The following is a 461,373-nucleotide window of genomic DNA, read 5'->3' on the forward strand; positions in this document are numbered from 1 at the left end:
ACGAGCCGCCGGCCCTCCGAATGGCCTCTTCGGCGGCGAGCTTCGATCGACCGTAGGCGTTGGTCGGTTGCGGCAGGTCGTCCTCGGTCAGTTCCTGGTCGGAGAAAGAGCCCGATTGTGCGGCGATCGAGGAGATGAAGACGAGATGCTTGCCAAGCCCCGCGGCCGTACGGGCGAGTGCCTGGGTGGCGCGGTGATTAACGAGGTCATAGAGGTCCTCGTCGGCATAGGTGTGGGCGATGCCCGCCAAATGCACGACCGCGTCGCATTGCTCCAACAGCGGTGTCCAATCGAACGGCGTGGAGAGATCCGGTAGGCCGACGGCGGTGATATTGTCGCCAGCTGCGGCCGCCGAGCGCGAGGCCGCGATCACATGAAAACCATGCGAAGCAAGATAGGGAACGAGATGGCGGCCGATAAAGCCGTCCGAGCCGGTGACGAGCACCGTGGTGTTGTCGGTCATTAGAACGCACCAAACCGCCAAACGCCGCGGCTGCGGCCTGAATGACATCGGAAGAGGCCGCAGAAGCTAGTGCATCGGGCTGCGGCTTGCAAAGGGGCATTTTGCGTTCCAGCCTCGCCGCACCGCCTGTGCGGGAAGCGTCGCCTGCGGCCGGGCCGCACAGCGGCGCCGGCCGGACAGGGCAGCCCCAATCGCCTTGATTTACCCGGTCTTTTTTGAATATACGGGGCGGGCCGACCTTGTGCCGCGCACTCCTGCCAAGTGCCATCATAAGGGTTTGCCTGCCGCTCGAGAGGCCGTCCGCAAAGGAAGTCTTGATGATCAGATTTGGCCTGCTCGGATGCGGGCGCATTGCCAAGCGCCATTCCGATCTCTTGGGTGGCAATCACATCGAGGGCGCAAAGCTCGTCGCTGTCTGCGATCCGGTGCGCGCACGGGCAGATGGCATCGCGGCCAAATTCGGCGTGCCCGCGAGTTACGACATCGAGGAATTCCTCGCGCGCAAGGACATCGACGTGGTGTCGGTGCTGACCCCGAGCGGGCTGCATCCCGTCCATGTCATCGCCTGCGCCAGGGCCGGCAAGCATGTGGTGGTCGAGAAGCCGATGGCGCTGCGGCTGCAGGATGCCGATGAGATGATCCGCGCCTGCGACGTGGCCGGGGTCAAGCTGTTTGTCGTCAAGCAGAACCGCTTCAACGTGCCGGTGGTGAAAGCGCGCGAGGCGCTCGATGCGGGCCGGTTCGGAAAGCTCGTGCTGGGCACGGTACGTGTGCGCTGGTGCCGCGACCAGGCCTATTACGATCAGGACGCCTGGCGCGGAACCTGGGCCTATGACGGCGGCGTGCTCTGCAACCAGGCCAGCCACCACATCGACATGCTGGAGTGGTTCTTCGGCGACGTCGTCAGCGTGCATGCCCGCGCCGTCTCCGCGCTGGTGAAAATCGAGACGGAGGACACCGCGGTCGCCACGCTGAAATTCCGCAACGGCGCGCTCGGGATCATCGAGGCGACCACCGCGACGCGCCCGGCCGACCTCGAGGGCTCGCTTTCCATCCTGGGCGAGAAAGGCACGGTCGAAATCGCGGGCTTTGCGGTGAACCAGATCAGGCATTGGCGTTTCGTCGGCGAACTGCCGTCGGACAAGGAGGTGATCGACAAATTCTCAGTCAATCCGCCGAATGTCTACGGTTTCGGCCATCAGGCCTATTATCAGCATGTCGTGGAGTGCCTGGTCAGCCAGCGCGCGGCGCTGGTGGATGGGCTGGAGGGGCGCAAGAGCCTCGAGCTGATCTCGGCGCTTTACGAGTCGATCGAAACCGGCCACGAGGTGGCGCTGCGCTTCGAGCCGCGCTTGAGCCGGCTGGGCATGGTGTCGTGAGAGCGCCGCAAATGCATCAGGCGGGCGTGCGCGATGTCGATTTCGGCGCGCGGGTCAGCATCGTCGAGCCCTGCAATCTCTACGGCTGCAGAATAGGCGACGACTGCTTTGTCGGGCCGTTTGTCGAGATCCAGAAGGATGTGAGCATCGGCGCGCGCACGCGCGTGCAGTCGCATGCCTTCATCTGCGAGCTGGTGACCATCGGCGAGGATTGCTTCATCGGCCACGGCGTGATGTTCATCAACGACACGTTTTCGACCGGAGCCCCCGCGCGTGGCCGCAAGGAACTGTGGCGTGAGACCGTGATCGGCAATCGCGTCTCCATCGGCTCCAACGCGACCATCCTGCCGGTGCACATCGTGGACGATGTGGTAATCGGGGCGGGGGCGGTGGTGACCAAGGACATCACCACACCCGGTACCTATGCCGGCAATCCGGCGCGCTTGTTGCGGGTGCGGAAGTGAGAATGGGATGAAGGTACCTTTCGCCGACCTGCAGTTGCAGTATCAGACGATCAAGGCCGAGATCGACGGCGCGATCGCGAGCGTCATCCGCGACAACGCCTTCATTCGCGGGCCCTATGTCGATGCGTTCGAGCGTGAGTTCGCGCGCGCTGCGGAGGCCAGGCACTGCATCTCCTGCGCCAACGGCACTGATGCGCTTTACCTGGCGATGGCTGCGCTGAAGGTTGAGCCGGGCGATGAGGTGATCACGACGGCGCATTCCTGGATCTCGACCTCGGCGATGATTACTCACGCCGGCGGAACGGTCGTGTTTTGCGACACGGACGGGGCGACGTTCACGATTGATCCGAAGGCGATCGAAGCCGCGATCACGCCGCGCACCGTCGGCATCATCCCGGTGCATCTCTATGGCCAGGCGGCGGACATGGACGCCATCATGGCGATTGCGCAGAAGCATAAGCTCTGGGTGATCGAGGATTGCGCGCAGGCGCATCTGGCGCGCTATAAGGGCAGGCCGGTCGGCAGCTTCGGTGCGGCTGCGACCTATTCGTTCTATCCCGGCAAGAATCTCGGCGCGATGGGTGATGCGGGCGCGGTGATCACCAATGACGACAAGCTCGCCGAGCGGATCGCGATGCTGGCGCGCCATGGCGGCCTGATCAAGCACAAGCACGAGATCGAGGGCATCAACAGCCGGCTGGACGGCATTCAGGCCGCAATCCTGTCGGCGAAGCTGCCGCATCTCGCCGCCTGGACAAGGGCGCGGCAGGAGGCCGCCAGGATTTACGATGCCGGGCTAAATCAAATCGAGACTGTCGAGGTGCCGCAGGTCGCGCCCGGCCGCGAGCACGTCTACCACCTCTATACCATCAAGCATCCGCGTCGCGACGCGCTGGCAGCGCATCTCAATGCGAGCGGCGTGCAGACCGCGGTGAATTATCCGACCGCATTGCCGTTTCTGCCCGCCTATGCGCGCTTCGCGCATCGGCCGGAGCAGTTTCCCAATGCCTTTGGGGATCAGGGCAAAATCCTCTCCTTGCCGATGTTCGCCGAGATCACCCCCGCCCAGCAGCAGCATGTGATCGAGCTGGTGAAGGAGTTCGGTTGATCCGCGCCGACGGACCGGTCACGAGGCGAATTTACGGACGTTCATTCCAGGATCTTGCGTTGGAGGTTTCGACCAGGGTTGGGCCGGGATCGAGCAAGAGGGCCGTTGGGGCTCCGAAGCCGCTGACGGCGGTCCTTTCGATCTGTTCGGGCAAGAGCGGCGCGGTGTTGCCGACAACGATGCTGGCGGTGCTGGAGGCCGTTGTGTCGGCGAGCGTGTAATTGCCGGCATCGGCGCCGGCGAGTGTTAAGCCCGTGATGGTGACGGGCTTGCGGTATCCCGGCGTGGCGCTGTCGAAGACGGCAGCGGCGGACCCGATGCTGAGCTCGTCGCCGGGCATCATGCCGTTGAAGCGTGCGGTCAATGTGTTCAGGGTTGCCGCCGTCGAGCCGTCAAAGATCTTGTCGTTGGCCGTGATTCCCCAAATCGCCGTGATCGTCGCCTTGGCGATATCGGCCGTGGTCGCGGCCGTTCCGGCGAATGTGTAATTGCCGGCATCGGCGCCGCCGAACGTCAGGCCCGAGATCGTCACCGTCTTGCCAACGCCAGCATTCTTATCGCTGAACGCGCCGGTAGCACCCACAAGCGTCAAGCTGTCCCCCAAGATCGTGCCGGTGAAACTCGCACCCGAGGTATCGAGCGCGACATTTGTCGTGCCGTCATAGATCTTGTTCGCGGCCGTGATTCCCGCGACCGCGGTGATCGGCGCCTTGGCGATGTCGGCCGTGGTGGTCGCGGTCGTGGCGGCGAGGGTGTAGTTGCCGGCGTCCGCGCCGCCAAGCGTCAAGCCCCAGACGTTGACGGTTTTGCCTACGCCGGCGTTCTTGTCACCGAAAGCACCAGTAGCGCTCGCCAACGTCAAGCTGTCGCCGGAGATCAGGCCGTTGAAGCCCGCACCCGAGGTGTCGAGCGTGGCGCTTGTCGTGCCGTCATAAGTCTTGTTCGCGGCCGTGATCCCCGTGACTGCGGTGATCGCGGCCTTGGCGATGTCGGCCATGGTGGTCGCGGTCGTGGCGGCGAGGGCGTAGTTGCCGGCGTCCGCGCCGCCGAGCGTCAGGCCCGAGATGGTGACGATCTTGCCGACGCCGGCATTCTTGTCGGCAAAAGCACCGGTGGCACCCGCAACGGTCAGGCTGTCGCCCGCGATCATGCCGGTGAAACCCGCACCCGAGGTATTCAGCGCGGCAAAGGTCGTGCCGTCATAGGTCTTGTTCGCGGCCGTGATCCCCGTGACTGCACTGATCGCGGCCTTGGCGATGTCGGCGGTGGTGGTCGCGCTCGTTGCGGCGAGCGTGTAGTTGCCGGCATCCATGCCGCCGAGCGTCAGGCCGGATATGGTGACGGTCTTGCCCGTCGCGGCGTTCTTGTCGGCAAAAGCGCCAGTGGCGCTCGCAACAGTCAGGCTGTCGCCGGAGATCATGCCGGTGAAGCTCGCACCGGAGGTGTTCAACGCGGCGCTGGTCGTGCCGTCATAGGTCTTGTTGGCCGCGGTGATGCCGGTGATCGAGGTGATCACGGCTTTGGCGATGTCAGCGGTGGTCGTTGCGGTTCCGCCAATCGTGTAATTGCCGGCGTCCGGGCCGCCGAACGTCAGGCCCGAGATGCTGACGGTCTTGCCCACGCCGGCATTCTTGTCAGCGAAGGTGCCGGTGGCGCCCACAATCGTCAGCCGGTCCCCGGAGATGATGCCGGTGAAAGTCGCACCCGACGTATCCAGCGTGGCGCTTGTGGTGCCGTCATAGATCTTGTTCGCGGCCGTGATGCCGGTGATGCCCGAGATCGCCGCTTTCTGGATGTCCACCGTATCCGTGCCGCCCACGAGCGTGTAGTTCGACGCAAGGCCGGTGCCGTCTCCGAGCGTAAGCGTGCCGAGCGTCAGCGATTTGCTCGTTCCGGCACTCTTGTTCGCCATCGAGCCGCTGCCGGAGAGCGTCAACGTCTCGCCATTGGCGAGATTGTTCAGGGTGAAGATCGAGGCGGCGAGATCGGTGGTGCCGTCATAGGTGCGGCTGCCGGCAAGACCCAGCACCCGCTTCTTGATGGAGAGGCTGCCCGAGCCGTAATCAACGTAATACTGGTTTGCCGAGCCCATGGAATATGACAGCGACAGGACGTTCGACCCGGACCACGCATAGGTGCCGGCATTCGTCGACGAGGTGATGGCGCTGCCCCAGTTCAGGGAGACATTGCCGGCCCCCACGCCGTCAAGCGTGATGCCTGCCAGGGAGGGATTGCTGTCGCCGTAGACCATCGAGAGGCTGCCGGAGAGGCGCACGTAATAATCATAGAGTGCGGCCGTCGTCAGCGATCGCAACAGCGGCGCGCCGCCCGCCGTCGGCGTGCCCCAGACGGAAGCGAAATCCCATCCCGCATCGATGAAGGTGAAAGGATTGTTCATCTGGGCTGTGGTCAGCCCCGTCGCCGAACATGTGCCGCTATTGCCGCCGCAGCCGACGCTCCGACCGGTTGTTTCGGCGTTATAGAAGCTGGCCGTGACCGTACCGCCATTAGACCCTACCAGTCCGCCGACACTCGTAAAACCCATGGACGAACCAGTGGCGTAAGAATTGTTGATGGTGTCAGCATTAAATCCCACCAGCCCGCCGACGTTCGTAGCGCCACCTACCGGACCAGTGGCATACGAATTACTGACGATGCCGGATGAGATAAGGCCAACGAGCCCGCCAACCTGGTCGGTCCCCGTCACTGTACCGGAGGCATAGGAATTGCTGATCGTGCCGCCGGCGGCGATCACTCCTGCCAGCCCGCCGGCGTCGTCATTGCCGACCACACGGCCGGACGCGTAGGAATTGCTGATCGCGCCCTCGTTAACCCCCACCAGCCCGCCAGTCGCCTGGTTGGTTCCTGCCGTCACGCCTGAAGCGTGGGAATTGCCGATCGTGCCCTGGAAGTTAAGCCCCACCAGCCCGCCGACATTGTCGCTGCCGTTCACCGCGGCGATTGTGTAGGACCCGGTGATCGTGCCGAGGTCGGTCGCCCCGACCAGGCCACCGACGTTGCCGTTTCCGGCTACCGAGCCGGAGACAGAGGAATTGCTGATTGTGGTGCTATTGCTGGAACCAACCAATCCGCCGACGCTATTGAGGCCGGTTATTGCCGCGCCGACAAGGCCCACATTGCGGATCGTCGCGAAGTTCGTATTGCCGAACAGGCCGACGCCTTGCTGCGTGGACCGATTGATTGTCAGGTTGGAGATCGTGTGGCCGAGGCCGTCGAGAGTGCCGGTAAAGCCGACAAGGCTCGGGCCGATGGGATTGAACCCCGCACCGGAATTCCAGCCCGATGTGGCGCTGGCATCGATGTCGGCCCCCAGCACGTAATGGCCGGACAGATTGCCCCGCATGCCTTGCAGGTCGGCGGCCGTGGCGCTGTCTTGGCTGCCCAGGCTGGTGATGATCGTATAGTCGGTGGTGGGTCCATCGGAGCCGAGCTTGGTGGTGAAGACGCTTGAGGGCGAGAGGTTGACGGGCGCGTTCACCGTGTAGGTCGCCGTATTGCCGGAGGCGACCGCGCCCTGGCCGTATTCGAGCGCGAGGCCGGCAGTGCCCGAGGCATACATCGCGCTGTTGATCACGATGTTGCGGGCGGCGCTGAGCGTCAGCGTGTTGGCCGACCAGCTCACGTTGTCGTTGACGAAGATGTCGCCGTTTCCCGGCTGCGTGCCGAAGCTGCTCTTGATCGTGATATCTGTGCTGGCGAGGTAGCTGGAGAGCACCGCGCCGCTGATGTCGCCGCCGGAGGCGGCGATGGTGTAGTCGTTGGGATCGATCAGCCAGGTCCCGGTCGCACCGCTCGCGGCCTTGGTGGTGACGGATCCATTGTCGGCGACCTTGACCTTCCTGGCGGAGGTCTCGATGAAGCCGCCGTCGCCGCCGTTCGGCGCTGAGGCGTCGAGTTTGCCCGAGACATTGACCTCCCCATGATCCATGTCGCCGAGCAGGTAGATGCGGCCCTTCTTCTTGCCGATCGTCTGCGCCTGCACCGTGCCGGAATTGTTGACGACGCCCTTCATGGCGTCGGAGGCGCCCTTGGCGGTGAGGATCGCCGAGCCGCCGTCGGCCTTGATCAGCCCCTTGTTCTGGACCAGCGTCGCCATAGTCGAGGCCTTGACCTCGACCGAGATCAGCCCGTCGCCGTTGAAATCGAGCAGCACGTCAGTGCCGGCAGCCAGCGCGGTCGAGCCCTTGATCGTTCCCTCGTTGGTCACGGAGGGAGAGATCAGCGCGACGACGTTGCCGTTGATGTTGCCCTGGTTGACGATGGACCCGCCGGTCCCCGTGAAGCGATAATTGCCGGCAAGAAAATTCTCATCGGTGATGCCGAGTGTCGAGGCTACGAAGCTGCCGGTCTGGACACTCGCGCCTTTCCCGACGGCGATGCCGTTGGGATTGACCAGGAAGACCTGTCCATTGGCGGTGAGCGAGCCGAGGATCTGCGACGGATCCTGTCCGACGACACGGTTGAGGGCGACCGAGGAGGCGCTCGGCTGATTGAAGGTGACGGAGTTGCCGGCGCCAATCGAGAAGCTCTGCCAGTTGGCGATGATCCGGTCCGTGGACTGATTGATCGTCATGGCGTTGCCGCTGGTCGCGATCGTCGCAGCGCCCGAGACCACCTGACCGCCGCTCGGCAGGGCACTTTGCGCGACGGCCGGACCCGCGAAGGAGAGGGCGGTGGTGGACGCCAGCAAAGCGCCGATCCTGCGCCGCCCGGCTTTTCGGCCTTGCCCGCCCTTCACGCATTCGGGGACCACGATCAGGCGGCCGAGGGTCTTCGACCAGATGTGCTTGTAGATCCTGTTCATCTGCGGCCCTCCGGATCAAAACCTGATCGTGCCCTGAAGCCAGACCTGCTGACTGCTGGTCTTGCCGTCGACATTCGCATCGGTGAAAACAGAGCGGCCTGGATTGTCGCCGAGCGTATGCGCCCATGTAACGGACAAGCTCACATTCTCCCGCGTCCAGCGCGCGGAGAGGCCCGTGCTCGCGAGGCCGTATGCGTTGCAGCCGCATTCATTCAGCGTCGGCACGCCGTTCTGGAAGCGGTTGATGCGAACCTGGCCGGCATCGAGGAATGTTGCGAGTTGCACCTGTCCCCATGCCGGGGGGATCGGCGCGTCGTAGCGCAGCTCGATGGTCTCCAGGAGACCCATGTCGCCGCGCCCTTCGCCTACCGGATAGCCGCGCACGCCATACGGACCGCCGAGGGCGAAATCCTCCGACGAATCGAGATTCTTGCTGGCCCACTGCCCATAGAGGCGCGCGAACAGTGAAAAATCGCCCGGCAGCTTCTGCAGCCGCGCGAAGCTCGCATTGAGACGATGGAAACCGCCTTGCGTCTGCAACCCCAGTTGATCGACGGCCAACGCGCTCTCCACGCGCGAGAGGTCGAGATTGCCGAACGTCCATCCCAGCGACCAGCTCGTGAGCCCGCCGCCGAAAAGGCCATCGCGCATGTCGCCGGAGACCGCGAATGTTTCGGAAATCGAGCGCTTGTTCTGAAGCCGACCCACTACGGAGTCGTCGACCAGCGCCTTCCAGTTCAATGTTTCGGACAGGCGGACATTGAGGTCGCGTGAGCGGATGAGGCTGTAGTCGAGCCCGAACCCTACAAAATGCGCGTGGCCTTCGAGCCCGAGGGCTTTGCCGAGATCATCCCTGTCGCGGTAGGTCAGATATTGGTAATTGGCATTGGCCGTGAAGCCGCTCGCCCACAAGGGCATGCTGACATTGGCCTGCCCGAATTGCTGGCCTTCCGAAAACGTTCCGCCGAGGCGCGTCTGGTCGCCATAGCCCGTCAGGTCGGTCAGCGTGAGCTGCGCACTGCTCTCCGCCTCGCCGGTGGACGCATTGCCGTAGTTGTCGCCCCAGGCGGCCGCGGAGACGATCGGCTGCTGCTCGACATCGATGACAAGCCTGCTGCTCTGCGGTGTCGCGCCCGGCACGAGCTTCGCCCGCGCGCTCACCCCGGGCAGGTCGTTCATGCGGAGCAGCGCGTCCTCCAGGTCCTGCTTCTCGAGGCCGTCAGGCTGTACGCGGGAGGAGGCGATCCCGCTCAGCAGCTCCTCCCGGATCCGCACGCCTGACTTCCGCTCGAACTCGATCCTCTCCAGTTTCCCCTCGAGGATATGAATGGTGACGACACCTTCCGTGATGTCCTGGGGCGGCAGCACGGCGTAGCCGAGCATCCGCCCTCGCGCCTGGATCGCGATGGTGACCTCGTCGGCAATGGCTTTGATTCCTGATATGCCGAGGCGCTTGCCCTTGTCGGCTGCGATGATGCTGGCCCGCTTCGCCGCGGGCAAGAGCTCGACCTTGCCGGTGAAGCGCAGGTCGCGGACCACAATGGTCTCGCCGTTCTCGGGGCCGACGGCAGGCACCGGTCGCGGCCGGCTTTCCTCCGGCTGCGGCAGGCGCTCCAGCCGCTGCAGGTCCTGCTGCCGCTGCTGCTCCCGCAGCAGAGATCCGGCATCCTGCGCGTAACTTGGGAGGGATGCGCTGCCAACAAGCAACCCGATAAAAAATGCCCGCCGTCTCGCCAACTCAAACCGCCCGGAAACATGCCAAAATCGGCAAGTCGCAACAACGGGTTGGCAAAATCAATGGTTGCCGATGGCCGGTGGCCGGAAGAAGCCCTATGCGCAGATACCGGTCAAAAACGTATCCTTACGCGCAAGACGAGATGCTATCGGCTGATGTCAGCGCGACGTAGCGGCTTTCCGTATCATGCTCCAGGCTCCCTGATCCACTCGTGCCAGGAGGAAGAGAGGGCATCCTGTCTCGCGGTTTTCTTGGCCAGCGCCAATGCACGGACCTGCCGGGGGCTCATGCCGTGAACCCGCTCGAAAGCACGGGTGAAACTGGGCCGGTGAGAAAAGCCGAATCTCTCGGCAAGATCGGCAATCGTCGTGTCCCGCTGCGCCGGATCGGCCAGCACCCGCCGCGCAAGATGCAGGCGCTGCGACTGGATATAGGCTGAGATCCCACCCATCTCCTCGAAGAGATAAGATAATTTGCGCGGGGATATGCCGAAATGCGCGGCGATCTTTTCCGGCGAAAGATCGCCATCCATCATGTGCAGCCGGACATGGCGGCAAATGGCGTCGACCAGGCATGTCGTCACGCCGGACGCGCGCTCCTCCGCGACTGCGCCGTTGATGGCCGCCGCCACCAGATCCAGAGTGGGGGCCGTCAGGGCGGACACGTCGTCTCCGTTCATGCGGGGCGCATGACGGAACAAGGACCAAAGATGATCTTGCAGCAATTTGATCAGAACATTCTCGCCGCGCACGACGCGCAGGTCCTGCGCATCGGGCTCTCTCAGCAAAGGGGCAAGCATGGCGCGGGGAATGATAAGGGACAGCGCCTCGAGATCCGAAATCGCCGTCCGCATCACGGCGCTCAGATCGTTGATGAAGAGGTCCTGGGGGCGCAACTTGTAGTCTGTGTCTCGCGTGCGGCAAAATGCATTGCCGCGGCTGAGAAAACGCAAGACATAGTGGTCCACCCCGTCCTGGGCGATGCGAAAACGGGAGCGATCGAAGGTCTGTGCCGCCGAGCGCGATGTGCACAGGACCATATTGCCGAGCAGGAACGCCTCGACATGGGCCTCAAACCCGTCGTCGAGAGAACGGGAGAGGCGAATGTCCCCCAGCGCGCCCATCTGTTCCTGCCATAGCGCATAAGCCCGCCGGGCCGGCATGCCCGTGGTATCCAGTACGGAGTGCGGAATGCTGTTCGCTTTGCGGGTCTGCTCGAACGCGTCCGTCATGTCTTCGCCTCCTGGACTGCTTCTTCCCCGCTGTGCTCCCAAGCGGCGACACCGGAGTGGCAATCGCACCGTCCTCGAGCACGGCAATGCCCTTGGCATCGGCGCGCCTGGTATTCGAGCGCGATGTGACTTCACCGCCTGGGACCAAGTCTCGTGAGGCTTATACCAGCGTGGGAGTCTTCCGCTAGACGGGTGGGGGCGATAGCAACAGACGGAGGCGGCAACGCGCGCGGCTGAAGCCTAGCGACAAATCACCGCAGGAGCTGTAGACGGCGGTGTATCGATAGGTGCCAACTTCTGGTTGCAGATAAAAACGCTTCGCGCAGGTTAGTTGCATGAAGCCCGGCGGTCTGCGAGCACGGTTGCGGGTCGAACCGCCGTCTCCGCTCAGCCAAGGAGCCTGCTTCCGCGGAACCAGAAACCGTTTGGAAGGAATCGTCTGGCCACCGCGAGGGCGCTGCTCTCCGAGCTTTCCAGCGCGATCTTTTGGGCAAGCATCACGTCTCCGATCGGCAGCTCGCCGAGCGTTCGGAAGCACAGGCCGAGCTTTGGGCGGCCTTTTTCGTCGATCTCGCACACGTTCGAGATGGCGCCCGGATAGATCCGGTACCGCTTGCCGGTTTCGCCGCCGATCACCTCGAAATATCCCTTTTTCCCAAACTGCGCCCGCTGGGCTGGCGACAGCCACTCCCGCAGAAGCAGCAGGGATCGGCCTTCCGGGGTCCTTTCGGCGCCGTGTTTGATGAAGAGAGCCCTTGTGGCTCTCACCCGCGAACGTTCTCCTGTGCGAGGCGGCGTGGAGCGCGGCATGGCGCAGGGCCGTTATCCGCCGACCAGCCGGGGGAGGAAGACAGTTTCTTGCGCGTGTGGATCAAAGGACCGGATCTGCGAGATCTCGCCCGCACCGGTCCGCACAGCGGCGGTGAAGCCGACCTTCGTCAGCTCGTAGAAGCGCTGCTCCGCCTTGGCCAGTTCCTGCGCGTCATTGCGGTCGAAGCGGTGGCGGGTGTCGCCCGAGCGGTCCATCACGATCTGGATTGCCATGATTGTCCTCCTGGGTTGCTGCCAAGAACAATCCCGCCGAAGTCGGGGGGTTTCAAAAAAAGACAAAACTACCGGTCTTGTGTTCGGTCCAGGGCGGCTTGGCCGCAATCACTTTTGCGAGCGCCACCTCGGCATGAGATTTCGCTCCGCGCGTGCGAAGCGTGTCTTCGTCGCTCATGGATTGGTCTATCTCTCGTCCGCGATCAGCTTGCCGTCATTGGGCAATGAGCCGACGGCGACCAGCTCCACCACACCGCCGAGCTTCGTCAGGGCGCGCAAGGTGGCCGAAAGCTCGCTCTGCAAGCTTTCGCTCGGCGACTCGCATTCCGCCCTCAAGGTCATCACGTCGGTCTCACCGGAGCGTGTGACGACCAGGCGCACGCGGCCGAGCGCCGAATGGCGTTTTGCGATCTCGGCGATCTGTTCGGGCCGCACGAACATACCCTTGACCTTCGTGGTCTGGTCGGCGCGGCCCATCCAGCCCTTGATGCGCATGTTGGTGCGGCCGCACGGGCTGATGCCGGGCAGGCTGGCGGTGAGGTCGCCGAGCGCAAGCCTGATCCAGGGATGATCCGGAGCGAGCGAGGTGACGACGATCTCGCCGACATCACCAGGCGCAACCGGCTCGCCGGTGCCGGGCTTCACGATCTCCAGGATGATATCCTCGTTGACCACCATGCCCTCTCGCGCCGGCGTCTCGAAGGCGATCATGCCGAGATCGGCGGTGCCGAAAGCCTGATAGGCGTCGATGCAGTGCGACTTGATCTCCTTCTGCAGCGAGGGCGGAAAGGCTGCGCCCGAGACCAGCGCGCGCTTGATTGAGGAGACGTCGCGGCCGGCGGCGATCGCCGCATCGATCAGGATCTTTAAGAAATCCGGCGTGCCGCTATAGCCGGTCGGGCAATAGGCCTCGATCAGCTCGAATTGCGCCTCGGTATTGCCGGGGCCGGCCGGAATGACCGCACAACCAAGCGCCCGCGCGCTGGCATCGAAGATAAAGCCGCCGGGCGTCAGATGATAGCTGAAGGTGTTGAGCACGACATCGCCCGGCCGGAAGCCGGCCGCGAACAGCGCCCGCGCGCCGCGCCAGGGGTCGGTATGCGCGGTCTCGGGTTCGAAGATTGGGCCCGGCGAGGTGAAGAGGCGCGCGAAGGAGCCAGGCGGCGTCGCAACGAAGCCGCCGAAGGGCGGGGCGGCCTTATGCAGGGCGGGCAGCTCGGATTTGCGCAGCACAGGCAGTTGCGCCAGGGCAGCGCGGCTGGTGATCGCGGCAGGATCGATGCCGCGCAGGCGCTCCGCATAGGCCGGCGCTTCCATCGCCTTGCGCAGAATGGAAGGCAGCCGCGTAAACAACTCAGCCTCGCGCTCGGCGGGATCGCGCGTTTCACGGGAGTCGTAGTAGTCGCTCATGTGCTATGCCCCACGCACGTCATTCCGGGGCGGCCTGGATGGCCGAACCCGGAATCTCGAGGTCCCCCGATGCGCATTGTGGATCAGAGGTTCGCGCTTCGCACGGGCCAGAACGACGGCCCGACTTGTACTCACAGCCACCGCTTGCGCCTTTTGAAGCTCTTCAGGTTCTTGAAACTCTTGCGCTGGTCGCCGGCGCCGCCGAGATAGAACTCCTTGACGTCTTCATTATTCCGCAGCGCGTCGGCGGTGCCATCGAGCACGACCTTGCCCTGCTCCATGATGTAACCGTGGCTTGCGACCGACAGTGCGGCGCGCGCATTCTGCTCGACGAGCAAAATAGTGACGCCAAGATCCCGGTTGATCTGCTTGATGATGGCAAACACCTCCTTCACCAGCAGCGGCGACAGGCCCATCGAGGGCTCGTCCATCAAGATCATCTTCGGCCGCGCCATCAGCGCACGGCCGATCGCGAGCATTTGCTGCTCGCCGCCGGAGAGATAGCCGGCCAGTCCCGTTCTCTCCTTCAGGCGCGGAAAATATTTGAAGACCATCTCGAGATCGGCATCGACCTCGCGGTCATTGCGTGTAAAGGCGCCGAGTTTCAGGTTTTCCAGCGACGTCATGTCGGCGACGATGCGGCGACCCTCCATCACCTGAAAGATGCCGCGGCGGACGATCTTGTCGGGATCGATGCCGTCGATGCGCTCGCCGTCGAAGACGATCTCGCCGCGCGTCACTTCGCCGTCCTCGGTCTTGAGCAGGCCAGAGATCGCTTTCAGCGTGGTCGATTTGCCGGCGCCATTCGCCCCAAGCAGCGCCACGATCGCGCCCCTCGGCACCTCGAGGCTGAGGCCGCGCAGCACCAGGATGACGTCGTCATAGACAACCTCGATGTTGCGCACGGCGAGGAGGGGGGAAAGGGTGGTGGATGTCGCGGTCGGGCGAGCGATATCGAGGGTTTCGATCATGGCGAGTGCCTCCTGCTGTGGTTGCCCGCGACTGCGGACAACCCAGTATTCCAGAGACGCCAGTGCTTCGCTGAGGAGCCGCGGCGTACTTCATCCCCCGCTTTCGCGGGGGATGACCATTGGGTGCTTGGGATTCTCGGGCGCAAACCCGAGCTCACCACCCGAACCATTCCGGCTTGCGCGGCAGCTCCACGGTTTTCACCTTCTCGAGCTTGATCGTGCCCTTGGCCATGAGGTTGTTGAGATCGCCATCGGTCGAACCCGACACTTTGGCGCGATACAGATCCACCTTCATCGTGCCGCGGTGGTCCTTCTCGGTCCAGGTCGAGGGATTGCAGACGCCTTCCATCCCGGCGGGGACCCAATCCTTCTTCTGGTAAAAACCTTTGGCGACGTTCTCGCCGGTGGGCCCGCCATTCTTGGCGGCCCAATCCAGCGCTTCCTTCATGTACATCGCCGAGCAGACGGCGGCGATGTAATGCACAGGCCGATAGACCTTGCCTGATGGATCGGACATTTTTGAAATTTCCATCACCGTCTTCATGCCGGGCGCATCGCCGCCCCAGGCCACCGCCGTGCGCAATGGAAAGACGATGCCGTCGGCGGCATCGCCCGCCGTCTTGGCGCCGTTCTCATCCATACCCCAGACATTGCCTAGGAATTGCACGTCGACGCCGGCGGCCTTGCAGGCCTTCATGACGGAGATGTTGGAGGCTGCGGTGTTGCCGAGATAGGCGTAGTTGGCGCCGGAGCTCTTCAGGCTGAGGCATTGCGCGCTGTAATCGCCGGGCGCCAGCGCGAACACCAGCGGCGGCAGCACGTCAAAGCCGAGCTCGGTTGCAAGCGCCTCGCCGGCGGCTTTCGGTGCGTTGGGATAGGGATGGTTCGCACCCATATGCACGAATTTCGGTTTGCCCGGCTTTCCCTTGGCCTTCCAATCCTCGGCCGCCCACATCAGCATCGCGCGAAGCGCGTCGGAGTAGGTCGGGCCGTAGAAGAAATTGTAAGGCGCAGGCTTGGCCTTCCCACTGCTGCCCTCGGGGTCGGTCAGCGCGGCGGCGTAGGAACCGGACATATCGGGGATCTTGTCCTGCGCGAGAAAGCCGGTCAGCGCCTCGGTATCCGCCGTACCCCAGCCCATGATCGCCGCGACCTTGTTGTCCGGTGCCGACCATTTCTTGTACAGCGCAATCGCGCGCGGCACCTGATAGCCGTAATCATTGCTGTCGACACTGACCTGCTTGCCGCCGATGCCCCCGTTCTTGTTGATCCAGGCAAACGTGTCGGCGACGGCTTGGCCGTACGGCGTGCCGACATCGGACGTGCCGCCCGACAGATCCTCCAGATGCCCGATCGAAATCTGCTGCGCGCCGGCCGAAGCCGTGCCGAGCAAAAGCGCCAGCGAAACCGTGCTCAAAAGAGATTTGATCGTCATGGGTGTTTTCCTCCTGTTTTTTGTTGAGCCTGTTGAAATATTTGGGTTCGGCCTCAGTGCGAAAACGGGTAGAGCTTCCAATATATCTTGATCTGCCGCCAGCGATGCGCGAGCCCGTCCGGCTCGAACATCAGGAAGGCGATAATGATCAGCCCGATCGCGATCTCGCGCAGGAAGGTGATGTTGTTGTTGAGCGCGAGCGCATGGTCGATCGCGCTGCCTTTCAAATGCAGGCTGAGCCATTCCATGGATTCCGGCAGCAGCACCACGAAGGCGGTGCCCATCAGCGTGCCCATGATCGAGCCGGTGCCGCCGATGATGATCATGGCGAGAAACAGGATGGAACGCTCGATGCCGAAGCCTTCCTGGGAGATGACGAGCTGGTAGTGCGCATAGAGCGCACCCGCTATGCCGGCGAAGAAGGCGGCGAGCCCGAACGAGAGCGTACGGTATTTGGTTAAGTTGATGCCCATGATCTCCGCGGAGAGATAATGGTCGCGGATCGCCACCAGCGCGCGGCCATCGCGCGTGCGCATCAAATTGGTGACGAGCACGTAGCTTAAGAGCAGATAGGCGAGCACGACATAGAAATATTGCCGGTCGCCCTGCATTGTGTAACCGAAGATCGAGAAGGGATTGGCGCTGGCCGGCACCGAGCCGCCGGAGAACCATTCCGCACGCGAGAAGAAATCGAGCAGGATGTATTGGGCGGCGAGCGTCGCGATCACGAGATAGAGACCCTTCAGCCGCGCGGCGGGAATGCCGAAGATGAGGCCGACCAGCGCGGTCACGAGACCCGCGAGCGGAATCGCGAAGAACACCGGGATCGGCGAATTGTTGGAGATGTAGGCCGAGGTGAAGGCTCCAAGGAGAAAGAACGCTGCGTGTCCGATCGAGATCTGCCCCGTGAAGCCGACCAGGATATTGAGCCCCAACGCGGCAATGCCAAAGATCCCGATCTGGATGCAGATGGAGAGCCAATAGGCGCTGAAGAGCTGCGGCCCGAAACAGAGCAGCACGACACCGGCGATCGCAAAATTGCGGCTCGCTTTGGTCGGGAAGATCGTAGTATCGGCCGCGTAGGAGGTGCGGAAATCGCCGGCAGGGATGAGGGTGGAGCTCGCCATGATCAGATGCGCTCAATGTCCTTGGTGCCAAACAGTCCGTACGGCTTGATCATGAGAATGATGATCAAGACGTAGAACGGCGCGATCTCATAGAGATTGCCCCAGTGCAGATACTGGCTATCGACATATTGGGCGATGTTTTCCAACAGGCCGATGATGATGCCGCCGAGCACGGCGCCGCCGATGGAGTCGAGGCCGCCGAGGATTGCCGCCGGAAACACTTTGATGCCGTAGGCGGACAGGCCGGACGAGACGCCGTTGACGACTGCAACCACCACGCCTGCGACCGCCGACACCGTCGCCGAGATCGCCCAGGCCATGGCAAAGACGCTTTTCACGGAAATGCCGAGCGACTGCGCCACCTGCTGATTGAACGCCGTCGCGCGCATCGCCAGCCCGTATTTCGAGGCACGGAAGAACCAGGCCATGCCGACCATCATCAGCAGCGAAACAACGAGGCTCATCAGGTAGACGGTCTGGATTTGCAAGCCCCATAAATCGATCGACTGGCTTTGGAACACACGCGGGAAGGGCTGAGGGTTGACGCCAAAGATCCATTTCAGCGCGGCCTGAAACACGGTCGAAAGACCGATCGTGACCATGATTACCGAAATGATCGGCTCGCCGATCATCGGCCGCAAGATCACGACCTGAACGGCGATGCCGAAGACGAACATGAAGACGAGCGTCAGCGGCATGCCGAACCAGAACGGCACCTGGAATCTGGTTAGCAGGGCCCAGCACACCCAGGCGCCGATCAGGAGCAGTTCGCCTTGCGCGAAGTTGACGACTTGGGTGGCCTTGTAGATCAGCACGAACGACATCGCGACCACGCCGTAGAGCGTGCCGACGACGAGGCCGTTGACGAGGAGCTGGATGAGGAAGGCGGTGTTCATGCGGGTCGTGTGATGCTAACCTCTCCCCGGATGCGGGGAGAGGTCGGATTGCGAAGCAATCCGGGTGAGGGGAGCTTCCGAGCAGCAGGAACGCGATTCTCTCTCCACCGCCATGCCGGGGCTTGCCTCGGGCATCCATGTTTCGGCACGTGAGCGGATCGAAGGCGCGGATGGCGGCGACAAGCCCAGCCATGGCGCCTTTTGCTGGAGTTGGTGCTGAAGACTCACTCCGCGGCCTCCGCGATATGCGGCTGCGCCGCCAGATCGACCACGCGAAGCGTGGTGCGGATAGGTTGAGTGGTGCCGTCCTGAAAGCGGATGATCGTGTCGACGGGGATGTGGCTATCTCCGCGGTAGATGGCGTCGATGATGTCGGCGTATTTCTCGTTGATCACGCCGCGGCGCACCTTTCGGGTGCGGGTCAGTTCGCCGTCGTCCGCGTCCAGCTCTTTATAGAGCAGCAGGAATTTTGCGATGCGTTGCGCCGGCGGCAGGGTTGCGTTGACCGCTTCCACCTCCTTCTCCAAGAGCGCATAGACCTCTGGGCGGGAGGAAAGGTCAGTGTAGGTCGTGAAGGAAATTCGGTTCTTCTCCGCCCATTTCGAGATGATGGAATAGCGGATGCAGATCATGGCCGCGAGATAGTCGCGCCCGGCGCCCAACACCACGGCTTCGGCGATGTAGGTCGAGAATTTCAACTTGTTCTCGATATATTGCGGCGAAAAGCGCTCGCCGCGCGAGGTTTCGGCGAGATCCTTGATGCGGTCGATGACGACGAGCTGCTTGTTGTCGTTGAAATAGCCGGCATCGCCGGAATGCAGCCAGCCGTCCCGCATGTCGGCAACAGAGGCTTGCGGATTCTTGTAGTAGCCTAAGAACATGTTTGGGTGTCGCACCACGATCTCGCCGACACCATGCATGTCCGGCTGCTCGATGCGGATTTCAATGTCGTCGGCCATGGCGATGCCGGTGGTATCAGGATCGACCTGGCCACTTCGGTGCAGCGTGTAGGCGCCTAGCAGCTCGGTCTGGCCGTAGAGCGTGCGCAAGGGGACGCCCATGGCCTGAAAGAACTTGAATGTGTCGGGCCCTAGCGCGGCGCCGCCGGTTGCCGCCGAGCGCAGCCGCGTGAAGCCGAGGCGGTCGCGCAGCGCACGAAACAGCAGCATGTCGGCGAAGGCGGAGCGCTTGCCTTGCTCGGTTGCCGCAAGTCCGGCTTTCATGCCGAGGTCATAGAGGCGCTGCTTGAGCGGCGAGGCGTCCATGACGCGGGCGCGTACGTCGGCGGCGATGGATTCCCAGACGCGCGGCGCGAACAGCACGAAGGTCGGCGCGATCTCGCGGAAATCGTTCATCATGGTGTCGGGCTCTTCGACGAAGTTGACCTTCATCCGGCACAACAGGCCTTTGCCGAGCACATAGACCTGCTCCATGATCCAGGGCAGCGGCAGCACCGAAACATATTCGTCCTCTGGTCCCTTGGGATCGAAGGCGAGATAAGTCGCGCAATGCCGCAGCACGCGTCCCGCCGCGAGCATGGCGAGCTTGGGATGCGAAGTGGTCCCCGACGTGGTGCAGAGGATCGCGACATCTTCGCCCTTGGTTGCGTCGACCAGGCGGTCGTAAAGGCCCGGCTCGCGCGCCGCGCGCTCGCGGCCCATGGCGGCAAGCCTGTCGGCCTGCATCAGACGCCGGTCGTCATATTTGCGCATGCCGCGCGGGTCGGAATAGACGATGTGCTTCAATTTCGGCACGCGGTCGGCGAGACCGAGCAGCTTGTCGACCTGCTCCTCATCCTCGGCGAAGACAAGCTTTGCTTCGCCATAGTTGAGGAGGTAGGCCGCCTCTTCGTCCAGCACGTCGCGATAAAGCCCAAGGCTGAAGGCGCCAAGCGCATGGGTAGCGATTTCGGCAGCAACCCAATCGGGACGGTTGTCGCCGATGATGCCGATGACATCGCCGCGCTTGATGCCGACCTCCAGCAGGCCGAGCGCAAAATCATGGACCCGCGCCTGATAGTCATTCCAGGTCAACAGGCGCCACAGGCCAAAATCTTTTTCGCGCAGCGCGATCTCGTTGCCATGCTCGCGCGCGTTGAGGCGCAACAGTTTAGGATAGGTGTCGCCCTGCGTGACGCGTCCTGCATAGTCCATCATGCCACATTCTCCGCAGGCATCGGCGCAGGTTGTTCGTCGGGATCGACCAGCACTTCGTCCTCTTCGCCGAGATAGGCGCGCTTGACGTGGGGGTCGGCGAGTACGGCCGCCGGATCGCCTTCGGCGATCTTGCGGCCGAAATCCAGCACCATGACGCGATGGGAGATGTCCATCACGACGCCCATGTCGTGCTCGATCATCACCACCGTCATGCCGAACTCCTCGTTGAGATCGACGATGTAGCGCGCCATGTCCTCCTTTTCCTCGAAGTTCATGCCGGCCATCGGCTCATCGAGCAGGATCAGCTTGGGCTCCAGGGCCATGGCGCGAGCGAGCTCGACGCGCTTGCGCAGACCGTAGGAGAGGGTGCCGGCCGTCGCCCTGCGCACCGGTTGCAGGTCGAGGAAGTCGACGATCTCCTCGACCTTGCGGCGGTGCTCCAGCTCCTCGCCCCGCGCGCCGGTGAACCAGTACAGCGAGCCCGTCAGAAAATTGTTCTTCAGCAGGTGATGGCGCCCGACCATGATGTTGTCGAGCACGCTCATGTGGTGGAACAGCGCCAGATTCTGGAAAGTGCGGCCGATGCCGAGCGAGGCACGGGCGTTGGGATTGAGCGAGGTGATCTCGCGCCCGCGATAGACGAGGCTGCCTTCGCTCGGCCGGTAGCGACCGGAGATGCAGTTGACCATCGAGGTCTTGCCGGCGCCGTTGGGGCCGATGATGGAGAACAGCTCGCCGTCCTTGACGCCGAAGTTGACGTCGGTCAACGCGCGGACGCCGCCGAATCGCAAGGATACGCCACGCGCTTGCAGAATATAGTCCACCAAAAACTCCTCCCGGACTTGGCGCCTAGGCAGCGCTCTTTATCCTTGGTTTCGATCCCTCAGGGGGTGATCCTATATCGGCCACCCAACCCAAGCCATGCGACTATTGAGGCTTTGGCGCTTTCTGCCCCAGGCAGTTTACGCGCAAATCTCGGGCGCCGCAGGGGCGCGTACCGCGATCGCTCTCAATAGGGTAAAGCGGTATTTTGAAATGTCTTATGTCCGACAATTGGCAGGCAAATTTCGCAACGACTCGGGTGGAATGCGACCAATGCCAGGGGCCAAAGCACCGGTGTTGCTGCGATGCAACATGGCCGGCGCAAGGTCGGAAATCCGGTCGAGTGAGGCATGATCGTTGAGGAACATTTGCGGCGGGTCGCGGTCTGGTCCCGCGAGCTCAACGTGCGGGAGATCGAGGTCGCCCGCACTGGCATTGTCGAGAAGTCCTATCGCGCAGGTGAATCGATCTTCGTCCGCGGCGACCAATTCGATTACTGGACCGGCGTCGTGTTTGGCCTGGTCAAGATGGGCATGGTGTCGCGCGGCGGCAAGGCGATATCGCTGGCTGGTCTGACGGCAGGAGCCTGGTTCGGCGAAGGGAGCGTGCTCAAGAAGGAGGCGCGGCGCTATGACGTCGTGGCGCTGCGCGAGACCCGCCTGGCGCTGATGGACCGCAGCACCTTTTTCTGGCTCTACGAGAACAGCGCCGCGTTCAACCGGTTTCTGGTCACCCAGCTCAACGAACGGCTTGGGCAGTTCATCGGTCTCGTGGAATACGGCCGGACACTGGACGCCACCGCACGGCTTGCCCGCGCGATCGCCTCGCTGTTCAACCCGATCCTCTACCCGGATCTGAACCGGCACCTGGAGATCACCCAGGAGGAAATCGGTGCGCTGTCAGGCATCTCCCGGCAAAACGCCAATCAGTGCTTGAAGCGGCTGGAGCGGGAAGGGCTGCTGCGGCTCGAATATGGCGGGGTCACCATTGTCGATCTGGAACGGCTGCGCAGCTATGGTGATTAGAGCGAGTTGGTCGAATCGTCATCGCGTTGCGCCATGTCATCCGAGCCTGATCCGTACGCAAATCCCTGGCGTTCGGCGCGATCGGGCTCTTGCTCGAAACTGGAGCAAATTCCACAGCTTAGCCGCAGATTTGAATCGACTTGGCGTTAGACACCGCGCCAGGCTGGTGCTAAGGGCGGCACGGCCGTGGCTCAACTGGAGAAAAGGATGCAGGCCCGCGAATTGAACACGCGCTTCGAGCTGAAAGGCAAGACGGTTTTCGTGGCGGGCCACCGCGGGATGGCCGGTTCGGCGTTGCTGCGGCGCCTTTCGGCGGAGGATGTCGAACTCCTGACCATCGATCGCGGCGAGCTTGACCTGCGCGACCAAGCCGCCGTGTTCGATTGGTTCGCGAGAAAAACGCCGCAGGTGGTGTTTCTGGCCGCTGCAAAGGTCGGCGGCATCGTCGCCAACAACACGCTGCGCGCCGAATTCCTCTATGACAATCTCGCCATCGCGGCGAATGTCATCCATGCGGCCTATGTGAACAGGGCCGAGAAGCTGATGTTTCTAGGCTCGTCCTGCATCTATCCCAAACTCGCGCCGCAGCCGCTGCGCGAGGACTACATGCTCACCGGCCCGCTCGAAGTGACCAACGAGCCCTATGCCATCGCCAAGATTGCAGGGATCAAGATGGCGGAAGCCTATCGCAGCCAGTATGGCTGCGACTTCATTAGCGTGATGCCGACCAATCTCTACGGTCCCGGCGACAATTATCACCCCGAATACAGCCACGTCGTTGCCGCGCTGATACGCCGCTTCCATGAAGCCAAGCTGTCCGGCGCCACGAATGTCGTGGTCTGGGGCACCGGCACGCCGCGGCGCGAATTCCTCTATGTCGACGACATGGCGGACGCTTGCGTGCACCTGATGAAAGTCTATTCCGAGAACGGAATGGTCAATATCGGAACCGGCGAGGACATCTCGATCGCGGAGTTCGCCCGGGTGGTTGCCGGCGTCGTCGGCTACACCGGCGCGATCAGCTATGACACCTCGCGCCCCGACGGCACGCCGCGCAAGCTGCTCGACGTCAGCCGCCTGGCCGCGCTCGGCTGGCGCGCCAGCACCCCGTTGGAACAGGGGATTGCGCTCGCCTATCGCGCGTATTTGAGCGAGAGCAAGCAGGCGGCGGGGTAGTCCATCGAGGACACGGTCGTTCCGGGGCGATGCCGCGGGGTCCGCGCGAAGCTCCGCCCCGTAACAGGCTCCGTATCGAACTATGACGCGCCACTGCGCACCTGAGAATCTCGAGAGTCCGGGTTCGGCTGTTCGAGCCGCCCCGGAATGTCATGACTTACTTGCATCTGCCCGCGGCGGCTTCTTCGCGAGTGCCGCTGCCATCGCCGAGATCAGGGGCTTCATGAAATAGGCCTCGTTGGCCGGCATGATAGCGGCCGAGAGCCCGTGGGCGCGTAATTCGTCCGATACCGCCGGTCCAACCGAGGCGATCGGCGTGCGCTTAAATCCTTCGCGCAAGCGATCCTCCCAGCCATGCGCCCGGGCAGCTTCGATGAGGCGGCGCACCTGCCCGAGATTGGTCAGCGCAATCGCATCGATCCGGCCCTCAGCCATCTCGTCGATTGCCTTGACGATGTTCGCATCCGCGGCCTTGGGGTCATAGACGTAAGGCAGCACGATATCGACCTGCGCGCCCCCCGCTTTGATCGCGTCGATAAGGGCCGCATGATCCTTGTCCGGATAAAGCTGCAGCGCCACGCGATGCCCCTTGAGGTCAACACGCGACAGCATCTCGGCGACTCCTTCGGAGGTCGGCTTTTCCGTGGTCTGTTGCGGCTCCAGCCCGATCTCGCGCAGCGCCTTACCCGGCTTGGGGCCGCGCGCGAATTTGCGTGCCTTGGCAAGCGCGGTCACAAAGTCCTGATCGATGCCGAGCCGCCGCGCCAGCTTCATCAGCCGACGCAGGCCCTCGCCGGTCAACAGCACCAGATCGTCGAAGGGGCGTTCGATGAAGCGCCGTATCCAGGCTTCGATCGGCGCCGGATCGGGTGCATCATGGATGGCGAACATCGGGCATTGCAGGACGTCGGCGCCTTGCTCGGTGAGCAGGCGGGAAAACTGCGCCTCCTCGCGCGTCTCCAGAATCAGGATCCGGTAACCATTTAGTCTGTCGGCCATCGCTGCGTCTCAATGAAAATCGGCCATCTTTTGTTCATCCTGACTCGCAAGGTGCAGTTGGCGCAAGGGCGCCGGCTCTGATACAGCAGGGCCGCCAATCTGCTCACTGCCTAAGATTCTACCATGCCTGATCACCAATATGTGCTGACGCTGTCCTGTCCGGATCGCCCCGGCATCGTTTCCGCGGTCTCGACCTTCCTTGCCAACAGCGGACAGAACATTCTGGATGCCCAGCAATTCGACGACGTCGAGACCAACAAGTTCTTCATGCGCGTGGTATTCACCGCGGCCGACCTCGCGGTGGAACTGTCCGCGCTCCAGACGGGTTTTGCCGCCATCGCCGAGCGCTTTGCCATGGATTGGCAGATGCGCGACCGCGCCGAGCGCCGCAGGGTGATGCTGCTGGTGTCGAAATCCGATCATTGCCTGGTCGATATTCTCTACCGCTGGCGGATCGGCGAGCTCGAGATGATCCCGACCGCGATCGTCTCCAATCACCCGCGCGAGACCTATGCCGGGCTCGATTTCGGCACCATTGCCTTCCACCATCTGCCGGTCACGAAGGAGACCAAGCGCGAGCAGGAAAGCGCGATCTGGGACCTCGTGATGCAGACCAAGACGGATCTCGTGGTACTGGCGCGTTACATGCAGATTCTCTCCGACGAGATGTCGGCGAAAGTTTCGGGACGCTGCATCAACATCCACCATTCCTTCCTGCCCGGATTTAAAGGCGCAAAGCCCTATCACCAGGCGCATGCGCGCGGGGTCAAGCTGATCGGCGCCACCGCGCATTACGTGACCAGCGATCTCGACGAAGGCCCCATCATCGACCAGGACGTCGAGCGCATCAGCCATCGCGACACCCCTGCGGATCTCGTCCGCAAGGGTCGCGACATCGAGCGGCGGGTATTGTCGCGCGCGATCCGCTACCACCTGGAGAACCGCGTCATCCTCAACGGCCGCAAGACCGTGGTGTTCACGGATTGAGCAGGCAGGCTTAGTGCACCGGGTCTGACGCGGTGGACGAGGTCGAACCGGTCGTGGCCGGCGCCGACTTGCCCGAGGATGGCGTTGTCGCGGCGTTGTTCTTGTCGCGCTGGTCGGCGGGCAACAGACGCTGCTGCTCCCGCTGCTTCATCCACTCATCGTATTTCGCCGTTCCGGGCCGCGGCGGGGCGTCGGCCGGCAGGCCGCCCGCCCATTGCGGGATGTAGTCGCCCATCGTGGCCGCGGCCTTTTCGTTCAGGCTGGCGCAACCGGCAAGGCCGCCCGCCAGCAGCGCTGCGGCGGCAAGAAGCACGAGCTGGCGGAAGCGAAAGATCATCTTGGCAAGTGTCGAGCCCGTGTGAACCGATTCTGCAGGCCTAAGCCAGCCGGCTCGACCCGGAGCCTAGCTGTTGACGGGTAATTTGGCTTATCCTGTTGCGCAGCCATTAAGGTATTTTGGTGTCGCCGAAAAGGCGGATGCCGAGCGAACGGCCCATCAAAATGGCAGGCCGACGTGGATGTTGGCCCAGGCGGCGGTCGCTCAACTTACAGATCCAGCCTTGCCAACTGGATCGCCATATCGCTGAGAATCCTGACTTTGCCTTCTGGTGTTACCTTTCACCCGATGCAGGGCCGTGCAATCGCCTTAGGCGGACGTTCTAGCCATCGATCAGGGCGGCATGGTCCGCCAGGACGGGTTTTGATGGCGCCTGCCGAGGGCCTATCCGCGGATTCAAGTAAAATCAGCGAGCAAGCAACTAACTCCTCGAGCCGCCGCTTACCTTGGCATCGCCATGGAGGACTTCAGTCGAAGCTCCCGAGTTGTCGCCTGAGCAGGACCGCATCAATCGAGCATCCGAAAATATCCCCGCGATGGCCGGCGAAATCAAGGAAGAGCTAAAACCAGCCACGCGAGGGCTCGAACCACAGCCTCGGCGCGCGATAAGCGACTGTAGCGGCGCTTCAATCGTCATTCGTCGCAGGTTTTCCGAAGGTCTATACGCGGCTGTCGATGAGGGCTACACCTGTTGATGGGGCGCGTCGTCCCATCTCACGCCCGTTCGTCCGATTAGCATCGGCTCAGAACGGCGTATTCGCATAGTCGGCCATTTGGATCGTTTTTCTTGATCCACGTCTCGCCGTTCTCTCTAGAGGCAAACACCTTGACGCTGTCTGGATCGGCCGCGCTGCCGCGGGCGTTCTCCGGCGCATAAATCCAAACTGATCTGTTGGTCTTCTGTGCGCCTGTGCTCGCCGCCTTGTGCTCGACTTTGTACTCCCAAGCCACCCCTTCGGGGTCGTTTTGTTCAAGCCACTTGTCCGCAAGCTTCGCCGACGCAAAGACCTTTGCCCACTCGGAGTCGCAGAGCTGCCGCTGTTTTGCTCCAGGCGAATTGAAATAGATCCACACTGTCTTTCCGGCGTTGCGTGCTTCGGCGTCCTTGCGAACGGCCTCATTGACCTTTCGCCGGTCAACTTGGTCCTTCTCGGGCAGCGACATCACCGAATGATACACGTGGGCAGGGATAGTCAGGCGGCTGCCCGGTGGCTTCTCTCGCCAGTCCCAGTACTGATCGAATGCATCCTTAGTCACGGCAAATCTCTCTCGAACTAACGCATAGCCGCATCAGCGCCCGACGCGAAAAGGGGCGGCTATCGTGAACGCATCCGGTTTGATTCCTTTTTCGATGCGTGCCCATGTCGTAGGCGCGGCGATTGGAAAGCCTGGCCGCGCTCGCGGGGAGTACGGGCCGATTGCAGTCGTGCCGCGCCCGTTTCGCAAGTAGTCGAGAAAGATGCGCCCACCCCGCTTTTCCTGTGCCGAGAGGATGTATCGGTCCGCGTTGCGAGCGGCGAACGCCGAAACGAGTTGCCGTGCTGTCCGGTGGGCCTGATCATGCACTATCGGGATGTCCAGCGGAGCCATCAGGTGAATACCCTTCCCGCCGGTCAGCTTAGGCCATGTCTCCAATCCTTGCTCGTGCATGAAGTCCCGCAGGTTCAGCGCCGTTTCAACCACCGCGTCCCACTCCACCCCTTGGCCTGGGTCGAGATCGATTACGATTCGGTCGGCATGTTCGATGTGGTCCACCGTCGCATTCCATGGATGCAGTTCGACAGCCCCAATCTCGACCAGCCCGAGAAACCCTTCGAGGCTATCCACCCACAGTCGCGTGCCTTGCCCGCCTTCGCGCTTTTCGATGTGCAGTTGATGCACGGTCTCGGGTATGTCCTTCGGCAGCTTGCCTTTGTGGTAGAACGTCGTCCCATGAACATGCCGGACCAGCTTGAGCGGGCGGCGGCCGAGATGGGGCAGCGCCTTGTTCCAAACCCGCCTCCAGTATTCGGCAAGCTGCTCCTTTGACGGCACCACCGCCTCGGGCAAGAGCTGCAGAATGTTCTCTTTCGGCACTCCAACGTGTGCGCGCCGCACGTTTAACGGTGCGATGCGGGGAGCTTTGACGGTCGCGACCTTTAGATCGTCGCGGATGCCCTTGAATACCGCCTCTCGCAACAGCCCGTCGTCCGTCAAGGCGCCATATTCGACTTCCGCATCCAGCTCCGGGCGAACCCAAGTCGCCTTGGGCTTCTTGACGTGAGCGTTCAAGGGAGATGTTCTCCTGATCAGCGGATCGAGTCGCTCGCGGAGCTCCCGTGCGCTCGCCTCAGTGTAGCCGGTGCGAACCTTGCCGGCATAAATGAGCTTGCCGCCTTCACGGCGCCCGACGTAAAGGGAAGCTACCTTGCGCGGATGCGCACCAAGCTTTTCGACGAAGGCCACGATGGGAAACGTCTCACTATTCTTGCACTTGAGCTTGATCCAGCTCTCGACACGTCCTGATCGATAGGGCGCATCGGGCTGCTTCCCGACCAGGCCCTCCAAGCCCATGGTGCAAGCGTTCGCAAATATCTCATTTCCATCAGCCCCGATATCCTCGACATAGACGAAGGTCTCCGGCGCCCCCTCCAGAAGCCGCCTCAGCAATTCCTTCCGGCTCACATAGGGCGCATCCCGCAGCTCGTAGCCGTCGAGGTAAAGCAGATCGAAAGCGAGATACCGGACTCGCTCGCTCTTGCGGGCTCCAAGCTCGCGCCGAAGCTGCTGGAAATCGGGCAGGCCGTCCTTGCCATAGACTACCGCCTCGCCGTCTATTACGGCCGTTTTGGCAGGCAGTTTGCGAGCTGCCGCCGCAATTGAGGAGAACTGTTCCGTCCAATCAAGACCGGTACGAGAAAAGACGGTTATTTTACCTTCACCTAAATGAAGCTGACCACGGTACCCGTCGGCTTTGATCTCCCAGCGCCACTTTCCGGCTGTTGGCGGTTGCTCGCGCAATGTTGGATCGCAAAACTTGATGAAGTTCGGAAAGGGTGCTTTCCGCGCACCTGGTACTCGTGAGGGCGAGAGCGCCACAGAGGAACGCAACCGAACAGCACACATAGGAAGTCAACGGGCAACGGAGAAATCGTTTCCCTGCTGGCTTGAATTTGGGTCGGCGTTCGCGCATTCCGAAAATCAGCAATGAGGCGATAGCGAAGAATGTTACGCTTGCGCAAAACGACCGAGGAACGCGCGGTCTATTGAGACACCAACGGAAGCCGGATCCCACTCGCCCCGAAGATGAAGCAGCGCAAACGGTGATCCGTGCAGATCGAGGTGCTCACGCCGGCCACGGACCAAGCGCACAAACCAGTCGCGCCGTGCACGCCCAATCGATCGACCAACGCCGGATCAAACGGAAAAGACGGTGACCGCTGCGCCTGCCGCTTCCGCCCACAGCGTGCCAATAACCGACGTGTCAATGCAAGCATCGCTCAATCGCGGCAGAGGCGTCGTGCATTGCGTCACTCCCGTAAACGAGGGCAGAAACAGAAATGATGCTCCGGTAGCGCTTTATCGTGAGAAGCCCATGTAGAGCCGGACGAGATCGGTCGAGGGTCTGAGTTGTGATGGAGCGTTTGCGCTGGGAGCAATGCCGGCGCGCCGCCCCACGGTGAGCAGCATCACATTCATCCAGATGATCGGCTTGAGATTGTCACGACTGATAAGGTGTCCAGCGATCACCAGCACTGCTGCAAAGGCTGCCGATGCTAAGCCGCGTATCCAGCCGTACTCGATAGGCTTGCCCGCGGGCTGAGGCTCGGCGCCGTTTACGAAGAGGGCATAGGCAACAAGTGCCGCTTGAACCGACGCTGTCAACAGCAGTCGCCAAAAGGGTACCTGCTTAGCGAAAGCGGCATGGCCGTCGACACGGCATCGCCGATGCGCGACTCGGCGAGAGCCCCCGTGTCAATGTGCATCGCTGCACGGCAGCTCGCAAATGCTCAACTCGGGCGGTTACCGCGTTTTTCCTGACGCTCGGAGGCGAGCATCAGAGTATTGGCGCTCGGAAGCTATGCGCCGCCGTCAGGGAGATGTTGAGGTCGGGCTCGCACGGGTTTGGCTCTCAAGGTGGAACAACGGTAGGCTATCGTTGCTCTCAGATGGGCAACGTGGTCGTGCGCGGCCCTCCTCAATGACTGGAACGTTTGCCACGCCTGCGTAGCTTCCAACCACGCTTTGCCTTGCCTGAACTTGCCATAAGCCCAAGCGAATGCCGGAATCCGCATCAGCTTGTCTCTTGTGAGACTGAACAGACGCTCCACGAGCACGAGCTTCAGAAGCTCGCATGCGATCAATGTCAGGGCGCTTCCCAGCATCTGGCCGGTTGCGGCGAGGTAGGCTGCTAGGGCCTTCGCCGGTTCCAGAATGATCACGGGCACAGAAAACAGCGCCAGCGAAGGATAGGGAGGCAAGGACCTGATCCAGGCGCGCAATCTTCTTAGGACCAGGTGGTTTGCGATCCACTCGGAGATCGGCCTGGCGAGGCTCATGAAGATCGCATCCACCACGAAGTAGGCGGCGGCCAACACGTACGTGCTGGATTTTAGGATCCGCTTCACGAACGTCCCTCCTCAGGGGCAAATCCCGAACATCCAAAATTGTTTCACGGGCCGCGGTCGTCTCGGGCGGATTTGACCGAGGCAAGACCTTACCTCGGCCTGGCGAGTGGAGGAGTTCGCCGCGGTGCTTAGTCTTCGTCCGGTTCTCGCACGACCGGCGGTTCGTCGGCGTGATCCTCCTGTTCGTCCTCCTCCTCGTCCTCTTCCTCGTCCTCTTCATCTTCATCGGGATCTCGGGGCGGCGTCGCGTCCTGCCTGATCGCGAAGAGGCTCCTATCGGTCGTGCTGGAGAGTTCCTCGGGTATGTGTGGGCTCATTTTGCTGCTCCTTCGATGTAAGCCGAGCTGGGCCATCGCCGTCGCGAGGACCTCTGCTCGAAACGTTCACGAGCCTTTGGACGATCCAGCTACCTATCTGTTCAATCGCGCGGAACGCTTGTTCCTGATCGTCCAGGACAACCCCCGTTGGCCCATCCTCAATGACTTCCGCTATCAGCGATCGTGATGCAACGACTGGCGTGTGGATTCCGTTCGATGTCCCCCCACGTTGGCGTCGTATCATCTGCGGTATTGTTTGCCGCCGTTGAAATTCCACAGCATCTCCGCGAACAAGCCGCCGAGCCGTACGTCGCGCTTCCACTAGCGGCAGGACGTGAAACGGTGCACATTAGACGGGGGCGGATCGCACTAATATGGCTCACACTTGTGGTGCGATATCCCTGTTTTTGGGGAGATGGCCATGAACAAACAGTTCCTGATCGCCGCAGTGGAAGTACCATTGGCAATCTCACTGCAACAGCTGGGGCGCGTTCCACCTGCTTTGGCCAACTGGCCCCGACCCGGATTGCCGCGCTCTGAGGGTTAGCTCTCAAAGCAAGCCGACGAAAGCTCATTTGCGTCAGCAATCAGATCGGGTGCGACATGGATTGCCCGAGCTGCGGCAGTGTCAACCCAGAGCATCAGAAAGTCTGCTGCCACTGCGGCGTGCTACTGTTCTTGCGGTGCCGATCGTGCGGAGCCGACAACCCGCCGAGCAAAAGGTTCTGCGGCGACTGCGGTGCTGCGCTGGCGCCGACGGGAGGCGCGCAAGGAGCATCAGCACCGGCTGGCGTGTCGACGCCCACCGTCGCGCGGGTCGCCGAGCCTGCGACCTTGACAGCCGTACCCAGTTCTTCCGCCGAGCGCCGTCAGCTCACCGTGATGTTCTGCGACCTCGTCGGCTCGACGGCGCTTGCAGCAAAGCTCGACCCGGAGGATCTACGGGACATTATCGCCGAGTACCGCGATGGTGTGGCGGCGATCGTCCGCAAATACGGCGGGACCATCAGCCGCTACATCGGTGATGGCATGCTGATCCTGTTCGGCCATCCCTTGGCGCACGAGGATGATGCCGAACGCGCTGTGCGCGCCGCGCTTGAGATCGTCGCCGCCGGGCATGCGCCAGGCGCCCCACCAGAGCTAAGGCTGGGGGTTCGCCTGGGGCTCGCGACTGGTCTCGTCATCGTGGGCGACCTGATCGGCAGCGAGGCGGCAGAAGCGCAGGCGGTGTTCGGGGAGACGCCGAATCTTGCCGCCCGGCTGCAAGCGCTCGCCGAGCCGGATGGAGTGGTGATCGCCGAGGACACGCGCCGGCTTATCGGCGGGCTCTTTGACTACCAGGATCTCGGCGCGGTGACGCTGAAGGGCTTTGCCGCGCCAGTGCGCGCCTGGCGGGTGCTGCGCGAGGGGACGGCGGAGAGCCGCTTCGAGGCACTGCACGCCGCGACGCTTACCCCGCTGGTCGGGCGCGAGCAGGAACTCGAGCTGCTGCGGCGGTGCTGGCGGCGGGCGCGGAACGGCACGGGTCAGGTGGTGCTGCTTGCCGGCGAGCCGGGGATCGGCAAGTCGCGCCTTGTCGCGGCTCTCCAGCAGAGTATCGAGCAGGATCCGCATACCCGCTTGCGCTATTTCTGCTCGCCACATCATCAGGACAGCGCGCTGTATCCCTTCATAGCGCAGCTCCAGCGAGCCGCTGGTTTCGGGCGCGAGGACACTTCACGGGCCAAGCTCGACAAACTACGAGCGCTGTTGTCCCCGGCATCCGCGCCCGACGAGGACCTGGCAATCATCGCCGAGCTGCTGTCGATCTCAACCGGTGATCGCTACCCACCGATTGCCCTCACGCCCCAGCAAAAGAAGGAGAAGTGTTTCGAGGCCCTGGTTCGCCAGTTTGAAGCTCTGGCGCGAAGACATCCAATCTTGGCCGTGTTCGAGGACACGCAATGGATCGATCCGAGCTCGCGCGAGTTGCTCGACCGGACCGTCGATCGCGTAACGAGCCTGCCAGTGCTGGTGCTGGTCACCTACCGACCTGAGTTTCAGACCCTATGGACCGGGAAGACGCACGTCAGACTAATCGTGCTGAACCGACTTGACCAGAGCGCTGGCGTCGAGCTGATCCGGAGCGTGGCCGGCGCCCCGATGCTGCCGAGCGAAATCGTCAACGAGATTGCTGGACGAACGGACGGCGTGCCGCTGTTCGTCGAAGAGTTGACCAAGGCCGTGCTCGAAGCGAGCCCTGACGGGCTGGCGCGAGCCGCTTCCGCTGCGCCGCTGCCGGCGCTCGCGGTGCCGCCCACCTTACACGCTTCACTTATGGCGCGGCTCGACCGGATCGGCCCGGTCGCGAAGGAGGTGGCGCAAGTCGGCGCGGCCATCGGCCGGGAATTTTCGTACGATCTGCTCACCACCGCCGCAAAGCGGAGCGAGGGTGAGCTGCGATCGGCGCTCAAGCGGCTGATCGGCGCCGGACTGGTGTTTCGGCGCGGCGAACCTCCTGATGCCAAATTCCTTTTCAAACATGCACTAGTGCAGGACGCAGCTTACGGCACACTACTGCGCGGCCAACGCCGCGAGATGCATGCCCGGATCGCTCGCGTTCTCGAGGAGCGGCTCGCCTCCGCCGAGGAGACGCAACCGGAACTCATCGCTCACCATCTTGTTCATGCGGGCCTGCCAGAGCAAGCGGTCAAGTTTTTCCGAACAGCCGGGCAGCGCGCTATTCAACATTCAGCCAATGCCGAGGCCATTGGACACTTGACGCGCGCGCTGGAATCGCTCCGATCCCTGCCCGGGAGCACAGCGCGCCAACAATCAGCGCTCGAACTGCAAGCATTGCGCGCTCAAGCGATGATCGCAATGCGTGGATACGCTGCGCCGCAGACGAAGCAGGCTCTTCTGCAGGCGAAAGCGCTCATCGAGGGACGGGCGTACAGCCCGGCAAAGTTCGCCATTCTCTACGGCATATGGGCGGCCTCTTATGTCGGCGGCGTTTCCTCGGAGCAAAGGTTAGCGGCAAACGAGTTCCGTGCGCAGGCAGAACGGGACGGCGACGCGGCGGCGCTCTGCATCGCGCATCGGGCGCTAGGGAGCACCTTTTTTACTAACGGGGATTTTAAGGCTGCTCTGGAGCATCTGGAGCGAGCGCAAGCCCTGTTTGATCCAAAGCGTCATTCCGATGCTCGACATCAATATGGTCACGATATTTGTGCGGCGGCACTTTGCTATCGATGCTGGGCTCTTTGGCATCTCGGCTATATCGATCAGGCCACGAAGATCGCGGATGCGGCGGTCTGTCGCGCCGAGGAAGTGGCTCATCCTCACACATTGGTTTACACGATCTGCCATGCTCGAGGTTTTATGGACATCTTCGGGCGCCGCTCCGACGATCTGCGATATTGGGCGGATCAGGTCGTCTCGTTGTGCGCGGAGCATGGTTTTTCTCACTGGATGAACTGTGGTCGCATCTTTCAGGGCTGGGCCGCCATCTGCCGCGGCGAGATCGATCGCGGGATTAAGGTGCTGGCGACGGGTATTGCTGACTGGCGCGGAACGGGCGCGCAGCTATGGCTCCCGACCTTCCTGGCGTTGGAAGCCGAGGCTCACGCCAAGCTCGGCCGAAACGAAGCTGCTCTGCGATGCATAGAGCGAGCGCTTGCCGTGTCACGGGAAACTGGTGAAAAATGGGGCAGGGCCGAGCTGCTTCGCATCAAGGCTCGCTTATTGTTTGAATCCGGTAAAGCTGCGGGCGATCAAATCGTGGGCTTGCTTGTCCGCAGCCTAAGCACCGCGCGACGACAACATGCACGTTGTTATGAATTGCGTGCCGCGCGCGATCTCGTCCGTATGCAACAAGGCCAAAATGGGAGCGACGAAGCCGTCTCGCGACTTCGAACCATATATAACGAATTCAGTGAGGGCCTCGACACTATGGACCTGCAGGAGGTCAAAGCGCTCATCCAGAACCAGAGTGAGCTTGGTTCTTGATCAGATTGACTGCAGGCGCTGAAAACCTTCGCCAGGCCAGGCCAGCCGCGCCTGCGGAGCGAATCGGGCGGCTGCCGTCGTGATCACCTGCGCCCCGCCGCAGCGCATCGAAGTTGATGCGAAAGAAGATCGCACCAGCCTCGAAAGGCGTACTCCTGCGCACGCTTGGCGCCGCCTCATTCACAAAAGCGGCGGGTTTGGACCGCCCAGTTTTGTACCGAACAGGCGCGCCATGCTTCGCGATGGCGCTATGACGCAGCAGCGGTTCAGACGATCCGGCCGGATAACGAGCGACGGACTACAATCTTGCGCTACCGGATAATGGGCGGCTGTCTTCCCGATTTCGCTGGTAGTCCGGTTACCCATCGATAGCGGCCCTTTCGACCAGTTGCGGGATCGACGCGATGGGCACACAAGGCGACGTTTTGGGCTTTCTTAGTCGAGGACCAAAGGCGCTCGAACTCAGCTAGCCGACCGGCGGAGGCGGAGGTGGCGCCCGGAAACCGCCACCGAGATTGCCGTCTCCGGCGACTTGATCGAGTTGCTCGGCATCGAGTTCGCGGTTGGTAAATCGCGAATGCTGTGCCAGATCAAGGACTTTGCTGTCGGGCGACGAAGAATTGACCTCTCTCGCATAACCGCGCAAGCAATGGCGGCGTGTGGATTTTCAAAATGAGACTTCGCACCGCGAGCGACAAAATGCGAGAGGGGTTGTCAGTTGCGCTAGATCGCACGCATGGCCCCAGTTGCCGCCGGGCTTCTCGTCAGCACCAGAGCCGTCGCGGCGAAACGGGAGAAGGGCTGCCTCAATCGCGATGCGACGATCTCGGCTTAGGCAGTCATCCAGTCAGGCTGGCCGCGCGCCAGGAGAAAGTCCAAAAGTGCGCGAGTTTCCTCACGCCGTGGCCGGGGACCGCGAGGTGTCAGGTAGGGAATTGACCGGTGGAGTTGCGAGGTCGGCCGCTGCGGCGTCACGCCGCGCCGATAGAGCCTGCGGCATAGCGGCTCATTGTCTCGCCGCCTCCGTTTCATATCTGGCGACCTGTCGCGGCAGCCACCAGGAAGGCTGCCGATCATTGGAAGTTGTGGAAGAGGATCGTGAGTACGTTCGACCGGCGCAAGCAAGCTTTCGAGAAGAAATTCGCTCTCGATGAAGAGCAGAGGTTTAGGGCCGAAGTCCGCCGCAACCGGCTTCTCGGGTTGTGGGTGGCCGAACGTTTGGGGCTCACCGGCGGTGGCGCCGCAGCCTATGCGAACGAACTGGTCGCGGCCGATTTCGAGGAAGCCGGCGACGCCGACGTCGTCGGCAAGATCATGGGCGACCTTGCTGTAAAGGGTGCTGCCGTCACCGAAGAGGCGATTCGCACCAAGATGAACGAGTTCACCGCCCAAGCGCTGGCGGAGGTGAAAACGGGAAAATGAGTGAATGACGAGGTGACGTACCGATGCAAGGTATCCGGAGAGCCTGAGTGACTTCGCTTTCGAACAACCGCTCGCAGGAAACTGCGACCGGCCACCCGCCTCAGAACGATTGGCGCCTGGAGCGGCTTATCGACCGCCTGCCACCTCGTGCGGGTGCGGCAGTGCGCTTCCTACGGCAGCCATCCAGCCGCTGGCTGCGCATTCCCGCAGGCTTGCTGCTGATCCTTGGAGGTGTCCTTTCTTTCCTGCCGATCCTGGGCATCTGGATGCTTGCGTTCGGCTTCGCGCTGCTCGCTGAGGATTTGCCCCTGCTAAAATCGTGGCGCTTACGAATACTGGATTGGGTCGAGTGTCGTCATCCGGGGTGGCTGAACTCCGGATCGCACCCGCATAACCGGACCTGATCTTTATGATGGGTATACGGGTGACTGCGCCTTGGGCGTTGGGCCGCCCTCCGCATGCCTTAGCGCCACCACCGCTGTACCCCAGATAACTACCGACCTGCTGGACTGCGACAGTCGGCAGCCTAGGGCGAATTGCAGACTAGAAGGCGACTAAAGTCACATAAGCAAAATACTCAACCATTAACGTGATCGAATGCTCAATTTTGAATGAAGCGGCGCAAGTCCGCTTCGGCTCAATCGCGACTGGTCCCGCGATCTCATCTGCCGCCTGATGTCCGGTTTGCCCCGAAAGCGATGGACTTGCTGCGCAGCAACGAAATGTAGCGATCGGCCAAACTGCGACCCTGGGTAGGGATCGTGATCTTCGTACTTCCGGTGGCGCCAATCATGGCGAACCTGCCGCCGACGCTCCACAGAGTTGAGGACTCAATCTCGATAGAGCCGGATACAACGATGTAAGCGCGCGCAGCACGCCGTTGGTCCAGCCGAAACCGACCTGGACTGCATATTCTCCACCGCCGCCGGCGCGCCCACTCATCAGATTGTATTTCTCTACCAAGACACGTGACCTTTGATAGACGTTTATAATTTCGCAGCTCCAGCGCTTCGCGATTGCTTCCGCCAATTGCGCTTCGTTGTAGTTTTTAAGCCCGACGACTGCGATCCACTGCAGCGGGGCCCAACCATTTGGCTGATCCCATTGTTGGCCGGTCACCACCAGTGTTGTGGCTATGCCACCAGGCATCAGCAGCTTTCGCCGCACGGTTTGAGCTTCCATCTCTGCTTGACGCTGGTTCGCAACGTGGAGGAATAGCGGGAATAGCCCCGCGGCAGTAACCGGCAAAGCTTCGTGCCTCCGCCAGGCGTAATCGGTAAATGCGTGGAACCGCTCGTTCCACATTAGCTTCCGAATGGCGGCTTCGCGACGACCCGCCAACGCGACGAAGTGAGACGACCGATCGCCATCTCCCTCGATCCGATATGCTTTGGCAAGTGTTTGCTCCAGGTGAACCATGAGACTGTTGAGATCCACCGGCAATATGGACGTGGTCCTGATCGTGCTGAGGGTATGGCCATCGGTAAGCCATCGGGAGCCGAAATCCCATCCCGATCGGCTGCCGCTCGAAGATCGCGGTAGACATCTCCCGGGTCTCGGCGACCCTCGCGGGCCGTCGCGACGTCTTCGCGATAGGATTCGTCGCGCGGCTCAGCTCGGTCGTCCCAATAACGATTGAGAATCGTCCCATCACTAAGCCGGACCACGCGGCGGTAGCTCTGACCTCTGCGCAGGATCGCGGAACCATCCATCCAATACTCATATTCCGCTTCCAGCTCTGGAAGATAAGTCACGTAGGACCCTTCACCCACTCGCTCGGCGATCACGTCCACCATTAACGAAAAAAACGGTGGCTGAGAGCGGCTCAGATAGTAGGTCCGGTTCCCGTTGGGCACGTGTCCGTAGCAGTCGATCTCGAAGGCGAAGTTCTTAAGCATGTTGAGCGCGAGGTCATGGCGGCCGTCCGCTTCGAGGCCCAACATGGTGAAATAGGAATCCCAATAGTAGAGCTCACGGAATCGGCCACCTGGCACGACATAGGGGTAGGGTAGTGGTATGAGGGACGAATGGCTCGATATCTCCTCGCTTTGGTGGCTCAGGACATCCCAGAGCCGTTCAATGTATGTGTCGATCGGCTCGCCTGGCGACGCGGGGGGAACAGTTGGGCCCTCCGGCGGCAGCGAGAAATGTTGGTGTACGAATGCAGCAAGATCAAAGCCGGCTTCGACCTTGCGAGCCTGATAATCAGAAAGAATTGCGTTGGATGATTCGTCAAAGTGCAAATCAGCAAAGGTTTTGCTATCCGGGAATATGCGCTTCAGCTGCACATTTCGGAACAGATCGCCGAATTGTTCCGACGGAGGTACCTCCGATGCACAGCTCGCGATTTGCGCGCCCGCAGAGTGGGTATGGATGGCGCAGCACAGAACAGCGATCAAAGTGATCAAGCGCGAACTCGCCCGCTTGAGCAACGGCAAAAGACCGCGAGCAATGAGGTCTGTATTTGCTGAAGACGTAACCATTGCGATCTGGAGTCCTTGAAACAGGTAAAGGTTATTGCCGTCTGGGTCGTTAAGTCCCACCATGCGGGTGCCCCAGGATATCAAGGCTTCGGGTAATGAGAGACGCTGTTACCTAGCGCTAAGGCAGTCCAGTGCAAACTGCATCACGGCCGGCGTGAGACGTTACATATTCGGCAAGCACGACACCCTATGACCGCTGTGGGGCAAAAGCCCACGTCGTTGCGGCGTCGCCAGTGCGGCGTGCAACAACTCGCCAATCGTCCAAACGCGATCCGCAACGCCAAGCGCCATTGTTGGCGTCCCAAGCCAGCTCGAACAAGCTTGAGCCGATCCGTGCAACGCGATGGCAATCCGGCAATCTTGCTTATCCGAGTTTCCGATAATGCAAACGCGCCAACTCCTGCGGCGACTTATCGGTCTTGATGGCGCCCGACTCGATCCGAGTGCGAAACGCACGCTCCAGCGCTTGAACAACATCGAGCTGAGTGTCGAAGCTCAGGCAGCATTCCACCGCTTTGACTGACCCTTCGACAGGGACCGTCGGGCCATAGTAGCCGGCAGCTTGCGCGGCGAGCACCGCCTGACGCGGATGCTGCCCGGCCCATTCCCTCGCGCTTCTAAACGCCCGGGCAATATTGGCCGCAGTCTCGGGTTCGTTCTCGACGATCGCGCGCTTGATGACAGTTAGGCAGCAATATTCCTTGTTGTGCGTGGTTTCGTCCTGAGTGACGAGCCGACGCGCGAGTTGCTTGTCCTCCATGATCAACGCCCGGGGCTCCGCGACCGCGACCGCCGCGAACTTGCCGGTCTTGAAACCCTCCGCCACATAGTCATTCAGATTGGCGAGCGCCTCCCAGGGGTAGGTCCTCAAGGTCACGTCTCTAGGGGCATCGAGCCCTGGCGCTTTCAGCCAGTGGTGGAGCCACATGTGACCGTGCAACAAGAATGGTTCCACGGCATATGCACCGATCTCAATCGTCTTCCCCTTGAGGTCAGCGACGGACTGGACCGGGCCGTCGGGTGGAACCATGACGGACCAGCAGCCGAAGTGGTTGCCATCAACGATGTAGTAGTCGACCTTTCCGGCCACCATGTTGTGCAGTTGGTCCGTGTCGAAGTAGCCCACGTCAGCCTCGGAGACCCCGGCGTCGGTCTTGATCCAGAGCCGGTGGGATCTGCCCTGGGCAACGGCCGTTCGGTTGTCTAGCGCGGCGACTCCTTGGACACGCAGACCTTGCTCCGCGAAGAAACCTTTCACGAGGGCCGCATACTGCCCGAGATGGCAGGTTGGCCCCGTTGGGTCGTAGCCCATGATAAATGTTTTTTGGTTGGCGGCGCGTCCGGTGCGGATGTTGATTAAAGGCATCGCGGCTACGCCAGCACTGAGTTTAAGCACTGCACGACGTGAAACGAGATGCGAATGTATCATTGTGCCCTCCTTCGTGGCTCGTCGCATGACGGCTCGCGCGACAGCGGAGAGGAGCGCGTGCATGCAACGGGCGATGGACGTCGGCGGTCTCTCCAAGGGACAAGTCCCAGAGCGCGATGTCCGCGGCAGGTACGACGACCGGCGGGTTACACCCGGGCACGGTTTCAGTAAAGAACGTTACTCCTCTCAGAACCGGATTGCGAGCGTCTCGCGCCGGATGCCCATGGACGAACGGAGGAGTCTGCTAGGGGGTCATCAGCGTCGGTTGCGCCGCTTTACCAGCATTTCCGTTCTACCCCCTCAAAGCCGACATTCGGATGATCGCCGGAGTTCGTCGGTGTGGCGGCAGCCGATGCTAATTAGGAGTCGATCAATTCTCTCTACTCGCCGGGGTTAGTTGCGACCTCAGAGCGGGACCATAATTTCGCAGACAAGTCCGTCTTTGCGCCAATCAAAGCGAACCTTCCCCTTTAAGTGGCTGATCATTCCTTCAATCATACCGACGCCAGCGCCGTTCTGGGTCGGTTGCTGCACGGCTGGACCATCTATCTCTGTCCAGCATAGGCATAATTTACCGTCAGCCCCTTGCGACCATTGCAGGTTTAACTGGCCCTTGGGCTGGGACAAAGCGCCGTATTTTGCGGCGTTGGTGGCGAGCTCGTGCAACGCCATGGCAATTGCCTGAGCGATGCCGGGTTCTAGTAGAATTTGCGTTCCGTCTATGAGCACTCGCTCCCCGTTTTGGGAATATGGAGCCAGTTCCTGAGTCGCGATCGCCGATAACTCGGCACCTATCCAGCGGGTCGCGACAAAAAGTGAGTAAACTTTCTCAAGCGCTTCGATGCGTCCAATAATTGTTCCTTTGAGATCTTCCGGCGAGCCTGATTGAGAACGATTAACCACCGCCCTAATGGTCGCAAGCAGGTTTTTGCTGCGGTGCTCGGCCTCCCGCGCCAATGTCGTGATCAGCTCCTGATTCCTCTTCTGCTCCGTAATATCTCTCGCGATCTTTGACGCACCGACAATTTTGCCATGGGCATCTTTAACAGGAGAAACGGTCAACGAAATTACGATCAAGCTGCCATTCTTGCGTTGCCGAACCGTCTCAAAATGGTCGATGCGCTCACCTCGTCTGATGCGCGTGAGAATTTCGCGCTCTTCGCTCTGCCGGTCCTGAGGGATTACAATTGTAATGGGTTGGCCGACCGCCTCGCCGGCCGAGAAGCCAAATATACGCTCGGCACCTTTATTCCAGCTCGTAATAATGCCATCGAGATTCTTGCTTACAATCGCGTCGTCACTGGACTCGACTATCGAGGCCAGGAAGCGCAACCGCTGCTCACTTTCGCGAAGCGCAGTTTCGACTTCTCTCGTCTCCTTGCTGGGAGACTTGCGTTCAATTTGCCCGCCCACAGGGCACCTCCAGCCAGCTACGCTATCTCTGGCGGCAAGATTATAGCACCGAAGTTCCTTCGCGGACCCCTGATGTCGCGTCCGGGTCTTGGTCGTGTAAAAACGATCTCAAGGGAGGCTGGTCCTGAGAGCTTGGAGTCGAGCCTGCATCAGGCTGCGATCGCAGCAATCAGCGGCTTGATCCCGACGATGTTCATGACCCGTGTCAGATTGTAGGCCAAGACGGAGAGTGCCATCTCGGCGGCTACTTTTGGCAGCGTTTTGGTCAGGAAGTGCGTCGCGCCCATGCGGGCCTTCATCGTACCGAAGGGATGCTCGACTGTCTCGCGACGCTGGCGCATCACTTGCGGGTTTGCGTGAAGGCGCTGCTGCACAGCTTCGAGCAGATGCTCGTGCTCCCACCGCGTAATCCGCCGCTCCGGCCCTGGCGTGCATTGGGATTTGAGCGAGCAGGTTTGACAGGCCGTGGTCCAGTAGCGCCGCAGCACCTTGCCGTCTTCCTCGTTTGTATAGCGATACGATAATCGCTCCCCAGCTGGACAGCGATAGGCGTCCTCCTCCGGCAAATAGACGAAGTCCTGTTTGCCGAAGCGTCCCTCCGACTTGGCATTCGACGTCTGCGGCTTGGGCAGCGTCACTGTGATGCCGGCCTCGTGGCACGCGAGGATCTCCGGGCTGTTGAAGTAGCCGCGATCGGCTACAGCCTCGAGCGTCTCGGTCTTGAGGACGGCCTTCGCCTGCTTGGCCATATTAGCGAGTTGTGCCCGATCCGAGCCGCTGTTCGTCACCTCATGCGTCACGATCAGACGGTGCTCGGTATCGACGGCGACCTGCACGTTGTAGCCGACGACGCCGGACCCGCGCCCGCTCGTAGCCATCGAACGGCTGTCGGGATCGGTCAAAGAGATTTGCTGATCGGGCGACGCAAGCATCTGCTTCTCGTACACGGCAAGCTTGCCCATTTCCTCCTTCAGCTTCGTCAGCTTCTCGGTGAGCCTTGTTACCTTCGAGGCCAGCGCTTCAGTCGGCTCTTGCCGGTCGGCCGTGTCCAGCCTGGCTCAGATAGCGGGCGACGCTCTCCTCCAGCTGAGCACGCCGCCGTTCCATCTTCGCGCGTGTGAAGTTCTTGTCCCGGTTGTTCACGGCCTTGAACTTGCTCCCATCGATGGCGACGCTCGCTGTCGCAAGGAGGCCCATCTCACGGCAGAGTTCGACAAAACGCGCACAGACCTTGCGAAGCGCCAGGCCGTTGTCCTTGCGGAAGTCCGCAATCGTCTTGTGATCAGGAGCGAGCCGACCCAGCAGCCACATGACCTCTACATTTACGTCCGGCTTCTCGTTCGAGCCGCCGGCTCGACTGCACCCGGTTCAGATAACCATAGATGTAAAGCTTCAGGAGCACCGAAGGGTGATACGAGGGCCGACCCGTTGCCGCCGGCTCAACCCCTTCGAAGCTCATTTCGGCCAGATCGAGCGCATCGACAAACGCGTCGATCACCCGAACAGGATTGCTCTCGTCAATGAAATCATCGAGGCATTCGGGCAATAGCGTCCATTGCCCACGATCAGCCTCCTCAACGAAGCGCCTCATCAATTCCCCCCAGAATCACGGGGAGAATCATAACAGCAGCACCGCGTTTTCACACATGGGGTAATTCCGGTCAGAGCCATACTGAGGCTCTGCGAATCAGCTCTCCAAGCCAATCGATGAGGCTCACCCCTCGGGCCTGCAATGAAGGAGAACTGCAATGGAGCATTATGTTGGACTGGACGTTTCGCTGAAGCTAACAACGATCTGCATCGTTGATCGGGCGGGGAAGATTCAACGTGAGGGAGTTGTTGATTCCGACCCGGAGGTGATCGCGGCATTCATCCAGTCAAACGCGCCGTATGTCGCGCGGATCGGGCTCGAAACAGGGGCAACGTCGACATGGCTGTGGACCGAGTTGAATAAGCTGGGGCTGCCCGTCATCTGCATCGATGCCAGGCACGCCAAGGCGGTGTTGAAAATGCAGGTCAACAAGAGCGACCGCAACGATGCCGCAGGCATCGCCCGCATCATGCAATGCGGATGGTATAAAGAGGTGCGCGTCAAAGACCTCGACAGTCATGCGGTGAAGGCTCTGTTGGTCAGCCGGGCTCTGCTCGTCAAGATCAAGCGGGATCTCGAGAACGAAATCCGCGGGCTTCTAAAGAACCTCGGGCTGGTTATTGGCCAAGCAAAGATGAACGTGTTCGCATTGCGTGCTGCGGAGCTCACCAAAGATAGGCCGGAACTCGCCGTGGCGGTAACGCCGCTACTCACCGCGCGAGTTGCCATCGAGCAGCAGATTGCGGATCTCGACCGTAAGGTTATGAAGCTCGCACGCAGCAATGCTCAAGTGCGACAGTTTATGACGGCACCTGGCATCGGACCTGTCACGGCTCTTTGCTTTCTTGCAACGATCGACGACCCTATGCGCTTCAAAAAGTCAAGAAGCGTCGGGGCCTATGTCGGACTAACGACCCGACGATACTCCTCCGGCGAGATCGACTGGACGGGTCGAATCTCGAAGTGCGGCGACAAAATGTTGCGAAGTTATCTCTTCGAGGCAGCCAATGTGCTGCTCACACGCGTGGCAAAATGGTCAGCGCTCAAAGCCTGGGGCATTCGGCTGGCAAAGCGAAGCGGGCTGCGCAAAGCCAAGGTTGCGGTCGCGCGAAAGCTCGCGGTCATTCTGCATCGGATGTGGATCGATGGTACCGAATTTAGATGGTCGTCAAAGGAGACCGCCATGCAAACAATATAGCAAACCAGCGAATTCCCGCCGACCACCGGCGGAATCCAAGGTCCCTGCCGGGACGCTGGCGTTGGTGCGATCGCCCCTGGCTTTGCGATGCTCAAAAGGCAAGCGCGCTTCACACATTGATCCGCCAGCGTCATCCTACGCCATCATGCGGAGGGCATGCCCCTACCGCGGAGAGAACCATGAACCCGGCAAGGACGTCTTTGGAGAGTCTTGACCGCAGGCCCGGAATTAGAGAACAGCCAGGGTCATCAGCGTCGGTTGCGCCGTCTTACCGGCATTTCCGTTCTGCCCCCTCAAAGCCGACATTCGGATGATCGCTGGAGTTCGTCGGTGTGGGCCAACGCACAAAGTCGCTGCGCTCCAGCCCGCTGCGCGGGGGCAAGAGCCGAGGGGGCCCGGTAGCCAGTTGAGAGGATAGTGGTAGCACTAAAGAGCCCCGTCCTGAGAATCGAGGTGTTGCAACCCTCACTCAGGAAGGAGCTCTCCATGAGCGATACCAACACAGTCAGTCCGCTGCGTCAGCGTATGATCGAAGACATGGCTGCGCGCAAGCTCAACCCGCACACGCAGCGCGGCCACATTTACAGTTGCAAGCGGTTCGCCGCCTGGCTCAAACGCTCGCCGGATACAGCGACCGCCGACGAGGTGCGGCTATTTCAGCTGCACCTGATCGAGAGCGGGATGAGCATCTGCAACCGCAATCGGATCATGACCGGGGTGCGGTTCCTGTTCCGCGTCACGCTACGTCGTCACGATCTGGCGGCCGAGGTCTGGCACATCAAGGAGCCCGAGAGGCTGCCGCCGGTGCTGAGCCCTGAGGAGGTCAAGCGTGTCCTCACCATGGCGACGAGCCTGAAGGCGCGAGCGATGCTAACGCTGGCCTATGGTTGCGGATTGCGCGCCGGGGAGGTGGTGCGGCTGCGGGCGAGCGACATCGACAGCGCGCAGAAGATCATCCGCATCGTGCAGTCGAAGGGCCGCAAGGACCGGCACGTGATGCTGCCGCCGGAGGTCCTGAGGCTGTTGCGGCAATGGTGGAAGGCGGGGCCGACCGCATCCAACAACGGCGTCGCGCCCGAACAGCGCTGGCTGTTTCCCGGTCGCAGTCAACGTCAGCCACTGACCACGCGTCAGTTCAGCCGGTTGTTCAAGGAGGCCGCCAAAGCCGCGGGGCTGCGCAAGACGGTCCCGCTGCATTCGCTTCGCCACAGCTTCGCGACCCACCTGCTCGAGCGCGGCAGGGACATTCGCGTGATCCAGGCGTTGCTCGGACATTCCAAGCTTGAGACGACAGCCCGCTACAGTCGCGTGGCGATCGGACTGATTGCCAAGATCGAGAGCCCGCTCGAGGGCCTAAGCGCGCCGCGCCGCCGCCGTGCGAAGCGAGGCAGTGAGGAGCCGCCAGCGCCGTAGCGCCGCCGGCCGTGGCTCGGCCAGTTCTGGAGGTCGCGGATATCCTCCGCGACCACGGCCCTGCTTGGCGTGACGCCAATCAGGGGCATGTGAGCCTCGGGCAACTGAAGGTGATGAGTGCGATCGAGCGCTGTCGTACGGCAGCGCTCGGCGGCCACGTCGCGCGCTGCGAGAACACAGCGTGCGGCCACACCGAGATCGCCTACAACTCCTGCCGCAACCGGCATTGCCCGAAGTGCCAGGCTGCGGCGTCACGCCAATGGCTGGCCGACCGCGAAGCGGAGCTGCTGCCGGTGCCGTATTTTCATGTCGTCTACACGCTGCCGAGCGAGCTGCGTGACATCGCCTACCAGAACAAGCGTGTGATCTACAACCTGCTGATGAAGACGGCGGCCGAGACGACGCTCGCCATCGCAAGCGATCCCAAGCGCCTCGGCGCACGGATCGGTATCACGGCCGTGCTGCACACCTGGGGCTCGGCGCTCACCCATCATCCGCACGTGCACATGATCGTGCCGGGTGGCGGGCTCTCGCTCGATAACAGGCGATGGATCGCCGCGCGCTCCGACTTCCTCGTCCATGTCAACGTGCTGGCGCGCCTGTTCCGCGGCAAGATGCTGGCGATGCTCATGCAGGCGCACGCCGCCGGCGCGCTGAAGTTCTTCAACACCCATGCCGGGCTCGCCGACAAGACAACGTTCAAGCGCTTCATCGCGCCGCTGCGGCGCATCAGATGGGTGGTCTATTGCAAGGCCCCGTTCGCGGGGCCCGCGCAGGTGCTGCGCTATCTCTCCCGTTACACCCATCGTGTCGCCATCTCCAACCGCCGCCTCGTTGCAGCCGACGACGAGGCGATTGCGTTCCGCTGGAAGGACTATCGCGTCAGCGGCCCCGACCGCTGGAAGACGATGCGGCTTCACCCGCACGAGTTCATCAGGCGCTTCCTGCTGCACGTGCTGCCCACGGGTTTCCACCGCATCCGCCACTACGGGCTCTTTGCCTCCACCAACCGCGCCGAGAGCATCGCAACCGCCCGCGCACTCCTCAATGTCGCCCCGTCTGCCGCCGATCCCCAACAAGAGCCGGATGTTGCGCCGGATACGCCGCATGTGCTGCCGTGCCCTTGTCCCCGCTGTGGCGCACGCATGATCGTCATCGAGACCTTCGCACGCGGCTGCGCGCCGAGCTGGCGACCAACACCGATCAGGATCGACACGTCATGACCAACACCGCGTGTAAGCCCTGCAGTTTTCCCGGGCCGATCCGCTGGCTCCACGCCGGCAGCGATCTCGCTCAACCCAATGGCATCTATCAGTGCGCGGATCGTGCGTCGATGCGCTCCGAACAGCCACCAAAAAGCCTATTGCGCCCTGCCGATCTCCTGTCCGTGCAGACACCCTGGTCGAATCCTGCCGGCATCACCTCGACCATCGAGATCGGCGCCAACATCAAATCCCCATAGCACTCGCTGCCCGGCCAGTGCCCAACTTCCCGCGACTTCGTGCCTTGGCGCTTTTTGGACGCCGGTCAGTTGAGCGTGCGGAGCCTCCTCGTTGCCGGCGTCCAAAAACCTGCACAGAACCGGACTCATGCGTCGTGACCAAGGGTGCGGCGGCGGACGTCCGAGGGCGTCTTCCTGAAAGTGCGAAGGTGGTTTGTGCGACGACATGTCGCCGATAAGGCCGAAGAGCCTCCACGTTCAAGTGATCTATCTCATACTTGCAGACGCGGAACGCGATCTATCGCTACACCTAGCGACCCGGTCAGCCGCAGGAACGCACCAGACCACATTCGTTTTAGGTGTTAGGAGGAGGGATTGCAATGCAGCTTCGCTCCCTGATCGTCGCCTCCGCTTTGATGATTCCGACTTTGAGCATCGCCTCCGCGGACACTTACGAGATGAACACGAACAGGCCCGGCGGCGACTACCAAAATTTCGAGATCAGAAGTCCGGGTGAATGCCAATCAAGCTGTCTCCATGACGCGCGCTGTAAGGCTTGGACGTGGGTCAAGAGAGGCATTCAGGGACCCGGCGCGCATTGCTGGCTAAAAGACAGTGTGCCGGGGCCCGTGCCCGACAAGAACTGTGTTTCTGGCAGAAAGGGAGGGGCCACGCTTTAAAGCGCGAGCTAGTCCGTTCATCGTATTCTAGAACGATATTGCTGGCCTGACGCGTGCTCACAATGTGCAGCTTAAGACGCAAGCTCACCAGTATCGCGTGCGCATTCTTCGTATTTGCTATAATCTCGCATGGTACGGTTGCCCGCGCTGCTACCTGCAACGATGAGATATGGCTCCAGACTTCGTTTTCATCGGTGAATTATCCGGATCGATTCATTCGGCATTCCCAATTTTTGGGCTTTCTTTCGGACCCAGCACGGCCCTTTCCCGATCCTAAGGTAGAACTCGCCGACGCCACATTCGATGTTTTTCCCGGAATGAGGTGTCGACAAGGAATCAAGAGTGTGTCCTTGCGATCGAGGAACTATCCTCGCCGATGGATGCGCCATCAGAATTTTAGAATAAAATTCGACGAGTACGATCAAGGAGCGCAGCCCTCTGATCTGTTCGCGAACGACGCATCGTTTGAAAGTCCCCTCCACAAAATGAGGCGACTCACCCTCGATGTTGCGACGAGGGTTGCCTGGATGGACCGGGCAGAGCCTCAAACAAGGAGGGCGAGTCGTGGGTCATCATACCGAGATCTTTGTCGGAATCGATACGTCAAAATCGCGCAATGCAATAGCCATTGCCGATGGCGGCCGTGGCGGCGAGGTCCGATATCTCGGGGAGTTTTCTGCCACGGAGGCAGCGATCCGAAAGCTGGTGGCAAAGCTTGCAGCGAAATGCTGTCATTTGACGTTTTGCTACGAAGCAGGGCCGACAGGATATGGCCTCTACAGACTGCTCAAGAGCCTCGGCCATGACTGCCTGGTGGTGGCCCCCTCGCTCGTTCCGAAGAAGGCCGGCGATCGAGTGAAGACGAACCGGCGCGATGCGGTAAGCCTCGCCAAGCTGTTGCGCGCGGGCGAGCTCACCGCGGTGTGGGTGCCGGACGAGCGCCATGAGGCTATGCGCGATCTCTCGCGCGCCCGTCAGGCAGTGAAGAAGGACCTCCAGGGCAAGCGTCAACAGATCTCGTCATTGATGCTGCGGCTGGGACGCATCTATCCGGGCAAGACAACGTGGGGACCAGCCCACATGAGATGGCTGATGTCGCAGAAGCTCGAGCATCGCGAGCAGCGCATCGCATTCGAAGAGTTACTTGAGGGGATACGCCAGGAAAGTGAGCGGATGGAGCGTTTGGAAGATGCCATCCGCGAGGTGGTACCCGAGTGGTCGCTTGCCGAGGTTGTCGCGGCCCTGCAGGCGATGCGGGGGATTGATCTCATTGCGGCTGTGGGGGTGCTGGCCGAGATCGGTGATCTCTCCCGCTTTCAAAATCCGCGCGAGCTGATGGGCTATCTGGGTCTGGTGCCCACGGAAAACTCGACTGGCGACAAGGTCAAGCGCGGCGGCATCACCAAAGCCGGTAATGGGCGGGCGCGACGTATTCTTGTGGAGGCGGCCTGGAGCTATCGATATCCGCCGCGCGTGAGCCGAGACAAGCAGCCTAAGGTGGAGGCCGCGCCGAGAGGCGCGCGAGAGATTGCATGGAAAGCGCAAACCAGATTGTGCGGACGCTTCCGCTTGCTCGAGCAGAAGGGCAAGCGGCGAACCGTAATCGCCACGGCGATTGCCCGCGAGCTATCCGCCTTCATTTGGGCAATCAATCGCGAGCTCATGCCGCCTCGACAGGCGTAACGTCGTTGGGGGCTGTGGACCGCTCGAGCCGTGAGGTGCGCTCGACCGGCCCACAGCCCCTTTGTTGCAATCAGGATCAGGGGTAGTCGCAGACATCAATCGTGCAGAGGTGAAGGTGGGACCACGGCAGGGGAAATCCTGAAACCCATTATGTGGCCGATCATCCGATCGACGCGCGACGCTAGACCAGGGACAGCCCCAGACGAAAAAACGGAAATGCGGTATCCAACCCGCGCATCAGAGCCTGTTCACCGACGTCTTTGGGTCCCGCCTTCTCCTCTGCACGATCCATCGGCGCAAGAACTTCACGATGAGTCCTCGTGGAGATAGGAAACCGTGCGCTGTGTGCTTGACTGGGGACATCAGAATGGGATGGTCCGGCCGTGCTCCGGCCCTACCAGCACGAGAAGCTGGCGAGGGGCGCTCATGACAAGGAGCACGCCATGTCTCAGAAACTCAACGCGGCGATCGCCGTGATTGGCATCGATATCGGCAAAAACTCTTGCACATCGTGGGTCATGATCACCGCGGTGCCATCGTGCTGCGGCAGAAGTGGTCACGCGGCCAGGTGGAAACGCGGCTCGCCAACCTGCGGCCGTGCTTGATCGGTATGGCGGCCTGCGTCGGCGCCCATCATCTCAGCCGCACACTCCAAAGTTTGGCCACGGCGCCCGTCTGATGCCGGCGAAATACGTGCGCCCGTATTCGAAGGGACAGAAGAATGACTTCCGAGATGCGGAAGCCATCGCCGAGGCTGTCCAGCGCCCGACCATGAAGTTCGTCGCGACCAAGACGGCCGATCAGCTCGACCTTCAGGCACTGCACCGCGTCCGCGATCGATTGGTCGGTCAGCGTACCGGCGTCATCAATCGGATCCGAGCGTTCCTGCTGGAACGGGGCATCGCCGTGCGGCAAGGCCCGCATTCCCTGCGGTCCGAGTTGCCGGGCATCCTGGCAACACGCAGCGACGTGCTCTCGCCTCGCATGTTGCGCATCATCGAGGGGCTGGCGGACGACTGGCGCCGACTAGATGCGCGGATCGAGGGGCTGTCGAGCGAGATCGAAACACTCGCCCGCCAAGATGAGGCCTGCCAGCGATTGATGACGGTGCCTGGCATTGGCCCGATCATCTCGAGCGCAATGGTGGCCGCGATCGGCACTGGAGACGTGTTCTCGAAAGGCCGCGACTTCGGCGCCTGGCTTGGACTGGTGCCGAAGCAGATATCGACCGGCGACCGCACGATCCTCGGCAGCATATCACGGCGCGGCAATCGCTACCTGCGCGCGCTGTTCGTGCAAGCCGCGTGGGTTGTGCTGGTCAAGGTCAGGTGTTGGGAGCGCTATGGCCTCAACTTGTGGATCGAAGCCGCCAAGAAACGATTGCACCACAACGTGCTGGCGATTGCGCTCGCCAACAAGCTCGCCCGGATCGCCTGGGCGGTCCTCCACAACGGACGCGCCTTCGCGTGCGTCAAGACGGAGGAAACGGTGTCCCGACCTGCTTGATCCTCGCGCCATGCGCGGCGCCGTCAAGGCGCAGCCTGGCAGCAGGAGAGCAAGACGTCAGGACAGCACGGCGGCCGGCCTTGACGGCCCCTTGCGCGCGGCGCGTCTGCGCGCGCAGGCCGGGACGAAGGAACGACCGCCAGGCACGAACAAAGGAACAGCGCGAAGTGAGGAGCTATCGATGACCTAACAACACCGCTACCCGCCGAGGTCTGCGAGAGGATGAGACGACGATGGAGGATCGGTCTTCCCGGCGCATGCGAACACTGGTGACCCAAATGGCCCGGTCGAGGCCTGTCCGCTAACCAGATCGCATGCGCGCTGATATCCATGATGGCCCGGAGCACCGCGCTCCAAGCAGAGGCCGGATACATTGATGCAAGACCGCCCACCGCTAGGTCGTCGAAATCTTCTTGCAACGCACGGCCGGACCATACAACGGGGTCAATCGTGACGGTTTTGCCCGATCCCGATTAGGTTCGGTCTACGCCCTCAGAGCCGACATGCAGGCGACAGGCGGATTTCGTTGCGAAGGGCCATTAACGGAAGTCAGGGATTTCCATGGCATCCCTTAAGAGAACCTCAACTACTGGCGCATTGAAAGAGCAGGCGCAACTTCAATGAAGCCTAGGAACGCGTTCATTGCCGGATGCTTTATCCTGGCTGGTGTGGGTATCGTTATGGCGGCGATATCCGGTTCGCTAATCATCAGCAAACTCCCATCATCTGACTTGGCCGAACCCTTCCGTCACCGAGCGACGCACTACAATCAGCAAGGCGCGAATTTCGTCGTATTTTCTTCCTTTGTCTTTTACTTGACGCTGCAAGTGGCGGGCTTTGTCGTCGGCATTTCTCTGATTGGATTTTCAGCCCTTACCGCATGGAAGCATCTGATAAGGCCACGCCCCGTCCCAAAAATTTGATCGGCAGCGATGTCGCCGATGGCTCAATGGTGACGGTTTTGCCCGATCCCGATTAGGTCTAGTCTACGCCCTCAGAGCCGACATGCAGGCGACAGGCGGATTTCGTAGCGAAGGGCCAACAGCAGACTAGATCGGGGGCCGTCAGCCTCCAGCAGATCCGCCACAACGAAGCTGTGGGAGCGGGTGGCGGCTTATGCGTTCCACCAAGGGTGGCGCTTGAGAAGCATCGCTCTTTTCACTATAGTCGTTCTCCTCGCCACTTGGAGGAGATATCGGATGTTTTTGACTTCCTGTTCTTCCCTTGGTTGCGTGGCATTGGCATCGTCGTTGATCACGTTCAGCGATCAAGTCATGCCGTCCTCGTTTCACCACTCGAAGCTCGCGTCACCGGACCTGATGCTGGTCGCCGCGGCGTGCGGCGTCCCCGAATGAGGCTGTGGACCTTGCCGTGCACCTCGGCATCCTTGGCATGGATGAAATGCATCCCGGCCCGGATCATATAGGCGCGTCGGAAAGCTGAATTTTCAGACACCCTGCGGTTGAGCGCAATATAGGTCAGCGCTACTGGCTTGTGCTTGGATGGCAACAGCGGCCGAGATAATGCGTTGCGGCCTTGGTTGCCATAGTTGTGTCGATTCGACCTAAGATTGTTGCACTCGTTACGGCCGAGTCAATGGGAGTGCGACGTGGCCCTTGAGTGTTACGTACGATGCGCGGCCCTGCCGCAACGTTGGCGCCGTCATCCGCTTGGAAGCACGCGAGCCGTTGTCCTGCTTTGCGGAGCTCTCATCTCGGCCCCGCAAGCGGCACGCGCACAAGCATGCAGCACAAACCCCGGCAATGGTGGCGTCCTTCAGAGCGGCGGCACCTGTGTCGATAATAACGCTGTATCCACCGGCTTCGGAAATGCCGTCGACGCGTCGAACAGCGCTAACGTCACCGAAAATGGGACCATCACAGCGAACGGCGGCGGAAACGGCATTGTTGCCGCTACGCGCGCCGTGGTCACCGCCAACGGTAACGTGAACGCCGCCAATGACGACCTGATTGCGACCAGCGGTGCCACCATCACTGTCAACAAGGTCGCGCTGGGGAATACCGGCGGCGGCGCGCAGGCCGCGCTCTCAAACAATGCGTCAATCTTCCTGAACAACGTCACGATGACCTGGCCCAACGGCTTTGGCCAACCGCTGCTCCAGGCGACGAACGGCGGGCTTATCCAACTCAGCAATTCGTCGATCAACATTCCAAGCGGCACTGTGCCCAGCGTGCTGAATGCCGACGGCGCCGGAAGTCGGATCATCGCCAGAGATTTTCTGACCATCCAGATCGGAGCCGCGAGTCCCATCGGGGGGGTGGGACTGGGCCTGGGTAACGGAAACAGCGCAGTCAGGGCACAGGGTGGCGGAACCATCGAGATACCCGACGGTGGCAGCATCACGATGCTTCAGGGGGGCGGGAATACGGGTTTGCTGGCGACGGGCACAGGCAGCTCAATCACAGCGAACAATTTGGTTCTGATGGACGGCACCGGCGGCGGTGACGCCGGCGCACTCGCCACCGCCGGCGGGCAGGTGACGTTGACAGGCGGCGCCATTACCATTCCGGGTGCCGGCGGCGGCGAGGCGGGACTGGCGGCGGTCGGGGCTGGCAGCTCCGCCACCGCAACCAATGTGACGATCAACGTCTCAGGAGCCGCCGGGGACGCCGGCGTGAATGCCCAGACGGGCGGCACGGTCACAACGAGCGGCGGCTCGGTCTCCGTCGTCAACGGTGCGGGCGGGCTGCTGCAGGGCGGTGGCACCGCGACAATGGCCGGCACCGATGTGACGGCTGCGGGAAGCGGCGGCATCGGCTTTCTGTTCAACGAAGGCCTCGCGTTGGGCGCCCCCGTCAACACGTTGACCTACAGCAACGGTACCATTACGGCCAGCGGCGCGTCCTTCTCGGTGCAAGGCACTACGGCAAGCATCAACCTCACCAATACGACTGCGGTTACAAACAACAATACCCTGCTTGAGACGCTTTCGTCGGGCAACACCACGTTCAACGCGGCGGCATCGACGCTGCAGGGGGTGATCACGACAGATCCCAGCATCGCTACGGTCAATCTCACGCAAGGGACCGTGTGGACAATGACCGGTAATTCGAATGCAACCAACGTCACCAACAACAACAGCCAGATCATCTACACACCGCCAACCGGCGATCCGACACAACTGTCGAACTACAAGACGCTGACCGTGACCAACTACGGCGGCACAGGCGGCACGATCACCCTCAACACCTTTCTGGGCAACGACAGCGCTCCGTCCGACAGGCTGGTCATCATTAACGGCGGAACCGCGACAGGGTCGACGTTCCTCAGAATTTTGAACACGACAGGTCCGGGCGATGAGACGACTGCCAACGGCATACTGGTGGTGCAGACCCTCAACAACTCCACCACGGTGCCTGGCGCCTTCTCGCTTCTGCCGGGCACGGAAGTGCGCGCCGGCGCTTACGATTATTTCCTGTTCCGGGGCGGCATCAATGGCAGCGCTCCGCAGGATTGGTTCCTGCGTTCGACCTTCACGGTGCCACCAGTGACGCCCGTGCCGCCGATCGGTACGGTTCCTCCATCTCCTCCACCGCCGCCGCTGGTAGTTCCACCACCAGTCCTGCCGGCCGAACCGCCCCCGTCGCTCCTGCCACCCGGCACCCTTTTTCCGATCATTGGGCCGGAGCTTGCGACCTATGGCGTGGTGCAGCCGATCGCGCGGCAGATGGGACTCACCACGCTCCTCACGTTGCATGAGCGCGTCGGCGATGCGGCGGCCGACGCCGCATGTTTGAATGTCACGCCCGAAGACGGCGCCCTCATCACCAAAGCTCCACCTGTCCCGTACGGGAACTGCCAGCAGGCGGTCTGGGGCCGGTTGTTCGGCCAGCAGATCGACAACCACTACCAGGCCTTTGCGGACCCACGTGCGACCGGCCAGGTGGCCGGCATCCAGACCGGCATCGATGTCTGGCGTGGCAGCCTGATCCCAGGCCACACCGATGCCGCCGGGCTCTACTTCGCCTACGGCAATGGCAATGTGAGCGTGGACGGCCTCGTCACCAACGCGGCCGCAACCGCCTATATCCTGGAGCACACCGGTTCTTTGAACCTCAATGCCTATTCGGTCGGCGGCTATTGGACCCATTATGGTCCTGGCGGCTGGTACGTGGACGCGGTGCTGCAGGGATCGTTCTACAACGGCAATGCGACAACGCAGTTTGCCAACCTGCCGACCAACGGCACCGGCTTCACCTCCTCGCTGGAGGCAGGCTATCCAATCCCGCTGCCATGGCTTGGGCCGCGCTTCGTGCTGGAGCCGGAGGGCCAGATCATCTGGCAGCGGGTTTCCTTCGATGACGCGAATGACGGCTTGGGGCTGGTCGGGCTCGGCACCACGTCCGGCGCCAGCGGGCGGCTCGGTCTGCGCGGCAAGTGGACCATCGACGATCCCGCCGGGCGGGTGTGGCAGCCTTACGTGCTCGCCAATGTCTGGCGCGACTGGGGCGCCAACGCGACGACGATGTTCGGCGTCGACTCGGTGCTCTTGGCCGAGCAGGCGACGCGGCTGGAGTTCGCCGGCGGCCTCAGCGCGAAGATCCTTCCCGGCCTCAGCCTCTACGCTCAGGCCGGCTACCAGTTCGCCGTGAGCAGCACCGACGGCGGCCGGCGCGATGGCGTCAAGGGCGACTTCGGCGCGCATTACACCTGGTAGGGCTGCGCTCCGAGCCTTTTCCGAGATCGATTGGAGGTCCGATGTGGGTCATCAGCGTCGGTTGCGCCGCCTTACCGGCATTTCCGTTCTACCCCCTCAAAGCCGACATTCGGATGATCGCCGGAGTTCGTCGGTGTGGGCCAACAGGAGACATTTGCAGCCTTGTTCTCCCGCCTTCGACAGCAGGTCGATACGAAGGCGCAGGCATCACTTACGGCAACTCCAGCAAAACTATGCTGCGCTAAGGCACCTGCTTGACGCGCTCGAACGTCAGAATCCCGACCCCCTCGCGCCCGTCAATCGGACTCTTATTCGGTTCGGTCTTAATCACGAGCCTGTCGCCCTCAAGTCTATAATAGCGGACCTGATCAGTTCCAAGTCGGCGTCCGTCCCATTCGATATCGACGTGATGAACAACCTTCCCGGCAGACAGTTTGTATGTGCCACCATATGCAAGCATCGACTTGTGCAGTTTAATCCGCTCCTCGTCGGTCGGCTCAGCGCGCGGATGCGGTTGATCGTCCGCGACGAAAAGGCCGAGCATTCGTCCATCGGCAGCGTAGCTGAGATATCCGTCTGGATGCTCGCCCATTTGATTGTAGCGTTCGCCGGTACCCGCGACTTCCCGGACAAACGACTTCAACTTCCAAGTTCCAATTAGGGGATTGTCCTCAGATGCCCCGGACATGGGTCCGAGCACGCCCAGCAGCAACAAAATCAATAGCGACTTGCGTATCATGTGTCCCCCTTTTTCAGAGCGCACGACCGTCTTAGAGCTACCAACGCGGAGCGAACATATCACTTCATTGGTCGATGTCTCTTGTAGGGTCATTCGCGTCGGTTGCTCCGCCTTGCCAGCATTTCCGCTCTACCCCCCCCCGAAAGCCGACATTCGGATGATCGCCGGAGTTCGTCGGTCTGGGCCATGGACGCCGTTCTACAGCATCCGTCACGCAAGGGATCTTTTCGAGCGACTCTGGAGGGGCGCTCAGCGCTGAGTGACCCGACCAAAGTCGTCGGTCGTGGTTGCACGCCAGCGTTCTCGATTTACTGCAGGACGGCTTCCCACACGGAGCGAGTCCCGTCCTTAATTTCTTGACGGCCGCCGTTCTCTCCCCTGCCTTGTACAAAGAACGTCGCGCAAATTTCGAGATTGTTGTTCGGCGGGTCAGTCGTCATGGTGTATCCGCCGTACTTGATGAGCCAATATTGCGGGTGCGCTGTCGCGTACCCTGTAGCATCGAGGATGCCTATGATGCCGAGACGAGTGCCGGTCTTCACGCTGATCGCGATGGTCGCGCTGGGCGTTCGGGCTGAAGCGCAAGCGCCATGCGAGGAATTGGTGCGACTGCACAACGCAGCCAATGCGGCCTGGAAAGAAGCGATGAGAGCACCGCAATCGGAACGCTGCGGAGCGCTTTATCGTGCCTCCTCAGCGACGGAGGCGACGCTCCACTACACAAAGAACAATCGCGAGTCATGCAACGTTTCTGTCTCACTGCTGAACCAAGTGGAAGGATACCACCGCGAGGCGGTACAGGCTCGCGACAATGTTTGTGCTCGACGCCCTCTTCGACCATATCCACCGGATATCATCCAACATTGAAATCGTTGAATGCTTGGTCGCCTGGTGTTCGCGGCCTCGTTTCCGGCAATTGACTTCCGACTTGGGTTCATTCGCGTCGGCATTGCCACGTCGGCCTTCTGGTCCGCTATCGACAACACCCGACATTGCCGGCCGGGAGTTGGGGCGTAGCGCGTGGGCAGGATTAGCGAAACCGTAATCCGCTGATCGAAAGACATGAGGCCTCGGCAAGCGCTGAAAGCGATCGCCTTAGCTGGGTCGGCAAGGCGAGCGCGGTGCCAGCATTCCGGCGGTGCGCCCCGATCGTCTCGCGTCAGCCGGTACGAAATCGTGTTCGCCGATGCCTGCAGAACGAGAAACACAGCCGAAGTGTCGCCGGCATTCGTGACGAGGTGAGGGCGCCCCGGCGGCACGGAACAAGCGTGCCCGCGCGCAATGTGAACGTCCTCCTTGGGTTCTGCAGGAAAATCTGCGGCGCTCCCTCGATCACGTAGAACGTGTCCTGGACGTTGTTGTGATAATGCCACGGCACTTTCTGCGTCGGGCTGATCTGCAATTCCGTGATCCGGAAACTGGGGACGGGCTCCATATTGCGCGCGGCGCTCGAGCTGCATCGGCCTTGGTGCTACTCCATGAACGTCAAGACGAACAGTGGCGCGCGATAATATCAATGGTTAGGTAGCCGTAAAATAAGCATGGTAGATTGTCAGCGCCAGACAAGGTGCTGGCCCGATTGAGGGCAGTAAGCAGCGGCAGCGGCCTCGCGCTGCGGTTGTAGGAATTCAACGAAGAGAAATTATGGATCTCAACCACAGAAGAGTTCGCAGTTTTGTTGTGCGGGGCGGGCCACTCAGAACAAAACTGCGAACCGGATCGAGTAAGACGAGGGAGCTGCAAGCCATCCCTTCCTATCGGATCGAGCACGTCATGGAGACGCCGGAGCTCGCGGACGAGTAGCGCGCCCGCATCCTGGGCAAGACCGCGGCCAAGCCGCTCAAGATCAGCCCCAGCTGACTGTGCGTCCGCGTGACGATGCTGGTGCCCGGTAGCTCCGGCGTCGCACCCTCCGATGACCACCGCCTTACCGTGCTGCACCCGCGAGAGTGTGGACCATGCTCTATTTCGCAGCCGCCAAGCAGCCTGCGTCCCCGTGGCCTGCGCCGAGCGGAACAAGTTCGGCATCGGGGGCGTTTTTTCGCACTGAAGAATGCCCTTGGACGAGACGCATGTGCGCATGCGCAACGACCGACCTGCGGTTACTTTGAAGTGCCCCGCGTGCAGTCAAGCGACGCCGCATCGGCTTCTCTACGTCAAGAACGGTTGCGACATCCTCCAATGTCGTGACTGCGGACTGGGGCGCACCGAGGCACCGCGCTTCGATCCCCTCGCCTATTACGACGAGGGCTACTTTTCCGGCGGTCAGAGTGACGGTTATGCCGACTATCGCGGTGCCGAAGCCGTGCTAAGGCACGAATTCGGCCGCACGGTCAAGTTCATCCAGTGCCGCAAGCCACAAGGCTGTCTGCTCGAGATCGGTTGCGCCTATGGATTCTTTCTGGATGAAGCGCGCCGCGCCGGATTTGAGGTGAGCGGCATCGAGCCGGCGGAGGCGGCTGCCGCGCATGCTGGCGATCTCGGCTTGAACGTCGTCTGCGGCCTGGTGAGCGAAGCGGCTCTCAAGTCGCTTGGCACGGCGGACGTCATCGTCCTCCTCGACGTCATCGAGCATCTGCCCGACCCGCAGGAAGCCCTTGCGCTGCTCGCGGACCATCTCCGGCCGGACGGAATCATCGTGCTGACGACCGGAGACTTCGGCTCGTTGGCGGCGCGGTCGACCGGCGCGCACTGGCGCCTGATGACGCCTCCGCAGCACCTCTGGTTCTTCAACCGCAACAGCATCGCGCTTCTCGCCCATTCGGTCGGCCTTCGCATCGACAGTTCCGATCATCCTTGGAAATTCGTGCCGTTCTCGCTCATCGCTTTCCAGGTCGGTCGCATGCTCGGCCGCAAGATCGTGGCAAGCCCGACCGGCAACCGGTTCGCCATTCCGGTGAACCTGTTCGACGCGATGCGCGTGGTCTTGAGCAAGGCGCCCCTATGATACCAGCTTCAGATGGGCCGTTTTCGTTACAGATGGATGAGACATGACCGGCCGGATTCGCAACGCCTGGGTCGTTGTCGCGGCATACAATGAAGCGCCGATGGTCGGCAGCGTCGTGTCCGGCCTTCGCCGGGCCGGATACGCGGTCGTCGTGGTCGATGACGGCTCCGGCGACCGCACCGGCGACGTCGCGTTGCTCGCAGGCGCGGTCGTCGTCCGGCACCCGATCAACCTCGGACAAGGCGCCGCGCTGCAGACCGGCATCGACTACGCCCTCGAGCAGCGTGCGGATGCGCTCGTCACGTTCGACGCAGATGGCCAGCATTCCCCCGCGGCCATCCCGGCGCTGCTCGCAGCGATCGAGCAGCCCGGCATCGATTTCGCGCTCGGCAGCCGCTTTCTCACCGGCGCGACCGCAAATCTGCCGATGTCGCGCCGCATCCTGCTCAGCGCCGCCCTCTGGTTCACGCGCGCGAGCACCGGCCTGCCGGTCACCGATACCCACAATGGCCTACGGGCGATGACCGCGCGCGGCGCCCGCGCGATCTCCTTGCGACAGAACCGAATGGCGCACGCGTCCGAGATCCTGCACCAGATCGCGCAGAGCCGCCTGCGCTTTGTCGAAGTGCCGGTGAATATCGAGTACAGCGCCTATTCGCTGGGCAAGGGTCAACGCGTCACCGATGCGCTGACCATCCTGATCGATCTGTTTGCGCGGAGGCTCTACCGATGATCGCACAGTTGTTGCTGACAGCCCTTCTGACGTTGGTTCTAGTCTACGCCTGGTCGGCGCATCGGACCGTGCCGATCATCGGCCTGCTCGCGAGCGGCGCTGCGCTCGCTGGCCTCTACTTCGTCTGGGTGCAGGAGCACGCCACAGCGCTTGCGGCCCTCGTGGGAATTGGCCGCGGCTCTGACCTCGTCGTCTATATCTGGGTCGTCATCAGCCTGCTCATCGTGCTCAACTTGCATCTCAAGCTGCGGCTCCAACTCGACATGATCACGCGGCTGGCGCGCGCCGTGGCGATCGATCGCGCAAATCAAAGCCGGCGTGAGGCGGGCGCCCCTCGAAAACGTCGCCCCGTCCCGAATCGAAAGGCCGAGGCGATCCCGACCGAATTGCAGGCGAAGAAGTAGATGCGATTGCCAAATCGGGGCGGGATATGACGTCACTTGCCGAGCCGGCGACGATTGGCATAGATCTCGGCGAACGGGCGGCCAAACCGCGTGACTTCATCAACCCGCACGGCCGTCGTGCCGACGGCACAAGGCCAGCGCTCAGTGGCGATCAGGTAATCGGCCTTCTGCAGATCGGTTTCGGCAATCCAGTTGCGACGGAACATCACGCCCGCAAATTGCTCGCGCCAGGCCAGGCACACCAGCACGCGCGGCGGATCGCCGGCGAACCGGCCTTCGGCGTCAATTCGATGTTCGAGACGGCGCAGCGCCTCGGGAGCCGCCATGCTCCAATAGTCGAGGTCGAAGCGGCCGTAGGCGCCGGCGACGCCACCTGCCAGACCGTTCATCGCGGCATATTCGAGGGGATGCAGGATGCCGAGCGTCACGACGATGGCGACGGTGTGCGCGACTCCGACGGCCACCGGCACAATCGGGATGCGTCGCAAGATGGGCAAAAGGCTCGCGAGCCCACACGCGGCCACGATCGCGAGCATTGGGATCACGAACAATACGTGGCGAACTCCGTCGTAGAGCGTCGAGCCCTGCAGGATGAGCGCTCCGATTGGCCCGAAAGCCGCCACGCTGATGACCAGAACCGCGCGCGATTTTGCGAGTTCGGCCGCAACCGGTCGCAGTCCCATAAGGCCGGACCGATGCAGGGTGCCGAGGGTGGCGCGGGTCCACGAACCTGCGGCACCGATCCAGACCGATATGCCGAGCAACAGCAACGCCAAAAAGCCTTCAGGCAAGCGCGCCAGGAGCTGGCCGGGGATATACCAGGCGGGCACGTTATCGGTGAAGGTGCGCCGGCCCCAATTCTGGAATTCGAACGATGTATCGAGCTTGGCAAAATGCCTGTAGGCTTCGAGAAATTGTGTGAATGGATTTCCTATCTGCAACCATGGCCAGAGTGCAATCGCCGTCAGCCAGGCGATGAGGATGACGAGCAGTGTATGCAAGGCGATCTGGCGCAATTGGCCATAGCCCGCGCGGCCATGGCGCAGCAGCGCCTCCAGCGCGCACAGGCTCATGCCGCCGACGAGGTAGGCGTGCGTGATCACTCCGCCGGTGCGGGTCGCGATGGCGAGGCCGGTCGCAAGGCCCGTCGCCAGGGTTACACGCCAGCTCGGCACCTCCTGCCGCACCATCAGGACGATCGCGAGCGTCGACCAGCTCATGACGAACAGGAACGGCACGTCGATCGGGGCGAAGAACAGGCTGCCGTACAGGAAACCGGTCAGCAGGCACAAGGCGAGCGCCGTCAACCCAGCCCAGTACCCGACCGTAAGTCGTGCGATCGGCACGACGGCGGCAAGCCCAGCGAGGCCCAACAGGAAGGTCACGGCATGCCGGACCGTGATCGGGTTCGCGAGCTCAAGCCGTTGCACGGCTGCGACGAGCATTTGAAACCACGGTCCATACATCCACAGATAGTCTTCGACTGTCTCGAACTGAGACCGGTCCGCAAAGCTGCTCGTGTACCAGGCAAGCGCCTTGGGGCCGTAATCGTCGGTGTTGAATTCGTCGGTCGACACACCGTAATCGGCGGCGGTCACAAGCCCGACAAGCAAGGCCAAGCCGAGCACAAGGACCACGAGAAGCGTCTCGGCATGGCGAGCAGCAAATGCGACGCCGAAGTTCGGCCTCGCAAAGCCAGAGCCGTCGTCCTCCACCCGTTCAAGCGCCATGCGCAGACGATTTTGCCATCGGCCGACACCACCGCCTGCATCACATCAGGCGAACCCCCAGCGCACCTCAGGTGTTGTCCTCGGCATGGGCTTCGATAACACGCCTGAAGGGAACTTTGTTCCGAAGTTTCAAATCGGGTCGCGGGCCATTTCCACGGTGGCAGCAGCCCGTCACTTAGCCTGGCAAAGAGAGTTCATTCTCTTAAGGCGATAACAATGGCGATCCTTATCACCGGAGGTGCCGGATACATTGGGAGCCACATGGCGTACGAACTCGCTGATCGTGGCGAACAGCCCGTCGTGATCGACGATTTTTCGTCGGGCTTCGAATGGGCCATACCATCCGGAGTTCCGGTTTTCGGCGAGGACATCGGGAATCAGCGGCGAGTTGCGCCGCTGATCGCGAAGTATGGGATTTCGGAGATCATTCATTTTGCGGCTTCAGTCGTCGTTCCGGAGTCGGTTGCTGAACCGCTTCGATATTATCGCAATAACACCGCAAATTCCCGAAACCTATTCGAGGTCGCAATCAGGAGCGGAGTGCAGCGTTTCATCTTCTCGTCGACAGCCGCGGTGTACGGGAATCCGCCGGCAAATCCTGTCACGGAAGAGACCCCCGTTGCGCCTGTGTCACCTTACGGCTCGTCCAAATTCATGGCCGAAACAATGCTGCGTGATGCTGCGCGCGCTCATGGCGTACGCTACGTCATCTTGAGGTATTTCAACGTAGCAGGCGCCGATCCTGCTCTGCGGACCGGACAGGCAACGCGAGGGGCAACGCATCTTATAAAGGTTGCAGCGGAAACTGCCGTGGGTCTGCGAGAGAAGATGCAGGTTTTCGGCACCGATTATCCCACGCCTGACGGGACCTGCATCCGCGACTATATCCACGTGAGCGACCTCGTAAACGCCCATTGGCAAGCGCTTTCATACCTGCGCGGTGGTGGAGAGTCCCTGACGCTAAATTGCGGCTATGGCCGTGGTTTTTCGGTCTTGCAGGTGATCGAGGCCATGCGGCACGAATCCGGAAACGACTTTCCCGTCGAATTTGTCGCCCGCCGGCCTGGCGATCCGGCGGAGATCGTGGCGTCGCCAGAGCGGCTGCGCAATCTGCTAGGCTGGCGGCCCCAATGGGATGATCTTTCCCTGATTGTCCGCCATGCGCTCGCTTGGGAACGCAAACTATCGGCACAAGGTAACGCAAGGCTTCCCTCCAGCGTGTCTCAGCTAAGTCCCAATCCGTCGGCAAGGCGAGACGGGACAAGGGTCTGCGGCGCAGAGTTGAACGTTCATCCCGAGAACAGGGGACGCGCCGGCGATGAGCCTGATGAGGCGGCGGCATCGTAGAACGTCGTAGAATATCGCGAAGCATCGCAGCATGGCGCTCCGTAGGGGGGAATCGAAGCCCTATTGAAGCCCTATTTCGGCGTTGATAGGGCCGCGTTCTGACGGTTAGACGAACGGAGCGAGGTCCGCGAATGCGGGCCTTTCATCTGCCCGCAGAGGTACGAAAATCGGTTCGTTTTGCTCCCGCTTGGTATGTCGCCGTGGCCAACCCCTTTGAAACGTACATGCTAGGGTCGGAAGAGGTATTTACGTCCTCAACGGCTGTTTGAACCCGGAACGAATGGTGCAGTCTGGGACTGTCCGTCCGCAGCTACCCGCCGCAAAGGACACGACCCTTACTCAGCGTCGGCGACCCGTCGCTGAGGCTTTTTCGCGTATTCAGTTTTCGCGCAACCCGGGGATTTAGGGAGACAGAATGCGGCGGCGAGTTTTATGGCCGAAGACGATCCTGACATTCAGGCTTTCCTGAAGCACGCTCGCGTCGCGTTGGCCGAAGGAGCTGCTACCCTGTTTCGCGGCGATCGGATCGAGTACCGGGCGCTGGTGATCGATATTGACCTTAAAGGGCGGATGGATGATTGGCAGTCGCGCAGAAAAGCCGGCGGACTGCTCCGAGTCTTGCCGCCGTTTACCTGAGCGCTGGGCTAGGCCGCCAACGACCTTCGCCGGGGATGGGCAATTCTGCTGCAAGCCCTTGACCTCGGCGCAGGTGGTAAGCGCGATTTCCAAGCTTCTTCGCGATCGCCTTAGCTGGGTCGGCCGTAGGAACGCAACCAAGGACCTTTGAGAATTTAGAAAATGCAATCGCAGCCAGGAAACGATCGGGTGTTCGCGCGTTACCGGACCGGAGCAGCGCATTGGAGGACAGGCATGCGAACCTCTGTTCTCGCGACGATTGTCGTTGCCGCAAGCGCGATCGCCTTCCAGGCAACGGCGCAACAGCAACAGGCCGCACCTAGTGAGCAAACCAAGGAGCAGATGCATGGTGATGTAGATAAAGGGCTCAAGACTAGCGAGCCCAATGAGCAAATGCAGCGTGATGCAGACAAAGGGGTCAAGACTCGGAACTCCGGAGAGTCCGGATACGTTGCCGACCAAGACAAGCCCGGTGCTTCTGCCCATCCTCCGGGCCGACCGGAAACTGAGCAGACTACCGGCTCGACTGGGCAAACTGGCGCTCCGAAATAGAGTCGCCGGCGACTCGCCCGCGTAGCCAACGCGTCTTTTTCCCGGAAGCGGGACTCGCGCGCAAGGGCGGCCCGCGTGTCAGTAGCGAGTGTGCCCACGACCGGGTAAGGGGCTCAAACCTCGCGATCGTTCGCGACCCAAGGCCGCTCGCTCGGTACGGCGCTATTTGGGAGCGCGCTCGCTCGCGGCTTGCTCCATTGAACCCGACCAACGACCCGTTGTGACCCGCTACCGACTGCAGGGGTGCATTGACGTGATGGCGAACCGGTTGAGCCGGGGACTAGTACCTCTGCACAGAGATTATGACTCTTTGGAAGTGTCTGGGTAGGCTCGCCCCATTTTTGCGCGGGCCTTTTCCGTCGTGAACATCCATTTGATGCGGGAGCGGGCAGCATTTCTTTGCCGTTCCCAAGCGGTGATTTCGCGACGCAGTCGCTTTGGGTCGTCGATCCTGCGAGCGAGGCACTGACCGCGCAGGACGCCGATCTCGATCTCAACCATGTTGAGCCAGCTTGCGTGCTTTGGGGTGTAGTGGAACTCGATCCGCCGCAAGATCCGTCTGGCTTCGGTGGGCGGGAACGTTTGATACAGGGCGCCGGCGGAGTGGGTCGATAAGTTATCCTGCACAACGCGGATGGTCTCGGCATCGGGATAATGGATGTCGACGAGGTCGCGGATGCATTGGGCGTAATCTTCTGCCGCTCGCCGCTCAGTGACTTTGACCTTGCGCCAGGGACGATGCACGTCGAGGAGAACGAAGAGATTGATCGTACCATTGCGACGATACTCGTAATCGTAACGTTCGAGCTGACCCGGCCTGGCCGGGATGGACTGACGGACCTCGCCGATGAGTTGCACCGGGCTTTCGTCGAAGCACACGACCGGCCGCTTGGGATCGGGCGCTTCGGCATAGAGATCAAGCACGTCCTCCATCCTGGCGACGTATTCGCCATCGACCTGCGGAATGCACCACATGTCTTTGCGCCAGGGTTTGAGGTCATTTTCGGCCAAGCGCCGCCGAACCGTCTCCTGCGACAGGCTCTTGTGTTCGGTGAGTTTGACCATCGCGCCTGCCAGCAGCTTGAGCGTCCAGCGGGCACGGCCCTTTGGGGGGCTGGCACAGGCGGTCGCCACCAGCAAGGCTTCTTCCTTGCCAGTGAGTTTGCGCTCCGCTCCGGGACGCGGCTCTTCGCTCAGCGCCCGCTCCAGATTGCCTTCCACGAAGCGTCGCTTGGTCCGATACACGGTCGAGCCGCTCACGCCAACGCTCCTGGCGATCTCTTCGTCGCCGGCCCCGGCATCTGCAGCCAGCAAAATCTGCGCTCGCTTGAGCTTGCGGGACGCATGCTTGCCGCCGCTGAGTAGCGCCCTCAGTTCGGTGCGCTCGATTTGGCTGAGTTCGACCCGATAGCGTACATTCATGGCGTGCCTCCTCGTTCGAGGCACGCACGAACAACTGAATCGGATGGCCGGCGTGAGTCCTTCGACAAAACCCTTCACGCCCACGCAGGGGCAGTATCTGGCTTTTATCCACCTCTATACCCGGCTGCATCGCAGGCCCCCGGCCGAAACCGACATGCAAGAATATTTCCGCGTCAGCCCGCCTTCGGTCCACCAGATGGTGCTGACGCTCGAACGCGCCGGCCTCATCAGACGGCAGCCAAGGACCCCTCGCAGCATCGAGGTCCTCGTTGATCCGAAAGACCTGCCGGAGCTAATTTGACCGCCGCACCCAACCCGTCAAAATCACTGTGCTGAGCCACTAGGAAACCCGAATAGTGCCCAGCACTTCGAGTGCGGGAAGATGATTGGGACCTGGTCCGTGAACTTCCATCAAGGCCAGCGGTCATGTGCACCGCGCAAACAGGCCGGACATATGAGCGCACTCGACCAGCTTGCCGAAACGTCAAAAAACCTCTTGCACCGCAGCGGCCGTCCACACCTGGGCACTTCACCATACCGGTATGGCGCCGCGCCCGACCACGCGCTCCAATTGGCAAAACTGCGATACCCTGCGCCTTTGCACTCGCCCGCGCGAGCTTCGCAGCTTCGATCGCGGTCTCGGTAACCCTCACGCTAGCGCGGCTTGCCTGGACGGGCTCCGCGGGCCGTTACCCCCATCTACAAACTACTTCTCTTGGTGGCTGATTGACATGACATAGGCGGTGGCCTTCCAGATTTCTTCATCGGTCATTACACCGCGCCACGCCGGCATGCGAAGTCCGCGTTTCTCTCGGCCATCGGCGATCGATTGGAACACTCCTTTGGGGTCAAGATCGCGATGGGCGAGATTGACGCCGCCTCTACCGTCCTCACCATGACAATGTGCACACTGCTTCTCCAAAAACAGGTCATGGCCCGCCGCAATCATTTTCGGATCTTTGAGGTTCGGGATGTCTTCTTGCGGATAGGCGGCGTCGCCAATAAAAATCCACGCAATCGCCACCAGCACCAGTCTGTACATCATGGGAACTCGTCCGACGCTGAAGCGTGATAGGGGCGGCCGCGCCCGGCCACCCCTAGGCTAGTTCGCCTATTTAGGGAGCTTAAAGGCAATGAGAGTCGAAGCCGCCGGGATCTTTTCGAGTTGGGGGAGCAAGGCCGGCATCAAGATTGCAGCGTAGGAGCCCCATCCGCTCGGCACCAAGATATATTGCTCGCCATCGACAGCGTAACTGATGATGCCGCCGCGCATTCCCGAGCCGGTATTGAAGCTCCACAGCACATTTCCCGTGTCGGCATCGAGGGCCCGCAAGATCCCCATCGGATCGCCGTTGAAGACCAGCCCGCCGCCGGTGGTCAGCACGGTAGCGAAGCCGGGGACATCCATCTCATGCGACCATTTGAGCTTGCCGGTGATTGGATCGTTTGCATTGAGCCGGCCGGGTTTGCGCCCATCGGGGGCCATCACCAGCCGCCCGAAATCATTGGCGCCGATATGACCGGTGCCATAGTCCTTGGGATCGTCCTTCTGGGCAACGGGCTTGAGGTATCCGCAGAAATCCAGCACGTTGTTGTACCAGAGTCCGGTGTTGGGATTGTAGGCGCCGGAATTCCAGCTGCGTCCACCGAAGGTGGATGGACAGATGAGCGTCTCCTGATTCATCGGCAATTCGACACGGCCGATCAACTCGCCGGTTTTCTTGTCGATGTCTTTCACAAAGTTCTTGAGGTCGCTGATCGGCCAAATATTTTCGATGCTGCCATCATTCTTGTCCAGCACGAAAGCGTAGCCGCTCTTGTTCATGTGGACGATCAGGTCCTTGCCATCCTTCTTGAACAGCAGCGTCTCATACGTCGAATCGTAATCCCATACGTCCTGCTTGATCTCCTGGCGATACCATTTCAGATGCCCGGTCTCGGGATCGAGTGCGACGATCGAATCGGTGTAGAGGTTGTCACCAGGCCGCTCCTCATTGATGAAATCCTTTCCGGGATTGCCGGTGCCGTAGAAGACGGTGTTCGTCTCAGCGTCGTAAGTGCCCGGCATCCAGGCTCCGCCACCGCCGTATTTGCCGCTCGTGCCAGGCCAACTCTTCGGGTCGTCCTTAATGGTGTTGAACTCCCACACCTTCTTGCCGCTTTTGGCTTCGACACCATAAATTTTCCCTTGCGTCGCCAATTCGCCGGCAGTCGAGCCGAAAGTCAGCATGTCGCCGGCAACGACGGGCGGCGAGGTGAAGTTGCAACCGTGGCAGTTCTGAAAATCTGTCAACTGGACCTGCCATATCTCCTTGCCGGTTTTCTGATCGAGCGCAATGCCGCGCCCATCCACCGTGCCGATGAAGACCTTTCCGTCGCCAACGGCGACGCCACGGCTATAGGGTGAGAACAACACCTTCTTGGTGAGCGGATCGAGCTTCGGCTGATAGGTCCAGAGCTCCTGTCCGGTTTTTGCATCCAGCGCTGCCACCCGATCACCAGACGTGATCGAATAGATCACGCCGTCTATTGCCAAGGGCGTCTCTTGAATCCCCATGGTGATATCGCCGCCCTGAGCGATCCATGCCACCGAAAGCTTGCTGACGTTGTCCTTGTTGATTTGATCGAGCGGGCTGTAACGCCACGCGTTGCTGGTCCGATTGTATTGTGGCCAATTATTAGGGTCTTCGGTGCCCGGGCCCGCAGCAAGCCCGAGCGTTGCAGTGCTGAGCAAGCAAGTCAGAGCCAAGCTTGTCGACAAAGTCATTTTACGCATTGTCATTCCTCCCTTTGATAGCTCTGATAGTTTCGTTGTTCTTCTCAAGCCACAGCGTCAACGCCCGCACAAAACGAAGCCGGCCCGTTTCTGATACAGCGCTTTTCTCCAACGCGGCGGACGCTACGGACTATCCAAGCGCAAGGCCAGGTCGCCATCGGCCATCTCTCGCCGATGTTGACCTCGGTGCTCGTCACACCTGGCAGCTGTGTATCAGCTACGGTAGGCGCGACCCCTGCCTTGCAGGGGGCGTTTCCTATTAGCGCTGCCTAACGCGCATTCAGCAAAGTGGGAACCGATTTGCGTCCGAACGCGCTGTGATTTTATGAGTCGGCCGTTTTCCGGGCGGCCGACCGGTGCCACTCAGCCTGAAAGCGCGCTAGCTCGGCAGTTGGCATCTGCTCTCATCCGCCATTTGCCGATCCAAAAAGATTGCGTCCGGTGGTGAGCGATGTCAACTGCCGGCACGAGTTGAGATCGATTGTGCGCGCGTGGGCTTGACGGCCAGCTCTTGGCAATGAGCCATCAACGGATGGAGCTGGGCAATCCGCAGCAGAACGGCTGCCATGAGCGCATGCATCTGACCTTGAAGCTGGAGCCCACCAAGCCGGCGCCCGCAACTTTCTGCAGCAGTAGGCGAAGGTGGATGACTTTATCGACCGCTACTGCAACGAGCCACCGCACCGAGCAAGAAGGCTACTCTGAACGAAGAGAAGCGCTGCCCAGTCGACCTGCATCAACCACTCGACAAACGCCGTAAAGTGCGATCCAATACCTTACCGGGCTGGAAATGCATCCTGCCCCCATGCTCTCAGCTTCTCCCGCAGCTATTTTGACCTGCGCCCGATGCTGCGAGTTTTCATTCAAGAGCAAGGTGGGCTGGCGCTCGTCGGTCCGGGCCGCGCGCCGGCGGCGGCCGATGAGGCCAAGGAGCCATTCTCGACGGATGGCGCACGCACACGCGCTCAGGTGCAGGTTCGGTCAGCGTGTTGTCCGTTCGAGCTGAGTGACCACAGTGGCACCGGCCGGAGGGCGCCGATGTTCGTGGAACCAACAGGGAGGATTCTCATGAGCCAGTATGCTGATCCTGAAGTGCTGGTTGACACCGGCTGGGTGGCGGCGCACCGGGAGGACCCGAAGGTGCGGCTTGCCGAGGTCGATGTCGACACGGGTGGATACGACCAGGGGCACATTCCGGGGGCGATCGCCTGGAATTGGACGACGCAACTCTGCGACACGCTGCAGCGTGATATCATCCCGCCCGACGGCTTCCGACGCCTGATGGAGGAGTCGGGGATCGCCAACGACACGACCGTGATCCTGTACGGCGACAACAACAACTGGTTCGCCGCCTGGGCGCTATGGCAGATGAAGATCTACGGGCACTCGGACGTCCGCCTGATGAACGGGGGCCGCCGCAAATGGCTCGAGGAAGGGCGCGAGCTGACGATGGATGTGCCACAGATCGCGCGCAGCAATTACAGCTTGCCCGGTGAGCCCAATTTCTCGATCCGGGCCTATCTCTCCGACGCGCGGGCGGCGACGGCGCAAAACAGCGCCGTGCTGGTGGACGTGCGTAGCCCCGACGAGTTCACAGGTCGGATCCTGGCGCCGCCTGGCCTTCCCGAAACCTGCCAACGCGGCGGGCACATCCCGGGCGCGCGGAATATCCCTTGGGCCAAGGTCTGCAACGAGGACGGCACGTTCAAGTCGGCGGATGAACTGCGTGCTATCTATGAAGGCGAGGGAGTAACCCGAGATCGTCCCACGATCGCCTATTGCCGTATCGGCGAGCGCTCAAGCCACACTTGGTTCGTGCTCAAATACCTCCTGGGCTACCCGGACGTGAGGAACTACGATGGTTCCTGGACCGAGTGGGGCAACCTCGTGCGGGCGTCGATCGAGCGCGCCGCGGCCTGACTCTCGAAAGGAGGTGAGCGCCATGCCAAGCGAAACGGTGTTACGCGCCGAAAGCTATCGGCGCAGGCGAGATCGCCTCGAAGGTTGGGAGGTCGACGTCGCCTCGTACAAGCTTGGTGGCCGGTACTGCTGCGAAGTGGACAATGTCAGCGCGGGGGTCAGATTGGCTCGAGGCGAAGGGACTACCCGCGAGGACGCAGAAGCTGCAGCGGTCAGGCGGGCAAGCGAATTGCTGGCGAGGACGCGGGTGTATCCACCGCGCTAACTCGTTCTTGCGCAAGGAAAGGCATCTGGCCGCGCCCAATTCGGGCGCGGCTTTTCCTTGGCAAAGGTCCGCACCCGGCTCACCCTCGTTCTGGGAGCCACCGACCTAATTTTACGTTCGGATTGAGCGCCAGACGCGGCCGCTGATGCAAGGCAGGGCTCCTTGTGCTAGGGTTTAAAAAGCTGACCGGGCCAGGGAGTGGCGCATGGAATGTCCGAGCTGCCGGGCCGACATTCCGGAGGAGAGCAAGTTTTGCGCGGAGTGCGGCGCGGCGCTTCCGGGCCGGTGTCCATCCTGTGGCGCAGCGATTCGGTCAGGTGCGAAGTTCTGTTCCGCGTGCGGTAAGAGGCTGACCGCCAGCAACCGTGATCCAACCGCCGCGATGCCGGCGGTTCCGGTTTCGCACATTGTGTCGGCTGGAGGATCCGCCGAGCGCCGACAGCTCGTCGTCATGTTCTGCGATCTCGTCAACTCAACGGCACTCTCGGCGAGGCTTGACCCCGAAGACGTGCGTGAGGTGATGCGTGTCTACCACGATCGCTGTGCCAGTGTTGTCAAAAGGTTCGATGGCTTCGTCGCCAAATACATGGGCGACGGCGTCCTCGTCTATTTTGGTTACCCGCACGCCCATGAGGACGATGCAGAGCGCGCGGTCCACGCTGGCCTGGCTCTGGTGGAGACCATCGGCGGAATCGAGCTTGCACTCCCCGGCGAGCCGAAGCTGGAAATCCGAGTCGGGATCGCCACCGGCCTGGTGGTGGTCGGTGATCTCATCGGAAGCGGCGCGGCTCAGGAGCAAGCGGTCGTTGGCGAAACACCAAATCTGGCTGCGCGGCTGCAGGGCTTGGCAGCCCCGAACAGCGTCGTGATCGGCGCCGACACCCGGCGCCTGACGGGCGGGCTATTCGAATATCGCGACCTCGGAGCCGCGACGCTAAAGGGCTTCGCCGACCCGGTGCATGCATGGCAGGTGGTCGGCCCGAGCGCTATCGAGAGCCGCTTCGAGGCGCTTCGCGCCACGAGCTCCGGCACCCCGCTGATCGGCCGCGACGAAGAGCTCGATCTTTTAATGCGCCGTTGGCAGCAGGCGAAGGAGGGCGATGGCCGGGTCGTGCTCCTGTGTGGTGAGCCGGGCATCGGCAAGTCGCGTCTCACCGAGGCGATCGAAGAACGGCTGAGCGGCGAGCCGCACAGCCGGCTGCGGTTTTTCTGCTCGCCTCATCATGGAGACGCCGCGCTTCACCCCATCGTCAGCCAATTGGAGCACGCTGCGGGATTTGAGCGGGACGACAATGCCGAGTGTCGACTCGGGAAGCTCGAGGCGATCCTCGCCCCGTCAACAAAGGACATGAAGCATGCTACCGCTCGGTTGGCGGAACTGCTGTCGATTGCTGGCGATCGCTCCCTAGCGCGCGAGCTTAATCCGCAGCGGCGCAAAGAGGAAACCCTCGAGGCACTACTGACCCAGCTCACTGGATTGGCCGCGCAACGGCCGGTGCTGATGGTATTCGAGGACGTGCACTGGATCGATCCGATTTCGCTCGAACTCCTTGAGCTGACGGTGGAGCGGGTCCAATGCTTGCGAGTGTTGCTGGTCATTACCAGCCGGCCGGAATTTCCGTCCCCGTGGACCGGCGACGCACACGTCACGACGTTGACACTCAGCCGTCTGGGTCGCCGACATGGTGCCGAATTGGTGAGCCGCCTTACCGGCAACAAGGAGTTGCCTTCGGCAATCCGCGATCAGATCACCGCTCATGCCGATGGCGTGCCGCTGTTTGTCGAGGAACTCACCAAGGCGGTGTTGGAAAGCGGTCTGTTGAAGGACGCGGGTGACCAATACGTCTTGACCGGCCCCGTGCCGCCGCTCGCGATTCCAACGACGCTGCATGCCTCGTTAATGGCACGGCTAGACCGGTTAGCGCCGATCCGGGAGGTCGCGCAAATCGGCGCGGCGATCGGGCGCGAATTTTCATACGAGTTGTTGGCCGCTCTGGTCCCGTTGCCGGAAGCCACGCTGCAAGAAGCGGTAGAGCGCCTCGTCCATTCCGAGTTGGTCTTCAGTCGCGGCACGCCGCCAGGCGCCACCTACACGTTCAAGCATGCCCTGATCCGGGATGCGGCGTATGCAACCTTGCTGCGGAGCCGACGTCAGGAGCTGCACGCACGGATTGCGAAAGTGCTGGAAGACCGGTTTCCGGAGACGGTGGAGATGCATCCTGAGATCCTCGCCCATCATTGGTCGGAAGCGGGCCTGGTCGAGAAAGCGGCCTTCTATGCAGGAAGAACTTGGCTGCATGCCGACGGCTATCAGCGACGGAAGCAGCGCCTCGGCGGTTGGGAGATCGGGGTGACTTCGTACAAGCTTGGCAACCGGTATCGCTGCGAGGTGGACAATGTCAGCCCCGGAACACGCCTCGCACGCGGTGAGGGTCCCACCCGCGTGGAGGCGGAAGCGCAGGCCCTGAATGAGGCGCGCAAGATGTTGGCCGGGACGCGGGTGCGCTCTTAGCCAACTGGCGGCGCTCACCGCTTTGCGTTTATCAAAGATGGGCCTCGGGTGCTTGATCCCCGGCGTCGGCACTGGCTCAACGCATAGGTGGACGCGAAAGAGCTTTGCATCATGGGATCGAAAAGTGTGCTCCTGCTAACGTTGATCTGACGTCCAGCCGAAGAACCGCAGGCTTTCAGTACACGATTCGAGCGTGTGGCCTCCTTTGGCGGCCGGGCGCATTCGTTTGGGCGAGTGTGTCGAAAGGCCCTGCAAATCAATGAATCCAACTTCCCCAAACAATTTCTTAGCGGGTTGATTTGGCTGGGTTCCCCGGCTTCCCAGAATTGTCAAAAGTGATCTCAGGGAGCGCACTGTGCGAGTGGCCCCCCGCTCGTGACCACAGCAAGGTGTCGGATGATATCGAAACTGCCGCCGTATTGCCTCGGCTGAGAACGTTGCCGAAGCGGTATCGCGGTTTCTTCCTGACCAGGCTTGCCGCGAGTCGGAGCAAACGGCTCGAACCGCGCATTTCAGCGTTCCTAGGCAGCGTGCGTGCGGCCGCCGCATTCTAGCTCATCGACAATCTCGATTCGCCTCGCGAAGTGCGTGCATCCCAATGCGACGTGGCGCTCGGCTTGGGTGAGGTATTCTCGAATGCGCAGCACGTCCATGCAGGGAACTGTACACCTAGTTGGGGCACGCTCGAAGTCGGACAGTAACGCGCATGCTTCGCGGGCCGACGGACGATCTTGAGCGCCTCTCCTGCAGGCGGCCTATGGGATGGGCCACAGTGATATCTTCCATCATTCACACGAGCCCGGGCTTGCTCTGGTTGGTCGGGCCTGAAACTGTTTGCCAGCGGAGCCAGGATTTTCGCCACGCGTCGGCTTTGCTCACAGGAGGGCAGTATTGTGCCTCGTGTTGAGCGCTTTCTCGCTGCGTTGGCGATGACCAGCTTGATTGATTGACATGGCGCCTAAATCTAGACCGCCTTTCTTCCTTATCTGCGGCGCGCGCATCACGATCTTAGGCGGATCTAACGGTCGCTGTGGCACTTCCGCCTCATCTTAAGGAGCGCGCCTCCACATGTCGCGCTCCGTCAGGATCACGATGAGTTTCGCAAATTGGAAGCATACGCTTGCTCGATCAAGTAATGTTTCGCGCAAATTCGCCCGGCGCTGCAGGGTGAGATGCTCTTGCGATCCGCTCGATGTGGCAAAGTTGCCACGGATGGGTGATTTCTGCGCGGAGCGTCTGTAACCGAACATTCCGGCGCTTGATCTGCCGCTAGCATTCGCAAACCGGGCTAGGCGGGCGCGCAGGATGAATTTTTCGAACTCGAAAGATGAAAGCTTATGGTCTCTTTGGGAAAGTGTCCGGCGGCAAGTGTTCGCAGATCGCGCGAACGGTGGACGCTCCCGCTTTGTTGGCGCCAACTTGCGCGCATATGCCGAATTGCTTCGCTCGGAAATGGACCGGCGGCAGACTGAAATACACGCCGATCAACTGGTCTATATAGGGCAGGCCGCGGCCAGCGAATAAAGATATGCGGGGGCATCTGGAAAAGTTGTTGTCGCGTCGGTGCAACGATAGGACCCTTTCTGCTCGTGAATTGCCGCAGGAGACTGGAATAGCAATGACGCGCCGCTAAGAACTGGCGCGTTCCGGGACCTGCCACTACCGCGCTGGATGTTGACGAACAATGTATGCGTGGGAAACGGGGTCTTTTATGGCGTCAGCGCATCGCGGAAATGCCAGGGCGCGATAGAGCGTTTTCACCGTAATCTTTCGCGAAGATGAATGATCCGAAGGAGATGATTGGGAAGAACTGCGAGCGCGTTCGTATCCATCGCTGCCTTCGTGGCTGAAAACCATCGACTCGTCGCGCGCCTCGGGCGATGTTGCTGCCTCGCCGCTACGACGAAGCGCGCGCACGATCACGATCCGCGCCACCATCAGCAACTGGCATTTCTCAGCACAGCCGAGCGCAAGCATCCGATCGCAAGCTGCCAGTGCGGCGCGCTGCCTGGTTGCTGGGGAGCTCCATTACGCATTTGGCCGGCGGGCAGCTCCCTGCCATCCGGCAGAATAACTGCTGTCGCAGCGATTGCATCAGTTTCAAGGTGCACCCTGTTGCCTCTCAGTGACATCCTCAATGGAGATCTCGGAGGCACCGTTATGCTCGCTTGGAGCGGCATAGTAGGTGGCATAGCTAGATCGAGTGCTTGCCGGCCTCCGCTGGGGGCTGGCGGCTGTAGATAGCGGTGGAGCGGAGCCTGGGACCAGTGCGATCACTGGCAGCTCTGAAATGCCACCGCGATTCGGGCGCATTGTCGGTTACCGAAAGACGCCGAGTGCTGCGCCGTCGTCGAACCAACGAAATAGTTCAAAACTGTTGCGGCGACGCAATTCGCAAACGGCCGCATTGTTGTCATGATTAATTCTGGCCGGTCTCGACTCGACCAGCACACCGGCTAGGCCCGGCACACCTTCGGCGGGGGCTGTGTGCCGGGCCGCCAGCGCCTAACGCGCTACGCCCAGGCTTCGTCGCTGATCTGCTGCAGTGAGGATGAGATCAAATTAGACGGCCGCAAGCTGAAGCGACCTGAATCGAGGGCATCTGGTCCATCGGGCGAGATTCGATGAGACCGCCAATCGGCTTCGGTAGGTGGTGGATAGCGACCGCGACGACGCTGCAATTTGCGAGACCAGCCTTCTCACCGATCACGACCATCAAGACGTCCGGGAGCGCGAAACTGCGGGTCAGCGCATCAGGTTAAACGCCTGTCGCCTGGGTCTGCGGTCTGGGGAGCAGTGAGCCCGGGAGCGGCCGCAGCTTTTTCAATTGCTATCCCGTTGGGTGGTGATGCAACCCTGGCCGCTTGCGAAATCCTCAACTCCCGGCAGTCGCATCGTTCATCCCAAACAGTAGAACAAGATCGACGTTACTGAGGCGCAGCGCCTCGCCACGCTTGAACCGGCTCACTCATCCTAAGGCTCGACTGGTCAATAGTTCGCGCGTATTGGAAGCTATGCTGAGGTGCCCTTAGCGCTTTGAGCAAGGTCAAACATCGCTTTCTCTGTTTTGAGAGGGACATCGGGGATCGGCGAGTTGGCCCTTGCCCACGTCCGCGAGCTTAAACGCGACGACGATGGGCACCCGCATGAGTTTTTGCAAAAGGTGCCGGAGAAAATCAGGAATACCATGCCTCTCCTCGGTTTAGCCCGCGAGAGCAGAGGATGACGGGAATGAGCGATCACGACCTGCCTGGGCAGCCGGAGCACTGGCGGCCGATAGGTCTCGCGATCGCACGCAGCATGCAGGAGCAACACGTCAGAGATCGCTCATTCTGTTGAATGTGATCACTATGCCTGATCCTTCGGATAGACATCTCGCGGCTGGAGTGCGCCTTCGGAGTTGATCGCGCCCGCCATTGATCACTGCGATCATCGGAGCCGCTGTCGGGGTCTTGACCAGCTCCCATGGTTGGCACCATCAAACGGGCGACCGTCTCTTCAGATGGAGGTAAGCCGGATCGAAGTCGCCCAGCCGCTGCAACTCTCTCCATTTCAGAACAATCAGCTCACCATCGCGCAAGTCCGCAGTGCCTGATCTCCGCAACTCCTGAAGTGTTCGATTGACGGTAGCAATCGCCATCCCCAATGCCTCACCCAGCTGAAGCAGGCTTATCGGAAACGGGTATTTGGTCCCTTCGCTAAGCCCTGCAGCGCGCGCTTTGTAAAAGAGCTCGCAAAAGAGATGCGCCATTCTCGTCCGCATCGGTCTCGCGCTGTTGTTGGTGATAGCTTCTCGAAAGATTGCGGCGTCCAGCAAGGTCTCCCGCCAGATCGCAAAGCCAACCGAGGGTCGGCGTTTGAATGCGAGGAACAACTCCTTATGCGGTAGGAACGCCACGGTCGCCGGTCCTATTGTGCACAATGCATGATCCATTTTTTCGATGAACAGACCCTGGGCGTCCGGGAGGTCGCCAGACATATGGAACGACAGATACTGCCGACGGCCGGTTTGGAGGAGGTGGTAGCGGGCGACCACCCCCGATACCACAAGCGCCGCGGCTTCTGGGTCATCCCCCTGGCGGATGAAGTCCTTGTTCGCTTCGAAATTGCGGGCCGTACATGTCAACCGGCCGATCTCGGCGATGTCGTTTTCCGTGAGGTCGGAGTGCTCTGCCAGATTTCGAACCAGAACCGCGTGCGCCTTCTCCATGGAGAGCTCCAAAAAAAAACGGGCTTGTATCAGTTGATACGTTGCGCCCCAGCCAACCGTCTACATTGGCGTCGTGCCACATGGTTTCAAAGCTCGGTGCGGCAAACGGGTCGATTAAGTCGACGGTCGCGAGCGTCGTTCCATGAGCTTCACCCGGCGAGGAAAACATGAGCGAAATTTCATCCCCGAGCGCGTTCAGCACCCTGTTTGCTTCTGAGAAGCGAAAATCGAATGCTTCGCGAGGCTTTGTCGAGGGGCAAGCCCTCCGTCCCTGGGACTGCGCCCCCACCGGGTTTGCGCCGCGATACGACAGGTCCAGTCCACACCGGGGCGACTACATCGGGCACACCCAGCCGCTGGTCTCAGCGACGGACCCGCCGCGCCGCCAACTCGGGAACAAGCGCAACCAAGAAACGTTTAGGTTCCCCGGACGAGCGGTACGAGCCCGGTCCTTCTTGCGACACTCGCAACAGAGGGGGACAGGAAACAACAGGGGACACCATGTCTACTACCGTCAGTCTTAGCGTTAACTGCTCGCCTCTCTGGGGATCTAATCCGGAGCAGAGCGCTCTGCACCCAGAGGAAAGCCGCGTGCCCGGTGGCGAGGCCTGGTGTCGGGATCTGATCGCCTCGCTGCCGGCCGCCATCTACACGACGGATGCTGCGGGACGCATCACCTACTACAACGAGGCGGCTGCCGAGCTTTGGGGGTGTCGGCCGGAACTGGGCAACTCCGAGTTCTGTGGCTCATGGAAGCTCTACCGGGCCGATGGTAGCGCCATGCGGCATGATGAGTGCCCTATGGCGGTTTGCCTTAAGCTCGGACGTCCGATCAGGGGCATAGAGGCAGTGGCAGAGCGGCCCGACGGTACGCGCATATCCTTTCTGCCATACCCAACGCCCATTTTCGATACGAGGGGTAAACTCATCGGCGCTGTCAACATGCTCATGGACATCAGTCAGCGAAAACAGGCGGAAATGGCGGCACAGCGCCTCGCAGCTATTGTCGAATCTTCCGAAGACGCCATCGTCAGCAAAGATCTGAATGGAATCATCCAAACCTGGAATCATGGTGCTGAGCGCCTCTTCGGCTACGAGGCGGCCGAAGCGATTGGCAAATCCATCTTGATCGTCATCCCGCCAGATCGCCACGACGAGGAGCACCGTATACTCGAATCCATCAGGCGTGGCGAGCGCATTGAGCATTATGAAACCGTGCGTCGGCGTAAAGACGGGTCTCTCGTCGATATTTCTCTTACGGTCTCTCCAGTCAAGGATGTCGCCGGCAGGATACTCGGCGCCTCCAAGATTGCGCGCGATATCACCGAACGCAAGCGAGCCCAGGCCCGCAACGAGCTGCTCTCCCGCGAAATTCAGCATCGCACCAAAAATCTGTTCGCAGTCGTGCAGTCGGTCGTGGCCCGGAGCTTTGTGGGCAAGCGGAGTGTGGAGGAGGCCGAAGCAGCAGTTCGGAGTCGCCTGTCATCCCTCGCTCAGACGCATGTCATGCTACTCGATAAGCCCTGGGAGGGGGCGGAATTAGCTCAGGTGATCGCCGCGGAGATGAGACCTTACGGCAGCCGAGTGAAGATCGGCGGTCCCAGGGTCATGCTCAATCCGACAGCCGCTCAGAACTTCGGGCTGGCGATCCATGAGCTAGCGACCAACGCAGCGAAGTACGGGTCGTTGTCAAACGAAGCTGGATGGGTCGACGTTAGTTGGGCCGTCACCGGTTCGAATGGCTCGAAGGCGCTCTCCTTGACATGGCAAGAGTGCGCCGGTCCACCGGTGAACATTCCGGGGGGCAGGGGGTTCGGGAGCACTGTTCTCGAGGTCGTGATGAGCGATTACGGCCAATCTCAGATCAACTACGCAAGCGAGGGTCTTGTTTACCATCTTACCGCTCCGCTCAGCGCTATCACACTGTCGCCAGCGGCTTGCAGCCCATCCCGTAAGCACGATTAGGGCTCGGTGCGTGAAGCCGATTTGGAGTCATAACGGGGGCGCGCTCGGGGCGGGCAATCCTTTGAGCCTGTGAGAGGGCCGCTCCAACAAGGGCCAGTGTTTTCACATCCGCCTTAAGCTTGGCTTTGCAAGTTCACCGGCGCTGTCAAGAGCTGCGCGATCGCTGCTCCTTCACACCACACCGCCAGTCGCGGGTAGCACGCTCGCGGCCTCGCCGGAGACGGGCCGCGAAGCGTTAGCCGGTCTCGCCAGTTCCGCAGGGGGCTCCGTCACGGCCCGTGCAGCATCCAACATGTCCTCCAAGGAGGAAGCGTAGTCGTCGGCGCCCATCTTTGATAGTTTCTCCTGGAATCCCAGGGCGGATTTCTGGACCAAGCCGAACACGATCTTGGCGTCCGGACTGCGTTGCCTCAGGCGTCGCACCAAAAAGCGCGCATTCGCGGGCACGGCCCGCGTATCCAGATAGACTACGCAGATCAGGGCAACATCCTTCATTTCCAAGGACGACAGTTTCTCCCGAGAGGAGGCGTCAACGATGCTTGTGGTCGCCCCTATACCTTCGCGCTCGATCAGCTGCGATAGTATCGTCGCCGCGAGGCCATCGAACGGACCGCGGCCGTACAGGCACAAGATGTGGGCGCCGCTCGCGAGAGCGGAGGGCGCGCTCCCCGCTCCGCGCTTGGTGTCCTCTTTCTCGCCGAGCTCCTGTGCGAACTCAATGAGCTCCTCAAAATTCAATCGAAACCGTTCAGCATCAGAATGCGACAGCTTGCCGGCGCGAAAATCTGAGGAGGCAAATTGCAGAGCCTCAACTGCCACGTTGTTGTAGTAGTTCATGAGGCTGTGCTCTCCAGCCAACTCCTCCAACTGCTCTTCCGCCTCGCCGGCATTATCGGCGAGCAGTCGCTGGTACAAACTTTCAGATGGACGCAAAGCTGGGCGGCTGCCAAGGAGAATGTCGATGAAGGAGAGCTGCTCAATGTGGCGGCCGAGGACGACTGCGCAAAGCGTGAGCGGGGTTGAAATGATCAGGCCAATCGGGCCCCAGAGCCATGTCCAGAAAATCGCGGCGATAACGACGGCAATCGGCGAAAGCCCAGTGCTATGTCCGTAGAGCAGGGGCTCGAGAACCTGGCCAGCGAAGAATTCTGTGATGGCGTAAAGCCCGATCGTCAGCAGCGCCATCGACCAGCCCGGTTCGATTGCAGCGGCAACGAGGGTCGGAAGCGCCGCCGCTAGCCACGCGCCGATATACGGGACAAACCGCAAGACACCGCCCATGACGCCCCACAGAATCGGATGCGGCAGTCCTATGAAGTACGTTCCAACGGATGCCACCACACCAAAGGCCGCGTTGATTGCTAGCTGTGCGATGAAATATCGGCTCAGCCCTTCGCCTGCATCGTCCATCGCCGACGTCGTACGGCTCAAGTCGTGCGATCCGAACACTCGAATCGCACGGTCTCGGATGTCTTCCCGATAGAGAAGGGCGAAGATGGTGACCACGATCATGATAACAACCGTGGCAACTGGGTGAAGGATTGGCCCAAGGACCTTTGCTCCGACCTGAACGGGCGATGGCGGAGGCTGTTGAACTATTACCGGCAGCGGCTTGCGGGAGTTGGAAGAAGTGGTACTGCTCTCAGGCGAACTCTGCGGCTGCTGTTCTCGGTGCGACTCAAAGCGCATGATAGCACCCGACAGAGGGGCGAGTGTAGTATCCCGCAGCTTCGTAATCTTGCTTTCCAGTGTGTTCTGGTATTGAGGAAGCTGCGCGAACAAGTCAGCCACCTGGGTGCCAATAACGGCGCCAAGCCCGACGATGATCCCGAGCGCAAGGAGCACGGTAGCTACGATCGCCGGTACTCGAGGGATTCCGACGCGGCGCAGCAGATTGACGAGGGGAGCGAGAATGAACGTGAGCAGTGCAGCAAGCGTAATCGGTATCAGCACTTCGCTGGCCACATAGAGGGCCCCGACGATGATAGCCCCGGTTATCATGCCAGCCGCTCGGGTGATCTGCTTGCGATCGCGCTGCCAATCAACCAGGTTGTCCGACGGGCCTTGAGGCTGAGCTTCTGAAGACATCTGTCCCTCACGAGCGACCGAGTCCCAGGTGACTGAGACGCATGGTGCTAAGCTCGGCGGCTACGATCTAACGGTGTTCGCGCGCGCCTGTTCCCTTCCCCTAAGATGATCAATGATGCAGCCCTCCGAGCCTTGATCGCGGCTGCGCCTGCCACAATTGCGCTAAGGCTTCCGCCATCGGCGAGCCGGACAAGGTCAGACAGGGGGACGAACGGACAAATAGTATGGTCCGGCAGCCCGGCTCCCTCGTCGGACGAGCGGCATCCTTTGGCGAACGGGAGCGCGAACCGGAAGCAAGACTCTACCCCACGGTCCATTCCAGTTCGAGACGGCGCCCTAGCATTTCTCTGCTGCGCGGGGTCCAAAAGGCGCTGTTCGCGACAGAACGAGGATCTTGCGCGCCCGGTGCGCGACCGGCATCCGCGCACACTGCACCCAGCGAGCCGAGTTGGCTTTGTAGGAACTTGACTCGTTGACTGAAGTTTATCGAGGCCGCCGTTCGTTGGCGGCCTATTCAAGATTCACAGTAATGGCCGAAGAAACAATAACGAGTACCGGCATCGCCTCCCACGGTGCCTCCCGTCTTCCCTCCGTTGAGGTCGACAGCTTCAATATCGAGCTAAAGGACGAGGATGGGTTTGTCGGAGACCGCGCCCGCAAGGCCGCCTTTAGGGACATCCTCGAGAGGTGGCGGAAGCCGCTGCGCAGGGCCGGCGAGGATCCCTTCGGAAAGGAGCGATCCGAAGACATCGGCAAGAAGGTGCTCGACTCCATCCTGGTCGGCGACGACACCGAGGCCTCGGCGGTCGTGCACAGTGCGATCGAGGAGTTCGCGCAGGAGCTCGCCTACGTCACGCGCCGCCTCCTGAAGTCCAAAGCCTGGGAGAAGACCGAACGGATCGTCGTCGGCGGCGGCTTTCGCCATAGCCGGTTGGGCGAGCTCGCCATCGCCCGGACCGGCATCATACTTAAGGCTGACGACTTCAACGTCGAGATGCTGCCGATCCGCCACCACCCGGACGACGCCGGCCTGATCGGTGCGCTTCATCTCGCTCCGTCCTGGATCTTCGAAGGTCATGATACCATCCTCGCGGTCGACATCGGCGGGACCAACGTTCGCTGTGGCGTAGTCGAGACGGGCCGCAAGAAGTCGCCCGACCTGTCCAAGGCCTGCGTCTGGAAATCCGAGCTCTGGCGCCACGCTGATGACGAGCCGAGCCGCGAGCAGACAGTGAAGCGGCTCGTCAAACTGCTGAAGGACCTGATCGCGAAAGCGGACAAGGAAGGGTTCAAGCTGGCGCCCTTCGTGGGCATCGCATGTCCCGGGGTGGTCGAGAGCGACGGCTCGATTGGGAGGGGCGCACAGAACTTGCCCGGCAACTGGGAAAGCAGCAAGTTCAACTTGCCGGCAAGCGTGGTCGAAGCGATCCCGCAGATCGGAGACCACGATACCGCGATCGTCATGCACAACGATGCCGTGGTGCAGGGACTATCAGAAGTTCCTTTCATGCAGGATGTAAAGCATTGGGGTGTACTGACCATCGGAACCGGTCTGGGCAACGCCCGATTCACAAACCGCAGCAGCAAAGGCGACCGCTAGATTAGTATCGGCTCGTTGGCGGTCAAACCATGCCAAGCGCGCTTGTGGGGCCGGGCCCTGCAGCCACTGGCTCAAGGTGAAGAAGAGAAAGCATTACGGTTGCAGCCGCGTGCAAGAGTGCGCATAGGTGATCGCACCATGATCGACCGCATCCATAACTTGCCACCTATGTGCCCCTTCCGCATCAGTTCATCGATGTATTCGCGCGAACATGGTTATTTAGGTGTCCAACAACGGGTTTGAGATCAAAGTAGTCGTTGCAACCCAGCGTCGAGACTAGATCGCGAACGGTCTTGATCCTTTGTCCGGCGATGATGCCGTCGCGCTCTATCTTCGACGAGATGCCTCCCAAGACCATTGACGTGGAGCGGCGAGGACTCTTTTGCCGCGTCTAGAGGAATGATCGTCTTCCGACCCAGCGTTCACCCAATCAGGTACCGCTGCCGGATGCCGGCGGTTCCCGTCGAAAGTGCTTCAGCCAGCGCCAAGCCCGCTTTCACTCGCGCTGAGGATAGGTCATTGCGACTGAAAGACGGCCCGATGGTCAGGTGGTCAAACAGCCGCTGCGCTGCGAGCTACAGTCCTGATGTCTAGCGCATACGATGTCGAACGAAGCGATCGCTCGCGTCCGCTGCGAGAAAGGAAGCGGCAGCGATAAGGACCAAAACCCAATAGATGAGGCCAGTATACCACAAGAATGCGTCGATCATCCGCGCCTCCCACTGACTTCTTGCGCCAAAGCTAGTGTCGATGATGGACAAAAATGGGACGGATCAGAACGGACCAGGGGGCAGCCTGTGCCGACGATCTTCCTCCTTTGCCGTGCAAAAGAAAGCGCCCCGACGGCACTCCTCCGAGTATTAAACTTCAGCTTGAAATATTGGGTAAGCGAATTTGATTTTGCGCAACCGGCGGTTCTGTCGCGGTCGTGTTAGAGTGGAGTCGGAATAGCCTCGATCACGCGCTGACCCACAGCGCGAAAGGCAAGCTGCGGCGTCCAGATACCTTCGACGGGCAGCTCGGACAGGTAAGCAAATGGAAGTCGGTTGCGGTCTTCTAAGTTGTTGTAGGTCCGGTGTTGGAGGAGTGATGGCTAATCTGGGTGGGCAAGACCAATGTCCGTTCTGTCATGGACCATTGCAGATCATCTGTCTGAAGTTTCGGCTTCGGGGCGTCGCATCAATTTCGACCTGCCCCAATTGCGCTTGCGCTGCAATCACAGAGCCGCAACGACCAAAATGGCGCGAAAGATCTGGCCGGGGTCGCCCGATGCGACTGATCCGCACGGGTCGAACAAAGGGGCTCATACCAATCTCGGCTTATGAACGCTAACCAAACGCGCTCAATACGGCACAGGTAGAATTATTCCTCATGCTCGGGTCCAGCCGATGGGCTCGCCTTTGCCTCGGATCACAGGTCCTCTTTTAGCCTCTGAACACCGGATGTCGCCGCTTGCGGTCGGCCGATTGCGCCCAGTAGCCAATCGCGCAAGCAGCCCCGGCTCAATCAAATATCCCGATGAGAGATCATATTTCCTCTAGGGCGACGTCTTGCAGATTACGACGTGAACCGCGCGCGGCGCTCTCGTCGTCAAATCGGTGGTCCACTCTTTCGGGATAGATGCGATCGTTGCCAGCTCCCGCCCCAGGCAAATACGGTCCCATTCGTTGCCGCCGAAAGCGAAGCCCGCCATCAGCAGTGTCTCGCGCTGGCCGCAAGTCACGCATCGTTCTGCAACTGCTGCGGTAGGTGCCGTCGCGGAGCTTGGAAACCACGCCCTCAAGTCCGACGTTGCAGGCGCGCTTGAACAGATCCAGCCCGTCGATGTCAAAGCTAGCGCTGAATTGGACAGCCTCTCGTCGAGAATCGGGCTCGCAGCTTTCGCAAGTCTCGAGATTTAGGTGGAGCAGATCGAAAGCGACGAGTACGATCTTCTTAGATCGACCTGACCTGCGCACATCGCACGAGGCCGTTTGGAAGCATGATCTCGCTCTCTTATGGCGGGCGCTCAATTCGCTGTCGGGTTACTGATAGAGACCCCTTCATTCGTGGGCGGGTTAATTGATCTTTCAGTGAGTGCTGCGCGCGCTCTCCGTATGATGCGGGGCGGCGTTGTTGCCGTCTCGCTTGAGTAGGACCAAGGACGGCCAGACAAATTGCGTCGCACCGCCCTTTGCCGACCAGCCTCTTGGAGCTCTCGGCGACAACGGTCTTTGCGTAATCTCAGCGACGATGGAGTGACGCTTCCTGCGGCACGCCATGGCCTTTAGGAAAGCAGGCACGTGAGGCGCAACGACAGCAGATGATCCCAACTTTGCGCTCTCCTCGTGAGCCCGCAACTGTGCAATGGATTAGACTGGAGGGTGAGGCCACTAGCTCACGATTGAACAATTTGCGCATTCTCTACCGCTTGCGCTTGGCAATTCGCTGGCCGTCGAACTCTGCGCTTTTCTTTCGCTTCGTTGCCGCCATGACCTGGTTCACCTCGCTCGCTAGCGTCCGCGATGTCCAGCACAGCCGACGCCGATGGCTGATAGGCGTCAGGATCGAGCATATTGAGTGCTGCGAGATGAGATGAACGCCTTGAGGGACTGCCGCGATTGGCAAAACGAGGCCGCAGAGTCGCGCGCTTGGGCTGAGCCGAGCTCGCAGCGGTTTGGGTGACGCACCGCATCATGGAAGTTTCCTATATCGGCATCGTTTCTTCACATTGCATATCAATACTGGTTAGCAGTAGTTTCGCAGGCGCGCTCAAAGAACGCTCCAAACACACCCATCTCGTCCGCGAGTTGCAGAGGGAGGGAGGTCTTGAATCCGTCTCGAGCCCTGTCGCTCGCGGCAGACCCGAAACGACAATCTGCCGTCCTAGATCAGATCGTGCTCGCTCGTTCCGCCAAGTAAGGTGTGAGTGACCGATTATAGCTCGGAAGAAGGCGCATCAATCAGGGAGGAAAGAAAATGCAGAGAAAATGCGTCACGCGTGCCTCGCGTCTAATGGCGGGAGCCGCAGTTGCGTTGATAACGTCACAATTGTTTATCCACTCTGCGCGCGCAGAGAGTGGGAAGGAGTGGACGACCTACGGAGGTGATCAGGCGAACACACGCTACAGTACGCTCGATCTGATTAATACGAACAACGTCAAAAACCTCAAGGTCGCATGGGCATTTCCGCTTGGCGTACTTGAGGGGCAAGAGACCACCCCGCTGGTCGTCGGAGGAACGATATACGTCACGTCTCCAAGGGGACCGAAATATGTCTTCGCGCTCGATGCGAAGACGGGTGCCGTCAAATGGCGCTATGCGCCGGAAATGCCGGCCGACATTGCGGCGGCCGTGTGCTGCGGACTGGTCAACCGAGGGGTCGCTTACGCAAGCGGAAAAGTATTTGTAGGCCGGCTCGACGGCATGCTTGTGGCGCTCGATGCCGGCAGCGGGAAGGAGCTCTGGAAGGCAAAAGTCGCAGACTATAAGGCCGGAGACGACATCACCTCGCCGCCGACGATCGTAAAGAATCTGGTGGTCATCGGCTACGCCGGTGGCGAATACGCGACGCGCGGCGCCATCACCGCTTTCGACCAGGAAAGCGGTAAGGAAGTCTGGCGCACGTATACAATTCCCGGTGCCGGCGAACCCGGCAACGACTCCTGGCCATCCTCGGACGTCGCGATGCGTGGCGGAGCCGATGCCTGGCTCGTAGGTTCTTATGACCCACAGCTGAACCTGATCTATTACGGGACCAGCAATCCGGCGCCTTGGGCCGCTCACGCACGCGGCACCGATAGCAGCGACTACGGCAAATACACCAACTTGCACTCCTCCTCCACGCTTGCGCTCGATGCCGACACAGGCAAGATCGTTTGGACCTTTCAGCAGACCCCGTACGATGCCTGGGATTATGATGGCGTCAACGAGAAGGTTTTGACGGACCTCACCATCGGCGGCAATACTGTGCCGGTGCTGATGAGCGCTGATCGGAACGGATTTTTCTACGTGCTTAACCGCAGGACTGGAAAGCTGCTCTCTGCGGCGCCGTTCGTCTACGTTAACTGGGCTAAAGGCATCGATGCCGACGGTCGACCGGTCGAGGATCCCGAAAAGCGGCCGCGAAAGGATATCTGGGCGCGGGACGTATGCCCAAGCTTTTACGGGGGCAAGAACTTTCCGCCAGTGTCGTACAGCTCGCAAACGCATCTGGTCTACATTCCCACCTTCAACATCTGCATGGATGAAGTTGGCCGCGAGACGGGCGAACCCAAGAAGGGCATCTTCTTTCTCGGAACGGAATTTGACGCCGGCAAGTATGGCCCTGGCGGAAACGGCGGGGAATTTGTGGCCTGGGATCCCCTAGAGAAAAAGAAGGTTTGGGGCGTGAAAGAGCCAAAGCCGTTCGTAGGCGGGGCGTTGTCGACGGCCGGCGGTCTTGTCTTCTACGGCAACATGGATGGCGAGGTGAAGGCACTGGATGCAAAGAATGGGGAAGTGCTGTGGCGCTTCCAGACTGGGTCGGGTGTCAATCAGGGACCTGTGACCTATGAAGTGGACGGCAAGCAATATATTGCCGTTGCCTCGGGACGCCTGGTCGGTCCTCCAGGGTTCATGGGAGAGACAGGCAAGAAGCTGCTTTCCTCCACTATGGAAGGCGCGACGCTTTTCGTCTTCGAACTGCCCAACTAGACGGATAGACCGATGAGACGGGCTTCGTCCATCGGTCTCTTCTCGCGATGGAATCAAGACAACATGCTCCTGCGCGCCTTCAAGACCCAGGTTTTGATGTTCCCTCTCGTTTTCTTGGTCGGAGCCTTCGCAGTAAATTCAGAGGAAGCTCCGACCTCAGCTAACGGAGCGTCAAGTGGAGTCGCCAAGACCGAGAACCAAGCGATGATCAAGGAGGGGCATTCGCTGTTCAATCAAACATGCGCTCATTGTCATGGCCCGGATGCCTCAACAGGTCTCCCAGAGCGCAACCTCAGGCACCTGCGTGCCCGATATGGAGACGATATGCATAGTGTATTCGAAACCACTGTCATGAACGGGCGTCCGGATAAAGGCATGCCGGTCTGGGGTGGCGTGCTCGACGCCAAGAGCATCAACAGCATCTACAGCTATCTCGAAACGGTTCAAGAGAACGGAGACTGAGCCAATCACGGTACGGACGCTCTCATTCATTAAGAGACCAGCACTGGAGTCCGAACGGTCTTTATCTTCGAACTAGCTGTCGTAATCAGTTCTGACCGGGGATCCCAAACCTTCACCCTTGAGCAGCGCATGCACAACGTGCGCGCGATTTTGGATGAAGTCGGTTTCAGAACGCGCGGCCTTGTTCGGCGTTTTCGAGGGGGGCCCGATGTCCTTGCTTTATGCCGCGACGTACCCCGAACGCACGTCGGCGCTGATCATGTACGGGTCCGATGCTAGGGCTTGTGGGGCACCCGACTATTCCCCTATTCCCTCCGTTGGGACAAGGAGCAGAGGCAGCGCTTGACGAAGAATATCTTGCGCAATCCTCACCGCAACGAACTGTATCTAAATATCGGCGCCAAGCTTGGCCAGCGATCCGAGTGCCGCCGAACGCGCCGCTTCCAGTTTCCGCACACCGGCAAGCCACGAGCGGCCGCCGTGATCATGACGATGAACAGCGAAATTGATGTGCGACACGTTGTACCCGCGATCCACGCTCCGACGTTCATTTTACATCGCACCGGAGACAGATGGCTCGAAATCGAGCACGCGCGCAGACTGGCTCAACGAATTCCGGGAGCCCAGCTGGTCGAGCCTGGGATCGATCACCTCTTTTGGGTGGGAGATGCCGGTTCGCTGCTGGACCATATCGAGCAGTTTTTGACGGGCAAGCACAACATGCAGGACCGTGACCGAGTGCTCGCCACTGTTTTCGTTGCTGACGCTTGTTCGCGCTCAATGAGGATCGGCCGCTGTTCGCGTTCGCCGGGATATGGACCACGTTCAACTGCGGTCGCGGCACCAAGTCCAAGCCGATTCCCGGCCCCCACCTCGTTTACGGCTTCCTGACGACCGAGGCGAATGCCGTGGTGAAGCCGATCCACCCGAAAGCGATGCCTGTGATCTTGCAGCGGCCTCTGCCGGATGACGCGCTCCAAGTCGTGGTGCGTGGGATAGAGAAGATAAAGCCGCAGCTTAAACGAGGCTTGCCGCTAATGGCCCTTCGCCAATCTGGGAGCCACTGCCTATGCGTCGAGATCGCGGGAGTGGCTAATTGATCCCGTGATATCGCGCCTCGTTCGGACTTGATCCACTCCTAACGCCAGAACAGCGCAAGCAGCACGATAACGGGGAGAGGGATACCTAGCAGCCATAGCAGGACGCCTCTACCAAATGTCATGGTCCGGTCCTCAATAGGTTGTCCTGAAAAATAAGCTGAGAACTCGTTAGGAGTTCCTTCGGGAGGAACGGAAGTTTGAACCGCGCGTTGCAACCAAAATGTAAGTTCCGGATGGAGTTCGCCATGGCTTCGCGCGCAATACCCACGGCCCTATTTGGCTGGACTTGGTCGGCCGTACTGGCCGGCGTGTTTACTTCGTTGGTCGTCCAAATCTTGCTGACCATGTTGGGCTGGGGCGTCGGTCTGCTGGCGATCGATATACCCACGGCGAGCTCGGCGCCGGCCGGCGCCAGCTGGGCCGCATTCGTGTGGTGGGCCGTGTCCGGGATCATCGCCGCGTTCGTTGGCGGCGCCGTCGCGGCAGCAAATTCGCCGGATCAGACCGGCCTCGGTCGGGTCGGGCATGCATTGGCCGCTTGGTCGGTCACGACCGTCGTCGTGGTGGCTGCGGCGGCGATGTTGCCAGTATCCGCCACCAGCATTGCTGGCAACTTGATTGGCCCGTCATATGCAGCGAGCGCGCGCGTTGCGTACTTCTCCAACAATGCGGGACGTGAAACCGTCGGCTCGACGGCCCGATCTGCAAGTCCAGCTCAAATCGACGAAGCTCGCAAACACTTTGCATATGTGATGTTTGCTAGCTTCTGTGCGCTTCTCCTTGGTGCAGGAGCCGCCTACGCCGCCGGAATGGCTACGACGGGCCAAGCTGTCAGGGGAGCGGCACGGCCGGTGACGTGACCGTCGGTCTGAAAAGAAAGCAATTTGCTCACGTTGGGCCCGGCTCAGCGCGGCGCTAGGTCAAACGCCTACGTTAAACAAAGGCGAGAGGCTGAAGTGGAAGGGCTGCCGACCGTTCTGGTGCTGGAAGACGACCCTGATATTCAGGGCTTGGTCGAAGACGCGCTAACGCAAGGCGGCTTTCAATGCATTGTGGTCGCGTCCGCCGAAGAGGCTCTTGCCTTGCTCCAGGGTAACCAGAAGCGTCAGGCGCTCGTGGTCGACATCAACCTTCGAGGTCGGATGACCGGCTGGACGGCGACCCGAAGGGCAAGGGAAATAGAGCCCGGTCTTCCGATCGTCTATATGACCGCTGGTGCAGGCGATCAATGGCCCTCGCAAGGCGTTCCCAAAAGCATTCTGCTGCAGAAGCCCTTCGCCCCCGCTCAACTGGTAACGGCTGTGTCCCAGCTCCTCAACACCTCTGGTTTGCCACCCGGATGACCAGATTGAATGCCTCGGAAGGCAAAACAGAAAGCTGACATAACGCCTAGCGCTCCCTTGTCTGGCCAGCCGCTGCGGCCGTGCCCATTCTGCGGTAGCTCGGACCTTTGGGTCAACAGTGACCTAGAACCGAAGTTCGTCGCATGCGAGAAATGCTGCGCGTTCGGTCCTACCGCGCCGACTGTTGCCGAGGCCACCGAGCGCTGGAATAAGCGCCTGTAAATGGAGCAAAAGCTCGTATCGGCGCGCCAGCGGGAAGCCGGCAGTTCGCGACTAATCCCGCCGTTCGAGTTTGTTCGAGCCGTCCGCTTCTCGTTTTCGGATCACATCCTCATCCCGCTCGGCCGTCTTTGGGCGTGGAGGCGATTTGGGCATGCCCGCCTGGCCACCGTGCTTGCCACCCTGATCTTGCACGCCCTCTAAGTCGTTTTCCTTTGGCAAGGTGCTTTTCCTTCCGTTCCGGCGTTGTATTCGAGGTGAGAGCCGTCGTTCCACGTTCCTTCGCCTACTGCCGACCTTCTTGACGGCCTTCCTTACCGCCCGTTTGGACGGCCGGCCTTTTTCGCCTCATAGCGCACCTCTTAGTCCTGGCCGCCGGCAACGGGGGCGCGATCCTGGTTGCGGTCGCGGGCTTGGCGGATAAGGGAGATTGCGCGTCAAAGTTCCAGAACTCGGAACGAATGACTTCGGCCAGATTTCAGCGCTTATTGTGTTGCGGAGTGGTTATGGCCTGGTGGTGACTCGCAATTTTGGGGGCGGAATGCCCATTTTGAGGCGATCCGAGAAACTCACCCATGTCCTGGTCTTTGAAACTTGAGAGCCGATTCCGCTCGCCAACTGAAAACTCCTGCGCACACTGCCCGATGCCGGCCAATACTCTGCCGACGAGGGAAGCCGCGCTCGGTCGCTGGCAGCTCGCGGGGCGATGTACAGGATCATCCGCCGAAAACGCTGTGGATCGACTGCAACGCGTAGCAGAGCGAGGAAGGCGGATGCTTCGGGTCAGCGTGTTCGCTACCCGCGACAATCCAACCGCCGGCTCGAGGCGAACGATCCGGAAGGCGTCGTTTGAGGACCCGGTCGAAGAGGTACCGGCACCGGAGCCCAGCCAGGCATCGAGCCGAGCGAAAGCCCAACTCGCCTCGGCCCCGCCGCCCCGGACCTGCGTATGCCCGTTTCGCGGCGCGGAATCACGGCATCGCCGTGGGCCCCGGCTGTCGTGTGGCAGCATCGCTCGTGCATTCGAAAGGAAAGACGAAAGCCCCCGCACAGCTATGCTGACCGATATATTCGCTGATCTTGGAGGCCAAATCGAGGCACCTTTCTGGGAACTGGTTTCGGCGCCCAAGTGGAAAAACGTCGATACCGATATGAAGGAGGCATTTGACCGCCGCGATAACGATGAACGCGATCCGGCCGTTTACGCGGCTCACGCGCTTGAAAGCGCATCAGGATTATTTCCGATCACAAGGGGTGGACCCACGGTAAGGAGAACGGGGCGCACAACCACATTGATAATTTGTCGAGCACGGATTCGTTGCCGGCTGGGAAGCGACTGCGCTCAAGCACATTTTTGACACCATTCGAAATCCGCTGAGTCATGGCCCCGGTTGAGCGGAGATGGCGTCTGTTTCGAGAGCGCAGACCGAGTGGGTGATCGACAACAGTCTGAGTTGGATAAAACGGTTGGTTCGTGCGGCTTAGACGGTGGGACCTGAACGATGTCGGACCAAAAGTGCATCGCGAAAACGGATAGCTCGTCGCCAACTTGCAACGCCGCTCTGTGGATTGGCGCCTTCCCCCGATCGACCGCAGCAATCAAAGACGCCTTAAAAAAAGAACCTCCGCGTTCGGGAGGTTCAGTACGTCGTGCAGCCGTCCACAACACGAAGAGCAGCCACAATGCCGCATAAGCAGACGGCGTTGGGGTCTGCTCCTGGTCGGCCGATACGCCGCCGACCACCACAGCTTCAAGAACGCCCCAAACGCAGCCGCGTTCCGCGGAACAGCTGGTCGAATTTCCTGGCCTTGAGCCTCACTGGTTTGCCGATCGCCGCCGCAGTCGGGCTGAAGGTGCCCATTCTGCCGCTCGGTGTTGTGCGGCGGCGTTGTTCTGAGCGTCCAGAACGAGGCCATGATCGCGGCGACTGTTGAGACCGGCCAGCGAAATATGGCCGTACTGGAGCAATCGGTGATTAAGGACAACACCTTGATGCCAGGCGAATGGTATGGCGGCCAGTTGCATCTCGCTCCCCGATTGAACACGCCGGTGGTCAAAATAGTTACACCATCGTGATCACCGTAGGGACTGACCGACACGTGATCGAAGTCAGCCAGGGGCCCGTCGGGACGTGAGCAATCGGGCGCTTGCCATTCTGATGTTTTGTGCGATCTCGGGTGCTTTGTCTTCGGAACTCGGATGAGGCTGCCGCGGAATGTGAAGAAGCTGCCTCAGAATACAATTCCGCAATATCCGACATCTTTGCGGCGCTTGCGCCGCTATCCAAGCTGTCTTTGAACAATAACGGACAAGACGATTGCTCGAGTGAATTTCGACGGTCGCGCTCGGCCCAAGGTGACTTCGAAAGTGCCGTCTCAAGGTACGGCTTGGAGTGCAACTGAAGCTGGCTCGGAGCGGCATGGAATGATTCGATCGATCGTAGTCGCCATCGCTGTTGTTCTCGCCGCGCCAGCGAGCTCGGAGACAGTTGAAGTCAAATACGTGGCGTTGTCGACCTGGCGCCATTCGCTTGCACCGACACACCACGGAGCAGCTTCATTCAGCGCGTCTGTTACGATAAAACGCAGAGCTACATGCTGATCAATTTGCGAGGCACGTACTATCATTACGGCGAACTGCCGGCGGCCGCGTTTGATGCGTTCATGGCAGCTCCGTCGATGGGCCACTTCTACAACCGGAACATCAAGGGCACTGGGGCAGATGGGCCGTTCGATTCTCGAACGCACCGGGTGCCGGAGTATTAAAGCCGCGCTCCAGTCGAATGAACACGGTGGGAGGAGATGCTTGTTTTCATTTCGTGGATTATCTTGACCGGCTGGGTAGCTGCGGCGGCCGAAGCAAGGGGCCGCAGCTCGATTGCGTGGTTTATCGTGGCGCTCTTCCTTTCGCCGGTGCTCGGGATCCTGCTGTGTTCCCGAAACTCAAGCACGAGCCCCTTCTAGCGCGATCGCGCAGCGGTAGCGTCCCCCACCGCCAAAGGCCAGCTTTCTAGGCCGATCCGATCGAGTGACCATCGACCGTACGGCGCGGCCTTTCGAGCCCGATGGTGTTTATGCGGGCGTCCCGTACAAAGTGAAGACAGATGGGTCAATCGAGGCGATCATGCGGAGAATATCTCGCAATGGGACATCAAAATCACCAGGATTCGCTGTTTCTCTCCAAGCGTGAACATTGAATCGACCGACTCAGCGTAGGCTATTGTAACTGCGGCAATCGGCGCTTCTTTTTGGGCTGTGCTGAAGCCGGATGAGGAGCGGGAGTTTCCCATCGTTTTCAGGCGCGAGAGTTGTTCACGGATGACAACAACGAGCGGGCCCCCCGCATCTTGGTGTTGTGGAGAAAAGACAGTTCGCCTTGGCTGCCACAGATCCCCGAGATGATACTGTCGTCGATACGCACATTACGCTTGCTCGGGACTGCAAATAGGCAGCATGCCGGATCGGCAAGAGTGATCCGCATTGCCGCGTCCGCTGGTCGAGTCCGGCTGGAGTGAACAAGTGAGCTGAAGCGAGCGCAGCGCGGCTCGGTGCCGAAGCCCGCCCAAGCGGCCCGGCCGCTCCAATGATCCAGTGGCGCTTCGTTAAGCCGGGGGTGTTTTAATGAGCCCGGCCGCACCGCCGCGCGGCCGGGCAGCCGGGCGCCGCGCCTGTGTCATTTTACCCCAGGGCACGAGTGCTCGGCTGCCTCCCTAAGCACCTACCGATCGGCAGCACCAGCCATTGCGTTCCGATCATCCCACGAATCTGCCTGACTGTTGCAGGCGAGCGACTGCCGCGGAGTGCCCCCGGCAACACCTCGGAATGGAGCGGCGGCGCAATCGGCTTACCGGTACACACCGATTGGGACGCGCCTCTAGGCCAGCCGGTGGGCTGATGATGTCCGGTTAGATTATCGAGCCAAGGTTCGTCAGCGCCTCCTGCGGCCGCGATGGAGCCGAACGTGAGGCCAGATTGGCGGAGGGCTCAGCCCACGCCGTTTCTGGCTGGTAACTAAAAAAAGCCCCGCCGCGGTAGTGGGGGCGCAGGCGGGGTCAAAGTTGCGTCGCTCTGGGATATCACCGGTCCCAGGGCGGCTCTTTGGTAGCAGCAGAATCGCAGACCGTTCTGTCTGAAACCCGACACAAGGCCTGGATCATCCGACTCGAAATTTTCGCGCCGAACGCCTTCCATCTTTGGTGTTCCGAATATTTGCCCCGATGTCCTCGTCGCTAACATTCGAACGAACCGATTGAGTTCGCCAAAGGTAAACTGTTGCGCCAGCTTGAGCATTGCCAGACCGCAATTGCCTGTCTCATCGCCGCGGTCGAGAAGCGGGGATTCGTGATGATGGCGCGGATGACCATGGTGCAGGCGCTGGCTGCCGGCCAGCCGGAGACCGCGCCGACGCCGCGGAACCCCGCGAAGAAATATCGCATTATAAGCTAATGGGCGACGACACTGGGATATTCAAAGAGCCGGGTTTCTGGGCTGCAGTTGCGGTCGGCTTGGCGCCTGTCCTTATCGGCGCCGCCGTGCTGATCTGGATCCAGTCATAAAACACGAAGAAAGCCCCGGCGCGCCGAAGCGCAGCCGGGCTTTTGAGTGCTGCAGAGATTTTGGATGTTCGCCTATCCGCCGAGCTTTACCTTCAAGATCGCGCCGATCAGCCAGCCCACCGCCCATTTGACGGCGGCTTCGACCGTCCAGCCCACGACCAGCATCACGGCAGTGCCGAGGATGGCCAGGCGGCAAGCGGCTTCTTACCAAAGAAGGTTCGGTCCGGGGTCGCGATGGCAAGGCGGTCGTCCAGAGTCTTCTTGAGCGCCGCGATCGCATCGTTGTTGGCGTTCAGAAGAGCGACGTTCTCTTCACGTCGGCGGTCGTCGTCCCGGCAGTGCTGCTCGAAGAGCTTGGCGAGATCTTCCAAGCCCTTCGCGTTCCGGCCGAGCTCGTAGGAGAGTCGCCGCATGTGCGTCACCGCTGAACGCGAAAAGCGATATCACGATGATCGCCAACACAATCGTCTGTTTCACGACCGGCGGCAACATCGGCACAGCGCCGGAAGGCACCCGGCCCCAAGCGCCGGCCGCGACGATGATCCCGCCAACAGTTGCAAGATTACCCATCCATTCCTGGATCACCCGGCATCCATTCGGGCGGGAACGAATGCTTGATCGACATAGTGCCATTGCCGACCTGGGTTTCGACGCGATCAGGACGCCGAGAATCGAAACCCAATCAGACCTTCGGAAGCTTAATCAGGCTGCTCACGCTACTTTCTCCTGCGATTGAATGACCCCAAGCGCGGTCTGGTAGAGCTCGATTTGATGCCAGGCGAAGATGCCGAGATCGGCGAATTCGCCGTTATCCGGCCGGCAGCACACGAGAATGACCGGTGTTGGGCGTACGTACTGGCGGCATCATTCTCCCGAACCATGCACCTTACGCCATCTCCGAGCAGTTGAGGACGTTAGCGTAATGCCGGAACGTCGCACGCAGCTATGTGCGGGATGGTACGACCACGCTATTTGCTGCACTCGATGTCGCCTCGGCATTTATCATTGGCAAATGCTACAAGCGTCACCGGCGGACGAGTTCTTGAAGTTCCTCAAAAAAGATCGCCCCTCAAATTCCCGAAGGGCTCGATCTCCATATCGTCATGGACAACTATGCACAGCCACTAGGCTAGACACCCCAGATCAAAACGTGGCTCGCCCGATGGCCGCACTACGATGTCTACTTCACGCCAACTTCCGCCTCATGGATCAATCCGGTTGAGCGCTGGTTCGCCGAACTCATCAGAAAGCAGATCCAGCGAGGTGTTCATACCTCGGTTACGCAGCTCGAGGCCGACATCCGCACTTCGTCGAACTCGGCGAACTTTAGATTCGCGTGACTAGCTCAACCGGACGTGCCGCGGCCAGAACCACTGACGGCGCGGATTTGGCGGGCGGGTGCATTAACGATTGGACTTGAAATGATCGGGCGCGGGGACTCTCTTGCTTTTTCCGCGAATGCAAAAATGATCCCAGAATACCTTGGCGACGCAGCGGGAACACTGCGGAACCATTGAGATCCCCGGAACAAACAGCCTTCTTCACCGTTTGCCGGTGACTGAGAGGAGGTTCAAGATGAAGCGATATTTTCTCGCACTTGCCGCACTGGCAACGCTAGCCACTGGAGCTGCAACCACGGCGAAGGCGGTGGAGTTCGACGTCGGCCCGGGCGGTGTTTACGTCGGTCCACACCGGCATCCCTACTACGAGGGATATAACTCATACAACGAGTACAGGGGCGGGTGCCGGGTGGTCATCACCCATCGCACCAATCGCTTTGGTGAGGACGTGACGGTCCGCAGGCGTATCTGCGACTAAGCGCTCGGAAGGTCAGACTTAAGGATTGCCGCCACGCATGTGATCACCCTTGATGCATATGCTTGCGGTCTAGATGAATCTCAGCCCGCCTGATGACGCATCAGGCGGGTGTCTTGATGCCTGGTGCCGAACCGGACTTGCTTCAGCGGCCAATTGGCCTGAGTTCACACGTCGAAGAAGACTGTCTCTTCTGGGCCCTGCAGGTTGATCGTAAAACTGTAGACCACTTTGCCGCCGCGCTCGTCGCGTTTAGCGATCAACGTCGATCGCCGCGCCGGCTGCTCGATCAGATTGAGCACGGGGTCAGCGGCGTTCGCGGCTTCTTCGTCGGAGAAATAGAGCCGGGTGTTCAAGCCGACATTGATGCCCCGTGCCACGATCCAGACACTGATATGCGGCGCGCAGCGGCGGCCCGCTTTGTCGGTGGTGGCGCCCGGCTTGATCGTCTCGAATGTAATCAGTCCGCTCTCGAAATCGGATCCCGAGCGGCCCCAGCCGCGGAAGTCTTCATCAAGCGCGCCGGCCGAGCGATCGGCCGGATGGTTGTAGCGGCCGGCCGCATTGGCCTGCCAGATCTCGAGCAGCACATCGCGCAGCGGCGTGCCGCTGCCGTCGAGCACGCGGCCTTCGAGCGCGATGCGCTCGCCCTTGGTGTTCGCGCCCAGCAGCACGTTTGTGAAGTTCTTCTCGAAAATATTAAAGCCGGCCATGGCTGGCATGAGGCCAATATGCACATACGGCCCGGCAGTCTGGGAGGCAGTTTCCTTCAAATAGGACAGCGGCTGCACCATTGCTCAGTTTCCCTCGCGCCGGTTGTCGAAATAGGTGGAGCGGGCGCCGCGCAGCACGATATCGAAGCGGTATGCAAGCGAGTCGAACGGCGTCGCCGCGTTGAGATCGAGCGGCGCGATGAGGCGGCTCAGTGCCTGCTGATCGGGCACCGTCGCCAGGATCGGACAGACCGGGATCAGCGGATCGCCTTCGAAATACATCTGCGTGATCAGCCGCTGCGCGAAGCCGGAGCCGAACACCGAGAAATGGATATGCGCCGGGCGCCAGCTGTTGACATAGTTGCGCCAGGGATAGGGGCCGGGCTTCACCGTGCGGAAATAGTAATAGCCGGTCTCGTCCGTCAGCGTGCGACCGCAGCCGCCGAAATTCGGATCAATCGGCGCGAGATAGGTATCCTTCTTGTGGCGGTAGCGGCCGCCGGCATTCGCCTGCCAGAACTCGACCAGCGTATTCGGCACGCCACGGCCGGTCTCGTCGAGCACGCGGCCGTGCACCACGATGCGCTCGCCGATGGGATCGCCGTCCTTCGCATAGTTGCGGATGAGGTCGTTATCAAGCGGGCTGATATCGTGATGGCCAAACACCGGCCCGGTGATTTCCGAGATCGAGTTCTCCAGTGACAGCAGCGCTTGACGGGGCGAGCGCAGCACCGATGACTTGTACCCCGGCGCATGGGCCGGCGGGTGGATTGAGCGGTCGCGCTGGAAAAAGCCGCCATCGCCCAAAGGCGGGGTCAGCGGGGCAGGGCGGTTGATGCCGGTGGCATGCTGCCGCGAATCGGTGCGGACGCTGTGGATGTTCAATGGACGGCTCACATGGGCGCTCATGAAGCGTTGTCTCCGCTTTCGCGCCCCGAACGGGCGCTGCTTGCCGGAAAGATGCGCTGCCCCATTCTCAAGATAAATAGATGGATTATAATCAATCGCATGAAAGAAATTAATCATTTGGCCTTGGATGGCCATGCGCTGGCGCTGTTCCTCGCCGTGCTGGAGGAGGGCTCGGTAACGGCGGCCGCGACGCGCCTGGGGCTGACCCAATCCGCCGTCAGCCACGGCCTTAAGAAGTTGCGGCGCATTGTCGGCGATCCCCTGTTTGCCAAATCCGGGCGCGGCATCATTGCCACCGCCCATGCGCAGACCTTGGCCCTCAAGGCGCGGGCGCTGATCGATGAGATGCGGGCCTTCGCGGGCGGCGCGAGCTTCGATCCCGCTCAGGCCCGCCTCTCGCTCACGGTCGCTGCGAACGATTTCCAGCGCGATCTACTGCTGCCGGATTTCTATCGGCAGGTCGCGGCCAGGGTACGAAGCTTCGATCTGCGCATCATTCCCTCGCAATCGCCGACGCCGGCGATGCTGCGCGAAGACCGCTGCGATCTTCTGATCACGCCGCGGCCGCCTTCCGGCATCGACATCGTGCAGAAGCGCCTGCTGCAGGATCACTATATTTGCTACTTCGATCCCAAGGCGCGTGCCGCGCCCACACAGGCCGATTATCTTGCGGCGCGGCACATCACGGTGGTCTATCCCGACAACGAGCGGCTGGACTTTGACCGCCGTTTGGAGGCGTCCGGAATCCGCCGCGAGATCGTCATTTCCGTGCCGAGCTTTTCCGGGGTCCCCGTTTTCCTGCGCGGCTCCGACATGCTGGCGAGTATGCCGAGCCTGTTGGCGTCAGGCCTGATGCACGATCTCGCCAGCGTGCGCATTCCGCTGCCTGCGCGTGCCGGCGCGCTGGCCAAGCTGCCGATGTTCATGGTCTGGCACCGGCGCTACCAGAAAGATCCCGCGCATCTATGGCTACGCGATGAGCTGGAGAAGGTCTGCCGCGCGGCCGAGGTCGAAAAGAAGGCTGCCCGGTGAGCGTTGGTCTATCGGCGCGCCGACGCGCTCGGCACGTCGCAGGTTGAACGCTGCAAAAGAATGGCTGGATCATCCGCTGCAGGTAACTGTTTTGCGAGATCCGGAGCTGGAGCGACGGCAGCAAGGGGACAGCGCTCTTGCTTTAATTGTACAAATGTACAAAAGACTCTTCGCTGCAGCGATGGCTCGCGGTGGATTTCGAGGATGCTTATCGATCATGTCATGAGGTATTTTTATACCACGCATTCGAAGATCGCGCTTGGTGGCGCATGGAAAATCGGGCGTGGCCGGGCCGTCTATTGTCGTGATTGACAATGCCGAGCAGACCAGACGACTTGCGCGGCCAGAACGCCTGAGACATGCAAGCTGGTAAGCGCGGACTCGGGATTTAACAGAGAGTCGGGGCCGCAAAGAAGAAAGGGAGGAGCGTCGATGTTCGTTCAGGCTAGGAAATTGTCGCGGTGGATGCTCGGCGCCGTAGCTGTCGGCACGTTGGCGCTTGCGCCGGCGCGCGCGGAGGACAGCTTCAAGATCGGCCTGATCCTGCCGATGACCGGTGGTCAGGCCTCGACCGGCAAGCAGATCGACAACGCGATCAAGCTTTACATGCAGCAGCACGGCGACACCGTCGCGGGCGAGAAGATCGAGATTATCCTCAAGGACGATGGCGCGCTGCCCGACAAGACCAAGATCGCCGCACAGGAACTGATCGTCAACGAGAAGGTCAATGCCATCGCCGGGTTCGGCGTCACGCCGGCGGCGCTGGCCGCAGCACCGCTCGCCACCCAAGGCAAGATTCCGGAAGTCGTGATGGCGGCGGGCACCTCCATTATCACGGAAAAATCCCCCTATATCGTCCGCACCTCGTTTACGCTGCCGCAATCCTCCACCATCATCGGCGATTGGGCGGTGAAGAACGGCATCAAGAAGGTCGCCACGCTCACCTCCGACTACGCGCCTGGCAACGACGCGCTGAGCTCGTTCAAAGAGCATTTCACCGCCGGTGGTGGCGAGATCGTCGAGGAGGTGAAGGTGCCGCTGGCCAATCCCGATTTCGCGCCGTTCCTGCAGCGGATGAAGGACGCGAAGCCCGATGCGATGTTCGTGTTCGTGCCGGCAGGGCAGGGCGGCAACTTCATGAAGCAATATGCCGAGCGCGGCCTCGACAAGGCCGGTATCAAGGTGATCGGGCCTGGCGACGTCATGGACGACGACCTCTTGAACGGCATGGGCGATGCGGCGCTCGGAGCCGTGACCGCGCACATCTATTCCGCCGCGCATCCCTCGCAAGCGAACAAGGATTTCGTCGCAGCCTATAAGAAGGCGTTCGGTAACCGCCCCGGCTTCATGGCGGTCGGCGGTTACGACGGCATTCACCTGATCTACCAGGCGCTGAAGAAAACTGGGGGCAAGACCGACGGTGATGCGCTGGTCGCGGCAATGAAGGGAATGAAATGGGAAAGCCCGCGCGGCCCGATTTCTATCGATCCCGACACCCGCGACATCGTGCAAAACGTCTACATCCGCAAAGTCGAGAAGGTCGATGGCGAGCTCTACAATGTCGAGTTTGAAACCTTCGAGGCCGTGAAGGATCCGGGCAAGGTCAAGAAGTGACGTCCCTTGCGACCTCATCCCGAGGCGCGAGCAAAGCTCGTGAACCCGGGATCTCGAAGCTATTGCGTGAGATTTCCGGGTTCAGCGCTCGGCGCCGCCCCAGAATGACGAACTCCAAGGCTCGCATCCCAACGAAATGACTGCCGTTCTCACCAACCTCTTCGATGGCGTCGCCTACGGCATGCTGCTGTTCGTGCTCGCCTGCGGGCTAGCGGTCACGCTCGGATTGATGAATTTCATCAATCTCGCGCACGGCGCCTTTGCCATGACCGGCGGCTATGTGTGCGCGGTGCTGGTCAATCAATTCGGTTGGCCGTTCTTTGCGGCCCTGCCGCTCGCCTTCATCTCCAGCGCCGTGGTGGGGGTCGTGCTGGAGCGCTTGCTCTACCGCCATTTATACACGCGCAGCCATCTGGACCAGGTCCTGTTCTCGATCGGCCTCGTCTTCATGTCGGTTGCTGCCGTCGACTACATCACGGGTTCGCAGCGGGTGTTCATCAAGCTGCCGTCGGTGCTCGAAGGGCAGTTCGATGTCTTCGGCGTCGGTGTCGGGCGCTACCGGCTGATGATCGTCGTGATCTGCGGTCTCCTCACGGCGGCGCTGCAGCTTGTGCTCGCGCGTACGCGCTTCGGCAGCCGCCTGCGTGCGGCGGTGGACGATCCGCGTGCGGCCAGTGGGCTCGGTATCAACGTGCCGCAGGTCTTTGCCTTCACCTTTGCCTTCGGTTGCGGGCTCGCAGGGCTCGGCGGCGCGCTCAGTGCGGAGGTCCTGGGGCTCGATCCCTACTTCCCGCTCAAATTCATGATCTACTTCCTGATCGTGGTCACGGTCGGCGGCTCTTCGTCGATTACCGGCCCGTTCCTGGCCTCGCTCCTGCTCGGCATCGGCGATGTCGCCGGCAAATATTACGTGCCGAAAATGGGTCCCTTCGTGATCTATACCCTCATGATCGTGATCCTGATCTGGCGACCGAACGGACTGTTCGGCCGCACGGCGACGCGGTGAGGACAGAATGACCGCCCAGGCCGATGTCGGATTTCACGCAAGACGACATGCGCGCTGGCACGCCGGCGAAATCGCTTTCTGGCTGCTCGCGCTTGCCTGCGCCTTTGCGTTTCCCTCGCGCTATCTGATCATGACCGACATCGTGCGGCTTGGCCTGTTCGCGCTCTCGATCGACCTGATCCTCGGCTATGCGGGTATCGTGTCGTTGGGGCACGCCGCCTTCTTTGGCGTCGGCGCCTATTCGGCCGGGCTGCTGGCGTTGCATGGCATCATCAACGAGCCGTTGCTTGCACTGATCGTGGCGGGTCTTGCGGCGACCGTACTCGGTTTTGCGACGAGCTTTCTTGTGATCCGCGGCGTCGACTTGACGCGGCTGATGGTCACACTCGGGATCGCATTGCTGCTGGAGGCGCTGGCCGAGCGCTATTCCGATATCACCGGCGGCACCGATGGCCTGCAGGGAATCGAGATGCAACCGATCCTCGGGCTCTTTGCATTCGACATTTTCGGCAGGACCGGATTCTTCTATTCGCTCGCCGTGCTGTTCCTATTGTTCCTGCTGGCGCGGCGGGTCGTGCATTCGCCGTTCGGATTGTCACTTCGCGCAATCAAGAACAACCCGCTGCGCGCGGCGGCGATCGGCATTCCCGTGCATAAGCGGCTGATAGCGATCTACACGCTGGCCGCATTCTACGCTGGCATTGCGGGGGCGCTGTTCACCCAGACCACGGCGCTGGCTTCACTCGACGTGTTTGCATTCGAGCGCTCCGCCGACCTCCTGCTCGTCTTGATCATCGGGGGCACAGGTTATCTCTATGGCGGCCTGATCGGTGCCGTGGTGTTTCGGATGCTGCAGGAATTGTTCTCGATCATCACGCCGCAATACTGGCAGTTCTGGATCGGGCTGGTGCTGGTTGTCATCGTCATGGTCGGCCGTGCGCGCCTGCATCGTTGGGTGCTATGGGCGCCGAACTGGCTGATCGCCCAGTTGGGTGGACGTAAGGCCGCTGTCGCCGTGCCCGAAACCGAGGGGCCGTAGGATCATGACGACGGCACTGGAGACCATCGGGCTGGAAAAGCATTTTGGCGGCTTGCGGGTCACCCGCGAGCTCTCGCTGAAGGTCGCGCGCGGCGCCCGCCATGCGCTGATCGGCCCCAATGGCGCCGGCAAGACCACGGTGATCAACCTGCTCACTGGCGTGCTGCGCCCCAATGCGGGGCGCATCCTGCTCGAAGGTCACGAGATCACCAATCTGCCGGTGCACAAGCGGGTGTTGCGCGGCCTGTCGCGCACCTTCCAGATTAACCAGCTCTATGCCGATCTGACGCCGCTCGAAACGATCGGGCTCGCGGTTTCGGAGCGCCTCGGCCGCGGCGGCGACTGGTGGCGGGCGATGGGGAGTCGCGACGAGGTCAATGCCGAAGTCACCGAGACGCTGTCGCGCTTTCATCTTCTCGATGTCATGAACGAGCCGACCGCGACCCTTCCTTACGGCAAGCAGCGCCTGCTCGAGATCGCGGTCGCGATCGCCGCCAAGCCGCGCGTGCTGCTGCTGGATGAGCCCGCCGCCGGCGTGCCGGAAAGCGAGCGTCATGACATTCTCGCCGTCGTCGCGGCGCTGCCGCGCGATGTCACCGTGCTCCTGATCGAGCACGATATGGATCTGGTATTCTCCTTTGCCGATCGCATTTCCGTGCTGGTCAACGGTGCGCTCTTGACCGAAGGCCCGCCCGAACAGGTGGCCAAGGATCCGCAAGTAAAAGCCGTCTATCTCGGCGAGGCCGCCAATGCCTGACCTGCTTGCGATAAAGTCCCTGCGTGCGGGTTATGGCGAAGCGATCGTCCTGCCTGACATGTCGCTGCGCCTGCCGGAGGGGCAGGTGCTGGCGGTGCTGGGCCGCAACGGCACCGGCAAGACCACGCTGATCAACTCCATCGTGGGCGTCACCCGGCGTTTGGGTGGCAGTATCGTGCTGAACGGACGCGACATCACCGCGATGCGTCCCGACGAGCGGGCGCGCGCCGGCATCGGCTGGGTGCCGCAGGAGCGCAATATTTTTCGTTCGCTGACCGTGGAAGAGAACATGACCGCGGTGGCGCAGCCCGGCCCTTGGACGGTCGAGAAAGTCTACCGGATGTTTCCGCGCCTGCAGGAGCGCCGCAGGAATTTCGGTAACCAGCTCTCCGGCGGCGAGCAGCAAATGCTGGCGATCGGGCGCGCGCTCACGCTCAATCCGAAGGTGCTGCTGTTGGACGAGCCGACCGAGGGGCTCGCCCCGATCATTGTCGAGGAACTCTTGAAGGCGATCGGCGCCATCACACGCGGCAGTGGCATCTGCTCCATCATTGTCGAGCAGAATGCGCAAAAGATTCTGGGGCTGGCGGACCGCGTTGTGATATTGGAACGCGGTAGCATCGTGCACGATGCGCCCAGCGCGGCGCTGAAGGCTGACCCCGCGGTGCTGGAACGCCATCTCGGCGTCGCCGGCGCCACGGCACATTGAATATTCGGGAGCGAGACCATGCAACGTACAAGACCCCCTTTCCGGGCCGACGAAGTCGGCAGCCTGCTGCGCCCGCAGCGCATCAAGGAAGCGCGCGCCAAGCGCGAGAAGGGCGAGATCTCGGCCGAGGAATTGCGCAAGGTCGAGGACATGGAGATCGAGAAGGTCGTGCACAAGCAGGCCTCGATCGGGCTGAAGCTCGCGACCGACGGCGAGTTCCGCCGCTCTTGGTGGCATTTCGATTTCCTGGCCAAGCTCACCGGCTGCGAGTTGTTTCACCCGCAGACCGGCATTCAGTTCGCGGGCGTCGAGACGCGGCATGACGCGGTGCGCGTGATCGGCAAGCTCGACTTCCCGGCCGATCATCCGATGCTGGAGCACTTCAAGTTTTTGAAGAAGCATGCCGACGTTGCGCATGTGGTGCCGAAGATGACGATCCCGTCGCCGGCCGTGCTGCATTTCCGTGGCGGCCGCAAGTCGATCTCCAAGGACATCTATCCCGATCTCGACGCCTTCTTCGAGGATCTCGGCAAGACCTACCGCAAGGCGGTGAAGGCGTTCTATGAGGCCGGCTGTCGCTATCTGCAGTTCGACGACACGGTCTGGGCGTATCTCTGCTCGCAGGAGGAATTGCAGAAGTCGCGCGAGCGCGGCGACAATCCGGATGGCCTGCAGAAGATCTATGCCCGCGTGATCAATTACGCGATCGCCGAGCGGCCCGCCGACATGGTGATCACCACGCATGTCTGCCGTGGCAATTTCCGTTCGACCTGGATCTCCTCCGGCGGCTATGAGCCGGTGGCCGAAACCATGCTGGCGGGCACCAATTACGACGGCTATTTCCTCGAATATGACTCCGACCGCGCCGGCGGCTTCGAGCCGCTGCGTTTCCTACCCAAGGGCAACAAGGTCGTGGTGGCCGGTCTCATCACCTCCAAGTTCGGCGAGCTGGAAAAGCGCGACGACATCAAGCGGCGCCTGGAAGAAGCTTCCAAATTCGCGCCGCTGGAGCAGCTCGCGCTGTCGCCGCAATGCGGCTTTGCCTCGACCGAAGAGGGCAACATCCTCTCGGAAGAGGAGCAGTGGGCGAAGCTCAGGCTCGCGGTCGAACTCGCTGACGAGATCTGGGGCAGGTGATCGGACGCGCTCTGCGCCGTTACGCGGCAGCGGAGCGTTCCGCCCGGTTTATACAGTTAGATCAGAGCGGGGCCGGACTTGTCCGCCCCGCTCGTTGTTTGCGCAGCAGCGCGCTGCGGATCAGCCGCTGCGCGGGCGCCTCGAAATAGCGGTAGGTCACGTGTGAGGCAAGCAGGGTCGGCAACACGAAAGCCGCCCAGAACAGGTGACTGTAGTAAGGGATCGGCTGCTGCGCGAGAGCGAAGCAAAGCGCAATCGCGAGCTGGATCGGAAAGTGCAGCAGGTAACAGGAATAGGTCATGTTGCCGGCTGTCTCAAACAGCCGCTCGAGACGAACCGGCAACGTCATCGGCGCGGAGAGCCAAAACAGCAGGACCGGCGTGTAGGCGAGCAGTAGCACCCAGTCGACGATCTCGATCGAGAGGCTGAGGATCGCCGTCGCAATCGGAACAGCGATCATGGCGACGAGCGCGGTCAACTCGATCGCCCGCTTGTAAGACGCATGTGCGACAAAACGCCGGCCGATCGCGGCGAGGCCGCCGGCATAGAAAAAGGCAAGACAGGCAGCGACCTGCGTGCCGCCGTTCAAGCAGGCGAGGACGACGACCAGGTTGAACAGCGGCGACTTGGTCACGAAGCGCAGCGTCAGGAAGAAGGCGGCATAAATCAGCACCTCGACCGATACCGACCAGATCGGCGCGTTGAAGCTGTCGCTGCGCTGCGGCGTCCAGTCGCTTGCCAAGAAAAGCTGCGCGATGAAGTGCGGCAGGTCATTGTTCTGGGCGACGAAGAAGACGCCGGTCAGGCGATGATAGAGCGGCTGCAGCAATGCGACCAGAAGCAGGGTGGCGAAATGGAGCGGGTAAAGCCGCGACACGCGAAAGACGAAGAACGCCCAGCCGCCGATGCTGCGATCGGAGATCGCCTCGCGATACTTCCAGAAGAAAATGAAGCCGCTGATGCACCAGAACATCCAGACGCCGTATCTGCCCGCCTCATAGAGCGGAAAGAACACGCCGTAGAACGGCAGCGCGCTCCTGACGAAGCCGACCGGGTTGCTGCCAACGAACGCAAAGTGCTGGTAGTGCCAGAGCAGAACCCCGAATGTGGCGAGGAAGCGCAGGCCCTCCAGCCCCAGAAGCTTGTCCGTGCCCGGCCTGTCCGTGCCCGGCAATGTCGACGTTTTGACCATTGTTTTCCAGTGCCGGTTAACCGTGTCCATGCGGCCGCGCAGCCAGCCTAATTGCCCGGGATGAACAATTCTCTTAAAGCTCCCGCTGCGGCTCCCATCATCAGCCGCAGGCGGCGGCCACGCCCTGCATCACCGCCTGCTCCCACACCCCATAGCCTTCGGCGTTGAAATGGACGCCGTCGATCGTGAATGGCGCAGACATCTCGGAGAGCGGCAGGAAGCTCGCACCGGTTCGCGTGGCTACGTCCGGCAAGGTGGAGCGAAAGCTGCGGATTGTGGCCATGATCTGCTTTTCCATCTCCGACGTCAGCCGCTGCCGGGCCTCGACCGACGGAATTTCGACGACGAAGAGGCGGCCCGTGTGCTGCGAGAGCTCGCGGAGCAGGGCTTCGTAGCGGCTCGCAAACACTTGCTTGTCCACCGGCGCCTCTGTCAGCGCGTCATTGGTGCCGAGCGACACGACGATGGCAAAGGCCCGTTTGCCGGCCAGCGCGGCGGCGAGCCAGCCGCCGAGATCGCTCGTTGTCGAGGCGCCGTTGAGGCCGGCGTTGACGATGGCATGACCGCATGCGCTTCGCGGCAGTGTCGATGCCTCCACGTTGCTGTCGCCGAGCACGATGATGGGATCGTCGAGCCGGCTCAACGCGAAATGGAGGATGAGCTGGCGCGCCGTGCGATGGTCGCTGCCCGGAACAGGCGCGTAATGGGCGCGCGCCAGCAGGAAGGCCGTGATGGCCAGCGCGGCTATTGCGAAAAGCCCCAAGCCGAGGCGCGTCTGTCTCAACATTTATCCTGATCAGTTGTGCGCCAAGCTAACGCAGGCGCGTTGTATCGAGCTGGCAGAAAATTCTTTCCAGGACGTTGCCGACGCGCTTCACCTCTGTGCTTACTACGTGACACTTTGTTTCTACTTCTGCCGATAGAAGAGCGCCCGTCCTGCAGGCAATCGAAGACAGCGACGTTGGCTGTCGGCACCATCAAACCCATCAGCAGCAGCGCGGAAAATGCCTCAATCGGAAAGGCGCTATCTGCGTAGGCGCAACACGGCCCCGCGGAGCGCGGCCTGGATGATGCATTGAATTTTTGCAACAAGCGTATCAACGCGCATTCAGTTCTCGGAACGGAGGCATAGTCTTTGTCCTGCCGGCCCCGGCGCGTGCGATCTGAATCGAGCTGGTCTTGGAGCCGGGCCAGTGTCCCGATTGGCAATGCCGTCGTGATCTAAAGTGCTGAACTTGGATCCCGCCCGTCAAAAGCTGGCGGATCTTGGCTGCGTAAGAAACGTACCCTTTAAGCGCGCTAGAGGCGCCGATCTCGATCAAGCGGATCGCCTTCGCCTACGAGAACGGCTGCGACTGCTTCTGGATGCTGCGCTCGATGCGCGCTGCTGAGATCGGCGCCGAGGCGGTACTTCCGTTGAGGGAGACGGTTCTAATTTTTGTATCCGACTTTCCAAATCGGCCAATCGGCGTCCAACCTCCGGGACTCCGATCGTGGGTGTTTCTCCGATAATGACTCTCAGCCCATTATCATCCAGTTGTTTATCCCACTCGCGCAGATAGTTTTGATATGCCTCTTTCGCTGTTCGCTCGCCGTGCTTCCAGCCCTTCCTTAGGTTCTCATGAGACCAATCGAAGTTTATCTTGCTGTCCACCCTTATCTCGACAATCGTACCATTCCACTTCTCGCGACCAGGCGTACGGTTATCCTCGGCGACGTGATATTTGAATAATCTGACATCATCTTCGCCGACTGTCGCCGCGAACAACTGGCACAGGTTCGCCAAGCTATCGTGCAAATCTTTTGGCTCGCGAATTTGTTGAGCATCCACGATCCTGCTGATCCAGATTTCGTCCAAATCTCTATGATCAGCTAACAAGTTCTCAAAATTCACCGTGTCGACCAGGGCACCTTCACAGTAGGTGTCCCCGTCGATAGCTACGGTTTGCTCGACGAAAGGCAGCGCCGAACAAGCGCACAGACTTGCGGCATCGATGTCTTTATATTGGTCCAACTTATTCGAAAATAGTTGAAGTCCCCTTTCTCCGGTGAGCCTCCAGGCGTTGTGGTAGATATATGGCTGTCGATCATCGTATAGTTTTTCAAAATTGATGGCTTTCAGGAAATTACTGTTTGGATAGTAAATTTTGGAAAGTCCGCTGACGTCCGATCGATACATGAGTGATGTCAAAAGGCGAACGAACGGATTCACAGCCAGAACGTGATTGAGGACCCACTGATTAACATCTCCCGGATCCGTCCAGTTCTTCGGGTCGCGGAAGAACGATATGGTATGCCGAACGGATTCCATGATGGCCGCCGGCAACACAAGATTCTCGTAACTCGCCCGTTCGGTCAAAAAGCTCCACATAGCTTTGCTGTTGCCGAACCAATCCGGGCCGAAAACGGTATTGATTGGGAAACGCGAATAGGATGCATCGTCACGAAATACGCTGTTGCGAAAGAATTCGTAGCTTCTGTCAGCGCGGGAGCGACCATCTTCTTTGTCGAACTGATTGTAGACAATGCCAACCCACGCTCCGATGCATGACAGTGCCCATACGTCGAACTCTATTTCGTTGCCGTTAGCGTCCTTCTTTCCTTCCAGGAATTTTAGGACACCTAGATGTAAACCTGCCGCCGGGCCGCCTCCAGCAAGCGCAATTGCTCTTTTCGGTCTACGCTGGTCTGTCTGTGCGCCCTGCGCGCTCCTTCCGTTGGTCATATGAACCTCCACGCATTAGAGGGGAGACGGACCCCTCTTTAAGGGAGCCGAGTATGCATGTGACCCAGTTGGCGGCCGTTACCGCAGCTTGTGACAAGTTACTCTTGCATGGTCCACAACTCAACCAGGTGGCGCGGTCGTTTGGTCCCTTCTCTGCTGATTTGGTATGGGCGCGTTTTTGGACTGCCGGAGGCGATGCAGTAGAAGAGGAAAATCGAGTACAGCCATCCGATCTCCAGCAAAGTCCGCATAATGATCTTCCGTCCGAAAATGCGCGGATCACCGGATGCATCAAGGGCGCGGTATCGTGCTCGCGTGCGTGTGGCGAGATGAAGCGCGATTCCCAGCGCGGCAGTTCTGGGCCGGATACGTCGTCTCGTCTTGGTCGAGACGACGGGAATACATTAGAAAGCGGCGACTTGCCCGGATCGGCCAATTGAACATGTCGCATTATGGCCGGCCTTAGGTTCGCCAGCAGAACAGGGGCGGGAGGGGTGTCGTGGCGGGAGCAATGTGAATGGCATGTCGCATTCCGCGGCCGCGGCGCTCGGCTGCTACGTGCACCACGGCTCCTCGATCGCGGCCGAGGCAGTGGGAAAGGGTGGGAGCCATGGCCGGCCACCGTTAGCCAGCTCGCTTTGCACAGTTGGGCAGAATGTGTTAGCGATTGATGAAGTCGTGCGGCTGCCCACTCTTGTGTCCCAACTCACCAATGCGAAACGACGAGATTCTGGTCCAGATTTCGGACTTCTGCCGCCAGGCCGACATGGCTGAATCGACGTTCGGGCGCCGGGCCGTCAATGACGGCAAGCTGGTGCATCGGCTGCGCGAGGGCAAACGCATCACCATCGACACGCTGGAGCGGATCCAGTCCTATATCGCGGCTTCCACCGGCGGCCCGCCGCCCCCGCGCGGACTGAAGGTCCCGCCGGAGAAGCGGGATCCACGCAGCAATTTCCGCTTTTTCGAGAACCGGCAGAAATACCTGCTGTTCGTTCACACCTGCAGCGAAAAGCGGGTGATTGCCGACCGGATCGCGCTGGAGCTTTCCGCCATCCATCCGCGCCCGCCGGCGCTGCGGGTGTTCGATGCCGGCATGGGCGACGGCACCGTTCTGGCGCGGGTGCTCCGCGCGATGCACAGCCGTTTCCCCCACATGCCTTTTTATGTGGCAGGTAAGGAACTTAGTCTTGAGGATGTCCGGCTGACCCTCGACAAAGTGCCGGACCGGCTGTTCGAGCATCCGGCGAGCATCTTCGTGTTCACCAACATGAACTACGCCGAGGCGCCTTGGCTCACTCCGGCCTCCCCGTCGCTCGCGGCCGGCATGATCTGGCACGAAGTGCCTCTGCGGGGCGCCTCTTCCGGTGAATTTGAGGCCCAGATCGCCGATTTGCGCAGCTTTCTGGACTTGAACTGGCGTGCGAGTGTCAGTCCCCGCACCGGCATGCCGGTCTATGAGCGGCCTGTCGCGCTTGCGCTCTATCGCGAGGACCACCGGTTTCTGCTCGATTCCGTCATCCCGCGGGCCGGCCGCACCGAAGCCAATTTTGACCTCGTCATCGCCTCTCAGCCCTACCGGGCCAAATCTTCTGTGAATTTCCGCGCCAAGCGGATCATCGCGCCGCTTGCGCGGGCATTGCGGCCGGGCGGCCGATTGATTGGGATCCATTCCCACGGACAGGATCCCGGCATGGAAATCATCCAGGCGGTCTGGCCGGGAGAAAATCCTTTCTCCGTGAGCCGGCATGAGCTGCTCAGGGCGGTCAAATATGAGCTGGGCTCGGTGGGACGCGACCTTAATTTTAACGCTTATGCCGACAATCGTTCGATCTTCAGATATGATATGGAGGCTCTGCCCAATGAGATCACCGGTCCGATTGGGACCTCGACGGCCTTTGCAGCCTGGAATGCCGCAGTGTATGTCGCTCAGATCGAAGAGGACCGGCTGACTGAAATGGACCAAAGCGGCCTTGCACTCGATGCCGCCAGAGAGGTTTTGCGCAAGTACAACGGGCTCTGGTTCTACGACGAATCCTACGTCATCTCGCGCCGGCGGGACTGACACTCCAACACAGTTTCGAAACCACCGCCGTGTCAGGCGGAAAAATGGGGAAGCTTGATGCGTGCGTCTTATCTGTTCACCAGCGAGTCGGTTTCCGAGGGGCATCCGGACAAGGTATGCGACCGGATTTCCGATGAAATCGTGGATCTCTTCTACCGCGAGGGCCCAAAAGCGGGCATCGACCCCTGGGCCATCCGCGCCGCCTGCGAAACGCTTGCCACCACCAACAAGGTGGTGATCGCGGGCGAGACGCGCGGTCCGAAATCCGTCACCAACGAGCAGATCGAAAGCGTGGTGCGTAGCGCGATCAAGGATATCGGTTACGAGCAGGATGGCTTTCACTGGCAGAAATGCGACGTCGAGATCCTGTTGCATCCGCAATCGGCCGACATCGCCCAAGGCGTCGATGCCAATCAGCCCGGCGCCGCCAAGGAGGAGGGGGCAGGCGATCAGGGCATCATGTTCGGTTATGCCTGCAACGAGACGCCGGATCTGATGCCAGCGCCGATTTTCTATGCCCACAAGATCCTGCGCCTCATCTCGGAGGCCCGTCACTCCGGTCGCGAGAAGGTGCTGGGACCGGACTCCAAGAGCCAGGTCACCGTGGAATATGAGAACGGCAAGCCGGTGCGGGTGCGCGAGATTGTGGTCTCTCACCAGCATCTCGATGAGGGCATGACCTCTGCTCAGGTGCGTGAGCGCGTCGAACCTTATGTGCGTGAGGCGCTGCCGAAGGAGTGGATCAACGGCAAGACCATCTGGCACATCAATCCGACCGGCAAGTTCTTTATCGGCGGTCCCGATGGCGACACCGGCCTCACCGGCCGCAAGATCATCGTCGATACCTACGGAGGCGCGGCTCCGCATGGCGGCGGCGCGTTCTCCGGCAAGGATCCGACCAAGGTGGACCGCTCCGCTGCCTATGCGGCGCGCTATCTCGCCAAGAACATCGTCGCCGCAGGCCTCGCCGATCGCTGCACGCTGCAGCTCGCCTACGCGATCGGCGTGGCGCGGCCGCTGTCGATTTATATCGACACGCATGGCACCGGAAAGGTGCCGGAGGACAAGCTCGAGAAGGCGGCGGCGCAAGTGATGGATCTGACGCCGCGGGGCATCCGCAGCCATCTCGACCTCAACCGGCCGATCTATGCGCGCACTTCCGCTTACGGCCATTTCGGCCGCACGCCGGACAACGAGGGCGGCTTCTCCTGGGAGAAGACCGATCTCGTGGAGCCGTTCAAGCGCGCGGTGTAATTCTCTCACCTCTCCCCGCTTTGCGGGGAGGGTCGCTCGCCACCGGGTCCGCGCAAAGCGCGGCCCGATGACAGGGTCGGCGAGCGCGTGAGGGGGAGCTTGCGCAATATGAATTAAGACAGCCCCTCACGCCACCCTCTTCCCGCGGTCGCGGAGGAGAGGCAGACACTGCCACGAAGGCTTCCGCTTGCTTTGCTACTAACACGCTAGATTCACCCATCAGGAACAACACATGACCGTCGCCGCCAAGAAGCCCGACTTCAACGACTACATCGTCAAGGACATTTCGCTCGCCGAATTCGGCCGCAAGGAGATCTCGCTGGCCGAGACCGAGATGCCCGGCCTGATGGCGACGCGCGAGGAGTTCGGCCCCAAGCAGCCGCTGAAAGGTGCGCGCATCGCCGGCTCGCTGCACATGACGATCCAGACCGCGGTGCTGATCGAGACGCTGGCTGCGTTAGGGGCCGATATCCGCTGGGTCTCCTGCAACATCTATTCGACCCAGGACCATGCGGCGGCTGCGATTGCCGCGCGCGGCATTCCGGTGTTCGCGGTGAAGGGCGAAACGCTCACCGAATATTGGGACTACACCGCAAAGCTGTTCGACTGGCACGGCGGCGGCACGCCGAACATGATTCTCGATGACGGCGGCGATGCCACCATGCTGGTGCATGCCGGCTATCGCGCCGAGCAGGGCGATACTGCTTTCCTCGACAAGCCCGCTTCCGAAGAGGAGGAAATCTTCTACGCGCTGATCAAGCGTCTGCTCAAAGAGAAGCCGAAGGGCTGGTTCGCCGAGATCGCCAGGAACATCAAGGGCGTGTCCGAGGAGACGACCACTGGCGTGCATCGTCTCTACGAGATGGAGAAGAAGGGCACGCTCTTGTTCCCCGCGATTAACGTCAACGATAGCGTGACCAAGTCGAAGTTCGACAATCTCTACGGCTGCCGCGAGTCGCTGGTGGACGGCATTCGCCGCGGCACTGACGTGATGATGTCGGGCAAGGTCGCGATGGTCGCAGGCTTCGGCGACGTCGGCAAGGGCTCGGCGGCCTCACTGCGCCAGGCCGGCTGCCGCGTCATGGTCTCCGAGATCGACCCGATCTGCGCGCTGCAGGCGGCGATGGAGGGTTACGAGGTCGTCACCATGGAAGATGCTGCGCCGCGCGCCGACATCTTTGTCACCGCGACCGGCAACAAGGACATCATCACCATCGAGCACATGCGCGCGATGAAGGACCGCGCCATCGTCTGCAATATTGGCCACTTCGATAACGAGATCCAGGTGGCAAGCTTGCGCAACATGAAGTGGACCAACATCAAACCGCAGGTCGACGAGATTACCTTCCCCGATGGCAAGCGCATGATCCTGTTGTCCGAGGGCCGGCTGGTCAATCTCGGCAACGCCATGGGCCATCCGTCCTTCGTGATGTCTGCTTCATTTACCAACCAGACGCTGGCGCAAATTGAACTGTTCGCGAACCAAGGCAAGTACGAGAAGAAAGTCTATGTACTGCCGAAGACGCTGGACGAAAAGGTTGCGCGCCTGCACCTTGCCAAGATCGGCGTCAAGCTGACGGAGCTGCGCAAGGACCAGGCGGACTATATCGGCGTCAAGCCGGAAGGCCCGTACAAGTCGGATCATTACCGGTACTGAGCAGCGCGCCTTGTCGTTTCCTTCATGGTGGCCGGGTTCGTCCCGGCCATCTGCGTTTGGAGGCGAGTTGAGCGGCGATCGTGGCCAGAATAGCGAAACCCGGAGCCGATAAGGACAGGCGGTCGTGCTGCAATCGCTGTTTGTTCGCGCTAACAGCTTCCTGTGGTGAGGTATCCCCGGCGCCTTCTCTTTCACGCTCGCTGTTGGAGGTTCGGCGGACAGGTCGCTGGTCGCGACCAGGCAATACCTCCCGATCCAAAGTTTCGACGCGTAGGCTGAGGTCGCGTCTTGACTAGGCGGGCAAAAAGGTCGTGGATGAGCGGCACAAGGCCGCAAAGGCCGGTGCAAGACGGGCAAGGGGACGGGCGATGGAAGCGACCGAGAGCGAGCATTTCGACGTCCTCGTCGTCGGCGCAGGCCTGTCTGGCATCGCCGCAGGCTATCACATACAACACAAATGCTCTACCAAGAGCTTTGCGATTCTCGAAGGCCGTGACAGTATCGGCGGCACCTGGGACCTGTTCCGCTATCCCGGCGTTCGCTCCGATAGTGACATGTTCACGCTCGGCTATTCGTTTAAACCATGGATCGAGCCGAAGGCGATCGCGGACGGACCGCGGATTCTCAACTACATCAGGCAGACCGCAGCCGAGAACGGCATCGACAAGAAAATCCGCTTTCGCCATCGCGTGAAGCGCGCGTCGTGGTCGAGGAGGGATGGGCGCTGGACGGTGGAAGCGGAGCGCCGGAGCAGCGAAGGCGCCCCCGATATTGTACGCTTTACCTGCAATTTCCTTTTCATGTGCTCGGGCTATTACAAATATGAGGAGGGTTACACGCCTGAGTTCGCTGGCATCAAAGATTTTTCCGGCCTCATCGTGCATCCGCAGAAATGGCCCGACAATTTCGACTATGCGGGCAAGCGGGTCGTTGTGATCGGCTCGGGAGCGACCGCGGTGACGCTGGTGCCGGAGATGGCGAAAACCGCAGGGCATGTCACTATGCTGCAGCGCTCGCCGACTTACGTGGTGTCGCGGCCGGCGCAGGATCCGCTCGCCAACAAGCTGCGCAGGAACTTGCCCGCAAGCCTCGCTTATCATCTGATCCGTTGGCGCAACGTGCTGCTCGGCATGTATTTCTTCCAGCTCAGCCGGCGCAAGCCGGAGCGGGTCAAGGCGCTGATCCTGTCAGGTGTGCGCTTGGCGCTCGGGCCAGACTACGACGTCGCGAAGCACTTTACACCGCGCTATAACCCCTGGGATCAGCGGCTGTGCCTGGTGCCCGATGGCGACCTCTTCAAGGCGATCCGCGAGAAGCGCGCCTCCGTGGTGACCAGCGAGATCGATACCTTCACTAAACACGGCATCCGGCTGAAGGACGGCAGCGAACTCGAGGCTGACATCATCGTCACCGCGACCGGTCTCGTGCTGCAGGTCGCGGGAGGCGTCGAGATGGCCGTCGATGGCCGCGCGATCGATTTCGCGACGAAGCTGAACTACAAGGGCATGATGTATTCGGACGTGCCCAACCTCGCATCCGCGCTCGGCTACACCAATGCGTCGTGGACGCTGAAATGCGACCTTACCTGTGAGTATGTCTGCCGCCTCATCAACTACATGGACCGGCACGGCTACAGGCAATGCGTGCCGCATAACGACGATCCGACCATCAAGGCGCTGCCTTCGCTCGACTTCACCTCCGGCTATGTGCAGCGCGCGATCGCCAAGCTGCCCAAGCAAGGTTCGCGGCGGCCATGGCGACTGTACCAGAACTATGCGCTCGATATCGTCTCCTTGCGGTTTGGCAGGGTGGACGATGGCGTGATGCAGTATTCGTAAAGTTTGCACGGGTGTAATCGGGCGAGCCGCGCGCGCGGTGCAGCGTTCGTCTTTGATGGCATGGCAAAGATGTGTTGCGGGTGAGGGGCTTGCCTCCGCGAGTGAACATCCGACAATTGTTCTGATGGAGAGTGCCCCTCCGGCCGGACTGACGTTCGCACGCAAAAAGGGGAAGACATTGCGCCGGGCGGTGATGCCGCCGAAATTTGGTGCGCGCATGATCGGCCGCCGGCGCATGCACGACAACACTCCTGCTAATTGAACTACCGCTTCCCGCGCGGCATGCGACACTCTGGCGCGTATGAGCCGGCAGCTGAGGCACGATGGCGTCGCGAGCTGTCGGCTGACAGCTTTCAGGCGGCTGTGGGACGATCAATGGCGCCCCACCCCGCAAATATCGGCGTAATTCCCCGCCCGGATGTTGCCCCGACGGCAAAATGTCCCCGGAGCAACGGCTCCGGGGTGCTTATCGCTAATCGAAGTCCAGATAATGCAAACCGTAGCTGTGAAGCACTAAGCTGCGCGCTGCTGTTGCCACCGATCTTCGACAGCCGAGCTAAATGTGTCTAACCCTTTTTCGTAATTCTCTGCGAGTGCCTCGATGTTATCGGCCCAGAGTCTCAGCAAAGAGACCTGGAACTGTATCATCGGCTTAACCGCATTGAGCCCAATGGCTGTTGAGGCGGCGATACGGCTTTCTTGGTTTCTGGCCATGCGGCCCACGTCGAAACTTTGGTCAGCCATGCTATCGCTTCCTTTGCTGGTAAGAGAACCCCCAGCGTCAGGCCAACGTGACCAAGAACTCGTAGTTTCCGGGAACCGCAGATTTAAATTCCCTGTCGCGAGGTTGTCCAAAGCGCGCCCCGCTGAATTGAACGGGCGGCTGGCTCGTGGCTGGTCAGATAGAGCGACAGCGCAAGAGTCCCAATTCTTGATGTTGCGCCGCTTTTCGATGACAAATCCTCCGGCAGCTCGGGCGCGGTCACTTCACCCACTCTGTCACGCGCACCGGGCAAGGACCGCCTGGCGCACGACAGCGGCGCGTATGCACATCCCAAGCCTTCTAAATATGGATCTCGCATGAATATGGATCTCGCACGCCCATCTACAATAATCGGAGCGGGCGCAAAATCTCATTAACGGCGCCCAGTGGGATTGCCGAAAATCCATTTAAGAGCCTCCGGACGGCCGAAAGAATCACGCGGCTGAACGTCTTCGCGATACAGTTCCAGAAGCTGGCCATTGTTCGTGGCATCTAGAACGATTGCTCCTTCCTTGAGGCGGATGACAATTTGCACGTCGCCGCCATCCGCCTGCAGACAGGCACGATAGGTTTCAAGGCGCTGCTGATCCATGTGCAGCCTTGCCCCGTCTAGCCATGGCCCTATCGCATCAATCAGGTTTTCGGTGGGGGTCATCTACGTTCCTCTCCCATGGGCGCGCGGCGTTCGGGGCCGCGCATGTGAACGACCAACTCAAGCCTTGGAAGCGTAGCTTCGTTCCAAGCTCCGAAGCCCCGACGTCGGGCCGAGGGACCCGCCCGTCATGCGAACAGCGCCGCGCCCGCTTCGGTGAGCCGAGACGCAAGTGCCCGACCGGTGCAGGTCGAGCCAGCGCTTGATAGAGGCGAGATCAAGCCCAAGCTAATGTTCCGCTGGCGCGCGCTTGAGCTCTTAGATGGACGGCCCGTCGATGTTCTCGATGGAATGCTGCCGTCCCTGCACCGCCTCGACGGTCTTGGCCAGCTCATCAGCTTTACGCGCGGCGGCGTCGGGATCGCCGAACAGGTAATTAGCAACGAACCTGTTCACACGGCCATCCGATCTTCCCTGCGCGCCGCCATTTCTAGGAGCGAAAGAGTCCGTAGTAGATCACATAAAGCCAACCGAAAATCCCGTGGATGATCGCCCACAGTATCGGCTGGTTGGCAGTATGGGATATGCCAATAGCAAGAGCGCTACCAAGGCTCACGCCGTATTTTGCTCTCTTGACTTGAACACCGTACTACCGATTTTCGTTCGTGCTCGCCATCTCAGTTAGGCCGGCGGGCCCCTCGTATCACGATCTTGAGCGCATCACCTGGCAACCGCAGCTGTAACGCCTTCGCCTCTTCTCAGGACGCTCGCATCCAGAGATCCGCGCTCCTCATCGCTGGTGAGGATCACCACTATTGCTTTTGAGTGGATCGGCTTCACCATCGCAGTCACCCCCTCATCAGGAAGCCGTAGACCTGATGAGGGCCGCGACCAGTTTCGATTCGGTCCGCGCTCGAGCCTTGAACCTCGTGCAGATGCCTGAGAACGCGAACGACGCCGATCCTCATTGAGGGCGAAGCACACCACGTCTTTCTTCGTCGGCGCCGGGTTCGGCTCGGGCGCTATTCGGCAAAGCACCAGACATAGGCTCTCAGTGTTGAGCCACGTGCACGAGTTGCGGAGACGAGGTCTCTCGGATGGTCGAAAGCGCTTGCATGCGACAACAGCGAGCCCGGGATGATGCCCGTTTCGGTCAGGTCCGGCGGAATCATCGAAACGAGCACATCGCGAAATCTCCGCGTCGCTGGTTGAAAGCAAAGAGGAGCAATAGACCGCGGACAGCTTGGGGTTCGCATGCACTAAAGGCTGCCGCTAACGTCCCGCCCAGCGAGTGGCCGATCAGGAAGGTCATTGTCGGTTTCGGCTCGGTTGGGATCCTCACCACACGATTAGATATGGTTCTCGCGCATTCGTCGAGCCCGACATGTCCTCCTGACGGGATCGGTGCAATCTATTCAAGGAAGTATAAGCGGACGCCACGGCTCGGACAGCAGCGGACGGCGCTGACCTTTGGCCCAAGATCCCGGATGTACGGCCGCCTGACCGGAACGGCGATGATGAGCAGCGATGGGCCGGGGCCGCCGTAATCGCCAACCCGTCAATGATCTCCACGGGCAAGTCTCCGATGCGTCAGTTCGGCGGGATCAAATCCGATAGCACCGAGTGCTTGGCCCTGTGCGCGGCGCAGGAGATCACTGGTCGCAAATTGGGCCCAGCGTGGCAGCGGAGCTGGTGGATCAGTTCTTCAAGCAGTCGGCTGGCGCTCGCGATCAGGAACTTTCAGATGCGCTGGCTTGCGTCACAGGCCGCCTCGCCCCTCCCACTCCCAGTACATAGGCGTCCCATAGTACCGGTGGGTGCGCGTTTCCCAGTCTCGATCCTGCCACGAGTCATCACTGAACTCAGGCGCGTCCCTCAGCTGTTGTTCGGTGATATTGGTTCGAAAACCACCAAGCGACGTATCATATGTCAGAGCACCCCAAGGAATGGGATAATGGCTGTGGCCCAATCCCACAAATCCCCCAAAGCTCATGACGGCATAAGCTACGCGACCTGACACCTTGTCGATAATGAGGTGATCAATCTCACCGATGTTCTTTCCGTCTGCTCCATAAACCTCGGTTCCATGAATGTCTTCGCTCGAGATGCATTGATGATCCGGATGGGCTGTCGCGCGGGCCATGGCTTCGGCTCCCTCACAAGTGGGTTTCGTCGACTAAACTCGGCCGCTGTAGGGGTCGTTCCTGGTTTCGGAGAGCATTTCAGCGCTAATCATCAATCATCGTCGCCGACATCGATTCTAGCAGCTGTGGCGAAAACCTGCGTTAAGGTCCCGGTGTCCATGACACGGCGCTGGTTTCAGACTCTGACGATCAAAGAACTGCATCCGGTCGGCCGCGGCAGCTCTCGTTCTCTTCGTGTCGCCCGTTGGTCCATCCCGGCAGTGACATTTTGTCCGATGTCGGTGTGCAGGAGACGTCGCGTGCGAAAACCAACCGAATGTGCGCCCATAGCGTGCGGCGGACCAAGCAGATAACGCCAGCATAAAGCTTGTCTTCAGGCCCGCCGCAAAGGCCCGCCATTTGCGGCGGGCGCAAGTCTGGGAGGAAAACAAGGTCGCAAGCGTCTGGCAGATTTGCCTCCGCTGCCTTTTCTGTCCGCTATTGGTCCACGTCGAGTAGACCGCGCAGGCCGCATCCGACAGGGCGGCAGCGCGAGTGCAGCAGTCACAGCGGCTCGTTATTGTTGATCGCCGAATACGTCGATAAAGAGACCGGCGATTTCATCTGGATCGATCTTGACCCACGGTCGGCCACGAACAAAGCGGTCGACGACCGGCCATTGTATTATCACCGCACACCTACAATGCCGCAGCCGGCCTCTGCGTGTCCAATCACCAGCCGCGTACGCGGATATCCTCTCGAGGCCAAACTCGGCGACGGTACCTCGATCCGCGGCGTTGTGCGGGCCGATCAGCCCCGCAGCATCTCTTGGGAGAAGCGTCCGATCCAGCATGCCGGACGAGTACCTGACATCGTACTCACCGAGGTGCGCGAACGCTTGGCTGCGTTGCTCGGAATCGACTGAACTCCTCGTTCATCCGCGACGGCATAGTAGAAGAACGGCTTTGGCGATTCAGCTTTGCCGATTTTTCGTCAGCTACGGTGCCAAAGCTTCGCAAAAAAAAACAGCCATAGAACCACACGAACCAGGGCTACCCGCCATGGCGGTTCAACACGATAATTCGGATAGCCGATAGAGACTAACCAGGAGACGTAGACGAACGCTAACAAAATCCCGAGTCGTTCGAGCGTTCGCCCGCCGTGTACACCGTCTCAACCTGTCAGCCCCATTTGCTGAGACTATGTTGCGGAACATCAATGTTGCCGAGGCTTTTAGGTCAGAGGGGCTGCGGTGTCCGCTTAAGACTCGCCTGAGGCAGGGTGCTGCGCACTCCCCAAAATCAGACATCAACGAGCGCGTAGGGGCACGCGCTTCGCGCTTCGTGGGAACGCATCCAAATCCTCCGCATTCTCTCGCGTAAGGAGTTTGGAGGAGAGCATGAGGAACTATCTTTTTGCTGCGGCCTTGATCGGCGCGATGTCCATGCCGGCATTTGCCGATGAAGTTGGGGTCCATGTTGGGCCCGCAGGAGCCGGCGTAACGACTGGCGAGTCGCATGACCAAGATCGCGATCGAACTGTGGTTAAGGAGCGGGAACCCCGCGACAGCAAGACGGTGATTAAGAAGGAAGATGAGTACGGGAACCGCGAAAAGAAGGTTATCGAACACGACAGGGATTAGCCGGAGAAAGCTCCGATCTCTCGTCGGAGCTTTTTTGCGGTAACTGGAAAGAAATGAAGGGCAAGGTCAAACAGACCTGGGGCAAACTGACGGACGATGATCTCACCGGGATCAACGGCAAACGAGATCAACTCGAAGGCGCGCTGCTGCAAAGACGATATGGCTATGCCAAGGATCAGGCGAAGTAGGACGTTGATACTTGGTGTTCGACGCTGCACCGAGCGCGGTACGGAATATGCGAGTATCAATCAGGCGCGAAGTTAAGACCGCGATCGCGTTTTCGCTGATTTTTGCGGTCGCGGCGTTCGGCGCGACGGTCGCCATCGTTAAGCTGATCGCGCACTATGCCGTGGGTTGGTTGTGACCTTCTCTGGAAGGCTGCTTGCTGTCAGCGCACAGCAACGGAGCTCGTCTTTTGCTTCGGTCATGCGACCAAAAGACCGACACCGCCAGCAACGTTGACGAACCGGAGAGCGACGTTGCCAGGATGGCCTCCAAGGCGCAGCAATGCGTCGTTGCGCGCCATTGCCGTGAACACGTCCGTGCCGATCCGGGCCTGCGCTGGACCGCGTGACGGCATGGCGGATCATGACCGGAACCTCAATGGACGCATCGAGCACCTGACCCCCCATCCGGCCACGGCTTGAGAGTGTTGCGCCGCAGGTAAAGCTTCTGCGCCGCAGGTAAAGCTTCTGCGCCGTGCGGTTGATGTGGACCAAGACCGCCTCGAGCGCGAGTTTCGCCTCGCGCCGCCTTGGCGGTATCGGCCTTCCTGGCCTGCGCCGCTTAGGTTGCGGTTAATGCAGTCTGACTTCACGCGAGGGGAGGGAATGGCCGGCGGCCCTCACGCCGCCGGCCATCGCTCGCGCTGCCCGGGGCAGGGGGGCTAGTCGGGCAGCGCTGCGTTCCACTGGCGAGAAGTCTGCCCCTCAGTTCTTAACGAGACGTCAACCAATTTGGGCGCGCTCTGGGCCTTTCTGCGGCCTTGGTTGCGGCTTGTGCACGAAATGTTGGCTCCGCTTGAGAGTGCGCAGGCGGCGCCACAGCCGGACCGCTACTGGCAACGCGAGCAAGCCTTAGTCGAGCGACGAGAGTTACCGATCGAGATTTCGATCCCGATTGGGCGATACAACGGCTGATCGAGTAATCAAGCCCCCGGGGGGCGTTCGAATGGTCTTGGATGAGCAGCTAACTATTCTCGGCTGGCGATCGACGCTCCTGAAAATCGCGGACAAGCTTTCCACAGGTGTCGCGTCCAATCTGCCGCCATTCGATGGATCACTTTCGTGCAGTGTTCGGCACTGGCCGCAGGACCGACGCGACAAATCAGAAGCTGAAGGTCGCCAATGTTTTTGAAGAATTTCTTCAGGATCGCTAGACGCCGTTCGACCACGCTACTCATCGAAACCGCAATTGATACGAGGCGGGCGAATGACTGGACCGCGGTTTACCGGCACGCGCAAATTCGTGCCGGGCGATCTTTCCATGATGGCAGCTTCCCGCTCCACCGCTGGGGCTGGGGGCCGTGAGTAGCGGTGGAGCGGTTAGCCAGAGACCAGCGCGGCATCTGACGGTCCCCAGTTGGGACTCTGATTCGGGCGCATTGCTGACGGATGCGAGGCGGCAAAGAGTCAGCGGCGGAGCCGAGGTGTTCGTGATCAGCTGACGATCCGGTATTTTTGCGCGGGCTTCTTCGGCGTGCCGGCGCTGCTTGGGGCCTCCCAGGTTGCAGCGCCTGCACCACGGCTACGGGCGCCATCATCACGATTCCGCGCTTCTCAGCCGCGGCAATAAAGCAGGCGATTGCAGTTTGCCATGCCCGAGCTTTGCAACACGCCGCCGCAGCGCGGTGATATAGCAGGCAGCATCACGAGGCCTGGGCAGCGGCTTACCGTTGCCGCCTCGATCGGCTCGTCGAAGTCGATCAACCAGGACAGGGACAGGAATGCTCATCAACTTTGGTTGAGATACAGGAGCCAGCGGCGAAAATGCTAATCCGATCAAGCGCCATATCTTTGTACCTTTGAACCAATGCGCTGTGGACCGAGTTGATGATGGACCAGTTGCCATGGATGGAATTGTGTCATGACGCGGCACCGGCTCATTCAAAAAGCTTCGCTAAAGGCTCGGCTAGACCTGAAAGCACAGCAGTTGCGCGATGAAGCCAAGTCCTTTCCACCGGGGCACAAGCGAGACAGTCTGCTGAGCAAGAGCCGGCATAACGAAATTACCAATTTAGCCGAGTGGCTGATATCACCCGGTATCCCGCACAACGAGTAAGGCCGCCTTAGTTGGCGGCCTTTTTCTTGCGGGGGTTGCGTACCTGCCAATCCGGCCTGACGCCGGCGTGGCGGCGGCCACATGGGTCGCAGACACTGCGGCTCGATATCTGATAGCCGAACATCATCGGCCACCGATTGGCGCTGCGCGTCCAATGACTGCAGCGGTTATCTGTGAGAGGCAAATCAGGGACACGCAGCCCGCCTGCCGCTACTCAGGAGCGGGCTCCTCGCGCGCAATTTCGCGCCTGATGGAGAGGAATGATGTCGAAGAACTCAGCAGAGCTATCAGATGCGAAGGGCACCTCGCATCTTGGAATGCTTCCGAACTCGGAGCACAATGAGGCCGTTCAATACGAAGCTATCAACCTTGCGACCGCGATGCCTTAATCCGCAAGCGCAACGCAGCACGCCGGCTGGCGGCGCGTCGGAAAACCACTCACGGGGCGCTTGTGGGCGGACAGCGCGAGTAGGTCCGAAAGCATCCGCCGCCGGCTGCGTTGGCCGGTATCGGAGTTGCCCGAGATCAAGCTGTCTCGCACCGAAGAGCTCGCCACCTGCGCGATAAATGCCGCGTCAACTTTGATCGGCTGATCGGTGGACCGATACGGGAAGTGCCGGCGCCGATCACATCGAAAGAGCAATTGGCAGCGGCTGGCGAGCCATCGCCGGTTAGGCCGCTGAGAATCCCAAAAAAAATACGCCGCCGGGCTCGAAATGTCCTGTCCCGGCGGCGCCTGTTTCAAACTGGGACGCTGAAATCCCCAGCAACCGAATTGGAGCAACGGCCGTGCCAATCGCTCAGGTGTCCGACGGCTGGAGTGGTGACGGAGCAGGGTGCTTCGGTCCCGTGCTCTCGTTTCTAGCCGCGGACATGAAAAATCGCTCGCAAAACGGATCAATCCGCCGGACGATCTGGTCGGGCCGTGTCCGGTGCAAGAGCAGGGGGCACGTGGGCTATGTCGCTTGCACCGGACGCGCGTTCAGCTTGGGAGCGTGTCCTTTCGGGCCCGTTTGATCCAAGCACGGCCGCAGATTGCCAGCCACACCGGCCTTGACCCTGCGCGGCGACCGCCTGGTTGAAATTGGTCGCGTCGAGATTTTCAACCGCATACCGATCGGTCAGACCTTCCACCGGCGCATCAATCCGCAGCGTGTGGTCTCGGCCGAAGCGGTGGCGGTACATGGCCTTACCCAACGAGTTCTTGGCGGACAAGCCGCTGTTTGCCGAGGTGGTGGAGGAGTTCCTGGCGTTCATCGGTGATGCGCCGCTGGTCATCCACAACGCTTCCTTCGATATCGGCTTGCGGCCTCAACACTGCACGTCATGGCGACGAGCGCGGGCCTTGGTCCCGCGCCTCCTTCATCATCGCCTCTGAGGTGCGTATCAAGCTTCCCGCCGTTGCCGAGGCGGCTCGATCCAGGCAGGGGCCAGCGCACTATCACCACGATCTCCACGTGCACGAACGGCAGCAGAATGGCTGGCCGGAGCCAGCTCAGCCAGGCCCATCGCCATCGGCTCGTCATGTGCAAGGCTTTTCTCGGCCATCACAACTCCCTTACGCGGTTGTCCGCAGCGGAATGACGTTCGAGGTGAGCAACTAATTCGCCTACTCATTCATGAGCGCGCGTGCTTGTCGAGCTTCTGGCCGCGTTGACAGGCGGCTGTCGTTTCGCTCTTGTATTTGTGAGCAAGCGCTGCTTCGCGGACGCGATCCGGATAATCAGTATAGTCCTCGGCCCACGTGGCGAAGGGTCGCGCGGAAGCCGTGCACGGCGACATGGCCATAGCCGAGGCGATCGAGAACCGCCAGCATCGCATTTTTTGAAAATGCGCCGCGTTGGGAGCTGGGGAAGATCAACTCTCTCATCGCCGTCCCGCTGTCCCGCACGCTGTTATCGGAGCTGAACCGGCGGGCGCGCGGACCGTGGCCAATCAAACGGCCCGTTCCCCGAGCGGCAGGTGGAGCCGAGTTTGGGGAGCTGTTTAACTCTGCATCAGAATTCGAGATGCGGCCGTTATGTTTCCAAGCGCGTAGGCGAGCCCAAGCCAGAGAGCCCAGCGCTGGGCTGTCTCGGGCGCCGCAAGAGGCGGGATGTATGAAGCCGACCAGCAATACTGGGCCGCGCTGCTCTCCGGAAAGTTCGCAAATGTGAACTAGCCGACAAACAACCTTAACTCGCTCCGGTAGATTAGCGTTGTTTTCGATCTCCAAGTCATATTAGCGATCGTCCGGCGGCCCTTTGGGGCGCCGGACTTTCGCGTGTCCTAATCGCCCGGGTGCGGCTGCCAATTCGGCCAGCGCCATCATCGGACTAAACTATCGCGAGCAGCACAATCCCGACTACCAGCATAACAAAACTCATCGCCGCCGCAGCGGCGAATGATCGCTCTACGTTATCCACCATGCCACCCCTTATCGGCGAGCTGAGTCCCCAATCGCTCACCGAGCGCGGACGTTGTCGCGAATCGATGTCTGCTAGATTATCCGAGCGAGTGTCCTAATTAGGACAGCACCCTCCCTTTACCTGCGAACCGGAGGATTAGTGTTGCTCCGGGTGGGCTTGTGTAAGCAGAGGTGCTCCCGCAGGTTCTAACTCCCCGCCCGGGTATGTGGCCGAGCCCCGAGTTCCTACGAGGAGCGACGATCATCGCCTTCGCGCTACCAGCACGCCCAGCAAGAACGCGAGTGCTAGCGACTGGAGCGGAGCTTCAATCGTCATTTGGCGCAAGCGGTCGGAGAAGCGCTGCGCGGCCCGCTCAGAGTGCGGCGGGAGCGAGTTGTCCTTGATTTCGTGAGTCATATCCCTGATCGCTTCCGAGGCGTGCTCGATGCGTGCCGTGTCGTTCGTGAGACCCGAGGCTTCTGTCACGTCAGCGGCATTCGTCATTGTCATCGAATCCTCCCGTTGCTGTCCCTGCACCAATCCTGCGCCTGGAATGCTAGTTCCTGTCCTGATCAGGTCGTCCGCTCTGCGCTTGATGCGCCAACTGATCCCACTCCTTGGCGAGCCTTATCCAACTCTCCCGATCAATGGGACTGGTCGCCTTCTGTGCCTGGCCGCGGCATTCCTCTGCTTCGCGACGGCACTGCGCTGCGTCAATCTTGCCCATCGCAATTGGAAACGAAGGGGCCCCGGCATCGGATGCCGGGGCCGCTGGATCTTACGCCAATGGAACTCCGTAGTAGTCATTGACGGCGCGTGCTCTTGCGGGATCTGACCAATTCCAATCATTGTCGTTGCTATACTTGGGAGCTCCCTGAAGTTGGCTCTCAGTCAGCCCGGTAATGTAGCCGCCGAGATTGGTGTCGTACTTTAGAGATTGCCAAGGCAACGGATAGTGATCTCCTCCGAGGCCAAAGAAGCCGCCGAAGTTCAATACCGCATAAGAGACCTTGCCGCTGATCTTGTCGATCATCACTCGCTCAATGGAGCCGATCTTTTGATTGTCGGCGCCGTACACGGCAGTCCCTTCGACCTTGTCGCTGCCGATTAGGTTTACTGTTTCCCGCTCTTCCATTGCCATCAGAACCTCCTCTAAATTGAACTACTCCATTCAATTCGATCTGGCCTGTCGGCGTTCCGCAGCAGCGATGGCTTTAATGTCGCGTCCCTGAGTTACAAAGTGCTCACAGCCGTTCGGTAAAAACCGACGATTAGAGGGGGCTGGTTGTTTCGGCTGCTTATCTTGGATTGGCCAGCCCCACAGCTCCGCCCCCGGCATTCTCATTCAACGCCCCTCCTTGAGAGTCATCCGAAATGACCGAGCTCGAAGGACGACGATAGCTGCCTATTTGAGGGCGGTATTGATAGCGAGCGATCGCCCGGCAGCTTCGATCGAATGACCGATCCGGAAAAATCCTGCTTCCAGCAGATCAGCCGGGAGTGGGTCCGCCACGACTTTGGAGCGGATGACTGCAATCGTGAGGACGACAACGGCCAAGAGCTGGACGACGCCGGCATTGGCGATATGGAGGGCCTGCCTGAGCAGGTCGGCAGGCTGAATCGGCAGGCCGGCGGCATGGGCGAGCGGCCAGTCATGGCATGCTTATTTGAACGCACGTTTGGCGGGAGCCAAACGTTCTTGATCATCATCTGTGGTCAGGCGAGTAAGGTTGGCAGCACCCACGAGGACGTCATGGAAGTAAAGGCGCAGGTGCAAAGACCATTGCGCGTGGGCGTCTATCTGTGCTGTTCCATTCCCCGGATGATCAGGCGGTCACTTCAGCTGAGGCCATTGCATTCATCCACTTGGATCCCGCTGCCGTCGAATTTTGGTCCGCCCACGCCTTACAGCCTCGGGTCAGCTCCGGCACTGTGGTGCGCGAGCTAGGTGAGTCTCGCTTCCAACAGCGGACATGCCGCAGAATTGCGATGCTCTGGGCGATGACCTTGCCTTCCTTTGCCGCGATCTTCGGCACCTGATAAGGGCCCTGAAGCGCCTCATCCCATGGTGCGCGCGCATCCAAACACAGCGTTCTTCATCAGTCTTACGATCACCGGGCAAGCTAGCGGCTTCATAGGTGAATTTCGCATCCGTTGGTGGGAAGCCATAGACGAGATCCGGCGCACGGCACGTCTTTGCACCGCAGCAAGATTGCTCGCCGCCTTGGCCTGACGCTGAATGGTTGAGGATCTCGCTGGACCTCCGACACTTCTTCTGTCGTTGTTGCGCCCCATGGGCGGCAGCCGGCATCAGGGCCGATGCGCATCTGGGTCCTGTTCGCCGCCGTGCGCGACCACCAACGTCAGGGGCCGGATCACCGCGCCATGCGAAGGTCGCAGTTCGGCAGCTAGGCGATCCGGTTTGGGCGTCGCGCCGGATCGCGGAGCTCGTGGCCGACAGGCGATCGGAGTCGCCAGCCGCTATGGCCTATCGAGCCGCCGAAGAGCGTTCCAGATTTAACCTTTGGCGCAGGTATCAAGCTTAACGCGCGACTTTTCTTGCGCCATTGCGGCGAGCGGATAGCTTGCTTGACATTTTAGTCAAGTTCGCAACGACAACAGCGTCGTTTAGCATTCTTTGGCCGCTGTGGTCCTTGCCTCAAAGCAGGCGTTGTTCTCATGACTGGCGACCCGGCCCCTTGTGGCACTAATCCTCGAACGCCAAGCGCGCAGACTTATCCGGACCCGCTTGAAGCAGAATATCGCGAACTATTGGTATTGCGCGAGTGCGTCAGAAAGGCTGAAGCCGCCGCGCAGCGCAAGAGGCGTAACAGAGCGAAGCTGCGACATTCTCGTCGCACTTAGAAGGGATTCCCTCCATGAAGAAGAAAAGGCGCGTTGCTCTTGAACTAAGATGTCCCGCCTGCAATGGCACTGGATTTCCACCCGTGATACAGCCGGCCCGGCCTGGTCGCAGAATCTATCCGCCCCCGTGCAAAGTCTGTGGCGGGAAGGGACGGGTCAGGAGTCCAGTAGCCAAACACAACGAGCCTCGCCGCGATTAAGCGGGCGCATTAGAAGCCGCAGCTCTTCCTTGCCGTCGGCGTTTCTGACCAGCTTTCGTTCGCAGCACGATGGTTAGCATCGATTCGCAGCCCAACAAAAAGATTATGGCATTCATTTTCTACAGAAGGCCTTCTCCTTGGAACGCTCTTTGTTGCTGCCTCTCTGACGCCTACGCTGTTGCCGCGGACGTTTTTGAGAAGGGACCACGCGGCTGAACAAACACCTCGAAGCCGCAGCCCGCGACCGCTGGTCCGACAGCCATCCACGGCTGAGACGTTTGAGTAGCAACACTATCGCACTTTGGCTTTGAGAACGATCAACCGAGGCACGTAGCGTTGGGACCGCCCGAGTGTCGGATCGCATCGCTTGCGCCCATGCAAGGTCGAGCATTGAATCGCGCAGCTCGGGAGAAGTCGCCGCGCCGAACGCATGGGGCCCCTTGCGGGCTGGGCAGCAATGCGATGGTATCGGCGCAGCGAGCACCGCAGGGATCAATTGATCCTGCATCTAGCATGTCAGGGACGCCGGAGGCACGGTACAGGACGTCGCTCGACGAGACGAAGAGAAAATCCTGCGCAACGCCCGCCGTGCGGCAGGCGCGCCGGCCGGCGCAGCGGCCGCACCGCCAGGCTGACGAGGACCGCCTCTAGCGTCATCCGCCCATCAGCCGCAGCATCATCAAGTACAGGTTTAGGAAGTTGAGATAGAGTGACAACGCCCCAATGATCGCCAAAACAGCCACCGCGCTGTGATCACTGCCAGAGTATTTATGCGTGCACTAACAATAAATACCAGGACCAGGGGTGCGAAGACAAACACCCACATCAGGGATTCTGCAACAACGCGGGATCAGTCACCTGATACGTCAGCCACGCGATAAGCGCGGTCAGACCGACGCCCGCACCTATGTAGTTGTGGATGAGGAGCATGTATTCGCGTTTATCGCGATAGCGCGGCCATCCACGACTTCAGAAGATGTTGAGTCATAGGTTGACATCATCACTCTCCTATCAGCGCGAGCTCGACACTCCGAAGATTGGAGTTGCATCTATCTTGAGCGACGTACTGACTTCCCGCCAGGCCGACGATCCCAGAGGCGTACACTTATGACTTTTATGACCCCCGCCGGATATCGGATGATCACCGGACTAACCGGGGCGGAATCACCTTATCCTTGCGCGGTCGTGCACGCGCTCTGAAGACGTCCGCTTTACGCATCCCTGCGGGGAATCCGCGGTTGTCTTCAATGAACTGCGCCGAACCTGTGGGATCGGGGCAACGTCGGATCCTCTCGCGTCAGTCTGAGGCGCGTTCGGGTCCTGTTCGCCGCCGTGTCCGACGACCAACGTCAGTGGCCGGATCAGCGTGCCATGCGAAAGCTAGGCAGTTCGGCAGCTAGATCTGGCTGGCGGCTTCGCGTCTCGGATGCGGAGCTCGTGGCCGGCAGGGCATCGGACCGGTCGGCCCTGATCGTCTTATCGAGCTGCCGAAGAGCGTCCCGAAGGTCGCGCTAAAGTGTTCGAGCAGCGGAACGGACCATCTCCGAAGCGAATTGACTTGCCGACATTCTGCTGGAGATCGGTCATGAAATGGATAATCGCGTCCGTCTGCGTTGCGACAATCGCGCTCGCCTCATGCGGCGCAGCGCAAGCCAAGGGATGCATCAAAGGCGCGGTCGTCGGCGGGGCTGCCGGGCATATGGCCGGCCACGGCAAGCTCGGTGCTGCGGCGGGCTGCGTGATCGGCCATCACGAAGCGAACAGGGCCGAAGCCAACAAGAACTCGGGGCAGCAGCCTTCTGGCGGCCAAAAATAACGCCACCCCTATACCGTCGCGAAGCGTAGCGCGAATCCGTGGAGACTGAGAGTGATCGAAACCGAGAACTTGCTCGAGAAGTGTCCCCGCTGCGGCGCCTGGCCCATGGCGGCAAAACTGCCGAAGGCGACCGCGCTGCAAGTCGAGATCCGATTGAGGTGTCCGCAGTGCGGCTATCAGGAGGGCGGCCGCTTACGGCGCGCGGAGAGCGCTCGAAATTTTGCTGAACAGCGCCGGCAGACCGGCACGTAATGTTGAAGGCGATGATGGACGAGATCGAACGGACCGTAGCCCCGTCCGCTGTTGAGCGGGCTATGGCGGTGTACGAAATCTTCAAGGAGCGCGACCACGCCCAGCTCATTCAGGCACGCAAGGCACTGACCGAGCACATCTTCGGTCAGCTCGCCGCAGGCGAGACTGACGAGCAAAGACTGGTGGTGGCGGGACTGGCTCACCTGAAATCGCGCGAGAGGATGGCCGAAAGCGCCGCAGTCCAACCAAGCGCGGCCGCGAGGGAAGCCTGATCGCCCCCTTGAAAGTCCGAGTCAAAAAATGTGCAGCATTTTCAGGCCCCGCCGACGCGGCGAGTTGAGTGAGGCGCCTGAGATACGCGACGAGAGGCCAGCCGATCTCGGTGGCAGGGAGCCCTCAAAGTCTCTCGCGAGGCGTCGGCGTCTGTCGACCCTTGCAAGGGTGGGCTGGATCAATGTCTCGGTCCCAGCGGCCGGCGCGCCGCTAGGCAATCCAGTGCCCGCTCTGCATCCGTCGGATCGCGTGCATCGCGCAGTTCGGTGCCCGCACGCATCGCCTCGAAGATCCTCGAAGCGGCAGCCAAAGACGGGATCTCGGTCGAGAACCGTCGAGCAAGTCGGTATGCCGTGCCCTGATCGGGATCCCCAGCACGTGGCCTCGACGAGCGTTCTCCGCGAGCACAAGTCCCAACCTGGGCGTCTGCGCCTTAGAGCGTTCTCATCCTGGTATCCCCGAACGGCCAAGGATGTCATGGTCAATGATGTCGCAGCGTCAGCTTTCCTGACCAATGTTCATGCGGCATCGCTCACGGCCGGCGATGTGCGGTGATGTAGTCCTTCGTGCCAGGAACCACACTCTCGCTGGCAAGTTGAACGATCGCAAGGGTCAGTTTGAGGAAATTCACTATGAAACGCTTACTCATCGCGCTGGGCTGCGTCCTTTTTGCGGCACCTGCGTTGGCGCAGTCGGTCGGCGAGAAGACGGGTGTCAATTCTACGCTCGGCATTGCCCCGAGCACGGCGGATTTCGTCAGGGAAGCGGCGATAAGTGATATGTTCGAACTGCAATCGAGCAAGCTCGCCCAAGAGAGGGGCACCGCACAGGAGAAGAGCTTCGCCGAGCAGATGATCGCGGACCACACAAAGACGACCAATGAGATCAAGCGTCTGGTCGACAGCGGGAAAGTTAATGCCGAGATTCCGGCAACGCTCGACGCCTCGCACCAGAGTAAGCTGGACAAGCTAAAGAGTGCGAACGGCAAGGACTTCAGCTCGGATTTCGACGCCGATCAGGTGAGCGCGCATAAGGATGCGGTATCGCTATTCGAACGGTATGCCAAAAGCGGGGACAATCCGGAACTTAAGGACTTTGCCGGCAAGACCTTGCCTACGCTGCGGCATCACCTCGCCATGGCGCAGGACCTAGGGAAGGCGCCGAATGTGGGCCAGTCGAGGTAGGCTTGTGCAAGCTGAAGCCGCCGTCACGCTGACAAATCTCAGTTTCTAGCGCGCTATCGGTCGAACTCGAAAGCTCTTTTTCGGGTAGGCGCACTTCGAGCTGGTTCCTGATCAACATCAGCAGGCCCGAATTGATCGACGCCGTGTCAGCGCCGATCGTGAGCATTCGATGAGGCGTTTTCGGGAGCGACCGGCAATTTATGGAGTCTTCCTGTTTGGTTCTTCCTGAACGGCTGTGGCGTGACGCAGCCTGAGTGCGACTAGGTGGATACGCGCAATTCAGTTCTTAAGATCATTTCTGACAACAGCAACAATGCGCTTCTGAATTACGCCGTCAAGAGTTCGAACTCGGTTGAGGCGAGAGTCAACAAAGCGAGCAGTGAAGCTGAAAACTCAGCAATATGGGAAACGGCGAGACAGGGAGCGTTATATAGGTTGAGTGACGAAATAAGCACAAACTCAGAAAGCAAAGACAAGCGAGTTGTCACGTGCAGTGGGGAATTGTCTACAACGCTAGAGGACGCGACAGCGCAAAAGCAAGGTGGATTTTACGGTAGAAAAACGCCGGCCGGGAGGATGTCACTTTCGGTTAGCCCTTTCGATTTTGACCCTTTGCGCGACGCAGCTTTTATAGGTTGCGATCCGAAGCGGGATCATGAGCCTGTATCGAATCACGACGAGCGACGACAACAGCCTTGTAAGCCAATGCAGCTCGAGGCTCGGCTTGACGATCCTGAAAAGCCGTTTTACCAGTAGCAGACTTGCGCCGCAGCGATGATGACGGCCTTACCAGTGGACCGATGGCCCTCCAGCAATGGTAACCGCAAGAGGTTGAAGGCGGCGTGGCGTAAGCCGCGGGGTATGAGGCTGACGCCGACCTCGCGATGGACACGAGTGCGGTTTTCGGTGCGGCGGCTACGCCGGCATTCGCCACGTTCGGGCGGCGCGTTTAAGCCAACCCGACCGACCTGCTATGTCAACGTCCGACGATGCGCGCGGAGCACTGCGACCCTGCGATCTCGCTGCCACAGTTCGATGTCCCGTTCATCCAAAAGGCTTTCGATTTGCTTCTTTGCGTCGTCATCGTCGCTGCAACATAGGTCGAAGGCCGTCCAAACGTGTCCGTTCTCAATCAGATACGCGCGATAGAGCGGCATATCTCTTGGCTCCCGGCTACCGAAAGTGACGCCCCTTCTTGACCAGAGGCACGGCCCCGCTCCCAACGCTGCCTTCCGAAAGTGGGGCCGTACCGGACCACGGTGCTGGGCAAGATGGGATGTGGCCCGCCAAAACAATCGCTAACGTATGTAGATGGTTCCACCTCCGGAACTCGTTTAAACGAGCGGCGGTAAAATGAGCTTCTAAAGTCAGCGGTGCACTACCTGCCAGCACGTCGATCGGGCTTGACCAGGCGTCGTGGCCGTCCGCGGTAGCGACGCAGGCGTGGAGCGGATTACGGGGCGATGAAGAAGTTCCTGGTCGAAGAGTTCGGCCCGGATGTCAATGTCGCCAGCCTTGCGCCCGACACCCTGATCGACTTCGAAGCGACCTGCCGCGGCCTCGGCGGGCCCGCTCAACTCCAGGGCAGGTGAGGGCGCCAAGCTCGTCGATCTATTTGAGACCGCGCAACGCGGCGACGCCTCCTTTCGCATGCTCGGATCTCAAGCTGAGTCCACCAGGCGGGCGCACGGTTAACGTAAGATTAACCGACAGGCTCTAATGCTTCGGGAGCCGGTGGCTGCTCGAGCGATGAGGAAGCCCATGGAGGCACAGAGAATTGCGGTGGACGCCGTGGTGGTGTTGACCGATTGCGACCGTGACGCCGCGATCGCCTTTATTCGCCGGCTTTACCTGTCAGGCGTGAAGGACCCCAAACGGCTGACCTTCAAAGGTCTTCAGGCGCTCGCGCGTACCTGAGGATCCGAATCAGTACGAAATCTGGCCGGATTCGGCGCAGGACAGCGCAGTTATGCGCGCCTGTCTGGTTCAAGCCATCCTGATCTCAGTCTCTGGAAATCGGTCTCCCGCCTGTGGTATTGGGGCGTTCTCGCCGGTAAGCCGCTCCGCACTGATCGGCTTTCACGCGAAGAGATGATCGGGCAATTGGGGAATTGGGGCCGATCGCAGGGACGGACCATGCTGAAACAGCTTCTCGCGCCACAGCTCATTGGCCTTTACATTCTCGCGGCCTCAACAATTTACGTGCATTTTCGGGGCAAGGAGCGGCTGCGCTTTGCCCGGCAGTTAGGCGATCACTCGACCTATCTCGCCCCCTACAATGTGCTGATGTACGCCGGCTCGGCCGTGCCGAACGAGCCGGTGATCCCGGTCGATAAGTTTCCCGAGCTCTCAAAGCTGACGGACAATTGGGAGACGATCCGCGAGGAGGCGGTGCGGCTGTTCGATGAGGGGTTCATCCGGGCCGCGGCTAAGAACAACGACTGGGGCTTCTATTCGTTCTTCAAGAGCGGCTGGAAACGCTTTTATCTCAAATGGTATGACGACTTTCTTCCCTCGGCGCGTCAGCTCTGTCCGAAGACGGTCGAGCTGCTTAATTCGATTCCGAGCGTGCACGGCGCCATGTTTGCCATGCTGCCGCCCGGCGGCAAGCTGGGTGCGCATCGCGATCCCTTCGCAGGGTCCTTGCGCTATCACCTGGGCCTGGTCACTCCGAATTCGGACAAGTGCCGGATTCTCGTCGACGGCGTACCCTGCGTTTGGCGCGACGGCGAGGCCTTCATGTTCGACGAGACCTTCATCCACCACGCCGAGAATGCGACCGACCAGAATCGCATCATTCTGTTCTGCGATGTCGAGCGTCCGATGAAGTATGGCTTCCTGACCTCGATCAATCGCTGGGTCAGCCACCACATCGTCAAGGCTTCCGCCACCCAGAACGTGGAGGGCGAGCAGGTCGGCGTGCTCAACAAGGTGTTCGGTGGGCTCTACGAGATCCATCTCTGGAGCCGCCGCATCAAACAGTGGAACCGCAAGGTTTATTACGTGGGAAAGTGGACGCTGACGGTTGCAGTGGTCGGGCTGATCGTGGTGTCGGCGTTCAGGTGAGGGGGAGGGCGGGTCTCTCCGCGGATTCCACGCCCGCGCCCTCTGCTACGTCTTTTTCGAAAAGCTCATCCGCCCTGGATCATGATCCGATTAGGCGGAATCGGACCATGATCTCATCTCTTTGTTTGAGCATCATCTTCTCGGAAAACCGGTTTCCACTTTTCCGGATCATGCTCTAAAGACTGGTTTGGCCTTCAAGCCCGATCTCCTCGCGGAGATATGGGATCGGATCGGCGAGTGTGAATTTCAGGGCTTTCCAGCTTTCCGCCTCGATTCGCCATGCAGCCCAAAGCGTACACAGGAGAGCTTTGGGGAAGCGGACCGTTCGATCGCGAAGGATGATGGCTCCGTCGGACGCGGCGCTGTCATCGAGACCGAGGGCCACGAAATTGATTCCGGCGAGCATCGACATTGCGATCTTGAAGAAGAAGCGCGGATTACACTCAAGGTAATGAACCTGTCCGTCGGCGTCGCGGCGCATATCGAAATTGAAGACACCGTCGACCTCAAGCGTCCGCAAGAGCTTCTCGATCTGGCCGCGAATGCCATCATCTGCGAACGTTCGGTAGGTGTCGCGCCGGTATTCGTGCGCAACGAATGCCTTGACGACGCCGCGCTTGCAAAAAACGCTCGCGCCTATGTCGTTGCCGTCGATGAACTGCTGGACAAGGACCGGCGCATAATCGATTTGGCCCAATTTTGCTTTCGGGTTCGCCGCTTCCAACACGACACAGCCCTCGCCGCCGCTCTGGCTGAGAGGTTTGGCGATGAGCTTCCCCTTCAGAGTACCGTCCTCAAGTGCGCTCTTGAGTTCAGTCGCGTTATGGAAAAGCCAGGTATCCGGCGCCCGAACCCCGGCGGCTCCGCAGAGATGATAAAACTGCCACTTGTCGTTGAGCAGATCGAAGCTCTGAAGGTCGGGCATGGGGAAACAGGGGACGCCGATCCGGTGGCGCAGCGCAATCAGGGTGCGGCTCGCGGGTCCATCTCCAGCCAACACAAGGTCGATGCCCCACGCCGCCACGCACTGGTTGATGCCTTGAGCCAATTGCTCGCAAGCGGTACCGTCGATCGGGACGTCGGCAGACCTAAACTGTTGACAAAAGCGGGAGTGTCTGAGGCTGCTCGATACCGAGGCGCCAAAAACATAGACTTCGGCGCCCGTTGCAGCGGCGCAGCGCATCACGCGATAGGGCAGCTTATAAAGCGTGCTGAGCATCAGGATGTGCGGGACGGCTGAAGTTGGCCGACCCGTCTCGGCAGTTACTTCATCTGGCCGAACGGACGAGGCGATGCATAGTCGCTGGCGCCGGGCATCGTCGGCATCTCTGAAGGTGATGCTCATTGAGCGATGCTCAAGCGCTGCGGGCGAACCGTTTTCCAGCGCGTGCTGTTCAGGACGCGGGACAGGGTCCGGGCCGGATGGACCGCGCCGAAAACGAAACGGCACACCGGGCCAAAGCTGAAGGCTGAGGCGGGCCCCACAATATGGAGGCCCGGCACCGAGGTCTCGTAATCCAGCGACAGCACCGGTTTGCTGTCCTCCAGTCGGATCTGCGACAACAGCCCTGGATCGATGAATGGCAAACGTGTGAGGTCAATCCGATAGCCGGTCGCCGCAATTGCATGGTCGGCGGCAATTCTCTCGCTTGAGCCATCGGACGTACGCAAGTGCAGCTCGATTCTTCCTCCCTGATCCCGCGCCGCTTCAAGGCTTCGGCCGAGACGGATCGGGAGTTTACCTTCTACCCGCTCCCTCATCTCGGTGGTGCCAAGGGGACCCAAGGTCGTTTCGACGATTGAGTGTCGGCGGCGCGCAGGCAGCGCATGGAAGAGCGTCGGTGCGTCGGCGTAAAGTCTCAGCGCCCATCCCTGGCCGATCCCTGATCCTGGACTCAGCAGGTTTCGAACCGGCCGCGCGAGCCGACGGATGAATGATTTCGGGATTCGCGCAGACCTCGCGAAGCGCAGTTCGCGGGACCGGGCGACGAGCGATACCGCGGCGCCCTTTTCAGTCAACAGCGCGGCCAGGTCCGTTGCAGAAGCGCCGGATCCCAAAACGATGACCTCTTTTCCGCCGAACGCGTCAAGTGGGCCATGGTCGCCGCTGTGCGTGAGCAGTTCAGACGGCAGACCCGCGAATTGCTCGGGCACCTGCTTGAATGGATGGACGCCAATGGCAAGCACGACACGACGCGCGAAGACCTCGCTTCCATCGTCGAACAGCGCGCGAAAGGAGGGCGAGCTATGCTCAAGCAGCAACAGCGTCTTTCGCTCCACACCGGGAGCGAGGTGCCGCTGGAAATCTTCACCATACGCGCTGAAGATTTCGACCGGCACCGGCCACAGCGAGTCATGATAGGGGGTGCCGCGCTCCTCGCAGTATCGCTTCAGAGTAAACCGCGCCTCGGGATCATACAGGTTGGACGACCAGGCGTGGGATTTCAGCAGCATTCCCGGTGGCATCTGATTTCGCCACGAACTCATCGGATGGCCGAAAATGCGGTGCTCGACCCCGACGGAGCGAAGGTATGCGGCAATCGAAAGCCCGTAGGGTCCGGCCCCGATGATGGCAACATCGATAGTGTCACTCATGCCCAATCGACCTCCCCGAGCCCAACCCCTTTAGCGCGCTTCTCGCGTGACTTTTTGGAGCGCCAGGAACAATTGAGCCTGTGTCAATCTGTCTATGACAGGCGTTACAAGGTTCAAAGATGGGCGTGAAATCGCAAGCTTGCGTTGGTCTGCCGCGGTCGCCGGTGGCCTCATCCGACCTGGCATCCGCCTGATTTCCGGCTGCGCATCGATCTTAAAAGGGCGCTGCGACCTCGTCCGATCCAGCGCCGTTGTCCCCAAATTCGATAAGCTGATTGCGCTCACCAAAGGCAAGCCGCTTACGCACCCTTGCGAGGTGCGGGCCAGTATGAAAGGGCAGGAGACTGCGCGCCGGAAATCCGCAGGAGAGGCGGTTAGTTTAGCAGCTACCGGAGCATGATCCGGAAAAAGCGGAGACCGGTATCCGGACCAATCATGCGCAATCAAAACCAAAGAAGCGCGATGGCAATTCAACCAATCCGAACGCGCTTCTCAATATCAATCAAACGGGCTCGCCGATCGACACCTTCAGCGTGCCAACGCCGTCGACGCCGCATTCGATCTTATCGCCAGGCTGAAGCGCGGCGACGCCGGCCGGAGTGCCGGTCATGATGATGTCGCCGGCCCCGATCTCCACCTGCTGTGACAGCTTCCAGATGATTTCCGGCACGCTCCAGATCAGCTCGGAGAGGTCGCCCTTCTGCCGCTCGGTGCCGTTGACCGAGAGCCAGATCTTGCCCTTGGAGGGATGACCGATCTTGGTAGCCGGCTGAAGCGCTGAGCAGGGCGCGGAGTGGTCGAAGGACTTGCCGACTTCCCAGGGCCGCTCCTTTTTGCGCGCGGCGAGCTGCAGGTCGCGGCGGGTCAGGTCGATGCCGACCGCATAGCCATAGACGTGGTCCAGCGCCTTATCGGTCGGGATGTTCAGGCCGCCGCTCTTCATGGCCACGATCAGTTCGACCTCGTGATGCAGGTCCTTGGTCAGCGGCGGATAGGGGATGGTGGCGCCATCGCCCTCCAGCATGTCGGCATGCTTGGCGAAGAAGAACGGCGGATCGCGCTCGTCATTGCCCATCTCGCGGATGTGCTCGACATAGTTGCGCCCGACGCACCAGATGCGGCGGACGGGAAAGGATTTTCCCTCGCCCAGGACGGGCAGCGAGGCTCGCGGCGGGGCCGGGATGACGAAGGCGCTCTCGTTCATGATGGGTCTCGGCGGGTTTGGGAGGAAAGCTTGTGATTTACGCGGTGCCGCTGAGCGGTGCCAGAGTGGCTGTATCACGTTGCTGCAAGCGGAAGAAGGAGGCGTAGCGGCCACCGCGACGCAACAAATCGTCATGGCGGCCGCGCTCGACGATCTCGCCGGCCTCGACCACCAGAATGGTGTCGGCGTGCATGATCGTGTGCAGGCGGTGGGCGATGACGATGGTGGTGCGGTTCCGGCAGAGATGCTCGATCGCCTCCTGCACCTGCTTTTCGGACTCGGAGTCGAGCGCCGCGGTCGCTTCGTCCAGCAGGATTATGGGTGCGTTCTTCAGTAGCGCGCGCGCCACCGCGATGCGCTGGCGCTGGCCGCCGGAGAGCTGGGTGCCGTGCTCGCCGACCGGGGTGTCGTAGCCGAGCGGGAAGCTCATGATGAAATCATGCGCGCAGGCCGCCTTCGCCGCCTCGATGATCTCGGTCTCCGTCGCGCCTTCCTTGCCGAAGGCGATATTGGCGCGAATGGTGTCGCGGAAGAGATAGACGTCCTGGCCGACATAGGCGGTCTGCTGCCGCAGCGAGCGCCGCGAGACCTTCGAGATCGACTGCCCGTCGATCAGGACGTCGCCCGTGTTCGGCTCATAGAAGCGCAACAAAAGTGCCAGCACCGTCGACTTGCCGCCGCCGGAAGGGCCGACCAGGGCGGTCATCTTGCCAGGTTCGGCGACGAAGCTCATGCGGTCGAGCACGAGTTCGCTCGCGCGATAGGCAAAGCTGACGTCGCGCAATTCGATGCGGGCGTTCGTGAGCTTGAGAGCCGGCTTGTCGTCATCGGCAAGCTCGCTCGCGGGGCTGTCAACGACTTCGAGCAGCATCCGCGCGCCGACAAGCTGACTGTTCAGATCGATGTTGAGCCGCGCCAGGCGCTTGGCGGGCTCGGTCGCCATCAGAAAGGCGGTCATGAAGGAGAAGAACTGCCCAGGGGTGGCGCCAAGCGCGACCACGCTGTAGCCGCCATAGAGCAGACAGCCGGCCACCGCGAAGCCGCCGAGCATCTCCATCAGCGGGTTGGAGCGGTTGGAAACCCGCGCCATTTTGTTGGCGTTGCGCTCGACGATCGCGATGTTCTCGTCGATGCGCCGCTGCATGGTTTCTTCCAGCGTGAACGCCTTAACTGTGCGGATGCCCTGCAGCGATTCCTGCATGGTCTCCAGAATGTCGGCGGTGCCGGTGAACTGGCTGTGGGCGAGGCCCTTGATCCGCTTCACCAGCTTGCGCAGCATCAGCATTGCCGGCGGCACCGCCACAAGGCCGATCAAGGACAGCAGCGGATCCTGCATCACCATCACGGCGACCATGGAGATCAAGAGCAGGAAATCGCGTCCGACCGAATTGATCAGCATGTTGAGGACGTCGGCGATGGATCTGGCGCCGGCGGTCAGGCGCGCCAGGAACTCCGACGAATGGCGCTCGGAGAAGAAGGCGATACTCTCGCTCATCAGCTTGGCAAACAGCCGCCGTTGGTTGTTGGCGAGGATCGCGTTTGAGATCTTGGACAGGATTACGGTGTGGCCGTAGGTCGCCACGCCCTTGACGAACAGCAACAGGACCGTCACGCCGGAGAGAATGGCAATCCCCGGCACGTTCTTGTCCACATAGGCCTTGTTGATCACCTGGCCGAGGACATAGGTCGCAGCGGCGGTGGCGCCGGCCGCGATCGCCATCAGCGTAAATGCGATCAGATAGCGCCGCCAATAGGTCAGCCCCTGTTCCATGACGAGGCGGCGAATCAGAATCGCCGCGCCATAGGGATCGTCAGTGATTTTCTTCGGAAATTCGGCCATCCACGTCCCAATCGGCCGCGCCAGGGCATGCTCTGCCCACGGGGGCTTAGCGGCAAGGCTTCCTTGCCCGCTGGACGCGCCTTTTTCAAGCCCAATTAAGGGCTTGCACAGGCCGTGATATTACGCCGAGACCGCCTCTTGGATGTTGCCGCTGCCCTCGCGCAACAGCTTTTCCTCCCAGGCGAGCGCGTGCGCCGCGATGGTTTCGATGTTGTCGTATTGCGGCGTCCAATCGAGCGTCGCGCGGATGCGGCTGGCATCGGCGACCATGGTCATGATGTCGCCCTCGCGCCGCGGCGCATAGGACACCGCAAAATTGCGTCCCGAGACGCGCCGCACCGCCTCGATGGTCTCCAGCACGGAATAGCCGCGGCCATAGCCGCAATTGAGGGTCACCGAGGCGCCGCCGGTGCGCAGATAAGAGAGTGCCGCGCGATGCGCCTGCGCGAGATCGCTGACATGGACGAAATCGCGGATGCAGCTTCCATCCTCAGTCGGATAATCGGTGCCGAACACGTCGATCTTGGCGCGCTGTCCAGTTGCCGCCTCTACCGCGATCTTGAGCAGATGCGTGGCGCCGATGGTTGCGAGCCCGATGCGGGCCAGCGGATCGGCGCCTGCGACATTGAAATAACGCAGCACGACATAGTTCATGCCGTAAGCGGAGGCGACGTCATGCAGGATGATCTCGGTCATCAGCTTCGAGGAGCCGTAAGGCGACAAGGGTCGCGTCCGCGCGTGCTCGGGCACGGGCACCTGCTCCGGATCGCCATAGACAGCTGCGGTGGATGAGAAGATGAAGCGCTCAATGCCGCGCTTGACCGCGGCATTGAGCAGGCTGCGCGTGGTCATGGTGTTGTTGCGATAATACAGCAGCGGATCGCGCATCGATTCCGGTACCACGATGGATCCCGCGAAATGCATAATGGTGTCGACGTCGTGCTGGGCGATCACGCCATCGACCAGGTTTTCGTCGCCGGCATCTCCAATGAAAAGCGGAACGCCCTCCGGCAGATGCGCGGAAAACCCGGTGGAGAGATTGTCGATCACGACCACCTTTTCGTTCGCCTCATACAGCGCGCGAACGGTGTGACTTCCGACATAGCCGGCCCCGCCGGTAACAAGCACGCTCATTAGCTCAATCCGTAAACCCATCGTCCAAAAGCGCGCGGATGCTAGCCGGATCGCGGTGAAAGCGGGGTTTCGGGGAGGGGCGAACTGGTCTCTATGCTTAATGTTGCGTATAGGAGACCGAGCCGAAAACGGAGTGTTGTGTGCCGAGTAAGAACGATCTGGCCGATCTCGAACTCATCGTGCCGAACCTGCATAGGCGCTATTCCGGCGTGACGGCCACCAACCGCATGGTGGCGCCGAAATTGGCCAAGCGCCTGCGCGCGGCATGGTTCGGTTCCAATCGTCCTGACGGCATCGCGCCGCTCGGCGGGCTTGATCTTCTCAAGCTCTGGGGCCGCGAGCGGCCGCTCATCTGGCATGCGCGGCGCAACAACGAGATGATCGCAGGCGTCTTGCTGCGCGCGCTCGGCTGGCGCGTAAAGCTCGTGTTCACCTCGGCCGCGCAGCGCCATCACACCTGGATCACGCGCTGGCTGATCTCGCGGATGGACGCGATCATTGCGACCAGCGATCTCTCGGCGTCCTACCTGAAGCGCAAGGTGACCGTCATTCCCCATGGTGTCGACACCGACGTCTATGCACCGCCGCAGGATCGCGCCGCGGCGTTTGCGGAGAGCGGACTGGCCGGACGTTATGCGATCGGCTGCTTCGGCCGGGTGCGGGCGCAGAAGGGCAGTGACGTCTTTGTCGAGGCGATGTGCCGGCTGTTGCCCCGCTATCCCGATTTCACCGCCGTGCTGGTCGGCGCGATCACGCCGGAGCAGACGGTGTTCGCCAATGACCTGAAACGGCGCATCGAGGCGGCGGGGCTGCAATCGCGCATCCTCATCTTAGGCGAATTGCCGATCGCGCAGGTGCAACGCTGGTATCAGCGCCTCACGATCTACGCCTTCACTTCGCGCAACGAAGGTTTTGGATTGACGCTGATCGAGGCGATGGCGGCGGGCGCGGCGCTGGTCGCCTCGCGCGCCGGTGCGGCGGAGCTCGTGGTCGAGGACGGGGTGACCGGCGTGCTGACGCCACCGGGTGATGTGGACGCGCTGTTGGCGGCGCTGGAGCCCTTGATGCGCGATCCTGTATCCGCGACCTCGATGGGGGTGCGCGCGCGGCAGCGCGTCTTAGAAAAATTCAGTCTCGACGTCGAGGCGGACAGTATCGCCAGCGTCTATCGGACGCTCGTTTGAGCGATGACGTCGATGACGAACGCATCGAGATCGCCGCCTGCGAACAAGAAGCCGGGCAGGCCCGCCGCCTGCGCCGCCTCGATGTCCGTCGGCCTATCGCCGATGACAAAACTGCCCTCGTGCCGCACTGGCCAGTGCTCCATCAGATCATGGATCATGCCGGGCGCGGGCTTGCGCCAGGGGTGCGCCTCGAGATAGCCGGCGACAGTTCCTTCAGGGTGATGCGGGCAATAGCGGATATCGTCGATTTGCGCGCCCTGCGCGGCCAGTTCGCTACACATCCAGGCGTGCAGGACTTTTACGTCCTCTTCGGTGAAAAAGCCGCGCGCCACGCCCGACTGGTTGGTGAAGAAGAACACGAAATAGCCGGCCTCATTGAGGCGCCGGATCGCTTTGGCCGCGTTCGGCATCCAGCGGATCCGCTCCTTCGTGCCCATATAGCCGTCGTCGTGATTGATCACGCCATCGCGGTCGAGGAAGGCTGCGGGCCTCAACCTCGCCTGGCCGATGCCGGTCAGATCTTTCGCTGGTTCGTTCAAGGCGCACCCATAACTCGCGTTACGCCTTGCTACCGGTGGCGTGGCGAGAGCGCAAGCAGGAGAGATCTCAACGCGCGTGCTTGGCCACAGCCTCGGCTAGAACCTGCTCCGCAATCGCCGCAACATCCTCGGCAGGAATATCCCGCATGCAGCGATGATGTTTCAGCCGGCAGACCGGCCGGTGACAGGGCTGGCAGGGTACGACAGTCTTGGTCTGGATGGTGGCCGCGAGCCCGTTCAGCGGCCCCCAGAGATAGGGATCGGTCGGGCCGAAAATGCCCATGGTCGGTGTACCCAAGGCCGCGGCCACATGCATCAGGCCGGAATCGTTGGAAATCGCGACGCTCGCCGCCGCCAGGGCCAAGATGCCGTTACGCAAATCTGTACCGGTCAGATCGCGAACCCTTGCTCCGCCGGCGGCCACAATCTCGGCCGCGACAGCCTTCTCGCCGGGGCCGCCGACCACCCAGACGTCGAGCCTGCGCGCGGCGAGGAGCCGCGCGGCTTCCGGGTAATAGGACCAGCGCTTTCCCGAGCCCACGGAGCCGGGGGCGAGTGCGATGGCCGGTCGGTCACTCAGAGCGTGCATCTGTCGCCACCGCACGACCTCGTCGGCCGGAACCTCAAGCTGTGGAAGCGGCCATTCCGAGGGCTGCGGCGCGCCCTCGGGCAGCGCGAGCACAGCTTGCTGGTCGATCATGCGGGGCAGGGCCCTTTCGCCCCAGCGCCAGCGGTTGAGCACGCCAAAGCGCGCCTCCCCGACAAAGCCGACCCGCTCCGGAATACCCGCCAGCGCGGGCGCCAGGGCCGATTTCCAGGTGCGGGGCATGACAAGTGCGGTCCGATAGCCCCGCGCCTTCAGAAGGCGCGCCAGGGCCCATTGCTGGGCCATTGCGAGCCGGCCGCGAGGCAGGTTCCAGATGACACCTTGCCGCACGCCGGGCATATAATCGAGCAGCGGTGCGCAAAGTGAGGTGGTCAGCATGTCCACTGGCCGATTCGGCCAGCGCTCCTTAAGCACGCGCACCACCGTGTGGCCGCGGACGAAGTCGCCGATCCACATGTAGGGGATAATCAAGATCGGGCTGGCATCCTCCCGGTCCATCCGCAATTCCGGATCTGGTGAATAAAAATTCATTGTTTAAGCGCCATGAGTTCGGCCTCCGTAGCCGCTCGGCGGCGCCAGGTAAAGCCGAAGCTCGGCAGGCCTATCGCGATCATCAGGTTCCCAAGTACGGATGCGCTTTCCACGATCGTTGCAGAACACAGTTCGTCAAGTTTTCGGTTTATGCGTTGACTGGTCAAGTTGCTTGCGGGACGAGACTGGGGCAAAGCTGGCGGCACCCAAGTCAAGGCAGGGAATGGAATGTTGCTGGTGACCGGCGGCGCCGGTTTTATCGGATCGAATGTGGTGGCGGCGCTCAACGATGCCGGCCGCACGGACATCGCCGTTTGCGACCTGCTCGGCCAGGAAGGGAAATGGCGTAACCTCGCTAAGCGTCAGCTTGCTTACTTCGTGCCGCCGTCCGAATTGGACGCGTGGCTGAAGGGCCGGCGGCTCGACGCGGTGATCCATCTCGGCGCGATTTCCGAGACCACCGCCGTCGATGGTGATGTCGTGATCCAGACCAATTTCAATCTCTCGATGCGGCTCTTGGACTGCTGCACCGCGAGCGCGACGCCGTTCATCTATGCCTCCTCCGCCGCGACCTATGGCGACGGCGCGCAAGGCTTTCGCGACGACCCCTCGCTCGCGGCGCTGAAGCGGCTGCGTCCGATGAACCTTTATGGCTGGAGCAAGCATCTGTTCGACATGGCGGTGGTGGCGCGCGCCGAAAAAGGCGAGAAGCTGCCGCCGCAATGGGTGGGCCTGAAATTCTTCAACGTCTTCGGCCCCAACGAATATCACAAAGGGGCGATGGCAAGTGTGCTGGCGCGCCGTTTTGAGGACATCAAGGCCGGGCGGCCGGTGCAGCTGTTCAAATCGCATCGCGAGGGGATCGGTGACGGCGATCAGAGGCGTGATTTCATCTATGTCGATGACGTGGTGCGGGTGGTGATATGGCTGCTCGCCACCCCTTCCGTTTCCGGCCTATTCAACGTCGGTACCGGGCGCGCGCGCAGCTTCAAGGATCTGATGCTGTCGGCCTATGCCGCGCTCGGGCTTGAGCCCAACATCCAGTATATCGACATGCCCGAGCAGATCCGCGGCAGTTACCAATACTTCACGCAGAGCGAGGTCGATCGGCTGCGTGCCACCGGCTACAACGGCGGCTTCACGGCGCTGGAGGAGGCGGTTGGACTTTACGTGAGGGGCTATCTCGATGCCACCGACCGTTTCCGCTGAAATATAAGACATGACGGAGCCCGATGTTCGACTTTGACGCCTTGTCGCACGCGATCGCGCGCCAGACGGTGCTCTGCATCGGCGACCTCATGCTCGACGAATTCGTCTATGGCGAGGTATCGCGCATCTCTCCGGAAGCGCCGGCGCCTGTGATTGCGGTCCAGCGCAGTGAGATCAATATCGGCGGCGCGGGCAATGTCGCGCGCAACATCGCAAGCCTGGGCGCGTCTTGCATCTTCGTCGGCCTGATCGGCGAGGATGAGACGGGGACGCAATTGAAGGCGGCGCTTGAGCGGGAGGAGCGCATCGAAAGCGTCTTGATCGCGGATCCGGCGCGGCCGACCACGCGGAAGGCGCGCTTCGTCTCCGAGCACTTTTCCACCCACATGCTGCGTGCCGACTGGGAACTGGCGGCACCCGCCGGCGGTGCAACCGAGCAGAAACTGATCGATGCGGTGCTGCCGCTCGTTGCGCGCGCCGATATCGTCCTGCTCTCTGACTATGCCAAGGGCGTCCTCACCGCACGGGTGATCCGCAACATCATCGATGCGGCGCGCAAGTTGAGCAAGCGCGTGATCGTCGATCCCAAGAGCGCCAATTTCGCCATCTACCGGGGCGCGACGCTGCTCACGCCCAATCGCAAGGAGTTTGCGGAAGCCACCCGCAGCCGGGCGGACAGCGCGGAAAGCATCGCGCAGGCCGCCAGGGACGCGATGCAGCTCGCCGATTGCGAAGCGATCCTGGTGACGCAGAGCGAGCACGGCATGACGCTGGTGCCGCGCAAGGGCGAGGCCATCCACGTGCCGGCGCATCCGGTCAGGGTGCGCGACGTCTCCGGCGCCGGCGATACGGTGGCCGCGGTGCTCGCGGCCGTGCTGGCGACGGGCGCGGATTGGGAGACCGCGCTGCGGATGGCCAATGCCGCCGCGGCAGTCGCGGTCAGCAAGCAGGGAACGGCGAGCGTGACCGCGACCGAGTTGCGGCGGAAGATCCTGCCGCACGCCTTTCTCGCGGCGGAGGAGAAGCTTATCGCCTCGGAGGCTGAGCTCGACGCGCAGCTCATGGAATGGCGCAAGCAGGGGTTGCGGATCGGCTTTACCAACGGCTGTTTCGATATACTGCATCCCGGCCATGTCAGGGTGCTGACGGAAGCGCGCGCCGCCTGTGACCGGCTGATTGTGGGGCTCAACAGCGACGCCTCGGTGCGCCGCCTGAAGGGGGAGGGGCGTCCGCTGCAGAATGAACAGGCGCGCGCGGAAGTGCTGGCCGCGCTCGAGGCCGTTGATCTCGTTGCCATCTTTACCGAGGATACGCCACTTCGGCTGATCAGCCAGGTCAAACCAAACGTGCTGGTGAAGGGGGGCGACTATACCCGCGAGCAGGTGGTCGGGCACGAGATCGTCGAAGCGGGCGGCGGCACGGTGATGCTGGTCGATATCGTGCCGGGTTTTTCCACGACATCGCTGGTCAATCGCGCGAAGGGAGAGCTGGCGTGACGGTGATTGCCGAGACTCCGAAATTGTCGCTGCAAGGCAAGCTGCGCGATCCGGCGGCCTGGATCAGGACCGTCGACATCCTCGTGATCCTGCTGGCGCTATCGCTGCCCTGGTCGACCTCGCTGGTCGGAATATTCGGCGCTCTGATCGTCATTGCGATGTTGCCGTTCTTCGAGGTCCGCGCGTTCGTGCGCACGGTGCAGCGGCCGATCAGCTGGGTCCCGATCACCCTGTTCCTGCTGGCGCTGGTGGGAACGTTGTGGTCGGACGCCGCTTGGGGGGCGCGGCTTTACGCCGTCGGCCCGACGGCAAAGCTCCTCGTGCTTCCCTTCCTGCTCTATCATTTCGAGCGCTCAGAGCGCGGCTTGTGGGTTTTCATCGCCTTCCTGGTGTCCTGCACCGTCATGGTGGTGGCGTCCTGGACGGTTACCTTCTTTCCCGACCTGACGCTCAAGGCCAAGGACGTCGCCTCGCGCGGAATTTTCGTTAAAAACTATATCGACCAGAGCCAGGAGTTTGCGCTTTGCGCGGTGGCCCTGGCCTATCCAGTCGTTATGTTGTTGCGCGCGAAGAAGACCGTGCCGGCGCTGCTGCTCTGCGTTCTCGCATTGAGCTTCATCGCGAATATGGCTTTCGTCATTGTCTCGCGCACGGCGCTAGTCACGATGCCGATCATGCTTGCGGTATTTGGCGTCCTGCACTTGCGCTGGCGCACCACGCTGATGATCCTGTGTGCGGCGGCCGCCGTCGGTGTGGTCGCCTGGTTTGTCTCGCCGCAACTGGAGGCGACCGTCAACAGCTTCAAACGCGACTACCAGCTCTACATGGAGCACGGCACGCCCACTTCGATGGGCGAGCGGCTTGAATACTATCGCAAGTCGCTCAAGTTCTTCGCTGAGGCGCCGATCGTCGGCCATGGCACCGGATCGACCCGCGGCCTTTTCGAGGCGGCGGCGACGGGGCCTGCGGGTCTCGCGGCCGCGCAGGTCGTCAGCAATCCACATAACCAGACCTTGAACGTTGCCGTGCAATGGGGCGTGACCGGCATCGTCGTCCTCTACGCGATGTGGCTCTTGCACCTGCTCCTGTTCCGCGGCGAGGGCGTGGCGAACTGGATCGGGCTTCTTGTCGTGGTGCAGAACATCTTCACGTCACTGTTCAACTCTCATGTATTCGATTTCCACGAAGGGTGGATGTACGTGGTGGGTGTTGGCGTCGCCGGCGGCATGGTGTTGAAGGCGCGCGCGCCTGAAAAGGCCGGTACAAGCAACGCTTGTTGAGGCCCCGCGCGGCTTTCCAGCGCGCACGGGATGGGCTATCAGCAGCACGGGAGCGCCGTCGCAGAACTCTTTCGCTTTCCCGCCAACTGGTCCTTGAATGACGCGTCTGTCGCATCTCACCTTGCGCAATCTCTGGATCGCCCTCCATGATGTGGGGGCAACGGCGCTCGCGCTCTTTGGCGCGTTCTATCTGCGCTTCGAAGGCGGCGAGCTGTTTTTCGAGCGCCTGCCGCTGCTGCTGCGCATCCTGCCGTATTTTTTGGCACTCAGCCTCGTCGTCTGTTATCTCTTCAACCTGACGACCACGAAGTGGCGCTTCATCTCGCTGCCGGATGCGCTCAACATTCTGCGCGTCGCCACGGTACTGGCCATCGCTCTCCTGGTGATGGACTACGTCCTGGTCGCGCCAAACATGCATGGCACCTTCTTCCTCGGCAAGGTGACCATCATCCTCTATTGGTTCCTCGAGGTCTCATTCCTGAGCGCGTTGCGCTTTGCCTACCGCTACTTCCGCTACACGCGGGTGCGCCATCACGCCATGACCGAGGACGCTTCGCCGACGCTGCTGGTCGGCCGCGCGGCCGATGCCGAAATCGTCCTGCGCGCCATCGAAAGCGGCGCCGTCAAACGGATCTGGCCGATCGGCATCCTCTCACCCTCGATTGCCGATCGCGGCCAGTTGATCCGCACCGTGCCGGTGCTCGGCGGCATGGACGATATCGAGGAGGTCGTGGCCGACTTCGCCCGGCGCAACAAGCCGATTGCACGCGCTGTGATGATGCCCTCGGCCCTGGAGGCTGAAGCCCGCCCCGAGACCTTCCTGATGCGCGCCAAGCGGCTGCGCCTGATCGTGAGCCGTCTGCCCTCGCTGGAGAGCGGCGACGCGCCGCGGCTCGCGCCGGTGGCGGTCGAGGACCTCTTGTTGCGGCCGAGCTCGGCCATCGACTATGCCCGGCTCGAGGCGCTGGTGAAGGGCAAGGCGGTGATCGTCACCGGTGGCGGCGGTTCGATCGGCTCGGAAATCTGTCATCGCGTGGTGACTTTCGGGGCGTCGCGTTTGCTGGTGCTGGAAAACTCGGAGCCTGCGCTTTACGGCATCACCGAGGCGCTTGCCGCGCAGCAGACCGAGGCGGTCGTGGATGGGCGGATTGCGGACATTCGCGATCGCGAGCGCGTGCGCCAGTTGATGGTCGAGTTCAAGCCGGACCTGGTGTTCCATGCGGCGGCGCTGAAACACGTGCCGATCCTGGAGCGGGACTGGAGCGAGGGCGTCAAGACCAACATTTTCGGATCGATCAACGTTGCGGATGCGGCGCTCGCCGCCGGCGCGGAAGCGATGGTGATGATCTCGACCGACAAGGCGATCGAGCCGGTCTCGATGCTGGGACTGACGAAACGCTTTGCCGAGATGTATTGCCAGGCGCTGGATCACGATCTAGCGCAGAGCGCAGGTTCGCGGCCGATGCGGCTGATCTCGGTGCGCTTCGGCAATGTGCTCGCCTCCAATGGCTCGGTGGTGCCGAAATTCAAGGCGCAGATCGAGGCGGGCGGGCCGGTGACCGTGACCCATCCCGAGATGGTCAGGTATTTCATGACCATTCGCGAGGCCTGCGATCTCGTGATCACGGCGGCCACCCACGCGCTCGCCGCGCACCGGCCGACCGTTTCAGTGTATGTGCTCAACATGGGCCAGCCGGTGAAGATCGTTGATCTCGCCGAGCGGATGATCCGCTTGTCCGGCCTGCAACCGGGCCATGACATCGAGATCGTTTTCACCGGGATGCGTCCCGGTGAGCGGCTGAACGAGATCCTGTTCGCCAGCGAAGAGCCGCCGGTCGATATCGGCGTCGCCGGCGTGATGGCGGCCAAACCGAACGAGCCGCCGATGCAGGCGCTCAAGAAATGGATCGCAGCACTCGAGCAGGCGATCGAGCGGCACGATCCTGCCACCATCCAGACCGTGCTGAAGGACGCCGTGCCGGAATTCGGCTCAAACGCCGCGTGAGCTCGGAGTAGTCGCGAGAATCTGTTGGGTTCGTAGGTTGTTCACCTGCCCAGATGCATTGGTCGTACACGCTGGCGGCCGATCGGGAAACGATTTATGTGCGCGATGTATTCAGAATAGTAGAGCTGCTGGAAAGGCTGGCGCGCGGGGCATGCGTGCACACGGGTGTCGGATGGCCATCCCTGGCCAATGTTTTTGAAACGGTCCTACAGCATTTACATCACCCACTTCTTTTACATTCTGGCGAATGTTCCTGAGATCGGGCGCTTCAGCAAAGCTGGATCCCGGGACAGATCTACGCGCATTTCCGGACGATACCCGCTACGCCTTGGCGCTGCGCGACCTTCCTTTTCTTGCCGGGAGTTGCTTGTAGAGCGGCCGGGTATTGGCTCCGGAAAATGGATCGTCGACAAGCCAAATCGGCGGTTGTTCAAACTTGCGACGACCAGTTCGCCGCAGTCTGCTGAATGATGTCAAGCAAATCAGGCCGCATGACCGTTGGCCAGCGCGGAGCCGCAGCGATCGGCACCTGTCACTGGTGCCTACGTCGGCGGATTTCTCATTGAACTCGCGTCACATTCTGAGTTGTCGCTGCGGCGCACGGTGTGCTTTTCTGGATTCTGGGCTTGCCTGCTGCGCTCCAGATTAGCCGGCCAAGCTCACGGAGGATCGGATGAGCCGCATCAATCCAGCCGCACCTGCAGCATCCGCAGTGCTTATTGCGCAGATGCTCTCTGCTTGCTCCGGTTCACCTCAGTCCGGTCCCGCACCAGCAACTCGCTCTGCTGCACCGTATGTGCAGAACCTGAATGAGCCGCCGCCAAACCGAGATTCCGCGGCTGAGCAAGCAGCGCGGACCAAGGCCGAGCTGAACGCGATTCGCGAAAGCCAGGAGCGCGCCGCCGCCCGGTAGCGGGTCCCTCACCTACTTGTTTTCGCCGGTATCGGCGCGTAGCCGGCGGAGCGAGCGTTGGTACAATACGACGCCCGTTATTGCCTTCGCATCTCTTCGCACCAGATCGGAATATTGGCGACCTGACGCGCCAATCCCAGAACGACCGCTGCGCCAGTATCTAGGCGGGCGAAGCGCCAACCAGGGCACTAGTGTTCCGTCACTGACAGACGATTCACAAATCGGCGCGAACCTGCAAGTCTGCGCCGATGAGGAAGATCGAACAGATTGCGGTCGGCGCGACCGATCGTGAGCGACTGGAGCGGCTGGTCCGGGGCCGGAACACGCCGCAGAAGGTGGTTTGGAGAGCACGGATCGTGTTGCTGGCAAGCGATGGACTGACGGCGGAGGCGATTGCGGCGGCGGTTGGCAAGAGCCTGCTGACCGTGCGCCGCTGGCGTCAGCGCTACTTGGCGAAAGGCGTGGACGGGCTGCTGAAGGACGCGACCCGGCCATCGCGCGTCAAACCGTTGTCGCCCGAAAAGATCAAGCAGGTTGTGCACATGACGCTGCACGAGAAGCCGCCAAATGCGACCCATTGGAGCGTGCGCAGCATGGCGAAGGCGGTGGGCCTCTCCTACAGCAGCGTCCAGCGTATCTGGCATGCGCACGAACTGAAACCGCATCTCGTCGACACCTTCAAAGTCTCGCGCGACAGGAACTTCGCTGCCAAGGTGGAAGACGTGGTCGGGCTCTATCTCAATCCGCCGGACAAGGCGCTGGTCCTCTGCGTCGATGAAAAGAGCCAAATCCAGGCTCTCGATCGTACCCAGCCCGGTCTGCCCATGAAGAAGGGCCGCGCCGGCACCATGACCCACGACTACAAGCGCAACGGCACTACGACCTTGTTCGCGGCACTCAGCATGCTGGACGGCAAGGTGATCGGGACGTGCATGCCACGCCATCGGCATCGTGAGTTCCTTCGCTTTCTCAGGCTGATCGACCAGCAGACCCCGCCCGGCCTCGACCTGCATCTGGTCGTTGACAACTATGCGACCCACAAAACGCCGGCCGTAAAGCGTTGGCTCAAGGCGCATCCACGCTTCCATTTGCACTTCACTCCGACCTCGGCCTCTTGGCTCAACATGGTGGAGCGCTTCTTTGCCGAGATCACTCGAAACCGCATCCGCCGCGGCACCTTCGAGAATGTCGCCGAACTGAAAAGCGCGATCATGGAATACCTGGAAAACCACAATGCCGATCCAAAGCCCTTCATCTGGACCAAGTCCGCAGGCGAAATCCTCGAAAAAGTCGCCCGTGCGAAACAAGCGTTAGAGTCACAACACTAGGAGCACTCACGCGGGCGTAATTATTGGCACTCTATCCGAAACATCCCTCACTCCGATTCCCTCGAAGCGAGCAAGGAAAGGGAGATTCTCCGTTGCGAGAACCGGTAGAGCACGAGCGCGACCGCGATCGCGCCGGCCACAAGCAGCACAATGTCGGCAAGCGCCGAATTCAGCCTGACCGAGGCCAGCGCCAGCGCCGCAAGCACGACGTTGAGCGCGAAGACCTCCGCGACCACGCGCGAGATCGTAAAACCGTTATCGGTCGCGCGCTGATAGAAATGCGTGCGATGGGCGGCCCAGAACGGCTCGCGTCGTGCGATGCGCCTCAAGAGCGTGAGTGTCGCGTCGGCAAGGTAATAGAGCGGCAGCAGGAGCGCCGCCGCGACATGCTGATGCCATGCAAGCTGCAGCAGGCACCAGCCGAGCAAAAGACCGATCGGCAGGCTGCCGACATCTCCTAAGAAAACCTTGGCCACGGGACGATTGAAGGGCGCAAAGCCGAGCATGGCGCCGCCGAGCGTCGCGGCGATGATGGTCGCAAGCAGAGGGACATCGCCAAGCCACCCGAACAGGACGATGGCGCCGGTCGTGGGGACGAGCTCGGCCACCGTCATCAAGTCCAGCCCGTCCATGAAGTTAACGAGATTGACGAACCAAAGCCCGGCCACCAGCAGCAGCGCGCGTTCGAGGCCGAAGGGGACCACCGGGACAATCCGCAGCTCCGAAGGTGCCGCGAATACGATTGCCGCGACAGCGGCCGCCTGCAGCAGAAAGCGCGGCAGTACGGGGATGGTCCTGATGTCATCGACAAAGCCCACCAGCGCGATGAACACGGTGGCGCCGAACAGCACGAAAGGGATGGCCTGGCCGATCGCGACCACATAGCCGCAAGCGACGAGAATGGTCGCGGCGATCACGGCGATGCCCCCGCCCTGCGGGGTGGGGATCACATGGGAGGAGCGCGCATTGGGGCGGGCAAGCGCGTAGCGCTGCAACAGCGGCCGCAATAGCACGATCAATGCGGCGCAGATCAGGGCCGAAGCAAGTGCGGCAAGGAGGAGCAGCGGGCGAGGATGATCGAGGCTGGTCATGACGGCGATCGCAACAACCTCTCAAGAGCCAGGCGGACGCAGCGCGATCTGTTCCAGGCCGTGCCGGTTGCGCGCGCGCTGGTGCGCCAGAAGCCTCTCCATGAGATCGCGATATGCGCCCAAACAGGTTTTCGCGGTATAGCGGCTGGCGACCTCTGCGGCGCGGCGGCCCTTCTTCGTGGTCTCGCCCGCATCCGACGCGGCCAGCAGAATCGCGTCCGCCAGCGCCCTGGGATTCTCGGGCGGGGTCACCCAGCCGATGTCTTCCTCCTCCAGCAGCAGCGCGGCCTCGGCATCTTTCTCCGAACAGACGATGGCGGGACGCCCGACCGCGAAGATGTTGTAGATGCGGCTCGGCACCGAGACGCCCGTATTGTTGCTGCGATAGGGCACGAGCCAGACGTCGCCGGCGGCGAGAAAATCCTCCAGTTCGGTCTCGGCGACCCGTTCGATCAAGGTCACGTTGGGGCTGGGCGATGCCGCCTGTATTTCCTTGATCCTGCTCCAGCCCACGCCATGCCCGGATAACAGGAAGCGAATGTCCTGACGATCCTGGAGCAGGCGTGCGGCTTCAAGCACCGAGAGCGGATCATGGGTGTACCCGGCATTGCCTGACATCGCGACGATGAATTGCCCGCCGGCGCGCCGGCGGAACGGATTGTCGTCGCTGATCTCGCGATAGCCGGCCGCCATGCTGGCCCAGTTCGGAATCAGGCTGAGTTTTGCGGCGCTCACCTTGGGATAGGCGAGCAGTTTCGGCGCCATGTCGCGGCCGATGATGATGATGCCAGCAAGGTGGGCGAACATCAGCCTGTTGAGCGCCCGTAAGCTCCGCGCGAGCAGCGAGCTTGCGCGGATGAGGCCCGCCATGATGAGCGAATCCGGATAAAGGTCATGCATGATCAGAACGGCTGCGCTCTTGCGCAGGCGCGCTGCAAGGGCGACCGCATAGGGCAGGGTGAAGGGCGCGGTGACGGTGAGCAGCACGTCCTCGCTCCGGGCATGCCTCAGCACGGCAAGCAGGGCCTGAATCGAGAACAAAATGTCGGCAAAGGAGCGCGAGACGAGCGCGCCCTTGCCGGGCCACCAGCTCTTGATCTCGATGATTTCGGGTTTGCCTGGACCAGGCGGTGATACATTGGCCGAACCGGGCGCGCCCGAGATCACCATGACCTTGCTGTTTCTCGCAAGCTCCTCGGCGATATCGGTCATGTAATGCGAAGTCGTGCTGGGGAACGGCACGTAATATTGGCTCACGATTACGATCTTGCCGCTTGATACGGGCGATCCCGCCCCGGATGATCTCGGCTTCAGCGATGCGCGCGCGAGCTTCCTGTAAAGCTGGATGATAGACTTGACGATGGGCGACGCCAAACGCGTATCCTCAAAAAAGCTCAACTTTCAGCGAAGATAGGTGACGTCTGCAACTCTTTTGGCCGTTCGAATAGAGAACGGCCGACGTGTTCCCGTGGGGAGGTCATGGGCTGCCGCCACCTTGAACGTGCAAGTGTGCAATCTCGATCGGGGCTGTGGATCTTGCCGCTTTTTCGGCACTGAAGATCCAGACCAATCCGCCCAGCGCGCCCACGATGAAAGAGATCGCTCCAAACAGGATCGAGACCACCGTGCCGTCGGTTTGCGCCAGCCCTGCATAGCCGAACGCCACCGTCATCGTCGCCTCGCGTACGCCCCAACCAGCGATCGAGATTGGCAGCATGGTGATGAGCATGATCGGCGGTATCAGCATGAAAAGCTGCTCGAAATCGGCGGGCGCTGCTATCGAACGCACGCAGCACCATGCGATCACGACCGCCAGCCCATGAATGGACAGCGAGAGCACCGCGACTTTCGGTCCGCTGCGTCGGCTGAAAATGATTTGATTAGCGATGACCGAGCAGGCGTGAATGTGCCTGGTCGGCCACCACCTCTTGAGCCAGACCCAGGGCAGACGCCCGAGCAACAAAAAGCCCAAGCCGCCGAGTAGGGCCGCAAAATCGACGAAAACGAGCGCGAGCCGACCGTTTGCGTCGCTAATCAGGCCGTAGCTCCAGGGCAGGCTCGCCACAATGATGAGCGCGAGTGCAATGAGTCCCACCGCGCGATCGGTCAATATCGAATAGGTTGCCGCGCGCCATCCGGCGCCATTGCGGCTGACCAGCCAAAGCCGCACCGCGTCGCCTCCGATCGAGGAGGGTAGCGTTTGGTTGAAGAAGGAGCCGATCATGTTGTAGCGAAACGCCTGCATGTCGGTCAGCGGCGCATGACAGAGGTCGGAGATCTCTCGCCAGCGCAGTGCACCAAGGAAGATCTGGAAGAGAGTGACCAGCACACCAAAGCCGATCCACAAAAGGTTGATCTGACTTAGGCGCGCCTGGATAGCGGCGAAATTGATGCCGCGAAGCGCAAGGTAAAGCAGCGCCAGCGACACCAGGACCCGCGTCGTCAAAATCAGAAATCCGCGCATTCAGAAAAACCGCGTTCACTCACAGTTTCGAACAACCCAAAACGAGCCCGCTTTGCGCCCATTCCGGCTTGGATCATGTCCCTGAAGACCTTGCGGAAGTAACCCTAATACGCGGCAGGCTTCCACCCCTTGCGATCTTCACGATAGGCTGGCTAAACAGTCGGCGGAGCGGCGTCAATGGCGTCTCGAAAGCCTGGAATATTATTTTATGTCACACGGCCGGAAGATCGCCGTCATCGGGCTGGGTTACGTCGGGCTGCCGGTCGCCGCGGCATTTGCGCGTGGCGGGAGCCCGGTCGTCGGTTTTGATATCGATGCCTCGCGGGTCAGGGAGCTGCAGGCGGGACAGGACCGCACGCTGGAGGTTGATCCATCGGATCTGAAGCTCGCTTGCCTCAGTTTTACCGCCGACGCCGATACGCTGCGGTCTGCCGATTTTTTCATCATCACGGTTCCAACCCCGATTGATGACGCCAACAGGCCAGATTTGACCGCCATGCTCGAGGCCTCGCGCCTGGTTGGCGCGGCGCTGAAACAAGGCGATATTGTGGTCTACGAATCGACGGTCTACCCCGGCGCGGTCGAAGAGGAATGTGTTCCAATTCTCGAGCAAGTTTCCGGGCTCAGGGTTGGTTCGGCTTTTGACGTGGGCTATTCGCCCGAACGCATCAATCCCGGCGACCGCAAGCATCGCTTTGACACCATCACCAAGGTCGTCTCGGCCCAGAACGGGAAAACGCTCGACATCGTCGCGGAGGTCTATGGATCGGTGGTTCGTGCCGGCATTCATCGGGCACCCTCGATCAAGGTCGCGGAGGCCGCCAAGGTGATCGAGAACACCCAGCGCGACCTCAACATCGCCTTCATGAACGAGCTGTCGCTGATCTTTCAGGCGCTCGATATCGACACCGGCGACGTGCTTGCGGCCGCAAGCACCAAATGGAATTTCCTGCAGTTTCAGCCCGGCCTTGTCGGCGGCCACTGCATCGGTGTCGACCCGTATTACCTGACCTATCGCGCCGAGAAGGCCGGCTACCACCCCGAAGTCATCCTTGCAGGTCGCCGCATCAATGACGAAATGGGACGGCGGATTGCGCGCGAATGCATTCGCGGGCTGTTGCGCCGGAAGTGCGGGAGCTCGGTGGTGACGGTCCTCGGCATGTCCTTCAAGGAGAACGTGCCTGATATCCGCAATTCCCGCGTGATCGACGTGGTGCGCGAATTGCAGTCGTTTGGCGTCACCGTTCAGATCGCCGATCCGCTCGCGGATCCGCGCAGCGTCGCCGAGGAATATGGGGTTGCGTTGCGCGACATCGAAGAGCTCGATCCCTGCGATGCCGTCATTCTGGCGGTCGCGCACGACGCCTATATCGAGGGCGGCTGGCGTCTGGTGCAACGATTGCTGCGCGGCGGCACGGGCCTCGTTTTCGACGTAAAGATGAAGCTCGATCGACAGCGCAAGCCATCGGGCATCGAGCTGTGGCGACTTTGAGCATCGGAGCAAACATGCCGCAGCAATCCATCCTGGTCACCGGCGCTGCCGGGTTCATCGGATTTCATGTCGCGCAACAGCTTCTGTCGCAGGGCCGCGACGTCGTCGGCGTCGACAGCGTCAACGACTATTACGATCCGACCCTGAAGGAGGCGCGGCTCGAACTACTCAAGCGCGATGCGAAATTCACTTTCGTGAAGCTCGATCTCGCTGACCGCGCGGCGACGGCAGCGCTGTTCGCGCAACACGCTTTCTCTCAAGTTGTGCATCTGGCCGCGCAAGCAGGGGTCCGCTACTCGCTACAGCACCCGCACGCCTATATCGATGCCAACATCCAGGGCTTTCTGAACGTGCTGGAAGGCTGCCGTCATAACGGCTGCAGGCACCTGTTGTTTGCCTCCTCGTCCTCCGTCTACGGCGCGAACACCAAATTGCCGTTCTCGGTGCACGACAATGTCGATCACCCGGTGAGCCTTTACGCGGCCTCGAAGAAGGCCAACGAGCTGATGGCGCATGCCTATAGTCATCTTTACGGGATCCCGACCACGGGCTTGCGCTTCTTCACCGTCTATGGGCCTTGGGGCCGGCCTGATATGGCGATGTTCATTTTCGCCAAGGCGATCCTGGCCGGAGAGCCGATCAAGCTGTTCAACCACGGCAAGATGCGCCGCGACTTCACCTATATCGACGACATCGCCGAGGCGATCGTGCGCCTGATCGGCAGGGCGCCACAGGGCGAGCCGGCTTGGGACGGCAGCCAACCCGATCCCGCGAGCAGCAAGGCGCCCTGGAAAATCTACAATATCGGCAACAGCCATCCCGAGGAGCTGACCCATGTCGTCTCGCTCCTGGAGAAGGAATTGGGTAAAACGGCGAGGAAGGAATTGCTTCCGATGCAGCCGGGCGATGTCGAGGCAACCTATGCCGATGTTGCCGCGCTCGAACGGGAGATCGGCTTTCGGCCTTCGACTCCGATCGAGGTCGGCATCGCACGTTTCGCGAAGTGGTATGGCGAGTTTCACCGGAAATAGGGGTAGGACCCGATGAGCAGACGAATCATTCCCCTGATCATGTGCGGCGGCGCGGGAACGCGGCTGTGGCCGGCCTCGCGCGAGGGGCGTCCCAAGCAATTTCTCCCTCTGTTCGGGGCCCGCTCGACCTTCCAGGACACGCTGACGCGGTTGTCGGACAGCGCGCTGTTCGAGCGCCCGATCGTCATCACCAATGCCGCCTACCGCTTCATGGTCCAGGAGCAGCTCGCCGAGATCGGCAGCGAGGCGGACGTGCTGCTGGAGCCGGCGCGGCGGGATTCGGGCCCGGCGATTGCGGCTGGCGCGACGTTCGCACAGACGCGCGACGGCGAGGCGATCGTGCTGGCGCTCGCCGCCGACCACGTCGTGCGCGACACTGCCGCCTTTCTCGCCGCGTGCCGCCAGGGCCTCGTCGCCGCCGAAAGCGGACGGATCGTGACCTTCGGCGTGGAGCCCGAGCGCGCGGCGACGGAATATGGATACATCAGTCCGGGCGAGACGGTCTCGGGCGAGGTGCGCAGCGTCGCGAAATTTGTCGAAAAGCCGGACCAGGCCACTGCTGAGCAGTACATCAAGTCAGGCTATCTCTGGAACAGCGGCAACTTCATGTTCCGCGCCGCCATGCTGCTCGACGAATATCGCAAGCTGGATGCGCAAAGCGTGGAGGCCGTCGTCGGGTCCGTGACGAAGGCAGGACGCGATCTCGGCTTTGTCACGCTGAACGCCGACGCTTTCGGCAGCGCCAAGGCGATCTCGATCGACTATGCGGTGATGGAGAAGACCGCGCGGGCCGCCGTGGTGCCGGTCTCATGCGGCTGGTCCGATGTCGGCTCCTGGCACGCGGTATGGGAGCTGTCGCAGAAGGACGCTCAAGGAAACGCCGCCCAGGGCGCCGCGGTGTTCGAGGATTCCCGCAACTGCAATGTCGCGACCGACAAGGCCTTAGTGGCCCTAGAAGGCGTTGACGACCTCGTCGTGGTGGCGACGCAGGACGCCGTGCTGGTCTCCCGTCAGAAGGACGCCAACGGGCTGAAGCGGCTGGTGGCAAAGCTGAAGACCGCGGCACCGCAGGTCACCGTGGATCACCTCAAGGTGCATCGTCCCTGGGGCAGCTACCAGTCGGTCGACAATGGCGAGCGCCACCAGGTCAAGCGCATCATCGTCAAGCCGGGCCAGCGCCTGTCATTGCAGAAGCACTATCACCGCTCCGAACATTGGATCGTGGTGCGCGGCGCGGCCCGGGTGACCGTCAACGACCTGGTCAAGACCGTGCACGAGAACGAATCGATCTACATCCCCATGGGCGCGGTGCACAGGCTGGAAAATCCCGGCAAGATCATGCTCGAGCTAATCGAGGTGCAGACCGGCAGCTATCTCGGCGAGGACGATATTATCCGCATCGAGGATGACTACCGGCGGGAATGACGGCAGCTGGGCTGTCCACAGACACCAGCTGACCTTGCCCCAAGTTTTATCGAGTCCTGAGTTCGTCCGATCGTTGGACTGCCTGCTTGGGCGATGGGGCGCGACGGCAGACTGACGCGGAGCGTTCGGCATAGCGCAGCCCCAGATCCCCTCCCGATTGGCAGGGAATGGGTCAGGGCTCTCCCCCGTCAATGTCCGGCTAGTGGCCTGCTGACCCTAGGCGAACAAGGGGCCTAGGGTTCCATCTTGCCTGAAGCGAGGCGGCTGAGCCATACGCCTTCTGATCGAGTTCGGGCTCAAGATAAAAAGGAGATGAGTCTGGGAAGACAGGAAAGCAGAGCGCGCTTCTCGCCGACCTTCTCGACTGGAGGCGTATTCTGACGAAGCAGTGACCTGAATTTGGTCAGTGCAGGATCCGCGGTTCGCGAGCGATCAGCGGATATTTTCCGTGCGGACGAAAATTGCTCGCGGTGTGAAATACCACATTAGACAAAGGAGCACAGCGCCGTGCGTCACAGTAGCCACAGTAATCGGGACGTTTAGCAAAACTTGAACTAGTACACCGGCTGAAACCAAGACGAAGCTGGGTGGCAAGCCAGCCGAAACCCGATTTCCAACAGAAACAACAATGCCACAAAGCAATGCGGACAGGGGAGCGAGCCACGCGCCGACTGATGCGATGCCTTCCGTTGCGAACAGAGACGCATTGAAATAGCCGAGGTGATATTGGTTCTGCATAATGATCGAGAGCTGATCATGATAGGGGCAAGCTAATAGCGGCTTTAGGATTGAAATCTGACAAAAAAGAGTAAGCTGATTACGCGAAAAGAAATCGTTGTAGATGTCTAAAGCGAGCGCCGGAATTGCGACCATTCTAAAATTTAGAGTTGAAAATAGCAGATCCGCGACAGGCCCAAAGGGCAGCAGAAGAAGAACGAACGACATAGGCAGGAGCAGGGATAGGATGACGGCGCTTCTTGCCGTTGTTAATCTCGACAGCAGATGCAGAAAAGCGAGCCAAAACGGAGCAAACAAAGCCGTCTTGGTAACGGTAACAGGAAAGAGCAAGAGCTGAAGCACCACCACGACGATCAAACGTCGGTACCATCGCCGGGCAAGGCAGTACGCAAAGGCAAATGGCAGAAGCGCGCTAGAGCTGGTCCAGACCAGATAGCGGATTGGGGCCGGCATCACAACTCCCTCACGCGCACTGGCGAGGTCGCCCACAGGAAAGGCGAAACTGTAATAAGTGCCCGATAGAACGACTACCGCTACCAAACAGATGATCAGAGATATGATTCGATCAAAGTTCGCGATCGAAAGCTCCGGCGAGTATTTGAGCGGCGCGCTCAGGAGCAGCGCAGGAAGTAAGAATATTATAAAAGAGATCGCCGCTGAGCACCCAGCCAACAGATGGTTGTAAGGAAGATCGCTGAAGCAGGTGAGCCAGAGGAAGCTCAAAATCATGCTGAAAAAATAGAACCCAACAAAATAGCCGAACGAGAATCTGCAAAAGACGAATAGGATGCCGCCAGTGGTAGAGAACGCAGCGACTGCCAGAAATGCAATCCATAGAGCATCAAGACGGAACTGAATGTGAAAGAGGTAATGGTCAATACTTCGCAGCACGCCCGCGGCGACTATGACGAGTGAAATGCAGCAAACCCCAATCTGAAGGCCGATCAGGATGCTGAGGCGCTTTTCAGTCTTGCTAAGCTGGGACATGTTACGGCGAAATACGAGCGGGTATCGGAGCATCAACCGGAAAGGGGCTCAGCCAGAGTGTATAATGCACCTTGCAAGCTTTTCCACCGGTATATGAGATTGCGGTTGGACATGGGAGCTCAGGGCCAGAAGATCGTCGTCTTGATGGCGACATACAACGGAGCGAAGCACATCGAGGAGCAGCTTCAGTCGTTGGCCTCACAAACGCACGCAAACTGGGAACTGATTGTTTCCGACGACGGTTCTACGGACCGAACAATCCAGATCGTCCACCAATTCTCACAAGCTATATCGCAGCGGGTCACCGTAATCAAAGGACCTCAACAGGGGTTCTGGCGAAACTTTCTGTGGCTCGCGAAACAGGTGGATCAAGCAGAAGGCGCCCTATTTGCATTCTGCGATCAGGATGACATTTGGTTACCTGACAAGTTGGAAAGAGCGGCCAAATGGCTGAGCAATGTTGGGCAACGAGAACCGGGTCTTTATTTTTCGCGAACGGAGCTTGTGGACGAAAGCGGTAAGCAAATTGGTTTATCCCCCTTGTTCCGCCGGTCGCCCACGTTTCAAAATGCTCTGGTGCAGAATATCGGGGGCGGAAACACCATGGTCGCGAATAGGCCGGCGATGGCGTTGCTTGCAGAAACACCCAAATCCATAAAGCTGATAGCGCACGATTGGTGGACGTATCAGCTCGTAACCGGGGCTGGAGGGCGTGCTTTCTACGATCCGGTGCCATCGCTGAAATACCGTCAGCACCGGCGTAATCTCATTGGCTCGAATAGAGGCGTGCGTGCCCGGGTGAAACGCACATTCGCTTTTGCAAGTGGCCGCTGGAAGCATTGGAATGACGTGAACTTTCGCGCGCTTTGCACGGTCAAGGACTTGTTGTCTCCTTCCGCCCGCTCGACGTTCGACGATTTTTCGCTGGCACGACGGAGCAGATTGATCCGACGGCTGTATCTGCTAAGCAGATCTGGAGTGTACCGTCAGAATGCTTCTGAGACGGCAGCCATGTACCTTGGGGCTATCTTTGGACGAATCTAGAGCGTTTCACGTTTTGATAGAAGCGTATCCGGCGTTTTCGAAGTAGTTGCTGCATTCGTTGGGCTGGATGGTTGTGACGAGGCTGCCGATATGGCGGCAAATCTCGTCGATGGTGCGCTTTTGGGCGGTGCGCATCCAATGCTTGATCTTGGCGAAGGTCTGTTCGATCGGATTGAGGTCCGGCGAGTATGGCGGCAGATACCAGAGCCTTGCGCCGGCGGCTTTGATCAGGCGGCGCAGGGCCGCCGACTTGTGGCTGCCGAGATTGTCCATGATGACGATGTCGCCTGGCCGGAGCTGGGGGACGAGAAGCTGCTGAACATAGGCACGGAAACATTCGCCGTTGATTGGGCCGTCGAACAAGCAAGGTGCGGTGAGGCGGTCGCAGCGCAAGGCGCCGACAAAAGTCAGGGTGCGCCAGTGGCCATGTGGCGTGAAGCTCCGCACCCGCGCGCCTTTTGGCCCCCATCCGCGCAATGGGGCCATGTTGGTCTTGATCCAGGTCTCGTCGATAAAGACCAGGCGCCGAGGGTCGAGCTTGGCCTGCCATGAGCGCCAGCGCTGGCGTCTACGTGCGACGTCGGAGCGAGCCCGCTCGAGGGCGAGCAGCGTTTTTTTTGAACCGCAGCCCTTCGCGGCGCAGAAACAGCCAAACTGCATTGTGGGAGACCTTAACCCCTCGCGCGGCGAGTTCGTCCTTCAAGGCATGCAGCGTCAAATGCGGCGTCTGGCTAATCCGTTCCCTGATGAAGGCGCGATGCGGTTCAAGCACCGGCTTACGGTGGCCGCCTATCTTGCCAGGCGCTACCGAGCCGGTCTGGCGATGACGCTGCGACCACTTCACCACGGACGACACCGCAACGCCAAACCTCGCTGCGACCGAACGACAGCTCTCACCCTTCGCAACCGCCGCAACAACACGCTTACGCAGGTCATTGGAAATTGGTCGAACCATCGGATGCTGGCCTCCAGTCCCAGCCAGCATCTTGAATCACATTCGCCCCAAAACCGGAATCCCTCCCGATTCAATTAAGCTGTGAACCGCTCTAGTGCTTACGCATACTGACAGAGATGAGCCGCAAAATGGCTTCCACAGCCTCATTGTCAAAAGCGGCGCCCTCTGCCGCGCATTTGTTGAGGCCGGTATTGCTCGGTAAAGTCGCCGCGCCTGGGTGGGCAGTTATATCGGGGCTATTTTTCGGGCGAATGTAGCCGTTACGCGGCTGCGTTGACGTTTTCGGAGTAAGCGGCCAGCACGGCTTCGATGTCGCCAACCGCTCGTATCTGGCCACGCTCCATCCATATGGCCTTGGTGCACCACTGTCGGCAAATTTCGGCGCTGTGGGAGGCGAGAACCAAAATGCTTGCGCGTTCTACGAAGCGCTCAACCCGGTGCTGTGCTTTGGCCAGGAAGCTCGCATCCCCTGCCATGATCCACTCATCCATCAGCAGGATCTCGGGCGAAAAGCACGTCGCAACGGCAAAGGTAAGCCGGGTCATCATGCCACTGGAGTAAGTGCGTACTGGAATATTGAGGTAATCACCGAGTTCGGTGAATTCGACAATATCAGGCAGATAGGTGTCGATCTCTCGGCGGCTCAGCCCAAGGAACATGCCGCGCAATCGGATATTGTCATAGCCGCTCAATTCAGCATCGATACCGAGGGAGATATCAAACAAAGGAGAGATTCGGCCGTACGTAAGGACCTCTCCCGCGGAGGGCTGGTAGACTCCGGCCATTACGCGTAGCAACGTCGTCTTACCCGCGCCATTGTTTCCAATCAATGCCACGCGATCTCCGGCCCTGATGTTCAACGAAACGCTTCTGAGCGCTTCCACCACGATGCGGTGATTGGCGTCTGTTGCTATTTGGCCACCCGTGCCGCGGAATAGGAGGTGTTTCTTTAACGAGCGGGATCCCGTTTGATAGATTGGAAACGAGACGCTCACATTTTCCAACCTGAGCAGCGGGTCTTGGATTAGCTGGATGCTCACGTTCAAATCCAATATGCGATGCGTCCACGGAAGCGGCTGAACAGATAAAGCGCTAGCGCAGCATTCAGGATTGTGATGACAACAACTGCCATGTAGTTCGCCGCCGTCGGTAGTTCTCCAAGCAGGGGCGCTCGTACGATCTGTAGCAGATGAAAGAAGGGATTATAGTTGGTGATATACGCATGCCCCCTTAACGAGGCGGGCTTCCAAAATACGGGTGTTAGAAAGAAGAGAATTTGAACAACCGAATTGATGAGTTGCGGGATATCCCGAAACCGCGCAGAAATCATTCCAATGGTCAGAGTTGCAAACGCGCCATTCAGTACAACCAAGAGCAGGCCAGGGACGGCGAGAAGCGCAACCGATCCTGGCCATATCCTGAAATAGACGAGAACACCGAAGTAAATTACAAAATTGTGGGCAAAGATGATCAACTTGGCCCATCCGGAGCGAAATACGTAGACGGAAAAGGGTAGGCTGATCTGTTTGATGTAAGATTCCGATCCGGTGAAGAGGGTTCCGCTTTCCGTCAGATAACTGGAAATCAAAGTCCAGACCAAGATTCCCACGCAAAAGAACGGAATGAAGTCGTCGATCTTCTGCTGAAACAACTCAGCATATACAACGCCCAACGCTATCACCATGATAGCCATGCTGGTCGTCAACCAGAACGGCCCAAGTATCGATCGCCGGTAACGTTGAAGAATTTCGTTCCAACCAAGAGTGCCCCAAAGCGGCCAAAGCTTCACGCCTTCGATCACATCCGCCCAAGCGCTCTTGAACCCGTAAGTAAGGCTGGTGGTGCCCCGAGTACGTCGCAAGGTGGCGGGCGGATGCAGCGAAAGCTGTGATTGCATAGAGGAACTCGACTGGTGCGAGGCACCTTTAGTCCGATCTGCCTGCAATTGCAAAGGGGTTGACAACCTCTTTCTTGGGACAAAAGCTAGGTCAAGGCTCCATTGTTCCGTCGGAAAGGAGCGATCGTATCGGTTGAACAGCCAATATTCATTCGCGAAGCGAGCTAGCTTTGTCTTACCCGTCAAGTTGCCACGTGGCCATACTTCTTGCGGTCAAGGACGGGGAACGTTTCCTTGCTGATCAACTCCGATCGTTCGCAAATCAGACTCATCAGAATTGGTCGCTAAACGTGTCCGATGACGGTTCCGCAGACGGAACGGTTGATATCGTCCGGCAATTTGCGGACCAGATTTCAAACACCGTAACATTGCGACCCGGACCGCAGCGAGGATTCTGCAAGAACTTTATGTCGTTAGTCCGAGAGGACACGATTGCCGGTGATTATTTCGCTTTTAGTGATCAAGACGATATTTGGTACGCTGACAAAATGGAGCGAGCCATAAGGCTGCTTCGAACAGTACCAGACGGTTGCGCCGGACTCTACTGTTCGCGAACTGAGCTTGTCGGGAGCGACGCGCGGCATCGGGGCTACTCTCCACGCTTCACCAAGCGTCCAAGCTTCCAAAATGCACTCGTGCAAAGTATCGCCGGCGGCAATACAATGGTTTTCAACAAGCGCGCGCGCGAGCTTCTCAAAAAAACCGGAGACACGGATGCGCTTCTTCATGACTGGCTCGCCTATCAAGTGGTCGCGGCGACCGGCGGTGTCATATTTTACGACAGCAGCCCTTCACTAAAGTACCGCCAGCACAGCGACAACTTGGTCGGATCGAATTTGGGACTTCGGGCTCGCATAAAGCGAGTAAAAATGCTCACCCAGGGACAGTGGGAGCAGTGGAACGACTTCAATTTGAGGGCGCTAGAAGCCTTGGGAGCTGAAATTACGGGTGAGAACAGGAAGATCCTAGAAAATTTCAGCAAAATGCGTCTTGCCAAATGGCTTCCTCAGCGCCTTTGGTATTTCATTCAGTCCGGAGTATATCGACAGACCCTTATGGGCAATATTAGCCTCCTGGTCGCGGTAGCCGCGGGAAAAATGTGATATCGGCAATAAGATACTTACTTCGTCGTCCGTGAAAATGAGCCGAGGCCGTTGAGCGGGAATCGGTTTTTGGCGCCGGTTGCGGTTTTGAGATTGCAAGCTTTCGAGGGTTGAGGCCTCGAAAGCTTGCAATTTCGTTTTCGAGATTCCCTCGAATCGCCGGGCATGATTCTGTGGTCGCAGCGGAGGGGACCGATGCGACCGAAAAAGTCGGAACCGACAGCGGAAGGCGATCTGTTTCGCGCCAGGCTGGATCAGATCATCAATCTGAAGCACGAGCTGGTGCAGCTCGGCGCCAAGATCGACTGGGATTGGATCGATCGCGAGATCGCACCGCTCTACAGCGACAAGGGCCGGCCGGGCGTGGCGAGCCGCTTCCTGATCGGGCTGCTGCTGCTCAAGCACATCTACGGCTTGTCCGACGAAGGCGTCTGCGAGCGCTGGGTCTACGACCCGTATTTCCAGCACTTCACCGGCTTTGGATTTTTCCAGCATGAGTTCCCGCACGAGCGTTCCGGCCTCAGCCATTGGCGCAAGCGGCTTGGTAGCAAACTGGAGCTGTTGCTGGCCGAGAGCCTGAGGGTAGCGCATGAGACTGGCGCGTTGCGGACGCGCGATCTGAAGCGGGTGACGGTGGACACCACCGTTCAGCCCAAGGCCATCACCTTCCCGACCGACGCCAAGCTCGTCCATGCGGCGATCAAGGGCCTCAATCGGCTGGCACGCGCGCACGGCGTGCGGCTGCGGCAGTCCTATCTGCGTATCGCCAAGCGGGCGGCGATGATGGCCGGGCGCTATGCCCACGCCAAGCAGTTCAAGCGCCATCGTCGGCAGTTGCGCAGCTTGCGAACCTGGCTCGGCCGGCTTATCCGCGACATCCGCCGTAAGATCGGAGGTCAGTCGGAGCTTGAGGCTGCCTTCGAGCAGGCGCTTTTGCGCGCCGCGCAAATCCGCTCCCAGGAGCAGCGCCAGCGTGGCTGGAAGCTCTATTCCTTCCACGCGCCCGAGGTCGAATGCATCGGCAAGGGCAAGGCCTCGGCGCCTTATGAGTTCGGCGTCAAAGCCTCGATCGTGACCACTAACGCCCGCGCTCCGGGCGGCCAGTTTGTGCTGCACGCCCAGGCGCTGCCGGGCAACCCATATGACGGCCACACGCTCGGTGACGTCATCGAGGCCACCGAGAAGCTCACCGGTTGCGCGATCGAGCGCGGCTATGTCGACAAGGGCTATCGCGGCCACAAAACCGAAAACCCGCGCCGCGTCTTCATCTCCGGCCAGAAGCGGGGCGTCTTCGGCGCAATCAAACGCGAGCTCAAGCGCCGCTCAGCCATCGAGCCCGTGATCGGACACATGAAGACCGACGGTCAACTCGGCCGCTGCTATCTCAAGGGCCGCGAGGGCGATGCGGCCAACGTCATCCTCTCTGCCGTCGGCCACAATCTCCGCCTCGTCCTCGCCTGGCTTAGCCTTCTGCTACGCTTGATCTTGAACGCCTTGATGCGACTGCTCGCCGCCCCAACCGCGCTCAAATGGGCTTCTTAACGGACGACTACTTCTTGGAGCGATCGCTCGTGAGCGTGAGCGCGTGAGCAGCAGCGGCCCGACGAGAAAGAGGCTGCGGCGGCAGGTCAACCTATGTCGCTATCATATCAAGCGCAACGATCTTGCGATGGAGCCAGTCTCAGTCGATCTTCTCCACAACGCAACCTACAGAACAGGCACGCGGTTAGACTGTGTGTTTGTATCGTGAATTTCCTTGCCTTCCAGCCACACAGTGGTGGTTCGATAACCGATCTTTCTTGCAATTAGACAAAAGACGCGTTCGAGCGCGTGCGCAAGGGTACCATCTTGCAACCCCTGTTCTGCCTCGAAATGAAGGTGCCCCTCTGGCATGGACCTGAGAGGTGCAAGGGCGGCCGGCTTGAACCAAAACATTGATCCAGCAAAAAAGCCGAGTTCGGATTCTCCTTGTTCCTCTAGCGCCGATTGTATCAAGTGGTTTACCTTGCTGCGGTTCGCGCCCCAGAATTGATCGTGGGTTAGGTAACTGCCGTGGGGACCGACGATGCCGACATCATCTCGATCAAGGAGCTTTAGAATTTTCTTCACAACAAAAGAATCGCCAACCAGAGATGAGAACAGCTGGTTGCGCCAGGAAGAGCCCTGCGCACTGTACTTGCTTTTCTTCGAATGGATTTTTAGCACGGCGTCATATTGATCAAACGCGCCGCTCCGGTAGAGGGAGAGGAACGGGCCAATATCCCTTCCGCGATTCTCGCACAGCGCTATCGTGACGCTCTGTGCAACTGCTCCAAAAACATCGAATATCGCCGGAATATCACCTTCGAATGGTGTCGTAACATAGATATCGAATGGGTCGAGAATATTCTGAAGATACGAGCAGATCTGACCAGCAAGGTCTGCATAATAAAGATGTACGACAACCGCTAAGCGAGCGCGAGAGGCTCCAGGATTCCACACTGCATATCTTATATGAGGCAAGGGGGTAGATGCCCAGCCCTTGTCACCGCCACTGTCGTAATGCGGCCTTGAGCGGGCCAGCATGTTTTCGATATCTTTTCTCCTCTTTCCTTCAAGCTTTGAAAGAAAGTCCAGATTTATTTGGTGGGGGTTGTGTCTTAAAACTTCCGTCTTGGCGAAACCGAACTTACAAGCAATCGGTTCTGCTGCGAAGTGCGACAAGTTTATCTGCTTCACGCAGTTGACGATTCCCGTCCTCAGAACCACACTTAACCCATCCGTTAGGACGAGCCTCTTGAGCCATGCCATTTGGGCTCGCCACAACTCCTGAGCAGAGGGTTGAAACAACAGCGTTGTCGTTGCCTTGTGCTCGGTAAATGCTTTTGACAGGCCAACTTCGTATGCAATTATTATTTCTTCCTTCCTGTTTAAGGGACGCACTTTGTCAAAGAAGTCCTTAAACCAATCTGACAAAAACACTTTGCGATCGATAAGCAAGAAATAGGATTGAATATGCCAATCCGACTGTCGCGAAGATGTTAATCCTACAACGTTGTACTTCTCGCGAAGCCGCAGAGCATCGCGCAGCGTCTGTTCAAAGCGTTCCGGGTCAAGGATGCAAAAACTCGAATTAACTAGCAATACGCAGCCAATATCAGCATGCTGTCGAGCGCAATGTAGTCCGACCTTATAACTGTAAAAATCATATCCTACATTGGGCCTTGTTATTAGCCTTAGCTTGCTAAAGCCTGAGAAATCGTCTTCTGTAAGGTTGCTTGTAGTAACCAAAATTAATTCGTCAAAAAATATTTCGAGACAGACAAGTAATTCTCGAAAATTGTCTTCGACAATATTATTCGGATCAAAGTGAGCTACAATCGCGATACGTTTCATTTGATCGCCCAGAGACGATAGGTTTTCTTGAAAATAAACTTCGCGATTCTGTGGACGGTTCGCCATCCCACCAGCACGGCCGCGACTCTCCATACGAAGGGATGAGGCGTCCGATAGTCCGACAGCTCCTTTTGAATAGCATCTGCGGCGCGATCTGAAGGGGACAAGGCGTTAGTGGCCAATATTTCTGAAATCCTTTTGACAAGCGCTCCGCGAGAGAATTCGAGTTCGTCAGTCGCGCCGCTGCTGCCTTCGTAGAATGCGGACCGATAAGTCTCCTCCAAATAGGCCAGCCCCCAGCGCAAATCGGGTTCTACATAACACCCTTCGCCCCACTCATTCCAAGCGTTGATGAAAATAAAGCGATTTTCCTGGTCAGGGTGGACTATTCGGCTATATGCCCTCAAATACGCAAGCCATGCGCCATAGAGATCCGGTCGCGAGTTAATGATAATGGTTGACGTATCTTGGCGCCGCGGGGTGTTGTCCCACGCCGGTATAATCCCTCGAAAGAGTTTGTAGTTGGGCGGCTTCCGGTTCACGCTCTGCAAGATTACCTTTATGTAGTCCAGCACTCCCCCGGAGAACTTCGGATTCGTGAAAGCGGGAATTGTGTCCGGCCTATTTTGAGGAAAATTGAACTTGTGAGGAGGAAACTCCACAAGAGAATCCGCGCCGACCTCGTCCGGCGTGGTGATATCGTAGAAATCGACGACCGCAATATGCAGCCCCGGAAATCCTTCTTTTCGAGCCCGGTCGCGCCAAATCCTGAACCAACGAGTTGGCTCAGGTATATCCTTGGCCCGGTAGACAAGCAGGAGAGGACACCCACCGATCTTGATGTAACGATCGTTGCGAAGGCTCCCTATGATCGACGATATGAAGGCTTCAGCGTCATTATCGTCGTATTTTTGCTCGAGCAGGATGCTCTTCGTGTCACCGTCCCAGGCGCGTGTCCAATTTTCATTGGCCCAACAGAAGCAGTAGTCGAGATCAAAATCTCCCTTCTCGAATATCTCAATTGGCCTCTCCAAGACTCGTCGACCGCTAAACCAATAGTAATAGAAACACAGCCCATGCAGCCCATACGCTTTAGCGAGTTCTACCTGCTTCCGCATGGTGTCTGGATGAGTAAGATCGTAGAACCCAAGCTCCCTCGGGATGTTGGGCTGATGGTGGTCGGAAAAATTTGGCTTGGCCCGAGCCACGTTAGTCCATTCCGTAAAACCGGGGCCCCACCACTCCGAGTTTTCAGGAATTTGGTGGTACTGTGGAAGATAAAAAGCGATAAGCCGAGAGTCATCCTTCAACACAATCTTCTTTTTTTGTGTTTTGGGTAGCCCGGACAAAGCAAGAAAGGTTGGATCCATTTCTGGCTCTTCGTTCCGCGCTTGTTCCTGTTCCTGCCGAAGGTAGGCTTGTTTCATTGTGACACTAGCTCCCCAACAATCATTTCGTCGTGGCACAAGTCCGGCGACGCGTTTGCAAAGTCGTTTAAAATTTCAAAAATTGTCGAAGCGTGAATTCGCTGGCTGGAAAAGGGCTCAGCGGCCCAGCGTCCATGGACCTCTGCTAGGACCAAGTCTGCAGAGGCGGGTCAAGCACATTTCTCCCAAGAGGTCAGGCTATATCTGCCTCCCCTCAGTTTTGTCCTTCGGCAATGCTACTAACATAACGCGCGTAATCGCTCTTCCCGAGGGCCCCACCTAAACGAGCAAGCTGTTCTCTGTTGATAAAGCCCTGTCCAAACGCGATCTCCTCTGGACACGCTATCTTGAGCCCTTGTCGCCTCTCCAAGGTTGCCACGAATTCCGCGGCAGTCAACAGGCTGTCTGGTGTCCCTGTGTCAAGCCACGTATAACCGCGGCCCATACGCTCCACCGCAAGTTGGCCGCGCTCAAGGTAAGCTCTATTAAGATCCGTGATCTCTAGTTCGCCTCTTGCCGAAGGCCGGATTTGGGATGCCAAATCCACAACCTGCGTATCATAGAAGTACAGCCCCGTGACGGCAAAGTTTGATTTAGGATGTCTCGGCTTCTCCTCAATGGATTCAGCTTTTCCGCTCTCATCGAACGCCACCACGCCGTACCGCTCTGGGTCGAAGACTCGATATGCGAACACAGTGGCGCCGCTGGTCCGAGCGCGCGCGCTTGCGAGAAGGGATGGAAGGCCGTGGCCAAAGAAAATATTGTCCCCCAGGATCAAGGCGGATTGGCTACCATGAACGAATTTGGCGCCGATGATGAAGGCCTGTGCCAGCCCCTCCGGTTTTGGTTGCGGAGCGTACGACAAGGATATTCCCCATTGCGCTCCGTCCCCGAGCAAGGCTTGAAATAGCGGCAGGTCGTGCGGCGTCGAGATGATCAAGATCTCGCGGATCCCCGCAAGCATGAGAGTCGTCAAGGGATAGTAGATCATCGGCTTATCATACACCGGCAAGAGCTGCTTCGACGTGACCAGGGTCATAGGATATAGCCGGGTGCCGCTCCCTCCAGCCAGAATAATGCCCTTCATCAGTTACCTCGTTCTGCAAAAAGACGGTCTAGGCAATGAGCCAATGACGTATTGGTCGGTGGCAAATCGATCCCGAACACATTTTTTAATCGGTCCGTTGACAAGCGGGAGTTTGCAGGTCGAACGGCAGCGGTTGGGTAGGCGGAGGTGAGGATCGGCTCGACGATGGGGGAGGGGCCACCACGTTGCTTGGACCACTCAAAGATATGGCAAGCAAACTCATACCACGTCATAGCTTCCGTACCGGCGATGTGGGTCACACCCACGAAATCCTGACGCCACTCCTGCATCTTTTGCGCAATCTCTAGGATCGCAGTTGCAAGGTCCAGAGCGTAGGTTGGGCAGCCCATTTGGTCATTGACGACCCGAACGTGGTCTCGCTCCGCTCCGATCCGCAGCATCGTACGCACGAAATTCTGCCCGAATGGAGCGTAGACCCAGGAGGTTCGAAGGATCACATGGCGGGGATTTGCTGTTGCCACTGCCTCTTCGCCCTCTAGCTTGGAGCGCCCGTATACACCTTGTGGATTTACGGCATCGGCTTCCGAATAGGGCGAATCCTTTTTTCCATCGAATACATAGTCGGTTGAGAGGTGGATTATGGGAACATTGAGCTCGTGTGCTGCAGCAGCAGCTGCGCGAGCTCCGTCCCGGTTGATGGCAAAAGCGACTTGAGGTTCAGCCTCCGCTTTGTCGACAGCGGTATAAGCAGCAGGGTTTATGACCACATCCGGTCTGAAGCACCTAATCGCGTTGGCTATCGATTCTGGATGCAACAGATCGACATCTGGTCGGAAGCCGAATCCAAGTGTGATCCGGCTCCGCGTACTAGCTTCGCGCAGCGATCGCGCAACCTGGCCTTCCGTACCGAGGACGAATAGCCTCATAGCGCGTCAAGCCCTCATTAGACCAAGCCGCTCGCCACCATAAACCTTTTCCCGGAGCGGTTGCCACCAATCCTTGTTCGCCAGATACCAACGAACCGTCTTCTCGATCCCGGTTTCAAACGTCTCCTTTGCTCGCCATCCGAGCTCCTGCTCGAGCTTGGAGGCGTCGATGGCGTATCGCTGATCATGACCGGGGCGGTCCGGTACAAACTGGATGAGCTCGTGATGAGAATGAGCCAGCGGCCTCAGCCTATCCATCCAACTACAAACTTGATGCACTACCTCGATGTTCTTGCGCTCGTTTCTGCCGCCGATGTTGTATGTCTCACCAGGGCGGCCTTTCGCGAGGATCAACCCGAGTGCCCGGGCGTGGTCTTCCACATAGAGCCAATCGCGAATATTCGAGCCGTTCCCATACACAGGGAGTGGCTTTTGCTCCAGCGCGTTGAGGATCATCAGCGGGATCAGCTTTTCGGGGAAATGATAGGGGCCATAATTGTTCGAGCAATTGGAAACGATAACGGGCAACCCATAGGTTCGATGCCAAGACTTTGCGAGGTGGTCGGAGGCGGCTTTGGTTGCTGAATAAGGAGAGCTCGGATCGTAAGGTGTGGTCTCCGTGAAGAGCCCGGCATCACCGAGCGACCCATAGACCTCGTCAGTCGAAACATGAATGAAGCGAAAATCTTTGACTCCGTTCGAGGCTACGTAGCGCCGCGCAGCCTCAAGGAGTGTAAAAGTACCAAACACGTTGGTTTTGACGAAGATGTCGGAGCCGGAGATCGAACGATCCACATGGCTCTCCGCCGCCAAATGAACCACTGCATCAGGCCTATATTTGGCGAAGATGCCGTTTACCGCATCCGCGTCGCAGATGTCGTGCTTCTCAAAGGTATACCGTTCATGTGAGGCCGCAGCCTTCAAAGAATCCAAGTTGCCTGCGTAGGTGAGCTTGTCGAGGATGACGACGTCGTATCCCAGCTCCAGGATGAAATGACGGCAAACCGCAGAACCGATGAAGCCGGCGCCTCCTGTAACGACTACACGCATTTACCCCCTCAACTATAATGAAACGCCGGACTGATTTCTGCCAAGCGTGGCTGCTTCCTGTCCTTCTCAGACAGGGTGATTTCGGCGAAAGGAAGCCGCCAATCGATCTTCAGCGCTGGGTCGTCCCAAGCGAGGCCGCGATCGCATTCGGGTGCGTAATAGTCGGTGACCTTGTATATAACCTCGCAGTGGTCCTCGAGCGTAATATAGCCGTGAGCAAATCCGGCCGGTATCCACAACTGCTTCCAGTTTTGTTCGGAAAGTTCCACAGCTACGTGCTGGCCGAAGCTGGGTGATCCTAAGCGGATATCGACCGCAACGTCGAGAATCCGGCCGCGTATGCATCGGACCAACTTTCCTTGCGCATGCGGCGGTAGCTGGAAATGCAACCCGCGCAGCACACCTTTTTGTGCGGAATAGACGTGATTGTCCTGAACGAAAGATGGGAGGCTTTTCACCTGGTCGGCGAACAGGTCGTTCCGAAATGTTTCCGAAAAAAAACCGCGAGGGTCGCCGTGCTTTTTCGGGGTCAATAGTAATAGCCCGGATATAGGTAGCTTTTCGGTATGCACGACCAACCGTTCGCCTCTTGATCAAGCCGAACCTTTAAGCCGCTCCCGCCCTTTCCGTCAATGCCGCGCTACGCGGGCCCTTGTTATAAGCCGCTATACCCCATTGAGTGATCGGCGGAAAAGGCCTTGACGTCGCCTCCAGCCTTCCGGTTAGGTTCCTTGGGGTGGAGCGCGGCGAGAGGCGCTCTACGGCAACTTTTCCGCCTCGTAATCGAAAATGCGCGGGTATCGTTCCCTTGCTTCATATCCGCCTGATGCCGCTGTGGCGACAACCCTCTTCCGGAGTCTTCGGGATTGTCCGCCTCGCGCTTGCTAGGCCGCATTAGACCTTTCGGACTAGGTGCGGGAATTGACGAGATCGTGGCCCGTGGCGTGGTGTAACTGACGGCGGGTCACCGCCGATACTCCGGCGGGTCGGAAGGCATCAGCCTGCCACAGCGGGCAAGCCGACGATGGGATCATCGCTCAATGGCGCGATGGTTTCCAGTGTCATGTAGCGGGCGCGCTGGACGGCCCATTCATCATTCTGTTCGAGCAGGATCGCGCCGACGAGGCGAACGATGGCGTCTTCATTGGGGAAGATGCCGACGACCTGGGTCCGCCGCTTGATCTCGCCGTTGAGGCGCTCGATCGGATTGGTCGAGCGCAGCTTGGCGCGGTGCTGAGCCGGGAAGCTCATAGGCGAGCACATCGGGTTCGGCTTCATCCATGAAGGCGGCGAGCTTGGGCAGTTTGGGACGGAGCTGGTCGGCGACCTTGCGCCACTGCGTCCTCGCCGCTTCGGCATCGTCCTGGGCGAAGGCGGTGGCGATGAAGGCGGAGACGACGCGCCGCCCGCTCTTGCCGGCATGCGCCAGGGCGTTGCGCATGAAGTGCACACGGCAGCGCTGCCAGGTGGCGTTGAGCACGTTGGCGACAGCGGCCTTGATACCTTTGTGGGCATCCGAGATTACCAGTTTCACGCCGCGCAACCCGCGGCGGGCGAGCTTGCGCAAGAACGCGGTCCAGAACGTCTCGGCCTCGGACGGGCCGATGTCCATGCCGAGAATCTCGCGCCGGCCGTCACTGTTGACGCCCACCGCGACGATCACCGCGACCGAGACAATGCGGCCATTCTGGCGCACCTTCAGGTAGGTGGCGTCGATCCACAAATAGGGCCAGTCGCCCTCGATCGGGCGGGCAAGGAAGGCCTTCACCTTGTCGTCGATCTCACCGCAGAGCCGGCTCACTCTTGGCGATGCCGCTCATGCCCATGGCCTGCACGAGGTCGTCCACCGAACGGGTCGAGACGCCCTGCACGTAGGCTTCCTGGATCACGGCGGTCAGCGCCTTCTCGGCCATGCGGCGCGGCTCCAGGAAGCCCGGGAAGTAGCTTCCCTTGCGCAGCTTGGGGATGCGCAGCTCAACCGCGCCGGCGCGCGTCTCGCAGGTCCGGTCCCGGTAGCCATTGCGCTGCGCCAGGCGCTCAGCGCTCTTCTCGCCGTAGGCCGCGCCGGTCAGTCCGGCGACCTCCAACTCCATCAACCGCTGGGCGGCAAAGCCAATCATCTCGCGCAGCAGGTCGGCATCAGGGGCCTTCTCCACGAGCGCGCGAAGGTTCATCATCTCGTCGGTCATAGGTGGTTCCTCGAATCAGGTCGGTGTCAGCAACCCGACCCTACCGGCGAATTACCGGTGACCACCGCAAAGCCGTCCGCCCGCTACGGCGCTATTTGAGGGCGCGCGTGCGGACGGCTTTGCTCTACCGAGCTACACCATCACAGGGGAGTACGTCATGCCAAGCTGATGATTGCTTGTGGGTGGAAGTCCCATCCGGCCAAAGCCGAAGCGGGCAAGCCGGGACCGAGTCTTGCGGGCGTCGCGGCAACGTGAGGTCTGAAGTGTAGACAGGAGCCATGCGGGGTGCGGGAATGAGCCTCGAAAGGTGGATGTTCGCGGAGGCCGAGCGTGTTCCCTAGTCACGAAGGCAACACGAGCATCGTCGCTATGCGAGACGATGCCGCTCCATCGGGTCGATGGCCGGATCACGCATGGAAGGTAATCATCGGAACATGAGAGGCCCGACCGGGTCCATTGGATTGGTCTCCAATGGGGGACAGCGGCAAGGCACTGCCAGAGCTGCGGTCCGAGCTGAGGTCGGGAGTCGGACTGGTCCATAGTACCTGTGAAGTCGTCGAAGGAAACGAGACGTATGGAGGGAACGGGCCGGCCCGAGAGGAGCCCGCGCGAGAAGGCCAGGGCCGGACACAGAGCCGGGTTGCCTTGCCGCCGAACCTCGAGCGGGTGAACGCGGCGGCCAAGCAGGCTGCCCAAATCCGGTTCACAGCCTTGCTGCACCACATCGACGAGGACGCTCTGCTTCGGGCGTTTCGACGACAAAAGCGGCGGCCAGCGCGGGGGTCGATGGGATAACGGTGGTGAAGTACGAAGAAGAGCTCACGGATAATATCCGCGATCTCTGCGCACGGGTCCACACTGGTCGCTACCGGCCACAGCCGGTGCGGCGGGTCTACATCCCCAAAGCCGATGGCGGTAAGCGGCCTCTCGGGGTGCCGATGTCGTGCGCATAGTGCACCTTATGCAGTTTGCGTTCGGGATGATGGAATGAGGCGGACCGAGTTGGCGACCCAGTCTCGTAGGCGTCGATCTGACTCGTCGTCGATTGTGATCGCATAGGGGGTATTCGGCCTGCGCCGCCGTGCGGTAACGACGCCGCGACTGACCCAGTAATAGACGACCGACGGACTGACGGCATATCTCTTGCTGACCTGACGAACGGTGAGACCTTCTGGCGGTCGTGGAGCCGGGATGCGGTGTTTGTAACGTATCCATTTTATCGTCTCCAGGGAGTGCGGCCTCCCCGTTGAGCTCATCTGCCCCTTGGCGCGCAGCAAGGCGACGATTTCATCATCATAATGGTTGACGGCCAATTCCCTGATGCGCGCCACAAAGGCCTCGGGATAGCGAACCATGTCGGCCCGGCTTCGGGATTGTCGTCCCATGTGTTCATCGTCTGTTGTGGCACCTTGCCCTCTGCCGGCCTGCGCCGGTCAGATCTCTTGAGCGGTCACTGCATTCATCGGACGACGACCGCGGTAACGGCTAGTGGGTCGGGACGCCGGTACGTCCCGCCCTTGTTCAGAAGCGCCCAGATGATCCGCGCGGTTTTGTTGGCCTGCGCGACCGCTGCAACCTTGAAGGGCCGTCTGGCGAGTAACGCCTTCAGCCACGGCCGTCTCAGCGCGTCGTTTCGGGCAACCCGCAAGACGGCTGTTGCCAGGAGAGAGCGAAGTTCCGGATTCCCCATCTTTGATATCCGCCCCAGCCGCTCTTTGCCTCCGCTTGAATGAGACCGTCAATCCAGCCAGGCGGCGAAGTGGCGAGCCGACTTGAACCCGCCTGGATAGGGCACAAGCGCCTTGATGGCCGCCGCTGTAATAGCGCCGACGCCGGGGACCGTGGTCAATCGACGCATGTCCTCGTCGCGCTTGGCTTCCACGATGATTGCGCGCTCGAGCCTGTCGATCTGGTCGGCTGAGGCTTCGATCTCATCGGCAATAGCCATCAAAGCGAAGCGCGCTGCCGCGGGCAGGCGAGCATCCGTTGCGTCCCGCACGATCGCGATCAGCGCCTCGACCTTTGCGCGGCCGGCGGTGGTGATGATGCCCAATTCGGCCAGATGCGCGCGCAGGGCATTGACCGCTTGTGTCCGCTGCCGGACTAGAAGCGCGCGGGTCTTCAGCACCATTGCGGCAGCCGCTGCTCGGCCGTCTTGATCGGCACGAAACGCATGGTCTTGCGGGTCACCGCTTCGGTGATGGCCTCCGCGTCCGCCGCATCCGTTTTACTCCGTTTGACGAACGGCTTGACATAAGCCGGCAGAATGAGCCGCACCTCGTGACCGAGAGCTGCGATCTCGCGCGCCCAATAGTGGGCGCTACCGCAGGCTTCCATCCCGACCAGGCATCGCGGCAGCTTCTCGAAAAACGCAGAACTTCGCGGCGTCGCAGCTTCCGGTTGAACACCGGCGAGCCCTCGGCATCCGCGCCGTGGGCCTGGAAAACGTGCTTGGCCAAATCCAGCCCGATGGTGCTAACCTGTTTCACTGGAACGGTCCCTCCTTTGTGGCGTTCGAACAACGACCACGTTCTAGCACTTCGATGCTGTTGGAGCGGGCCGTTCCACCACATCAAGTTTTATCCAGTCCTGAGTTCGCCCTGGCTGTTGGATTTACCCGGTTGGGCGGTGGGAGCGACGGGAGCTGGCGCGGAGCCCTCGGCAAAGCGCAGCGCCAGATCCCGGCGCGGGTGGCAGATCAAGGCAAACTCAGGTGGTGTCCTCCATCCAAGCTGCGAGTGTGGTCGTGCCTCGTTGTAATCGGCCTGCCAGCATTTGAGCGCGATGCGGGCGTGGGCCAGCGACGTGAACAGTGTCTCGTTCAACAGTTCGTCCCGCAGCCGGCCATTGATGGGGAAGACGGCCCCGCTCCCTCGGAGCCGGCGATATCCTGCCGATGTACGGAACCGCTAACAGGAGCCATTGACCAATGGAAGTCGCGACAATGGGGTTGGACATTTCGAAGCACGTATTTCACGTCCATGCAGTTGACGGCAAAGGCCAAATCACCAGTCGCCAACGCCTCCGGCGAGGCGAGATCGGGTCGTTCTTCTCCTCGATCGAGCCGTGTCTGGTCGGCATCGAAGCCTGCGCCACCGCTCACCACTGGGCACGCGAGATTCAGCGGTTTGGACACGAGGTGAGATTGATTCCGCCTGCCTATGTAAAACCTTACGTGCGGCGAGGAGCTAAGAACGACGCCGCCGATGCGGCCGCGATCTGCGAAGCAGTGACCCGCCCCAATATGAGGTTCGTTCCGATCAAGAGCGTCGAGAACCAAGGCTTCCTGATGCTTCATCGCGCAAGAGGCCTGCTGGTCCGCCAAAGAACCATGACGGCTTGTGCCATTCGAGCTCACTTCGCTGAGTTCGGAATCATTGTCGGGCAAGGCCGGCAACGGGTGGATGGTCTGGTGGACTTATTGGATGACGAGGCCCTGGCGGCACCAGCCAATGCTCGTCTGGCACTCGCCATTCTCGTGAACCAACTGAAGGAATTGGACCAGCAGGTCGAGGCCATCGAGCGTGAGCTGGCTCTCATCCAGAGAACTAATCCGATGGCGAAGTTGTTGTCCTCCATTCCCGGTATTGGTCCCATAACGGCCACGGCTCTCGCTGCGACCGTGCCGGACCCGACAATGTTTCGCTCCGGGCGAGAGTTCGCGGCCTGGCTTGGCTTGACACCTAAGCAGAACTCAACTGGCGGGAAGGATCGGCTGGGCCGGATAACAAAACAGGGCGATTCCTATCTCAGGCACTTGCTTGTGATCGGAGCACGTAACGTCGTTCGGTACCCAAAGGCACGCTCCAGGGTCGGAGGCGGCTGGATCGAAGCCCTGCTTGAACGGCGTCGGCCCATGGTGGTCGCCATCGCCGTTGCCAACAAATTGGCCCGGATCATCTGGGCAATGATGACCACCGGGGAATTCTATCGGCCTAAGCTCGCGGCTTAACTTTCCGCGTATCCTGGCCACCTTATGGTGTGAGGGCAAATGACAGCATGATGGAAACCGGCGGAGCTGGGGATCGAGCAAGCCCGAAGAGCTTTAAGCGCACAAGCGCGACCCGTTGATGAGGCCTCGATCCGCGATCTCCATCAGGGCCAGCGGCCATGGCATCGGTCGCACTAACAGGCCGTATACATGAACGCACCCGACCGGTATCCAAAGTGCCGCCAAAAATCCCTTGCATCCGCGGGGCCGTCTATACATGAAGCTCTCGATGAAGGCGTTCTGCATGGGCTTGCCCGGCGCGATGTAGTGCCATGCGATGCGGCTCTGATCGGCCCATGCCAGGATGGCGTTGCTGGTGAGTTCGCTGCCATTGTCGCTGACCACCATCTTCGGCTTGCTTGCCGCGCTCAATCACCAGCCGGTCCAGTTCCCGCGCCACCCGCGTGCCGGAGAGCGAGGTATCGGCCACCAGCGCCGGGCACTCGCGGCTGCAGTCGTCGACCAGTGTCAGGATGCGGAAGCGGCGGCCGCCGGTGAGTTGATCCGACACGAAGTCAAGAGACCAGCGGTCGTTCGGCGCCATTGGCACCATCACTGGCGCCCGGGTCCCGATCGCCCGCTTGCGACCGCCACGGCGACGCACCGCAAGCTTCTCTCCCCGGTAGAGCCGGAACAGCTTCTTGTGGTTGATCACATAGCCCTCTCGCTTGAGCAGAACGTGCAGGCGCCGATAGCCGAAGTGGCGGCGCTCCTGGGCGATCGCCCTCATGCGCTGGCGAAGGCCGGCTTCGTCCGCCCGGGTCGTCTGGTATCTCATGGTCATGCGGCAGCAGCCGATGGCTTTACACGCCCGCCGTTCGCTCATCCCGAATGCGCCTCGCAGATGGGCGACAGCTTTCCGCTTGGCCGCGGGCGTCACCATTTCTCTCCCAAGAGATCCTTCAAGGCCGTGTTGTCCAGCATGGCGTCGGCCAACAGCCGTTTTAGCCGCGTGTTCTCGTCCTCCAGCGTCTTCAGCCGCTTGGCCTCCGAGATCTCCATCCCACCGAACTTGGCCTTCCATTTTTAGATGCTGGCGTCGCCGCCGCCATGCTTGCGACACAGGTCGGCGACCGAGACGCCGGCCTCGTTCTCCTTCAAAATCCCGATGATTTGCTCTTCCGACAAGCGGCTGCGTTTCATGCTCTGGTCCTTGTCGTGGGCCAGAACGAACTTCAAACTGGATTAAGCCCGTGGGGCAAGGTCACGAGGGGCATACGTTTGCAGGCGGGCACACAGGTCCCCTTCTGGCGACGGCGAACGGTCGGTCTCGGTAGCGCGGGGAGGGCCAGAAGCTTGGTGCTGAGTATTCGTTGCCGCAGACTCTAACCGCCGCTGGATCAAAGCTCGGTGGAAGGTGAAGTCTCCGCGGACCATTCCTGCAGCAGCGAAAGGAATTGGCTCTGGACACTCCAAGTCCTGAGGCTTATATCGCTCCGATGTTTTGGACTTCCGAGTTCAGTTCCGGGACGGCATTATGCGGATGTGAAGCTTTTCGTATTCGCATTATACGCGCTTCCGCAATTCCGAATTCGTTCTGTGCGTCGGTGAGCTGGGGGCTCACGCATCGCCGAGTAGATTCTGAGGTAGAGCATAAGCCTCGGACGTTGTGCCTCAAGGCGCATCTCTGGACTGTAATCGCGGGCTAAAGGGATAATTGCAAAGGTACGCATGAGCGTATTGGTGACGGGAGGCGCTGGCTACATTGGAAGCCATATGGTTCATACCCTCGTGGAAGCCGGGGAGCGGGTGGTTGTACTCGACAACCTTTCCACCGGACGCACAGCTTTTTTGCCGAGGGATGTGCCGGTCATCGTGGGGGACGTTGGCGATGCGATACTAGTAGCCTCACTAATCAAAAGTCATCGCGTAGAGGCCATATTGCATTTCGCTGCATCAATTGTGGTTTCCGAATCAATTGGTCATCCCTTGGATTACTATCGCAATAATACCGCAAACTCACGGACGCTATTGGAGACCGCGATTGCCGGCGGAGTTCGCCATTTTATCTTCTCCTCGACCGCGGCCGTGTACGGAAATCCGCTACAAGTGCCGGTCTCCGAGGACGCAGTGCCAGTCCCATTGTCCCCCTACGGGTGGTCAAAACTGATGACCGAGGTGATGCTGCAGGATGCTGCGACAGCGCATGGCCTCAGCTACGTGATCCTAAGGTACTTCAACGTAGCCGGCGCGGATCCTCGAATGCGTACGGGGCATTCCGCGCCCGACGCGACGCATCTGATCAAAGTTGCAATTCAGGCCGCGCTGGGCTTGCGCGATCATCTCGATGTATTCGGCACTGATTATCCTACGCCGGACGGCACCTGCATACGCGACTATATCCATGTCTGCGATCTTGCACGCGCACATCTTTCCGCGTTAGATTATTTGCGGAGCAAAGGTCCAAATGCCACGTTTAACTGCGGCTACGGACGCGGCTATTCGGTGCTCCAAGTTATTGACAGCGTCCGCCGCGCCGTCGGGCATGACATTCCGGTTCGGATCGCTTCCCGCCGCGAAGGTGATCCAGTGGCTATCATCGCGCAAGCGTCGAAAATCCGTTCACGACTGAGTTGGTCTCCGCAGTTTGACGACCTGGATACGATTATTGATCATGCACTTGCCTGGGAGCGGACATTGATGCGAAATCGCCGTACAGTTGAGCAGTAGACCATCGCCTCTGTTGCGCATCTCGCCACCCGCAGCTGTTATGCTCTCCGGCGGGGTGGTGACGCCAGCGATCTCCGTCCGCAATCATCTGATTGGGCCAAGAGTGTGGCCAGGGTTTGCGCAACCTGAGGCCGGGAAGCTAATCGACAACGGCGAAAATTACGTTGTTGGCGAAGCCTTGCTTGAACCAGAGATAGTTGGGTCGATGCAGTGCTTGGCCTTGAGATGGCCGATCCGCGGCGGATCGTGCATTTGATCGATGGCGTGACGCCTTGCTTTTCGCTGCCCAGCGCGATGTCGGTGAGGCGTGACAGCCCGTGCTACATGACTGTATTGCCGGGCGGCGGATCTCTGGCGCGGGCGAGATAACCGCCGAGCGGGGGCGACATGAGCAACATCGCATCGGCAAGGAAGTCGGGGGGAGGAAGTCGTGAAGGTGGTCGTTCTCGGTGGCGGTGGCTTTATTGGAACTCACTTATGTCGACAGTTAGTGAAAGCTGGGTTTGAGGTCTCCGCCTTCGGCCGAAGTTTCTTAAATCTACGCGCACTGAAGGGCGTAAATGTCATCACCGGCGATTTCTCGGACGAAACCATTCTCGCAACTGCTATTCACGGCGCCGAAATTGTCTATCATCTGATCCACGCTACATTGCCGAACATAGCAAACATCGAAATGGTGGCTGACATTCAAAAAAGCGTAGTTGGCACCGTCAGAATGCTTGAAGCTGCCGTAAGCAACGGCGTTTCGCGGGTGGTCTTCGTATCTTCCGGCGGTACCATATATGGTCCTACCAACAACGTGCCAATCACTGAAGATCATCCCACCAATCCCATCGGGGCCTATGGCATCAACAAACTTGCAATTGAGAAATATGTGCAGCTTTTTGAGCGCTTGCACGGTCTGCGCGGTTTTTCCGTTCGGCTCGCAAACCCGTTTGGGCCTCTGCAGACAGGCATTAGGCATCAAGGGCTAATTCCAACCGTCGTCCGACAAATGATTCGCGACAAGCCAGTTACGATATTTGGCGATGGTTCCAACGTCCGAGATTACGTTTACATCGACGACGCAATTTCTGCGTTGATATCCCTAGGTAATTATCAAGGGCAGCTACGCAACTTTAACGTGGGCGGCTCCGATGGCGGCAAATCTATCCTTCAAATCGTCTCGGCAATAGAGTCGGCGCTCGGACAAAAGGCCAAGCTTGAATTTGCTCCAGCTCGGACATTCGACGTCCCGATGAGCATCCTTTGTTGTGAACGGATTAAGCGGGAGACCGGCTGGAAGCCGGTTGTTCCATTCGTTACGGCGTTGCGCGAAACGATCGACTGGCTAAAAGACGAAGGGGAATTTGTGTGACTATCTCTAGCCTTTCCGAGGATCATCCGGAATTCGAAATGCCGGTGCTGCGCCCAGTAGAATTTTTCGCTGGGGACTTCTCGACCTTACGGTATCGCCCGGACGAGTGTTCGAGTGCATCGAATTATGGCAGCAAGGGACAGTTCAGGACGCACAACGTCGTTTTCGACGATAGCCCTCATACAGTGGTTGTCTGGCAAGCGGATGTCTACAATTATGCTCGTAACGTTGCGAATGAAATTAACGCGAGACGCATTGTTGATTTGGGCTGTGGGAACGCACTTAAACTTCGGGCCATTACCGAGGGGACAGAGGTCGAGGTCATCGCTGTCGACTATCAAAGATCGCTGGCTTCGGCACGCGAGAACATTCCATATGCGACGTTTTATGAGTGTAACCTAGCTGACTGGAATGACGTTTTTAATGTATGCGGTCTCATCGTAACGTCTGACGCGCCGAGCGTTGTAATTGCAAGCGACGTTATCGAGCATCTTACGGACCCTCGACCGTTCTTAGTTCTTCTCCGCCGAGTATTAGCGTCGAACCCCGAGAACCGGCTCATTCTATCGACGCCGGATCGATCGCGGCTTAACTATGCTAGAAACGAGGCAATTCCGGCGAACTCTGCTCATATACGCGAGTGGACACTGCTAGAGCTTTGCGGGCTTCTTGGTGCGGCGGGACTCTCGGTCATAAAGGCCGGGCATGTCCATCCCAACAAATTCGATTCGGCGTTATCAACGATCATAGCAGACGTTAGTTATAACGCGGCGGATCACGTTCGCTACTTGGCGCAATTGGGAATTCGTACTGCGACGGAGCCTGTCGACATTCTCGTCACCACAGAATATCCCGGAGCAAACCATTCAGGAGGGATTGGGGCGTTTGTCGCGAACCAAAGAAAGCAGTATGAAAATTCAATCGTACTACTTTACGATCCTATCGAACCAAGTTCATTTGACCCCTGGCCAACCGGTATTTTTCACCCGTCTCAGATAGTAAAGAGGTCAGCGTTAAAACCGCCGGAAGATCTTCTATTTGAAGCTACCGAACACCTTCTCTTCTTGTTGCCGAACGTCCGGAGCGTTCAATATCAAGACTACAGAGGCATAGGATGCAGGATCTCTCAAGCAAAGCGTGCCGGAATATTACCTGAAACACTCTGCACGGTTGTCCACTGTCACGGAAGTTCGTTCTATCTTGAGAACGCGAATGAATGTTGGCAAGACTTCGGCGCGAATACGCCGGAAAAAGAAAAGATCAGCATCGAAGCCGCGGATCTGGTTGTCTTTCCAACAAAGTTCCTCCGGGATTTATACGCAGAATCCGGTATAAAGCCGGCTCCAGAAAAGATTAGATTGATCCCATACTTCTATGAGGTTGTACCTATTGATTTGAAACCTGCCGAGGCTGTTACCGACATCGTCTTTATCGGGAAAAGAATCCCTATGAAGGGATTTGATCTATTTGTCGAGGCAGTAAGCCAGGGCATCGTCGAATTGCAATCTGCGGGCGTAAAAAAAATCGTTGCCGTCGGGAAGCGGATCGACAAGGCGATGGATCATCGCTTGGATGAATTGAGGCCGCATTTCACAGTTGTGGAGCACGAGGACTTCGACTGGCACACTCTGCGATCCTTCATCCTGGAGGCTTCGCCAAGAGCGCTATTTATATTGCCATATCGGGCGGACAATTATCCCATCGCCATCTTAGATGTCGTTTCAGCGGGAGGCGTTGCCGTCTCGACCAACACGGGAGGAATTCCCGAGATATTTTCCAGCCCTGTTTGGCGCGAGGGATTGGCGGATCCGACTTCCGCTGCCCTGTTCCGCAGAATCATGGAGAGTGTTGCAAAATCGCCCTCAGAAAGAGATTTCATTCGTAGAACGCTGCTTGCCGAAGTTAGGGCGCAGGTGCCGACGCCAATTAATTTCCCGACGGAGTCACTGGAAACGAATGCAAATCTAGAGGGCTTGGCATCAGTGGTCATTCCGTATTTCAATACGCCATTGCAATATGTCGAAGACCTAGTTAACGCGTTGAATAATCAGTCTCTACCGCCTGCAGAGGTAATAATTGTCGATGATGCCTCTCAACGGGAAATGGCCCTGCAGCTCGAGTCGGCGGCCACCAAGCTCAGCGCACCTCATCGGATCATTCGACATGAAGTTAATAAGGGACTGGCGGGCGCCAGAAATACGGCGTTGGCCGCCTGTAAGACCCCGTATCTTCTAAATATAGATTCAGATGACATTCCGCTCAATGATTGGGTTCGGGATATAGTCGTGGCGCTCAACCGCAATCCTGACGCAGGCGCAGCTGTCCCATATCTAAGAGCCTTCAACGATGGCGACGATTTCCGATCGGGTCTAGGGTTGGCCGGTTACACATATCGCCCACTCGGCGATGGAGCGATCGCAGCGCAAACAGAAAACATCCTCGGCCACGCGAATTCTGGGGTTCGGGTCGCCATGGCTCGAAACGTCGGAGGATGGGGAGAGCATACCAAAGCTAAGTTCGAGGATTGGGCTTTTTACTTGGCGCTCAAGTCGCGAGGTCACGGGATATCGATCATCCCCAGAGTAGCTTGCCTGTATCGTGTACGGATTCATTCAATGCTCCGCACTTACAGCGACTGGCCCGGACTTCGACGGATTGCATCGATTACGAGGTCGTTATCTTTGTTTGACGCGTTTCGCTTGCAAAATCGCCTGCGGACTGGAATGCAACGAGGCGCAGATCTGGAAAACCAAGTCGCAGATCTGAAAAACCAAGTCACGGATTTGCAGAACCAAATTGCCGGATTGCGAGCGGAAGCCCGTTCAGAACTTGATCGATATCGGGCGCAAGCTCGCTCAGAACTTGATCGATATCGAGCGCAAGCTCGTTCAGAAATTGATCAATATCGTAAACGTAAGGTCGTTCGCATTGCTGATGCAGTTAGGAGGCGGTCTCAAGGTTTCCCTTTGGTTTGGTGGATCTTTTCCAAAATGGCCGCAACAATTTGGCGCACCGGCCGGGCCATCCGGCGGATGCTGACCTGTCTTTAGTTGGTCTTCGGTATATTTTGGCGTTGGCACTTTCTAGTCTTACTAATTCAGAGTGTCGCGGCCTTTTGCCGAGAAGAATTATATACTTGAGAAGACTCATCTTTTCAGCATACGGAGAGGCTGAGATGGGTCTGGCAAAATCGGGGGGACGTCGCGTCGCGGTTTTCGGCGTATGTTGAGGGTCTTACGAGCGTGATCGGGCACGCGGGCCGAGCTAAACCGCTTCGCGATTACTGCACCGGTCTGATGATGTCTTGCGATCGCAAGAGTGTCGAGCCGATGGCGGCGATCACGGCTCCTGAGCGGACAGGAGCGCAACACCAGTCATTGTTGCATTTTGTCGGTCAAGGCGACTGGTCGGACCACCAAGGTTCGTGAATTAGTGCTGCCGAGCATCGCGCGCCACGGAGAGATTGAAGCCTGGATCATCGATGATACGATGATACGGGCTTTCCTAAAAAGGGGCGGCATTCGGTCGGGGTTGCACGGCAATATTGCGGCCAACTGGGCAAGCAAGACAATTGTCAGGTCGCGGTGACCCGCCGCTTCCGCGTGGTCGACGACTGCACCCGCGAGTGCCTGGCGCTGGTGTCGATAGCTCGCTCTCCGGCAGCCGGGTGGCGCGAGAACTAGACCGGCTTGTGGTTGAGCACGGCACGCCGAAGATGGCGGTCAGCGACAATGGCGGCGAACTCACCAGCAACGCCATCCTGACATGGGCCCATCAGAGCTGCGTCATGCCAAGGATGAGAAGCTCACGATCGGGCTCGGGAGAGCTCCGCCGGTTGAATATTGACATCTTGGTCCCAATAGACATAACGTTAAAAAGTTCAGCTATTATGCTTCCATTTATTGTTTATAGGGGGTAATGGCCGCAGAAATTGTATAAATTTAGCATTTTCCGCTCAATGCCGCTGCATGAAGCTTAATCAATAGAAAGATTGAACACGGCACCCATAATCACAAGCGGCACAAGAACGGCTTCGACGAGTAATTCTAACAATTATATCATTTCTTGCAGCGGCGAACCCGAAGTCACCACAGGTACTTTTACCGGGAATATTGATGTCTCCAACTCAAACTCCGGCGTCATCGGGCTGAATATTGGCGCTAACGCACAGGCGAGGGCCATCACTATGACGAGGATAACTCCCGTTTCACCCAACACAAGTGTGTTTACAACCTCGAATCAAGAAATTTCTCCCACTGACTCACTCTCATATATCGCGGCCTTCGAGTTCAACAATCAACTCGACCTACTTAATCCCGGGGTCAGCACAAATGCGATAGTTAATAACCCAGGCAACTTATATGGTGTCGCCAGTCTGACTGGAGGCCAGACGGTGTCGCTATTTGCGGATAACGCGGCCCCCTTTACAAAGCTCGACCTTGCAATCACAAGCCCGTCGCAAACGCAGACGACTATTAGGACCGAAATTCAAGAGGCTGCGAACAGCTCCGCCACATTAAATGACGGCAGCATCTCACAATTGACAGTAGGTCCAGCGTCAGGTGGCTTTGAAGAATCCTTTGACGAGATTAACGGCGGAACTTCACGAATAATACTTGCCGGAAGGAATAGTGCGCTGGCGCCGGCGGGCCCGTCGATCTCTTTTGCGCCAGAGCCTGGCTTTGGTGCATTGTTGCTTGGCAAGCAGACAGCAAACGGCAACTTTGTCATCACTTGGGATCAATTTAACGGGGCGGCGGATACTCCGCAATATGCGGTCGTTACGCCAACCGGCACTATCATCCAACAAGCTACTCCAGTCTTTTTTGCAACCGGCGGTCTTGGACTTGCCACTTTTGGTAACGGCAATCTTTTACTTGTGGGCGAAAACTCAGCCGCGCCTAACGTTTTGTCTGGCGAATTTTTTAATTCCACGGGTGCGTCCGCTTCTGTGCCATTTCTGATTGCGAGTTCGGCTGCTGGCGACAGGTTGCTGCAACCCTCGGTTGCTGCTCTTTCGAATAATGATTTTGTGGTGACTTGGCTTGATTCGACTCCTAGCGGGAGCGCGACGGTCCAGGCTGAAATTTTCGGCCAAACGGGCCAGGCTCTCAGCTCGCCAATTACTGTCGCTTCGTCAAATGGCACGAATGATGTTTTTTCACCAACCGTCACTTCCCTAGGAAACAACCAGTTTGTGGTCGGATGGGAGACCCAGTTTATTACTTCTAATCAGTTTACTGCGGATACACAGGTCTTCTCGGCTTCGTTCCCGGTCCCGAATGACTTCTACGGCGACGGCTATTCCGACTTGATCTGGCAGAACACGGATGGGCAAGCGGTGATCTGGGAACAGAACGGCACTACCGCCTTCGGTGGTGGGCCGGCTGGTCCTGATCCGGGTCTAGGTTGGAACCTGATCGGAACAGGTGACTTCAACGGCGATGGTCTGTCCGACTTTCTTTGGCAGAATACGAATGGGCAGGCTGATATTTGGGAAATGGATGGAACCAATAAGATCGGCGGAGGCACAGTTGGCCCCAATCCGGGTCCGAATTGGGACGTCATCGGATCAGGCGATTTCAACCATGACGGGAATTCGGACATCCTTTGGCAAAACACAACAACTGGACAGGCCGTGATCTGGGAAATGAATGGGACCAACGTGATCGGCGGTGGACCAGTGAGCCAGAATGGAGCGGCCCTCAATGCTGGTCCGAGTTGGAAAGCGATCGGAACCGGCGATTTCAATGGCGACGGGTATTCCGACATCCTTTGGCAAAACACAGTAACTGGGCAGGCTGCAATCTGGGAAATGAATGGGACCAACGTGCTCGGCAATGGAGCCGGTGGACTAGTGAGTCAGAACGGAATGGCACTCAATGCTGGTCCGAGTTGGACAGCGATCGGAACAGGCGATTTCAATGGTGACGGTCATTCCGATATCCTTTGGCAAAATACGGTGACTGGGCAGGCTGCGATCTGGGAAATGAATGGAAACAACGTGATCGGCGGTGGACCAGTGAGCCAGAATGGAGTGGCTCTCAATGCTGGTCCGAGTTGGAAGGCCATTGGAACGGGTGACTACTTTGGCGACGGTCATACTGATATTCTTTGGCAAAACACGAACGGGCAGGCTGCGATCTGGGACATGAATGGAAACAACGTGATCGGCGGTGGACCGGTGGTGAGCCCGAATGGAGCCGCTCTCAATCCTGGGATGAGCTGGCACGCCATCGCCTAAAGTCGAGAGGGAATTGTGGAGGGTAGTCACCTATAGTGTTGCGGCCATGAGTCGTCCGCCAATATCCTGCCTGCCCTATTTCCTTAGTGGCGCTTTTTGCGCTTTGTCGGCATCGGAGCAGATCGATCCTCTCCATGATGGGTAGGGTATTGACACCGAGTATGGGGTGGACCATCGTTGATGGTCGGTATTAATCTTGAATTTTGTTTATCGATTTAAATTAAGAGGAGGAGTCGGTGGCGAAGTTCTCGTTTACCGTGTTCAATGTTCCTAATGCGACCATTGAGGGAGAGGAGATCAATAGTTCGGGCGAGGTCGCTGGCTTTTATCATGATGGTAACAATACTTATCACGGCTTCATTTATAATGGAGTTCTTACTACTTTCAACGATCCCGCCGGCCTCAACGATACCACTGTCTCCGGCATCAACGACTCCGGCCAAGTGGTTGGGGATTATTCCCCCAGCGGCGGTGGCGAGTACGGTTTCATTTATAATAACGGCATTTTCCACAATTTCAGCGATCCCGGCACCGGCAGCAACGGCAGCACCTATGTGGCTGGGATAAACAAATTTGGGGAGATAGCCGGAGATTATACCGACAGCCAAGGCAATTATCATGGTTTCACATATAGCGGTGGGACGTTTACCAGTTTCACCGATCCAAGTAGCGTTTTTACGATCCCCGGCACATCTGTCAGTTCATCAGATACCCAAGTCACCGCGATCAATGCTTCCGCCGCGATAGCTGGAAGCTATTCCACCTCATTCGATTTTGGGTTTGTCGAGCACGGCTTTATCTATAGGAATGGGGTTTTCACCAATTTGGACGACCCGGGTGCGGGCAGCGATCCCAAGGGAGGCACAATTTCTGTCGGTACCCTCCCGGTCGAGATTAGCGCCTCGGGCGAGGTAGCTGGTACGTACTGGGACAGCAACGGTACGCCACATGGCTTTATCTATAACAATCGGGTTTTCACTAATTTCAGTGATCCCGCTGCCGGGGGCGTGAACACTCTTGGAACCTATGTCGCCGGGATCAATGCCTCCGGTGTCGTAGCTGGCACCTATTACGATAGCAGCGGCGTGTCACATGGCTTTACCTACAGCAATGGGGTGTTCACGAATTTCGACGCCCCCAATGCTAGTAGCCTTTTTGGTACCACCGTCTGGGGGATCAACGACGCCGGCCAAGTCGTCGGGTCTTATGAGGATGGCAACGACCTCCAGCACGGGTTCATTGCGACTCCGACCACCACGGGCGCGCTTGGTCAAACCAACGCTGATTTCTATGGGACTGGCTATTCCGACCTGATCTGGCAAAACACGGATGGACAGGCGGTGATCTGGGAACAGAACGGCACTACCGCCTTCGGTGGTGGGCCGGCTGGTCCTGATCCGGGTCTAGGTTGGAACCTGATCGGAACAGGTGACTTCAACGGCGATGGTCTGTCCGACTTTCTTTGGCAGAATACGAATGGGCAGGCTGATATTTGGGAAATGGATGGAACCAATAAGATCGGCGGAGGCACAGTTGGCCCCAATCCGGGTCCGAATTGGGACGTCATCGGATCAGGCGATTTCAACCATGACGGGAATTCGGACATCCTTTGGCAAAACACAACAACTGGACAGGCCGTGATCTGGGAAATGAATGGGACCAACGTGATCGGCGGTGGACCAGTGAGCCAGAATGGAGCGGCCCTCAATGCTGGTCCGAGTTGGAAAGCGATCGGAACCGGCGATTTCAATGGCGACGGGTATTCCGACATCCTTTGGCAAAACACAGTAACTGGGCAGGCTGCAATCTGGGAAATGAATGGGACCAACGTGCTCGGCAATGGAGCCGGTGGACTAGTGAGTCAGAACGGAATGGCACTCAATGCTGGTCCGAGTTGGACAGCGATCGGAACAGGCGATTTCAATGGTGACGGTCATTCCGATATCCTTTGGCAAAATACGGTGACTGGGCAGGCTGCGATCTGGGAAATGAATGGAAACAACGTGATCGGCGGTGGACCAGTGAGCCAGAATGGAGTGGCTCTCAATGCTGGTCCGAGTTGGAAGGCCATTGGAACGGGTGACTACTTTGGCGACGGTCATACTGATATTCTTTGGCAAAACACGAACGGGCAGGCTGCGATCTGGGACATGAATGGAAACAACGTGATCGGCGGTGGACCAGTAGCTCTCAATCCTGGAACGAGCTGGCACGCGATTGCCTGAAAACCTAGCGCACGACCGCCAGTTGTGAGCGGGTTTCTGAAAAGAGCGCGATGAGCGATTTCAACCAATTCTCATCGTGCCGAACGACCGTAAGGTTCATTTTGAGAATTGCGCCCTGCCATACCAAGAATTTCTTCGCCTATTCGTGTGTCGTCAGTGGCCGCAGTCGACCCAAACCGATTTATAAGAGTTAATTTGTAAGAGTTTATGCGTTGCAATGATGGATAGTCCCGATGACGCCGACAATAGGAATGTGGTCGGTCTTTTCTCGTTGGTCACATTATTGCGTTCGCTCGGCATCGGTGCCGATCCCGAGCAGATCCGCCATCGCTTCGGCGGCTCCACCATTGGCATTCCGGAAATGCTGCGGGTTGCCATTGAATTCGGGCTCAAGGCACGCGCGCGCAACACCACGTGGGCACGACTGCCGAACACGCCCCTACCGGCTATCGCTGCCCTTAAGGATGGTGGGTTCATACTCCTCGGCAGGGCCAGTGCGGATAAAGTGATGGTGCAATCGCCTCCGCGCCGGCCGGCGCTGATGACCCGGGCCGAGTTCGAGGCGGTCTGGGACGGCCGTCTCGTGCTAATGACGCGACGAGCTGGATTGCTTGATGTGTCGCGCCAGTTCAATATCGCATGGTTCCTCGGTGCAATTTATAAATATCGACGGCCTCTCGCGGAAGTACTTCTTGCCTCGTTTTTTCTGCAGATCTTGGCGCTAGTTTCTCCCCTGTTTTTCCAGGTGGTGATCGACAAGGTGTTGGTGCATCGCAGCATAAATACCCTCGACGTGCTTACCCTGGGGCTCGTCGCGGTCGGCCTATTCGAGACGATCCTAGGCATTATCCGCACTTATCTCTTCGCGCACACGACCAACCGCATCGACGTCGAGCTCGGTGCTCGGCTGTTTCGCCATTTGCTCGCGCTGCCGATTGCGTATTTCCAGGCGCGACGCGTGGGTGATTCGGTCGCGCGTGTGCGCGAGCTCGAGAATATTCGCAATTTTCTGACTAGCTCATCACTCACGCTAGTCATCGATCTGGTCTTCACCTTCGTATTCCTGGCAGTGATGTTCCTCTACTCGCCGCTGCTGACCGGGATCGTGCTTGCGTCCTTTCCTTTTTACATCGGCATCTCTGCGGCAGCGACGCCATTGTTCCGGGAGAGTCTCGATGTCAAATTCCAGCGCGGTGCCGAGAACCAAGCCTTCCTCGTGGAGAGCGTCACCGGCGTTGAAACTCTCAAGTCTATGGCGGTCGAGCCACAGATGCAGCGACGCTGGGAGGAGCAGCTGGCGAGCTATGTAGCAGCGAGCTTCAAAGTGATCAGTCTGGGCAATGCAGCGAGCAATTGCGTGCAGCTCGTCAACAAACTGGTGATTGCGGCGACGCTTTACTATGGCGCCAAGCTGGTGATCGATGGCAACCTCACTGTCGGCGAGATCGTCGCCTTCAACATGCTCGCGGGCCGGGTGAGCGCGCCGGTGCTACGACTGGCGCAGATCTGGCAGGATTTTCATCAGGCGCGCCTTTCCATTGCTCGCCTGGGAGACATCCTCAATAGGGCGGCGGAGCCGACCTACAACCCAGCGCGCGCAGCGTTGCCGGCCATCCGCGGCGATGTCACCTTCGAGCACGTGACCTTCCGCTACCGTATTGATGCAGCCGAAACACTGCATGACATCAGTATCGCCGTGCCTGCGGGGCAGATGGTGGGCATCATCGGCCCGTCGGGTTCGGGCAAGAGCACCCTCACCAAGCTTATGCAACGGCTCTATGTGCCGGAGAGCGGACGGGTGATGGTGGACGGCGTCGACCTTGCGATGGTCGACATCTCATGGTTGCGGCGCCAAATCGGCATCGTGCTGCAGGAAAATGTGTTGTTTAATAGCTCGGTGCGCGACAACATCGCCCTGGCTGATCCGGCCGCGCCGATGCAGTGGGTCATCGCTGCCGCCAAGCTCGCCGGCGCGCATGACTTTGTTCTCGAGCTGCCCGAGGGCTATGACACGATAGTCGGCGAGCGGGGTGCTTCACTTTCCGGTGGCCAGCGCCAGCGCATCGCGATTGCCCGCGCCTTGATGAGCAATCCACGCATCCTCATCCTCGATGAGGCTACCAGCTCGCTGGACTACGAGAGCGAGCGGGTCATACAACAGAACATGCGCGAGATCGCCAAGGGACGCACCGTCTTCATCATCGCTCATCGCCTTTCGACGGTGCGCGCCTGCGACCGTATCGTGACCATCGAGCGTGGCCGTCTGATCGAAGACGGCACGCATGACGAGCTGATCAGAAATGGTGGGCGCTATGCGGAGTTCTATCGCATGCAAGGTGGCATCCATGAGATCGGGATCCACGAAGTCCGCTAACGATGCCGCGAAGTGCCCCAAGATCGTTCCGTTCCCACCGCGTAGCCGGCGCGATCGGGAAGAGATCGCATTTCTACCGGCTGCGCTGGAGATCATCGAGTCGCCGCCGTCACCCACAGGCAGAGCAATCGGGCTCATCATCATCACGCTGGTCTGTCTGGCGGTGGGTTGGGCCGGGTTGGGCAAAGTCGACATCGTCGCCTCCGCTCCCGGACAGATTATTACCAGCGGCCGCACTAAGACCATTCAGCCGTTCGAGACCGGAGTGGTGCGCGCCATCCACGTACGAGACGGCCAGGCGGTTAGGGCGGGCGATGTGCTCATCGAACTCGATCCAACCATGTATCTTGCCGAGCGCGACCATCTCAAGAGCGACCTCACTGCGGCGCAGCTCGATATCGCACGCCTGCGAGCGGCGCTGTCCGATGTCGCGGATCCCACTATCAACTTCCATCCGCCCGTAGGCGCGCCCCCGCAGCTCGCCACAGTGGCCCGCCAGCTCCTGATCGACCAGGTAGCGCAGCAGCGCTCGAAGATCGCGGCCCTAGACAAACAACTGGCGCAAAAGGAAGCGGAGCGCTCGACCACGGCGGCCACGATCAGCAAACTCGAAGCGACCATTCCCGTGGTGCAGCAACGGGTCGACATATACAGCGCTTTGTACAACCGCGAGTTCGGCTCAAAGCTGCAATATCTGCAATCGCTCCAGCAGTTGATCGAGCAGCAACAGGATGTCAGCGTGCAGAGGAGCCGTCTGAATGAATCTGAAGCCGCCATCGCCGGCATTGTGCAGACGCGCGAGCAGACGATCGCGGAGTTCCATAGTAACCTGCTGGACGCGCTCAATAAGGCGGAGGTGAAGGCGGCCGGCCTCGTCGAAGACGTTGCTAAAGCGGAGCAGCGCGTCAAATTCCAGAAGCTCGCCGCTCCGGTGGACGGGGTGGTGCAGCAACTTGCCATCCACACAATTGGCGGGGTCGTCACGCCAGCGCAGGCTTTGCTCGTGCTGGTGCCGGAGAAGAACCATCTCGAGGTTGAGGCCATGATCTCGAACCACGACATCGGTTTCGTGCATCCGGGCCAGGACGTGGAGATCAAGGTCGATACCTTCAATTTCACCCGTTATGGCCTCCTCCACGGCAAGGTGATCAGCGTTTCTCGGGACGCTATTGCCCGCGATAAACCAAACGCCCAAAATGTGAACAGCGCTAACAACGCCAGCAGCGAACCCAAGGGGCAGGAGCTGTCCTATTCGGCGCGAGTCTCACTTGACCGAACGCAAATGCAGATTGATGACAATCTGGTTGATCTCGGGCTCGGCATGGCAGTCACTGTGGAGATTAAGACCGGCGAACGCAGCGTGCTGAGCTATCTTTTTTCGCCGATCCTAAGGTACAAGCACGACACGATGCGGGAGCGCTAGATTAAGAGGATCGCACTTGATGAGAAGCGCCGCTGGGGATGACTTGTGACAATGATCCGGCTTTAGGGCAGTCGCAATTCGCGTGCGCCATCTTTGCCGCCGTGGTAGGGTCACTTCAACACCGCGGTATGCTCTTCGGGTAAGCCTTTCTCTGGCCGCACCTTGGGAGTGCGAGCGAGCATTCGCCGAATGCATGCTAACGAAACGAAACGTATGGGCAAGCGCGTTCAGGTCCCGCGCCGTTGCTTTCGGCAAACGACAACCTCAGAAAATTCAGCAATTATTCCGTGTTCGCGATCATTAAAGCGGGTGATCTCGACCGAAAAAGGTGTCCAGCTGGCGATCAGATCATGCAGGTCGTAACCATAGTGATACGTAACCAATGAGCCCTTTTGATCGATTGGGTTTCCGTGGTATTCGGGCGGAAAGATATGTTCTACTTGGTTCCCGACCAGCCTAGCTCTTCGCTCTGAATTGACTTTTTCCTTATAAATCGGGACGGTATGAATGTAGATACCTCCAGGTTTGAGCGTCCTAGAGATGTCTCGATAAGCAGACGCTGGATCAAAGACGTGCTCCATAACGTCTTGGGTGATCACAACATCGAAAGACCCATCTTGGAAAGTCGATCGTTCCAGGTTTTCGCATCGATATCCGTGATGCAGCGATCCCGGCTCCACGTTGGGGAAAAACTGCGTTGCCACATAGCGGCGACAGTAACGCTTTAGCATCAACGATGCGGCTCGCTCTGCCGGTGATGATTCGTGGATTGCAAGATCGCGCCAATTTGGCCGCTCACGCTGCAAAACCAGCATCAACGCGCGCTCTCGCGGCACTGATCCGCATCCGCTGCACGAAAGAAAGTCACGGAACCACGGATTGGTAGCTGAGAAGGTGACAGACTTTTGGCAAATTGGGCAAGCGCCAGAAAACACAAAATTCGCGTGATCGTCTGACACAGTATTCATACACGACTCCGCTCAAATAGTAGCGTATCTAGCCGCAAGCCGAGCCGAGCCGTCAACCGTTAGTTAGTGAGTTGCGGATCTTCAGCCGCCGAGCCTCTGGGGAATTTATCCCGCCAAACTTGGCCTTCCATTGATACTGGCGTCACTGCCACAGTGCTTCCGGCAAAGATCGCAATCGAAACACCAGCCTCGTGCACCTTCAAAGTGCCGGTGATCTGCTCTTCCGAAAAGCGGCTTCACTTCATGTTGTGGTTCTTGTCTTGTTCAGAGCGAATTTCAAGCTGCAAATGCGGATCGATGACAATCAAGTCAATCTGGGGCGCGGCACAGCGGTCACCGTGGACATCAAGAGCGGCAAGCGCAGCGTGCTCAGCTATCTCCTTTCACCGATCCTAGGATAAGACGAGATGCTCAGGGAACGCAGACGATCGCAGCGGCAGTTGCCGGCGAGAGCTTCCGGTGCCTGATGGGGAGTGCCTGGGAACCACGTTCCAGCACTGATCCTGGCACTCGGGCAATCGCAGCGCTGTTCGCGTGCGCGCTCGTTGCCGCTCGTGGACAATAATGGAAGGACTTTCCTAGGTGCGCCCGACCTGCCCCACCGAGAGATATCGTGACCACGCGAGAAACAAAATCGCGTGAAGCGCACCTAAAATATTGATACCAATTTGGATTATCAATTTTCAGCACTCGGCCGATAAGAAGCTGATTCGAGCGCCGGGCTTGCTGCGAGAAAGTTTCATCAAAGCGGACTTGCTCGTGCAGCTATATCAGCCTAAGTAGGACGGCGAGCTATCGTGACTGTTGGTGCATTTTTGGGCAAGCAAACCACAGAGGAGTCGGTCGGAGTAGGCGTGATCCGAGCGCATCTTGAGCGATCACTCGGCGCATTGGAGCGTGCCGTGCGGGATAGTACGATACTTCTTACTCTGGAAAACATCGCTAATGTCATCAGCGAACGCCTCCGCGCCGGCAACAAGCTCCTGATCGTAGGCAATGGGGGCAGCGCTGCGGATGCCCAGCACGTCGCCGCTGAGATCGTGGGCCGGTATAAGAGGGAGCGCCCCGCTTGCGCTGCGATTGCATTGACTACCGATAGCTCTGTACTGACCGCAATATCGAATGATTACGGGTTCGAGCGAGTATTCGTGCGTCAGATCGAAGGCTTGGGTGTGCGCGGGGACGTGCTACTTGCCCTTTCGACCTCCGGTCGTTCGCCGAACATTCTGGCGGCGCTGCGCGCCGCACGCACGCGCGGCCTCGTTACGATAGGCTTCACCGGCGCTAGGGGCGAAGCCATGGGGGCCGACTGCGATCACCTGCTCATCGCGCCTAGCGATGAAACGCCGATCATCCAACAGATTCATCTCGCGGTAGCACACGGAATTTGCGATGCGCTGGAGCAGAGTTTGATGAACTAGACGTTGCAAAGTGCGGACTTTACGCAGATCGGGGACTGGCAGTACATCACCTGTTACGCTGGTTGACAAACTGCCCGAAGAAGATGTCGCTGCGATCATCAAGCGCTGGGCTGTTGCAGCTTTTGCAGCCCAGCAGATAGAGGTATTAAACTAACCGAACTGCCAGCAGTTCACTGGGCGAAAGGGGCGATGATGAGCACTGCCATGTCACGCCGGGATGATCACTCTCTCGGCGAGACAAAGTGGGTTTTCCCTCGTCCGCATAGAGCTGGTTCTGTCTGACGCATCAGCGAGGCCGCAGGGCGGCGATAAACGCCAACCACCTGAATCCGAACCGTTTGACTTCAGGCTGTTTGGTGATCTCGTCTAGCACCGCAAAACCCGCACTTACGAAATCAGCATAGGTGCGCCTTCCGGCTTTCCCGCTAGCGACCATGGCGTCTGCTATGCGCTTCCGCGCCTCGTGGTTGTCGTCTTTGGCCGGCAGCTTTCTGCAAACAAACTCAAGAGCTGCCGTCATGTTCGCAATTGTGTTTTGATCCAACTCAATTAGCATCGTGCTAATCTGCCTAAAGGCTACTCGCGGAACAGAACCACACGTTCGTAACCCGCTGGTTTCGATTCAGAAAGTCCTGTGGAGAGTAGGCTCCACAAATCTCCTAACCGGCCCAGACCTTCCCCTTCTAGCAGAGTACGGCGGCGAGCGCGGGCGGGGAGCCCGGGGCTTCCGCTGATCGGGCTTAGTTGCTATGAGTTGGGGCAGCGCATGGCCGGGCGCACTTGATCCGCAGCTGGTCTGGGCTGATCGTGGGGGCCGCTCACCTCGTTTTTGGATCTGGCCTCCATTGGAAAGACTGCGGCGTTGGCAGCAAAGTCCTATCCGGAACGGCCACGGTCGTCTCGGCTTTCAATAAAGCCCCCGTGTAGGACGTCGCGTTTCCGGACGATATATTGAATCGCGAGTATCGCGCCGGCTAGGAGATCTAGGAGGACAATGAGCAGCAGCGCTGCGGTACTATTATCGTCGACGACGTCTGGGATCATTGCCCTCCCACCAGTCTGATCATTTTCCCTTCGCCTTTGGCCCGAGCTTGACCGGGGCCCTGGGGACGTGCGTGGGAACCTTATGCTTTTCCCACCATGCGTCAATCGCTGACGAATTATGCATCGCGGTGGAAAAATGCTTCTCTGAGCAATTCGGCAGCGTGAGTGTTACCACAGATAGTAGCGGCAACGCTTCAATCACCTACCCGCGACGGGTCAACAGTTGCGCAGAGTCGGAATTCGGAAAAATCAGAAGGCAGAGACTGCCTCCGGCACCCACCTATCATTCGCGCCGCCCGCGAAGCCGCTCGCCCTTCGGAAGCGGGCGCCTCGCGCCCCGCACCACCCATCGAAGCAGCCGCTCGCGAAACTCTGGCCGCGACGGACGCGACAGACGAACCACGACCAGCGCCGCGCAAAACGCGAGCCAGCCAGACACGGCGATCCAGATCATTGATGTTTGTTTTTCCTCCCAGCCTTCCGTTCGCTATCGGAATGGGCCCGATTGCGCAATGTCGGCGCCCAGCCGCGGCGGCATCCATAGCGCTTGGTCGGCCAAGATTCGACTAAGATACTTGGTGAACGACCCCATGCGCGTGCTCTTGCTGTTATCCGTTTTCGTTGCGATGGCCCTGGTGGTTTTGCACCATCCCAGCCATGCCCAGGGCTGTGGCCTCTGGAGCACGATGGGCATGGCGACGTTTACAAAGACAGCCGAACTTTTACAAAGACAGCCGAACTTTCAGTGCTAGTGGAAGCGGCGAACGGTGCGCATACACCTCGGTTGATCCCAGGCCACCTGTTCTGCCCCCGAAGTCAGTCCCAAATGCAAACCGTGATTGGTGATTTGGCGGCCGTGGCGTTGATTCTGGTATCGCTGGCGGACTTCCAATCGGGTGTGCGGTACCTAAGTCAGGGTAGCTGGGCCGATTTCAGAGGCAGTGTTGGCCTTCTCGCGTCCCCGACTCATTGCATCTTGGCCGCTCGCGACCTCCTCATCGCGCAAGGAGAGCACAGTTCGGAGTTCATAAGACATTAACCATGTGCGGACAGCCATTGTTAATCCCTCTCGGGTAGCAACAGGAGCGTCAAAGAATTGACGCACAAACCCAGAAGGAAACACAATGTCCGGCATTGTTCTCTCGGCATCGGTTCGCCAGAACCTCCTCTCTCTCCAGTCGACCGCTGACCTGCTCGCCACCACGCAAAACCGTTTGGCCACGGGTAAGAAGGTCAACTCCGCTCTCGACAACCCGACCAACTTCTTCACCGCCCAGTCGCTCGACAACCGCGCCAGCGACATCAACAACCTGCTCGACAGCATCGGCAACGGTGTGCAGGTGCTGCAGCAAGCCAACGCCGGCATCACCGCGCTGCAGAAGCTGATCGACTCCGCGAAGTCGATCGCCAACCAAGCGCTGCAGACCACTGTCGGCTATTCCACCAAATCGAACGTCTCGACCACGATCGCGGGTGCGACGGCCGCCGACCTGCGCGGCACCACGACATTCGCGAGCGCGATCGCGAGCAGCAACGTGCTGTACTCCGGCGCGGCCGGCGGCACGAGCGCTGCGACCGGCGGTTCGACCTTGGGCGCGACAAAGGGTACGGACACTGGCACCGTGATCAACGCTGCGACCACCGCGGCCAGCCTGCTGAACGGCACGGCGGCGGGCGACGCCAACGCCGGTGTTGTTGCGGGCGATACCCTCACGGTCAACGGTCACACCATTACCTTCGAAGCCGGTGACGCTCCGACCACCGCTCCGGCGGGCTTTACCAAAGTGAACGCCGGAGCCGGCACGACCGGCAATGTCTACACGGATGCCAACGGCAACGCCCAGATCTTCCTCGGCTCCACAACCAAGGCTTCGATCGGCGACGTCCTGACCGCCATCGACATCGCGAGCGGCGTGCAGAGCAACGTTAACGGCACCCCGACGCAGAATGCCGGCCAGAACGTATCGAACGTCACCGGCGGCGCGTTGGTGCTGAACAGTTCGACGGGCGCCGACCTGAGCATCACCGGTAAGGCGGACACGCTCAACAAGCTGGGTCTGACCACTTCGACCGGCGGCGGCAACGCAACGGTCACGGCAGCCCGCGTCACCAGCGGCACTTCTCTCGGCGCGCTGGTCCAGGACGGATCGACGCTGAACGTTGACGGCAAGGTCATCACCTTCAAGAATGCGCCCACTCCCGCATCCACGGCGGTTCCGGCGGGCTCCGGCGTCAGCGGCAACGTCGTCACCGACGGCAACGGCAACTCGACCGTCTATCTCCAGGCTGGCAACGTCGGCGACTTGCTGAAGGCGATCGACCTCGCCACCGGCGTGCAGACCGCGACCATCACCAACGGTGCGGCCTCGGTGGCTACCGCGTCCGGCCAGACCGCCTCGTCGATCAACGCCAGCGGCCAGCTCAAGATCTCGACCGGCGTCAATGCCGACCTCTCGATCACCGGCACCGGCAATGCGCTCTCCGTGTTCGGCCTCGCCGGCAACACCGGCACCGCGACGGCATTCACCGCTTCGCGCACCTCCGGCGTGGGCGGCATCAGCGGCAAGACCTTGACCTTCACCTCCTTCAACGGCGGCACGGCGGTCAATGTCACCTTCGGCGACGGCACCAACGGCACGGTCAAGACCCTGGATCAGCTCAACCAGGCGCTGCAGGCCAATAACCTGTCCGCGACGATCGACGCCAACGGCCTGCTGACGATCTCTGCCAGCAACGACTATGCGTCCTCGACGCTGGGCTCGGTTGCCTCCGGTGGCGCGATCGGCGGCACCATCACCAGCGCGCTGACCTGGTCGCCCGCGGCAGCCCCTGTGGCTGACTCGGTGGCGCAGACGGCGCGCGCGAGCCTGGTTTCGCAGTACAACAACATCTTGACCCAGATCACCAGCACGGCACTTGACGCTTCGTTCAACGGCGTCAACCTGCTCAACGGCGATCAGCTCAAGCTGGTGTTCGACGAAACCGGCAAGTCGAACCTGAACATCACCGGCGTGACCTTCAACGCGGCGGGTCTTGGTCTCAGCAACCTCGTGAACGGCGTCGACTTTATCGACAACGCCGCCACCAACAAGGTGCTGACCAACCTGAACACGGCTTCGAGCACGCTGCGCTCGGAAGCTTCCGCGCTCGGCTCGAACCTGTCGGTCGTGCAGATCCGTCAGGACTTCAACAAGAACCTGATCAACGTGCTGCAGACCGGTTCGTCCAACCTGACGCTGGCCGACACCAACGAGGAAGCGGCCAACAGCCAGGCGCTGTCGACCCGTCAGTCGATCGCAGTCTCCGCGCTCTCGCTGGCCAACCAGTCGCAGCAGAGCGTGTTGCAGCTCCTGCGCTGATCTCGGCAAAGAGCCTACAGACGATCATGGCGGCGGGGCTTCGGCCCCGCCGTTTTTTATCATCTTGTTAACTATCTTCCTTGAAGATCAGCATCACGATCGAGGTATCTGATGCCCCTGCGATTTGATTTAGGGCCTTTCGAGAAGCTGTACATCGGCAGGAGCGTTCTCACAAATTCTCGTGAGAGAACCCGCTTTGTTCTCGAAGGCGATACGCCGGTACTCCGCGCAAAAGATTTTCTTCAGCCGAGTGTCGCCATCAACTCGCTCGAACAACTCTATTGTTGCATTCAGCAGATGTACCTAGAGGCCGCCCCCGCAGGTTACCAGGGCTCCTATTTGCGGTTGATGGTCGAGGCGACGAAAGATCAACCCACACTCTGCACGGAACTCAATGCGGTGGACGGTCTGGTCACCGGCAATCAATATTATAAGGCACTGAAGGATCTCAAAAAGCTGATAAGGCCGTCAGCATTCGTCGCGGGTCCAAGCGACTCTAAAGGGCTTCGTACGACGAACAAGCTGGCAAGGTCGGGGTGATCGGCGCAAAATCTGGCCGATCACCCGTGACTAGCGCTGGCGAGCCAGCCGCCCCTTGGGTGAGTCTCGGTTTGGGCTCCTCAAGAGGTACGACCGGCTTGGTTCGCACCACCGAAATCGGATCTGACAATTCGAATCCTGATCTTTCGCTGAACATACCTGCAGCTAAACTCAAATGCCATTGGTCCCTTTCAGAAAGCCGATTAAAGCTTGATTGCCCTCCGGCCATGAGTTCTACCGTTTCTAGCTAGCCTAGCCTAGTACGGCAGGCTATCGGGGACATCGATCGGCGCGCTGTGTGCGGGGCTCAGCTGCCAAAGCTCCCTTGCGATGGTTATAGGGGTAATCTGCATATTGGCCCACCAGTTCGCCTCGTTGCCATGCCGGTGCAGCTCTTGGTGATGCTTGCGGCAGAGCGGCACGGTAAATTCATCACTCACCTTTCGCCCCAACGAACGAGGTTGGGCGATTTTGAGATGGTGTGGATCGCATGGGGTTGCCTTGCAGATCAGACAGGGCTGCGAGGCCACGAAGGCGAGGTGGGCTTTGCTTCGTTTGCGGACCGGCTTTGTCAAGGGTAAGACCACCCCGTTAGGCCCGGGCGTAAGAGCATCGCCTTGCTGCTCGCGGAGATGGTCGGGTCGAAATGAGGTTGGTTCGCCAGGCGGGCCTGATTTGTGGGATGTTGGATCATTCTCGCTCGCTTCATCGCGCTTGGTAAGATAGGCTGCCTCGAGGGCTGCTGCGTCTTCCTTTGTGAGGGTGTTCTTGAGGGGAAGCGACCGCAAGGCCCACAGCGCCAATAGTTCATTGCCGCGGACCGTCGACAGCTCCACGAGGAGCTGGTCGCGCAGTTTTGCGGACTCCTCGGGCCCAAGGGGCGGGAGGCGAGCGGAACGCTGGCTGTTCTTGGCCACGTTCCGTGGTTTCGCTGGTTCGGGCTCGGGCAGTTGGGTGAGCTCCGGCGCATCGAGATCATCCTCGCCAGCGATTCCGACCAGCGTAAAAAGCGCGTAGCGGCGCGCATAGGTGAGGGCGGCTCCTTTGACTTGGGCCGACGGCTCAGCTGCAGGGCAGACCGGCCAAAGCGAGGACACCCATTCTCCTGAGGCGTGAACCAGAAGTGTCGTCAGGGTGATTTGGCCTTGCTCCACAGCGGTTGTTTGCATGACCGCGATCTCGTGCCGGCCCAGACATTTTCGGATCAGGTCTAACCCGCTGGCGAGTGAGGCGTAGCGGAAGGTTCGCTCGCCGTTGCGGGCAGGGATCGTGGCGCTGAGCGTTTTCTCTGGGTTGCTCAGCTCCGCCTGCGCCTTGGCGAGCGCGGTCGCAATCGCTCCAATCGTTTCACTTGACCGCTGCATGGGAGGCCTCCAGCATTTCGAAGCTGATCGCACCGGATTTGGAGCGCTTGGCGCGCAGGCCATGGCCTAAGGCCTCTCTGGCATCCTCTGGGACGAGCTTTTTGAGGCTAACCTTAGCCGCCTCATGTTCCTCATAAGCCGTCCGGGTCCGCTTGTAGACGGTGGCGAATTCCGCCCAACTATTGGATGAACTCATGTCAACCGTGCGGATGGCCTCAAGCCGCGGCCGCGGCGGTTCAACGCCGAACAGGCGAGGCACCTCACCGCTTTGAACACAGCGCCAAAATTTTTTTTCGGCGGTGAGCAGAAGATGCTGATAGAGCGGATCAGCATTGATCGTGATCTCGACCCACTTTCCGCCGCCGGTTATGACGGAGAGGACCGCCGTTCGTGCGTGCACGACCCACATGTTGTGCTGCAGCTGGGCCATGTGTTTTTCGGCGGCAGCTTCTTCGCTGAAGGCCCACGGCAGCATGAACTTAGCTTCAAACACCGCCCCGGTGGCCTCGACGGTACCGTCAAGGGTTGCTGCCATCCACTTGTGAACCGGATGATGCACATGTTTTTGGCTGTCCTTGACCCTGTGCCCGGTCGAAAGCTCATACCATTGTCGGTTGAGCTGCTCCGTCACCTTGCCGAGCTGGACGACCAGATTCTCAGAGAGATCTTCAGGCTCCATTTCGCCGCGCTTTTCGCGCCAGAGCCGGATCAGATCGGCTTCATCCTGTCCCATAATGATGCGAGCATCCGAGCCGCCGATAAAGCCGCGGCGATTTCCTTCTGTTGACATCAACACCTCCTGTTAGTGGGATGGCGTCGCCATCCCACCCGCTGCCGCGTCGGGGCGTCGAGCTCATGCTGAGCCTATTAGCATTACAGTTGCTATTTGCGGTGAGTTCTGAATCCATGGGTCACCATGATTCGGGATCTGATGATTGGTGGCGCGTCAGTTGAAGATACGCTGACGCGGTGGGCATCGTCGCTGCGAGATGCCAAGCAGCGCATCCGTCCGCTGTTTGCGCAGGAGCGGGTCGCGGCGTCGGCGGAGCGGTTTCTCGACGGACTGTTGGGCAACGAGCCGCGCAAGACGGGTTGGATGCGAGCGGAGCGGCCGGCGATCCAGGCCCGTGGCGCCAGCAGGCGATCCTGGGCCGGGGGCAGTGGGACGCCGACGCGCTGCGCGACATTGTACGCGAGTACGCGCTGGAAACGCTGGGCGATGAGGACGCGGTTCTGGTTATCGATGAGACCGGTTTTTTGAAACAAGGCAAGGCCTCGTCCGGGGTTGCGCGCCAGTACACAGGCTCAGCAGGCAAGATCACCAATTGCCAGATCGGAGTGTCCGCCTCCTATGGCCATGCCTTCATCGACCGGGCGCTCTACTTGCCAAAGGAATGGACGGACGATCCGGCTCGCCTGAAGGCAGCACATGTACCGAGCGATGTGGGCTTTGCGACGAAGCCCAAGATCGCGCGTCGAATGATCGCTCACGCGATCGCCGCGAACGTGCCGTTCTCGTTCGTGGCGGCGGACAGCGTGTATGGCACGGGTGAGATCGAAACCCTGCTGCGCAAGGCGGGCAAAGGCTATGTTCTGGGTGTTGCTTCCAATCACGCGTTCCATTCCTGGGGCAAGCAGCAGCCTGTCGCCGGTACCGCCTCCGCCATCGCGCAGAGCCTTCCCAAGAAGGCCTGGCGCCGCCTGCCGTCCGGCGAAGGGACCAAAGGGCCACGCTGGCACGACTGGGCCTATCTCGAGCTGGCCGATCTCGACGCCAGCGAATACAACGACGACCTTGCCGAGGAATGGACGCGGGGTCTTCTGATCCGCTGCAATATTGCCGACGGCAGCTTGGCCTTTTTCTCCACATGGTGCCCAAAAGGCACGTCCATCCAGAAGCTGGTGTCGGTGGAAGGCCATCGCTGGGCCATCGAGGATAGCTTCGAAACCGCCAATAACGAGCTCGGCCTTGATCACAACGAAACTCGCTCCTGGCATGGCTGGCATCGCCATGTCTCACTCGTCATGCTTGCCTTTGCCCTGATGGCCGTCATCCGTCATCGGGCCAATGCTGAGCCAGCACTCAAAAAAACGCGACGCCGGCGAACCAAACATCGTTCCTGATCCGCTGGTCGATCCAAGAAATCCGTCGCATCGCTATCAAGCTCGCTCAACGGCGCATCTCGATCGACCGTGTTCTCGCATGGTCGCTCTGGCGGCGAGCTCACCAGGCCGACGCTCGCCGCGCTCACCTCAGACGAAAATGCAACTGTAATGCTAGTGCTTAAAGTTACAAGCAGGGGACGCTAGTGTTACGTCCAAGCGCCCCAGCTAACTTTCGGACGGGGAGGCCGGGGCCGGCGTCTCGCCTCTACATCCCTCATCCACATATTGAGGTGCGGGTGCTGTGCCGCCCAGGCCAATATCGCGAAGGAAATCGCGAGGTCGTCGTGCTGGCCCGGTGCGCATTGATAGACCGTGCCGCCCTCGCGATAGTCGACATCCAAGTTGGCGAGTTGCTCGTACCCCCGCCGAATGTCGTTGCTGTCGCCCAGGCGAATCAAATCCGACTGGAACTCGCGATGGAGCAGCTCGAGCAGGATAGTTCTCCCGATCGTATAGACCAAAAGAGAACCATAGTGCGTAAACCGCCGCTCAGCTCCCATCCCGTCACCGTGGCGGCTGATATGAACGCCGATGACGCGGTTTCCAAAGGTCTGGACGAGAATCTCGCCATATGTTGCGTCATTACTGAGGTCGGCAACAATGAGTGAACTGTTATCGTACTCTCGATCAATCACCGCCAATGCGTTGGCGCGCTCCGATCCGAACAGGTTCTGCGGTAGCTCGTGCGCGGCAACGATTCCTAGTTCTCGTTGACCGTATGGATTATTGCCACCCACCACCGCCGTCGATCGGTCGCGGCTTCGCCCGACATCATGGGCGATGATCGGCTTATAGAGCGGCCAGCTATTGACGTCGTCGGGGCTGTATTTCCTGGAATTGAAAATCGGTGCCCCGGGTACCAAGGAAGCGAGAGTCCGCGTCGCCCGATCGTACAACTCCCAGCCAAACGGGCTGACGCCGCCGCCGCCGGGAATGCCGAGGTATTCGCGTTTAAAGGCGATCTCGCCGAGCGTCCGCATTTCCTGCGCCAACTGTTCTTCGCTGTAGAGCCCGCAGAGCTCAGCGGTGGCCTTCAGCCTCAGCCAGGACGGATCGCCATTACTCCACACGGTCCAGAATGGATCGGTACGACTCCAGGCCGTCGATAGCATGGCAAAGCGCGCTTGCGGCTTTCGTGCCCGCATCGGCCTGACGGCCGCAATTAACTCTTCGGAAAGCCGGGCGGCTTCGTCGGCAATGATCCAGCCGTCCACGGTGAGGCCGCGCACCGAGTCATCGCTCCCGGGCAGTGCGAGGACCCGCGAACCGTTGCCCAACTCAAGCCCGAATACGTTGTCGACACTAAGTTTTGCCCCAACCTGGAGCAGGATATCCTTCACCCGGCGGACCGCTTCGGCGCTCTGCCGCTGCGCGGGACAGGCAATCACGCTCAACCCGCCCGGATTGTACAGCATGCAATGAGCAATCGCCCATGCGGCTGTGGTTGTCTTACCGATCTGTCGCGCCGTCAGCACAATGATCGAGGCGCCGCGCCGGGCGCGTAGGAATTGAGATTGCCAATCCATCGGTTCGATACCAAGGACCTTTTTTACCCATAACGCCGGGTCAATCCTATAGGCGAGTTCAAGCCGCTTGCTCACTATCTATCTCCACCAAAGCCTGGGCGATCCGCGCTTTCGTTTCCGGCTCATCATCGAAGGCCTGAATGAGGCGCTCGGCGATCACTGCCAGCTCGACATTGACGTTGGTTTGGACGGAGACGCTGACCTGCGCTCCTTGCCGATCAAAGCCTGAAAGCCGCGATATGCTATCCAGCGCGTGGCGGATCGAATTCAGTCCGGACAGCGCGATCTGCAGAGAGCCCTCGGCTCTTGCCTGAGCAACAATCTCGTCAATCCGATCTCTCAGATTAAAATACGCGCTGTTGAGATCCTCCTTGCTGGGCAAGCAGGTAACCGCTGCGGTGCCGCGCGCGGCTTCTTTCATGATGGCATTCGATGAAGCAAGGCCCAAGCAATTGACGCGATGGCGGTGCAGGCTCGAGGGGTTGATCTGATAGTCGTTGGCGATTTGACTGCCTGGTTCACCCGCGGCCAAGCGCCGATCGATCTCCGCCCGCTTCACATGCTGACAAGTACTGCACTTCCTGGACATCGTACGAAAACTCCTTACTTAGTTCGGCGATGCTGCCAGCCCGAACATCGAACGGGCCCTTTCTCGCGGCGCAGCCCCTCTTCCGATTTGTTTCGCTTGGCCCGCCCGGCTTCCGAATCCATTCGAAAAGCCGCCCTGACCAATCTTTACCAACGGGTTAAATCGGCATGCTTATTGAAGCGTTAATCGCGGGAAGTTCCGCCAACCCTGGCCGGGTAGGGAGGGGAGCACCGAAGAACGCGACGTTTTCAGCAAATTCGGGATTGCCGGACAAATGATCCGATAAATTTCCTTTTCCACTAGGGTGGGCTTCTTCTCGCCTGAAGCGGAGTTTTGCGAAAAGTGGAACGGTCGCACGCCGAAACTACGACAGCCTTGCCTTGATCGACTCGGCGCGCCTGGCGCTTTGGCGGGTTCGGTGGTCTCCGCATTCCTGAAGTCGCGACATTCTTCGGCCCTGTTGGAGCGTCGCAATCATTGGGAGGTCGAAGAAGGGTATCGTCAGTTCTGGCGCGAGTACTGTGCCTCGGCCGCGCCGGACGACGCGATGTGATAGGTGCCGCTGCCAGCCGGCGGGCGGCCGCCTCAAAGCTGCGGTGAAATCAAGTCGCCGGATCGCAAGCAGCGGTGACGGGAGGCCCGGGCGCCGCGCCTTGCGGGCGCCATGAGGAAAGGCTTGGTGATTGGATTTTTCGGCAGCGGTTCTGATGCTGATCGCGGGCGTGCTTCACGCGTCCTGGCACGCGATCGTCAAGGTCGGCTCCGGCCTGCCGATCCTCGCGGGCATGGGGCTCGTCAGCGCAGCCGTCACATTGCCGTTCCTGTTTTTCCTTCCGATGCCGGGCCCGGACGTTTTCCTGATCCTGGCGCTCTCGGTCGCCCTGCATGCTGGCTATAAGGTCGGCCTGGCTCGCGCTTATGCGCATGGCGAGTTCAGCAGGGCCTATCCCCTGGCGCGCGGGTTCGTTCCCCTGTTTACTGCGCCAATCGCCTATGTGGGGCTGCACCAGCTCCCCAGCATGGGCCAGTTTGTCGGGATCCTCGCCATCGTGTGCGGGGTTTGCGGGCTGATCATCGAGCGGCGGCTCGTGCAGCTTCGGCTGCTGCTGGCGGCCGTGACGGCCGGTCTCATGGTCGCTGCCTATGCGGTTGTCGATGCCTGGGGAACGCGGGCCGGCTCGGGGTGGGGCTCCTTCACGGCATGGCTGATTGTCATCGACAGCGTGGGCTTCCTGGCGGTGGCGCGTTGGCTTGAAGGACCGGCCATTTGGTCGAAGATGGCCTGGGCGAGAGCGCGAACGTTGATCGCGGGAGTGCTTGGTCTTGCGTCCTTCACCGTGTTCGTCTGGGCGCTCAGCTTCAATCCCGTCGCCAACGTCACTGCGTTCAGAGAGTGCAGCGTGCTGTTCAGCACACTCATCGGTGTCACCGTGCTCGGAGAGCCCTTGTCATTGAAGAAGCTGGTCAGCGTGGCTCTCATTTCGGTAGGCTTGATCGCAATTGCAGCTCTGAAATGATGGGGGGCAGAAAGGCATGACAACGGCGGCTTACCTCACCGTGCCAGCCGTTAGTGACAAAGCGGTGTACGCGCGCGGCGGCGAGCGCAAAGAGGCAACGCGCGAAGTTTCACAGTCAATCAAGAGATTGCACGTTATTCCAACAAATGACGAGCGCTGCTCTTGTTCGCTCATCTCGACGCTTCTTGGAGCCCGAGATCAGCTGTTTACGCGTGCGCTTAGCGTAGGTTGGCAGTTGGCGTGTCGATCGATGACGTGCGGCGGCTCTTAACTCAGCGTCTGTGAGATCGCTGTCGGCCCCCTCAGTGAAGCCACCATGACGAAACGAGGTAAATGAGAGTTCGCCTCGAAGCCCAGCTGCTGCAACTATCTTCTTTACGATACTCCGGAGGTAGCGCAGATCCTTGCGTTCTGTGATCCACGGGAGCGGGGTACGTGACCTGCGGTGCTCATGATCGCGCCGAAAGACCAGTCCCGAGACGATCGCTTCCTTGATGGCGTCGAGCTCCGCCATCAATTCGGGAAAAAGAGGCTCGCCAGTTTCGTCGAACAGGGGCCACCAAGCTTCCTCGCCATTCTTCGGATGCACAATCTTCACGCTGTTCGGCCGCTCTTTTGGTCGATAGTGAGAGATCTCGAAAGCGCCAAAGACGTGTTCCTCGCGCTGCAACCACTCCCAAGTCAATAACGCGGCCGTTCCGACTGAGCCGTATCCAAGCTGCTTCGCGGCCGCTCTAAATGCAACGAGCTCGTCCCAAGTTGCCGTGGGCGTTTGACGCGCAGCCTGGCCAGGCGCTCGGGCTTTAAGGCCCATCCGCGAGAATGGGTTTATCGCCGGCACTTTCGTTTCTTGAGCGCGCTGACCAACAAACCATGCTCGCCTGCAGGCGGTCATGGCTGCATTTGCAAAGCGGCGGCGCTCGCGCTTGACTACGTTGCCCTCTGCGTCTTCGTCTTCCACGACCAGCAGCTTGGCGTAAACTGCATCCACAAATGCTTTCGTGAAATCAGAAAGTTGCTTTGAGCCTGCGCGGCTACCATCCTTTAATTGGTGGTTCGCGAACAGCGCCAGCCCCTGTTCATATAATCGCTGCGTTTTGTGGTCCACTTCTTTCCACTTTTGATGTGCGCGGAAGATGCTGACCAACCAATCGAAACTGCCGGGCGTGGGAGAAGCTGGAACCATGTCGGTCAATCCTCTTGAACGCCAGCTGTCGAAGGCGGGCAACAGCACATTCTCGGTTCGGTCCACGGCAGCCGCGTAGTCATCACCCAGTGCTTCAGCTTTGACATGGCAGCCCTGCTTGCGAGCCCAAGTCGGCGGTTCAAAGAAGTATGCCCATCGACCAGTTTTCAATGGTTTTGGCCGGCAATAACGGGGAAGTTTCGACGGAGCTTGGGTTAATTTCATACAAGAGAGGCCAAATCTTCCGATCTGTTATGACCCATAGCCCTGGTTTGCACAGTGAGGCTATCGATGACGGCCTTCGACCACACTGGCTGCCGCATGCGCCCCGTTCCATGATAGCCGATTGGTGGTGGGGCCTCCCCGCGCCGGACGGCGCGTGCGAGTTCTGCTGTATCTCGATAATCGAGGTAGGCGGCGGCCATGTCGGCGCGCATGAGTGCAGGCCACGTGCCGACCGGGGGATACCGGGCGGGGAGGGGAGTGCGTGTTGCGATGAACGCCGGTTCGCGCATCAATGCAGTCGATTTGTAAATGTCTAACCTATATCGGTTACTAAGCCGCACGATCTCTCGAGTGATCCTGGCCTGGTGTAAGATCCGGAAAGGGCCGATCCAGCGTGGCTTGATCTTTTTATCGCTCTTGGCCTGCATGCTTCCAGGACTTCCGATCACCTCCACCTCGGTATGTAAAGCTGGACTGCTTCAGAGAAAAAGGGGCGGCGAGAGCAGGTGTGGGAATCGGCTGGCGCGGAGTGGAAATAGGACGCGTTATGCAGACTGACAGGAGCGATCACGGTCTCTCGGGTACACGGACGAAGTACGGTGGGTGAGAAAGTGCGCCGATGTTGCTCTGGCAGCACCGAAGCTTTTGCCCTTGGCCTCTCGATGAAGATCATTAAGCGCGATGCACGAACGGTTCGCACCTAGGTTGCCCGGCGGTGCAGTCAATATTATCGCAGATGGACTTATAGACGGCCCGATCGCGCCTGAAGGTCGCTATCAGCGACAGAGCGCAGGGAATGCCTAGATCGAGTAGCGATGCGGCAGATCTACTTGGTGTGGCAATGTTCGGCCGCTGGAGGAGAGTCAGTTGCTTCCGTAGCAAAATAAATCGGCATTCCGACAAACGTCCCGCTAAAGCTGCATTGAACCTGCAGTCGGATTTCCTCTTGTCGGAATGGCACGATATCAAATTCGGGTAGTTCGGACGAGCTAAAGGTTGGAATGTCGGGGGTTCGATTCAGGGAAGCGCTACGAGCTTTCTCCACACTGCGCGAACCTACACGACATCGTTCTTCCGCGTGGGCGAGTTCTTCGGTGTCCTATCGGCTGGCCCGAACGCCGTTTTGGGCTGTTGCACGGCTCAACACCCCGAAGACCATCCGGAACCTAACCATGAAAAGGCCGGTCAGGCGAAACCAGACAAACAACAGGCCCATCGTATCGCCTCGCCGGCTGGCATTCGAAGCGAAGAGGCGCGTGCCGACATGCCTCTATCCAAGAGACGAATTGTTTTACTTGAGTGCTCCACCGCGAAGTAACTGACGGTAACCGCGCTCTGACATCCATCTTGCGCGAGACAGATAGCTCTCAAATACATTGCGTGCACGCGTCGGCTCGCGATCTGGATCAATGCGCAGCACTATTCGTACAACTTCTGTCCAATCCGCACCCTCGGCATCGGCGTCAAGGAGACGCCAGTATGTTGCCAGATGCTGCTCATCGTACGGCGTCAGCATTGGGTCGGTGGGCGCTAAGTCGGCAACATCGGGATCAAGCGGCGGCGTGGGCATGTCAGGCCAAAATATCTGGTTTTTAGATAATCTGAAATTCGTATTATTTGGACGCCCCGTCAAGAGCGGGGTGGGCGGTGTCCAAGACGATTCGGTCGGTCAGGCATGAGGCGCTTCGGATGCTCATTCGGGACCGACGAAAGGCGGCAGGACTGACCCAGGCGCAACTTGCAAAGCGCCTGGGCCGCTATCAATCGTATGTCGCGATGATTGAAGGCGGGGAGCTGAGGATCGGCGTTCTAGAATTCCTCGACATTGCAAAAGCAATCGGCTTTGATCCTGGCTTGGCCATCCGGAACCTAGGCAAGATAGAGGAACCCTGAGGTAAGCTGCCACACCTCTCCCAATCCAGCCCTTCGCGACCGGGTATGCAGGGGCTGAGTCGCGTTGCCTTGCGGCTTGGACCTGCATGGCGAAATCCGACAAATCTGTCCCTCACCTGGCGTGGAGGCCGCGGCCAGCTTTGCTGGTCGGAACGATAAGTGCTGCCCACAGTACTCACTATCGCTTTGATGGCCTTGAGCGACCGGCGCAACGTGATGGACATCGATCGCCTCCATTCACATGGCTTGATCTGTGCGCGTGCGGCACGTGCCGCAACGGGCTCTCGTAAAACCGAGCCGGTTTCCGTCTCGGCCCTTCGATCGCTTCGATCCCTCGCGCTTAAAACTGTGTCCCTCGCCGGAGGCACTCGCCCCCGGGTCCTGTCGCGTTCCGCGCCGGCGCTATGCTGACCCTCCTGCGGGTGCCTTGTTAACCGGTCTCGGGACAGCAGTCGGTCCCGCGTCCCGCCTGAAGGCGGCGCGATGCTGACGCTCCTGCGGCTGCTCTTTTGCGCGGCTCGCGCCCGCGAGTTGCTCCGCTTCCAATCTCTTCCATGTGACTGCGGCCACTGCGGCCGTTGCCGACATCGGTGCCACTCTGATCGCTAGGACGACCTCGTCGCGCACAATGAAGCGTTCCCTCGCCATGAGGGCCGGCCGGACCGGGCGCTGCGCGACGGCGACGCAAGTTCGCCTGCGTGCAGTGCAGCTTGACGATCTGCCCGGCCCGATCGCGGACCGCAAGCGGTTGCGCACCATGCTCGCCCATCTCGGCCGAACCTTGCATGTTGGCTTTCTCAACGATTGCCTTTTCGACGCTGCGACCGCGCTGTCTCTCGCAGGTTCGCCCGATCCTGAACGGGTCGCGCCAGCTCTGTCGCGACGTAGCCCGGATCGCTGCCCCAACGCCTGCCTGACCGCGCGCCATCTCAAACCATGGCGGGCCTCGATCGCTGAGGGCGAAGCCCCTGCTCACCGACGCTTGCTGTCCCCGCTGCAACGCGCAGCCATCTCCCGGGACGACGAACGTAAGCGCCGGCTGATCGGACCGCTTACGGATGGTGGTGCACAAACGGGTCCGACGAGCGCGGCGGTCTTGCGGGCGGCGATGGTAAGATTGCTCGATGGTCGACCTCCGCGCACGAATGGCGCACTCACCGTCGCCAACCTGGCGCGTGAGGCGGGCGTCAGCCGGGCCACTGCGAACCGTGCCGCCGATCTTCTCGCCGCGTGTCGGGCCGCCGAAGCCCACCAACGGCGATCATCTCCCCACGCTTTGAAGCAGCGCATCCGCACCCTCGAAGCCGCGCTGGGAAACCGTTCGCGGTGCCGAGATGCCCGAGCAGCGAAATACTGACCCGCACGCTCGCCCAGCACATCCAGATGCTGACGTTGCAAGTCGCCGAACGCGATGCGCAGATCACGCCAAGAATGAGCTGGCCCAATCGCGTCAGGCCAACATCATTCCGCTATTACGGCGCTTACCTCGCGACAGGGCAGGCTGAGGGCCGCGCCACATCCTCATTGCGCATGGTCCCGCGGCGGCCGCGCGCATGATCACCGTCCCTACTGTGCTCGCCCGTCGAGGTAGGGCTCGGTTGTGGCAGACGCTGCCGACCCGTCAACCCTGTTCCGCACCAGCAACCGAGAACAGGGTGTGACGGGCCGGCCTGCCGCGTCTGCCCCTGATGCCTCGCCCTCGACGGAGAGGGCGAGCACAGGAGAGACCGATGACCACAAATCGCAACCACCAGGCCCAAGCCAGCAAGGATATCTACGAGCGCGTCACCAACCAGATCATCGCCGCCATCGAGGCCGGCGCCGGCGAGTACCGAATGCCCTGGCATCACGACGGATCGTCCATTGCAAGGCCGATCAATGTCGCGTCACGCAAGGCTTATCGCGGCGTCAACATCGTCGCACTCTGGGCTGCGGCGCGCGCGATCGGGTATCGGAGTGGCATCTGGGGCACCTATCGCCAATGGCACGAACTCGGCGCTCAGGTGCGCACGGGTGAACGCGGCCATCTAGTGGTGTTCTGGAAGCAGTCGGGCCGTGACCACGAGGTCGATCGTCAGAACGGCGATGATGATCGTGATGAACCGGCTAAACGTATGTTCGCCCGCGGCTATGTCGTCTTCAATTGTGCGCAGGTTGACGGCTACACGCCGCCCGAGATGCCGGCGCTGCCGGAGACCGAACGCGTCGCGCATGCCGAGCGCTTCTGTGCGGCGCTTAGCATCGACATCCGGCACGGCGGCTCTGAAGCTTACTACGTCCCATCCAGGGACTACGTGCAGATGCCGGCGTTCGCCAGCTTCCGCGACGCCATTGCCTACTACGCCGTGTTGCTCCACGAGTGTGGGCACGCCTCGGGAGCCAAGCATCGCCTCGATCGCGATCTCAGCGGACGGTTCGGCTCGGCCGCGTATGCCATGGAGGAATGCATTGTCGAGCTGCTCAGCGCCATGATCTGCACCGACCTCAATCTGAGTGTCGAGCCGCGACCGGATCACGCCCGCTATATCGCGTCCTGGCTCAAAGTTCTGCGCTCCGACAAACGCGCCATTTTCACGGCCGCGAGCAAGGCACAAGAGATCGCCGACTGGATGCATGCCCTCCAGGCCAACACTCATCAGCACAGCAGAGGCGCCGCGTAGGCACCTCTACTAACCGACGCTTCACTGACCTTCGGATCGTGCTATACATCGCTAATGGAGTAGACACATGAGCAATAAACGGCATTCTGTCACCAGTCGTTTCGACGTGATCATCGAGTTCTTGAACGATGATACGGTCTATGGCGCCGAGCGATATGTGATCGAGGCCACGGATGCCAACGAAGCTAAGCGGATCGCCCTTCAGCGTTCCGAGGATAGCCTCTACGACGACGATCGCATTCCCGACCGCAGGCGAAGAGCGCTCATAACATCCCATTTCGATGACTGATCGATATCGTCGCGTCTGAAGGGCGCGGTCACACAAACTGTCTCATTTCAGCCCTCGTCGGAAATAGGCCGGGAAACCGGCCTATTTCCGTAACTGATATCCTCCGAGACAGATTGACTGTCCAGACAACGCACCGAAATCTCCGCCGCCTTTTGCTGCGCGTCGCTGCGCATCGTCCCAACCGTGCGGCATGCCGATTACATCCGCGCCTGGCTCAAGTCCTTGCGCGAAGACAATTGCGCGATGTGGCTGCCTCGCAGGCCAGCAAGGTTACCGACTGTCTTCTTGGATTCCTGCCAGAGGCCGCGGCGGCCACAACGGCGCAAGCTGCCGATTGCGAGGCCGCATGAACGATCTTCGATTTGTTATCGGAAAATAGAGTGAGAGGGCGGAGCGAGTTTCCGCGACGGGTTGGGGGCCGAGAGAGAGGCTTTCGGCCGCTCGTCGTGGAGAACAAGAATGTTAAAGGCTGCCCAAAAGATCGCGTTGTCGTCCTCGCACGATGTCTCCTCCAGCAGGATGGTGCTGAGCCGGTTGAATGTCCGCCAAGCGAATGCTGGTGTCTCGATTGAGCAATTGCCTAAGAGCGTTGACCTTGCCAGTGGCCCGCAGCTTTGGCGCGTCCGCGTCATAGACGCGCACCGCATTGGGCTTTCGGGCTTCAGCGTGGGAATGCCCGACCGTCTCAAATCCTACGGGCTCTTCCACGAGATCATTTCCTGGAAGCTCCGCAGGGTCGTCGTCGCCGCCGCCATCAGCGCCGCCAGAGTTATGGCTGAGGTCCCGGAACGCTACTACCCGGTCGACGGCGTCTGCGAAGGCGCGGCCGCGTGATGCCACGCGATGCTGCCGAATTGGCACACCGCCTCGCGCGCGAGGCCGAAGCGGTGTGCCGCCACTATCTCTCCAACGGCCGGCGCGTGGGCGGTTACTGGCTGATCGGCGATGCCCGAAACACGCCGGGACGCTCCACGTTCGTCCGGCTCAAGGAATCCGCGAAAGGACCAGCGGGCAGATGGACGGATGCCGCCACGGGCGAGCATGGCGATCTTCTCGATATCATTCGCGAGAGCATGGGCTTGAGCGAGTTTCGTGATGTTGTTGCAGAGGCGCGACGCTTCCTCAACCTTCCGCGTCCGGATCCGCAGCGACTGGCGCAACCCGTTCTTACAGCGATCGGGGGCCGATCGCGAAAAGCAGCCCGACGACTGTTCGCGATGTCGGGGCCGACTGAGAACACCATCGTGGAGGCGTATCTGCGCAGTCGCGGCATCGCCGAGGCGTACCATGGTGGTGCCCTGCGCTTCCATCCACGCTGCTACTACCGCCCGGACGACAAGTCGCCCACAGAGGCCTGGCCGGCGATGATAGCTTGCGTCACGGATCTTGCTGGCCGAATTACTGGCGTGCACCGAACCTGGCTCGATCCGGCAGGCTTTGATCCCGTCCGATTGGGTAAGGCCCCGGTCGATACGCCGCGGCGGGCAATGGGCGATCTTCTCGGCAATGCGGTCCGATTCGGGGGGGCGAATGACGTGCTCGCGGCCGGTGAGGGCTTGGAGACCATGCTCTCTCTACGCTATGTACTGCCGACCTTGCCGATGGCCGCCGCGCTTTCGGCCAGTCACCTGGCCACGATGTTACTCCCGCCTGGGCTGCGCAGGCTCTATATCGCCCGGGACGCCGATACGGCCGGAGATGCGGCTGTGACAGCCTTGACCCAGCGTGCCAAAGCGGTCGGTATCGAGGCGATCGCATTGTCTCCTCTGCTTGGCGATTTCAATGAAGATCTGCGCAGCTTGGGCGTCGAGGACCTTCGGGCAGCCTTGCGCATTCAGATCGCACCGCAGGACCTCGGCCACCTCTTGCCTTCGGGGACAGCGATCGAGAAATAGGTCCGGCGTTCGAACGCGAAGTCGACGGCCCGGTCAGGGCGAAGCCCTGCCGTCGGACAGAGCCGCGCCCGGCCTTCTAGAGGGCGATCGGACGGCCCGCGCACCGGACCGGCAATGGCAGAAGTGCGGCTATTTTCCGCCGGCGGCGATCAAGACAAAGATAAGCTTTGGGTGATGCCGCCTTTGCATCGCGAGGCAAAATAGCCGCACCTCTGCCATCCTCCGCTGCCGCTTCGGTCCTCCGCTTCCACCTACGCCCTGGGGCTTCGGCGGACACGTCGCTGCGGGTTCTGGTCCGTCGCGCTCGCCGTCTGAGAGATCGCCACGAAGGCCGCGATGGGCGCGGCCGATCCGGCAAAGGACCTCTGCCCATGACCGATCGTGACGACACCGAATTCGAACCGCCGCACACCGCGTCTCCAACCGATCACGTTCTGACCGAATTGCAACTCTTCGGCTACCGACCGTTCAGCGACGAGCCTGATGGTAGGCCGCTTCCCGAAGGCAAGACGATCGCGATCGCCGTGGCCGACATCTTCGATGCCCTCGTAGGGACCCTGAGCGATACCCGCATGGAGCCCGACCTAGTGTTGTGACTCTAACGCTTGTTTCGCACGGGCGACTTTTTCGAGGATTTCGCCTGCGGACTTGGTCCAGATGAAGGGCTTTGGATCGGCATTGTGGTTTTCCAGGTATTCCATGATCGCGCTTTTCAGTTCGGCGACATTCTCGAAGGTGCCGCGGCGGATGCGGTTTCGAGTGATCTCGGCAAAGAAGCGCTCCACCATGTTGAGCCAAGAGGCCGAGGTCGGAGTGAAGTGCAAATGGAAGCGTGGATGCGCCTTGAGCCAACGCTTTACGGCCGGCGTTTTGTGGGTCGCATAGTTGTCAACGACCAGATGCAGGTCGAGGCCGGGCGGGGTCTGCTGGTCGATCAGCCTGAGAAAGCGAAGGAACTCACGATGCCGATGGCGTGGCATGCACGTCCCGATCACCTTGCCGTCCAGCATGCTGAGTGCCGCGAACAAGGTCGTAGTGCCGTTGCGCTTGTAGTCGTGGGTCATGGTGCCGGCGCGGCCCTTCTTCATGGGCAGACCGGGCTGGGTACGATCGAGAGCCTGGATTTGGCTCTTTTCATCGACGCAGAGGACCAGCGCCTTGTCCGGCGGATTGAGATAGAGCCCGACCACGTCTTCCACCTTGGCAGCGAAGTTCCTGTCGCGCGAGACTTTGAAGGTGTCGACGAGATGCGGTTTCAGTTCGTGCGCATGCCAGATACGCTGGACGCTGCTGTAGGAGAGGCCCACCGCCTTCGCCATGCTGCGCACGCTCCAATGGGTCGCATTTGGCGGCTTCTCGTGCAGCGTCATGTGCACAACCTGCTTGATCTTTTCGGGCGACAACGGTTTGACGCGCGATGGCCAGGTCGCGTCCTTCAGCAGCCCGTCCACGCCTTTCGCCAAGTAGCGCTGACGCCAGCGGCGCACGGTCAGCAGGCTCTTGCCAACCGCTGCCGCAATCGCCTCCGCCGTCAGTCCATCGCTTGCCAGCAACACGATCCGTGCTCTCCAAACCACCTTCTGCGGCGTGTTCCGGCCCCGGACCAGCCGCTCCAGTCGCTCACGATCGGTCGCGCCGACCGCAATCTGTTCGATCTTCCTCATCGGCGCAGACTTGCAGGTTCGCGCCGATTTGTGAATCGTCTGTCAATGACGGAACACTAGAAGACCTGCTCTGGTCGACTGTCAATCTGTTCCATCGCGCCACGCACCATATCGAGCGCGAGCTCGACGGCAACGAACAAGCGCAGCGGAAGAGTCAACGTGAGCAGGACGGCTCGGAGATCCGATCGGTCGAACTCGAGCGGCTCACCGCGGAGGGCATTTCGTTGATCGAGCGTCGCAACTGCATGGAGGTCTTCCGCGATCAGGCCATCGAGCGCTTTGAGGCCCACACCGGCTCGTTCTGGCGGCCCCGCTCCGGATCACTTGTCAACCACCGCTCCCTCACTGCGGCGATGATCGACTCCAGAGATTTCCTCTCCGCAAAACACCACGCCGAGACACAGGTGATGCTGCCGGCCGGACCCAAGGTCGCACTGACCGGTGGCCTCGACTTCAACGACCACCGTCTCATCTGGGACCGTCTCGACAAGGTCCACGCCAAGCACAGCGACATGGTTCTACTGCACGGCGGCTCGCCGAAAGGCGCCGAACTGATCGCCGCCAAATGGGCGACGAACCGCAAAGTACCGCAAATCGCCTTTAAGCCCGACTGGATAAAGCACGCCAAGGCTGCGCCGTTCAAACGCAACGACGCGATGCTGGCGCTGGTGCCAATCGGAGTCATGGCCTTCCCTGGCACCGGCATCCAGGACAACAAGGCGAGGCGGCTCGGCATTCCTGTCTGGAAGTTCGGCGATGGCGGCGCGTAAGCGCCGTTCTCATCGTCAAATCAGGTGCAATTGCATGGCCAGTGCCCAGCGTCTTGATGCGTGGTCTCGCACATATTTTAAATCGTGAACTGGTCTGGAAGGCGACCTCCACCATCCTCAGCATTGGAGCCTCGTCGTTGGTCTGGCGCAGTATTGGAGCGCGCCCGTCTCAATCGGGCAGAGCGGTTCTCGGCGAGGCTATCCGTCTTTGCGGCCAATACGGGCGACGGGTGATCCTTCGCTCCGGGTCTAACCGTTTGGTCGGCACTGATCGGGCCTGTCGATCTGTGCCGTGGGGGGGGGGACCCCTTCGGAGCGCAAGAGGACCGGGATGCCGATTGTTCGGCGCAGCGCGTAGTGGAAAGTCGCCCGGTCGCGGTCGCAGTTGCATTCCGGCAAAGGATGTCCGTCTTTTCTCGTACGCTGTTTCTTTCTCTACGCTGGATCGAGCCGACCTCTTGCAGGCTGCAGCCGATGCTAGCCACGTCTTCTCCTCGTGGTGTTCGGCGCGCGGACGCACCTGGCCTCTCGATGGCTTGATCTGGCCGAAGACCGGCTGCGCCTCGATCGTCTGAGCCGCAACGCCGTCGTCGAGACTTTCTTCCCCTGGGCTGAAGCCCATTCCTCGCGGGCCAAGAAAGTCTCCCCGACGGCGTCCTCCGCTGCGCTCCGGCCCGTAACTGGGTGCGTCGCCGATCGTCCTCGCCAGCTGAAGCGCCATCGAGGCCGCGGTGGTCGCGGGCTCGAAACAAAAGGAGAAGTGACATGGCTATCATCGGTTCTTTCAAGAAAGTCGGCAACGATCTCCAGGGCGAGATCATCACGCTCAGTTTGCAGGTCAGGGGCGTCCGCATCCTCGCAGACCCCGATCGCCTCAACGAGAACGCGCCCAGCCACAGGGTCTACGTCGGCCGCGCCGATTATGCGTAGCGCGGGATTATGCGGAGTCGTTGGCTGGTAGCCGCGGTTTTCCAGGGCTTTTGGCGCTGTGTCGCTCCGCATAATGACGGGGCGCTGTCCGCGGCGCCTCGCGTGTTTGCGAGACGCCGCGGTGTAGGTCAGCGCGACCAAATCAGCGCACACTCGCCATCGTCGCCTTCGAAGAGGTTGGCGTAGATGGGCGCAGTGAAGGACGGATCGTCGAGCTTGACCGAGTGGTAGGAGCGGTTGTCCTTCGAGGTCCGGCGCCAGGCGGCACCGATCTCGACGCCTGAGACGATCACGCGCAGGTCTGGCGCCTTATCGCTGGTGGAGGCGGGATCGCTGGGGACGATGCGCGCCTTAGCATCGATCGCGAGCGTCTTGATGGTGCCGGTATAGGAGCCATCGTTGCTGCGGGTGAACGAACCGATCTGGGACATGGTGGATCTCCTGTGCTGTGTTCAAGCCCGCGACCATCGCGGCCTTGTGGCGATCGAAAGCCCCGGGACGGCCGACCCGCACCGTCAGGCCGCAGCGCATGCGAAGGACGGCGTGCGGCGATCTTGTTGCTGCGCGAGGAGCGGCGCAGCCGCGGGGAAGAAGATCGCCGGCACGCTGTTGCGGGGACCAGGCCGGGTCGCAGACTGCATCCCGGGGCAGATCCGCCCAGCAAGGCCCGTCGGTCGCAGGGCATCACGGCACGCCCGGAGAACCGCCCGGCTCCAGTCGGACACGCATGGCACGAGCGCCCGACACAACCGCTGACTGACGTTCCGAACAGCAACCACATCGACCATAGTCCTGCCTCCACATGCAGAAGGGGGCGACATGCCGACAGGTGTTTATGTCCGTAAGAACGCGGTCTGGGACCGATTGAAGGCGGGAATGGCCGCAGACCACGCGGTCGACTTTACTCGATGGCTCCGTGGACGCCTATATACGTCACTGACCATCTCCGAGAGGATGCGGCTGCTTGCGAGTTGGACGCACTGGGCGCGCGGGGAAGGCTACACGCTGACTGCAATCCGTGAGGCGCACGCGGCCTCGTTCTGCTTGATCGAAGCGGGACATCGGCCGCGCTTCCGCGGCGACCTCAACAAGGACGCGGTCGAGTGCGCCAAGCTGTTCATCGCCTACCTTGAGGATCAAGGCCTGTTAATGCGATTGCCGGCTAAACCGGCAGCGCCACTGGTTGTCGAGTTTGCGGCTTGGGCCCGCGAGCAGCGCGGCCTGGCTGAAACGACGCTCGCCGCGTATCTTGGGACGATTACTCCCTTCGTCGATGCGCTGGGAGATATCCCGACGGCCTACGACGCCGTGACGATCCGGGCATACATGATCGAACGTGCGAAGGCCGTATCGGTCGAGCGCATGAAGGGCATATCGGTCGGCATCCGCGCGTTCCTGCGCTTCCTGATCGCGACAAGACGATGTCCGCCTGGGCTCGACCACGCCATGCCGAATGTTGCGGGATGGCGGCTGGCATCGATCCCGCGCTTCCTGCCTGATGCCGATATCGCGCGGATCATCGGTGCGTGCGACGGGGAGCGGCGCCTGCGCGACCGAGCCATCATCCTGCTGTTGGTCCGGCTCGGGCTTCGGGCGAGCGAGGTGGCGCGGCTCAGCTTCGACGATATCGACTGGCGGCAGGGCAGCATCCGCCTGTGCGGCAAAGGCCGGCGCGAGGAACTGCTGCCGCTCACCCAGGAGATCGGCGACGCGCTGTTCGCCTACATCGAACGCGGCCGGCCGGCACTGGCGACACCATCCCTGTTCATCACCGAATATGCGCCTCTGCGGCCAATCGACCGCATCACGATCAAATGCCTGGTCAAGCGCGCGCTCAAGCGTGGGGGCGTCGAGAGCCGCTACAAGGGTGCGCATATCCTGCGCCACTCGGCGGCCACGGCGATGCTCCGCCACGGCGTCAGCTTGCCGGGCGTGAGCACGGTGCTGCGCCACCGATCGCAGGCGATGACGGCGCATTACGCCAAGGTCGATATCGCGCTGCTGTCGGGCATCGCGCAGCCTTGGCCGGGGAGGTCGCCATGCTGATCGATGATGTTGATCGCTACATCGAGCTGCGCCGCTCGCTCGGCTTCAAGCTTAAAAAGACCGCCCGACACCTCACCGCGTTCGCGCGTTATGCGGCCGACCGGGGCGATACTCATGTTCGCCGCGAGACCGCGATCGCTTGGGCGGCGGCCGTCTCGTCGACGCCGCGCAGTCACCAGCGGCGGCTTCAGGAGATCGCGCTCTTTGCACGCTTCCTCTACGCGGAGGATCGCGAGCATGAAGTGCCGCATCATCCCCGCAGCCCTGCGACACGTCCGGCGCCCTATATCTACACGCGGGAGGAATTGGCGCGCATGCTCGAAGCCGCAGGCAATCTGCGGCGCCAGAAGCCAAGCCCGCTCAGTCGCCACATCTATGTGATGCTGATCGGGCTGCTCGCGTCGACGGGTCTGCGGATCTCCGAGGCTCTGAACCTGAGGTTGGACGATCTGCTGCCCGACGGCGTGCTGCACATCCGCCTGACCAAGTTCAACAAGAGCAGGCTCGTGCCGATGCACCCCAGCGTGGTCGAGGCGCTGCAGGCCTATCTCGCGATACGGCGGCGGTTCGCCGGGATGGATGACCATGTGTTCCTGTCCGTGGATGCCAAGCCGATGTCGCTTCGGACCGCCCAGAGCAACTTCTATGTGATCCTGCGCAAGGCTGACGTCGGTCAGAATCGGTCGCGACGTCCGCGTATCCATGATCTGCGCCACACCTTCGCGACGCGTGTGCTGGAGCAATGCGCGACGCGTCGTGATGACGTTGCGCGCGACTTCGTCGCTCTCTCCACTTATCTCGGCCATGCGGACATCCGGCATACCTACTGGTATATGGAAGCCACCCCGGACCTCATGGCCGATATTGCAGGTGCTGCCGAGGCGCTGATCGCCGGGGAGGTCGCATGACGCCGATCGCCCCGCTCATCACCAACTTCATGCGCGAACACATGCCGCCGCAGCGCGGCTACAGTCCGCACTCCTGCGAGACCTATGCGTATAGCTTCCAGCTATTGTTCGCCTTCGCCGCCCAGCGCCTGCACACGCGCCCCTCTCTGCTCCAGCTCGAGCAGATCGATGCAGACATGGTGGTCGCGTTCCTGCATCACATCGAACATGACCGCGGCAACGGTCCGGCGACTCGCAACCTGCGGCTCGCCGCGATCAAGTCGTTCATGCGCTACGTCGAACTGCGGCATCCTGGCGCCTTGGAGCAGGTCGCCCAGATCAATGCGATCCCAGGCAAGCGTCATGACCAGAAGCTCATCCGCCATCTGACCATGGACGAGATCCGCGCCGTGCTCAATGCTCCGGACGCCACGACACGCCTCGGACTACGGGATCGGGCGATGTTGCATCTGTGCTTCGCCGGCGGCCTGCGCGTCTCCGAGTTGATCGGCCTCACCCTGGAAAACGTCACGCTGCAACCGAGGCCAAGCATCCTGGTGTTCGGCAAGGGCCGGCGCGAACGCAGCCTTCCGCTATGGAAGGAAACCGCTCGCGACCTGCGCGCTTGGCTATCAGTGCGAGGAAAGCCGCCAGCGACAGAGCTGTTCGTCAACGCCCAAGGGATGGCAATGACCCGCGCCGGCTTTGAGTATATCCTCGAAAAGCACACAAAGGCCGCTGCGGCTCGATGCCCGACCCTGAACGGCCGAACGCTGTCGCCACACCTTCTGCGGCACAGTTGTGCGGTCTTGATGTTGCAGGCCACACGCGACATCCGCAAGGTCGCGCTCTGGCTTGGCCACGCCGATATCCGCACCACGGAGATTTATCTGCGCATGGATCCCTCTGAAAAGCTGGAGGCGGTGGAAGCGGTCATTCCGCCGGCGCTGCGCCGTGGACGGTTCAAGGCACCAGACGCGCTGATTGCCTCGCTGTTGGAGAAAGCATCTCTGCCTTCAGGGTGAGAGACGTCGGGCAGCCGATCGTTACGACGAAATACCTTTGATGCGCTGTGACGTCGCGGCATCACCGCGCCGTCCCGCACGAGCAATCGAGCGCTTCTCCATTGGGTTGGGATTGGCGAAGCAAAGTGCTGTGGCTCAATCGCGCTTGCCGTGATGGTGTCGCCGTCGCGGCGGTGGTGAGGCCTTTGAGCCGTTACTCTCCTGTCGGGCTGTTTGGCCCACGTCCATACCAGCCTTTTGCTGGCGGATCACGCGCCACAATACGCTCGCTGCGCTCGCCGACCTTTACCTGCAATGGCTTGTTCGCGATCTTCTTCCCCTGCCGCCAAGCGGCGGCATTCCTCGCGAGGCAACAAGATCGCTCAGCCCGCCATCCTCCGCTGCGCTGCGGGCCAGAAGCTGCGGGTCGGTCGTTGCGGCGCTCAAAGATCGCCATCAAGGCCGCGATGGTCGCGGGCTTGGGAACAGCAACAGGAGATTACCATGGCTCAGATTGGCACCTTCACCCGCGCCGAAGACGGCTCATACACCGGTACTATCAAGACGCTCTCGCTCAACTTCAAGGCGCGCTTCCTTCCTGCCGAACCCTCCGAGAACGAGAAGGCTCCGAACTTGCGCGTGGTGGTCGGTAATGTCGAGATAGGTGCCGCGTGGCAGCGGACCTCCAAGGACAACAACACCGTCTACCACTCGGTCAAGCTCGACGACCCGTCCTTCCCGGCGCCGATCTATGCCAACCTCGTCGCGGTCGATGACGGCTACGCGCTGGTCTGGTCGCGCTGACCCGCGCCGCTGCGGCGCCTCACCTCGTGCGAGGCGCCGCGCCTTCTCTCCACGGGATTATGTGGAGCGGCGCAGCCACAAAAGCCCTGGAAAACCGCGGCTACAAGCCAACGACTCCGCATAATCCCGCGCTACGCATAATCGGCTTTATGCGGTGCACCGCATAACGCCGAGATCGGAGCGGCCTGGTCGAAGCGCTCCGAGGAGGGCCGGGACTATCTCTCGCTCAAGCTCGACGACCCCTCGTTCAACGCACCAATCTATGCGAACCTGTTCGACGATGAAGACGGCGAAGGTTACACGCTGCTCTGGTCGCGGCCGCGGAAGAACGGTGAGTAAGACTCGCGCCCCGCCCGAGTAGATCGGGCGGGGCTCTTCCTTTCCAGCCGACGGCAACACACGTGCGGGCAAATTCTAGATCGTTCGCGTCTCCAGTTCGGCCCGGAACCGCCTGGTGCCGAGGGTCTGGGCCCCCGGGCGGGCTGGTGATCGCCGCTCATGCTGACCGGAGCGCTTGGGTTGTAGCCTTTCGCCTCAATCCGACTTCGATCGCGAAGGCCGCTTGAGAAGATCGGCTGCTTCAACACCCAATGCCTGGGCTAGGTTATCAACCACATCGATAGTGGCGGCATAGACGCTCCGCTCGAGCGCGCTAACGTAGGTCCGGTCGATATCCGCGCGGTGCGCCAACTCCTCCTGAGACAGGCCTTTCACCTGTCGGAGTTTTCTCAAATTTAGCGCTAGTACCTCTCGGATGTTCATACCCGGGAGGGCATCGCCTTGCAGAGTATTTCACCACGGAGTATTCTCTACAAAAGGCGGGCGAGCATTTCCCGCTCTGATGAGCCCACCCTTGGTTGTGAGGTCGATCGGCAGAATGCAGCTAAAGGCGAGGCCTTCAATCAGTATCAGACAACCACACCCACCACCCGGGACCGCATTGTTCTTGCGGGATTTTCATGCAAATTCCGCCGCTTGACCCAGATGTCGCTGATTTGGCGCCCACAGATGCGGCCCTGACGTCCTATGACGAGCAGCATCTGGTGACATACTGGCGGCTTCTTGATGCTGAGGCCGACCGCGCCGATTGGCAGGAAGTGGCGCGGATTGTGCTGCATATTGACGCCGAACGTGAGCCGGCTCGCGCTCGCAGTGCATACGACAGCCATCTGGCGCGAGCAAAATGGGTCGCGAACCACGGCTACCGGCATTTGCTCCGCGGTGGCGCGGCCAAATAGGAAGAATTTGCTATACGGAGTTCGCAAGCGAGGGCAGATTCCTCGCCGAAAGCGCGGTCACGTACCACGCGATCCAACATTAGGAGTCCCACTATCTTCGCTTTGGCGTTTTTGGGCTCTCGTTGCGAAATTCCTCATCAGGCAGAACCAGATCGACGTGACTGACGCCGAGCGTGCTTGCGAGCTCGAACAGCGTCACAATGGTAGGATTTCGCTCACCGCGCTCCAACCCGCTGATGTACTGTTGAGTGAAACCCGACGCTTCCGCAAACTTCTCCTGCGTAAAGCCCTTCTGCTTCCGCAGCCGCGCGAAATTCCGGCCCACCAACCTGCGCATGTCCATCTGCGCAAGTTGCCTCTTTACATATTATGAGGTTTATCTCCTATAATATGTATTCCCAGATCGTTCCTGCAGGATTTTCATGCAAATCTCGTCGCTTGACCCAGACGTCGCTGATTTGGCGCCCACAGATGCGCTGCTGACGTCCTATGACGAGCAGCACATGGTGACGTACTGGCGGCTTCTTGATGCCGAGACCGAGCGCGCCGATTGGCAGGAAGTGGCGCGCATTGTGCTGCATATTGACCCGGAACGTGAGCCCGCTCGCGCTCGAAATGCATATGACAGCCATCTGGCGCGAGCAAAATGGATGGCGGAGCACGGTTACCGCCATTTGCTCCGCGGCGGAGCTGCCAAACAGGAATAATTTGTCATCTGGAATTCGCAAGCGAGAACAGGCTTCTCTCCTGAAGCCGCGATGCTCTGCACGCATCACGTGATGCATATTTGGCAACTCAGCCTACAACCTGGAGTTCTGTAACATTCCGCTTTCGGGCAGGGGATCTGAGCGATGTCGCAGGTGCGCGAATTTCGACGAAATGTAAGTCGGAGGCTTCGGCGTCGCGACGATTGACGAAAGGAAGCCGAAAATCTGTGCGGGCCACCGTCCCGCACCGGAGCGAAAATTACGGACGAATCTTGGACGCTTTTTCCTCGAGCAGTTCTGCAGGTCGAACTTCGAGCGCTTGAGAAATTTCCCAGATTGTGAGGAGGGTTGCGTTCTGTAGCCCTCGCTCCATGCTGCTGATGAAGGCGCGATCGACGCCCATACGTTCTGCAACGGCCTCCTGGCTCAGGCCGAGGGCCAAGCGAAATCGACGCGCATTTGCTCCAAAGACCTTGCGAATATCCATCCGCAGGATAGGAAGCAATCGCGTATTTTGACGCTACGTGTTATAATACGCGGAAAAAGCGGCGATCGGCGCGGTCCACGGCGCGCATTGCGAGTAGTGCACGATGTCCGTCAAACCTCGCTCTGAGGAATTTCGTGCTGGATCTGAAGGAGTTAAGACAGCTGTGAGGAGATACTCAAGGATTGGGATCGATATCCGGCAGACGAATGTTGGTGGATAGCCATGCAGACCCCGCCACTCGATCCTGACGTCGCCGATTCAGCTCCGGATGATCCGGTGCTCACGGCCTATGACGAGCAACATCTGGTGACGTATTGGCGGCTTCTTGATGCCGAGGCCGACGGCGCGGACTGGCAAGAAGTCGCACGGGTTGTGTTGCATATGGACCCGAAGCATGAGCCGACGCGCGCTCGTCATGCATTTGAGAGCCATCTGGCACGAGCAAAATGGATGGCAGAGCACGGTTACCGCCATTTGCTCCGCGGTGGCGCTGCCAAATAAGAAAAATCTCCTCTCTGGAATTCGCAGGCGAGAACGGATTTCTCCTCTCAGGCCGTGATGCCCTGCACGCATCACGTGATGCATAATTGGTAACTTCCCTGACAACCTAAAGCTTCATAGACGTTACGCCGCACTCGTTCAGGGGATCGGAGCAATGTCTGAGTTCGACTGGCGCTCGCCGGAGGCGTATCAACGCGCTAAAGCAGGGGAGATGACGGATTTGGCCTGGGAAAGCCTGCGTCGCAGTCCCAATTATCGAGCCGACTACCGCCAAGCTTTGTTGAAGGGTGGACAGGTGAACCCCGAATTCAGGAGGAGATGGGGCCTCTGCTTTCGCCCATGACCCGCATGGGTCCTTTCACGAGCAGACTATCTTCTGGGCGCCCGAGGCTTTGCCCACGGTGGTGCCGATCGTTCCGAGCACGTCCGGCACGGAAGCCGTTGGCGCCGGCTTAGGACTTGTCGATCTTGCATCGGGCAGCATCAGACAAGCGGCTGACGGCTGGCATGCCGTATTGCGTATTCACGGAGCACAGCACCATCTTTGGCTGAAAGAGGCGCCGCGGCTCGGGGTCCCTTACGCGGCCGAACTGCCGCTCGATCCGGATTATGTGCTTCGCGCCCACGCCTCGCATCGGTTGTGGCGCGCGATCAACGGCCGCCCGCCAGGTCCTCCCTTTCATCAACTTTCAGCACAGCGCCGCGAACGATTGGCTTTGGCGCTGCGGGCGGTCGATGGACACATGGACGGCGCGTCTTATCGCGTCATCGCCGAGGTGCTGTTCGGCCGAAAACGCATTCCTGAACGCGCCTGGAAAACCGACGACCTGCGCAGCCGAACCATCCGCCTGGTTCAGGCTGGTTTGACCCTGATGCGTGGCGGCTATCGCGCACTGCTCCGGCCATCATCTCGAAGACGATAGAGCAGGGGTGCCGGAAATCACCTCCGCATCTTCGGCATCCCCGTGAGTATCTCTGCTCCGCCATTGTGGCCGTCGACGCGCGATCAGACTAGCTCGCGCTCCAGAAGACCACGGAGCCTCGCAAATGCCCGATCCGAACGCCGGTTTGCCGCCGCGATACCTGCGCACGCCCGAAGCCGCGCGCTTTCTTGGCCTGTCCGGCCGCACGCTGGAAAAGCACCGAACCTATGGCACGGGCCCGACCTACCGCAAGCTGGGTGGCCGCGTGGTCTATGCGCTCGAAGATCTGAAAGCGTGGGTTGACCGCGGAGCCAAGACCTCCACGAGCGATCCGGGCGCCGGCAGAGTCTTGCCCGCCAAGCGGCACACGCCCATTCCCTATGCAGGCAAGGAGCGGCGCTGATCCATGCCGAACGGCTACCCCTCTGCCGGCGCATGGCCTCGCCCGAACCGCGAACAGCTGGGTCTATTTGGCGCTCTTTCCTGCGATCTGGCAGCACGCAACACGCAAGATCTTTCGGCTTCTCCGTCCCTCTCGCTGGCGCAATCCAAGCGAATTGTAGGGATCGACTTCCGCACGGCGGCGATCAGGATTCCTGTCGAGACCGTGCCCGAACGGCCCATAGCGAAGACCTGGGATGCGAAGGTCCTGATTGGGGCCGCTTCACAACTCGTCGCAGCAGCTGATGTTGGCCTCAAAACATCACTGCTGATGGCCACGGCGCTATCCGAGATCCTGACCCTCGTCGGTCCCGGTACCAGCGGGCGCGGCTCCGATTGGCTCAAGTCTGCTCTCGACCTTCTGCTTTCGGCGGCCGGGATGACGTCGATCCGCCCGCTAACGCAGTGCCGATGGCCTGCGTTCTCCCGGATCAATGAACGGGAGGAGAGCCCAGTTAGCCACGCGCATGGCGGGAGCTGGGGCCCAGCCATGCTTCACCAGAGCCGTTCAGAAGGAGCCAAGGCTCCGTCTCCTATTCGCCGACGTAGGCGACCTCGTGGGCGCTTGTACGGCACACAAACCGTCTTCTCACAACACCGAGGTGAGACGTGAGCGATCTCACGAGCGTTGAGCTCTTGTGGCTCGAAAAGCGAATCGAAAACCGGGTTCGGTTTGGCCGTCCCGTGGCGGAAAGGATCATAGACCGCCACCGGCGCGTTCTCTCGTTCGCGCCAGGGAGCATCTTTGCCTTCGTGCGCTGGACCTCCAATGACTTCGGGGCCGTCTTGTCACGCGTCGATATCTTGCGAGCGCCCGCGCCCGGCCAGCGCTATTCGACCGTTCCTTGGGTCAGCCCCGGCGGCGAAAGCCTGCTGCGATTGTCTGGCTGGTCAAAGGTCGAGCGCGTTCTGCAGCTGATTGACGAGGTGGAGGCACTTGGGATCAATCCCGCCGACGCAGCCCCCGATTATTGGCACCACGTTCACAACCGTCTCTCTGTCAACGAAAAGCCGCGGCCCTACACGCGCAGCCGGCACCAGGCCTGGTTGCATCGCCGGAGATTGGCGCCATGACCGCCCGTTTGACACTCGTTCTTGCGACCTTTGGCGCCGCCGCCCTGACGCTGTTCACGCCCGGAAACCGGGTGCCAAAATACATTTGGAATGCATCAGAAAGCGTTCCGATCGGGCTCTATCGTTTGCAATCAGAGCGGTCATTGCAGCTCACCGAGCTGGTGGCGGTGTGGCCACCAGAACCGCTTGCACGATTCCTCGATAGCAACGGTTATTTGCCAATTGGCGTGCCCATGCTCAAACGAGTGCTGGCCTTGCCGGGTCAGATGGTCTGCAGAACAGGGCTCGCAATTACAGTCGACAACATCGAGATGGGAGAGGCGCGCGAGCGCGATGGCCGCGGTCGACCGCTGCCGGTCTGGGAAGGATGCCGCGTGCTGGCCCCAGGCGAAGTCTTCCTTATGAACGGGCAGTCGGCCAACTCGCTCGATGGCCGTTATTTTGGCGTCATTCCCATCTCAGCGATTATCGGGCGCGCGCTCCCCGTTTGGATCGAGGAGGAGTGATCTTGGTCAAGCTGGCAGCCCGCACCGCAGTTTTCTGCCTAGACTTGTCTTGGGCTCATTCCTCCTTCACGGCCAGATTTGCCGCGGATGTCGCGAACAAAGGCCGTTCGCAGTGGGCACGTGTTCTGCGCAGCATTGCTTTGCCTCGAACGGCCGTGGGGGCGCCGAGACGCTTCTGGCCTAGGCGGGCAGCCGTATGCTTCGTTGCACTGCTTTTGTCGCTCAAACTGTCGTTGAGCGCGACAGCCCAGGACACGACGTCAGCGCTGGCCCCGATCTCGCCGAGCATTTCGCGTCCTATGTTGTATGCAGCATTCGTGACGGAAGCATCCCGCCGGTTTGCCATCCCGGAGCAGTGGATCTTTGCAGTGATGCAGATCGAAAGCGCAGGCAGTGAGCGCGCTATATCGCCGCGAGGAGCCCTTGGGCTGATGCAGATCATGCCCGAGAGCTGGGTTGACTTGAGCGTCCGTTACGAGCTTGGCATCGATCCCTTTGACCCGCATGATAACATCTTCGCGGGAGCAGCGTATCTCCGCGAGATGCTCGATCGCTTTGGATTGGAAGGCTTTCTTGCGGCCTATAGCGCAGGCCCGAGGCGTTATGAGGAGCACTTGGCGACAGGTCGGCGGTTACCTGAGGAGACGCAAACATACGTCACAAGGCTCGCACCGCTGCTCGGCCTTGAGCAACGCGAGCGCCGTACGTCGGCGGTCGGACAAATCGCCCCTTGGCAGCAGTCTCCGGTGTTTGTTGGGCTGTCCGGCGGCTCGTCAACTGCCGGCAGCTCCACATCACCTCCGCGCTTAATGGAGCGGTCGAAGAGCCTGCCTCATGCAGATGCACGCAGCCTACAATCTCCGGCGACGGGGCTGTTTGTGCAGCGATCGGAGAAGGCGCAGTCCCGATGATCACAATAGCAGTTCGTCGTAAAGACGCGCAGGTAAGCGCAAGTTTGAGAATGGTTGGGAGAGAGCGGGCATTGGCCGACTTAAGACTAGCAGGATAAAAGCCAAAAGGTGGGCGGGCCCGTTTGGGCAAGCATTTGCTGAAAATTCCAGTGATGTTGCAAACATTGCGAACAGCCGGCGCAACTTGGCGTTCTTGGCAACACGCTGTCGTCACTTGGCTTTCGACACCCCGCGGAGCGCACCATGAGCGGTAATGACGATTTCCGCATCCGTCCTGGCCGGATCCGTTCGACCCGCTCGCCCCGACCAAAACCCTTTTTGGCGCAGGCGCTCAAAGCGGCGCAGAAAGCGGGCGGTCAGTCGCGGGGTGGCCGCAGTCAAGGCAGCAGCCATTTCGGGCGCGGGCGCGCCGCGACCCTTGCTGCGACCCGCCTGAACAATAGCCGCGCCCGCACCGCCATGGTCAAGGCGCGGGTGGTGCGCCGCATGCGTTCGCCGGGCGCGCTGCGGGCCCATATCGCTTACCTCCAGCGTGATGGCGTCACCCGCAATGGGACGCCTGGCAAGCTGTTCGACGCTGCCGGAGATGATGCAGACGCTCGCGCCTTCGCCGAGCGCTGCGAGGACGACAGGCATCATTTCCGGTTCATCGTCTCGCCCGACGCAGCGAGCGAGCTGGAAAGCTTACGCAGCTTCACCCGAGAGCTCATGGACCAAGCCTCACGCGACCTCGGCACCCGGCTTGACTGGGTCGCGGTCGACCATTGGAATACAGAGCACCCGCACATCCACATCCTGGTCCGGGGCCGCGCCGATGACGGAAAAGACCTCGTCATCAGCCGTGACTATATCGCAACGGGCTTACGTGGCCGCGCCGGCGATCTCGTCACCCGAGAGCTTGGCCCACGATCGGAGCTTGAGATCCGCCTAGACCTTGAAGCGGAAGTCACGGCCGAACGCTGGACCAGGCTCGATCGGGCGCTTGCCCGGGAAGCCGGTGCGGCAGATGGGGTGATCGATTTGAGGCCGGATCGGGAGGTCGCGCGCGACCCGTTGCGACAGATCCGGATCGGACGGATGCGGACGCTCGAGCGGCTGGGCCTGGCGGAGCCCGCAGGGCCCGCACGGTGGGTAATGGCCAGCGACGCCGAGCCCCGTTTGCGCGCGCTGGCCGAGCGCGATGATATCATCAAGCGGCTGCATAAGGCCATTGCAAGGGATGGCGCTGCACGCGCACCGTCATCCTGGGCCCTCGAAGGCGAGAGCCATGGCGAGCCGGTGATCGGCCGGCTCCTTGCGCGCGGACTCGATGATGAGCTGAAAGGCACCGCCTTTGCCATTGTCGATGGGATCGACGGCCGCCTGCATCACCTGAAGCTCGCGGAGATGGCGGCGGCCGGCGATGGGCCGATTGGTGGCATTGTGGAGCTTCGGCGCTTTGACGACGCGCACGGCCGAACGCAGATCGCGCTCGCGGTGCGCTCGGAGCTTACTGTTGACCAGCAGGTTGCCGCGGAAGGTGCCACCTGGCTCGACCGGCGCCTGGTTGCGCGCGAGCCTGCCGAGCTCTCACGCGCTGGGTTTGGCGGTGATGTCCGCGCCGCGCTGGAGCGGCGGATCGATGTGTTGGCAGAGCAGGGACTTGCCCGCCGCCACGGCGACAAGGTTACGCTCGGCCGCAACCTGATCGAGACCCTGCGCCGCCGCGAGCTCGATTCTGTCGGACGACGGCTTGCCGAGGAAACCGGGCTTGCGCACCTGCCGAGCGAAGCAGGCGAGCTGATTTCTGGAGTTTACCGCCAGAGGCTTTCGCTGGCGTCGGGCCGCTTCGCCATCATCGACAATGGCCTTGGGTTCCAGCTCGTGCCCTGGGCGCCCTCGCTCGAGCGCGAACTTGGCAGGCAGGTGAGCGGCATCGCCGGTCCCGGCAGTGTCGATTGGAGTTTTGGGCGCAAGCGCGGCCTATCGCTTTGACCCGCCGATCTCTGCGCCATGGCGCGCGCGTGCGCGATGTCGCTGGAGTCGTCCTTGCGCGCGGGCGAATGCCAGCAACACTGCGCTCATGTCCGCGACCAAGATCCTATGGGGTCAACTGAGCCTTGTTTCGACCATCGTGCTCGCCTTCCTGTGGGTGGCGACCGAGTGGACCGCCTGGCGCCTCGCCTTCCAGCCGCAGCTTGGACCCGCCTGGTTCTGGCTTGGGCATTGGCCGATTTATCAGCCGCTAGCGTTCTTTCTCTGGTGGTTCAAATTCGACGCTTACGCGCCGGCGATCTTCCTCCAGGGCGGCGCCATCGCTGCAGGCGGTGGAGTCGCGGCGATGGTCGTCGCGCTGGCTCTCTCGGTCTGGCGGGCGCAGGAGGCGAGGAGCGTCACGACCTACGGTTCGGCGCAGTGGGCCGATGCGCGCGAGATCAGGCGCGCCGGACTCCTGGGGGCCGATGGCGTCGTACTTGGTCGCTTTCAGGGTCGGTATCTTCGGCATGACGGGCCCGAGCATGTGCTCTGCTTCGCTCCGACCCGCTCCGGCAAGGGCGTCGGCCTGGTCATCCCAACTCTTCTGACCTGGCCAGGCTCGGCGATCGTCCACGACATCAAGGGCGAGAATTTTGCCATCACGGCTGGCTGGCGTGCTCGTTTCGGGCCAGTGCTTCTCTTCGACCCAACGAATGTAGCGAGCGCCGCCTACAATCCGCTTCTCGAGATCCGCCGCGGCGACTGCGAGGTGCGGGACGCCCAGAACATTGCCGACATTCTGGTTGATCCCGAAGGCGCACTCGAGCGTCGCAATCATTGGGAGAAAACCAGCCATTCGCTGCTCGTCGGCGCGATCCTGCACGTCCTCTACGCAGAAGCTGACAAAACGCTCGCCGGTGTGGCCAATTTTCTGTCCGATCCTTCCCGGCCGATCGAAGCAGCGCTCAACGCAATGCTGGCGACCCCCCACCTTGGGGGCGGCGTTCATCCTGTGGTCGCCTCAGCCGCGCGCGAGCTTCTCAACAAGAGCGAAAACGAACGCTCGGGGGTATTGTCGACTACGATGAGCTTTCTGGGGCTCTATCGCGATCCGGTCGTCGCCAGCGTCACCGGTCGCTGCGAATGGCGCATCCACGATCTCGTCGATGGACCTCAGCCGGTTTCGCTCTACTTGGTCGTGCCGCCATCCGACATCGCCCGCACCAAGCCTTTGATGCGGCTCATCCTCAACCAGATAGGCCGCCGGCTGACGGAGAGCCTGGATGTCGACCAGCGCCGGCAAAAACTCCTCCTGATGCTGGACGAGTTCGCAGCGCTTGGCCGGCTAGACTTCTTCGAGAGCCAGCTCGCTTTCATGGCTGGCTACGGGATCCGCAGTTTTCTGATTACCCAGAGCCTGAATCAGCTCGAGCGCAGCTATGGGCCGAACCATGCGATCCTCGACAATTGCCATATCCGGATCGCTTTCTCGACCAATGACGAGCGCACCGCCAAGCGCGTCTCGGATGCGCTCGGGACTGCCACCGAGTTGCGCGCGATGAAAAACTATGCAGGGCACCGACTGAGCCCCTGGCTTGGACACCTGATGGTGAGCCGTCAGGAAACCTCCCGACCGCTGCTGACGCCCGGCGAAGTCATGCAGCTCTCGCCGAAGGAGGCAATCGTGATGGTCTCCGGAGTACACCCGGTGCGCGCCACCAAAGTCCGCTACTACGAGGATCCGCAGTTCAACCGACGGGTGTTGAAGGCGCCCGGCAAGGGAGGGATGAGACTGCCCACGCGAGCAGACGACTGGTCGGGCCGTGCGCCGATTCCGCCGTCGGTCGAGCTGCTCGCGAGGCGCAGGCGCAAGCGCGGCCACGGCGACGGCAGTGTTCGTCGTGAGCCAGAACTGCCGCAGCACGAGGACATCGTGATCAAGTCGCCGCTCGCCGAATATGAGTTCGACGCCGGGCCCGATGAGCCCGACGTGGATGCCATCCAGGCACGGGTCCTGAACCGCTCCATGCAGCGCATCGCCCGGGCCGCCAGCCTCGACCCCGAGGATGGGATAGACCTGTGAGCGGGGCAGCATGAAGAAGGTCCAGCTCAGCATCTATCTTGATCCGCAGACCTTCAGAGCCCTCGAGGCCTTTGCAAACCGTCGTAATCAGCCCAAGTCGCTGGTCGCCGAGGCCGCGATTGCCTCGTTCCTTTCGCCTGACGATTCCGACCGACGCGAGGCGGCAATCGCCAAGCGGTTGGATCGGCTTGCGCGGGTGCTCGAACGTCTCGAACGCAATGACGGCGTGGCGCTTGAGACTATCGCGCTGTTCATCCGCTTTTGGCTGACCTCAACCCCCGCGCTGCCGGAGCAGTCGAGTCCGGCCGCGCGCGCCAAGGGCGCCGAGCGTTACGATCGCTTTGTTGAAGCTCTTGGACGGCGGCTTTCCAGCGGATCTACCTTACTGAATGAGGTGAGCATCGACTTGCACGCGTCTGGAAAGACTGAGGCAAATTCCGCATCTCTCGACTGACGCGTTTGTCGCCTTGAGCCGCTGGTTCTGCTCGGCGTCTACGTCGGTTGCCAGCCACGTCCTGGCACAACGGGTCGTCCCGACGAATGCGAGGGCAGTAATCATGGCTCAAAAGGTGGAAACCTCGAAACGGCCGCTCCTGGCGGATCGTGTTGAAGACCATCAGCAACCGCCCAGGGGGCGGGTAACAGGCTAGGGGCACGGGTGATTGTGCCCAAACCAGCTGGAGCGCAGCAGTCGGGATCAGCTTTGCAAACTTGCGCCGGTTCTGCGCCGTGGCAGCCAGGGGGAACTCCTCCCAGATATTGTTAGCGAGCACGCGCTCGGGACAGAGTGTCATCCGCAGCTCGCGCTGGGGAGTGATCAGCTCTGCGGGCAGCTTGAGGACCATCAAAGCATCAAGGGGCTGCAGTCGCGACGGAGCGGCAAGTTCGTGATCTTAGGTTGGAAAACCCGCAGCTACGATCCACTCGAACTGAGGATAAGACCGCGCTATCATTCTCGTCGGCCGCGCAGACGCTCTCCTGTTCGCAGAGGGCGCCGCGCCCCTCGGATGACCCACTGCAGCAATCGATCGCGAAACTCCGGCTGCGGTTGCCTCGAGAGGCGAGCCGCAACCAATGCCGCGCCAAATGCGACCCAGCCGCAGATAGCGATCCAGACCATTGTATTTGGTTTTCCTTTCAGTCGCCTCATTGGCATCAGATGCGCCCGGCAGGTCAATCCCGTGCAACTACTGGTAGCTCAAAGAGCGGCGCCGACGGACCGAGTTCAAAGTACGAATCCTCGCCTTTGCTGAAGGCCGACGTGTCGATGTGGCTAAGGACACATGCAAGTTTTATGCGCAGCAGCGGCTCTGGCGGGTGAGGAGCGGATCCGATCATCTCGCCGATTTTGACCGATCCCGAAGCGGCTAAACTTTAGGCAAGGCCACCCGAACGCACATCAGCGGCAGCGGCCTCTTTGCATCCTTCCCATGCGGCCCGCGTGAACGTCCCGGCTGGTGCAGCATCAGCGCCAAAAGGATGGTTTTCTTTTGACGTGGGCATCGTTCCGGGTGTTGCAGGCGAGCCGCTGTGCTCGAATTCACCAGCCTGTCCGGAACTAATGTTCTCGGTTGTGAATCGTTTTCGAGAGTCAACTGCTCACCCCTTAACGGGGCTGGCCAAAGGAGATCCGGCATGGCCTCGGCCCCTTACAGGAACTTTCATCGTTCTAAGTCGGCATTCTGACCTTCCGGACGTTCGAGAATACATTGCAGACGATGCGCGCGTATCGAGAGATCATCATCCGCACCATAGATGCGATCGATGACGCCTTAGCTTAGAGTGCGGTCGATAGTCCCACACTCATCTCCTTGGTGAAACTGCTCCACCGCCATGCCCAGAAAACTCAAGAACTATCAGACGTCCCTGGGCTTTTACGATCTCGCAATTGCGGCGCCGTCGATGAAGGCGGCACTGAAAGCTTGGGGCGCGGAGAGCAATCTTTTCCATCAAGGCGTCGCGAAGGAAACCGATGACCCCGATGTTATCGCCGCGACCATGGCAAAGCCCGGCGTCGTTCTCAGACGCCCCGTCGGATCGACCGGGCCGTTCAGGGAGCATGCCAGCCTACCGTCACACCTGCCCGGTGCTGACGTTGAGGACAGGACAGCAAAGCCACGTCGCGAGCCGAAGAGACAAGCGCCACGCAAGATCGACGACAAGGCCGCCCGGAAGGCCGCAAAGGAGTTCGAGAAGGCGCAGCACCAGCGGCAAGCCCAGCGCCGGAGGCAAGAAGCCGCACAGGAAAGAGAGCGCGAGCGGCGCGAGCGCGCCATCGAGAAGGCCCAGGCAGCACTCGACAGGGCACAGCGCGAGCATGAGGCCAAGGCAGGCGAGATCGGAGCCGAACGCGAGGCAATCGAGAAGCGAGCCCAGACGGAGGATGCCCGCTGGGAGAAACAAAGGGAGAAGCTGCACGCCGCGCTGCGCCGGGCACGGGAGTAGGGCGACGTAAGGGCATGCCGCTGCTGCGCGCGACCCCGCCCTTAGCTCTTGTGGGGACTCGACGCCCCGGCCGTTGCGGTCAAGAAGACTTCCAGCTCAGCCACATTTTCCGCCGCCTTGGCCCTCCTCAAAAGACCCTCGCGTTCCTTACAGGCCGGTAGCTCCGCCGCTCGTTTTCGAGCGACATCAGCCATCGCCTGGAGGCGCTCCATGAAAGAAGACGCATGCTTGACGCGCCGCCGGCGCTTGATCGGTCTGTCGTTCATAGAGCCCAAGTACGAAAACCAACATACGCCCGCCATAACCCAGGTGAATCCATCGGGAGCTAATCCAGATTTTCCTCACACTACGTCCCGCAAGCCCTCCCAGGAACGCCATTCGCGACCGAGCATTGACCAGACAAGACATCGCGAAGGAGGTTCTGATGGCCGAGGTCATCACCGACCACGATGCAATCCGCCGATGGGCCGAGCAGCACGGCGGCAAACCAGCCGCGGTCGGCCGCACGCACCAAGGAGATGATGTCGGCATCGTCCGCATCATGTTCCCGGAGGCGCCGCATTCGGAGCACGCTCACCTCGTCGAAATCTCATTCGAGGAATTCGAAGGAGTTCGAAGAACGCCAGTTGGCGCTCCTCTACGACCGGAGAGCCTGTTCAGCAAGATCATCGGGCTAGAAACGGCCGAGCGGCGTGAGCACGATGCTGCGCGACACTCATAGGACGCGGCCAGCGGCGAGCGCGAGCGCAGGAAGGCCGGTCGGGATGATGGAGGGGCTGAGCGGCACCTCTTGAAGGAGCGCGAATACCGCAACCACGAAGGCAGCAATCACCACCACATCAACAGCGATATGGATCAGCGCCGCTGATCGCCTGCCAGGAGGGGGATATCCCCACGTGCTTGTGCGCCGCCACCTCATTCGCCTTGGAAGCCAATAGGCGGCGCGCCGATGCGGATCGCTCAAATCGCACCATTGGCCGAAAGCGTTCCCCCGAAGCTCTATGGCGGCACGGAGAGAGTGGTGGCCTGGCTCGTCGATGAACTCGTCGGACTCGGACACGAGGTAACCCTGTTCGCCAGCGGGGACTCGCAGACGTGCGCCAAGCTCTAGCCGGTATGGCCTCGCGCGTTGCGTCTAAGCCGCCCCCATGCCGACCCGAATGCTGCCTGGGCTCTTCTTCTCAAAGCGGTATGGCAGCAAGCCAAAAACTTCGATGTGATCCATGCCCACACCGATTGGCTGCACCTGCCTTTGCTCACGCTCTTGGGCGTGCCGTTCCTGACCACTCTGCACGGCAGGTTGGATTTGCCCGCTATCTCCGATGTCGCTCGGGGATTCCCGGAGGCTTGCTTCGTCTCGATCTCTGAGAACCAGCGCTCGCCGCTTCCGCACGCAAAGTGGTGCGGCACCGTCCATCACGGCCTTCCAGCTAAGCTGTTTCAGCCGTCGTTCCAACCGGGATCCTACCTCGCCTTCCTAGGACGGCTGACTGCGGAGAAAGGACCGGAAGATGCGATCCGGATTGCGAGGGCGACCGGAATGCCCCTTCGTATCGCGGCAAAAATCCCTCGCGCGCAGACGGGCTATTTCAAGAGCCATATCCAGCCCGCTGTCGACGGCCAGGATGTTCAGCTCGTGGGCGAGGTCGACGAGGGCGCCAAGCAGCCTTTTCTTTCGGACGCGGCCGCATTGCTGTTTCCGATCAGCTGGCCCGAGCCGTTCGGTCTCGTCATGATCGAGGCGATGGCCTGCGGTACGCCCGTCATCGCCTATCGGGCAGGATCAGTGCCGGAGGTGATCGAACCCGGAGTGACAGGCTTTATCGTCGAGACCGAAGAGGAGGCGGTTCGGGCGGTGAAGAACCTGAATCGGATAGATCGCCGCAAGGTCCGGGCGCGGTTCGAACGGCGCTTCACGGCGGACCGGATGGCTCGGGCTTACGAAAGCTACTATCGTCAGCTGCTGCAGGCCGGCGGAGCGCCCACCTCGGCATGATGATGATGGGACGACACGCGAGACTTTCGTCGGCATTGGCCGCAGCCAGCTCAAATTGGCCAGTCATTGCAATTGCGCGCGTTGGCAGTGGGTAAACTGGGCTTCAATGAGCCTGTGCTCGCCTCTTGTGAGGGCGATGGCCTCGTGTGGGCGCCTTCGGGCGGCTCCGCCCCGTCTTGACGAGCCGACCGCGCAGCACGCGAGCACAGTTGCTTCCGAGCGCTTCAAGGCTAAAGCCGTTCCACTCGCTCTCGGGTTTCCGCGAACCCCGACGTCGATTACCGGCACTTGAGTTCTCCGAGCCCGCTTCCACGGGCGCGGTGCTGTAACCACGGCCGCACGGAGAGAGAAATTCGGATGTGCAACTGGCGCGGCAAAAATCATCGCTCGCCCGGCCACCATGTCGACGCCGGATCGCTCGCCGAGATCTTGGTCCGCCGAAGCGCGACCAGATGGCTGCGCTTATACGGATAGCCGCGCAGTTCCGAGCAGTCCTTGCAACGCATGTACCGCTCCAGCTCATGGATCGGTGTTGTCTTCGGCCGCCGCACGATCTCCAGCGCAACCGTCTGGTGAGTGTCGCAGCCCAGGCACCGGACCTCCAGGTAGCAATAGCCCGCATTGAGAGCATCCCCGATTGTCGGTGAAGGCTGCGCCGGCCCACGCAGCCCAAGCATTCGCTTGTTCCAAGCTTCGCACGCGAGCCGGTCCGCTTCCTTTCTGGCGGCCGCGGCGCGATGCGCCGCCATCCGGACCGAGGTACCGTAGATCTTGTCGCGGGATTTGGTGCCCATGCGACCGAGAATGCGCCGAGCAGAACTATAGAGGCGAGCCGCTACAGCTTGAGGCTCTGGCTAAACCTACTACCCAATGAAGAAGAATTTACCTCTATGAGGCTAGCGCGTGAAGAGAACGTACCAATCAGCTCGCCAGAGTTGATTGAACCTGAAGCGGCTAGACTTGAGGCCAACAGCACCGAACCCACTAAGACATAAGCAGCAATTTGCAGTCTGGCCGCATCAACGTTGGCGCCCTTGGACATCTCTCCCAGCCCTGAACGCGCAAGGCCCTCTTTCTTTTTTGATGCGGGCGCGGTTCCGGACGTTGCAGACGAGCCGCTGTGGCTCGAACTCATCAGCAACCCGGCTAACAGCAGTTCATGCTTGTGAATCGTTTGACTGTGCAATTGCTCACGCGTTTAACGGAGCTCGAGCATTGGAGATGGCGTATGGCCGCGGCGCTTGCAGGGAGCTTCCTCATTCTAAGCATCGGCATTCTAATGGCCCACGGGATGGACGCGTTCCGCTCGGACTGGGGGCCCCAACTCGATGAGAGGGGCCCCCTGGAACTAGGACATTCAAGCCTTAAAGATGAAGGCGACAAGATACAGCACGGCAGCCAAAACAACCGTGATACCAACGATCGTTAGGGCGGTCTGTCGCGCATATCAACGCCTCCCTTCAGTGGACACACCTAACACGGTCAAGCACCGCTTGTTGTAACCCGGCGTTTCAAACTCGATGGCCTGACCAACGGAGAGGCCGATCAACGCGGCTCCGACAGGCGTAAGAACCGACACGCGCTTTAGTGTTATGTCCGCTTCGTGCGGATACACCAACACCACGTCCCGGACTTCGCCGGTATTGTCATCGCAGTACCGAACCTGCGAGCCCATGCGAACCACGCTGCGCAGACCGGAATTGTCTGCAACGACGCTTGCACGCTCTATCTCCCGTGCAAGAAAATGAGCTACGCGCGGGAATAGCACCGCGCTCGAACTGGCCAGAGCGGCTAGGCGCTTAGCCTCATCCTCCATCAGCGTGATGGGCGGCAGGGCGATCTCAGGCTTGCTCTTGCGATTGCTCTTGCTCATGACCTTATCTCCTTTCCTAAGCGGCTGACGGTCCCGGATCGTCGTCATCAGGAAGCTTTTCTCCCCGGGACACCTGATTGCTAAACAGAACCCTGACAGCCTCATTCGGATCGAACCGACTGACGGCTTCGATCCTGACGACGTTGGTGCGCCCAGCGGAGAAGAAGGGGATTTCGCTTCCGACTTTCAGCCCGACCAGCGCTGCGCCTAAAGCCGACATCACCGGGATCTGCGTTCGCTGGGACGTGTAGTCTTCGGGGTACACCAGTTGCCTCGTCTCGCGAGGGGAACCCCAGTTGATCCAGAACGTCACCCATGAACCCATGGTGACGATGCTGTCCAAACTGGCTGCGCGGTCGGGGACGACTTCCGCACGGTTGATCGCACTCAACAGAGAACGTGCATCCACGTCCCCTTGATCTGCGCCTACCCGCGCGAGCCGTTCCAGCCGGCGATGGTCAGACGCCGGAACAGTGACGTCTGGGATAGAGGTGTTTTTCACGACATGCTCCTTGTTTGGGCTCCCCTCCCGGGAGAGCCACACGCCAAAGCTGTTGATGAGGTGAGGAAGTATCCGGACGGTACAACTGACCGTCCGGCTAAGCTCCTGCCTGGAGGCGTCCGGCGCGCAAACAGTGCCGCGCAATATGCGGATCGATGTCGAGGACGTGGATCATGTCGTCGCTAATATAGGACTTCCGCCGTGCCATGTATCGCGACCAAAGAGCACACATCTCGCGCTCCCGATGGTCGCACCTCGGCGCCCCGATAATGTCGGGTACGAACGCGATTGCCGAACGTTTCACCTGCGAATACGGGCGCTCGGATCGGATAGATTGCGTTTTGGCGCGTGAACCGGTGCCTCAGCCGCAACCCATGTGTTCCAGGCTCGCCGTCAGCTGTTATTGATCGCTGCGATCAATGCGCATGCCGCCGAGGGCCGCCGTCAGCCTTGCCAACTCGGCCTGCTGTCCTGTTCCGGCCTTGGCAAACACATATCGCAGATGCGTCTTGATGGCATTGGGGAAGCCAAGATCGTGCGCTCTCGAGCACCGCGTTGCCAGTAGAGGCTGCGAGCGCAACCCGCGCCTCGGCCTGAATCAGGCCGTAAGCATCCATAATCTGCGACAGATGGGCCGATGATCGGCGTGCAGGATCGAGGATAAACACGAGAACCGTGGCATCCTTCACCCGCCATCGGAAAGTCGTCCGATTTCCTTGCTGCGCACGGATGAGGCCAGGCGCTGATGCCGCCGGATGTCCCGCTTCGTTTAGGGCCAAGCCGGGCGACACCACCCCCTTCCGGAGGTTTGTACGTCGTTCGTACCGTTCAGCGGAGGACCTTTGAGTGCTGCGATTGCTCGAACGGATCGTTGGCGTTCAGGACATCGCGTGTATCCGGGCATTGGCGGCTATGTTCTGAACGGCGGTGGACGCGTTGTCTTCGTCCAGCTTGAGGCGGCATCCCGAAGGGCCCCATTGTCAAGTCTGCGGACTTCTGAAACGCGGTCCACTGTTCCTCAGCTTCTAGCGTGGCGTCTGTCGCCCGTACTGCAAGATGTGAGCTGCAGTCTCTAGTCCAACGTGGAGCCGCAGGCACTCGAAGGCGCCAAGCCGGAGTTCGACCGGTGCGGTGCTTCGCTGGCCGCGGTCGCTGCGCAGACCGCCGAATAGGCGCAAGTCCGTGCGCCAGAACACGCTCTCCTTTCCGATCCTGTCCCATGTGAAGGACAGAGGCGGCAAGGCGTTGGGCTTGCGCTTCATCTGCCCGACTCTAGTCGAGCACTACAAGCAGCTAAAGAATGAGCTGCCGATGTTCAACGACGATCGAGCTGGACGCTAGCGATGTCGGCCCGCTACCTCATCGCACCGGATAGCGCGATCCTCTACCCCGAAGCGAACGCGACTCCCCCGTCGGCGCGAGAAGGCATAATCCCCGACTTGCAGTGGGCGGGCGCAGTCAGGACGTGATGGCGCGTTCCCGCACGCTGCGCACTATTGTCCCGACCTCGATACGCCCGATCTCCAACCGTTCACGCAAGCTTTTGCATTTGATCTTTGCGCATGCAGAGTTTGAACGCCGAGTTTTGGATGTAATGGGGCCGATCACGGGCAAACCTCAATTTGGCGAAGAACCGGAAAATGGTTGGTCAGCTACAACGCTACCAAGGCTGATGAAGAGGCTTATCAAACAGTATGGAGACAAACGTGTCCGTGGGATCCCTGAATCCAACGAGATTGTGGCCTGCTTACGCCGTGCAATCGCGCGGTCCGAGGTGAGGCGGGCTCACAGTCCGGGCGAGGAACGATTGGCCGAGCAACGAGCGGCATCGCGGCTTCACGATTAAGGAGATCCGAGAAACGGCAGAACCTGGTGGAGCAGCTTGAAATCGAACGCTTCTTCGTCCAACGACGCATCGAAGACCGAGAGAGGGTAGGTGACGCGCGCGAATCCGGCCGGCGCTCTTGCGTTGAGGCGCTTGTGCCGACCTCTAAACGCTTTCCATTCCGACCAAACAAATCTTGCGCGGACAGAAACCAGAACCATGAAACTGATACAATCCCGCCCCCTCGCCGCTCAGGAGGCTGTCGAGCACAAGCTCTTCGAGATCGCCCCCACAGCGTCGAGGCCGTCCAGGACGGCCGCTCTCGATACGAAAAAGATCGACTGGCCTGTCTTATCCGCCTCCCATCAGGGGCACGCCAGCGGAATACAAAGCGCGCCTCGACCTTGCGATCGCTAAGGGCTGGCTCTGGTTGCATGAAAGTGGCACCTGTTGAACTTCACTGAGGCCGGTGCGGCGCTGTTCGTCTGACCTTACTGGCTTGCTGAGCTGCCCAATGTTTGGCGTGCATTTGCATATGTGAATGCTGTCGTCATCCTCACCAAAAGCCTTCGTCGAATAGACAGCCATCGAGGTTCTGCGGAAGGTGATCTAGTTTACATGTCCAATCAATTTATACCGAAGTCGTACTTGCGATCTGTCCGGCGGGCTCCAAACCGCCGGGCTTTCGCATGGCCACTGAGGGCGGCCGGGTCTCGGCACATTCCCACGAGTTCCATGCGATTTCTCTCCGATCGCCACGTCGTCGAGGGCGGCGCTTCGGCGGCTGTTCGCGGCAGAGCCATTCCGATTCACATTTGTTGATGCAGCCTGGCACACTTTCCGGGATTAATCGACCAAGTACCCGAGCTGCATCCTTGAGCAGGAGACAGTTGATGAAGAGAGCAATCGCATTCGGGCTGTACATTTTACTCGCGTCCGGGGCTGGCACAGCCACGGCTCAACCGGGTCCGGACGCGGCCACATTCGCGCGCACGGCTTCCGCGAGCGACGCGTTCGAAATTCAGTCGAGCCGACTGGCTCTGGAGCGTACCAGGAATCCGAGGGTGAGGGTCTTCGCGCAGCGAATGATGAACGACCATTCCAGGACGACCGCGGAGCTGTCGCAGACCGCGCCCGCGCTGGTGATGTTCGCGGGTCCGGGTATGCCCGACGAGCGGCATGCGGCGATGCTCTCGCAGCTCTCTTCTCAGAGCGGGCCTGCGTTCGACCGGCTCTATGGGCAGATGCAAGTGGCGGCGCATCGGGAGGCGATTGCACTGTTTTCGTCCTACGCCGCGAGCGGTGATGAGCCGCGCCTGGTGAGCTTCGCGCGCAGTACCCTGCCTGCCTTGCGGCACCACCTGGCGATGGCTCGCCGCCTTTGACCGGCTACAGCGGCGTTGTTGCTTCGACCGGCGGCATCAGCCAGCACGCTGCGTCCGCACGCCGCACTTTTTCCAAATCGCCGTTCCATATGGCCGGGCGATGCCGGGTCTTGCTAGCGCAGCTCACTTGTCAATTCCCATCTGCCGTACGGATGATGGTCTCTCGGCGGGGCGCATTGCCCGCAGCGGGCCCCTCAAGGCTCTTGAGCGTCGCTTCCGCTGCTGATGTATCATGGCTATCTCGCCGTAGCCATCGATCCTCGCGATCTAGTTCGTGATCGCAGTGTCGGCCTCGGCAAGTGCCGATCAGCTTCGCTGCAGCTCTTTCTGCCGGTCAAGCGCCATCTCAGCGTGATAGCTGTCGTTCTACTTTTTTGCGGCTGCTGCCAGCCTTCTTCACGGCTTTCTTTACCGCAGGCTTTGAGCGGCCGGTCTTCTTCGCCTCGTAGCGGACTTCATAGTCCTGTCCACCTGCAACGCGCGCACGATCCTGCTTGCGACCCCGGCTCGTCTGCCTCTTCGCCTTTGCCATCCTAGGTTCCTCCTCGGTCCTCTAATGGCCAAGCAGTGATCTAAGTTCCCGGAAGGAGCACCATTACGGCGTCCGCCGTTTAGCTAAGATGTGCGGTGGCGGCTTGCGGTCCGCCACCAGTGCTAACCGTTGTCACGCCGAATTCTTTCGCGCGCTCTTGCAGGATGGTGGCTGGTGCCGCTGCCGACGGGCAACCGGAGCAAGCCGGGCAGCTGGGAGATCGGCACTGCTGACGCATGATCTGCAGCTGAGCTGATCGGTAGGTCGGGAAAATCGCGACAAGGCGTGCCGATGGTTGCATATGCTCAAGAGAGTTGGCGGGCGAAGACCAGTTGCGACCCCGTGCTGATCAGCACCTCCGTGATGTGGGACATAGCGATCTTCTTCGCGGATGCGCGGAATGAGCAGCTCCGCTCCGTGTCACGTCTCCATTCACCGGCAGCGTTGAATGCCGCCCCGTATCAAAGACCGCTATGTCGCCTCATGCGCCAGTCCACATGCCTTACCTCGACATCGATTGCGCAGTGGAATATGCAGGAATACTTTGGCACTGCGCAGACCTTGCTGCGCCTCGCGCGAAGCATGACGATAGCGAACCGGCTCCGAGCACTTGCTGTCGATTGCTAGCGTACAGAAGACTTGCAAGCTTAGAAGGCTCCGGCTCCGCAAGCGGCCGGCTCGTGTCGATCGCATGGGCAGCGCTCCGAACCAACCTCCGCAGACCATCTTGTAGCGCTGTACACAGTTCGCGACAGTTTGCGCAACTGCTCAGACTCTGACTGATGTGAGGCTGCCGTTCACGAGCTTTTTATTCCGTTGTTATCAGATGCAAACCTTCAAAGCCGGCGCGGAAGCCATAACTCGATCTTTAGTATGATGATGGTCATTAGAACGTTGTCATTGAAATGGATCGTGTCAAACTTGGATCGGAGCGAACATGGGCGAGATCATTCGATTTATTCCAAAATCCGAAAGGGAGCGGGCGCGGCTGATTAGACAAGCGCGCGCATTCTACGACAGCATTTTTCCGCCGGCCGACTCGGAGGAGGCGAGGGACAACGAGGCCGTGAGCCGGCATCAGAGCGGGGGAGGCCCTCATTCGTAATCAAGATCGTCGCCGTGCTCTGCAGTCTCTCTTCTCCGACCAATTGGCAAGAGCAGACCGTCACCACCTCGGACTTCGCCGGTGTGTCGATGCAGTCTTGCCTCATAGGCACGCCGCAGCTCGCCGACTGGATGGAGCAGCATCCGGCCGAGCCCTTGGCGCCATGGCGCTGCGGCATCGGCAATCAGGATGGCTGAGGAACCTAAAGGTGTGGCTGCCGACCAGGAGCTGCATCTATTTCCAGCCAACGATATGGCAGGATCCGCCGGAAGGTCATCGAGCCGCGATTTCGGCTGGTGATGCTAAGCGATGTGGGAGCTTCGAAAGGAAGGTCCCAGATTTGGATCGGACAGGCGCGAGAAAACTCCTGAGCGAGTTTGCGTCCAAGAATTGCGATGAAACTTGACTCGCGCGCGCGATGCCGCAGGCTTGAGAGGGTCTGGCAGCAGACGCTCGCTTCGAGCTTGCTCAAGATGCCGGTCCCTGACATCAGAAACTCGTGTTCGCGGACCTCATAGCCGGGCGACCTGTGGCTGCATCCACGACTTCCTTGCGATGGAATGGACGAGCTTGGGTTTGAGGCGATGCCCCGTGGACCGGCTAATCTTCCGAGAGGAAAATTTGCTCAGCCGCCGCGGTCGCCCATGCGGCGCGATATGCCAGCTTCAGATAGAGAAACCCGCCGCACCAGAAGCTAAAGGGAGAAAAAGCCGTGAAGCAAGCCGCTTGCTCGCTACGGTGCTATGGGGGCGCGCTCCGCGAGCGGCTTGCTCCGACTCGCGGAAAGCCCGATCACCTGAGGCAATGCGAGGGACAATTTTCCATGTCGCCCCACAATCGTACCGGAAGGGTAACAGCATGCGGCTGGGGCACATGCCAGAGGAAGCTAATTCGCGTGGATGACGCATGCGATACCTAGTCGTCCGTTAAGAAGCCGATTTGAGCGCGGTTGGGGCGGCGAGCAGTCGCATCAAGGCGTTCAAGATCAAGCGTAGCAGAAGGCTAAGCCAGGCGAGGACGAGGCGGAGATTGTGGCCGACGGCAGAGAGGATGACGTTGGCCGCATCGCCGTCGCGGCCCTTGAGATAGCAGCGGCCGAGTTGACCGTCGGTCTTCATGTGTCCGATCACGGGCTCGATGGCTGAGCGGCGCTTGAGCTCGCGTTTGATTGCGCCGAAGACGCCCCGCTTCTGGCCGGAGATGAAGACGCGGCGCGGGTTTTCGGTTTTGTGGCCGCGATAGCCCTTGTCGACATAGCCGCGCTCGATCGCGCAACCGGTGAGCTTCTCGGTGGCCTCGATGACGTCACCGAGCGTGTGGCCGTCATATGGGTTGCCCGGCAGCGCCTGGGCGTGCAGCACAAACTGGCCGCCCGGAGCGCGGGCGTTAGTGGTCACGATCGAGGCTTTGACGCCGAACTCATAAGGCGCCGAGGCCTTGCCCTTGCCGATGCATTCGACCTCGGGCGCGTGGAAGGAATAGAGCTTCCAGCCACGCTGGCGCTGCTCCTGGGAGCGGATTTGCGCGGCGCGCAAAAGCGCCTGCTCGAAGGCAGCCTCAAGCTCCGACTGACCTCCGATCTTACGGCGGATGTCGCGGATAAGCCGGCCGAGCCAGGTTCGCAAGCTGCGCAACTGCCGACGATGGCGCTTGAACTGCTTGGCGTGGGCATAGCGCCCGGCCATCATCGCCGCCCGCTTGGCGATACGCAGATAGGACTGCCGCAGCCGCACGCCGTGCGCGCGTGCCAGCCGATTGAGGCCCTTGATCGCCGCATGGACGAGCTTGGCGTCGGTCGGGAAGGTGATGGCCTTGGGCTGAACGGTGGTGTCCACCGTCACCCGCTTCAGATCGCGCGTCCGCAACGCGCCAGTCTCATGCGCTACCCTCAGGCTCTCGGCCAGCAACAGCTCCAGTTTGCTACCAAGCCGCTTGCGCCAATGGCTGAGGCCGGAACGCTCGTGCGGGAACTCATGCTGGAAAAATTCAAAGCCGGTGAAGTGCTGGAAATACGGGTCGTAGACCCAGCGCTCGCAGACGCCTTCGTCGGACAAGCCGTAGATGTGCTTGAGCAGCAGCAGCCCGATCAGGAAGCGGCTCGCCACGCCCGGCCGGCCCTTGTCGCTGTAGAGCGGTGCGATCTCGCGATCGATCCAATCCCAGTCGATCTTGGCGCCGAGCTGCACCAGCTCGTGCTTCAGATTGATGATCTGATCCAGCCTGGCGCGAAACAGATCGCCTTCCGCTGCCGGTTCCGACTTTTTCGGTCGCATCGGTCCCCTCCGCTGCGACCACAGAATCATGCCCGGCGATTCGAGGGAATCTCGAAAACGAAATTGCAAGCTTTCGAGGCCTCAACCCTCGAAAGCTTGCAATCTCAAAACCGCAACCGGCGCCAAAAACCGATTCCCGCTCAACGGCCTCGGCTCATTTTCACGGACGACTACCTAACGTGCTGCGGTCCAGCTAACGTGCAAGTGGCCCTGACGCCTAGAAGGCGCCTTTCCGGTGACCCCGGAAAGACCGTCTCGATCCGATTTAATCTAAGATTGTTCGAACCTTCTTGCGAGCTTTGCGTAGAGCCCCACGACCAGCGCAGTACCGCCCCCGCCGAGCGGAGGCCGCTGCAGCACGAAAAACCGGAAACAGCAATGTGCGGCATTGGTCAGCAAAGGATCCGGCGAACAGGCGGGGATCTATACAGCTGGTAGTACCGACGAAGGAGGAAGGAGTGAGAACGTTTGTGTTGGCAGCTGGGTTCGCGGCTGGCCTTGCAAGCTTCAGCCCCGCCCAGGCCCAAGTCATCGTGGAGGACGCGTTCGTGCCTCCGCCACTGGTGAATCCCGGCTCCATCGTCGTTCCCGGAGCTCCCATAGTGAAGCCCGGTGTCGTCGTGGTTCGCGGCGCCCCTATAGTGACCCCGGACGTTGTGGTGGTTCACCGTCGGCCTGTGATCGCCCCCGTGGTGGTTGCACCGCCGGCTTGCCTTTATCCATATGGCTATTGTTGAAAACCCGGCTGTTGCCGATCGACAAGAAGCGCAGTAGCAGAACAAGGTCGAGCCGCGGCTCGGCTATAATGGCCGCTCTTTACTCTACTTGTCGGGCGCCACGACTGTTTTGCCTGATCCTTCGGGCGCGGCCTGCATGCCCGGAGGACTTTGACCCTGTGGGCTTTCGGGCGGCGCTCCGCCGGATTTCGTATCGATGGGCCCAGTCCAGCCTTGTGGCTGCAACTGGCCCTTTTCCTCAGGAGGGCTCCGGCCGGTGTCTGAGGGGGAGTGCCCACCTCTCTCACTGTTTTGCGCGAGGACAGGGCCCGATACCGTCAGCGCGAATGCTGCGCAGAGCGTGATTGCAAGCGTCCGCACGGGGAAATCCTCCTCGAAGCGAGAGGTCAAGGCGCGCCGTCGCCAGCTCTTTCGAGCTGGACCTCCTTCCTAATTGCCGAAATTGAGTTCCCAACTTTCGCGACGATCCGAACTACGTCATCATTAGAGATACCCAGGCGCTTTCGCATCAACCTAACCTGCGCTTCATCTGCTATGTCGAGCGTGGTGCGCATCGGGTTTGGCTGTCGAGTTCGCATGACGGGTCTTGGCGTATACTGGTCACGTGTGGCGGACGAGCTTCGCGGCATAGCGCCGGAGCAAATTGGGGCGGAGCCGAATGCATCGGCAATGCGGTCCCTGGCTCTTGGCGAATACCATGCACCAAATAACGAGCGGCCGGGGCCTAAGTTCCTAAGCTGCCGTCGCAGCTCGGCGCCAATGCGCAAGCTCGTTCAAAGGTGACCTGCTAAGCCCTGCATCGGCTCTTCGGCGTCACCGTGTCGTCGTCGGCCAGTTGGTACAAGCATTGCGAGAGAGAGAGAGAGACCGATCGGGCCCTGAGCAGCTAGCTTACTCCGACGGCCTGCCGGTGAGCCGGCGGTGCCATGACCCGAGCGGCAGATTGGGAATTGCTCTTCATCAACAAAGTCAGGACGAGCTGACGGCACTGAAAAGCTCTCTCCTGTCGCTGTGCAGCAAGCGATGGAAGTATTCGAATCGTTGAAAGTCCGCAGCCCCGACGAGATCGCCTTCGCACGGGGTGCTGTAACGGAGCACATCGAGGGCTTGATGGCGAGCGGGGTCCAGACCCGCTCGGCCCCCTTTCAACTTGGCCTGAAGGCCTAACGACTGCATCGATACCTCCTCGCGGTATGCGATGCTTGTCTGGCTCGCTGGGAACGAACCATGCTCTCGGCTCGTGACTTTGGTGAAATCTGGGACGTGGTCGGATCACGCGCGGGAGCCGCGGTTGATTCGAGGCGAGTCGACATTCCCGCCGAGGCGCTGCTTTTGGTTATGGTGCGATTTTGCTGTCTGGGACGGAACCTAGCTCACGTCTTTCCTACAGTCCAATCCCGATGACTGTCGGCGGACTAAACGCGTCATTGTGGCCCTTAATCCTTCTTGAAGGAACGATCTCTCCGATGGGAGGTTCAGCATCACCTGACCTGAAGGAGGTCATCTGAATAGGGAAGCCGGAGATGAGCAACAAAGCGCGAGATATCTTTATTGTTGGCCTGCGCAACGCACACGCGATGGAGATTCAGGCAAGAGAGCTGATGGAGCGCCAGTCGGAGCGACTCGACGAATATCCAGACGTCAAGGCAAAGGTATCGTCCCACCTGAAAGAGACCAACGATCAGGTGAAGCGACTGGAGAAGTGCTTGGAGGCTTGCGGCGAAAGCACCTCGAGCCTCAAGGATACGGCGCAATCGGCTGCGGCAAACATGCAGGCGATGGCTCACTCGATGGCCGGCGACGAGATCCTGAAGAACACGTTTGCGAATGACGCCTTTGAGCATTTCGAAATCGCCGCCTACAAGTCGCTTCTCGCGCTATGTGGCCCGGCGGGCATGGATTCCGCACGTGCGTCTCTAGAGCAATCCCTGAAGGAAGAGGAGCGGATGGCGGCCTGGGTGGAATCGAACGTTGAGAAGGTCACGATGGACTATCTCCAACATGAACAGCGTCAGGCTGCGTAGGAGGTCAATCCCACGCGGGGCTGGCTCAGATTAGCATTGCCGGGAACGGGTCGACACGTCGGTAGTCGCTGCGAGGCGGATGAGGCGAGCGCGCGGCCAAGAACGGAGCAGCGCTCCTTCTTCGTCGCGCCAACCGTTTCTCACCTCTGCGAGGCGAGTTTGGCCTGAGCGCGGCAGTGCGTATCGTTGAAGCGGTTGCCGCCAGCGTTTGAGAGCGTCGCAAACATCGGACGAGGTCTCGTGTGATTGTTGGGGGCGCCGTGCCGTTGGTGATCCTTCTTTCAGGTCCATATTGCCGCCCTCATGATCGTCAGTGGAGCTAGGTCGATTTGGAAATCCTTCTCATCAACCTCAGGCGGCCGAAAATCGCTAGATCATGCCCAGCAAAGTGGTCCACCAGCTCCAATTTGATAGATAGCTCGGTCGCGAAGGACCAACTGAATCAGGACGATGGCCCACGCCGAGCAGCTTAAGCAGCACCTTGAGCACACGGGAAATCAGATCGTCAACACGGTTATCGAGCTCCGGGCCCGCATGATCGCTGGCGCGTCATCAGCCAATTGGCCAACCGGGTAAGCGAACGTGACGCGGTGAGCGTCGCAAGCTGAAGGACCCAGACGGTCAGGCCCGGCTCCGGTCGCCCGTTAAGGACTAACGCAAGGCATGATCTGACACGGCCAGCTCGGAGTGAAGGAGAACGTCCTGAGCGCCAACTTCGTGCGGCGGTGGCAAGGGTGCTGGTCTCGCGCCTGCTCTAAGCGCAGCCCGCAGCCGGTTTGAAGGCATGCACGGCTGGAAGTATGCCTTACCCTTTTGCCCAATCTGAGCAAGTCATTGCAGATCGGAAAATCTTTCCTGCGCCTCGGTGTGCGAAAACAACGGTTCCGAGATCATGGCTTTAGCGGTGTAGCGGACCCGCTTCGGCAGCGCAGACCTTAGTCCATAAGCCCTGATCTGGGGCATCACTGATCTGATATCAAACCAAGCAAACACACCTCATAGTCTTCTGATGCTCCCCAAGGCAATTCGGCCGGGAGACAGGTTTTCAGGACAAGTTTGGCGGGGCGATTAAGTCTGCGCTCGGTTTCTACTCACTGGGCCGCATTCCGCGCTTGAGAGCCATTCGTCCAAGCGGGCCACGATCTCGGCTTCGCGGCCCTTACGCAAGAGAGCTTCCTGTTCAGCTCCGGGCTGGAGCTGATTCGCTCGCTCCCGAGCTGCTCTTGCCGAATGGAGTAGTCGCTGCTTGAGCGGCTCCGCTTGTCGGAAGCGCCTCCGCCTTTTAGTCGGTCTCTGCTCTTTCATGAGAAGAGCATTCGCCGCTCCGGCCGAAAGGTCATTAACATAGGACGAACCCGGAGGTTAAAAGTTCGTATCGCGATCTAATCTGGCGCCTTGGTCTAAAGTATCGCTTCTTACCCAGGAACATTGGGTCGATCTCTTCTGTCTTTCATGTCGAGGCTCGTTCCGAGGGTGGCCCGAACGAAATGCAGCCTACTCGCGTTGCAGTCCCAAGCCGATGCACGGTTTCGGATCGAATGCAGCACCCGCGCGGCGCGTCCGCCCGGGTGTCAAAGGCGGAAGATGGGTTTTACCACTTCCGCGAAGTTCGTGCTTGAAGGAATGACATGGGCGCCACCGGGTATGTCCATGTCTCGGTCCGAATGAAATTTACTTCTGCTGCGTTGGAGAGTTGGGGTTTAACGAATGGTTCGAACTGGAGCTGTTGGAGCTCCCGGTAGCGCTTTCATTTGACCCGACCGTGCCCGAGTTCGAGGCGTTAGCGTTCAGGGCCTCAAAGACCGACATGCCGTGCGGACCGATGGTCATAACGACTGGGTCGCCATCCCGGGACTTCGCCTGAACGACAAACGATTCGGCAACAACCTTGACGTCCTTGAACCCGGCGTTCTGCAGGTCCTGCTTGATCTTCTGCGCCGCGACGGTCTGGCTTGAGCCGGTGCTAGCTTGCGGGCTTTGAGTGCTGGAAGTCGAAGAAGATTGTGCAAACGCGGATGAGCTAAGCAGTGCCAGTATGGCGGCAAGTGTTACAATTTTCATGATGATTAGTCCTCTTGAGAAGTGTTCAACGATAAGACAGCGAAGGAGCGAGCCCAACGTTCCTGGTTCTGAGAAATTTTTCGATCTACTTGGAAGCCAGACACCGAGAGAGCAGAAGCCGAAGCAAGCGCGACTACAGCCGAGCGCGATCCAGTTGAGAAAGGAGCCCTTGCCGAGCGCGCTGGTTGGGAAAAGCAGGGAGATGAGGTGACGGCAAACTCTGCGCCGGGCTCCTCAGTAGGACCGGCGCGGGCGCGCCTGCTCTTGCGCAAGGGCGGCGTCTATCGCTCGCCCAGCACCTTGCCGATCGGTTCGTTCACAAAGCGCAGCCTCGACTGTGCAGGGCAGATCAACTGCCTGCACGCCTCTTTCCCGGTCGGATGTCTCCGCGAGCCAGTGCTGGATGCGTATGGTGGTACTGGGAGATTTGATCGGCACATGCGGCTCATGTTGTTCTTGATGAGCAGCATCGGTGCGCCAAGAAAGTCCTGCGGTCGATGCCGTAAGTCGTGCCGCAGCTTCGGAGCGGTGGCGTACGCCCTAGCTGCGGACGACGATGCACCGATATTAGATACAACTGCGGTCAGCTTTAGCTACACGCCCGTTAGCGAGCCAGTTCGTGCAGAGCACTGGAGCATTTCATAAAACCCCGCGACACCCAATCCTGGAAATTTCAGGAAGGTGGAAGGCCTTTGCCAAGCTAGATACGTCGCGTGGGCAAGACGCATTTTTCCCGGCTGGATAACATGCGTGAATTCTGGAACCGGTTCGCCTCTCGCACGTTTTAATCGCTCTTGCGCGCGGTTCTGGACGAAGTGTGCGAAAGTGTACCCAAGCATGACACCAGCGCTCGCACGCATGTTGCCTCGAAAATCCTCGAGGCTGCGACCAGAGAGGGGATCTCGATTGAGGAGATCAAGCGCGCTGGCCGGAGTGCTTTGATTAACGCTCCCACGATGTGGCGGTAACGTGTGTGCGATAGCCACCGCAGCAGGATCGCGGTCCGAACTTTGCCGCGAGCAGATCAGCCCAGCCACGGTATCGCTGGGTCGTACTGGCGGCGGGAGTTTCAAACGAAAACAGCCCAGCGCTGGAACTGGTCTGCCTCGTAAGGCGAGAAGGGTCGCGACTTCAGCAACTGAAGTCTATTAATGTTGATCCTGCCAAACCCTAATTTCCCGCCGAGTGTTCCTGCTGCCTCGACCGCGAAGGCAATGCGAAAATCACGGTTGGGCAGCCTCGGAGCACGCTCATGCGAGCTGCGAAACCAACTAATTTGATATTCCCTAGTTCCGGTTCGGCCGCGCGCTATCTCACATACCGGCATCGCTTCGGCAAAATGCTAGGCGGTAATTCAGGCAGCTTTCGGGGATTCGTTCTTCGACATTGGGCGTTCCGCTTCTTTCGCAAGCCGGCCCCGTAGAAGCGCAAGCACAGCTGCTTCTTCGGGTTTAAGGCTTTGAACATCCCGCAGTTCGCCCTCGGCTTTTGACTTGACCTCAAGCACGAGATTTCCGTCCAAATAGGAATTTAGAACTTCCGGATGAACGTAGCACTTACGGCAGATCGTGGGCGTATTGCCGAGCTTGCCTGCCACCTTTTCGATTGCGGCGCGAACATTGCGCTTTGCTTGTGCGGCATTGTCGAAGCTCTCGAGCTCGTTTAGCGCCATTGCCGCGAGCACCGTTCCCGCCCAGGTGCGGAAGTCTTTCGCCGTGATATCCTTGCCCGTGATTTCTTTGAGATATTCGTTCACATCGGTCGATGTGACATCCTGGCAATTGCCGGCGTCGTCGACATATTCAAGCAATTCCTGCCCGGGCAGCTCTTGGCAGGCCTTTATTATCCTGGCAACTCGGCGGTCCCGCACTCGTAACGACCATTGCTTGCCGCTCTTGCCGGTAAAGCGGAAACGCACCTCGTTTCCGTCGACGGCGGCATGCCGGTTCTTCAGGGTAGTCAGCCCGTAGCTGTTGTTGTGCTCTGCATATTCGTCGTTTCCGACGCGGATCAGCGTGGTCTCCAGAAGATGGACGACAGTCGCTAGCACCTTTTGGCGCGGCAATCCCGACAAAGCCATATGCTCGTTGACTTTCTCCCTGATGCCGGGCAGCGCGTTCGCGAACGCAACGACGTGCTCGTATTTCGTGCTTTCCCGCACTTCGCGAAAGCGTGCGTGATAGCGGTACTGCTTGCGCCCCTTAGCATCACGCCCCGTCGCCTGAATATGTCCGTCGGCGAAGGGGCATATCCAGACGTCCGTCCAAGCCGGCGGGATCGCGAGCGCTCTAATCCGCTCCAGGACGTCCTGTTCGGAGAGCTTAGTGCCATCGGCACGGGTATAGGTGAAACCCTTGCCGGCCTTTTTGCGGCGTATGCCTGGCCGGGCGTCGGAGACGTATCGCAGACCCGCGGAGACGGCAGCGTCCTTTGGATCAACAATCGTCTCAACGCTACCTGGCGATTCAACCAACACGGAATAGATCCTTAAGTAAAGTCGCAACAAACGAACGGTCCGAAAGGAAACGGGTTCCGCCGACGGCCAGGCGGCAGGCCAGTGATCAGCAATCTATTGCTATTGAGATGCCGGACGCGCGCAACTAGAGGCGAATGGCGGTCCTTCTGCGCCACTCGATGCTGCAATCAGGCCTGATCTTCTCAGATGATCCAGACAGTCTGGCCTAAGATGTTGCGACGCGGCGGGGTGTTTAACCGGCCTTGCGAGCCCGCACTGGGCGCTTTGGTTCGGCAGATTTGTCTCGGCCGCGACGCAAGGGTGATTTTGCCCGGCCCTCGGCCGCAATGCTGCGGCGGAGTGCGTCCATGAGATTGACGACATTTTCGCGCGAGGGCTTCACAGGCAAGCGATGATGCGCGGGGCGCTTTGCCTGCTTCTTGCGCAGAATGCGCACGAGCGCGGTGCGATAGTGATCCTCCAGCATGGATGGATCGAATTCCGCCGATTTCGTTCGGATGATGTGCCGCGCGAGCTTCGTCATCTCCGCCGGGAGATTTATTTTAGGAATCTCGCCGAAGTAATCCTCGGCCGCGCGGACCTCGTGCGCGAAGCGCAACGTTACGCCGCGAAGACCCTGGCCCATTGGCTCCACGAGAAATGGGCGCTCGCGCGAGGACAGCACGACGCGTGCAAGCCCTATCACGCCCTCGCGCGTCATCGCATCGCGGATAACCGCGAACGTCTCCTGCCCGATCTCTTCGCTCGGCGCGATGTAGTACGGCTTCTCGAAATAGCGAGCGTCGATCTGTCCCTCAGGCAGGAAACGTTCAATCTCGATGGTACGCGTGTTCCTCGGACGGGCCGGCGGCACGATCTCTTGCTCGTCGTATTCATCCTCCGCGGCCTCGTCGGACGCGACGACTTGTTCCTCGTCATCTCCGTGCAGACCTGCGGGCACCGTCGGCGGGCTTTCGCGGTGCGGCGGTGCGTCGAGCTTAACGTCGCCGGGCGGTGGGCGCTGGTTGCGCGCCTGCTCCAGATCGCGGTCCTCAACCAGCAGAAACTCGTCCGCGCCGACCCGATAGCCCCGGGCCTTGTTTGATGAATCTACCGCCTCGTCCGTGACGGAATCGACGAGCTTGTGCTTGAGGCGATGGCCCGTGCGCCGGTTAATCTGCCGGAACGAAAGCCGCTCCGCGGCCGAATGCGCGGGGTAAAGCGCGATTGGACAGGAGACGAACGAGAGCTTTAGGTAGCCCTTCCAATAGGCGCGGGACGCAGGCACTGGAGAACTCCAAGGCAAACGAGGGCACAAACAAGGCCGGGGACTCAACGGATGGAAGCCCCGGCGGTTTCAGGGCTCCGCGGGCCGCGCGCCCCCCAGCGGCCAATAGCTGTCGCGCGCCATGGAAAACTGCCCCCTCGGCGTCACGAGGAATTGCCCCTTCCTTGGATAGCCGAGGAGAGAGCGAATGAACGAGGAACGAATCACGGAAAGCTCGTCGTGGATTGATCCACGGGGGCAGGTGATGAAGACGCCGGATGACGTGGCGGAGATGTTGCGCCTGAGGGCGTGCGGGTGGGGTCTGAAGCGGATTGCCCGGCAACTGGGCTGCAGCCACCACACCGTGAAGGACTACGTGGCGGCGGGCGGGCTGAAGGCGTTCAAATCGCCTGAGCGGACGAAACGACTCCATGGCCTCGAGGGTTGGCTGCGCGAGAGGTTCATTCGGCATCGCGGCAATGCGGATGTGGTGTGCCAGGACCTGTTGACCGAAACAGGCGTGGCAGTCAGCCGGCGAACGTTGCAACGCGCCGTGCAGCCCTATCGGCAGGCGCTGAAGGCCGAAGCGCTGGCGACGACGCGGTTCGAGACGCCGCCGGGCCGGCAGCTGCAGATCGACTTCGGCGAGCGCCTGGTCGAGATCGGCGGGGTGAAGATCAAAGCATTCGTGTTCGTGGCGACGCTCGGGCATTCGCGGCGGCTGCATGGCGCATTCAGTGCAACGGCAAACGTGAACAGGTTTTCCGGTTGCGGGTGTACGAATTTGAGGATTAGCGTCGTCCATGTTGGTGGTTCATTTCGAGTGGTCCCTTGATCGCTCATTCCTTGCCCGGACTGGCGGTCGGAACAAGGTACAAACGCGCCGCGTGTTCCAAGAAATTGAGGATTTCAGCCGAACTGGCAGCCCGCCTTAGTTTTACGTAGCCCCCGCTCTGTAGCCGGAACGGCGTGAAGTTGAGGCTGCGTCTTACCAACGAGAAAGGGCACGAAGTCCACAGCATTGCTGATGGCGATGCTTGCATAGCGTCAACGTTGCTCTCGCGTATAGTACCGGCTCATCGGCTGGTGCAACCGCGGGCGGCAGTTCGGCATCCGGAGGCGAAGCAGCCAGCTTGAGCACAAGCGGCATGAACGGCAGCACGATCAGCGACAACGCATCCACCGTAGGACCTGTCCTCGTCGAACAGCTTGAGAAATGGCCACCAAGCAACGCGATCGGTTAGCGGTCGGGCCGCCGCCCCCGCGTCGGTAAAAACTCCGACGAAGCTGATTCCGATCCACCTCATCCGGCGCCAGTGTGGAGCGGGTTTGAGACGACCGACATCCCAGCGAGCGGTACCGGCTTGGAGGAGGATGAACGCGCAACCTCGGACTGTTGGCATTCGGACCACAAGAGATGATGGACTTGTGCCGATCCGGTCATTGGCCGCTAGCGGCTCGATTCCGACAAGCTCTTGTGACCTCCGAGGGTGCTCATAAGAGCGGCGGGGGATTCTTGCGTGAGAGCGATTGTTGTTCGCCGCTGTTCAGCGTTCGCTGCGATGGCTGAAGGAATCCCGCCATAGAGACCATCGGGCATGGTCCCGGCTCGGCCGGACAACAAAGGGCATTAGGAAACTGGGTTCATGCTAAGGCGGGAGCCCAAGGCCCTTGCTCGTCGCGTTCCGATATTCTCGGCAGTTTGAGCCAATCGGCGGCAAGCTGAAGCCAAGCTTCGTTACCAGATGAAACCCAGCTTTCTTATGGTCCAGAACTGTTCTGAGCCACAGGGCAGAAAAATGCGCAGCACATCATTACAAATCGATCGCGATTCAGGCCGAGCGCGGCACCATGGCAGTCGCTCTTCGGCAAAGCCCTTGCGCCACAGGACCTAGGGGGGACGCCCTCGCGTTATGGCCTGGCCATTGTAACGTTACGCAGCCGACTTCGAATGCGTTTTCTTGCCAATGTGAAGAGAAACGAACTCAAATCTTTTCATCGCGGATTCACATATGCAAATGCCTATTCGGCCCGGACCTGACGATTTTTGTAAACCCAAAGTCGGGTTCGCGCCCATTGCCGGGCATCAAATTGCCTCAGCATTTTATTATAGTTTGAGAGGAGGCCGATGAGTAATCGCGGTCAGCTCTATAATCGTGCACTTGTTCTGCGCCAAACGCAGTGCGAACTCATAAAAAAGCTAGCGCAAGTTGAAGAACTTCGGAAAAAGCTGCGGACCCTGGAAAGGAACGCTGCGATGCGCGCGATACACAAACCGCGCGCCCCCAGGCGGACAGCGCCCCATTGAACTGGTCGTGCAGATGAGTTCGCGCTGCATATAGGTCGGGGAATGGTCAATCGATACCGGGACGACGAATGTCCGTTCTGCCACGACCACTGCAGATCATCTGTGTGAAGCTTAAGCTCCGGCGTGTTGCATCAATCTCGACATGCCCAAATTGCGGGTGGGCTGTGACAACCGAGCTGCATCGACGCTGGCGGATAAAATCATACCCCAGCCAGCCTGCCACTGCCGCTGCGGTGGCCGCCCGCGACCAAGATCAACTTGAGTTCGTTATCGGATAGGAACGAGCATCGGACGAACGCCTGTGGCGATGGCACTCGCCGCATTAGCCTGTCCAGCGATAGCCGCTGGCGGAGGTGGCGGTAGCGGGCGGCGCAGGTGGCGATAGCCGCGGGCTCTGGCAGGAGTGGCAACTCCTCGGGGCTTTCCGCATCGCCCGGCACCAACAGTCTGGGCACAGCGCAATCATCGGGTGAGCCCTCAGCGAGAGGTTCGGGAGCGGTTGGACAGGCCGGATCGACAGCTGGTAGACGCATCGATGGCACTACGAGGACGGGCCATCCCTGCCGGGGGACAACTTGATCGGCAGGAAAATTCTCCCGATTCCAAGGCGGATCGAATCATAAACGATATTTGCAGACGCTGTTAAGGCGGATCGCTAGGGCCACTTTAAGCAATGCAAGTAGCCGCGGCGTGGCCGCTCCGTCTCAAGCGACGTCCGGATTTGACGCTGGGCGTCAATTCTCGATGTCGCCCGACAGCTCCGCCGTTGCTTGAAATCGACGGCTGGATGCCGGGCTTCATCCTGCACTATTGCGGAGGATCGGGGGCAGCACGCTGAAGAGCGCGGCAGTAGGAGGCAATTGCCCGAGAGCGAGCTCCTGATCCGTCGACGGCGGCTCTCAATCATGCCCCGCAAGACTTCAACCAGCTGTTCTCAGGCGGCTGAGGACGAATTCTTTCCTTTGCCGGGGCCGTCGTTGATATGCGGCAATCGTAACAACGCGTGTTCGCCCGCCTCAGTCAGAACACCCAGGCTGGTCCTGCCGCGTCTTGCGCATTGGATGATGGCTCGGGCGACGAGGCATCGAAACTCATGGCGCTCACCGTCCGGTCTGCCCTCGCAGACTCGCTCAAGTGCGACTTCCATGACGGCCATCGTTCGACGATCAAAACTGTCTGCAATCATGATTGAGACCTGCCAAAAACATCGGCTTCCGGCCGCTGCTCATCGGAGTTCGGCTGGTCCCTCGAGAACCCGGAAAGTGCTGCTACGTTCCAGCGCCGCTCCCAACTCCTCTTGTCGATCACAATGGGAGGAATGGCATGTGCTCGGGTGACTGTTCTGAGCTCAGATTTTCGTTGCGCCGCAGCGAGCGTTCGGGAGCAACGCTGCGATCTGTCGGCTGCTGATCAACTTTGCCCAGGCGGGTGGCCAACGTTCCTGCTTCTCCAACGGGGGGCGCTCTTCACAATCCAATATCAAGCAACGATTTTTCGCGTGCTCGGCGCCCCATGGTCGGTGCGCTGCTCAGCGCCTCTTTGCTCGCTCTTTCAGATCCTCAATGCTGATTCCGCTCGATATCGTTGGTGCAGGAACTGTCAAAGACGCTCGCCCGCTTCGGCATTCGGATCAACGCGCTGGTTGGCGGCGCAACAGCGGCGGGTGGATTTGCCGCCGAGGCCCGGCACATTTCGCTCGGTCGTCTTGGCAGCGCCGAGGATCTGGCGCCAATGGCACTTGCCGTGCCTTCCAACCGGATCTGCAGTTACGTTACCGGAGCAGGTATTGTGGTTTATCGGCGGCCTGTCCTTGACGAACTGCTTCGACCCGCCGGCTCTGGATGAGCTGTAACGGGTCGGCACGTTGCCGCTGGCAAGCGAGCCAGCGTGCGCAGCTTCGCTGCACAGTTTTGCTGCACGACGATACGAATTGCAGCAGTTTTCGCTGCAACAATGCACTTGACTTCGCAACTGATCTCAACGACCGTATCGTCCAAGCGTTGGGCAATTCAGCCCGTTAACGCGGAGCTTCAACCATATCCAACATCACGCGTGTCTCGCGTGTGCAGTTGGCGGCGAGGGCGCCCTCGGCTTAACGGCCGGCGGGCGCTTTTTTGTTTGGATCGAGTGATGGCGCGGATGCAGTATCGGATCGGCGTAATGTTCTCGACGACGGGATCCTACAGCGTCGTCGCGCGCTCGATGCTCAACGGAGCACTGCTCGCCTTTCGCGAAATGAACGCGGCCAGTGACACGATTTCGCTGGAGCCGGTGGTGGTCAATCCGTCTGGTGATCTTGCCCGCTACAAGACGCTCAGCCACGAACTGCTCGGTTCCGGCATCCGCCACGTGGTCGGTTGTTATACCTCGTCGAGCCGCAAGGAAGTCATTCCGTGCTTCGAAAAATGCGACGGGATGTTGTGGTACCCGTCGCACTATGAGGGATTCGAGAGCTCCGACAACGTGATTTATACGGGAGCTGCGCCAAATCAGCACGTCTTACCCCTAGTTGATTATCTCGTTCCGCGCGTGGGCAGTCGCGCGTTTTGCGTTGGCTCCAACTACATCTGGGCCTGGGAGAATAACCGCATCTTCCGCGAGGCGCTCACTGCACGGGGCGGAACGGTGCTCGCCGAACGCTATCTCTCGGTCGGCGATACCGAGTTCGACCAGGTCATAGCCGCGATTCTCGAGCAGCGCCCGGATTTTGTCTTCAACAATCTGATCGGCACCAGCGCCTACGCCTTCTTCAGAACGTTCCGGGCCACCTGCCGCGCGCGCGGCATCGATCAGGCTGCAGAAATCCCGGTGGCGAGCTGCACGCTCTCCGAACCCGAGCTCGCCGAGATTGGCGAGGACGCTGTCGACGGTCATCTCTCCTCTAGCGTTTATTTCTCCTCGTTGAGCTCCCCTGAAAATGCGGCGTTCATTAGCGCCTATACTGAAGCCTTTCCGGTCGGGCCGGTCACATCGGCCGACGCCGAGGCGTCCTACATTGCGGTCAAACTTCTGGCGACCGCACTTCTCAAATCGGGGACCGACGACGTTCGCACCGTGCGCGCGGCGGTGGCCAACCAGCGGCTGCTGGCCCCGCAGGGCGAGGTGCGTATCGATCCCCAGACATTCCACGCTTGGCTCACGCCGCGCATCGGCTGCTCGGCCTCGGGCGGCCGGTTCGACGTTCTGCTTGAAGCACGCCAGCCGATCGCTCCGGATCCCTATCTCGTTCAGTCGTCGCCGCGCTTTGCGATCCCCATGCGGTCCCCGCTGCTGAAAGTGGTGCAATCATGAGCTTCCGATTGCTGCAGAATTTCAGAGGTGGTCGTGCCCTGGTGGTCCTTGCCCGCACTGGTCGGGAGTTGACGCTGGAGTCGACGCTAGCAAAGCTTGGAGTAGCGACGGAATATCCGGACATCGTCGATGGCCGGGCTCAGATCGATGTTGCGGGGTTACAGCCCGACCGCGATATCCTGTTCGTCGACGGCGACCTCGAAGGGGTGGTGGCAATTGAGGTCAATCCGGCGTCGCGCCTGCCGCCGGTGCCGGTGATCGGACTCGTTGGCGTGGAAGCGCCGAGCCGGCTCAAGGCGCTGGTCAATCTCGGCGCAACCTCTTTCCTGCGCAAGCCCGTTCACGGGGGCGCCGTCTACAGCTCGCTCGTCATGGGTATCAACCAGTTCCTGCTACGCAGCGACATGTACGAGCGACTCCGCGATCTGGAGGGACGCCGTCGCGGTCGTCGCTCGGTGCTCCGCGCGGTCATCCTGCTGATGCAGGAGACCGGGCTCGATGACGACGACGCCTATTCCCAGCTCCGCCGCGAAAGCATGCGCGTCCGGCAGAGCCTGGAAGTCTACTGCGAGGAGTTTCTGAGCAGGAGGGCGAAACCGCCCGACAAGACCCACCGCTCGACCGGCATCACGCTGCAAGGCGGCAACAAGCAAGCGATGTAGGAGCATCAAAATGGATAAGTCGGTAGTGCAAGGGCTGCGCGCCGCAGCCCTCACGGGGACGCTTGTCTTCGCATCACCCATGGCGCTCGCGGCGGAAAACCCGATCAGGCTCGGCGTGCTGGAGGATCAATCCGGCGATTTCGCCGTCGCCACCATCGGCAAGGTTCACGCGATCCAGCTTGCCGCCGACGAGATCAATAAGGCAGGCGGGATCATGGGCCGTCCGCTGGAGCTCCTGACCTACGATACCCAGTCGGACAACACGCGCTACCAGGAGTTCATGCGTCGCGTGCTCCAGCGCGACAAGGTGGACGTGGTGTTCGCGGGCTTCTCCTCGGCGTCGCGCGAGGCCTATCGCCCGATTGTCGACCAGTTCAATGGCTTCGCCTTCTACAACAACCAGTATGAGGGCGGCGTCTGCGACGGCCACATGATCGTGACCGGCGCGGTGCCGGAGCAGCAGTTCTCCACGCTCATTCCTTATATGATGCAGACCTATGGCAAGAAGGTCTACACGCTCGCGGCGGACTATAATTTCGGCCAGATATCGGCGGAATGGGTGCGCAATATCGTCAAGGAGAATGGCGGTGAGATGGTGGGCGAGGAGTTCATTCCGCTCGGCGTCTCGCAGTTCTCGCAGAGCATCCAGAACATCCAGAAGGCGAAGCCCGATTTCGTGGTCACGCTCTTGGTCGGCACCGCGCAGGCCTCCTACTATGAGCAGGCGGCTTCCGCCAATGTCGGCCTGCCGATGGCCTCCTCTGTCAACGTGGGCCAGGGCTATGAGCACAAGCGCTTCAAGCCGCCGAGCCTGAAGGACATGTATGTCACCACCAACTACATCGAGGAGATCGATTCGCCCAAGAGCAAGGCGTTCCTCGCCAAGTTCAAGGCGAAGTTCCCGAGCGAACCCTATGTGAACCAGGAGGCCGAGAACTCCTATTTGGCGGTCTATCTCTACAAGCAGATGGTGGAGCGGGCGAAGTCGACCAAGCGCGATGACATCCGCAAGGTGATTGCGATGGGCGACGTCTGCATGGACGCGCCGGAAGGCAAGGTCTGCATCGACCCAAAGAGCCAGCACATGTCGCACACGATCTACCTGGCGAAAGTTGGCGCCGATCACTCGATCACGTTCCCGAAGGTCTGGGAGGACATCAAGCCGTACTGGCTTGGTGATGCTGGCTGCGACCTGACCAAGAAAGATCCGATGGCGCAATACACGCCGTCGAATCCTCCGCCGAGACCATGACTGGGGCCTGCCTTGCCCCGGGCTCCCCGGGGCAACCCTCGAAGTGTTGCCGCGGCAAACGCCACGGCCTTCTCCATCTGCTCGATCTTGGTTGGTTCATGGACATCGCGACCCTTGCGTTTTCGGCGCTCTATCAGTTCGGAGATGCCTTTGCGTTCCTGGTGCTTTCGGCCTGTGGGCTCGCGGTGATCTTCGGCATGATGGGGGTAATCAATCTCGCCCATGGCGAGTTCATCATGTGCGGCGCCTATGTGACGGCCTCCTGCACGCATGCCGGCCTGCCGTTGCCGCTCGCGATCCTGGCCGGCACGGTGGTCGCGGCGCTGGTGGGCGTCGTAGTCGAGCTTGTGGTGATCCGTCATCTGTACGACCGCCCGCTCGATACCATCGTCGCCACCTGGGGGCTGAGCCTGATCGCCACCCAAGGCACCTTGATCATGGTAGGCTCGTCCATGGCCGGCATCGGCACGCCGTTCGGCAGCTTTCAGGTCGGCGCCTATTCCTACTCGATCTATCGCATCGTGCTGTTCTGTGCCGCCATTGGCGTCCTTGCCGGGCTCTACGCATTGTTCAACTGGACACGCTTCGGCGTGCTGGCCCGTGCCACCATCCAGGTGCCGCATATGGCAGCGGCACTCGGCGTCGATACGCGGCTGGTCTACAGCCTCACCTTTGCCTGCGGAGCAGGGCTCGCGGGCCTCGCCGGCGGCCTCTACGCGCCGACGATGACCTTGGTTCCGACCATGGGCGCGACCTTCATCATGGAAGCCTTCGTCACCGTCGTGATCGGCGGCGCGGACGTCTTCCTCGGCACCGCGCCGGCCGGCGGCGTGCTCGCGGTGGTGAAGTCTGCGATGACGTCATGGCAGGGGCAATTGTTCGGCCAGATCGGACTGCTGGTGGCCGTCATTGTTGTTGTCCGGGTCCTGCCGAACGGAATCTCCGGCTTTGTGCTGCGCGAGCGTGCCTGACGGAGCAAACTGACATGAGCGGCCTCTTGTCTCTGTTTCGTCTTCTCGAGGGTCCGCAGACCTTCGGGCGCGGTCCGGCATTCTGGAGCCTGTTCGGCGTCGTGCTCGTCGTGGCGTGCACGTATCCTCTGTTCAGCGATGGCTACACCGTCGGCAACACCGTCTATTTCTTCGTCTGGGTGTTCATTGCGCTGAGCCTCTGCCTGATCTGGGGGTATGGGGGATCGCTCTCCTTCGGCGAGACCGCCTTCTTCGGCATTGCGGGCTACGGCTATGGGATCCTGACGATCAATTTCGGCTCGGCCTACGGTTTTACGCTGGTCGCGCTCGTGCTCGCGATTGCCATCGCCGCGCTGGTCGCGCTGCTGCTCGGTTATTTCATGTTCTTCGGCCGCATCGCCGGCGTGTTCCTCGGAATTGTCACCCTAGCAGTGACCCTGATGCTCGAACGCTTCATGGCCCAGACCGCGGGCCCGGAATGGCACATCGGCACCGCGCGGCTGAATGGCTTCAACGGCATGAGCACAATGCCGCCCTTGACCATACCCTGGCCGGGCGAACCGATCGTGCTGTTTGCCGATGTCGGCCTCTATTACGTCGTGCTCGGCCTGCTTGTGCTGGTCTATCTCGGCCTGCGCATCCTGATGAATTCGTCCTTCGGCAACGTGATCGTCGCGATCCGCGAAAATCCCGAACGAGCGGAGATGCTGGGCAATGACGTGCGCAAGTATCGGCTCATCACTTTCGTGATCGGGGCGGCGCTCGCGGGTCTTTCGGGCGTGCTCTATACGGTGTGGGGACAGTACATCACGCCGTCCAGCATGGGGATGACCGCCGCGGCATTGCCGCTGATCTGGGTCGCGGTCGGCGGCCGTAGCGATCTGACCTCGACGCTGATCGGGACGCTGGTGGTGCTCGCCGTGTTCCAGGCCCTGACCATCTACGGCAGTCAGTACGCGCTCATCTTCATGGGCGTGCTTCTGGTGCTCACCGTGCTCATGGCGCCGAACGGTCTTGTGCTCGAGGCGATGAACTGGCTCGGTCGACTGGCCGCGCGCTACTGGCGGAGGACGAACTGATGTCCTTGCTGGAGTTGCGCAAGCTGAACAAGCACTTTGGCGGCCTGCATGTCACCAACGCTGTCAATCTCAGCCTCGATGCCGGTGAGATCCACTGCCTGATCGGCCCGAACGGTGCTGGCAAGAGTACGCTGTTTCGGCTGATCCTCGGCGAGCACGATCCCGGCAGTGGTGACATCTTCTTCGCGGGAGAGAACATCACAGCGCTGAAGTCCTTCGCGCGAATCCACCGCGGACTGTCGGTCAAGTTCCAGGTCCCGGGCGTGTTCAAGGGTCTGTCGGTCCGCCAGAATCTCCAGATTGCCCTGCAGAGCCGGCATCGCGGCGCGGGGCTCGCAGCGGAGATCGACCGGGTGCTTGCCTTCCTCGGCCTGGAATCCGAGCAGGCGCAGACCGCCGGCAATCTCAGCCACGGTCAGAAGCAGTGGCTCGAGATTGGCATGGCGATCAGCCTTAAGCCGCGCCTTCTGTTGCTGGACGAGCCGACGGCCGGCATGTCCCCCGAAGAAACCCATATGACCGGCGAGATGGTGCAGCGGCTCAATGCCGGCGGCATGACGGTGCTGGCGATCGAGCACGACATGGCATTCGTGCGTCAGGTCGCCCAGCGCGTCACCGTGCTGCATCTGGGCCAGGTCTTTGCGCAAGGCTCGATTGAGGAGATCGTCGCCGACGAGCGCGTGGCGGCGATCTATCTGGGGCAAACCCATGCTTGATGTGCCGCGCAAGGAAGTGATCCTGACGACCCTGGGTCTGCGTGCCGGCTATGGCGGCAAGCCGGTTCTCCAGGGCCTCGAGATCGAGGTCCGGGAAGGCGAGATCGTCGCCGTCATCGGACGCAATGGCGTCGGCAAGTCCACGCTGATGAAGAGCCTGATCGGGCTCGTGCCGACGATGAGCGGCTCGATCGTCTATCGCGGCGAGGCAGTTGAAGCCTTGCCGGCGCACAAGCGGGCACGCCTCGGCATGGGCTATGTGCCGCAAGGGCGCGACGTGTTTCCGCGGCTGACCGTCGGCGAGAACGTCGTCGTCGGCGCCGCGATCAAGGGCGGCGCCATTCCAGAGGCAGGCCGCCGCAAGATCGTCGAGGCCTTTCCGATCCTCGCCGAGCGCTGGAATCAGCGGGCCGGCACCATGTCCGGCGGGCAGCAGCAACAACTCGCGATCGGACGGGCCCTGATCGCCGACCCCAATCTCATCCTGCTGGACGAGCCGTCGGAAGGTATCCAGCCCAACATCATCCAGGACATCGCGCGCAAGATGGTCGAGCTCAATCGCAGCACCGGCGTGACCATCATCCTGGTCGAGCAGAATCTCGACATGATCCGCGCCATGGCGCAGCGCTGCTACGTCATGGACAAGGGACGCATCGTCGCAAGTCTCGAGCGCTCGGCGCTCGATGACGAAACGGAGATGCGCCGCCATCTCGCGGTTTGAACCTGCTACGCCCCAACCAAGGAGAACAGCAGTGGCCTGGCAAAACAATTCCATCATGGCACGCAAGGCCCTCGCCAACGGCGAGCGCCGCACCCGGCACACCATCACAGAGAGCGAGCAGGGCAAGTATCATTATGTCTACGGGCCCTATGTAAAGCCGGTGCTGACCGTCGACCCCGGCGCGGTCGTCTCCGCCGAGACCCATGACGCGTTCGAAGGCGCCATCAAAAAGGAGACCGACAGTCCGTCGAAGCTTCTCAATTTTCCGTTCCTCAATCCGCAGAACGGGCCGATCCACGTGAATGGCGCGGAGAAGGGCGACACGCTCGCGGTCTACATCGAGAGCATCGTGCCGCGCGGGCCGCAGCCACGGGGTACGACGGTGATCATGCCGGATTTCGGCGGCCTGGTCTCGACAGGGCAGACTGCGCTGCTCAACCCGGCGCTGCCCGAACGGGTCAAGAAGCTCGAGATCGACGCCAAGACCGGGACCAAATGGAACGAAAAGATTACGCTGCCCTATGAGCCGTTCATCGGCACCATCGGCACCTCGCCGGAGATCGAGGCGATCTCGTCGCTAGTCCCGGACTATTACGGTGGCAACATGGACCTACCGGATGTTGGCGTCGGCGCCATCATTTATCTGCCGGTCAATACCAAAGGTGCGCTGCTTTATCTCGGCGACTGCCACGCGGCGCAGGGCGACGGCGAGCTCTGCGGCGTCGCCATCGAGCATCCGACGGTAACCACGGTGCAGATCGACCTAATCAGGGGCTGGACGATCGCGTGGCCGCGGCTCGAGACTGCCGACTTCATCATGACCATCGGCTCCGCGCGGCCGATGGAGGATGCCGCCCGTATTGCCTATCGCGAGCTGTGCCGCTGGATGGCAGCCGATTACGGCTTCGACGAGATCGACGCCTACATGCTCCTGACACAGGCCGGTCGCATCCGCCTCGGCAACATGGTCGATCCAAAATACACGCTCGGCGCCTCCATCAAGAAGTCCTACCTTGGTTGAGGATCGGTGCGTCATGACGTCAGCCATCCACAAGGTCGCCGCCGTCCAGTTCGAGCCGACCATGTTCGAGAAGGAGCGCAACATTACACGCCTGCTCGAACTCTGCGAACAGGCGGCGGCCGCCGGTGCCAAGCTCATCGTCACGCCGGAAATGGGAACGACGGGCTATTGCTGGTTCGATCGCGCCGAGGTGGCGCCCTTTGTCGAGACGATACCCGGGCCGACCACCGATCGTTTTGCCTCTCTCGCGGACAAGTATGGTTGCTACATAGTCATCGGCATGCCCGAGGTCGACGTGGACGGCATCTATTTCAACTGCGCCGTGCTGATCGGTCCCGAGGGCGTCGTCGGACGGCACCGCAAGACCCATCCCTACATCTCCGAACCGAAATGGGCCGCGGCCGGCGATCTCCACAACCAGGTCTTCGAGACCGACATCGGCCGCATCGCACTCCTGATCTGCATGGATATCCATTTTCTGGAGACCTCGCGGCTGATGGCCCTCGGCGGCGCCGACATCATCTGCCATATCTCCAACTGGCTTGCGGAACGAACGCCGGCGCCTTACTGGATCAGCCGCGCCTTCGAGAACGGTTGTTACGTGATCGAGAGCAACCGGTGGGGGCTCGAGCGCACGGTCCAATTCAGCGGCGGGAGCTGCGTGATCGCGCCGGACGGGCAGGTGATTGCCGTCCTCGACAATGGCGACGGCATCCTGCTGTCCGAGATTGACCTCGATGTTGCACGTGCGCGCCGCGTCCTGGGGGAACCCATCTTTGCGCAGCGCCGCCCGGAGCTCTATCCAGAGCTTTTGACAGACACCTTCAGCTGGAACCCTCGCGATTTCTTCGGTCTCTATGGTCATGAGCGATGGCCGGCCGGCAAGACGTCGCGCGTCAGTGTTGCGCAATTTGCCCCCGGTGATGACATCTTTCGAAATCTAGGCGAGATCGAAGCGCGCGCGGGGGAGGCGAATGCAGAGGGCGCGGAGCTTGTCGTTTTCCCGGAGCTGGCGGTGACGGGTCTTACCGATCCTGTGAAATCGGCCCAGCCGATACCGGGACCCGCGACTGATAGGCTGCGCAGGATCGCGGGCGATCTCGGCATCTATCTCGTCTGCGGATTGGCTGAGCGCGCCGGGGATGCGGTCCACAACAGCGCATGTCTGGTCGCGCCCGACGGAAACATATCAGTGTATCGCAAGACGCATTTGAGGACTGACGAGACAGGCTGGGCGACCGCCGGCGATGAATGGACCGTCGTAGACACTCCGATCGGACGCATCGGCCTGTTGATCGGCCATGATGCGGTGTTTCCGGAGCCGGGCCGGGTGTTGGCGCTGCGTGGGTGCGATCTCATCGCCTGCCCGGCAGCGATCAAGGGGCGCTTCTGTTCGCCGCATGCGGGGACCAAGGTGATACAGCCAAGCCCCATTCCGACCGGCCCCGATCCGTACCACTGGCATCATTTCCGGGTGCGCGCCGGCGAGAACAACGTGTTCCTCGCGTTCGCCAACGTCGTCGATCGCGAGCGCGGCTATCCGGGTTTGAGCGGCGTGTTCGGCCCGGACACCTTCGAGTTTCCGCGCCGGGAGGCGGTCGCTTGCAACGGCACGCGCCTGGCAACGGCGCTGGTCGATACCAGCAATCTCGACAGCGTCTATCCGACCAATGTGGTGCGGCGAAAAGACCTTGTCTCGATGCGAATGCCGCACAGCTATCGTGGGTTGGTCAAGGCCGCCGCAGGCAACTACTAACGCTGCGGCGACGCCGCTCCCGGCTTTTACGAACAAGAGGAGAAAGACCATGAATCTGGGACTCAACGGCCTCAAAGTTCTCGTCACCGGCGGCAACGCAATCGCCGAAACTTTGCGGCCGAGGGGGTCGAACGCGTCGGCCTCAAGAAGAAACATCTTTTGGCTCATTCAATCTCAATAGATCGGCGTTAGTTCTCTGAAATCACAGCGAGATCGCCGGTGTTGTGAAACTCGTCGGCCGCGAGCGGGCGGAAACCCTCCGCCGTCCGGTACCCCATCATGAGGTGCTGCGCACGGATCAGGATCTCACCGGTTTCTCCGCACGCAGCGCATTCGCCTGCCTCGTTGCGAATGACGATTTCGATGCCGGCCGCCAGTCAGCCGACACAGGCATCTTCCCCACCGGAGGCATACCAATTCTCGGTCTCCTCGGCTTCAAGCAGGGTGATCGGATTGAACACTTCACTCTTGCCGTAGGTCACCCGAACCACGGGGCCGAACATCTCCCTGGCGCGCGCGTAGAGCGTCGGTTTTAAGACCGCAGTGCCGCAGAAGATCGTACGCAACGACGTGAACCTTCGCCCGCCCGCCGCCGCGACGATCTTTGCCAGCACGGTCAGCGGCGCAAACATGGCGTCGCATTCGCCGCGCTCGAGGATGCCGAGGACGATCGGTGGATCGACGCCATCAAGCAGGGTCACGGATGCTCCCGACGACAGGAAGGCGTGCGTCATCAGCGACGAACCGTGGGAGAACGGCGTCATCAGGAGCACGTTGCTGCCAGAGCCGGGCTGAAACGGCAGATTCGCCCGAAGTAGGATATTCGCTGTCCATCGGCCGATCTGGCTGTGAACCGCGCCTTTGGGGCGACCGGTGGTGCCGGACGTGAACACAATGCGCGCCGGCGTGTTGCTTTCGACGAACGGGAATGTGGCTGGATCGAGCGTGGCTTGCTTGATATCTTCGATGTTCAGCACGGCGGGCCCGTCGACGCCGATGTCCCTGGCCAATCCCACGCCGCTGATCAAGAGGCGGACGTCGGCAACCTCGCAACAATACGTCCGTTCGGTCGTGCTGAGCGCCGGATTGATCGGCACTTCCACGGCACCGGCCATCATCACGCCGAAGGTCGCCGCGACGGCGTCGGCCCCGTTGCGGAACAACGTCGCCACGGCATCGCCCGGACCGATGCCGGCAAGGGTCAACGCGCGACCGACACCGGCGGCCTTCGCGAACAGGTCCGCGTAGGTGGTCGTGGCGGCACTGTCGGCAATTGCGGGTCGTTCGCCGTAGCGAAGCGCGAGGGTGGAGAGTTCAGAGGCCCAATGGATCGATTTCAACAACCCGCTCCATGTCTGGATCGTTATCGAGGCGCGGCGCTAACCTGCACCGTAGACCAGGTCAGGCAGCCAAAGTGAGAGCTGCGGCACGTAGGTGATGATCGCCAGGCACAACAGCAGCAGGCCGAGGAACAGCAGAATGCCGCGCACCACTTCGGTGACCGGTGCCGTCGAGATCGTGGCCAGCACATAGAGGTTGAGCCCGACGGGGGGATGAACCAGTGCGATCTCCATGTTGTGGGTGAAGACGATCGCGAAATGGACGGGGTCGATGCCGAGCGGCTTCAGCGCGGGCGCAAGATCGGCATCACCACCAGCAGCGTAGCGGCGACCTCCAGGAGCAGCCCAGCATCAGCAGCAGCACGTTGATGGCGAGCAGGAATTGCCAGGGGTGAAGCTGGTTGTCGAGCGTGAACTTCACCAGCGATGCCGGGACGCCCGAATCCGTCATCCAGTGGCCGAAAGCCAATGCGGTCGCCACGATGATCATGATCGTGGCCGCGCTCTTGATCGCCTCGGCGATGACCTCGAGCGTCTGGTTGAGCTGAAAGCCGCGGTAGAAGAACAGGCTGACGAGAAGCGCCGCGATCGCCGAAATGGCGGCGGCTTCCGTCACCGTCATCAGCCCGCCGTAGATTCCGACCATCACGATGAACGGCACGCAGAGGGCCGGCAGGGCATTGAGGGTCATGCTGATCAGCTTGGCGCGCGGCACGGCCGGCTCGCGCGGCAGCTCGCATCTGTAGGAATAATAGAACACCCAACCGAAGAACATGACGGCCTGAAGCAGGCCCGGCAGGATCCCGGCCAGAAACAGGCGCGGAACGGATTGTTCCGCGATCAGTCCGTAAAGGATCAACGACAGGCTCGGCGGAATGACGATGCCGATCGTGCCGGAGGCGCCGACCACGCCAAGCGCGAAGTGACGGGGATAGCCGCGTTCGATCATCGCCGGCACCAGAATGGTGCCCATGGCAAGGGCGGTCGCGACCGACGAGCCGCAGATGGCCGCGAACAGCGTGCACGACACGACAGTGACGAGGCCGAGCGCGCCGCGCAATTGTCCGAACCAGGCGATGGCGACGTCGACCAATGCCTTGGCGACGCCGCCCCGACGCATGAAGGCGGCCGCCATGACGAACAGCGGCAAAGCCATCAAGGTTCTCGTCGGCAATCTTCTGGGCGATCGCCACCAAGGGCTGGCCGCTGAAACCGAACAGGACCGCTGCGCAGACGCCGAGCACCAGAAAGATCGGCATTCCGGCGCAGAGCAGCCCGAAGAACATCAGCAGGAAGAACAGGGTCCACATCGCGTCGGTTCTCGCTGGAACTGGCGGCATCCGGATGCGGGCCGCCGCAGTCGGTTGACGATTTCAAATTGGCCGTAGCCGAGCCCGCCGGTGTCGCCATCCACTCAGTGATCGTGAACGGCGATGACCATGGTGGCGGGATCGAAGCGGAAGACGAGGTGGTAGAGCTTGATCAGGTAGCGCAGCAGCATCAGGACGGCGCCGGTCAGGATCGCCGAATAGTAGATCCACGTCGGGAATTCGAGGCCGGTGATGCTGCGTTCGTCGAGGCTCTGGGCGACGGCGGCGACCTGGAAGCCGCAATAGGCGAGGCCGGCACAAAATGCGATCGCGACACAGCAGTTGAGCGCTTCGACCCATCTTTGCCTCTGCGGCGGCAGCAGCCGCAGCACGACGTCAGGCCTGACATGGCCGTCGGTCCGGACCAGCTGGCTCGACGCCAGGAAGACGGCCCAGACCGTCAGATAGACCACGACCTCCTCGCCATGGATGAACGCGAAGTTCTTGTTCACGTAACGGCCGATGACCTGAAAGGTGCCGACCGCCAGCGCGAGCGCGCCCAGAACCCCGATCAGGAGGAGTTCGATCCTGTTCCAGACCTTCATCATGGGCTTACGGATCAATGCCCGGCGCTCATGATATCCGACTTCACCTGCTCGAGGAGAGCAGGCGAAATCCGCAATTCCCTGGCGATGGCGTCCTGCGACGGCAGCATCTTCAACCGGACGTCGGCAAGAGCGCTTTCGGTCGGCGAAACGAAGACGATGCCGTTCTTTTCCAGTCTGCCGCGCCTCGCTCTGCGCCGCTTCCATGCTGCGGCGGTAGGCCGGAATGTTCTCCCGCCAGAGATCGACGACCATCGCCTGCAGATCCGGCGGCAATTTCTTGTAGAAGCTCTCGCTGATCATCGGCACGTAGAACCCGACGAATTCGTGATCTTCGAATCCGTACCTGATGCCGGATTCCCAGAGCTTGGCGCTGGCCAGACTCTCGTCGGTCGAGCTCAGGCCGTCGAACGTCCCTTGCGAGAGCGCCAGCGGGACATCGGGCCATGCCGTCACGTTCGGCAAGGCGTTGAAGAATTTGGCGCGGGCCGATTGCCCGGCGCCGCCGGAGTTGCGGATCTTCATGCCGGCCTGATCGGCAAAGTCGCGGATCGGTTTCGTCGTGCTGTAGGTGTTCTGATATCCGAGCTGCAGCCAGGGTCCGAGCAACCTGACATCGAGCTTGCTTTCCAGCTGCTTGTCGATGATCTCGCCGATCTTGCCGTCGGCGGCGGCATAGACGACCGGGTAAGACTGGCCGTAGAACGCCGGCAATTGGAATACGTCGGCGTCGGGCGCGTGGAATACGTCGGCGTCGGGCACGAATGCGGTCAGGACCCAAGTGCCGGCGGCCGCGAGCTCGACGGCGCGCTGACGCAGCGCCTTCACCACCTCGCGGTCTCGAAACAGTTGCCCGCTGTGGAACAGTTCGGTCTCGATCCTGCCGCCGGACCTTTCCTGCAGTTTCTTCAGATAATCGCCGATGGCGAGTGTCCGACCGTGCGTCGCTGACGTGTCGACCGATGCTCGCAGCTTGAAAATTGTGCTTCGGCTGCGGCTCCCTGGCTGTACTGGACGGCAAACATGGCAAGCACAGCCATAACGGCGCGTCGCATCATCGCTTTTCTCCCCGATCGTTTATTTTTTTGTGCAGCGGACCCGAACGGTAGCGGGAGAGCTCGCGTGTTTCAAGTGAAACGTTTCATATTTTGGCCGAGTTTGCGGTCCGGGACTATTTTCCGGAACGAGTGTCAAATGTTGACGTGATCGACAGAGCTCACGAGCCGGGAAATAGCGCATTTCCACGACGGAAAGTCTGACTGGCTTCTTCCTGGCAATCGGTGCCGCGCGCACAATTTGGTGAAACGTTTCATTGACAGCTGCATTTTCTGCGCTTAGCTTGCGCCACACTGAGCGGAGCGACCGCAGGCCTCGAAGGCCATTGCGCGAGCTTTGGTTCGGAAAAACGCGGCGAAACAGCCGCAAAAAATCAGGTGGGAAACGTCATGAGGATCACGCGTAGAGACCTGCTGTTGTCCGGCGCGGCCGCTGGTGCAGTGCTTGCTGGTTCGAACGGTCTGGCGATTGCCGCTGAACAGGAATTGACGCTGGGCGTGGTTGGTGTGCTGTCGGGGCCCGCCGCGCAGTGGGGACTCGCATTGCGAGGCGCGGTCGAATTCGCCGCCGCCGAGGCCAACAGGGACGGTCTGATCAAGATCGGCGGCGCCCCGTGCAAGGTCAACGTCGTTGCCATCGACAGCAAATACACCGCGGAAGGTGCCGCCGCTGCGGCCAATGCCTTGGCCGGGCAGGGTGTCAAGTTCATCCTCGGTCCGATCGGCTCGCCCGAACTCACCGGCGTGAAGCCGATTGCCAAGCGCAATTCGATGCTGGTGATGGGCAACGGCTACGCCAAGGATGCGCTGTCGCCGCAATTGCCGCTGGTCTTCCACGTCGGTCCTGGCCCTTCGGGCTGGGCCGATCCGATCATCAAGGTTGCCAAGCAGAAATTCGGCATCAAGAGCGTCGTGCTCGTCGCGCCGAACGACCAGGGCGGCACGGACATCGCAAGCGTCGATGCCGATGCCTACAAGAAGAACGGAATTGCCGCGACCGAGGAATACTATCAGCGTGGCACCACCAATTTCGGGCCGATCGTCACCCGCATCATGAACGCCATGCCCGAGGCCGTCGATCTCGCTTCATCGCCGCCCGGCGATGCGGGCATCCTGGTCAAGCAATTGCGCCAGGCGGGCTTCGAGGGGCCGATCGGACGCCTTGGAGGACCGGGTTACGGCGAGATCTCCCGTGTCGCCGGCGGCGACGATGTGCTGAAGGACTTCTATTGGTATGAGCCGGTCGTTATCGACGAAAAGATGCTGCAGATCGCCGAGGACTACAAGAAGCTGATGGGCAGCGAGCGGCCCGAGAACAATCTGTTCTTTCAGTGGGTGTCGGGCGCTCGCATGGTGGTCAAGGCCATCGCCAAGGCGGGAACGACCGATACCGCAAAGGTCGCCGAGGCGTTGCGCGCGCTGCCGGTCAGTGATCCGAATCTCGGAGCCGGTCACTGGATCGGGCAGGAGTTCTTCGGCATCAACCAGGAACTGTCGTTCCCGTTCGGCATCGGCCTTGTGACCAATGGCAAGCTGCAGCCGACGATGCGGGTCGAAGCGGCCGGCGGCAAGTAGCGGATATCCAGTGCAGGGCTTTGTCGCCACCGGCCTCATCGGCATCAGCCTCGGCGTGCAGTATGCGCTGCTCGCCCTCGGCTTCACCTTGATCTTCGGCATCCTCGGGGTCGTCAATTTCGCGCACGGCGGCTTCTACGTTCTTGGAGGCTATCTCGCTTATTCGCTGGTGACCTATCTCGGCGTGCCATACGGACTGGCGGTGGTCGGTGCGGCGCTAGGCACGACGGCGCTCGGATATCTGTTTGAGCGTTTTGTGCTGGACCGTCTGATCGACGATCATCTGGCGACGCTGATGTTGACGCTCGGGCTCTACATGATGATGTCGAGCGGCATCCTGGTGGTGTTCGGGCCGCAATCGCCCTCCTTCAGCTTTCCCCTGACCGGCGTCATTCGCGGCTATGGATTCTATCTGCCGACCGAGAATCTGGTGGTGCTCGGGGTCTGCGTGGTCGCGATCCTGTCCGTTTACGGTCTGATCTATCACACCGATTTCGGTCGTGCGCTGCGCGCGCTCGCGGACGATCGCGCCGTTGCAACGGCGCAAGGCCTGCGTCCCACCGTTCTCTTCCCGGCGGCTTTCGCGCTCGCCACGGGGCTCGCCGGACTCACGGGGGCGCTGGTTACACCTATTCTGTCGCTGGCGCCGCATATCGGCGATCCCGTGCTGGCGACATCCTTCCTCATCGTCATCCTCGGCGGCCTCGGCAGCGTCGGCGGTGCCACCGCGGCGGCCTTCCTCGTCGGCATGGTGGAGGCGTTCTCGGCCGTCTATCTCGGCGGTTCGAAAGGCGCGCTGGCGCTCTTCCTGCTCGTGTTGATCATGCTGGTGGTCAAGCCTTCGGGGCTGTTCGGCCACCGGGTGCGGGGAGCTTGAGCCCATGATCCAGCTCGCGCGATCCATGGCACGTGGCGGAGGTGCCGCCGAGACGGCGGGCGTGCTCGTCATCGCCTCCGTGTTCGTGGTTCCATGGCTCACCCAAAATTCGATGGTCTATTCGCTGGCCAATCAGATGCTGATCGCGGTCACGGCGGCTTTCAGCGTCTACATCATGCTGCGCATGAACCTGATGACGTTCGCAGTGCCGACCTTCATGGCGATCGGCGGCTACACGGTGGCAATCCTGGGGCTTCGCCATGGGGTGACCGACGTGCTGCTGCTCGGCATTGCAAGCTTCGTCGTGCCGGCACTGTTTGCGTTGCCGCTCGGCGCATTGGTGCTGCGGCTGACCGGGGTCTACTTCGTTCTCGTCACGTTCGTCATTACCGAGATCATGCAACTGGTTCTGTTCGAAACGCCGGGATGGACCGGGGGCGCCAACGGCCTCGTCGGCATGCCGGCCGTGACGTTCTTTGGCATCGAGCTCGCCGACAACCGAGCGGTGCTGCTGGTGACCATCGGTCTGGCGCTGGCCGGCGCGGTCGTCACCGCATCGGTTACCCGCGGTCTGCGCCAGCATTTCGCGGCCATCGAGGAGAACGAACTGCTTGCCCAGAGCCTCGGGCTCGTCGTCTGGCACTACAAGGCGTTTGGCTTCGCCATCGCGGCCGGCGTATCGGGCTTGGCGGGCTTCGCGCTGGTCAACATGCTGCTGACCGCGCATCCAACGTCGTTCAGCGCGCTCTCGTCGGTGAACTACATCGCCTATGCGATCATCGGCGGAAAGAGCAGCATGCTTGGTCCGATCGTCGGCGGCGCGTTGTTGATCTGGGCGGGGGACGTCTTCGCCTTGCGCGGGGAGTACTCCCAGTTCCTGTTCGGCTTCCTGATCGTCCTGGTGGTGCTGGTGGCGCGCGACGGCATCGTCGGGACGATCTATCGCCTCGGCGTCCGCTTGGGTTCAGCGGCGCCGTCGTCCTACGCTCCGAAGTCCTCTCCGACGCGGAGCGTGCCGAATGCGATGGAGCCGCTGCAATGACAGTCCAATCCGTGAACCTCGCTCGCGGCGGCGCGCGGCTGGACGTCGCTTCGATCTCCAAGCGCTTTGGCGGACTGCATGTGTTCAACGACATCAACTTTGCCATCGCGCCTGGTGAAGTGCTTGGCGTCATCGGGCCGAACGGCGCGGGCAAGACCACGCTGATCAACGTCATTTGCGGGATGCTCCCGCCGACGGCCGGAAATGTCCGGCTGGACGGCAAGGACATGACGGGCAAGCCCCTTCATGCGGTCAGTCGCATGGGAATTGTCCGCAGCTTTCAGCAGACGAATACCTTCCGCACGGCGACGGTCCGCGAAAACATCTCCCGCGCGGTATGTTTCAGCGGCGGCGGCGAGCGGGTCTGGAAGACGATCGCGCCGCTGATCGACGAATTCGAGCTCGGCCCGCAGCTCGAGGAGCAGAGCGACAAGCTGCCTTACGGCCTGCAGAAGATGCTGGGACTCATTCTCGCCTGCGCCGTCCATCCCAAGGTGCTGTTGCTGGACGAGCCGGCGGCCGGTCTCGAGCGACGGGAGCGCCTGCGGGTCGATGCCTTCGTTCGACACGTGAGAACGGAGCTCGGCTGCGGCGTGCTGATTGTCGAGCACGACATGGATCTCGTGCGCCGCCTCTGCCCGAAGATCATGGTGCTCGATTCCGGCCGTGTTCTCGCCGAAGGAGCTCCCGCCGACGTGCTGGCGCGGAAAGACGTGATTGATGCCTATCTCGGCGCGGCGGACGAGGAAGCGGCATGATGCTGGCGGTGCAAGATCTGGAAGTGCGCTACGGCGGCATTACCGCTGTCCGCGGCGTCTCGATCGAGGTCGCCGAAGGCGAGACGGTGCTGCTGGTCGGCGCCAACGGCGCCGGCAAGTCGAGCCTCATCAATGCCGTGATCGGGCTGGTACCAGCGTCGCGCGGCAGCGTGCGCTTCGCGGGCGCGGACATCAGCGCCATGTCGTGCGATGGGCGTGCTCGCGCCGGAATGGGCTACTCGCCCGAAGGCCGCCGCGTCTTTGCGACCATGTCGGTTGCCGACAATGTTCTGAGCGGTGCCTGCGGGCGCGGCGGCGCGGCCCAGCGCGAAGCGTGGAGCTGGCTCTGCGGCCTGTTTCCGATCTTGCAGGAGCGTGCCGACCAGCCGGCCGGGCAATTGTCCGGCGGTCAGCAGCAGATCGTCGCTCTGGCGCGCGCGATGAGTTCGTTTCCCAAGCTCTTGCTGCTCGACGAGCCTTTCCTGGGGCTTGCACCGGTCTGGATCGCGCAGATCAGCGAGGCGATCCGACACATGCAGAAGCGCGGCACGACCATTCTCGTAACCGAGCAGATGGCCCGGCCGGCGCTGAGCTTGGCGACGCGCGGCTATGTCTTGCGCAGCGGCGAAATCAGGCGCAGCGGCACCGCGTCCGAAATTCGCGACGTGGCACTGGCAGAGGAGTATCTCTGATGACGGCCATGAACGCCACCGCCCGACTGGGCGCATTTGCTGCGACGGCGGCGACCGCCCAACTTGCCCCCGATGTAGCGACCAAGGCCGCGATCTGCCTGCTCGATTCCTTGGGACTTGCGATGGCCGCACGGAGCGAGCCGACGGCCGTCGCTGCGCGGTCGATGGCGACCGAGATTCCGCAGGGCGCGCGGACCGCGCGTATCTGGGCCGTCGGCAAGCATGCGGTGCTGTCGGAAGCGGTGCTCGCCAATGGCGTCGCAGTCCACGCGCATTTCCAGGACGATACCGACCACGATTCCTGGACCCATCCGGGATCCCTGATTTCGCCGGTTGCGGTGTCGTTGGGCGAGACGCGGGATGCGCCGCTCGGTACCGTGCTGAAGGCGCTCACCGCCGGCTATGCCGCGCTTAAATGGCTCGGCGCCGGCGAAACCGTTGCCCGCGGTCTGATCGGCCGGGGCGTGCGCACCAGTCCGACCTTCGGCACCATTGGCGCCGCGGCGGCGGGCGCCGTCCTGCTCGGGCTCGATGCTGCGAAGGCCACGAACGCCGTCGCGATCGCGGCCTGCACCACCGGTGGAACGCTGGAGCCGGTGCGTTGCGGCTCGGACGAATGGCGCGTCCAGAACGGTCGCGCCGCCCATGGCGGCCTCGTCGCGGCCGAACTCGCAGCACGCGGCGTACAGGGCGCGCCCGACGCGCTGGAAGGCCCGAAGGGCCTGTTGCGTTCGCTTGCCGGCCTCGAGCATGCGCCGGAGCAATGGCTCGAGGCTCCCGATCCTGCGACCATGACAGGCATCATGGCAAAGCCTTTTGCCACCCTTGGCGACAACATGTCCGCCGTACTGGCGGCTTACGCGGTGCACCGCGATGGCATCGATCTGTCTCTGGTGAAGCGGATCACGGTCACGATCTGGCGCCCCTATACCGAATATCCCGGCACGTCGTTCAAGGGGCCTTTCACGAGGACTGTGCAGACCCAGGCCAGTACCGCCTTCGCGGTCGCCGCCATGCTCCGCTACGGGCGGCTGGACTACGACATGGGCGCCGAGCACCGCCAGGACTCCGAGATCATGGCGCTCGTTGCGAAGACGACGATAGAGCCCGACGATACCGGCACGCATCTCGATGCGACCGTGGAGATCGAGATGCAGGATGGCGCGCGCCATCGCCGCAGCTCGTGCGAGGCGCCGCAGGGTCTCGTGTTCCAGGACGAGAGGCGGGCCGCCGATGTGTTCGAGAGCCGGCTGTCCGGCGCGGGACTACCGGCAGCCGAGGCAAGAAGCCTTGCCGCGGACGTCCTTGCGTCCGCCCGCAATGGCGGATCGATGCCGATCCGCGGCTTGCTCGACCGGCTGACCGGATCAATCAAAGAGAGTAGCAAATGAAGCTCGGACTTGAAGGCAAGACGGCCATCGTCACCGGCGGAAGCAAGGGCATCGGTCTTGAGACCGTGCGTCTGCTGGCGGAGGAGGGGGTCAAGGTGCTGGCCTGTTCGCGGCGCGAAGATGCGCTTGCCGAATGCCGTGAGGACGTCGAGAAGACGACCGGGGTCAAGGTCGAGACCTTCTCCCTCGACGTAACCGACCTGAAGCAGATCGAGCGACTGCCGCAGGTCGCGCGCGACCGTCTCGGCCGTATCGATATCCTCGTCAACAATGCCGGCACCGGCACCTACAAGCCGTTCCTGGATGTGACCGACGAGGAATTGCAGCATGGCATGGCGATCAATTTCTTTGCCCAGTTCCGGATCTGCCAGCGCATCATTCCGATCATGGTCGAGCAGAATGGCGGCAGCATCGTCAACGTCGCAGGCGAGACCGGGATTATGGTGACGATGCCGCCGTTCCTGTCGTCGTGCACGGGGCCGGCAAAATCGGCGGAGATCCGTTTTTCGAAGATCCTCGCCAACGAATTCGGACCGCACAACATCCGTGTCAACTGTGTCGTTCCCGGCTTCGTCACCACGCCGGAGCGATTTGCGAAATGGGAGCGCGAGCTCGCCAAGCGCAATTTGAGTCCGGAGGAGGCGGACGCCGAACGGAAGCGCTGGTCGGAGAACAATTCGATGCGCAACACGCGCTGGGGTACGCCGGAAGAGCTCGCCAACCTGATCGTCTTCGCGTTGTCCGAGCGTGCGAGCTTCGTCAATGGCGCAGTGCTGGTCGCCGACAATGCGATGGACAAGTCCTGAACCGGAAAATGCGTGAGGCGATGAACGCAATGGTCGAAGCCAACACGCCGAAGGCGCTGGAGCAATTCCTGGTCCGGAGAAAGTGCGCGGTCGTGACCGGCGGCGGCGATGGGATCGGGCGGGCTGCCGGCTTGCTTCTTGCGGCGGCTGGCGCGTCGGTCGCCGTGCTCGACCACGATGCGGCAAAGGCCGAAGCGGTCCGGGCGCAGATCGGTGATGCCGATGGCACGGCGATGGCCGTAACAGCCGATGTCTCCGAAGAGGCGGCCGTCGAAGCGGCGTTCTCGCGCGTGGTCGGCGCTCTCGGGCCCGTCGATATCCTGGTGAACAATGCCGGTCTCGCCGTACGCGAAGCGGCCGACACGCTGTCCGTCGACAGCTGGAATCGTGTTCTCGCCGTGAACCTGACGGGCATGTTCCTGTGCGCGAGGGTCGCGGCGCGCACGATGCGCGGACGCTCCGGAGCCATCGTCAATACGGCATCGATCATGGGATTGTCGGGGGGACTTTATCCCAACGTGGCCTATCAAACGACCAAGGGCGGCGTCGTCAACATGACGCGCGCGCTTGCCCTCGAATGGGTCGGCGACGGTATCCGCGTCAATGCGGTGGCGCCGACCTTCGTCAGAACGAATTTCATCGCCGGCATGATGGCCGATCCCGTCAAGGCGGCTCATGTCATCGAGGCGACACCCATGCATCGGTTGGCCGAGCCTGAGGAGGTCGCTGCCGCGATTCTGTTCCTGTCCAGCCCAGCCGCAAGCATGATTACCGGCGTTACACTGCCGGTCGACGGAGGATTTCTCGCAAGATGAACATTGTTTTGATGATGATGACCGGCACGGCTGCGGCGGTGTCGTCAGCCCGGAGGACCTGATGGCCGACGTCGACAAACCCCTCGCAGGAATTACGGTGATCGAGCTGGGTCACAGTGTCGCCGCACCCTATGCAGGTCTCATTCTTGCCGATCTCGGGGCACGTGTGATCAAGGTTGAAAACCCTAGGAGCGGCGACTATGCGCGCGGCTGGGGACCGCCGTTCTGGAATGGTACGGCGAGCGTGTTCCACAGTCTCAATCGCGGGAAGGAAGGCATCGCAATCGACTTCGGCGATCCTGAGGACTGCGAAAGACTGAGATCGCTGATCTTGAACGAGGCCGATGCGGTCATCCAGAATCTGCGGCCCGGGATATTGGAGAAGTTCGGTCTGACGGCTGACGCGCTGCGCGCGGAGAAGGCCTCGCTGATCTGGTGCGACATTGGCGCCTTTGGCGCCACGGGGCCGCTCGCCAGCAAGCCGGGATACGACCCGCTCGCGCAGGCGAGCACGGGCATCATGAGCGTAACCGGTGAAGGCGATCGTCCGCCCGTGCGGGTCGGCGTTTCCCTCGTCGACATGGGCTCCGGCATGTGGGCGGTGATCGGAATGCTGGCGGCCTTGGTCGCGCGCAACAAAGGCGGCCAGGGATGCAGCGTCGCGACGTCTCTCTATGAGACGGGTCTCGCATGGATGACGACGCCTCTGGCCGGCTATGCGGCATCAGGCGAAGTCCGCAAGCCCTACGGCTCGGGCACGGCGGAAATCGCACCCTATCAGGCGTTCGAGGCTTCCGACGGTTGGCTGATGATCGCCGCCGGCAACGACAATCTGTTCCGCAAGCTGTGCGGAGCGTTGAACCTCGAGACGCTCGCGTCCGATCCCGACTTCGCAACCAATGCGGCGCGGGTCGTCAATCGCGAGCGGCTGATCCCGCAGATCCAGTCGACCGTGCGCCGCTATTCGGCCGATGCACTCGGAAGGATTCTGGATGCGGCCGGCGTTCCGAACGCCCCGCTCCTGACCACGGATCAGGTTGCCCGGCATCCGCAAACCCGGGCGCTCGACATGATGGTGCGCTGCTCGGACGACGATATCGAACTCGTCGGCATCCCGCTCGCCTTCGACGGCGCGCGTCCGCGCGCACGGACCACGGCACCAACGCTAGGGCAGCACAACGCCCTCCACAGAATACCCGCCGGCAAGGGAACGAGCCATGCAAAGTGATTTCCAGACGATCAAAGTCGAACGCCGCGACGGCAACATCCTGCTGGTCACGCTGTACCGGCCGGAGGCGTCCAACGCCATGAACACCCAGATGGGCCTCGATCTGGTCGAGCTTTTCGAGGGCTTCTCGACTGACATCGAGGGGCTGCGGGCCGTGATCCTCACCGGGCACGGCGACAAGGCGTTTTGCGCCGGCGGCGACCTGAAGCAGCGCAACGGCATGACCGACGATGCGTGGCAGGCACAGCATCTCGTGTTCGAGCGCATGCTGCGCGCGTTGCTGGGCTGCCCGATTCCGGTGATCGGGGCCATCAACGGTGCGGCTTACGGCGGCGGCTGTGAGATCGCGGCGGCGCTCGACTTCGTCTATGCTTCGACCAATGCCCGCTTTGCGCTGACCGAAGTGACGCTCGGCATCATGCCGGGCGGCGGCGGCACTCAGAACCTGGCCCGCGCGGTCGGTGAGCGTCGCGCCAAGGAACTGATCCTCTCCGGGATGCCATTTTCCGCCGCCGAGGCCGAGCGATGGGGATTGGTCAATCGGGTGCTGCCCCCGGGAGAATTGCTGGAGGCGACCTTCGCGATCGGCCATCGCATTGCCGCCAATGGCCCGATCTCGGTGCGCCAGGCCAAGCAAGCCATCCATCGCGGTCTGCAGATGTCGCTCGCCGACGGTCTTGCCTTCGAGATCGAGGCCTACAACCGGTTGGTTCCGACGGCGGACCGACGCGAGGGCGTGCTCGCCTTCAACGAGCGCCGCAAGCCGAAGTTCCAGGGCAAATAGAGGAGACCGCAACATGCGCGAGAAAGCCCATGTCCGCGAAGTCGGACCAAGAGACGGCATCCAGATGGTCAAGAGCATCCTCCCGACTGCGCGCAAGCTCGCGTGGTGCCGCGGCGCGGTGGACGCCGGCATTCGCGAGATCGAAGTCACGTCGTTCGTGCCGGCCAAGGTCATTCCGCAATTTGCCGATGCGGAGGATGTCGCGCGCGGCGCGCTGGAGATGACCGGCTTGCGGCCGTCGGTCCTTGTCCCGAACCTGAAGGGCGCGGAGCGGGCGTTCGCACTCGGCGTGCCGATGGTGAACTACGTGCTGTCGGCGAGCGAGGAGCACAATCAGGCCAATGTTCGCCGCAGTACCGAAGAGTCGTTGATTGATTTCGGGCGTATCGCGGCGGCACGCGACCAGCGTCCGGGCGGGCGGATCGGGCTTGGTGCGGGAATCGCGACCGCGTTCGGCTGCACCATCTCCGGGGCGGTATCGGAAGCGCGCGTGATCGAGATCGCCGAACGGCTCGCCGGGATGGGAGCCGACGAGATCATCGTCGCCGACACCGTCGGCTATGGCGATCCCGGCCAGGTCCGCAGGCTGATCGCCGCCGTGATCGCTGCCGTCCGTCCGTTGCCGGTCGCATGCCACTTCCATGACACGCGTGGTCTCGGCCTCGCCAACGTAACCGCCGCGCTGGAAGCCGGCGTGCGTGCGTTTGACGCCTCGCTCGCCGGGCTTGGCGGATGTCCGTTTGCGCCGGGCGCGACCGGAAATATCGACACCGAAGACACCGTGTTCCTGCTCGAACGGCTCGGCTTCGATACCGGAGCCGATGTCGAAAAGCTCGTTGCCTTGCGACGGGAGGTCGAAACTTGGCTGCCGGGTGAGCGGTTCTCCGGCGCGATCGCGCGCGCCGGATTGCCCAAAACGTACCGCGTCTCGGCCAGTGTTGCCGCTTGAAAGGATATGACATGAACTATCACGATGCAGCTCAGGCGGCTGACATGGACGTCACCGTTGCCCTGGGTGAGGATTTTTCCGATCTGCGCAACTCGGTGCGGCAGATCTGCAAGCGCTTTCCCGGCGAATATTGGCGGGCGCTCGATGACCGGAGCGGCTATCCCACCGAATTCGTCGCCGCGCTGACCGAGGCGGGCTTCCTCGGCGCGCTCATTCCGGAGGAATATGGCGGCTCGGGCCTGCCGCTGCGCGCGGCAGCGGTGATCCTCGAGGAGATCAACGCCAATGGCTGCAGTGCCAGTCCGGCGCATGCGCAAATGTACATCATGGGGACGTTGCTTCGTCATGGCAGCGAGCAGCAGAAGCGGACCTATCTGCCGGAGATCGCGGCAGGGCGGCTGCGGCTCCAGGCCTTCGGCGTGACGGAGCCCAACACGGGCTCGGATACCACCCAGCTCAAGACGCGCGCCGAGCGGCAAGGTGACGTCTATGTCGTCAACGGCCAGAAGGTCTGGACGTCGCGTGCGCTGCACTCCGATCTAATGCTCCTGCTGGCGCGCACCACGCCGATCGAGCAGATGAGGAGCCGCACCGAAGGACTGTCGGTTTTTCTGGTGGACCTGCGCGAGGCCAAGGGCAACGGCGTCGAGATCCGTCCCATCAAGGCGATGGTCAACCACAACACGACCGAGGTGTTCATCGAGAACTTGAAGGTACCGGCCGCCAACCTCATCGGCGAGGAAGGCAAGGGATTTCGCTACATCCTCGATGGCATGAACGCCGAACGTATCCTGGTAGCCTCCGAATGCGTCGGCGACGGACGCTGGCTTCTGAACAAGGGTGTCGCCTATGCCAATGAACGGCGTGTCTTCGGCCGGTCCATTGGCCAGAACCAGGGCATCCAGTTCCCGCTGGCGCGCGCCTACGCCGAACTCGAGGCTGCCGACATGATGTGTCGGCGTGCCGCTGCGCTATTCCAGGCCGGACAGCCTTGCGGCGCGGACGCCAATATCGCCAAGCTGCTCGCCTCCGAAGCCACATGGAAAGCAGCTGACACGACGTTCCAGACTCACGGCGGGTTCGCGTTTGCGCAGGAATACGACGTCGAGCGCAAGTGGCGCGAGGTGCGCCTGTATCAGACCGCCCCGATCTCGACCAACATGGTGCTGGCCTATGTCGCGCAGCACGTGCTCGGTCTTCCCCGTTCCTATTGAGGAGACGACTATGCCTGGTATCACTCGTCAGACCGCCAACTTTGTCGCGGGCCTTTCGTCTTCCGATTTGCCCGAGAGATGCCGGGAGGCCGCGCGGACCGGCATCCTCGATTGCCTCGGCGTCATGATGGCCGGCGCGGGGGAGCAACCGGTTCGCATGGTGTCGTCAATGCTTGCCACCTCGACGCAGAACGACGGGGCGCCCGAAATTCCGGTGGGTCGGAACCTCGCGGCATCCGACGCCGCGCTCGTCAACGGCGTCGCGGCGCATGTGCTTGACTATGACGACGTGGCGATCGCCGGTCATCCGAGCGCGGTCCTGGTGTCAGCGATCCTGGCGGAGGGCTGGTCGCTGGGCGCGACCGGAAGCGAGGCGCTTGCGGCCTATGTCGCAGGCTACGAGCTATGGGCGCAGGTCATCGCGCTGGAGCCTGGTCATCTGCACGAACGCGGCTTTCATCCGACCGCGATCATGGGCACGCTCGCCACGGCCGCGGCCTGCGCGCGGCTGCGCAAACTCGATCCCGAGAAGACGGCGCATGCCATTGCCATCGCGGCTTCGCTCGCGGCCGGCCTCGTCGCCAATTTCGGCACCATGACCAAGTCGCTGCATGCCGGCCGTACCGCGCAGTCGGGCGTGCTCGCGGCGCGGTTGGCCGACCAGGGGTTCACCGGGTCACTCGACGTGCTGGAACATCGGACCGGCTTTCTTCGCGCCCATTCGCCGTCCGGCGTCCCCAATATCGAGAACGGCACGATCGATATCGGCAAGAACTGGCGTCTGGCGGAGCTCGGGGTCTCCGTGAAGCGGTATCCGACCTGCTATGCGACCCATCGGTCGATCGATGCGATGCTGGATCTGGTGAACCGGCACAAGCTGAAGCCGCAAGACGTGCGGGAAATTCGCGTCCACACCGGCACCACGCAGAAGCTGATGCTTCGCAACACCAATCCGCAGACCGGCCTTGAGGCCAAATTCAGCATGGAATTCGCCATGGCTTCGGCGCTGGTTGCCGGACGGGTCAGCCTCGCCGAATTGACGGACGCGTTCGTGTCGCGGCCGGAGGTCGGTGCAACTTTCGCAAAAGTCCGCTGCACGACCACGGATGAGATCATGGCCGGGGATCAGCCCTTTGCGCCGTCCGATCAGGTCAGCGTCGTGCTCGCCTCCGGCACGGTGTTGGAGCATGATCCCGTGGTGCACGCCAAAGGCAGCTGGCAGCGGCCGCTATCGCGCGAGGAACTGAAGGAAAAGTTCATGGATTGCGCGACGCGCGTTTTCGAGCGTGGGCGGGCCGCTGATCTATTCGACCAGCTCTGGAATCTGGAGGAGCTCGACTCGATCCGCTCGCTGCGCCTGACTGCCGATCGGGTCGCCGCATGACGGACGCGACGGCGAACAAGGCAGCGGCGCCGCGTATCTGGCATCAGTCGGTCAACGAGCTCGATCACCTCGATGTCTACAAGCGGGCGCTGGAGGCCCATGCGGCGGAGATCCTTGAGGACGACGCAAAGGTCGTCGTCCATGGGCTTCCGGCCGGCTCGTATGGCGGTGCCTCGGCAACCGCGGTGCTTGGCAATGCCTTTGCCTATCACCGGATCCTCGATCGGGTCATCGACTACGCGATCGCGGCCGAGAAGCAGGGCTACGACGCCTTTGTCATCGGTTCGTTCAGCGAACCGTTCTTGCGCGAGATCCGCTCCGCCGTCGATATCCCGGTCGCCTCGCTCACGGAAAGCGGATTGCTGCTCGGTTGCTCGCTCGGCAGTTACGTGGCGCTGGTCTCCAATGCACCGGCGGTGCAGTGGATGACGAAGGTCGCGGTGGACAAGCACAAGCTCGCCGCCCGCGTGCTCGAGGTCGCGGCGATGGAGCCGGCGCTGGACGAGCCGGCGCTCGCGCGCGCCTACGCGGATCCGGCCCCGGTCATCGCCAATTTCACTGCCGTCGCCGAGCGCCTGGTGGCGCGCGGCGCCGATGTGATCATCCCGGCCGAGGGCGTGTTGGCCGAGCTCCTTGTCCGCCACGGTGTCCGCGAGATTGCCGGCGCGCCCGTGATGGACGTCTTCGCCGTCACCTGGGCCTACGCGCTCATGCAGATCAGGCTCTGGTCGAAGACCGGTCTTCGCGTCGGTCGCAGCTGGCATCACCGGCGCGACGATCCCGCACTCGTTGGAAGATTTTTTCGAGAGGAAGCCCGATGAGCAACCTGTCCCGGACCCAGGTTCCAGGTGTCTATCATCGCAGACTCGGCGACGTGCTGGTCACCGGTCTCAGCGACGGCTACGTCGACATGGGGTATACGATCTTTCGAAATATTCCGGAGGACGAGACCAAGGCGATCCTGGCGCGCGATCATCGCACGTCGCCGCCGCGCATTTCGGTCAACGCCTTTGCCTTGCGCGTCGGCGGCCGCACCTATCTCGTCGACTGCGGCTCTGCCGACCTGATGGGGCCGACCTGCGGTCGGCTGCCGGCCAATCTTGCCTCCGCCGGCATCGACCCGGACTCGGTGGACGGCGTGCTGCTGACCCACGTTCATCCCGATCATTCCAACGGCCTGACCGATGTTGCGACCGGACAGCGGCTGTTCCGGAATGCCGAAGTCATCGTTCATGAAAACGAGATCAATCACTGGTTCAACGACGAGGCGATGGCCAAGGCGGCCGAGCGTCCCCGCCGCCGATATTTCGAAGCCGGACGTACCCAGATCAAACCCTATATGGCGGCTGACCGCGTCCGTACCTTCAAGAAGGGCGAAGTGCTGCCGGGCGTGAGTGCAATTCCGATCCCCGGCCATACGCCCGGCCACACCGCCTATGTCGTTTCGTCGGGCGGCAGCTCCATGGTGATCTGGGGCGACACGGTCCATGTGCCCGAAATCCAGGTGGCGCGTCCCGAAGTGACGATGGAGTTCGACACCGACCCCGACGCCGCCGCGGCTGCGCGGCAGATGATATTCGACATGGTGGTGACCGACGACATGCTGGTCGGCGGCATGCACCTGCATTTTCCGGGCTTCGGCCACATGCGACGCGAGGCAGGAAAGTACGGTTTGGTTGCAGAACAATGGGCCTTTGAGGTCTGAACCGCGCGCCCGTCACAGCCTGGACCTTCGGATCACCAACCGGGATTCAATTCCGTGTATCATACGCTAGAATCGACCAACGATGATAGACGACAGGCGATCAATGGCGGACGGCGGATGACAAGTCGCGGAAGCAAGCTGACGATCCACGACGTGGCAACCGCTGCGGGGGTTTCCACCGGCACGGTGTCGCGCGTACTCAACGGCAACGTCACCGTTCGCCCGGAAATTCGTCGCAAGGTCCAGAAGGCGATCGACGATCTCGGCTATTCGCCGAACGCGGTGGCTCGCAGCATGCGGATGGGATCGACCCATACGATCGGCTGCATCCTGCGCGAGATCAACATCCCGCAACTCGCGGGGTTCGTCAAAGCGGCCCATGACGTGCTCGACGAAGTGGGCTTCTCGCTCGTCATCTCCAATTCGGAAGGCCGCACAGAGCGCGAGCGCGAGTTGCTCAGCCGCCTGTCGCGGCGGCAGGCCGACGGCGTGATGATGGGGCCGTACACGCCGATCTCCGGTGATTTCGAGGCTTTCCTTCGCGACCTCGATATTCCCATCGTATTGATCGATCGCGATCAGACGACCTGGGCGGATGCCGTGCTGGCCGATCACGCCGAAGGCATGCGCCTTGCGGTCGGCCACTTGCTGGACCTCGGGCACCGTCGCATCGCCCTCATCACCGGCGAGCGCGGCCTTTACCCGGCGCGCGAACGCGTCCGCGGCTACCAGGAGGCCTACGCTGCGCGCGGCCTGGAGCCAGATCCGTCGCTGCTTCATGTCGGAAGCTTTCTGCCCGGCGCGGGTTTCCGTTACACCTCGGCGATGCTTGGCCAGCGCAATCCGCCGACGGCAATCATTTCGGGCGGTCTCGACATGTTGTCGGGCGTGCTGCGTGCCATACGGGGGCGCAACCTGAGGATACCGGAAGACGTCTCGGTGATCGCGTCGGGCCATTCCGAATTGGCGGAGTTGTTCACGCCGCCGATTGCCGTGATCGGGTGGGATCAGGCGGAGGTCGGCCGGATTGCCGCCGGCATGCTGCTCGACCGGATCCGGAATGGCAACTCGCATGAAGCGCGCAGCGTTCTCGTGCCGAATGAATTCATCTCGCGTGCATCGGTGGGACCACCGAAACGCAACACATAAGACAAGACGTGTAGCTTGCAGGGAGGCATTGGAATGAGTGACGGAGTGACCAACGGCGGCGGTGCGGCTCGGCCGTTGCTGTTCCAGCCGTTTTCGATCCGGGGACTGACGCTGAAGAATCGCCTCGTGGTGCCTCCGATGGTCCACTACCGCGCCGAGCCCGGCAATACCTGCGGCACGTTTCACGTGGTCCATCTCGGCCGCTACGCGCTGGGCGGCTTCGGCCTCGTCTTTGTCGAGGTGACGGCGGTCGAAGAAGCCGGCTTGAACAACGAGAACGACCTTGGCATCTGGAACGATAGACAGGCGGAAAGCTTCAAAACGTTGATTGCGTTCATGAAGCGTCAGGGCACGGCGATCGGCATCCAGATCGGTCACGCCGGTCGCAAGGCCTCTATTCAGACCGCCATGCAGGGCATGGGACCCTTGACCGAGGAGAATCTGAAAGCCGGTGCCAAGAGCTGGCAGCCTGTCGGGCCGACGGCCGAGCCGGTCGCCAAGGGCTGGCTCACGCCGCGCGCGCTGACCACAGACGAGTGCAAGAGAATGGTCGGCACGTGGGCGGCTGCGGCAAGGCGGGCAGTTGCCGCCGGGTTCGACACCATCGAAATCCACACCGCGCACGGTTATCTGCTGGCCTCGTTCCTGTCGCCGGTCTCCAACACGCGCACTGACGAATATGGCGGCGACCGGGCCGGGCGGATGCGCCTCCCGCTGGAGATCGTCGAGGCCGTGCGCCGCGAGATGCCGGATACGATGCCTCTGTTCGTCCGCGTCTCGTCCGTCGACGGAACGGTCGAGGGCTGGAACATGGACGACACCGTCGTCTTCGCGCGCGAACTGAAGCAGCGCGGTGTCGACGTGATCGATTGCTCCTCTGGCGGTATCTCCGGAGCTGCCACCGCGGCCCAGGTGCCGCGCAGCCTCGGATTCCAGGTTCCGTTTGCCGAGCGGGTCCGAAGGGAAGCCGACATTCCCACCATGGCGGTCGGGATCATTCTCGAGGCTCAGCAGGCCGAGGAAATCCTGGCGAAAGGCCAGGCGGATCTGATCGCCGTTGGCCGGCAGTCTCAGTTCAATCCAAACATCGCCCACCATTGGGCACATGATCTCGGCATCAATGCGCGCTTCGAGGACTGGTCTCCCGAGTTCGGCTGGTGGCTGGAGAAGCGGATCAGGACTCTGGAAGGATTTGCCACGCCGACGGGCGTGGTCACGCGCCGGCAGTGAACTTCACCGCACGCACGGAGGTGCAAGCCGCGTGCGAATGATATTCCCTGATCGTTCGATAAGAACTGACCGACTCTCTCTCCGCCGCCTGGGCTACGTGGGGGTCGTAGATTTGTATGCGCGGATGTTTGACCCGAGTGGCTACCGCTAGCTGGACCTAGCTCAAACTTCCTCATGATGGATTGGAGCGAGAGCTCAAGTGTTTCAGCCCGTTAGAGGACGTCGTGTGCACGATGTGTGCACCGGTAGATCTAGAAAAATCTTGCGGCAGCCAACGTGAGCAAGCTTTCTGAAGTGGTTCTTCGCCGAATCACAGCAACATGACTGCTCGATCGAACCCAGCGTTTCTGAGCGGGTTGGCACGTAACCTTTGAGGCCTGCCAAAAGAGACGATGAGCTTTAGCTGCGAATGGCACCCGTCGTCCGTGGAGCGCGATCATGGCGCGTTTCGTCGGGTGACCGTGACGAAGCGGTCCAGCATCTCGTCCAGGATTGGCATTAGAGCATGCTGTTTTTATACGGAAACATAACCTGAGTTTTTGAGATAGTTGGCGCACTCTTCGGCAGAGAAGAGATCGAGGAGTTCGCCGACCTTTCGCCAGGTTGCCTCGACGTCACGAGGCTCGGCAGCTCGGACCAAGTGTTTGAGTTTGCCGTAAGACTTGCTCGATCGGATTGAGGTCTGGACTGTAGGACGGCAGGAAGAGCAGATGCGCTCCCTTGGCGCGGATGGCGTCGCGGGCCGACTTGCCCTTGTGACTACCGAGATTGTCGAGGATGACGACTTCGCCCCTTGTCAGGGTGGGCGCCAGCACCTTTTCGATATAGAGCGTGAACAGCTCGCCATTGACGGGACAGTCAATGACCCAGGGCGCGCTGATGCGGTCGTGACGTAGCGCCGCGATAAAGGTCATGGTCTTCCAATGACCGAAAGGTGCATATGCTTGTAGGCGCTGCCCACGGGGTCCCCAGCCGCGCAGCGGCGCCATGTTGGTCTTGATCCAAGTCTCGTCGATAAAGACCAGGCGAGAAGCATCGATCCTGCCTTGATGCGCCTTCCAGCGGGTCCGTTTACGGGCGACGTCGGGACGGTTTTGCTCCGTGGGATGAATTGTTTTTTTGAAGCTTAACCCTTCGGTGTGGACAAAAGTCCACACCGCCCGCACGTCTGTCTTGATCCCGCGTGCGGCCAGTTCCTGCGTCAACTTGCGTAAGGTGAATGGCCCCGAGCGAATGCGCTTGCGCAGCCAGTCGGCATTGGCGTCCGACCGAACCCGCTTCTTGTGGCCGCCGATCTTGCCGGGCGCCAGGCTTCCAGTGTCCCGCCTCAGGTTCTTCCACTTCGTCACACAGGAGGGACTGATCTGTAGCGCCTCTGCGATCGAACGAACTGTCTCGCCCGCGTCAGCCCGTGCCAAGGCCCGTTCGCGGATGTCTTCCGAGTACGGTCGCGTCATCCATGCTGGCCTCCGTCTTCCAGCACGGAGTTTGAATCAGAAATCCACCCCTCTGGGAATCCCGCTTCCAGTCAAAAACAACATGCTCTAGCGGCCGTCGTCGCGTTCCGACCTCCGCGCCTCCGTCGCAGCGGGCCTAGCTGCCTGTCTGGCGAAGTCCGCGGACGCGGTGCCAACCTCTCCATGGTTGCGCCGCCGTTCCATCGAACTGTTGAGTGCAGCACGAACTCCTCCCAGCCTGAACGGAAGTGCGTCTTCCAGGAATTAATGTTGCTGATTTCCACCCAGGTGTATGCCACCGTGCAGCCCGACATCTGGGCGTCGAGGAGCATACGATAGAGCAGTTCACCATGGATGCCATGCCCGCGAAATTCTTCCGCTGTGAATGCGTCGAAGCAGTATATTTCCCCAGGGTCCGGTGAAAAGTCGAACGGATCGTCCTCGAGAGCGTCCGTGGTGTACCAATTGCACGCGACCACCCGGGGGCCAATCCTTGCCAAGAAACACCGCGCGCCCGCCGCGAAACGCTCTTTCAGCATGGCTTCCGAATAGCCCGGGCGCACGGCCAACAACTCCGGGACATCGGCCTCGATGGCTTGTGTCACCTCAATTGGGACGCGCGCCAGGATCGAGGTGAGAGGCAGGGTCAGGTCCTTACGGTAGATGACGACACGGCTGTAATCCCCCAACGGCCGAAAGATCAGACGCAAGACGAAATGGCCTAATGCACGCCGGTACTCGCGAACCGCTCCCCCGATCCCGACCGGGATGAGCGAGAGAATCATCTGAAACCGTTCCCGCATCTTCGGCGGCAACCGCGGCATCCATTTGGCAGCAATCCTTGTAAGCGGGTTCAAGCGAGTTCTCCCCTGCAAAAGAGCGTCACTGAAGGGGTCGGGTCCTGATATCAGCCCTACGCTAGCACCTCGGGGGTCCTAATGTCGGAGCAGTCCGGAAAGCGCGTCGAGCGTCTCACGGGTCGAGCGGTAACACCGCCTCGACTAATCGGGCAAGCATTGCCCGCCTCATTTGCGCAACATTCAGCGGCCGGCGGCACTACCCTAATCGTGGGGAACTGACCGCATCTGCCCGGCTGCGAGCAAGTCATGACACCCTCGACCTTCACGCGCGCGTCCCATTCATTAGTGAGCTGCACCCACGCTCACTCAGAACTTCGGCCGCCGCCTTGGTGAACGTCCGCTTTCGCATTTGCACGGCTCGAAAGCTGCCGGTCGGGTAAGGGCCAACCGCTTTGAGCCCCATATCGGTCATTGAAGCGCATTCGCCGATCCCCGAAAGCAGAGGACATTGTAACGGCGGCAGGCCGCCTGCATCATCGGACGCGACCTGCTAATCGCAGACCATATGCCGTTCGGCGCGACGAGAACCACAGCCATGATGAGAAGACCCATCACTGCCAAATGCCATTTCAAAAGGTAAGTCCAGGAGAGAGTGGACAAGAGCTCGACGAGCGACGCCCCGAAGACCGGCCCCAACACTGTCCCGGCGCCGCCGCCCAAGAAGGCCACATATGCTTCCACCGCGACCCCAAGGTCGAATGCCGACCCCGGGTTGATGAACGTCGTCCAGTAGGCATTGATTGCGCCGACCAAGCCGGTTAGGGCGGCGCTCAGCATCCAGGCGGTGGTCTTGTCGCGAGTCGTATGGAGGCCAATTGCCTCCGCCTTCCCCTCATCGTCCCGAATGGCCCGGCAGGCGAGGCCGATGTTGCTTCGGCTAAATTGCCAGACAACCAGAATGCTCAGCAACATCGCGCCGAGGAACAGATAATAGAAGATGATTGCGTTCGCCGCTGCTGTCCACGGCGTCAAAGGCAATGAGAGTCCGCTTCCGCCCCCCGTGATCGTCAAGTTGCTGACGATCTCGCGCACCATCTCGTTCAGCCCGAGGGTGGCGATGGCGAAGTAATGGCCCTTCAGCCTGAGGAGGGCAGGCCCGACAAGCAACGCGACTAGCGGCGATAGAGCCGTGCCGGCGAGTATCGCCACCCATAGGGGCAGATCGGAAATCTGCAGCAGAAGCAACGCAGTGCAATAGCTAGAAAGGCCGAAGAAAACGACGTTGCCGAACGCGGGGTATCCCGTATAGCCAGCCATCAGGTTCATGCCCTGAGCGAGCACAGCATACATGAAAATCACAGATGCAACCCGCAACCAATAGCCGTTCAAGTACAGCGGTGCCACGAGCATCAGGAACACTAGAAGGACCAGCACGACTGCAATGACCCGAGAGGTCATACGGCTTCTCTGAACTATGTTGGTGGGAGCGATCGGAGCGGGCATTTGAACAGCACTCACCACGCCCAATATGCCGGCCGGGCGCAATAAGAGCACCAAAAGCAACAGCGCAAAGCTCACTGCATCTCGATATCCCGGCGCCCACGCGGAGACGACGTTTTCGGAAATCCCAAGGAGCATGCCGCCGGCGATCACCCCATGGATGCTGCCCAGCCCTCCCAAGACGACGACAACAAAGGATTTGATTGTCAGACTGTCCCCAGTGTTGGGCGCGAAGGCGTAGATCATTCCCATCAAACCGCCGGCGATACCCGCTAGCCCCGCCCCGATGCCAAAAGCGACAGCTTGCAGCCTGCGCGGATCCATTCCGAGCGTCACCGCGGCAGGCGGATTTTGTGCAATGGCGCGAATAGCTAAGCCGATCCGCGCTCGGTTCATGAATAAGTAAAGCGCGGCCGTGAGCAGCAGGGCAAACGCGCAGGCGATAAGACGCATATACGGCAGGCGGATCTCGCCGAGTTGCAGCGTCGACGCACGGAAGGGCGTTTGAATGGACCGAAAATCGGCGCTGAAACCGGCGAGAAAGAGGTTGATGAGCACCATGTTGAGCCCGAATGTCAGAATGAGCGTCATCATCAGCGACGTGCGTGAAAATCGCTCAAGCAGAAATCGCTGCACAACAAAGCCGAAGAGGAAGAGGAGAATCGCACAAACCGGGAGCGCGAGAAACGGATCCACACCCGCTCTCGAAAGGCTCCAGGTAGTGTACGCGCCCATAATGATCATGGCGCCGTGCGCGAGGTTGATGATGTTGGTGACGCCCCAGATCAGCGAAAATGCGATCGCCATTAACGAATACAGGAAACCGAGCAGAATGCCGTTCGCCACAATCTGCAGCGCAAAAGACAAATCAGTCTCCCGGCTTTTCAAAAGCGTGGGCGTAATGGAGGCGGCAAGGCACCAAAGTCCAGGGGCGGAATTTGTACCGCCGCCGGCGCCGCGAATGCTCCGTTGCGTCCAATCCGCCAGCAACCGGACTTGGCGAACCGCGTGTTGTGCCAGCCTGATCAGGGCATGGGATAAATGAATTTGCCTTCCGCGCCATCCGGCGGATAGACGACGACCGGCTTGCCCTTCTGCACCTGGACGACAAGCATGCCCTTGGCGGTGTTCGCGCCTTTGGCATTGAATTTGATCGGTCCATAGAGGGTCATCATATCGGTTTGCGCGATCGCATCGCGGAGCTTCTCCGGATCTAGTGAGCCCGTCCTCTCGATGGCGTTCTGATACACCTCAAGGGCTGCCATCGATTGCGGCGGGTGATAATCGGGAATGTGACCCTTCTCTTTTTTGTAGATGTCGGCAAATTCCGTCGCTGTCCAGCCAAATATCTGATCCTTGTACGGCAAGTTCGGACTCCACTGAATAGGCTCAAGCTGCCCTTCGGCCAATTTGCCAAGCGAATCGATGTAGCCTGGAAGAGTCGGCCCGAGCATGACGCCGAACATCTTCACCTTAAGTCCTTGCTCAGCGATCTGACGCGTCAGAGTAAGCATGTCGCCGGTGTAGCCCGCGGCGATCAGCACGTCGGGATTTGATGCCTTGATCGCCTCGACCATCGAGGAGAAATCTTTCGTTCCCGTGGGGTACGTTCCCGTATAGACGATGTCCAGCTTCGTGGCTTTTGCCTGCTGCGCAGCGCCCTCGATCGCTTGTTTTGGAAACAGATCGTTTTCCTGCACAAGAGCGACGCGCTGCCCGCGTGGTTGCGCGTCGGCTGCCATTTTGATGTAGTTTACGGTGTATTGATCGACGGGCGTCAATGTCCCAAAAATGTACTTGAAGCCGCGATCATATAGCGCCAAAGCTGCGCCATGCGCTAGCACCATCGGGACCTTATATTTCTCCGTCACCGCGCTAGCTGCCATCGTAATACCGCTGGAATAAGGGCCGAGCAGGAGCTTGATGCCGTCTTCCGCGATGAGCTTCTGGTAGAGCTTCGCGCTGGTGGCGGCGCTGCTCTCGTCGTCGTAATACTTTATTGCGACCTTGTATTTTTTACCGCCCACGTTGATCCCGCCCATCTGATTAATGTGGTCGACATAGAAGTCGTAGCCGTCCTTGACCTGCACGCCTTCAGTCGCGGTTTTGCCGGTCAACGAGAGCGCCGCTCCGAATGTAATAGTATCCTCCGCCCGTGCCAAAGGTGACCAGGGCAGAGCCCCCACAAGGAGAATGGCCAGGCTGATCGCCTCGACATGCCGCAACTTGTTTTTGAGCACCAGATGAACCGTCGCTTGCATTTCGGGTTCCTTGGTTTGACTAGCCGGCTATGACTATACATGTGAGACCCACCAGGATAAACGAGACTGGCGGACTACCCCGTAGTAGTGATGAAGCGGGTGTAATGCCCGCGGAGCGAAGGGGGTGGGTCACCGCAGTCGGAGCGGGCCAACTGAAGCCATGTGGCGGCGGGAGGAGCCCCATCTCTCGACGGAAGGCGGTAGCCTTCTAGTGGTGGCACGAGCCGGATGACGCGAGAGTGTCAAGTCCAGATCTGTGAGCGGCTCGGGGTGCAAGTCCCCGGGCCGTAGCCTTAAGGTTTATTGCATGTCCGCTCTGGTCGGAGTTGCAGGGGTGAGCATGAAAAGCCCGAGATCCCGGGATCCCATTCTGCATGTCGCAGATGTATCCAAGGCGTTCGGGGGCGTCGCGGCAAATCACAACGTTACAATTTTAGTCGAAGAGGGAGCCATCGCCGGGTTGATCGGGCCGAACGGTTCCGGAAAAACGACCTTGTTCAACTCAATTGTCGGGCACCACAAGATCGATCGCGGCAGCGTGCATTTCGATGGGCACGCGATCACCGGTATGGCGGAACCGGAAACCGCTCGCCTCGGGCTGGTGCGCACATTTCAGCGGCCGCGGGTGTTCCAGCGCATGACATGTATCGAAAATATGCAGGTGAGTAGGCGTTGGGCAGGCGAAGGCCGACTCGATCCTTTTCGCACGGGATCGCCGGAGATCCGGAAAGAGGCGCTCCGATTGCTCGATTTTATGGGTTTATCGGATAAAACACTGCAAGTCGCCGGGACGATGTCTTTCGGTCAGCAAAAGCTTCTGGAGCTGTCGATGGCTTTGATGAGCGGAGCAAAAATGCTGTTGCTTGACGAGCCGACTGCAGGGATCAATCCCGCTCTAATTGAGAGCGTCATCGAGCGGCTTAGGGACGTAAACCGCGCGATGAAGACAACCCTTTTGCTAATCGAACACAACATGCACGTCGTCATGCGGCTGGCGGATTATGTTTATTGCTTGGCAGAAGGGCGCATTCTGGCACAAGGTCCGCCCGAGCATGTTCGACGACGACCGGAGGTGATCCAAGCTTATCTAGGCGCAAAATGATGACGCCCCCGGAGCTTCCCCACTCGATTTCGCGCGAAGGGTTGATAGGCCTCGCGCCGGGAACTCCGGCTCTCTCAATCGACGGCTTGGTCTCCGGCTATGGCAACATGGAAGTCCTGCACGGGATCGACCTCCGCCTTGCAAGGGGGCAGTCGCTTTGTATCATCGGACCGAACGGCTCAGGAAAATCTACTATTTTGCGCTCGATCTATGGCTTGGCAGATATCCGCGCTGGGCAGGTCATCGCCAACGGCCACGATATCACTTGGATGCGCCCCTCAGCCAAACTGCAGCGGTCGAGAATAGCCTATGTACCTCAGGAAAGCTCGGTATTTCCCGACATGACCGTGGAGCAGAATCTGCGGCTCGGTGGATTTCTAATGCAGAGATCGACGCAGGCGGCGAAAGCAGCTGAGGCGGTAATGGACCAGTATCCGATTTTAGGCAAACGACGACGGCACGTGGCTTCCCTTCTGTCCGGCGGCGAGCGACGCCTCCTTGAAATCGCGCGTGTGATGATGATGGACCCCGAAATCTTGTTGTTGGATGAGCCATCGATTGGTCTTTCACCAATATCCGTCGAAGAAATCTTCGAGTTATTCGCGCATCTGCAACACGATCTTGGGAAAACGCTTCTCATCGTCGAACAGAATGCTCGCAAGGCTCTGGAGTTTGCAGATATTGCCTATGTGCTCACGGCAGGCAGGCTCGTGCTCGCTGGGAAGGGCAAAGATCTGCTGCAGGATCGGAGAGTCGGGAGATTGTTTCTCGGCGGCAATCCGGAGCTGGTGGAAATCGAACAGGTGTTATGATCGGATATCAGTTGTCCATCAACGCCGCGCGATTTCCCTCCAGAAGAGCCGTGACGTTCGGAGCGCGAAGAACGTCATATGCCGTTCTGAACGAGCGCACCTGCCGCCTGACCAATGGTTTCGTGAAGGCGGGCTGCCACCGAGGCGATCGGATAGCGGTGTTACTCCACAATTGCGATCGGTTCTTTGAGGTTTTGTTTGCCGCCGCCAAATCGGGGCGATCTTCGTTCCAATCAATTTCCGACTGAAAGCACGGGAAATCGCGGGCCTGCTCGAAGCGTGCACGCCGAACTTCTTACTGGTCGGGATCGGCTTCGATGAAGTGCTTGCCGAGCTTTCCGACAGCCCGGCTTGCCGGCCCGCATCATTCGAGCGGATGAGACCGCAGAGGAGGAGTCCGAGGAGTACGAGACATGGCTTTGTGAGCAGTGCCGGGCGAAAGCTAAATACGAGAGTGCTATTCAAGGAAGACTAGGAAAGACTCGAAAAGGCCGCGACTGCTCGCCAGACGCCTATCTACTTGCCCTTAGCAAGTTCAGCGGTCGCGGCGGCGCGGACACGGTTGCGAGTCGCTGTCGAGTGCCGCTCGCAGCCGCGACGTGACGGCAGTCTCGAAGTTCGACTTCGCAGCGCCGGTGAGCGCGATCAACCTTTTCGCCAAAAACGGCCTAGCCGGGGCGTTCAAGTTCACGGGCCCAAGGCGATGGGCTAAAGAAAAATAAGCTCGCAGGATCACAAGAAGTCGAGCCTTAACCGCAACCCGCTCGCGCAGATCCCTTGAATATGCTCCTGGCATGCATGCTGGCCCCCATTCCAAGCATGCAGCTTGAATCACAATTCGCCGAACAGCGGAATCCCCCTTCCCGATTCCTTCAGCTCGGATACCGCTCTAGGTTGCGCCCCCTTGCCCTCGAGGCCGTACAGCCGAGCCCCCGGAATGCGCGCCGCGATGTACTCCGCGGCCGCCCGCACCGAAGAGACTCCGCTCGCAACCTGTTCAGTGAAAATTCACCCAGCGGTACACCGCCGCAATCGATCCGAGGATCTCGCGGATCAGGCCCTTGCACCCCTCGCGGTTGGTCATCACCACCGCTCCCTGGCTGCCCTCAACCGAGGCCACGAGATGGGCGTAGTACCCGTAATTGATGCCGCTATGGCTAAAGCGGAGCCCGGCGGCATCAATTACGAAGCCAAGGCCGACGTTGTTCCCGGCTTGCACCCGCAACATCTCCTGCGCGGTTTCTGGTCGCAGGAGGCTGCCCCGTTCTCCACTGTAGGACGCCTGGATCGCCATCGCGAACCGAGCGAGGTCCACGGGCGTCGCCCAGAGCCCGCCTGCGGCAGCGGCAGGATAGACCCGCCAACGGCCTGGCACCGGCGCACCTTGCTCGTCGTGCGCCGCCGCGGCGTTTCCGGCGAGGTCCGCTGGTAATGGTTGCACGAAGGTGCTGCGGCGCATCCCCACCGGCTCCAGCACCAACTCTGCCATGAGTGCCGGGAACGATTGCCCCGTCAGTTCGGTGAGGAGCAGTTCCAGAACCGTGGTGCCGCCGCTCGAATAGCGGTGCGTGCCGGGCGGTGCTTCGTGGCGAACCGGCGGGTTGGTCGCGGGGGGCTTGCCCTCGAGGATCTCAAGGATCGTGGGCAGCGGCTGACCCGGCGCATATCCATCGAAATGCTTTACCGTCAGCCCGGCATTGTGGCAGGCAAGGTCGCGGACTGTCACGCGACGGCAGTTTATGTGCTTGGCTTCGGGAATGCGCCAGCGCCGTAGGTGTTCGTTGATCGGGTCGTCAAGCCCGAGCCTTCCCGCCTCGACGAGCCGCAGCACGGCGGCGACGGTCACCGGTTTGCTGATAGAGGCCGCCTGGAAAAGGGTCTCAACGTCAACCGGGGTGCCGGCGTTCGCATCCATAATGCCATATGCCTTCGCCGATTCGATGGTGCCCTTCTCGACCACAGCTATACTGACTCCTGGGACGTGATAATCGATCATGCGCCGGTCAAGAGACCGTCGCGGCGCCCGCGGTCCAGCGCGCAAGCCGATTTCGACAGCACGTATCTTTCCGTCAATCTGAGCCATGTTGTATCTTTCCGTCAATCTGAGCCATGCTCGACTTAGGTCCTCCCCGTCAGCGGAATAGTGGTCCCTCAGGACCGCTTCCAAGATTGAACGCATGAGGGCCAATGCAGCGAGGGGAGCGCCAAAGACGAACGCATAATGAGCTTGTTGGAGGTTCTTAAGCAACGAAAGTGCTTGGGCACTTCCATGTTTGGCTGTTACGTGGGATGAACGAGCACAAACGGAACCAGCTCTCGGCGCCTAACTCCTTGGAGATCGAACCCGGCGTCCTGCTTCAACCGCCGCCACGCGGCGATGGCATTATCAATGCTTTCGCGGAAATCTTCGCCCAAGTAGTCGTCGTCGCTTGTTCGTTCGTAAGTAAACTCGATGACAGCTTCGATCGCTCGCGTCCTGTTACAAGCCAACGCCAAGCAGCCAAGAACTTAGCCTAGCCTAGTGTGGTGAAAGTCTTGGAAGAGATAATGGACAGCGTCTCCGCCGGATCGAGATCGCGGATCGTCTCCACAAAATCGGTGCCGTCCACGTTGGAGACGAAGCGGAACGTCATCGCGCGGTCGCTGTAATGTTTGAGCGCTTCGTAGGCCGTTACCGGCCCCAGATCGGAGCCGCCGATGCCGATGTTGCGGATCGGCTTGCCGGTGTGGCCGCGCCACGCACCGCCGCGTACGCGATTGGAAAAATCGGCCATGCGGTCGAGCACCGAATGGACCTGCGGTACAACGTCCTCGCCATCAACCAGGATCGATTGCCCCTTCGTCGCGCGGAGCGCGACATGCAGGACGGCTCGCTTTTCGGAAACGTTGATCTTCTCGCCTTCGAACATCGCATCAATCCGCGCGCGGAGCCCGGACTGTTCGGCTAGTTGCAGCAGCAGAGCTAGCGTTTCATCGGTAATTCGGTTCTTGGAATAGTCGAGGTAGAGTCCGGCCGCTTCGACGGTCAAACGCTCGCCGCGTTTGGGGACTTGAGCAAAGAGCTCGCGCAGATGCAAGCGGTCAATCTTCTGAAAATGGGCAGAGAGGTCCTTCCAGGCAGGAAGCTCGGTGACCGTTTTCGTAGCCGTTGCCATTCATCGCTCCTGTTAGCGCGCCATAGCGGCTTGCGCAGTTTGTTTGCGCGAGCGAGTGATCTTTCCCTTTAGCGGGCCTTCCCACATTCGGAATCCACCCTTGAATGCGTTGGCATTATCCCCAAGCCGGCATAATGGCGGCAGTTTTTTCAATAGTTTGGAGTTTCCGCCGCCCAGAACGACGTCCTCCGGTTGGAGTGCCGCAACCAGATATTCAACAACATCTTCGACGTGCTTCCGCCATGCTTTCCTGCCAAATTCCTCCAGCGCGCGGGCGCCGACATAGTCCTCATAGACCCGCTTCTTGTAGGGTAAGTGCCCAAGCTCCATCGGCTGCACGATGCCATCGATGATCATCGCCGAGCCGAGTCCCGTCCCTAGCCCGAGAAACAACATTTTTCCGCTCCGGTAACTGCCGAGCGCCTGCATCGCCGCATCGTTGATGACTTTCGTCGGCAGTTTGAATGCCGCAGCGAAGTTGAAGCCCATCCAGCCTTTTCCGAGATTGTGAGGTTCGGCCACGGGCCGGTCATGCACAACCGGGCCCGGATAGCCAATCGAGACGAGGTCATATTCCCAGCCATCGGCCAGTTTCTTGACGCTCGATACCATCTGCCGGGCCGTCAGGGTCGGCCCGGAGTCAATTTCTCGTTTCACTTTTTCGCCGGAGGCAAGGATCTTGACGTGGGTGCCGCCTACGTCAATGACCAGTATATTCATGGAAGACCTTTGTCTCGATTGGGACCTAGCTTGCCTTCTTGAGCACCTCGGTTTTGGCAGAGATAACGCCCAGCAGTTCGTTCCAGGATTTGACGAAAGACTTGGCGCCATCGTCCTGCAACGTTGCTGCTAACGCATCGACATCGACGCCGGCCTTCGCAAATTGCGACAGCACCTCTTCGGCGTCGCCGCCATCGGCCGCCAACATCTCTCCAACCTCTCCATGATCGGCGAGGGCCTTCACCGTGCCTTCCGGCATGGTGTTCACCGTGAGCGGCGCGGCCAGCGCCTTGATGTACAGGACGTCGGACGCCGCGGGGTCCTTGGTTCCCGTGCTCGCCCATAGCAGACGCTGTGGCCGCCCCCCCCCCCGTTGTAAATACGCCGCGAGCGTGCTGAACCGAGCACCTCGCAGGCTGCCTTGTATGTTCGTTTCGCGATTGCGATACCGAGCTTGTTGTGTATAGGCGCGGGAACCTTGTCGGCAACGGCGGCATCCCAGCGACTGATGAAGACCGATGCAACGGAGCCAACATCTGGATTCAGACCGGCTGCAATGCGCCGCTCGATGCCGCGCAGATATGCCTCGGCGGCGAGCGAGATAGTGCTCTCGGCTGAACAACAGGGTCACATTCACGGGCACGCCGGCGAAAATTGACTCTTCGATGGCAGGCAGCCCTTCGCGGGTGCCGGGTATCTTGATGAAGAGGTTGGGGCGCTTCGCCTGTGTGTGCAACTCCCTGGCCGCTGCGATTGTGCTGGCCGTATCATGTGCGAGGAGTGGGGAGACCTCGAGCGAGACCCATCCGTCTACTCCATTGGTGCGATCCCAAATCGGGCGGAACAGGTCGGCTGCCTGCGCGAGATCTTCGATTGCTAATTCGAAGAACAGGGTCTCACCTGACTTTCCCTCGTTCAGTTTGCTGCGGATCGCAGAATCATAATGAGAGCTGTTCTTGATCGCGTGATCGAAGATTGTCGGGTTCGATGTGAGCCCCGACAGCGAAAACTCGGCAATGTAGCGCTTCAAAGTGCCGCTCGTCAGCAGGTCGCCGGTGATGTTGTCGAGCCAAACGCTCTGTCCGAGTTCGTGGAGCTTTTGCGTTGCCTTCATCACTTCACCTCCGCACAGCTTTGAATCGTCGGGACGCCGCAAGCAGACGATCCAGATCACAGTCGAGCAGGTCTCCGATCCGGTCCACCGTCACGTCCGGTGTGGCGAAGGAGGCGAGCGCCTTCGCGTCATGTGCATATTGTCCCTGTCGGGGAAAAACGGTGGTGACGCGACTGCCCCAGGCTTCCTTGACCGCGGCGAGGATTCGCGGCTTGTCGTCCACCAGGACGTAGTGAAGTGCCGGATAGCGGGACTCGACATCGTCGAGCGCGAGTTCCTTGTGGATGTAGATCAACACATGCGAGTTGACTGCCTCTGAAAGGCCGGAGCGCTCAACCTTACGCGGTTGAAAGACAACGTCGCCATCAGTGAGAAGGACGGTTGGGCCCCACTGACGCAGTCGTTCGAGCACATCCAGCGATCCCGGATACAGACGATTGGCGAACGGGTAATCGACCAGGAACGAAGACATGGACAGCAAATGCATGTCCTGCGGGTGTTCGACACGGTACCGCTGCAGTGCACCGAGATAATCTCGATACCCCAGTTCGACAAACAGGTCGTCGAGAATTGCCCAGTAGCGGTCGCGACAGGCGGCACCGTACTGGCGCTCGAGATGGCCCTTGATGTCAGCCTGGATGTGGTCGTTGTCGAGAAGCGTATTGTCGACGTCGACCAGAAAGACGACCTGATTCATCGGTCCCCCCTTACGCAACTCTCTGCAATATGCTCAGCGTGCGCGCCTAGCACGCACGGGGCATATTCAAGACTATGTTACTCCGACTGGCGCTTCCAAATCCTAGTGCGCGAAGGCTGGTGCGAATCGACCTTCGACGTGCCGGGTGTCATTCCACAGCCGGATCGCTGGTTCTGACTGATCGTGTTCGTACCCAAGTATGCTCAGGCTTGCAGTGTCGAGGGTGAAGAATCGTCCGGCCCCCGCATCGAGGCCTAACCAGCGTGCCGCCAAAACTCGGAGAAAATGTCCACTCGAAAACAATAACACGTTCCCTGGGACGTTGCGAACGCGCTCCACGATGCGGTCGGCCCGCGCGCCAACTTGATTCGGTGCTTCTCCTCCCGGACAGCCGTCGCGAAACAATTGCCAGCCCGGACGCTCTTCATGGATCTCTTTTGTGCGACGCCCCTCATATTGACCGTAATTCCATTCCAGCAGATCGCACTCGCGTTCCGCTTCGACGCCGAGGCCAGCCAACTCAGACGTCCGGACCGCTCGCTTCAGGGGGCTGGTGAACACTTTTGCGAAAGTGAAACCCAGCAACCGCGAGCCCAAACTCTGCGCATTGAGTTCGCCGCGCTCGGTGAGAGGTAGATCTGTGAGGCCAGTATGCTGGCCTGAGAGGCTCCACGCGGTCTCGCCATGCCTTGCAAGGCAAATGATCGGAAGGACGGCGCTCATGGTCTCGCCCCTTCAGCTGCGCGCCCGCCCACTCGTAGCGCGACTTCTTCGGAGAAGCAACGACCAGCCCTCTAGCGTTATGACAGTTTGCCACGCGAAGGGATGTGCGTCTGAAACACTGACCTATTCGCTAAAGGCATTCGCGACTGCGGCGCCGGATCCCCACCAAGCGCGAGGGGAAGAGGTGTGTTATCGTTCGTCCTTGTCGGAAACCTAATTCCGCTGGCAGATGAGACCGAAACGCATAATGCTTCTGCCTTAGCAATACTTCTGCCTCATGAGAGAAGCTTGCAGCCGCGCTTCTCTGAAGCAGCCGCGGAGTAGGGCGTCCAGTGCGCCGCGTCCCAATCGTAAACCACCAGCGCGAACCGAATTCGGGAACATGCTATGCCATTCAAGGTTCAGGTTGGTCCGCATCAAATCTCGATCCATCAGGGGCAAACAGTGCTGGTCAGCGAACCAGACGCACGAATCAACTGGCCAACCGAAAAGGGACTTTATTTCCTTGATACGAGGGTAATCAGCAGCTGGGCCGCCTACGCAAATGGTGAACCTTGGGATCTCCTCAATGGAGGGTCCATCACCCATTACGCGTCCCGAATCTATCTTACGAACCCCAGGATTCCGACCGCCGACGGCTTGATCCCGCCGCGCACGCTCGGTTTCGTGGTCAGCCGATACATCAATGGCGGGATGCACGAGGATCTCGACATTACAAATCACGGCGCGAAGCGGGTACGCTTCCAGCTCGAGATCGCGATACGGTCCGATTTCGCAGATATTTTCGAGGTAAAATCAGGCGATATAGTGCGCCGCGGGCGGATCACCACGACATGGTCATCGACGAAGCAGGAACTTCGCACATGCTATCGCAACAGCGATTTCGTCCGCGCAGTAACCGTTTCTCCCGCACACCGACAGAGCGAAATCGAATACGCCAATGGCCGGCTGAGCTTCGAAATCAGCCTCGGGCCGGGCGAAGCCTGGCATTGCTGCTTGCTCTATGCGTTGGAGGATCGCGACCGACACTTCGCTGCACCGGACGAGTGTGTGGACGACCACGAACGAACCCGCCACGCCGAGGCACTCTCGGACTGGCTGCAGTCGGTACTGAAGATCCGCTGCAGCAACGAGGAGTTCTACCGCCTTTATCGCCAGGCGCTGGAGGACATGGCGGCACTTCGGCTCCCGATCGCCGGCACCGATCACATGGTATTCCTGCCTGCCGCGGGCTTGCCGTGGTTTGTGGCTCCGTTCGGCCGGGACAGCTTGATCGTGTCGCTACAGAACCTGCTGATCTATCCAGATTTCGCCCGTGGAACGCTCGACATCCTGGGCTCGCTCCAGGCGAAGGAACGGGACGATTATCGTGACGCGGAGCCGGGAAAAATCCTGCATGAAATCCGCTACGGAGAACTCGCTCATTTCAAACTGATCCCGCACACGCCATATTACGGCACGGCCGATGCGACGCCGCTCTATCTCATCACACTCCATGCGGCCTGGCGGGCAACGGGCGACAAGGCGCTGTTGGATCAGCATCTTGAGACCGCGGAGGGATGCCTGTCCTGGATAGACAATCACGGTGATAGCGACGGCGATGGATTCCAGGAATATCAGACCCGCTCTCCGGTCGGCTACGAGAACATGGGCTGGAAGGATTCCGGAGACAGTGTGGTTTATCCTGACGGATCGCTTGTCAAGGGACCGAAGGCGCTCTGCGAGTTGCAAGGCTATGTCTATGACGCCTGGCTGCGCATGGCGGAAGTGTTCGATGAACTCGGCAAGACACGGCGTGCCGCGGATCTGCGAAGGAAAGCCACAGCGCTCTTCAAACGGTTCAACGAGACCTTCTGGGATGAGGAGTTGGGTTTCTACGCCCTGGCGCTGGATGGCGAAAAGAAAAAGGTCCTCACGGTTGCCTCCAATGCCGGCCATTGCTTGTGGTCAGGCATCGTTCCGAAGGAACGCGCCGGAAAGGTCGTGCAACGTCTCATGGCACTAGACATGTGGAGCGGTTGGGGCATCCGCACGCTGTCGGCCTCGAACCCGGCGTTCAACCCATACAATTACCAAACCGGGTCGGTCTGGCCCCACGACAATGCCGTCATCGCGCTCGGCTTCAAACGATATGGATTCCACGCAGAGGCCGCAAGGATCGCGCGCGATATCAGCGATGCAGGAAGCCACTTCCTGTCCAATCAACTGCCTGAGCTCTATACGACGATCGAGCGTGATCGAAGGAGCTTTCCCGTCCAATATCTTGGCGCCAACATCCCACAGGCCTGGGCAGCAGGGTCGGTCTTCGCATTTCTGCAGGCGATACTTGGGTTCGCGCCGGACGCTCCGAAGGGAAAGCTGTACGTTGATCCATCTCTGCCGCAATGGTTGCCCGATCTGACCGTACTCGATCTGCGTCTCGGTACAGGGCGATTCGACATCCGTTTCTGGCGCGATGGCGACGAGACGCGCTTTGACGTCCTGCGAGGCGCTCCAGGAGCCGTCCAGAGGAGGCCCTTCGGTGCACGGCTGGAGTTCCCACGTTCAATGTAGAACGTTGTGCGATGCGCGTGTCTATTGAAAGTGCGGACCAGTTGATCTCGATGCAAGCGATTTTTTTCGGACGTTTTAGCGGGTTCTGAATCTCAGAAGCTTACTGGCGAGGTTGCGAGCAAAAAGTTGAATATCCGGTGTGTCTTTCGCCGCCTCAGGGCATTGACGACACGCCCGCCTGGGGCTCGATCAGCGTCGAGCGAGCGGAAGGAGACGAGATCATGGGCTACAAGCCGATCGAGTCCTACGGCGTCATCGGCGACCTGCACACCGTTGCCCTGGTTGGCATCGACGGGTCCATCGACTGGTGCTGCCTGCCGCACTTCGACTCGCCGAGTGTCTTCGCGGCGATCCTCGACGACCAGAAGGGGGGCTCATTCCGCATCGCCAGCCTCTACGAGGCGCAGCACAAACAGATGTACATGCCTGACAGCAACGTCCTGGTGACGCGCTTTCTTAGCGACCAGGGCGTCGGTGAGGTCGTGGATTTCATGCCAGTCCAAGGCCCGCGCGAGACCAGAAAGATCCATCAAATCGTCCGGGTGGTGCGGGCGGTGCGCGGGTCGGTCCGCTTCCGCCTCGACTGCCGGCCGGCTTTCGACTTCGCTCGCCGGCCCCACCAAGTCGTCCTGGAGGGCCGGGGAGCGATCTTCGAGGCGCAAGGCATGAAAGTCTCGCTGGTCAGTCGCTTCCCACTTGGTCGGCAGGGCGACGCCGTCGCTGCCGAGTTCGTCCTCAACCCCGGCGAGACGACCACATTCATCCTCCGCCAGGTGGAGGAGAACGGCCACGACAGCGTTCATGACGGCGTCCTGCTCGAGGCGCGGCTGGTCGGTACGGAAGCCCTGACGCAGACCCTGGCTTTTTGGCGGCAGTGGCTGAGGAAGTGCAACTATTCAGGTCGCTGGCGCGAGATGGTCAGCCGCTCGGCGCTGGTGTTGAAGCTGCTGACGTTTGCGCCGACCGGCGCGATCGTGGCGGCGCCGACCTGCGGGCTGCCGGAAGAGATCGGCGGGGTGCGCAACTGGGACTATCGCTACACTTGGGTGCGCGACGCCGCTTTCACCAATTACGCCTTCCTACGCCTGGGGCTGACGTCGGAGGCAGAGCAGTTCATGGCCTGGTTGGAGCAACGGGCCGTCGAGGGCACCCGGGGCGACCCGTTGCAGACTATGTATCGCATCGACGGCGGGCGCGAGTTGCCCGAGGAGGTCCTCGGCCACCTCGATGGCTACCGCGGCTCGCGTCCGGTGCGAGTCGGCAACGCGGCTGCCGAGCAGCTGCAGCTCGACATCTATGGCGAGCTGATGGACGCCGTCTACCTGTACGACAAGTACGGGACGCCGATCGCCTATGACTCCTGGTGCCACCTGCGCAAGATGCTGGAGTGGGTGGCGAACAACTGGGAGCGAGCCGACGATGGCATTTGGGAGGTGCGCGGTGGACAGCAGCAGTTCGTCTACTCCAAGGTGCAGTGCTGGGTGGCACTCGACCGTGCGATCCGCCTTGCGCAGAAGCGCAGCCTGCCGCTCGACCGCACCCGCCTGGCCGCGGAGCGAGACCGCATCTACGAGGCCATCATGACGCACGGCTGGGACACGGAGCGGCAGACCTTCGTGCAGCACTTCGCCACCGACGCGGTGGATGCGTCCAATCTGATCATGCCGCTCGTCTTCTTCCTGTCGCCGACCGACCCCCGCATGCGCGGGACGCTGGACCGGACCATGGCGGAGCTGGTCTCCGACAGCCTGGTGCACCGCTACGAGATCGGCAGAGGAGCCGGCGACGGCCTGACCGGGAGGGAGGGGACGTTCAATATGTGTACGTTCTGGCTGGTGGAAGCGCTGGCCCGTGCGGGCCGGGCGGAGGAGGCCCGCTTCATCTTCGAGAAGATGCTGACTTACGCCAACCACCTCGGTCTGTATGCCGAGGAGACGGGTCCATGTGGCGAGGCGCTGGGCAACTTCCCGCAGGCATTTACTCACATCGGGTTGATAAGCGCCGCGTTCAACCTGGACCGCCGGCTCGGCGTGGGACCTTGAGTAGGGTCGGGCCATGAGCGCGCAGGTCGCTTACATAGGGACTTCCGTCCCAGACTGGGTGAGGGAGCTTTCGAGCAGCGATCCGCTCCGGCGCCGCCTCGGCGCATATGCCCTGGGCGAGATCGGCCCCGCGGCAACCGAAGCTGTGTCCGACCTCGCCGCGGCCCTCCAGGACCCGGTTGGGTTCGTGCGCGTCTGGGCGGCGGCGGCTCTCGCCCGGGTGGCGCCGCCGGGGGGAGAGTCGGTCACCGTCCTCATCGCGGAGTTGAGCAACGAGCTTGCCTTCGTCCGCAGCCTGGCGGCCTGGCACCTCGGTCGCCTCGGTCCGGCTTTTCCGGGGATCGAACAAGCCCTCATCCCTCTCCGACAGCTAGCGGGTGATAAGGATCCGAGCGTGCGGGTGGAGGCCGCGCTAGCGCTGGGGATGCTCGAGGGGAAGGGCGCCCCGCCGCCGGAACTGAAGTCCTTGTGACTTGAACTTCCGGCGGCATCGCCGCGCGCGGATTTGTTCGCGCACCTCCAGCAATACGATCTCGGCGTCAGTCACCGGGCTCCTTTCTCTCCCAACTCGAAGACTTTTCGTCGCCGCAAAGCGGACGTTGGAGTTGAAAGACCGACTTGGCGATATCGACACTGATTGTCGAGATCGACTGCACAGCTAGCTCCTCCGAATCGTAGGAGCCTAACGCGGCGCCCACATCCTTGGCGCTCTCGTGCCGGCGGAGGAGCCGTCTACAGCATCAGAAGCGGTCCCATGCATCGCTGCAAACATCAGGCAGGGCCTTTCCCGCAGTCCGTTTCGTGTACTTGGGTTGCGTAACAATCACTGTGCGGGCACGAGCGCCGGGGCGCCCTTGTCCTTGATCAAGAGCACCAGGAATTTCGCCGGCTGGGTGCTGCTTGCGTTGCGGTCGACGACGTGAACGTCATCAGGGCCTTCATAGAAGGCCTGTCCTGGTGTCAGTGTCACCTGTTGTCCACCCTTCAGCTGCATCACGACGGAGCCCTCCAGGACGTAAACAAACGCATGTGCGTTGTGTCGGTGGATAGCGCTCGACCCGCCGGGCGCATGCTCGACTGTGATCATCAGAGCTTCCCTCCCAGGACTCTCCGGAAGATCCTTGGACATGAGTGCCGTGACCTTGGGCTCCTGAGCCACCGCCGTGCCGCTCATGAGGCACAGAAGAACCAACGCTACGCGTTTGATCGTCATGGTCGCCTCTTTCGTTCGTTGCGCGGGACCCGCTCGTGGCAGAGTGGGCGCACCTCCGATGCGGGATCAAGCTTTTGCCTGTGAGCGGCGGAGCCATTCGTCGAGACCGATGCGGCCGAGGCGTGCCTCGCCCAACGGCACGAGCGAATGCTCCTCGATCCGGCCGCCCCAGTATCGGGCCTCGGGATCGCTCACGACCTCACGCGGGTCGCCGATCGCCTTCAGATAGCGCGCGACGATTTCGTTGAACGGCGCGCGTTCCGGGCCGGCGATCTCGACAATGCCATCGCGCGGCGGCGCGAGCGCCACATCGGCAACGTTGGCAGCAACGTCATCCGCTGCAATGGGCTGGAACAAGACGGGCGGGAGCCTGACTCTGTTTCCAGCCGCGCTTGAATCGGCGATGCCGCGCAGGAATTCCAGGAACTGGGTCGAACGGATGATGGTGTAGTGGATGCCGGAGGCCTCGATCAGTTTCTCCTGGGCGACCTTGGCGCGGAAATAGCCATTGTCTGTCCGGTCGCTTGCGACGATTGATAGTGCGACATGGTGTCCGACGCTCGCCGCGGACTCCGCCGCGAGCAGGTTGCGGCCGGACGTCTCGAAGAATTCCAGCACCGCCTTGTCTTCGAATGAGGGCGAATTGGCGAGGTCAATCACCACCTGCGCGCCGACCATGGCCTCTTTGAGCCCCTCGCCGGTGATGGTGTTGATACCGCTTTGGGGTGAGGCGGCGAGGACCTCGTGGCCGCCCTGACGCAGAAGGGCGACGGTCTTCGAGCCGATCAGACCGGTGCCGCCGATAACGACCATCTTCATGGTTGATCCTCCGTCGTCGATGACTCGAGATTGCTCAACAGAAGCATACCACACCGCGCGGCTTTGTCGGAGGTCGTCGATTGGCCAGCAAGGATGGCTCATTCCGAGTTAGGCGAAAGCTTGGCGTGACCAAATCGGGCAGCTATTGGCGCAAAGCGGCCGCTCGGGACAACATTCGGCACTATTGCGAAGCAAGGCTTCAGAGTGCCTGCGCCACGGTTAAGCCTCCTCTATGCAGCCCGGCCGCACGATCGTTGGGCCGAACATGCGCTACCTTTCGAGGTTCCGCGAATTCGGTCGCGTTCGCGCGACCACGAAAGGTTCATGGCCTTTCGACGTACGCCTCTAGGGGCGTAAGAGCTGAGCCCGCTCGGAGGCTCATGAATTGCGTCACGCGAACGACTGGATAAGATATCGTAGATTCGGTTGGTGTGGGGAAAAGCGGTAGCGCTCCCCCGCTACTACAGGCCACGATATTCTACGTTAGCCTACGATTTGATGCGACAGTATTCGCTGGCTGGTAACGGCAATGCCCCGGACTCCGTAGCATTGACGAATATCGAACATCTCGGCAGCTAAGGAGGTCGCGCATTCACGCCATAGTTGATGTCCTGCAAAAGCGAGTTGCTTGCGCGGCACTTGCCGCGCTTACCCTTGCGGGTTCCGCGACCTTTGCGGAGCCATGACTCCTATCTATTCTGGACCGTGAATGAGTCTCGGTTTGGAGTCGCGACGGTGCATGGCGTGCCGGCGTAACACCGTTTCTAGTTCGCCGGATTGGGAGAGCTTCTGCGATGCATATGCGCGCGTGATGTCGAGCAGCCAATGTTGCACATTGGCGCCGGTAACGTCTGCGCTGACGAGCGACTTGGCTACTAAGTTGGCGATGCTGTCTATGACCACGCTGCTGTCCATATCGAAGCCCGAGACTCCGAGCGCCACATCGAGCGTGAAAGCCCCAACGAACACGGAGAGTCTGCGTAGAACAATGCGCTCCTGCTCCGGCAGAAATTCGTAGCTCCAATCCAGCGCAGCTGACAAGGAGCGGTGTCGAGAGAGGGCCGAGCGACTCTCATGTCTCAACAGGTAAACTCGGTCATCGATGAGCGTCGATAACCCACGGAGTCCAAGAGCGTCGACGTGGGTAGCCATCAACTCGATCGCAAGCGCGATGCCGTCAAGCTTTCGGCAAATGCCAGCAACAACCGCGGCCTCCGCATCGCTAAGTTCAAACCCATCCAACGTCGCCGCCGCGCGTTCGACGAAGAGCCGCACCGCCGGAAATTTCAGCGCCTCGACGGCTGTCATTGTCGACGAAGCGGGCGGGCTTTGCAGTGCCGAAAGGCGATGGATGTGTTCGCCTCTCGTGCGTAACGGCTCCCTGCTCGTAATCAGAATATGGACGTTTGGCGCAGCGGTCGTGATTTGCTCAGTTATTGAAGCGGCGGTATCGACAACGTGCTCACAGGAAGAGCCTTGCGTGCCTCATGCAATGGCGGCGCCTCAATTGGCGGCAAGGCAGTATTGATGATGTTCTTCAGCGGTCCCAGGATGTCCTTGGTCGGTGCGTCTCCAGGAGACTTATTCCGGAGCATTTCGCAGGAGTTTGCATGCGTAGCGTTGCTTTTTGCGCCTGCGTTTTGTCGTGCTGAAGACAGTCACGCTGCTGACACCCACGATGCCAGGCGGTGGTGGTTTCGGTGAGGGAAGATGGCGCCGCGCGGCTTTCTTCTGCCAGGTTGTCGAAAGCCGGATGATCCACCCATAGCTCCACGGAACCGTGCAACGACCGACAACACTTTGGTGTCGGTTAGCGTAGGCTGGCGAGGGCTTTCCGCTCAGTTCTGAAGCTATAAAGGAAGGTGAACTGACCCCGCTGGCGACACCATAGTGCAATCGCCTTCATCGTCTCCCGTAGCTACTTTTGCTGCTTGTGAACCGCCCTTAGCCAGCGCGTGGCGGATCCGCCGATACAGAAGCAGGTGTACGATGATAGGACAGGGTGTCGCAAACAGTGGGTCGAGCGCGGCGGGCATTGACCTGGCTAGCGAGACGAACGACGAGCCTCCTGGTGTAGGCACCGGCAGGGCGAACGCCGCAGCCTTGGAGGCGATGGATTCGGGATCCTTTCTCTTTGGGCCGTTCCGTCTCGAGATAGCCCGTCGTCGGCTCCTTCGGGATGGAGCCGCCACCGCCTTATCTGGGCGGGCGTTCGATGTTCTTGTCATGTTGGTCTGCCAGGCCGGGTCAGTTGTCAGCAAGGCTGATTTACTTGCTGCCGTTTGGGGCGAGCGTGCCGCGGACGTTAGCTGCTTGCGTATGTCCATGACAGAGCTGCGCAAGGCACTTGGGGATGGGCAGGCTGGAGCCAGATTCGTGCAGACCGTTTCAGGACGTGGCTACTGTTTTGTCGCGCCGGTTGTTCGCTCAGCTGCGACGGCCAGCTATCTAGATGAGCTAAATGGCGCAAGGCACAATATACCGGCCGCCACGCCAAATATGGTCGGGCGGGAGCAAATCGTCGCAGAGATGGCGAGAAAGCTCCTGAATGAAAGATTTGTCACGATCGTCGGCCCTGGAGGAGTCGGGAAGACGACGGTCGCAACCTATGTCGCGCACGCGCTGCTCAGAGAATTTTGCGGAGATGTGCGATTTGTAGATTTTGGTTTGGTAACTTGTCCCGCGCAGCTTCATGCTGTGCTGGCAGCAGGTCTCAGCTTAGATTGGCACCAGAATGATGAAATTCCAACAAGCCTGCGGGAAAGGCGACTGCTCGTTGTTCTTGACGGCTGTGAGCATGTTATTGACGTCGTAGCGCCATTCGTTGCCCGTCTTTTAAGAAAAGCTGCTCGTGTCCACATCCTGGCAACAAGCCGCGAAGCCGTGCTTGTCGAGGGGGAGCACGTGCAACGATTGTGCCCCTTAGAATGTCCCCCGCAGTACATGGCCGTTTCGATGCCTGACCTTATGAGCTACCCCGCGGCTCGGCTATTCCTGCAGCACGCGGCCACTAGTCTAGCCGAATTTGAACTGACGGATACAGATGCAATCCACGTCAAAGAGATCTGTCGGAAGTTGGATGGAAACCCACTTGCGATCATGATGGCCGCGACCCACGTTGGAGCATTTGGCCTTAGTTCTTTAGTCCAACTTCTCGAAAACCCAACGAACCTTGTCTGGCAAGGACCACGTACTGTGCAATCGCGGCACAGAACATTTCGTGCGGTTCTTGACTGGAGCTATCGTCTCCTTTCCGAGGACGAGCGAAAGGTGCTTTCACTGTTGTCCGTATTTGGAGATGAGTTCACGTTGGACGCTGCTGCAGCCGTCGCCTTGGCGGCGGAGATCGAAGAGACGACAATGTTAGCTGCGTTGTTCGGCTTGGTTAATAAATCTCTCCTGATCTCAAACAGTCGGGGGTGCCGAACCGTATATGTGATGCCTCGGACCACGCGGGCATATGTACAAGCGTTAGTCACCGAAACCAGGAATCGTGGAACTCAGATGCTTGCCGGCGGTCTGATCACCCGGCAAAACGTGGATAGTGGGTGTGACGAAGAATGTATGCCGTGACGAGCCTCTCCTCCTTCGAGCGAGGCTTAGCTCCCTCGCTGAATCGACGATTGCTCCTGTAGTTGTTGCAGTGGTCTGCGGGCCATTGCTAAATGGGGCGCGCTGCGCGAGATCGCAGCTTGGGACGTGCGGTTGACGCGTGAGGACGACCCCCGTCCGGGCGAGCTTTTTGTTGAGGGCCGAGCATGAAACCGCCAAGCCCGCATTGGCTGCTTATGGCTGGCATCGGCATTGCCGGATGCTACGGGCTTGCCGCGTTGCAAGCACGGGAGAACAACGCGGCTTTGTCACCGGCCGTATCGCGCGAGATCACCCGCGTCGAGGCCGATGTCGATCAGATTGAGGCGGAAAGCCTGAAGCGGCTTGCGGCTGTCCCTGATAACGAGGTGCAGCGGATTGAACTGCTCGGCAAGCTGTTGCTCTTCGACAAGGAGCTATCGGTAAACCGCAACGAGGCGTGCGCCTTCTGCCATATGCCAGAGACCGGCTTTACGGGACCGATCTCCGAGATCAATCGAACCACCGGCGCGTACCCGGGATCCGTGCGTTCGCGATTTAGCGAGCGCAAGCCGCAGACGCACAGCTATGCACCATTGTCCCCCGCGCTGCACTATAACGAGGGGCAAGGTGATCTGGTGGGCGGCAATTTCTGGGATATGCGCGCCACCGGGCGGCGCCTCGGCAATGCTGCGGCCGAACAGGCGGAGGGCCCGCCTGTCGATCCAACTGAGATGGCTCTGCCGGATATTGCCTGCGCCGTTTTCCGCGCCTCGCAACGACCCTATCGTGCGCTTTTCGAAACTGTGTGGGGTGCGCAAGCCTTCGCGATCGACTGGCCGGCCAACACAGAGGACGTGTGCAGCCAGCCCGGGCCGCCACCGGCCGACGATCCGGCACCGGTTCATCTGAATGCTGCCGATCGAGGCCGCGCTGCCGCGAGCTTCGATCAAATGGCGCAATCAATTGCCGGGTATGAAGCGTCACACGAAGTAACCGCGTTTTCTTCGAAGTACGATGCCGTGCTTGCTGGAAAAGCGCAGTTCACGTCACAAGAGCAGGAGGGCTATGACCTGTTTCGCGGGAAAGCGAAGTGCAACGGCTGTCACCGTGACGGCGGCCCTGGTGAAGACCCGCTTTTTACAGATTTCACGGCGAGCAACATCGGAACTCCGGCCAATCCGCAGCTGCCTTATTATGCAGAGGGCAAACCGGATCAGCGCGGCTATGTAGCCAACAAGAGTGGCAGATCCTTTGTCGACTTGGGCGTTGGCGGTTTCCTCGCGACCGGCCATCCACTCAGCCAACCTTCAGCCGTTGATGCGCGCTGGCAACCGCTCTCACCGCAAAATCGGGGCCGCTTTCAGGTTCCAACATTGCGAAACGTTGACAAGCGGCCAAGCCCCGATTTCGTGAAAGCCTATGGCCACAATGGTTATTTCAAGAGCTTGAAGGAGATAGTGCACTTCTACAACACCCGCGATGTACTCCCGCGTTGCACGCAACACGATCCGCGAGAGGCCGTGGGCTGCTGGCCGGCGCCGGAGACAGCCGAGAACATGAACAAGACGAAGGTCGGAAACCTGGGCTTGTCGGAGAAGGAGGAAGACGCGCTCGTTGCCTTCCTGCAGACCCTGACCGATGGTTACGCGCCGGCGGACCGCCGATAATAAGGCGGCACCAAGGTACGATAGGCCTTTGGTCGAGATGATGCGCGAGAGACTTGGGAATGGGCGATGACCTTCGTGGGTTGCCATGTAGGGGCGGCCAACCCGTTCATTGGGGCGGCCCTGTGGCCAATACCGCCACTGCCTTGTTGCTGATAACTAGTCAGGACATCGGCGGCCTGCGGTCGCGGCAAGGAGCAAGTTGTTATTGGAGATGAGACATGATCGCTCGCAAGCGGCAGCGCGCGAGCGGGACTGTATTGCCTGGTGCAACGTGTGGTCGTCACGTCGTGCAACCTTGCGGGGGTAACTGGCGCGTGGTAATTTCGTCCTACCAGCGGACTCAGACGGCTTTCGAAGCGAGAGCCCGGATTTTTCGTCCTCGGGATACGGCATGTCTCCCCAAATATTGGTCGGGAACGCAGAGTGTTGAGCAGCAAGCTAGAATGGTGATCAACAGCGAACATACTGTTGAGCAACATGAGCACGTTCGGCGCTGCGTCGATGATCTCGATCGGATCCTTGCTCGATTTCCGGTCTCGCGCGATGAGTCCTTGTCGCGGCTAATCCCGGATTTGCTCGACATGTTGATAGGCGTGCTCGGGCTGGACCTCGTTTACTTTTATGCGAAGGATCCAATCAGCTCCGAACCTTTCGAGCTGGCCCGGATCGCGCAATCGTTAGAAGCATCTGCTGAGCCACTCGAAGTTGGTCGTTTGTTAAGAGGCTCACTGGGTGCAGAGCAGGGAAAGTGGCCTTCGCAACGGCGATTGACGATAGGGCCAAGCCAACTATCCGCCATGATCCTGCGACTGGGCGTTGAAAACGATTTCGGAGTGTTGCTGGCCGGATCACGGCGCGCCGAATTTCCCGATGAAACCGAGAGCGTTCGTCTCAAGATCGTGGCCAGTCAAGCCGTGAATTGGCTACAGGAGAAGCAGCTTCTGCATGAGCGTAAGCGAATTTCCGAGACGATAGATCAACAGGTCGCGCTGCAAGTCCAAAGTCTCTCTGCTCTCAGCAGGAAGCAAGAGCGGGAGATTGCCGAGCTCAGGCGACTGGTGGATTCGCCGAGTGCGCGAGAAGTCGATATCCAGTTGATCTTGGACGCTATGCCCGCCCCCCTGGCCATCATGACGGCTGAGGGTGAGGTCCAGGCCGTCAATCTTCCCGTTCTGGAATACTTCGGAAAGTCGCTCGAGGAACTCAAGCGCTGGAGTACTATTGACGCTGTTCATCCTGATGACCTTCAACCTACGATCCGGGCGTGGAGACGGGCCGTCGAAACAGGTGAGCCGTATGAGATCGAAAGTCGCCATCGCCGCAGGGATGGGATCTATCGGTGGTTTCACGTTCGCGGCTTTCCCTTGCGGGACATTAGCGGCAAAATCGTATGCTGGTGCGTACTGCAAATCGACATCGAAGATCGAAAGAACGCGGAGAATGCGCTAGTAGCCAGCGAGCGCAACCTTAATCTTATTATCAATACCATTCCAGCGCTCGTCTGGTCGGCTCGACCGGACGGCTCCGCTGAGTTCTTCAATCAGCATTATTTGGACTACGTTGGTCTCAGTTCGGAAACGGTCCAAGATTGGGGATGGACTGCGGCGGTTCATCCCGACGATCTGGACGGTCTCGCGAATGCCTGGCAATTGATCATGGCGTCTCGCCAGCCGGGAGAAAAGGAGGCGAGGCTGCGCCGCTTCGACGGGACATACCGCTGGTTCCTATTTCGAGCGAACCCGCTGCGTGGTGAAGACGGTAATGTCGTGAGATGGTTCGGTCTCAACACGGATATTGAAGACCGCAAGCGGGCCGAGGAGGACCTGCGCAACACCCAAGCGAAACTTGCGCATATGGCACGTGTCATGACCGTGGGAGAACTGACGGCGTCCATAGCCCACGAGATAAGCCAGCCACTGTCCGGCATAGTCACCAACGCAAGCACCGGCCTGCGTATGCTTACTGCGGACCCTCCGAATATCGCTGGGGCGCGAGAAACTGTGCGGCGTACCATCCGCGACGGGAATCGTGCGTCCGTTATCATTGGGCGGTTGCGGGCGCTTTTCAATCGAAAGGCCCCATTAACGCAGCCGGTCAATCTGAACGAGGCAACTCGTGAGGTGATTGCCTTGTCGCTAGACAGACTCCGACGTGACGGCGTCATTTTGCGGATGGAGTTGGCCGACAGCCTTCCGCTCGTGTTGGGCGATCGGATCCAGCTTCAGCAAGTCATCTTGAATTTGGTGCAAAATGCCCTTGATGCGATGAGCATGGTCGATGGAACGGCGAGAGCACTGACAATAAAGACAGAACTGGAAGAAAGCGATCGTGTCCGTCTGAGCGTGCTCGACACGGGACCCGGTCTTGACCCCGCCTTGCTGGATAGGCTCTTCGATCCCTTCTTTACGACTAAAGATGAGGGAATGGGGATCGGTTTATCGGTAAGTCGCTCAATAATCGAGAACCATCACGGCAGTCTGTGGGCTACGGCAAACGACGGGCCGGGAGCGACTTTTTCATTTTCAATCCCTTGGAACCTGGACGATGTGACCAGCATGCATGATCGTGACGCTAGACGGACGCTTGCCGAAAACCGCGTCACGAGGAACTCATGATGGTCGCACCTTCATTGGTATCAGTGGTCGACGATGACGAATCCGTGCGCGAATCCTTGCCAGATCTCCTAAGGGAATTTGGTTATGCAGCGCAGGCGTTTTCGTCCGCGGAAGAGTTCCTGGCATCCGAATACGTGGGACGGACGGACTGTCTCATTCTCGACATCGCGATGCCGGGTATGACTGGTCCCGAGCTCCAAAAGGAACTGACACGTCTCCGCCATAAAATCCCGATTGTCTTCATAACGGCTCATGGAGATGAAACCACGCGTCCGCGAATGCTCGGGCAAGGAGCCGCAGAGTGCCTATCCAAGCCGTTCAGTGATACGGCATTATTGCAAGCGCTCAATGCGGCATTCGGGGTGAGTTAGCGACACAACCCTTCATCAGAAAAGGAGGATCGACAATGAAATTTTTGGCGGAAGAGCTGCCCGCCAACCCGGACGAAGAAGCAATCGTGTTCGTGGTCGACGATGACGTCTCAGTGCGGGAATCGCTCGAACTGCTGATCCGGGACGCTGGCTTGCATCCGGAGATGTTCGAGTCGGCTCAGGAGTTCCTTTCGCGCCCACGCACGTCTGTTCCCAACTGCCTGGTCTTGGATGTTCGTCTTCCCGGTCTCGACGGTCTAGAGTTACAGAGACGGGTGGCGGCCGATCGGCCCAGCACCCCGATCATCTTCATCACCGGTTACGGCGACGTGCCGATGACCGTGGAGGCCATGAAGGCCGGAGCCGTCGAGTTTTTGACCAAGCCATTCAGCGATATCAATTTGCTCGATGCCATTCACAATGCCATTGACCGCAGCCGGATCGCACTTCGCCTCGAAGCCGAAATGCAGGACCTGCGAGATCGCTATGCCTTGCTCAGCCCACGCGAGCGGGAAGTCATGCGCCTCGTTGTACGAGGCCTGTTGAATAAGCAGGTGGCGCACGAGCTTGGTATCAGCGAAATAACGGTCAAGGCGCACCGCGGCCATGTGATGCGAAAAATGAGCGTTACATCATTCGCGGAATTGGTAAATATTGCGGCAAAACTGGATATCTCCCGCTAACGCGCAAACGGAGTAATTGCTCCTGCCGCGCCACCGCCCATCGGCGCCTTCGGTGAAGTTTTGGACGACAAGGGTACCCAACGCACCACCTCCGCTACACCTCTGCCGTTTGTCCACTCTCTCCTTGGATAGCCTGAGCCGACAGCATCACCCCGTTCGTCGCCTCGGGACGCTCGAGCCGGTTTGCCGACTTGATGTTCAAAAACATCAAAGTCGAGAACGGATCGGTGTCAGCTGAGGACATCCTTCGCGAGATCAATCGCCGGTGATCGAGCGGCTTGCGGCGACCTCGGTATCGTTATCGTTACTTTGCTGAAATCGATGCCGCGTGAGGTCGGTGAGCTACGTTTTGAAACAACCGGTCAAGCCCGCGGACGATCTCGCCCCGTGTGTCTGTCATGCGGAACTCCTCGGACATCAGCAAGGCACGTCGGCGATACTTTTCGCGATCGAGAACGGTCCGCACCGCGTCGCGTAAGGCCTCCGGCGTCGGCGCGTTTGTCTCGAGGTTGATGCCGACCTCGAACCACCCTACGCGCATGTTCACGTCGGCCTTGTCTTCGGTCAATCCCGCGCAGACCAAGGGAACGCCGAAGCTCATGGCTTGATTGACACTGCCGTAGCCACCATTCGTGACGAACACGTCGGTCCGGGGCAGGATCCACTCAAACGGCAGATAACTGGCCAGGCGCGCATTGCCCGGAATCGGGCCCGGGATATCCTCGACCGGCCGCCCACCCGCCGTAACCACGACGAGGAGGTCAGGCTCGTTTGCGAGTGCGGCCAGGGTCGGCGTGACCAGGAGATTGAAGTCGTGGTTTGCGACCGTTCCCTGCGTCACGAGCACCACCTTGCGCTTGCCGTCCAAATCTCCAGCCCATGGTGGAATTGGCGCCTGCTTAGGGATGATGGGCGGCGTGCCGATGAACTTCACCGAGCTTGGCAGCGGCCGTGGGTATTCAAAACTCGGGACGGTGAGCTGCCAGTACAGATCGGCGAGCCTCACCATCGTCTCGAATGGCGGGCTCGCGATTGGCCCGAGACCCAGTTCGTGCAGGCAATGATTTAAGCGCCGCGCAAGCGGTTGATGAACGATCCTGTCGTGGTCGCGAATGGTTACAGCATGTTCAGCCGGTCTGGCTGCCGGTGGCAAGCCGAGAAAGTCGGGCGCTCCATCCTCGCGCGGCCAATGTAGGATGGAGGTGCCAAAGCAGACGACTGGCGGCCGCGTCGATGGCGGCCTAAGGAGCATCGGCAGCAGTCCCAGGAAGCAATCGTCTCCGATGACGACATCCGCCGGGGCGTCTCGCAGCAGCTGTTCGAGTCCGTGGTGCTGCGCTGGAATATGCTCGACGAACAATCGTTCGAGGATGACTCGCAACAGCTCCAATCCGGGAGGCAACCTCTTGAACTCGGGATATTTCGAGAAGGGATCGACGACGTCCTGATCCGCGCTTGCGGGAATCGGGCGGAAGGTCGCGCCGATTGACTCGATGCGCTCTTGGAAGGCGCGCCCCGTGAATGCAAGCACCTCGTGACCTTGGGCCACGAGTATTCGTGCGATTCCAAGCATCGGATTGACATGCCCTGGCGCGGGCGTTGTGGCGATGACGATTTTCATTGATCCTGTTTCTCCCAGCAGTCCCGTTGGAGCGGCTACGTAGTTCTGGACTGCAGTCGAGCTGACCGCTTCAGGAGGTTTTCATGAGCATCCGTTGCAGCGCGATGTCGGATCGGCGCAATCACGTTACGTTTGTCATCAGTATGCGGATTTTTGTAGCGGTGCTGTAGCAGGCCATAGTGTATCGAGCACATGACTCGGAGCGACACCGAGGCTGTGCTCGTCATCGGGAAATCGGCCCTGTGCAAACGTTCCGATAGTAGCCGCCCAGATCCGGGCTCAAGTGCAGCTTCCAAATAATGAAGCTGCAGGAACTTCACTCGGTTCTGGACGGAAGCGGATCTAAAGGTTTGCCAGAGAGAAATGAAACTTTGATTTGCCGGTTCGAGCAAGAACGTCGGATGCAGGAGAAGGCCGAGATGGCGAAGTCTGTAGAGATTAGGAACGTGGCGCCTCTCGCCAAGCATAAGGCGGATGTGATCGTTCGTGCCGGCTCCAATATCTCACTGGCTGAGGTGGAAAGCGCCTTGCTGGCCCACCCAATGGTGCGGGATGCGTGCGCGTTTGGTGTGCCGGATCCGGTGCTAGGCCACCGTGTAGCGGCCGTTGTGCAGCTTGAAGACGAAAGTGGCGACGCGGCAATCGATCAAATTCTGGCGGCGGCCAGGCTGCATCTGGCCGAGCACGAACTTCCGGACCTGGTGACAGCGGTTGACGGCGTGCCCCGCGACCGGCTCGGGAACGTCGATCGTGAAGCTGTTGCGGAAGCAATCTTGGGCATCCGTCGAATGAATAGAGACTAGCCAAAATCGATACAAAGCAGATCTGGGCGGGGGTCACATCAACAGGTGGCACCCGCCACGGATTCTGCTGCGCATCAAGATCAAGGAGATCGTTCTTGTGTCGACCTACGTTATGATTCACGGTGCATGGCACAGCGGGGCGGAATTGGAGCCTGTCGCGGCTTTAGTAAGAGCATCTGGTCACTCTGTCTTCACCCCGACAATGACGGGAAATAGGCCAGGAGATCCAAAGACGACGGGGCTTGAAGACGCAATCCAATCGATCCTCGATTTCATATCGGAAAGCAACCTCGACGACATCGTGTTGCTCGGTCATAGCTATGGGGGGATTGTCATCACTGGCGTCGCCGACCGTATGGCCAGCCGCATTCGCAGGTTAGTCTATCTCAGCGCTTTTGTAGCCAACAATGGAGAATCCTTGAGCGATCTGGTGCCATCGCACTATCCAGGCCTCCTCACGAGCCTCGGTGACGGTTCGGTGGTGCTCCCGTTTCCAATCTGGCGCGACGCCTACATCAACGATGCAGACTTGGAAACAGCGCGGCGTGCGTATGATAGATTGAACCCGCATCCGCTCAAGACGTTCACCGACAAGCTTGTGGTGCGTACGAACCCGGCCGAGATGGCGATGCCGAAGTCCTTTATCAATTGCACGGAAGATACAGCACTTCCTCACAGCTTCCCGTTACATCCGAGGCTTTCGGAAAAGTTGGGACTCTATCGGCTCGTTCAAACACCGGGAAGTCACGAACTGTGTTTCTCGAATCCGGCACGACTGGCGCAAGCGGTTATCGAGGCTGGCAGAGACTAGTTGGAGCCGTTCTCCACAAGGCGGGCACCTTTGACGAACGAGCCAGTTTTGTCCTCATCCAAATTGAGCCAGAGATATTGGACATGGCGGCTCTCGGCCCGGCGCAGGACGTCTTGAAACCTGCCAGAGGATCGAGAGCCGTCGGGTTCAGTGCCGAGGAGTTTTTCCTGCTACTGCGAAACCCGCGTCAGGATGTTTCTTCTCGTTTTTCTTTAGAAGAGATCTTGCGTGCGATTAGCACCGACATGAGGGCGGCGAGGCTGAAGAGCGTCGCCACCCAACCAAGACGCACAACTGCGCCTGCGCGACGACCGTCGCCCCAACTGCTGCTCCTGTGGCGCTGCCCAGATAGATGGCCGATGAGTTCAGTGAAAGGCTGACGGAGGCCAAGGGCGGCGCCAGTGCCACCAGCCGAGCTTGCTGTGCAGTCATCGTCCCCCAGCTTGCGAAGCCCCAAAGGAGCAAGGCTGCCAGGAGTGCGCAAGTGACTTCCTTCGCCGGGAGCGCTGGAGCGAACGACAGTACAAAATAGGCCAGAAGGGTTAGGCCGCAACCAATCGTCACGGTGTGGCTTGCACCCCATTTGTCAGTCATCGTGCCGCCGAGCCACGTCCCGATTGCACTGGCGAGCCCGAAGGCCAGCAACACCATGATCAGTCCTCGGGGGCCAATGCCGGCAACCTCCGCCACGAAGACGCTGAGATAGGTGTAGAGGGAAAAGGTGCTCGCGACGGTCAGCAGGCTCGTCGCCAGCAGCGTGAGCATGTCGGGACGCTTGGCAAGGGCAAAGCGCTCGCCAAGAGTCGGGATGATGCCGGGGCGCTGGCCGGGCATTCGAGTTAGCATCCCGATCGCCGAAAGAACTGCCAGTCCTGCCACGCTAAAGAAGGTGGCGCGCCAGCCGAAACCTTCGCCAACCAGCACGCCGAGCGGAACACCCGCGATAATCGCCAGGGTTAGCCCATTGGTCACCATGGAGAGGGCGCGGCCCCGCCGCCCCTGGCCCCCCAGAGCGGCGGCATACCCGCTCGCCGCAGGCATGAAACCGGCCGCGGACAATGCCAGTAACAGCCGAGCCGCCAGCAATCCGATGTAGTTAGGGGTCATTCCGGCCAACACGTTTCCCAAACCAAAACATAGCATAGCCATGATCAGCAGGCTGCGCCGCTCAAACGAGGCCGTCAGCACTGCGATGACCGGAGCGCTGATGGCGTAGGCACATGAGAACACCGTGACCAAGTGACCTGCGGCCGGGACGCCGACGTTCAAGTCTCGTGCGAGATCCGGCAACAAGCCCGCGATCATGAAACCCTCTGTCCCAATGGAAAATGCGCCGAGGGTTAGCCAAAGAAGGCTTCTATGAGACACTTGCATATCGCCAGAACATTAAGCCCGGTATCGCGCCGCTTCCCTGAAAGGCAGTCTGCGGCACCTAGCTCTTCCAGGGGGTGTTGCGAATCCGCGCGCAGGCGTTCGGCCTCTTAAATGACGGATCGTGATATTCGATGTAGTCAAAGTTTACTGTTCCGAAGGTTGTTTGAGGCTTCCTCACCGCCGAGCACGTTTGGACTTTGATAAACTCGTTCTTGAAGTCGCCGCGGGGGAGGGCGGCTATCACTTGCTCGCGCTGTTCTGCTGAGTAGTCGTCATATCCAACGCCGACGACGTCTACCAAAACTCCGGCGTTAGTGAGGGCGATCTCCGGCCGCATGAATTGGGGGATGCCCGGCGTCGTATGCAAAGCGATCGCTTCCCACACCAGATCGGCTTTCGGCTCGGGTATGCCGTGGCTCCTCAGAAAATCGCGCGCTGCGTCTGCACCATCGACCTCAAACCGTTTCGTCTGCGTGTGATAGGCATCAACCAGGCCCAAATCGTGAAAGAGGGCAGCGATATAAAGCAGTTCGGGGTCGAATTTCACATTCTCGCGCACCCCTCGCATCGCACCGAACACAAACACCCGAACCGAATGATTGAACAACATCTCGCTCTCGTGCTGTCTCACCAATTCGGCCGCCTGGCGTGCGATCTTGCTGTCGGGAATCTTGATACCGCAAATCTCGTCGGCCATGTCGAACTCCTTCCAATCTGTATCGGCGTGTCTGATCATATGCGATCACACGCCCGAGGCGGTCCGCGCGCGATCAGCCGTTCTTCGCAGGCGCGACCCCATTGAGCACAGATGGATTGTATTAGCCAGTCGTGAAGACCCCGACCGTATGAAGATCTTGCAAGAAGATATTGGGTGTGATGCATCGTGAGAGAAAATTGATCGCAACACGGGTGTACGCTTCCGATCGTAGCCGTGCCGCTAGCATGACCGTGAAGACAGACGCCGATTGTGATCCTCCATGACGTCGCGAATGAATTCGCAAGATGCTAGCCGGCGCGACGAAGGCTCTCGGTAGCGCGCCGAAGGATGTCATGGAGCCACCGGTGGGATGGATCTTCGTCAACGCGCTCGTGCCAGAGTAACCGGACCTCGAGCGGGTTCGTCGTGTAAGGCAACTCGTGGATCGCTATCGAATGGGTCCGTTCGAAAGCCTTGGCCAGCGGACGAGGCACGATGGCTGCGAGTTCGCTGCCCTCGATCAGCGCTGGCAGCGCCAGAAAATGGGGCAAACTAATGGCCATTCGTGGCGGCAGGTCGCTGTCGCCGAACGCCTTCTCGAGTGCTGCACGATCGTACATTTCGGACCGCCGCGCCAGGCCCCGCTCGGAGATGAACCCTTCAATAGCCCCCTCCTGCTCGCCGCCGAAGGAGACAACGACCAGTGACAGCTTTTCGAAGGCGGCTTTGTCGATCCGGCAGAGCTTCCTGCTCGCGCTCACAATCAGCACGTCGTCATATTCGAACAGCAGCGCAGTCCTAAAACGGCTTGGAGGCGAAGAGAACACCCCGATTGCGACATCAATTCGCCCCAGATCGAGTTGCTCAGCGAGGTCGATCCGTGTCACGGGTTTGATGACCAGATCGACTGATGGCGCCTCACGGCCAAGCAGCATCAGCAAAGCGGGCCCCAACGCCAGTGTGGTGAAGTCGTTTGCAGCGAGCGTAAACAGCTTTGTCGATAGGGCTGGATTGAACGTAGGTAGCTCGACAGCCGCCTCGAGAGCGCGTAGCGCGTCGCGTACCTGAGAGGCCATGGCCAATGCGCGGGAGGTCGGCTGCATGCCGGCCGCCGTACGCACAAAGAGATCATCCTCCAGCACCTCGCGAAGTCTCGCCAATGAATGACTTACGGCCGATTGGCTCAGTGCGAGCTTTTGACTTGCCCGCAGAACGCTTCGTTCCTCCATGACGGCATCGAAAACCTTTAAAAGATTCAGGTCTAGTGTGTTGAAGGATACGGGCACGATTGGGTTTCCTAGCGCGGGAAGCTCTCAGCCGCCTGGAGCTGTCGACTAGTTAATCCCCAATCGGCTCTAAATACAATCAGAGGCGTCGAGAGGCCGCCCAAGCCATACATCTGGGCGTGAGCCGCGTTCAAGATCGTGCTGCAAAAATTTCACTTCCGGTTGATTGAGAAACGGTGATTATTTTCGGCTTAAGAATGCTTTGAGGGAGACGCTATGAGGAGTCGGATGCGATCAATTGGAAGTCGCGCCGGGCGTAACCCGCCGCAGCTCGCTTGCGATGAGGCTGCAACGAAGCGAACGGTCCCGCGTATCTTGTCTAAAACGGCGATCTGTGCCGTTCCTCGCGGCGAAAGCTCGATGGCCCCGGAGCAGAGCCTGCATAGTTTGGGGGAAAGAGTGTTTGGTCCCGAGTTGATGCAGCGGCAAGCGCCCGAGGAAGCGGGCCGCCCTGAGATTGATCGCATCATCTTGGGCCGGTTCGCCTGTCGTGAATTCTCGGAAAAGCCTGTCATGCGGCACACGATCAGAGAGATTCTTGCAGTCGCGCGGTTTGCGCCGAGCGGAGCCAACATACAGCCTTGGAATGTCTATGCGCTTTCCGGTGCGCCCCAGAAGCGGCTCTCGTCCGCGCTTCTTGAAGCTCATCGTAACGCCAGGACAGAGCATGTCTCTGAGTACAAATACTATGCGGATGTCTTGCCGTCGCCGTATCGTCAGCGCCGCCAGGAATTTGGCCAGATCTTCTATGGCTCGCTTGGTATCGCTCAGACGGATGTCGAGGCGCGTGCAGACCAAACGGCAAAAAACTATACGTTCTTCGGCGCGCCTGTCGGCTTGATCGTCACGATCGATCGTCGCCTTGAAGCCGGCAGTTGGCTCGATCTCGGGATGTTCCTCCAAAATGTGCTGCTGGCGGCCGCCGGCCGGGGCCTTGATTCGTGCCCTCAGGAGACGTTTGCGAAGTATCACAAGATTCTTCGCGAGCAGCTACCGATCCCTGAGGAGCAGATGGTCGTATGCGGGATATCGGTGGGTTACGCCAAGGTTGAGCCGGGGCTGAAATCGATGCCTCGCGCCGATCTCGACGACTTCGCCGACTTTACTGGGTTTGAAAGCTAGGGAGGCAAGCCAATGGGCAGCAGAGAGGATCTGATTCAGTGCAGCATCCCGTTCCTGGCGGAGGTCAAGAATATGACGCCAGGCGCCGAGATGGAACGGTGGCTCAACAGGACCTATGGCCCGGAGAGCAAGCTCTATCAGGATCTTTCGCGACTGATCAGGCTTGGTGTCGAGGAGGGGTGGGCCGCCAATCAGGAGGTGGAAGGGCCAAACTATCGCCGCAGCCGCATTTTAGAGCCGCGGCCCGAGACATTTCATTTCAGCGTAACGGCGGTTTACATGAACAGCGATGATCCGCGCCGGTTCAAGGACGAGGACGATATAGACATGTTGCGCGGCCAATATCACGGGCACCCGTATGGCGAACTCAACCTCGTCGTTCCGTTAACTGAGGGCGCGCAATTGAAGGGCCTACAAGGGTGGCAGGGGGCGGGCTGGACTGCGCCCGATCCCGGAAGTCAGCATTATCCAGAGGTGAGAGGAGGGGCAGTAATCGCGTTATTTTATCTTCCCGCTGGGCGTATATCGTACGATGTGAAAGCACCATCTTAACAGTACAAGCCGATTGCCGCGAGGCTCAGCATTCGACATCCGGTCGATCGTGGCCGATCACGTCCAATTGGACAATATCGCCCTGCGCGACGTAGGCGTCAGCAATTGTGACCTAGCGGAGGCGCCGGTCTATCAATGGCCCTTCGCTCGATCCTACGTCTATTCGAATCCCACAGGAACAGCTCTTTTGGGGTGATAGGTTGCGATGAGGCCAAGTCCACCCACGCCTGAGATCGTTGCACCAACTGTGAGAACCCATTCTTTTTCACTCCCCACATTCGAAAAGACCACGAGCTAAGAAGTTCGAGCGTCTCCCATGTCCTGTTCAGAGCTCAGTCCAGCTCCATCGTGTAGTTTGTATAGCCCGAAGCGACGGCGTGCCATTATCGCTGCTACCATCGGCAATTTGCTTGAGTGGTATGATTTTTTTGCGTATGGCGTGCTCGCCATTACCATGGCGAAGCTCTTCTTCCCTGCTCGAAATGAGGTTACTTCGTTGCTCCTGGCGCTTGCCACATACGGTGGTGGAGTCGCGATGCGGCCGGTCGGGGCTGTCGTTCTCGGCCTCTACGCAGACCGCGTTGGCCGCAAGGCATCACTCTGCTTGGCTATGTATCTCATGGGCCTTGGTACCGCGCTCATTGCGTTTGCGCCCACTTACGAAAGCATTGGAGTTGCGGCTCCCTTGCTCATTCTGTTCGGGCGCCTACTTCAGGGCTTCTCAGGAGCAGGCGAGCTAGGCAGTGCGACCGCGCTTCTGGTTGAGATTGCTCCGCCCAACCGAAGGGGGGTCTACGCAAGCTTCAATGCGGCAAGTCAGCAGATAGGATTTGTGCTTGCGGCGATCGTGGTCATGACGGTCAATTTGGCTATGACGCCTGCCCAGATAGAATCGTGGGGGTGGCGGCTGCCTTTCATGTTGGGCCTAGCCATCGTCCCGATAGGCATTTACATCAGGTCCCAGGTGCAAGAGCCTGACCTGTTTCTGACGAAGCAACAGGAGCAGAAGAGCGGGCTAGCTGGTGCGGCTATCAGAACGAGGCGCCCCCTCCTGTTGGCGGTCGGGATCCTAAGTCTCTATGTCGTCGCCGGTAACATCGTTTTCGTCTATATGCCGACCTTCGCGGTTCGAAAGTTGGGACTGCCCAGTTCCGGCGCGCTGCTCGCGACGATCGTGGCAACATGCGTGATGATCGTCTGCACTCTTGTTGCGGCGACGATATCCGATCGCGTCGGGCGAAAACCGTTGCTACTTTTTGCAAGTGCGACTTATGCATTGATCACCTATCCAGCGTATATGGTAGTGACGGCGTCGCCTTCTGTTCAGATGCTGATGCTGGTTCAATCCACGCTTGCAGTGCTGAACGCGATTTATATCGGCCCCCTGATGTCGACCCTCGCAGAACTATTCGCTACCGCCCTACGTGCCACCGCCGTCGCTTTGGCCTATGGATTGACCGTCATGGTGGGAGCCCTCTCCCCAGCTTTGGCCACGTGGCTCATAGATTTCACCGGAGATACCCGTGCACCCGCGTTTGCGGTGGTCGCTACGAGTCTGCTTAGCAGTTTTGCCCTTGTGCAGTTCAGGGACCGGTACCGAGAGCCGTTGGCTTGATTGTTCCCGATGGGAACAGGTTGTCTCTCGTCGGATTGGCGGTACGGACAACTTTCGTAGCAAATCGCAATTCCGGCAAAATGTGCTAGTTATGGGGAATACGGACGCCGCGCAGCGGTCGTGGTGCGTTGCAATAACTAGCCGTACCTGGGTAACAGGCCCGAGGGTTTGGGGTTTGCTGTCTTGCAACAGCGATTGAACGAAGGCGAAGCGTACCTGTTCGGTCCATTTCGATTGCTCGCCTCCGAACGACTTCTTCTGAACGAAGGTGAACCAGTCCCGCTGGGGAGCCGCGCCCTCGATATCCTGATCATTCTCGTTGAGCGAGCGGGGGAGGTTGTCAGCCACCGCGAGTTGTTCAAGCGGGTCTGGTCGGACGTTATCGTGGACGAGGCGAGCCTTCGCGTGCAAATCGCTGGTCTGCGTAAGACGCTGGGTGACGGCCGGGAGGGTGCGCGTTACATCGCAAATGTCCCAGCAAAGGGCTATTGCTTTGTCGCGCCGGTTCAGCGGGCTCACGCCGTCCGGCCATCCCCGAACCTGGTGTTCGATCGCCCGCGATCTGACACGCTTCCCGACCGCTTGGGCCGTATGGTGGGACGCGACGAGACAGTCGAAGTGTTGTGTTCGGACGTCAGATCCCGCCGGTTCGTCACCATCGTTGGTCCCGGAGGTGTCGGAAAGACCACGGTTGCCGTCGCCGTGGCACATGCGCTCGCTGACGAGTTTGAGGGGGCTGTCTGCTTCGTCGATTTGAGCGTGCTGAGAGACGGCGCACTTCTGATCACAGCCGTCGCGTCGGCCATCGGGTGCCTCGCGCAGACGCAAGACTCGAGCCAGCGGCTGTTGAGCTTCATTTCTGACAAGCGTCTACTCGTCGTTCTCGACAGTTGCGAACACGTTCTCGACTCTGTTGCTTTATTTGCAGAGCATGTGTGCCGAGAAGCACCATTCGTTCACCTCATAGCGACTAGCCGAGAGGCTCTGCGCGCAGAGGGTGAGAACATTTATCCGCTCCAGTCGCTCGAACTCCCCGGCAGCAACTCGAGCTTGACCGCGGCAAAGGCCTTGGCGTTTCCGGCTGTGCAACTCTTTATGGAGCGTGCCGCTGCCGGAGGAGTGCGGCATGAACTCTCCGACGAGGAAGCCAATCTGGTCGCTGACATTTGCCGTCAGCTGGATGGAATGCCGCTCGCGATCGAGTTGGTCGCAAGCAGAGTAAGCGCATACGGAATCAGCGGCTTGGCCAAGCTGGTTGGCGATCATCTGATGCTTGTCTGGCGAACGCGACGGGGTGTGCCGCGGCACCAGACGCTCCAAGCGATGCTCGATTGGAGCTACGAGCTCCTGTCCGACGATGAAAAGGCGACCTTGGCTGCGCTCTCGGTATTCGTGGGAGCGTTCACCTTGGAAATGGCTCAGGCCGTTGTGTCCCGGCTCGACCACGACGGTCTGCAAGTTGCAACCGATATCGTAAGCCTGATGGACAAGTCGCTCATAGTGGTTTCGCCTGCAGATGGCGCAAGTTGGTATCGCCTGCTTGATACAACTCGCTCATATGCGGCCCTCAAAGCCAGGGAGCATGGCGAGGACAACGTAGTTGCAAGGAAGCATGCGCTTTATTTTGCAGAGCACCTGGGACGAGTGCGAACACCGGCGGCAAGGGGGCGCGATCTGGCAGGTTATACTCGCCACATCGGCGATATCAGAGCAGCGCTAGAATGGAGCTTTTCGCCATCGGGAGACGCCTCGGTCGGAGTGGCCCTCGGTGCCGGCGCTACGCCGCTGTTTCTGGCGTTGTCAATGCTCGGCGAATGTCGGCGCTGGTCGCTGCAAGCAATAAATAGGTTGGCGGAAGAGGATCGCGGCACAAAGCTCGAACTGGAACTCCAACTGTCCTTGGCGATTTCATCGAACCATGGCCATGGCGACAGCTCCGAGGTTGGCACTGTACTGGAGAGAGCGCTGGGTCTAGCCGACGCGCTTGGGGACCCGGAATATCAGTTGGAGCTGTTGGCTGGCCTCAATCTTCACCTCGCACGAATGGCGGAGTTCGGCGGGTCCTTGATTGCGGCCGAGCGTTATGCCGCGATAGCAGCGGCGGTCGGGGGAGTGCGTGCGGCCGTGACGGCTGAGTGGATGTTAGGTGCCAGTCACCACTTGGTCGGAAATCAGTTGTCGGCGCAGCGGAGCTACGAAAAAGGCTTCAACGCCGCTGCGGGTGCGGGCATAGGTGAAGTGCACTCATTCGGGTTCGATCACCAAGTAAGAGCGTTGATCGGCTACGCGCGAACGATGTGGCTTAGAGGCTTTCCCGACCATGCGGCGCGACTGGCCTACCAAGGCATAGAAGTCGCCGGACGACAAGATCATCCGGTTTCGGTGTGTATTTGCCTTCAGCACGCGACCCCAGTGTTCTTGTGGCGCGGCGATCTGGAAATCGCAGACGACCTCATAGAACGCCTCATCACCTGTGCTACCAAATATTCGCTCACAAATTACGAAGCTGGCGGCATGGGTTTGAAAGGCGAGCTCTTGCTGGCCCGAGGGCGAACACAGCCGGGTATCGGGTTGCTCCGGGAGGCGCTATCGATTCTGCGAGCCGAAGGACGATACATGCTCTCTTCCTCCGTCTATCGAGCACTGGCGGAGGGGCTGGCCGATGCCGGCGAGTTCACGGAAGCCTCCAGCATGATCGAAGGCTTGCTGGCCGATGCGAGGAATGGCTCCGGAACCTTCGAGGTGCCGGATATGCTGCGGGCGCGTGCCAGAGTGCTGCTGCTGGCATCGCCCCGCAACTTGTCCGCCGCCGAGGCATCCCTCCGTGAGTCCCTCGAATGCGCGCGGCGGCAGTCGGCGCTCGGCTGGGAATTGCGCTCGGCTCTGCTCTTGAGCCAATTGTGGGTGGATCGTGGGCTCGTCGCGGAAGCCCGACAACTGCTTGGCGAGGTGCGTGAGCGGTTCACCGAGGGATTCGAAACTGCTGATCTGGTCCAGGCGGCGCGCCAGCTTCGTGAAATTGAGGTGGCAGCTAAACACTCGTAGCCAACTCGAGCTTGCTGCAGGCTTGAGCGCCCAACCCCCCCTTTACGAGCCGCTTTGGAGAAGTGCGACCGAGGGTTATGATTTTGAGCCCCACCGCGCGGCAACTGCCGTACCAATTTACAGCATTTTACAGGAAAGAACTGGCATTCCGATCATTCCGCGTTCATTTTGCTGAGATCAAGTCACTGGACGCATGGCATGTCACCCCGCCTTCCAGCGCCACCTTTCACCTGGACCACCGCAGCAAACAAAGTACGTATCATAGAAGATCATTGGAATAGCCAAAAGCCCGCGCATGTAGCGCTGAGCTACACAATTGACAGCTTTTGGCGCAGTGGTGTCGAATTTCTCTCTGGACGTACAGCCATCGAGGCGTTCCTGACCTCGAAATGGTCAAGGCAACTCGAGTATCGAGTAATTGCGGAGCTCTGGGCGTTTGCCGGTAATCGGATCGCTTCGCGCTTCGCAAGTGAATACCATGACATTGATGGCAACTGGTTCAGGTCATACGGAAATGAACACTGGGAGATCGATTCGGATGGGCTAATCCAACGACGTATCGAGAGCTTCAACAACCAGTCAATCAAAGAAGCGGATCGGGTCCTTCGGTGGCCAATTGGGCGCAGACCGGAGGACCATCCTGAGCTGAGCGATTTCGATCTCTGATCGAATCAGGCCTCCGCGAATCTGTTGGAGAGCTGCGAAACCGCCTAAGCGCGGATGCCGTCTTCGGCGTGATCCGCTGAACCCTGCGAGGCCTCGCCCAATGACGCTGTCTTGCTTCATCGTCTGGTCTCGATCTAGCGCGCCGATGAGATACCCAGGAGTCCTGGCGCTGAGGCGTGCGCCTGACCTGAGCCTTTCATGACAGTCGGCAGTTCGGTGGCGACTGGCCCAATGGGCTTGAGGCCGACCAAGCGTCGGGTTTTTCGGCAAATATCCGTGGGGCTTGACGCCGATTCTGCGGAGGGGTGCGGCTTCGTCAATTGCTCCCGCACATGCTCGGTAGCACGCGCCAGGAGATCGAGCAGCCATCGTTGCGGTACGTCATCGTTGGTGCGCTCATGCCATAGAACGCTGACATCGAACGAACCGGAGCGGTAGGGCAGTTCGTAAATTGACAGCGGCTGTGTGCGGGCCAAAGATACGGCAAGTGGGCGCGGTACGATCGCCGTCAAGTCTGACTGCTCGAGCAGGCTCGGAAGAGCGACGAAGTGCGGAAGCGACACGACTATTGGGGGGCTCTGCCGCAAAACGGAAAGTGCCTGTTCCAAGGCAGCCCGATCGTACATCTCCGATCGCCGAGCCAGGCCGCGTTCAGATACGAACCCATCCACAATGTCATCGTGCTCACCATGCAGACACACCGCTGCGATCGAAAGACTGGAAAGCGCTTCGCGCGACAGTTTTCCAAGCGGTCGAGAAGAATTGGCTATCAGAACGTCGTCGCACGAAAACAGCGATTTCGACCGGAACCGGGCCGCTATCTGCGAGAAAGTTCCTATTGCCGCGTCGATGTGTCCCAGGTCGATCTGTTCGGGCAAATCCGTTACGCTCTCCGGCCGAATAACGAGTTCGACAAAGGGGGCCTCGTGCCTGAGCAGAGTTAGGAGCCGGGGTACCATGACCATGCTCACAAAATCGCTTACTGCAATGGTGAACCGTCGAGCCGACCTCGCCGGCTCGAATTTAGGCGCACCCATCGCCCTTTCGAGAGATTGCCACGCCTGACGCACCAGCGGAGCCATCGTGAGTGCCCGTGCGGTCGGCTGCATGCCGCTTGTGGTGCGGATGAATAGCTCATCCCCGAGCACTTCTCTCAACCGCGCCAGAGCATGGCTGACCGCAGACTGGCTCAGGCATATTCTCTGGCTTGCCCGCAACACGCTGCGCTCCTCCATGACCGCGTCGAAGACGCGTAGGAGATTCAGATCTAACCGGTTCAATGGCGTGGTCATGCGCGAACCCGGATGGTCATGAGTGTCAGGAATGGGTTGCAGTGCACATGCCGAACCGCGCCCCGCCAAACTTTGAATGAATAAGCGGTCGAGACGAACAGTTGATGGGCACCGTCGATCTTCGATCCAAGTCGGAGTGGTTCGGCCGGAGCTCCTGCCCTTATTGGGCAGCGGATTGAATGCAGTTTGTAGCGCACATGAAACTCCAATAGATCGTTTGAGCGATCCTTCTTAAAGAGCGTCGGGCGATGCGAGATTTCAATCTTGCAGTTCGAACCGGGCGACCAAAACCGAGAAGAGAGATCCCAATGATGGTCGAGATGCTACGTGGATGCGATGACCTAACAAGCCGAGCGCCTGACGAACGATGAAAAGGCCGATGCCCAGGCCCTCGTGCTGCAGTGGATCGAAGCGAGTAAAGGCATCGAATATCCTAGGCATATGCTCGCTCGAGATGCCAACGCCAGTGTCGTGTACCTCGATGCGTAGATTTGAACCGCAGCGTCTGCAGCCTAGCAGGATGCGGCCACCCGGGCGCGTGTATTTGATGGCGTTGCTGAGCAGGTTGCGCAAAGCCGCTCCCAACAGTAGGCTGTCACTCATCACGATGGCCTCGGACGGGATCATGCGGATGAAGACACCGTTACTGAAGGCAGCTTCCTCGTTCTCTCGGTAGACCTGCCTCAGGATGTCCCCTACGCAGACCGGCGCTAGCTTAAGAGAGTTCGTGTGCTCCCGCATTCGAAGGGCGCTCGTGAGCAACGCAAGCTGTTCCTTTAGACGGTCTATCGCCTTTTGTCCCGACTGCAGCAGCCGCAACTCCGAACTTGTGCGAACGCCCATTCCAAGAAGCTCGTGTGCACTCTGGATGATTTGGAGTGGCTGACGCAGATCGTGACCTGCGATCGCAAGCAGGACAGCCTCAAACTCCGAGGCCAAATGCGGTTGCGCGGTGCCGTCAATGGACCAGGTATTCTTGTGACTTGCGGCGAAATGAGCCGTCGTTTCTCGGTGCAAGATAATGTCGGTCGCGTCGTGCATAGTGTTCCCTTTCAGCTTGCTGGCTTTGGAAGAACATCACCCTGCCACGGACCATGTTACCGGCTTCGACTATGCTTTCGAGTTAAACGTGCTAAGAATCTGTAAAGAGAATTCTAGAGCTCGGGCTTGCCTCCATTAGCGCCAATGTGGGCTCGCAAGGTCGGCGGCGCCAGGTCGTTGCTCGCGCCGACCGGCTCGTCGGAATGACGGTCGTGATAATCAGAGAGTTTTCGCATTTGGGCACGAACATGTCATTTCGCTCGTGTCTGCAGGGCTGTCCGCTTCGGGGACTCTTCAGTCCATGTGAGAAAACCATCTGCGTAGATGGTAGACCACGAGCGCGCCACGGCACGCGTGGCATGACGAGAGTTGTAATATGCGGGTCACGGCCATACCCGTTAAAACTTGTAAATTGCACAAGGGAACATTCCTGCGAGTCGCGGCGCAGCAAACGGCGTCGGCTTAACTTATGTTATGGCTGGCCAGAATGGCCCGCGCTGTCTGGAGATCAGGGGTTTCGAACCCCTCCGTAAACTGCGTGTAAATGGATGCTAGAACGTTTTGAGCGCGACGATCGCAACCATGTTGGCCTTGGAAGCGCGCGAGCGTGATGGCTGAGCGAAGTTGATAAGCCAGGGCGCCCTGTTCTTTTCCTGTATCCAGAGAACGGTCGATCAGATCCAATGCCCAGCCGCGATCTGATTGCTTTCTCGCTGCCACAATTTCCGCTTTCAGACGCAGCAGTTCCGCAAGCTCTACCGCTCCTCCCGAGCCGTTTGCCCGATCGATGGCTCCGTCGACTATCGCGAGTGCTTCGTCGAGGCGTTGCTGCAGCCTGAGACCTTGAGCGAGAGCGCCGGAAAATATGGTATGGAGAATTTCGTGCTCCTCAGAGTGAAGTGACACCAGCGCCTGCCGGAGCAGCTCAGTTCCGGTCTCGAGTTCTCCCTTGTGAACGGCAACCTCACCCCTGAAGGCCATGCCAATGGAACGGAAAGGGTCGAGGCCATGTTGGGTTGCGCAGTCGACCAGTCGATCAGATAGATCGCGCGCGCGCTGCACGTCACCAGCTCTCAGGAAGACCTGAGCAGTGTAGAGCGACATGCAAAGCGAAATCGGCTCGCTCTTGGTCTCCGCTTCACGGATGGCCTGAGCTGCCGTTCTGAGAGCGCGGCTCGCATAGCCACGCAGCCATAGAGTGCCAGCCAGTCCGACCAGCGCGCGAACTCGATGATCGTAGCCGAACAGGATTGGATCGTGGACGGCAAGCTCTATCGAGTGTGCCATACCCTTTTGGCAGTGGTGTTCAGCAGCGTATTGGTTGCCGACGCAGTGGTAGGCAACGCCAAGCATCCACTCGGCAGCTACCACCCCGGCTGCAATCTTGCTGCTTTTGGCCGTGGCCCTCGCTTGTCTGGCGACTGCGAGAGAACCTCGAAAATCCCCGGTCCTGTACAGAAATGCATTCAAGCCGGCCAGGAATTGCAGCTGATGTGCGCTGTCACCGAGGTTCACGGCGATTGCCAAACCCCTTTGAAGGGCCGCCTGCACTTCGCCGCTGTTGCCTTTCGTGAACATGGATGTATACGACAGCGCCGCTTGGAGAACCATTTCGAGTCGCTGGCCTTCCTCCTGGTGTGGCAGCACGGCAAGCGCTCTTTGGCAGGAGCGCCGGCATTCGTCGAAGAGGGAGTATCGGATCAGCAGCGGCGCCGCCATGGCAGCGAGCTGTGGACCGAGTGCTGGGTCTCCCCGATCTGATAATGCCCAGCCGAGCGCTGCGCGAATATTGCCGACATGGCCGCCGAATCCGAGCAGATCGCTTGATTCGGAATCGAAGACGGACCGCAGCCCGACTCGTCGCCATAAAAGCTCACAGAAGATCATCGCGTGCTTTCGGTGGGTGCTGTGCGCGTCCCCGCGCTGCTCGAGCTTGGCTGCAGCATAGGACCGCGTGATCTCCAGCAGATGGTAGCGGGTTTCGCCGTCGTCATCTTCAGCTGCTAGAAGGGATTTTGACGCGAGCCCTGCTAGGGCCTCGGTTATTGCCTGTCGGCTTGCGTTCGCGTCTAAGACGAGTGCTGCAGCAAGTCCGACGCTAAAATCGCCAACAAAGACGGACACTCGGCAGAGGACCTGTTTCTCGAGTTCGGACAGAATCCGATAGCTCCAGTCGAGCATCGTAGTGATTGTCTGGTGCCGGGCGACTGCCGTACGCCGGCCTTTCCACGCGAGCGCAAATCCATTTTCCAGCAGGTCCGCGGTGGCGCGAAGACCAAGCGAGCCAGCACGGCTGGCCGCGAGTTCAAGCGCGAGGGGGATGCCATCTAGTCTGCGGCAGATCCTTCCGACCGTCGGAGCATCCGGATCGGTCAGGGGTGTTTTCAATCCAGCTGCGGACGCGCGCTCCACAAACAATTGCGCCGCTGGATAGCAAAGTATATCGTTGGTCGTTAAGTCGGGCCGATCAGGAGGGCTATGGAGCGAGTTCAAGATGTGGACGCGCTCGCCATCGGCACGTAAGGCTTCGCGACTCGTGGTTATGATGTGCGCTCTTTCGACGTGTCGGTGAAGCCGCTCGGCTAAATCTCCAGCAGCATCGATCGCTGTTTCACAATTGTCGATCACAAGGAGTGCAGCCCTGCCCCGGAGAAAGGTGATGAGAGATGAAGTCGGATCGCGTGGCTGAATTGCACATCCGAAACTTGACCCGATCGTGCTCGGAAGAGATGCCGGATCAGCAAGCGAACTCATGTCGACAAAGCAGGTGGTCTCGCCAATGCGTTCAAGCGCTGCATGAGCCACGGCAATAGCAACCGTGGTTTTTCCAACGCCCCCTGGGCCCACAATGCTCAGGAAGCGATGCTTCATCAGTTCAGCCGAGAGTTTAAGCACGGTCTCATCCCGTCCCACCATTCGCGTGAGAGGCGCGGGAAGGCAGCTGTTCTTCATCCTGACGGGGGCTGCGCCGGCCTCCGGAAAGACGTCGTCCGTCCAGCGTTGCACGGGTGCGACGAAGCAGTAGCCGCGTCCCGACACGGTTGCGATGTAGCGCTGACCTGTGCCGACAGGGTCAAATAACTTGCGCAGGCCGGCAATATTGACCCGCAGATTAGCCTCATCGACAATGAGATTCGGCCAGGCTCGTGCGAGCAAATCCTTTTGGCTGACGACCTCTCCCGCGCGTTCCAGAAGCGCAATTAACAAGTCGAGAGCCCGGCCACCAACCGCCAGCGGCTCATCATTTTTCATCAGGGCCCGTTCCGCGACGTATAGTCGGAAAGGCTCAAATACGAACACGTCCTTACGAAGCCGGGTAGCCGGTTCGGTCATAGCTTACAAATCCGCCGATCTCAGCCGTGCACCGCAAAGGCATCGTGTTACACCATTGAACCATCTTTCACGCCTGTTCACGAGGTGAATGGTATCTTGGTCCCATTCAAGCTTCAATCGGTCGGTCTTTTCTGGAACTCCCTGCGTGACTTCCGCGGTGGCGGGGCTGTCGGTGCTGCAAATCTCACGCGTAGTCAAACGGATCGCCGCCGAGCGATTGCTGCGATGCGGGCCGACCTCGCCGCAACCTTCGGGAATGCTTCCCGGAGAACCACAACCATTGCACAGAAGTTTCCTTTATATTTCCTGCTCTAGCAGCACAGGATCCCGTTGGGTGCAGGAGACCGTCGGCATCGGGGTCCCGGCGGAGCCGATCTGACGAGCATCCCATGCGTGGTGCCGTCGCAGGCTGCAGCCGATCTCCTCCGCACGCAAACTGTACATTGGACCGGTGAAATCCTTTCACTTCCGTGGATCTGCAAAAGTCTCCAGCATGGCAAGGCGGCAATGTCTATGGAGTCAGCCGAGCGCGCAGCGTGATGAGCGAGCAGCGATGAACGAGAGGGCTTTCCAATGCCGACCATCCAGACCCGTGACGGTACGGACATCTACTACAGCGACTGGGTGCAGGAAACCCGGTTGTATTCAGCCATGGTTGGCCTCTCAGCGGTGATGCCCTCGAGGATCAGATGTTCTTCCTGGCAGAGCGCGGCTACCGTGTCATCGCGCATGACCGCCGCGGGCATGGCGTTCCGGCAAGCCGTGGCATGGAAATGACATGGACACCTATGCGGACGATCTGGCTGAACTGGTGACAGCCCTCGATCTCTGGGGGGCGGTTTACATCGGTCATTCGACCGGTGGTGGAGAGGTCGCCCGGTATATCGCCCGGCACGGCACGTCTCGCGTGGCCAAAGCTGTGCTCATCGGGGCGGTGCCGCCGCTGATGGTGCGATCAAAAGCCAATCCGGGTGGTCTGCCGCTTGAGATCTTCGATCGGATGCGATCGAATGTTCTGCGTGATCGGTCGGGTTTCTGGTTCGATCTCAGCACCCCGTTCTACGGTTACAATCGTGCCGGAGCCCGGGTTTCCGACGGCGTGCGGCAATCGTTCTGGGAACCAGGAATGATGGCGAGCTTGGCCGCCTCCTTCTTTTGCATAAAGGCGTTCTCCGAACCGACCAGACGGACGACTTGAGAGCGTTCGATGTGCCGACGCTTATTCTGCACGGCGACGACGACCAGATCGTTCCAATCGAAAACTCTGCCAAGCGATCTGTGAAGCTCATAAAGAATTGCGAACTGAAGTTGATCCCAGGCGCTCCACACGGCATGTGCACGACCCGCAAGGACGTGATCAACGAGGCGCTGTTGGCGTTCATCGCAGCGCGGCAGTAATTCCGGCTTCGAGGATCTGCGCATGGCCGGCGATTGGCGGAGTTCGGTGGGGCTGCGATCCGCAAGGAGATTGCTCTTGCGGCCGCCTGACACGCTGTGATTTCCGGGCCACGGCGAGCTCCACAGCTAACTGTTCAGCACCCGCTCAACGGGGCGTGCCGCCAAGATGCTGTTCCCCGACCGATGAGCCGGTGAGACTCGTTCAAGGGGCCGGCTTGGAGGATGAGCCCTCTTCGGACGAATCCACGCAAAGCACGATCTTGCCTTTTGGTCGTTGTATCCGGCCTTCAAGCATCATGTGGGCTTTTCTCGCATCTGCAAGCGGAAGTACTGTGCCGACTTCAACTTTCAATTCACCGCGATCAACGAGCTCGGCGATAAGGTTCAGCCTTTCCGTCGTTACAGCGACGAGAAAGAACTCCGCTGTCACTCTGCGATCGGTTGCCAATTGTTGGTCTGGTTGTGAGACCGTGGAGATCAACCTTCCGCCCTCGCGCAGGACGGCGAACGAACGTGCCTGCGTGTCTCCACCGACGAGATCAAGGACCGCATCGATCTCCTTGACCTCCTGCTCGAAGCGTTGCGATCGATAGTCGAGGACCTGGGCGGCACCAAGCTTCCTTACGTACTCCATGTCCGCACCCGCCGCGGTCGCGATGACATGGATGCCAGCTCGGTGCGCGAGTTGTACGGCGTATCCGCCAACGCTTCCAGCCGCTCCGTGGATAAGCACCGTCTGGCCCGCTGCTAAGCGAGCGTATTCAAAAAGAGCTTGCCAGGCCGTGACCGCCACGACCGGGACTGATGCTGCCTGAACGGGAGAAAGCGAGTGTGGTCGTTGAGCCAACATCGAAGCAGACGCGACGGCGTACTCGGCATAGGCACCGAGAAATTGGGTGTTTGTTACGCCGAAAACCTGGTCACCTATGTCCAGGTTGACCGAGCCCGCTCCGACCTCCTGAACTTCGCCAGCCAAATCAGAGCCCAGTGTGAGAGGGAGAGGCTGTGGCAATGCACTCTTGCCGGATCGAATCCATGCGTCCCAAGGTCCAACGCCCGCTGCATGTACCCTGACAAGGACTTCGTTAGGACCGGGTTTGGGCCGGGCAATGGACTCGAAGATCATGGCTTCGGGCGCGCCAAAGGCGTGCACGCGCCAGGCTTTGATCTCGCTTGGTAAAGTACGATGCGCGGCGTTGCGGGTTAGCCTATCTGCCATCCTGAGCCTCACGAGCTTTTGTAAGTTGAGCACGTCCGGGGCGGACGTAGTGCAATGGACCGCTGCCCCGAATGAACGTCTAGAGTAAGCCGTTCGATGACACGGCTGTAGGGTCTACGGGACACACGTCGGTATCACTCGCAAGTGTCCGCACAAAGTGAAATGCCTGCAGCTTGAAACTCCCGCTGGTTCATATCCAGTGCAGACGCTCGACCGCGGACTGAGGCCGCGTCTCGGACATGCGCGACGCTGGACGCTCAGCACCATTCATGCTGGTAACAGCACTAGTTGGCCACGCCGGCGGTGTTGGGTCTACCCCCTTGCGGCGTGCTTCGAACGGCTGGCGCGCTTGGGTCCCAGCGAACGTCGGCCGATGGATCCAGAAGATCCACCGCAGCTACACGGTTTAGATCAGACAACCGGCGCTCCGCAGATCCAGATAGATCGAGGCTGGCTAGAAGCCGTAGCAGAGTTTCATAAGCGCAATCAGCAACCGATATAGGAACCGGCTCTTCATCCAAAGCCTCGATGTAGCGCGCTGCCTGCAAGCTCAACAGCGTGTACAAGGCTCTTTGGTCCGGTTCATCTGCAGCAAGGATTGCGAGCTTCTGCCTGAAGAGCTGAAATGTACGCAATCCGTGATGTTGGCTCAGGAGCCAACCATACAGGTCGTTCATCATATACTCTCCACGTTGGAAGAAGCCAACAATTTCTAAGGCAGGGCCGCGAGTCAGCCAAATGATAATCCTGCAACGACCTTATGAATGGCGCTCAGCTTCGGGGTGGCGGCGGGCCGACTCGGCCTGAACTGCGCTAGGCTCAATTTCCTCATGAAATCGTTTCACTTCCGCGTTCGCCAATTGTGAGTGACTTTCGCGCTTCGAAAGAGCGGCGTTTCCGACACCGTGACAGCAATGAGTCGGCGAATTTTCACCGGATGCGGAACTATTGAAACGGGTGTTTCAAATCAGACGGCACTCGGCACAGGAGTACGGAATGCGGTCATCCCTACCAGTTGCAATGCGCTTTGCCAAAGCTGCGATAATCATCATGAGCCTCTCGACCCCGGCAAAGACAGCACCAAGAACAGATGGTGATATTGCGCTAACAGGCGTTATAGTTCCAGCGCCGGCTACATCAAGTCCGATACGGAGGGGTTCTGCCCAAACGGCGGACGCGACCGTCAACGTCGCTACTTTGCCGTCGGCGATATCATCGGCCTCCGGTGCAGCCGTCCATTCCGCCATAACGGTGGCCGCCCTGTCAGAGCGTCCGTCCGAAAGCGTCAAGCCGGTTTTCGAGCGGCCAATACCAAATTTGCCCGACCGGAAGTTGATTGCGGTGCTCGTGAATTATCCACCTGCTGGAAGGTCTCGCTCTCATTATCACGCGAAATCGGCGTTCATCTATGCTTACGTGCTTTCCGGTGCGATCCGAAGCGCAGTTGGCGCTGAGCCGGCCAGAACCTACCGCGCCGGTGAGAGCTTCTATGAGGACCCGGGGGCACATCATCTTGTCAGCGAAAACGCGAGCGACACAGAGCCAGCAAGTCTTTTGGCCGTATTTATCGTAGAAGCCGGCGATCAGCCTCTCACCACTCCTGACGCGCAGACCGGCAATTAGAGCTAGCAGCCCTCGTGACCGTCGGTGGGCAGGTGCAGCAACCGCCGCGCGTGCGCGTTGCATTCGCGCCTAGCGTCGGCGCCTGCCTTGACCGGCAGCCACCGCCTCGGCGTCTCGCGGCGATTCATGGCGAAATTGAGAAAGGAGGTTTCAACTGAAATCCGATTCGAGAACTACGTAGTCGGGTTGTAGCGGCACAGCGCCATGATGAGCACTCCTACGAACCGACTGAATATGGAGGTTGTTTGTGAGGGTGCGCGAGAACTCGGGACTGCGAGACAACGGGATGATGATAGCACTTGTCACTACACCAGTAAGTGGCCGAGGAAGTTGATAACTGAGTTGAGAGCGTGCTGGGCCAGAGAGCGCGTGGCTAGGCGCGCGGCGCGGTCGCTGGCCGCGTTGGATGAACGCACACTCCTAGATCTAGACGTCTCGCACCGTGCCATGATCGAATTCATGGTGCGCTATTGCCTCGAGTGTTAGGCGCCGCTGCCGGAGTGGCGGCGCCTGTGAGACAGGAACCACCGCGCCTTCCAGGTCGGCCTCAGTGGAACAAGGTAGACGGATATGATGCCAGACATCTTGAAGAGAATAGAAGCCTACAAACGTGAGGAGATCGAGCTTGCCAAGCGTGAACGCACCTTGGCGGAGCTGTTGTCGCGCGCGCAATCTGCAGTGCCTCCGAGGGGATTCATCTCGGCGATCCGCAAAAAGCAGGTGTCAGGTGAGTATGCGTTGATTGCAGAAATCAAAAAGGCGTCACCATCGAAAGGCCTTATCCGGAAGGAATTTGATCCGGAAGTATTGGCTCAAGCCTATGAAGCAGGTGGAGCCGCCTGCCTGTCCGTGCTGACCGACAAGCCATCATTTCAAGGTGAGCTGGACTTCATGGCGCTGGCGCGTGCGGCAACGAGCTTGCCGGTACTGCGCAAGGATTTCATGTTCGATCCCTATCAGGTAGTGGAAGCGCGCGCATTCGGAGCGGATTGCATTCTGCTGATCATGGCTGCTCTCGATGATGAAATCGCAAGGGACCTGGAGGCAGCAGCGATCGAGCTGGGTATGGATGTGCTGGTTGAAGTGCATAACCGCGCGGAGCTTGATCGTGCATTGTGCCTGAAATCACCGATGATCGGCATCAATCACCGAGACCTGCGTACGTTTCAAACGACGCTCGAGGTCAGCGAGAAGTTGGCCCCGTACGTCCCGGACAGCCGGCTGATTGTGGGCGAAAGCGGAATCTCGACCTCAGACGATCTGATCCGTTTGTCGCGCATCGGCATATCGACCTTTCTCGTCGGAGAGAGCCTGATGCGTCATGCCGACGTTACAGCGGCAACGCGGGCGCTCCTGGGCGGCGCGGCAGGGCCTGAACGCTGAGCGCGCCCCTTCGCGGTAAACACGAGACCGCGCGCGATGAGCTCGCCAGCCCATGTTGTGGAGCCTTGGATGGTTGCCGCTCTCGCAAATGTGTACGGAAAATCAAAAGTCTCGATCGTATAGGTACACCCGGCGCCGGGGCGACATGAACATGACAGCGACCGTCGGTCCGACCGCGGCGCTCACCAGCCAAGTGGAACGAGCTTTTCGTGCAAACCATTGCAACTAACTAACAGTGCTAACAGCCGGACGCTGACATGCGTGGTCGTCGAGGACGACGTGACAATGCGCCAACTGGTGACCAACTATCTCGAAGAGAACAGCTTTCGTGCCATCTCGGCCTCGCGGCCGGAGGAGGCGCTTGGCGTCCTTGCGCGACACAAGCCGGACATTGTGGTGCTCGACCTTCGCCTAGGGCAGGAGGATGGCCTAGATCTGCTCCGCGAGATTCGAGCGCAATCCGATGTTCCGGTCATAATTACAACGGGTCATCGGCGAGACGAAATAGACCGAGTTGTGGGATTGGAACTGGGGGCCGACGATTACTTGACCAAGCCATTTGGCTTGAGAGAACTGCTCGCCCGCATCAAAGCCGTTCTCAGACGGCGGGATATGGCATCGGCGCAGCGGGATACAGAGAAGGGCGTTTGGCGTTTCGGTCAGTGGCAGATTGACCGCCGAACTCGCCGCCTAGCCAATTCTTGCGGCGAACCTATCCCTCTCTCCAAGGGGGAGTACGCACTCCTGACCGCTTTTCTCGACGCGCCGCAAAGGCCGCTCTCTCGCGAATATCTCCTGCAAGCAACCCGGGTCCACGAGGATATCTATGACCGGAGTATTGACGTGCAGGTGCTTCGATTGCGCCGCAAGCTCGAAGTCGATCCCAGCGCGCCTTCCATAATCCGCACTGAACGGGGCATCGGCTACGTTTTCACTCTGGCAGTACAGCGGCTCTAATCACCATAGGAGATGGGAGGGGTCTCTCCGGATCGGAATCTGCGAAGGCGCCTGACCTCGGCGGCGTGGCTGGAAGTCTGCTAGCCGCTCCAGCGTGAATGTCGAATGATGTTGCAGAAGTTCATGGGGCGGAAATTGGGATCCTTGTCCGCGAGGACGTCCGCCTTGACATTGCCGAATGTTGTGTGCGGCTTGTGCTTTATCCCTCCGTAGAAGGCATTGATAATGTCTTCCTTGAAGTGGGCAGTCCGTGGATGCGCGGAAACGATTTCGAGGCGTTGTGCATCGGAGAATTCCTCATAGCCTATACCTAACACGTCCATTTCGACCCCGGCGGTGACGAGGGCGACGACAGGATGCATGTGGACCGGAATTCCCGGAGTGGTGTGGAGTGCAATAGCTGTCCAAACGAGGTCGATGTCGCTCTGAGAGATCTTGTGAGTCCTCAGGAAGTCGCGTGCCGCGTTGGCGCCGTCGACTTCGAAGCGCTCAGTTTTGCTGCTGTGTTTTGGCATGAGCCCCATGTCGTGAAACATCGCGCCGGCGTACAGTAATTCGCGATCGAACGTGAGACCGCGACGAAGTCCTGTAAGCGCACCGAAGTGATAAACGCGGCATGAGTGATTGAAGAGAAGCTCCGATTCGGTGTCCCGCACCAGCTCACGAATTTCTTTGCAGAGGGAGGTATCCGGAACTCCGATATCTTTGATCGTTGCCATAGTATCTCACCCTTCCGTAGACGAAGCCAAAATGGTGGCCAGCTCGCAAGAGATAATGCGAGTGGCAGCTGTCGGTTGGGTTGGAGAGTGGCTCAACGCAGACGCGCGTGAGAAGTGAAAGCTCGCCAGCACCCATCTGACGAATTTTCATGGGATGCGACGTCTGTGATCAGGCCGAGCTGGACTTCACGCCGAGTGCGACCTCCGTCATTCGGGTCCTGAATGCAATTCACTTGCATCGCAAAGGCCGAAATTGCAATTACGAGGCGCTCCTCCCTGACTTGATGCCCGTCGTGCCTTCGGTGCGACGGGCGTTTTTTGCGCACGCAAGTTCGTGAAGACTAGGGGGCGGTCTCGCGACGTGAAATCGGATCATCTGGCGAGTGAAGGACTTTCACTTCCAGCTGCAGCGCTCAAAGGCGCATACGAGGGCAGACCAAGTGAGCAGCGAGAAGGAAAATCTGAGATGGACTTGACCGTCGAATCCAGAAGCACGTCTGCCGCGATCGGTACCGTGGCGAACTTTCCGCCTGGAGTGGCCAATGAGATCAGCGCGGCTCTGACAAATCTGCTTGCCGATGTCTTCACGTCGTATCTGAAGACAAAGAACTTCCATTGGCACATGTCGGGGCGACACTTTCGGGACTACCACCTGATGCTGGACGAGCAAGCCGATCAGGTGTTCGCGATGGTTGACGCTGTCGCGGAGCGATGCCGGAAGATCGGCGGCCGGACTATCCGGTCCGTTGGCGAGATCTCCCGCAGGCAGCGGCTCAAGGACTCCGATGCCATGGATCTATCGCCAGGAGCCATGTTGAGCGAGCCGCAAAGTGACAACCGTCGGCTGCTCGAATTCCTGCGCGATCTTCACGTGTTCTGTGAGAAGCACGAGGATGTTGCGTCCGCAAGCGTGCTCGAAAACTGGATCGATGAGGCTGAAGGGCGGATCTGGTTCCTGTTCGAAGCTGTGTGCGACTGAACTGGGTGTCACCGGACAGGCAGGAAAGGTTCAATAGATGTTTGACGTGCGTCGCAGGCAATTTCTTGCCGGAACGGCAACGCTGATATTTACGGCGACCAGCGTCAGGGCGGCGACAATCGCCGGGCGGTTGCCATGGGCTCCCAACGCCGGCGATCCACCGGAGCGTTTCAAGCTCGGCCCTTGGGAGTTTTTTACCGGTGATGAGGGGCGCGCAATGGAGGCCCTTGCGGATTGCATCATCCCTCCGGACGCGCAGACGCCAGGCGGAAAAGATGCGGGTTGCGCTGTATTTATCGACCGCCAATTGGCGGGGCCCTACGGCAGGCAGGAGGGGCTTTATCTCCATCCCCCATTTCAGTCTGGCGCTAAGAATCAGGGATACCAGTCGGATATAGGACCAGCACAAACCTACCGAGCTGGCTTAGCTGCGATCGATAGCGTCTGCAAGGAGCGCAACAGCGGAAAGGCGTTCGCCGACATCCCGGTAGGCGACAGAATCCTATTCCTGAAAAGCTTGGAGGTCGGCGAGCTGGAGCTTCGCGGGCTCGACGGGAAGTCGTTCTTCGCACAGATGGTCAGGGATGTGCAGATGGGATTCTTCGCTGACCCGATCTATGGAGGAAACCGAGACATGGTCGGATGGAAGATGATCGGATATCCCGGCGCACGCTACAACTATCTTGATTGGGTCAATCGGCATAACGAGCGCTTTCCTCTCCCGCCGGTTGGGATGACCGGCAATGCCCAATGGACGAGGTCGTAGCATGGTCAGGAAGCTCTCCAGAAAGGACGTCGTCATTGTCGGTTTCGGTTGGACCGGCGCGATAATGGGGAACGAGCTCACTGACGAGGGGCTCGATGTCATCGCCATCGAACGCGGCCCTTGGCGCGACGCCCCGACAGATTTTCCGCCAAGCTACATGCAGGACGAACTTCGCTACCGCATTCGGCACGAGCTATTCCTGCGCCCAGACCAGCTGACATTCACTTTCCGGAACAAGACGAGTCAGACTGCGCTTCCAATCCGGAGCTGGGGTGCGTTCATGCCGCCCAATGGCGTCGGCGGCGGCGGTGTCCATTGGAATGGCGAAATGTGGCGGTTTTTGCCGAGTGATTTCGTACTGAAGACGCATCTCACGGAGCGCTATGGTGCGTCCTTCCTGCCATCCGATATGACTATTCAGGACTGGGGCGTGACCTATGATGATCTTGAGCCGCATTACGATCGCTTCGAGTATCTTTGTGGCACGTCGGGTACCGCAGGAAACCTAGGAGGGGAGATTCAGGAGGGCGGAAATCCCTTTGAAGGGCCGCGCTCGCGTCCCTATCCCACGCCGGCGCAGCAACAGCCGTTCAGCCATAGCTTGTTTGGCAAGGCCGCGCGGGAGCTGGGCTACAAGCCGTTTCCGCAGCCTTCCGGCAATCTTTCGCAAGCCTACACCAATCCACTCGGTCTACGACTTGGACCTTGTACCTATTGCGGGTTTTGCGAATGGTTTGGCTGCGGCAACTATTCGAAGGCAAGTCCGCAGACGACAATCTTGCCTCATCTGGTTCGAAAGCCGAACTTCAGCCTGCGAGACAATTCAGAGGTCGTTCGGATCAATCTGGATCGTGCAGGAAAGCGGGCGACTGGCGTGACGTTCGTCGACTCCAGCGGCGAGGAATGGGAGCAACAGGCCGACCTGGTGATCCTATCCGCCTATGCATTGTTCAACGTACAACTTCTTCTCCATTCGAAGATCGGGCAACCCTACGATCCGTTCACAAATACAGGAGTCGTGGGGCGCAACTACACCCACCAAACCATCTCGACCGTGAACGGGTTTTTCGACAACAAGAAGTTTAACTTCAATCCGTTCATCGGATCCGGGTCGATCGGAATGTGCATCGACGAATTCAATGGAGACAACTTCGATCATGGCCCGCATGGTTTCGTGGGAGGTGGCTATGTCGGGCAGGTGCAGACAGGTGCCCGCCCGATCGAGAGCACATTGGTTCCCCCCGGCACCCCCAAATGGGGGGCCGAGTGGAAGAAGGCCGTCAAGGATAACTATCTCAGCACCGTAAAGCCCGGCACCGGTGTGCACGGAAGCTTCTACGCCTATCGCGACATCTACCTCGATCTTGATCCCACTTATAAGGACCGCTTCGGGCGTCCACTGATGCGGATCACGATGGATCTCAAGGAGAACGAGATCAAACAAAATAAATTCCTTACCGACAAATTTGCAGAAATCATCAAGGCCATGGGTGCGGAAAAACTCGCAGTCCAGTATCGTACCGCGCCCTATGATATAACGACCTATCAGACGACGCATCTGAACGGCGGCGCTATCATGGGCACCGATCCCAAGACCAGCGTCCTCAATCGCTATTTGCAGAGTTGGGACGTTCCAAACTTGTTCGTCATGGGGGCAAGCGCGTTCCCGCAGAACGCCGGTTACAATCCTACGCTCACGGTTGGAGCACTTGCCTACTGGTCGGTCGCTGCGATCCGTACTCAGTACCTGAAGAACCCGGGAAGGCTCGTCGATGCATAGAGCCTACCGCGCGCCAACTCTCGGAATCGCGAGCCTTCTTTCAGCCGCTATAGTGTGTAGTGCATATGCCAGCGCCTCGGACCCGCAAGAATTCACGGCGATCGAGCGAGGACGCTACCTGTCGGTCCTATCGGATTGCGGCGGATGCCATACCGCTCCCGGGGGGCGGCCATTCGCAGGAGGGCGTCCGATCGAAACGCCATTCGGGAGCATTGTCGCTCCCAACATCACGCCAGACCCGGAGACGGGTATCGGAGCGTGGACGGATGATCAATTTGATGCCGCGGTGAGGAGGGGCATCGGATGGAATGGCACGCACCTGTATCCGGCGATGCCCTACAATGCGTATACCCGGATGTCGCGCGATGACGTGCTGTCGGTTCGCGCCTATCTTAACTCGCTCGATCCAGTTCGCAAACCGCGCAGTCGCAATACGCTTCCCTTTCCATTCAACGTCCGCAAGCTTATGGCTGTGTGGAACAAGCTGTACTTTGCGGCGACTGAGTACGAACCCGACCCAACAAGGTCCCCAGAATGGAATCGGGGCAAGTTCATCGTGGATGGGCCCGCGCATTGCGGCGCCTGTCATACGCCGAAGACAATGCTGGGAGGCGACCGTACGGATCAATACTTGCAGGGAGCCAATCTCCAAGGCTGGTCTGCGCCAGATATAACGAACAATGCTCGCACGGGACTTGGTAGCTGGACGGCTGAGGATATTGCGCTCTACCTCAAGACCGGGCACAACCGCATGTCTGCGGCTACTGGGCCGATGGCGGAAGCAGTCGAGCTGTCCACATCCAGGATGACCGACGCGGACACGACGGCGATCGCCACGTACTTGAAATCGCTGCCAGGCAAAGCTGAAGAGAGGAGCGCGCCCTCGGTCGATGGAAATATGATGGCCGCGGGCGGCGCTATCTATCGGGACCAGTGTTCCGCATGCCATGGCATTGAAGGCAAGGGTGTCGCCCATCTTTTTCCGTCCCTTAGCGCGTCCGCGATGGTCCGCTCAGATGATCCGACAACGGTGATCCGAATGCTGCTTCGAGGTGCGCGCAGTGCAAGCACGGATGCCGAGCCGACAGCTGCAGGTATGCCGTCATACGCGTGGCTGCTTGATGATGGCCAGATCGCGGCCGTACTCAATTATGTGAGAAATAGCTGGGGAGCCGCATCACCAGCCATTGCAGCGAGGGATGTTACCCGAGTTCGATCCGAGACCGCATCCCGCGCCGATTGAGACGGCTATCGAACCGCATGTTATGCCTAAAGACGGTATCGAGCGAGGCGCGACAGCAATAGCCAAGGCTGCGGCACGAGCGGTGGACTGGCTGCTGCCGCTCCTCTGATGTTCTGTCATCTCTGAGGGCGTGCTGCTGAGCCCGAGCAGTGCGCCTTGATCCTCATGCGAACGCCTCGGCGGCAGTCTTTGACGATGGTCCGTCCGGTGGCTCCTCAACTCGGCGGGATCGCAGGGCATTTGCGGCGCAGCTGTATGGTGCCGTCGAGGCAAAGCCCTCGGCGCGTCCTCCTGCCATCGGAGCGAAGAACGAACCGGTGGGCTGGCTACACATGTAACTGTAAGTTCGCAGCTGGCAATTCGCCCGTCATGGTGGCCACCTAGGAGAGCTAAGTGGCTGCAATACCAACAGTCTCAAATGAGAGACTGCGTGAGATGATCGTCTTTCAGCCGATCGCTGCTGTAATTTCACTTTCATGGCGAGGATAGCTTGAGTAGTCCTTGCGAAGACAAGAGGCGAACAGGATGGCTAGGATAGTGGACGAGCAGTCATTCGATGATATGCAGGCATATTGCCGTACAACGACAGCTTCCGATTCGCTTCTGCTGCAAGCGCGGCCGAACGTTTTACTCGTGACTTCCACGATCATGTCGTAGGTCGGCGCCTTGCACTCACGTTCTAGTCAACAGGACGCGTGCGGTACGTCTCGGAATAGCGCGACAATTTCAAGTTTCCTCAGCCGACGGAGAATTGACGGCGGACTCTTGTCCGCTTTCGTCGAGTTCACGGCCAGGTGGTGCCGACTCGACCGCCATGCCGTACGCCTCATAGTCAAGTTGGTGAACGCTCGCTTCGGCATGTCCGCCGAAGGCCGCTCCGGTGCAGAACTTCAACTCGACCCGTTGCACGATCCCGTGATTTGGAAGTGGATTGATGGTCCGCTGAAGCCCCCGGACGACACGTAGCACAACTCTGAGGACCGTCACGCAGAGCCGACGCTCTGCGCGACGTGGTCCGCGCTGCGATCACCTGGACGGCAGCATGGCTTCGCGCGATATTCCGCAACCGCGTCACAGCCAACATTGCTGGCAGCGTCGGTCGCGCGCGAGTGCGCTTGGTCCTGCCATATCGCTGGGATGTGCAGCTTACTCATTCACGAATTGCTGTTCTTTCACTTCCTTCCGGTCGCAAATGGCGCGTATTTTGGACCACGAACTCTCATGGAGACTGGCCCAGAAATTAGATCGTTGCGTTTGCGGGACTCGAACGCGGCATTCTTTTCGCACTCCGAGACGCCATGCGGCTTTGCTGCGGAGGCGCACTTCAGGAGAGACAGGCCGTGGTGAGCCTAGAGCGTAGCTGCGAGGAGTTTTACGATTTTGCGAGGATCAGCTAACGGGCCGCAGCGCAGCCGGTGCGATTGAAGATGCCACCGAGAACTGTGCTCATCTGCCTAATCCGACTACCGAGGGAGAACCCCATGAAGCTTCGTACCACTCTCGCCCGTGCCGTCCTTGCTTTGGTTGTCGGATCCGCCTCCGTGCCGAAGGGGCAGGCCGAGACTGCAAAGCCTGACCCTGCAGGGGCGGTTTCGAATCCCATTGAGCTGTCAGGCGTAACAGTTCCTGACAGCAAACTGGCTCGCGACGCAGCTCAGGTTGTTCGCCAGGCCGAAGGCGATTTGCTTTTTCAACATTCCATGCGCGTCTATTATTGGGCGGCGTTGGCCGGAAGGCGGAAGGGTCTGGCTTTCGATCCGGAACTTCTCTTCGTCGCAGCGATCTTCCATGACTATGGGCTGACGGATGGATATGGCGAAAGCCACTTGCGCTATGAAGTGGATGGCGCGAACGCTGCACGTGCCTTTTTGCAGAACGAAGGCATTTCTGAAGCTGATCGCCAAAACGTCTGGCTTGCGATCGCACTGCATACAACGAACGGGATCTCTCCGCATCTGTACCCGATTGCAGCGCTCCTCGCCGAAGCAGCCAATATGGACCTTGTCGGCGCGGGCTTTGACGACTTCACTGCGGAGCAGCGGAGCGCCGTCGAGGCGGCTTATCCGCGGCCGCCCCAATTCGCGGAAGGCTTTCTGCAGGCCCTGTACGACAGCCTCAAGCACCGCCCAGAGACCACCCAGGGCACGGGCTTGGCTGACGTATTGGCCTACAAGGACCCAAATTTCCGTCGTAGGGACTTCAGCAGCCTCATGCGGAACTCACGCTGGGTTGCTGGACAATAGCCGAGGCGGTCAGGTCTGGCAGGCGCCAGCGGCGCCCGTCATGTTGGGGTCGCGGTGGAGAGCTGCGCAGCGGACAATCTCGCCGCGGGCGAGCTACTGATCGAGGAGAGTTGTCAGCTCGGCGCCCTCGTCAGCAACGACCACAGCGATCAGCTCGGCTGGTTCCGTATTGCTGGCGTTTGCTGAGACGACGTGGGTCGATCCCGGTGGTTCGAAGAAGGACTGTCCAACCCCAAACGTTTCGACCGGGCCGCCGCCGAGCTGCGAACGAATCTCTCCCTTCGTAATGTAGGCCGTGACCGAGCCACCATGCCGGTGGGGAGGGGTGAATCCGCCGGGCCCATAGGTCACGCGGACGACGGTCACGCGCTTTCCGGGAACGTCGGAAAGGGCGTGGGACGAGATCACCTCGACGTTGTTCGCCGGGGATCCTGCGCCAATGCCGACCGAGCACAAAGGCTCTGCGACTCCGCTAGCTGGATCGAAAGCAATAGGCAGGGTCTTCGCGACCGCTACTGCGCAAGCGAGTCCTGCCGCCAGCGCGAGAAACAGGTGGTTCCAATCCCGCTCGCTGAAGCCTCTCATTTTCAAGATTGCCGTCATCGCTGTAGGACTCCTTCGTATACCAAGCATGAGGGGAAGCTCTGAAGCTTACCCGACCGGAGTTGCCGGCGCGAAGACCGCCAGCGGAGTCGGATCGCGGCTGGGTGCCGGGGGAATCTTCCCGTCGATATCGGTGAAGCCGTATTCAGCCGCCAGTTCGGAAGCAAGCAGGATCTGTCCGGTCTTTGTCATTACGTTGGAGTCGGACGCGAGTGCTGCGACAGCACGCCCGACAAAGAGAGGCGTCTCGCCTCGCTCAGCGATCATGGTAGCCAATGCAGGGGGAACGCGTTCGGGCTGCGCCGCCAGTTTCTCGCTCTTGATATAACCGGGCCATATCGAGACGGCCGCAATTCCATATGACTTCAACTCGTGTGCCATATCGCGGGCCATCCGGTCCACGGCCGATTTCTGTACGCCGAACGGCACATTGAATGTGTAGCGGATGCCACCACCCGAAGACGTGTTGACGATCAGACCGTGCTTTTCGGCCAGCATCAAAGGAACGGCAAATTGACTCGTGATGAAGTGCGAGCGCAGGCCGACGCGTTGCATGGTATCCCACACCGAGGCTGGAAGCTGCCAGAATGGCACGTTGACCGGCATGACGCTTGGGGCAGCGAAAACATTGTTCACAAGCACATCCAGGCGGCCGTACTCATGTCGAATGCGGTCGAACACATCTTTGACCGAGGCATCGTCGCCGTGATCGCACAGGAGCCCGATGCCCTTGCCTCCGGCATGGTCGATCGCCGCAACGGTCTCATCCAATGATCCCGGCCACTCGGACCCGCCGCTATTGCGTGTTCGCGCTGTCACGATGACGAGGGCGCCCGCTTCGGCGAGACCGAGGGCGATACCTTTTCCAACGCCGCGGCTTGCACCTGTCACCAGTGCCACACAGTCCTTCAGAGGTTTGTCTGTCATCCGATCCGCACTCAGATCCTCGGCAGGCGTCTTGACACGAAATCTTCCTAGGAAGATAGTAAGCGCAATTCGAGCGCGGGTCAACAAGGGAGCGGAACGATGGTCACCACGGAAGAGAATGAGCTGTTGTGCCGAGTCACTGGCGACGCCCCGATGGGGCGCATGCTCCGCCAGCATTATTGGCTGCCGGCCGTTCTCTCCGTTCGGGTTCGCAGAGGGGAAGCTCCCGTCCGGGTCAAATTGTTTGGACGCAACTTCGTGGCGTTCAGAGGCAGGGACGGAGCCGTCGGCTTCCTTGATGAGGCATGCCCGCATCGCGGGGCATCGCTCGCGCTGGCGCGGGTAGAGGATTGCTCTCTCACATGTTTGTTTCACGGTTGGAAAATCAGTGTGCGGGGCGAGGTGCTCGACGTTCCGAATGAGCCCAACAACCCGAAGGAGTTTGCGAAAACTGTTAAGGCAAGGTCGTATCCGGCCCGGGAGGGAGCCGGCCTGATCTGGGTGTGGCTTGGCGAGGGGACTGCACCGCCGCCGCCCGACTTCGAATGGATGGATCTGCCGGCCGATCAAGTCTACGCTGCCGGCATCGAACTGAACGCAAATTGGCTTCAGGGCGTGGAGGCGACGATCGATTCCTCGCATGTCGCGTTGCTGCACCAGAGCTGGACCACGAGCTCCGCAACCGATTTCGCGGCCACCCGGCAGAATACCGCCGTTAGCTATGAGTTCGAGAGGAAGCCGTACGGTTTTCGCGCCGCAGCGCTGCGCTCCACACCGGATGGATCACGCCTTGCTCGCGTGACGGAATTCATCATGCCCTATTATGGGCTGATTGCGCCGATCTACTCCGGGCCGCAGCAGGACCGCACCGCTATCATTGCGGTACCGATCGACGACGAGAATCTCATTCAATGGTACATCTACTACAATCCGGAAAAGCCGGTGGATTCCTGGCGCAAGACCCAGCGCGCCAACCAATGGCCAATGGCAGGTGGACTACTTGGCGACGCCAGCAACAACTGGGGCCAGAACCGTCAGATCATGGACGCCGGAAATAGCACAGGCTTCCACGAGATCGTCATCGAGGACTTTGTTGTAATGGTCAGCATGGGGCCGATCGTAGATCGCTCGAAGGAGTATCTGTGCTCAGCCGACCAGGCAATCGTGCGTGTGCGTCGGCAGCTCCTTGAAGAGGTACGCGGTTTCATGAACGGCAACACGCCAAAGAGCGCGCAAAGTGAGGCCATGTCCTACAAGGATATTCGCGCTGTAGGTGGCCGGCTTGCGTCACAATCGGATGACTGGCGTCAGCTCGCCCAATGATTGGGCCAATCGCGAGCGTTGTCGGGGACCGGCACGCTTGCCTCTGCTGAGGGAACATCATGACGAGCAGCTGGAAACACTTATGCGCCGCCGCAAAGCTCGCCGAGGGAGAGCCTGTGGGCTTCCAGCTCGATGATCAGCGCGTTGCGGTCTACAAAATTGGCGACGAGATTTTTGCGACGGACGACGTGTGCTCGCATGCGTTCGCCCTTCTTTCAACCGGCTTTCTCGATGAACACGTCATTGAGTGTCCTCTTCACGGCGGGATGTTCGACGTGAGAACGGGGAAATGCCGGTCCGGGGGCTACAAGGATATCAGGACCTTCCCTGTCGAGGTGCGCCAAGGGGAAATCTTCGTGAACCTCGCGAGCGCCGAAGACGAAGCAAGTGCTGCCTAATCGGGTTGGAGGACTCTAGCGAATGAGCGGGCTCGTCGTCATCGGAGCGTCCTACGCTGGAATTCAGGCGGCACTCGCTGCGCGCGAGGCCGGGTACATGGAAGCGGTGACGGTCATTGCCGACGAGACATGGCTCCCTTACGAAAGACCGCCACTATCCAAGGATTTCCTGCTCGGCCGTACCCGCGAGAGCGACTTGATACTGCACAACAGCGCCTTCTTCGTCACCAACCGGATCGAACTTGAACTGGGCTGCCGCGCCATCGGAATTGATCTGCATGCGCGGCGAGTAGGCCTGCAGTCCGGGCTCGATCTGCACTTTGACCGGCTCGTCATCGCCACCGGCTCGCGCGCAAAGCGGCTGGACGTAACTGGGGACGATCTGGACGGCGTGTGTTATCTGCGAGCGCTCGACGAGGCGATTGATCTTAAGATGCGGCTCAGGGACGCGAAGGAGATCGTCGTGGTTGGGGGCGGGTTCATCGGTCTTGAGGTCGCATCGTCGGCGGTAGGATTGGGCAAGAAAGTAACCCTTGTAGAGGCGGCTCGACGACTGCTCGAGAGAGCAGTCTGCCCGGTCGTGTCGCATTATTTATTCGATGCCCATATGAAGGCGGGCGTCGACGTGCGGCTTGGGGAGACAGTTGCGTCATTTTTTGGAAAGGCCGGGCAGGTTGCCGCAGTGGTCCTCTCGAGCGGAGAGGCCCTTTGTGCCGATCTCGTCCTGGTCGGAATCGGCGGCATCGCCAATGACGAGCTAGGGGCTGCGGCAGGCTTGAATTGCGCAAACGGCATTGTTGTTGACCGGCAAGGACGAACCAATGTCCCGGACGTTTTTTCCGCAGGTGACTGCACAAATCAGTATAGCCGCATCGCGGGACGCCGAGTTAGACTGGAGTCCGTGCAGAATGCGCAGGACCAGGGTAAGGCGGTCGGCATTGCGGTGGCCGGAGGCGAGCACCTGCCTGATTGTGTTCCCCGATTTTGGTCGGATCAATTCGACACGAGGCTCCAGACTGTAGGCCTCTCCACAGGGTGCGACCAAGTGGTTGTGCGTGGCTCGGTGGACGAGGGCAAGTTCTCGGCTTTTCAATACAGGGGTGGCAGCTTGATCGCGGTGGATGGAATAAATTCGCCGGGCGAGCAGATGGTCGCGCGCCGACTCATCCGCCTCGGCCTGTCGCCGTCTCCCGAGCAGGCGGCCGATAAATCCTTCGACCTGAAGTCGCTGCTAAAGACAGCGGAGCAGACTGGAGCTTCAGCTGGAACGACATCTATTCCGCCGCAGTGACCCTGGCCGGCTTTTTTACCTTTGTCAGCCTCACGGCCAAGAGCTTGCGAAGGCTGCGGTCGAGGGCGGCGATTTCCGTGCGGCTCAGGCCGCTCGCTTGCCTGACGCTCTCGACCACCTTGGCGATCTCGGCAATGCCGCGATCTGCCGTGGCGAGCCCCTTTGCCGTCAGGCGAACGAGCTCCGAGCGGCCGTCATCACTCGCCGAGACACGCAAGACGAACCCGCCGTCCTGAAGTCTCGCCACGCGCTTGGTCATGGCTCCGGAAGTGACGAGCAGAGCACGGAACAAATCCGTGGGACGGAGCTCATAAGGTTTACCGGATCGCCTAAGCGCGAGAAGAACGTGGAGCTCGCCGGTGTGGAGCCCAATCGTCTTCGAAATCTCGTGCACGCGCCTCTCGTGGAGCAGGTTGACCCGCTCGAGCCGCAACAAGGTACAGGCCATCGCAAGATCGAGGTCCGGACGCTGCTGAAGCCAGGCGGCCTCGATGTCGTCGTATAGCGCGTGCGCTGTCGCTAACGGCTCGGTGCCGCGTTGCGCTGGCGCGATCTTCTCTTTCATGTTTCCGCACTCTCCTCCGCCTCCCTTCCCAAGAAGGCGCTTCCCACGCCGCAACCTAGCATGACCGGCTTTCGATGTCGCGCGCCAGCGCATGGTGTGGCCTGCCCTCCGCTGGACATCGGGAGCGGGCCCGCCGAGACGGTGCGGCTTGACAGAAAATTATCTTCCTGAGAAGAATAACACCAGAAAGAAACATAATGCGGAGAGGAGCGAAAATGCGACCGTCGCATCTGGCATATGTTCTAGTCGCCACATTCATCGCGATGTGCTCGGCGAGCGCAGCGGAGGTCGACTTGGTGCTGGGGCAGACAATGCCATACAGCGGACCGGCCTCCGCACTCAGCGCCGTGGGTAAGGTCCAGGCCCGCTATTTCGAGATGATCAATGACATGGGCGGTATCAACGGGCGCAAAGTCAAGCTCATTTCATTGGATGATGGATACAGCCCGCCGAAGGCCGTCGAGCAAATTCGTAGGCTGGTCGAGAATGATGAGGCCGTGGCGATTTTCGGCAGCGTCGGCACCGCACAGAATGCGGCCGTGCAGAAGTACCTCAACAGCCGAAAAATCCCCCAGCTCTTCGTCTTTGCGGCAAGCGATCGCTTCGCGGATCCCAAGACCAGTCCGTACACACTCTCCGGGATGACCCTGTTCAGTACCGAGGCAGCGATCTATGCGCGGCTCGTCGCCGCAACGCAGCCTCAGGCCCGGGTGGCTGTACTCTACCAAAACGACGATTATGGTCGCGAATACTTTCGCAGCTTCAAGGCCGAATTGTCGCGGGTGGATGCCACGGCTGAAATCGTCGCTGCGGCGCCTTATGAGGTGACCTCACCGACAGTTGAATCTCAAATCATCTCGCTCGCGAACACCGATGCCAACGTCTTCTTGAATGCCTCTACCGGAAAGTTTACATCCCAGGCGATTCGCAAAGCAGGCGAACTCGGCTGGAAAGCGCAACAGTTCCTACCTATCGGTAGCAATTTTGTCGCCACGATCCTCCGTCCCGCGGGTCTGGAATATGCCAAGGGCGCGATCTCAGCCACCCCGACCAAGACGGTCGGAGATCCCGAATGGGCGAATGATCCCGATTATCGGGAGTGGCTCGCGTTCATGAAAAAGTATTATCCGGACGGTGATCTTGAGGACCAGCTTAATTTTTCCGGCTGGAACATCGCGGTATTGATGACCAAAGTTCTTCAGGCCTGTGGCACGGACTTCTCGCGCGAGAACATTTTGAAGCACGCAACGTCTCTGAGAAACCTGTCGCTTCCGGGGCTGATACCCGGTATCACGATCAACACGAGTCCTACTGACTACCGCCTGATAAAATCGCTTCGGCCGGCGCGTTTCGACGGCACTCGATGGGTGCCGTTGTCCGGGGTAATAGAAGTCGAGTAAGGCCGGCCCGCGCGGCGCTCGAGGACTGTCTTGCGAAACGCAAATTGCTTTCAGATATCTCATTGCGGCAGCAGGAAGGCTCGGTCGCCGCGACCCTATTTTGGAAAGTGCGGTTGACGGCCGTGACGGAGAGATCGACTGGACAGGAGTGCACGCTCCGTGATTGAGCGGGGCGTGCGGACGGCCCGTCCTGTCGGTTTCGAATACGCCAGGGCCTCTTGTGGTGCCCGGACGAGCTGCATAATGCCGCGCCAGACTGGAGAGGCAGCAAGAGGTGCCAGTACAAACTGTCGCGATCATCGTCTGTGAGGGGGTGCAGGCCCTGGATGTGGCGGGACCAATGGACGTGTTCAGTGAGGCGAACACGTTTCTCGAAAGTGCCGACCGCTACGAAACAGTATTGGTTGCCGCTCACCGCAATCCGCTGCGCGCCTCGAACGGCATACGACTGCTGGCCGATCTCACCCTTGAAGAGGCGGACGGCGGTTTTGATATCATTCTCGTGGCGGGAACCCCAACTCCGCCGGAAGCGGAGCCCGAACCGTCACTGGTTCGGTGGGTCAAGGAGTTGCCGTGGCGCTCAAGCGTCTATGGATCGATCTGCACGGGGGCTTTTATCCTTGGTTATGCGGGTCTTCTCGACGATCGGCGTGTCACAACCCATTGGCAGGATGCGCAGGCGCTGGCGGCGCGCTTCCCAAAGGCCAAGGTCGAACCTGACTTGATCTATGTGCGCGATGGCCGGCTGATCACCGCAGCCGGTGTCACGGCCGGGATAGACTTGGGCTTGGCGCTCGTTGGCCAGCGACATGGCGCAGAAACGGCGCTCAAGGTCGCCAAGCGGCTGGTTGTCGTTGCCCAGCGCCAGGGCGGACAATCCCAGTTTAGCCCATATCTCACGGCACCTGCTGATCCGGAATCGCCGATCGCACGGATCCAGGACCATGTCATGGCCAATATTGGGGATCGCCACACACTCGAGACCCTTGCCTCCGTCGCAGGTATGAGCGCACGGAATCTCGCCCGGCATTTCGTGCAGGTGACCGGAATCACACCGCACGACTTCATCGAGCGCGCCCGCATCGATGCAGCGCGAATGATGCTGGAAGGAAGCGACCGGCCGCTGAAGGCGGTCGCCTTCGACTGCGGTTTCGGCTCGGCGGACCGGATGCGGCTCGTTTTCAGCAGCCGTCTCGGTGTGACCCCTGTCCAATACCGCGCCAGCTTCCGGCGGACGGTGCCGGAATAGATCGCGAGCTATTCCGCGCGCAAACCGCCGGCGCCCGCCGCGAACGCCCCGACGCAATTTGTCTGGAAATGATGTGCAGCTGTCCTGATCCGCAGGATCGTGTCGGTTGTCTGCGACCGGGCTCCACCGCCAAATAGGGACCACCAGATCGGTCTTGGCATCGAGACCGGTAATTGCTCCATCCCAGATGAGAACAGGAGGCCGACGATGAGCGATACCCGTCCATCCATGACACACGCAACCGGCGCGCCGGTCGCCGACAATATCAACATCATGACCGCGGGGCCACGCGGCCCGGCGTTGCTGCAGGACATCTGGCTCATCGAGAAGATGGCGCATTTCGACCGCGAAGTGATCCCGGAGCGGCGCATGCATGCGAAAGGATGGGGCGCCTACGGCTCCTTTACAGTCACGCACGACATCAGCCGCTACACCAAGGCAAAAATCTTCTCGCAGGTGGGCAAGAAGACGCCGATGTTCGCGCGCTTCTCGACCGTAGCCGGCGAGCGGGGCGCGGCCGATGCGGAGCGCGACATCCGCGGCTTTGCGGTCAAGTTCTACACCGACGAAGGCAACTGGGACATTGTCGGCAACAATACGCCAGTCTTCTTCTTCCGCGACCCGCTGCGCTTCCCAGACCTCAACCACGCCATCAAGCGCGATCCGCGCACTGGTCTGCGTTCGGCCGATAACAACTGGGATTTCTGGTCGCTGCTGCCCGAGGCGCTGCACCAGGTGACGATCGTCATGTCCGATCGCGGCATCCCCAAGAGCTTCCGGCACATGCACGGGTTCGGCAGTCACACCTTCTCGATGATCAACGCCGCCAACGAACGTGTCTGGGTCAAGTTCCACTTCCGTACGCAGCAGGGCATCCAGAATCTCACCGATCCCGAGGCGGCGGCACTGGTCGCCAATGATCGCGAGAGTCACGGACGCGATTTGCTCAATGCGATCGAAAGTGGCGAGTTCCCCCGCTGGACGATGTTCATCCAGGTGATGACCGACGAGCAGGCCAGGGGACATAAGCATAATCCCTTCGATCTCACGAAGGTGTGGCCGAAGGCCGAGTATCCGCTGATCGAGGTCGGCGTGATGGAGCTCAATCGCTGGCCGGACAATTATTTTGCCGAGGTCGAGCAGGCCGCGTTTTCGCCGGCCAATGTCGTGCCCGGTATCGGCTTCTCGCCGGACAAGATGCTGCAGGCCCGCCTTTTCTCTTACGCCGATACCCAGCGTTATCGGCTGGGGGTGAATTTCAATCACATCCCGGTCAATGCGCCGAAGTGCCCGTTTCACAGCTATCATCGCGACGGCGCAATGCGCACCGATGGAAACCTCGGGGCGACGCCCAACTATTGGCCGAACAGCAAGGGCGCATGGATCGATCGCGATCCGCGGCTGGCCGAGCCGCCGCTCGAATGGTCCGGCGCGGCGACGCATTGGGACCATCGCGTCGACGACGATCATTACGAGCAGCCCGGCAACCTCTTCCGCAAGATGACATTGGGGCAGCGCCAGGTGCTGTTTGAGAACACGGCGCGCGCGATGGGCGACGCGCGGCTCGAGGTCAAGCAGCGCCACATCGCCAATTGCATGAAGGCCGATGCGGCTTATGGCGCAGGCGTCGCACAAGCGCTCGGCCTTACGCCAATGGACATCGCCGCCGAATAGCGGCGGTGATCGGCCCGTCTACGATCCTAGCCATCGCGTGGCGGCTCGCGCCGCCCCACTCAAGAAAAGGAGCCATCTAATGCCTGAGATCATTGCCGGCATCCGCGTGCCGGACAGCGCCATCGCCCGTGCAGCGACACAGCTCGTGCGCGACACAGAGGACGACCTGCTCTACAACCACAGCCGCCGGGTCTTTTTTTGGGGGGCGCTGACGGGCGCGCGACGCGGCCTGAATTACGATCCGGAGCTGCTTTACCTCGGCGCCATGTTCCACGATATGGGGCTGACCGAGAAATATTCGAGTCGCGACCTTCGCTTCGAAGTCGATGGCGCCAATGCCGCGCGTGACTTCATGAAGAGCTACGGCGTGCCGGAACGCGAGGTCGAGGATGTCTGGACCGCGATCGCGCTGCACACAACCCCCGGCATCCCCGAACACATGCGCCCTACTGTCGCGTTGGTTACCGCCGGCGTGGAGATGGATGTGCTCGGTATTGCCTATCATGACTTCACGCACGAGCAGCGGGACCACGTCTGCTCGCATCATCCACGTGAGGCAAACTTCAAGGAGAACATTATCGATCACTTCGCCAAGGGCATCATCAAGAAACCGCTGACGACGTTTGGAAACGTCAAGGCCGACGTGCTGGCACTTAAGGACATGAACTATGTCCGCGGCAACTTTTGCTCCATTATTCTCGGCTCCGCCTGGTCGAGCTGAATGGGCGCCGTAGGGAAGCGCTGGAAGATGAGAAAACGGGCATATCAGCAGCCGCCTTTGGTGACAGCTCGGCTGTGCAGCGTTGATGCACGTCGGACTATTACGCTTGTAACCCGATTTCGAGCTTCGCAATTGCTTCGTAACTATCCCGGCTCAGAACTGCGAGCGTTGAGTTGTGGAGTGCCAATTGGGTAAGCTCGTACTGTCATCCGCCCCGTCTTCGCCGCCGCGAAACACAACGGGTTTGAATGCCAATCGCCGCGGACGCGTGACATCCGAAAGGCAGCACCGGCTCGAGCGAGCCGGTGCGTTGTTGAGGATACTCGAGCATCGGACTGCCATCCGGGAGTTGGGAACGCTCATCGCTCGGAAGGGGCGGTTAATCTTACGACGCAGTACGTTTCCTGATCGATCTGCGATAACACGCTGCCGACGGCTGCCTCGCTAGGATCGCCGCCCGCGCGAATCGCCGAAAGACTCCATTCTGCTCGATCTCTCGCACCGTCATCTTGTCCAGGAGTGTCATGCAGAACTTCGTTGTATTGTTCGCGTTGTTTGCCGTCGCCGTGCTATTGGCCTGGTTTGGTTTCCGCACTTGGCGAGCTAAAAGCCGCATCATCAAGTGGGGCGGCGGAGGGCTTTTGGCGCTGCTATTCGTTGTCGTCTTCTCCGTCGGCGTGCTCACGTCGTTGGGGATGATCAAGCAGCACAGCCGTTCGGCGCCCGTCCCGGACATCAAGGTTGCGGCTACGCCGGAACTCATTGCGCGAGGCAAGGATATCGCTGACGGACTTTGTGGGGCCTGCCATTCACACACGGGTACGCTAACCGGCGGCTACGATCTTGCTGTAGAACTCCAGATACCAATTGGATCATTCGTGGCTGCAAACCTTACGCCGGTCGGGCCATTGAAGCACTGGTCCGATGGCGAGATCTTCCGCGCCATCCGGAACGGCGTTGACGCGGAGGGGCGCTGGCTGACAATGATGTCCTACATCAGGGCCGGCCGACTAAGCGACGACGATATCAAGGCTGTGATCGCGTATATTCGCAGCTTGCCTGCGGCAGGAGAGCCCACGCCGGATCCGCCCGACCACATGAATATGCTCGGTCTCGTCATGCTCGGCGCTGGCATGCTTCCAGCCGGCAAGCCGATCGTCACGGGACATGTCTCAGGGCCGTTGAAGGGGCCCACGCGCCAGTTCGGCGAGTACATCCTGAGCTATCAGGACTGCCGAGAATGCCACGGCGAGAACCTGACCGGCGGCGTGCCCGGGCAGTTGGCACCCCTCGGGCCTGACCTGAGCTTCGTCAAGGGTTGGACCCTCGCCGGATTCGTCGCCGCCATGCGCACCGGTATTGATCCTAACGGTCATCAGATCAGCGAGCAGATGCCATGGCGTTCGGTCGGAAAGATGGACGATGACGAATTGGCCGCGATCTACCAGTATCTCGCGCAAATGCCCAACTAGTAGTGCGGGTTAGCATAGTTCATTTGAATATCCCGACGAACTCTTCGCCGATCGCGCATCAGGCCCCTTGGGGTGTTCGGAAGACACATCACTTGGACCTTGAGCGCGTAGTGCGATCCTGTGCGGATTGTTAGTCTCGGGTCGAGCATCGGACCGCTTCTGCGACAACAGCGGCGAGCAAAAATAGGCTTGTGCTTACGGTCAGATGCTCAAGCGCTCGCCGATACTGGACCGAACCTCCGGCCACCTCAGTCTAGGAGAAAATGAACATTGGGATTATTGTCGCGTCTGTTCGTTTTGGTCGCACTTTCGCTTCTGCCCGCAATCGGAATCCAATCGTACAACGAGTTTACTCTCCGCCGTTCGCTTGAGCTACAAGTGCAAGAGCAGGCGTTTGGTTTTGCCAAGCTGGCGGCTGCGCAGCAGTTACAGATCGTTGAAGGAATCCGCGAAGTCCTGATCGCCCTGTCCGAACTGCCCGCAATCAAGAAAAAGGACGCAGCGGCATGCAGCTGGTATCTCTCGGCGATCCAGCAGCGTTACCCTGCATTCCTTACCTTCATCGTGGTCGACATGAATGGCCAATCCTTTTGCGGCACTCATGGCAGGAGGGTCAACATTGCCGGCCGAACGTATTTTGCGGAAGCCGTTCGAACCGGAAAATTCACAGTTGGCGAATTCTCGATCGGGCTTTCGACCGGGCGCAAGGTCGTTCAGTTTGCGTTGCCCTTTTACGGCGAGGATGGGCGCATGGCAGGTGTCATCGAGGCCCCTCTCAGCCTGGACTGGCTGGCCGACTTCATCCGCCGAGTTAACATCCCGCCTGGCGCAGCGCTGGCCGTAACAGATCGGAACGGCACTTATCTGGCACGCTATCCGGACAACGACCGGTTTGTCGGCCGAAAGATGAGCACTGCCGAAGCCTCGAGGGAGCAGGGTGGCGTTCCCAATGATCTTGAGGACGCTGATGGCGTGGAACGCATCGTGGGTTACTCGTCCTTGCAACGAGAGTCCGGCGGATTCGCGATTGCATTCGGGCTCGATAAGGCTTTGGCATTCAGAGACATCGAACGTCGTACCTTGCTGGGCATCCTGCTGATCATAGCAAGTACGTCGCTGGTGTTGATATTGACCTGGGTTGGTGCCCGAAAGTTCATCAAAAATCCGCTGCAGCAGCTGATTGACGCCGCCAATCGATGGCGAGACGGTGACTATGCGCGTCGAGTGGAAATCCGCGATCAGCGCTCGGAAATTGCGGGAGTCGCTGACGCATTCAATTCGATGGTGGATGCGCTGGACGAACGCGAGCGTCAATTATATAGAGCGAAAGAGGGCGCCGAAAAGGCTGCGGCCCGAATTACGACCATATTTGAGAGCGCGACGGATTGTGTCCTAATCATCGATCGGGATTGGAGCATCAGTTATCTGAACGACAGAGCCAAGAGACGGCTCGCCGCGGGGCGTCAGCTGGTCGGCATTGAAATAGGGCAGGCCCTTGCTGAGGACGTGGAAATCGAGACTCTGCACCGCATTCGGGGGGCAATGCAGCAGCAGCAGCCGACGTCCTTCGAGACCTTCTGCGTTCGTCATGGCTTGTGGTACGAAGTGAGTGCGTTCCCTTCCGAAGAAGGTCTCATAGTCTTATTTCGGGATGTGACGGAGCAAAAGCGCGCCGTTGAGGCTCGCCGACACATGGAGGAGCAGCTTCATCAAAGCCAAAAGATGGAGGCCGTCGGCCAATTAACGGGAGGTGTCGCTCACGATTTTAATAACCTCTTGATGGTGATAGCCGGAAAGCTCGAACTTATCGAGGAATGTGCAGGAAACAGAGAGAGCATTCGGCAGCTTGCGGCAGCTGCACGGAAAGCCGCCGATCGAGGCGCAAGCCTAACTGCCCAGTTGCTCGCGTTTTCGCGTCGGCAGACCCTAAGTCCAAAGGCGATCTATGCCGACCGGCTGATTCTAGACTTTCAGGATTTCATTCGCCACGCACTCGGGCAGGGTTACGCACTCAAAATACAAGCTGATGAAAAGCTCTGGGCGTGCGACGTCGACCCTGCACAGCTCCAAACGGCGCTGCTCAATTTGATCCTGAACGGACGGGATTCCATGCCTGGCGGCGGCTCGTTGGAGATCGAGGCGCTGAACGTCGAGCTGGAGGAACAAACGGCAGGCGAAATCGCTCCTGGCCTGTACGTTAAGATTGCCGTCAAGGACAAGGGATGCGGCATGAGCCCCGAGACCCTAGAGCGCGTGTTCGAACCCTTCTTCACTACAAAAGACGTGGGCAAAGGGACTGGGCTCGGCCTCAGCATGGTTTACGGCTTCGTCCGGCAGTCTTCCGCGTATGTCACAATTGACAGCGCACTTGGCTTCGGAACTACGGTTAGCCTCTATCTGCCAAAATCTGCCCGCGAGCCTAATGTTGAGGACGAAGCCCCACGTTCTCAGGACAGCCAGCTCAGTGCGGGACGCGTCCTCCTGGTCGAGGATGACGATGATGTGCTGGATGTAACATCCGCGATGCTGAGCAAACTCGGCTATGAGGTGCATTGCGCCCGGGACGGCCTTGAAGCGATCCGCTTGCTCAAGGGCGAGAAGAAATTCGACCTGCTGTTCACTGACGTCGTGATGCCGAGCGGAATCAACGGAATTGAGCTTGCTCGCGAAGCGACCAGGCTCTGCAACGGCATCAAGGTTCTGCTCACTTCAGGCAATCCAGCGGACGTGATGGCTCGACACAGCGCGGGAGGCGAGTTCCCCATCATAGGCAAGCCGTTTCGCCGCGCGGACCTAGCAGAGTATGTACAACGGACGATCGATGCGACCTGAGAGTGCATTTGGACGAGCCGTCCCCACCGGCCGCGTCGGCAGCCAGAGGCCATCCGTTGTCGCACCACCACCGGGCGGCGCCCACCACAATGTAGGCAGGAAAGCGGGTGCGTCAGCACGCGAAGATGGCTTTTGGCGGCCTCTCGGCAAATCCGACGAGCACAGCGAGCAATAGTATGATGCCGATGCCAGCCTGCGCCGCATAGATCAGCCGACAGCTGCCGAGCCTCAGCAGCGCGGCACTGTCGCCGCGTGAACGGAATGCAGCAGCATAAACTGCCGATCCAGCTTCTTGCAAATCCGCGGGAGACCCCGATCCAACCCAGGCTCTCCTTCCCTCAAGCGCAATCCCGGAACCAATATGCAGACCAACGCTCCCGGTATCATTCTTCGCCTGCTCGCCGCTGCGTCCCTCGCCTTTCTCACGAATGCAAGCGCGACCGCCGCATCGCTCAATGAGATCTACAAGACGATCGCGAACGCACGTTTCGTCGATCTGACCCACAGTTTTGGGACGGACACTCCGGTCTGGGCCGGGTTCGGACAGGCCAAGATGACACCGGCCGTCGATCCCGCGACCAAGCGGCCGTACACCATCGCAAGCGACGGCTTTCGAACCACCTATTACGAGATGGTCGGACAATATGGTACACATGTCGACCCGCCCGCGCATTTCGACGAGCATGGGATCACCATGGATAACATCCCTCTCAAGCAGATGATTCTACCGCTCATCGTGCTCAACGACACGCCCTATCTCGCCAAGGACCCCAACCACGCTTTCTCACTGGATGATCTGCGCGCATGGGAGCGCAAGAACGGCCATGTGCCGGCCGGCGCGTTCGTCGCGCTCCGGACCGACATGTACAAGGACTGGGACAGCAATCCAGAACGCTTCAAGCGCGCCCCGTTTCCCGCCTGGAAGCTCGAAACCATCAAATTCCTCTACGAGCAGCGACATGTCACCGCCACCGGTCATGAGTCCATGGATACGGATACGACCGACAAAATGGATTCGGAGACGTACATCCTGAAGAGTGGACACTATCAGATCGAGGTCATGGCGAATCTCGATCAAGTACCGGAAAAAGGCGCACTGATCGTTGTCACTTGGCCCAAGGTCAAAGACGGCCTCGGGTTTCCGGCCCGCGCCTTCGCTATCGTGCCGTAATTGAAGTTCGGCAAACATGCGTGGCTGCCGGAGCATTGCCGGCAGGCGTGCTAGGTGAGACGAGGGCGCGTGTCGAGCATCGTCTTCGCATAGTCAAGACCGACAGCGGAGGCGCCGCCGAGCATTCTGTCACGACGATCACCGGATTAGCAGTCGTTTTCACCATTTCGGACTGATTGCGTCCGGGAACGAGATAAGGATTGCACCTTCTGGCAGGTGGGAAGGCCATGGCCCTTGGTTGCGACGTGACAGAGAGGGAACAGGTCAAGGCTCCGGTGGACGCGGTGCTCGCTGAGCAAGGAAAGCTTGACGTGATTGTCAGCAAACCCTGGGATCATGCCCGGGCGGCCAATTCTCTAAATTTGTGCATCGAGTTAAAGGCTGACGACCACCGCTTCAAACAGCCGCCTTCAGTGGCTCATAAGTCTGCCGGTAGCGCTTCGGCCCGATGAATGGAAAAAGGGCCTTTCGAACGAGTGGAGGTAATTTGGCCGCCTTCGACATCGCGTCGGTCAGAGCTTGAACATGAGCCACACGTGATCGCCGCTGTGCTTCGAAATCGGCGAGGGCCGGAAGCTCGGCGGGAATCGTAGAAAGCGAGCGAGCGAGAACTATGGCGTCTTCAAGCGCGAGCGCTACGCCTTCCGCCCAAACTGGTGCAGTGGCGTGTGCAGCATCGCCGATCAGCACCGCTCGGCCGTTATACCAGCGGTTCAGGCGGACTTCCTCCAGCGGAGAATGGTAAAGCGCATTAGGTCGCGCAACCACATCCAGCACGGTATTTCGGACGCGCTCGGGAAACTTGCATGTGAGCCGATCCAGCGCTTCCGGAGAATCGCCTTGCGAGAATGGTCGCGTGTTGGCCGCCCACCCATAGACTTCGCGGTCATCGACGGGCATGAGAAGCACCATTCCTTCGTCACCGACCCAAACGGTCCAGCAATCGACGCCTGGATTCGGCGCCATGAAACGCCAACTCCTTTCCGCGAGCAGGGCGTGCCCCGGACCCCACTGCGTTCCGAAGGCTTCCGTGCGGATCGTCGAGCGGACCCCATCAGCGCCGACAACCAAATGAGCGGCCAGATTGGTCCCGTCTGTCAATCCAAGCTCGGCATGCGTCGAATGTAACGTCATTGATTGGACGTCAGCGTCATAAAGGAGTGAGGCTTCGGGCAAGTCGTGGGTCAGCATCGAAAGGAGGACAGAACGCCGAATGCTACGTGGCCGAAGCGCCGGGCCCCAAAAAGCGTCCTCATCGATTTCGAACAGAAGCTTGTCGCTAGCGGTGCGATATTCCCGACGCCGCAAAGGATGTCCGAACTTCTCAATCGGCTCTCTTAGGCCAAGTGCCGAGAGTGCCTGGATCGCGTTCCCCGGCAGGTTGATGGCTAGTCCACCATCGGACGGGGTTCGCCGGCGCTCGATGATACGAAAGGGAAGGTCTCTTCGCTGGAGAGCCCGACCAAGCGCGGATCCGGCAATTCCGCCTCCTACAATGAGAAGTGAGTTTTCGTACGAATAGGACAAACGTTCCTCAACGGTCTTACTACGTCCAGAAGCGGCTTCTTCGGAGGGGGCGCGCTCAGGCTATCAAATCGATCATGGCCTGGATGTGGAGCCACGCTCTTCACCGCGCTAAGCGGTTATCTCGATACGGTCATCTCTTCGTGAATGAGGGTAGGGCCCTTCCTTCTTGCTCTCACGCCATGCCGACAACGCCTACTACAGCTGCGAGCAGAGATAGAGGAGAAACACGTTACGTTTGACACAAACGAAAGGAAAATCGAATTGATCGCAACTTTTAACTTCCAGAGGCCGCCGCTTGGCCCTTTGCCGAGGCGAAGACGCACGGCCCGTTGGCAGCTCCTGCCGGCCCTTCGCGCGCCACACGCGGCTGTCGCTACGCTCGAGCGCGCCTTGGGGCAAGACTACCGGCGCCGCCGAGCGCGCGGTTGAAAAATCTCCCAGGCGCCGTCTCTGCGATCATTATGAAGCTGCTCGCCAAGACTGCTGAGGAGCGTTACCAGACCGCAACCGGCGTCGAGCGCGATCTGCAGCGCTGCATCGTCGAATGGGAAGCCCGGCGGGTCATCGGCGACTTCCCACTCGGCCGACAGGACACGCCCGACCGGCTGGTCATCCCGAGAAGCTCTACGGTCGGACGCTCGAGATCGAGAGCTTGCTCGCCGCGTTCGACCACATCGTCAAGAGCGGCGTTCCGGAGCTGGTGCTGGTCTCCGGCTATGCCGGAATCGGCAAGTCCTCGGTCGTCAATGAACTGCACAAGACGCTGGTGCCGCCGCGCGGGCTCTTCGCCGCAGGCAAGTTCGACCAGTACAAGCGTGACATCCCCTATGCGACGCTCGCTCAGGCCTTTCGCGTTTGAAAACGCTGCGAACTTTATGCGTCGAGGCCTAACTTGACAGGGAGGTGCCGTAAGTGAAGGGGATTCATCTCGTAGATGAAGTAGTTTCACTTCCAGGCAGACGACAAGCCGCTTAGCTGGTTGGAAGGTCAGTTGATCCCAATGCGGCGCGCGGTCGATCCAGGCACCAGCGATCGTTGCGATCGCTGACGACCTGCTGTGAGCGCACGACGTCACATGAAGCTCGCCGCGCAATTGGGCTCGGCCCACCGGTGCCCGCAAGGGAGGCACTCATGAACTTGCAATCGAGCGGCTCAAGCAGGGACTCGACTGCACCCGTCCCCTTGGCCGGAGGCCTTGGGGGCTGAAGACGATACCGCCCGGTGCCGAGACGCTCACCTTCTGGCTTGCCGTCGTGGTCCTCGTCATCATCTTTGCCGGCGGCCTGTTCGGTTATGACCAGGGTGTGATTTCCGGCGCGCTGCCCGGCATCAAATCGACATTCAATCTCAGCGTGCTGATGCTCCAAGTGGTGACGAGCTGGGTCAATTTGGGCGCGCTCGTCGGATCACTGATCGCGGGCAACGTGGGCGATGCGATCGGACGCAAGCGCACCTTGATGGTTGCCGGCGCGCTCTTCACACTCGGCGCGGCCGTGCAATACTTCGCGCCCGAGGCGTTCGTCCTGGTCGCGGGACGTCTGGTCATCGGCATTGGCGTCGGGGTCGCTGCGGTCGCCGCACCCCTCTATGCCGCCGAGCTCGCGCCGGCGAGCCTTCGCGGCCGATTCATCTCGAGCTACCAGCTTGCGCTGACGATCGGAATATTCCTGGCCTATCTCGTCAATGCGCATTTGTCCGCGAGCGGTAACTGGCGGATGATGCTGGGGGCGGCCGCGGTGCCTGGACTCTTGCTGTTTGTCGCCGCGCTGGTGACGCCGCAATCTCCTCGCTGGCTGATCATGAAGAATCGGCGCGCCGAGGCGCGTGCCGAAGCGCACAAGGTCGAGCCACACATCGACGTCGACGCGCATCTCGACGCGATTGAGCTCGCATTTCGCACCGAGGAAAAGCCCGCTCCGTGGAGCGAGATATTACACCGAGAATGGCGCCGTCCGCTGCTCATCGCGGTCGGACTTGCGATGTTCCAGCAAATTACCGGCATCAACGCCATCATCTACTATGCGGATCAAATATTCGGCTCGGCAGGATTTGCATCGGCCGAGTCCCAGGCCGAGGTGACCACCTGGGCGATCGGTGGCGTGAATGTGCTCGCGACCTTGATCGCCATCGCCTTCATCGACGATGAGGGGCGCCGCAAATTGCTGCTGACCGGCCTTATCGGAATGGGTCTGAGCTTGGTCGTGGTCGGCGTGGCGTTCGAGTTCATCGGAACCGCGGGCCAAGCTCCCGCGGCGGGTGGGCCCACTCTGGCGGGCACTGTCACGGTTGCGGCCCTCATCGTATTCATTGCAAGCTTCGCGTTTTCGCTCGGCCCGGTGGTCTGGACCGTCATCAACGAGGTGTTCCCGGCGCGCGTGCGCGGTCGCGGCGTTGCGCTCGCCACCGCCGTCAACTGGGGCTCCTCCTATCTCGCGAGCCAGTTCTTCCTGTCGCTCGACGAAGCCGTCGGGAGTCCTTTGACGTTCTGGCTGTTCGCGCTGGTGTGCGCGATTGCCTGGGTCTGGATCTATCGGTCGGTGCCCGAAACCAAGCGGAAATCGCTCGAAGACATCCAGCGGATGTGGGCAGTGCAAGGATGAACCGTCGAGACGGTATCCGCCTCCATGAGAAGGGGAGACGACCAATCCCGTATTTGCCGCGGTCGTGCGGCCGTTTCGACTTGGCATTGTCGGCGGCGCCAATGTCCCCGCTGCACATGCCGTCATTGTGCCTCAATGGGGCATGTTGCAACCTCTGGCGAACGATCAGCAACGAACGATCTCTGCCCAAGTCTCTGCAGACCCGACTGGGGTCCAGGTGGCGCGTTGCGCATGCGATGCGCGCGATCGACGAGGTTGCCTCGGGGCGAACGACGGTCTATCTGATTACCGGGGACCGCGCCGGCGACGGATGGCATCCGACCTCGATGTGATGATCGAGAAGGCCAGCCGCGTGAACAGCAGAGTTAGCGCGGCTGTCAGGGCGAGGTTGACGACGATAGTGTCAGCATCGAGGTCGCACCTCAGTCAGGCCTTTTTTCTTCACTAGTCGTCCGTTAAGAAGCCGATTTGAGCGCGGTTGGGGCGGCGAGCAGTCGCATCAAGGCGTTCAAGATCAAGCGTAGCAGAAGGCTAAGCCAGGCGAGGACGAGGCGGAGATTGTGGCCGACGGCAGAGAGGATGACGTTGGCCGCATCGCCCTCGCGGCCCTTGAGATAGCAGCGGCCGAGTTGACCGTCGGTCTTCATGTGTCCGATCACGGGCTCGATGGCTGAGCGGCGCTTGAGCTCGCGTTTGATTGCGCCGAAGACGCCCCGCTTCTGGCCGGAGATGAAGACGCGGCGCGGGTTTTCGGTTTTGTGGCCGCGATAGCCCTTATCGACATAGCCGCGCTCGATCGCGCAACCGGTGAGCTTCTCGGTGGCCTCGATGACGTCACCGAGCGTGTGGCCGTCATATGGGTTGCCCGGCAGCGCCTGGGCGTGCAGCACAAACTGGCCGCCCGGAGCGCGGGCGTTAGTGGTCACGATCGAGGCTTTGACGCCGAACTCATAAGGCGCCGAGGCCTTGCCCTTGCCGATGCATTCGACCTCGGGCGCGTGGAAGGAATAGAGCTTCCAGCCACGCTGGCGCTGCTCCTGGGAGCGGATTTGCGCGGCGCGCAAAAGCGCCTGCTCGAAGGCAGCCTCAAGCTCCGACTGACCTCCGATCTTACGGCGGATGTCGCGGATAAGCCGGCCGAGCCAGGTTCGCAAGCTGCGCAATTGCCGACGATGGCGCTTGAACTGCTTGGCGTGGGCATAGCGCCCGGCCATCATCGCCGCCCGCTTGGCGATACGCAGATAGGACTGCCGCAGCCGCACGCCGTGCGCGCGTGCCAGCCGATTGAGGCCCTTGATCGCCGCATGGACGAGCTTGGCGTCGGTCGGGAAGGTGATGGCCTTGGGCTGAACGGTGGTGTCCACCGTCACCCGCTTCAGATCGCGCGTCCGCAACGCGCCAGTCTCATGCGCTACCCTCAGGCTCTCGGCCAGCAACAGCTCCAGTTTGCTACCAAGCCGCTTGCGCCAATGGCTGAGGCCGGAACGCTCGTGCGGGAACTCATGCTGGAAAAATTCAAAGCCGGTGAAGTGCTGGAAATACGGGTCGTAGACCCAGCGCTCGCAGACGCCTTCGTCGGACAAGCCGTAGATGTGCTTGAGCAGCAGCAGCCCGATCAGGAAGCGGCTCGCCACGCCCGGCCGGCCCTTGTCGCTGTAGAGCGGTGCGATCTCGCGATCGATCCAATCCCAGTCGATCTTGGCGCCGAGCTGCACCAGCTCGTGCTTCAGATTGATGATCTGATCCAGCCTGGCGCGAAACAGATCGCCTTCCGCTGTCGGTTCCGACTTTTTCGGTCGCATCGGTCCCCTCCGCTGCGACCACAGAATCATGCCCGGCGATTCGAGGGATCTCGAAAACGAAATTGCAAGCTTTCGAGGCCTCAACCCTCGAAAGCTTGCAATCTCAAAACCGCAACCGGCGCCAAAAACCGATTCCCGCTCAACGGCCTCGGCTCATTTTCACGGACGACTCACTAGCCGCAGCTTGGTCCACGAACCAGAAGAGCTCACCAACCGGTCTTACGCGGGACGCAGGAGCAGCGCTGCTCCCCGCGCGGATTGTCCGCAAGATGGCAGCCTTTTCTCGGCCCGTCACCAGAAACGCTACACGGTGGCTGCTGTCGATCACCGGATAAGTCATGGTGATGCGAGTCTCGGGGCGCCCGTGCGAGACGGCCGCCACCCATCGCTGACGCTCCTCCAACACCGGCTCTCCAGGCAATAGCGAAGCCGTATGGCCATCGGCACCAAGGCCAAGAAGGGTCACGTCGAAGAGCGGACGGGTCGGATCGAGGATCTTCCCGCCGTACGCCTCTTGCAGAGTCCGTTCGTAGCGACTGGCCGCGTCCAGCGGGCTCCCGTCGGTGGGGATCGGACGAATATTCTCAGCTGGCACCGGTGCCTTCGTAAGCATCGCTTCACGGACCATGCGATAGTTGCTGTCGGGATGATCATGGGGAACGAAACGCTCATCTCCCCAGTACCAGAAGACACGCTGCCAGGGGAAACGGGCGCTGAATTCATCACTCGCGAGAAGTTGGTAAAGCGTCTTCGGTGTCGACCCGCCGGAAAGCGACACCCGGAATTTGTCCTTCGCGGCGAGCGCAGCCGCGGTCATCCATTCGGCCACACGGCGGGCCAATGCCGCCGGATCGGGAAGTATTTCACAGCGATCACTGGTCTCGCCCATGGCTGCAAGCTCAATCAGACGAACCTAGAATGAAATGCTCCATCGCCTCGGCAAAACCCTCGTCATTGTAGGAGCCAGCCGTGGCATCGGCCTGGACCTTTACCTCATCGGAAGCATTTCCCATCGCGATGCTGAAGCCGGATTTCTTGAACATCAACACGTCATTTGGTTGGTCGCCAATCGTGGCTATTTCACCGGCCGGCACATTCAAATGGCTTGACAGATAATCGACGACAGAACCCTTGTTCGCTTCCTTGTTGGTAATGTCGAGATAGTAGGGTTGTGACCGCGCCGCCGTCGCGTGCCGTCCGAAGGCAGCTTGGGCATCTGCCTCGCAGCGCCGCACCTTGTCGAAATCGTCGCTGACGCCGACGATCTTGGCAACTTGGTCGAGCTCTTTGCCGACATCCGCCACGATCTTCGGTTCGAATTTGACGGTCCAAGCCTCACGCGCGACATGCGGGGCGTCCGCGTTCGTGATCAACCAGTCATTGCCGCGATAGACCCAGGCGTCGAGACCATGCTTGCGAATGAGATCGACGGCCTCGCTCGCCACAGCAAGAGGCACCGTCTTTTGCTCCAGGATCGTGAGATCCGGTTTGACGAAGAGCCCGCCGTTGAAGCCGGCGATCGGCGTATCGAGCTCGAGCAAGTCGAACAGCATGGCCATGCCGAGTGGCGGCCGGCCGCTGGTGATCGCGAAGCGGATGCCGGCGTGTCGCAACTGGCTGACAGCGTTCTGCGCGCGCCTCGTCAGGACCTTCTCCTCGTTAACGAGCGTGCCGTCCACGTCTGCCAATACAAGGGAAATCTTCGGCATCATCACCACCTCCATGGCAGGCTCAGTCCAGCGGTCTCCAGGCGCGCCCATCGCGTGCCAGCAACTCGTCAGCTGCGGCGGGGCCACTTCCGCCCGCTGCATAGTTCGGAAAGTTCAGAGGCGGATGGTTCGCCCAGGCGTCAAGGATGGGTTGAACGGCCTGCCAACCGGCCTCGATATTGTCAGCGCGCTGGAACAGGGTTGCATCACCTATCATGCAATCGAACAGCAGGGTCTCGTATCCAGTGCTGGGTTCGGCCTTGAAGTAAGTCCTGTAAGCAAAGTCCATGCTGACGGAACTCAACTTCACAGTCGGGCCAGGACGTTTGGCTGCGAATTCGAGTGCAACGCCCTCGTTGGGCTGGATGCGCAGGATCATCCAGTTGGGATTCATCCGCTCTACGTCGGTGCCGCGGAAGAGGGTGTATGGTGCCTGGTGAAATCGGATCGAGATCTCCGTCACACGGCGCTTTAGATGCTTGCCTGTGCGGAGATAGAAAGGGACGCCGGCCCAACGCCAGTTGTCGATCTTCAGCTTGCAGGCGATGAACGTCTCAATGCTCGAGTCCGAGGCCACGTCGGGCTCCTGGCGATAAGCCCGCACCGTGCGACCGAGTACTTTGCCAGTGTCATACTGGGCCCGCACAACGTCGTTGAGGGCCTGTGAGGTGCCGAGTGGTTGAATGGCCTTGATGACCTCCGCCTTCTTGGTCCGAACCTCATCGGCATCGAACGATATCGGCGGCTCCATAGCGATCATCGCCAGCAGCTGGAACATATGATTCGGTACCATGTCGCGCAGCGCCCCGGTCCTCTCATAAAACCTACCCCGGCGCTCGACACCGACTGTCTCCGCGGCGGTGATCTGCACGTGGTCGATGTGCTCTCGATTCCACAACGGTTCGAACAGGCCGTTGGCAAAGCGCAGCGCCATGATGTTCTGGACCGTTTCCTTGCCGAGGAAATGGTCGATCCGATAGATCTGATGCTCGTGCAACGCAGTCGTGATCCGGGCGTTGAGCGCCTTGGCCGACGACACGTCGTGGCCGAAAGGCTTCTCGATCACCACCCGGCGCCACTGGCCATTTCTCTCGGTCATGAGGTCCGCGGCCGCGAGCCCCGCGACCGCCACGCTGAAGAAGCGGTCCGCGACGGCGAGATAGAAAAGGTGGTTGCCGGCCGTACCGGCGGCCCTATCAAGCTCGGTCAGATGCTTGCCGATCCGGGAGTAGAGCGCGGGATCGTTGAGATCGCCCTGCAGATAGCTCATGCGCTCGGCCAACCATTGCCAGGCGGCCTGATCGAGGTGGTCGATTTGGAATTCGCCGTCCTTCCCGACAAATTCCTGCATTGCGTCGGCGAGGCCGGTGCGCCATTGCTCCACCGTTTTGGCGACCAGGTCGACACCCACCAACCGAAATCCGTCGGGCAGCCGCTTGGCGGTGACAAGATTGTAGAGCGCCGGCACGATCAAGCGCTTCGTCAGATCGCCGGAGGCACCGAAGATCACGATGGCGCACGGCGGCGCAACCATTGGGCTCGCGGCTTCAACTTCCGTCAACGGAAACGCCCTGCTTGAGATCATCGCGACTTCCTCTCGTTACGGCCCAGCACCTCCATGGCGACTTCGACAACCCGCTCCGGCTCAAAGCCAAACTTGCGCTGCAGCTCTTTGAGCGGTGCCGACGCCCCGAATGTTTTCATGCCGACAATGCGGCCAGCGGCGCCGACATATCTTTCCCATCCGAGCACCGACCCCTGCTCGACGGCGATGCGTGCATGGAGGCCTGGAGGCAGCACCTCATCGCGATAGGACTGCGGCTGGCGCTCGAAGATGTCCCACGAGGGCATGGAGACGATGCGGCACCGAATCCCCTGGGAGGTCAACTTTTCATGGGCCTCCACGACAAGGGCAACCTCGCTGCCCGACGCAATAAGTATGATCTCGGGCGCGCCGTCCGTTGCGTCCGCCATGATGTAGGCGCCCCGTGCGACCCCGGCAGCCGACGCGTACTTGCGGCGGTCGAATGTCGGGAGCGGCTGGCGCGATAGTGCGATCACCGCCGGTTGATGACCCAGCTCGAGGATGTAGCGATAAGCCTCGACAACTTCATTGGCGTCGGCCGGTCTGAGGACCACCAGGCCTGGGATGGCCCGCATCGAGATCAGATGCTCGACCGGCTGGTGGGTCGGCCCATCCTCGCCGTCGCCCATCGCATCATGGGTGAAGACCCAGACGGCGGGAAGTTCCATCAGGGCGGAAAGGCGGATGGCCGGGCGTGCATAGTCGCTGAAGATGAGGTACGTCGCGCCGAAAGCGCGCACCTTCGACAATGCCAATCCATTCACGATCGCCGCCATCGCGTGCTCTCGAACGCCGAAATGGAGGTTCCGGCCCCCGGGACTTGCGGCTTCAAAATCTCCCGCTTCGGGAAACGTCAGGAGCGTCTTGTTCGACGGGCCGAGATCTGCCGATCCGCCCATCAGCCAGGGAATATTTTGAGCAAGGACGTTCAGCACCCTGCCGGAAGCTACTCGCCCCGCAAGGCCCTCAGGATCAGCGGGGAAGCTTGGCAGGTTTCGGTCCCATCCAGCAGGCAGCGCGCGCCGCTGCATCTGGTCGATCTCCCTGGCGAGTTCGGCAAATTGTGTGTGGTAAGCGGCAAACAGCTTCTCCCATTGGCGCCGCGCTTCGGCACCGCGCGCGCCGATACCAGCGTCGAACCGCCGGGGAACCTCGTCAGGCACGAGGAATTTTGCGTCTTCGGGCCAGCCGTATGCTCGCTTGGTAAGTCGAACCTCCTCCTCACCCAGGGGCTCGCCGTGGATTGCCGGAGTGTCGATCTTGTGTGGCGACCCGTAGCCGATGTGGCTGTCCAGAATGATGAGGGTTGGTCTGCCCCTGGTCTTGCGGAAGATGGTGAGCGCGTCCTCGATCCGCTCCAGATCGTTGGCATCTCCGACCCGCAACACATTCCACTGATAGCCGAGAAAGCGCGCTGTGACATCCTCGGTAAAGGTGATACACGTATTGCCCTCGATGGTGATGTGATTATTATCATAAATCCAGCAGAGGTTATCGAGGCCGAGATGCCCGGCGAGCGAAGCAGCTTCTGCGGCGACGCCTTCCATCAAGCAGCCGTCGCCGCAGACGGCATAAATGTCATAATCAAAGATATCGAAGCCAGGCCGGTTGTAGCGACTGGCAAGCCATTTGCGCGCGATCGCCATGCCTACGCTCGTGGCAATTCCCTGGCCCAGCGGACCGGTCGTCGTCTCTACGCCGGAGACCCAATGATATTCCGGGTGTCCCGGTGCCTTGCTGTCGAGTTGGCGGAAGCGACGGATGTCGTCGATGGTGACTGAGGGCTTGCCGAGACTTTCATACTCGGCGTTTACGGCGCGGGTCCCCGTTAGATAGAGAAGCGACCACAGGAGCATGGAAGCATGGCCGTTTGACAGAACGAAGCGATCGCGATTTGGCCAGATCGGATCCTTCGGATCAAAGCGCATGATCCGGTTCCAGAGGACATAGACGAGCGGCGCCAACGCCATTGCCGCGCCGGGATGGCCTGAATTTGCCTGCTGCACCGCGTCGATCGTCAGGGTGCGGATCGTGTTGATCGCTAATTGGTCGAGCTTTTCGCTGGTCATTCGACTCGGCTCCGTTCCTGCGCCCGCGCCTTGATCAGTCTGTAATCAAGCCGTTTTCTCGAGATGTCCGCCGAATTCGTAACGCATCGCCGACAAGAGCTTGTCCGCGAAATCCGTCTCGCCGCGCGAGCTGAACCTCTCGTAGAGGGCGGAGGACAGCACATGGACTGGCACGCCCTCATCAATGGCGGCTTTGATGGTCCAGCGACCTTCGCCGGAGTCGGACACGCGCCCTGCGAAGGTCGAGAGCGCAGGATCCCGGATCAGGGCTGCGGCCGAGAGGTCAAGCAGCCAGGAGGCGATGACACTGCCACGCCGCCAGACCTCCGCAATCTCCGCCAGGTCGAGATCGTATTGAAAGTGCTGGGGATCGCGCAGCGGCGTCGTTTCGGCGTCGATGACGTCGGGCCTTTTCCCGGCATTGGCTCCCTTGAGGACAGCGAAGCCCTCCGCATAAGCCGCCATCACGCCGTATTCGATGCCGTTGTGTACCATTTTGATGAAGTGGCCGGCACCACTAGGGCCGCAATGGAGATAGCCCTGCTCGGACGTTCTGCCGTCCTTGCCGATCGCCTCGTCGCGTCCCGGAGTGCGTGGAATGTCGCCGCGACCCGGTGCGAGCGTGGCGAAGATCGGGTCAAGGTGCCTTACCGCGCTGGCATCGCCCCCGATCATCATGCAGTAGCCGCGCTCGAGTCCCCAGACACCGCCACTGGTCCCGACGTCCACATAGTGGATGCCCCTGGGCGTCAGCTCCTTGGCTCGGCGGATGTCGTCGATGTAGTAGGAATTGCCGCCATCGATCACGATATCGCCGTGCTCAAGGTAGGGCAGCAGCTCGGCGATGGTCTGGTCTACGGCGCCGACCGGCACCATCAGCCAGACTGCGCGAGGTTTCGTCAGTTTCTCGACGAACTCACGCAACGACGCGGCGCCGACAGCCGTCTCCTTCACCAGTTCGTCTACTGCCTTTGTGGACCTGTCGAACACGATGCATTGATGTCGGCCCCGCAAGAGGCGGCGCACCATGTTTGCTCCCATGCGGCCGAGGCCGATCATTCCAAGTTGCATGGGTTAGCTCTCCTGATTATGTTTTCCGCGGGTTCGCCGCACCCAAACGGGACGCCTGCGGCCGAACGGCGGAATTCGAGCGAGCCGTGGCGATTGACCGGCGGGATCGAGGGCGCGCGATCATATCTTCGAGGCATCAGCCGGAAGCCTTGAGTTTGCGATAGCGCCGGATCAGCGCGTTGGTCGAACTGTCGTGCTTGAGTTCGGGCTCCGTGGGGTCCTCGAGCTGAGGAATGATCTGCTGGGCAAGCGCCTTGCCCAATTCCACGCCCCATTGGTCATACGAATCGACCTGCCAGATCATCCCCTGGGTGAAGACGGAGTGCTCATAGAGCGCGACCAACTTGCCGAGCGCTTCCGGCGTCAAGGTGTCCAGCAGGAGGGTGTTGGACGGACGATTGCCCGCGAACAGCCGATGCGGCACAAGCCAATCCGGCGTATCTTCGGCCTTCACCGCTTCGGCGGTCTTGCCAAAGGCGAGCGCCTCGGTCTGGGCGAAGACGTTGGCGAGCAGCATGTCGTGATGTCTGGCGAGCGGGTTCAAGGTGTGGGCGAAGGCGATGAAATCGCAGGGTATGAGCCGGGTGCCTTGGTGGATGAGCTGATAGAACGAATGCTGGCCGTTAGTGCCCGGCTCGCCCCAGTAGATCGGTCCGGTGTCGTAATCCACCGTGAGACCGTCGGCAGTCACGTGTTTGCCGTTACTCTCCATGGTGAGCTGCTGTAGATAGGCAGGAAAGCGCTTGAGATACTGCTCATAGGGAAGCACCGCGACGGTCTGCGCGCCGAAAAAATTATTGTACCAAATGGCGAGCAGACCCATCAGAACCGGCAGATTGCGCTCGAACGGTGCAGATCGGAAATGCTCGTCCATTTCGTGAAAGCCATTCAGGATGCCGCGGAAGCCATCCGGACCGATGGCCACCATCGTCGACAGGCCAATCGCCGAATCCATCGAGTAGCGGCCGCCGACCCAGTCCCAAAAGCCGAACACGTTGGCGGTATCGATCCCGAACTTCGCAACCTCCGAGGCGTTGGTCGAGACGGCGACGAAATGGCTGGCAATGGCCTCTGCCTCGCCGTTCAGACCGGCCAACAGCCAGTCACGCGCCGTGCGAGCGTTGGTCATGGTCTCGAGCGTGGTAAAGGTCTTGGAGCAGACGATGAATAGCGTCTCGGCGGGATCGAGATCGCGCACCGCCTCGGCGAAATCCGTGCCATCGACATTGGAGACGAATCGGAATGTCATGGCACGCTCGCTGTAGTGCCGCAGCGCTTCGTACGCCATGACCGGTCCAAGATCAGATCCGCCGATGCCGATATTGATCACATTGCGGATGCGCTTGCCGGTATGACCCTTCCAGGCGCCGCTGCGTAGCCGATGCGTGAAAGCCGTCATTTTGTCGAGAACGGCATGAACGTCGGGCACCACATTGCGTCCGTCGTGGATGATCGAAGCGTCGCGTGGCGCGCGCAGGGCAACGTGAAGCACGGCGCGGTTCTCCGAGACGTTGATGTTGTCGCCCTGGAACATCGCATCGATGCGGTCTCGCAACCCCGATTCCTCGGCAAGCCGAAGCAATAGTGCCAAGGTTTGGTCGGTGATCCGGTTCTTGGAATAGTCGAGATAGATTCCAGCCGCCTCGATAGCGAGCCTGTCGCCGCGTTTGCGATCCTCGGCGAAGAGCTGTCTGAGGTGCAGGTCCTTCACGGTCTGGTAGTGCCGCTCTAACGCCGCCCAGGCGGGCCGTCTCCGCAAGGCTGGAACGCTCGTGGGTCGCTTGCTGACCAGCTCCGGTGAATGCCTACCCTGAACCATAACCACCGTCTCCTCTCCAGCCTTTCAGCTCGCCTCACGAATCGTCGCGCTCTTCGATTCGATGCAGGCCAATAGATCGTTCCATGACTTCACAAACGATGCCGCGCCCTCGTCCTGCAGCCGGGCCGCGAGCGCGTCGATGCAGATACCGGCCTCGGTGAAGCTGGCCAGGACTCGCTCGCAATCGCCTCCATCCGGCGCGAGCATCTCGTGCACTTCACCGTGGTCTCCGTATGCTCGCAGAGTGCCCTCTGGCATGGTGTTGATCGTAAAGGGCGCAGCAAGGGCCTTCACATAAAGGATGTCGGACGCCATCGGATCCTTGGTGCCGGTGCTAGCCCACAACAGTCGCTGGGCGCGGGCGCCGGCATTGGCGGCGCGCTGGAACCGTGCCGATGTGAGCAACTCTTGGTATGCCCTGTAGGTACGCTGGGCGACTGCGATGCCAAGTCGGTTGGTCAGCTCGTCCGGGACCTTGCCGCTGACCGCGACGTCCCAACGGCTGACAAACAGCGAGGCGACCGACGGGACTGCCGGGTTCAGCCCCGCATCAATGCGCCGTTCGATGCCGCGCAGGTAAGCATCAGCTGCTGCGAGGTATTGCTCGCGGGAGAACAATAGCGTGACATTGATTGGAACGCCGGCGAAGATCGCGGCCTCGATCGCTGGCAGGCCTTCCGCTGTGCCGGGTATCTTGATGAAGAGGTTGGGCTTGCCGGCACGTTGGTAAAGCGCGCGCGCTGCCGCCAAGGTCTCGTTGGTGTCATGGGCGAGCAGGGGCGAGACCTCGAGCGAGACCCACCCGTCTACACCGTTGGTGCGGTCCCAAATCGGGTGGAACAGGTCTGCCGCTTGCGCCAGGTCTTCGATTGCCAGTTCGAAGAATAGCGTCTCGCCCGACGTTCCCTCCGTGAGCTTGCTGCGGATCGCTGAATCATAGTGAGAGCTGTTCTTGATCGCATGGTCGAAGATCGTCGGATTCGATGTGAGTCCCGTCAGCGACAAGTCAGCGATGTAGCGCCTCAGAGTGCCGCTGGTCAGCAGATCGCGGGTCATGTTGTCGAGCCAAATGCTCTGTCCGAGTTCGTGGAGCTTCTGCGTTGCCTTCATCGCTTCACATCCGTACAGCTTCGAGCCGTGGGGCTGCCGCAAACAGGTGAGCAAGATCGCAGTCGAGCAGGTCTCCGATCCGGTCCACCGTAACGTCAGGTGCGGCGAACGAGGCGAGGGCGTTCGCGTCATGGGCAAAATGTCCTTGTTGGGGAAGGACGGTGGCGACGCGGGTGCCCCAGGCCTCCTTAACCGCGGCAAGGATACGCGGCTTGTCATCCACTAGAACGTAGTGCAGCGCCGGATAGCGGGCCTCGACATCATCGAGAGCGAGTTCCTTGTGGATGTAAATCAGCACGTGTGAGTTGACTGCCTCCGAAAGCCCAGAGCGCTCAACCTTGCGGGGTTGAAAGACGACATCGCCATCGGTGAGAAGGACGGTTGGGCCCAACTGACGCAGTCGTTCGAGCACATCCAGGGATCCCGGATACAGACGATTGGCGAATGGGTAATCGACCAGGAATGATGACATGGACAATAGCTGCATGTCCTGCGGGTGTTCGACACGGTACCGTTGCAGCGCGCCGAGATAGTCTCGATATCCCAGTTCCTCGAACAGCTCCTCAAGAATTGCCAAGTACCCATCGCGACACGAGGCACCGTACTGGCGCTCAAGATAGGCGTTGATGTCGGCCCGGATGCGGTCGTTGTCGAGAAGCGTATTGTCGACATCGACCAGGAAGACAACTTGATTCATCGGCCTTACCCTTGGCTCCGCGCAATATGCTCAGCGTGCGGCCCGAGCCGCCTTGAGGCTGCACCCATATCGGCGTTCTCGGAAGTGAAACGATTGCAGTCACCAGATGCGCATGCTGCATCTGGGCGTTCGATGCCGCGTGGTACAGTCGTCCATGTCCGCGTAGGTACGCACATGGTGACAAGATGGATGCTGCCAGCCGATTCCAGAAACGATTTGATGGTCCTTTGCGGATTGAAGACTACGGTCTTATCGGTGACTGCAAGACGGCGGCGCTGGTCGGCAGGAACGGCTCAATTGATTGGCTGTGCTGGCCTCGTTTCGATAGCGCGGCTTGCTTCGCCGCCTTGTTGGGAAACCCAAATCACGGTCGGTGGTCGATCGCGCCTGCGGACCCGTCGTGCAAGACATCGCGCCGCTACCGTGGCGACACCATGATACTGGAGACCGTTTTTACGGTTCGGGACGGATCCTTTGCTGTCATCGATTTTATGCCCACGAACCGTTCCGAGTCGTCGATCATCCGCATTGTCGATGGACGATCGGGTCGCCCGTCGGTTCGGATGGAGCTCGCGTTTCGGTTCGACTACGGCTCGGCTGTGCCCTGGGTCTCTCAGCTACCCGACAAGGACGGGATCGCCGCCATTGCTGGTCCGAACCTTGTTGTCCTCCGAACACCTGTCCAGTTGAAGGGGGAAGACCTTTCGACCACCGCAGACTTCACGATCTCCAGCGGCGAAAGGATGCCGTTTGTCCTCACCTACGGGCCATCGCACCGGTCGCCGCCCGCCGCCATCGATGCTGATCTTGCGCTTAACGACACCGAAGCTTTCTGGCGGGAGTGGTCTACACGTTGCACTTACCATGGACATCGCCGCGAAGCAGTGATGCGCTCTCTATTGACGCTCAAGGCGCTAACTTTTGCCGAGACGGGCGGGATTGTCGCCGCACCAACGACCTCGTTGCCGGAGGAAATTGGCGCCTCGCGCAACTGGGACTATCGCTATTGTTGGGTCCGCGATGCAACGCTCACGCTCATTGCCCTGATGGGCGCCGGTTACTACGAGGAAGCCTTAGCCTGGCGCCTGTGGTTGCAGCGGGCGGTGGCGGGCAGTCCTGAGGATCTTCAAATCATGTACGGCTTAAGCGGCGAACGTCGCCTGAATGAGTGGGAGGTTGCTTGGCTTCCCGGTTATCGAGGATCGTTGCCAGTCCGGATTGGCAACGCGGCATCGGACCAGTTGCAACTTGACGTCTGGGGGGAAATGGCAGACGCGCTGCATTTCGCGCGAAAAAGTGGCCTTGCTCCATTCGTCGCAGGACGGTCTTTGCTGAACCTCTCACTCAATCACCTGGAAAAAATGTGGAAAGAGCCTGATGACGGTATTTGGGAAGTGCGGGGTAGAAGGCGACATTTTACCCACTCGAAGGTCATGGCGTGGGTCGCGTTTGATCGTGGCATCAAGGACGCGGTGAAATATGGCTACGAAGCGCCGATTGATCGCTGGCGCTCAATCCGGGATGAGATCCACCGCACCGTATGTGCGAGGGCGTATAGCACGGCACGACAGGCCTTCACAGAAAGCTTCGATAGTTCTGAACTGGATGCCAGCCTGCTTCTGATGCCAGTTGTCGGATTTCTGCCAATTGATGATCCTCGCATTGCTAGAACAGTGGCCGCGATCGAGAGTGAGCTGATGTCGGATGGGTTGGTGTTGCGCTACCGAACAGACAGCGGCGTGGATGGGCTCCCCGCTGGTGAAGGGGTTTTTCTCCCGTGCAGTTTCTGGCTCTCCGACGTCTACCAGATGCAAGGTCGGATCGCAGAAGCAAACGCCCTGCTTGAGCGTCTGCTCGCTCTGCGTAACGATCTTGGCCTTCTCAGCGAAGAATACGACACCAGAGCCGGGATACAGGTTGGCAACTTCCCTCAGGCTTTTTCTCATCTTGCGATGATTCGCACGGTTCTGAGCCTGCATCGCGACGAGCCCTTGCGGAACACCCTTGAAAGGGATCGAGCATAATCGACATTGGACCTTGCGGGGATCGCTCGATGTCGGGCGTCAAGAGTTATCTCAGATAACCTTGTCGGTCGCCGGGACATCCGTTCCACGCGCGATCGCTGTCCCTCAACCGGCCGGCATCCGAAACCCCGCACATTTTCCGGACGGCCGGGCGCGTCAATGATGACTGCGCCTTGGATACGAGCGTCGATTTTGCCGAGGGCGAGCTTTACAAGCTACTTTCCACAATTGAATAGATTCAAGCGTGGGGAAGCAACCTTCTTCACGGATTCGACTGCAAATGGCAGGATCTTGTAAGGGACGACTTCGTCGGGCCGTTTGGCCAAACCTTCCTCCAAGCCGCGTCTCCAGGCAACTCGCAGTTCAGTATTGATATGGATGATGTTGATCCCAGCGGCGATTGCCTTGCGCAAGTCTTCGTCGTCGGTTCCCGATCCGCCGTGCAACGTAAGCGGAACTTGGGCCGCTTCCTTGATCTCAGCGATTCTCTGGATATCCAACCGCTTCCGTGTTTGTCCATGCACCATGCTCTTTAGCATCCCATGCATGTTGCCCACGGCTGGAGCTAGGATGTCGATGCCCGTAGACTCAACAAACTGCTTCGCTTCTGCAGGAGAGGTCAAACCCCTCGACAACTCGGGAGCCTCTTCGTGTATCTCAGAACCTGTTCCAATGTCGCCTATCTCTCCCTCCACGAGAATGGCGGGATTGATTGTCTTGAGGGTTTCAACCGCTTGTTTGGTTTGGCGTACGTTTTGCTCGAATGGCAGCGCGGAAAGATCGAAGACGATCGCATCAAAGCCGGCCTCGGCCGCTTCTATGGCTTTGGCCAGGGAATGGGTGTGATCCGCGTTAAGAAAGATCGGCCAGTCCCATTCCTCCCGGAGACTCCGCACCAGCACCGCAAGTTGGCGAGTTCCGATAAACTCCCGTTCGCCCTCGGATGCACCGACGACCACGGGGACCTTCAGTTCTCGCGCGGATGACAACACCGCCTTCAGCAGAACCCAGTCCGCAACGTTGAAATGGCCGATTGCCACTCGTTCTTTGTGACTCTGCTCCAAGACATCTCGTAAGCTATACATTACGCATCTCCTTGTAGCCCTTGCTGTGCGCTACGACATTTGCACCAGCGCCGGGACATTGAGCCCTGAGCTTTGTTAAAGGTATTCGCTGGCGCGGGCGCCCCATCAATACCGGTTGAAAGAGCACGGCGGCGGCCAGCGTGCATACCAGCGACAACGCCATCAGCTTGCCCATGCTCGACATCCCCGGATAGTTCGACGTCCACATGCTTCCGAATGCAATTGCATTGGTAAGTGCGCTAAAGATAATTGCTCGCGTCAGCGACGATTGTAGAAGTCCTGTCTGGCCGGCGCGCCGGGCCGTGCAGTGCGCGGTAGGTAACGACCGAGGGCGCGTTCGGATTCTGCAGGTCCATCGGATTGAAATCGAACTGCAGCAGTTGCAACAGGGGTGTAGTGACCAAAACGATACCAATGGTCCCTGCGATGATCCGGATACGGTGTTGTTGCAGATAGCCGTCGAGCGACGCAAGACCGGCGAAAGCCGATGGGCGCGGACTCACCTGGAGGATTCAGTATCGCCAACATCGAAGGCACCAGGGTGATACTGCAGAGAAAGGCGATGAGCATTCCGCAGCCGGCGATCAGCCCGAGTTCCGAAAGACCGTTGTAGTCGGTCGGGATAAAGAAAAAGAAGCCGACCGCAGTCGCGCCGGCTGCGAGGGCCAGAGGGCCCGCTACCTGTCGCGCGGCGCCCAGCAGCGCTCCGTGCAAATGATCGTTCTTGTAACGCTCCGAGCGATAACGCACGCTGAATTGAATGGCGAAATCAACCCCGAGCCCGACGAACAGCACAAAGAAGGCGATAGAAATCAGATTGAACGCGCCGACCACCATCAGGCCGAGCGCGGCGGTGATTGAAAGGCCGACCGCCAGACTGAAGAACACCGAAGCGATGATCTTCCAGGAGCGAAGTGCGAACCAAAGAACGAGCAGTGTCCCGAAGACAGCTGTCAATGTATCGCGAACCGCACTTTGCCTGATGACCGAAAACTGGTCATCGTTGAGCGCGACTTCGCCGGTCAAGCCGACCGTTGCATGGTATCTCCCGGCAAGGTTCAGCTCGCTGGCCCCCTGTTGAATGCCGAAAGTCGCCGTCGCGCCCGGTTGCAAGGCACTGAAATCCAGGACCGGTTCAACCTCGATAAAGCGCCGCAGGTCGCTCGCGCTGGTCTTATGTCCCTGCAAGAGCTCTTGCCAGGAGAAGCTCGCCGACCTGTCGCCAAGGACGTCGCTCAGCGCGGTATCGACCAGTGACAGAGGCCATGCCAATTGATCGAGTTTCAGCTCCCCTCCCTGAACCCCGTGCGCACCAAAGGACAGGACTCCGGCGGCTCCGCGAAGGGTCGGATCGCCGGCCAGTTTGGTGAGCAACGGTTGCGCCTGCTTCAACCCGTCAATTGATTTTTCGACATCAGCATTGCACTCGAACAGGAAGCCATTGCGTTCGAAGAAACCACCATTGGTTTGCTCGACCGAGCGGAACAGGTCCGACCGGTTGGAGATTTGTTGCGCCAGCGCGTTTGCCGCCAGCGTAGCATTTTCCGGCGTGGCGGCACTCACCACAACCAAAATGCCCTTTTGCGGAAATGCTTCATTGAAAGCAAGTTGACGTCGATGCCAGGGGAGAGCACGGGATATCAGTGCGTCGACGTTGGTGGTAATCGAAAAGCGTGCGACTTCATAGGTGGCGGCGACAACAAGCAAGAGGGCACCGACCGCGGCAACCAGCCGGCAACGCCGGACGCAAAAATCGACCAGTCGAACAGTCAGTGGTGTCCGCATAATGAGAGGCCTCGGTCGCTCGGATGTCACGATAAGGAGCTTCAGCCGTTCAGGAGCCGGTTGCGTGCACGAGGGCGGCATCTCGGCGCCGCTGACCGCATTATTTGTATCGCAGGTGGCAATCGCCAACTGAAACGACTTCAGCTCCCGCATGAACATCATGCACGTCGACTAGAGCGAGCTGGTAAACCTTGCGGTCGACCTGCTTCCGGGGATGACGCATTAGCCCGACTTGCGCTGAATAGAGTATCGGCCTCATACAAATCAGTGCGCTAGCCGAAAAGCCGTCACTACATTTTTGATGAGGAAGGGTCAGAAAGTCCGATTCTGCGGGCGAGTGGCAACTCCGCGCGGGCTATATAATGGCCCTGCTGATCCTGGCAGGCTTCGCCCTCGTCGTAACTGATCTCGGGTCACAGGGGAACTCAAGCAGCGAGACCAAACGGGCCGCCTCTTGGGTGGGCTTTCGGTGTCGGGCGGCGATCTGGCTGATCTGAACCGCAGCACTTTTCCGGGGGTGAGGGTACAAGACCGCCCCTCGCTACCAAATCTGCGATTTTGCACGCCAAACTACGATGTTCTGCGATTTCGCACTCCTGATAAGGAGCAGTTGAAGCTGGCTGGGTCGTCGTTGGCCTCGGAATATCGCACAGAGCATCCTGATCGTTCAAGCTCGGAATGTCTCATCACCTACTCGCCGGACAATCTCATACGGATGCCGCGATCCTCAGCCGGCGCCAAAACTCCGGACTCAAGCTCCTCAGCTCCTCCAGTCACCAGCTCGTTCAATTCCGGGGCATCGGACCACAAGTCGTACTTGACGCGAGAGCTCTCAGCATGCCGCGCGCCAACAAATTGTCACGAAGAACTTCGAGGCGGCCATTCCGAATATCCCAGGCAAGTCGCTGATCGCCCTGGAAGTCGATTACGCGCCGGGCGCGGCCTCTCCGTCCCATACCCACGCGAAGTCGGCTTTCATCTACGCCTATGTGATCTCGGGCGCGATCGAGTCGAAGGTGAATGATGGCGAGACGCGCATCTATGGGGCAGGCGAGAGCTGGTCCGAACCACCGGGCGCGACCCATTCGATCAGCCGCAACGCGAGCAAGACAGAGCCGGCAAAGCTGCTCGCTGTCTTCTCTGCCAGACTTCGACACCAATGACAAAGTGCTGACCGCGCCCATCAGATAACGACCTTCCGGAATAGCGTATTGACTCGTCCAAATCAATCGAGTTTCGGATTATCGTTTTGGGTAGCGACGATCGCTTTCCGGTCTTGTGCCCGGCCGGTCCCGGGGGCACACCACCTTGACGAACTCTCGGCTCGTATCTACATTGTATCATCAATGTCGGAGCCCGAACATGAAGGTGGCATTCCAGAAGTGGGGCAACAGCCTGGCACTGCGAGTGCCAAAAGCATTCGCCGATGAAATCGGTGCCCGCGACGGCAGGGCCGCCGAAATGACCGTGAGCGACGGTAAACTGGTGATCGAGATCTCCCGGTCGCCGCGGCGCAAGCGTCGCTACACACTCGACAAGTTGGTTGCCGGTATAACGCCGGACAACCGTCATGAAGAGATTGATTGGGGGCCGCCCGTTGGCAACGAAGTCTGGTAACTACTGTCCGGAGGCCGGCGATTTCATCTGGATCGATCTTGACCCAACCGTCGGCCACGAACAAAGCGCCCGACGACCGGCCATCGTATTATCACCGCACAACTACAATGCCGCAGCCGGCCTTTGCGTGATCTGCCCAATCACCAGCCGTGTACGAGACTATCCTTTCGAGGCCAAGCTGCCTGAAGGTGCCGGCTTCCGCGGCGTTGTGCTAGCCGACCAACCCCGCAGCGTCTCTTGGGAGAAACGACGGATCCAACATGCCGGACGAGCACCAGACGTCGTGCTAACCGAAGTGCGCGAGCGCTTGGCTGCGTTGCTCGGAATCGACTGAACTCCCCGTTCATCTGCGGCGGGACGATGCAAGAACGGCTTTGGCTCTTCAGCTTGGCCGTGTTTTGGCCAGCTAGGCCCCCAAGCCTTCACGAATGAAGCAGCCCATAGAATCCACACGAACCGGCTCGCTACCCACGATAGCGGTTCAACACGATAGTCCGGATAGCCCAGATAGCATAGTCGCCGCGCCAGGCAAGAATGCACGGGATGATATCGGCCGCGAGTTAACCGCGGCGCGGTCATGCGGCGTGTCACCGAACGTGGAGGATATGCACCACCTAAATGACAGCATCGACCCTGTTGAAAATGCTTTTGGCCGAGCACATCGCGCAGCACCCAGAGCAGCGGGGCATCCCCGTCGACATCGACCTCTTGGGGCGTGCCGTTGATCTTTAACGTGAAAGCCATGGATGCCTCCTGAGCGCGTTGGGAGTGAGCGGGGAATCAACGAACACCCCACGCATTGAAGTGCTTCGCATAATCAAGTTGCCTGATGCGGCATACTCGGGGAGATAGCGCGTTCTCGTTGGTGTGCTGACCACATTGAAGCCGCGCTGCGGCCCCGCCGAGCCTTACTCGATGAATCTGCGACAGTGCTAAGTATTGATCGCAGCGCGGGACGAACTTTTCCAATCGCCGGCATGTATAGTTTCGATGACAGGGGGGAATACTGCAGCGACCATCCTCGCAACTGGCGATTGGAGTGGGCTACGCTGGTGGAAAAACCGCTGATCCTAATTCGCGTCGTCGCGTCGCACTCACGCCGCCTTCGAAACTGACGGCGTTGTCCGGCACGCCGCTCCGTCGGCGCTGTGCTGCTGGCCGCACTTCTGGCGGCCGGCGGTAGCTGCGTGCGAGCGGGAACCGCGCAATCACCGCCGTAACCGAGTTCTTCAAACTTGTAATCTTAATGTAACACGAAATGGCCAGCGTGCACTGGAAGTGCCGCAACGCACTTCAGCCGAGATCAATCCAAGCAGCGCAACGTATTGGGGGGCGGCACACCCGGGCTGCATAGCAACACGGCGAGACTGGTCGATGCAAAATGACGTCTTGGGGCATTCGAAGCGGGAACTTCGCAGGCCGGTGCTGCAGGCTGACAATCTCCGCCCCATCGCGACGCGGCTTCTGCGCGACATCGGGCTCGTACAAGGCATGCGCGTCGAGCTCAGTTCCGGGGCGGGCGACGTGATTGGGAGCCGGTGAAGCTTCTCCTTTCAAGGATCGATATCGAGACTCGGCACATCAACCGTTTTGTGAATGTGGCCGGCTACTCCCGAAGACCTCCAATCCTCCAGCTAAGCGATCAGACTAAAGGGAAGCTGCCATGAACTGCGCAACGATGCCTGCCCTCAGTTTTGGTGTTTTTGACCATTTGGATCATGCGGGCGGTAGCCTTCGCCAGCAATACAGCGAGCGATTAGAAATCGCTTCGGCGTGCGATGAGGCTGGTTTTCGCGGCTATCACGTCGCAGAACATCATGGCACTCCACATGGTCTGGCGGCATCACCCAACTTGTTCTTGTCCGCGGTGGCGCAACGCACAAGAAAACTGAGAGTCGGACCCTTGGTGATGCTGTTGAATCTATATCATCCGCTGCGCGCCTTCGAAGAGATCTGCATGCTGGATCAGCTGAGTGGGGGCAGACTCGATCTTGGCATCGGCCGCGGCGGTGTCCCACTCGAACTTTCATTTTTCGGCGTTTCACCTGCGGAGGCGCAGGAGCGCTACAACGAGGCGGTCGAAATTGTCATCAAAGCCATGGAGACAGATGCCCTTACGTACTGCGGTCGCCATTTCAGCATCTCTGACGTGCCGATCACCCTCTCACCCATCCAAAAACCCCATCCACCGCTGTGGTATGGGACGACGAAGCCGGAGACGGCCCGATGGGCGGCGGAGAATTCGATCAATATCGCCTGCGTCGGAAACAGCAACGCAATTCGGCCAATCACGGACGCTTACCGCGCGCATTGGATAGCGGGCCCAACGCGAGATATGCCGCTGCTTGGTATGGTCCGCATTGTCGTGGTCGCTGAGTCCGACGTTGAGGCTCGTGCTCTGGCGGCTCCTGCTTACGCGCGCTGGTTCAATACATTCACTTTCCTGTCGCGCACGCGCAATTTGCCCCTTCCGCCAAATCTCCCAAAGTCGTTTGAAGAAGCCTTAGATGATGGTTTCTGTCTAGTCGGATCACCATCCACCGTGCGAGAGGCGCTGAAGAGCCAGGTCGTTGAGGCGGGTGTTACATACGTCATGTGCCAACTCGCCTTCGGAAACCTACCGCTCGCCGCATCACTCCAAACGATCTCGGCCTTGCGATCGACTATCATTCCCGCTTTCGTACGGCAAGCGCCAGACTTCGGGCTGCGCGAGCATCACTGAAGCGGCGTCCCGCGCAACCCGGCGCGGCTGCGGACATCTGGCTTATTGAACTGAGATGATCAGCAGCCCGATCCGCGTGACGTACGAAGCGTTCGATCGGTCGCCGCATAGCCGCGCACGAGGCAAACTGGTTCGGCTCGCCTGCCACATCATGCGGACAAGTGCGCTGGGTTTACACGCCGGCAATCGCGAGCAGATCATTGCCGATTGATTGTCGCCTGGCCGAACGAGGCCAGCCAGTCCGACGATTATGCTATCACCATTCGCTACCTCGGCAGCTTGATCGCGACCATGACCCTCAATGCGAAGGAGGTCCGATTCAAAAGCGCTCCGGCGGCGAATCACCCGGTGGGCTCTTTTGCTGGCGACTAGGGCTTCGCGACCATGCGCTTTGCGCTCGGTGCCAGCGAGTAGCGCTTGCGAATGCGTGCAACCTTAGCCGGATCGGGGCTCGGCACCGGAAAGCGGCCGTCCGCCTCCCCTGCGCGAGCATAGTGGCGGGTCGCAGTTTCATCCGTGGCGTGGCCTAGCAGCGCTGCAACCATCGCAAGTCCGAGCTGCTTCTCTTCAGCAGTGCGGGCAGAGACGACATAGACCTTTTTCCAGCGCGCGGTCGTAGCGTGTCGACCGACGAAAGCGTGGGGCGGCGTTCCCGGCGCGGGAAGAGCTGCTTAGTAAGCCTGCGCATCAACGATTCGAGGGTTTCGACCAAGGTTTCGTACTGTCCATTCGCCGCAGCTTCGCGAGCCGCGAAGATCCATGCCTTCGTCTGCATGACGAGGTCCTCCGGCAACCAGGCCCAGCGCAGCACCCGCGTCTCGCCGTGAGCGCGTCCGTTCGAATGTTCCCATTTTCAAGCTTCAGTTCCCACTCGAAATGGCGTTGGCTCGACGGACCGAATTGAGCAGTCGGCCACTCGACAAGCCGGGCGCCGGTAAGCGATCCCACAGTCAGGCAATCCACCAGCGTGCTCGCGTTGGGGCTTCTCGTAGCCAGAGCGCCATGGCAGATGCGATCCAAGTCGTCATCGAGACGCTTCAACTTCATCTGCGAGGTGCGCGGCATTAACTCGTCAGGCCTTTTGATCGATTCGGCGTCCTCGAGGATGGCAATGGCCGCGCGCATTTCCGGCGCCAGCTTAGGGAAATACTCTGCGGTCTCGTTCATCGTGAACCGGAGAGCCGCGCGGTTCTGCCGGAACGTCGATGACGCAAGCTGAGTTCGCCGGGCAATGACGGTTTCCGCGAGCTCAGTCGGCGACAGAGCGCGTCCGGCGGCGGTGCGGGCCCCTTCGGCAATCTGCTTTGCGCGGTTGCCATAGGCCTGTTCGGTCTTTGTCGTCCTGGTCATTGCTCAAGTCCATGGAGGGTTAAGGATGTCGTGGCGCTTCGTATACGAAGCGATCTCGCGGACGAACTGCTCGACCGCGGCTTTGGCGTTAAACAAGTAATCGGGGCGGAACGGGCTGTACACGAGCGTCGTTTCGATGGAATCCGGAGGCTGGATATGGCCGAGCCAGAGAGCGATCTCGCGCTGCTCGACGCCTTGCTTCTGCAGGTAGCGACCGACGGCGTGACGGATGGAGTAGGTGTTTTCGTGCCCAGGCAGCTTTGCGCGCCGGCAGGCGGCTTCGAATCCCGTGTCGATTTCGCCCACCGCTTCACCGCGCCAGTTCACGATGCGCGTGCCGAGACCGCCTACTTCAAAAAACATCTCGAGCCTCACATCGACGGCGAGAACGTGCAGATCGTCGGCGAGGTGGACGAAGCGAGGAAGCAGCCGTTCCTCGCGGAAGCCGCCGCCCTGCTATTTCCGATCGACTGGCCGGCGCCGTTCGGTCTGGTGATGATCGAGGCGATGGCGTGCGGGACGCCTGTCATCGCCTATCGCTCGGGCTCCGTGCCGGAAGTGGTCGACGACGGCGTAACCGGTTTCATCGTCGACAGCGAGGAGGAGGCCGTCAGTGCAGTCAGCGAAGTGGCTCGACTGGATAGAAAACAGGTGCGCGCTCGCTTCGAGTGGCGTTTCACTGCCTCCCGAATGGCGCGAGAATACGAAGGCCAGTACCGGAGGCTGATCGCCGCTGCTGGCGGCGCCGAGCAAGAGGGGAGCCGCAGCCGTCGGCAACGTGAACGGATTGGAACTAACGGCGTCGCGAGGCGTCGAATCTCCGCCCCCGGCACTGGCCGGGGGAAAACCTACCCACTAGGTTGGCGGTCCGAATGCGCAGTTATAGCGCAAGGACCGTTTGTGCCCGGAGGAGAGAGCAATGAGCAATCGCATATCGGACAGGAGAGTGCCGACCGCGGCCGAGCGGGAAGCTCGAAAGGTGTTTCGAGATGCGGGCACCAAGGCGCCGGCCTCGGAGTATGAGCGCGACCAACAGGCATTCCATGCAAACCGGGAGCGCCTGAAGGCGGAGCGGCTGGCTCGCGAGGCGGCCGTCAAGCACAAGCCCAAGACCTGATCGTTGCGTCCGAAGTGACGCTAGTTTCGTCTCGGCTGCAGCGAATGTTCGAGAAAGAAACGCAGCATCTCCCTCGTCGCATCCGGTCCGTCCGGATCGGTGTACGAGCCGGCGGGGCTGCCTCCCGACCATGCGTGTCCGGCTCCGTGGATTTCCCAGTGTTCGAGGATTCCGCGCCCGCCGGCGTCGGTGTGGACCGTGCGGGTATAGGCATGCCCTCCAGGTACCCGCCCGCGCTGCACCTCCGTCTTCGTGCGGGATCCGCCGATCGACTGTCGGACGATCCGATCGCCGTTTTTGGAATGCACCGTGGTGTCGCGATCGCCGTGGAAGACGATTGTCGGCACGGGCGGGCCGTCGCTCGGTGTTGCCTTAAGTCCGCCGCCTTGCTTCATGGCCATCAGCGCGGAGGGAAGGTCGCTGGCTGCTCCGCAGGCCAGTCCGGAATGGATGCCGATCGCTGCGTACAGATCGCCGTACGTCGATCCCATGACGGCCGCGGCCGCAGCCCCGGCGGACAGTCCGGCGACGTAGACGCGTTCCGGATCGACCGAATGGTCGCGCATGATCTGGCGGGTGATGCCGGCGATGAGCGAGGGCTCGCCTCCGCCGCGCTGCTGGTCGGCCGGCCGAAACCAATTCCAGCATTTCGCCTGGTTCGCTTCCGCCCGCTGCGCGGGATAGGCCACGAAGCAGGTCTGTTCTTCGGCGACGAAGTTCATCCGCGTGCCCGCGGCGAAATCCTCCGGCGACTGCGTGCAGCCGTGGAGCATGATCACCAGCGGAATGGGCTGTCCATGATAGCCGCTCGGGATGAACAGCCGATAGGCGCGGCTTCCCGCGGCATTTGCGTAGACGCCTTCGATGAACCTGGTGCCGTCCGGCACGATATGCACCATGGACGGCGGGGCGCGTCCCAGCGATCCTCCGAGTCCGAGCCCCTGGATGCTGTTGGCAAGGTCCACTGGCGGCCGGGCCGTGCGACGCGGACGCCTCGTCGCGGCGGCGTTCGCCTTGGCGTCGATGGTCGGCGGCTCTCTTCCTGCAGCAAGGGCGGGGTGGCCGGTCGTCTGTGCGGTAGCGCCCCGCTCTTTCTCGCCCCGAAGCATGCGCTGAAGCAGCGCGGTGGCCTCGACGAGTTGGCCCGAGCGCGTGAGGCGTGTGGCTTCGCGAATGATGTCCTGGTTCAGCATGACCTTACCTCGTCCTGTCGGCCAGAGCGGACTTGACCGCCGGACTGGCATGCAGGGCCCCCAGCACAGAGATCGATGCAATCGTCGCGCGGGCAAGTTCGGGCGTGACGTCCTGGGCGATGGTGGCGAGACCCAGAACATTGATGTGCAGCATCTCGCCCGCCCGCCGCGCCGCCTCGAGATCCTCGCGGCTGTAGTTTCGCAAGCCCAGGTCCAGGCTCTTTCGCGCCGTGGACTGCTTGACCACGTCGGCATGGCGCTCGAGCTGGTTGCGGATGGCGGTCCGGATGAAATCCGTGCGGTTCGAGTAGAAGCCTTCCTGCACCATCAAATCGACCTGACCGAGATCGACGAAACCAAGATTGATCGTGATTTTTTCCGTGTCGGACGGCTTGGGTCGGATTTCGTGAACGTTGCTTGGCATCGAATTATCATCCTGATATCATCTGATTGGATGGTATATGGATGGCAGTCCTCCGCGCGTCAAGGGCGTGCTTCCACGCGCTCGCGGCATGCGGGTCGGCACGATCCTGGATCCCTCCGGCCCTTGCCATTCGCGGACCGGCGGCCACCCGGCCCGAGTAATCCGCCGCTCGCTCCGTGGGCCGGTAGGAACCGTGCCGTCCGGGGACCGGTTGCTTCACCGAGAAGAAGGGAGGACTCGCATGGACATGAAGGAAGCCTCTGAGATGACGGAAGCCTCTGGCCTCGCGAACCATCGGGGCAGCGTGGAGAACGTGGCGGGCGAAAGGCGGAGTGCCGAGCAAGAAGTGGCGAGCCGTAGGCCGCCTCCGCCGGACGTTGCGATGCGCTTCGCCGATCGTCTGCGTAGGGTGACGTTGAAGGCTCCGTTGCAGTCGCTCTTTATCGCATTCATGCTCGGAGTCTGGGTCGCCCGTCGGCGCTAGGAGATCCGCGAGCCCGCTCGCCTCATGGTCAGGAAGCTCAAGACTTACCAGACATCGCTAGGTTTCTACGATCTCGCGATCGCGGCGCCCTCAATGAAGGAGGCGATGACCGAACACGGCCCCGACGGATCGACCCCGGGACGTCTGCCGGCAGCGGTGTTTATTTCCGGACCACTCCCGCCGATTGGTTCTTCGATTGGCATCCGGTTACTCGGCGCCAATAGGTCATCAAACCTGACGCGCCAAACAAGATCACGGCCAGCGATGGCGAGACGCGCGTCATCGGCGTGGGCGAGATCATCCTGATTGAGGATGTGCGTGGAAAGGGAGATTTGTCTCAAGCCGTCGGGCAGATGAGGCGATCGGAGGAGTGACCTAACGAGGGATGCTCGCGCCTCATCAGTCCTCATGCCTGCATCGGCGTGAGGATGCAGGCGGCGGCGCTACATCAAGAACAAGCCCGCCAACACAGGCGGGCTTGCCGACAAGGATTAGAAGCCGGAGTAGTAATCGTTCACGGCTCTCGCTCTCGCAGGATCATCCCAGTTCCACGAGTTGTCGTTGCTATACTTCGGCGCACCCTTGAGCTTGTCGGCGGTGACGTTGGTTCGGTATCCGCCAAGGTTCGTGTCGTATTTCAAGGACTACCACGGCAGCGGGTAGTGATCGTCGCCGATGCCCAAGAATCCGCCGAAGCCGAGGACCGCGTAGGAGACCCGACCGCTGATCTTGTCTATCATGACGCGCTCGATGGAGCCGATCTTCTGATTGTCGGCGCCGTACACCGCGGTGCCTTCGACCTTATCGCTGCCGATCAATGTTCCTGTTTCGCGCCTTTCCGTTTCCATGACCCTTCTCCTGAAGATGTGATCTGGCACAACCGAGCCGGCCACGGCTCGGCCCGTTACTTGGCTCGCGACGCTCAGGCAGCGCGCTGTGAGCTCGGTGCTCATGGCGGAACGAGCATCAAATCCTCATGGAGTTCGGCGTGCTGCACCACGGACGCGACGCATCATCTGTCCCGTTGCACACATGCGGGGAGGTCCGGAGGCGCCGGTGCTGCCCGTGTCATTTCTTCGGCTTTTCGGCCTGGTCCCGTCCATCGGATTCGAGCGACTTGGCTTGCTGCTCATAGTCGTCCGCGAGCTTCCGCAGGGCCTTAGTCTCGGCATCGTTGATCGAGTGCGCGATGCGGCGCGCCTGCTCCGCCTGCCCGACGAGACGGGTCCTTCGGTCCATGACGCTCAACCACTCAGCCTGTCGGAGGCTTCTCGCGCGCGAAGATGCCCTCTGCAATCACAGCAGCTGGAGCGGACCTCTAGGAATGAGCCCGCCAGTGCGGACTGGAACGGACCATCTCCGCAGCGATTGACTTCCAGACACGCTACTGGAGACCAGTCATGAGAGGGATACCTACGGTCGTTTGCGCTGCGGCGATAGCGCTTGCTTCCGGCGGCGCAGCGCAAGCCAAGGGCTGCATCAAGGGCGCCGTGGTCGGCGGTGTGGCGGGACACATGGCCGGGCATAGCAAACTCGGCGCCGCGGCGGGGTGTGCCATAGGCCATCACGAAGCGAACAAGGCCGAAGCCGAGAAGAACTCGGCCCAGCCCCCCTCGGACCACAAGTGAACAGCGCCACTCGGGAGCCGCCAAGTGATCGAAACCGATAACCTCCTCGAAAAATGCCCCCAGTGCGGCGCCTGGCCCATGGCGGCCAAGCTGCCGAAGGCAAGTTCGCGGCAGTCCGAAATTCGGTTGAGGTGTCCGCAATGCGGCTACCAGGCCGGCGGCCGCTGCCGACGGGCCGAGTACGCCCGGCGCTTCTCGGAGCCACGCGCGCAGAACGCGAGGTAGTGCCATGGCCGACGAACTCGAAACCACCGTCGCTCCATCGGCCATCGAGAAGGCCATGGCGATCTTCGAGGCCTTTAAGGAACGCGACCACGGCGAGCTCGTTCAGGCGCGCAAGGCGCTGACCGACCACATCTTCGGTCAGGTCGCGGCGGGCCAGACGGACAAGCAAAGGCTGGTCGTGTCCGGACTGACGCACCTGAAGGCGCTGGAGAGAATGGTGGAAGCGCCGAAGCGATGAAGATTAAATCCCATTCCGAGAGCCACATCGTCGAACTCGACGACGGCTCGCAATGGCAGATTTTTCCGGGAGATCTCGACCTGACGCTGAACTGGAAGCCCGAGACCGATCTGACAGTCCTGCCTTCGGACGACGAGATCAGCTCTCACATGCTGGTGGGCGGCGGCAGCAAGGTGCACGTGATCGCCGTCGACGAAAGCTGGCCAGTCAGGGAGGTGAGATCCGTCCTGAAGGAAGGCTAGATTCCAGCTCAACGAGGAACGTCTCGGCCAAAGATTTCTAATCGCCAAACACCGGGGGCGACGCTTCGGAGTGTCATGCGTGATGTCCTCGAACTGCTCGCGCGCAAGCGGGCGCTGCTCGACTGCCGGCAGGAAGCGGAGGCTGACCGCTTGGCCGAGGTCGAGCGGGAGCTTCGGGAAATCGATGAAGCACTGTCGCGGCTGGAATCGAGCGAGGCACCGCCTACGTCCCCGCATTAGCTCGGCGTCACAACTTGGACCGCTACCGGACCCGAGGGAAAATTGGTTACAATGTCACGGCCTGGGATGCCCACTTTTGAACCTTCAGAGGAACTAATCGCAGCGGTTGCACTTTCTTTTGCTTCGGGCGTGGGCCGTACCTGGTACCTGGGTGCAAAGAGAAGTGGCGGGAGGGGCGTATCTGAGCAGGCAGGCGGCGACCTTGCTCAGGTTTGTGAAAGCGACCAGGGATCCGGAGCTGGCCGCCGGCCTGGTCGAGAAGGCGGCCGACCTGAACGAGAGGGCCGAAGCGCCTGCAGTTGACGACGTGGGCCAGGCTCCCGACGCAGCCGGCGGCGGCTAGTTCTCCATGGAGCCGCGAGTGCCCGAACCCGTCCGCATTCTGGTCGCCGAGGACGAATTTTCCTGGTCGCCGAGGACGAATTTTCGATCCAGTGCTTGTCGAGGACGCCCTGTGCGGCGGCGGATTCCAAGCCGAAATAGCGCTATCCGGCGAGGCCGCATTCTCCCTCTTCAGCGGCAATCGCGGCGGGTATCGCGCGCTGATTACCGATATCAGCGTCGGCGCCGGACTGAACGGCTGGACGCTCGCGCGGCAAATCAGGGAAATCGAGCCTGATTTTCCGGTCGTCTACATGACCAAGCGGAGACGCCGATGCCTGGAAATCGCAGGGGATCCCGAACAGCGTCCTCATCGCAAAGCCATTCGCGCCCGCGCAACTGATCACCGCCATCTCCCAGCTTCTGAACGCGGGACCGGCACCCTGATCCTCAGTCATGCTACTGGCGTCAGCGTCATCGGCGCACCAACTCTTTGTTCGAGGCCGGCCGAAAACCGGGGACGCGATGTCGAGAGTCGCAAAGCTGATTGAACGAAAGCAACGGCTCCTGGAATAGCTCCTGCCGGACCGAACGAGCGCGACAACGCCGGCTGAATCCATCAAAAAATGACCCGTCGCTGTCTTCGATTGCCGGCCTCATTGGAGAGAAGTCGTTGATGGGCGAGGAACGCCTAACGATATCTGGCGTTGGCGCGCTATGGCGCCTAACCAGTATATGCCCCTCGCAAACCGCTATCGGCGCGCTGCGGAAGAAACCTGTGATCCGGCCGCGCGCTCGCAGCTTCAAACGATTGCCAACACATACGCCACGCTGGCGAGGAGCGTTGAAGTTCTGAGGCAATCAGAGGTGACCGTTGAGCGTTTAACAAGGTATCATCCTGAAGATCCCATTCCGCAGGACTCCTGATTTGCAGCACATAACATAAGTCTTGAACCAAAGCGACTTGAGTTAATTTACCTGCATCACCGGCTTCGGCTCTGCCCGTAGGCGTCGGTGGCTGAGAGACCAATCGCGCTCCCGCCTGCATGACATCACCTCCGGGAGGAGCCGCCGGCCCGTGAGGCGGCCGATCCGGAATTTCAGGACCAGCTCATCGCCGAATTGCGCGAGCTGACGGGAGTCGCGATTCCTGAGGCTTGAACATCGTTGTTGAAAGGACAAATGCCATCTGACCGGAGAGGCACCTCCGGAGAGGAGCAATTATTCTGCGGGAGCTGTACGCTTCAGAAGGGCAATTCCGGAAGTTCTCCTAATCCGGTGATGTCGCCAGTAACAGTCAATGACAGCCAGGCCCCGTGCCGCCGGGTCGCGCGATTGTACGGACGTCCCGGCCGTCGTCGCTAAGCCGGCTGTGACCGTCATCGAATTGATGGCGACCCTTGGGCGTGAGATCGAGCCACATGAAGGCCCCCATCAGATTTTCAATGCCGCGGGAATAGGCCGAGTAGGTGTGGAAGATCTCGCCGGTCTCGTTTGTGGCAAAGATGCTGGCGCCCATCATATCTTCGCTGCTCTTGAGCGGGATCGTGTCGTAATTGAACTTGGCTGTGCCAGCGACCAGGTCCTCCCTTTTGAATGACACCCCGAAATCATAGTTGAAGTCGCTACCATAGGATGACACCCACGCAAAGGTCCAGCCCAAAGCGCGTTTCACCTGCTCGATTCTCTCGATTGGCGCGCGTGAAATCACGGCAAATGAGAGGTCTGCATCATCGAAGTGCTTGCGTGCGGCGTCGAAATGATCGGCGACGAATGAGCACCCTTTGCAAACGTGATCGGAGCCCGGGGTCAGCATGAAATGATAGACGGCGAGTTGGCTGCGACCATGGAACAGATCGGCAAGTGTGCACTTGCCATCCGGTCCTTCGAAGACGTAGGGCTTCTCAATCTTAACCCAGGGCAACTGGCGGCGCTTCTTTCTAAGTTCGTCGAGTTTGTGCGTAATCTCCTTCTCTTCGGCGAACAGTGCCTTGCGTGCGGAAAGCCATTCCTCACGCGAGACGATTTTAGGTGGGGAGAGGTTGGCTGGTGCCATCGTCAAGACTCCTCTGATCGTGGGGTCTAAACGTAGGTCCGCGCCGGCCGGTTCCCGGCTCTGCCGCAAGCACACGCGATGTCATCGCCTGGCTAAGCCGCGCACCGTTGGACCTAATCGACCTGTTGCGAACACTCCGGGCAGGTGTCGCCGATGCCGTCCAGCACTTCCGTGATCGCGCCAACCGCATCCTGCGCAGACACGCCCTGAGGCGGGTCCCGCCGCGCGGTGTCTAAGGCGCGATCGCGGGCGTGCGGGTCGGCGCGATCCTGCATCCAGCCGTGCTCCTCGCATTCGTGGATAGCGCCGGCTTCCAGCAGGACACTGATCGCCCAGCGGCGCAAGTCTTCGAGCGGTCAGAAGGAGATGCTGTTGCCGATCGAGGGCAAGAAGGCGGCCGCCAGGGAAACGCCGGCGGAGAAGCCCGTGCGAGATCGCAAAGGGCGTCGGCCTAGCGTCCGTCACTTCTTCTTCGAGTAGAGCAACTCGTCGAGACGGCAGGCGGCCCTGTAGATAGCTCCGCGGCGATTGCTGCTGCGCGGGTCCGGGCCCAGCGCCCGATCGAGTCGAGAAGGATCGCTCTAATACTCTCGATATCCTTCGACTTCACAGTCGTCGGTAGGGCTTGCACCGCGCCGGCGAAGACGACATCTTCGTCGATGTCGGTCGGCGCCTTGATCTCACCCCGCACCAGTTTCGCGCGCAGCACTTCGGCTTTCCTGGTAGATTGGCGGAACGCCGAGTCCTTCCCCGCGAGCCGGTCCACCAATGCGTCGCGCGACGACGGATAGGTGGCGACCTGTTTGCGCAGATCCTCGGCGACCTCAGCTGCGGTCGAGTGGGTCTGGTCGATGTAGAACCATACGGGAAACCACTTCCGTTGGGCGTGAGCCTGGAAGTGGATGTACTGCATCGGCTCCGCGACCTTCTCGTTCCGCAGGAAGTTGCGGACGAACGCGTCGGGGGCCACGTTGTCGCGGATGATCCTCGTTCGCTCCCTTTCGACCTCCGAAACCAGTTTCCACGTCGCCGATCAACCTAGGCGCCGGCGCTCCCTTCTTTTCGTCGAATTCGCCCTCGCGCACGAACTGGATGTTCGGGAGCAGGGATTTGTCGATGAGGAATTTGCCGCTGGTGCCGGCGACTTCACCGGAGTCCAGATCGATCGTCGCTTCCTTGCCGATTGCGACGCGGTTCATGCGGGCGCTGAACTCGGCGACTGCCCTCTGCTCGCGCGCGGCAATGATCTGCCTGAGCTCTCCCGGCTTGATCAGGCGGGTCTCTCCGACGTACCGGAAATAGATGCCTCCTTCCTTCACGTCCTGACCGACGTTCTTGATGGCGATGACGGGACCATAATCGTGCTTTTCCACGTAGAGCACGCCCACCTGCTTGCCCCCGAGCTCGAGAACCGATCCTGCGGCTGAAGCCGGAAACCTGCCTTGCACTCGATGCGGTCGGTCTCGCCGCCGGCCAGCCGCCACGTGCCGGTTTCGCGGACGAACATGGAGCGAAGGATGCGCATGTCGACCGGAGAAGGCGCCGGAGGCGCCTTGGCTTTCGGATTTTGCCAGGCCAATAGAAAGGCCTCGAGCTCTTCCGGCTGCGCCTCCTCTACGGACGCCCCGTACTTGCCGTTCTTGATCTGCGTGATGCGTCCGGAACTGATCAGTCGTTCCGGCTTGGCTTTCGATGAGAGGCAGGCAGAGCAGATTGAAATCTGAATAGACGTGAAAATAATCCTGCGATGTTTGGCTGATCACCGGCGTCAGGAGGGGGTATTTGATTCGTCACAGATGCTGGTGATCAAGCGGTTGAGAAAATCGTCATCAGGGCCTGCGCGGTTATTCGCTAATCCAGTCGCGGAAGCGACGCATAGGCAAGGTGCCGCGGCATGAGTTTGTGCCAATCGAACTTCAGCCCTACGCGTATGACAATATTCCACTTCCAATCGGCTTCGCGAAGACTATCTCGCAGCCATTTGTCGTCGCCCTAATGACCGATCTGCTCGACAAGGCCAACGACAGCGTTCTCGAAAGGTCTTGGCTATCACGCCGCCATCCTCGCGCAGCTGGCCCGCAGGGGTATACTCCGTTGAAATACTCGAAGAGCTTGGCACCAACGGCTATCACTGTTGGTCAGAGCACGCCCGCTTTGACAAGATGATCGTGACGGCCGCTCCCGATCTGATTCCTCCTCCGCTGGTCCACCAATTGAAAGCGGGTGGGAAAATGGTGATACCGGCCGGCGTGGCCAATACACAGCAGATCATTGTAGCCGACAAGCTCGTCAACGGCAGAATAACGATGAAAGAGATTTTGTCCGTCCGGTTCTCTCAACTGGAGGGGACCCCGCTACAATAGGTCCGGTCGCGCATCCGTAACGGAGCATAGATGACCATCTCGAAGATGATCGCTGGGCTGATCAATCCCACACTTTTATTTCACTTCTCAGGGGTCGAGGCTCGACGCCTATACGCAGCCCGACTTCGTGGAAGCCGCTTTGATGCGGCGCTCCGGCTGGGCGATCTACATGGCGCTCGCGCTGGCCGTGCTCAACAATTCCGCGCTCCTTCAACGTGCGCTGCAATTGCCTGAGGTGAGCACCTGAACCATCCTGAACCCGCAAAGGACTGGCGGCCGCGGTCCATTAGCCGCGGAAGCTCGATCGTTCGGTGTTAGGACACAGTCCGCAGCGCCAAATTTCGCCCCACGCCGAGCGAGGCGCCAGCATTCCGAGATCGAGAGGGGGCCCCAGCGTCTTAAGCTCGCTGGGGCCTGCGCATTTGGATTCGCATTTCTCGACGAAATGCCCCAAGATAATTGATCCCACATTTCGTTGTTCCCGCCTCGTACATTAAGAACCGGTCAACGTATCTGACCGTTGGCTTGGACAAGTACGCGCGGCGACCGATACTGGTTTATGGCCCACTTCCGGAATCCGGACAACTGCGCCTGCAATCAGCCGACGGGAGTTGCAGATGCCGACTAAGGAGCCCGTCAGCCTGTACGCTGGACTATCCAGAAATACCTTTCTTCTCGCCGCCGCGAGCCTGTTTGCGGACCTGGCGACCGAAATGCTCACGCCGATTCTGCCGATCTTTCTGACGCAAACGCTGGGGACGGGCGGCAGCATTGTGGGCTTGGTGGACGGAATCGCTCAAGCCTGGCGAAATGTCGTCGACGGATTTTTCGGCCCGCTATCCGATAGGCTTCGGAGCCGAAAGCCGATCGCTCTGATCGGCTATTCTCTGGCGGCGCTTGGAAAACCGGTGATGGGATATTCGGCGGTTTGGCAAGGGGTTCTCGCCGGGCGCCTCTTGGATCGTTCGGGAGCGGGTGCATTCGCGGCACCGCGCGATGCACTGGTATCGTCCTCGACGGAGAAGCGGAGTAGGGGACGCGGGTTCGGACTGGAAAGCCTAGGCGAAAATGGCGGAGCCTTTCTAGGCCCCATTCTCACGCTGCTGCTGCTTTACGTGCTGCGGGTTGATATCCGGACCATCTTCTATCTGGCGTTCGTGCCAGGTCTGCTGGCCTTCGCACTGATGCTGCTCGTGACCGAACAGCAGGCACCGCAGCCGCCGACGATCAGCGCAGCTCAATACGCAACGAGGTTCATATTGGAGGCTTCTCTTCGTTGTCGCTGTTTTCAGCATCGGCAACTCGAGCAACTCGTTCCTCATCTTGCGGACGCAGGAGCTGACGGGTTCTCTGCTGATCACGACATTGATTTATGCCGGGTTCAATTTGGTCGCCGCGCTGACGTCCTATCCGGTCGGCTTGCTATCCGATAGGTGGGGGCGCCGAACGCTACTTCTAGCATCGATGACTGTCAGTCTGTTGGCCTATACAGGGTTTTCCTTTGCAGCAAGCGTGAGCGCCGCCGCGTGCTTTTTTCTGGCGTATGGCGCCTACGAGGCAATGTTCAGGTCGATGGGTCGAGCTCTCGCGGGCGATCTGGTTAGCAGCGAACTGCGTGCCAGCGCGATGGCATGGTATAGCGCGACCGCCGGTCTGTTCCAGCTTGCTGCCAGCATTGCCGGAGGTGTGCTCTGGGACAAATGGGGACACAGCAGCACCTTCATCTACGGCATGATCTCTAGTGCGATCGGCCTCCTCTTGGGGGTGCTCATGCTGCCACGAACCGCGCCGAATGTGAGCGCCAGTGAAGATTAGCCAGCGCAAAAAGATCGATCAGTGAAGATCGCAAAACTGGCGCAATGTTGCAGGCACCGATTGTTCGCGCTGGAAAATTTCGATGATGCTATCGGCCGGCACGCGGCCTGTTTCAGCGCGCTGCCGAAGCTCATCTAGGGATCCACAATCGAATCCCCACGACGCGAGCACATCAGGAATGCGTGCCAGCACCTCAGTGGCACGCTCCCTGGCCATCTCGACATTCAGCCCATCACAGGCAATCCGGCCCATATCGTAGACGCGCGTCTGGTCGGAAGCCCGTCCCTTCAGCTCCTCATCCAGAACTAGCGCAAGCCAGAGCAAAAAGTAATTGCGGTAATCGTTCAGCGAGCTCGTCATCTCGAACGGCTTCAGCTCGAGCCGCAGACCCTCGTCAGGATGAATCTCGATAGCGGGAGCTGCAACGCTTCGGTGATACGTTCGCACGGATTTTCCAATACGCCCTCGTATATGCCAGAGCCCGCCTTCTCGAAGCGGCGAAGCGAGAGTAAGTGCGGTCAGGGCTGGTATGTAATAATTTACTTTCTCGTTCAGATCTCTTAAATCGAGCCGCGAGCCCAGCTTCGTCGGAAGACTTATATTGATGTCCGGACCATCGGTCAGCATGCCTTCCATTGCCCACTTCCAATAGTCATGCCGGCGTTTGTTTTGAGGTCCTTCGAAGGCCACTTCGGTTGGATGGAACGACAGCGCGACGGCTTGATAACCGAGCTTGTGCAAGGCTTGCTGCAGACGCTCATGCAGGGCTTTGAGCGAGGCAATGCATTCCTCGATAGACTGGCAGACAGGCGTGCGCATCTCGATACCTTTCGGAAGCAAATCGATCGGATTCATGTCGGGATCCGGAAGGTGATAACCCTCGACGATGTAGGGGCTCGATTTGCGATGAGGTGGCTCGATCTTCAGGCCGTCGCACTGGATATCGTCGACCGGAATAGCCTCGAGCGCTGAATTAAGCGTCGCAAATTTTAGGTCGGGGTGCCACAGCGGCCGAAACGACGCCGCGTCAACCAGAAGGAATTCCGTCTCGAGGCCAAAGCGAATCCGTTATCGCGATCCTTGATCATGGCCAAACTCCAGCGGGCACTGGTGGGACGGCCTGATCACACGCCTTGGCCCAGAGCGGAAATCCGCTTCCCTGCGACGGGATTTGCAGTGAGCAAGGGCTGGCCTGCCGAGAAATACCTGAGCGAATTGCCATGCTGTCCCTCACGTCACGCCCGCGCCAAAACGTGGTGTGTCAGACTGAACTTGGACAGCAAGCTGCCCAAGGGAGCCTGGGTCCTTCCCCTGGTTAACGTTAAGACGGCAGGGCTGTTCGAGTTCCTGCGAGGTCGCCGACGCGCGGTTAGATTGGATTGGAGCGCCTGCGGAGTGTGGGCGAGCGACCGGTCTACTCGTCTGATCGGAGTAGCGCGCCTCGGGTATCGACGAGCTTCCCCCTATGCAGCGCAAGGCACTCTACTCAAGCTCAACGAGATGTCGCTGAAGGAGGCTTCGACGGCGTACGGCACGTCGATCGCGTCGGTCAAGATAAACGTCCATCGAGCGGCGAAGACTCTACGGAAGATATTGGGCGATCGGAGCGACTTGGTTCCAACGAGCCTGCCATTGTCGCTTGCGATGCTGCGGTATGCAGCGCCGCTGCGCCCGACCCCGTGGCATTCGTGGGCAGCCTATCGATCGCCGCCATAATAGCGAGGGCCCTCTCTCTTTTTCGCGCTGGCGATGCGATCTTGATCATCATCATGTCCAACATCGGAACGGCGGCCATGTTCGTCGGCCCAGCTTGTTCGACCGTCGCGGGTTCAAGTGGATCGTCCCGGGCTCCGACGTCAGAAATTAGGCCGTAGATCGCCGAAGACTGCGGATGGCTCATCTTCCGAGCCTGCAGCGGCCGCGGCGTCGACATAAATGGTTCGATGCTGGTCCGGAAAGTTACGGGGTCTCCGCCGACCTTTTAAGCCCTCGAACGGCGTTCGTTGCGGCGCAACGTGTCTGGCCCGACAAGCGTCAATCCCGGACGGACGTGGTCAAGTGCCGCAGTCTGAAGAGTAAAGCCGGCTTATTCCCCGGCTCTTGTGTATTTTTTAGTGCGGACATGATTGATGTAACGGGCCAAGCGGCTAGGCTTTCAGCAACGAATAGTCCTGAACGGGGCAAACATGCTCAAGTATCATTGGGATGCGGCTCTTCCTGGGCTCCCAACCATCATCGCGGTTGCATCCGTGCTATTTGGCATAGCGGCGGATGCGCAACAAGCGAAGATCGCGAAAACCGACATGCAGATCGACGCCCTCGATCCCGGGATCAAGCTTTTCCTCCGCGAGAAGATGGCGGACGGAAACACGAGCTTCACCGACGACAACGTCGTCCTCTTTCTGCACGGCGCGACCAGCCCTTCGACTTGCGACTTCGATCTCTCCTACAAGGATTACTCCTGGGCCGACTGGCTGGTGAACCAGGGCTACGTCGTCTACATGGGTGACTATCGTAACTATGGCGGCTCAACCCGCGAGGAGGCGATGGATGAGCCGGCAACCAAGAATCAGCCCCTGACACGCTCGTATCTCGCGCTGCGCGACGTGGAAGCCATGGTCGATGCCATCAAGGCCAAACGTGGTGTGAAGAAGCTGACGCTGATCGGCTGGTCATGGGGTGCGATGATGGCCGGTTACTATGCCTCGCTGCACTCAGAAAACGTGCACAAGCTCGTGCTGTACGCGCCGCTCTATAGCTTCAATAATCACACCAATCTCGGACCAGGCAGCGCGCTGCAGAACAAGCGCAAGCCGTACGAGTTCAACTTCGCGCTGGGGGCGTATCGTTTCGCATCCGAAGCTGCAAATACCGGACGCTGGAACGGTGAAATTCCTGTCGAGAACAAGGATGAATATCGCGATCCGGCCGTGTCTGCCGAGTTCTGGAAGGCGTGTCTTGCGACCGACCCAACCAGCAACTCGCGCTCGCCTCCGAGCCTTCGCGCGCCGAACGGCGTCTTGGAAGACTCCTTCTATCAGGCAACCGGCAGGCCACTTTGGAATGCGGCCAACATTTACGCACCTACATTGGTGATCGGCGGCAATTACGATACGTGGTCGTATCCAGAAGATCGACAAGGGCTGATGCGCGATCTCGTCCATGCGCCGGTCAAGAGCAACGTGCTGATTAGCGATGCCACGCATTTTGTCCTGTTCGAGAAAAAGCGCCTTGAGTTCTTCGATCAGGTGCTGAAATTTCTCCGCGAATAGTTGCGCCGATAACAAATGACCTGCCGAGACTTGGCTCTCGCGAAGACATCTTGATGAACGTTCCCGTGTCGAACGCTTGCAGTTACCGAGGTATCGTCATGAAACGCCCAAGCCAACTCGTTCTCATCGCATTGCTGCTCTCGGTGCCCGTTGCCGCGCACACACCGCAGCAGCCGCCACACCAGCTCTTCGGCGACGGCGATCTCAAGCTGGAAAGCGGAGAAGCGATCAAGGACTTTTCGATCTCCTATGTGACCCATGGCACCTTGAACGTGAAAAAATCGAACGTCATCGTGATGGTCACTGCGATCTCAGGCAATCATCATCGGATCGACTTCATGATCGGCCCCGGCAAGGCGCTGGATCCCGCCAAATACTTCATCATCTGCACCGACGCGATCGGGAACGGACTCACGACGTCACCGAGTAATTCCAAGGCTCAGCCACGCATGCAGTTTCCAAAGTTCACCATCCGCGACATGGTGGAGTCGCAGTATCGGTTGTTGAAGGAGAAGTTCGGCATCGACCATATCGTGGCGGTTATCGGCCCTTCGATGGGCGGCATGCAGACGTTACAATGGGGCGTCAGCCATCCCGATTTCATGGATGCGCTGGTGGCCATGGTGCCGCTGGCCAAGACGCCGGCCTGGACGGTCGCGGTGCTGGAAGCCTCGCGCAAGGCGATCATGGACGACCCCGCTTGGATGGACGGGAATTACGATGCACCGCCGGAGAAAGGCGTACGGCTGTGGCGCGACATTCTCAATTTGCTCGCGGCGCGCACGCCAGACATGTATCAGGCCCAGTTCAAGACCGGCATGGAAGTGCTGCCCTGGATGCGGGAGCAGGAGAATGCGGTGATGAAGGCGTTCGACGCCAACGACTGGATCTACCAGACCTGGGCTTACGACCAGCACGATGTCGGCACCACGCCCGGGTTCGGTGGCGATACAGCCAGGGCGCTAGTGTCGATCAAGGCGAAGACATTGATTCTCACGGGTACCAAGGACCTGCTCAATCCGGAGTTCGAGCCGAAGGAGATGGGCAAGAACATTCCCAATGTGAAAATGATGACCATCAGCCCGGGTACGGTGACCGGCCACGCTTCGGCGGGTGGCTTTAATCCCGCAGATGTAGATTTTCTCAACCGCGAGGTCGGGGCGTTTCTCGATGGGGTGACCAATGGCGGCAAGAAGCTGAACTAGGTTTGGGGACAAGCAATTGTCACGCTCGCGCGTTCAGCCAACTCTGGTGCTACCATTCTGACGAAAAACGCTCCGGGAAGGCTGGCGTCTCAGGGAGGAGAAGATTAGCCTTCAAGAGGTGAATGAATCTCAGCCTATCATTCCGGTGCTCAGCGCGCTCGATCGGCCGCTCACGCCGTATGGCTATAGCTTCATGCGTTTCTGTGTGGAATGATCACATCCCGCATGGTTACTGAATCAGTTCCAAGGTGGCGTAAGTGCGGCCGCTGGCTTAATCGCTAAGCTCGGTCTGCAACCTGCTACAGGGTGGGCGTATTCGTCGGCGGAATCGAGTTCTTGGGAAGCATTTTGCTCGCAATCGGCGTCCTCAGCAGGCTGGCTGCTGCCGCGGACGTGGCGGCGCCTCAACTGACGGCGTACGACCACCTGGTCGGCTGCATCAACGCCGTGCACTTGGAAGACCGACTTCGCAATATCAAGGCCAATCGTCGAAATTGACTGCATAGGCTGCTCCTCCGAATCGTGGGAGCCTCAAAACGGCACCCACTCCTTGGCACTCTCGTGCCGGTGGAGGAGCCGTCAACAGCATCACGAGCGGACGGTATGCATCCGGCGTAGCTTTCAATTACCCATAATTTTGACCACCCGCGCTGATCCGCTGATCGGCGAAATCTTGAATCGAAAGAATCACTTGTGATTCCTCGCTGAGCACCTGATTCGCGAGGGGGTGCTCAATGGGGCTGACATTAAAGGATCGATCGGCAAGAGGCTGTTTGCGATCCTTGGGGGGTGACTGTTGGATTGATCAAGAGATTGGTGGATGCGAGTTTAGGGACGCGCGGCTCGGCGACAGATTCCGCAAACTGCTCACCCAGATTGGAGGCGCTATGGGACAGAGAATTCCGCTCGTCTGCCAGGATTGGGCGAACACCAAGGCAGCCTACCGCTTCTTCTCTAATGACCGGATCAGCGAAGCGGACATTCTGGCCGGCCATTTCCAATCGACCCGCGATCGTGCCGCCGCCGCTGAAGGTCTCGTTCTTGTGCTGCACGACACAACCGAGTTCAGCTATCAACGCGAAAGTTCAGAAGCGATCGGCATCACCAAGAGCATAAACAGTGGACGGGACAAGGCGGGTCGCCTGAGATCGCACACGGTTTGCGGCATCCTGATGCACTCGAGCCTGGCGGTAACGACCGAAGGGCTGCCGCTTGGCTGACGGCCGTCAAATTCTGGACCCGGAAGAAATTCAAGGGGACCGCCGCGCTTAAGGGGAAGGTCAATCCGACGCGCGTTCCCATCGAGAAGAAGGAGAGCGTCCGGTGGCTGGATAATGTCCGGCAATCCACGGAGTTGCTGGGCGATCCGGGACGATGTGTCCATATCGGCGATCGCGAGAGCGACATCTATGAGCTGTTCTGCGCGGCTCGAGAAGCTGGAACGCATTTCGTGATCAGGACTTGCGTTGACCGCTTGGCTGGCAATGGAGACCACACGATCGCCGACGAAATGGGCGAGGTCGCCGTCAAAGGACGGCATCGCATCGATGTCAGAGACAGCAACGGCGATCCCGACGAGCCGTTCTTGAGATCAGGTATCGCAAGATTCGCGTCCTGCCGCCGATTGGAAAGCAGAAGCGCTATCCTGCGCTAAGCTTGACGGTGATCCATGCCGAAGAGCGCGTGACGCCGAAGAACAGAAAGAAGATCGAGTGGAAGCTGATCACCGACCTGCCCGTTGGTTCCCGCACCGAGGCCATTGAGAAGCTCGAATGGTATGCTTTGAGATGGAAGATCGAGGTGTTCCACAAGATCATCAAATCGGGCTGCAAAGCTGAGGAGTCGAAGCTCAGGACCGCCCAGCGTCTGACCAATCTGATCTCGCTCTTTTGTATCGTGAGTTGGCGGGTCTTTTGGATGACGATGCTCAACCGTTCCGCGCCAGACGCGCCGCCCACCATCGCGTTGACGGCGACTGAAATCGGCGTGCTCGATCGCCTCGTCAACGACAAACCAAAAGCAAGACAGAAAACGCTCTCGCACTATCTGATCAAGATCGCCCGGCTCGGCGGTTATCTTGCCCGCGGCAGCGATCCGCCACCCGGCAACACAGTCATGTGGCGCGGGCTGTCACGCCTTACTGACACGCGCTGGGTGCCATGGTCGGACGAGAATTTGTGGGTAATTGAAAGCCTCACCGGAGGCTTACTGCCGATCGCAAGATCAAGACTTTGCATTCGGCGCTCGCCGCGCTTCAGCTGATAGATGAAGGGCGCATTGATTTTCTCGATATGGATGCGGCCGTCCTGCACCGGCTCGACGGCGTTGGCTAGACTAGTACCTGGAAGCGGTCACCAGCATCATTTGGACCAAGACTTCGTCTTCGGACGAGGATCGCGGCTGAGATCGCTCATGACCCAAGCGTAACCGCTCGACGAACCGACGCGACCAACGAAGCCATCGTATAAGGCTTCGCGAGCCAGCCCAGAGGAGCAAAGGGTTCGGCGCGCGCGCGTGTGTCCTCATCATCATGGGCAGTCGCGAATATGCAGCGCACGCCGAGCTCGCGAAACAACTCTCCGGCCGTATCCACTCCGTCGCGCCGACCAGCTAAACGGATATCCATAACCGCAATGGATGGCCGTTCCTCTCTCGCGAGAGCGAGTGCTTCTTCAGCGGTGCTTGCGATTCCAATCACGCGAAAGCCGGCGTCGGTTAGAGCGATCTCGCTCTGCATGCCGATGAGAAAATCGTCCTCTACGATGAGTACGCCCACCTGTTTGCCGGGTTGCTTGGCAGTTCCCTGCTGTTGCTGAAGCGAGGAATCGGGGTCGGAGGGGTCGGCCGGGAGCGCCAAGTGCGGCGCGTAAATCACTGGCGATTGCAACATCAGTTGGTCTTTCCAAAACGAAGACTCGCCCGCGACGGCGTTTTTGACACTTCAAAGCTGCCTTGAAGCTGGCGTGCAAGGCCGAGCACGAGGCGCAATCCCGAGGATCTCTGACGCACGGCCTCGAGCTCGAAGCCGGGACCGCTGTCTTCGACATAAAGCTCGAATTCGCCGTCATGTCCGTTGAGGCCGACCCGCACCATGCGCTTCGAGGCATCTTTGCCGCCGTGCTTGGCCGCATTGGTGACGAGTTCGTTAAGAATCAATGCGAGCGGCATGGCGACGTCATTGGAGAGAACGCCACTGGCCGCCTCGCACACAATTGGGACGTCCTGCGGCAAGGTCTGGCGGACCGTCTCCGTTACTGCGCGCATAAATTCATCCGCAGCAAAGCGGCTGGCGTCGCTCTTGCCATAGAGCACCCGTTGCGCGGCCGCCATCGCCGCGATGCGACCGCTTGCCTCACTGAGAACACGGCAGGCTTCCTCGCTCTTGGCATTCCTCGCGGCGCTGAACAACAGGGACTGCAGCACCTGCATATTGTTCTTGGTCCTGTGGTTGAGCTCGTTGAGCAGCAGCCGCTGCTGCGTCTCGGCCTGCTTGCGCTCGCTAATGTCGACGAGCATGTTGATGGCGCCGACGATCTCGCCGGAGGCATCGCGCAGCGGCGTCGGAAAGGGTATGAATGGCACCCGCGTGCCATCTGGCCGTTCCGCAACCGCTTCGGCGCCTCGCACGGCCCGTCCCTCCTTCAAGGCGATCGCCATCGGACACTGGTCGTGGGGCAGGGGCGTGCCATCCGGATTGTACAGTTTCCACGTCACGCACCATTCATCGCTGTGAAGCGTCGGGATGCGGCCGGCGAGCTCGACGGCTGCCTCATTGAAATAGGTGATCCTACCGTCCGCATCGGTCGTGTAGATGGCCGCAGGAATCGCTGCGAGCAGCTCCTGCAGCCGGCGCTCGCTTTGCTGAAGCCTCACCTCGGCGAGCTTGCGCTCGGTGATGTCTCTCGCAATCTTCGAGGCGCCGATGATCCGGCCCTCGCGGTCGCGAATCGGCGAGATCGTCAGCGAGATGTCGATCAGTCTGCCGTCCTTACGGCGCCGCACCGTCTCAAAATGATCGACCCGCTCGCCGCGCCTGATCCTCGCCAGAATGCCGGCCTCCTCGTCGGGGCGGTCTTCCGGGACCAGCATGGTGATCCCCCGGCCGATCGCCTCTTCCGGGCGATAGCCGAAGAGTTGTTCGGCGCCGGCATTCCAGGTCTGGATGATCCCGTCCAGGTTCTTGCTGACGATCGCATCGTGAGAGGACTCGACAATCGCGGCGAGCTGACGCGCATCGCGCTCGGCGAGCTTGCGGGCTTGCTCACCTTCCAGCTGCGACAGGCTAAAGCTGAGAAGCCGCGCGAGCGTGAGCGCCACGTCGATCTCGGGCTCGGTGAAGCGGTGTGGTGCATCATGATAGGCCATGAACTTCCCGGCGAGCCGGCCATCCTTCACGATCGGGATGAAGGCAACCGCCGCGATCGTTTCGCGCCCGATCGTCCGCTTCAGCTCGTCCGGCAGGTCGGAGGCTGCGACTTCCTCCATGTAGACCGGCTGGGGGTTGGGGTCGTCCTTAGCCCAGGGCGAGTGGCCCTCCACGGTCCTGCGGTATTCCTCGGAAAGGCCGCGCGATGCCACGAAGCGCATGACGCCTTTCGCATCGAATAGGAGAATCGAAGCCCGTGCGCAGCCAAGCGCGTGCGTGATCGCATCGAGGGCTGCGTGATGAATCTGTTGGGCGGACTTGCAGTGTTGGAGGCGATCCGAGAATGCAAACAGCGCGGCCTGTTCTTCCATGCGTCGCGACAAGGCTTGTTCCGCACGCTTGCGACCGGTGATATCGTACTGGAGGCGCACGGCGTAGAGGAAGTTGCCGGCAGCATCGCGGACACTTGACGAGGTGACCGAAGCCCAGATGTATCCGCCGTCCTTGCGATAGATGCGCTTCTCGATCGTGTAGCGGTCGATCTCGCCGGCAAGCTGGCGCTCGAACTGCGCGCGGTCCTCGGACACGTCTTCTGGCAGGGTCTTCTGGAAAATGGTTCTGCCGAGGAGTTCATCGGCTGAATAGCCGGTCAGCTGGCTGAGCTGCCGGTTTACCCGCAGCATGCGGCCGTTCCGGTCCACCTCCGCGATCCCGGCTCCGATATGCTCGTAGGTCGCGGCCAGACGTGCGTCTCTCGCGCGAACCCAATCATCATGGGCTGCATCGGGAGCTTCCAGGCGCGCGCCCGTCGTGCTTTCATGAAAACAATTGACGGCTCCAACCACCTGACCGTCCGCATCGCGGACCGGAGCAATGTAGATGACGACCGCGATCTGTGATCCATCCGGCCGTTCCACCTTGCCCTCGACGCCACGGATCGAGATTCCCGTGCGAAGGACTTCCGCCATTGGCGTCTGTTCGCGCGTTATGGAGCGGCCGTCAAAATAGAGCTTGTATGAACCGCAAAAGCGCTCACTCTCATCGCCGATCCGTGGGGCGCGCCCCCACAGTTCGGCCGCGCGGCCGTTGAACCAGAGAATGCGGCCGGCGGCATCGCAAGCGTAGATCGCGATTGGCAGCTGATCGAGAAACGCCGGCGAGGGGTTTTGGCACGCAAGTAGGCCAATAGTTTCGACGCCCAGCTGAGGCGTCGACAGCTTCTGAATGTTCACGCCTCTACCCTCCTACGAAGGCATGATCCGCGCCAAGGATAGCCGCCGATACGGAGTTGCCAAGCGGCCCCTTGGTTTGCTGCCCACGCAAACGATTTTTAATGCTGGAAGCACCGGAAAGTTCCTGGACACGGGATTCGGGCGCTCCTCGCGCGGCCCTATCCCTGCCGGCACCAGAGCCCGCCTATAGAGTTTGCTGTGCCCCTGAAACAGGAGCGGAGCGAATAGCACGATGTGGGCAGTGGCACGCCGAGCAACCAGAGCGGCGATGCCCTTTCCATGAAGCCCCTAGCTTTTCTCGTTTTTAGGCCGACACGAGTTAGAAAATGCGCAAGTTCAGACTCGGACTGTTTAGATCTCTGGAACGAGGGCGAGGTCCTCAGACGATGATTCTTACCGTGATCAATGGCAATCGCGATCAACTCGAAGGTGCACTCCAACGACGCTACGGCTATGCCAAAGATCAAGGCCCGGCAGGACGTCGATACCTGGTTTTCGACGTTACACTGAGAGATAGACGCCGGCCGCGGCTATGCGGCGGACGCCCATCATCTAGTCCCGTGATCTCCTCAGCGGCGCGCCGGCTTCCGAATGTATCCGTGGCCGCACTGTTACTTCGGTCGCTTTGGGCCAATACTAAGGTTCCCGGCTTTTCAACGGATGTCTGCAACTGCGTAAGAGCTGAGCCCGTTGCGGCGCTCAGCGGGATGCCTCGGGCGAAGGATTGGATAAGATCTCGTAGGTTTGGTCGGTTTGGGAAAAAGCGGTAGTGCTCCTGCGGCTCCAACCGCGACGCAAGAACAGCCTGTTCGTGTCGAAAGGCTGCGAACTCCAAAGATTCTTCTCTAATTCTCGACCAAGCGATCAGGGCCTCACAACGAACATGGCCGCTGCGGCAGGCACAAAACATAGAGCTAAGAGCCCAATATAAAGCGCGTCCGTCTGTCGCATCATAAAGACGAACTGCTGCAGCCTTACTCCGCCGATAATGCGTCGGCATCAGTAGCACCGGGTGCTGTTGCCCAGGCCAATTCGACGAGCCTCACGATCCGCCGACCGTCACTGTCAAGCTGGCAGACGATGAGGCCCTGTTCCTCGATGTAGGTCAGCAGATGCCGCGCGCGGCGAAGCGAATGTGTGCCATAGGCGCGGGCAATCGCCGCATCGTTCGGACAGGGCCGGCCTTCCTTGGCCGCGCGGGCGATCATCATGAAAACACCCTGCATATCCTCAGGCAGGAGGGTGGCGCGCACCGAGACCTCCTGCCAGGCGTCATCCTCCGCCATATCGGTAGCGAGCCCGGCGCGAGCGCGCGTTAACATGCGGCGGAAGTCACCCAGGTCCGGCACAGCCGGACCGAGGCCCTCGATCCGGCAGCGGACCACGAACTCCTGATAAAGGACGCCGATGGCACGGAATCCTGCCTCGGGTTCCGCCAGGATCGCGTACAGGATGCCGTCTAGTCTCTTTCGCCGCTCCCTTAGTTCCTCAGCGCTGAGCGGCTGCTCGACCGCTTCGGGACGGATCTCCATTGCTGCCGACTTCGCTGCCATGAGCTGGTCGAGGAGGTTTGGTGATGGCCGGCGCTGGGGCCGGATACTCTCGGGTGGTGGAACTGCCAAGATTACGGCGCGAGCATCCTCCAGTGTCGCTTCAGGCAGCGGGATAAGACGCGGGGGTGCATTAGGCGGCCGGGTCTCCGTTGGACCGATGCGTAGCTCCAGAGGACGGCGGGAGAGGGCAGGACCCAGCGCTATGAATTGTCCTCGCTCCAGGTCCCGAAAGGCATCTGCCTGTCGCCGCTCGATGCCCAGAAGGTCTGCGCCGCGCGCCATGTCGATATCCAGGAAGGTTCGGCCCATGAGGAAATTGGACGCCTCGGCCGCAACGTTTTTGGCGAGCTTCGCTAGTCGCTGGGTTGCGACTACCCCCGCAAGCCCGCGCTTGCGGCCACGGCACATCAGGTTCGTCATGGCCCCGAGCGAGAGTTTGCGCGCCTCGTCCGACACCTCCCCGGCGACTGCCGGCGCGAAAAGCTGCGCCTCATCCACCACCACCAGCATGGGGTACCAGTGGTCGCGGGCAACCTCGAAGAGACCGCCGAGGAAGGCTGCCGCGCGCCGCATCTGGTTCTCGGCGTCAAGCCCCTCAAGATTGAGCACGGTGGAGACGCGATGAATGCGGGCTCGCTCGCCGGCGACCTGCAGGCCGCGCTCGGAATGCTTCTCAGCGTCGATTACGAGGTGCCCGAAAGGGTCGGCCAGCGTTACGAAGTCCCCTTCGGGGTCGATGATCGTCTGCTGCACCCATGCGGCACTCTGTTCCAACATCCGGCGAAGCAGATGGGATTTGCCGGACCCCGAATTGCCCTGTACCAGCAGGCGGGTCGCAAGCAGTTCCTCAAGATCGAGAGTCGCTAAGGCGCCTGCCGTCGTGTGTCCCATCTCAATTGCAACGGTCATGTCTCGACTCGAGATTTCCTGAGAGAGAGGGCGGGTTATCAATCTGAGCGCCCCACGTCGAGCGCCTCAGGCTGTCGCCCCGCGTTGAATGCTCCGCAATTGTGGGCATCGAAAATTCCCACCTGGCATCCCAGCCTGAAGCGGCCGCGGCACGTAGGCCCAGATACCGGACCGCTGCGGCCCCTCCGGACTTTCCGCATCCAATCCTGTCGCCAGAACCGATTCGGGCGGAGCGGATGATCCAGCTTGGACATTTCATCGTGATTTTGGACCTTCACCGTCAGGGCATGTCGATCAGCGCTATTGCCCGGCGTCGCGACCCGAAGACGATCCGCAAGTATATCGCGCGCGGTCTCGAGACCGGCGGATCGTCAGGCGGCCGTCGAGGGCGCGGCCCCGACCTTGGCGTCGCATTTTGTGGATAAGAGCCAAGAAACTTACGACGGCGCATTCCGAGATCTTGAGCGGAGGACCCTGCTCCAAACGCCGGGGGCTTGGGGATCGCACGTCCAATATCCAGCGTTTGGCCGACCCTCCAGTTCAATTACATTCGACCGTAGGTCGTCGGGCATTCGGTTCAGTTGAACGGAAAGGCTGAGCCTGCGCTCGTGCGACTCGGCTCTTTTGCAGGAGCTGATCCATATCTGGAGCAGGCGCCGTAGCCGTTGAGGACGTAAATTTAGGAGCTTGAGTGCGCTATCCTTTCGGGTCAATCGGGACCAGCTTGTTTGTTGCACGTTTGCAATGTAGTGCTAGATCACTCAAGATTTCCCCCGCGTCGAAAGGCTGCTCCCATCGCGAAACGTCAGCAAAGCGATCTGGGATGGGGCCCGCATTGCAAGCGACGGCAAACACGAATGGAATCCGTTGGCGAACCAGCTCGTCTGCAATTGCATAGGCCAAGCTGTCATGCAGATTGGTATCGATCAGGGCAACATCGAAGAAGTCATCATCGACCAGGCGCATCGCTTCAGAGATAGTTGCGATTGGACCAATAAGTTCGGCGCCATTTTCTCGTAAAGCTGTCCTCAGTTCGTTTGAAATGACGTGCTGTTCCTCGACAAGGAGGACTCGGCACCCAGCGAGGAGTTGATTGCGAACCTTTGGCATAATCGGCTTCTCGCTAACGATCTTTACGGCAGAGTGGATTCTCATCCACATCGCGTCCAGGATGTCCTCGCGATTAGCATCATCGCGCGGTGACGAAATCGATCAAGGACAGCCACTTCATCAATGTCAATTACGCGCCATCGTTCCGCACTGGCCGCTTCTGGTGTAATCGGTTCCGTCCATCACTGCTGCGTAAGATCAGCAGGACGCCGTCCAACCTATGCTGCTTTTCCGGCCTTACCCAGATTCCTGAACCTAAAACAGGCCAGGTGATCCGGCTGATCGAATTGCCCGTGCGGGGAGCGAGGACAGTGACCCGGGAACTTGCCTACTGGAGACGACTAGCGTCGATCTCGCTCTTCGGAAAGCTTGATGGTAGAGATCGGCCATTGGCCTTCGTGCCCCTCGATCGATACGCGCAACCCGTGCAACTCATCGAGGAAAACCTTGGAGATGGTGCCGGCTTTGCCATCTGACAGGATCACGGCTTGACCAAGGAGTTTGGAGCGGGCTTCTTCGAACTGCCGAAGGATCGCCAAGGCGACTTCCTGGCCCGTTGCGGATGGGGTCATCTGGGCCACTCTCTCCTTTGCGCCCCAGACCGCACTTCCTTCCGCCGCGATTGCCTCAGCCCTGCGCTCATATTGCTCCGCGAGGTTGCGAATGGCCTCGGCCGTTTCAGGGCTGTTGATGTTTTCTGCAATGCGGCGGCATCGTTCCGCCTGCTGTAGCAGACGAGCTTTCTCGTCCATACGCGCGAAACGTGCCGAGCCCTTCGAAGTTCAGCGGGTTTGAAGGTTTCTTGTCATTGCAGCGCAGGGGTGAAGGGGTGCCGTGGTCGCCATTTCGGATAGGCGGTTGGCTTCAGCGCGCTGCGATGGCGGTGCTATTCGTCGCTCGAGCGATTGGCTCTGCCAGCCGGACACATCAAGGGGCGCCGCCGTCCGGCTCACCATGGGTGTCGCGTCGAATGTCGCTTCCGCTGGTGTAGGATTGACGCGGCCGGGCCTTATCGATCTGCTCCGTGGAGCGGGCGTGGTACAGCTGCATGAGCACGTTCTGAGCCTCATCGGACGAGCTGCAGAGAGGGGAAGCCACGAGCACGAGGTGGCCGAGGTCGACCGATTCAGGACGGTCGCAAAGCAAGCACAAATGGGTCCCTGGCCCAGGACAGCAAGAAGGTGCGTTCGCCTCCGGCTGAGTTAGATGCGCGTATCTCGCCCTTCACCAGACGGATCTAGTTGCGGACGTAACCGCGCTCAGATCGCCCGAAACGTCGCCCAAGTTGCGGATGACCTTGGGCTCCGTAAAGTCGCTGGCGGCGGAAGTGGCGCTGCTGCGTATTGACCCGGAACGTGAGCCCGCTCGCGCTCGAAATGTATTTAGCAGCCATCCGGCGCGAGCAAAATGGACGGCGGACCACGGCTACCGCCGCTTGCTTGGCGGCGGCAGTGACTAGGAAGAAGGATCTGCCATCTGGAAAGTCGCAAGCGAGGTCAGAATTCCCTTCCAAAGGGTCATCGCCTGCACAGATCACGCGATGCCGAATTAGGACTCCACCACCTTCGTTTCAGCGCCTTTGGGCGCTCGTCGCGAAATTCCTTTGCCGACATCGGCTCGGAATTGGGCCAGCCGAACCCTTAACGATCCCCATCCGCAAGCCCCGGGCGTGTCCGGGGCATGGTACGCGAGGCGATGCAGCGCCTGGCCCGAAGGGGCAACTGTGACCGAGCTGTCGATCCCCCCACCGCGAGGGCATCCATATCTGAACGCTATCGCCGGGGCGCCATGATGCCGATGGTCGCCGGCAACAGCATGGGAACAACCGGAAAGGCCACTACACCACTTCGCTCCTGGACTTCTACGTCCGGAGCCGGCGGGTTCGCGCCAATGATCTCTCGTAAACTGTCAAGCTCGTCATCCTGCTCGGCCAGTACATGCAGAACAATTACCGGGGCCGCTAGTACGCCAAGGCCCAAAATCTCGCGCATGTCCTGCGCGCTGCTACAATGAGGCGCTCAACGGCGTCGATCTCCGGCTTAGGCCAACGTTACCTTTGAGGCTACGCTGCTGCCAGCCCGGGACGCGAGCCGGGCACTCGAAATGATTTCCAGCACTTGCCCGTTTGATGTCACTGGCCATCCTGCCACCACGGTTCCGGCAGGGATGGCGGCAGGGCTTGCTATCGGCATGATGCTGATCGGACGCCACCGGGAGGACGGCACCGTGTTGCGCGCGGCTGACGCGTTCCAGATCGTCGGAAAGACGGCAGTAGCGAAATGCCGACTAACGGCAACGCCGCCGTGCAAGGTTCGGAAAAAGGCGCGCGAGCCATCTGACGCGAGCCTCTGCCGCCAAGGTTCAATATGGCCAAACACCTCTGCCGGATCCGGACTAGATGACAGGCGATTCCGTGACCCTGGCTCGTTCAACTTGCCGATCGATAGCATGCTGCGCGGCTGTGACCTTGTCGCACTATGGCAATGACACTACGCCGAGCGAGAGTGTGCGCGGCAGCCTCAGGCCGCAGGGATGTCCCCGCGGGAGGCACTTCAATTGAATAGTAAGACGAGCGATGCGGCGTTTGGACAGTGTGGCTGTCGGATCAGGTCGCTTGCGGTGAAGCAAGTTTGAGCGTTGAATTTTGGGAGGCGAGTTTGGCTTGACGCTGGCGCAATTCTTGCGGTTATCAAGCCACCTCCTGCCCGGCTGATCGTCAGAGAGGAGTCACCACCATGTGTGCAGGCGATGATCAAACGTGCCCGCAATTCGAGCTGCATCGACAGAAACTTCTTGAGGACCTCGACCAAGAGCGGCGCGCATTGCTCAAGAGCGCGTTCGTCGCGGGCGGTGGCATGGCCGCGTGGGCTGCGAGCGGCACGCTGGCCACCCCGGCATCGGCGCAGACCAGGCTCGGCCAGCCGACCTATCACTACTTGCCGGCCAACTCGGACACGGTGCATTGGGGCTATTTCAGCAAGCTATTGAAGCCTCAGCTCGAAGTGGATTCGGGCGATTACATCACCATTGAGGCCGTGACCCACCACGCCGGCGACGACGTCGAACGAATGGTCAAAGGCGATCCAGGTATTGAGAGCATTTATCTTTGGACCAAGGATAAGAAGGGCGTCAATCGCCGTGGCGCCGGTCCGATCGACGGCAAGCAGCTCGGGCGCGGCGCAGGCGAAGGCTTCGGCGTGCATATCTTGACCGGTCCAGTCTTTGTTCGCGGCGCCGAGCCGGGCGATATCATTGAAGTTCGCATCATGGATGTAAAGCCCCGGCCTTGCGCTAATCCGGCTTACCCGGGCAAGTCATTCGGCAGCAACGCGGCGGCTTGGTGGGGCTTTCATTACAATGATCTGCTCACCGACCCGAAGCCGCGCGAGGTGTGCACGATCTACGAAATCGACACCAGCGGGCAGCAAAACTGGGCGCACGCCGTCTATAACTTCCGCTGGGTGCCTCAGACCGATCCGTATGGTGTCGTGCACAAGATCATCGACTATCCCGGCGTGCCGGTCGACCACTCGATTGTGCAAGAGAACTACAACATTCTCCAAAACGTCCGCATCCCGATTCGACCGCATTTCGGAGTCATGGGCGTGGCGCCAAAAGAAGCCGACATCGTCGATTCTATTCCGCCGAGCTATTTCGGCGGCAACATTGATAATTGGCGTATCGGCAAGGGCGCGACCCTGTACTATCCGGTCGCCGTACCAGGCGGCTTGTTCTCAGTTGGCGACTCGCACGCCGCGCAAGGCGATTCTGAATTGTGCGGCACCGCCATCGAAATGTCGCTGACCGGGACCTTCCAGCTTATCCTGCACAAACAGAATTCACTGAGCGGTTCGCTCGCGGGGCTCAGTTACCCACTGCTTGAGACGCAAGACGAATGGGTTCTGCACGGATTCAGTTTCCCCAATTATCTCGCGGAGCTCGGACCTACCGCGCAGCAGGACATCTACAAGAAATCCTCGATTGATCTCGCGCTAAGGGATGCGTTTCGCAAAATGCGTAGCTTCCTGATGACCACCAAGGGATTGACCGAGGACGAGGCGATTTCGCTCATGTCCATCGGAGTCGACTTCGGCGTGACGCAGGTGGTCGATGGCAATTGGGGCATTCACGCGATCATCAAGAAGAACCTGTTTGCCGGTATAGCGACGACTTAAAGATCTAGGACCATGAAGCGACGCCAGCCAGCGCTGCCGCCGGATTACAGAGCTTGGATCGGCGCCTGTCGCGCGGTAGGATGGTCAGCTGGCACCACAGTCGGCCATCGCTGTACCGCTATGCCTGCAAACATTGCCACCACCGAGGTCCGAGAAGGTCGTGAGCAACGGTCGAGCCCCTAAGGGCGTCTTTCGGGTTTATGCCTGACGGCCGACGTGCCGGCGGTCATTGCATTGCTCAGCTCTGCGCCAGATCCGGACTATGCCTCCTGCCGTTCGCCTGCGCACCACACTTCTGGCAGGCTGTTATGCCTGCGTTTCGGCAGACGTTGAAAAGAAGCCGATGAGTTGGGCGTCCGAACGCGAAGAGATAGCCGCTCCGCAAAGTCGAGGACAAGGCGGCCCGAAAGGCCGCACTGGATTACGAGAGAGCGGAGAAGCAGCGACGAGTAGAGCGGCGGAAGGAAGAGGCTGCCAGAGCGAAGAGCGGGCCCAACGCGAGAAGGCGATCAAGGCGCAAGCGGCACTCGAAAGGACCCAGCGGGAGCATGAGACCAAGGCAAGCGCTATCGAAGGTGAGCGTGCGGCAGTCGCAAGCGAGCACAAGCCGGACAGCCCCGTTGGGAAGAGAAACTGGAGTCCGCTCTGCGCCGGGCGCGGGAATAGCAGCGGTCAGCAGGATGCCGAGCGGTGTTTTGGCTTTTCAAAATATCGTGTTGAAAAATGAGGGTGCAGTGCATGCAAATCTCGGATTTTTCTGTGGGGACATCGCGCTGCACGAGCGTCGGGGGCTTTGCACTGGCTCGTTGTCGCTGTTCGCTGAAGGCGCCCTTCGTCAAGAGACGACGTTCCGCGTCTTACTGGTTATCGTGCTATATATCTAACCAATATAACCCAATTGGAGTTCAAGCCCTTGGCCCCGGCCGAAGGTGCCGTCGAACTGTCCGGCGTTGGAACTGTCGCTGGGGACGCCCGAACAAGCGCGGAGCCGACTTGGCCGGCTGCACGTGAAAAAGGTCATCGCTTTGACATTGGAGCACGGCAACGAACCGGCCGTCCGGGCCCTCGCGGACACCATTGCCAATCTTGCTCCGTTGGTCTCGAGCATACTTGAGCGTCGGCAGGATGAGACGTTCCGCTCCATCATCGAGGCTCTCGTGCCGGATGTTCCGCTCCCTCAGCACAAGCTGGTCGAAGCCCGTATGACGGCCGAAGCACGCAAAGCCGTGCTTGAGCGGCGATTGGCTCACCGCGGCACAGATCGCCGAGATGGCGGGACTCAGCGCCAGCAACCCCAGCGCCCAGCCAAACAAATGGAAGAAGGACGGGCAGATCTTCGCGGTGCGCCATCGCGGTGTGGATTATTTTCCTGGCTACGCCTTGGATCCTTCGATCGACTATCGGCCGGTCAAGGGTCTGGCGAAAGTGCTAGCCGCGTTTCGTGGACGGAAGGACGACTGGGGCCTTGCTTATTGGTTTGCCTCGAGCAACAGCTTCCTCGCCGGGAAGCGGCCGCAGGATCTGCTGACGTCCGAGCCCGAACGTGTAGTCGCCGCGGCAGATGACAAGGTGGCCGGCGTGCTCCATGGCTAAGAAGTCCAGGGCCAGCCCCGCAGCGGCTCGGCCATCGGGGGTGCCGGCGCCGCCAGCCAATCTCGCCAAGTTACCGAACATGATGGCCTGGCCGAAGGGGCAAATCATCCATCGTATCCACCTGAAAATCTACGGAAGCAGCGAGTTCAACCCAGGCCTGAAGGGGAACGCACGGTTCAGCCCGATCAAGGCTTCAGACGGTTCAAGCATCCCAACGCTCTATGGCGGCACGACATTCGATTGCGCAGCGATGGAGACCGTCTTTCACGACGTGCCGTTCACTGCGGGATTGATGACGTTCGACAAGCACAAACGCCGATCAAGTTTATTCGCAGGTGATGTCGAAGCGAAATCTCACTCTGGCGGATCTCATTACGACCGCACGGAGAAAGCTCGGCGTGAAGCGCAACGAACTCACTGACAACGAGAAGGACAAATATCCGAGCACCCGGAAAATGGGCCGAAGCTATCTCACGTTCGATGCGGTCGGATCGAAGGCAGGATTGCTCGCGGGCCGCCTTCCTCGCCCCCCGCCTGCATGAGCTCCACGCGGAGTACCCTCGCGCTGAGGGGCTCTGTTGGGTATCGCGGCAGGACGATCGCGCCCTCGCCGTCATGCTCTTCGGAGATCGCGTCGCCGAAACGGATCTCTCGCCAACTGGCGACCCGCGCCATGTGCCGGCAGATGTCCCCGTCTACACGGAGCTTCTGGCCCTAGCCGATCGGATCGGTGTTGATATTGTTGACGGCAAGTAAGACGCGAGCCTCCGGATTGGCATAAGGCGACTGCCGTGATCGATCTGGTGAGGGACTCAAGCCTGTTTGACGTCTCGCAACCAGAATCCCACATTACGAGCGGTTCGGCGGAATGTGATCTCAACACGATAATCCGGATCGGCCCCTCCTTGCGGATGAGGTCCGTAGCCGTGCGAGCAGCCCTCGAAGCTGAGCATTCTCCTCAACAAGTTGCGCGTTCTCTTCAAGAAGCGAGTGAACGTCGTCCGCGTATTCGTCAGCGCAAGCCACTGATTCCTCCTCTCGAAGGGCGTCCTCCAGGAGCGAAAGAGTGTCCCGGGTAGGTTCGTCAACCAACGAAGAGCATTTGTCGAGACTACATTGTTTGTTGCCGGGCAAATGGTTCATTCCCATAATTCAATACTCCAATTCAAATAGCCCAACTCGCCCCAGTCACCCCACCCCAGGTTCCAGACTGAAGTGAGTCGGTAGGCAGATTTGAGTCCAAAATTGGAAATGCACCGGGCCGTGCCGCAATGATGCCGCCATGATGGCGAAAACTCTCGATGTGATTTCAGCACCGATTACTTCCACTGCAGTATCCTGGAAACCGCGCGGGATCGAGGTAGAATCGTCTCGTCCCCTGCCAGAGCTCCGATCCTCAGCGCTTGGACACCGCGTTCGCCCCGCTCACCGTCTTCGCAATGAAGTCCTGAAGATCACTAAGGAAACGCGCTTCAAGGCCTTGCATACGGTGTGGGTGATGGCCGCACTGCTTGTATTGGACGATTTCAAGATGGGGGTTGCTCTCCAGCAGACTGACGGCATGTTCATCCCAAAAAGCTGCTCCGAACCGTTCTTCGCCTCGAACGAGCTTTGCTGGGCACAAGAACGGTCGCTCAGTTGATATCGATGACAGCGTCTCCTTCAAGCTGTCATTACGAAGACAGCGAGGGTCAACGCGCTGTATTGCGGAGGCATGGCTGAGCAAATGCCGAGCCGATATGTGATCCCGAGCCACACCTCCTAAGCGGTCAGGTCCATTGGAGAGAAACTCAACATAGCTTGTAAACGGCGGAGGCTCCTGCTGCCATTTCGTCAGCCGCATCGACAGGATTGAGAACAACATCGAGAATATTGACCTGGCCCATTCCTCTGGACGCCCTAAGAACCATGGTGGGTCCTCGAGAAACACCGCACGGACGTTCGGATTGACTTGGCTGAGCACACCGGCCACGCATGCCCCTAAGGAGTGTCCGACCAGTATCGCCGGACGCCCAATGGCGGCCAGCGCAATCTCAGCATCGGAAACATAACCTGCGAGATCGTAATTCGGCGCGCGATCAGAATGGCCGTGACCACGAAAATCGAGGGTCCAAACGCAGTATCGATCCATCAATTCTTGCTTGGCCTCGTCCCACGTATCGCGACTTGCGCTTGCTCCATGCAAAAGCAGGATAGGCACTGCATCCATCGGGCCATCAACCGATGCGGCAAGTCGTATACTGCCGTTCGCCAGAGTAAGATCAGTCATGCTTTACGCCATGCAAGGCCAGCGGCACACTCCCACACGAAAGTGCGACTTTCGAAATTGGGTTTCAAGGACTGCTGTAGCATTCCTAGGGCACGAAGATCGTTCGATTGCGTGCCATTTCTGCAACATCATCAAGAAAACGCCTGCTCAATTCTTGGGCTCGGGAGCCGGTTTGTTGCGCATGTAAGGAGGGTGGAGTTAGTTCTAGCGTGACATGGGCCCTCTCGGCTCGCCATTAACACGCCACACCCGTACTCATGCTCTGTCCCGAGCCTAGCTGCGCACTGATTCTGGAGCTTTGCCGAATCCCAAAAACTGCATGACATTGTGACCCTCAACGCACGGGCCAAAGCAGCATGACGATCCTCTGCCGCGTTCTAATGATCTATCCGAAGTTCGTTCCGAACTCGTTTTGGAACTATACCGAAGCCTGCGAGCTCGTCGGCGCGAAGTATCCGGCGGCGCCACTCGGCCTGATCACCGTCGCCGCCATGTTGCCGAAGCACTGGGACATCCGTCTCGTCAACCGTAACACCGAGCCTTTGACGGATGCGGACCTCGAGTGGGCCGATCTCGTCATGATCGGTGGCATGCTCAACCAACAGCCTGATGCGCTCTACCTGATCGATCTCGCCCACCTTCACGGCAAGCCAGTATGTGTTGGTGGGCCTGACGTCTCCTCCAGCCCGCATCTCTACGCGGATGCGGACTTCCAGGTGATCGGCGAGGCCGAGCAAATCATCGAGCAGTTCATCGCTGCCTGGAACCGCGGCGAGCGCGAGGGCGTGTTCATCGCCGAGAAATTCAATGTCGACGTTACACTGAGCCCAATGCCTCGCTACGATCTAATCAAGTTCGATCACTATCTCTTCATTGGCGTGCAATACTCGCGTGGTTGCCCGTTCACCTGCGAGTTCTGCGATATTATCGAGTTGTATGGTCGCGTGCCGCGTACCAAGACCAATGATCAGATACTCGCTGAGCTCCAAGCGCTCTACGATCACGGTTATCGCGGGCATGTCGATTTCGTCGATGACAACTTTATAGGCAACAAGAAAAACCTCCGCAGCCTGCTGCCGCGGCTCAAAGCCTGGCAGGAAGAGCGCGAGTACCCATTCGAGTTCTCGACCGAAGCCTCGATCAACGTCGCGGACGATGGCGAGCTGTTGCAGGCAATGAAGGACGCGAACTTCTTCGCGATTTTCGTTGGCATCGAGAGTCCGGATCCGGAGACGCTCGCGCAGATGAAGAAAAAACAGAACACCAGGCGCAACATCGCCGAGTGCATCCATAAGATTTACAGCTACGGCATGTTCGTCACGGCCGGCTTCATCGTAGGGTTCGATACCGAGAAGGTCTCGATGGGACAGGCGATGATCGACTTCATCGAGGAGGCGAGCATTCCAGTCTGCATGATTGGACTGCTCTATGCGCTGCCTGGCACACAGCTGACGCGGCGGCTGGCCAAAGAAGGCCGCCTGCACAAAGGCCATGACCTCATGAAGGTCGAACAGGCGGGCGACCAATGCACGCTCGGCTGCAATTTCGAGACCAAGCGTCCGCTTCGGGACATCCTTGCCGATTATAAGGCCGTGCTTGGGCACGTGTTCACTCCGGCGGCATATGCAGGACGGCTGTCACGGCTCGCCGTCATGCTCGACCGGTCCGACCGGCGCCGTGACCTGCCGGATGGCGATGTGCGCAAAAGGCTTGGCGGCGTGGACAGCATGCACAGGATCATGCGGAGTCTGCCGGAGGTTCGCGAGCCGTTCTGGAACACCTTCGTGGAGGTCGCCAAAACCAATCCAGAAGCGCTACGCTACGTCGTGATGATGATGGCGCTGTACATGCACTTCGGGCCGTTCTCCAAGCAAGTGATCAGTGCGATTGACCGCCGCATTGCCGAGCTGGACGGTATGGCCCCGGTGAGGGGCACGGGGCTTAAGGAGGTGAGTTCATAAAAGAGATGCAGATTGATCGACGGCAAGGTTCGAGGACGCCTCCGATGGTTGCGCAGCGAATTCCTCCTTTGGGCGTGTCGCACTGTCCCATTGGGACCGTTCCACTGTTCCATCGGGTGAATGAGGAGGTCTCTCGACGGGCCGAAGCGTCGAAAAGGCTATGGTTGGTTGGCCAGGTAGCGCCCGAGAGTAGCACCCGGCTATCTCACTGTCTCATATCCCAACCCGGCGGACGGCCAGCTCCCAAGTCGACCGCACGACGCCTGAGTCAAATAGCGCGTCGGGATTGGGAGCCCCCGCGGCGCGTTACCTCTTTTAACAGACGGAGCCTTAGCGCCAGCGGCGGTGTAGCCACAGCCACTGATCGGGATATTCGCGGATCCAGCCCTCGATCACCGATGTGACCGCTTGCATCGTTCCCTGAATGTCGATTTGTCCGGCGGTGTCGCGGACCGGCTTCACTTCTTCGGACAGCTCGGCACGAAAGCGGTGTCCCGGCAGGCGGATGATGCGTACGCCATGAATCGGGCACTCGATCTGCCGCAGCAGCCGGGCCAGCATCGGATTGGCCCTGGTCTTGCGGCCAAAGAAAGTGACCTCGACGCCGTTGGTCAGATACTGGTCGACCAGCATCCCGACATGCTGACCATTTTTCAGGGCTTCCGCAAGTCTAAGGGGGGCGTCACGGCCAGCCGGTATCAGCGTCCCCATTTTTACGGCGCGCATATCCTGGATGATGCGGTCGGCTGACGCGATGTTGGGTCGGCGATACAGGATCGCGGCGTCCAGCCCGTGCGCGACGGCAGCCAGCGCGGGAAGTTCCCAGTTGGCGAGATGGCCTGCAAAGATCAGCGCCGGTTTGCCGTCGAGCCGCAGCTGCGTAAAGAGTTCGTATGAGCGCCTCTCGATTTCGATCCTGCTATTCTCGGGCTGTGCGGGATCGTACTCCCAGATATGATCGAGATGCGCGAATTCGGCGCCGAGACGACCGAGATTATCCCAGACGCCCGCGAGAATGGCCTCGATCTCTGCAGGCGACTTCTCGGGAAATGCGGCGGTCAGATTGGCGCGACCGATCTTTTGCTCGCGCATCATGGGCCCGATTGAGCGGGCGATCCGGCCGAACAAGTTGGCGGTCTTGATCGGATCGAAATAGCGGGCAGCGCGCAGTATTGCGATGGTCAACGCACCCACCGCAGCTTGGCTTAGGAGCTTGGTTACGTCCTGAAGTCGGGCCCTTGCGCGAGGCGAATGTTGCATCAGAAACCAATGACAATCTTGCCTAGCGCTTCTCGGCTTTCTATGTGCTTCAGCGCGCACCTTTATACCATCGCTGTGCGATACGATCAAAGACACCGATGAGTTGCTCAGATTGACCCGCTGGTCGCACTGAATTGCAGCCAAGTCCAAGGAAGTGCAGAAGTCGGGGATCCAAGCCGACGCCCCTGAAAGGTGCTAGCCACACTTCGCCGACGAGCTGCGATTGGGCCACCGCTTCATGGCTCTTCTCGCAAAGCCAATCTCTGACTGGTTGCGATCCCCCTGCGGGTGACGTCGGCCGAGCTGGGTAATGAGCCTGAGAGAATGCTGTAGCATGCTCTTTTCGCCTGCCGGTCCGGGCCATCCCAAACTCGCGCAAAGCCGGCCAGCGCGGTCATTCGCGCTGGCGCCAGGCGCGTCATCTCAATGCGACGCTCAACGGCTATCGGCTGCCCTATGCCAAGCAGCGCGTGCGACTATGAACGGGATGGATTGCGACCATCTGATCGAAGCGACCGTGATGCTCGCAGGTGAAAGCATTGTTGTAGCCAACGAAAGTGCAAACCTGCGCTTGTTCCGGGCCATTGCAGGCGGGACCGGGTCGGTCGAAAAACAGCCAGCAGCGGCGAAGCATGAACGGGACCGACGGCTCAGACCGGCGCAACAGGTCAGGCTCGAGTCTCGAGCAGGAATTAGACAAGCGGAGAAATCCGGCTCCACCTGATCAGGACGCCTTTTCTTTCTTTCGCTACGCCAGACCACGACCGGGATGTTTGTGCGCTTGAAGTGACGTTCGCTCCACTTCTTCTGTCATTCCATCACCGCTAGGGCGATTCACTCGTTTGCGGTGGAAATTCAGGTCACGCGTCGAGGCGCCGTGGCGCGGGTTTATGCGGTGGCAGAGTGGAGGCGTGGAGTATGCAAGTTGGTGGAGAGCTCGGAAAAAAGCCCAGCTCGATTCAAGCTGGCGCGGATGCGCAGCCGATCCCGAACGAAGCTCTGCGAACCAGAAAGATGACAGTTCAACTTTCCGAGAGCATTTTCCAGCGACTTGAGGCTGCGACCGGTCGACCGGGCGTCGGTAAGAGCATGGTCGTCCAGACCGCCCTTGAGCGTTTCCTGGATCCGGCGCCGCCCATCGAAGGTCTAATTCTTCAGGCTCTGGACCGGATAGGGAGCCAGGTGAGCCGTTTGGAGAGCGAGATCGCGATCATCGCGGAAACGGTGGCCCTGCATGCGCGCTATCACCTCACGGTGACGCCGCCCATGTCGCTATCGCAGCAGCGGGATGCGTGCGTGCTCGGCCAGGGGCGCTTCAAGGCATTGGCCGAGCAGGTCGATCGGCGCGTAAGGCTGGGTCGGCCCGTGATGCGGGAGACCCTCGAGGGGCTCGAGCAGCCCGCTGGCTCCGACCTTGGACCGAAGGATGAAGCAATCCTCGGTGTCACGCATGAGCAAGTCAATCAGGAAGACCAGTCCGTAAGCTTAGTGGACGAACAAACTGAGATGAGTGCTGCCGCCGGGGAGGGCGGCAGCAATCTCAACTTTCGACATCTGCCAAACGCCTTTTGTTGAATCGGCTAGTTGCGCGCGGAGAGGCGCGCCAAATGACGTCCCGAGGCAAACATCACCCGAGAGTCCCGCTGAGCGCCTTGCGATCTGGCGGCTCACCTCGTGCGTTTTTCTTCCATTCGCGGCCGGCTATTATCTTTCCTATCTGTTCCGGACCATCAACACGCTCATTTCCGGTCGGCTCACATCCGATCTGCAGCTTGGTGCTGCCGATCTCGGGCTGCTCACGTCGATCTATTTCCTAGTCGTTACGGCGGTTCAGATTCCGATCGGCATGCTTCTGGATCGCTTCGGTCCACGCCGGGTCCAAAGTGCGCTCCTGCTGATCGCAGCCGCGGGCGCTGCGCTATTCGGCATATCGACGGGATTTCTGTCGCTCCTGATCGCTCGCGCGATGATCGGAGTTGGTGTTGCGGCCGCCTTGATGGCCGGGCTGAAAATCATCGTCCTCTGGTTTCCAAGAGAACGTGTGGCGCTCATCAATGGCTTTATGATCATGTTGGGCGCATTGGGCGCGGTGACTGCAACCGCACCTGCGGAGATGCTGCTGGATTGGATCGGCTGGCGCGGTCTATTCGAGGTGCTGGCAGCAGCAAGCGCCGCCGCAGCTGTTCTGATCTACATTGTGGTTCCGGAACGCACCACAGGTTCACACAGAACTCACGGCAAGTCCACCTTAAGAACCGTCTATTCGGATGCGCGTTTCTGGAGAATAGCCCCTCTATCGGCGGCCTGCGTCGGGTCGGCATGGGCATTACAGTCATTGTGGGCGGCGCCTTGGCTTCGAGATGTCGAAGGACTGGATCGGGCGAGCCTCGTCACCCAATTGTTCGTTATGGCGCTGGCCTTAAGTGTCGGCGCCCTGTTCCTGGGCTTGCTTGCCGATCGGGTGCGCGGTCGCCGTAAAATGACCGAAGTGTTATTCGCGGCCGTCGGGACAGTGTTTATCGTAGCGGAGCTCATGCTGATCCTGCATCAGCCCTGGCCATCGTTATTTCCATGGTGCGTCGTGTCGGTTGTCGGATCGGCCACCGCTCTCAGCTACGCGATCATAGGAGACTATTTTCCAACGGAATTGGTCGCGCGCGCCAATGGCGGCTTGAACGTGCTGCATTTTGGCTGGGCCTTCATCGTGCAGTACGGGACAGGCTTGATTCTTGAACAATGGCCTCAACAGGAGGGTCACTATCCTGCGCTCGCCTACCAGACTGCTTTCAGTATCATTGTTGTGCTGCAGCTGGCCGCGCTGGCGTGGTTCGTCGCCCCTTGGCTGCTTCGATCTTTAAATTGGAAAGCTAGCGCGTCAATCGCGCGTAAGCGCATGGGTGACGCTAGCCCAGTTGAGCCCGCGATTCCGCCGGCTGAAATCTCGATCCTGGAGGCAGATGAAACTGTGGAGTGGTGAAACGAGCCGCCGCTGGACTGGTCTTTCGCACGCCGGCCAGTTGAGAGGCCGCGGCCGCCAAGATCGCTTCTTTCCGAAAGTTTCTTCTTCTACGCCAGACCGCGAACGCTTCGTTCCCTTGTTGCGGTAACGCACGTCCTGCCTTTTCTAGTGATCCCGAGGTGAGCGCGCCGAACGCAGTGTCAGATAGTTGGGCCAGGCATGGCAATCCATTCATTCCATTCGGAGACGGCGTTGCGCGGGGCGCGCATGCTCCGCACCGCGCTGGGACCGGCCATCGGAGGCTTTCTAGAAGATCCGTCGGTCGTCGAGGTGATGCTTAATCCCGATGGCCGCCTATGGATCGACCGGCTGAGGGGCGGGCTTACAGATACTGGTGAGAGCTTAGCTGCGGCCGACGGAGAACGAATAGTCCGGCTGGTCGCGCACTATGTAGGTGCCGAAGTTCATGCCGGATCGCCCCGGATATCAGCGGAGCTGCCAGAAACCGGAGAACGCTTCGAAGGTCTGCTGCCGCCGGTCGTTACCGCGCCAGCGTTCGCAATCCGCAAGCCGGCGGTCGCCGTATTCAGCCTCGAGGACTACGTAGCGACCGGGATCATGTCATCAGGCCAGGCCAACGCGCTGCGAGGTGCGCTGGCCGCACGAAAGAACATTCTGGTTGCAGGGGGCACCTCCACCGGCAAGACGACACTGATAAACGCGCTTCTTGCGGAAGTCGCCAAAAGCAATGACCGCGTCGTCCTCATCGAAGATACGCGAGAGCTTCAGTGCAGGGCGCCGAACCTGGTGGCCTTGCGCACCAAAGATGGCGTAGTTTCTCTTTCTGATCTCGTGCGCTCTTCGCTTCGCCTTCGGCCCGATCGTATTCCGATTGGCGAAGTGCGCGGGGCCGAGGCGCTCGATCTCCTGAAAGCCTGGGGCACCGGACATCCCGGGGGCATCGGCACTATCCATGCCGGCACCGCGCTTGGAGCCCTGCGCCGGCTCGAGCAACTCATCCAGGAAGCCGTGGTCGCGGTGCCGCGCGCGCTCATCGCCGAAACCATCAACGTCATTGCCGTTCTTGCTGGTCGCGGCGCCGAGCGCCGCGTTGCTGAACTCGCCTGCGTCGTGGGGCTCGGAGCATGCGGCGATTACAGCCTAACGGCACTGGAGATTAGCCATGAAGCGTAAGTTGTCCCTCGGATCAGGCATCGCTGGGATCGCGACATTTTGCTCACTGACCGTCCCGGCCCGGGCCGCTGGATCCAACATGCCATGGGAGCAGCCGCTCAACCAGATTTTGCAGTCGGTCGAGGGGCCGGTCGCCAAGATCATGGCCGTCATCATTATCATTGTCACCGGACTGTCGCTGGCGTTTGGCGATACATCCGGAGGCTTTCGCCGACTGATCCAGGTCGTGTTCGGTCTTTCAATCGCCTTCGCCGCCTCGAGCTTCTTTCTGTCGTTCTTCTCATTCGCTGGCGGGGTGGTGATTTGATGGATGAGCCAGTCCGAGGTTTTGTCGCTCCCGTGCATCGAGCGCTTACCGAACCGATGCTGATGGGTGGTGCACCGCGGTCACTCGCCATTCTCAACGGCACATTGGCAGCAGTAATCGGCCTTGGGCTCCGGCTTTGGCTAGCCGGGCTTCTCCTCTGGTTCATCGGCCACATGGCCACCGTTTGGGCCGCAAAACGCGATCCCGATTTCGTCGAAGTCGTGCGCCGACACATTCGTATTCCCGGTCACCTCAGCACGTGAATTGTCCCATGATGAATCTTGTCGAATACCGACGCGCGAACACGCGTCTTGCGGACTTCCTGCCCTGGGCGGCTCTGGTCGATGAGGGAATTATCCTCAACAAGGATGGTTCGTTCCAGCGGACGGCAAAGTTTCGGGGGCCGGATCTCGACAGTGCCGTGCCCGCCGAGCTCGTTGCGGTCGCGGCGCGCCTGAACAATGCACTCCGCAGGCTGGGCTCAGGTTGGGCAATATTCGTCGAAGCACAGCGCCATTCGGCCGCAGTCTATCCCCCAGACACGTTTCCGGATGTGGCGTCGGCGCTGGTGGATGCCGAGCGCAAGGCTCAGTTCGAGGAAGCGGGCAGCCATTACGAATCGAGCTACTACCTCACTTTTCTGTATCTGCCGCCGCCGGAGGGGGCGGCCCTGGCAGAGCGGCTGTTGTACGAGGGCAGCCATCGCACGCTAGGGGCGGATGCGCGCGAGGTGCTCAGCGGCTTTATTGATCGGACGAACCGTGTGCTGCAGCTCGTTGAAGGTTTTATGCCGGAATGCGCCTGGCTGGATGACGAGGCAACGCTCACTCACCTGCACTCAACGATCTCGACCAAGCGGCATCGGGTTCGCGTGCCCGAAATTCCCATGCATCTGGATGCGCTGCTTGCCGATCAGCCGCTGACAGGTGGGCTTGAACCGATGCTGGGGGCAGCGCATCTGCGCGTTCTGACGGTGGTAGGATTTCCGACGGCCACCACGCCCGGGATTCTCGATGATCTGAACCGCCTGGCGTTTGCGTATCGCTGGTCGACCCGGGCGATCATGCTCGACAAGACGGATGCCACGAAGCTCCTGACCCGAATTCGGCGGCAATGGTTTGCCAAGCGGAAATCGATCGGTGCGATCTTAAAGGAGGTGATGACGAACGAAACGTCGGCTCTCCTGGATACCGATGCCCACAGCAAGGCCATCGATGCCGACGCCGCGCTGCAGGAACTGGGCTCGGATCAGATCGGCGAGGCCTTGGTGACAGCAACGGTCACTGTCTGGGACAGGGATCCGCAACGCGCCGACGAAAAGGTTCGGCTGGTCGAAAAGGTGATCCAGGGGCGGGACTTCACCTGCATGATCGAGACCGTCAACGCAGTGGAAGCCTGGCTTGGCAGTCTGCCGGGACAGGTTTATGCCAACATCCGCCAGCCGCCGATCTCGACCTTGAACCTCGCCCACATGATTCCGCTTTCGGCGGTGTGGGCCGGAGAGGCGAGGGACCATCACTTGAAGGCGCCTGCGCTGTTCTTCGGCAAGACAGAAGGATCGACTCCTTTCAGATTTTCGCTGCATGTCGGTGATGTCGGACACACTTTGGTTGTCGGGCCGACAGGCGCCGGCAAATCGGTGCTGCTGGCACTGATGGCGCTGCAGTTCCGTCGCTATCCCGACGCACAAATCTTTGCGTTCGATTTCGGCGGGTCGATCCGTGCCGCTGCGATCGCCATGGGCGGCGACTGGCATGACCTCGGCGGGGCAGTCGCCGGAGAATCGTCCGAGTTCGTGGCCCTCCAGCCACTCGCAAAAATCGATCAGCTTTCCGAACGTGGCTGGGCAGCCGAATGGGTAGCCTCAATGCTGGCTGGCGAGCGGATCGAGGTCACGCCAGAGACCAAGGACCACGTCTGGTCGGCTCTGACGTCGCTCGCCTCGGCGCCGACCGAGGAGCGAACACTCACAGGCTTCTCCGTTCTTCTTCAATCCAATACGCTAAAACGGGCGCTCCAGCCCTATTGCCTCGGTGGTCCCTATGATCGTTTGCTCGATGCTGAACATGAGCGGCTCGGGGATTCCTCCGTCCAGGTGTTCGAAACGGATGGCTTGATCGGGACCGCCGTCGCGCCGGCCGTTCTTTCCTATCTGTTTCACCGGATCGAGGATCGTTTTGACGGCCGCCCAACGCTGCTGATCATCGACGAGGGCTGGCTTGCGCTCGATGATGCCGACTTTGCCGGCAAGCTCCGTGAGTGGCTGAAGACGCTTCGCAAGAAGAACGCCTCCGTCGTTTTCGCCACCCAAGGGCTAGCAGACATTGACGGCTCCACGATTGCTGCGGCCATCATCGAGAGCTGTCCGACCCGGATTCTCCTGCCCAACGACCGCGCGATCGAGCCGCAGATCGCGGCAATCTACCGCCGTTTTGGATTGAACGATCGGCAGATCGAGATCCTCGCCCGCGCGATACCCAAGCGCGACTACTACTGCCAGTCGCGTCGCGGCAATCGGGTATTCGAGCTTGGCCTTGGCGAGGTCGCGCTCGCCTTTACAGCGGCATCCTCGAAAGCCGATCAGTCTGTTATCGAGGGCGTGTTGGCCAAATATGGCCGCGAGAACTTTGTGACCGGTTGGCTGACAGCTCGCGACATCTCTTGGGCCTGCGACCTCATTCCTCATCTCACCCAGAAGGTTGCGTCATGAGACGTCTCCACCAGGTTGCAGCTGTGGGGCTGATCGTCCTCTCGAGCGCCCAAGCGCTGCGTTCGGCTTCAGCGCAGTGGATCGTGTTCGATCCGAACAACTACGCACAGAACGTACTGACGGCAGCCCGCGAACTGCAGCAGATCAATAACCAGATCACATCGCTGCAAAACCAGGCGCAGATGTTGATCAATCAGGCGAAGCATCTGGCGAGCTTGCCATACTCGTCATTGCAGCAACTCGAGCAGTCGATCCAGCGTACCCAGCAATTGCTCCGAGCGGCGCAGCGGATCGCCTACGACGTCCAGCAGATCGATCGCGCCTTCTCGACGACTTACGCGCCAGCATCAGCGAGCATGTCTGACGAGGTCCTCGTCACCAATGCACAGGCACGCTGGCAGAACGCGGTTGCCGGTCTGCAAGACGCGATGCGGGTGCAGGCCATCGTCGTCGGCAATCTCGGCAGCAATCGCACCCAGATGTCGGCCTTGGTCACTGCGAGCCAGGGTGCGACAGGCGCGCTGCAGGCAAGTCAGGCCGGTAACCAGCTTCTCGCTCTTCAGGCGCAGCAGCTTGCCGATCTCACTGCAACTGTTGCCGCCCAGGGGCGAGCGCAAAGCTTGGAGTCGGCGCAGCGAGCGGCCGCCCAGGACCAGGGCAGGGAGCAGCTACGGCGTTTCTTAGGGCAAGGCCAAGCTTATCAACCCACATCCGTGCAGATGTTTCACTGATGGCGAAGATCAGGTTTGAACGAGTGCCGACCACGGTGGCCGTCGCGCTAACGCTCCTCGTTGTTGCTGCATGCGCGATCCGGCTACGCGGCGACGAAGATCAGATTAAGCCCACCCTCTCGCTCGCTCCGAATTCCGACTCGATGCCGGCAAAACTCGAGCAATGCCGCACCGTCAGCTACGAGCACAGCGATGCTCTTCGCGCATGCCAAAAAATCTGGGCCGAGAAGCGCCGCCAATTCCTGGGCCAGACGAACGCCTCGATGCCTGCGGCTAGCGAGCCGAGCAACGCCGGATCATCACCCGCATTGCCTAAGGACGAGAGCCGCCTGCCTTCCGGCTATCCCGCGATTCGAGCACAAAGCGAGTGACCAATGGCCGCTACGTCCGTCATCGACCAATTTCTGGAGATCTTTACCCGCTATATCGATTCCGGGTTCGGGCTTTTAGGGAACGAAGTCGGGTATCTCGCCACCACGCTCGCGGCTATCGACATCACGCTCGCAGGCCTATTCTGGGCCTGGGGGACTGATGAGGATATCATCGCCCGTCTCGTCAAGAAGACGCTATTTGTCGGCGTCTTCGCCTATCTGATCAGCAACTGGAACGACCTTGCCCGCATCGTCTTTGAGAGCTTTGCCGGGCTAGGCCTCAAGGCCTCAGGCACCAGCCTTTCGTCCGCAGACTTCCTGCGGCCTGGTCGGATCGCGCAAGTGGGACTCGATGCCGGGCGGCCGATCCTTGACTCGATCTCGGGCTTGATGGGCTATGTCAGCTTCTTCGAAAATTTCGTCCAGATCGCGGTTCTGCTGTTCGCCTGGATTGTGGTGCTGCTCGCGTTCTTCATTCTGGCCATTCAGCTGTTCGTCACGCTGATCGAATTCAAGCTGACGACGCTTGCAGGCTTTGTGCTGATCCCCTTCGGCCTGCTTGGAAAGACTGCCTTTGCCGCCGAACGCGTGCTCGGCAATGTGATCTCCTCGGGCGTCAAGGTTCTGGTGCTCGCCGTCATCGTCGGCATCGGGTCGACCTTATTCTCGCAGTTCACAGCTGGTTTCGGCGGCAACCAGCCGACGGTCGAGAGCGCGATGGCGCTGGTGCTCGGCGCTCTCGCGTTGTTGGGCCTTGGCATCTTCGGACCTGGTATCGCCAACGGCATCGTCTCCGGAGGCCCGCAGCTTGGCGCAGGATCAGCAGTTGGTACGGGGCTGGCGGCCGGTGGAGTGCTTGCAGCCGGAGCCGGTCTCGGAGCCGGCGGAGCTGGACTGGCCGGAGGCGCGATTGCGGGTGCCGCGAGGGGAGGAAGTGCTCTTGTAGGTGGGGCGCTCAACGTGTTCCGGGCAGCTGGCCCGTCCGGCGCTTCGGAGGCGGGCGCCTCCGCTTCGGCAAGTCCCTTGCGCTCAGCCGCCGCTCATCTGGGCGGGGGAGCCGCCGACAGCGCTCATGCGGACTCTTCTTCTTTCAGTTCATCTGAGACGACGCCCGCATGGGTTCGCCGCATGAAGCGGGCGCGGACCATCAGTCATGGCGTCTCGAGCGCTACGCAAGCGGTCCGCTCTGGCGATCACGGCGGAAGCGGCGGATCTGTCGATCTCTCGCAAGAGGAGCACTGAGCCTCAATTCTCGTATGCAGTTCTCCGTCATGTCGTGAGGTCAAGATCATGTTCAAACGATCGGCCGTTCACTATGGCCGCACACCTGAGCCGGTCACTCCCTATCAACGAGCCGCTCAAGCCTGGGACGATCGCATTGGCTCGGCACGGGTCCAGGCAAAGAATTGGCGACTGATGGCCTTTGGTTGCTTGTTTCTGTCCGCCGGCTTCGCGGCAGCTCTTGTGTGGCAGGCAGCCAACGGCACCGTTACGCCCTGGGTCGTGGAGGTAGACCGCCTGGGCGAAGCCAATACGGTCGCTCCTGCCAATTCCGACTATCACCCAGCCGATCCGCAGATCGCCTTTCACCTCGCCCGGTTCATCGAACATGTGCGTGGGCTGCCGATGGACGCCATTGTGCTGCGCGAGGATTGGCTGCGGGCCTATGACTTCACAACGGACCGCGGCGCGGCCGCGCTCAGCGACTATGCGCGCAACAACAATCCGTTCGACAAGCTCGGCAAGACGCAAGTATCAATAGAGGTCTCGAGCGTCATTCGGGCGTCGCAGGACAGTTTCCGCATCGCCTGGATCGAACGTCGCTACGAGAACGGTCAGCTTGTCGCCACCGAGCGGTGGAGCGCGATCCTCACCATCATCGTGGAAGTACCGCGCGACCTCGATCGGCTGCGAAAGAATCCGCTTGGCATCTATGTCAACGCGATCAACTGGTCGAAGGAGCTGGGATAGCCATGCCGTCGGGTCAAGGGACTGCACCACAGAGAATCCGACCGAGGTTAGGTCTGGCTCTTTTGATCTGTGTGTCCATCCTCGGTGGCTGCACCGCGTTCAAACCTCCGCAGATCAGCTATGACGGCGAACTCCCGCCCGTTCCAGATCTGCCGGCGCCTGCCGATGACCGTCCAAGGCCGCTGCATGTTCCGCCCGCCTGGAAGCCGGCGCGAGGCGGCAAGAACACGGAAGCCAAGGAGCCTCTCGAGCGGATTGAGACCGCAAATGACGCCGCACGCGTGGAGCCTCGAAAGTCGGGCTATTTCAATGCGGTGCAGGTATTTTCCTATAGTCCGGGCGCGCTCTATCAGATCTACGCTGCGCCGGGGCAGATCACGGATATTGCGCTGGAGGCGGGCGAGCAGCTGATTGGCTCGGGACCGGTCGCCGCAGGTGATACCGTGCGCTGGGTGGTCGGGGATACCGAAAGCGGCAGTGGCGAGACGCGACGTGTGCACATCATGGTAAAGCCAACACGGCCGGCGATCGAGACCAATCTCGTCATTAACACCGACCGGCGCACTTACTTAGTTGAGCTGCGCTCCCGCGAAAAGCCCTATATGCCGTCCGTTGCGTGGTTCTATCCGGAGGATCGGGTCGTGCGTGGTGAAGCTCTGCCGCCGACACCGGTCATTCCGGATCGGGCGCAGCGCCGTTACCGATACACAATCGAGGGCGACAGCCCGCCCTGGCGTCCTGTCAATGCCTATGATGATGGCCGCAAGGTCTACATCGAGTTCTCGCCTGGTATCGGTCAGGGCGAGATGCCGCCGCTGTTCGTGGTCGGACCTGATGGCAATGCTGAACTCGTCAACTATCGGGCTTACGGCAACGTGCTGATCGTTGACCGGCTGTTCGCAGCCGCTGAACTGAGGCTCGGCGGAGAGAACCAGCAGAAGGTGCGGATCGTTCGAGGCGACGGGAGGCCCATGTGACCGGCACGGACCAGGCGAATGATCCCAGCTACGATGCCCCTCGGCCGCAGCAGCGGGCAGCGGTGGCCGAAACCCTGCGGCTCCGGCCGGATTGGCCGCAAGTCATGCGCCTGTCGCGCAAGGTACTCTTGGGCGGCATCGCTTTGGCCCTAGCGATGGTTTGTGGCGCGGTGCTGTGGGCTCTGCAGAACAAATCAGAGCGTGCTCCGGTTAGGCAAGAACTCTACTCGACCGACCACGTCAATGTCGCCGATGAGCTCGCAGGCCTGCCGAAAGACTATGCTGGAATCCCCCATGACGTGCCACGTCTTGGACCGCCTGTGCCCGCCGATCTTGGCCGCCCGATCGTTGCGGCGCAAAACTCGTCCCAATCCGGTGCGCTCGCCATTGACCCCGAACAGCAGCGGCTCAATCAGGAGAGTGAGGCAGCGCGCACCAGCAAGGTGTTTGTCAATTCCAATGTACGCTCAGCGCCCGTTGGGACGCCATCGAGCGAGACGCCTTCAAACGCGTCAATATCTGCCGACGAAGCATTCACTCAAAAAGGACAGGATCGAAAGCTTGCGTTCATCAATGCTGCCATCGATCGACGCACGACAAGCTCCGATCGCCTGATGAGGCCACCGTCGCCCTTCGTGGTTCAAGCGGGGACGGTCATTCCGGCCGCGCTCATCACGGGAATCCGCTCAGATCTACCAGGTCAGATCACCGCGCAAGTGACTGAAAACATTTACGATACTCCGACCGGGCGCATCAGGTTAATCCCCCAAGGAGCGCGATTGATAGGGACTTACGATAGCCAGGTTGCATTCGGTCAGTCACGCGTACTCCTGGTTTGGACACGGCTCATCATGCCGGACGGACGCTCACTCGTGTTGGAGCGGCAGGCCGGCGCGGATGTGGGCGGATATTCCGGCCTTGAGGACGAGGTCGATAACCATTGGAAAGAGTTACTCGGATCAGCGGGGCTATCAACGCTGCTCGCCGTCGGCACGGAGGTGAATTCAGGCGCGGACGTCAATAACACCAACAGCGACATCATTCAGGCGCTGCGGCGTGGGGCTGGGGATTCCCTCAATCAAACAGGCCAGCAGGTGGTTCGACGCAATCTCAATATCCAGCCAACATTGACGATCCGTCCGGGGTTTCCCGTGAGAGTGATTGTCAATCGTGACCTGATACTGGAGTCCTATAGGGGATGAGGACGATGGCCAAGCTTAAACTCGGAGCAATCGAGGACGACAAGCCGATTAAGCTGACGCACGAATTGCCGGCGAGCGTTCATCGCGATCTGCTCGCCTATGCTGAAATCCTAGCGCGTGAGACGGGTCAACAGATCAGTGATCCGGTCAAGCTGATTGCGCCCATGTTGGCCCGGTTCATGGCAACGGACCGGAACTTTATAAGGGCTCGCCGCGCGTGTCATCCTCCCAAACGAGGTGACGGGTAGCGCTCCGAGAGCAGCTTCAGGAAAGCATTCAAGGCGGGGTTCTCATTGTCGGCCCGCCAATAGGCGGAATAGTCGAACCGGCTTGGGCCCGTGCCGTCGCGCAGCTCCCGGTAGACCAAGCCGGCAAAATTCGCGCCGGTATCGGATTCGAGCACCAGGCTGATACCCCCCTTCATGCTGATCAGGCTCTTGATGATACCGCGGCTGACGTCGTGATGTTCGATCTTGGGACGATCCTCAGGTGAGACGAGCTTTGAAACCAAAAGGTCTTGAAGCTCCCTGCCGGGATCGTAATGGCTCAGCAGCACCGTCTCGTCGCGCAGGTCGGTCCAATAGACAATCTCACGCGCAGTGAGGGGATGGTCACGGGATAAAACGACTAGAACACGCTCGCTCCAGAGCGACATCGTTTTGCTGTCGAATAGTGGCAGGTTTCCTGTAGTGATGAGGATATCAAGCAGGCCATTACAAAGTGCCGTTGCCAGACCTGTGCGTGATCGTTCGACCGTCGCAACTTCAACCTTGGGAAATCGCTGTTTGAATTCGAGCAACGAAGCCTGCAGGTTGCCTGCCGAAAGTGATGTGCAGAACCCGACTGCCAGCCGGCCGGTTTCGCCGTTTTGAACCGACTTTGCCGTTGCTATGAGCGCGTCAAATTCTTCAAGAATCGTTCTTGCCAGGCGAAGAACCCTGCGACCCGCTGGCGTTGGGCTTGCACCTCCGCTTGAGCGCTCGAAAATTGTGAAGCCGAGGCCATGCTCGATCTGGCGAATTGAACGGCTGAGGGTCGACTGTTGCAATCTGAGTAACTCCGCGGCCCGACGAAAGCTGCCACAATCGGCCGCAGTTACCGCCAAGCGCAGGTGCTTTAGCTCAAGAGCTTTGCTGCCGCGCAGAGAATGACCTGGTCCTTTCAAATTGCGCATGTTGAGCTTGACCGGGGAGGAGCTCGCAGCCGCCTGTGCAGCCATGCGCCCCGCCATGTGCTTCAATAAGGTTCAGACGGCCGCCCCCACCGCTGGAGCCCAGAGCACCGGACCTGAGATGTGGCCTGCACTGCGGACCTGCTCCAAGGCATCGGTCGACACCTCTAGATATCCCGCCAAAGCTGTGGTGTTTCCGCGCGGTCGAGATTTTCCAATCGGTCGAAGGGGCCATCCGGCACGCCGAAGAATCCGCTCAATGCGAGTGTCGGTGACTGTCACGATCTCGGTCAGTCGAATGGACAGAGCGAACTCGATCATAGCTGCAAAAAGCTCGTGTGTGGCGGCTGCCGGTCCACCATATGCTCTTGGCGCATCCGGCGGAACATCGAGCGCAAAGCGGCTGCTTTCCCAGACCTGATCGCTCGCGGCGCGGGCTGTCCGTCCAGAAGGATTGGAAAAATATCTCGAATCATGGTTGGACCGGTCGAGGGAAGAAGTCGAACACAACCCTGAATGCGGCCATCGGGTGAACGATGCAGTAAATGCTCCGGTCGAAGGACGTCAAACTCGTCGACCTCCATGTCGCCGGCGATCTGAACATCCCATTCCAGACGCTGTTTGAAAACGCGATGACGCAGCCGGTGCATCTCAGCGAGATCATTGACGAATTCGCCATGATACCCCGGTGTGATGAGCTGAATCATTGTTGCCTCCCTGCTTCGGATCGGCAGTGAAAGCAAACAAGATGGTGTAATGCACCCTGTGCAGATGCACAGGGCGCTGATAGAACATTGCCAGTTATCTTCTTGATCTTGATTCAGCGAGCCGGACGACTGCTTGACGAACCGTGCGAACGCCGAGCTTCGCTCGGGCATTATCCAGATGAAAGGCGGCGGTTCGTCGAGAGATGCCGAGAATGCACCCGATCTCCCAAGCAGATTTGCCGCGAGAAGACCATTCCAGCATTCGAATTCACGAGTAGACAACAATACTCCGTCGACCACGCGATCGGAGCCCAACGTGCGTCTGGCGTTGGCATGGAAGTACATTCCCAGTAGCTGGAGAACCTGCGCGTGTTGATTTATCAAGCGATCGAAAGGAAGTCGAATTTCATCAGTAGCAAAGGTCACGGCCGCTATAGCACCCTTGTTGTCATGAATTGGAACAGTAAATCCGCAGCGGATACCAAACTTTGCGCTTCTTCAAATAACTCGCGTTCGCTCTCGGATTGCGCTCGCGACGCGACGCCAATACCCCATCGAAAGGGTCGAGTGCAGCGCATAGCCTGAACATCCACTGGATCCCGCCGTTCATAGTGACGCCGCAGATAATGTGCGGTCCAGTTTGATGGATACGTCGAGATTAGGGACGGTACGCCGTCAGATTTGTGGGGAAGAGCAAGATCGGCAAAGAGGGATCGATCAAGCGCGGCAAGAGTGTCCACCATGCTTTGTTTAAGAGTGACCGGGTCGGTGCTTTCGGCCAGCCGGTCGACGAAGTTCTGAAGAACACGATCCATTGTGCAGCAGCTAAAATATGCCTGTTGGCTTTGTCCTGCGCTGGCCGCGCAAGAGCGAGCCAATTAAATCCGACGAGGAGCTTCAGAATGAGCCGGAGGCCGTATCGCCTGTCCAAAGACGAGATCCGAGCCCCTAGCCGCTCCGGTCACTGAAGTGCGTTTCCGCCATAAAGACGAAGAGCTCTGCGAGATTCTCACAGGGGGCCAGATTTTCTTTTAGGGCTCTCGATTTTTCTCGGCTCTTGTTGGGGAGCGAGACGCTCCGTAGGAATGGCATAAGCGCCTCCCCATGCCGCCCGAGCGGCCCGACGCGGGGGATCAGGGTCGCAAAATCAAACGGGACCCCTGACCTTGGGACCGGCATTGATTCCGCCCGCACTCACTTCCTGTGAACCAGCCCACTCTAGAGTCCTTATAAACAACTGGTGTTGAAAGAGTTTTCGATTTCGTAAAGGTTGTGGCCTTCGTTCGGCGTTCATGAAGGTGTATTCGAAGGCCTGGGGGCGGGTATGAGTGTATCAAGTCTCGCACAAGACCTGTGCCGTGCCGCCGACACAGGCTCACGAAGCAAGCGGTGGCCAAAGCGAACGCTCTCTCTCAGTGCGGGGAGATCTTTGGCGATGCGGAGACGGTACAGATGAAGGAGGGTCCAGATGCGCGTCTTGCTCTCTATCTGGCCCATCGAGCGGTTCTCGTCGACTATGCATCGCGCCTCCTCGGATCGCGCGACGGTGCCGAAGACGTGGTCCAAGACGCTTTCATCAAATTCGTACCGGCGAGCGACGAGAGTGTGCCGGCGGTGCGTCCAAGATCGTACCTATTCCGCATTGTCCACAATCTCGCCGTCGATGTCCTCAGACGAAAGACGCTGGAGCACCGGCGAAAGGGGAGCGGAGCACCTTCCTGGGCTAGTCCTGAAACTGTTCCTACACCCGAGGAAAATGTTCTCTTTTGCGAGCGCATGCGGCTAGCCATGGACGTGATCGCCGAGCTGCCGGAAAGCCAGCGGGTAGCGCTTGAGATGCACAGGTTCGGCGGATACTCGATCGAACAGATCGCGCATCACCTCGGAGTGTCGGTTCCCACTGTCTATCGCTTCGTCCAGACGGCTGTCGCCACGATCACCATCCGGCTCGAGCGGGAATCGCACGGTCAAAGGCCCTCGGGAGGTCGGAAATAGGCTTGTAGAAAATCGGGCGGCCGCGGCAATTTCCGTGCTTGATCCAAGGAGCAGGCGACAATGCCGAATGCAGGGGAACATTGCGGCATTGGCTAGAACGAAAAAAGCGGACTGTGGACCTCTTGAAGAGGCGACGGGATGATCCTGAAACTGGAGAATGCATCGTCAGGCCGACGTGATTAGGCGTCTACGCTCATCCACAACCGAGAGCGCGCTTGATGTCCTTGCACACGTAGTGCTGCGGAAGGACAAAGGGGACATCAGTGGGTGGCACTGTCCCGACGCCCAGATGAACACGAAAGACCTCTACAACAAGTTCGTCGGTGATGACCGTCGAAGGCGGCCCCTGCGCGACGATGGCGCCGGCCGACATCACGACGAGGTCATCGGCAAAGCTCGCCGCGATGTTGAGATCATGCAGGACCGCGAGGACGGCGGCGCCGTCGTTGGCAATGGCGCGCGCCTGATCCATCAGCGCCAGTTGATGCTCTAGATCGAGGCTGGCGATCGGCTCGTCAAGGAATAGCGCCTGAGCCTTCTCTATCCTCTGTCCTGCGCGCAACTGGCACAGCACACGCGCGAACCGGACGCGCTGCTGTTCACCGCCCGACAGCGTCTGGAAATCCCTGTCAGCAAGATGCAGGGTACCAGTGTTGGTGAGGCTCGCCGCGACGATTTCCTCTGCTTCGGCGCTCGGCAAGTCACGGCCGATGCTGGTTAATCCGAACCGCGCGACTTCGTGTGCGCGGAAGGGAAAGGCAAGGCTTGCGCTTTGAGTCATGACCACGCGCTTGCACGCAAGTCGCCAAGGCGGCAGACGTTCGATCCCTTCGCTACCGTAGAGAATCTCGCCTTGGGACGGCGATAGCTCTCCGGTGAGCAATTTGAGCAATGTCGACTTTCCCGCGCCGTTGGGCCCGACAATAGCGGTAAGGCGGCAGGGTTTAAGCACGAGCGTCGCACGGTCAACAAGCAGGCGCCCACGTGCCGCGAAAGAAACCTCGTTCGCTTGGAGGATACTCGTCAAGATACGGAGCTCCCGCTAGCTCTTCGAAGCAGCAGCCAAAGGAAAAAGGGCGCGCCGAGGAGGGCCGTCAGAATCCCGACGGGAAGTTCGGCCGGCGCGACGAGCGTACGCGCGAGCGTATCGGCGCCGACAAGCAGGGCCGCGCCGAAGAATGCCGACAGGGGTATGAGCACGCGGTGGTCAGCCCCAACCGCGAGACGAATGATATGCGGCGCGACGATGCCGATGAACCCGATCACACCAGCGCTTGCCACACTCACTCCTACCGCCAAGGCAACCAGGATTATGGTTGCCGTTTTGATCTGCTCGACGCGGAGGCCGAGGTAAAAGGCTTCTGCCTCGCCGAATGAGAGTGCGTTGAGGCGGCGTCCCAGAAACGGCACAGCGGATAGCAGCGGCAGAATGATAAGGGCGACGGCGGCGACCTTGCTCCAGGTTGCACCATTGAGGGTTCCGAGTGACCAGAATGTGAGATCGCGCAGCTGCTTGTCATCCGAGACATAACTGAGGAGACCGGTCGCCGCGCCAGCCAAGGCGCCGAGTGCGATACCAGCAAGCAGCATGGTTGCCATTGAGGTGCGTCCCCGCCTTGTAGCGATGGAGTAAATGATGAGCGTGGCGGCAAGACCGCCGCAAAAGGCGCTGGCAGGGAGAATGGCAAAACCTAATTTAACGACCGTACTGCCAAAGAGCCGATCGTCGAGCACGATTGCTCCTGCGGCCGCAAAAGCGGCGCCCGAGGAGACGCCAATAAGGCCGGGATCGGCGAGTGGATTTCGGAACAGCCCCTGCATCAGCGCGCCGGAAACGGCGAGCGCCGCGCCGATTTCCAACCCCAGCAGGACGCGTGGCAGCCGAATGCTGATCACGACCAGCGTCTCTCGGTCCTGAGCAATGCTTGCCCAGCCAAAAATGGACTGCCATAGAATTGCCGCGACGCGTTGGGCCGGGATTGGAACCGCGCCTCTGCAAAGAGCAATGATGGCGAGAACCGCGCAAGAGCAGACCCCCAGGCCGATCGCGAGCGCGACGCGCCGGCGATAGTGGGAAACCAGCCTTGCGAGCGACGCTACGTCAGTCTCGATTGCAGTCATTTCCCGCCGGTTTCCTTCGCCGTCAAGCGCGGGATATTCAATCTCGGGTACAGCGCCTGCATCAGGTCGCGGGCAGCATCCGGCGTGCGCGGCCCGAAGCCGAGAAGATAAAGCCCGTCCATAATGACCAGCGCGCGTGCTTTCCCGGCCGGAGTGGCAGCAAACGAGGGAAGCGACAAGACATCCTCGCTCGCCGAACCGGCGGGGCGCTCCATCATTACGATCACGTCGGGAGCGGCATCGATAATGGCGTCGTCCGCCATCAGCTTATATCCGTCAAAGTCGGCAACATTCATGCCCCCGGCAAGTGTAACGATGGCATCGCCGGCCGTTCCCCTACCGCCCACAAGCGGACGGCCATTCTGCAGCGCGATGACAAACAGAACCCGCTTTGAAGCGCCAATCCTTTCTCGAAATTGCGCGAGTTCAGCGAAGCGCGCTTTCACCTGATTAGCAAGCTTTCTCGCCTCGTCAGACATGCCAATCACTTCACCTACAGTGATGATTTTGGCGACAACGCCTTCAGCTGTTGGTGCATCCGGCACGCGATTGATGGGAATGTCGGCTTGGGCCACCGTTTCCAATGCAGCGGCGGGTCCCGAGCCCTCGACCATCAATACGCGAGTAGGGCGCTCCGAGAGGATCCCTTCCGCCGAAACCGCGCGGAAATAGCCGACATTGTGCTTGTCCTTCAGCGCTTGAGGGGGATAGAGGCTCGTCGCATCAACAGCGACAATCTTGTCCTCTTGTCCGAGCGCGTAGAGAATTTCCGTTATCGCTCCGCCAAGCGCGACGATGCGGTCGGCATCGGCAGCCTGCGCGATGAAAGCGAAACCGAACAGGACGAGCGCGGTCGCCGCGGGAGCCGCCAAACGCGAATATTTCGGAGAACCGTTCATGCCGCCTCACTTCGCGGGAATAAGCCCGCTATTCGAGCTGATCCGCGAGCGGTAATGCTTGCTCGCATGGACGATTGACGCTGTGCGCCCGCCACTGTCGAGTTCGCACGCCGTCTTCAGAAAATGACGATTCTTCCCTTCTCGCATGAAGAGGCGGTCGGATGGCGCGTCTCCCTTGGAGATACTGTCATTCATTGCTGCCTGTCGTGGTTAGATTAGAGCGTTTCAAAAATGTTGGCTCTTAAGGATAGTGGTGGCCCATCCGCTCAAGCAACGGCTCAAAAATTAGAACCGATTTAATTAAGGCGCGGCGAGAAAGCGCGACCGTTTAGAAACCGTACAAGCGAGGGCGCATTGAGACCGAATACTCTTGTTCGCAATGCGAGGTTCCCTACATCGCTCGCCGCCCGGTTCTTGTCGACTACGCTTCGCAATGGCTCATAGCACTGAAGATCTGGTCCAGGAAGACTTTATCAAATTCGTCCCTGCG

General features: G+C 60.2%; 371 protein-coding genes, 1 tRNA gene and 35 pseudogenes (1 of these 407 running past the window's edge). 244 read left to right on the plus strand and 163 right to left on the minus strand.

Going from position 1 to position 461,373, the window contains the following annotated elements:
• Positions 1-463 carry the 5' portion of an NAD-dependent epimerase/dehydratase family protein gene (locus P6U23_RS10005; protein WP_407179462.1) on the minus strand. The gene continues 440 nt to the left of window position 1, outside the view, so 463 of the gene's 903 nt are visible here — the first part of the coding sequence; its start codon is at positions 461-463; the stop codon falls past the left edge of the window.
• A gap of 317 nt (positions 464-780) precedes the next feature.
• On the opposite strand from P6U23_RS10005, the gene P6U23_RS10010 reads away from it, so the two are divergent.
• From P6U23_RS10010 to P6U23_RS10020, 3 genes are read left to right on the plus strand one after another with little or no spacing between them, the layout of a single operon-like run.
• Entirely contained in the window at positions 781-1,842 is a 1,062-nt protein-coding gene (locus P6U23_RS10010; RefSeq protein ID WP_407179464.1) for a Gfo/Idh/MocA family protein, read from the plus strand.
• A gap of 11 nt (positions 1,843-1,853) precedes the next feature.
• The gene (locus P6U23_RS10015; RefSeq protein WP_407179466.1) at positions 1,854-2,306 is read left to right on the plus strand and encodes an acyltransferase; all 453 of its coding nucleotides are present in this window, start codon (positions 1,854-1,856) and stop codon (positions 2,304-2,306) included.
• A gap of 7 nt (positions 2,307-2,313) precedes the next feature.
• A complete protein-coding gene (locus P6U23_RS10020) occupies positions 2,314-3,414 on the plus strand; it encodes a DegT/DnrJ/EryC1/StrS family aminotransferase (protein WP_407179467.1) in 1,101 nt (366 codons plus the stop codon).
• 31 nt (positions 3,415-3,445) lie between these two features.
• Here the strand turns inward: P6U23_RS10020 and P6U23_RS10025 are convergent, their stop codons facing one another.
• From P6U23_RS10025 to P6U23_RS10085, 13 genes are all read right to left on the minus strand, one after another.
• Positions 3,446-8,239: a YDG domain-containing protein gene (locus tag P6U23_RS10025; protein WP_407179468.1), complete on the minus strand. Its 4,794-nt coding sequence runs from the start codon at positions 8,237-8,239 to the stop codon at positions 3,446-3,448.
• Between the two features lie 15 nt (positions 8,240-8,254).
• Complete coding sequence (locus P6U23_RS10030) at positions 8,255-9,976, minus strand: ShlB/FhaC/HecB family hemolysin secretion/activation protein (RefSeq protein WP_407179470.1); 1,722 nt, start codon at positions 9,974-9,976, stop codon at positions 8,255-8,257.
• A 182-nt stretch (positions 9,977-10,158) separates the two neighbouring features.
• A complete protein-coding gene (locus P6U23_RS10035; protein WP_407179471.1) occupies positions 10,159-11,205 on the minus strand; it encodes an AraC family transcriptional regulator in 1,047 nt (348 codons plus the stop codon).
• 387 nt (positions 11,206-11,592) lie between these two features.
• Positions 11,593-12,015 carry a hypothetical protein gene (locus P6U23_RS10040; RefSeq protein ID WP_407179473.1) on the minus strand — a complete coding sequence of 141 codons (423 nt, stop codon included), beginning with the start codon at positions 12,013-12,015 and terminating at the stop codon, positions 11,593-11,595.
• Between the two features lie 12 nt (positions 12,016-12,027).
• A complete protein-coding gene (locus P6U23_RS10045) occupies positions 12,028-12,249 on the minus strand; it encodes a hypothetical protein (protein ID WP_407179474.1) in 222 nt (73 codons plus the stop codon).
• Between the two features lie 52 nt (positions 12,250-12,301).
• On the minus strand, positions 12,302-12,427 hold the full coding sequence (locus P6U23_RS10050) for a hypothetical protein (protein ID WP_407179475.1): 126 nt from the start codon (positions 12,425-12,427) through the stop codon (positions 12,302-12,304).
• A gap of 8 nt (positions 12,428-12,435) precedes the next feature.
• Positions 12,436-13,659: a phenylacetate--CoA ligase family protein gene (locus P6U23_RS10055; RefSeq protein WP_407179476.1), complete on the minus strand. Its 1,224-nt coding sequence runs from the start codon at positions 13,657-13,659 to the stop codon at positions 12,436-12,438.
• A gap of 131 nt (positions 13,660-13,790) precedes the next feature.
• Positions 13,791-14,630, minus strand: coding sequence for an ABC transporter ATP-binding protein (locus tag P6U23_RS10060; RefSeq protein ID WP_407179478.1), 840 nt, complete (start codon positions 14,628-14,630; stop codon positions 13,791-13,793).
• 154 nt (positions 14,631-14,784) lie between these two features.
• Positions 14,785-16,065: an ABC transporter substrate-binding protein gene (locus tag P6U23_RS10065; protein WP_407179480.1), complete on the minus strand. Its 1,281-nt coding sequence runs from the start codon at positions 16,063-16,065 to the stop codon at positions 14,785-14,787.
• 53 nt (positions 16,066-16,118) lie between these two features.
• On the minus strand, positions 16,119-17,192 hold the full coding sequence (locus P6U23_RS10070; RefSeq protein WP_407179482.1) for a branched-chain amino acid ABC transporter permease: 1,074 nt from the start codon (positions 17,190-17,192) through the stop codon (positions 16,119-16,121).
• Positions 17,193-17,194: 2 nt separating this feature from the next.
• Positions 17,195-18,088, minus strand: coding sequence for a branched-chain amino acid ABC transporter permease (locus P6U23_RS10075; protein WP_407179484.1), 894 nt, complete (start codon positions 18,086-18,088; stop codon positions 17,195-17,197).
• A 224-nt stretch (positions 18,089-18,312) separates the two neighbouring features.
• Positions 18,313-20,244 carry a long-chain fatty acid--CoA ligase gene (locus P6U23_RS10080; RefSeq protein ID WP_407179485.1) on the minus strand — a complete coding sequence of 644 codons (1,932 nt, stop codon included), beginning with the start codon at positions 20,242-20,244 and terminating at the stop codon, positions 18,313-18,315.
• Positions 20,241-21,056, minus strand: a complete 816-nt coding sequence (locus tag P6U23_RS10085) for an ABC transporter ATP-binding protein (protein WP_407181400.1) — start codon at positions 21,054-21,056, stop codon at positions 20,241-20,243. The genes P6U23_RS10080 and P6U23_RS10085 overlap by 4 nt, the downstream gene beginning before the upstream one ends.
• Positions 21,057-21,416: 360 nt before the next feature.
• Here P6U23_RS10085 and P6U23_RS10090 point away from each other — a divergent pair, with 360 nt between their 5' ends.
• Both P6U23_RS10090 and P6U23_RS10095 read left to right on the plus strand, forming a co-directional pair.
• Positions 21,417-22,091: a Crp/Fnr family transcriptional regulator gene (locus P6U23_RS10090; RefSeq protein ID WP_407179487.1), complete on the plus strand. Its 675-nt coding sequence runs from the start codon at positions 21,417-21,419 to the stop codon at positions 22,089-22,091.
• A gap of 207 nt (positions 22,092-22,298) precedes the next feature.
• Positions 22,299-23,267: a GDP-L-fucose synthase family protein gene (locus P6U23_RS10095; RefSeq protein WP_407179488.1), complete on the plus strand. Its 969-nt coding sequence runs from the start codon at positions 22,299-22,301 to the stop codon at positions 23,265-23,267.
• 150 nt (positions 23,268-23,417) lie between these two features.
• Here P6U23_RS10095 and P6U23_RS10100 read toward each other — a convergent pair whose 3' ends face one another.
• Positions 23,418-24,266 carry a uroporphyrinogen-III synthase gene (locus P6U23_RS10100; protein WP_407179489.1) on the minus strand — a complete coding sequence of 283 codons (849 nt, stop codon included), beginning with the start codon at positions 24,264-24,266 and terminating at the stop codon, positions 23,418-23,420.
• Between the two features lie 123 nt (positions 24,267-24,389).
• Here P6U23_RS10100 and purU point away from each other — a divergent pair, with 123 nt between their 5' ends.
• Positions 24,390-25,253: a formyltetrahydrofolate deformylase gene (gene purU / locus P6U23_RS10105; protein WP_407179491.1), complete on the plus strand. Its 864-nt coding sequence runs from the start codon at positions 24,390-24,392 to the stop codon at positions 25,251-25,253.
• 10 nt (positions 25,254-25,263) lie between these two features.
• On the opposite strand, the gene P6U23_RS10110 is transcribed toward purU, so the two are convergent.
• The 6 genes from P6U23_RS10110 to P6U23_RS10135 form a co-directional block, all read right to left on the minus strand.
• Complete coding sequence (locus P6U23_RS10110; protein WP_407179492.1) at positions 25,264-25,590, minus strand: hypothetical protein; 327 nt, start codon at positions 25,588-25,590, stop codon at positions 25,264-25,266.
• A gap of 732 nt (positions 25,591-26,322) precedes the next feature.
• A complete protein-coding gene (locus P6U23_RS10115) occupies positions 26,323-26,847 on the minus strand; it encodes a hypothetical protein (protein ID WP_407179493.1) in 525 nt (174 codons plus the stop codon).
• Positions 26,848-26,880: 33 nt separating this feature from the next.
• Positions 26,881-28,695, minus strand: coding sequence for a DNA ligase D (gene ligD / locus P6U23_RS10120; protein ID WP_407179495.1), 1,815 nt, complete (start codon positions 28,693-28,695; stop codon positions 26,881-26,883).
• 453 nt (positions 28,696-29,148) lie between these two features.
• Positions 29,149-29,454, minus strand: coding sequence for a hypothetical protein (locus P6U23_RS10125; protein WP_407179496.1), 306 nt, complete (start codon positions 29,452-29,454; stop codon positions 29,149-29,151).
• A 194-nt stretch (positions 29,455-29,648) separates the two neighbouring features.
• Positions 29,649-30,197, minus strand: a complete 549-nt coding sequence (locus P6U23_RS10130; RefSeq protein WP_407179497.1) for a hypothetical protein — start codon at positions 30,195-30,197, stop codon at positions 29,649-29,651.
• 128 nt (positions 30,198-30,325) lie between these two features.
• Positions 30,326-30,514 (minus strand): hypothetical protein, encoded by a 189-nt coding sequence (locus P6U23_RS10135; protein ID WP_407179498.1) that lies wholly within the window; start codon positions 30,512-30,514, stop codon positions 30,326-30,328.
• Between the two features lie 603 nt (positions 30,515-31,117).
• Between P6U23_RS10135 and P6U23_RS10140 the strand changes: the two are divergent.
• From P6U23_RS10140 to P6U23_RS10155, 4 genes and pseudogenes are all read left to right on the plus strand, one after another.
• Positions 31,118-31,195 (plus strand): annotated as a pseudogene (locus P6U23_RS10140) (hypothetical protein); the annotation flags it as partial.
• 111 nt (positions 31,196-31,306) lie between these two features.
• A complete protein-coding gene (locus P6U23_RS10145) occupies positions 31,307-34,501 on the plus strand; it encodes an ATP-binding protein (protein ID WP_407181401.1) in 3,195 nt (1,064 codons plus the stop codon).
• Positions 34,502-35,599: 1,098 nt separating this feature from the next.
• Complete coding sequence (locus P6U23_RS10150) at positions 35,600-35,923, plus strand: DUF1476 domain-containing protein (protein ID WP_407179500.1); 324 nt, start codon at positions 35,600-35,602, stop codon at positions 35,921-35,923.
• Between the two features lie 47 nt (positions 35,924-35,970).
• Complete coding sequence (locus P6U23_RS10155) at positions 35,971-36,327, plus strand: hypothetical protein (protein WP_407179502.1); 357 nt, start codon at positions 35,971-35,973, stop codon at positions 36,325-36,327.
• Between the two features lie 385 nt (positions 36,328-36,712).
• Here P6U23_RS10155 and treF read toward each other — a convergent pair.
• From treF to P6U23_RS10175, 4 genes and pseudogenes are all read right to left on the minus strand, one after another.
• Positions 36,713-38,469: pseudogene (gene treF, locus P6U23_RS10160) on the minus strand (alpha,alpha-trehalase TreF).
• A gap of 301 nt (positions 38,470-38,770) precedes the next feature.
• Positions 38,771-39,835, minus strand: a complete 1,065-nt coding sequence (locus P6U23_RS10165) for an ABC transporter substrate-binding protein (RefSeq protein WP_407179504.1) — start codon at positions 39,833-39,835, stop codon at positions 38,771-38,773.
• Between the two features lie 405 nt (positions 39,836-40,240).
• The gene (locus tag P6U23_RS10170; RefSeq protein WP_407179505.1) at positions 40,241-41,248 is read right to left on the minus strand and encodes a PAS domain S-box protein; all 1,008 of its coding nucleotides are present in this window, start codon (positions 41,246-41,248) and stop codon (positions 40,241-40,243) included.
• A gap of 149 nt (positions 41,249-41,397) precedes the next feature.
• A pseudogene (locus tag P6U23_RS10175) lies at positions 41,398-42,839 on the minus strand (IS1182 family transposase).
• A 157-nt stretch (positions 42,840-42,996) separates the two neighbouring features.
• Here P6U23_RS10175 and P6U23_RS10180 point away from each other — a divergent pair.
• The 11 genes and pseudogenes from P6U23_RS10180 to P6U23_RS10230 all read left to right on the plus strand — a co-directional run bounded on the left by P6U23_RS10180 (position 42,997) and on the right by P6U23_RS10230 (position 55,438).
• A complete protein-coding gene (locus P6U23_RS10180; protein ID WP_407179173.1) occupies positions 42,997-44,037 on the plus strand; it encodes an IS110 family transposase in 1,041 nt (346 codons plus the stop codon).
• A 486-nt stretch (positions 44,038-44,523) separates the two neighbouring features.
• Positions 44,524-45,450, plus strand: coding sequence for a tyrosine-type recombinase/integrase (locus P6U23_RS10185; protein ID WP_407176356.1), 927 nt, complete (start codon positions 44,524-44,526; stop codon positions 45,448-45,450).
• A gap of 11 nt (positions 45,451-45,461) precedes the next feature.
• Positions 45,462-46,673 (plus strand): IS91 family transposase, encoded by a 1,212-nt coding sequence (locus P6U23_RS10190; RefSeq protein ID WP_407176357.1) that lies wholly within the window; start codon positions 45,462-45,464, stop codon positions 46,671-46,673.
• Positions 46,670-46,912, plus strand: coding sequence for a hypothetical protein (locus tag P6U23_RS10195; RefSeq protein WP_407176359.1), 243 nt, complete (start codon positions 46,670-46,672; stop codon positions 46,910-46,912). Before P6U23_RS10190 ends, P6U23_RS10195 begins: the two co-directional genes overlap by 4 nt.
• 437 nt (positions 46,913-47,349) lie before the next feature.
• Positions 47,350-47,571 carry a PAN domain-containing protein gene (locus P6U23_RS10200; protein WP_407181402.1) on the plus strand — a complete coding sequence of 74 codons (222 nt, stop codon included), beginning with the start codon at positions 47,350-47,352 and terminating at the stop codon, positions 47,569-47,571.
• Positions 47,572-47,633: 62 nt separating this feature from the next.
• Positions 47,634-48,029 (plus strand): annotated as a pseudogene (locus P6U23_RS10205) (AbfB domain-containing protein); the annotation flags it as partial.
• A 106-nt stretch (positions 48,030-48,135) separates the two neighbouring features.
• Positions 48,136-49,254: an IS110 family transposase gene (locus P6U23_RS10210; RefSeq protein ID WP_407179507.1), complete on the plus strand. Its 1,119-nt coding sequence runs from the start codon at positions 48,136-48,138 to the stop codon at positions 49,252-49,254.
• Positions 49,255-49,697: 443 nt separating this feature from the next.
• Positions 49,698-50,760, plus strand: a pseudogene (locus P6U23_RS10215) (IS110 family transposase).
• A gap of 620 nt (positions 50,761-51,380) precedes the next feature.
• Complete coding sequence (locus P6U23_RS10220) at positions 51,381-51,683, plus strand: hypothetical protein (RefSeq protein ID WP_407179508.1); 303 nt, start codon at positions 51,381-51,383, stop codon at positions 51,681-51,683.
• A 276-nt stretch (positions 51,684-51,959) separates the two neighbouring features.
• On the plus strand, positions 51,960-52,115 hold the full coding sequence (locus P6U23_RS10225) for a hypothetical protein (protein WP_407179509.1): 156 nt from the start codon (positions 51,960-51,962) through the stop codon (positions 52,113-52,115).
• 569 nt (positions 52,116-52,684) lie between these two features.
• The gene (locus P6U23_RS10230) at positions 52,685-55,438 is read left to right on the plus strand and encodes an autotransporter outer membrane beta-barrel domain-containing protein (protein WP_407179510.1); all 2,754 of its coding nucleotides are present in this window, start codon (positions 52,685-52,687) and stop codon (positions 55,436-55,438) included.
• 241 nt (positions 55,439-55,679) lie between these two features.
• Here P6U23_RS10230 and P6U23_RS10235 read toward each other — a convergent pair whose 3' ends face one another.
• Both P6U23_RS10235 and P6U23_RS10240 read right to left on the minus strand, forming a co-directional pair.
• Positions 55,680-56,177: a lipocalin-like domain-containing protein gene (locus tag P6U23_RS10235; RefSeq protein WP_407175752.1), complete on the minus strand. Its 498-nt coding sequence runs from the start codon at positions 56,175-56,177 to the stop codon at positions 55,680-55,682.
• Positions 56,178-56,485: 308 nt separating this feature from the next.
• Complete coding sequence (locus tag P6U23_RS10240) at positions 56,486-56,719, minus strand: hypothetical protein (RefSeq protein WP_407179511.1); 234 nt, start codon at positions 56,717-56,719, stop codon at positions 56,486-56,488.
• A 1,517-nt stretch (positions 56,720-58,236) separates the two neighbouring features.
• Here P6U23_RS10240 and P6U23_RS10245 point away from each other — a divergent pair.
• Genes P6U23_RS10245 through P6U23_RS10255 form a run of 3 tightly spaced genes read left to right on the plus strand, consistent with a single transcriptional unit; the run spans position 58,237 to position 60,261 of the window.
• Positions 58,237-59,124, plus strand: coding sequence for a class I SAM-dependent methyltransferase (locus P6U23_RS10245; protein WP_407179513.1), 888 nt, complete (start codon positions 58,237-58,239; stop codon positions 59,122-59,124).
• Positions 59,125-59,167: 43 nt separating this feature from the next.
• Complete coding sequence (locus tag P6U23_RS10250) at positions 59,168-59,857, plus strand: glycosyltransferase family 2 protein (RefSeq protein WP_407179515.1); 690 nt, start codon at positions 59,168-59,170, stop codon at positions 59,855-59,857.
• A complete protein-coding gene (locus P6U23_RS10255; RefSeq protein ID WP_407179517.1) occupies positions 59,854-60,261 on the plus strand; it encodes a DUF2304 family protein in 408 nt (135 codons plus the stop codon). The genes P6U23_RS10250 and P6U23_RS10255 overlap by 4 nt, the downstream gene beginning before the upstream one ends.
• A gap of 32 nt (positions 60,262-60,293) precedes the next feature.
• Here the strand turns inward: P6U23_RS10255 and P6U23_RS10260 are convergent, their stop codons facing one another.
• A complete protein-coding gene (locus P6U23_RS10260; RefSeq protein WP_407179518.1) occupies positions 60,294-61,991 on the minus strand; it encodes a hypothetical protein in 1,698 nt (565 codons plus the stop codon).
• Positions 61,992-62,207: 216 nt separating this feature from the next.
• Between P6U23_RS10260 and galE (P6U23_RS10265) the strand changes: the two genes are divergently transcribed.
• Positions 62,208-63,338 (plus strand): UDP-glucose 4-epimerase GalE, encoded by a 1,131-nt coding sequence (gene galE, locus P6U23_RS10265; RefSeq protein WP_407179520.1) that lies wholly within the window; start codon positions 62,208-62,210, stop codon positions 63,336-63,338.
• A 32-nt stretch (positions 63,339-63,370) separates the two neighbouring features.
• Here galE (P6U23_RS10265) and P6U23_RS10270 read toward each other — a convergent pair.
• A tRNA-Asp gene (locus tag P6U23_RS10270) sits at positions 63,371-63,458 on the minus strand.
• Between the two features lie 312 nt (positions 63,459-63,770).
• Here P6U23_RS10270 and P6U23_RS10275 point away from each other — a divergent pair.
• The gene (locus P6U23_RS10275) at positions 63,771-63,974 is read left to right on the plus strand and encodes a hypothetical protein (RefSeq protein WP_407179522.1); all 204 of its coding nucleotides are present in this window, start codon (positions 63,771-63,773) and stop codon (positions 63,972-63,974) included.
• Positions 63,975-64,208: 234 nt separating this feature from the next.
• The gene (locus P6U23_RS10280) at positions 64,209-64,526 is read left to right on the plus strand and encodes a hypothetical protein (protein ID WP_407179524.1); all 318 of its coding nucleotides are present in this window, start codon (positions 64,209-64,211) and stop codon (positions 64,524-64,526) included.
• A 300-nt stretch (positions 64,527-64,826) separates the two neighbouring features.
• Here P6U23_RS10280 and P6U23_RS10285 read toward each other — a convergent pair whose 3' ends face one another.
• On the minus strand, positions 64,827-65,948 hold the full coding sequence (locus P6U23_RS10285; RefSeq protein ID WP_407181403.1) for an IS630 family transposase: 1,122 nt from the start codon (positions 65,946-65,948) through the stop codon (positions 64,827-64,829).
• Positions 65,949-65,991: 43 nt separating this feature from the next.
• Between P6U23_RS10285 and P6U23_RS10290 the strand changes: the two genes are divergently transcribed.
• Entirely contained in the window at positions 65,992-66,249 is a 258-nt protein-coding gene (locus P6U23_RS10290; RefSeq protein WP_407176729.1) for a LexA family protein, read from the plus strand.
• Positions 66,250-66,654: 405 nt separating this feature from the next.
• Here P6U23_RS10290 and P6U23_RS10295 read toward each other — a convergent pair whose 3' ends face one another.
• Complete coding sequence (locus P6U23_RS10295) at positions 66,655-66,993, minus strand: c-type cytochrome (RefSeq protein WP_407179526.1); 339 nt, start codon at positions 66,991-66,993, stop codon at positions 66,655-66,657.
• Between the two features lie 66 nt (positions 66,994-67,059).
• Positions 67,060-68,724, minus strand: coding sequence for a pyrroloquinoline quinone-dependent dehydrogenase (locus P6U23_RS10300; RefSeq protein WP_407179527.1), 1,665 nt, complete (start codon positions 68,722-68,724; stop codon positions 67,060-67,062).
• A gap of 1,038 nt (positions 68,725-69,762) precedes the next feature.
• Here P6U23_RS10300 and P6U23_RS10305 point away from each other — a divergent pair.
• From P6U23_RS10305 to P6U23_RS10315, 3 genes and pseudogenes are all read left to right on the plus strand, one after another.
• Positions 69,763-70,644, plus strand: a complete 882-nt coding sequence (locus P6U23_RS10305; protein WP_407179529.1) for a sulfurtransferase — start codon at positions 69,763-69,765, stop codon at positions 70,642-70,644.
• A gap of 470 nt (positions 70,645-71,114) precedes the next feature.
• Positions 71,115-71,255 (plus strand): annotated as a pseudogene (locus P6U23_RS10310) (zinc-ribbon domain-containing protein); the annotation flags it as partial.
• A 36-nt stretch (positions 71,256-71,291) separates the two neighbouring features.
• Positions 71,292-73,421 carry an AAA family ATPase gene (locus P6U23_RS10315; protein WP_407181404.1) on the plus strand — a complete coding sequence of 710 codons (2,130 nt, stop codon included), beginning with the start codon at positions 71,292-71,294 and terminating at the stop codon, positions 73,419-73,421.
• A gap of 1,659 nt (positions 73,422-75,080) precedes the next feature.
• Here P6U23_RS10315 and P6U23_RS10320 read toward each other — a convergent pair.
• Both P6U23_RS10320 and P6U23_RS10325 read right to left on the minus strand, forming a co-directional pair.
• The gene (locus tag P6U23_RS10320; protein WP_407179531.1) at positions 75,081-75,398 is read right to left on the minus strand and encodes a hypothetical protein; all 318 of its coding nucleotides are present in this window, start codon (positions 75,396-75,398) and stop codon (positions 75,081-75,083) included.
• Between the two features lie 1,501 nt (positions 75,399-76,899).
• Positions 76,900-77,631 carry a Crp/Fnr family transcriptional regulator gene (locus P6U23_RS10325; RefSeq protein WP_407179532.1) on the minus strand — a complete coding sequence of 244 codons (732 nt, stop codon included), beginning with the start codon at positions 77,629-77,631 and terminating at the stop codon, positions 76,900-76,902.
• 501 nt (positions 77,632-78,132) lie between these two features.
• On the opposite strand from P6U23_RS10325, the gene P6U23_RS10330 reads away from it, so the two are divergent.
• Positions 78,133-79,596 (plus strand): PAS domain S-box protein, encoded by a 1,464-nt coding sequence (locus P6U23_RS10330; RefSeq protein ID WP_407179534.1) that lies wholly within the window; start codon positions 78,133-78,135, stop codon positions 79,594-79,596.
• 171 nt (positions 79,597-79,767) lie between these two features.
• On the opposite strand, the gene P6U23_RS10335 is transcribed toward P6U23_RS10330, so the two are convergent.
• On the minus strand, positions 79,768-81,684 hold the full coding sequence (locus P6U23_RS10335; RefSeq protein WP_407179536.1) for an AI-2E family transporter: 1,917 nt from the start codon (positions 81,682-81,684) through the stop codon (positions 79,768-79,770).
• 529 nt (positions 81,685-82,213) lie between these two features.
• Between P6U23_RS10335 and P6U23_RS10340 the strand changes: the two genes are divergently transcribed.
• From P6U23_RS10340 to P6U23_RS10390, 11 genes and pseudogenes are all read left to right on the plus strand, one after another.
• Positions 82,214-83,284: an ROK family protein gene (locus P6U23_RS10340; protein ID WP_407179538.1), complete on the plus strand. Its 1,071-nt coding sequence runs from the start codon at positions 82,214-82,216 to the stop codon at positions 83,282-83,284.
• Between the two features lie 1,942 nt (positions 83,285-85,226).
• A pseudogene (locus P6U23_RS10345) lies at positions 85,227-85,419 on the plus strand (RlpA-like double-psi beta-barrel domain-containing protein); the annotation flags it as partial.
• Positions 85,420-86,242: 823 nt separating this feature from the next.
• The gene (locus P6U23_RS10350; RefSeq protein WP_407179540.1) at positions 86,243-87,958 is read left to right on the plus strand and encodes a pyrroloquinoline quinone-dependent dehydrogenase; all 1,716 of its coding nucleotides are present in this window, start codon (positions 86,243-86,245) and stop codon (positions 87,956-87,958) included.
• 12 nt (positions 87,959-87,970) lie between these two features.
• The gene (locus P6U23_RS10355) at positions 87,971-88,420 is read left to right on the plus strand and encodes a cytochrome c (protein WP_407179542.1); all 450 of its coding nucleotides are present in this window, start codon (positions 87,971-87,973) and stop codon (positions 88,418-88,420) included.
• A gap of 770 nt (positions 88,421-89,190) precedes the next feature.
• Positions 89,191-89,424, plus strand: a pseudogene (locus tag P6U23_RS10360) (SOS response-associated peptidase family protein); the annotation flags it as partial.
• Positions 89,425-89,717: 293 nt separating this feature from the next.
• A complete protein-coding gene (locus P6U23_RS10365) occupies positions 89,718-90,380 on the plus strand; it encodes a hypothetical protein (protein ID WP_407179544.1) in 663 nt (220 codons plus the stop codon).
• A gap of 96 nt (positions 90,381-90,476) precedes the next feature.
• Positions 90,477-90,863 (plus strand): response regulator, encoded by a 387-nt coding sequence (locus tag P6U23_RS10370; RefSeq protein WP_407179545.1) that lies wholly within the window; start codon positions 90,477-90,479, stop codon positions 90,861-90,863.
• A 9-nt stretch (positions 90,864-90,872) separates the two neighbouring features.
• A complete protein-coding gene (locus P6U23_RS10375; RefSeq protein WP_407179546.1) occupies positions 90,873-91,085 on the plus strand; it encodes a Lar family restriction alleviation protein in 213 nt (70 codons plus the stop codon).
• A gap of 1,912 nt (positions 91,086-92,997) precedes the next feature.
• Complete coding sequence (locus P6U23_RS10380; protein ID WP_407179547.1) at positions 92,998-93,159, plus strand: hypothetical protein; 162 nt, start codon at positions 92,998-93,000, stop codon at positions 93,157-93,159.
• A 518-nt stretch (positions 93,160-93,677) separates the two neighbouring features.
• Positions 93,678-93,848: a KTSC domain-containing protein gene (locus tag P6U23_RS10385; RefSeq protein ID WP_407179548.1), complete on the plus strand. Its 171-nt coding sequence runs from the start codon at positions 93,678-93,680 to the stop codon at positions 93,846-93,848.
• Between the two features lie 1,506 nt (positions 93,849-95,354).
• Positions 95,355-95,528, plus strand: coding sequence for a hypothetical protein (locus tag P6U23_RS10390; RefSeq protein WP_407179550.1), 174 nt, complete (start codon positions 95,355-95,357; stop codon positions 95,526-95,528).
• A gap of 274 nt (positions 95,529-95,802) precedes the next feature.
• Here the strand turns inward: P6U23_RS10390 and P6U23_RS10395 are convergent, their stop codons facing one another.
• Entirely contained in the window at positions 95,803-96,009 is a 207-nt protein-coding gene (locus tag P6U23_RS10395; RefSeq protein WP_407179552.1) for a hypothetical protein, read from the minus strand.
• A 77-nt stretch (positions 96,010-96,086) separates the two neighbouring features.
• Here P6U23_RS10395 and P6U23_RS10400 point away from each other — a divergent pair, with 77 nt between their 5' ends.
• From P6U23_RS10400 to P6U23_RS10410, 3 genes and pseudogenes are all read left to right on the plus strand, one after another.
• Positions 96,087-96,374: a hypothetical protein gene (locus P6U23_RS10400; protein ID WP_407179554.1), complete on the plus strand. Its 288-nt coding sequence runs from the start codon at positions 96,087-96,089 to the stop codon at positions 96,372-96,374.
• A 186-nt stretch (positions 96,375-96,560) separates the two neighbouring features.
• Positions 96,561-96,978 (plus strand): annotated as a pseudogene (locus P6U23_RS10405) (transposase); the annotation flags it as partial.
• Positions 96,979-97,213: 235 nt separating this feature from the next.
• Positions 97,214-97,456 carry a hypothetical protein gene (locus P6U23_RS10410; RefSeq protein ID WP_407179556.1) on the plus strand — a complete coding sequence of 81 codons (243 nt, stop codon included), beginning with the start codon at positions 97,214-97,216 and terminating at the stop codon, positions 97,454-97,456.
• A gap of 164 nt (positions 97,457-97,620) precedes the next feature.
• Here the strand turns inward: P6U23_RS10410 and pcaG are convergent, their stop codons facing one another.
• Both pcaG and pcaH read right to left on the minus strand, forming a co-directional pair.
• Positions 97,621-98,247, minus strand: coding sequence for a protocatechuate 3,4-dioxygenase subunit alpha (gene pcaG, locus P6U23_RS10415; protein ID WP_407179558.1), 627 nt, complete (start codon positions 98,245-98,247; stop codon positions 97,621-97,623).
• Between the two features lie 3 nt (positions 98,248-98,250).
• Positions 98,251-99,075, minus strand: coding sequence for a protocatechuate 3,4-dioxygenase subunit beta (gene pcaH, locus P6U23_RS10420; RefSeq protein WP_407179559.1), 825 nt, complete (start codon positions 99,073-99,075; stop codon positions 98,251-98,253).
• A gap of 99 nt (positions 99,076-99,174) precedes the next feature.
• Between pcaH and P6U23_RS10425 the strand changes: the two genes are divergently transcribed.
• The 7 genes from P6U23_RS10425 to P6U23_RS10455 all read left to right on the plus strand — a co-directional run bounded on the left by P6U23_RS10425 (position 99,175) and on the right by P6U23_RS10455 (position 106,369).
• Complete coding sequence (locus P6U23_RS10425) at positions 99,175-100,107, plus strand: LysR family transcriptional regulator (RefSeq protein ID WP_407181405.1); 933 nt, start codon at positions 99,175-99,177, stop codon at positions 100,105-100,107.
• Positions 100,108-100,539: 432 nt separating this feature from the next.
• Entirely contained in the window at positions 100,540-101,721 is a 1,182-nt protein-coding gene (locus P6U23_RS10430; RefSeq protein ID WP_407179561.1) for an ABC transporter substrate-binding protein, read from the plus strand.
• Between the two features lie 136 nt (positions 101,722-101,857).
• On the plus strand, positions 101,858-102,727 hold the full coding sequence (locus P6U23_RS10435) for a branched-chain amino acid ABC transporter permease (protein ID WP_407179563.1): 870 nt from the start codon (positions 101,858-101,860) through the stop codon (positions 102,725-102,727).
• A gap of 7 nt (positions 102,728-102,734) precedes the next feature.
• Positions 102,735-103,766 carry a branched-chain amino acid ABC transporter permease gene (locus P6U23_RS10440; protein ID WP_407179564.1) on the plus strand — a complete coding sequence of 344 codons (1,032 nt, stop codon included), beginning with the start codon at positions 102,735-102,737 and terminating at the stop codon, positions 103,764-103,766.
• A 4-nt stretch (positions 103,767-103,770) separates the two neighbouring features.
• Positions 103,771-104,523 (plus strand): ABC transporter ATP-binding protein, encoded by a 753-nt coding sequence (locus tag P6U23_RS10445; RefSeq protein WP_407179565.1) that lies wholly within the window; start codon positions 103,771-103,773, stop codon positions 104,521-104,523.
• Positions 104,516-105,232, plus strand: coding sequence for an ABC transporter ATP-binding protein (locus tag P6U23_RS10450; protein ID WP_407179567.1), 717 nt, complete (start codon positions 104,516-104,518; stop codon positions 105,230-105,232). Before P6U23_RS10445 ends, P6U23_RS10450 begins: the two co-directional genes overlap by 8 nt.
• Positions 105,233-105,250: 18 nt before the next feature.
• Positions 105,251-106,369, plus strand: coding sequence for a cobalamin-independent methionine synthase II family protein (locus P6U23_RS10455; protein ID WP_407179569.1), 1,119 nt, complete (start codon positions 105,251-105,253; stop codon positions 106,367-106,369).
• A gap of 61 nt (positions 106,370-106,430) precedes the next feature.
• Here P6U23_RS10455 and P6U23_RS10460 read toward each other — a convergent pair whose 3' ends face one another.
• From P6U23_RS10460 to P6U23_RS10470, 3 genes are all read right to left on the minus strand, one after another.
• A complete protein-coding gene (locus P6U23_RS10460; RefSeq protein ID WP_407179570.1) occupies positions 106,431-107,561 on the minus strand; it encodes an acyltransferase family protein in 1,131 nt (376 codons plus the stop codon).
• A gap of 100 nt (positions 107,562-107,661) precedes the next feature.
• Positions 107,662-108,348, minus strand: coding sequence for an SGNH/GDSL hydrolase family protein (locus tag P6U23_RS10465; protein WP_407179571.1), 687 nt, complete (start codon positions 108,346-108,348; stop codon positions 107,662-107,664).
• Positions 108,349-108,879: 531 nt separating this feature from the next.
• Positions 108,880-110,286, minus strand: a complete 1,407-nt coding sequence (locus P6U23_RS10470; protein WP_407179573.1) for a patatin-like phospholipase family protein — start codon at positions 110,284-110,286, stop codon at positions 108,880-108,882.
• A gap of 53 nt (positions 110,287-110,339) precedes the next feature.
• Here P6U23_RS10470 and P6U23_RS10475 point away from each other — a divergent pair, with 53 nt between their 5' ends.
• The 5 genes from P6U23_RS10475 to P6U23_RS10495 all read left to right on the plus strand — a co-directional run bounded on the left by P6U23_RS10475 (position 110,340) and on the right by P6U23_RS10495 (position 117,100).
• Positions 110,340-110,726 carry a hypothetical protein gene (locus tag P6U23_RS10475; RefSeq protein ID WP_407179575.1) on the plus strand — a complete coding sequence of 129 codons (387 nt, stop codon included), beginning with the start codon at positions 110,340-110,342 and terminating at the stop codon, positions 110,724-110,726.
• Between the two features lie 272 nt (positions 110,727-110,998).
• Positions 110,999-112,351, plus strand: a complete 1,353-nt coding sequence (locus P6U23_RS10480; RefSeq protein ID WP_407179577.1) for a hypothetical protein — start codon at positions 110,999-111,001, stop codon at positions 112,349-112,351.
• A gap of 57 nt (positions 112,352-112,408) precedes the next feature.
• Positions 112,409-113,605: a methionine adenosyltransferase gene (gene metK / locus P6U23_RS10485; RefSeq protein WP_407179579.1), complete on the plus strand. Its 1,197-nt coding sequence runs from the start codon at positions 112,409-112,411 to the stop codon at positions 113,603-113,605.
• A 232-nt stretch (positions 113,606-113,837) separates the two neighbouring features.
• The gene (gene ahcY / locus P6U23_RS10490; protein ID WP_407179581.1) at positions 113,838-115,262 is read left to right on the plus strand and encodes an adenosylhomocysteinase; all 1,425 of its coding nucleotides are present in this window, start codon (positions 113,838-113,840) and stop codon (positions 115,260-115,262) included.
• A 368-nt stretch (positions 115,263-115,630) separates the two neighbouring features.
• Positions 115,631-117,100 carry a flavin-containing monooxygenase gene (locus tag P6U23_RS10495; protein ID WP_407179583.1) on the plus strand — a complete coding sequence of 490 codons (1,470 nt, stop codon included), beginning with the start codon at positions 115,631-115,633 and terminating at the stop codon, positions 117,098-117,100.
• Positions 117,101-117,613: 513 nt separating this feature from the next.
• Here the strand turns inward: P6U23_RS10495 and P6U23_RS10500 are convergent.
• From P6U23_RS10500 to P6U23_RS10515, 4 genes are all read right to left on the minus strand, one after another.
• Positions 117,614-117,844, minus strand: a complete 231-nt coding sequence (locus tag P6U23_RS10500) for a hypothetical protein (protein WP_407179584.1) — start codon at positions 117,842-117,844, stop codon at positions 117,614-117,616.
• A gap of 392 nt (positions 117,845-118,236) precedes the next feature.
• Positions 118,237-118,518, minus strand: a complete 282-nt coding sequence (locus P6U23_RS10505) for a hypothetical protein (RefSeq protein WP_407179585.1) — start codon at positions 118,516-118,518, stop codon at positions 118,237-118,239.
• A gap of 255 nt (positions 118,519-118,773) precedes the next feature.
• Positions 118,774-118,911: a hypothetical protein gene (locus tag P6U23_RS10510; RefSeq protein ID WP_407179586.1), complete on the minus strand. Its 138-nt coding sequence runs from the start codon at positions 118,909-118,911 to the stop codon at positions 118,774-118,776.
• Positions 118,912-120,214: 1,303 nt separating this feature from the next.
• Positions 120,215-120,598 carry a PRC-barrel domain-containing protein gene (locus P6U23_RS10515; RefSeq protein WP_407179588.1) on the minus strand — a complete coding sequence of 128 codons (384 nt, stop codon included), beginning with the start codon at positions 120,596-120,598 and terminating at the stop codon, positions 120,215-120,217.
• Between the two features lie 563 nt (positions 120,599-121,161).
• Here P6U23_RS10515 and P6U23_RS10520 point away from each other — a divergent pair.
• From P6U23_RS10520 to P6U23_RS10540, 5 genes and pseudogenes are all read left to right on the plus strand, one after another.
• The gene (locus P6U23_RS10520) at positions 121,162-121,503 is read left to right on the plus strand and encodes a type II toxin-antitoxin system PemK/MazF family toxin (RefSeq protein WP_407179590.1); all 342 of its coding nucleotides are present in this window, start codon (positions 121,162-121,164) and stop codon (positions 121,501-121,503) included.
• Between the two features lie 474 nt (positions 121,504-121,977).
• Positions 121,978-122,220: a hypothetical protein gene (locus tag P6U23_RS10525; protein WP_407179592.1), complete on the plus strand. Its 243-nt coding sequence runs from the start codon at positions 121,978-121,980 to the stop codon at positions 122,218-122,220.
• Positions 122,221-122,258: 38 nt separating this feature from the next.
• Positions 122,259-122,408 (plus strand): annotated as a pseudogene (locus tag P6U23_RS10530) (CsbD family protein); the annotation flags it as partial.
• 11 nt (positions 122,409-122,419) lie between these two features.
• Positions 122,420-122,584: a hypothetical protein gene (locus P6U23_RS10535; RefSeq protein WP_407179593.1), complete on the plus strand. Its 165-nt coding sequence runs from the start codon at positions 122,420-122,422 to the stop codon at positions 122,582-122,584.
• Between the two features lie 2,932 nt (positions 122,585-125,516).
• A pseudogene (locus P6U23_RS10540) lies at positions 125,517-125,803 on the plus strand (exonuclease domain-containing protein); the annotation flags it as partial.
• A gap of 1,345 nt (positions 125,804-127,148) precedes the next feature.
• On the opposite strand, the gene P6U23_RS10545 reads toward P6U23_RS10540, so the two are convergent.
• On the minus strand, positions 127,149-127,391 hold the full coding sequence (locus P6U23_RS10545; protein ID WP_407179595.1) for a hypothetical protein: 243 nt from the start codon (positions 127,389-127,391) through the stop codon (positions 127,149-127,151).
• Between the two features lie 274 nt (positions 127,392-127,665).
• The gene (locus tag P6U23_RS10550; protein WP_407179597.1) at positions 127,666-128,028 is read right to left on the minus strand and encodes a PRC-barrel domain-containing protein; all 363 of its coding nucleotides are present in this window, start codon (positions 128,026-128,028) and stop codon (positions 127,666-127,668) included.
• 315 nt (positions 128,029-128,343) lie between these two features.
• Here P6U23_RS10550 and P6U23_RS10555 point away from each other — a divergent pair, with 315 nt between their 5' ends.
• The 7 genes from P6U23_RS10555 to P6U23_RS10585 all read left to right on the plus strand — a co-directional run bounded on the left by P6U23_RS10555 (position 128,344) and on the right by P6U23_RS10585 (position 136,543).
• Positions 128,344-128,835, plus strand: coding sequence for a hypothetical protein (locus P6U23_RS10555; protein ID WP_407179599.1), 492 nt, complete (start codon positions 128,344-128,346; stop codon positions 128,833-128,835).
• Positions 128,836-131,537: 2,702 nt separating this feature from the next.
• Positions 131,538-131,768, plus strand: a complete 231-nt coding sequence (locus P6U23_RS10560; RefSeq protein WP_407179600.1) for a hypothetical protein — start codon at positions 131,538-131,540, stop codon at positions 131,766-131,768.
• A 251-nt stretch (positions 131,769-132,019) separates the two neighbouring features.
• A complete protein-coding gene (locus P6U23_RS10565) occupies positions 132,020-132,292 on the plus strand; it encodes a hypothetical protein (protein WP_407179601.1) in 273 nt (90 codons plus the stop codon).
• A 633-nt stretch (positions 132,293-132,925) separates the two neighbouring features.
• Positions 132,926-133,477: a DUF4142 domain-containing protein gene (locus tag P6U23_RS10570; RefSeq protein ID WP_407179602.1), complete on the plus strand. Its 552-nt coding sequence runs from the start codon at positions 132,926-132,928 to the stop codon at positions 133,475-133,477.
• 1,463 nt (positions 133,478-134,940) lie between these two features.
• Complete coding sequence (locus P6U23_RS10575; protein WP_407179603.1) at positions 134,941-135,069, plus strand: hypothetical protein; 129 nt, start codon at positions 134,941-134,943, stop codon at positions 135,067-135,069.
• Between the two features lie 169 nt (positions 135,070-135,238).
• Complete coding sequence (locus P6U23_RS10580; protein ID WP_407179605.1) at positions 135,239-135,394, plus strand: hypothetical protein; 156 nt, start codon at positions 135,239-135,241, stop codon at positions 135,392-135,394.
• 219 nt (positions 135,395-135,613) lie between these two features.
• Positions 135,614-136,543 (plus strand): aspartyl/asparaginyl beta-hydroxylase domain-containing protein, encoded by a 930-nt coding sequence (locus P6U23_RS10585; protein WP_407179607.1) that lies wholly within the window; start codon positions 135,614-135,616, stop codon positions 136,541-136,543.
• Positions 136,544-136,718: 175 nt separating this feature from the next.
• Here the strand turns inward: P6U23_RS10585 and P6U23_RS10590 are convergent, their stop codons facing one another.
• From P6U23_RS10590 to galE (P6U23_RS10610), 5 genes are all read right to left on the minus strand, one after another.
• A complete protein-coding gene (locus tag P6U23_RS10590; RefSeq protein WP_407179609.1) occupies positions 136,719-137,888 on the minus strand; it encodes an ATP-grasp domain-containing protein in 1,170 nt (389 codons plus the stop codon).
• Entirely contained in the window at positions 137,885-139,138 is a 1,254-nt protein-coding gene (locus P6U23_RS10595; protein WP_407179610.1) for an FAD-dependent oxidoreductase, read from the minus strand. Before P6U23_RS10595 ends, P6U23_RS10590 begins: the two co-directional genes overlap by 4 nt.
• Positions 139,139-139,640: 502 nt before the next feature.
• Positions 139,641-140,342 carry a fumarylacetoacetate hydrolase family protein gene (locus P6U23_RS10600; RefSeq protein ID WP_407179611.1) on the minus strand — a complete coding sequence of 234 codons (702 nt, stop codon included), beginning with the start codon at positions 140,340-140,342 and terminating at the stop codon, positions 139,641-139,643.
• A 37-nt stretch (positions 140,343-140,379) separates the two neighbouring features.
• Positions 140,380-142,182 carry an ABC transporter ATP-binding protein gene (locus tag P6U23_RS10605; protein ID WP_407179612.1) on the minus strand — a complete coding sequence of 601 codons (1,803 nt, stop codon included), beginning with the start codon at positions 142,180-142,182 and terminating at the stop codon, positions 140,380-140,382.
• Between the two features lie 120 nt (positions 142,183-142,302).
• Positions 142,303-143,316, minus strand: coding sequence for a UDP-glucose 4-epimerase GalE (gene galE / locus P6U23_RS10610; RefSeq protein ID WP_407179614.1), 1,014 nt, complete (start codon positions 143,314-143,316; stop codon positions 142,303-142,305).
• A 140-nt stretch (positions 143,317-143,456) separates the two neighbouring features.
• Here galE (P6U23_RS10610) and P6U23_RS10615 point away from each other — a divergent pair, with 140 nt between their 5' ends.
• The gene (locus P6U23_RS10615) at positions 143,457-144,500 is read left to right on the plus strand and encodes a glycosyltransferase family 4 protein (protein WP_407179615.1); all 1,044 of its coding nucleotides are present in this window, start codon (positions 143,457-143,459) and stop codon (positions 144,498-144,500) included.
• Here the strand turns inward: P6U23_RS10615 and P6U23_RS10620 are convergent.
• Positions 144,482-145,039: a D-glycero-alpha-D-manno-heptose-1,7-bisphosphate 7-phosphatase gene (locus P6U23_RS10620; RefSeq protein ID WP_407179617.1), complete on the minus strand. Its 558-nt coding sequence runs from the start codon at positions 145,037-145,039 to the stop codon at positions 144,482-144,484. The genes P6U23_RS10615 and P6U23_RS10620 overlap by 19 nt on opposite strands.
• 67 nt (positions 145,040-145,106) lie before the next feature.
• On the minus strand, positions 145,107-146,177 hold the full coding sequence (gene waaF / locus P6U23_RS10625) for a lipopolysaccharide heptosyltransferase II (protein WP_407179619.1): 1,071 nt from the start codon (positions 146,175-146,177) through the stop codon (positions 145,107-145,109).
• A gap of 228 nt (positions 146,178-146,405) precedes the next feature.
• Between waaF and rfaD the strand changes: the two genes are divergently transcribed.
• From rfaD to P6U23_RS10650, 5 genes are all read left to right on the plus strand, one after another.
• Positions 146,406-147,386, plus strand: a complete 981-nt coding sequence (gene rfaD, locus P6U23_RS10630; protein ID WP_407179621.1) for an ADP-glyceromanno-heptose 6-epimerase — start codon at positions 146,406-146,408, stop codon at positions 147,384-147,386.
• A 23-nt stretch (positions 147,387-147,409) separates the two neighbouring features.
• Positions 147,410-148,882: a D-glycero-beta-D-manno-heptose-7-phosphate kinase gene (gene rfaE1 / locus P6U23_RS10635; RefSeq protein ID WP_407179622.1), complete on the plus strand. Its 1,473-nt coding sequence runs from the start codon at positions 147,410-147,412 to the stop codon at positions 148,880-148,882.
• The gene (locus P6U23_RS10640; RefSeq protein WP_407179624.1) at positions 148,879-150,162 is read left to right on the plus strand and encodes an O-antigen ligase family protein; all 1,284 of its coding nucleotides are present in this window, start codon (positions 148,879-148,881) and stop codon (positions 150,160-150,162) included. The genes rfaE1 and P6U23_RS10640 overlap by 4 nt, the downstream gene beginning before the upstream one ends.
• Before the next feature lie 97 nt (positions 150,163-150,259).
• Positions 150,260-152,167 carry an SDR family NAD(P)-dependent oxidoreductase gene (locus P6U23_RS10645; protein ID WP_407179626.1) on the plus strand — a complete coding sequence of 636 codons (1,908 nt, stop codon included), beginning with the start codon at positions 150,260-150,262 and terminating at the stop codon, positions 152,165-152,167.
• Between the two features lie 1,161 nt (positions 152,168-153,328).
• Entirely contained in the window at positions 153,329-154,408 is a 1,080-nt protein-coding gene (locus P6U23_RS10650; protein ID WP_407174502.1) for an IS630 family transposase, read from the plus strand.
• Between the two features lie 47 nt (positions 154,409-154,455).
• Here P6U23_RS10650 and P6U23_RS10655 read toward each other — a convergent pair whose 3' ends face one another.
• The 3 genes from P6U23_RS10655 to P6U23_RS10665 form a co-directional block, all read right to left on the minus strand.
• Positions 154,456-155,499, minus strand: a complete 1,044-nt coding sequence (locus tag P6U23_RS10655; RefSeq protein WP_407179628.1) for a glycosyl transferase — start codon at positions 155,497-155,499, stop codon at positions 154,456-154,458.
• A 21-nt stretch (positions 155,500-155,520) separates the two neighbouring features.
• Positions 155,521-156,873: a glycosyltransferase family 4 protein gene (locus tag P6U23_RS10660; protein WP_407179630.1), complete on the minus strand. Its 1,353-nt coding sequence runs from the start codon at positions 156,871-156,873 to the stop codon at positions 155,521-155,523.
• Between the two features lie 103 nt (positions 156,874-156,976).
• Positions 156,977-157,963, minus strand: coding sequence for a lysylphosphatidylglycerol synthase transmembrane domain-containing protein (locus tag P6U23_RS10665; RefSeq protein ID WP_407179631.1), 987 nt, complete (start codon positions 157,961-157,963; stop codon positions 156,977-156,979).
• Between the two features lie 208 nt (positions 157,964-158,171).
• Between P6U23_RS10665 and P6U23_RS10670 the strand changes: the two genes are divergently transcribed.
• The 3 genes from P6U23_RS10670 to P6U23_RS10680 are packed head-to-tail and all read left to right on the plus strand — an operon-like array spanning position 158,172 to position 161,911.
• The gene (locus P6U23_RS10670) at positions 158,172-159,455 is read left to right on the plus strand and encodes a nucleotide sugar dehydrogenase (RefSeq protein ID WP_407179632.1); all 1,284 of its coding nucleotides are present in this window, start codon (positions 158,172-158,174) and stop codon (positions 159,453-159,455) included.
• Between the two features lie 14 nt (positions 159,456-159,469).
• Positions 159,470-160,486 (plus strand): NAD-dependent epimerase, encoded by a 1,017-nt coding sequence (locus tag P6U23_RS10675; protein WP_407179634.1) that lies wholly within the window; start codon positions 159,470-159,472, stop codon positions 160,484-160,486.
• 12 nt (positions 160,487-160,498) lie between these two features.
• The gene (locus P6U23_RS10680) at positions 160,499-161,911 is read left to right on the plus strand and encodes a mannose-1-phosphate guanylyltransferase/mannose-6-phosphate isomerase (RefSeq protein WP_407179636.1); all 1,413 of its coding nucleotides are present in this window, start codon (positions 160,499-160,501) and stop codon (positions 161,909-161,911) included.
• Between the two features lie 432 nt (positions 161,912-162,343).
• Here P6U23_RS10680 and P6U23_RS10685 read toward each other — a convergent pair whose 3' ends face one another.
• Positions 162,344-163,636: a hypothetical protein gene (locus tag P6U23_RS10685; protein ID WP_407179638.1), complete on the minus strand. Its 1,293-nt coding sequence runs from the start codon at positions 163,634-163,636 to the stop codon at positions 162,344-162,346.
• A gap of 111 nt (positions 163,637-163,747) precedes the next feature.
• Here P6U23_RS10685 and P6U23_RS10690 point away from each other — a divergent pair, with 111 nt between their 5' ends.
• Entirely contained in the window at positions 163,748-164,680 is a 933-nt protein-coding gene (locus tag P6U23_RS10690; RefSeq protein ID WP_407181406.1) for a glycosyltransferase family 2 protein, read from the plus strand.
• A 6-nt stretch (positions 164,681-164,686) separates the two neighbouring features.
• On the opposite strand, the gene P6U23_RS10695 is transcribed toward P6U23_RS10690, so the two are convergent.
• The 3 genes from P6U23_RS10695 to P6U23_RS10705 form a co-directional block, all read right to left on the minus strand.
• Positions 164,687-165,635 (minus strand): IS630 family transposase gene (locus P6U23_RS10695; RefSeq protein ID WP_407179640.1). Its coding sequence is split into 2 segments (ribosomal slippage): positions 164,687-165,298 and positions 165,300-165,635, totalling 948 coding nucleotides; the frame shifts between segments, so codons are not numbered across the junction.
• Between the two features lie 260 nt (positions 165,636-165,895).
• Positions 165,896-166,675, minus strand: coding sequence for an ABC transporter ATP-binding protein (locus P6U23_RS10700; RefSeq protein WP_407179641.1), 780 nt, complete (start codon positions 166,673-166,675; stop codon positions 165,896-165,898).
• Positions 166,676-166,677: 2 nt separating this feature from the next.
• On the minus strand, positions 166,678-167,532 hold the full coding sequence (locus tag P6U23_RS10705; protein ID WP_407179643.1) for an ABC transporter permease: 855 nt from the start codon (positions 167,530-167,532) through the stop codon (positions 166,678-166,680).
• Between the two features lie 194 nt (positions 167,533-167,726).
• Here P6U23_RS10705 and P6U23_RS10710 point away from each other — a divergent pair, with 194 nt between their 5' ends.
• Together P6U23_RS10710 and P6U23_RS10715 are read left to right on the plus strand one after the other, a co-directional pair.
• Positions 167,727-168,635: a glycosyltransferase family 2 protein gene (locus P6U23_RS10710; RefSeq protein ID WP_407179645.1), complete on the plus strand. Its 909-nt coding sequence runs from the start codon at positions 167,727-167,729 to the stop codon at positions 168,633-168,635.
• Positions 168,636-168,830: 195 nt separating this feature from the next.
• Positions 168,831-170,177: an IS5 family transposase gene (locus tag P6U23_RS10715; protein ID WP_407179646.1), complete on the plus strand. Its 1,347-nt coding sequence runs from the start codon at positions 168,831-168,833 to the stop codon at positions 170,175-170,177.
• A gap of 165 nt (positions 170,178-170,342) precedes the next feature.
• Here the strand turns inward: P6U23_RS10715 and P6U23_RS10720 are convergent, their stop codons facing one another.
• The 10 genes and pseudogenes from P6U23_RS10720 to P6U23_RS10765 all read right to left on the minus strand — a co-directional run.
• A complete protein-coding gene (locus P6U23_RS10720; protein WP_407179648.1) occupies positions 170,343-172,010 on the minus strand; it encodes a rhamnan synthesis F family protein in 1,668 nt (555 codons plus the stop codon).
• Positions 172,007-173,437, minus strand: coding sequence for a glycoside hydrolase family 99-like domain-containing protein (locus P6U23_RS10725; protein WP_407179649.1), 1,431 nt, complete (start codon positions 173,435-173,437; stop codon positions 172,007-172,009). The genes P6U23_RS10720 and P6U23_RS10725 overlap by 4 nt, the downstream gene beginning before the upstream one ends.
• 214 nt (positions 173,438-173,651) lie before the next feature.
• A complete protein-coding gene (gene rfbA / locus P6U23_RS10730) occupies positions 173,652-174,524 on the minus strand; it encodes a glucose-1-phosphate thymidylyltransferase RfbA (RefSeq protein WP_407179651.1) in 873 nt (290 codons plus the stop codon).
• Positions 174,524-175,411 (minus strand): dTDP-4-dehydrorhamnose reductase, encoded by an 888-nt coding sequence (gene rfbD / locus P6U23_RS10735; RefSeq protein ID WP_407179653.1) that lies wholly within the window; start codon positions 175,409-175,411, stop codon positions 174,524-174,526. The genes rfbA and rfbD overlap by 1 nt, the downstream gene beginning before the upstream one ends.
• Positions 175,412-175,417: 6 nt before the next feature.
• Complete coding sequence (gene rfbB / locus P6U23_RS10740; protein ID WP_407179654.1) at positions 175,418-176,461, minus strand: dTDP-glucose 4,6-dehydratase; 1,044 nt, start codon at positions 176,459-176,461, stop codon at positions 175,418-175,420.
• Positions 176,462-176,469: 8 nt separating this feature from the next.
• Positions 176,470-177,033 (minus strand): dTDP-4-dehydrorhamnose 3,5-epimerase, encoded by a 564-nt coding sequence (gene rfbC, locus P6U23_RS10745; RefSeq protein WP_407181407.1) that lies wholly within the window; start codon positions 177,031-177,033, stop codon positions 176,470-176,472.
• Positions 177,034-177,457: 424 nt separating this feature from the next.
• Positions 177,458-178,650: pseudogene (locus tag P6U23_RS10750) on the minus strand (IS256 family transposase).
• Positions 178,651-179,609: 959 nt separating this feature from the next.
• On the minus strand, positions 179,610-180,035 hold the full coding sequence (locus P6U23_RS10755; protein WP_407179656.1) for a hypothetical protein: 426 nt from the start codon (positions 180,033-180,035) through the stop codon (positions 179,610-179,612).
• Positions 180,036-180,109: 74 nt separating this feature from the next.
• Positions 180,110-181,139: pseudogene (locus P6U23_RS10760) on the minus strand (IS110 family transposase).
• A gap of 90 nt (positions 181,140-181,229) precedes the next feature.
• Positions 181,230-181,499: pseudogene (locus P6U23_RS10765) on the minus strand (transposase); the annotation flags it as partial.
• Between the two features lie 80 nt (positions 181,500-181,579).
• Between P6U23_RS10765 and P6U23_RS10770 the strand changes: the two are divergent.
• A complete protein-coding gene (locus P6U23_RS10770; protein WP_407179658.1) occupies positions 181,580-182,602 on the plus strand; it encodes an IS110 family transposase in 1,023 nt (340 codons plus the stop codon).
• A 258-nt stretch (positions 182,603-182,860) separates the two neighbouring features.
• Here P6U23_RS10770 and P6U23_RS10775 read toward each other — a convergent pair.
• A pseudogene (locus P6U23_RS10775) lies at positions 182,861-183,784 on the minus strand (IS3 family transposase); the annotation flags it as partial.
• 528 nt (positions 183,785-184,312) lie between these two features.
• Here P6U23_RS10775 and galE (P6U23_RS10780) point away from each other — a divergent pair.
• The 9 genes and pseudogenes from galE (P6U23_RS10780) (at position 184,313) to P6U23_RS10820 (ending at position 198,934) form a co-directional block, all read left to right on the plus strand.
• Positions 184,313-185,311: a UDP-glucose 4-epimerase GalE gene (gene galE / locus P6U23_RS10780; protein WP_407179660.1), complete on the plus strand. Its 999-nt coding sequence runs from the start codon at positions 184,313-184,315 to the stop codon at positions 185,309-185,311.
• A gap of 430 nt (positions 185,312-185,741) precedes the next feature.
• Positions 185,742-186,668: an NAD-dependent epimerase/dehydratase family protein gene (locus P6U23_RS10785; protein ID WP_407179662.1), complete on the plus strand. Its 927-nt coding sequence runs from the start codon at positions 185,742-185,744 to the stop codon at positions 186,666-186,668.
• 38 nt (positions 186,669-186,706) lie between these two features.
• Positions 186,707-189,718, plus strand: coding sequence for a glycosyltransferase (locus P6U23_RS10790; protein ID WP_407179664.1), 3,012 nt, complete (start codon positions 186,707-186,709; stop codon positions 189,716-189,718).
• A 249-nt stretch (positions 189,719-189,967) separates the two neighbouring features.
• A pseudogene (locus tag P6U23_RS10795) lies at positions 189,968-190,201 on the plus strand (transposase); the annotation flags it as partial.
• 42 nt (positions 190,202-190,243) lie between these two features.
• A pseudogene (locus tag P6U23_RS10800) lies at positions 190,244-190,446 on the plus strand (DDE-type integrase/transposase/recombinase); the annotation flags it as partial.
• Positions 190,447-190,659: 213 nt separating this feature from the next.
• A complete protein-coding gene (locus P6U23_RS10805) occupies positions 190,660-192,912 on the plus strand; it encodes an FG-GAP repeat domain-containing protein (protein ID WP_407179666.1) in 2,253 nt (750 codons plus the stop codon).
• Positions 192,913-193,148: 236 nt separating this feature from the next.
• Positions 193,149-195,137: an FG-GAP-like repeat-containing protein gene (locus P6U23_RS10810; RefSeq protein ID WP_407179667.1), complete on the plus strand. Its 1,989-nt coding sequence runs from the start codon at positions 193,149-193,151 to the stop codon at positions 195,135-195,137.
• A gap of 217 nt (positions 195,138-195,354) precedes the next feature.
• Complete coding sequence (locus P6U23_RS10815; protein ID WP_407179668.1) at positions 195,355-197,511, plus strand: type I secretion system permease/ATPase; 2,157 nt, start codon at positions 195,355-195,357, stop codon at positions 197,509-197,511.
• Positions 197,483-198,934: an HlyD family type I secretion periplasmic adaptor subunit gene (locus tag P6U23_RS10820; protein ID WP_407179669.1), complete on the plus strand. Its 1,452-nt coding sequence runs from the start codon at positions 197,483-197,485 to the stop codon at positions 198,932-198,934. The genes P6U23_RS10815 and P6U23_RS10820 overlap by 29 nt, the downstream gene beginning before the upstream one ends.
• A 227-nt stretch (positions 198,935-199,161) precedes the next feature.
• Here P6U23_RS10820 and P6U23_RS10825 read toward each other — a convergent pair whose 3' ends face one another.
• Positions 199,162-199,902 carry a methyltransferase domain-containing protein gene (locus tag P6U23_RS10825; RefSeq protein WP_407179670.1) on the minus strand — a complete coding sequence of 247 codons (741 nt, stop codon included), beginning with the start codon at positions 199,900-199,902 and terminating at the stop codon, positions 199,162-199,164.
• A gap of 79 nt (positions 199,903-199,981) precedes the next feature.
• A pseudogene (locus P6U23_RS10830) lies at positions 199,982-200,117 on the minus strand (transposase); the annotation flags it as partial.
• 582 nt (positions 200,118-200,699) lie between these two features.
• Here P6U23_RS10830 and P6U23_RS10835 point away from each other — a divergent pair.
• The 3 genes from P6U23_RS10835 (at position 200,700) to P6U23_RS10845 (ending at position 206,266) form a co-directional block, all read left to right on the plus strand.
• Positions 200,700-201,323: a D-sedoheptulose 7-phosphate isomerase gene (locus P6U23_RS10835; RefSeq protein ID WP_407179671.1), complete on the plus strand. Its 624-nt coding sequence runs from the start codon at positions 200,700-200,702 to the stop codon at positions 201,321-201,323.
• Positions 201,324-203,491: 2,168 nt separating this feature from the next.
• Entirely contained in the window at positions 203,492-205,726 is a 2,235-nt protein-coding gene (locus P6U23_RS10840) for a DUF1522 domain-containing protein (protein ID WP_407179673.1), read from the plus strand.
• 111 nt (positions 205,727-205,837) lie between these two features.
• The gene (locus P6U23_RS10845) at positions 205,838-206,266 is read left to right on the plus strand and encodes a flagellar biosynthesis repressor FlbT (protein WP_407179675.1); all 429 of its coding nucleotides are present in this window, start codon (positions 205,838-205,840) and stop codon (positions 206,264-206,266) included.
• Positions 206,267-206,523: 257 nt separating this feature from the next.
• On the opposite strand, the gene P6U23_RS10850 is transcribed toward P6U23_RS10845, so the two are convergent.
• Entirely contained in the window at positions 206,524-207,630 is a 1,107-nt protein-coding gene (locus P6U23_RS10850; RefSeq protein WP_407179677.1) for an ERF family protein, read from the minus strand.
• Positions 207,614-208,420 (minus strand): YqaJ viral recombinase family protein, encoded by an 807-nt coding sequence (locus P6U23_RS10855; RefSeq protein ID WP_407179678.1) that lies wholly within the window; start codon positions 208,418-208,420, stop codon positions 207,614-207,616. The genes P6U23_RS10850 and P6U23_RS10855 overlap by 17 nt, the downstream gene beginning before the upstream one ends.
• A 126-nt stretch (positions 208,421-208,546) precedes the next feature.
• Between P6U23_RS10855 and P6U23_RS10860 the strand changes: the two are divergent.
• A pseudogene (locus P6U23_RS10860) lies at positions 208,547-209,754 on the plus strand (IS701 family transposase).
• 188 nt (positions 209,755-209,942) lie between these two features.
• On the opposite strand, the gene P6U23_RS10865 reads toward P6U23_RS10860, so the two are convergent.
• Both P6U23_RS10865 and P6U23_RS10870 read right to left on the minus strand, forming a co-directional pair.
• On the minus strand, positions 209,943-211,397 hold the full coding sequence (locus P6U23_RS10865; protein WP_407179680.1) for a terminase large subunit domain-containing protein: 1,455 nt from the start codon (positions 211,395-211,397) through the stop codon (positions 209,943-209,945).
• Complete coding sequence (locus P6U23_RS10870; RefSeq protein WP_407179681.1) at positions 211,381-211,854, minus strand: hypothetical protein; 474 nt, start codon at positions 211,852-211,854, stop codon at positions 211,381-211,383. The genes P6U23_RS10865 and P6U23_RS10870 overlap by 17 nt, the downstream gene beginning before the upstream one ends.
• A 740-nt stretch (positions 211,855-212,594) precedes the next feature.
• Here P6U23_RS10870 and P6U23_RS10875 point away from each other — a divergent pair.
• Complete coding sequence (locus P6U23_RS10875; protein WP_407179682.1) at positions 212,595-213,428, plus strand: EamA family transporter; 834 nt, start codon at positions 212,595-212,597, stop codon at positions 213,426-213,428.
• Between the two features lie 115 nt (positions 213,429-213,543).
• Here P6U23_RS10875 and P6U23_RS10880 read toward each other — a convergent pair whose 3' ends face one another.
• Positions 213,544-214,839: a hypothetical protein gene (locus P6U23_RS10880; RefSeq protein ID WP_407179684.1), complete on the minus strand. Its 1,296-nt coding sequence runs from the start codon at positions 214,837-214,839 to the stop codon at positions 213,544-213,546.
• Between the two features lie 1,291 nt (positions 214,840-216,130).
• Entirely contained in the window at positions 216,131-216,409 is a 279-nt protein-coding gene (locus P6U23_RS10885) for a DNA -binding domain-containing protein (protein ID WP_407179686.1), read from the minus strand.
• Between the two features lie 77 nt (positions 216,410-216,486).
• On the opposite strand from P6U23_RS10885, the gene P6U23_RS10890 reads away from it, so the two are divergent.
• The 8 genes and pseudogenes from P6U23_RS10890 to P6U23_RS10925 all read left to right on the plus strand — a co-directional run.
• Positions 216,487-216,732: a helix-turn-helix domain-containing protein gene (locus P6U23_RS10890; RefSeq protein ID WP_407179687.1), complete on the plus strand. Its 246-nt coding sequence runs from the start codon at positions 216,487-216,489 to the stop codon at positions 216,730-216,732.
• Between the two features lie 703 nt (positions 216,733-217,435).
• Complete coding sequence (locus tag P6U23_RS10895; protein ID WP_407179689.1) at positions 217,436-218,089, plus strand: hypothetical protein; 654 nt, start codon at positions 217,436-217,438, stop codon at positions 218,087-218,089.
• 373 nt (positions 218,090-218,462) lie between these two features.
• Entirely contained in the window at positions 218,463-219,392 is a 930-nt protein-coding gene (locus tag P6U23_RS10900) for an ArdC family protein (RefSeq protein WP_407179691.1), read from the plus strand.
• Between the two features lie 67 nt (positions 219,393-219,459).
• Positions 219,460-219,681 carry a hypothetical protein gene (locus tag P6U23_RS10905; protein ID WP_407179693.1) on the plus strand — a complete coding sequence of 74 codons (222 nt, stop codon included), beginning with the start codon at positions 219,460-219,462 and terminating at the stop codon, positions 219,679-219,681.
• Positions 219,682-219,816: 135 nt separating this feature from the next.
• Positions 219,817-220,031, plus strand: a pseudogene (locus tag P6U23_RS10910) (zincin-like metallopeptidase domain-containing protein); the annotation flags it as partial.
• Between the two features lie 109 nt (positions 220,032-220,140).
• The gene (locus P6U23_RS10915) at positions 220,141-220,515 is read left to right on the plus strand and encodes a hypothetical protein (protein WP_407179694.1); all 375 of its coding nucleotides are present in this window, start codon (positions 220,141-220,143) and stop codon (positions 220,513-220,515) included.
• The gene (locus P6U23_RS10920) at positions 220,515-221,576 is read left to right on the plus strand and encodes a toprim domain-containing protein (RefSeq protein ID WP_407181408.1); all 1,062 of its coding nucleotides are present in this window, start codon (positions 220,515-220,517) and stop codon (positions 221,574-221,576) included. Before P6U23_RS10915 ends, P6U23_RS10920 begins: the two co-directional genes overlap by 1 nt.
• Positions 221,577-221,947: 371 nt before the next feature.
• A pseudogene (locus P6U23_RS10925) lies at positions 221,948-222,163 on the plus strand (hypothetical protein); the annotation flags it as partial.
• Here the strand turns inward: P6U23_RS10925 and P6U23_RS10930 are convergent.
• Positions 222,161-223,240: an IS630 family transposase gene (locus P6U23_RS10930; protein WP_407179696.1), complete on the minus strand. Its 1,080-nt coding sequence runs from the start codon at positions 223,238-223,240 to the stop codon at positions 222,161-222,163. The pseudogene P6U23_RS10925 and the gene P6U23_RS10930 overlap by 3 nt on opposite strands.
• A gap of 56 nt (positions 223,241-223,296) precedes the next feature.
• On the opposite strand from P6U23_RS10930, the pseudogene P6U23_RS10935 reads away from it, so the two are divergent.
• Together P6U23_RS10935 and P6U23_RS10940 are read left to right on the plus strand one after the other, a co-directional pair.
• Positions 223,297-224,010 (plus strand): annotated as a pseudogene (locus P6U23_RS10935) (DUF2493 domain-containing protein); the annotation flags it as partial.
• A 765-nt stretch (positions 224,011-224,775) separates the two neighbouring features.
• Positions 224,776-224,931, plus strand: a pseudogene (locus P6U23_RS10940) (DUF736 family protein); the annotation flags it as partial.
• Between the two features lie 137 nt (positions 224,932-225,068).
• Here P6U23_RS10940 and P6U23_RS10945 read toward each other — a convergent pair.
• On the minus strand, positions 225,069-225,371 hold the full coding sequence (locus P6U23_RS10945) for a DUF736 domain-containing protein (protein WP_407179698.1): 303 nt from the start codon (positions 225,369-225,371) through the stop codon (positions 225,069-225,071).
• 388 nt (positions 225,372-225,759) lie between these two features.
• Between P6U23_RS10945 and P6U23_RS10950 the strand changes: the two genes are divergently transcribed.
• The 5 genes and pseudogenes from P6U23_RS10950 to P6U23_RS10970 form a co-directional block, all read left to right on the plus strand.
• Positions 225,760-226,986, plus strand: coding sequence for a tyrosine-type recombinase/integrase (locus P6U23_RS10950; RefSeq protein ID WP_407179700.1), 1,227 nt, complete (start codon positions 225,760-225,762; stop codon positions 226,984-226,986).
• The gene (locus tag P6U23_RS10955; protein WP_407179702.1) at positions 226,980-227,894 is read left to right on the plus strand and encodes a tyrosine-type recombinase/integrase; all 915 of its coding nucleotides are present in this window, start codon (positions 226,980-226,982) and stop codon (positions 227,892-227,894) included. The genes P6U23_RS10950 and P6U23_RS10955 overlap by 7 nt, the downstream gene beginning before the upstream one ends.
• Complete coding sequence (locus P6U23_RS10960; protein WP_407179704.1) at positions 227,891-228,898, plus strand: tyrosine-type recombinase/integrase; 1,008 nt, start codon at positions 227,891-227,893, stop codon at positions 228,896-228,898. The genes P6U23_RS10955 and P6U23_RS10960 overlap by 4 nt, the downstream gene beginning before the upstream one ends.
• 483 nt (positions 228,899-229,381) lie before the next feature.
• Positions 229,382-229,681, plus strand: a complete 300-nt coding sequence (locus tag P6U23_RS10965; RefSeq protein WP_057196369.1) for a DUF736 domain-containing protein — start codon at positions 229,382-229,384, stop codon at positions 229,679-229,681.
• A 168-nt stretch (positions 229,682-229,849) separates the two neighbouring features.
• A pseudogene (locus tag P6U23_RS10970) lies at positions 229,850-230,020 on the plus strand (DUF736 domain-containing protein); the annotation flags it as partial.
• Positions 230,021-230,215: 195 nt separating this feature from the next.
• On the opposite strand, the gene P6U23_RS10975 reads toward P6U23_RS10970, so the two are convergent.
• Entirely contained in the window at positions 230,216-230,443 is a 228-nt protein-coding gene (locus tag P6U23_RS10975; RefSeq protein ID WP_407179706.1) for a helix-turn-helix domain-containing protein, read from the minus strand.
• A 197-nt stretch (positions 230,444-230,640) separates the two neighbouring features.
• Here P6U23_RS10975 and P6U23_RS10980 point away from each other — a divergent pair, with 197 nt between their 5' ends.
• Positions 230,641-230,919: a DNA -binding domain-containing protein gene (locus tag P6U23_RS10980; protein ID WP_407179708.1), complete on the plus strand. Its 279-nt coding sequence runs from the start codon at positions 230,641-230,643 to the stop codon at positions 230,917-230,919.
• 91 nt (positions 230,920-231,010) lie between these two features.
• Here P6U23_RS10980 and P6U23_RS10985 read toward each other — a convergent pair whose 3' ends face one another.
• Positions 231,011-231,262, minus strand: a complete 252-nt coding sequence (locus P6U23_RS10985) for a helix-turn-helix domain-containing protein (RefSeq protein ID WP_407179711.1) — start codon at positions 231,260-231,262, stop codon at positions 231,011-231,013.
• Between the two features lie 79 nt (positions 231,263-231,341).
• Between P6U23_RS10985 and P6U23_RS10990 the strand changes: the two genes are divergently transcribed.
• Positions 231,342-231,626 carry a DNA -binding domain-containing protein gene (locus P6U23_RS10990; RefSeq protein ID WP_407179713.1) on the plus strand — a complete coding sequence of 95 codons (285 nt, stop codon included), beginning with the start codon at positions 231,342-231,344 and terminating at the stop codon, positions 231,624-231,626.
• Positions 231,627-231,885: 259 nt separating this feature from the next.
• Here P6U23_RS10990 and P6U23_RS10995 read toward each other — a convergent pair whose 3' ends face one another.
• Positions 231,886-232,131, minus strand: a complete 246-nt coding sequence (locus tag P6U23_RS10995; RefSeq protein ID WP_407179715.1) for a helix-turn-helix domain-containing protein — start codon at positions 232,129-232,131, stop codon at positions 231,886-231,888.
• Between the two features lie 204 nt (positions 232,132-232,335).
• Here P6U23_RS10995 and P6U23_RS11000 point away from each other — a divergent pair, with 204 nt between their 5' ends.
• From P6U23_RS11000 to P6U23_RS11065, 14 genes and pseudogenes are all read left to right on the plus strand, one after another.
• Positions 232,336-232,614 (plus strand): DNA -binding domain-containing protein, encoded by a 279-nt coding sequence (locus tag P6U23_RS11000; protein WP_407179717.1) that lies wholly within the window; start codon positions 232,336-232,338, stop codon positions 232,612-232,614.
• Between the two features lie 211 nt (positions 232,615-232,825).
• Positions 232,826-232,957 (plus strand): transcriptional regulator domain-containing protein, encoded by a 132-nt coding sequence (locus P6U23_RS11005; protein ID WP_407181409.1) that lies wholly within the window; start codon positions 232,826-232,828, stop codon positions 232,955-232,957.
• Positions 232,958-233,015: 58 nt separating this feature from the next.
• On the plus strand, positions 233,016-233,537 hold the full coding sequence (locus P6U23_RS11010) for a DUF2285 domain-containing protein (protein WP_407179719.1): 522 nt from the start codon (positions 233,016-233,018) through the stop codon (positions 233,535-233,537).
• Positions 233,538-233,661: 124 nt separating this feature from the next.
• The gene (locus tag P6U23_RS11015; protein WP_024511999.1) at positions 233,662-233,940 is read left to right on the plus strand and encodes an AlpA family transcriptional regulator; all 279 of its coding nucleotides are present in this window, start codon (positions 233,662-233,664) and stop codon (positions 233,938-233,940) included.
• Positions 233,941-233,943: 3 nt separating this feature from the next.
• Positions 233,944-234,591, plus strand: coding sequence for a replication initiator protein A (locus tag P6U23_RS11020; protein WP_407179721.1), 648 nt, complete (start codon positions 233,944-233,946; stop codon positions 234,589-234,591).
• Complete coding sequence (locus tag P6U23_RS11025; protein ID WP_407179723.1) at positions 234,588-235,052, plus strand: DUF2840 domain-containing protein; 465 nt, start codon at positions 234,588-234,590, stop codon at positions 235,050-235,052. Before P6U23_RS11020 ends, P6U23_RS11025 begins: the two co-directional genes overlap by 4 nt.
• Positions 235,049-235,558, plus strand: a complete 510-nt coding sequence (locus P6U23_RS11030) for a S26 family signal peptidase (protein ID WP_407179725.1) — start codon at positions 235,049-235,051, stop codon at positions 235,556-235,558. The genes P6U23_RS11025 and P6U23_RS11030 overlap by 4 nt, the downstream gene beginning before the upstream one ends.
• A 215-nt stretch (positions 235,559-235,773) precedes the next feature.
• A complete protein-coding gene (locus P6U23_RS11035; protein ID WP_407179726.1) occupies positions 235,774-236,469 on the plus strand; it encodes a lytic transglycosylase domain-containing protein in 696 nt (231 codons plus the stop codon).
• A 243-nt stretch (positions 236,470-236,712) separates the two neighbouring features.
• Entirely contained in the window at positions 236,713-238,443 is a 1,731-nt protein-coding gene (locus P6U23_RS11040; RefSeq protein WP_407179728.1) for a relaxase/mobilization nuclease domain-containing protein, read from the plus strand.
• An 88-nt stretch (positions 238,444-238,531) separates the two neighbouring features.
• Complete coding sequence (locus P6U23_RS11045) at positions 238,532-240,508, plus strand: conjugal transfer protein TraG (RefSeq protein ID WP_407179729.1); 1,977 nt, start codon at positions 238,532-238,534, stop codon at positions 240,506-240,508.
• 10 nt (positions 240,509-240,518) lie between these two features.
• The gene (locus P6U23_RS11050; protein WP_407179731.1) at positions 240,519-240,962 is read left to right on the plus strand and encodes a CopG family transcriptional regulator; all 444 of its coding nucleotides are present in this window, start codon (positions 240,519-240,521) and stop codon (positions 240,960-240,962) included.
• Positions 240,963-242,341: 1,379 nt separating this feature from the next.
• Positions 242,342-242,953: a cell envelope biogenesis protein TolA gene (locus P6U23_RS11055; protein ID WP_407179732.1), complete on the plus strand. Its 612-nt coding sequence runs from the start codon at positions 242,342-242,344 to the stop codon at positions 242,951-242,953.
• A gap of 424 nt (positions 242,954-243,377) precedes the next feature.
• A complete protein-coding gene (locus P6U23_RS11060; RefSeq protein ID WP_407179734.1) occupies positions 243,378-243,674 on the plus strand; it encodes a hypothetical protein in 297 nt (98 codons plus the stop codon).
• Between the two features lie 228 nt (positions 243,675-243,902).
• Positions 243,903-244,949 (plus strand): annotated as a pseudogene (locus P6U23_RS11065) (glycosyltransferase family 4 protein).
• Positions 244,950-245,329: 380 nt separating this feature from the next.
• Here P6U23_RS11065 and P6U23_RS11070 read toward each other — a convergent pair.
• From P6U23_RS11070 to P6U23_RS11085, 4 genes are all read right to left on the minus strand, one after another.
• Entirely contained in the window at positions 245,330-245,743 is a 414-nt protein-coding gene (locus P6U23_RS11070) for a hypothetical protein (RefSeq protein WP_407179736.1), read from the minus strand.
• 41 nt (positions 245,744-245,784) lie between these two features.
• Complete coding sequence (locus P6U23_RS11075) at positions 245,785-246,135, minus strand: hypothetical protein (RefSeq protein WP_407179737.1); 351 nt, start codon at positions 246,133-246,135, stop codon at positions 245,785-245,787.
• Between the two features lie 261 nt (positions 246,136-246,396).
• Positions 246,397-246,822: a nucleoside diphosphate kinase regulator gene (gene rnk / locus P6U23_RS11080; RefSeq protein ID WP_407179739.1), complete on the minus strand. Its 426-nt coding sequence runs from the start codon at positions 246,820-246,822 to the stop codon at positions 246,397-246,399.
• Between the two features lie 16 nt (positions 246,823-246,838).
• Positions 246,839-247,324 carry a GreA/GreB family elongation factor gene (locus P6U23_RS11085; protein ID WP_407179740.1) on the minus strand — a complete coding sequence of 162 codons (486 nt, stop codon included), beginning with the start codon at positions 247,322-247,324 and terminating at the stop codon, positions 246,839-246,841.
• Between the two features lie 1,182 nt (positions 247,325-248,506).
• Here P6U23_RS11085 and P6U23_RS11090 point away from each other — a divergent pair.
• The gene (locus tag P6U23_RS11090; RefSeq protein WP_407179742.1) at positions 248,507-248,665 is read left to right on the plus strand and encodes a hypothetical protein; all 159 of its coding nucleotides are present in this window, start codon (positions 248,507-248,509) and stop codon (positions 248,663-248,665) included.
• A gap of 1,377 nt (positions 248,666-250,042) precedes the next feature.
• The gene (locus P6U23_RS11095) at positions 250,043-250,534 is read left to right on the plus strand and encodes a DUF4142 domain-containing protein (protein ID WP_407179744.1); all 492 of its coding nucleotides are present in this window, start codon (positions 250,043-250,045) and stop codon (positions 250,532-250,534) included.
• A gap of 346 nt (positions 250,535-250,880) precedes the next feature.
• Here P6U23_RS11095 and P6U23_RS11100 read toward each other — a convergent pair whose 3' ends face one another.
• Positions 250,881-251,066 carry a DUF3606 domain-containing protein gene (locus P6U23_RS11100; protein ID WP_407179746.1) on the minus strand — a complete coding sequence of 62 codons (186 nt, stop codon included), beginning with the start codon at positions 251,064-251,066 and terminating at the stop codon, positions 250,881-250,883.
• 1,119 nt (positions 251,067-252,185) lie between these two features.
• On the opposite strand from P6U23_RS11100, the gene P6U23_RS11105 reads away from it, so the two are divergent.
• Entirely contained in the window at positions 252,186-252,368 is a 183-nt protein-coding gene (locus P6U23_RS11105) for a hypothetical protein (RefSeq protein WP_407179748.1), read from the plus strand.
• Positions 252,369-253,097: 729 nt separating this feature from the next.
• On the opposite strand, the gene P6U23_RS11110 is transcribed toward P6U23_RS11105, so the two are convergent.
• Both P6U23_RS11110 and P6U23_RS11115 read right to left on the minus strand, forming a co-directional pair.
• Complete coding sequence (locus tag P6U23_RS11110) at positions 253,098-254,444, minus strand: IS5 family transposase (RefSeq protein ID WP_407179749.1); 1,347 nt, start codon at positions 254,442-254,444, stop codon at positions 253,098-253,100.
• Positions 254,445-255,567: 1,123 nt separating this feature from the next.
• A complete protein-coding gene (locus P6U23_RS11115; protein WP_407179751.1) occupies positions 255,568-255,810 on the minus strand; it encodes a DUF3606 domain-containing protein in 243 nt (80 codons plus the stop codon).
• A 394-nt stretch (positions 255,811-256,204) separates the two neighbouring features.
• Here P6U23_RS11115 and P6U23_RS11120 point away from each other — a divergent pair, with 394 nt between their 5' ends.
• Together P6U23_RS11120 and P6U23_RS11125 are read left to right on the plus strand one after the other, a co-directional pair.
• Positions 256,205-256,348 carry a hypothetical protein gene (locus tag P6U23_RS11120; RefSeq protein ID WP_407179753.1) on the plus strand — a complete coding sequence of 48 codons (144 nt, stop codon included), beginning with the start codon at positions 256,205-256,207 and terminating at the stop codon, positions 256,346-256,348.
• 356 nt (positions 256,349-256,704) lie between these two features.
• Positions 256,705-257,205 carry a ferritin-like domain-containing protein gene (locus tag P6U23_RS11125; protein ID WP_407179754.1) on the plus strand — a complete coding sequence of 167 codons (501 nt, stop codon included), beginning with the start codon at positions 256,705-256,707 and terminating at the stop codon, positions 257,203-257,205.
• A gap of 1,671 nt (positions 257,206-258,876) precedes the next feature.
• Here P6U23_RS11125 and P6U23_RS11130 read toward each other — a convergent pair.
• The 3 genes from P6U23_RS11130 to P6U23_RS11140 all read right to left on the minus strand — a co-directional run bounded on the left by P6U23_RS11130 (position 258,877) and on the right by P6U23_RS11140 (position 263,009).
• On the minus strand, positions 258,877-259,266 hold the full coding sequence (locus tag P6U23_RS11130) for a hypothetical protein (RefSeq protein ID WP_407179755.1): 390 nt from the start codon (positions 259,264-259,266) through the stop codon (positions 258,877-258,879).
• Between the two features lie 1,354 nt (positions 259,267-260,620).
• The gene (locus P6U23_RS11135) at positions 260,621-261,742 is read right to left on the minus strand and encodes a DNA topoisomerase IB (protein ID WP_407179756.1); all 1,122 of its coding nucleotides are present in this window, start codon (positions 261,740-261,742) and stop codon (positions 260,621-260,623) included.
• Positions 261,743-261,974: 232 nt separating this feature from the next.
• Complete coding sequence (locus tag P6U23_RS11140) at positions 261,975-263,009, minus strand: Ku protein (protein ID WP_407179757.1); 1,035 nt, start codon at positions 263,007-263,009, stop codon at positions 261,975-261,977.
• A gap of 244 nt (positions 263,010-263,253) precedes the next feature.
• Between P6U23_RS11140 and P6U23_RS11145 the strand changes: the two genes are divergently transcribed.
• The 11 genes from P6U23_RS11145 (at position 263,254) to P6U23_RS11195 (ending at position 276,765) form a co-directional block, all read left to right on the plus strand.
• A complete protein-coding gene (locus tag P6U23_RS11145; RefSeq protein WP_407179759.1) occupies positions 263,254-263,823 on the plus strand; it encodes a helix-turn-helix domain-containing protein in 570 nt (189 codons plus the stop codon).
• Between the two features lie 3,057 nt (positions 263,824-266,880).
• Positions 266,881-267,141, plus strand: a complete 261-nt coding sequence (locus tag P6U23_RS11150) for a hypothetical protein (protein ID WP_407179761.1) — start codon at positions 266,881-266,883, stop codon at positions 267,139-267,141.
• 285 nt (positions 267,142-267,426) lie between these two features.
• The gene (locus P6U23_RS11155; RefSeq protein ID WP_407181410.1) at positions 267,427-268,587 is read left to right on the plus strand and encodes a transporter substrate-binding domain-containing protein; all 1,161 of its coding nucleotides are present in this window, start codon (positions 267,427-267,429) and stop codon (positions 268,585-268,587) included.
• A complete protein-coding gene (locus P6U23_RS11160; protein WP_407179763.1) occupies positions 268,584-269,249 on the plus strand; it encodes an ANTAR domain-containing response regulator in 666 nt (221 codons plus the stop codon). The genes P6U23_RS11155 and P6U23_RS11160 overlap by 4 nt, the downstream gene beginning before the upstream one ends.
• A 10-nt stretch (positions 269,250-269,259) precedes the next feature.
• A complete protein-coding gene (locus tag P6U23_RS11165; protein ID WP_407179765.1) occupies positions 269,260-270,501 on the plus strand; it encodes an urea ABC transporter substrate-binding protein in 1,242 nt (413 codons plus the stop codon).
• Between the two features lie 98 nt (positions 270,502-270,599).
• Entirely contained in the window at positions 270,600-271,472 is an 873-nt protein-coding gene (locus tag P6U23_RS11170; protein ID WP_407179767.1) for an ABC transporter permease subunit, read from the plus strand.
• A gap of 14 nt (positions 271,473-271,486) precedes the next feature.
• Complete coding sequence (locus P6U23_RS11175; protein WP_407179769.1) at positions 271,487-272,551, plus strand: branched-chain amino acid ABC transporter permease; 1,065 nt, start codon at positions 271,487-271,489, stop codon at positions 272,549-272,551.
• Positions 272,551-273,267, plus strand: coding sequence for an ATP-binding cassette domain-containing protein (locus P6U23_RS11180; RefSeq protein ID WP_407179771.1), 717 nt, complete (start codon positions 272,551-272,553; stop codon positions 273,265-273,267). Before P6U23_RS11175 ends, P6U23_RS11180 begins: the two co-directional genes overlap by 1 nt.
• A complete protein-coding gene (locus P6U23_RS11185) occupies positions 273,260-273,988 on the plus strand; it encodes an ABC transporter ATP-binding protein (protein ID WP_407179773.1) in 729 nt (242 codons plus the stop codon). Before P6U23_RS11180 ends, P6U23_RS11185 begins: the two co-directional genes overlap by 8 nt.
• 31 nt (positions 273,989-274,019) lie before the next feature.
• Positions 274,020-275,009, plus strand: coding sequence for an acetamidase/formamidase family protein (locus P6U23_RS11190; RefSeq protein WP_407179775.1), 990 nt, complete (start codon positions 274,020-274,022; stop codon positions 275,007-275,009).
• Positions 275,010-275,022: 13 nt separating this feature from the next.
• Positions 275,023-276,765, plus strand: coding sequence for a nitrilase-related carbon-nitrogen hydrolase (locus P6U23_RS11195; protein WP_407179776.1), 1,743 nt, complete (start codon positions 275,023-275,025; stop codon positions 276,763-276,765).
• 377 nt (positions 276,766-277,142) lie between these two features.
• Here the strand turns inward: P6U23_RS11195 and P6U23_RS11200 are convergent, their stop codons facing one another.
• The 3 genes from P6U23_RS11200 to P6U23_RS11210 are packed head-to-tail and all read right to left on the minus strand — an operon-like array spanning position 277,143 to position 279,261.
• A complete protein-coding gene (locus tag P6U23_RS11200) occupies positions 277,143-278,105 on the minus strand; it encodes a class I adenylate-forming enzyme family protein (RefSeq protein ID WP_407179778.1) in 963 nt (320 codons plus the stop codon).
• A 39-nt stretch (positions 278,106-278,144) separates the two neighbouring features.
• Positions 278,145-278,393 (minus strand): TRAP transporter large permease subunit, encoded by a 249-nt coding sequence (locus tag P6U23_RS11205; RefSeq protein ID WP_407181411.1) that lies wholly within the window; start codon positions 278,391-278,393, stop codon positions 278,145-278,147.
• Between the two features lie 19 nt (positions 278,394-278,412).
• Positions 278,413-279,261: a TRAP transporter large permease gene (locus P6U23_RS11210; RefSeq protein WP_407179779.1), complete on the minus strand. Its 849-nt coding sequence runs from the start codon at positions 279,259-279,261 to the stop codon at positions 278,413-278,415.
• On the opposite strand from P6U23_RS11210, the gene P6U23_RS11215 reads away from it, so the two are divergent.
• On the plus strand, positions 279,239-279,493 hold the full coding sequence (locus tag P6U23_RS11215; RefSeq protein WP_407179781.1) for a hypothetical protein: 255 nt from the start codon (positions 279,239-279,241) through the stop codon (positions 279,491-279,493). The genes P6U23_RS11210 and P6U23_RS11215 overlap by 23 nt on opposite strands.
• Positions 279,494-279,519: 26 nt before the next feature.
• Here the strand turns inward: P6U23_RS11215 and dctP are convergent, their stop codons facing one another.
• Positions 279,520-281,094: a TRAP transporter substrate-binding protein DctP gene (gene dctP / locus P6U23_RS11220; protein WP_407181412.1), complete on the minus strand. Its 1,575-nt coding sequence runs from the start codon at positions 281,092-281,094 to the stop codon at positions 279,520-279,522.
• 371 nt (positions 281,095-281,465) lie between these two features.
• On the opposite strand from dctP, the gene P6U23_RS11225 reads away from it, so the two are divergent.
• From P6U23_RS11225 to P6U23_RS11305, 17 genes are all read left to right on the plus strand, one after another.
• Positions 281,466-282,650 (plus strand): ABC transporter substrate-binding protein, encoded by a 1,185-nt coding sequence (locus tag P6U23_RS11225; RefSeq protein ID WP_407179783.1) that lies wholly within the window; start codon positions 281,466-281,468, stop codon positions 282,648-282,650.
• Positions 282,651-282,660: 10 nt separating this feature from the next.
• Positions 282,661-283,527, plus strand: coding sequence for a branched-chain amino acid ABC transporter permease (locus P6U23_RS11230; protein ID WP_407179784.1), 867 nt, complete (start codon positions 282,661-282,663; stop codon positions 283,525-283,527).
• Between the two features lie 4 nt (positions 283,528-283,531).
• Positions 283,532-284,569, plus strand: coding sequence for a branched-chain amino acid ABC transporter permease (locus tag P6U23_RS11235; RefSeq protein ID WP_407179786.1), 1,038 nt, complete (start codon positions 283,532-283,534; stop codon positions 284,567-284,569).
• The gene (locus P6U23_RS11240; RefSeq protein ID WP_407179787.1) at positions 284,566-285,327 is read left to right on the plus strand and encodes an ABC transporter ATP-binding protein; all 762 of its coding nucleotides are present in this window, start codon (positions 284,566-284,568) and stop codon (positions 285,325-285,327) included. The genes P6U23_RS11235 and P6U23_RS11240 overlap by 4 nt, the downstream gene beginning before the upstream one ends.
• Complete coding sequence (locus tag P6U23_RS11245; RefSeq protein WP_407179788.1) at positions 285,324-286,019, plus strand: ABC transporter ATP-binding protein; 696 nt, start codon at positions 285,324-285,326, stop codon at positions 286,017-286,019. Before P6U23_RS11240 ends, P6U23_RS11245 begins: the two co-directional genes overlap by 4 nt.
• The gene (locus tag P6U23_RS11250; protein ID WP_407179790.1) at positions 286,019-287,410 is read left to right on the plus strand and encodes an MmgE/PrpD family protein; all 1,392 of its coding nucleotides are present in this window, start codon (positions 286,019-286,021) and stop codon (positions 287,408-287,410) included. The genes P6U23_RS11245 and P6U23_RS11250 overlap by 1 nt, the downstream gene beginning before the upstream one ends.
• Positions 287,407-288,216 (plus strand): SDR family NAD(P)-dependent oxidoreductase, encoded by an 810-nt coding sequence (locus P6U23_RS11255; protein WP_407179791.1) that lies wholly within the window; start codon positions 287,407-287,409, stop codon positions 288,214-288,216. Before P6U23_RS11250 ends, P6U23_RS11255 begins: the two co-directional genes overlap by 4 nt.
• An 8-nt stretch (positions 288,217-288,224) precedes the next feature.
• A complete protein-coding gene (locus P6U23_RS11260; protein WP_407179793.1) occupies positions 288,225-289,031 on the plus strand; it encodes an SDR family NAD(P)-dependent oxidoreductase in 807 nt (268 codons plus the stop codon).
• A 61-nt stretch (positions 289,032-289,092) separates the two neighbouring features.
• Positions 289,093-290,259 carry a CaiB/BaiF CoA transferase family protein gene (locus P6U23_RS11265; protein WP_407179795.1) on the plus strand — a complete coding sequence of 389 codons (1,167 nt, stop codon included), beginning with the start codon at positions 289,093-289,095 and terminating at the stop codon, positions 290,257-290,259.
• A complete protein-coding gene (locus P6U23_RS11270) occupies positions 290,249-291,043 on the plus strand; it encodes an enoyl-CoA hydratase/isomerase family protein (RefSeq protein WP_407179796.1) in 795 nt (264 codons plus the stop codon). Before P6U23_RS11265 ends, P6U23_RS11270 begins: the two co-directional genes overlap by 11 nt.
• Before the next feature lie 13 nt (positions 291,044-291,056).
• Positions 291,057-291,992 carry a hydroxymethylglutaryl-CoA lyase gene (locus P6U23_RS11275; RefSeq protein ID WP_407179797.1) on the plus strand — a complete coding sequence of 312 codons (936 nt, stop codon included), beginning with the start codon at positions 291,057-291,059 and terminating at the stop codon, positions 291,990-291,992.
• A gap of 44 nt (positions 291,993-292,036) precedes the next feature.
• Positions 292,037-293,206: an acyl-CoA dehydrogenase family protein gene (locus tag P6U23_RS11280; protein ID WP_407181413.1), complete on the plus strand. Its 1,170-nt coding sequence runs from the start codon at positions 292,037-292,039 to the stop codon at positions 293,204-293,206.
• A 10-nt stretch (positions 293,207-293,216) separates the two neighbouring features.
• A complete protein-coding gene (locus P6U23_RS11285) occupies positions 293,217-294,590 on the plus strand; it encodes an MmgE/PrpD family protein (RefSeq protein WP_407179799.1) in 1,374 nt (457 codons plus the stop codon).
• Positions 294,587-295,411: an aspartate/glutamate racemase family protein gene (locus P6U23_RS11290; RefSeq protein ID WP_407179800.1), complete on the plus strand. Its 825-nt coding sequence runs from the start codon at positions 294,587-294,589 to the stop codon at positions 295,409-295,411. The genes P6U23_RS11285 and P6U23_RS11290 overlap by 4 nt, the downstream gene beginning before the upstream one ends.
• On the plus strand, positions 295,408-296,295 hold the full coding sequence (locus tag P6U23_RS11295) for an MBL fold metallo-hydrolase (RefSeq protein WP_407179801.1): 888 nt from the start codon (positions 295,408-295,410) through the stop codon (positions 296,293-296,295). The genes P6U23_RS11290 and P6U23_RS11295 overlap by 4 nt, the downstream gene beginning before the upstream one ends.
• 117 nt (positions 296,296-296,412) lie before the next feature.
• Entirely contained in the window at positions 296,413-297,444 is a 1,032-nt protein-coding gene (locus P6U23_RS11300) for a LacI family DNA-binding transcriptional regulator (RefSeq protein WP_407179803.1), read from the plus strand.
• A gap of 33 nt (positions 297,445-297,477) precedes the next feature.
• On the plus strand, positions 297,478-298,674 hold the full coding sequence (locus P6U23_RS11305) for an NADH:flavin oxidoreductase/NADH oxidase (protein ID WP_407179805.1): 1,197 nt from the start codon (positions 297,478-297,480) through the stop codon (positions 298,672-298,674).
• 514 nt (positions 298,675-299,188) lie between these two features.
• Here P6U23_RS11305 and P6U23_RS11310 read toward each other — a convergent pair.
• The 4 genes from P6U23_RS11310 to P6U23_RS11325 form a co-directional block, all read right to left on the minus strand.
• Positions 299,189-300,131 (minus strand): IS630 family transposase gene (locus P6U23_RS11310; RefSeq protein ID WP_407179807.1). Its coding sequence is split into 2 segments (ribosomal slippage): positions 299,189-299,335 and positions 299,337-300,131, totalling 942 coding nucleotides; the frame shifts between segments, so codons are not numbered across the junction.
• 71 nt (positions 300,132-300,202) lie between these two features.
• The gene (locus P6U23_RS11315; RefSeq protein ID WP_407179808.1) at positions 300,203-300,988 is read right to left on the minus strand and encodes a GNAT family N-acetyltransferase; all 786 of its coding nucleotides are present in this window, start codon (positions 300,986-300,988) and stop codon (positions 300,203-300,205) included.
• A gap of 411 nt (positions 300,989-301,399) precedes the next feature.
• On the minus strand, positions 301,400-303,298 hold the full coding sequence (locus P6U23_RS11320; protein ID WP_407179810.1) for an ABC transporter permease: 1,899 nt from the start codon (positions 303,296-303,298) through the stop codon (positions 301,400-301,402).
• A 158-nt stretch (positions 303,299-303,456) separates the two neighbouring features.
• On the minus strand, positions 303,457-304,692 hold the full coding sequence (locus P6U23_RS11325; protein WP_407179812.1) for an amino acid ABC transporter substrate-binding protein: 1,236 nt from the start codon (positions 304,690-304,692) through the stop codon (positions 303,457-303,459).
• 307 nt (positions 304,693-304,999) lie between these two features.
• On the opposite strand from P6U23_RS11325, the gene P6U23_RS11330 reads away from it, so the two are divergent.
• From P6U23_RS11330 to P6U23_RS11340, 3 genes are read left to right on the plus strand one after another with little or no spacing between them, the layout of a single operon-like run.
• Positions 305,000-305,794: an ABC transporter ATP-binding protein gene (locus P6U23_RS11330; protein WP_407179814.1), complete on the plus strand. Its 795-nt coding sequence runs from the start codon at positions 305,000-305,002 to the stop codon at positions 305,792-305,794.
• Entirely contained in the window at positions 305,791-306,606 is an 816-nt protein-coding gene (locus tag P6U23_RS11335; RefSeq protein ID WP_407179815.1) for an ABC transporter ATP-binding protein, read from the plus strand. The genes P6U23_RS11330 and P6U23_RS11335 overlap by 4 nt, the downstream gene beginning before the upstream one ends.
• Positions 306,603-306,854, plus strand: a complete 252-nt coding sequence (locus tag P6U23_RS11340) for an AMP-binding protein (RefSeq protein WP_407179817.1) — start codon at positions 306,603-306,605, stop codon at positions 306,852-306,854. Before P6U23_RS11335 ends, P6U23_RS11340 begins: the two co-directional genes overlap by 4 nt.
• Before the next feature lie 749 nt (positions 306,855-307,603).
• On the opposite strand, the gene P6U23_RS11345 is transcribed toward P6U23_RS11340, so the two are convergent.
• The 6 genes from P6U23_RS11345 to P6U23_RS11370 form a co-directional block, all read right to left on the minus strand.
• Positions 307,604-308,602, minus strand: a complete 999-nt coding sequence (locus P6U23_RS11345) for a serine hydrolase domain-containing protein (RefSeq protein WP_407179819.1) — start codon at positions 308,600-308,602, stop codon at positions 307,604-307,606.
• Between the two features lie 517 nt (positions 308,603-309,119).
• A complete protein-coding gene (locus P6U23_RS11350; protein ID WP_407179821.1) occupies positions 309,120-309,683 on the minus strand; it encodes a hypothetical protein in 564 nt (187 codons plus the stop codon).
• 90 nt (positions 309,684-309,773) lie between these two features.
• Complete coding sequence (locus P6U23_RS11355) at positions 309,774-310,481, minus strand: ROK family protein (RefSeq protein WP_407179822.1); 708 nt, start codon at positions 310,479-310,481, stop codon at positions 309,774-309,776.
• A gap of 25 nt (positions 310,482-310,506) precedes the next feature.
• Entirely contained in the window at positions 310,507-311,595 is a 1,089-nt protein-coding gene (locus tag P6U23_RS11360; RefSeq protein WP_407179824.1) for a transaldolase family protein, read from the minus strand.
• Positions 311,596-311,599: 4 nt separating this feature from the next.
• Complete coding sequence (locus tag P6U23_RS11365) at positions 311,600-312,292, minus strand: HAD family hydrolase (protein WP_407179826.1); 693 nt, start codon at positions 312,290-312,292, stop codon at positions 311,600-311,602.
• A gap of 102 nt (positions 312,293-312,394) precedes the next feature.
• Positions 312,395-313,015, minus strand: coding sequence for a histidine phosphatase family protein (locus P6U23_RS11370; protein WP_407179828.1), 621 nt, complete (start codon positions 313,013-313,015; stop codon positions 312,395-312,397).
• 444 nt (positions 313,016-313,459) lie between these two features.
• Between P6U23_RS11370 and P6U23_RS11375 the strand changes: the two genes are divergently transcribed.
• The 3 genes from P6U23_RS11375 to P6U23_RS11385 all read left to right on the plus strand — a co-directional run bounded on the left by P6U23_RS11375 (position 313,460) and on the right by P6U23_RS11385 (position 318,082).
• Entirely contained in the window at positions 313,460-315,568 is a 2,109-nt protein-coding gene (locus P6U23_RS11375; protein WP_407179830.1) for a glycogen debranching N-terminal domain-containing protein, read from the plus strand.
• A gap of 221 nt (positions 315,569-315,789) precedes the next feature.
• Entirely contained in the window at positions 315,790-317,610 is a 1,821-nt protein-coding gene (locus P6U23_RS11380; RefSeq protein ID WP_407179832.1) for a glycoside hydrolase family 15 protein, read from the plus strand.
• A 13-nt stretch (positions 317,611-317,623) separates the two neighbouring features.
• On the plus strand, positions 317,624-318,082 hold the full coding sequence (locus P6U23_RS11385) for a HEAT repeat domain-containing protein (RefSeq protein ID WP_407179833.1): 459 nt from the start codon (positions 317,624-317,626) through the stop codon (positions 318,080-318,082).
• A 351-nt stretch (positions 318,083-318,433) separates the two neighbouring features.
• On the opposite strand, the gene P6U23_RS11390 is transcribed toward P6U23_RS11385, so the two are convergent.
• The 3 genes from P6U23_RS11390 to P6U23_RS11400 form a co-directional block, all read right to left on the minus strand.
• Positions 318,434-318,823 carry a cupin domain-containing protein gene (locus P6U23_RS11390; protein ID WP_407179835.1) on the minus strand — a complete coding sequence of 130 codons (390 nt, stop codon included), beginning with the start codon at positions 318,821-318,823 and terminating at the stop codon, positions 318,434-318,436.
• Positions 318,824-318,889: 66 nt separating this feature from the next.
• Entirely contained in the window at positions 318,890-319,642 is a 753-nt protein-coding gene (locus P6U23_RS11395) for an SDR family oxidoreductase (RefSeq protein WP_407179837.1), read from the minus strand.
• A gap of 693 nt (positions 319,643-320,335) precedes the next feature.
• Complete coding sequence (locus P6U23_RS11400) at positions 320,336-320,950, minus strand: ATP-binding protein (protein WP_407179838.1); 615 nt, start codon at positions 320,948-320,950, stop codon at positions 320,336-320,338.
• Positions 320,951-321,868: 918 nt separating this feature from the next.
• Here P6U23_RS11400 and P6U23_RS11405 point away from each other — a divergent pair.
• The 5 genes from P6U23_RS11405 to P6U23_RS11425 all read left to right on the plus strand — a co-directional run bounded on the left by P6U23_RS11405 (position 321,869) and on the right by P6U23_RS11425 (position 328,551).
• Positions 321,869-323,215, plus strand: a complete 1,347-nt coding sequence (locus tag P6U23_RS11405; protein ID WP_407181414.1) for an ATP-binding protein — start codon at positions 321,869-321,871, stop codon at positions 323,213-323,215.
• 185 nt (positions 323,216-323,400) lie between these two features.
• A complete protein-coding gene (locus P6U23_RS11410; RefSeq protein WP_407179840.1) occupies positions 323,401-324,882 on the plus strand; it encodes a cytochrome-c peroxidase in 1,482 nt (493 codons plus the stop codon).
• Between the two features lie 443 nt (positions 324,883-325,325).
• Positions 325,326-327,497, plus strand: a complete 2,172-nt coding sequence (locus P6U23_RS11415) for a PAS domain-containing protein (RefSeq protein WP_407179841.1) — start codon at positions 325,326-325,328, stop codon at positions 327,495-327,497.
• Entirely contained in the window at positions 327,494-327,868 is a 375-nt protein-coding gene (locus P6U23_RS11420; RefSeq protein WP_407179842.1) for a response regulator, read from the plus strand. The genes P6U23_RS11415 and P6U23_RS11420 overlap by 4 nt, the downstream gene beginning before the upstream one ends.
• 35 nt (positions 327,869-327,903) lie before the next feature.
• Positions 327,904-328,551 (plus strand): response regulator transcription factor, encoded by a 648-nt coding sequence (locus P6U23_RS11425; protein ID WP_407179843.1) that lies wholly within the window; start codon positions 327,904-327,906, stop codon positions 328,549-328,551.
• A 304-nt stretch (positions 328,552-328,855) separates the two neighbouring features.
• Here the strand turns inward: P6U23_RS11425 and P6U23_RS11430 are convergent, their stop codons facing one another.
• Positions 328,856-329,932, minus strand: a complete 1,077-nt coding sequence (locus P6U23_RS11430) for a glycosyltransferase (protein ID WP_407179844.1) — start codon at positions 329,930-329,932, stop codon at positions 328,856-328,858.
• A gap of 539 nt (positions 329,933-330,471) precedes the next feature.
• On the opposite strand from P6U23_RS11430, the gene P6U23_RS11435 reads away from it, so the two are divergent.
• Entirely contained in the window at positions 330,472-330,975 is a 504-nt protein-coding gene (locus P6U23_RS11435) for an AMP-binding enzyme (RefSeq protein WP_407179846.1), read from the plus strand.
• A 97-nt stretch (positions 330,976-331,072) separates the two neighbouring features.
• Positions 331,073-331,786: an alpha/beta fold hydrolase gene (locus P6U23_RS11440; protein ID WP_407179848.1), complete on the plus strand. Its 714-nt coding sequence runs from the start codon at positions 331,073-331,075 to the stop codon at positions 331,784-331,786.
• A 234-nt stretch (positions 331,787-332,020) separates the two neighbouring features.
• Here the strand turns inward: P6U23_RS11440 and P6U23_RS11445 are convergent, their stop codons facing one another.
• The 3 genes from P6U23_RS11445 to P6U23_RS11455 form a co-directional block, all read right to left on the minus strand.
• Positions 332,021-333,091, minus strand: a complete 1,071-nt coding sequence (locus P6U23_RS11445; RefSeq protein WP_407179849.1) for an MFS transporter — start codon at positions 333,089-333,091, stop codon at positions 332,021-332,023.
• A gap of 127 nt (positions 333,092-333,218) precedes the next feature.
• A complete protein-coding gene (locus P6U23_RS11450; RefSeq protein WP_407179851.1) occupies positions 333,219-333,857 on the minus strand; it encodes an HD domain-containing protein in 639 nt (212 codons plus the stop codon).
• 308 nt (positions 333,858-334,165) lie between these two features.
• Positions 334,166-335,143, minus strand: coding sequence for a LysR family transcriptional regulator (locus P6U23_RS11455; protein WP_407179853.1), 978 nt, complete (start codon positions 335,141-335,143; stop codon positions 334,166-334,168).
• Positions 335,144-335,503: 360 nt separating this feature from the next.
• On the opposite strand from P6U23_RS11455, the gene P6U23_RS11460 reads away from it, so the two are divergent.
• The 5 genes from P6U23_RS11460 (at position 335,504) to P6U23_RS11480 (ending at position 342,143) form a co-directional block, all read left to right on the plus strand.
• The gene (locus P6U23_RS11460; RefSeq protein WP_407179854.1) at positions 335,504-336,265 is read left to right on the plus strand and encodes a nitroreductase; all 762 of its coding nucleotides are present in this window, start codon (positions 335,504-335,506) and stop codon (positions 336,263-336,265) included.
• Between the two features lie 12 nt (positions 336,266-336,277).
• On the plus strand, positions 336,278-336,817 hold the full coding sequence (locus P6U23_RS11465; RefSeq protein ID WP_407179856.1) for a DUF4863 family protein: 540 nt from the start codon (positions 336,278-336,280) through the stop codon (positions 336,815-336,817).
• A 355-nt stretch (positions 336,818-337,172) separates the two neighbouring features.
• Positions 337,173-338,432, plus strand: a complete 1,260-nt coding sequence (locus P6U23_RS11470; protein ID WP_407179858.1) for an MFS transporter — start codon at positions 337,173-337,175, stop codon at positions 338,430-338,432.
• A 195-nt stretch (positions 338,433-338,627) separates the two neighbouring features.
• Positions 338,628-341,477: an ATP-binding protein gene (locus tag P6U23_RS11475; RefSeq protein ID WP_407179860.1), complete on the plus strand. Its 2,850-nt coding sequence runs from the start codon at positions 338,628-338,630 to the stop codon at positions 341,475-341,477.
• Positions 341,478-341,675: 198 nt separating this feature from the next.
• Entirely contained in the window at positions 341,676-342,143 is a 468-nt protein-coding gene (locus P6U23_RS11480; RefSeq protein WP_407179862.1) for a DUF1348 family protein, read from the plus strand.
• A 134-nt stretch (positions 342,144-342,277) separates the two neighbouring features.
• Here the strand turns inward: P6U23_RS11480 and P6U23_RS11485 are convergent, their stop codons facing one another.
• The 3 genes from P6U23_RS11485 to P6U23_RS11495 all read right to left on the minus strand — a co-directional run bounded on the left by P6U23_RS11485 (position 342,278) and on the right by P6U23_RS11495 (position 347,809).
• Positions 342,278-343,435 carry a LysR family transcriptional regulator gene (locus tag P6U23_RS11485; protein ID WP_407179864.1) on the minus strand — a complete coding sequence of 386 codons (1,158 nt, stop codon included), beginning with the start codon at positions 343,433-343,435 and terminating at the stop codon, positions 342,278-342,280.
• 258 nt (positions 343,436-343,693) lie between these two features.
• Complete coding sequence (locus P6U23_RS11490) at positions 343,694-344,476, minus strand: sensor histidine kinase (RefSeq protein ID WP_407179865.1); 783 nt, start codon at positions 344,474-344,476, stop codon at positions 343,694-343,696.
• 462 nt (positions 344,477-344,938) lie between these two features.
• Positions 344,939-347,809 (minus strand): ATP-binding protein, encoded by a 2,871-nt coding sequence (locus tag P6U23_RS11495; RefSeq protein WP_407179866.1) that lies wholly within the window; start codon positions 347,807-347,809, stop codon positions 344,939-344,941.
• 573 nt (positions 347,810-348,382) lie between these two features.
• Between P6U23_RS11495 and P6U23_RS11500 the strand changes: the two are divergent.
• A pseudogene (locus P6U23_RS11500) lies at positions 348,383-349,207 on the plus strand (alpha/beta fold hydrolase).
• A 202-nt stretch (positions 349,208-349,409) separates the two neighbouring features.
• Here P6U23_RS11500 and P6U23_RS11505 read toward each other — a convergent pair.
• Positions 349,410-350,426 carry an NADP-dependent oxidoreductase gene (locus tag P6U23_RS11505; protein WP_407179868.1) on the minus strand — a complete coding sequence of 339 codons (1,017 nt, stop codon included), beginning with the start codon at positions 350,424-350,426 and terminating at the stop codon, positions 349,410-349,412.
• Between the two features lie 284 nt (positions 350,427-350,710).
• Positions 350,711-351,106, minus strand: a complete 396-nt coding sequence (locus tag P6U23_RS11510; RefSeq protein WP_407179870.1) for a hypothetical protein — start codon at positions 351,104-351,106, stop codon at positions 350,711-350,713.
• Positions 351,107-351,422: 316 nt separating this feature from the next.
• On the opposite strand from P6U23_RS11510, the gene P6U23_RS11515 reads away from it, so the two are divergent.
• From P6U23_RS11515 to P6U23_RS11525, 3 genes are all read left to right on the plus strand, one after another.
• Entirely contained in the window at positions 351,423-352,049 is a 627-nt protein-coding gene (locus tag P6U23_RS11515) for a cupin domain-containing protein (RefSeq protein ID WP_407179872.1), read from the plus strand.
• A 573-nt stretch (positions 352,050-352,622) separates the two neighbouring features.
• The gene (gene trpC, locus P6U23_RS11520; protein ID WP_407181415.1) at positions 352,623-353,432 is read left to right on the plus strand and encodes an indole-3-glycerol phosphate synthase TrpC; all 810 of its coding nucleotides are present in this window, start codon (positions 352,623-352,625) and stop codon (positions 353,430-353,432) included.
• Positions 353,433-353,651: 219 nt separating this feature from the next.
• Positions 353,652-354,389 carry a response regulator gene (locus tag P6U23_RS11525; protein WP_407179874.1) on the plus strand — a complete coding sequence of 246 codons (738 nt, stop codon included), beginning with the start codon at positions 353,652-353,654 and terminating at the stop codon, positions 354,387-354,389.
• A gap of 80 nt (positions 354,390-354,469) precedes the next feature.
• Here P6U23_RS11525 and P6U23_RS11530 read toward each other — a convergent pair whose 3' ends face one another.
• Positions 354,470-355,108 (minus strand): HD domain-containing protein, encoded by a 639-nt coding sequence (locus P6U23_RS11530; RefSeq protein ID WP_407179876.1) that lies wholly within the window; start codon positions 355,106-355,108, stop codon positions 354,470-354,472.
• 466 nt (positions 355,109-355,574) lie between these two features.
• Here P6U23_RS11530 and P6U23_RS11535 point away from each other — a divergent pair, with 466 nt between their 5' ends.
• The 5 genes from P6U23_RS11535 (at position 355,575) to P6U23_RS11555 (ending at position 362,119) form a co-directional block, all read left to right on the plus strand.
• Positions 355,575-356,087, plus strand: a complete 513-nt coding sequence (locus tag P6U23_RS11535; protein ID WP_407181416.1) for a Dps family protein — start codon at positions 355,575-355,577, stop codon at positions 356,085-356,087.
• 37 nt (positions 356,088-356,124) lie between these two features.
• Positions 356,125-356,853, plus strand: a complete 729-nt coding sequence (locus P6U23_RS11540) for a gluconate 2-dehydrogenase subunit 3 family protein (protein ID WP_407179877.1) — start codon at positions 356,125-356,127, stop codon at positions 356,851-356,853.
• Position 356,854: 1 nt separating this feature from the next.
• Positions 356,855-358,633: a GMC family oxidoreductase gene (locus P6U23_RS11545; protein ID WP_407179879.1), complete on the plus strand. Its 1,779-nt coding sequence runs from the start codon at positions 356,855-356,857 to the stop codon at positions 358,631-358,633.
• On the plus strand, positions 358,626-359,876 hold the full coding sequence (locus tag P6U23_RS11550) for a c-type cytochrome (RefSeq protein WP_407179880.1): 1,251 nt from the start codon (positions 358,626-358,628) through the stop codon (positions 359,874-359,876). The genes P6U23_RS11545 and P6U23_RS11550 overlap by 8 nt, the downstream gene beginning before the upstream one ends.
• Positions 359,877-361,357: 1,481 nt before the next feature.
• Complete coding sequence (locus tag P6U23_RS11555) at positions 361,358-362,119, plus strand: HD domain-containing protein (protein ID WP_407179882.1); 762 nt, start codon at positions 361,358-361,360, stop codon at positions 362,117-362,119.
• A gap of 93 nt (positions 362,120-362,212) precedes the next feature.
• On the opposite strand, the gene P6U23_RS11560 is transcribed toward P6U23_RS11555, so the two are convergent.
• On the minus strand, positions 362,213-362,722 hold the full coding sequence (locus P6U23_RS11560) for a cupin domain-containing protein (protein ID WP_407179883.1): 510 nt from the start codon (positions 362,720-362,722) through the stop codon (positions 362,213-362,215).
• A gap of 48 nt (positions 362,723-362,770) precedes the next feature.
• Positions 362,771-363,649 (minus strand): SDR family NAD(P)-dependent oxidoreductase, encoded by an 879-nt coding sequence (locus P6U23_RS11565; protein WP_407179885.1) that lies wholly within the window; start codon positions 363,647-363,649, stop codon positions 362,771-362,773.
• A gap of 162 nt (positions 363,650-363,811) precedes the next feature.
• On the opposite strand from P6U23_RS11565, the pseudogene P6U23_RS11570 reads away from it, so the two are divergent.
• The 4 genes and pseudogenes from P6U23_RS11570 to P6U23_RS11585 form a co-directional block, all read left to right on the plus strand.
• Positions 363,812-364,018: pseudogene (locus P6U23_RS11570) on the plus strand (Rieske 2Fe-2S domain-containing protein); the annotation flags it as partial.
• A gap of 180 nt (positions 364,019-364,198) precedes the next feature.
• The gene (locus tag P6U23_RS11575; protein WP_407181417.1) at positions 364,199-364,972 is read left to right on the plus strand and encodes a hypothetical protein; all 774 of its coding nucleotides are present in this window, start codon (positions 364,199-364,201) and stop codon (positions 364,970-364,972) included.
• A 59-nt stretch (positions 364,973-365,031) separates the two neighbouring features.
• Entirely contained in the window at positions 365,032-365,370 is a 339-nt protein-coding gene (locus tag P6U23_RS11580; RefSeq protein ID WP_407179887.1) for a non-heme iron oxygenase ferredoxin subunit, read from the plus strand.
• A gap of 22 nt (positions 365,371-365,392) precedes the next feature.
• Entirely contained in the window at positions 365,393-366,661 is a 1,269-nt protein-coding gene (locus P6U23_RS11585; protein WP_407179888.1) for an NAD(P)/FAD-dependent oxidoreductase, read from the plus strand.
• Here P6U23_RS11585 and P6U23_RS11590 read toward each other — a convergent pair.
• Positions 366,645-367,226, minus strand: coding sequence for a MarR family winged helix-turn-helix transcriptional regulator (locus tag P6U23_RS11590; RefSeq protein ID WP_407179890.1), 582 nt, complete (start codon positions 367,224-367,226; stop codon positions 366,645-366,647). The genes P6U23_RS11585 and P6U23_RS11590 overlap by 17 nt on opposite strands.
• Positions 367,227-367,441: 215 nt before the next feature.
• Between P6U23_RS11590 and P6U23_RS11595 the strand changes: the two genes are divergently transcribed.
• From P6U23_RS11595 to P6U23_RS11625, 7 genes are all read left to right on the plus strand, one after another.
• A complete protein-coding gene (locus P6U23_RS11595; protein WP_407179892.1) occupies positions 367,442-368,626 on the plus strand; it encodes an ABC transporter substrate-binding protein in 1,185 nt (394 codons plus the stop codon).
• 274 nt (positions 368,627-368,900) lie between these two features.
• Positions 368,901-369,875: a GlxA family transcriptional regulator gene (locus tag P6U23_RS11600; protein WP_407179894.1), complete on the plus strand. Its 975-nt coding sequence runs from the start codon at positions 368,901-368,903 to the stop codon at positions 369,873-369,875.
• Between the two features lie 207 nt (positions 369,876-370,082).
• Positions 370,083-371,549, plus strand: coding sequence for a catalase (locus P6U23_RS11605; RefSeq protein ID WP_407179896.1), 1,467 nt, complete (start codon positions 370,083-370,085; stop codon positions 371,547-371,549).
• A 79-nt stretch (positions 371,550-371,628) separates the two neighbouring features.
• Complete coding sequence (locus tag P6U23_RS11610; protein ID WP_407181418.1) at positions 371,629-372,270, plus strand: HD domain-containing protein; 642 nt, start codon at positions 371,629-371,631, stop codon at positions 372,268-372,270.
• Positions 372,271-372,794: 524 nt separating this feature from the next.
• Positions 372,795-373,742, plus strand: coding sequence for a c-type cytochrome (locus tag P6U23_RS11615; RefSeq protein ID WP_407179898.1), 948 nt, complete (start codon positions 372,795-372,797; stop codon positions 373,740-373,742).
• A 270-nt stretch (positions 373,743-374,012) separates the two neighbouring features.
• Positions 374,013-376,574, plus strand: a complete 2,562-nt coding sequence (locus tag P6U23_RS11620; protein WP_407179900.1) for an ATP-binding protein — start codon at positions 374,013-374,015, stop codon at positions 376,572-376,574.
• A gap of 361 nt (positions 376,575-376,935) precedes the next feature.
• Positions 376,936-377,745, plus strand: coding sequence for a cyclase family protein (locus P6U23_RS11625; protein ID WP_407179901.1), 810 nt, complete (start codon positions 376,936-376,938; stop codon positions 377,743-377,745).
• Positions 377,746-378,141: 396 nt separating this feature from the next.
• Here P6U23_RS11625 and P6U23_RS11630 read toward each other — a convergent pair whose 3' ends face one another.
• Entirely contained in the window at positions 378,142-379,272 is a 1,131-nt protein-coding gene (locus P6U23_RS11630) for an FAD-dependent oxidoreductase (protein WP_407179903.1), read from the minus strand.
• 395 nt (positions 379,273-379,667) lie between these two features.
• On the opposite strand from P6U23_RS11630, the pseudogene P6U23_RS11635 reads away from it, so the two are divergent.
• Both P6U23_RS11635 and P6U23_RS11640 read left to right on the plus strand, forming a co-directional pair.
• Positions 379,668-380,125, plus strand: a pseudogene (locus P6U23_RS11635) (AAA family ATPase); the annotation flags it as partial.
• Between the two features lie 358 nt (positions 380,126-380,483).
• A complete protein-coding gene (locus P6U23_RS11640) occupies positions 380,484-381,872 on the plus strand; it encodes a sugar porter family MFS transporter (protein ID WP_407181419.1) in 1,389 nt (462 codons plus the stop codon).
• Between the two features lie 455 nt (positions 381,873-382,327).
• Here P6U23_RS11640 and P6U23_RS11645 read toward each other — a convergent pair whose 3' ends face one another.
• From P6U23_RS11645 to P6U23_RS11685, 9 genes are all read right to left on the minus strand, one after another.
• Positions 382,328-383,674 carry an IS5 family transposase gene (locus P6U23_RS11645; RefSeq protein WP_407175043.1) on the minus strand — a complete coding sequence of 449 codons (1,347 nt, stop codon included), beginning with the start codon at positions 383,672-383,674 and terminating at the stop codon, positions 382,328-382,330.
• Positions 383,675-383,813: 139 nt separating this feature from the next.
• A complete protein-coding gene (gene pgl / locus P6U23_RS11650) occupies positions 383,814-384,563 on the minus strand; it encodes a 6-phosphogluconolactonase (protein WP_407179905.1) in 750 nt (249 codons plus the stop codon).
• 10 nt (positions 384,564-384,573) lie between these two features.
• Complete coding sequence (locus P6U23_RS11655; RefSeq protein ID WP_407179907.1) at positions 384,574-385,386, minus strand: Cof-type HAD-IIB family hydrolase; 813 nt, start codon at positions 385,384-385,386, stop codon at positions 384,574-384,576.
• Positions 385,387-385,405: 19 nt separating this feature from the next.
• Positions 385,406-386,917, minus strand: a complete 1,512-nt coding sequence (zwf, locus tag P6U23_RS11660; RefSeq protein WP_407181420.1) for a glucose-6-phosphate dehydrogenase — start codon at positions 386,915-386,917, stop codon at positions 385,406-385,408.
• Between the two features lie 47 nt (positions 386,918-386,964).
• A complete protein-coding gene (gene tkt, locus P6U23_RS11665; RefSeq protein WP_407179908.1) occupies positions 386,965-389,037 on the minus strand; it encodes a transketolase in 2,073 nt (690 codons plus the stop codon).
• Between the two features lie 45 nt (positions 389,038-389,082).
• Positions 389,083-390,108 carry a phosphogluconate dehydrogenase (NAD(+)-dependent, decarboxylating) gene (gnd, locus tag P6U23_RS11670; RefSeq protein ID WP_407179910.1) on the minus strand — a complete coding sequence of 342 codons (1,026 nt, stop codon included), beginning with the start codon at positions 390,106-390,108 and terminating at the stop codon, positions 389,083-389,085.
• A 136-nt stretch (positions 390,109-390,244) separates the two neighbouring features.
• The gene (gene pgi, locus P6U23_RS11675) at positions 390,245-391,927 is read right to left on the minus strand and encodes a glucose-6-phosphate isomerase (RefSeq protein ID WP_407179911.1); all 1,683 of its coding nucleotides are present in this window, start codon (positions 391,925-391,927) and stop codon (positions 390,245-390,247) included.
• A gap of 24 nt (positions 391,928-391,951) precedes the next feature.
• Positions 391,952-393,037, minus strand: coding sequence for a transaldolase (gene tal, locus P6U23_RS11680; RefSeq protein WP_407179912.1), 1,086 nt, complete (start codon positions 393,035-393,037; stop codon positions 391,952-391,954).
• Between the two features lie 4 nt (positions 393,038-393,041).
• On the minus strand, positions 393,042-393,734 hold the full coding sequence (locus P6U23_RS11685; RefSeq protein ID WP_407179913.1) for an HAD family hydrolase: 693 nt from the start codon (positions 393,732-393,734) through the stop codon (positions 393,042-393,044).
• 185 nt (positions 393,735-393,919) lie between these two features.
• On the opposite strand from P6U23_RS11685, the gene P6U23_RS11690 reads away from it, so the two are divergent.
• Complete coding sequence (locus P6U23_RS11690) at positions 393,920-395,758, plus strand: glycoside hydrolase family 15 protein (RefSeq protein WP_407179915.1); 1,839 nt, start codon at positions 393,920-393,922, stop codon at positions 395,756-395,758.
• 215 nt (positions 395,759-395,973) lie between these two features.
• Here the strand turns inward: P6U23_RS11690 and P6U23_RS11695 are convergent, their stop codons facing one another.
• The 3 genes from P6U23_RS11695 to P6U23_RS11705 are packed head-to-tail and all read right to left on the minus strand — an operon-like array spanning position 395,974 to position 398,781.
• Positions 395,974-396,843, minus strand: a complete 870-nt coding sequence (locus P6U23_RS11695; protein ID WP_407179917.1) for a class II fructose-bisphosphate aldolase — start codon at positions 396,841-396,843, stop codon at positions 395,974-395,976.
• A complete protein-coding gene (locus tag P6U23_RS11700; protein ID WP_407179919.1) occupies positions 396,836-397,051 on the minus strand; it encodes a hypothetical protein in 216 nt (71 codons plus the stop codon). The genes P6U23_RS11695 and P6U23_RS11700 overlap by 8 nt, the downstream gene beginning before the upstream one ends.
• 50 nt (positions 397,052-397,101) lie before the next feature.
• Positions 397,102-398,781 carry an MMPL family transporter gene (locus P6U23_RS11705; protein ID WP_407179921.1) on the minus strand — a complete coding sequence of 560 codons (1,680 nt, stop codon included), beginning with the start codon at positions 398,779-398,781 and terminating at the stop codon, positions 397,102-397,104.
• A gap of 704 nt (positions 398,782-399,485) precedes the next feature.
• Here P6U23_RS11705 and P6U23_RS11710 point away from each other — a divergent pair.
• From P6U23_RS11710 to P6U23_RS11725, 4 genes and pseudogenes are all read left to right on the plus strand, one after another.
• Positions 399,486-399,819 (plus strand): annotated as a pseudogene (locus tag P6U23_RS11710) (cupin domain-containing protein); the annotation flags it as partial.
• Between the two features lie 171 nt (positions 399,820-399,990).
• Positions 399,991-400,245, plus strand: coding sequence for an AbrB/MazE/SpoVT family DNA-binding domain-containing protein (locus P6U23_RS11715; RefSeq protein WP_407179923.1), 255 nt, complete (start codon positions 399,991-399,993; stop codon positions 400,243-400,245).
• A complete protein-coding gene (locus P6U23_RS11720; RefSeq protein ID WP_407179925.1) occupies positions 400,199-400,579 on the plus strand; it encodes a type II toxin-antitoxin system PemK/MazF family toxin in 381 nt (126 codons plus the stop codon). Before P6U23_RS11715 ends, P6U23_RS11720 begins: the two co-directional genes overlap by 47 nt.
• Positions 400,580-401,908: 1,329 nt before the next feature.
• Positions 401,909-402,967, plus strand: coding sequence for an LLM class flavin-dependent oxidoreductase (locus tag P6U23_RS11725; RefSeq protein ID WP_407179927.1), 1,059 nt, complete (start codon positions 401,909-401,911; stop codon positions 402,965-402,967).
• A gap of 687 nt (positions 402,968-403,654) precedes the next feature.
• Here P6U23_RS11725 and P6U23_RS11730 read toward each other — a convergent pair.
• Positions 403,655-404,317: a hypothetical protein gene (locus P6U23_RS11730; RefSeq protein ID WP_407179929.1), complete on the minus strand. Its 663-nt coding sequence runs from the start codon at positions 404,315-404,317 to the stop codon at positions 403,655-403,657.
• A 333-nt stretch (positions 404,318-404,650) separates the two neighbouring features.
• On the opposite strand from P6U23_RS11730, the pseudogene P6U23_RS11735 reads away from it, so the two are divergent.
• Both P6U23_RS11735 and P6U23_RS11740 read left to right on the plus strand, forming a co-directional pair.
• A pseudogene (locus tag P6U23_RS11735) lies at positions 404,651-405,052 on the plus strand (glycosyltransferase); the annotation flags it as partial.
• Positions 405,053-405,236: 184 nt separating this feature from the next.
• A complete protein-coding gene (locus P6U23_RS11740; protein ID WP_407179931.1) occupies positions 405,237-405,434 on the plus strand; it encodes a hypothetical protein in 198 nt (65 codons plus the stop codon).
• A 20-nt stretch (positions 405,435-405,454) separates the two neighbouring features.
• Here P6U23_RS11740 and P6U23_RS11745 read toward each other — a convergent pair whose 3' ends face one another.
• Both P6U23_RS11745 and P6U23_RS11750 read right to left on the minus strand, forming a co-directional pair.
• Positions 405,455-406,627 carry an alpha/beta hydrolase family esterase gene (locus tag P6U23_RS11745; RefSeq protein ID WP_407179932.1) on the minus strand — a complete coding sequence of 391 codons (1,173 nt, stop codon included), beginning with the start codon at positions 406,625-406,627 and terminating at the stop codon, positions 405,455-405,457.
• Positions 406,628-406,631: 4 nt separating this feature from the next.
• The gene (locus P6U23_RS11750; protein WP_407179934.1) at positions 406,632-407,051 is read right to left on the minus strand and encodes a CopG family transcriptional regulator; all 420 of its coding nucleotides are present in this window, start codon (positions 407,049-407,051) and stop codon (positions 406,632-406,634) included.
• Positions 407,052-407,559: 508 nt separating this feature from the next.
• Between P6U23_RS11750 and P6U23_RS11755 the strand changes: the two are divergent.
• Positions 407,560-407,655, plus strand: a pseudogene (locus P6U23_RS11755) (cell envelope biogenesis protein TolA); the annotation flags it as partial.
• Positions 407,656-408,026: 371 nt separating this feature from the next.
• Here the strand turns inward: P6U23_RS11755 and P6U23_RS11760 are convergent.
• A pseudogene (locus tag P6U23_RS11760) lies at positions 408,027-408,383 on the minus strand (PRC-barrel domain-containing protein).
• A 220-nt stretch (positions 408,384-408,603) separates the two neighbouring features.
• Positions 408,604-408,774 carry a hypothetical protein gene (locus tag P6U23_RS11765; RefSeq protein WP_407179936.1) on the minus strand — a complete coding sequence of 57 codons (171 nt, stop codon included), beginning with the start codon at positions 408,772-408,774 and terminating at the stop codon, positions 408,604-408,606.
• A 161-nt stretch (positions 408,775-408,935) separates the two neighbouring features.
• Here P6U23_RS11765 and P6U23_RS11770 point away from each other — a divergent pair, with 161 nt between their 5' ends.
• From P6U23_RS11770 to P6U23_RS11795, 6 genes are all read left to right on the plus strand, one after another.
• Positions 408,936-409,163, plus strand: coding sequence for a hypothetical protein (locus tag P6U23_RS11770; RefSeq protein ID WP_407179938.1), 228 nt, complete (start codon positions 408,936-408,938; stop codon positions 409,161-409,163).
• Between the two features lie 229 nt (positions 409,164-409,392).
• Positions 409,393-409,626, plus strand: coding sequence for a hypothetical protein (locus P6U23_RS11775; RefSeq protein ID WP_407179940.1), 234 nt, complete (start codon positions 409,393-409,395; stop codon positions 409,624-409,626).
• Entirely contained in the window at positions 409,623-409,868 is a 246-nt protein-coding gene (locus P6U23_RS11780; RefSeq protein WP_407179942.1) for a hypothetical protein, read from the plus strand. The genes P6U23_RS11775 and P6U23_RS11780 overlap by 4 nt, the downstream gene beginning before the upstream one ends.
• A 75-nt stretch (positions 409,869-409,943) precedes the next feature.
• Positions 409,944-410,108, plus strand: coding sequence for a hypothetical protein (locus P6U23_RS11785; RefSeq protein WP_407179944.1), 165 nt, complete (start codon positions 409,944-409,946; stop codon positions 410,106-410,108).
• 202 nt (positions 410,109-410,310) lie between these two features.
• Entirely contained in the window at positions 410,311-410,451 is a 141-nt protein-coding gene (locus P6U23_RS11790) for a hypothetical protein (protein WP_407179945.1), read from the plus strand.
• Positions 410,452-410,542: 91 nt separating this feature from the next.
• Positions 410,543-410,980, plus strand: a complete 438-nt coding sequence (locus P6U23_RS11795; protein ID WP_407179946.1) for a response regulator — start codon at positions 410,543-410,545, stop codon at positions 410,978-410,980.
• Positions 410,981-411,726: 746 nt separating this feature from the next.
• Here the strand turns inward: P6U23_RS11795 and P6U23_RS11800 are convergent.
• The 3 genes from P6U23_RS11800 to P6U23_RS11810 form a co-directional block, all read right to left on the minus strand.
• On the minus strand, positions 411,727-412,554 hold the full coding sequence (locus P6U23_RS11800) for a DUF899 domain-containing protein (RefSeq protein WP_407179947.1): 828 nt from the start codon (positions 412,552-412,554) through the stop codon (positions 411,727-411,729).
• Positions 412,555-412,598: 44 nt separating this feature from the next.
• A complete protein-coding gene (locus tag P6U23_RS11805) occupies positions 412,599-412,829 on the minus strand; it encodes a hypothetical protein (protein WP_407179948.1) in 231 nt (76 codons plus the stop codon).
• A 107-nt stretch (positions 412,830-412,936) separates the two neighbouring features.
• Entirely contained in the window at positions 412,937-413,455 is a 519-nt protein-coding gene (locus P6U23_RS11810) for a hypothetical protein (protein ID WP_407179949.1), read from the minus strand.
• A 1-nt stretch (position 413,456) separates the two neighbouring features.
• Here P6U23_RS11810 and P6U23_RS11815 point away from each other — a divergent pair, with 1 nt between their 5' ends.
• From P6U23_RS11815 to P6U23_RS11840, 6 genes are all read left to right on the plus strand, one after another.
• On the plus strand, positions 413,457-413,912 hold the full coding sequence (locus P6U23_RS11815; protein ID WP_407179950.1) for a hypothetical protein: 456 nt from the start codon (positions 413,457-413,459) through the stop codon (positions 413,910-413,912).
• Between the two features lie 90 nt (positions 413,913-414,002).
• Positions 414,003-414,209, plus strand: coding sequence for a hypothetical protein (locus tag P6U23_RS11820; protein ID WP_407179951.1), 207 nt, complete (start codon positions 414,003-414,005; stop codon positions 414,207-414,209).
• Positions 414,210-414,387: 178 nt separating this feature from the next.
• Positions 414,388-414,651 (plus strand): hypothetical protein, encoded by a 264-nt coding sequence (locus P6U23_RS11825; protein WP_407179952.1) that lies wholly within the window; start codon positions 414,388-414,390, stop codon positions 414,649-414,651.
• Entirely contained in the window at positions 414,534-414,848 is a 315-nt protein-coding gene (locus P6U23_RS11830; protein WP_407181421.1) for a protein-L-isoaspartate O-methyltransferase family protein, read from the plus strand. Before P6U23_RS11825 ends, P6U23_RS11830 begins: the two co-directional genes overlap by 118 nt.
• A gap of 617 nt (positions 414,849-415,465) precedes the next feature.
• Positions 415,466-416,281, plus strand: coding sequence for an MFS transporter (locus tag P6U23_RS11835; RefSeq protein WP_407179953.1), 816 nt, complete (start codon positions 415,466-415,468; stop codon positions 416,279-416,281).
• Positions 416,172-416,663: an MFS transporter gene (locus P6U23_RS11840; protein WP_407179954.1), complete on the plus strand. Its 492-nt coding sequence runs from the start codon at positions 416,172-416,174 to the stop codon at positions 416,661-416,663. Before P6U23_RS11835 ends, P6U23_RS11840 begins: the two co-directional genes overlap by 110 nt.
• Positions 416,664-416,681: 18 nt before the next feature.
• Here the strand turns inward: P6U23_RS11840 and P6U23_RS11845 are convergent, their stop codons facing one another.
• Entirely contained in the window at positions 416,682-417,518 is an 837-nt protein-coding gene (locus P6U23_RS11845; protein WP_407179955.1) for a glutamate-cysteine ligase family protein, read from the minus strand.
• Between the two features lie 1,331 nt (positions 417,519-418,849).
• Here P6U23_RS11845 and P6U23_RS11850 point away from each other — a divergent pair.
• Both P6U23_RS11850 and P6U23_RS11855 read left to right on the plus strand, forming a co-directional pair.
• On the plus strand, positions 418,850-419,935 hold the full coding sequence (locus P6U23_RS11850) for an alpha/beta hydrolase (protein WP_407179956.1): 1,086 nt from the start codon (positions 418,850-418,852) through the stop codon (positions 419,933-419,935).
• A 98-nt stretch (positions 419,936-420,033) separates the two neighbouring features.
• Positions 420,034-421,140 (plus strand): alpha/beta fold hydrolase, encoded by a 1,107-nt coding sequence (locus tag P6U23_RS11855; RefSeq protein ID WP_407179957.1) that lies wholly within the window; start codon positions 420,034-420,036, stop codon positions 421,138-421,140.
• A gap of 399 nt (positions 421,141-421,539) precedes the next feature.
• Here P6U23_RS11855 and P6U23_RS11860 read toward each other — a convergent pair.
• Positions 421,540-421,644: pseudogene (locus P6U23_RS11860) on the minus strand (IS110 family transposase); the annotation flags it as partial.
• Between the two features lie 230 nt (positions 421,645-421,874).
• Here P6U23_RS11860 and P6U23_RS11865 point away from each other — a divergent pair.
• Entirely contained in the window at positions 421,875-422,360 is a 486-nt protein-coding gene (locus tag P6U23_RS11865; RefSeq protein ID WP_407179958.1) for a transposase DNA-binding-containing protein, read from the plus strand.
• A gap of 394 nt (positions 422,361-422,754) precedes the next feature.
• A complete protein-coding gene (locus P6U23_RS11870; RefSeq protein WP_407181422.1) occupies positions 422,755-423,402 on the plus strand; it encodes an IS4 family transposase in 648 nt (215 codons plus the stop codon).
• Positions 423,403-423,550: 148 nt separating this feature from the next.
• On the opposite strand, the gene P6U23_RS11875 is transcribed toward P6U23_RS11870, so the two are convergent.
• The 6 genes from P6U23_RS11875 to P6U23_RS11900 all read right to left on the minus strand — a co-directional run bounded on the left by P6U23_RS11875 (position 423,551) and on the right by P6U23_RS11900 (position 432,301).
• A complete protein-coding gene (locus tag P6U23_RS11875) occupies positions 423,551-424,030 on the minus strand; it encodes a response regulator (RefSeq protein WP_407179959.1) in 480 nt (159 codons plus the stop codon).
• Positions 424,030-426,738 (minus strand): PAS domain S-box protein, encoded by a 2,709-nt coding sequence (locus P6U23_RS11880; protein ID WP_407179960.1) that lies wholly within the window; start codon positions 426,736-426,738, stop codon positions 424,030-424,032. Before P6U23_RS11880 ends, P6U23_RS11875 begins: the two co-directional genes overlap by 1 nt.
• A 974-nt stretch (positions 426,739-427,712) precedes the next feature.
• Positions 427,713-429,200, minus strand: coding sequence for a helicase HerA domain-containing protein (locus P6U23_RS11885; protein ID WP_407179961.1), 1,488 nt, complete (start codon positions 429,198-429,200; stop codon positions 427,713-427,715).
• Positions 429,201-429,896: 696 nt separating this feature from the next.
• The gene (locus P6U23_RS11890) at positions 429,897-430,310 is read right to left on the minus strand and encodes a response regulator (RefSeq protein WP_407179962.1); all 414 of its coding nucleotides are present in this window, start codon (positions 430,308-430,310) and stop codon (positions 429,897-429,899) included.
• A 341-nt stretch (positions 430,311-430,651) separates the two neighbouring features.
• Positions 430,652-430,882 (minus strand): PRC-barrel domain containing protein, encoded by a 231-nt coding sequence (locus tag P6U23_RS11895; RefSeq protein WP_407181423.1) that lies wholly within the window; start codon positions 430,880-430,882, stop codon positions 430,652-430,654.
• 1,200 nt (positions 430,883-432,082) lie between these two features.
• Positions 432,083-432,301: a hypothetical protein gene (locus P6U23_RS11900; protein WP_407179963.1), complete on the minus strand. Its 219-nt coding sequence runs from the start codon at positions 432,299-432,301 to the stop codon at positions 432,083-432,085.
• 744 nt (positions 432,302-433,045) lie between these two features.
• Here P6U23_RS11900 and P6U23_RS11905 point away from each other — a divergent pair.
• The 3 genes from P6U23_RS11905 to P6U23_RS11915 all read left to right on the plus strand — a co-directional run bounded on the left by P6U23_RS11905 (position 433,046) and on the right by P6U23_RS11915 (position 436,499).
• Complete coding sequence (locus tag P6U23_RS11905) at positions 433,046-434,485, plus strand: acetamidase/formamidase family protein (protein ID WP_407179964.1); 1,440 nt, start codon at positions 433,046-433,048, stop codon at positions 434,483-434,485.
• A 1,230-nt stretch (positions 434,486-435,715) separates the two neighbouring features.
• Positions 435,716-436,078: a hypothetical protein gene (locus P6U23_RS11910; protein ID WP_407179965.1), complete on the plus strand. Its 363-nt coding sequence runs from the start codon at positions 435,716-435,718 to the stop codon at positions 436,076-436,078.
• A complete protein-coding gene (locus P6U23_RS11915; protein ID WP_407179966.1) occupies positions 436,071-436,499 on the plus strand; it encodes an RES family NAD+ phosphorylase in 429 nt (142 codons plus the stop codon). The genes P6U23_RS11910 and P6U23_RS11915 overlap by 8 nt, the downstream gene beginning before the upstream one ends.
• 975 nt (positions 436,500-437,474) lie before the next feature.
• Here P6U23_RS11915 and P6U23_RS11920 read toward each other — a convergent pair.
• Complete coding sequence (locus P6U23_RS11920) at positions 437,475-438,347, minus strand: alpha/beta fold hydrolase (protein WP_407179967.1); 873 nt, start codon at positions 438,345-438,347, stop codon at positions 437,475-437,477.
• Positions 438,348-438,703: 356 nt separating this feature from the next.
• On the opposite strand from P6U23_RS11920, the gene P6U23_RS11925 reads away from it, so the two are divergent.
• The gene (locus P6U23_RS11925; RefSeq protein ID WP_407179968.1) at positions 438,704-440,308 is read left to right on the plus strand and encodes a B12-binding domain-containing radical SAM protein; all 1,605 of its coding nucleotides are present in this window, start codon (positions 438,704-438,706) and stop codon (positions 440,306-440,308) included.
• 330 nt (positions 440,309-440,638) lie between these two features.
• Here the strand turns inward: P6U23_RS11925 and P6U23_RS11930 are convergent, their stop codons facing one another.
• A complete protein-coding gene (locus P6U23_RS11930; protein ID WP_407181424.1) occupies positions 440,639-441,568 on the minus strand; it encodes a lipid A biosynthesis lauroyl acyltransferase in 930 nt (309 codons plus the stop codon).
• A 918-nt stretch (positions 441,569-442,486) separates the two neighbouring features.
• Here P6U23_RS11930 and P6U23_RS11935 point away from each other — a divergent pair.
• The 13 genes from P6U23_RS11935 to P6U23_RS11995 all read left to right on the plus strand — a co-directional run bounded on the left by P6U23_RS11935 (position 442,487) and on the right by P6U23_RS11995 (position 454,238).
• On the plus strand, positions 442,487-443,143 hold the full coding sequence (locus P6U23_RS11935) for a hypothetical protein (RefSeq protein WP_407179969.1): 657 nt from the start codon (positions 442,487-442,489) through the stop codon (positions 443,141-443,143).
• Positions 443,144-443,225: 82 nt separating this feature from the next.
• A complete protein-coding gene (locus P6U23_RS11940) occupies positions 443,226-444,545 on the plus strand; it encodes an MFS transporter (protein WP_407181425.1) in 1,320 nt (439 codons plus the stop codon).
• Positions 444,546-444,746: 201 nt separating this feature from the next.
• The gene (trbB, locus tag P6U23_RS11945) at positions 444,747-445,721 is read left to right on the plus strand and encodes a P-type conjugative transfer ATPase TrbB (RefSeq protein ID WP_407179970.1); all 975 of its coding nucleotides are present in this window, start codon (positions 444,747-444,749) and stop codon (positions 445,719-445,721) included.
• A complete protein-coding gene (locus P6U23_RS11950; protein WP_407179971.1) occupies positions 445,711-446,028 on the plus strand; it encodes a TrbC/VirB2 family protein in 318 nt (105 codons plus the stop codon). The genes trbB and P6U23_RS11950 overlap by 11 nt, the downstream gene beginning before the upstream one ends.
• A complete protein-coding gene (locus tag P6U23_RS11955; RefSeq protein WP_407179972.1) occupies positions 446,028-446,291 on the plus strand; it encodes a VirB3 family type IV secretion system protein in 264 nt (87 codons plus the stop codon). Before P6U23_RS11950 ends, P6U23_RS11955 begins: the two co-directional genes overlap by 1 nt.
• An 8-nt stretch (positions 446,292-446,299) precedes the next feature.
• Positions 446,300-448,738, plus strand: a complete 2,439-nt coding sequence (gene trbE / locus P6U23_RS11960) for a conjugal transfer protein TrbE (protein WP_407179973.1) — start codon at positions 446,300-446,302, stop codon at positions 448,736-448,738.
• On the plus strand, positions 448,735-449,469 hold the full coding sequence (gene trbJ / locus P6U23_RS11965) for a P-type conjugative transfer protein TrbJ (protein WP_407179974.1): 735 nt from the start codon (positions 448,735-448,737) through the stop codon (positions 449,467-449,469). Before trbE ends, trbJ begins: the two co-directional genes overlap by 4 nt.
• The gene (trbK-alt, locus tag P6U23_RS11970; RefSeq protein ID WP_407179975.1) at positions 449,469-449,840 is read left to right on the plus strand and encodes a putative entry exclusion protein TrbK-alt; all 372 of its coding nucleotides are present in this window, start codon (positions 449,469-449,471) and stop codon (positions 449,838-449,840) included. The genes trbJ and trbK-alt overlap by 1 nt, the downstream gene beginning before the upstream one ends.
• A 3-nt stretch (positions 449,841-449,843) precedes the next feature.
• Positions 449,844-451,082: a P-type conjugative transfer protein TrbL gene (gene trbL / locus P6U23_RS11975; RefSeq protein WP_407179976.1), complete on the plus strand. Its 1,239-nt coding sequence runs from the start codon at positions 449,844-449,846 to the stop codon at positions 451,080-451,082.
• A gap of 48 nt (positions 451,083-451,130) precedes the next feature.
• Positions 451,131-451,811, plus strand: a complete 681-nt coding sequence (gene trbF / locus P6U23_RS11980) for a conjugal transfer protein TrbF (RefSeq protein ID WP_407179977.1) — start codon at positions 451,131-451,133, stop codon at positions 451,809-451,811.
• Positions 451,812-451,813: 2 nt separating this feature from the next.
• Positions 451,814-452,788 carry a P-type conjugative transfer protein TrbG gene (trbG, locus tag P6U23_RS11985; protein ID WP_407179978.1) on the plus strand — a complete coding sequence of 325 codons (975 nt, stop codon included), beginning with the start codon at positions 451,814-451,816 and terminating at the stop codon, positions 452,786-452,788.
• Positions 452,785-453,990 (plus strand): TrbI/VirB10 family protein, encoded by a 1,206-nt coding sequence (locus tag P6U23_RS11990; protein WP_407179979.1) that lies wholly within the window; start codon positions 452,785-452,787, stop codon positions 453,988-453,990. The genes trbG and P6U23_RS11990 overlap by 4 nt, the downstream gene beginning before the upstream one ends.
• 5 nt (positions 453,991-453,995) lie before the next feature.
• A complete protein-coding gene (locus P6U23_RS11995; protein ID WP_407179980.1) occupies positions 453,996-454,238 on the plus strand; it encodes a DUF2274 domain-containing protein in 243 nt (80 codons plus the stop codon).
• On the opposite strand, the gene P6U23_RS12000 is transcribed toward P6U23_RS11995, so the two are convergent.
• The 4 genes and pseudogenes from P6U23_RS12000 to P6U23_RS12015 all read right to left on the minus strand — a co-directional run.
• The gene (locus P6U23_RS12000; protein WP_407181426.1) at positions 454,211-455,164 is read right to left on the minus strand and encodes a LysR family transcriptional regulator; all 954 of its coding nucleotides are present in this window, start codon (positions 455,162-455,164) and stop codon (positions 454,211-454,213) included. The genes P6U23_RS11995 and P6U23_RS12000 overlap by 28 nt on opposite strands.
• A 72-nt stretch (positions 455,165-455,236) precedes the next feature.
• A pseudogene (locus tag P6U23_RS12005) lies at positions 455,237-455,868 on the minus strand (acyl-homoserine-lactone synthase).
• 94 nt (positions 455,869-455,962) lie between these two features.
• A complete protein-coding gene (locus P6U23_RS12010; protein WP_407181427.1) occupies positions 455,963-456,130 on the minus strand; it encodes a helix-turn-helix transcriptional regulator in 168 nt (55 codons plus the stop codon).
• Positions 456,131-456,258: 128 nt separating this feature from the next.
• A pseudogene (locus tag P6U23_RS12015) lies at positions 456,259-456,683 on the minus strand (autoinducer binding domain-containing protein); the annotation flags it as partial.
• A 637-nt stretch (positions 456,684-457,320) separates the two neighbouring features.
• On the opposite strand from P6U23_RS12015, the gene P6U23_RS12020 reads away from it, so the two are divergent.
• The gene (locus tag P6U23_RS12020; RefSeq protein ID WP_407179981.1) at positions 457,321-457,863 is read left to right on the plus strand and encodes an RNA polymerase sigma factor; all 543 of its coding nucleotides are present in this window, start codon (positions 457,321-457,323) and stop codon (positions 457,861-457,863) included.
• A gap of 193 nt (positions 457,864-458,056) precedes the next feature.
• Here the strand turns inward: P6U23_RS12020 and P6U23_RS12025 are convergent, their stop codons facing one another.
• Genes P6U23_RS12025 through P6U23_RS12035 form a run of 3 tightly spaced genes read right to left on the minus strand, consistent with a single transcriptional unit; the run spans position 458,057 to position 460,883 of the window.
• A complete protein-coding gene (locus P6U23_RS12025) occupies positions 458,057-458,890 on the minus strand; it encodes a heme ABC transporter ATP-binding protein (protein WP_407179982.1) in 834 nt (277 codons plus the stop codon).
• Entirely contained in the window at positions 458,887-459,984 is a 1,098-nt protein-coding gene (locus P6U23_RS12030; RefSeq protein WP_407179983.1) for a FecCD family ABC transporter permease, read from the minus strand. The genes P6U23_RS12025 and P6U23_RS12030 overlap by 4 nt, the downstream gene beginning before the upstream one ends.
• Positions 459,981-460,883, minus strand: a complete 903-nt coding sequence (locus P6U23_RS12035) for a hemin ABC transporter substrate-binding protein (protein ID WP_407179984.1) — start codon at positions 460,881-460,883, stop codon at positions 459,981-459,983. The genes P6U23_RS12030 and P6U23_RS12035 overlap by 4 nt, the downstream gene beginning before the upstream one ends.
• Between the last annotated feature and the right edge of the window lie 490 nt (positions 460,884-461,373).

Origin of the sequence: Bradyrhizobium sp. STM 3562, assembly GCF_045571435.1 — a bacterium.
In the GTDB taxonomy this organism is placed as follows: Bacteria; Pseudomonadota; Alphaproteobacteria; order Rhizobiales; family Xanthobacteraceae; genus Bradyrhizobium.

What these genes read in the sequence shown, in the direction of transcription:
- P6U23_RS11255 (WP_407179791.1), top strand. Translation starts at nt 287,407, where the DNA reads ATGAAGCTCGGACTTGAAGGCAAGACGGCCATCGTCACCGGCGGAAGC.
- P6U23_RS11395 (WP_407179837.1), bottom strand. Translation starts at nt 319,642, where the DNA reads ATGAAGATGGTCGTTATCGGCGGCACCGGTCTGATCGGCTCGAAGACC.
- P6U23_RS10350 (WP_407179540.1), top strand. Translation starts at nt 86,243, where the DNA reads ATGCAGAGAAAATGCGTCACGCGTGCCTCGCGTCTAATGGCGGGAGCC.
- P6U23_RS11030 (WP_407179725.1), top strand. Translation starts at nt 235,049, where the DNA reads ATGACCGCCCGTTTGACACTCGTTCTTGCGACCTTTGGCGCCGCCGCC.
- P6U23_RS11610 (WP_407181418.1), top strand. Translation starts at nt 371,629, where the DNA reads ATGCCTGAGATCATTGCCGGCATCCGCGTGCCGGACAGCGCCATCGCC.
- P6U23_RS11550 (WP_407179880.1), top strand. Translation starts at nt 358,626, where the DNA reads ATGCATAGAGCCTACCGCGCGCCAACTCTCGGAATCGCGAGCCTTCTT.
- P6U23_RS11740 (WP_407179931.1), top strand. Translation starts at nt 405,237, where the DNA reads ATGAGCAATCGCATATCGGACAGGAGAGTGCCGACCGCGGCCGAGCGG.
- P6U23_RS11585 (WP_407179888.1), top strand. Translation starts at nt 365,393, where the DNA reads ATGAGCGGGCTCGTCGTCATCGGAGCGTCCTACGCTGGAATTCAGGCG.
- P6U23_RS10135 (WP_407179498.1), bottom strand. Translation starts at nt 30,514, where the DNA reads ATGAGCCCACACATACCCGAGGAACTCTCCAGCACGACCGATAGGAGC.
- P6U23_RS10605 (WP_407179612.1), bottom strand. Translation starts at nt 142,182, where the DNA reads ATGGCCGAATTTCCGAAGAAAATCACTGACGATCCCTATGGCGCGGCG.
- tal (WP_407179912.1), bottom strand. Translation starts at nt 393,037, where the DNA reads ATGAAGGCAACGCAGAAGCTCCACGAACTCGGACAGAGCATTTGGCTC.
- P6U23_RS11100 (WP_407179746.1), bottom strand. Translation starts at nt 251,066, where the DNA reads ATGGCAAAGGCGAAGAGGCAGACGAGCCGGGGTCGCAAGCAGGATCGT.
- P6U23_RS10850 (WP_407179677.1), bottom strand. Translation starts at nt 207,630, where the DNA reads ATGCAGCGGTCAAGTGAAACGATTGGAGCGATTGCGACCGCGCTCGCC.
- P6U23_RS11595 (WP_407179892.1), top strand. Translation starts at nt 367,442, where the DNA reads ATGCGACCGTCGCATCTGGCATATGTTCTAGTCGCCACATTCATCGCG.
- P6U23_RS11210 (WP_407179779.1), bottom strand. Translation starts at nt 279,261, where the DNA reads ATGGCTTTGCCGCTGTTCGTCATGGCGGCCGCCTTCATGCGTCGGGGC.
- P6U23_RS10435 (WP_407179563.1), top strand. Translation starts at nt 101,858, where the DNA reads ATGACTGCCGTTCTCACCAACCTCTTCGATGGCGTCGCCTACGGCATG.
- P6U23_RS10200 (WP_407181402.1), top strand. Translation starts at nt 47,350, where the DNA reads ATGAACACGAACAGGCCCGGCGGCGACTACCAAAATTTCGAGATCAGA.
- rfbD (WP_407179653.1), bottom strand. Translation starts at nt 175,411, where the DNA reads ATGAGGCTATTCGTCCTCGGTACGGAAGGCCAGGTTGCGCGATCGCTG.
- P6U23_RS10665 (WP_407179631.1), bottom strand. Translation starts at nt 157,963, where the DNA reads ATGCGCGGATTTCTGATTTTGACGACGCGGGTCCTGGTGTCGCTGGCG.
- gnd (WP_407179910.1), bottom strand. Translation starts at nt 390,108, where the DNA reads ATGCAACTTGGAATGATCGGCCTCGGCCGCATGGGAGCAAACATGGTG.
- P6U23_RS11495 (WP_407179866.1), bottom strand. Translation starts at nt 347,809, where the DNA reads ATGACCGAACCGGCTACCCGGCTTCGTAAGGACGTGTTCGTATTTGAG.
- P6U23_RS10565 (WP_407179601.1), top strand. Translation starts at nt 132,020, where the DNA reads ATGTTGAAGGCGATGATGGACGAGATCGAACGGACCGTAGCCCCGTCC.
- waaF (WP_407179619.1), bottom strand. Translation starts at nt 146,177, where the DNA reads ATGAATTTTTATTCACCAGATCCGGAATTGCGGATGGACCGGGAGGAT.
- P6U23_RS10755 (WP_407179656.1), bottom strand. Translation starts at nt 180,035, where the DNA reads ATGGGACGACAATCCCGAAGCCGGGCCGACATGGTTCGCTATCCCGAG.
- purU (WP_407179491.1), top strand. Translation starts at nt 24,390, where the DNA reads ATGCCTGATCACCAATATGTGCTGACGCTGTCCTGTCCGGATCGCCCC.
- P6U23_RS10050 (WP_407179475.1), bottom strand. Translation starts at nt 12,427, where the DNA reads ATGAGCGACGAAGACACGCTTCGCACGCGCGGAGCGAAATCTCATGCC.
- P6U23_RS10290 (WP_407176729.1), top strand. Translation starts at nt 65,992, where the DNA reads ATGGCCGGCGTGAGTCCTTCGACAAAACCCTTCACGCCCACGCAGGGG.
- P6U23_RS11195 (WP_407179776.1), top strand. Translation starts at nt 275,023, where the DNA reads ATGACGTCAGCCATCCACAAGGTCGCCGCCGTCCAGTTCGAGCCGACC.
- P6U23_RS12030 (WP_407179983.1), bottom strand. Translation starts at nt 459,984, where the DNA reads ATGACTGCAATCGAGACTGACGTAGCGTCGCTCGCAAGGCTGGTTTCC.
- P6U23_RS10355 (WP_407179542.1), top strand. Translation starts at nt 87,971, where the DNA reads ATGAGACGGGCTTCGTCCATCGGTCTCTTCTCGCGATGGAATCAAGAC.
- P6U23_RS10225 (WP_407179509.1), top strand. Translation starts at nt 51,960, where the DNA reads ATGTTTTTGACTTCCTGTTCTTCCCTTGGTTGCGTGGCATTGGCATCG.
- P6U23_RS11060 (WP_407179734.1), top strand. Translation starts at nt 243,378, where the DNA reads ATGGCCGAGGTCATCACCGACCACGATGCAATCCGCCGATGGGCCGAG.
- P6U23_RS11560 (WP_407179883.1), bottom strand. Translation starts at nt 362,722, where the DNA reads ATGACGGCAATCTTGAAAATGAGAGGCTTCAGCGAGCGGGATTGGAAC.
- tkt (WP_407179908.1), bottom strand. Translation starts at nt 389,037, where the DNA reads ATGACCAGCGAAAAGCTCGACCAATTAGCGATCAACACGATCCGCACC.
- P6U23_RS11835 (WP_407179953.1), top strand. Translation starts at nt 415,466, where the DNA reads ATGCCGACTAAGGAGCCCGTCAGCCTGTACGCTGGACTATCCAGAAAT.
- P6U23_RS11950 (WP_407179971.1), top strand. Translation starts at nt 445,711, where the DNA reads ATGAAGCGTAAGTTGTCCCTCGGATCAGGCATCGCTGGGATCGCGACA.
- P6U23_RS10010 (WP_407179464.1), top strand. Translation starts at nt 781, where the DNA reads ATGATCAGATTTGGCCTGCTCGGATGCGGGCGCATTGCCAAGCGCCAT.
- ligD (WP_407179495.1), bottom strand. Translation starts at nt 28,695, where the DNA reads ATGTGTGCTGTTCGGTTGCGTTCCTCTGTGGCGCTCTCGCCCTCACGA.
- P6U23_RS10430 (WP_407179561.1), top strand. Translation starts at nt 100,540, where the DNA reads ATGTTCGTTCAGGCTAGGAAATTGTCGCGGTGGATGCTCGGCGCCGTA.
- P6U23_RS10040 (WP_407179473.1), bottom strand. Translation starts at nt 12,015, where the DNA reads ATGCCGCGCTCCACGCCGCCTCGCACAGGAGAACGTTCGCGGGTGAGA.
- P6U23_RS11905 (WP_407179964.1), top strand. Translation starts at nt 433,046, where the DNA reads ATGTGTGCAGGCGATGATCAAACGTGCCCGCAATTCGAGCTGCATCGA.
- P6U23_RS10885 (WP_407179686.1), bottom strand. Translation starts at nt 216,409, where the DNA reads ATGCCCACGCCGCCGCTTGATCCCGATGTTGCCGACTTAGCGCCCACC.
- P6U23_RS11745 (WP_407179932.1), bottom strand. Translation starts at nt 406,627, where the DNA reads ATGCTGAACCAGGACATCATTCGCGAAGCCACACGCCTCACGCGCTCG.
- P6U23_RS10645 (WP_407179626.1), top strand. Translation starts at nt 150,260, where the DNA reads ATGACGCGTCTGTCGCATCTCACCTTGCGCAATCTCTGGATCGCCCTC.
- P6U23_RS11820 (WP_407179951.1), top strand. Translation starts at nt 414,003, where the DNA reads ATGCGCATGTCGACCGGAGAAGGCGCCGGAGGCGCCTTGGCTTTCGGA.
- P6U23_RS10900 (WP_407179691.1), top strand. Translation starts at nt 218,463, where the DNA reads ATGACCACAAATCGCAACCACCAGGCCCAAGCCAGCAAGGATATCTAC.
- P6U23_RS10525 (WP_407179592.1), top strand. Translation starts at nt 121,978, where the DNA reads ATGAGGAACTATCTTTTTGCTGCGGCCTTGATCGGCGCGATGTCCATG.
- P6U23_RS11480 (WP_407179862.1), top strand. Translation starts at nt 341,676, where the DNA reads ATGTCACCCCGCCTTCCAGCGCCACCTTTCACCTGGACCACCGCAGCA.
- P6U23_RS11865 (WP_407179958.1), top strand. Translation starts at nt 421,875, where the DNA reads ATGGGGCTGACATTAAAGGATCGATCGGCAAGAGGCTGTTTGCGATCC.
- P6U23_RS10990 (WP_407179713.1), top strand. Translation starts at nt 231,342, where the DNA reads ATGCAAATCTCGTCGCTTGACCCAGACGTCGCTGATTTGGCGCCCACA.
- P6U23_RS10580 (WP_407179605.1), top strand. Translation starts at nt 135,239, where the DNA reads ATGGAGGCACAGAGAATTGCGGTGGACGCCGTGGTGGTGTTGACCGAT.
- P6U23_RS10690 (WP_407181406.1), top strand. Translation starts at nt 163,748, where the DNA reads ATGGGAGCTCAGGGCCAGAAGATCGTCGTCTTGATGGCGACATACAAC.
- galE (WP_407179520.1), top strand. Translation starts at nt 62,208, where the DNA reads ATGGCGATCCTTATCACCGGAGGTGCCGGATACATTGGGAGCCACATG.
- P6U23_RS10600 (WP_407179611.1), bottom strand. Translation starts at nt 140,342, where the DNA reads ATGAACGAGAGCGCCTTCGTCATCCCGGCCCCGCCGCGAGCCTCGCTG.
- P6U23_RS10325 (WP_407179532.1), bottom strand. Translation starts at nt 77,631, where the DNA reads ATGGAGAAGGCGCACGCGGTTCTGGTTCGAAATCTGGCAGAGCACTCC.
- P6U23_RS11120 (WP_407179753.1), top strand. Translation starts at nt 256,205, where the DNA reads ATGGAAGTATTCGAATCGTTGAAAGTCCGCAGCCCCGACGAGATCGCC.
- P6U23_RS10315 (WP_407181404.1), top strand. Translation starts at nt 71,292, where the DNA reads ATGCCGGCGGTTCCGGTTTCGCACATTGTGTCGGCTGGAGGATCCGCC.
- P6U23_RS10720 (WP_407179648.1), bottom strand. Translation starts at nt 172,010, where the DNA reads ATGAAACGTATCGCGATTGTAGCTCACTTTGATCCGAATAATATTGTC.
- P6U23_RS11165 (WP_407179765.1), top strand. Translation starts at nt 269,260, where the DNA reads ATGGATAAGTCGGTAGTGCAAGGGCTGCGCGCCGCAGCCCTCACGGGG.
- P6U23_RS10300 (WP_407179527.1), bottom strand. Translation starts at nt 68,724, where the DNA reads ATGCGTAAAATGACTTTGTCGACAAGCTTGGCTCTGACTTGCTTGCTC.
- P6U23_RS10480 (WP_407179577.1), top strand. Translation starts at nt 110,999, where the DNA reads ATGCGAAACGACGAGATTCTGGTCCAGATTTCGGACTTCTGCCGCCAG.
- P6U23_RS11490 (WP_407179865.1), bottom strand. Translation starts at nt 344,476, where the DNA reads ATGCACGACGCGACCGACATTATCTTGCACCGAGAAACGACGGCTCAT.
- P6U23_RS10305 (WP_407179529.1), top strand. Translation starts at nt 69,763, where the DNA reads ATGTTCGTGGAACCAACAGGGAGGATTCTCATGAGCCAGTATGCTGAT.
- P6U23_RS11125 (WP_407179754.1), top strand. Translation starts at nt 256,705, where the DNA reads ATGAGCAACAAAGCGCGAGATATCTTTATTGTTGGCCTGCGCAACGCA.
- P6U23_RS11050 (WP_407179731.1), top strand. Translation starts at nt 240,519, where the DNA reads ATGAAGAAGGTCCAGCTCAGCATCTATCTTGATCCGCAGACCTTCAGA.
- P6U23_RS10285 (WP_407181403.1), bottom strand. Translation starts at nt 65,948, where the DNA reads ATGAATGTACGCTATCGGGTCGAACTCAGCCAAATCGAGCGCACCGAA.
- trbE (WP_407179973.1), top strand. Translation starts at nt 446,300, where the DNA reads ATGATGAATCTTGTCGAATACCGACGCGCGAACACGCGTCTTGCGGAC.
- P6U23_RS10505 (WP_407179585.1), bottom strand. Translation starts at nt 118,518, where the DNA reads ATGACCCCCACCGAAAACCTGATTGATGCGATAGGGCCATGGCTAGAC.
- P6U23_RS11920 (WP_407179967.1), bottom strand. Translation starts at nt 438,347, where the DNA reads ATGACTGATCTTACTCTGGCGAACGGCAGTATACGACTTGCCGCATCG.
- P6U23_RS10280 (WP_407179524.1), top strand. Translation starts at nt 64,209, where the DNA reads ATGCGAACCTCTGTTCTCGCGACGATTGTCGTTGCCGCAAGCGCGATC.
- P6U23_RS11515 (WP_407179872.1), top strand. Translation starts at nt 351,423, where the DNA reads ATGCGGTCATCCCTACCAGTTGCAATGCGCTTTGCCAAAGCTGCGATA.
- P6U23_RS11900 (WP_407179963.1), bottom strand. Translation starts at nt 432,301, where the DNA reads ATGCGCGAGATTTTGGGCCTTGGCGTACTAGCGGCCCCGGTAATTGTT.
- P6U23_RS10035 (WP_407179471.1), bottom strand. Translation starts at nt 11,205, where the DNA reads ATGACGGACGCGTTCGAGCAGACCCGCAAAGCGAACAGCATTCCGCAC.
- P6U23_RS11845 (WP_407179955.1), bottom strand. Translation starts at nt 417,518, where the DNA reads ATGAATCCGATCGATTTGCTTCCGAAAGGTATCGAGATGCGCACGCCT.
- P6U23_RS11330 (WP_407179814.1), top strand. Translation starts at nt 305,000, where the DNA reads ATGTCCGCTCTGGTCGGAGTTGCAGGGGTGAGCATGAAAAGCCCGAGA.
- trbF (WP_407179977.1), top strand. Translation starts at nt 451,131, where the DNA reads ATGTTCAAACGATCGGCCGTTCACTATGGCCGCACACCTGAGCCGGTC.
- P6U23_RS10575 (WP_407179603.1), top strand. Translation starts at nt 134,941, where the DNA reads ATGAAGAAGTTCCTGGTCGAAGAGTTCGGCCCGGATGTCAATGTCGCC.
- P6U23_RS10320 (WP_407179531.1), bottom strand. Translation starts at nt 75,398, where the DNA reads ATGCTTGCGCTCGGCTGTGCTGAGAAATGCCAGTTGCTGATGGTGGCG.
- P6U23_RS11250 (WP_407179790.1), top strand. Translation starts at nt 286,019, where the DNA reads ATGACGGCCATGAACGCCACCGCCCGACTGGGCGCATTTGCTGCGACG.
- P6U23_RS11345 (WP_407179819.1), bottom strand. Translation starts at nt 308,602, where the DNA reads ATGATCGATTATCACGTCCCAGGAGTCAGTATAGCTGTGGTCGAGAAG.
- P6U23_RS10220 (WP_407179508.1), top strand. Translation starts at nt 51,381, where the DNA reads ATGAAGCCTAGGAACGCGTTCATTGCCGGATGCTTTATCCTGGCTGGT.
- P6U23_RS10185 (WP_407176356.1), top strand. Translation starts at nt 44,524, where the DNA reads ATGAGCGATACCAACACAGTCAGTCCGCTGCGTCAGCGTATGATCGAA.
- P6U23_RS10400 (WP_407179554.1), top strand. Translation starts at nt 96,087, where the DNA reads ATGATCGCCAACACAATCGTCTGTTTCACGACCGGCGGCAACATCGGC.
- P6U23_RS11425 (WP_407179843.1), top strand. Translation starts at nt 327,904, where the DNA reads ATGAAATTTTTGGCGGAAGAGCTGCCCGCCAACCCGGACGAAGAAGCA.
- P6U23_RS10385 (WP_407179548.1), top strand. Translation starts at nt 93,678, where the DNA reads ATGCTGATCAATTTGCGAGGCACGTACTATCATTACGGCGAACTGCCG.
- P6U23_RS11625 (WP_407179901.1), top strand. Translation starts at nt 376,936, where the DNA reads ATGCAGACCAACGCTCCCGGTATCATTCTTCGCCTGCTCGCCGCTGCG.
- P6U23_RS10260 (WP_407179518.1), bottom strand. Translation starts at nt 61,991, where the DNA reads ATGGCGCTTGAACGGGTGGAGGACGACGGCTCTGGCTTTGCGAGGCCG.
- P6U23_RS11235 (WP_407179786.1), top strand. Translation starts at nt 283,532, where the DNA reads ATGATCCAGCTCGCGCGATCCATGGCACGTGGCGGAGGTGCCGCCGAG.
- P6U23_RS10015 (WP_407179466.1), top strand. Translation starts at nt 1,854, where the DNA reads ATGCATCAGGCGGGCGTGCGCGATGTCGATTTCGGCGCGCGGGTCAGC.
- P6U23_RS11405 (WP_407181414.1), top strand. Translation starts at nt 321,869, where the DNA reads ATGTTGGTCTGCCAGGCCGGGTCAGTTGTCAGCAAGGCTGATTTACTT.
- P6U23_RS10500 (WP_407179584.1), bottom strand. Translation starts at nt 117,844, where the DNA reads ATGGCTGACCAAAGTTTCGACGTGGGCCGCATGGCCAGAAACCAAGAA.
- P6U23_RS10380 (WP_407179547.1), top strand. Translation starts at nt 92,998, where the DNA reads ATGATCGCGGCGACTGTTGAGACCGGCCAGCGAAATATGGCCGTACTG.
- trbL (WP_407179976.1), top strand. Translation starts at nt 449,844, where the DNA reads ATGGCCGCTACGTCCGTCATCGACCAATTTCTGGAGATCTTTACCCGC.
- P6U23_RS11775 (WP_407179940.1), top strand. Translation starts at nt 409,393, where the DNA reads ATGGCCGACGAACTCGAAACCACCGTCGCTCCATCGGCCATCGAGAAG.
- P6U23_RS12000 (WP_407181426.1), bottom strand. Translation starts at nt 455,164, where the DNA reads ATGCGCAATTTGAAAGGACCAGGTCATTCTCTGCGCGGCAGCAAAGCT.
- P6U23_RS10980 (WP_407179708.1), top strand. Translation starts at nt 230,641, where the DNA reads ATGCAAATTCCGCCGCTTGACCCAGATGTCGCTGATTTGGCGCCCACA.
- P6U23_RS10020 (WP_407179467.1), top strand. Translation starts at nt 2,314, where the DNA reads ATGAAGGTACCTTTCGCCGACCTGCAGTTGCAGTATCAGACGATCAAG.
- P6U23_RS10985 (WP_407179711.1), bottom strand. Translation starts at nt 231,262, where the DNA reads ATGGACATGCGCAGGTTGGTGGGCCGGAATTTCGCGCGGCTGCGGAAG.
- galE (WP_407179614.1), bottom strand. Translation starts at nt 143,316, where the DNA reads ATGAGCGTGCTTGTTACCGGCGGGGCCGGCTATGTCGGAAGTCACACC.
- P6U23_RS11365 (WP_407179826.1), bottom strand. Translation starts at nt 312,292, where the DNA reads ATGAATCAGGTCGTCTTTCTGGTCGACGTCGACAATACGCTTCTCGAC.
- P6U23_RS11015 (WP_024511999.1), top strand. Translation starts at nt 233,662, where the DNA reads ATGCCCGATCCGAACGCCGGTTTGCCGCCGCGATACCTGCGCACGCCC.
- rfaE1 (WP_407179622.1), top strand. Translation starts at nt 147,410, where the DNA reads ATGTTCGACTTTGACGCCTTGTCGCACGCGATCGCGCGCCAGACGGTG.
- P6U23_RS11770 (WP_407179938.1), top strand. Translation starts at nt 408,936, where the DNA reads ATGAGAGGGATACCTACGGTCGTTTGCGCTGCGGCGATAGCGCTTGCT.
- P6U23_RS11540 (WP_407179877.1), top strand. Translation starts at nt 356,125, where the DNA reads ATGTTTGACGTGCGTCGCAGGCAATTTCTTGCCGGAACGGCAACGCTG.
- P6U23_RS10495 (WP_407179583.1), top strand. Translation starts at nt 115,631, where the DNA reads ATGGAAGCGACCGAGAGCGAGCATTTCGACGTCCTCGTCGTCGGCGCA.
- P6U23_RS10090 (WP_407179487.1), top strand. Translation starts at nt 21,417, where the DNA reads ATGATCGTTGAGGAACATTTGCGGCGGGTCGCGGTCTGGTCCCGCGAG.
- P6U23_RS10595 (WP_407179610.1), bottom strand. Translation starts at nt 139,138, where the DNA reads ATGAGTGACACTATCGATGTTGCCATCATCGGGGCCGGACCCTACGGG.
- P6U23_RS10460 (WP_407179570.1), bottom strand. Translation starts at nt 107,561, where the DNA reads ATGGTCAAAACGTCGACATTGCCGGGCACGGACAGGCCGGGCACGGAC.
- P6U23_RS11575 (WP_407181417.1), top strand. Translation starts at nt 364,199, where the DNA reads ATGGATCTGCCGGCCGATCAAGTCTACGCTGCCGGCATCGAACTGAAC.
- P6U23_RS11435 (WP_407179846.1), top strand. Translation starts at nt 330,472, where the DNA reads ATGAAGCTGCAGGAACTTCACTCGGTTCTGGACGGAAGCGGATCTAAA.
- P6U23_RS11285 (WP_407179799.1), top strand. Translation starts at nt 293,217, where the DNA reads ATGCCTGGTATCACTCGTCAGACCGCCAACTTTGTCGCGGGCCTTTCG.
- P6U23_RS11925 (WP_407179968.1), top strand. Translation starts at nt 438,704, where the DNA reads ATGACGATCCTCTGCCGCGTTCTAATGATCTATCCGAAGTTCGTTCCG.
- P6U23_RS11505 (WP_407179868.1), bottom strand. Translation starts at nt 350,426, where the DNA reads ATGGCAGATAGGCTAACCCGCAACGCCGCGCATCGTACTTTACCAAGC.
- zwf (WP_407181420.1), bottom strand. Translation starts at nt 386,917, where the DNA reads ATGGTTGCGCCGCCGTGCGCCATCGTGATCTTCGGTGCCTCCGGCGAT.
- P6U23_RS10715 (WP_407179646.1), top strand. Translation starts at nt 168,831, where the DNA reads ATGCGACCGAAAAAGTCGGAACCGACAGCGGAAGGCGATCTGTTTCGC.
- P6U23_RS11485 (WP_407179864.1), bottom strand. Translation starts at nt 343,435, where the DNA reads ATGACCACGCCATTGAACCGGTTAGATCTGAATCTCCTACGCGTCTTC.
- P6U23_RS10840 (WP_407179673.1), top strand. Translation starts at nt 203,492, where the DNA reads ATGTCCGGCATTGTTCTCTCGGCATCGGTTCGCCAGAACCTCCTCTCT.
- P6U23_RS11875 (WP_407179959.1), bottom strand. Translation starts at nt 424,030, where the DNA reads ATGTTGCAATCGCCAGTGATTTACGCGCCGCACTTGGCGCTCCCGGCC.
- P6U23_RS10075 (WP_407179484.1), bottom strand. Translation starts at nt 18,088, where the DNA reads ATGAACACCGCCTTCCTCATCCAGCTCCTCGTCAACGGCCTCGTCGTC.
- P6U23_RS11465 (WP_407179856.1), top strand. Translation starts at nt 336,278, where the DNA reads ATGGGCAGCAGAGAGGATCTGATTCAGTGCAGCATCCCGTTCCTGGCG.
- P6U23_RS11850 (WP_407179956.1), top strand. Translation starts at nt 418,850, where the DNA reads ATGCTCAAGTATCATTGGGATGCGGCTCTTCCTGGGCTCCCAACCATC.
- P6U23_RS11690 (WP_407179915.1), top strand. Translation starts at nt 393,920, where the DNA reads ATGGATGCTGCCAGCCGATTCCAGAAACGATTTGATGGTCCTTTGCGG.
- P6U23_RS10560 (WP_407179600.1), top strand. Translation starts at nt 131,538, where the DNA reads ATGAAATGGATAATCGCGTCCGTCTGCGTTGCGACAATCGCGCTCGCC.
- P6U23_RS11160 (WP_407179763.1), top strand. Translation starts at nt 268,584, where the DNA reads ATGAGCTTCCGATTGCTGCAGAATTTCAGAGGTGGTCGTGCCCTGGTG.
- pcaH (WP_407179559.1), bottom strand. Translation starts at nt 99,075, where the DNA reads ATGAGCGCCCATGTGAGCCGTCCATTGAACATCCACAGCGTCCGCACC.
- P6U23_RS10650 (WP_407174502.1), top strand. Translation starts at nt 153,329, where the DNA reads ATGAGGAAGATCGAACAGATTGCGGTCGGCGCGACCGATCGTGAGCGA.
- P6U23_RS10425 (WP_407181405.1), top strand. Translation starts at nt 99,175, where the DNA reads ATGAAAGAAATTAATCATTTGGCCTTGGATGGCCATGCGCTGGCGCTG.
- P6U23_RS11270 (WP_407179796.1), top strand. Translation starts at nt 290,249, where the DNA reads ATGCAAAGTGATTTCCAGACGATCAAAGTCGAACGCCGCGACGGCAAC.
- P6U23_RS11450 (WP_407179851.1), bottom strand. Translation starts at nt 333,857, where the DNA reads ATGGCCGACGAGATTTGCGGTATCAAGATTCCCGACAGCAAGATCGCA.
- P6U23_RS11325 (WP_407179812.1), bottom strand. Translation starts at nt 304,692, where the DNA reads ATGCAAGCGACGGTTCATCTGGTGCTCAAAAACAAGTTGCGGCATGTC.
- P6U23_RS11885 (WP_407179961.1), bottom strand. Translation starts at nt 429,200, where the DNA reads ATGACCGTTGCAATTGAGATGGGACACACGACGGCAGGCGCCTTAGCG.
- P6U23_RS11045 (WP_407179729.1), top strand. Translation starts at nt 238,532, where the DNA reads ATGTCCGCGACCAAGATCCTATGGGGTCAACTGAGCCTTGTTTCGACC.
- P6U23_RS11300 (WP_407179803.1), top strand. Translation starts at nt 296,413, where the DNA reads ATGACAAGTCGCGGAAGCAAGCTGACGATCCACGACGTGGCAACCGCT.
- P6U23_RS11535 (WP_407181416.1), top strand. Translation starts at nt 355,575, where the DNA reads ATGGACTTGACCGTCGAATCCAGAAGCACGTCTGCCGCGATCGGTACC.
- P6U23_RS10410 (WP_407179556.1), top strand. Translation starts at nt 97,214, where the DNA reads ATGAAGCGATATTTTCTCGCACTTGCCGCACTGGCAACGCTAGCCACT.
- P6U23_RS10705 (WP_407179643.1), bottom strand. Translation starts at nt 167,532, where the DNA reads ATGCAATCACAGCTTTCGCTGCATCCGCCCGCCACCTTGCGACGTACT.
- P6U23_RS10545 (WP_407179595.1), bottom strand. Translation starts at nt 127,391, where the DNA reads ATGACGAATGCCGCTGACGTGACAGAAGCCTCGGGTCTCACGAACGAC.
- P6U23_RS10440 (WP_407179564.1), top strand. Translation starts at nt 102,735, where the DNA reads ATGACCGCCCAGGCCGATGTCGGATTTCACGCAAGACGACATGCGCGC.
- P6U23_RS10555 (WP_407179599.1), top strand. Translation starts at nt 128,344, where the DNA reads ATGACCGATCCGGAAAAATCCTGCTTCCAGCAGATCAGCCGGGAGTGG.
- P6U23_RS11780 (WP_407179942.1), top strand. Translation starts at nt 409,623, where the DNA reads ATGAAGATTAAATCCCATTCCGAGAGCCACATCGTCGAACTCGACGAC.
- P6U23_RS11245 (WP_407179788.1), top strand. Translation starts at nt 285,324, where the DNA reads ATGATGCTGGCGGTGCAAGATCTGGAAGTGCGCTACGGCGGCATTACC.
- pgl (WP_407179905.1), bottom strand. Translation starts at nt 384,563, where the DNA reads ATGGGCGAGACCAGTGATCGCTGTGAAATACTTCCCGATCCGGCGGCA.
- P6U23_RS11305 (WP_407179805.1), top strand. Translation starts at nt 297,478, where the DNA reads ATGAGTGACGGAGTGACCAACGGCGGCGGTGCGGCTCGGCCGTTGCTG.
- P6U23_RS11785 (WP_407179944.1), top strand. Translation starts at nt 409,944, where the DNA reads ATGCGTGATGTCCTCGAACTGCTCGCGCGCAAGCGGGCGCTGCTCGAC.
- P6U23_RS10975 (WP_407179706.1), bottom strand. Translation starts at nt 230,443, where the DNA reads ATGAACATCCGAGAGGTACTAGCGCTAAATTTGAGAAAACTCCGACAG.
- P6U23_RS11890 (WP_407179962.1), bottom strand. Translation starts at nt 430,310, where the DNA reads ATGCCAAAGGTTCGCAATCAACTCCTCGCTGGGTGCCGAGTCCTCCTT.
- P6U23_RS11720 (WP_407179925.1), top strand. Translation starts at nt 400,199, where the DNA reads ATGAAGAGATTGATTGGGGGCCGCCCGTTGGCAACGAAGTCTGGTAAC.
- P6U23_RS11295 (WP_407179801.1), top strand. Translation starts at nt 295,408, where the DNA reads ATGAGCAACCTGTCCCGGACCCAGGTTCCAGGTGTCTATCATCGCAGA.
- P6U23_RS11445 (WP_407179849.1), bottom strand. Translation starts at nt 333,091, where the DNA reads ATGATCGCGGGCTTGTTGCCGGATCTCGCACGAGACTTGAACGTCGGC.
- P6U23_RS10675 (WP_407179634.1), top strand. Translation starts at nt 159,470, where the DNA reads ATGCCGCAGCAATCCATCCTGGTCACCGGCGCTGCCGGGTTCATCGGA.
- P6U23_RS11335 (WP_407179815.1), top strand. Translation starts at nt 305,791, where the DNA reads ATGATGACGCCCCCGGAGCTTCCCCACTCGATTTCGCGCGAAGGGTTG.
- trbB (WP_407179970.1), top strand. Translation starts at nt 444,747, where the DNA reads ATGGCAATCCATTCATTCCATTCGGAGACGGCGTTGCGCGGGGCGCGC.
- P6U23_RS11855 (WP_407179957.1), top strand. Translation starts at nt 420,034, where the DNA reads ATGAAACGCCCAAGCCAACTCGTTCTCATCGCATTGCTGCTCTCGGTG.
- P6U23_RS10070 (WP_407179482.1), bottom strand. Translation starts at nt 17,192, where the DNA reads ATGGCGAGCTCCACCCTCATCCCTGCCGGCGATTTCCGCACCTCCTAC.
- P6U23_RS11180 (WP_407179771.1), top strand. Translation starts at nt 272,551, where the DNA reads ATGTCCTTGCTGGAGTTGCGCAAGCTGAACAAGCACTTTGGCGGCCTG.
- P6U23_RS10450 (WP_407179567.1), top strand. Translation starts at nt 104,516, where the DNA reads ATGCCTGACCTGCTTGCGATAAAGTCCCTGCGTGCGGGTTATGGCGAA.
- pcaG (WP_407179558.1), bottom strand. Translation starts at nt 98,247, where the DNA reads ATGGTGCAGCCGCTGTCCTATTTGAAGGAAACTGCCTCCCAGACTGCC.
- P6U23_RS10060 (WP_407179478.1), bottom strand. Translation starts at nt 14,630, where the DNA reads ATGATCGAAACCCTCGATATCGCTCGCCCGACCGCGACATCCACCACC.
- P6U23_RS10855 (WP_407179678.1), bottom strand. Translation starts at nt 208,420, where the DNA reads ATGTCAACAGAAGGAAATCGCCGCGGCTTTATCGGCGGCTCGGATGCT.
- P6U23_RS10465 (WP_407179571.1), bottom strand. Translation starts at nt 108,348, where the DNA reads ATGTTGAGACAGACGCGCCTCGGCTTGGGGCTTTTCGCAATAGCCGCG.
- P6U23_RS10945 (WP_407179698.1), bottom strand. Translation starts at nt 225,371, where the DNA reads ATGTCCCAGATCGGTTCGTTCACCCGCAGCAACGATGGCTCCTATACC.
- P6U23_RS10080 (WP_407179485.1), bottom strand. Translation starts at nt 20,244, where the DNA reads ATGATGGACTATGCAGGACGCGTCACGCAGGGCGACACCTATCCTAAA.
- P6U23_RS11410 (WP_407179840.1), top strand. Translation starts at nt 323,401, where the DNA reads ATGAAACCGCCAAGCCCGCATTGGCTGCTTATGGCTGGCATCGGCATT.
- P6U23_RS11020 (WP_407179721.1), top strand. Translation starts at nt 233,944, where the DNA reads ATGCCGAACGGCTACCCCTCTGCCGGCGCATGGCCTCGCCCGAACCGC.
- P6U23_RS11280 (WP_407181413.1), top strand. Translation starts at nt 292,037, where the DNA reads ATGGACGTCACCGTTGCCCTGGGTGAGGATTTTTCCGATCTGCGCAAC.
- P6U23_RS10880 (WP_407179684.1), bottom strand. Translation starts at nt 214,839, where the DNA reads ATGAAATTAACCCAAGCTCCGTCGAAACTTCCCCGTTATTGCCGGCCA.
- P6U23_RS10235 (WP_407175752.1), bottom strand. Translation starts at nt 56,177, where the DNA reads ATGATACGCAAGTCGCTATTGATTTTGTTGCTGCTGGGCGTGCTCGGA.
- P6U23_RS11580 (WP_407179887.1), top strand. Translation starts at nt 365,032, where the DNA reads ATGACGAGCAGCTGGAAACACTTATGCGCCGCCGCAAAGCTCGCCGAG.
- metK (WP_407179579.1), top strand. Translation starts at nt 112,409, where the DNA reads ATGCGTGCGTCTTATCTGTTCACCAGCGAGTCGGTTTCCGAGGGGCAT.
- rfbB (WP_407179654.1), bottom strand. Translation starts at nt 176,461, where the DNA reads ATGCGTGTAGTCGTTACAGGAGGCGCCGGCTTCATCGGTTCTGCGGTT.
- P6U23_RS10820 (WP_407179669.1), top strand. Translation starts at nt 197,483, where the DNA reads ATGAGATCGGGATCCACGAAGTCCGCTAACGATGCCGCGAAGTGCCCC.
- P6U23_RS11110 (WP_407179749.1), bottom strand. Translation starts at nt 254,444, where the DNA reads ATGCGACCGAAAAAGTCGGAACCGGCAGCGGAAGGCGATCTGTTTCGC.
- P6U23_RS11685 (WP_407179913.1), bottom strand. Translation starts at nt 393,734, where the DNA reads ATGAATCAAGTTGTCTTCCTGGTCGATGTCGACAATACGCTTCTCGAC.
- P6U23_RS11645 (WP_407175043.1), bottom strand. Translation starts at nt 383,674, where the DNA reads ATGCGACCGAAAAAGTCGGAACCGACAGCGGAAGGCGATCTGTTTCGC.
- P6U23_RS10095 (WP_407179488.1), top strand. Translation starts at nt 22,299, where the DNA reads ATGCAGGCCCGCGAATTGAACACGCGCTTCGAGCTGAAAGGCAAGACG.
- P6U23_RS11605 (WP_407179896.1), top strand. Translation starts at nt 370,083, where the DNA reads ATGAGCGATACCCGTCCATCCATGACACACGCAACCGGCGCGCCGGTC.
- P6U23_RS11385 (WP_407179833.1), top strand. Translation starts at nt 317,624, where the DNA reads ATGAGCGCGCAGGTCGCTTACATAGGGACTTCCGTCCCAGACTGGGTG.
- P6U23_RS10790 (WP_407179664.1), top strand. Translation starts at nt 186,707, where the DNA reads ATGCCGGTGCTGCGCCCAGTAGAATTTTTCGCTGGGGACTTCTCGACC.
- P6U23_RS10680 (WP_407179636.1), top strand. Translation starts at nt 160,499, where the DNA reads ATGAGCAGACGAATCATTCCCCTGATCATGTGCGGCGGCGCGGGAACG.
- P6U23_RS11240 (WP_407179787.1), top strand. Translation starts at nt 284,566, where the DNA reads ATGACAGTCCAATCCGTGAACCTCGCTCGCGGCGGCGCGCGGCTGGAC.
- P6U23_RS11715 (WP_407179923.1), top strand. Translation starts at nt 399,991, where the DNA reads ATGAAGGTGGCATTCCAGAAGTGGGGCAACAGCCTGGCACTGCGAGTG.
- P6U23_RS10570 (WP_407179602.1), top strand. Translation starts at nt 132,926, where the DNA reads ATGAAACGCTTACTCATCGCGCTGGGCTGCGTCCTTTTTGCGGCACCT.
- trbG (WP_407179978.1), top strand. Translation starts at nt 451,814, where the DNA reads ATGCCGTCGGGTCAAGGGACTGCACCACAGAGAATCCGACCGAGGTTA.
- P6U23_RS11225 (WP_407179783.1), top strand. Translation starts at nt 281,466, where the DNA reads ATGAGGATCACGCGTAGAGACCTGCTGTTGTCCGGCGCGGCCGCTGGT.
- ahcY (WP_407179581.1), top strand. Translation starts at nt 113,838, where the DNA reads ATGACCGTCGCCGCCAAGAAGCCCGACTTCAACGACTACATCGTCAAG.
- pgi (WP_407179911.1), bottom strand. Translation starts at nt 391,927, where the DNA reads ATGGTTCAGGGTAGGCATTCACCGGAGCTGGTCAGCAAGCGACCCACG.
- P6U23_RS11145 (WP_407179759.1), top strand. Translation starts at nt 263,254, where the DNA reads ATGAAGACGCCGGATGACGTGGCGGAGATGTTGCGCCTGAGGGCGTGC.
- P6U23_RS11565 (WP_407179885.1), bottom strand. Translation starts at nt 363,649, where the DNA reads ATGACAGACAAACCTCTGAAGGACTGTGTGGCACTGGTGACAGGTGCA.
- P6U23_RS10065 (WP_407179480.1), bottom strand. Translation starts at nt 16,065, where the DNA reads ATGACGATCAAATCTCTTTTGAGCACGGTTTCGCTGGCGCTTTTGCTC.
- P6U23_RS10250 (WP_407179515.1), top strand. Translation starts at nt 59,168, where the DNA reads ATGACCGGCCGGATTCGCAACGCCTGGGTCGTTGTCGCGGCATACAAT.
- P6U23_RS11000 (WP_407179717.1), top strand. Translation starts at nt 232,336, where the DNA reads ATGCAGACCCCGCCACTCGATCCTGACGTCGCCGATTCAGCTCCGGAT.
- P6U23_RS10550 (WP_407179597.1), bottom strand. Translation starts at nt 128,028, where the DNA reads ATGGCAATGGAAGAGCGGGAAACAGTAAACCTAATCGGCAGCGACAAG.
- P6U23_RS10275 (WP_407179522.1), top strand. Translation starts at nt 63,771, where the DNA reads ATGGCCGAAGACGATCCTGACATTCAGGCTTTCCTGAAGCACGCTCGC.
- P6U23_RS11400 (WP_407179838.1), bottom strand. Translation starts at nt 320,950, where the DNA reads ATGACAGCCGTCGAGGCGCTGAAATTTCCGGCGGTGCGGCTCTTCGTC.
- P6U23_RS11070 (WP_407179736.1), bottom strand. Translation starts at nt 245,743, where the DNA reads ATGGGCACCAAATCCCGCGACAAGATCTACGGTACCTCGGTCCGGATG.
- P6U23_RS11185 (WP_407179773.1), top strand. Translation starts at nt 273,260, where the DNA reads ATGCTTGATGTGCCGCGCAAGGAAGTGATCCTGACGACCCTGGGTCTG.
- P6U23_RS10165 (WP_407179504.1), bottom strand. Translation starts at nt 39,835, where the DNA reads ATGATACATTCGCATCTCGTTTCACGTCGTGCAGTGCTTAAACTCAGT.
- P6U23_RS11530 (WP_407179876.1), bottom strand. Translation starts at nt 355,108, where the DNA reads ATGGCAACGATCAAAGATATCGGAGTTCCGGATACCTCCCTCTGCAAA.
- P6U23_RS10515 (WP_407179588.1), bottom strand. Translation starts at nt 120,598, where the DNA reads ATGGCCCGCGCGACAGCCCATCCGGATCATCAATGCATCTCGAGCGAA.
- P6U23_RS10960 (WP_407179704.1), top strand. Translation starts at nt 227,891, where the DNA reads ATGACGCCGATCGCCCCGCTCATCACCAACTTCATGCGCGAACACATG.
- P6U23_RS11935 (WP_407179969.1), top strand. Translation starts at nt 442,487, where the DNA reads ATGCAAGTTGGTGGAGAGCTCGGAAAAAAGCCCAGCTCGATTCAAGCT.
- P6U23_RS12035 (WP_407179984.1), bottom strand. Translation starts at nt 460,883, where the DNA reads ATGAACGGTTCTCCGAAATATTCGCGTTTGGCGGCTCCCGCGGCGACC.
- P6U23_RS11730 (WP_407179929.1), bottom strand. Translation starts at nt 404,317, where the DNA reads ATGACCAGGACGACAAAGACCGAACAGGCCTATGGCAACCGCGCAAAG.
- P6U23_RS10335 (WP_407179536.1), bottom strand. Translation starts at nt 81,684, where the DNA reads ATGTCTTCAGAAGCTCAGCCTCAAGGCCCGTCGGACAACCTGGTTGAT.
- P6U23_RS10055 (WP_407179476.1), bottom strand. Translation starts at nt 13,659, where the DNA reads ATGAGCGACTACTACGACTCCCGTGAAACGCGCGATCCCGCCGAGCGC.
- P6U23_RS10445 (WP_407179565.1), top strand. Translation starts at nt 103,771, where the DNA reads ATGACGACGGCACTGGAGACCATCGGGCTGGAAAAGCATTTTGGCGGC.
- P6U23_RS11095 (WP_407179744.1), top strand. Translation starts at nt 250,043, where the DNA reads ATGAAGAGAGCAATCGCATTCGGGCTGTACATTTTACTCGCGTCCGGG.
- P6U23_RS11705 (WP_407179921.1), bottom strand. Translation starts at nt 398,781, where the DNA reads ATGCGGGAGCTGAAGTCGTTTCAGTTGGCGATTGCCACCTGCGATACA.
- P6U23_RS11005 (WP_407181409.1), top strand. Translation starts at nt 232,826, where the DNA reads ATGACGGATTTGGCCTGGGAAAGCCTGCGTCGCAGTCCCAATTATCGA.
- P6U23_RS11170 (WP_407179767.1), top strand. Translation starts at nt 270,600, where the DNA reads ATGGACATCGCGACCCTTGCGTTTTCGGCGCTCTATCAGTTCGGAGAT.
- P6U23_RS10955 (WP_407179702.1), top strand. Translation starts at nt 226,980, where the DNA reads ATGCTGATCGATGATGTTGATCGCTACATCGAGCTGCGCCGCTCGCTC.
- P6U23_RS11915 (WP_407179966.1), top strand. Translation starts at nt 436,071, where the DNA reads ATGGCTAAGAAGTCCAGGGCCAGCCCCGCAGCGGCTCGGCCATCGGGG.
- P6U23_RS10920 (WP_407181408.1), top strand. Translation starts at nt 220,515, where the DNA reads ATGCCACGCGATGCTGCCGAATTGGCACACCGCCTCGCGCGCGAGGCC.
- P6U23_RS10180 (WP_407179173.1), top strand. Translation starts at nt 42,997, where the DNA reads ATGGAGCATTATGTTGGACTGGACGTTTCGCTGAAGCTAACAACGATC.
- P6U23_RS11380 (WP_407179832.1), top strand. Translation starts at nt 315,790, where the DNA reads ATGGGCTACAAGCCGATCGAGTCCTACGGCGTCATCGGCGACCTGCAC.
- P6U23_RS10585 (WP_407179607.1), top strand. Translation starts at nt 135,614, where the DNA reads ATGCTGAAACAGCTTCTCGCGCCACAGCTCATTGGCCTTTACATTCTC.
- P6U23_RS10905 (WP_407179693.1), top strand. Translation starts at nt 219,460, where the DNA reads ATGAGCAATAAACGGCATTCTGTCACCAGTCGTTTCGACGTGATCATC.
- P6U23_RS10770 (WP_407179658.1), top strand. Translation starts at nt 181,580, where the DNA reads ATGGAAGTCGCGACAATGGGGTTGGACATTTCGAAGCACGTATTTCAC.
- P6U23_RS10950 (WP_407179700.1), top strand. Translation starts at nt 225,760, where the DNA reads ATGCCGACAGGTGTTTATGTCCGTAAGAACGCGGTCTGGGACCGATTG.
- P6U23_RS11725 (WP_407179927.1), top strand. Translation starts at nt 401,909, where the DNA reads ATGAACTGCGCAACGATGCCTGCCCTCAGTTTTGGTGTTTTTGACCAT.
- P6U23_RS11055 (WP_407179732.1), top strand. Translation starts at nt 242,342, where the DNA reads ATGCCCAGAAAACTCAAGAACTATCAGACGTCCCTGGGCTTTTACGAT.
- P6U23_RS11215 (WP_407179781.1), top strand. Translation starts at nt 279,239, where the DNA reads ATGACGAACAGCGGCAAAGCCATCAAGGTTCTCGTCGGCAATCTTCTG.
- P6U23_RS10455 (WP_407179569.1), top strand. Translation starts at nt 105,251, where the DNA reads ATGCAACGTACAAGACCCCCTTTCCGGGCCGACGAAGTCGGCAGCCTG.
- P6U23_RS11290 (WP_407179800.1), top strand. Translation starts at nt 294,587, where the DNA reads ATGACGGACGCGACGGCGAACAAGGCAGCGGCGCCGCGTATCTGGCAT.
- P6U23_RS11460 (WP_407179854.1), top strand. Translation starts at nt 335,504, where the DNA reads ATGGCCCCGGAGCAGAGCCTGCATAGTTTGGGGGAAAGAGTGTTTGGT.
- P6U23_RS11695 (WP_407179917.1), bottom strand. Translation starts at nt 396,843, where the DNA reads ATGTATAGCTTACGAGATGTCTTGGAGCAGAGTCACAAAGAACGAGTG.
- P6U23_RS10045 (WP_407179474.1), bottom strand. Translation starts at nt 12,249, where the DNA reads ATGGCAATCCAGATCGTGATGGACCGCTCGGGCGACACCCGCCACCGC.
- P6U23_RS11130 (WP_407179755.1), bottom strand. Translation starts at nt 259,266, where the DNA reads ATGAAAATTGTAACACTTGCCGCCATACTGGCACTGCTTAGCTCATCC.
- P6U23_RS11420 (WP_407179842.1), top strand. Translation starts at nt 327,494, where the DNA reads ATGATGGTCGCACCTTCATTGGTATCAGTGGTCGACGATGACGAATCC.
- P6U23_RS10670 (WP_407179632.1), top strand. Translation starts at nt 158,172, where the DNA reads ATGTCACACGGCCGGAAGATCGCCGTCATCGGGCTGGGTTACGTCGGG.
- P6U23_RS11655 (WP_407179907.1), bottom strand. Translation starts at nt 385,386, where the DNA reads ATGATGCCGAAGATTTCCCTTGTATTGGCAGACGTGGACGGCACGCTC.
- P6U23_RS10100 (WP_407179489.1), bottom strand. Translation starts at nt 24,266, where the DNA reads ATGGCCGACAGACTAAATGGTTACCGGATCCTGATTCTGGAGACGCGC.
- P6U23_RS11750 (WP_407179934.1), bottom strand. Translation starts at nt 407,051, where the DNA reads ATGCCAAGCAACGTTCACGAAATCCGACCCAAGCCGTCCGACACGGAA.
- P6U23_RS10825 (WP_407179670.1), bottom strand. Translation starts at nt 199,902, where the DNA reads ATGAATACTGTGTCAGACGATCACGCGAATTTTGTGTTTTCTGGCGCT.
- P6U23_RS12010 (WP_407181427.1), bottom strand. Translation starts at nt 456,130, where the DNA reads ATGCTGGAATGGTCTTCTCGCGGCAAATCTGCTTGGGAGATCGGGTGC.
- P6U23_RS11260 (WP_407179793.1), top strand. Translation starts at nt 288,225, where the DNA reads ATGCGTGAGGCGATGAACGCAATGGTCGAAGCCAACACGCCGAAGGCG.
- P6U23_RS11930 (WP_407181424.1), bottom strand. Translation starts at nt 441,568, where the DNA reads ATGCAACATTCGCCTCGCGCAAGGGCCCGACTTCAGGACGTAACCAAG.
- P6U23_RS11265 (WP_407179795.1), top strand. Translation starts at nt 289,093, where the DNA reads ATGGCCGACGTCGACAAACCCCTCGCAGGAATTACGGTGATCGAGCTG.
- P6U23_RS11370 (WP_407179828.1), bottom strand. Translation starts at nt 313,015, where the DNA reads ATGAGCGCCGTCCTTCCGATCATTTGCCTTGCAAGGCATGGCGAGACC.
- P6U23_RS10590 (WP_407179609.1), bottom strand. Translation starts at nt 137,888, where the DNA reads ATGAGCATCACCTTCAGAGATGCCGACGATGCCCGGCGCCAGCGACTA.
- P6U23_RS10110 (WP_407179492.1), bottom strand. Translation starts at nt 25,590, where the DNA reads ATGATCTTTCGCTTCCGCCAGCTCGTGCTTCTTGCCGCCGCAGCGCTG.
- galE (WP_407179660.1), top strand. Translation starts at nt 184,313, where the DNA reads ATGAGCGTATTGGTGACGGGAGGCGCTGGCTACATTGGAAGCCATATG.
- rfbA (WP_407179651.1), bottom strand. Translation starts at nt 174,524, where the DNA reads ATGAAGGGCATTATTCTGGCTGGAGGGAGCGGCACCCGGCTATATCCT.
- P6U23_RS10725 (WP_407179649.1), bottom strand. Translation starts at nt 173,437, where the DNA reads ATGAAACAAGCCTACCTTCGGCAGGAACAGGAACAAGCGCGGAACGAA.
- P6U23_RS10340 (WP_407179538.1), top strand. Translation starts at nt 82,214, where the DNA reads ATGGCCGAAGAAACAATAACGAGTACCGGCATCGCCTCCCACGGTGCC.
- P6U23_RS11415 (WP_407179841.1), top strand. Translation starts at nt 325,326, where the DNA reads ATGGTGATCAACAGCGAACATACTGTTGAGCAACATGAGCACGTTCGG.
- P6U23_RS11510 (WP_407179870.1), bottom strand. Translation starts at nt 351,106, where the DNA reads ATGATGAACGACCTGTATGGTTGGCTCCTGAGCCAACATCACGGATTG.
- P6U23_RS12020 (WP_407179981.1), top strand. Translation starts at nt 457,321, where the DNA reads ATGAAGGAGGGTCCAGATGCGCGTCTTGCTCTCTATCTGGCCCATCGA.
- P6U23_RS11895 (WP_407181423.1), bottom strand. Translation starts at nt 430,882, where the DNA reads ATGACCCCATCCGCAACGGGCCAGGAAGTCGCCTTGGCGATCCTTCGG.
- trbK-alt (WP_407179975.1), top strand. Translation starts at nt 449,469, where the DNA reads ATGGCGAAGATCAGGTTTGAACGAGTGCCGACCACGGTGGCCGTCGCG.
- P6U23_RS11955 (WP_407179972.1), top strand. Translation starts at nt 446,028, where the DNA reads ATGGATGAGCCAGTCCGAGGTTTTGTCGCTCCCGTGCATCGAGCGCTT.
- rnk (WP_407179739.1), bottom strand. Translation starts at nt 246,822, where the DNA reads ATGAGCAAGAGCAATCGCAAGAGCAAGCCTGAGATCGCCCTGCCGCCC.
- P6U23_RS10025 (WP_407179468.1), bottom strand. Translation starts at nt 8,239, where the DNA reads ATGAACAGGATCTACAAGCACATCTGGTCGAAGACCCTCGGCCGCCTG.
- P6U23_RS11555 (WP_407179882.1), top strand. Translation starts at nt 361,358, where the DNA reads ATGAAGCTTCGTACCACTCTCGCCCGTGCCGTCCTTGCTTTGGTTGTC.
- P6U23_RS11700 (WP_407179919.1), bottom strand. Translation starts at nt 397,051, where the DNA reads ATGTGGACGTCGAACTATCCGGGGATGTCGAGCATGGGCAAGCTGATG.
- P6U23_RS11040 (WP_407179728.1), top strand. Translation starts at nt 236,713, where the DNA reads ATGAGCGGTAATGACGATTTCCGCATCCGTCCTGGCCGGATCCGTTCG.
- P6U23_RS11155 (WP_407181410.1), top strand. Translation starts at nt 267,427, where the DNA reads ATGGCGCGGATGCAGTATCGGATCGGCGTAATGTTCTCGACGACGGGA.
- P6U23_RS11765 (WP_407179936.1), bottom strand. Translation starts at nt 408,774, where the DNA reads ATGGACCGAAGGACCCGTCTCGTCGGGCAGGCGGAGCAGGCGCGCCGC.
- P6U23_RS10655 (WP_407179628.1), bottom strand. Translation starts at nt 155,499, where the DNA reads ATGACCAGCCTCGATCATCCTCGCCCGCTGCTCCTCCTTGCCGCACTT.
- rfaD (WP_407179621.1), top strand. Translation starts at nt 146,406, where the DNA reads ATGTTGCTGGTGACCGGCGGCGCCGGTTTTATCGGATCGAATGTGGTG.
- P6U23_RS11115 (WP_407179751.1), bottom strand. Translation starts at nt 255,810, where the DNA reads ATGCCGCGAAGCTCGTCCGCCACACGTGACCAGTATACGCCAAGACCC.
- P6U23_RS11355 (WP_407179822.1), bottom strand. Translation starts at nt 310,481, where the DNA reads ATGAATATACTGGTCATTGACGTAGGCGGCACCCACGTCAAGATCCTT.
- P6U23_RS10930 (WP_407179696.1), bottom strand. Translation starts at nt 223,240, where the DNA reads ATGAGGAAGATCGAACAGATTGCGGTCGGCGCGACCGATCGTGAGCGA.
- trpC (WP_407181415.1), top strand. Translation starts at nt 352,623, where the DNA reads ATGCCAGACATCTTGAAGAGAATAGAAGCCTACAAACGTGAGGAGATC.
- P6U23_RS11175 (WP_407179769.1), top strand. Translation starts at nt 271,487, where the DNA reads ATGAGCGGCCTCTTGTCTCTGTTTCGTCTTCTCGAGGGTCCGCAGACC.
- P6U23_RS10195 (WP_407176359.1), top strand. Translation starts at nt 46,670, where the DNA reads ATGACCAACACCGCGTGTAAGCCCTGCAGTTTTCCCGGGCCGATCCGC.
- P6U23_RS10915 (WP_407179694.1), top strand. Translation starts at nt 220,141, where the DNA reads ATGTTAAAGGCTGCCCAAAAGATCGCGTTGTCGTCCTCGCACGATGTC.
- P6U23_RS11545 (WP_407179879.1), top strand. Translation starts at nt 356,855, where the DNA reads ATGGTCAGGAAGCTCTCCAGAAAGGACGTCGTCATTGTCGGTTTCGGT.
- P6U23_RS11360 (WP_407179824.1), bottom strand. Translation starts at nt 311,595, where the DNA reads ATGAAGGCAACGCAAAAGCTCCACGAACTCGGACAGAGCGTTTGGCTC.
- P6U23_RS10815 (WP_407179668.1), top strand. Translation starts at nt 195,355, where the DNA reads ATGATGGATAGTCCCGATGACGCCGACAATAGGAATGTGGTCGGTCTT.
- P6U23_RS11340 (WP_407179817.1), top strand. Translation starts at nt 306,603, where the DNA reads ATGATCGGATATCAGTTGTCCATCAACGCCGCGCGATTTCCCTCCAGA.
- P6U23_RS10965 (WP_057196369.1), top strand. Translation starts at nt 229,382, where the DNA reads ATGGCTCAGATTGGCACCTTCACCCGCGCCGAAGACGGCTCATACACC.
- P6U23_RS11590 (WP_407179890.1), bottom strand. Translation starts at nt 367,226, where the DNA reads ATGAAAGAGAAGATCGCGCCAGCGCAACGCGGCACCGAGCCGTTAGCG.
- P6U23_RS10330 (WP_407179534.1), top strand. Translation starts at nt 78,133, where the DNA reads ATGTCTACTACCGTCAGTCTTAGCGTTAACTGCTCGCCTCTCTGGGGA.
- trbJ (WP_407179974.1), top strand. Translation starts at nt 448,735, where the DNA reads ATGAGACGTCTCCACCAGGTTGCAGCTGTGGGGCTGATCGTCCTCTCG.
- P6U23_RS11275 (WP_407179797.1), top strand. Translation starts at nt 291,057, where the DNA reads ATGCGCGAGAAAGCCCATGTCCGCGAAGTCGGACCAAGAGACGGCATC.
- P6U23_RS11995 (WP_407179980.1), top strand. Translation starts at nt 453,996, where the DNA reads ATGGCCAAGCTTAAACTCGGAGCAATCGAGGACGACAAGCCGATTAAG.
- P6U23_RS10295 (WP_407179526.1), bottom strand. Translation starts at nt 66,993, where the DNA reads ATGATGTACAGACTGGTGCTGGTGGCGATTGCGTGGATTTTTATTGGC.
- P6U23_RS11390 (WP_407179835.1), bottom strand. Translation starts at nt 318,823, where the DNA reads ATGACGATCAAACGCGTAGCGTTGGTTCTTCTGTGCCTCATGAGCGGC.
- P6U23_RS10685 (WP_407179638.1), bottom strand. Translation starts at nt 163,636, where the DNA reads ATGTCCCAGCTTAGCAAGACTGAAAAGCGCCTCAGCATCCTGATCGGC.
- P6U23_RS10375 (WP_407179546.1), top strand. Translation starts at nt 90,873, where the DNA reads ATGCCTCGGAAGGCAAAACAGAAAGCTGACATAACGCCTAGCGCTCCC.
- P6U23_RS10470 (WP_407179573.1), bottom strand. Translation starts at nt 110,286, where the DNA reads ATGACCAACGGAAGGAGCGCGCAGGGCGCACAGACAGACCAGCGTAGA.
- P6U23_RS10475 (WP_407179575.1), top strand. Translation starts at nt 110,340, where the DNA reads ATGCATGTGACCCAGTTGGCGGCCGTTACCGCAGCTTGTGACAAGTTA.
- P6U23_RS10845 (WP_407179675.1), top strand. Translation starts at nt 205,838, where the DNA reads ATGCCCCTGCGATTTGATTTAGGGCCTTTCGAGAAGCTGTACATCGGC.
- P6U23_RS10255 (WP_407179517.1), top strand. Translation starts at nt 59,854, where the DNA reads ATGATCGCACAGTTGTTGCTGACAGCCCTTCTGACGTTGGTTCTAGTC.
- P6U23_RS11615 (WP_407179898.1), top strand. Translation starts at nt 372,795, where the DNA reads ATGCAGAACTTCGTTGTATTGTTCGCGTTGTTTGCCGTCGCCGTGCTA.